At 29.9% G+C, this 389318-nt stretch carries 296 protein-coding genes, 5 tRNA genes, 2 rRNA genes, 2 other RNA genes and 3 pseudogenes (1 of these 308 running past the window's edge); 156 read left to right on the forward strand and 152 right to left on the reverse strand.

The genetic code is table 11. The features are described 5' to 3' along the window. Both MR76_RS03150 and MR76_RS03155 read right to left on the reverse strand, forming a co-directional pair. Positions 1 to 494: the 5' portion of a quinone oxidoreductase family protein gene (locus MR76_RS03150; protein WP_024072249.1), read on the reverse strand. The gene continues 481 nt to the left of window position 1, outside the view; 494 of the gene's 975 nt are visible here — the first part of the coding sequence; the start codon lies at positions 492 to 494; its stop codon lies beyond the left edge, outside the window. Positions 495 to 1700: 1206 nt separating this feature from the next. Beyond that, positions 1701 to 3467, reverse strand: a complete 1767-nt coding sequence (locus MR76_RS03155; protein WP_024072250.1) for a type I secretion system permease/ATPase — start codon at positions 3465 to 3467, stop codon at positions 1701 to 1703. Between the two features lie 355 nt (positions 3468 to 3822). Here MR76_RS03155 and folP (MR76_RS03160) point away from each other — a divergent pair, with 355 nt between their 5' ends. Together folP (MR76_RS03160) and folP (MR76_RS03165) are read left to right on the forward strand one after the other, a co-directional pair. Further along, positions 3823 to 4665: a dihydropteroate synthase gene (gene folP, locus MR76_RS03160; RefSeq protein WP_024072251.1), complete on the forward strand. Its 843-nt coding sequence runs from the start codon at positions 3823 to 3825 to the stop codon at positions 4663 to 4665. A gap of 164 nt (positions 4666 to 4829) precedes the next feature. Beyond that, the gene (gene folP / locus MR76_RS03165) at positions 4830 to 5681 is read left to right on the forward strand and encodes a dihydropteroate synthase (protein WP_024072252.1); all 852 of its coding nucleotides are present in this window, start codon (positions 4830 to 4832) and stop codon (positions 5679 to 5681) included. Between the two features lie 805 nt (positions 5682 to 6486). On the opposite strand, the gene MR76_RS03170 is transcribed toward folP (MR76_RS03165), so the two are convergent. Next, positions 6487 to 7554: an amidohydrolase family protein gene (locus tag MR76_RS03170; protein WP_024072253.1), complete on the reverse strand. Its 1068-nt coding sequence runs from the start codon at positions 7552 to 7554 to the stop codon at positions 6487 to 6489. A 652-nt stretch (positions 7555 to 8206) separates the two neighbouring features. Here MR76_RS03170 and carB point away from each other — a divergent pair. Then, positions 8207 to 11440, forward strand: a complete 3234-nt coding sequence (gene carB / locus MR76_RS03175) for a carbamoyl-phosphate synthase large subunit (protein ID WP_024072254.1) — start codon at positions 8207 to 8209, stop codon at positions 11438 to 11440. Between the two features lie 656 nt (positions 11441 to 12096). Here the strand turns inward: carB and eplA are convergent. Together eplA and fumC are read right to left on the reverse strand one after the other, a co-directional pair. Then, positions 12097 to 12411 carry an adhesin EplA gene (gene eplA / locus MR76_RS03180; RefSeq protein ID WP_024072255.1) on the reverse strand — a complete coding sequence of 105 codons (315 nt, stop codon included), beginning with the start codon at positions 12409 to 12411 and terminating at the stop codon, positions 12097 to 12099. A 99-nt stretch (positions 12412 to 12510) separates the two neighbouring features. Beyond that, positions 12511 to 13896, reverse strand: a complete 1386-nt coding sequence (fumC, locus tag MR76_RS03185; protein ID WP_024072256.1) for a class II fumarate hydratase — start codon at positions 13894 to 13896, stop codon at positions 12511 to 12513. A 358-nt stretch (positions 13897 to 14254) separates the two neighbouring features. On the opposite strand from fumC, the gene MR76_RS03190 reads away from it, so the two are divergent. Together MR76_RS03190 and MR76_RS03195 are read left to right on the forward strand one after the other, a co-directional pair. Next, the gene (locus MR76_RS03190; RefSeq protein WP_024072257.1) at positions 14255 to 14893 is read left to right on the forward strand and encodes a phosphopantothenoylcysteine decarboxylase domain-containing protein; all 639 of its coding nucleotides are present in this window, start codon (positions 14255 to 14257) and stop codon (positions 14891 to 14893) included. Positions 14894 to 15247: 354 nt separating this feature from the next. Next, the gene (locus MR76_RS03195; RefSeq protein WP_024072258.1) at positions 15248 to 16591 is read left to right on the forward strand and encodes a dihydroorotase; all 1344 of its coding nucleotides are present in this window, start codon (positions 15248 to 15250) and stop codon (positions 16589 to 16591) included. A gap of 401 nt (positions 16592 to 16992) precedes the next feature. Here the strand turns inward: MR76_RS03195 and lipB are convergent, their stop codons facing one another. The 3 genes from lipB to MR76_RS03210 all read right to left on the reverse strand — a co-directional run bounded on the left by lipB (position 16993) and on the right by MR76_RS03210 (position 20198). Then, complete coding sequence (lipB, locus tag MR76_RS03200) at positions 16993 to 17637, reverse strand: lipoyl(octanoyl) transferase LipB (protein WP_024072259.1); 645 nt, start codon at positions 17635 to 17637, stop codon at positions 16993 to 16995. A 276-nt stretch (positions 17638 to 17913) separates the two neighbouring features. Continuing rightward, a complete protein-coding gene (gene purN / locus MR76_RS03205) occupies positions 17914 to 18540 on the reverse strand; it encodes a phosphoribosylglycinamide formyltransferase (RefSeq protein WP_024072260.1) in 627 nt (208 codons plus the stop codon). Between the two features lie 155 nt (positions 18541 to 18695). Beyond that, positions 18696 to 20198 carry a leucyl aminopeptidase gene (locus MR76_RS03210; protein WP_024072261.1) on the reverse strand — a complete coding sequence of 501 codons (1503 nt, stop codon included), beginning with the start codon at positions 20196 to 20198 and terminating at the stop codon, positions 18696 to 18698. Between the two features lie 369 nt (positions 20199 to 20567). Between MR76_RS03210 and MR76_RS03215 the strand changes: the two genes are divergently transcribed. Then, complete coding sequence (locus MR76_RS03215) at positions 20568 to 21242, forward strand: dioxygenase family protein (RefSeq protein WP_024072262.1); 675 nt, start codon at positions 20568 to 20570, stop codon at positions 21240 to 21242. Positions 21243 to 21652: 410 nt separating this feature from the next. Here MR76_RS03215 and clpB read toward each other — a convergent pair whose 3' ends face one another. Continuing rightward, complete coding sequence (gene clpB, locus MR76_RS03220) at positions 21653 to 24226, reverse strand: ATP-dependent chaperone ClpB (protein ID WP_024072263.1); 2574 nt, start codon at positions 24224 to 24226, stop codon at positions 21653 to 21655. 390 nt (positions 24227 to 24616) lie between these two features. On the opposite strand from clpB, the gene MR76_RS03225 reads away from it, so the two are divergent. After that, positions 24617 to 25345 carry an SDR family NAD(P)-dependent oxidoreductase gene (locus tag MR76_RS03225; protein ID WP_024072264.1) on the forward strand — a complete coding sequence of 243 codons (729 nt, stop codon included), beginning with the start codon at positions 24617 to 24619 and terminating at the stop codon, positions 25343 to 25345. A 556-nt stretch (positions 25346 to 25901) separates the two neighbouring features. On the opposite strand, the gene groL is transcribed toward MR76_RS03225, so the two are convergent. Together groL and MR76_RS03235 are read right to left on the reverse strand one after the other, a co-directional pair. After that, positions 25902 to 27554 carry a chaperonin GroEL gene (gene groL / locus MR76_RS03230; RefSeq protein WP_024072265.1) on the reverse strand — a complete coding sequence of 551 codons (1653 nt, stop codon included), beginning with the start codon at positions 27552 to 27554 and terminating at the stop codon, positions 25902 to 25904. Positions 27555 to 27656: 102 nt separating this feature from the next. Next, a complete protein-coding gene (locus MR76_RS03235) occupies positions 27657 to 27941 on the reverse strand; it encodes a co-chaperone GroES (RefSeq protein ID WP_024072266.1) in 285 nt (94 codons plus the stop codon). 267 nt (positions 27942 to 28208) lie between these two features. Between MR76_RS03235 and radC the strand changes: the two genes are divergently transcribed. Next, positions 28209 to 28901 carry a RadC family protein gene (radC, locus tag MR76_RS03240; protein ID WP_024072267.1) on the forward strand — a complete coding sequence of 231 codons (693 nt, stop codon included), beginning with the start codon at positions 28209 to 28211 and terminating at the stop codon, positions 28899 to 28901. A gap of 924 nt (positions 28902 to 29825) precedes the next feature. Here the strand turns inward: radC and MR76_RS03245 are convergent. After that, positions 29826 to 30623, reverse strand: coding sequence for a phosphoribosylformylglycinamidine synthase subunit PurQ (locus MR76_RS03245; protein WP_024072268.1), 798 nt, complete (start codon positions 30621 to 30623; stop codon positions 29826 to 29828). 519 nt (positions 30624 to 31142) lie between these two features. Between MR76_RS03245 and mnmG the strand changes: the two genes are divergently transcribed. Continuing rightward, positions 31143 to 33020, forward strand: a complete 1878-nt coding sequence (gene mnmG / locus MR76_RS03250) for a tRNA uridine-5-carboxymethylaminomethyl(34) synthesis enzyme MnmG (RefSeq protein WP_024072269.1) — start codon at positions 31143 to 31145, stop codon at positions 33018 to 33020. Between the two features lie 524 nt (positions 33021 to 33544). Here mnmG and glpX read toward each other — a convergent pair. Beyond that, positions 33545 to 34468 carry a class II fructose-bisphosphatase gene (gene glpX, locus MR76_RS03255; protein ID WP_024072270.1) on the reverse strand — a complete coding sequence of 308 codons (924 nt, stop codon included), beginning with the start codon at positions 34466 to 34468 and terminating at the stop codon, positions 33545 to 33547. Positions 34469 to 34785: 317 nt separating this feature from the next. On the opposite strand from glpX, the gene MR76_RS03260 reads away from it, so the two are divergent. The 7 genes from MR76_RS03260 to folK all read left to right on the forward strand — a co-directional run bounded on the left by MR76_RS03260 (position 34786) and on the right by folK (position 43456). Further along, a complete protein-coding gene (locus MR76_RS03260) occupies positions 34786 to 35397 on the forward strand; it encodes a murein hydrolase activator EnvC family protein (RefSeq protein ID WP_024072271.1) in 612 nt (203 codons plus the stop codon). A 351-nt stretch (positions 35398 to 35748) separates the two neighbouring features. Continuing rightward, positions 35749 to 36204: a PAS domain-containing protein gene (locus MR76_RS03265; protein ID WP_024072272.1), complete on the forward strand. Its 456-nt coding sequence runs from the start codon at positions 35749 to 35751 to the stop codon at positions 36202 to 36204. 152 nt (positions 36205 to 36356) lie between these two features. Further along, positions 36357 to 36578: a hypothetical protein gene (locus MR76_RS03270; protein ID WP_024072273.1), complete on the forward strand. Its 222-nt coding sequence runs from the start codon at positions 36357 to 36359 to the stop codon at positions 36576 to 36578. Continuing rightward, positions 36575 to 37555 carry a biotin synthase BioB gene (gene bioB, locus MR76_RS03275; RefSeq protein ID WP_024072274.1) on the forward strand — a complete coding sequence of 327 codons (981 nt, stop codon included), beginning with the start codon at positions 36575 to 36577 and terminating at the stop codon, positions 37553 to 37555. Before MR76_RS03270 ends, bioB begins: the two co-directional genes overlap by 4 nt. Positions 37556 to 37740: 185 nt before the next feature. Continuing rightward, positions 37741 to 38075, forward strand: an RNA gene (gene rnpB, locus MR76_RS04660) — RNase P RNA component class A. A gap of 1055 nt (positions 38076 to 39130) precedes the next feature. After that, positions 39131 to 42169, forward strand: a complete 3039-nt coding sequence (gene purL, locus MR76_RS03280; RefSeq protein WP_024072275.1) for a phosphoribosylformylglycinamidine synthase subunit PurL — start codon at positions 39131 to 39133, stop codon at positions 42167 to 42169. Between the two features lie 771 nt (positions 42170 to 42940). Further along, positions 42941 to 43456, forward strand: a complete 516-nt coding sequence (folK, locus tag MR76_RS03285) for a 2-amino-4-hydroxy-6-hydroxymethyldihydropteridine diphosphokinase (RefSeq protein ID WP_024072276.1) — start codon at positions 42941 to 42943, stop codon at positions 43454 to 43456. Between the two features lie 783 nt (positions 43457 to 44239). Here the strand turns inward: folK and MR76_RS03290 are convergent. Together MR76_RS03290 and MR76_RS03295 are read right to left on the reverse strand one after the other, a co-directional pair. Beyond that, the gene (locus MR76_RS03290) at positions 44240 to 44854 is read right to left on the reverse strand and encodes a hypothetical protein (protein ID WP_235111255.1); all 615 of its coding nucleotides are present in this window, start codon (positions 44852 to 44854) and stop codon (positions 44240 to 44242) included. A 49-nt stretch (positions 44855 to 44903) separates the two neighbouring features. Next, positions 44904 to 46211, reverse strand: a complete 1308-nt coding sequence (locus tag MR76_RS03295) for a M48 family metalloprotease (protein WP_024072278.1) — start codon at positions 46209 to 46211, stop codon at positions 44904 to 44906. 210 nt (positions 46212 to 46421) lie between these two features. On the opposite strand from MR76_RS03295, the gene rsfS reads away from it, so the two are divergent. Continuing rightward, positions 46422 to 46781 (forward strand): ribosome silencing factor, encoded by a 360-nt coding sequence (rsfS, locus tag MR76_RS03300; RefSeq protein WP_024072279.1) that lies wholly within the window; start codon positions 46422 to 46424, stop codon positions 46779 to 46781. Between the two features lie 660 nt (positions 46782 to 47441). Then, on the forward strand, positions 47442 to 48326 hold the full coding sequence (locus tag MR76_RS03305; RefSeq protein ID WP_024072280.1) for a PAS domain-containing protein: 885 nt from the start codon (positions 47442 to 47444) through the stop codon (positions 48324 to 48326). A gap of 212 nt (positions 48327 to 48538) precedes the next feature. Here MR76_RS03305 and MR76_RS03310 read toward each other — a convergent pair whose 3' ends face one another. Beyond that, positions 48539 to 49171, reverse strand: a complete 633-nt coding sequence (locus MR76_RS03310) for a histidine phosphotransferase family protein (protein WP_024072281.1) — start codon at positions 49169 to 49171, stop codon at positions 48539 to 48541. A gap of 157 nt (positions 49172 to 49328) precedes the next feature. On the opposite strand from MR76_RS03310, the gene purM reads away from it, so the two are divergent. Beyond that, entirely contained in the window at positions 49329 to 50363 is a 1035-nt protein-coding gene (gene purM, locus MR76_RS03315) for a phosphoribosylformylglycinamidine cyclo-ligase (protein WP_024072282.1), read from the forward strand. A gap of 1060 nt (positions 50364 to 51423) precedes the next feature. On the opposite strand, the gene MR76_RS03320 is transcribed toward purM, so the two are convergent. Continuing rightward, entirely contained in the window at positions 51424 to 52356 is a 933-nt protein-coding gene (locus MR76_RS03320) for a tyrosine recombinase XerC (RefSeq protein WP_024072283.1), read from the reverse strand. 222 nt (positions 52357 to 52578) lie between these two features. On the opposite strand from MR76_RS03320, the gene MR76_RS03325 reads away from it, so the two are divergent. Continuing rightward, positions 52579 to 53559, forward strand: a complete 981-nt coding sequence (locus MR76_RS03325; protein ID WP_024072284.1) for an NAD(P)H-dependent glycerol-3-phosphate dehydrogenase — start codon at positions 52579 to 52581, stop codon at positions 53557 to 53559. A gap of 748 nt (positions 53560 to 54307) precedes the next feature. Here MR76_RS03325 and MR76_RS03330 read toward each other — a convergent pair. From MR76_RS03330 to MR76_RS03350, 4 genes are all read right to left on the reverse strand, one after another. Further along, entirely contained in the window at positions 54308 to 55723 is a 1416-nt protein-coding gene (locus tag MR76_RS03330) for a sigma-54-dependent transcriptional regulator (RefSeq protein WP_024072285.1), read from the reverse strand. 272 nt (positions 55724 to 55995) lie between these two features. After that, the gene (locus MR76_RS03340; protein ID WP_024072287.1) at positions 55996 to 56823 is read right to left on the reverse strand and encodes a cell division protein FtsQ/DivIB; all 828 of its coding nucleotides are present in this window, start codon (positions 56821 to 56823) and stop codon (positions 55996 to 55998) included. Positions 56824 to 57468: 645 nt separating this feature from the next. Next, complete coding sequence (gene gshB, locus MR76_RS03345; RefSeq protein ID WP_024072288.1) at positions 57469 to 58410, reverse strand: glutathione synthase; 942 nt, start codon at positions 58408 to 58410, stop codon at positions 57469 to 57471. Positions 58411 to 58743: 333 nt separating this feature from the next. Further along, entirely contained in the window at positions 58744 to 59334 is a 591-nt protein-coding gene (locus tag MR76_RS03350; RefSeq protein WP_024072289.1) for a BON domain-containing protein, read from the reverse strand. Between the two features lie 393 nt (positions 59335 to 59727). On the opposite strand from MR76_RS03350, the gene aspS reads away from it, so the two are divergent. From aspS to MR76_RS03390, 8 genes and pseudogenes are all read left to right on the forward strand, one after another. Further along, a complete protein-coding gene (gene aspS / locus MR76_RS03355; protein WP_024072290.1) occupies positions 59728 to 61500 on the forward strand; it encodes an aspartate--tRNA ligase in 1773 nt (590 codons plus the stop codon). Between the two features lie 373 nt (positions 61501 to 61873). Continuing rightward, complete coding sequence (locus tag MR76_RS03360; protein ID WP_235111259.1) at positions 61874 to 62509, forward strand: HAD family hydrolase; 636 nt, start codon at positions 61874 to 61876, stop codon at positions 62507 to 62509. Beyond that, positions 62506 to 63003, forward strand: coding sequence for an RDD family protein (locus MR76_RS03365; protein ID WP_024072292.1), 498 nt, complete (start codon positions 62506 to 62508; stop codon positions 63001 to 63003). Before MR76_RS03360 ends, MR76_RS03365 begins: the two co-directional genes overlap by 4 nt. Before the next feature lie 386 nt (positions 63004 to 63389). After that, a pseudogene (gene ppdK, locus MR76_RS03370) lies at positions 63390 to 66016 on the forward strand (pyruvate, phosphate dikinase). A gap of 603 nt (positions 66017 to 66619) precedes the next feature. Continuing rightward, complete coding sequence (locus tag MR76_RS03375; RefSeq protein ID WP_024072293.1) at positions 66620 to 67297, forward strand: hypothetical protein; 678 nt, start codon at positions 66620 to 66622, stop codon at positions 67295 to 67297. Between the two features lie 272 nt (positions 67298 to 67569). Further along, the gene (locus tag MR76_RS03380; protein ID WP_024072295.1) at positions 67570 to 69054 is read left to right on the forward strand and encodes a proton-conducting transporter transmembrane domain-containing protein; all 1485 of its coding nucleotides are present in this window, start codon (positions 67570 to 67572) and stop codon (positions 69052 to 69054) included. A 303-nt stretch (positions 69055 to 69357) separates the two neighbouring features. After that, complete coding sequence (locus MR76_RS03385; protein ID WP_024072296.1) at positions 69358 to 69876, forward strand: c-type cytochrome; 519 nt, start codon at positions 69358 to 69360, stop codon at positions 69874 to 69876. Positions 69877 to 69890: 14 nt separating this feature from the next. Then, positions 69891 to 70670: an alpha/beta hydrolase gene (locus MR76_RS03390; RefSeq protein WP_024072297.1), complete on the forward strand. Its 780-nt coding sequence runs from the start codon at positions 69891 to 69893 to the stop codon at positions 70668 to 70670. Between the two features lie 979 nt (positions 70671 to 71649). Here MR76_RS03390 and MR76_RS03395 read toward each other — a convergent pair. The 4 genes from MR76_RS03395 to MR76_RS04845 all read right to left on the reverse strand — a co-directional run bounded on the left by MR76_RS03395 (position 71650) and on the right by MR76_RS04845 (position 73848). Then, a tRNA-Val gene (locus MR76_RS03395) sits at positions 71650 to 71721 on the reverse strand. A 48-nt stretch (positions 71722 to 71769) separates the two neighbouring features. Further along, positions 71770 to 72666, reverse strand: coding sequence for a bifunctional methylenetetrahydrofolate dehydrogenase/methenyltetrahydrofolate cyclohydrolase FolD (gene folD / locus MR76_RS03400; protein WP_024072298.1), 897 nt, complete (start codon positions 72664 to 72666; stop codon positions 71770 to 71772). Between the two features lie 418 nt (positions 72667 to 73084). After that, a complete protein-coding gene (gene gmk / locus MR76_RS03405; protein ID WP_024072299.1) occupies positions 73085 to 73714 on the reverse strand; it encodes a guanylate kinase in 630 nt (209 codons plus the stop codon). Further along, positions 73711 to 73848, reverse strand: coding sequence for a hypothetical protein (locus tag MR76_RS04845; protein WP_407635601.1), 138 nt, complete (start codon positions 73846 to 73848; stop codon positions 73711 to 73713). Before MR76_RS04845 ends, gmk begins: the two co-directional genes overlap by 4 nt. Before the next feature lie 447 nt (positions 73849 to 74295). On the opposite strand from MR76_RS04845, the pseudogene MR76_RS03410 reads away from it, so the two are divergent. From MR76_RS03410 to ruvB, 3 genes and pseudogenes are all read left to right on the forward strand, one after another. After that, positions 74296 to 74999, forward strand: a pseudogene (locus MR76_RS03410) (heme ABC transporter permease). Positions 75000 to 75007: 8 nt separating this feature from the next. Next, a complete protein-coding gene (gene ruvA, locus MR76_RS03415; protein ID WP_024072301.1) occupies positions 75008 to 75580 on the forward strand; it encodes a Holliday junction branch migration protein RuvA in 573 nt (190 codons plus the stop codon). 590 nt (positions 75581 to 76170) lie between these two features. Further along, positions 76171 to 77160, forward strand: coding sequence for a Holliday junction branch migration DNA helicase RuvB (ruvB, locus tag MR76_RS03420; RefSeq protein WP_024072302.1), 990 nt, complete (start codon positions 76171 to 76173; stop codon positions 77158 to 77160). A 214-nt stretch (positions 77161 to 77374) separates the two neighbouring features. Here ruvB and MR76_RS03425 read toward each other — a convergent pair whose 3' ends face one another. The 12 genes from MR76_RS03425 to MR76_RS03480 form a co-directional block, all read right to left on the reverse strand. Beyond that, positions 77375 to 78586 carry a multidrug effflux MFS transporter gene (locus MR76_RS03425; protein ID WP_024072303.1) on the reverse strand — a complete coding sequence of 404 codons (1212 nt, stop codon included), beginning with the start codon at positions 78584 to 78586 and terminating at the stop codon, positions 77375 to 77377. A gap of 326 nt (positions 78587 to 78912) precedes the next feature. After that, a complete protein-coding gene (thyX, locus tag MR76_RS03430) occupies positions 78913 to 79767 on the reverse strand; it encodes an FAD-dependent thymidylate synthase (protein ID WP_024072304.1) in 855 nt (284 codons plus the stop codon). Positions 79768 to 80468: 701 nt separating this feature from the next. Beyond that, positions 80469 to 81245: a succinate dehydrogenase iron-sulfur subunit gene (locus MR76_RS03435; RefSeq protein ID WP_024072305.1), complete on the reverse strand. Its 777-nt coding sequence runs from the start codon at positions 81243 to 81245 to the stop codon at positions 80469 to 80471. A 36-nt stretch (positions 81246 to 81281) separates the two neighbouring features. Next, positions 81282 to 83078, reverse strand: coding sequence for a succinate dehydrogenase flavoprotein subunit (gene sdhA / locus MR76_RS03440; RefSeq protein ID WP_024072306.1), 1797 nt, complete (start codon positions 83076 to 83078; stop codon positions 81282 to 81284). Positions 83079 to 83968: 890 nt separating this feature from the next. Then, on the reverse strand, positions 83969 to 85711 hold the full coding sequence (locus MR76_RS03445; RefSeq protein ID WP_024072307.1) for an ABC transporter ATP-binding protein: 1743 nt from the start codon (positions 85709 to 85711) through the stop codon (positions 83969 to 83971). 2 nt (positions 85712 to 85713) lie between these two features. Next, positions 85714 to 86043, reverse strand: coding sequence for an iron donor protein CyaY (cyaY, locus tag MR76_RS03450; RefSeq protein ID WP_024072308.1), 330 nt, complete (start codon positions 86041 to 86043; stop codon positions 85714 to 85716). 174 nt (positions 86044 to 86217) lie between these two features. Further along, positions 86218 to 87483: a serine hydroxymethyltransferase gene (gene glyA / locus MR76_RS03455; RefSeq protein ID WP_024072309.1), complete on the reverse strand. Its 1266-nt coding sequence runs from the start codon at positions 87481 to 87483 to the stop codon at positions 86218 to 86220. A gap of 105 nt (positions 87484 to 87588) precedes the next feature. Then, complete coding sequence (gene rplI / locus MR76_RS03460; RefSeq protein WP_024072310.1) at positions 87589 to 88197, reverse strand: 50S ribosomal protein L9; 609 nt, start codon at positions 88195 to 88197, stop codon at positions 87589 to 87591. A gap of 19 nt (positions 88198 to 88216) precedes the next feature. Further along, positions 88217 to 88504 (reverse strand): 30S ribosomal protein S18, encoded by a 288-nt coding sequence (gene rpsR / locus MR76_RS03465; protein WP_024072311.1) that lies wholly within the window; start codon positions 88502 to 88504, stop codon positions 88217 to 88219. 13 nt (positions 88505 to 88517) lie between these two features. Further along, positions 88518 to 88847 (reverse strand): 30S ribosomal protein S6, encoded by a 330-nt coding sequence (gene rpsF, locus MR76_RS03470; RefSeq protein WP_006011331.1) that lies wholly within the window; start codon positions 88845 to 88847, stop codon positions 88518 to 88520. Positions 88848 to 88984: 137 nt separating this feature from the next. Further along, complete coding sequence (locus tag MR76_RS03475; protein WP_024072312.1) at positions 88985 to 89593, reverse strand: CvpA family protein; 609 nt, start codon at positions 89591 to 89593, stop codon at positions 88985 to 88987. Next, positions 89587 to 92238, reverse strand: a complete 2652-nt coding sequence (locus tag MR76_RS03480; RefSeq protein ID WP_024072313.1) for a TRAP transporter permease — start codon at positions 92236 to 92238, stop codon at positions 89587 to 89589. Before MR76_RS03480 ends, MR76_RS03475 begins: the two co-directional genes overlap by 7 nt. Positions 92239 to 92709: 471 nt before the next feature. Between MR76_RS03480 and radA the strand changes: the two genes are divergently transcribed. The 6 genes and pseudogenes from radA to MR76_RS05030 all read left to right on the forward strand — a co-directional run. Next, positions 92710 to 94062 (forward strand): DNA repair protein RadA, encoded by a 1353-nt coding sequence (gene radA, locus MR76_RS03485; RefSeq protein WP_024072314.1) that lies wholly within the window; start codon positions 92710 to 92712, stop codon positions 94060 to 94062. Continuing rightward, positions 94059 to 94556, forward strand: a complete 498-nt coding sequence (locus tag MR76_RS03490) for a DsbE family thiol:disulfide interchange protein (protein ID WP_024072315.1) — start codon at positions 94059 to 94061, stop codon at positions 94554 to 94556. Before radA ends, MR76_RS03490 begins: the two co-directional genes overlap by 4 nt. Positions 94557 to 94787: 231 nt before the next feature. Further along, a complete protein-coding gene (locus MR76_RS03495; RefSeq protein ID WP_024072316.1) occupies positions 94788 to 95009 on the forward strand; it encodes a BolA/IbaG family iron-sulfur metabolism protein in 222 nt (73 codons plus the stop codon). A gap of 6 nt (positions 95010 to 95015) precedes the next feature. Further along, positions 95016 to 95348, forward strand: a complete 333-nt coding sequence (gene grxD, locus MR76_RS03500; RefSeq protein ID WP_024072317.1) for a Grx4 family monothiol glutaredoxin — start codon at positions 95016 to 95018, stop codon at positions 95346 to 95348. A 26-nt stretch (positions 95349 to 95374) separates the two neighbouring features. After that, positions 95375 to 97405 (forward strand): NAD-dependent DNA ligase LigA, encoded by a 2031-nt coding sequence (gene ligA, locus MR76_RS03505; protein ID WP_024072318.1) that lies wholly within the window; start codon positions 95375 to 95377, stop codon positions 97403 to 97405. A 96-nt stretch (positions 97406 to 97501) separates the two neighbouring features. Beyond that, a pseudogene (locus MR76_RS05030) lies at positions 97502 to 97621 on the forward strand (BRCT domain-containing protein); the annotation flags it as partial. A gap of 1069 nt (positions 97622 to 98690) precedes the next feature. On the opposite strand, the gene MR76_RS03510 reads toward MR76_RS05030, so the two are convergent. The 3 genes from MR76_RS03510 to MR76_RS03520 all read right to left on the reverse strand — a co-directional run bounded on the left by MR76_RS03510 (position 98691) and on the right by MR76_RS03520 (position 102676). Next, complete coding sequence (locus MR76_RS03510; RefSeq protein WP_024072319.1) at positions 98691 to 99854, reverse strand: ribonuclease D; 1164 nt, start codon at positions 99852 to 99854, stop codon at positions 98691 to 98693. A 245-nt stretch (positions 99855 to 100099) separates the two neighbouring features. After that, a complete protein-coding gene (locus tag MR76_RS03515; protein WP_024072320.1) occupies positions 100100 to 102235 on the reverse strand; it encodes a sensor histidine kinase NtrY-like in 2136 nt (711 codons plus the stop codon). 177 nt (positions 102236 to 102412) lie between these two features. Continuing rightward, complete coding sequence (locus tag MR76_RS03520; protein ID WP_024072321.1) at positions 102413 to 102676, reverse strand: cold-shock protein; 264 nt, start codon at positions 102674 to 102676, stop codon at positions 102413 to 102415. A gap of 303 nt (positions 102677 to 102979) precedes the next feature. On the opposite strand from MR76_RS03520, the gene MR76_RS03525 reads away from it, so the two are divergent. From MR76_RS03525 to ccmA, 3 genes are all read left to right on the forward strand, one after another. Continuing rightward, on the forward strand, positions 102980 to 103795 hold the full coding sequence (locus MR76_RS03525; protein ID WP_024072322.1) for an SDR family oxidoreductase: 816 nt from the start codon (positions 102980 to 102982) through the stop codon (positions 103793 to 103795). A gap of 400 nt (positions 103796 to 104195) precedes the next feature. After that, positions 104196 to 104759 carry a dCTP deaminase gene (gene dcd / locus MR76_RS03530; protein WP_024072323.1) on the forward strand — a complete coding sequence of 188 codons (564 nt, stop codon included), beginning with the start codon at positions 104196 to 104198 and terminating at the stop codon, positions 104757 to 104759. Positions 104760 to 104997: 238 nt separating this feature from the next. Then, on the forward strand, positions 104998 to 105651 hold the full coding sequence (ccmA, locus tag MR76_RS03535; RefSeq protein WP_024072324.1) for a heme ABC exporter ATP-binding protein CcmA: 654 nt from the start codon (positions 104998 to 105000) through the stop codon (positions 105649 to 105651). 1034 nt (positions 105652 to 106685) lie between these two features. Here ccmA and MR76_RS05035 read toward each other — a convergent pair. Together MR76_RS05035 and MR76_RS05040 are read right to left on the reverse strand one after the other, a co-directional pair. Further along, on the reverse strand, positions 106686 to 107309 hold the full coding sequence (locus MR76_RS05035; RefSeq protein WP_407635602.1) for a COX15/CtaA family protein: 624 nt from the start codon (positions 107307 to 107309) through the stop codon (positions 106686 to 106688). Between the two features lie 23 nt (positions 107310 to 107332). Then, positions 107333 to 107707, reverse strand: a complete 375-nt coding sequence (locus MR76_RS05040) for a COX15/CtaA family protein (RefSeq protein ID WP_268744740.1) — start codon at positions 107705 to 107707, stop codon at positions 107333 to 107335. A 303-nt stretch (positions 107708 to 108010) separates the two neighbouring features. Here MR76_RS05040 and MR76_RS03545 point away from each other — a divergent pair, with 303 nt between their 5' ends. Beyond that, the gene (locus MR76_RS03545) at positions 108011 to 108754 is read left to right on the forward strand and encodes a DsbA family protein (protein ID WP_052327680.1); all 744 of its coding nucleotides are present in this window, start codon (positions 108011 to 108013) and stop codon (positions 108752 to 108754) included. Positions 108755 to 108809: 55 nt separating this feature from the next. On the opposite strand, the gene MR76_RS03550 is transcribed toward MR76_RS03545, so the two are convergent. Together MR76_RS03550 and hisS are read right to left on the reverse strand one after the other, a co-directional pair. After that, positions 108810 to 112175 carry a hypothetical protein gene (locus MR76_RS03550; protein ID WP_024072327.1) on the reverse strand — a complete coding sequence of 1122 codons (3366 nt, stop codon included), beginning with the start codon at positions 112173 to 112175 and terminating at the stop codon, positions 108810 to 108812. 213 nt (positions 112176 to 112388) lie between these two features. Further along, on the reverse strand, positions 112389 to 113630 hold the full coding sequence (gene hisS / locus MR76_RS03555; protein ID WP_024072328.1) for a histidine--tRNA ligase: 1242 nt from the start codon (positions 113628 to 113630) through the stop codon (positions 112389 to 112391). Between the two features lie 194 nt (positions 113631 to 113824). On the opposite strand from hisS, the gene purC reads away from it, so the two are divergent. Next, positions 113825 to 114553 carry a phosphoribosylaminoimidazolesuccinocarboxamide synthase gene (gene purC / locus MR76_RS03560; protein ID WP_024072329.1) on the forward strand — a complete coding sequence of 243 codons (729 nt, stop codon included), beginning with the start codon at positions 113825 to 113827 and terminating at the stop codon, positions 114551 to 114553. Between the two features lie 713 nt (positions 114554 to 115266). Here the strand turns inward: purC and MR76_RS03565 are convergent. The 6 genes from MR76_RS03565 to MR76_RS03590 all read right to left on the reverse strand — a co-directional run bounded on the left by MR76_RS03565 (position 115267) and on the right by MR76_RS03590 (position 124703). Continuing rightward, on the reverse strand, positions 115267 to 115611 hold the full coding sequence (locus tag MR76_RS03565; RefSeq protein ID WP_024072330.1) for a hypothetical protein: 345 nt from the start codon (positions 115609 to 115611) through the stop codon (positions 115267 to 115269). A gap of 160 nt (positions 115612 to 115771) precedes the next feature. Continuing rightward, positions 115772 to 119050 (reverse strand): hypothetical protein, encoded by a 3279-nt coding sequence (locus MR76_RS03570; RefSeq protein ID WP_024072331.1) that lies wholly within the window; start codon positions 119048 to 119050, stop codon positions 115772 to 115774. A gap of 749 nt (positions 119051 to 119799) precedes the next feature. Beyond that, the gene (locus tag MR76_RS03575) at positions 119800 to 120489 is read right to left on the reverse strand and encodes a hypothetical protein (RefSeq protein WP_024072332.1); all 690 of its coding nucleotides are present in this window, start codon (positions 120487 to 120489) and stop codon (positions 119800 to 119802) included. Positions 120490 to 121506: 1017 nt separating this feature from the next. Beyond that, positions 121507 to 121749, reverse strand: a complete 243-nt coding sequence (locus tag MR76_RS03580; protein ID WP_024072333.1) for a hypothetical protein — start codon at positions 121747 to 121749, stop codon at positions 121507 to 121509. A gap of 647 nt (positions 121750 to 122396) precedes the next feature. Next, positions 122397 to 122768: a hypothetical protein gene (locus MR76_RS03585; protein ID WP_024072334.1), complete on the reverse strand. Its 372-nt coding sequence runs from the start codon at positions 122766 to 122768 to the stop codon at positions 122397 to 122399. 1503 nt (positions 122769 to 124271) lie between these two features. Continuing rightward, entirely contained in the window at positions 124272 to 124703 is a 432-nt protein-coding gene (locus MR76_RS03590) for a hypothetical protein (protein ID WP_024072335.1), read from the reverse strand. Positions 124704 to 124781: 78 nt separating this feature from the next. On the opposite strand from MR76_RS03590, the gene MR76_RS03595 reads away from it, so the two are divergent. Then, entirely contained in the window at positions 124782 to 125336 is a 555-nt protein-coding gene (locus MR76_RS03595) for a DNA-3-methyladenine glycosylase (protein WP_024072336.1), read from the forward strand. A 68-nt stretch (positions 125337 to 125404) separates the two neighbouring features. On the opposite strand, the gene MR76_RS03600 is transcribed toward MR76_RS03595, so the two are convergent. The 14 genes from MR76_RS03600 to MR76_RS04885 all read right to left on the reverse strand — a co-directional run bounded on the left by MR76_RS03600 (position 125405) and on the right by MR76_RS04885 (position 146189). Beyond that, positions 125405 to 126211, reverse strand: coding sequence for a hypothetical protein (locus MR76_RS03600; RefSeq protein ID WP_024072337.1), 807 nt, complete (start codon positions 126209 to 126211; stop codon positions 125405 to 125407). Between the two features lie 49 nt (positions 126212 to 126260). Beyond that, the gene (locus tag MR76_RS03605) at positions 126261 to 126941 is read right to left on the reverse strand and encodes a hypothetical protein (RefSeq protein ID WP_024072338.1); all 681 of its coding nucleotides are present in this window, start codon (positions 126939 to 126941) and stop codon (positions 126261 to 126263) included. A 79-nt stretch (positions 126942 to 127020) separates the two neighbouring features. Then, positions 127021 to 127722 (reverse strand): hypothetical protein, encoded by a 702-nt coding sequence (locus MR76_RS03610; RefSeq protein WP_144445936.1) that lies wholly within the window; start codon positions 127720 to 127722, stop codon positions 127021 to 127023. Positions 127723 to 127736: 14 nt separating this feature from the next. After that, positions 127737 to 128444: a hypothetical protein gene (locus tag MR76_RS03615; RefSeq protein WP_024072340.1), complete on the reverse strand. Its 708-nt coding sequence runs from the start codon at positions 128442 to 128444 to the stop codon at positions 127737 to 127739. A gap of 1960 nt (positions 128445 to 130404) precedes the next feature. Next, positions 130405 to 131175: a hypothetical protein gene (locus tag MR76_RS03620; RefSeq protein WP_024072341.1), complete on the reverse strand. Its 771-nt coding sequence runs from the start codon at positions 131173 to 131175 to the stop codon at positions 130405 to 130407. 2007 nt (positions 131176 to 133182) lie between these two features. Next, positions 133183 to 133800, reverse strand: a complete 618-nt coding sequence (locus MR76_RS03625; protein WP_024072342.1) for a hypothetical protein — start codon at positions 133798 to 133800, stop codon at positions 133183 to 133185. A gap of 1617 nt (positions 133801 to 135417) precedes the next feature. Next, entirely contained in the window at positions 135418 to 135561 is a 144-nt protein-coding gene (locus MR76_RS04880) for a hypothetical protein (RefSeq protein ID WP_158407225.1), read from the reverse strand. A gap of 850 nt (positions 135562 to 136411) precedes the next feature. Beyond that, positions 136412 to 137455 carry a hypothetical protein gene (locus tag MR76_RS03630; protein ID WP_024072343.1) on the reverse strand — a complete coding sequence of 348 codons (1044 nt, stop codon included), beginning with the start codon at positions 137453 to 137455 and terminating at the stop codon, positions 136412 to 136414. A 318-nt stretch (positions 137456 to 137773) separates the two neighbouring features. Further along, positions 137774 to 138424, reverse strand: coding sequence for a phosphatidate cytidylyltransferase (locus MR76_RS03635; RefSeq protein ID WP_024072344.1), 651 nt, complete (start codon positions 138422 to 138424; stop codon positions 137774 to 137776). A gap of 576 nt (positions 138425 to 139000) precedes the next feature. After that, complete coding sequence (gene frr / locus MR76_RS03640; RefSeq protein ID WP_024072345.1) at positions 139001 to 139558, reverse strand: ribosome recycling factor; 558 nt, start codon at positions 139556 to 139558, stop codon at positions 139001 to 139003. A gap of 22 nt (positions 139559 to 139580) precedes the next feature. After that, positions 139581 to 140315, reverse strand: a complete 735-nt coding sequence (gene pyrH, locus MR76_RS03645; protein WP_024072346.1) for a UMP kinase — start codon at positions 140313 to 140315, stop codon at positions 139581 to 139583. A gap of 621 nt (positions 140316 to 140936) precedes the next feature. Then, positions 140937 to 143948 (reverse strand): YhdP family protein, encoded by a 3012-nt coding sequence (locus tag MR76_RS03650; protein ID WP_024072347.1) that lies wholly within the window; start codon positions 143946 to 143948, stop codon positions 140937 to 140939. Between the two features lie 70 nt (positions 143949 to 144018). Then, positions 144019 to 144459 (reverse strand): ribonuclease HI, encoded by a 441-nt coding sequence (gene rnhA / locus MR76_RS03655; RefSeq protein WP_024072348.1) that lies wholly within the window; start codon positions 144457 to 144459, stop codon positions 144019 to 144021. A 1451-nt stretch (positions 144460 to 145910) separates the two neighbouring features. Next, on the reverse strand, positions 145911 to 146189 hold the full coding sequence (locus MR76_RS04885; RefSeq protein ID WP_158407226.1) for a hypothetical protein: 279 nt from the start codon (positions 146187 to 146189) through the stop codon (positions 145911 to 145913). A 16-nt stretch (positions 146190 to 146205) separates the two neighbouring features. Here MR76_RS04885 and MR76_RS04890 point away from each other — a divergent pair, with 16 nt between their 5' ends. From MR76_RS04890 to mfd, 6 genes are all read left to right on the forward strand, one after another. Further along, positions 146206 to 146391, forward strand: coding sequence for a hypothetical protein (locus MR76_RS04890; protein WP_158407227.1), 186 nt, complete (start codon positions 146206 to 146208; stop codon positions 146389 to 146391). Positions 146392 to 147922: 1531 nt separating this feature from the next. Continuing rightward, positions 147923 to 148252 (forward strand): FeoB-associated Cys-rich membrane protein, encoded by a 330-nt coding sequence (locus tag MR76_RS03665; RefSeq protein ID WP_024072351.1) that lies wholly within the window; start codon positions 147923 to 147925, stop codon positions 148250 to 148252. Between the two features lie 1931 nt (positions 148253 to 150183). After that, positions 150184 to 151587 (forward strand): hypothetical protein, encoded by a 1404-nt coding sequence (locus MR76_RS03675; protein WP_024072353.1) that lies wholly within the window; start codon positions 150184 to 150186, stop codon positions 151585 to 151587. 1326 nt (positions 151588 to 152913) lie between these two features. Continuing rightward, on the forward strand, positions 152914 to 153486 hold the full coding sequence (locus tag MR76_RS03680) for a hypothetical protein (protein ID WP_024072355.1): 573 nt from the start codon (positions 152914 to 152916) through the stop codon (positions 153484 to 153486). Between the two features lie 623 nt (positions 153487 to 154109). Beyond that, the gene (locus tag MR76_RS03685; protein WP_024072356.1) at positions 154110 to 154520 is read left to right on the forward strand and encodes a hypothetical protein; all 411 of its coding nucleotides are present in this window, start codon (positions 154110 to 154112) and stop codon (positions 154518 to 154520) included. A 512-nt stretch (positions 154521 to 155032) separates the two neighbouring features. Further along, the gene (gene mfd, locus MR76_RS03690; RefSeq protein WP_024072357.1) at positions 155033 to 158437 is read left to right on the forward strand and encodes a transcription-repair coupling factor; all 3405 of its coding nucleotides are present in this window, start codon (positions 155033 to 155035) and stop codon (positions 158435 to 158437) included. Positions 158438 to 158462: 25 nt separating this feature from the next. Here mfd and MR76_RS03695 read toward each other — a convergent pair whose 3' ends face one another. The 5 genes from MR76_RS03695 to MR76_RS03715 form a co-directional block, all read right to left on the reverse strand. Beyond that, positions 158463 to 158894 (reverse strand): hypothetical protein, encoded by a 432-nt coding sequence (locus tag MR76_RS03695; RefSeq protein ID WP_144445938.1) that lies wholly within the window; start codon positions 158892 to 158894, stop codon positions 158463 to 158465. Between the two features lie 398 nt (positions 158895 to 159292). After that, positions 159293 to 159865, reverse strand: a complete 573-nt coding sequence (locus tag MR76_RS03700) for a hypothetical protein (protein WP_024072359.1) — start codon at positions 159863 to 159865, stop codon at positions 159293 to 159295. Positions 159866 to 160165: 300 nt separating this feature from the next. Beyond that, positions 160166 to 160597, reverse strand: coding sequence for a hypothetical protein (locus MR76_RS03705; RefSeq protein WP_144445939.1), 432 nt, complete (start codon positions 160595 to 160597; stop codon positions 160166 to 160168). 386 nt (positions 160598 to 160983) lie between these two features. Then, a complete protein-coding gene (locus tag MR76_RS03710; RefSeq protein WP_024072361.1) occupies positions 160984 to 161490 on the reverse strand; it encodes a hypothetical protein in 507 nt (168 codons plus the stop codon). 1292 nt (positions 161491 to 162782) lie between these two features. Further along, entirely contained in the window at positions 162783 to 163136 is a 354-nt protein-coding gene (locus tag MR76_RS03715) for a hypothetical protein (protein ID WP_024072363.1), read from the reverse strand. 218 nt (positions 163137 to 163354) lie between these two features. On the opposite strand from MR76_RS03715, the gene MR76_RS03720 reads away from it, so the two are divergent. Beyond that, on the forward strand, positions 163355 to 163957 hold the full coding sequence (locus MR76_RS03720) for a riboflavin synthase (protein ID WP_024072364.1): 603 nt from the start codon (positions 163355 to 163357) through the stop codon (positions 163955 to 163957). 573 nt (positions 163958 to 164530) lie between these two features. On the opposite strand, the gene MR76_RS03725 is transcribed toward MR76_RS03720, so the two are convergent. After that, a complete protein-coding gene (locus MR76_RS03725; RefSeq protein WP_024072365.1) occupies positions 164531 to 165934 on the reverse strand; it encodes an NAD(P)H-dependent flavin oxidoreductase in 1404 nt (467 codons plus the stop codon). 589 nt (positions 165935 to 166523) lie between these two features. Here MR76_RS03725 and MR76_RS03730 point away from each other — a divergent pair. Next, positions 166524 to 167789 carry a M16 family metallopeptidase gene (locus MR76_RS03730; protein ID WP_024072366.1) on the forward strand — a complete coding sequence of 422 codons (1266 nt, stop codon included), beginning with the start codon at positions 166524 to 166526 and terminating at the stop codon, positions 167787 to 167789. A gap of 114 nt (positions 167790 to 167903) precedes the next feature. Here the strand turns inward: MR76_RS03730 and MR76_RS03735 are convergent, their stop codons facing one another. Both MR76_RS03735 and secB read right to left on the reverse strand, forming a co-directional pair. Further along, positions 167904 to 168629: a DsbA family protein gene (locus MR76_RS03735; RefSeq protein WP_024072367.1), complete on the reverse strand. Its 726-nt coding sequence runs from the start codon at positions 168627 to 168629 to the stop codon at positions 167904 to 167906. 85 nt (positions 168630 to 168714) lie between these two features. Continuing rightward, complete coding sequence (gene secB, locus MR76_RS03740) at positions 168715 to 169227, reverse strand: protein-export chaperone SecB (protein ID WP_024072368.1); 513 nt, start codon at positions 169225 to 169227, stop codon at positions 168715 to 168717. 120 nt (positions 169228 to 169347) lie between these two features. On the opposite strand from secB, the gene MR76_RS03745 reads away from it, so the two are divergent. Next, complete coding sequence (locus tag MR76_RS03745; protein WP_024072369.1) at positions 169348 to 169992, forward strand: Tim44/TimA family putative adaptor protein; 645 nt, start codon at positions 169348 to 169350, stop codon at positions 169990 to 169992. Between the two features lie 539 nt (positions 169993 to 170531). Here the strand turns inward: MR76_RS03745 and MR76_RS03750 are convergent. From MR76_RS03750 to MR76_RS03760, 3 genes are all read right to left on the reverse strand, one after another. After that, complete coding sequence (locus MR76_RS03750; protein WP_235111263.1) at positions 170532 to 171758, reverse strand: MFS transporter; 1227 nt, start codon at positions 171756 to 171758, stop codon at positions 170532 to 170534. A gap of 80 nt (positions 171759 to 171838) precedes the next feature. After that, positions 171839 to 172447, reverse strand: a complete 609-nt coding sequence (tmk, locus tag MR76_RS03755; RefSeq protein ID WP_024072371.1) for a dTMP kinase — start codon at positions 172445 to 172447, stop codon at positions 171839 to 171841. Between the two features lie 259 nt (positions 172448 to 172706). Next, complete coding sequence (locus MR76_RS03760; protein WP_024072372.1) at positions 172707 to 173678, reverse strand: ACP S-malonyltransferase; 972 nt, start codon at positions 173676 to 173678, stop codon at positions 172707 to 172709. Positions 173679 to 173844: 166 nt separating this feature from the next. On the opposite strand from MR76_RS03760, the gene rpmE reads away from it, so the two are divergent. The 3 genes from rpmE (at position 173845) to guaB (ending at position 176449) form a co-directional block, all read left to right on the forward strand. Further along, a complete protein-coding gene (rpmE, locus tag MR76_RS03765; protein WP_024072373.1) occupies positions 173845 to 174072 on the forward strand; it encodes a 50S ribosomal protein L31 in 228 nt (75 codons plus the stop codon). 44 nt (positions 174073 to 174116) lie between these two features. After that, positions 174117 to 174908, forward strand: coding sequence for an NAD kinase (locus MR76_RS03770; protein ID WP_024072374.1), 792 nt, complete (start codon positions 174117 to 174119; stop codon positions 174906 to 174908). 80 nt (positions 174909 to 174988) lie between these two features. After that, on the forward strand, positions 174989 to 176449 hold the full coding sequence (gene guaB, locus MR76_RS03775; RefSeq protein WP_024072375.1) for an IMP dehydrogenase: 1461 nt from the start codon (positions 174989 to 174991) through the stop codon (positions 176447 to 176449). 515 nt (positions 176450 to 176964) lie between these two features. Here guaB and rrf read toward each other — a convergent pair. Continuing rightward, positions 176965 to 177080: ribosomal RNA gene (gene rrf / locus MR76_RS03780) — 5S ribosomal RNA — on the reverse strand. A 71-nt stretch (positions 177081 to 177151) separates the two neighbouring features. Next, positions 177152 to 179945 (reverse strand): 23S ribosomal RNA (locus MR76_RS03785). A gap of 317 nt (positions 179946 to 180262) precedes the next feature. On the opposite strand from MR76_RS03785, the gene MR76_RS03790 reads away from it, so the two are divergent. The 4 genes from MR76_RS03790 (at position 180263) to trxA (ending at position 184049) form a co-directional block, all read left to right on the forward strand. Next, positions 180263 to 181069 carry an alpha/beta fold hydrolase gene (locus MR76_RS03790; protein WP_231568508.1) on the forward strand — a complete coding sequence of 269 codons (807 nt, stop codon included), beginning with the start codon at positions 180263 to 180265 and terminating at the stop codon, positions 181067 to 181069. Between the two features lie 218 nt (positions 181070 to 181287). Further along, complete coding sequence (pdhA, locus tag MR76_RS03795) at positions 181288 to 182271, forward strand: pyruvate dehydrogenase (acetyl-transferring) E1 component subunit alpha (RefSeq protein WP_024072377.1); 984 nt, start codon at positions 181288 to 181290, stop codon at positions 182269 to 182271. 342 nt (positions 182272 to 182613) lie between these two features. Next, positions 182614 to 183393 carry a TrbG/VirB9 family P-type conjugative transfer protein gene (locus MR76_RS03800; RefSeq protein ID WP_024072378.1) on the forward strand — a complete coding sequence of 260 codons (780 nt, stop codon included), beginning with the start codon at positions 182614 to 182616 and terminating at the stop codon, positions 183391 to 183393. Positions 183394 to 183725: 332 nt separating this feature from the next. Next, positions 183726 to 184049 (forward strand): thioredoxin, encoded by a 324-nt coding sequence (gene trxA / locus MR76_RS03805; protein WP_024072379.1) that lies wholly within the window; start codon positions 183726 to 183728, stop codon positions 184047 to 184049. 943 nt (positions 184050 to 184992) lie between these two features. Here the strand turns inward: trxA and mtaB are convergent. The 3 genes from mtaB to xseB all read right to left on the reverse strand — a co-directional run bounded on the left by mtaB (position 184993) and on the right by xseB (position 187388). Continuing rightward, positions 184993 to 186228: a tRNA (N(6)-L-threonylcarbamoyladenosine(37)-C(2))-methylthiotransferase MtaB gene (gene mtaB / locus MR76_RS03810; protein ID WP_024072380.1), complete on the reverse strand. Its 1236-nt coding sequence runs from the start codon at positions 186226 to 186228 to the stop codon at positions 184993 to 184995. A gap of 617 nt (positions 186229 to 186845) precedes the next feature. Beyond that, a complete protein-coding gene (locus MR76_RS04895; protein WP_024072381.1) occupies positions 186846 to 186989 on the reverse strand; it encodes a hypothetical protein in 144 nt (47 codons plus the stop codon). 210 nt (positions 186990 to 187199) lie between these two features. Further along, positions 187200 to 187388 carry an exodeoxyribonuclease VII small subunit gene (gene xseB / locus MR76_RS03815; RefSeq protein ID WP_024072382.1) on the reverse strand — a complete coding sequence of 63 codons (189 nt, stop codon included), beginning with the start codon at positions 187386 to 187388 and terminating at the stop codon, positions 187200 to 187202. 66 nt (positions 187389 to 187454) lie between these two features. On the opposite strand from xseB, the gene MR76_RS03820 reads away from it, so the two are divergent. After that, positions 187455 to 187748, forward strand: coding sequence for an ETC complex I subunit (locus MR76_RS03820; protein WP_024072383.1), 294 nt, complete (start codon positions 187455 to 187457; stop codon positions 187746 to 187748). 504 nt (positions 187749 to 188252) lie between these two features. Next, positions 188253 to 189170, forward strand: coding sequence for an AEC family transporter (locus MR76_RS03825; RefSeq protein WP_024072384.1), 918 nt, complete (start codon positions 188253 to 188255; stop codon positions 189168 to 189170). 99 nt (positions 189171 to 189269) lie between these two features. Here MR76_RS03825 and rsmD read toward each other — a convergent pair whose 3' ends face one another. The 4 genes from rsmD to gltX all read right to left on the reverse strand — a co-directional run bounded on the left by rsmD (position 189270) and on the right by gltX (position 193633). Then, on the reverse strand, positions 189270 to 189821 hold the full coding sequence (gene rsmD, locus MR76_RS03830) for a 16S rRNA (guanine(966)-N(2))-methyltransferase RsmD (RefSeq protein ID WP_024072385.1): 552 nt from the start codon (positions 189819 to 189821) through the stop codon (positions 189270 to 189272). A 5-nt stretch (positions 189822 to 189826) separates the two neighbouring features. Continuing rightward, positions 189827 to 191005 (reverse strand): SurA N-terminal domain-containing protein, encoded by a 1179-nt coding sequence (locus MR76_RS03835; RefSeq protein ID WP_024072386.1) that lies wholly within the window; start codon positions 191003 to 191005, stop codon positions 189827 to 189829. A 516-nt stretch (positions 191006 to 191521) separates the two neighbouring features. After that, positions 191522 to 191594, reverse strand: a tRNA-His gene (locus tag MR76_RS03840). 701 nt (positions 191595 to 192295) lie between these two features. Beyond that, a complete protein-coding gene (gene gltX / locus MR76_RS03845; RefSeq protein ID WP_200861987.1) occupies positions 192296 to 193633 on the reverse strand; it encodes a glutamate--tRNA ligase in 1338 nt (445 codons plus the stop codon). Between the two features lie 340 nt (positions 193634 to 193973). Here gltX and MR76_RS05010 point away from each other — a divergent pair, with 340 nt between their 5' ends. Then, positions 193974 to 194336, forward strand: coding sequence for an Erum7620/ECH_0207 family putative T1SS effector (locus MR76_RS05010; protein ID WP_081712327.1), 363 nt, complete (start codon positions 193974 to 193976; stop codon positions 194334 to 194336). Between the two features lie 847 nt (positions 194337 to 195183). Here MR76_RS05010 and MR76_RS03850 read toward each other — a convergent pair. Together MR76_RS03850 and thiS are read right to left on the reverse strand one after the other, a co-directional pair. Then, positions 195184 to 195969 (reverse strand): thiazole synthase, encoded by a 786-nt coding sequence (locus tag MR76_RS03850; RefSeq protein WP_024072389.1) that lies wholly within the window; start codon positions 195967 to 195969, stop codon positions 195184 to 195186. A 134-nt stretch (positions 195970 to 196103) separates the two neighbouring features. Then, positions 196104 to 196313 (reverse strand): sulfur carrier protein ThiS, encoded by a 210-nt coding sequence (gene thiS / locus MR76_RS03855; protein ID WP_024072390.1) that lies wholly within the window; start codon positions 196311 to 196313, stop codon positions 196104 to 196106. Positions 196314 to 196580: 267 nt separating this feature from the next. Between thiS and MR76_RS03860 the strand changes: the two genes are divergently transcribed. Next, positions 196581 to 197774: a hypothetical protein gene (locus MR76_RS03860; protein ID WP_024072391.1), complete on the forward strand. Its 1194-nt coding sequence runs from the start codon at positions 196581 to 196583 to the stop codon at positions 197772 to 197774. Positions 197775 to 198765: 991 nt separating this feature from the next. On the opposite strand, the gene MR76_RS03870 is transcribed toward MR76_RS03860, so the two are convergent. Further along, on the reverse strand, positions 198766 to 199326 hold the full coding sequence (locus tag MR76_RS03870) for a NifU family protein (RefSeq protein WP_024072392.1): 561 nt from the start codon (positions 199324 to 199326) through the stop codon (positions 198766 to 198768). A gap of 73 nt (positions 199327 to 199399) precedes the next feature. Here MR76_RS03870 and MR76_RS03875 point away from each other — a divergent pair, with 73 nt between their 5' ends. Next, entirely contained in the window at positions 199400 to 199759 is a 360-nt protein-coding gene (locus MR76_RS03875; protein ID WP_235111266.1) for a J domain-containing protein, read from the forward strand. A gap of 964 nt (positions 199760 to 200723) precedes the next feature. On the opposite strand, the gene rho is transcribed toward MR76_RS03875, so the two are convergent. After that, positions 200724 to 202112: a transcription termination factor Rho gene (gene rho / locus MR76_RS03880; protein ID WP_024072394.1), complete on the reverse strand. Its 1389-nt coding sequence runs from the start codon at positions 202110 to 202112 to the stop codon at positions 200724 to 200726. A gap of 917 nt (positions 202113 to 203029) precedes the next feature. Between rho and hslV the strand changes: the two genes are divergently transcribed. From hslV to ubiE, 3 genes are read left to right on the forward strand one after another with little or no spacing between them, the layout of a single operon-like run. Further along, positions 203030 to 203599 carry an ATP-dependent protease subunit HslV gene (gene hslV, locus MR76_RS03885; RefSeq protein WP_024072395.1) on the forward strand — a complete coding sequence of 190 codons (570 nt, stop codon included), beginning with the start codon at positions 203030 to 203032 and terminating at the stop codon, positions 203597 to 203599. Position 203600: 1 nt separating this feature from the next. Continuing rightward, positions 203601 to 205079 carry an ATP-dependent protease ATPase subunit HslU gene (gene hslU / locus MR76_RS03890; protein WP_024072396.1) on the forward strand — a complete coding sequence of 493 codons (1479 nt, stop codon included), beginning with the start codon at positions 203601 to 203603 and terminating at the stop codon, positions 205077 to 205079. A gap of 3 nt (positions 205080 to 205082) precedes the next feature. Then, positions 205083 to 205775 carry a bifunctional demethylmenaquinone methyltransferase/2-methoxy-6-polyprenyl-1,4-benzoquinol methylase UbiE gene (ubiE, locus tag MR76_RS03895; protein ID WP_024072397.1) on the forward strand — a complete coding sequence of 231 codons (693 nt, stop codon included), beginning with the start codon at positions 205083 to 205085 and terminating at the stop codon, positions 205773 to 205775. 524 nt (positions 205776 to 206299) lie between these two features. Here the strand turns inward: ubiE and metG are convergent. Then, the gene (gene metG / locus MR76_RS03900; RefSeq protein WP_024072398.1) at positions 206300 to 207847 is read right to left on the reverse strand and encodes a methionine--tRNA ligase; all 1548 of its coding nucleotides are present in this window, start codon (positions 207845 to 207847) and stop codon (positions 206300 to 206302) included. A 1157-nt stretch (positions 207848 to 209004) separates the two neighbouring features. On the opposite strand from metG, the gene MR76_RS03905 reads away from it, so the two are divergent. The 4 genes from MR76_RS03905 to cyoE all read left to right on the forward strand — a co-directional run bounded on the left by MR76_RS03905 (position 209005) and on the right by cyoE (position 214037). Continuing rightward, a complete protein-coding gene (locus tag MR76_RS03905) occupies positions 209005 to 210258 on the forward strand; it encodes an aspartate kinase (protein WP_024072399.1) in 1254 nt (417 codons plus the stop codon). Positions 210259 to 210817: 559 nt separating this feature from the next. Further along, a complete protein-coding gene (gene coxB / locus MR76_RS03910) occupies positions 210818 to 211582 on the forward strand; it encodes a cytochrome c oxidase subunit II (protein WP_044171521.1) in 765 nt (254 codons plus the stop codon). A gap of 8 nt (positions 211583 to 211590) precedes the next feature. Continuing rightward, positions 211591 to 213147 carry a cytochrome c oxidase subunit I gene (ctaD, locus tag MR76_RS03915; RefSeq protein ID WP_024072401.1) on the forward strand — a complete coding sequence of 519 codons (1557 nt, stop codon included), beginning with the start codon at positions 211591 to 211593 and terminating at the stop codon, positions 213145 to 213147. A 2-nt stretch (positions 213148 to 213149) separates the two neighbouring features. Beyond that, a complete protein-coding gene (gene cyoE / locus MR76_RS03920) occupies positions 213150 to 214037 on the forward strand; it encodes a heme o synthase (protein ID WP_024072402.1) in 888 nt (295 codons plus the stop codon). A 97-nt stretch (positions 214038 to 214134) separates the two neighbouring features. On the opposite strand, the gene MR76_RS03925 is transcribed toward cyoE, so the two are convergent. Further along, a complete protein-coding gene (locus MR76_RS03925; protein ID WP_024072403.1) occupies positions 214135 to 214905 on the reverse strand; it encodes an outer membrane protein assembly factor BamD in 771 nt (256 codons plus the stop codon). A gap of 186 nt (positions 214906 to 215091) precedes the next feature. Between MR76_RS03925 and purD the strand changes: the two genes are divergently transcribed. Beyond that, positions 215092 to 216360 carry a phosphoribosylamine--glycine ligase gene (gene purD / locus MR76_RS03930; RefSeq protein WP_024072404.1) on the forward strand — a complete coding sequence of 423 codons (1269 nt, stop codon included), beginning with the start codon at positions 215092 to 215094 and terminating at the stop codon, positions 216358 to 216360. A 583-nt stretch (positions 216361 to 216943) separates the two neighbouring features. Further along, complete coding sequence (gene yajC, locus MR76_RS03935; RefSeq protein ID WP_024072405.1) at positions 216944 to 217315, forward strand: preprotein translocase subunit YajC; 372 nt, start codon at positions 216944 to 216946, stop codon at positions 217313 to 217315. A 344-nt stretch (positions 217316 to 217659) separates the two neighbouring features. On the opposite strand, the gene dnaN is transcribed toward yajC, so the two are convergent. The 8 genes from dnaN to rplM all read right to left on the reverse strand — a co-directional run bounded on the left by dnaN (position 217660) and on the right by rplM (position 225752). After that, positions 217660 to 218784 (reverse strand): DNA polymerase III subunit beta, encoded by a 1125-nt coding sequence (dnaN, locus tag MR76_RS03940; protein WP_024072406.1) that lies wholly within the window; start codon positions 218782 to 218784, stop codon positions 217660 to 217662. Positions 218785 to 219192: 408 nt separating this feature from the next. Beyond that, on the reverse strand, positions 219193 to 219807 hold the full coding sequence (locus MR76_RS03945; RefSeq protein ID WP_024072407.1) for a ribonuclease D: 615 nt from the start codon (positions 219805 to 219807) through the stop codon (positions 219193 to 219195). Positions 219808 to 219892: 85 nt separating this feature from the next. Further along, complete coding sequence (locus tag MR76_RS03950; protein WP_024072408.1) at positions 219893 to 220696, reverse strand: response regulator transcription factor; 804 nt, start codon at positions 220694 to 220696, stop codon at positions 219893 to 219895. 409 nt (positions 220697 to 221105) lie between these two features. Beyond that, entirely contained in the window at positions 221106 to 221741 is a 636-nt protein-coding gene (locus MR76_RS03955) for an ECH_1013 family putative transcriptional regulator (RefSeq protein ID WP_024072409.1), read from the reverse strand. A 627-nt stretch (positions 221742 to 222368) separates the two neighbouring features. Continuing rightward, positions 222369 to 222887, reverse strand: coding sequence for an inorganic diphosphatase (gene ppa / locus MR76_RS03960; RefSeq protein WP_024072410.1), 519 nt, complete (start codon positions 222885 to 222887; stop codon positions 222369 to 222371). Between the two features lie 893 nt (positions 222888 to 223780). After that, positions 223781 to 224821 carry an N-acetyl-gamma-glutamyl-phosphate reductase gene (argC, locus tag MR76_RS03965; RefSeq protein WP_024072411.1) on the reverse strand — a complete coding sequence of 347 codons (1041 nt, stop codon included), beginning with the start codon at positions 224819 to 224821 and terminating at the stop codon, positions 223781 to 223783. Positions 224822 to 224829: 8 nt separating this feature from the next. After that, positions 224830 to 225288 carry a 30S ribosomal protein S9 gene (rpsI, locus tag MR76_RS03970; RefSeq protein WP_024072412.1) on the reverse strand — a complete coding sequence of 153 codons (459 nt, stop codon included), beginning with the start codon at positions 225286 to 225288 and terminating at the stop codon, positions 224830 to 224832. Next, positions 225288 to 225752 (reverse strand): 50S ribosomal protein L13, encoded by a 465-nt coding sequence (gene rplM, locus MR76_RS03975; protein WP_024072413.1) that lies wholly within the window; start codon positions 225750 to 225752, stop codon positions 225288 to 225290. Before rplM ends, rpsI begins: the two co-directional genes overlap by 1 nt. A gap of 541 nt (positions 225753 to 226293) precedes the next feature. Between rplM and MR76_RS03980 the strand changes: the two genes are divergently transcribed. Together MR76_RS03980 and MR76_RS03985 are read left to right on the forward strand one after the other, a co-directional pair. Continuing rightward, the gene (locus tag MR76_RS03980; RefSeq protein ID WP_044171524.1) at positions 226294 to 227568 is read left to right on the forward strand and encodes a TolC family outer membrane protein; all 1275 of its coding nucleotides are present in this window, start codon (positions 226294 to 226296) and stop codon (positions 227566 to 227568) included. A gap of 12 nt (positions 227569 to 227580) precedes the next feature. Beyond that, positions 227581 to 228315 (forward strand): DUF2497 domain-containing protein, encoded by a 735-nt coding sequence (locus MR76_RS03985; RefSeq protein ID WP_024072415.1) that lies wholly within the window; start codon positions 227581 to 227583, stop codon positions 228313 to 228315. Between the two features lie 927 nt (positions 228316 to 229242). Here MR76_RS03985 and MR76_RS03990 read toward each other — a convergent pair. Continuing rightward, positions 229243 to 230298 carry an Mrp/NBP35 family ATP-binding protein gene (locus tag MR76_RS03990; RefSeq protein ID WP_024072417.1) on the reverse strand — a complete coding sequence of 352 codons (1056 nt, stop codon included), beginning with the start codon at positions 230296 to 230298 and terminating at the stop codon, positions 229243 to 229245. 115 nt (positions 230299 to 230413) lie between these two features. Between MR76_RS03990 and prs the strand changes: the two genes are divergently transcribed. Both prs and gatC read left to right on the forward strand, forming a co-directional pair. Then, a complete protein-coding gene (prs, locus tag MR76_RS03995; RefSeq protein WP_024072418.1) occupies positions 230414 to 231370 on the forward strand; it encodes a ribose-phosphate diphosphokinase in 957 nt (318 codons plus the stop codon). Positions 231371 to 231384: 14 nt separating this feature from the next. Next, on the forward strand, positions 231385 to 231735 hold the full coding sequence (gatC, locus tag MR76_RS04000) for an Asp-tRNA(Asn)/Glu-tRNA(Gln) amidotransferase subunit GatC (RefSeq protein WP_024072419.1): 351 nt from the start codon (positions 231385 to 231387) through the stop codon (positions 231733 to 231735). 654 nt (positions 231736 to 232389) lie between these two features. Here the strand turns inward: gatC and acnA are convergent. Together acnA and apaG are read right to left on the reverse strand one after the other, a co-directional pair. Then, a complete protein-coding gene (acnA, locus tag MR76_RS04005) occupies positions 232390 to 235026 on the reverse strand; it encodes an aconitate hydratase AcnA (protein WP_024072420.1) in 2637 nt (878 codons plus the stop codon). Between the two features lie 556 nt (positions 235027 to 235582). Further along, complete coding sequence (apaG, locus tag MR76_RS04010) at positions 235583 to 235987, reverse strand: Co2+/Mg2+ efflux protein ApaG (RefSeq protein WP_024072421.1); 405 nt, start codon at positions 235985 to 235987, stop codon at positions 235583 to 235585. A gap of 301 nt (positions 235988 to 236288) precedes the next feature. On the opposite strand from apaG, the gene MR76_RS04015 reads away from it, so the two are divergent. Further along, a complete protein-coding gene (locus MR76_RS04015; protein ID WP_024072422.1) occupies positions 236289 to 237371 on the forward strand; it encodes a 5-(carboxyamino)imidazole ribonucleotide synthase in 1083 nt (360 codons plus the stop codon). Between the two features lie 450 nt (positions 237372 to 237821). Here MR76_RS04015 and MR76_RS04020 read toward each other — a convergent pair whose 3' ends face one another. The 8 genes from MR76_RS04020 to MR76_RS04055 form a co-directional block, all read right to left on the reverse strand. Beyond that, positions 237822 to 240005: a hypothetical protein gene (locus MR76_RS04020; protein ID WP_235111268.1), complete on the reverse strand. Its 2184-nt coding sequence runs from the start codon at positions 240003 to 240005 to the stop codon at positions 237822 to 237824. Positions 240006 to 240489: 484 nt separating this feature from the next. Further along, the gene (locus tag MR76_RS04025; RefSeq protein ID WP_144445940.1) at positions 240490 to 244467 is read right to left on the reverse strand and encodes a hypothetical protein; all 3978 of its coding nucleotides are present in this window, start codon (positions 244465 to 244467) and stop codon (positions 240490 to 240492) included. Positions 244468 to 245778: 1311 nt separating this feature from the next. Then, positions 245779 to 251574, reverse strand: coding sequence for an entry-triggering protein EtpE (etpE, locus tag MR76_RS04030; protein ID WP_024072425.1), 5796 nt, complete (start codon positions 251572 to 251574; stop codon positions 245779 to 245781). An 839-nt stretch (positions 251575 to 252413) separates the two neighbouring features. Then, positions 252414 to 254795: a VirB4 family type IV secretion/conjugal transfer ATPase gene (locus MR76_RS04035; protein WP_024072426.1), complete on the reverse strand. Its 2382-nt coding sequence runs from the start codon at positions 254793 to 254795 to the stop codon at positions 252414 to 252416. 927 nt (positions 254796 to 255722) lie between these two features. Then, positions 255723 to 256073, reverse strand: coding sequence for a TrbC/VirB2 family protein (locus MR76_RS04040; RefSeq protein ID WP_024072427.1), 351 nt, complete (start codon positions 256071 to 256073; stop codon positions 255723 to 255725). A gap of 60 nt (positions 256074 to 256133) precedes the next feature. Further along, positions 256134 to 256493 (reverse strand): TrbC/VirB2 family protein, encoded by a 360-nt coding sequence (locus MR76_RS04045; RefSeq protein WP_024072428.1) that lies wholly within the window; start codon positions 256491 to 256493, stop codon positions 256134 to 256136. A gap of 51 nt (positions 256494 to 256544) precedes the next feature. Then, complete coding sequence (locus MR76_RS04050; protein ID WP_024072429.1) at positions 256545 to 256904, reverse strand: TrbC/VirB2 family protein; 360 nt, start codon at positions 256902 to 256904, stop codon at positions 256545 to 256547. 1671 nt (positions 256905 to 258575) lie between these two features. Continuing rightward, on the reverse strand, positions 258576 to 258884 hold the full coding sequence (locus tag MR76_RS04055) for a TrbC/VirB2 family protein (protein WP_235111324.1): 309 nt from the start codon (positions 258882 to 258884) through the stop codon (positions 258576 to 258578). 890 nt (positions 258885 to 259774) lie between these two features. Here MR76_RS04055 and hflK point away from each other — a divergent pair. From hflK to MR76_RS04110, 11 genes are all read left to right on the forward strand, one after another. Then, positions 259775 to 260848 (forward strand): FtsH protease activity modulator HflK, encoded by a 1074-nt coding sequence (gene hflK, locus MR76_RS04060; RefSeq protein ID WP_024072431.1) that lies wholly within the window; start codon positions 259775 to 259777, stop codon positions 260846 to 260848. Between the two features lie 3 nt (positions 260849 to 260851). Then, complete coding sequence (hflC, locus tag MR76_RS04065; RefSeq protein WP_024072432.1) at positions 260852 to 261724, forward strand: protease modulator HflC; 873 nt, start codon at positions 260852 to 260854, stop codon at positions 261722 to 261724. A gap of 3 nt (positions 261725 to 261727) precedes the next feature. Beyond that, a complete protein-coding gene (locus MR76_RS04070) occupies positions 261728 to 263152 on the forward strand; it encodes a Do family serine endopeptidase (RefSeq protein ID WP_024072433.1) in 1425 nt (474 codons plus the stop codon). A 1-nt stretch (position 263153) separates the two neighbouring features. Continuing rightward, on the forward strand, positions 263154 to 263735 hold the full coding sequence (locus MR76_RS04075; protein ID WP_024072434.1) for a LolA family protein: 582 nt from the start codon (positions 263154 to 263156) through the stop codon (positions 263733 to 263735). Positions 263736 to 263745: 10 nt separating this feature from the next. Continuing rightward, positions 263746 to 264426: a ribonuclease III gene (gene rnc, locus MR76_RS04080; protein ID WP_024072435.1), complete on the forward strand. Its 681-nt coding sequence runs from the start codon at positions 263746 to 263748 to the stop codon at positions 264424 to 264426. Beyond that, positions 264423 to 264947, forward strand: a complete 525-nt coding sequence (locus MR76_RS04085; RefSeq protein WP_024072436.1) for a cytochrome c oxidase assembly protein — start codon at positions 264423 to 264425, stop codon at positions 264945 to 264947. Before rnc ends, MR76_RS04085 begins: the two co-directional genes overlap by 4 nt. Positions 264948 to 266254: 1307 nt before the next feature. After that, entirely contained in the window at positions 266255 to 267574 is a 1320-nt protein-coding gene (locus tag MR76_RS04090; RefSeq protein WP_024072437.1) for a M16 family metallopeptidase, read from the forward strand. Between the two features lie 2 nt (positions 267575 to 267576). Further along, positions 267577 to 268935: a M16 family metallopeptidase gene (locus MR76_RS04095; protein WP_024072438.1), complete on the forward strand. Its 1359-nt coding sequence runs from the start codon at positions 267577 to 267579 to the stop codon at positions 268933 to 268935. A 479-nt stretch (positions 268936 to 269414) separates the two neighbouring features. Continuing rightward, positions 269415 to 270092 (forward strand): hypothetical protein, encoded by a 678-nt coding sequence (locus MR76_RS04100; protein WP_024072439.1) that lies wholly within the window; start codon positions 269415 to 269417, stop codon positions 270090 to 270092. 741 nt (positions 270093 to 270833) lie between these two features. After that, a complete protein-coding gene (locus MR76_RS04105) occupies positions 270834 to 271526 on the forward strand; it encodes a hypothetical protein (protein WP_024072440.1) in 693 nt (230 codons plus the stop codon). 960 nt (positions 271527 to 272486) lie between these two features. Beyond that, complete coding sequence (locus tag MR76_RS04110; protein WP_024072441.1) at positions 272487 to 273119, forward strand: hypothetical protein; 633 nt, start codon at positions 272487 to 272489, stop codon at positions 273117 to 273119. Positions 273120 to 273306: 187 nt separating this feature from the next. Here MR76_RS04110 and lspA read toward each other — a convergent pair whose 3' ends face one another. Further along, entirely contained in the window at positions 273307 to 273822 is a 516-nt protein-coding gene (gene lspA / locus MR76_RS04115) for a signal peptidase II (protein WP_235111270.1), read from the reverse strand. Positions 273823 to 273900: 78 nt separating this feature from the next. After that, entirely contained in the window at positions 273901 to 274824 is a 924-nt protein-coding gene (locus MR76_RS04120; RefSeq protein WP_024072443.1) for a bifunctional riboflavin kinase/FAD synthetase, read from the reverse strand. Positions 274825 to 274914: 90 nt separating this feature from the next. On the opposite strand from MR76_RS04120, the gene grxC reads away from it, so the two are divergent. After that, positions 274915 to 275160 (forward strand): glutaredoxin 3, encoded by a 246-nt coding sequence (gene grxC / locus MR76_RS04125; protein WP_024072444.1) that lies wholly within the window; start codon positions 274915 to 274917, stop codon positions 275158 to 275160. Positions 275161 to 276075: 915 nt separating this feature from the next. On the opposite strand, the gene prmC is transcribed toward grxC, so the two are convergent. From prmC to MR76_RS04145, 4 genes are all read right to left on the reverse strand, one after another. Continuing rightward, entirely contained in the window at positions 276076 to 276918 is an 843-nt protein-coding gene (gene prmC, locus MR76_RS04130; protein ID WP_024072445.1) for a peptide chain release factor N(5)-glutamine methyltransferase, read from the reverse strand. A gap of 6 nt (positions 276919 to 276924) precedes the next feature. Further along, a complete protein-coding gene (map, locus tag MR76_RS04135) occupies positions 276925 to 277725 on the reverse strand; it encodes a type I methionyl aminopeptidase (protein ID WP_024072446.1) in 801 nt (266 codons plus the stop codon). A gap of 302 nt (positions 277726 to 278027) precedes the next feature. After that, entirely contained in the window at positions 278028 to 279230 is a 1203-nt protein-coding gene (gene odhB, locus MR76_RS04140; protein ID WP_024072447.1) for a 2-oxoglutarate dehydrogenase complex dihydrolipoyllysine-residue succinyltransferase, read from the reverse strand. A 1386-nt stretch (positions 279231 to 280616) separates the two neighbouring features. Beyond that, the gene (locus MR76_RS04145) at positions 280617 to 281132 is read right to left on the reverse strand and encodes a gamma carbonic anhydrase family protein (RefSeq protein ID WP_024072448.1); all 516 of its coding nucleotides are present in this window, start codon (positions 281130 to 281132) and stop codon (positions 280617 to 280619) included. Positions 281133 to 281444: 312 nt separating this feature from the next. Between MR76_RS04145 and MR76_RS04150 the strand changes: the two genes are divergently transcribed. After that, complete coding sequence (locus MR76_RS04150) at positions 281445 to 282587, forward strand: D-alanyl-D-alanine carboxypeptidase family protein (RefSeq protein WP_052327681.1); 1143 nt, start codon at positions 281445 to 281447, stop codon at positions 282585 to 282587. A 382-nt stretch (positions 282588 to 282969) separates the two neighbouring features. Here MR76_RS04150 and MR76_RS04155 read toward each other — a convergent pair whose 3' ends face one another. Then, entirely contained in the window at positions 282970 to 284190 is a 1221-nt protein-coding gene (locus MR76_RS04155; protein WP_024072450.1) for a protein-disulfide reductase DsbD family protein, read from the reverse strand. 287 nt (positions 284191 to 284477) lie between these two features. Then, positions 284478 to 284759: a succinate dehydrogenase assembly factor 2 gene (locus MR76_RS04160; RefSeq protein WP_024072451.1), complete on the reverse strand. Its 282-nt coding sequence runs from the start codon at positions 284757 to 284759 to the stop codon at positions 284478 to 284480. Positions 284760 to 284952: 193 nt separating this feature from the next. On the opposite strand from MR76_RS04160, the gene rseP reads away from it, so the two are divergent. From rseP to purH, 5 genes are read left to right on the forward strand one after another with little or no spacing between them, the layout of a single operon-like run. Beyond that, positions 284953 to 286020 carry an RIP metalloprotease RseP gene (rseP, locus tag MR76_RS04165; RefSeq protein ID WP_235111272.1) on the forward strand — a complete coding sequence of 356 codons (1068 nt, stop codon included), beginning with the start codon at positions 284953 to 284955 and terminating at the stop codon, positions 286018 to 286020. A gap of 4 nt (positions 286021 to 286024) precedes the next feature. Continuing rightward, positions 286025 to 288337 (forward strand): outer membrane protein assembly factor BamA, encoded by a 2313-nt coding sequence (gene bamA, locus MR76_RS04170; protein WP_024072453.1) that lies wholly within the window; start codon positions 286025 to 286027, stop codon positions 288335 to 288337. Positions 288338 to 288352: 15 nt separating this feature from the next. Next, positions 288353 to 288901 carry an OmpH family outer membrane protein gene (locus MR76_RS04175; RefSeq protein WP_024072454.1) on the forward strand — a complete coding sequence of 183 codons (549 nt, stop codon included), beginning with the start codon at positions 288353 to 288355 and terminating at the stop codon, positions 288899 to 288901. A 20-nt stretch (positions 288902 to 288921) separates the two neighbouring features. Further along, positions 288922 to 289368 (forward strand): 3-hydroxyacyl-ACP dehydratase FabZ, encoded by a 447-nt coding sequence (fabZ, locus tag MR76_RS04180; RefSeq protein ID WP_024072455.1) that lies wholly within the window; start codon positions 288922 to 288924, stop codon positions 289366 to 289368. A 31-nt stretch (positions 289369 to 289399) separates the two neighbouring features. Next, positions 289400 to 290914: a bifunctional phosphoribosylaminoimidazolecarboxamide formyltransferase/IMP cyclohydrolase gene (gene purH, locus MR76_RS04185; protein ID WP_024072456.1), complete on the forward strand. Its 1515-nt coding sequence runs from the start codon at positions 289400 to 289402 to the stop codon at positions 290912 to 290914. A 912-nt stretch (positions 290915 to 291826) separates the two neighbouring features. On the opposite strand, the gene pgsA is transcribed toward purH, so the two are convergent. Then, positions 291827 to 292378, reverse strand: coding sequence for a CDP-diacylglycerol--glycerol-3-phosphate 3-phosphatidyltransferase (gene pgsA / locus MR76_RS04190; RefSeq protein ID WP_024072457.1), 552 nt, complete (start codon positions 292376 to 292378; stop codon positions 291827 to 291829). Positions 292379 to 292678: 300 nt separating this feature from the next. Here pgsA and MR76_RS04195 point away from each other — a divergent pair, with 300 nt between their 5' ends. Next, positions 292679 to 293986 carry a cbb3-type cytochrome c oxidase subunit I gene (locus MR76_RS04195; RefSeq protein WP_024072458.1) on the forward strand — a complete coding sequence of 436 codons (1308 nt, stop codon included), beginning with the start codon at positions 292679 to 292681 and terminating at the stop codon, positions 293984 to 293986. A 418-nt stretch (positions 293987 to 294404) separates the two neighbouring features. On the opposite strand, the gene MR76_RS04200 is transcribed toward MR76_RS04195, so the two are convergent. Then, on the reverse strand, positions 294405 to 295037 hold the full coding sequence (locus MR76_RS04200) for an SURF1 family protein (RefSeq protein WP_024072459.1): 633 nt from the start codon (positions 295035 to 295037) through the stop codon (positions 294405 to 294407). Between the two features lie 503 nt (positions 295038 to 295540). Between MR76_RS04200 and MR76_RS04205 the strand changes: the two genes are divergently transcribed. Then, positions 295541 to 297385 (forward strand): pentapeptide repeat-containing protein, encoded by a 1845-nt coding sequence (locus MR76_RS04205; protein WP_024072460.1) that lies wholly within the window; start codon positions 295541 to 295543, stop codon positions 297383 to 297385. A gap of 481 nt (positions 297386 to 297866) precedes the next feature. On the opposite strand, the gene MR76_RS04210 is transcribed toward MR76_RS04205, so the two are convergent. Then, positions 297867 to 299129: an iron-containing alcohol dehydrogenase gene (locus MR76_RS04210; protein WP_024072461.1), complete on the reverse strand. Its 1263-nt coding sequence runs from the start codon at positions 299127 to 299129 to the stop codon at positions 297867 to 297869. Between the two features lie 663 nt (positions 299130 to 299792). On the opposite strand from MR76_RS04210, the gene MR76_RS04215 reads away from it, so the two are divergent. The 4 genes from MR76_RS04215 to MR76_RS04230 all read left to right on the forward strand — a co-directional run bounded on the left by MR76_RS04215 (position 299793) and on the right by MR76_RS04230 (position 301812). Next, positions 299793 to 300524 carry a F0F1 ATP synthase subunit A gene (locus MR76_RS04215; RefSeq protein ID WP_024072462.1) on the forward strand — a complete coding sequence of 244 codons (732 nt, stop codon included), beginning with the start codon at positions 299793 to 299795 and terminating at the stop codon, positions 300522 to 300524. A gap of 69 nt (positions 300525 to 300593) precedes the next feature. Beyond that, positions 300594 to 300815 carry a F0F1 ATP synthase subunit C gene (locus tag MR76_RS04220; RefSeq protein WP_006011614.1) on the forward strand — a complete coding sequence of 74 codons (222 nt, stop codon included), beginning with the start codon at positions 300594 to 300596 and terminating at the stop codon, positions 300813 to 300815. Between the two features lie 8 nt (positions 300816 to 300823). Beyond that, on the forward strand, positions 300824 to 301327 hold the full coding sequence (locus MR76_RS04225) for a F0F1 ATP synthase subunit B family protein (RefSeq protein WP_024072463.1): 504 nt from the start codon (positions 300824 to 300826) through the stop codon (positions 301325 to 301327). Further along, the gene (locus MR76_RS04230; RefSeq protein ID WP_024072464.1) at positions 301324 to 301812 is read left to right on the forward strand and encodes an ATP synthase subunit B family protein; all 489 of its coding nucleotides are present in this window, start codon (positions 301324 to 301326) and stop codon (positions 301810 to 301812) included. Before MR76_RS04225 ends, MR76_RS04230 begins: the two co-directional genes overlap by 4 nt. Here MR76_RS04230 and ftsA read toward each other — a convergent pair. Together ftsA and MR76_RS04240 are read right to left on the reverse strand one after the other, a co-directional pair. Further along, positions 301809 to 303050 carry a cell division protein FtsA gene (gene ftsA, locus MR76_RS04235; protein ID WP_024072465.1) on the reverse strand — a complete coding sequence of 414 codons (1242 nt, stop codon included), beginning with the start codon at positions 303048 to 303050 and terminating at the stop codon, positions 301809 to 301811. The two genes, MR76_RS04230 and ftsA, sit on opposite strands and share 4 nt — an antisense overlap. Before the next feature lie 242 nt (positions 303051 to 303292). After that, the gene (locus MR76_RS04240; RefSeq protein WP_235111274.1) at positions 303293 to 304738 is read right to left on the reverse strand and encodes a TrkH family potassium uptake protein; all 1446 of its coding nucleotides are present in this window, start codon (positions 304736 to 304738) and stop codon (positions 303293 to 303295) included. A gap of 886 nt (positions 304739 to 305624) precedes the next feature. On the opposite strand from MR76_RS04240, the gene MR76_RS04245 reads away from it, so the two are divergent. The 3 genes from MR76_RS04245 (at position 305625) to ftsH (ending at position 308876) form a co-directional block, all read left to right on the forward strand. Beyond that, positions 305625 to 305715: transfer RNA gene (locus MR76_RS04245), tRNA-Ser, on the forward strand. Positions 305716 to 305739: 24 nt separating this feature from the next. Next, complete coding sequence (gene tilS / locus MR76_RS04250; RefSeq protein WP_052327686.1) at positions 305740 to 307044, forward strand: tRNA lysidine(34) synthetase TilS; 1305 nt, start codon at positions 305740 to 305742, stop codon at positions 307042 to 307044. Then, on the forward strand, positions 307041 to 308876 hold the full coding sequence (ftsH, locus tag MR76_RS04255) for an ATP-dependent zinc metalloprotease FtsH (RefSeq protein ID WP_024072468.1): 1836 nt from the start codon (positions 307041 to 307043) through the stop codon (positions 308874 to 308876). Before tilS ends, ftsH begins: the two co-directional genes overlap by 4 nt. 462 nt (positions 308877 to 309338) lie before the next feature. On the opposite strand, the gene MR76_RS04860 is transcribed toward ftsH, so the two are convergent. Next, the gene (locus tag MR76_RS04860) at positions 309339 to 309527 is read right to left on the reverse strand and encodes a hypothetical protein (RefSeq protein ID WP_144445941.1); all 189 of its coding nucleotides are present in this window, start codon (positions 309525 to 309527) and stop codon (positions 309339 to 309341) included. Between the two features lie 1232 nt (positions 309528 to 310759). Beyond that, positions 310760 to 311545 carry a prolipoprotein diacylglyceryl transferase gene (gene lgt / locus MR76_RS04260; RefSeq protein WP_024072469.1) on the reverse strand — a complete coding sequence of 262 codons (786 nt, stop codon included), beginning with the start codon at positions 311543 to 311545 and terminating at the stop codon, positions 310760 to 310762. A 582-nt stretch (positions 311546 to 312127) separates the two neighbouring features. Here lgt and MR76_RS04265 point away from each other — a divergent pair. Next, positions 312128 to 313042 carry a hypothetical protein gene (locus MR76_RS04265; protein ID WP_024072470.1) on the forward strand — a complete coding sequence of 305 codons (915 nt, stop codon included), beginning with the start codon at positions 312128 to 312130 and terminating at the stop codon, positions 313040 to 313042. A 499-nt stretch (positions 313043 to 313541) separates the two neighbouring features. Here MR76_RS04265 and MR76_RS04270 read toward each other — a convergent pair whose 3' ends face one another. From MR76_RS04270 to bioD, 7 genes are all read right to left on the reverse strand, one after another. After that, positions 313542 to 315131, reverse strand: coding sequence for a nucleotide-binding protein (locus tag MR76_RS04270; RefSeq protein WP_235111276.1), 1590 nt, complete (start codon positions 315129 to 315131; stop codon positions 313542 to 313544). A 263-nt stretch (positions 315132 to 315394) separates the two neighbouring features. Further along, positions 315395 to 315562: a zinc-finger domain-containing protein gene (locus tag MR76_RS04740; protein WP_024072472.1), complete on the reverse strand. Its 168-nt coding sequence runs from the start codon at positions 315560 to 315562 to the stop codon at positions 315395 to 315397. 26 nt (positions 315563 to 315588) lie between these two features. Further along, positions 315589 to 317106 carry a protein translocase subunit SecD gene (gene secD / locus MR76_RS04275; RefSeq protein WP_024072473.1) on the reverse strand — a complete coding sequence of 506 codons (1518 nt, stop codon included), beginning with the start codon at positions 317104 to 317106 and terminating at the stop codon, positions 315589 to 315591. A gap of 339 nt (positions 317107 to 317445) precedes the next feature. Beyond that, a complete protein-coding gene (locus MR76_RS04280; RefSeq protein ID WP_024072474.1) occupies positions 317446 to 318228 on the reverse strand; it encodes a HesA/MoeB/ThiF family protein in 783 nt (260 codons plus the stop codon). 2 nt (positions 318229 to 318230) lie between these two features. Beyond that, positions 318231 to 318827, reverse strand: coding sequence for an orotate phosphoribosyltransferase (pyrE, locus tag MR76_RS04285; RefSeq protein ID WP_024072475.1), 597 nt, complete (start codon positions 318825 to 318827; stop codon positions 318231 to 318233). Between the two features lie 12 nt (positions 318828 to 318839). Next, a complete protein-coding gene (gene recA / locus MR76_RS04290) occupies positions 318840 to 319913 on the reverse strand; it encodes a recombinase RecA (RefSeq protein ID WP_024072476.1) in 1074 nt (357 codons plus the stop codon). A 479-nt stretch (positions 319914 to 320392) separates the two neighbouring features. Further along, entirely contained in the window at positions 320393 to 321073 is a 681-nt protein-coding gene (gene bioD / locus MR76_RS04295; protein ID WP_024072477.1) for a dethiobiotin synthase, read from the reverse strand. A gap of 87 nt (positions 321074 to 321160) precedes the next feature. Here bioD and ftsY point away from each other — a divergent pair, with 87 nt between their 5' ends. Continuing rightward, entirely contained in the window at positions 321161 to 322114 is a 954-nt protein-coding gene (gene ftsY / locus MR76_RS04300; protein ID WP_024072478.1) for a signal recognition particle-docking protein FtsY, read from the forward strand. 436 nt (positions 322115 to 322550) lie between these two features. On the opposite strand, the gene icd is transcribed toward ftsY, so the two are convergent. Next, positions 322551 to 323999, reverse strand: coding sequence for an isocitrate dehydrogenase (icd, locus tag MR76_RS04305; RefSeq protein ID WP_024072479.1), 1449 nt, complete (start codon positions 323997 to 323999; stop codon positions 322551 to 322553). A 326-nt stretch (positions 324000 to 324325) separates the two neighbouring features. On the opposite strand from icd, the gene recJ reads away from it, so the two are divergent. Further along, positions 324326 to 326083, forward strand: coding sequence for a single-stranded-DNA-specific exonuclease RecJ (gene recJ, locus MR76_RS04310; RefSeq protein WP_024072480.1), 1758 nt, complete (start codon positions 324326 to 324328; stop codon positions 326081 to 326083). 439 nt (positions 326084 to 326522) lie between these two features. Here the strand turns inward: recJ and MR76_RS04900 are convergent, their stop codons facing one another. Continuing rightward, entirely contained in the window at positions 326523 to 326672 is a 150-nt protein-coding gene (locus MR76_RS04900) for a hypothetical protein (protein ID WP_024072481.1), read from the reverse strand. Positions 326673 to 327062: 390 nt separating this feature from the next. On the opposite strand from MR76_RS04900, the gene MR76_RS04315 reads away from it, so the two are divergent. Further along, positions 327063 to 328256, forward strand: a complete 1194-nt coding sequence (locus tag MR76_RS04315; protein WP_024072482.1) for a CCA tRNA nucleotidyltransferase — start codon at positions 327063 to 327065, stop codon at positions 328254 to 328256. A gap of 559 nt (positions 328257 to 328815) precedes the next feature. Here the strand turns inward: MR76_RS04315 and ndk are convergent. Continuing rightward, the gene (gene ndk / locus MR76_RS04320) at positions 328816 to 329244 is read right to left on the reverse strand and encodes a nucleoside-diphosphate kinase (RefSeq protein ID WP_081712330.1); all 429 of its coding nucleotides are present in this window, start codon (positions 329242 to 329244) and stop codon (positions 328816 to 328818) included. Positions 329245 to 329485: 241 nt separating this feature from the next. On the opposite strand from ndk, the gene MR76_RS04325 reads away from it, so the two are divergent. From MR76_RS04325 to MR76_RS04415, 19 genes are all read left to right on the forward strand, one after another. Continuing rightward, the gene (locus tag MR76_RS04325; RefSeq protein ID WP_024072484.1) at positions 329486 to 330136 is read left to right on the forward strand and encodes a helix-turn-helix domain-containing protein; all 651 of its coding nucleotides are present in this window, start codon (positions 329486 to 329488) and stop codon (positions 330134 to 330136) included. 287 nt (positions 330137 to 330423) lie between these two features. Then, positions 330424 to 331275 (forward strand): P44/Msp2 family outer membrane protein, encoded by an 852-nt coding sequence (locus MR76_RS04330; protein WP_044171531.1) that lies wholly within the window; start codon positions 330424 to 330426, stop codon positions 331273 to 331275. 506 nt (positions 331276 to 331781) lie between these two features. Then, positions 331782 to 332606, forward strand: coding sequence for a P44/Msp2 family outer membrane protein (locus MR76_RS04335; protein ID WP_024072485.1), 825 nt, complete (start codon positions 331782 to 331784; stop codon positions 332604 to 332606). A 107-nt stretch (positions 332607 to 332713) separates the two neighbouring features. Further along, positions 332714 to 333199 (forward strand): hypothetical protein, encoded by a 486-nt coding sequence (locus MR76_RS04340; RefSeq protein WP_144445942.1) that lies wholly within the window; start codon positions 332714 to 332716, stop codon positions 333197 to 333199. Positions 333200 to 333208: 9 nt separating this feature from the next. Continuing rightward, a complete protein-coding gene (locus MR76_RS04345) occupies positions 333209 to 334063 on the forward strand; it encodes a P44/Msp2 family outer membrane protein (protein WP_024072487.1) in 855 nt (284 codons plus the stop codon). Between the two features lie 16 nt (positions 334064 to 334079). Further along, positions 334080 to 334958, forward strand: coding sequence for a P44/Msp2 family outer membrane protein (locus MR76_RS04350; RefSeq protein WP_024072488.1), 879 nt, complete (start codon positions 334080 to 334082; stop codon positions 334956 to 334958). A 17-nt stretch (positions 334959 to 334975) separates the two neighbouring features. Next, on the forward strand, positions 334976 to 335812 hold the full coding sequence (locus MR76_RS04355; protein ID WP_024072489.1) for a P44/Msp2 family outer membrane protein: 837 nt from the start codon (positions 334976 to 334978) through the stop codon (positions 335810 to 335812). Between the two features lie 14 nt (positions 335813 to 335826). After that, positions 335827 to 336702 carry a P44/Msp2 family outer membrane protein gene (locus tag MR76_RS04360; protein WP_024072490.1) on the forward strand — a complete coding sequence of 292 codons (876 nt, stop codon included), beginning with the start codon at positions 335827 to 335829 and terminating at the stop codon, positions 336700 to 336702. Positions 336703 to 336725: 23 nt separating this feature from the next. Beyond that, positions 336726 to 337562, forward strand: coding sequence for a P44/Msp2 family outer membrane protein (locus MR76_RS04365; protein WP_024072491.1), 837 nt, complete (start codon positions 336726 to 336728; stop codon positions 337560 to 337562). Between the two features lie 23 nt (positions 337563 to 337585). Next, positions 337586 to 338074 carry a hypothetical protein gene (locus tag MR76_RS04370; protein WP_024072492.1) on the forward strand — a complete coding sequence of 163 codons (489 nt, stop codon included), beginning with the start codon at positions 337586 to 337588 and terminating at the stop codon, positions 338072 to 338074. Next, entirely contained in the window at positions 338067 to 338921 is an 855-nt protein-coding gene (locus MR76_RS04375; RefSeq protein ID WP_024072493.1) for a P44/Msp2 family outer membrane protein, read from the forward strand. Before MR76_RS04370 ends, MR76_RS04375 begins: the two co-directional genes overlap by 8 nt. 8 nt (positions 338922 to 338929) lie before the next feature. Next, positions 338930 to 339766 (forward strand): P44/Msp2 family outer membrane protein, encoded by an 837-nt coding sequence (locus MR76_RS04380; protein WP_024072494.1) that lies wholly within the window; start codon positions 338930 to 338932, stop codon positions 339764 to 339766. 9 nt (positions 339767 to 339775) lie between these two features. Next, positions 339776 to 340621 (forward strand): P44/Msp2 family outer membrane protein, encoded by an 846-nt coding sequence (locus MR76_RS04385; RefSeq protein ID WP_024072495.1) that lies wholly within the window; start codon positions 339776 to 339778, stop codon positions 340619 to 340621. Between the two features lie 23 nt (positions 340622 to 340644). After that, positions 340645 to 341535: a P44/Msp2 family outer membrane protein gene (locus tag MR76_RS04390; RefSeq protein WP_024072496.1), complete on the forward strand. Its 891-nt coding sequence runs from the start codon at positions 340645 to 340647 to the stop codon at positions 341533 to 341535. Between the two features lie 23 nt (positions 341536 to 341558). Beyond that, complete coding sequence (locus MR76_RS04395) at positions 341559 to 342437, forward strand: P44/Msp2 family outer membrane protein (RefSeq protein ID WP_024072497.1); 879 nt, start codon at positions 341559 to 341561, stop codon at positions 342435 to 342437. Positions 342438 to 342461: 24 nt separating this feature from the next. After that, entirely contained in the window at positions 342462 to 343352 is an 891-nt protein-coding gene (locus MR76_RS04400) for a P44/Msp2 family outer membrane protein (RefSeq protein ID WP_024072498.1), read from the forward strand. 22 nt (positions 343353 to 343374) lie between these two features. Then, positions 343375 to 344265 carry a P44/Msp2 family outer membrane protein gene (locus tag MR76_RS04405; protein WP_024072499.1) on the forward strand — a complete coding sequence of 297 codons (891 nt, stop codon included), beginning with the start codon at positions 343375 to 343377 and terminating at the stop codon, positions 344263 to 344265. Positions 344266 to 344870: 605 nt separating this feature from the next. Beyond that, entirely contained in the window at positions 344871 to 345722 is an 852-nt protein-coding gene (locus tag MR76_RS04410) for a P44/Msp2 family outer membrane protein (protein WP_024072500.1), read from the forward strand. Between the two features lie 316 nt (positions 345723 to 346038). Beyond that, entirely contained in the window at positions 346039 to 346875 is an 837-nt protein-coding gene (locus MR76_RS04415; protein ID WP_024072501.1) for a P44/Msp2 family outer membrane protein, read from the forward strand. Positions 346876 to 346893: 18 nt separating this feature from the next. On the opposite strand, the gene MR76_RS04905 is transcribed toward MR76_RS04415, so the two are convergent. Then, entirely contained in the window at positions 346894 to 347040 is a 147-nt protein-coding gene (locus tag MR76_RS04905) for a hypothetical protein (RefSeq protein ID WP_158407228.1), read from the reverse strand. Between the two features lie 170 nt (positions 347041 to 347210). Here MR76_RS04905 and MR76_RS04420 point away from each other — a divergent pair, with 170 nt between their 5' ends. Continuing rightward, entirely contained in the window at positions 347211 to 348047 is an 837-nt protein-coding gene (locus tag MR76_RS04420; protein WP_024072502.1) for a P44/Msp2 family outer membrane protein, read from the forward strand. A gap of 339 nt (positions 348048 to 348386) precedes the next feature. Continuing rightward, positions 348387 to 349223: a P44/Msp2 family outer membrane protein gene (locus tag MR76_RS04425; RefSeq protein WP_024072503.1), complete on the forward strand. Its 837-nt coding sequence runs from the start codon at positions 348387 to 348389 to the stop codon at positions 349221 to 349223. Positions 349224 to 349241: 18 nt separating this feature from the next. Here the strand turns inward: MR76_RS04425 and MR76_RS04910 are convergent, their stop codons facing one another. Beyond that, positions 349242 to 349388 carry a hypothetical protein gene (locus MR76_RS04910; protein WP_158407229.1) on the reverse strand — a complete coding sequence of 49 codons (147 nt, stop codon included), beginning with the start codon at positions 349386 to 349388 and terminating at the stop codon, positions 349242 to 349244. Between the two features lie 165 nt (positions 349389 to 349553). Between MR76_RS04910 and MR76_RS04430 the strand changes: the two genes are divergently transcribed. After that, complete coding sequence (locus MR76_RS04430) at positions 349554 to 350381, forward strand: P44/Msp2 family outer membrane protein (RefSeq protein WP_024072504.1); 828 nt, start codon at positions 349554 to 349556, stop codon at positions 350379 to 350381. A 414-nt stretch (positions 350382 to 350795) separates the two neighbouring features. On the opposite strand, the gene MR76_RS04435 is transcribed toward MR76_RS04430, so the two are convergent. Then, positions 350796 to 351611: a P44/Msp2 family outer membrane protein gene (locus tag MR76_RS04435; protein WP_024072505.1), complete on the reverse strand. Its 816-nt coding sequence runs from the start codon at positions 351609 to 351611 to the stop codon at positions 350796 to 350798. Between the two features lie 1383 nt (positions 351612 to 352994). On the opposite strand from MR76_RS04435, the gene MR76_RS04440 reads away from it, so the two are divergent. From MR76_RS04440 to secA, 3 genes are all read left to right on the forward strand, one after another. After that, positions 352995 to 353369, forward strand: a complete 375-nt coding sequence (locus MR76_RS04440) for a hypothetical protein (protein WP_024072506.1) — start codon at positions 352995 to 352997, stop codon at positions 353367 to 353369. A 487-nt stretch (positions 353370 to 353856) separates the two neighbouring features. Further along, a complete protein-coding gene (locus MR76_RS04445) occupies positions 353857 to 354246 on the forward strand; it encodes a hypothetical protein (RefSeq protein WP_024072507.1) in 390 nt (129 codons plus the stop codon). A 402-nt stretch (positions 354247 to 354648) separates the two neighbouring features. Further along, entirely contained in the window at positions 354649 to 357237 is a 2589-nt protein-coding gene (gene secA / locus MR76_RS04450; RefSeq protein WP_024072508.1) for a preprotein translocase subunit SecA, read from the forward strand. A gap of 394 nt (positions 357238 to 357631) precedes the next feature. On the opposite strand, the gene MR76_RS04455 is transcribed toward secA, so the two are convergent. Further along, positions 357632 to 358120: a hypothetical protein gene (locus tag MR76_RS04455; protein WP_024072509.1), complete on the reverse strand. Its 489-nt coding sequence runs from the start codon at positions 358118 to 358120 to the stop codon at positions 357632 to 357634. Between the two features lie 443 nt (positions 358121 to 358563). On the opposite strand from MR76_RS04455, the gene ftsZ reads away from it, so the two are divergent. From ftsZ to rplS, 8 genes are all read left to right on the forward strand, one after another. Further along, positions 358564 to 359826: a cell division protein FtsZ gene (gene ftsZ / locus MR76_RS04460; RefSeq protein WP_024072510.1), complete on the forward strand. Its 1263-nt coding sequence runs from the start codon at positions 358564 to 358566 to the stop codon at positions 359824 to 359826. Beyond that, complete coding sequence (locus MR76_RS04465; RefSeq protein ID WP_024072511.1) at positions 359826 to 360233, forward strand: EVE domain-containing protein; 408 nt, start codon at positions 359826 to 359828, stop codon at positions 360231 to 360233. Before ftsZ ends, MR76_RS04465 begins: the two co-directional genes overlap by 1 nt. Then, complete coding sequence (gene ybeY, locus MR76_RS04470) at positions 360230 to 360742, forward strand: rRNA maturation RNase YbeY (RefSeq protein WP_024072512.1); 513 nt, start codon at positions 360230 to 360232, stop codon at positions 360740 to 360742. Before MR76_RS04465 ends, ybeY begins: the two co-directional genes overlap by 4 nt. A gap of 103 nt (positions 360743 to 360845) precedes the next feature. Further along, a complete protein-coding gene (locus tag MR76_RS04475; protein WP_024072513.1) occupies positions 360846 to 361628 on the forward strand; it encodes a ParA family protein in 783 nt (260 codons plus the stop codon). Further along, the gene (locus MR76_RS04480) at positions 361625 to 362473 is read left to right on the forward strand and encodes a ParB/RepB/Spo0J family partition protein (RefSeq protein ID WP_024072514.1); all 849 of its coding nucleotides are present in this window, start codon (positions 361625 to 361627) and stop codon (positions 362471 to 362473) included. The genes MR76_RS04475 and MR76_RS04480 overlap by 4 nt, the downstream gene beginning before the upstream one ends. 175 nt (positions 362474 to 362648) lie before the next feature. Continuing rightward, positions 362649 to 363167: a ribosome maturation factor RimM gene (rimM, locus tag MR76_RS04485; RefSeq protein ID WP_024072515.1), complete on the forward strand. Its 519-nt coding sequence runs from the start codon at positions 362649 to 362651 to the stop codon at positions 363165 to 363167. Further along, entirely contained in the window at positions 363157 to 363864 is a 708-nt protein-coding gene (gene trmD / locus MR76_RS04490; RefSeq protein WP_024072516.1) for a tRNA (guanosine(37)-N1)-methyltransferase TrmD, read from the forward strand. Before rimM ends, trmD begins: the two co-directional genes overlap by 11 nt. Next, positions 363857 to 364234: a 50S ribosomal protein L19 gene (gene rplS / locus MR76_RS04495; protein ID WP_024072517.1), complete on the forward strand. Its 378-nt coding sequence runs from the start codon at positions 363857 to 363859 to the stop codon at positions 364232 to 364234. The genes trmD and rplS overlap by 8 nt, the downstream gene beginning before the upstream one ends. 226 nt (positions 364235 to 364460) lie before the next feature. Here the strand turns inward: rplS and MR76_RS04500 are convergent, their stop codons facing one another. Beyond that, positions 364461 to 364949, reverse strand: coding sequence for a CinA family protein (locus tag MR76_RS04500; protein ID WP_044171535.1), 489 nt, complete (start codon positions 364947 to 364949; stop codon positions 364461 to 364463). A 413-nt stretch (positions 364950 to 365362) separates the two neighbouring features. Here MR76_RS04500 and thrS point away from each other — a divergent pair, with 413 nt between their 5' ends. Together thrS and infC are read left to right on the forward strand one after the other, a co-directional pair. After that, a complete protein-coding gene (thrS, locus tag MR76_RS04505) occupies positions 365363 to 367264 on the forward strand; it encodes a threonine--tRNA ligase (RefSeq protein ID WP_024072519.1) in 1902 nt (633 codons plus the stop codon). Between the two features lie 26 nt (positions 367265 to 367290). Next, the gene (infC, locus tag MR76_RS04510; protein ID WP_024072520.1) at positions 367291 to 367812 is read left to right on the forward strand and encodes a translation initiation factor IF-3; all 522 of its coding nucleotides are present in this window, start codon (positions 367291 to 367293) and stop codon (positions 367810 to 367812) included. A 387-nt stretch (positions 367813 to 368199) separates the two neighbouring features. Here infC and tsaE read toward each other — a convergent pair whose 3' ends face one another. The 3 genes from tsaE to MR76_RS04525 all read right to left on the reverse strand — a co-directional run bounded on the left by tsaE (position 368200) and on the right by MR76_RS04525 (position 370471). Then, the gene (tsaE, locus tag MR76_RS04515; protein WP_024072521.1) at positions 368200 to 368607 is read right to left on the reverse strand and encodes a tRNA (adenosine(37)-N6)-threonylcarbamoyltransferase complex ATPase subunit type 1 TsaE; all 408 of its coding nucleotides are present in this window, start codon (positions 368605 to 368607) and stop codon (positions 368200 to 368202) included. A 67-nt stretch (positions 368608 to 368674) separates the two neighbouring features. Continuing rightward, entirely contained in the window at positions 368675 to 369376 is a 702-nt protein-coding gene (locus MR76_RS04520) for a Bax inhibitor-1/YccA family protein (protein ID WP_024072522.1), read from the reverse strand. Between the two features lie 87 nt (positions 369377 to 369463). Next, entirely contained in the window at positions 369464 to 370471 is a 1008-nt protein-coding gene (locus tag MR76_RS04525) for a hypothetical protein (protein WP_144445943.1), read from the reverse strand. Positions 370472 to 370659: 188 nt separating this feature from the next. Here MR76_RS04525 and gap point away from each other — a divergent pair, with 188 nt between their 5' ends. Further along, positions 370660 to 371667, forward strand: a complete 1008-nt coding sequence (gap, locus tag MR76_RS04530; protein ID WP_024072524.1) for a type I glyceraldehyde-3-phosphate dehydrogenase — start codon at positions 370660 to 370662, stop codon at positions 371665 to 371667. Between the two features lie 303 nt (positions 371668 to 371970). Here gap and elbB read toward each other — a convergent pair whose 3' ends face one another. Next, entirely contained in the window at positions 371971 to 372630 is a 660-nt protein-coding gene (gene elbB / locus MR76_RS04535) for an isoprenoid biosynthesis glyoxalase ElbB (protein ID WP_024072525.1), read from the reverse strand. Positions 372631 to 372740: 110 nt separating this feature from the next. Here elbB and MR76_RS04540 point away from each other — a divergent pair, with 110 nt between their 5' ends. From MR76_RS04540 to MR76_RS04555, 5 genes are all read left to right on the forward strand, one after another. Beyond that, complete coding sequence (locus tag MR76_RS04540; RefSeq protein WP_024072526.1) at positions 372741 to 373550, forward strand: pyrroline-5-carboxylate reductase family protein; 810 nt, start codon at positions 372741 to 372743, stop codon at positions 373548 to 373550. Between the two features lie 91 nt (positions 373551 to 373641). Then, positions 373642 to 373734: signal recognition particle sRNA small type (ffs, locus tag MR76_RS04745), an RNA gene on the forward strand. Positions 373735 to 373751: 17 nt separating this feature from the next. Then, on the forward strand, positions 373752 to 375215 hold the full coding sequence (gene dnaX / locus MR76_RS04545) for a DNA polymerase III subunit gamma/tau (RefSeq protein ID WP_024072527.1): 1464 nt from the start codon (positions 373752 to 373754) through the stop codon (positions 375213 to 375215). Positions 375216 to 375228: 13 nt separating this feature from the next. Beyond that, on the forward strand, positions 375229 to 375534 hold the full coding sequence (locus MR76_RS04550; protein WP_024072528.1) for a YbaB/EbfC family nucleoid-associated protein: 306 nt from the start codon (positions 375229 to 375231) through the stop codon (positions 375532 to 375534). 12 nt (positions 375535 to 375546) lie between these two features. Beyond that, a complete protein-coding gene (locus MR76_RS04555) occupies positions 375547 to 376557 on the forward strand; it encodes an aspartate-semialdehyde dehydrogenase (RefSeq protein WP_024072529.1) in 1011 nt (336 codons plus the stop codon). A gap of 395 nt (positions 376558 to 376952) precedes the next feature. Here the strand turns inward: MR76_RS04555 and MR76_RS05045 are convergent, their stop codons facing one another. The 3 genes from MR76_RS05045 to metK form a co-directional block, all read right to left on the reverse strand. Continuing rightward, positions 376953 to 377093: a methionine adenosyltransferase domain-containing protein gene (locus MR76_RS05045; RefSeq protein WP_081712332.1), complete on the reverse strand. Its 141-nt coding sequence runs from the start codon at positions 377091 to 377093 to the stop codon at positions 376953 to 376955. A gap of 81 nt (positions 377094 to 377174) precedes the next feature. Continuing rightward, on the reverse strand, positions 377175 to 377315 hold the full coding sequence (locus MR76_RS05050; RefSeq protein ID WP_081712332.1) for a methionine adenosyltransferase domain-containing protein: 141 nt from the start codon (positions 377313 to 377315) through the stop codon (positions 377175 to 377177). A 30-nt stretch (positions 377316 to 377345) separates the two neighbouring features. Next, the gene (metK, locus tag MR76_RS04560; protein WP_024072530.1) at positions 377346 to 378527 is read right to left on the reverse strand and encodes a methionine adenosyltransferase; all 1182 of its coding nucleotides are present in this window, start codon (positions 378525 to 378527) and stop codon (positions 377346 to 377348) included. 453 nt (positions 378528 to 378980) lie between these two features. Here metK and MR76_RS04565 point away from each other — a divergent pair. Next, positions 378981 to 379057 (forward strand) — tRNA-Arg (locus MR76_RS04565). Between the two features lie 77 nt (positions 379058 to 379134). Continuing rightward, the gene (locus MR76_RS04570) at positions 379135 to 380307 is read left to right on the forward strand and encodes an FAD-dependent monooxygenase (RefSeq protein WP_024072531.1); all 1173 of its coding nucleotides are present in this window, start codon (positions 379135 to 379137) and stop codon (positions 380305 to 380307) included. On the opposite strand, the gene MR76_RS04575 is transcribed toward MR76_RS04570, so the two are convergent. Together MR76_RS04575 and MR76_RS04580 are read right to left on the reverse strand one after the other, a co-directional pair. Continuing rightward, a complete protein-coding gene (locus MR76_RS04575) occupies positions 380304 to 380864 on the reverse strand; it encodes a hypothetical protein (RefSeq protein WP_024072532.1) in 561 nt (186 codons plus the stop codon). The genes MR76_RS04570 and MR76_RS04575 overlap by 4 nt on opposite strands. A 32-nt stretch (positions 380865 to 380896) precedes the next feature. Further along, positions 380897 to 380968 (reverse strand) — tRNA-Gln (locus tag MR76_RS04580). A 206-nt stretch (positions 380969 to 381174) separates the two neighbouring features. On the opposite strand from MR76_RS04580, the gene MR76_RS04585 reads away from it, so the two are divergent. From MR76_RS04585 to dnaJ, 3 genes are all read left to right on the forward strand, one after another. Continuing rightward, positions 381175 to 382017, forward strand: coding sequence for a glycine--tRNA ligase subunit alpha (locus MR76_RS04585; RefSeq protein ID WP_024072533.1), 843 nt, complete (start codon positions 381175 to 381177; stop codon positions 382015 to 382017). 15 nt (positions 382018 to 382032) lie between these two features. After that, positions 382033 to 384144: a glycine--tRNA ligase subunit beta gene (gene glyS, locus MR76_RS04590; RefSeq protein WP_024072534.1), complete on the forward strand. Its 2112-nt coding sequence runs from the start codon at positions 382033 to 382035 to the stop codon at positions 384142 to 384144. 62 nt (positions 384145 to 384206) lie between these two features. Beyond that, a complete protein-coding gene (gene dnaJ, locus MR76_RS04595; RefSeq protein ID WP_024072535.1) occupies positions 384207 to 385352 on the forward strand; it encodes a molecular chaperone DnaJ in 1146 nt (381 codons plus the stop codon). Between the two features lie 48 nt (positions 385353 to 385400). On the opposite strand, the gene nadC is transcribed toward dnaJ, so the two are convergent. After that, on the reverse strand, positions 385401 to 386240 hold the full coding sequence (gene nadC, locus MR76_RS04600; RefSeq protein ID WP_024072536.1) for a carboxylating nicotinate-nucleotide diphosphorylase: 840 nt from the start codon (positions 386238 to 386240) through the stop codon (positions 385401 to 385403). Positions 386241 to 386333: 93 nt separating this feature from the next. Between nadC and plsY the strand changes: the two genes are divergently transcribed. Further along, on the forward strand, positions 386334 to 386924 hold the full coding sequence (gene plsY, locus MR76_RS04605) for a glycerol-3-phosphate 1-O-acyltransferase PlsY (protein WP_024072537.1): 591 nt from the start codon (positions 386334 to 386336) through the stop codon (positions 386922 to 386924). Here plsY and ruvC read toward each other — a convergent pair. The 3 genes from ruvC to hemE form a co-directional block, all read right to left on the reverse strand. Then, positions 386921 to 387391: a crossover junction endodeoxyribonuclease RuvC gene (gene ruvC, locus MR76_RS04610; RefSeq protein WP_024072538.1), complete on the reverse strand. Its 471-nt coding sequence runs from the start codon at positions 387389 to 387391 to the stop codon at positions 386921 to 386923. The genes plsY and ruvC overlap by 4 nt on opposite strands. Before the next feature lies 1 nt (position 387392). Continuing rightward, positions 387393 to 388217, reverse strand: coding sequence for a cytochrome c oxidase subunit 3 (locus tag MR76_RS04615; RefSeq protein WP_024072539.1), 825 nt, complete (start codon positions 388215 to 388217; stop codon positions 387393 to 387395). 96 nt (positions 388218 to 388313) lie between these two features. Next, a complete protein-coding gene (hemE, locus tag MR76_RS04620; RefSeq protein ID WP_024072540.1) occupies positions 388314 to 389318 on the reverse strand; it encodes a uroporphyrinogen decarboxylase in 1005 nt (334 codons plus the stop codon).

Raw genomic sequence — 389318 nt, forward strand, 5'->3', positions numbered from 1 at the left:
CCTTTATAATTGGCCCATTGACACAATATCTGACCTACACCACCTGTTGCTCCATGTACTAAAGCAAAAGTATTAGGACGTATAGCATAAACTAAGTGTGTAAGATAATGTGCTGTCATACCTTTAAATAGGACTGCAGCTGCTACTTGATCTGTAATATCATCAGGTATTCTAACTAAATATTTTTGATTAATAAGTCTTTTCTCAGAATAGGCACCTCCAGACACAGTACAATAGCCTACTCTGTCCCCAACATTAAATACCTCGACATCTTTTCCTAATCTTTCTATAACCCCTACTGCCTCAACTCCTAAAATAGTAGGAAGCTTTTTGTTTTTACGCATACCATTACGACACTCAATATCATAGCGATTTAACCCAATAGCTCTATGTTTTATTAATACCTCACCATCTTTAGGTTCCCCAATATTATGATTAACATATTTCAAAACTTCAGAACCACCAGTTTCACTAATAACAATAACCTTTACCATAACATCACATAATTAAATAAGACACAATCATACTCAAGCTACTTAGCTAGCAGCTAAATAATATCCTTTAAATCTAAGACATCAATATTAATTAATAACAAACAGCACTACACTTTAGTACATACATTAAAAATTTAATATAACAATAAACATATTGTAAAAAATCACTACAAACTCTCCAAAGGAAGGCAAGCTACAACAAAATTTATCTTATAATCAACAATGAATTTTCAAATAGCATCTATAAAATCATTATTATAAATCGAACTATATATATATGAAAAGTTACATGCACATATATTTAACAACAACAAACATTATATTTAACCTGCTAGTTATATAACCAATCAACATTCTAATAACCCTCTAGTATAAGAACATTAATTTTAACTAATGTGGTGATTTTATAATAGTCATTATTTGTAAGTTCAGATTCCACCATCTTATTATATCAATACCTATGTAATTAAGTAATTTCTTATTCATGAATCCTTGAAAAACCATACAACAGTAACATCACAATATACTTTTATTGAAAAATGCTTCACTATTAATTAAGAACACTCAAAAACCTATCACACACTGCACTTACTTCATATACTTACAAATTTACTCATGAATCCTTAAAAAATCATACAGCAATAACACTACAACATACTTTTATTGAAAAATGCTTCACTATTAATTAAGAACACTCAAAAACCTATCACACACTGCACTTACTTCATATACTTACAAATTTACTCATGAATCCTTAAAAAATCATACAACAGTAACACTACAACATACTTTTATTGAAAAATGCTTCACATATTAATTAAGAACACTCAAAAACCTATCACACACTGTACTTACTTCATATACTTACAAGGTTACTCATGAATCCTTAAAAAATCATACAACAGTAACACTACAACATACTTTTATTGAGAAATGTTTGCAAATCAGCACCTACACAACACAATGGATTTATCACACCTAACAAGTAAGCTATACAATACTTACAATTGATTACTATCAACAATCAAAAGAATTTCAGCATATTAATCATTCTCTAAAATTAGAATCATATAAACCTACATCTCCTCTGACTGTCAATCATATAACAGTACCTCTACTTGTTTTAATTAAAGAGTCTAATTTAGCTTGAAAAAATTATATCTTACCAATGACTAAGCAATAACACATAAGTAATATATTATTTCCTTATGACTCCTCTACTAATGGTTTATCCTGTTGTTTAGGTTGAGGGCTTGTTGGATTATAATTAGAAACAACTTTACTCAAAATTTCATCCCTAGTACCAATACCACTAACCATACCATCAGACATAACTATAACCTTATCAACGGCATTAAGTAACTGTATCTTATGAGTCATAATAAAAGTAGTAATACCATTTTTCTTTGCATAAAGTAAGGCATTAATCAAACTTGCTTCAGATCTCCCATCTAAATTAGCATTTGGTTCATCAAGGACTAGAAGTTTTATATCACCATAAAAGGCCCTTGCTAATCCTATCATTTGTTTTTGTCCTCCAGATAATATTACCCCACTAGCACCAATAACTGTGTCATATCCATTTGGCAAGCCAAGTATTAATTCATGTACGCCAGCAATTCGAGCAGCTTTTACAACTTCATTTGCATCAGGATTTGGCATCATTCTTGCAATATTAACTTTCACTGAAGCATTAAACAATTCAACATCTTGAGGAAGGTAACCAATATAATGTCCAAAATCTTCTCTATTCCATGTATAAACATCTGCACTATCAAGTCTGACAACACCTGATATTGGTTTCCATACACCTACTAACAATTTTGCTATTGTAGACTTCCCAGAAGCACTATGACCTATAACACCAACAATATCTCCAACTTCTATTGAAAAGGATACACCCTTAATAGTAGGCTTATTACTACCATAAGGAGTGAAGAATACACGATCAAAAACAACCTTTCCAGTAGGAGCTGGTAAAGACATAGTTTGCTCCCTCTTTGGAGAAGCTAAAAGCAATATTTGCAATCTCTTATAAGATATCCTCGCTGATATTAACATTTTCCAAGTATTAATTAACGCTTCAAATGGAGCTAATACCCTACCCATTAAGATTGATGAAGCAATAATACCTCCAGCAGTTTTCAGACCAAGAACTGCAAGAAATCCTCCAATCCCTATAACTGAGATCTGTAATATTGATCTAATAAATTTAGTAATTCCAGAAATTAAATTCGAACGATTTTGTGCTTTAATTTGCATTGCTCTATTTCTATCATTTTTTTTTGCCCAATCATCTACAATATGATTAACCATTCCCATAGCTTCAACTACTTCAGCGTTACGAGTTGCAACATCTATTGATAGAATATTACGCACTCCTTCTTCACTAGCTTCCTGCAGTATCTTTTTTGTTGCTAATTCATTCCAAATAGCCATACTAGTTAACAACACTATCCCTATTACAGCAATATAACCTGTTACACTGTGTATCATAAAAATAGCAATAAGATATACAACTGCCCATGGAGTATCAAATAGTGAAAATATACCAAAACCAGTAATAAAATTTTTAACAACAGCTAAATCACGAAGTACTTCTCCACTTGAAGTAGATGACTTAACCGAAGTCAAGCTAATAGACTTCATAATAAGGTCAGGAGTAACAACCTTATCTATCCAGTCACCAACTTTAGCCATAACTAGAGATCTACAAATTTCTAATATAGAAGAACAAGCAAAAGCACTAACTGTAATAACGCTTAACATGATTAAAGTAGATACACTACCACTTGAAAGTACTCTATCTAAAACTTGAGAAGTATATAATGGTAAAAATAACATAAGCAAATTAATAGCAGAACTGAACCAAAAAATAAACCAAAAAACACTTTTGCACTTTTCTAAACTAGTATACAGAACACTTTTCTTTAGTTCCTTTATTGCCTGAAAGTTAAAATTTACTTCTTCCACACATTCCTCTAAATAATTAATATATTGTGTACATACTACAATATGTTCATCTAAGTAAACAATACAGAGATTTAATATATTTTCATATAAATAATTTTTAATTGAAATAAAGTTATACTATTATGATATAATGTAGTGTATCTTTAGATTGTATAATCATGTTTAGCAATACAGCATCATTAATAGTAATTTTAGTTTTCGTATCATTGACTCTAATATCTTTAGTGTCTGGAGTAGTATTAATGGCTATAAGCAATAAATTCTATATTAAACACAGGAACAAAATAATGATAATGAGAGTACTATTGCAATTTATATCGCTAGTACTTATAGCACTATTTTTCAGATAAAACCAATGAAACTTAATACAAAACTAGTTGGTATTTTAAATTACACTCCTGACTCATTTTCAGACGGAGGAAAGTTTTTTAATATAAACAAAGCATTACAACAAGTTAAATACTTGATTGATGGGGGAGCCAGTATAATAGACATAGGCGCAGAATCAACAAGACCCACATACTTGTATAAACAATATGGAAACAATTCAATATCTCAAACAGAAGAGTGGAACAGATTAAAAAATGTACTGCCTAAAACAATAGAGATAGCTCATAGTCATAATGTTCAAGTAAGCATAGATACCAGACATGCAAAAACCGCCGAAAAAGCTATCGAATTGAATGTTGATTATATAAATGATGTAAGTACATTATCAGATAATAACATGCTTCAGGTAATACAAAACAGTTCTGTTAACGTTATAATTACTCATAATTTAGGCATACCTTTAATTAAAAATGTTACTATTCCAAAAGATCGTGATCCAATTAATGAAATTATTCTATGGGCAAAAAAGTGTATTGAAAAATTAACAAGTGCAGGCATTGATAAAAAGAGAATAATTATTGATCCAGGTATAGGATTTAACAAAATTGCCAGTCAATCATTTTATATATTAAACAACATTGAGAGATTAAAAATTTTAAATCACAAAATATATGTTGGACACTCACGAAAATTTTTCCTAACTTCATGTACACTAAATGATTCAACACGTGACAATGCCACACTAGCAATATCAATTTTCTTGTTTCAAAAAGGTATAGAATTTATCAGAGTACATAATACTCACTTACATAACGAAGCACTTAACTTACTAAGAAAAATGCATCAAACAAGCTTGGATAATATATAAATTAAAATGTTTTTTTAAATTAAGTTTTTTTTCACTTGGTAGTTTAATAAACCTATTATAACATGATACGTAATTGTATTAACACCAAACTTAAGCAAAGCATAAAAGCAAAATAAATATATGGTTACTTTTCATAAAATTTTTCTTTAAACATGAGTATTGTCATGACATTTAATACAAAAATAATAGGCATTTTAAATTATACCCCTGATTCATTTTCAGACGGAGGAAAATTTTTTACTGTTGATAAAGGAATCAAACAAGCAGAATATTTAATTGATGGAGGAGCAGATATCGTAGATGTTGGTGCAGAATCTGGAAAACCAAGGTACATATATGAAAGTGATGATACCCTAACAACACAAGAAGAAGAGTGGAAAAGACTAGAAAGCATATTACCACAAGTTATAGAAATTGCCCATAGTCGTAATGTTCAAGTAAGTGTAGATACTAGAAATGCAAAAACTGCAGAAAAAGCATTAGCATTAAATGCAGATATAATAAATGATTGTACTGGATTACACGATCCCAACATGATATCAGTATTAAAGAACAGTAATGCCAAAATCTTAATTTCTCACAATCTAGGAGTGCCATTAATTAAAGGAAATTTCATACCAAAAGGTAAAAATCCAATAAATGAAATCATCTCATGGTTAGAAGATCGTACACAAAAATTAATAGATGGAGGCATTAGTAGGGATAGGATCATTGTTGATCCAGGAATAGGTATTGGTAAAAATGGCATGCAGTCACTATATATAATACAAAACATTGATAAATTAAAAATACTAAAATATCCAATATGTCTTGGTCACTCACGAAAGTCCTGTTTCATGCCATTCGCATCACATGATTCAACTCGAGATAATGCTACACTAGTAACATCAACAATTTTATTTTACAAGAATATAGACTTTTTTAGGGTACATAACGTTCATATACACAGTGAAGCATTTGGACTTTTAAAAAAGATGCCACAAATCACATTAAAAGATGTATATGATTCTCTATAGAAAATAGAAGATTGCAATGGCAAAATTACACTATATGCATAAATAACATAAGGGTTATAAGTATATGTGGCTGTACTTTATCATGATTCATTGGCTATATACAAAATTCAATGATATGCATCCAAAATGTATACAGTCCATAGAGAAAACAGGAAGCTGTATTTAGAGAAAGTATACATACCAATAACATGTCATAAAGTAAAACTGTAATAGCCAACTTATCATGATTCATTGGCTGATAAAATTCAATGATATGCATCCAAAATGTATAACAGTCTCTAGAAAAAACAGGAAGCTGTATTTAGAGAAAGTATACATACCAATAACATGTCATAAAGTAAAACTGTAATAGCCAACTTATCATGATTCATTGGCTGATAAAATTCAATGATATGCATCCAAAATGTATAACAGTCTCTAGAAAAAACAGGAAGCTGTATTTAGAGAAAGTATACATATCAATAACATGTCTGAAGTAAAAGATATCAAGTAATCTATTATATTAGCTGACTTATCATCATTTACACCTTCATATAACATCTAAACATATGAATACAAATACGTATATGCTATGAAAATAGAAGGTTGTACTTAGTAATGCATATTTGATATGCACTATAAAAAGCAATTAAAATATCAGATAACTATACATATCGGATTCTTTACCATTATTTTACGAAATATATAAAACTAAAGATTTACAAGCTGTTATTTAAATAACAGTAAGTTATTAAGTTCCAGTAATCATGTATACAAGCAATAAATAACATAAGTTATGTATAACCATTTACAAAATACACAAAAACTACAAATCTATACTTTCAACAGTGCCAAGATTACTTACATCTATATCTGTTAATAACATATCATCTTTTTGGTGTAGTTTCTTACCAACAAAAACTAATGTAAGAGCTATAGCACTTAAAATTATATTTACAGAACATATACCAATTGACATATCCTTAATATCACAACCTAGACTCACCATATTATTAATATGTAGCAATACTAATAATATACCAAGTCCATTAAACAGAGCTTGCGCTACAAATAAAGTCATTCCTAAACATACACATGGATTCCCTTGTATATTATTACTTCGAACGTAATCAGTTGAAAAACAAGGCAACTTTCTTGTTTGCATATCAGCACTCTCTTCCTCAATAGACTGAGAACACTTATAAAGCATAATATGGTGCATTAATTTTATATAATCATCTCTAGTTATATTGATGATATTAGTGTTGTGGCTTGGAAAGAATCTCATTTCAACAAGAAATTGTACTAAACGAAGATCCAGAATTTCAAATATAAGAGGAAAACTGCATAGATCTATAACCTGCTTTAAAATACTAGGATCTAAATCTACATTAGTACAAGCCTTATCGAATCCCTCCATAGTAAGGAATTTTTCTCTCTTAATAAACTTCATTATATGCCTACAATCATAAGCATTGCGTTTTAACGCTGTATTACTTATAATTTTAGGGAGTCTATCACTTTCTTTAATAGCATAAGATTTGCATTTTACTATTTGGTCGAGTAATGAGCTAACAGCTGCTTTATATTCTGCTAGTTTCTCTGAAGAGATATATTTTACTTGGTGGATAATATCAATCTCAAACATTACAATAAGAACTTTTCTTACTGCATCTGCCACTTCATAAAATTTATCATTCTCAATTATATGCCCTCTAGCTTCCTTTCCTCTATATATTTGTAATTTTTTTTTTTCAGTTCTTAGCTTTTTTACACAATTACGCAATATACTTTTTACTGCTTCATTTTTTTTATGTACATCAAAATATCTAGAAACTATTTCCATGGTACTGTCGATCAGATTTCCCATACCGAATTTTATTATTACAGTCATTTTATCTCCTTACTGATTTATTTATTATTAAATTAATATAATATAATAACTTTTATAGTATACAATTTAAAGTTGCAAACTAATATTTTCATAAATACAATAAAAAAGTAGAAATCAACTAACTCTTAACTATTTATAGTAATTCCTTAACATGCTTTGCTTGCATTGATCCAATAACACAGAAGATTAAAATTCCATAAGTCATGTTTTAAGCTAATATGTGATAATCAGTGGCTTATAAAGTGATTATAATTTTCTCTTAATATAAAATTCTTATTTGAACAAGTTACATGATATAATATATCACTATTACAAGTTAATTATATTTATTAGAATAATTTTTTAACACACACATGATACTAACTATCAATTCTAGTGCTTCATATTTTCAAACAAATTCAGTGATATACTTTAACACCCAGGACAGAATACATAAGATTTTTATTACCTGAATGCTCTAAAAACTTATGTTACACTGTTGTTAAAAAATAGAGATAATAGCCTCAATACACAATATGCATAGACTAATGCTATTCAACATCAAACAAAAAACCAAAAGAACTTTGCAAGAAGCATTAGTTTTTACTTTTTTTATTTTGAAGATGAAGCATTAATAGTTATAGTATTAACAATTAAATTCTTTATATACATCATGCCAAAACGTACAGATATAGAATCAATATTGGTTATTGGAGCTGGCCCTATAGTCATAGGGCAAGCATGCGAATTTGACTATTCAGGAACTCAAGCTTGCAAAGTTCTAAAACAAGAAGGATATCGAATCATTCTTATCAATTCGAATCCCGCAACAATAATGACTGACCCAGAAATTGCTGATTCAACATACATTGAACCAGTTACACCAAGTATCATTGAAAAAATAATAAAAAAAGAAAAGCCTAGTGCAATACTCCCAACAGTAGGAGGGCAAACCGCTTTAAATGCTGCAATCGATCTATGTGATGCAGGAATTCTAGAAAAATATAATGTAAAATTAATAGGAGCTACAAAAGAAGCAATAAAAAAAGCTGAGGACAGGAGTTTATTCCGCCAAGCAATGGATAAAATAGGAGTAAAATATCCAAAAAGTATAATCATAAGAAGTGCAGATGAAATAAATAATGCATTAGAGTACATAGGGTTACCAGCAATAATTAGACCATCATTTACCCTTGGTGGTATTGGAGGAGCTATATCATACAATAAAGAAGAATTTCAAAAAAATGTAAGTTATGGTTTAAGCATATCTCCAATATCTGAGGTACAAGTAGACGAATCCATTATCGGATGGAAAGAATTTGAAATGGAAGTCATGAGAGATAGTAAAGATAATTGTATTGTTGTTTGCTCTATAGAAAATATCGATCCAATGGGAGTACATACTGGAGATAGTATAACAGTAGCACCAGCACTAACTTTAAGAGATGCAGAATATCAAAAAATGCGAGATATATCGTTTTCCATACTTAGAGAAATAGGAGTAGACACTGGTGGCTCAAATGTACAGTTTGCAGTCAATCCAAAAAATGATAATGACTTACTCGTTATAGAAATGAATCCAAGAGTTTCTAGATCATCAGCACTAGCATCAAAAGCAACAGGCTATCCCATAGCTAAAGTAGCCGCAAAATTAGCTATAGGATATTCTCTAGATGAAATACAAAATGACTGTACAGAAGTCATTCCAGCATCATTTGAACCAAGTATAGATTACATAGTTACAAAAATTCCACGATTCAATTTTGATAAATTTCGAGGAGCAGAAAAAGAGTTATCAACTTCTATGAAATCTGTAGGAGAAGTAATGGCAATCGGAAGATCTTTTCCAGAATCATTACAAAAAGCACTATGTTCTTTAGAAGCTGGATACTCTGGATTAAATGAGTATTTTGACCAAAATATAGAAACAGATCAACTATATAATTCTCTTGTAAAACTATCTCCAGATAGGATATTCATAATCGCAGACGCTTTACGACACAATATCAGCATAGAAGAAATCAACAAAATTACCGGATATGACACTTGGTTTTTAACACAAATACAAAACATTATACAATGTGAACAACAAATAAAAGATCATGGTCTACCAAAAGAAGCAGATGGGTTGTTACTATTAAAGAAAATGGGATTTTCTGATACAAGACTCGCATATTTAAGTAAAACCACTGTAGAATATATAGAAAATCTTAGGAAATCTTTGTCAATAAAACCTGTATACAAGCATATAGATACTTGCGCAGGAGAATTTAAAACCAATGCATCATATATGTATAGTTGTTACGAAGGTGATACCATTAATGCTCCTGAATGTGAATCTATTGTAACAAACAATAAAAAAGTAATAATTCTAGGAAGTGGTCCTAATCGTATTGGTCAAGGTATAGAATTTGATTACACATGTGTACATGCAGCATATACCATTAGACAAATGGGATACGAATCTATAATGATAAATTGTAACCCAGAGACTGTCTCAACTGATTATGATATTTCAGACAAGCTATACTTCTCTCCTCTAACAAGAGAAAGTGTTTTAGATATTATATATAAAGAACAAGAAACAAATTCTTTACTAGGAGTAATAGTACAGTTTGGTGGACAAACACCATTAAAGCTTGCGAAAGTACTACAAGAGAAAAATATTAATATCCTTGGAACATCTTTTGAGTCAATAGATTTGGCCGAAGATCGCATGAAATTTCAACAGTTGCTTACACAATTAAATTTAAAGCAACCCTCTAACATAACTTGTAACTCAATACATGAAGTACACGAGCGCATAAGAGATTTAACGTTCCCCATACTAGTGAGGCCATCATACGTACTAGGAGGACAATCAATGTCAATTATTCGTGATAATAATGCTTTATCAAACTACTTAATTACGCATCAGAATATATTTGATCATGGATCATTGTTGTTAGATCAATTTTTAACTCATGCAGTTGAAGTAGATGTAGATGCCATTTGTGATGGGGAAAGCGTTTATATAGCAGGAATAATGGAACATATAGAAGAAGCTGGTGTACATTCTGGTGATTCCGCATGTTCTTTACCTTCATATACTTTAACATCAGAAATAACAGATACTATAACAGAACATACAAAGAAAATAGCACTCGCATTACAAGTTAGAGGATTTATTAACATACAATATGCAATACAAGATAGTGAAATTTACATATTAGAAGTCAATCCAAGAGCTAGTAGAACTGTACCTTTTATTGCAAAAGCTACAGGAGTTCCAATAGCAAAAATTGCAACAGAAGTATTATTAGGTAAAAAACTTCCTGACACCTTCGAAAAAACATCCACCCATATAGCCGTAAAAGAAGCTGTATTTTCTTTTTCAAGATTTCCAAACATAGATGTTTTACTCGGACCTGAAATGAAGTCTACAGGTGAAGTAATGGGAATTGACAAATCATTTGAAATAGCATTTGCAAAAGCACAAATGGCCGCTGGCTATGAATTGCCCACAGAAGGTGCTGCTTTTATATCTGTCAAAGATTCAGATAAACCACTTATTGTTAAAACAGCTCAAATATTAAGAGATATTGGGTTTACTATACTTTCAACTAAAGGTACATCAATTTATCTAAATGAAGCAGGTATTATTACAGAACATGTTAATAAAGTAAGAGAAGGTAGACCACACATATTAGATCTACTGCAAGATGATAAAATAAACCTAGTAATTAATACTTCAGAAGGCATAAAGTCTTTCTCAGAAAGTAGCAGTATAAGAAAAACTGCACTTATAAAGAAAATTCCATACAGTACTACAATACCTGGAGCAAAAGCTTTAGCATTAGCAATAAAAACACTAAAAAAACAAGGTATTGAAGTAGAATCCATGCAGGAGTACACAAAAAAATCATGATTATTACTTTCTAAAAAGTTTTTAATGTTTTTTCACACTACCATTTAAATCTCTATTATATTAATCATTAAAAAAGGAAGAACCGTGATATATTCTTACTTGAATATAAAGTTTGACATCAACATGATTAATTTAAATCACTAAAGATATCGGTATATAAGCAATCCTTATTACTAGCACTTTAAATACAAGTATAATATACTTAAAACTAATGGATTCTAATGACGAGCAGCCTGTTATGGAGTAAGCAAATTTTTAACAATATCACCTATAGGAAGAAGTAAGGAAACCCACTACCTGATAATAGAATTAGAAGAATAGCTACAGATACATTTTTTTTCTTAATGAATAAAAGTTGATATATTATTAATAACCACCTGAAACTTCTTTTTATTCAACCAATTTTATAAAACTGTTTCATAAAAATGCCATACACAAACAGCATTGTATGACATAACCCTGATAACCCCAAGTAAAAAAGCTTTTTAATATAACAAACAAATTTTAGCAATATTACCTACTGAGGGAATGTAAAATATCTACTTGAAATGAGATAAGTAAACTCGTTCTTAACTCCATATGAATATAAAAACCTACATAAAACTAACAAAAAGCGGTTGAACCCTACAAAGTATGAAATAATTATGCAACAAATTTTATGCTTCTTCTTTAGGTTTTAATATCTTACGTTCCAGTCTTAAAATACGCTTTTTAATTACTTTTATCTCTTCTATTAAATCTCTATACTGAGTACTGCTAACAGACTCAGAAGTAGAAGACCCTATACGTTTAAGTTGATCTCCATCATTAACCGCATCCACATCATTATTTTGATTGTTTGCTGCCATAACTCTTTCTTGAATTTTCACAACGGATTCAAACATTTGATCAAAGGTTTTACTATCACCTACAATCTCCTTTACCGTATCTATATACTGTTTTATTACATTTTTGTAGTCTTCTTCTGCCATAAAATCACTTTTAATTAAAAAATACAATACTTTATGTTATAATAACATGTATCAACTGTCAACAGTGTTAATTATTAAACAAGTTGGATCAAGTAATATTTAATTCATAGGATGTATCATATTTTCTGGATTAACAATTTCATCGAATTCTTCTTCAGTTATTAAATTAAGCTTAATTGCAGCACTTTTTAATGTTATTCCCTCATCAAAAGCAGTTTTTGAAATTTTTGCCGCATTATCATAACCTATATGTTTATTCAATGCCGTTACCAACATTAAAGACTGATTTAACAAAAAAGAAATACGATTTATATCAGCTTTTATACCATGTACACATTTCTGAGAAAAATTAATACTAACATCAGATAGTAATCTAATAGATTGTAAAACATTATAAATAATGACTGGCTTAAACACATTTAACTCAAAGTGACCATTTGATCCTGCTACAGTAACAGTCATATGATTTCCCATAACCTGAGCACATACCATAGTAACAGCCTCACATTGTGTAGGATTGACTTTCCCAGGCATTATAGAAGACCCAGGCTCATTAGCAGGCAATATAATTTCCCCTATTCCACATCTTGGTCCTGAACTAAGTAATCTAATATCATTAGCTATTTTCATTAAACTTACTGCAAGTACATTCAAAGCACCACTAAATTCAACTAATGCATCATGTGTAGCTAATGCCTCAAATTTATTAACAGAAGCAATAAAATTGAATCCAGTTAATTTTTTTATCTCATGTGCAAAATGTACATCAAACTGTTTTCTAGAGTTAATACCAGTACCTACTGCAGTACCACCCTGAGCTAACTCAAGTAAATGACCTAATCCTGATTTCACTCTATTCATACCCTGTAAAATCTGATATGCATATCCAGAGAATACCTGTCCTAAAGTTAACGGAGTAGCATCTTGAAGATGAGTACGTCCAACTTTAACAATATTTTGGAAAGCAATAGACTTACTACTCAAAGCATCATATAAATTCTTTAAATTTGGCAATAATGAATTCTCAGTTTCAAGAACAGCTGCAATATGCATTGCTGTTGGAAAAGTATCATTAGAAGATTGAGAATAATTAACATGATCATTTGGATGCACAGGATACTTACTACCTTTTTCTCCACCTAATATTTCAATTGCACGATTTGCTATTACTTCATTAACATTCATATTAGTTTGAGTACCAGAACCAGTTTGCCAAATTACCAAGGGGAATTCATCATCAAATTTACCATCTATAACTTCATTTGCAGCATCACAAATTGCATTACCTATCACTTCATTAATATCACCATTTTTTATATTGACACGAGCTGCAGCTAACTTAACAAGTCCTAATGCTTTTATTAAAGGCTTAGGCATTTTTTCTGAACCAATTTTAAAATTATCAATAGAACGCTGTGTTTGTGCTCCCCAATAATGACATGCAGGAACATTTATTTCTCCCAAACTATCTCTTTCTTTTCTCATATTTCCTGAATCTCCAACTGACATGCTACTATTATATAATGAAGTTTTATATGTATGTCCACTACAACTACACAATTATGTACAACATTATACAAGAATTTCAGTGCTGTAGCATTTCTAAGTTAAATTAGCTCTACTTTATTAACATCTTCTAAACCATCAATAAATATCAAACTGGATAATACTCTATCTACAGACTGAACGGTAGTTCGAATAACAACCGGACCAACACAAGAAACAACTATTTCATCAAAAATATTCTAAGAACAGTTTAACCGAAACATACAATTGCTGAATAAATTATTGTGAATCATTGTAATTTCGTACTAAAATGAACGTTTAAATATTTCAGTATTTTATGGTTAATGTCCTAATAACAGCCGGACCAACACAAGAATCAATCGATCCAATCAGATACATTACTAATAGCGCATCTGGGAAACAAGGATATGCTATTGCAGAGCATATGAATAAAATTGGTTGGAAAATAAATTTAGTTTCTGGTCCAGTCACTATTCACAGTCATAACATACAAAATATATTTCATGTCAAAAATTGCAATGAAATGTTACAAACTTGCATAAAATTACTACCAGTAGATGTTGCAATTTTTACAGCAGCAGTAACTGATTGGTGTCCTGCATATTCTACTAGAAAAATAAAAAAACATGAAATTACAAATATTAGAATCACTAATAATCCAGATATTGTGCATTGTATAAGTACTCATAAAAAAAGACCGAAACTGGTAATTGGATTTTCACTCGAGTCAGAAAATGTCATAGAAAATGCAAAAATCAAACTAGAAAGAAAACAATGCGATTGGATTATCAGCAATACAACAATCATTAACAATGAACAAGTTATGGGAAATGACTATAACAAAATCACCATTATTACTAAAGATCACTATCAAGAATTTCCTATAATGTCTAAAAAAGATATAGGTCAATTAATTACAGAACAAATCATAAATTTTCTAGCTAATAAAAAATAAAAAAAGTTATCCTCAAACCCATCATCAAGTAGTTTCAAAAATCTGAAGTTACAGTACAATTAGATAAAATCTAGAACATAAAAAAGAACTTAGTAAAATTCAAAGCTTCAAAGTTCACATAATATCAGTAAAAATGAATACAACATTATGATGTATGAGTTAAGTAACACAATAGAATCCAAAATTTAAAAAAACTTATACAATAACACATAAAATTTTTCATAATATAAATAAAAAATACAATTTATAATACTACATATGCTATATATAAATATTGACTATTCAACAATTTACATATATGGTTACAATGTTTATATGAATTACTCATTTATTGGTTTTCTAGGCATTTGAAACATGTATAAACAATCTTGGGAGTTGTTAGGCAGTGGGCAGCATGCAGGTTTTACTGTCGCATATATTAATGCAAGAATTATTGATCCAGAATCTAAGTTAGATATAAGAGGTTCACTACTTACCAAAGGAGATAAGGTCCTTGATTTTGGGCCTGATCTGTTTGCTAATGGCATACCAAGTACTGTAGATGAAGTTGTAGATTGTAATAATAATATATTGATGCCAGGTTTAATCGATATCCATGTGCATTTCCGTGAACCAGGACAAGAACATAAAGAAAATATCAATACAGGAAGTAAATCTGCTGCAGCTGGAGGTGTAACAACTGTAGTTTGTCAACCCAATACCATCCCTACTATTAGCAGCGTCATCATTGCAAAATACATTAAAATGAGAGCTTTAGAAAGTGCGTACGTCAACATAGAATTTTATGGTTCTATAACAAAACCAGATAACTCATTATCCGACATGGCTTTACTAAAAGAGGCAGGAGCAGTTGGTTTTACTGATGACGGTATGCCAGTGATGAATTCTCTAATAATGCGACAAGCACTAATTTACTCAAGCATGCTAGATACCGTCATAGCTCAACATGCAGAAGACTTAAATATATCCAATAATGGATGCATTAACGAAGGAACAGTGTCATACGAACTAGGACTGAAAGGTATACCTGATATTTCAGAATCCATAATAGTAAATCGCGATATTGCTTTAATGAAAAACATTAAAAATGTACATTACCACATTTTACATGTTTCATCTCAAGATTCTCTAAATATAATAAAACAAGCAAAAAGTCAAGGATTAAAGGTTACTTGTGAAGTAACTCCCCATCACTTAACTTTAACTGAAAAGGATATTATAACACATGGTAGTCTTGCAAAAATAAACCCTCCTTTACGAACTGAAAATGATCGTCTTAGTATGATAGAAGGATTAAAAAATGGCATAATAGATTGTATAGCAACAGATCATGCTCCACATGATATAAACTCTAAAGAACTACCATTAGATACAGCTGCTTTTGGCACAGTTGGACTTGAAACAATGCTTCCAATTTCTTTAGAACTATATCATAATGGTACTATGCCTTTAATAGATTTACTTGCAACACTGACATATAAACCAGCTGATATCATAAAAGTACCAAGAGGACGTATAAAAAAAGGTTACGCTGCAGACCTAATCATATTAGACTTAGATCACAGATGGGTAATTGATACCTCAAAATTTGCAAGTAAATCAAAAAACTCTCCTTTTCATAACCGAAAGGTAAAAGGTAAAGTTTTAAGAACTATAGTATCTGGTAAAACTATTTATAGAGCAGAAATCATAAATTAAGTTACTACTTGCTTAAATATTTATTAGTTCTTGCATTAAATTACTGTTATTATTAATTTACATAAAATACTTAGCAGTACTAACTAATTTAAAAAAACTTATCAATTTAACTCAATTTGTATTTACATAGAATTACTTTATCAAACAAAGATTAAAGTATTATCTATTTTATTACATTTCATATCAAAACTAGTATGATCATTGATTCACACAAAGTGACAAACTTCCATAGAAAATTTATATAGTACCTTCAATATAAAAAAGATGCATTAAATCCAACACATCTATACAGAAATCTTTTTCACAGTTATCAATAACAATCATACTTTGTCATAAGTGATTATTAAATATGAGCAATAAAGTAATCAAAGACATGTAATACAATATCTTATCATTCCATGTTAGTTAAAATTAGAAAAAATTTCATAAAATTTCTTCTTTAACACAATATCAAATTCTTCATAAGAAATATCAACTCCTAATTGCTTAAGAGAAGTAATACCATAATCTTTTATACCACATGGTATTATACCTGAATAATGAGAAAGATCTGTGTAAACATTTACAGATACTCCATGATAAGTTATCCATCTCCTTATTCTGATTCCAAATGCAGCAATTTTTTTTTCAGTACCACCATGAGTTACCCATACCCCTATCAAGTCAGGATTAAAATACGATTTTACTGAAAAATGATTTAAAGTTTCAACAATCCAATTGCCTAAAGTTTCAACATACAGTCTAACATTACACTTACTTCTAATTTTTAAATTCAGCATAATATAAGCAATCCTTTGCCCAGGACCATGATAAGTATATTTACCACCTCTATTCGTAGCATATATAGGGAATAAATGTCTAATCAGTAAATCCTCAATTTTAGCTCCAGTACCAGCAGTATACAATGGAGGATGTTCTAGCAACCATACTAACTCTTTTTGCAATCCATTAAAAATACCCTCTACCCTCTGCTGCATAAAGCAAACTGCTTCTTGATAATCTATTTGTGAAGACTCTACTTTCCATTCTATTAAATTGCCTGACATAAATTCAATACACACCAAGAAAAATTTCTACAGTATTGTATCCTTAATAATAAAATATAATTACAGTATTATACAATTAAAACGCAAGCATAGATATAGTAAGTAGAATTAAAATTAAATTAACTGCAAAACTTAAATTAAACAAAATGAAAATGCCATTCTACTAAAATCTTACATAAACTAGATATCATTGTATACATAATTACAAACTATACTACATACGAGTAAAAAACATATATAAATATAACCAAAACCTTGCATTACCATATAGAGAAACTAGATAGTCTCATTGTAAAACATATGTAACAATTCCATCGACGTTGCCAAATTTTCATTAAGCTGAAGTTGATTTAGCGCTATCAATTCCACAGCTTTAGGGTAGCAAATATGTTCCATCTTTAAGATTCTATTGGAAAGGTCTGTAACACTATCTGATGAAAAAACAGGAACTGCTGCCTGCATAATAATAGGCCCACCGTCAACTTCTGGATATACATAATGTACAGTACACCCTGCTATCTTAACTCCAGCATTCAATGCTTGAGACTGTGCATTCAGACCCTTAAAAGATGGTAAAAGAGAAGGATGTATATTAATGACTTTATGGAACCACCGATTAATAAAGCTTTCAGGTACAATACTCATGAACCCTGCAAGGCATACTAAATCTACTTTATACTCTTTAAGTATACTATCAACAGCATCAAAGTCTAATGGACGCCCTTGAAGTACAAAAGTTTTAATATTACTTTGTTGCGCAATCAACAACCCATTTGCATTAGGGTTGTTAGAAATTACACAAGACACCTCTGCAGGGAAACCATCACATGCACAAGCATTAATTAATGCTTGCATATTAGAACCCCTTCCTGAAATCAAAATACCTAACTTAAGTGGTACCATATAATTAAGCTACCCATATATTAATCACGTATAAATAGTATTAAAATAAATAAAATCTTATCTAAACACTAAACTGACATAACGTCCTATAAAATTTAACACAAGACTATAATTTAATGCACATTAACGGAGATATTATACCCTACTACAATATCTTAATGAGCTTCATAGTATTTTAATATTAACCTATTTAGTAATCTTATACCAAACCCAGTTGCACCTTTAGGACATATTTCATTACCCTCATTGTCCCATGCCATACCTGCAATATCTAGATGCGCCCAAGGAGTGTTATTTACAAATCTTTGTAGAAACTGCGCAGCAGTAATACTATCTGCACCATATCCTTTTGTTGAAATATTTTGCATATCAGCAACTGAAGAATCTATAAGTTTATCATATGCATCATCCAAAGGTAATCTCCATAATTTCTCACCAGATTCATTACCAGCAACAATTAATTGGTTTGCAATAGCATCATCATTTGAAAAAACCCCACCATATTGGTTATTCCCTAACGCTACAACTACTGCACCAGTCAAAGTTGCTAAATCTATCATTAATTTTGGGGTAAACATTTTTTGAGTATACCATAAAGCATCAGCTAAAACTAATCTACCTTCTGCATCAGTATTTAACACCTCGATAGTCTGTCCAGACATTGAAGTTACAATATCACTTGGCCTCTGTGCATTGCCTCCTATAGCATTTTCAACTAATCCTACTACCCCTATAGCATTAACCTTTGCCTTTCTTGCTGCAAGAGTGCGCATAATACCTACAACAGAAGCAGAACCAGCCATATCATACTTCATATCCCACATACCTTTAGAAGGCTTTAAAGATATCCCACCAGTATCAAAAGTCACTCCTTTTCCAACAAATGCTATAGGACTGTCTGTTTCTTTACCTCCATTCCATCTCATCACTACAAGTCTAGACTTCTTAGCACTACCTTGACCGACACCTAGAAGTGCCATCATCTGATTTGATTTCATGTAATCTTCATCAAATATTTCAACTTTAATATCTACTTTACTCAACTCTTCATATATCATCTGAGCATAAATTTCTGGATAAAGAACATTAGGAGGCTCTGATACAAAAGAACGAGCTAAAAACACTGATTCACCTTCAGCTTTTAAAATATCAAACAAAGAGGCTGTTTTTTGAGAATTACTCTTTGAAAAGAATTCTAACTTACGCACATAAGTTGCATGATCATCTTTTTTTTGCACAAAATATTTATCAAATTTAAAACTACGTAAAAATGCTCCATAAGCAATATTAGCTATAATATCACTATCATTACTGTTGATAATTGAAGCTTCTGATATTTTCATTTTATTAAGTTCAGAATATATGATACCACCAATTTTTAAAGATTTGGTTTCATCAAACTCTTCAGCTTTACCTAACCCTACTACTATTACTATAGGACACTCTTTACCTAATCCAACAATCGGCAATATTTCTGCAAATTTACCATTAAAAGATTTATAACCTTCTACCACTTTCATGATTTCTTCACTATGATCAGCTAAAGCATTGTAGTCTTCTAAGTGATTACTACCTTCAAAAATACCTACGACTATTGCTGTTGTTTTTAAGAATAAAGATACTCCTGGCATCAAACTTGAAAATGAGATATCTATCATATGACTATCCTAAATTGGCATTTATCAATATATGCCTCACTCTAACTCTTTTCACAAATTTTTCAAGTAAAATCTTAACATGATACTAATATAATAATTAATTGGTTAATTTTTATAGACCTACATTATATCTTATAGGTACAGCATAACTTCTATTTATAAAAAAGCATTATTTCCATATGAGATATGAAACATCATGATAAATAATCACATAAAAGTTTTTTAACAATTACAATAATTAGCATTTATAATATTGCTGCAACAAGAAATTATTAGGATAACATGATAGTTGTAAAGTAAACTTAACTTAAATCATGATCAAATATTAATCTTGTTTATGACTAAAAGTATTTAAATTATGGTAATAAGATGAACTATTTCGCAAAATTATTATTATGTTTATCCACAAGTATAATATGTACACATAGTGCAATGGCAACTGATCCAACACTTATTCAATGTCAAAAAACTCCTGAAGTCTATGACCTCAGCAATAAACCAAGTAAATTTTCACTATCAAATAATTTACGACGTAAGATGAGTAGTCCATTATCAGCCGATGGAGAATTGATATATATTGTTGGCAAAATCACTGACACAAATTGCATACCTATAGCAAATGTTAATGTATTTATCTGGCACACTAATGCACACGGAATATATCAAGACAGCCAAGATTATGATCACAGATCAGAGCTTATTCCAGAAAAGTTAGATATGTATGATTACCAATTTATCGGATCAGGAAAATCAGTAACTGATAACTTAGGAAACTACAATTTTATAACCATTATCCCAGGTACCAATAACGAAAATAAAGTTCCTCGTGTACACTTCATGTTGCAGAAGTCAGAATCTCCTGATTTTAATACAACAATGTTTTTTCCAGAATATGATAATTCAGTAGATAACCAATTTAAAAATATAGATCCTAGCTTACAAGATTTATTAGTAGGACGGTATACTAAAAATACACTCGGAATAAAAACTTACTACTTTAATCTTACAATTGAGGATAAAAATCTATACAAGTCTTATAAATAAAACACTTTATTACATATCACATACATACCCAACACCCCATTCAGGGGTGTTGCTCGTATATATTAATAGTATTAATATACTACAACAATTCAGATAATACTTCCCAATTTATTACAGTTACAGTCTATAAACTTAACACGCAGTCATAAGAAATACCAGACACATTACATTTTTATAAACAGATTAACTTAAGAATTCACTTACTTAATAAATTCTCAACCACTTGCAAAAACAGCAATACTTAACATTATATAAAAAACTGTATCCTAGAAATCAATTTCTAAATGCTTATTACTTATATAACTACACACAAGCTAACAACATTTTACAAATTACCTGTTATCTATAAAAAATGAATTCAATACCACATCAAAAAATAAAAACCCTTATAGCGAACATTTATTCATTATCTATAGCTTGTTAATAGCTAAATCATCATTTAACAAAACTACTTCAAGTCTATCTCCTTCATTAATTTGATTCGCAAGAATTAATTTCGCTAAATTATTTTGTACCCTTTGTTGTATTAATCTCTTTAAAGGCCTAGCTCCGTATACAGGATCATAACCATTATCCATTAACCACAATTTTGCTTCTGAAGACAAACTAATCTTTAACTTCTTTTGATCAATAATTTTTTGCAATAGTGAAAATTGTATATCTATAATCTTCTCTATATGCTCCTTAGCTAATCTATGAAATACAATAATTTCATCTAGTCTATTTAAAAATTCTGGACGAAAATGATGTTGTAGTACACTAGTTATAGATTTTTTTACCGATTCCTTATCCACATCCTCTTTATTATTAATTAATATTTCCTGTCCTAAGTTTGATGTTAGAACCAATATTGTATTACGAAAATCAACTAACTTTCCATGATTATCGGTTAATCGTCCTTCATCTAACACCTGCAATAAAATATTAAAAATATCCCCATGTGCTTTCTCTATTTCATCAAAAAGTATTACTTGATAAGGTCTCCTTCTAACAGCCTCAGTTAACATACCTCCTTGATCATATCCTACATACCCTGGAGGAGCACCTATTAACCTGGATACAGCATGTTTTTCCATAAATTCTGACATATCAAATCTTAAAAGGGCAGACCTATCACAAAATAAAAATTCAGCTAATGTCTTAACCAACTCCGTTTTTCCTACTCCAGTAGGTCCAAGAAACAAAAAAGATCCTAATGGTTTATTAGCATCTTGTACTCCTGCACGTGATCTTCTAACAGCATCACTTACTGCTTTAATAGCACTTTCCTGCCCAATAACCGTTTTCCCTATTTCTTCTTCCATACGCAGTAATTTTTCCTTCTCATTACTCATCATGTTTTCAATAGGAATGCCTGTCCATCGCGATACAATACTTGCTATATCACTTTCAGTAACTTCTCTCTTTAACATGTTACTACTAGGCTTTTCACATTTTGCTAGTTCTTTTTCAAGTTCCGGAATAATTCCATACATTAATTCACCAGCTCTATCTAAATTACCAAACCTCTGAGCTTTTTCTAAATCATTTCTCGCGTTATCTAATTTTTCTGCACATTCTTGCATCTTAGATATTTTTACTTTTTCGGCTTGCCACTTACTATTTAACTCTGTCGCTTGAATACTTAATTTATCTAATTCTTTATTCAATTGCACTAAGCGCTGTTTTGAAGATTCAGTATTTTCCTTCTCTAAAACTCCAGCCTCAATTTTCAACTGAATAATTTTTCTATCTAATTCATCAATTATTTCAGGTTTACTATCAATTTCTATTCTTACACGACTCGCTGCTTCATCAATCAAATCTATAGCCTTATCTGGCAAGAATCTATCTGTAATATAACGATTTGACAAAGTTGAGGCTGCAATAATTGCACTATCCATAATTCTAATACCGTGATGTACCTCATATTTTTCTTTTAGCCCACGTAAAATAGATATAGTGTCATTAACAGTAGACTCAGAAACAAATACAGGCTGAAACCTTCTAGCCAATGCTGCATCTTTTTCTATATGCTGCCTATATTCATCTAATGTCGTTGCTCCTATACAATGTATTTCACCTCTTGCTAAAGCTGGTTTTAACAGATTTGATGCATCCATTGCTCCATCTGTAGCACCCGCCCCAACTAATGTGTGCAATTCATCAATAAACAATATAATAGTACCATTAGATGCTATTATTTCATTAATTACAGATTTTAACCTCTCCTCAAATTCCCCTCTATACTTAGTACCAGCAACAAGCATTCCAAGATCTAACGCCATTATTTTTGTATGTCTTAGACCAACAGGAACATCACCTACCACAACACGCTGTGCTAAACCCTCAATAATTGCTGTCTTACCAACCCCAGGTTCTCCAATTAACACAGGATTATTCTTTGTTCTGCGTGATAAAACTTGCATTGTACGTCTAATTTCTTCATCTCTTCCAATCACTGGATCAAGTTTTCCAGCCATAGCAGATTCAGTAATATCTTTAGCATATTTTTTTAGAGCATTGAACTTCTGTTCAGAATTAACAGTATCAGCTTTGGATCCATTACGCATATTAGATATGAGTGATTCTAATTTAACAGGCGTCACTCCATGTGCAAGTAGTATTTTGCAAACATTAGTATCTTTGACTATCGCAAGAGCTTGTAATAATCTCTCAACAGTTACATAAGTATCCTGATTCCTTTTTGCAAGACTAACAGCTTCCTCTAAAACTTGAGCCATTTCTTTTGATAAATGTATATGACCACTGCCACTCCCACTTATAACAGGTAATTTACTTAGAGAGAGTTTTACATCATTATATATTTTATCAATATCACACTCACATGAAGTTAACAATAACTCAACAAGCTCATCTTTATCATCTAACATTACTTTCAGTAAATGCTCTGGCAATAAAGACTGATGCCCTGACGCAATTGCTGCAGTTTGTGCTTGCATTATTAAATTCTTCGATATATCAGTAAATTTATTGAGATCCATAATTAGCCTGACATAAATTATCTAATCTAACATATAAACATTGTTTACAAAAATTAAAGATATACTTAATTAATTTTATTTCTAAAAGATATCTTTATTAATAATTATACACTAATACACACAGTATAAACCCCCATTAGTAAACTTATCTTTTTAATGTAAATAATCACTTAATGTATAGTTAATAACAACAATGCAGCAAATAATTTTTATATAATTCTTATAACAATATAATTATAAATCATACATACTAACCATAATAAAAAACCAATCAAACTTCTTAATGAAGCAGTAACCTGAACACCAGGTGTTTATACTTTCCATTGTTTTACTTGCCAACTCAATTGATACTGCTTATTATCTGAATATCACAAAACAATAGGGTACTGTATGGAGAAACAATTAGCAGGTAAAGTAGCAATCATTACAGGTGCCTCTGGAAGTGTGGGATCAGCTGTTGCGAAAAGATTTGCTAAAGAAGGAGCTTGCCTTATTTTAGTAGCTAAAAATATTAACAAACTAAATGCTGTATATGATTCTATAAAAGAGTCAGGAGGTGATGCAATGTTAGCATCAGTTGACCTACAAGATTGTGATACAATAAAAGATTTTGCAATGTCCATAGACAGCAAGTTTAAAAGCATAGATATATTAATATTAAACGCAGCTGTAGTAGGAGATCTTAGTCCTACACAAGACTACGAGTATGATACATGGAAAAGGGTAATGGATATAAATTTTATAGCTAATTGGCATTTAATAAAATATTTCGACCCACTACTAAAACTTTCTCCAGCTGGTAGGGTAATTGCTGTTACTTCTGAAGTTACACAATCACCATCCAGGTATCCATACTGGAGTCCATATGCGTCTAGTAAATCTGCACTAGAAACAATGCTGAAAATATATGCTACAGAAACAAAGCATAGTAAATTATGTGTCAATATGGTATACCCGCCACTAATGTATAATGATATATATGCTCAAGCCCTACCAATAAAAGAAACTGCACAATTAGCAATCCCAGAAAGTTTTACTGATAAGTTCATAGAATTATCATCTAACCAATGTAATGTAACAGGACAAATTTATAAACTAGGACCAGAAGATGAGTGCTAGTATTTTTATCTTCCAAAATTAGTCTCTATGTTATAAATCGAATTTCCAAAATTATATACGTAATACACTTCTTGACAATTTTAGGATAAGTATTTACCTCGGTAAACCAAGTTTACAGATACAACATAAAATTAAAAATCTATAATTGCAATCTACTTTATAATAATCAAGACATGTCACTACCAAAACCAGTGCCTTTACATACATAGTTACTTTTAGTTACGACAAACATTAGAAAATACACAACTAAAAATTATCTTGTTTTTTTAATAATGTTTATTTCCTAGTACATAAATTCATAAAAACAACTACTATTGATTACCTATTCCACAGCAATAAATTAAAATTTATACAATATAAAATAAGGACATGAACACAATTACAAGATAACAAGCTTAATTATTAAGAACATTTTATATAAATCATTACATTTACTACAGCAGCTTTACCATCATATAGCTAACATATAAGAAATGCAAAAAGAATGAGAGAGGAAGGGGTGTTTTTTCCCCCCTCAAAAAACTTTTCCCCCCTCTGGCATATAAGAAAGATTACTTTAGAATCCTCCCATACCTCCCATGCCTCCCATTCCTCCAGCACCAGGATTAGTATCATCTTTAGATGGTACATCCACTACAATGGCATTTAGAGTCATAAATACTGCTGCAAGGGACACAGCAAAATCAAATGCTATACGAACTACCTTAAGTGGATCAATAACCCCAGAAGTAAAAGCATTTGCAAAATTCATTGTATCGACATTAAAAATAAGCTGCTTATCATTTTGTTTTAACAAATGAGCAATAACACATGGTGCATTCTCTGATCCAGAGTTTTTAATGATACGTTTAATAGGAGCCTGTAAAGCACGCTTTACAATATTAATACCTAATTGTTCATCATCGTTTCTACTTTTCAAATTTTCAAGAACTGACAATGTATATAACAACGCAGCACCACCTCCTGGCACAACACCTTCTTCAACAGCAGCTCTAGTTGCATGCAAAGCATCTTCAACACGGTCTTTACGTTCTTTAACTTCAACTTCACTAGATCCACCAACCTTTAAGACAGCAACACCACCTGATAGCTTAGCCAAACGTTCTCTTAACTTTTCTTTATCATAGTCTGAAGTAGAAGCTTCAATTTGCATTTTAATTTGATTAATTCTACTTTGTACATTAGTAGAACTATTATCTACACTGCCAATAATAGTAGTAGTATCTTTTGTAATACGTATATTTTTAGCAGTACCTAATTCAGCTAAAGTTAAATCTTCCATCTTTATTGCAAGATCATCACTTATTACATGCTTAGCTCCAGTTAAAATAGCAATATCACCCAACATATCTTTTCTTCTATCCCCAAATCCTGGTGCTTTAACTGCTGCTACATGTAACCCACCACGTAATTTATTCAAAACAAGAGTACTAAGCGCTTCTCCTTCTACATCCTCTGCAATAATTAAAAGAGGTCTTCCTGATCTAGCCACATTTTCTAAAATTGGTAATATAGGCTGTATTATATTAAGTTTTTTCTCTGTTAGTAAGATATAAGGATTTTCAAATTCCACCAACATCTTCTCTGAGTTGGTTACAAAATAAGGAGAAAGGTACCCACGATCAAACTGCATACCATCAGTTTTTTCAACATCCAATTCTTTGAATCCCTTACTTTCTTCAACTGTAATAACTCCATCTTTACCAACTTCTTGAACACATTGAGCAATTTTACTACCTATGTTCTTATCTCCATTAGCTGAAATAGTAGCAACTTGAGCAATCTCCTCTTCAGATAATACTTCACGCTTCATAGACATCAATGCTTCTAGTACAGCTTCTTTAGCTTTTAATACACCTTCTTTAATACATACAATATCTGCTCCAGCAGCTTTAGCTTTAGATACTTCTTCTATAACCTTTGCAGTTAAAATAGAACATGTAGTTGTTCCATCACCAACTTTATCATTACATTGAGAAGCACTCTGAGTAATTATATTAGCAATAGCAAGAGCCAATGGATCCTCTGGCTTTATACTTTTAATAACTTTATATCCATCTTTTGTAATCTCTGGAGCCCCATAGGATTTACTAATAGCTACAGTAAGTCCTTTAGGTCCAGCCGTACATCCTACAGCATCTTCTAAAATACGAACAACTTCTCTAATCGATTTATCGAGTTGTTCACCAGTCACAACTACATTTGCCATGTTATTTAATCTCCGTTTAATAAAAAATTAACTAAAACTACTTACACTTAGGCTATTACAAAAAAATACATGTATAGCATGATTAAAAAATCGATGTAATAACTATGCTTCCTTTGCAATTATATCGCTTTCTTTCATGACTATATATTTTTTATCATAGAATTCAATTTCGTTACCAGCCCACTGACGGTAAAGAACTACATCACCTACTTTAATAGCCATAGGAATAATGTTACCATTATTATTGTACAGACCTGGGCCAACAGCTACAACTTTCCCTTTAGTAGGTTTTTTCTTTGCTGAATCAGGAAGCTGTATAGGAGAACTACTATTACTATCCTCCAAAGCCTCAATCAACACATTATCATGTAACATACTTAGATTCATACACTACCTCTGTAAAAAATAAATTATCAGTAGCATTTAAATACTACTAGCTAAGATTATATATAATATCAAGAAATCTAATTTCAAGTATCAACCAATAATTTTATAATATATATTACACAAATTTTTACAAGCTTAGAACCTTATACAATCATAGCAAAATTCATTATATCAATTTTGCAACATTTTGTATAACATATAAAAAATTAATTGACTTGATAGTTAAAACACCATGATATTTAAATAGTTAATTCTTTAAACAAGTTCATGAACATTAAGGATGAACGCAAAAAACAACAAGCTGGACATAGAAAAAGATTAAGGCAAAAGTTGCTATCTGGAGGAAAAAAAGGGCTGTTGGATTACGAAATTCTAGAATTAATATTATGCTCTGCACACCCAAGAAAAGATGTAAAACCTATAGCCAAAAGACTAATTAAACATTTTGGGACTTTCGCAAAAGTCTTTTTCGCTGACTTTAACCAATTAAAAGAAGTATCTGGTATAGGAGAAGTTTCAGTATCAGCAATTTTTTGTATTAGAGAAGCACTCAATAGAATTTTGCGTGAGAATATTGATAATGGGATAATTATAAACCAATGGCAAAAATTGATAGAATATCTTAGAATAAAGATAGGTAATGGCAGTATAGAAAACTTTCACATATTATATTTAAATACAAAATACAAACTTCTTGCAGATGAAACTCAGGATGTAGGCACCGTCAACCAAACTCCTCTATATATAAGAGAAGTAATAAAGCAATCTTTATTTCTAGGAGCTACATCTATTGTCATTGCTCACAATCATCCAAGTGGAGATGCTAAGCCTTCTAAAGCAGATATTGAAATTACCAATCAACTTGTTAGAGCATGTACTGACGTAGGAATAACACTAATAGACCACATAATCGTTACATCCAACACCCACTACAGCTTTAAAACTCACAATCTACTATAATAATTTATACATTTAAAATACAAAAATTCACCATCAGTGAATTTTCCTAACAACCTTTTAATTCAAGAATACAATACACCTTGAGTTAGGTGATATCACACTTTTCAAGGCATTCCCACAAATATTGAATTATCTAGATAAAAATACTTCTAAAAAGATACTCAATTTAAATCAATAGATGTATGAACTTTATGATATATCTACTTATAGATTATGATGTATTTATCAATTCTACGAGCCATTTATCACAACTCATTATAGTATACAACATAGAGAACAATAACTTAAAATAATGCAAACCACAGACACAATACAACTTAATAACATTAGAGCTTATAAGATTCTCCCTACATTACTTTACAATTTGTAAAAATATCTCACAGCATTAGAAAAAATTTCTCACATTCCTAGTAACGCATATATTAATTTCACTAAGCTTATATTATACAGTACCCAAACACAGAGAAAATACCTTCAAACAATACAAATTGTAAACCTAACAAAACTCAACAACATTAAAATTTACAAATTTTTTTTCACATTACTTTACAATTCGTAAAAATATCTCACAGCATTAGAAAAAATTTCTCACATTCCTAGTAACGCATATATTAATTTCACTAAGCTTATATTATACAGTACCCAAACACAGAGAAAATACCTTCAAACAATACAAATTGTAAACCTAACAAAACTCAACAACATTAAAATTTACAAATTTTTTTTCACATTACTTTACAATTCGTAAAAATATCTCACAGCATTAGAAAAAATTTCTCACATTCCTAGTAACGCATATATTAATTTCACTAAGCTTATATTATACAGTACCCAAACACAGAGAAAATACCTTCAAACAATACAAATTGTAAACCTAACAAAACTCAACAACATTAAAATTTACAAATTTTTTTTCACATTACTTTACAATTCGTAAAAATATCTCACAGCATTGCAAAAAATTTTCATGCCATCTCCATAAGTAGGATAAGCAATATTAGATCTTAAACATTGTTCTTTCACCTGTGTCCAATTATCCTGCTGTGTAAAAAATATCACTCTTTCTGGATGTGGCATCATAGCCAGTACTCTCCCACTATTATCAGAAAGTGCAGCAATATCAGCAGCTGAACCATTGGGATTATAAGGAAATTCTTGATTTGCATAATTACCCGTATTTGTAACATACCTTAATGCGATATTCTTCTCAATAGAGGAAATTACAGAATCACTTTCCACAAAAAACCTCCCCTCTCCATGTGCAACTGGAATATATAGTTCACTCAGACCTTCCAACCAGGGTGAATTGCTTGACGGATTTACTTTTACTTTTACCCATCTACACTGATATTGTTGAATAGAATTGCTTAAAAGTGTAATACATGAGAAATCCGATACCAATCTCATCAGTATTTGACACCCATTACATATACCCATTACTAACTTATCACTAGTTAGAAATTCTGATATTTCCTCTCTCAAATTATTAAAAATTCTCAATGCAAATGCATTTCCAGCACCAGTATCATCACCATAGGAAAAACCTCCAGGAATTACAAGTACATTATAATCTCTTAATAATTTAGGATGTGATATTATTTCATTAATATGCACTATTTTTCCTTGTACATTACACGACAATAACTCCCCAGCCTTAACAAAAGCAAACAGGGTTTCTTCCTCACAATTTAACCCATATCCAGATAATACAATTACTTTCATCTCTTTATAAAAATATACAAACCACTAACTTAACATAAAAAGTAAATACTTAAACTTCATTTATTATAAATGATATCAACAATCCTATAAACATCAGATATGATAATAATATTCATCAATCACATTGATATAAAATTTATTTAAATTGATCTACCATTATATAATCAACCCATATTAATCTACTAAAATAATATATAACAAACTTATACAAACAAATATATCTTATACTGCTTTAGATTAATCAATACATCTGAGCACAAGTTAACACACCAAAAACACAATGCTTCAAACATATATTACATCACACTATTACATTAACAAAAGAACTTATTTACTCAGTATACATTAAGTATAAGACAGGAAAAATATAAGCCAATAATACTACATTATGTAGTGCAAAAGACACCTAACACTATCTTTCATTACTTTATTTATAACTAATAGTGTAACTTTATTGACAATTTTAACAAAATTACTACTATTAACCTTAGTTATTCAACATATTATTACACTGCTTGTATGAATCATTATGATGTAGTAGTTATAGGAGGAGGTCATGCAGGATGTGAAGCAGCTGCAGCTGCAGCTCGCATTGGTGCAAAGACTTTGTTAATTACACATTCCATATCAACAATTGGAGAAATGTCATGTAACCCAGCTATTGGAGGAATCGCAAAAGGCACTGTAGTTAGAGAAGTCGATGCCTTGGATGGTTTGATGGGAACAGTAATAGATAAGTCCAGCATTAATTCCAGTATATTAAATAGAAGCAAAGGACCAGCAGTATGGGGACCAAGAGCACAAGCAGACAGAAAAATATACAAAGACACAATGCAGGATATCATACTAAACTATCCAAATTTAACAGTGTTAGAAGCATCAGTGGAAGATTTTTTAGTAACAGAAAAAAATGGACAATCGAGTGTTGAAGCTGTCATTACATCTGATCAACAAGCTATATATACAAAAAAACTAATATTAACTACTGGTACATTTTTACAAGGAACTATCCACATAGGAAGTTATGCTACTCCAGCAGGTAGATTTGGAGAACAACCTTCTATTGGCTTAGCAAAAACATTGGAAAAATACCATTTTAAATTAGGTCGTTTACGCACTGGCACACCACCAAGACTTGATATAAATAGTATAAATTTTTCAGGATTACTAGAGCAAAAAGGGGATATTAATCCTTCACCTTTTTCTTATATGTCGCAATCAATAGATCTACCACAAATTTCATGCTATTTAACTGCAACTAATACTAAAACCCATGAAGTAATAAAAAATAACTTACATAAAGCAGCAGCAAGTAATTTATTAAAAGACATAAAAGCTCCTAGATACTGTCCTTCAATAGAAGAAAAAGTAAGAAGATTTTCAGAACGCAATAGCCATCAAGTATTCTTAGAACCCGAAGGCTTAAATTCTGAGATTATTTATCCCAACGGGATCACTACTTCATCTCCACTTGATGTACAATATGAAATGCTAAAGACCATACCAGGATTAGAACAAGTCAAGATAATCAGAAGTGGTTATAGTGTTGAGTATAATTTCATTGATCCGAGAGAATTATACCATACTCTTGAGACAAAAAAAATAAGTGGGTTATACTTTGCAGGACAAATAAATGGTACTACTGGATATGAGGAAGCAGCTGGACAAGGAATCATAGCTGGGATTAATGCAGCATTATCTCTCAACTCAAAGTATGAGCCTTTTATCTTAAAAAGAAGTGATGCATATATTGGTGTGATGATAGACGATTTAGTTACATTAGGAACATCTGAACCATATAGACTTTTCACATCCAGAGCAGAATATAGATTAAGGTTACGCTCTGACAATGCGGATTTACGTTTAACAGAATTGGGTTACAAAATATCAGTAGTATCATCTAAAAGACACTCTGTTTTAAAGAATAAAAAACAGGAAATAGAGGCCTTAACAAATATTTTAAAAAATATTGTAACAACTCCTACACAGCTTGCTAGACATAATATATCAATATCTCAAGATGGAGTAAGGAGGAGCATTTTCGATCTTCTAAGTCATCCAAACATAAATATAGAAGTTATATCAAAAATGTGCAATGTAATAAAAGAATTTAATAAGGATATTGCAGAACAAGTAGAAATAGAAGCAAAATACTCGCCTTATTTCAGAAGACAAGATGCAGATATAAAAGCCTTTATAGAAGAAGAAAACACACATATTCCAAGCAATATAGATTTTTCACAGATTTATGGATTATCGAAAGAAATTCAAGAAAAATTAGAATATGTAAAACCACCTTCTATTGGCTCTGCAAGACGTATACCTGGAGTAACTCCAGCAGCAATCACTAATATTCTTATTTATTTACGCTGTTATAAAAGTAAAAAGATTTCATGAGTAATTTACTTAAACATTAAATAAAACTACAAATAACAACACGTCAAGTCCGTGTAATGTTTCCATTGTTAACTATCATTAATATAATTAAACACTATTTATGTATCATAATATAAAAGACCACCCAAAAAGTACTTTACATACTACAAACAAGCAGACATTCATGATTCAATGGACATTTTATTTTTACTAAAAAAGATATGATACATCAGGTAACAGACATTTTGATGTATAATTAAAAAACAATCTCATTTCCCAGGATAGGTACCATTAATATATATAATACTATCTAGTACAATGATTATAGACTCCATAACAAAAGATCCATGTGAATACCTAATACCCTGAACCAAAGCACTATCAGTAATACCAGTAGCTACAAAAATTGCTCAGACCTTATCATTTCTTCTATAGAATAAATTTTATTTATATCTGGATAAAATAATTACACATGTTCTTTCCATAGAAAAAACTTTATAAAGTTACACAAAGTCCTATGTTACTTATTAAAAATAATCTACTTCTTATACTCCAGGTACAGTATTATTAACATACATAATACTAGCTGATTTAATGACTATAGACTCCATAACAAAAGATCCATGTGAATACCTAATACCTTGAACCAAAGCACTATCAGTAATACCAGTAGCTACAAAAATTGCTTCAGACTTTATCATTTCCTCTATAGAATAAATTTTATTTATATCTTTAATTCCAAATTTTTCTGCTCTTGCCTTCAAATGCTCTGTATCAAAAATCAATTTACCTTCCATGTATCCACCCATTGATGATAAAGCAGCAGCTGCAAGTACACCTTCTGGAGCTCCTCCAATTCCAACATACAAATCATGAACACCTTTCATCAGTGATACTACAGCTGAAACATCTCCATCATCTATAAGTTTTATACGAGCTCCACACTCTCTAATGCTCTTAATTAATTCCAAATGCCTTTCTCTATATAAAACAGTTACAACTAATTCATTTACTTTACACTTTTTCACTTCAGCCAAATTATACAAATTTGTTTTTATATCATATTTTAGAGATACTACATCTCTAGGTACATTAGGACCTACAGCAATCTTTTCCATGTAAACATCAGGAGCATTTAAAAACCCACCTTTCTTTGCTATTGCAAGAACAGACATAGCCCCATTTTTATAATGAGCACACATAGTAGTCCCTTCAAGTGGATCAAGAGCAATATCAACATCAATTCCACCACAACCTACTTTTTCTCCAATATATAGCATAGGAGCATTATCCCTCTCTCCTTCTCCAATAACAACAGTCCCATTAATTTCCAATAAATTCAATGACTTTCGCATAGCATCAACAGCAACACGATCTGCTTCTTTTTCATTACCTATACCAAGATATTTATAAGACGCTAAAGCTGCAGCTTCAGTAACTGACAATAACTTAAATCCTAAATCTTGCATTATTAAAATCCATATAGCTATAATAAAGATACATCATAATACTATAAACATACTTATAGCAAACTATCATACTATTTTTATACCACAATTAATATCAATATATAACCAAATAAACTGCTAACAGATCAATAAGTAAGCAAGTATTAAAAAAATTAATTTAACAAAAAACACTTTAAAAATATACAAAAGTTTTCACATGATTACTTTCAAGAGCTAATTACCAATTAAAATGAATTTTGCATTGCCAAATTCATATAACAGAATAATATATACTAGATTTAACAGTATTAAGAACACTCAATATACCATAGGTACATGTGACAATAAGAAAAACACTATTGATTGCCCTATTATGCTTTGGTTGTACACAAAAACCAGCTCCTTACTTCTTAAGAGGAGAAGAATTTCATGGCAGAAAAGAATTAGACGACATCAATGAATATCAACTAATAAAGTATGATACTAAAAAAGATGAAAATATAGAATCACATCCAACTCAAGACGCCCATGAAGTAAATAAAAAAATAAAAGCTATTGATAAAGGCTGCAATTTTACTATGCCTATAGAAGGTATAATAACATCAAAATTTTCCATAAATAATCAAGATAAGAATTGTCAAGAGGGAATTAATATAAAATCTAATGGAATTCAACAAGTTAGAGCATCATCTGCTGGAAAAATACTATACGTAGGTAAAGGATCAAAGTGGTATGGCAATATGATAATAATAGAGCATAATAAAAATACAACAACTACATATTCTTATCTAGATAGCATAGATGTAAAAATAGGTGATAAAGTAACACAAGGTCAAGTTATAGGACATATCAAAAGTACTAACTCTCAAAAAAACAAATCATATCTATGTTTTGCTATGCGCAAACGTGGAAAAGCAGTAAACCCACTATTATATATCAACTGTAAATAAGTTAAGAAAAGCTCACAGTAGTCAATAATTTTTTTACTAAAACATGTTATCATAAGTCAAATAGTAGTATATTGTAGCCACATAAAGTATCCACCAACCATTACTCAACAATTGGGAAATCAATTTAGAAACACATCATGTATATTAAAATAATTGACTAAATAATTTTTCACTATCAATTAATATTAAAACGTTAAGATATTACTTCTTTTAAAGCATTATACAAAAATACACTATTACATGTAGAGCTAATATACACAAATTGCAATTAAATAAAAATTAGAACAAGTAAGAAAAAATAAAGATGTTTGCTATAAATTTTTCATGTTCATCATAAGATTAAGGTTATAGATGTCAGAATATATACCAGAAAAAAGAGCAATAAAAATATTATTTGCATATTGGAATCAGCTACGCAACAACAGGGCATTTCCTCAGATAGAAGAAATTGAATCAGAAGAAATCAGAGACATTTGGCATAACTGTTTTATTATTGAAGTAAGAAATGATACAGACAATCAAAAGTACAACTGCATTTATATTGGAGAAAGAGCTATGGAGCTGTATCAGTCAAATATTAAAGTCTATGCTGAATCACAAAATATTAAGCTTTTTTTTCCACAAGTTATAGAAAATTTATTTGATTATTTAGAATCAATCATAGAAAATCAAGAACCGATCATAGATGAATCAGAAACTGAAAGTGCTGATGGAAATTACATAAAAATAAGACAATGTCTACTACCTATTGGTAAAAATAATGAAGTAACACACATAATAGGAGTAATAGGAGGGAAAATATACTAAAATGATCGTTATATAAAAACTCATAATCAATACCGTAAATTATCAAAATATTTAAAAAATTAGTTGACTGTTTTACTAAAATTGAATAGCATACCCTAACCTAATGAGAACAAAGTGTTTATAGATTTCTTCAGTTATAGGCAGGTTGCTTTATGAGATTTTTTCTGCATGATATCTCAAAAATAAGTGTATCATTCTTTGGGATAGCCATAGGTACACTTGGTATTGCTAACAAGGCAGTTAAAAAGTGTTTATCTGCATACTTAAGAAACAATGGTTTTGTCACTCAAGATGAATTTAGCGCTTTAAATAATTCTGTCAAAGAGATAGAATCAAAGCAAAATAAGATTGAAGAACAGTTATCGCAAAAATGAGTACATGCACTTCAGTAAGAAACAATTGGCAATTAGATGAAATATTAGAGCTCTTTAATACTCCATTTAATGATTTGATATTACAGTCTAATTTAACACATAGGCAATTTTTTAACAATAACGAAGTACAAGTTGCTGCTCTACTAAGTATCAAAACCGGTGGTTGCCCAGAAAATTGCAGATATTGCTCGCAAAGTGCACATTATAAGACAGGTTTACAAAAAGAATCTTTACTTGATATTGAATCAATAAAAAAAGCTATACAAACAGCTAAAAATAATGGAGCAGATAGGTTTTGCTTTGCAGCAGCATGGCGCCAATTAAGAGACAGAGATATAGAATACATTTGCAATATTATCGAGCTAATAAAAAGTGAAAAACTAGAGAGTTGTGCTTCTCTAGGTATGGTAACTTTAGACCAAGCAAAAAAGTTAAAAGATGCAGGTTTAGATTTTTATAATCATAACATTGATACATCACGTGATTTTTATCCTAATGTAACTACTACACGTAATTACGATGATAGGTTAACTAGCTTAAATAATATACATGAAGCAGGAATCAACATATGCTCTGGTGGTATTTTAGGTCTTGGTGAAAATGTTGAAGATAGAGCAAAAATGTTATTAACTTTAGCAAATTTAAAGGAACATCCACGTTCTGTCCCTATTAATAGATTAGTTCCAATAAAAGGAACACCTCTTGAAAGTAACCCCAAAATAGACAACATAGATTTTATAAGAGTTATAGCTGTAGCACGCATTTTAATGCCGAAATCATATATACGTCTTGCTGCAGGACGAGGAGACATGTCAGAAGAAATGCAAGTATTATGTTTATTTGCAGGAGCAAATTCTATATTTTGTGGAGAGAAATTATTAACAACCCCTAACTCTGATTGTAATAATGACAAAAATCTTTTATCCAAGCTTGGAGTAAGAACAAAAGCACCTGTACTTTTCAATTCACAAAATTAATCATTTACTTAATATAACTAAATATGTTGGGCTACAGAAAAACTAACACTTTATGTAAAATGGCTGATAACTCGCCAACCAAACTGCAACAACAATACAAACTATTACCAAAACTTCAAATCTGCATCCTTTCAATTCACAAAATTAATCATTTACTTAATCTAATTAGAAATTATAATAACTTGTCAGGTAAAAGAGTAGTTGCTGTATTATAGAATACAGAGGAAAGTCCGGACTCCAAGGGAAAATGGTGACAGGTAATCCCTGTCGGAGGTGACTCCAGGTAAGGGCTACAGAAAATAACCGCCTTTTTTAAGGTAAGGGTGAAAAGGCGTGGTAAGAGCACACCGTACTTATGGCAACATATAGTAGCTAGGCAACCACCACCAGGAGCAAGACTAAGAGGAGGTATTGTGCTTTCCCTCACAATTACCCAGGTGAGTCGCGTGAGGTAGATAGTGATATTTATCCCAGATGAATAACTACATAAACAGAATCCGGCTTATTTTTACCTGGCAAAATGTTATTTACTATAAACTAATTTAATAAAATCAAATGTATTAAAACTATGTTTTTAATTTATGACAAAATAATTGAAATCACTACACATCTATTTATATTCAATACTCATACACTGTAAAATCAATATTCATTTCAGATTGACAACTGCAAACAGAATTCAACTTACCTAGTAAATGTCAAAAACGCTCTCCACCATATCGCTATACAAATTAAATACATTAAAACTATGTCCTTTTCTGTATCAAACATTTACACATTGTAAAATCATAAATAGCACAAATTCGATAATGTGATTACAATACAAAACTTACCATAATCCCAATACAAATAATATAAGACCTACCTTATAAAAATGCTAATCCAAAATCTAGCTCTTTATTAGTATAAGAAGTTGAGAAATAGGAAACAATTTCCACATATGTATTAATAGTTCCATACTACAAAAAGTACTAAGATTATGCAGACACTTGTCCTGCAACTATACATGTTACACCACGATACTGATAGATGATTTAAATATTATAATTCCTTTACTTTATAAAAATGCTAATCCAAAATCTAGCTCTTTATTAGTATAAGAAGTTGAGAAATAGGAAACAATTTCCACATATGTATTAATAGTTCCATACTACAAAAAGTACTAAGATTATGCAGACACTTGTCCTGCAACTATACATGTTACACCACGATACTGATAGATATTTAAATATTATAATTCCTTTACTTTGACCCTTAAACATAGAATTAAATCTAATAATAAAATCACTTATTACTTATTGCCTATAATCATATTACAATAGCTGCTAGAAAGCTTATTATAACATATTTACAACTATTTCTCATTTTATAACACCATTACTTTAATGATACTGATTATTAATGAAAACATTAATAGCCCTTTACTTAACCTCCAAACACAAGAATAAATCTCACAATAGTATCATCTTATTACTTACTGTAATTATGAATAATCACCAGAAACATTAATAATATATTTGAAATTACCCCTAATTATTATACAGTGTAAATATATTACTTAACCAGAAATTAGTCATGATTATACGTATTGGCGTAGCAGACAAAGTACTACCAGAAAACTATACAAGCAATGATGTTACGGTTTACACAATAAATGTTCAAGATAATTTAGAATCAGCAATCATTCATAAAATAGGTTCTGTGCTAACCAATCCAATAACACAACAATTCTTTGCTTTCATATATGACAATATAGAACTGAACTATAAAGAAGTAACCACTAATACTAATTATAATCTACTTCACACTTTCAAAGCAAACTGGTCATTAGAAAGATGTTTCTTACCTAGAGTTACTGATAACGTTGGTAATACTACTAAATGCATAATAAATGAAATGCTAGAATATAAAACAGCAGTAGATGTATTAACTTCTAAAGTTACATTTGGACAAGGACCCATACCACAAGAAGAAGACATACTTAAATTATTTAATCCGTTAATAGAGTACTGTAAATTATCTTTTGCAAAAGGAGAAGCATTTAAAGTAAGATTCTTTGGAAATAAACAGATATCAAATCTAAATAATATATATACTGACTCTTCTACATGCAACAGTATATTCCTAATCCCATATGTTAAGTATGAAGACCTTTTTCCACAAGATAAAAAACAAAACACCTATGTGACTTCTGTAGATTTAAATATTCAAGATCATGAATTAATACAAATCAGTAGACATGGAATTAATGGTCGAGGAGCCTTAAATCTATCACTAGAAGCAATGCAGGCTATTCAGGCATACTTTAAAAAAATTCAACGTAATCCTAATGATATTGAACTTGAAACATTAGCACAAACTTGGTCAGAACATTGTAAACATAATATTTTTTCCTCTCCTATAGATGAAATTACAGATGGGCTTTATAAGCATTACATAAAACGTGCAACATATGAAATAAACTCAGAAATATGTATATCCACATTTTCTGATAATGCAGGAGCAATAGTATTCGATGATGATTTCATTATTGCAGATAAAGTAGAAACACATAACAGTCCATCAGCACTTGATCCATTTGGAGGAGCAATTACTGGAATATTAGGAGTAAATAGAGATATAATTGGATTTGGTAAAGGAGCAAAACCAATACTAAATGCCTACTATTTTTGCTTTTCCGAATCAGATGAAGAATTATATAGGGATAAATCTTGCACAGTCAAAACATTGTCATCCAATACAATAATGGACGGAGTAATAAAAGGTGTAAATTCTGGTGGAAATTGCTCTGGGATACCAACAAGCTTAGGATCTGTGTACTTTGATGATAGGTTTCGTAGTAAGCCATTAGTTTTTGTAGGATGCACTGGCATTATGCCACGCATAATTAATAACTCATTATCACATTTAAAGAGTCCCAACAATGGAGACTACATAGTTATAGCAGGAGGTAGAACAGGAAAAGATGGAATACATGGTGCTACCTTCTCATCTAACGCATTAACTGAACATAACAGCAATAGTACAGCAGTACAAATAGGAGATCCTATTACTCAAAAAAAGCTATCTGATGCAATAATTAAAGAAGCCCGAGATCTAGGTTTATACAATGCAATAACTGATAATGGAGCCGGCGGATTATCTTCTTCTGTAGGAGAAATGGGTCACAGTGGGTTCACAGTAGAACTGGATAAAGTATTACTGAAACATGACAATATGTTACCCTGGGAGATTTGGGTTTCAGAGTCTCAAGAAAGGATGACTTTTGCTGTTTCTCCTAGCAAATTTCCAACGTTTGAAAAAGTAATGAAAAAACACGATGTTGAAATTAGTATCATTGGAGAATTCAACAACAGTAATAAGGCTGTAGTACTATATAATGGATCCATTATTATGGATATAGAAGTAGATTTTCTGCACAATGGTGTTCCGAAAACCCACTTACAAACTAGCACATGGATAAAAACCACAGAATCAATATCAATACCTCACCAAAAGTGCGATAAACCATTAGAAATTGAGTTAAACGAGATTATACAAAGAATGAACATATGTAGTAAAGAATTCATATCCTTACAATATGATCACGAAGTACAAGGCACATCTGTAATCAAACCTATTCAAGGTATAGGAAGAGTAAACGGAGATGCAACAGTTATTAGACCAATATTATCATCAAAAAGAGGAATAGTAAAATCGCATGGATTAGGATCAAGTTACGGAGAAATAAGCACATATCACATGGCAGCCTGTGCAATAGATACTGCCATACGCAATTATGTTACAATAGGAGGAAATTTTAATCACTTAGCATTATTAGATAATTTCTGTTGGTGTGATTCAACAAATCCACAACGATTATGGCAGTTAAAAAATGCAGCTCGAGCATGTTATGACTATGCCACAGCATTTAGAACACCTTTTATTTCTGGCAAGGATAGCATGTTTAATGATTTTAAAGGATATAATAGTAAAGGAGAACAAATTAACATTTCAGCTCCACCTTCACTTTTAATTTCTACTCTTGGAATCATAGAAAACATAGAAAATGCTGTAACACTTGATGTGAAAAATCCAGGAGATTTAATATATATACTAGGTACAACTTATGATGAACTTGGAGGTTCTGAATACCAAAAATACAGCAATATAGAAAATAATAATGTACCACAAGTACATGCTGAACATGCTAAAAAATTATATACATCTTATAATAAAGCTATCAATGCAAATCTTATAGCATCAGCAATTGCAGTCAACTTAGGAGGCATGATAATAAGCCTAGTAAAATCACTTATTGGTGGACAACTTGGAGCAGAAATTAGTTTATCGTCAATACCAACATGCAATATTAAGAATAACGATTTAAAAGAAAAAGTTATTCTATTTTCAGAATCACAAAGCAGGATTTTAGTAACAATAGGGAAACACAACAAGCAAGAATTTGAATCAATATTCAAAGAAATTCCACATGCAAATATAGGTAAAATAACTTCTACAAATACCCTTATAATAGAAGATATGCATTCCATCGATTTAAAAACACTTGAACACAACTACAAGAAATTCAGCAATATGAAAATACAATCATATAGAAATGTGGCACACACTTAATATATTACACAGTTAAAATAGCTCTATAAAAAAACATAACAATGTAAGCATCTTATAAAATAACCATATATCAAATTTAACTTTACTATTTATATATAAACTGTAAGTATACAAAACAAAATAAAGAGTGAACAATCAACAAAGAAAAAAATCCCCTTTATGTAAATATAACAAATCAACGTTAGCCAGTAATAAAGTCATGTTATATATGATAGAATACAATAAAAACGACATCTATTCGTGCTCAGCCTTATTCATATTTACATACAGTACTTCGATATACTAATCAATACATAAAAAACCAATAGAACCAATCATGTTACCATAGTAACCCATAGTTCTGAGTCTAATAACACTTCGATACACTAATTAACACATCAAAAAACTATCTATAGCGCAACACACAAATCACATAATAGAACCAATCATGTTATCATAAATAACCCATAGTTCTGAGTCTAATAACACTTCGATACATTATTAATACATAAAAAAACTATCTATAGCGCAACACACAAATAACATAATAGAACCAATTATGTTACCATAGTAACCCATAGTTCTGAATCTAATAACACTTCGATACATTATTAATACATAAAAAAACTATCTATAGCGCAACACATGCTAAACAGCACAGGTCAAATAATAATAAAAACCCCCTTAAGAATATCATCATGATATCCTACAAGTTCACATAATACACAACACAAAAGAATTGAAATAATCTTCAAAACAAAATATACTGCCTCCTTTAAGCTAACAAAGAAAATGTATAATCTGCCCAGTAACGATGTTGTGATTCTAGCATTAGGAAGTAACTGCAGTAACATGTTAGCATACATTAAATCCGCAATTAACATGTTACCTTTACATAATAAGCATTATTCCTATCTTTATAAAACTCCAGCCTTACTACCAAAAAATGCACCAGATCATTGGAATACCCCTTATTTAAATATGGTAATATCAGGATATACATGTTTATCTCCACACTCCATGTTAGAAAGGATAAAATCCATAGAAAGAAAGCTTGGTAGAACTAATCATGAACATTGGGCACCTAGAACTATAGATATTGATATCATATTGTGGGGAAATAAAATGTTGGATACTAGAATTTTATCTATACCTCATAAACAAATGCATTGTAGAGATTTTGTTCTCGTACCACTATGTGACATTTATGCACGATTCCCTCATCCAATATTCAAAGTGTCAATATATGAAATGCTTACAAAGCTAAATAGTATCAACTTAATCAAACAAAACTCACATATATTGTGAAGACTCTCTTATACAAGATAAAAAAGATGATTGTTAGGTATATTAATAGTATAGCATTAAAAATAGAAATCTCTCACATAGAATCAATCTTACAAATAAAAATCCACTTATGTCTAGCAGTATATCACTCATTATAGTTGAATAGTTAATACCAAAAAAACATTCTAACTTTTTTTATATAATATAAATAACAATAAGATATCCCTAAGTATATTGATAGTATAGAATTACAAAACATATGTATTTCTAATTCTAAATAGTATCAATTTTAAAAACAGAATTTACATATCTCTAGCAGCATACAATTAATTTTAAAGGGTTTTCATATAACATTAAGTATACTACCATAACTTAAATTAACACCTACAGCAAGCATAGCACATTATAAAGTAAATAAATTAATAAAAAATTTATTAGATTTAGATAATTAAAAAATACTCTATTACTTACCTTCAATTACACCCTATCATAACCATATAAACACTTTATAAATATAGAATAACCATCAATACCATACTAATGAATGTGATATTCACTTTTTAACAAAATCTAGATTTATTTGACTATGCATACCACTTATAAATTCATTAACTGCAGCACTTCTGCTCCTATATAATAATAAGTAAAAATAATATATAAAATTATAATGCTTATTTATTTTTTATCACAAAATGCTATACACTGTTTATAGGTGATTATTTTTCCGCCACAGCTAGAAAAACATAAATCATAATCACTTCGACATAACCTATCACACTTATCATTCTGACATAAAATGCTTATTTATTTTTTATCACAAAATGCTATACACTGTTTATAGGTGATTATTTTTCCGCCACAGCTAGAAAAACATAAATCATAATCACTTCGACATAACCTATCACACTTATCATTCTGACATAAACTGACAGGATGTTGTGTTTCTATTATAGGGCTTTTATTTATTCCATACATATTTGAAACAAAGTTATCATATCCATTATAACGATCAAAACTTTGCTCAGTATTACACATGTCCATATAGATATCACATTGAGTCTTACATGCAATATTATTGGAGCAAGATTCTTTGCATTTTAAGTTTTTACTCTCACATGAGTTATTATCACTCTGCTTCGGTTTACTATTTCCACTTTCATTATTATTTACTATATTAATGCGTGGTTGAGAACGTTCTTGAGCACTTATCATTTTTTCAGTTAATTTACAATTAGTAACATTAACTTGACATTGTCTATAGCAATCATTTCTCACATAAGCACATTTTACTACACAAGCCTTCCCAGATTCACTTTCTGGACTTTTATATTCTATTTTAGTACCATAAATAGGACTGCAAGAGGCTTGTAGTATCAATAAAAATAATATTGCACCTGGTATTTTCATAGATGAAACCATTATTACACTTTTGTAAAAATATACACAACATTACTAATAATCTAATTAACTATGCATTACTTAATAAATTTATTCTTAAATCATGCATGCGTTCTAAATGAACACTATCCTTTGGTAAATATTTTTTTGCTAAACCAAAGTATTTATCAAAATCTTTTTTATTATTCTCAAAAAAAGACTTACTTGCCAATGAAAAATATGACATTCCTAAATCCCCTGTCTTACCATAAGCTATAGCCAATTGCTTCCAAGCAAAAATATTATCCGGTTCCTGATATGTAACCTGCTCCAAATAATTTACTGCTTCTTCTTGATCATATAATAACAAAGCCTGTGATGTTTCAAGTTTTATCAAAACATCATCAAAAGAAAACTTAAGTGCTAATTTATAATTTTCCACAGATTTTTCAATGTCACCTGCCTTATATAAAATTTGTGCTTTTAACTCATAAAGATAAGGATCTTCTGGAGATTGTAATATTAAACTGTCAAGTTTTTCTAAAGCCTTTAAAACATCAGATTGCTTGTAAAAAATAATAGATTGCACATATGGAGATAACTGACTTATATCATTTTTCTCATTGACTAAACGTTCTATTGGATTAAAAAATGCATTAATTTTTTCTACTACTCGCCTGAATTTATGTATATCTTCATCAGAAAAACCATTAACTTTATTACGATTGCGATAATTTTGCATCTGTAATAATCTGTCATAACTAAGAGGATGTGATAATAAATATTGATCAATACTTCCTCTATATTGTGTTTCTAATGAATAAAAATGCTTGAACATTTTAATTAATCCATCATTGCTATATCCAGCTTCATCTAGATATCGCAATGCACATTGATCCGCAGATGCCTCCTGTAGACGACTATAAAGAAAAAACATTCTTTTACTAATATCACTAGTAGCAAGAGCTATTGCTTGACCCATATCGGGATTTACTGCAACTGCAGTAATAATACCTAAAACATACCCTATCCCAGACAAAATCATAGAATTTTGTATTTTATTTTTACGAAATAACACATGTTTCTGAGATATATGCCCAACCTCATGAGCTAAGACCCCAATTAGCACACTAGGATCCTCTGAAAACTGAAACAACCCATAATTCAAAAATACATCATGATTATTTCCATCAACATAAGCATTTACCACTTTATCATTAACAATAAAAACTCTAACAGTCTCAGGATTAATCTTAGCTGCAGTAAATATTGGAAACGCTATCTTCTTTATTACAGACTCAACTTCACTATCTCTAAATATCATATAACCATCTTGACAAAATGACATATTGCCATAAAGCAAAATAATTAAAGATAATATTAAGCTTCTAATATTCATAAGTTAACCAACGTCCATAGTTTCATTGAAATATATTATACATATTGTAGATAACCTTCTAAGAAAATTAATGATTTACTATATATACCTGCAACTGTTAATAATATATATAGTTTTACCATAAACACATCTCTTTTGATGCTTTTTAACTGTTTATATTACGTACAATATGTAATACAATAAAACCTAGCATGTAAAAAACGAGGTAAAATGAGTCTCAGTCCTGACAAACTATTTAGTTCTCCAGAAGAACTGAAAAACCTTATAATATTCATTCTTGATAAACATAAAGCTAGCAATATTGTTACAATTAATATCAGCAGTAAAAGTAACTTAGCAGAATATTTAATAATTGCTTCAGGCGAATCAAGTTATCATGTAAAATCTTTAGCTGAAAGAATTAGGAAAGAAATCAAACCATATAAAAAGCTCTCTATTGAAGGGCTAAAAGATGGTAACTGGGTAGTATTAAGCTGCTACAATATATTAGTACATATTTTCAGACCAGAAGTAAGAGAATATTATCAACTCGAAAACCTATGGAATTCTCAGTTAGATGAAGAAAATTAAAAAATTTTTTTAAGCAATATACACAATATTCTTATTACAATTAAATGTGACATAAGTTTCATGGGACTAATACACAAAGTTTATTACATCTTTTAGCTTATACTAGATCGATTTACCTAAAGGAGTTAGCCACAGTCTAATTCCTCACTCAGTCTATATAAAAAATCCTAAAATTTATTATACAGAATACAACATAGAAATTCATTATACATCTTGGCATTTCAAAGTGATTTACTATAAACAATTAACTATATCCTGCTCTTATCAACTTACAAAAAACCTATTAGATAAATCCAACACATAGACTCATTACATTCCTTAGCATTACAATTGACTTGATACAAATAACTAACTACAGTTAAACTTTCAATCCAATATTGTTCTTACATAAATATTTAAAAATTATTACATAATTAAAAACATATAACTAGTTTAATACAAACTAGAACATAATTAGTATATTCTCAAAAATTTGGAATATTCATGTACACAAAATATTTATTGTGTAAAAAAGACACTGAAATTCGTTTGCAACTAAAATATCCTATGAAGAATTCATTAACTACAAATCATGAATAAAAACAATAAAGAAAAATTTTTATATAAATAGTACAGCAAACAGATTTTAATTCAGTGTTTAATTGATAAAACGAGAAAAACATGAATCACTTTGTGGTTGCAAGAAGATCTGACGATTCTGTAATATCAGTACAACAAAATAACACTTTGCAAAATTTAACAATTTCTAATCTGAATAAAGCAGCAGAAACACTTTTAGATTACACAGCAGAAGAACTTTCTAATAAGCCATTATCAACTATATTACATAAAAACATTGTAGATAACATAGATAGCTATTTAGAATACACAAGTGATGGAACTGATTTATTTGACATTTTATCCAAAACACGTAACTGTTCTTTTATTGGAAGAAATAATAAAATAATCCCAGTAATACAAAAAGTCTTTCGAACTACAGCTGCCAATCAAAATATAATAAATTATGAGATTTTAGTACGAGATGCTAGTATATCACAAAAGCTTGATATATTTAGGCAATCCATAATTTCTAATAAAAAATATAGCATGCATTCAGTTTTTAATATAATGGATGAAGTATCTACAAAAACAGAAATAAAGATCGTATTAGACTTCCTTCATAAACACAATAAACACGCTATCATAAGTATGATGCAACTAGATCCACCATATAATAAGTCTAATATAGACACTTTAACACAACACACTATCAACTTGTTACATAAAAACGTTAGAGAAAGTGATATAATTGGGTACATAGGAGATTACAAGATCATTTTTATCTTATTAGGATGTAAATCTGAACATGCATATTCAGCAATATCCAGAATACACAAAAACATTAATAATAATCTTCAAAATTTCCATGCAAAGGCTTCAATAGGTTATGCTCAAATGCATAACGAAATTGACACAGAACAAATTTTAACAAACATAAGTAACATATTATTCATTGCTCAACAAGAAGCAGCTGGAGGTACAATCAAAAGTACTAACATTCCATAAAAAAACCTACTAAATTTTCATTTAATACTCTTCCTCAGTAATTTTTTATATTTTAGTAGTACCTGATTAATTATCAAACACACATTGCTCTTTAACAATAAGAGATAACTTTCAGAATATTGTTTATATTTAACAAATTACTACAACCTATGCAGTACATATACATAGCACTGCATATAAATAAATTAACTTATAATAGTAAATTCTTCATACTAAACACATATAGAAAACTTAAAAATAGTGTTTTGTATTTCATATGTCATTTTTGCATTATAACTATCTAAAAGCATCATTAGAAAATTTACTTGAATATTCTTTGTATTCAATTCTTGATTAGATATGTCCATATCAAGAATACTCTTAATACTTTCGTGCATTTCTATTTTTTGTGCAGAAGCTATTGTTTCTATAAATAAACCATTACTATCTGACTTAGACAGTACAATTTTTACCTTAGTCCCATTTATCATGAAGAACATTAATATCATAGTTATATTAGCAAGTAATTTATTGATTTTTTCAACCAACTCAATATCAAAAATCTGTATATCGACATCCCATTCAAGAATAATTTTTTTTCTCTTCAGATAATTTTTTATATTATGCTTAGTAGCATTAAAATCCCCATTATCATCAGAAATACTATAAGCTTGCTTCAATAGTTTAAACTTATTCATTACATCATCAGCTGCATCAGAAAGTAAAGGTATCATACCTTCAGCTAAGCTTTCATCATCACCTAAACACTCTATATAATTTACTATTACTCCTACAGATCCAGCTAGATCATGCAACAACCTTGCAGACACTAACTCTACGTTTGATAAAATCTTACTATTCTGCATAAAAATCCTATATTCAATATTATGTTCTTTAACTTTAATCTATCAAAAAAAAATAATTCCACTAACTAGTAAACAACTTTTTATATGAAGTTCAAATATTTAATGCTATTCTGATTAATTAATTGTAAAAATGAGTTTCACATAAATTAAGGTGTCTATGAAAACATACTCAAGCGCTGGAGTTGATATTGAATCCGGTAATAGTCTAGTAGAAAAAATCAAACCAATCGCATCATCAACATCTAGACCAGAAGTAGTTGGCAATATAGGGTCCTTTGGAGCACTGTTCGATATGTCAAAAATAAAGGAATATAGCAAACCTGTTCTAGTATCCTCAACTGATGGCGTTGGTACCAAATTATGTATTGCACAAGAAGTAAATAATCATAAGACTATTGGTATAGATCTTGTAGCAATGTGCGTCAATGATGTTTTAGCACAGGGAGCTGAACCATTGTTTTTCTTAGATTATTTCGCAACGGGTAAAATAGATCATGATACTACTTTAGAAATTATCAATAGCATAGCAGTAGGATGTAAAAAAGCAAATGTCGCATTAATAGGTGGAGAAACTGCTGAAATGCCTGGAATGTATAGCGATAATAAATATGACATAGCTGGTTTTACAGTAGGTATTATTGAAGCAGATAATATTTTACCAAAAAATCATAGCATAAAAACCGGAGATATAATACTTGGATTAGCTTCAACTGGATTACACTCTAATGGTTTCTCATTAATAAGGAAAATCATCAGTGACAATAAAATCAGCTACCATGATGTATGTCCTTGGTCTGATCAAACATGGGCAAACTATTTACTCACACCTACACGTATCTATGTAAATTCCTTACTACCGATAATTTCACTAGTGAATGGCTTAGCTCACATTACTGGAGGAGGATTCATATATAATATACCACGTATTATTCCTAATCATCTATCAGCTACCATTGACTTAAATTCTTGGAAGATGCCACAAATATTTCATTGGCTAGATACCGAAGTACAAATACCACAAATGGAAATGTTCAAAACATTTAACTGCGGCATTGGTATGATATTAATTGTACCACAAGAAAATGAAGAGCAAACATTATCTCTCCTCAAAGTTACAGATGAAGTTGTATACAAAATTGGTAAAATTACAGAAAGGAATACTGAAGACCAAGTAGTATTCAACCAAATATAGCTGAACCAGTCTTAAAAATAACCGAATAAACACTAAAGTGAGTTATACATATTGTTTAATTTTTTCAACCCATAAACATGTAATTGTACACAACTACAGATAATGAAAATGGTATAGGCACCTTACAAATATATTTGAACAAGCTCTTAAAAATGACCAAATAAACATCAGAGTGCAATTATATATATTTTTTACCTTCCAACTTATAAAAATGCAATCATATATAAAATTGGTAAAATTACAGAAAGGAATACTGAAGACCAAGTAGTATTCAACCAAATATAGCTGAACCAGTCTTAAAAATAACCGAATAAACACTAAAGTGAATTATACATATTGTTTAATTTTTTCAACCCATAAACATGTAATTGTACTCAATTACAAATAATGAAAATGGTATAGGCACCCTACAAATATATTTGAACAAGCTCTTAAAAATGACCAAATAAACATCAGAGTGCAATTATATATATTTTTTACCTTCCAACTTATAAAAATGCAATCATATATAAAATTGGTAAAATTACAGAAAGGAATACTGAAGACCAAGTAGTATTCAACCAAATATAGCTGAACCAGTCTTAAAAATAACCGAATAAACACTAAAGTGAATTATACATATTGTTTAATTTTTTCAACCCATAAACATGTAATTGTACTCAATTACAGATAATGAAAATGGTATAGGCACCCTACAAATATATTTGAACAAGCTCTTAAAAATGACCAAATAAACATCAGAGTGCAATTATATATATTTTTTACCTTCCAACTTACAGAAATGCAATCATATATAAAATACAGAAAATAAAAACACAGTATCCCAACAAATATATTTAAGCAAGCCCTTAAATCACAAAATAAATATCAGTAATGGGAACCCTATACACTATTTAATCTTTTAACTCAAATAACAGCTCTATATTGAACAACAGTAAACATATATAAGTTCAAACAATAAATGTATTTTATTACTATTATTACGTAGATAAAGTTTTATCTAAATAATCAGATTTTATAAAAATTATTCATTCTCACTTTTCAGGCATGTATTAAGTAACTATTCTTTCTTTATAACTTGAGGGTGAAAATTCTTATAGTGGTCAATTATACTTTTATGATCTAAATGAGTATAAATTTGTGTAGTCGATAAATTAACATGACCTAATAATTCCTGTATTGATCTAATATCCGCACCACCTAGAAATAAATGTGTAGCAAAACTATGACGCAATGCATGAGGCGTTGTAGTATCAGGTAAATCTATTTCTTTACGAATTTTTTGTATTCTATTTGCGAAATAAGTCCTATTAAGCTTTTTACCATTAACTCCTACAAAAACGTATTCATTCACAACCGCACTTAATTTTACATGATATGGACAACATTTTATATATCCATCTAAACTCTCACGCACTATAGGTAAAATAGGTAAGATTCTTTCCTTATTCCCCTTACCAATAATTAAAAGTTCATCTCCTCTAATATCTTGAAACCTTAAATTTACTGCTTCACTAATCCTTAAACCACACCCATAAAGGAGCATAATTAGTGCAAAATCACGTTTAACTATCCAATCATTGTGTAATAAACTATAGTAATCAAGTATCCTTTGAATGTGAGATTGAGCTAACGTTCTAGGTAAAGTGCTTTTAAGCCTTGGTCTAGACAAACAAAAAATTGCTTGATTATCCACATTATAAGTACGTGACAAATACTGAAAAAAATTTTTCAACGCTGACAAAGATCTTGCATTTGTCACAGCTTCTATATTAGCCTGATATCTAAATGCAAACCATTTTCTTAAATCTGTAACTTTTATATTAATAATATCCTCTAAAGTAACAGAACGTAAAGTACACCTATATAAAAATTCGACAAATTTATTAACATCTCTAAGATAAGAATCAACTGTATTAATCGCATATCTTCTCTCTTGCTTTATCCAAGATATCCATTCATTGATAATAACACACAAATCTTGACTTTTCATACGCTAAGAAACATAAAAACTTTAATTTACCGCATTATGCAGTTTACAAAAATATCAAAATGCAGAACATTGAGATAGAAATCTCCCAATAACAAATTATCCCTATCAACATTTTAAACATTTATTACTAATATTATAATTAATACTAATTCAATTCTTAACACTACATAATATATAATATATAATCTCCTCCAGCTAAGTCCTTTATTAAGTAGATAAAAGATGAAAACCACTATTTTAGGTGCAGGATCATTTGGCACAGCAATAGCAATTGCATTATCCACAAATAACATATCAGTTAACCTATGGGGGCGAAATCACATAGACATGCAATCCATAGCAACTCATCGCGCAAATCTTAAATATTTACCAACACGCAAATTACAAGAGAACATCATCATAAGTAGTAACATAGATGAAGTATTATCAGATCATAACATTTGCATTATTCTCGCAGTACCCACGCAACAATTGCGTACGCTATGTTATTCCATACAAAAGAAACAACATATATTTGAAAAAACACCTTTATTAATCTGTAGCAAAGGGATTGAAGACATATCTCTTAAATTCCCAAGTGAAATAGTAAAGGAAATTTTACCAAACAACCCAATTTTCATACTATCTGGGCCAAGCTTTGCAAAAGAAATAGCAGAAGATCTACCATGCACTATAGTGCTTGCAGGAGAAAATGAAGATTTAGGTATATCAATCACAAAAAAGATAAACAGTAAGACTTTTAAAACAGTGTATAGCCAAGATGTATTAGGAGTACAAATTGGAGCTGCATTAAAAAACATAATCGCAATTGCCTGTGGAATAATAACAGGGAAAAACCTAGGAAGCAACGCTATAGCTACTGTTATAACTAAAGGAATGAACGAAATAAAGAATCTATACACTGCAAAAAACAAGACTATCGATCTTTCAACTTTAATTGGTCCATCCTGCCTTGGAGATTTAATATTAACTTGTACCACAGCACATTCACGAAACATGTCTTTCGGAATAGAAATAGGGCAAGGTGCAGACATAAGCAAAATGCTTAGCAATAAATTAAAAATCATAGAAGGCGTTAGTACAGTAAAACCACTAATATTGCTAGCAAAAGAACTTAATATAGAATTACCTATTTGCACGTCTATATACAATTTACTTTATAAAAATACACCACTAGACAAAATAATATCAGACATATTATAAGATATATAATGCAGATCCTTAAACTTAGTGCGACAATATCATACTCTACAATACACACTCTGTACTCAGGATATACTACAATAATATTGCATACTTATAACAATTTACCTTATAAATATACATTAGACAAAATAATATCAGACATACTATAAGATATATAATGCAGACCCTTAACTTAGTACAAAAATACCCTGCTAGAATACACACTCTGTACTCAGGATATACTACAATAATATTGCATACTTATAACAATTTACCTTATAAATATACATTAGACAAAATAATATCAGACATACTATAAGATATATAATGCAGACCCTTAACTTAGTACAAAAATACCCTGCTAGAATACACACTCTGTACTCAGGATATACTACCAATAATATTGCATACTTATCACAATTTACCTTATAAATATACATTAGACAAAATAATATCAGACATACTATAAGATATATAATGCAGATCCTTAAACTCAGTGCGACAATACCATACTACAATACACACTCTGTACTCAGGATATACTACAATAATATTGCATACTTATAACAATTTACCTTATAAATATACATTAGACAAAATAATATCAGACATACTATAAGATATATAATGCAGACCCTAACATTTTATAGCTATACATCTCACTCATTATAACAACATTTTCAACCAAATCAGAATATAATCAACCTAAAGAAAACTAACTGAGATTATAAAATAACAATCCCTATATAAAAATACTAAATATAAGTTACTCAGAAATATTACATAATCCCAAAACTTTCAGTTTTCGATGAAGCGCAGAACGCTCCATACCAACAAATTCAGCAGTTTTTGATACATTACCTCCAAAACGTGATAATTGAGTTTTTAAATATTGTTTTTCAAATTCCTCACGTGCTTGGCGAAGTGGAATAGATATTACTTTAGCACTAAGAACATCATTAATAGGTGAATTTGATACTATATCTACCGGCAAATCTTTTGCAGTAATAATCTCTTTAGGAGATTTCATGATTAATATCCACTCTATAACATTACGTAATTGACGTAAATTACCTGGCCATTCATAAGACTGCATGGCTATTAAAGCTTCATCACTTAATATATATGTACATAATCCTATTTTCTTACATATACTATTCATAAAATATCTACACAGTTCCGGAATATCAGTACAATACTCCACTAGAGATGGCACTCTGATTGGCAGAACATTTAGTCTATAATATAAATCTTCACAGAACTTCCCAGCTTTGACTTCATTTTCTATATCTTTTGAAGATGAAACAATAATTCTCACATCTACACCTACAGGAATTTTACTGTTTTCTCTATATATTTTTCCTTCTTGTAATAACCTAAGTAACCGTAACTGTGTATCATATCTTAAATCTGTAACTTCATCTATAAACAGTGTCCCATGATTTGCTTGCTCTATTATGCCAATATGAGGTGGTACTCTATGAGATAAGATATTACTGCTTTCTTCACTACCAAATATATTAACTAAGTAATTATTTGCAGGTAACATAGATGAATACATTGATATAAATGGTGTATCATACCCTTTTGACTTTTTATGTATTAACCTAGCAACTACCTCTTTTCCAACACCAGGCGACCCAGTAATTAAAATACGACTAGATGTAGTAGCAGCTTTATTAATCATACTCCTCAGGTTTTTTATTACAGAAGAGTTGCCAACTATCTCGTAGTCCTCAAATGTCGACTTTAATTCATCATTTTCTCTACGTAACCTACCAGATTCTATTGCTCTTTTAACTACTAATTTTAACCTACCTTCTGTAAATGGTTTCTCTATATAATCATAAGCTCCCATATGTAAAGATTTTACAGCAGTAGCAATATTACCATGTCCACTAATCATAATTACAGGTAGATATGGATACCTTTCCTTAAGTTTTTCTAAAACACTTAATCCATCAATATCTGATCCTTTTAACCATATATCTAGTAACACAACATCTGGCTCTTTTTCATAAGCCATCTTAATAGCAGACAATCCATCCACTGCTAATTTAGTTACATAATTATCATCACTTAATATATCCTTTATTAAATTTCTTATATCAACTTCATCATCAACAACCAATACTTCAGAAATATACAATCTTTCTTTGGACATTTCAAAATTCTGTGCCATAATTACCTATAATTCTGATGAAACACCATAAAACACAGTGCACTCCATAAAAGCACACCCAATAATACTACTATACACATTAATGATCAACAACCAATATATAAAATTCGTTATTTTTAATCCATAAATTTTAAACATATAATAAAAATTTGTTATAATTATCGTTAATTTATCAAACATAGGATTCCTATACATCCTAATGATCAAATAAACATAGCAATATATAATTTATTATCAATTTTATAAGCTCATCATAACTAATTGTTAATAAATTATTCCATTATATTAATCTGAGCAGGGACACGAATATCTACAGTTTTCCAAATTAAAAATTCATTAGAAGCTTCATATATATTAAGTAAATTATTCCAAGCATTATAAGGATTTTCCTTTGGTAATTTAATGTTCACTCCACTAGATAAGATAATATCCCAGCAACCATCATCAACATAAGACATAGAAGAAATCATATTACTGAGAACACTATTCTCATTAATTAACTCCTTCACAAAATGTAAATCTTTCAATGCATCATTACCATATATTGATATCAAATCATCTCGTTCTTCATTACTATTGACAATAATATGCCCTGTATCATCAATGATTGAACTGCCATAATCATGATACCAATTTGCAAAAGGTAAATACTCTAGAATTTTTATTTCCAAAATATTAGGCAATAACCGTTTCACTGAAACATCTTTAATCCATTGACTACTACCCTTTATTTTTTTCTGTAATTCACTTAAAGACATAAACAAAATAGACCTATCAACATCAATAAACCCTTGTATACAGTCTGAAGTAACAAATTTATTTCCATCAATAACTACTTCATCAATAGAAAAGCCCCATCCAACTAATTGGTCTGACATATAATTTGATACAATTAAAGCACAATTTTGTAATTTACTAAGTATTTGACCTTTAAAAAAATACGTAAAGGCTATACTAAAAACAACTATCATAAAAAAAATTAAGTGCTTACGAACAAAAAAACGCCTGACTAATTTAAGAATATTCATACCAGTGATACTATTAGCATTATTTAAGGACTGATAATTACCCATATCTTTAAGATCATCAATTTCTCTCATAATAACACCATAACTCTTATAACTTAAAAATTTCAGTTTAAAGTACTAACTCCTAACAGCAGGTCATCTTAAAAAAACTTAGCAATAAAAATTCATATGTATATGAATACCCATTACACAAAAAATTTAACTCCTAAAAACATTAATAGAACATTTCATGTGATTAAAACATTTACATCAACTTTTCAAGCAATAAATACTATTTACTTAACTAACCTTAGTATAAACCACCATAGCTGCAACATTATATCAAATCTAAATCATATATAATATCAAAATATAATGCACTATAAGGTAGCAATAAATTCACACTACAACTATATTCATTTCAAACTAATAACTTGTAATTTTAATAGAGAAACAATTTATTATTATCTTTAATACTAAAATCCATTAATAGGTTAACAAAAAAGTTAAGATCATTTTTAATAACATATTTAATAATTAGGCTGCAGAAAATCCTTCGAATTAATCTTTTAACTTTTTATATATAAAAAACTATCACAAAAACAAATGTGCAAACAAAAAATATCCTGTACTTATTATTTAATAATGAGAAAATTTCATTGATGAACTATATTTTTAAGATAATAGGATCTATATTAAATATAAAAACTTATTAATTTTCATAAACAGCACAATCTATTAACTACCGCGTTTTTCATAAAATTTTTCTTCAAAACAATCCCAACATTTTTTTTCTAAATACACTCCATATAATTCATTAATTTGCAAAATACCACATGGAGAAGTAATATTTACTTCTATCAAATATCCATCCAATACATCAATTCCAACAAATATAATTCCCTTTCCTAATAATTCTTGCTCTATAGCTAAACATATATCCATATCATGGTCTGACAATGTTGCAACTTCTGGAACCGATCCAAATCTCAGATTAGTCCTTATCTCTTCAACATCATTAGAAAATATTCTACGTTTAAAGACTCCTATAGGCTTGCCATCTAGAATAATAATTCTCTTATCATTGCTGATGTTTGATATAAATTTCTGGGCAATTATAGGACATTTGTATTTCTCTATCATCAACTCTGTTACAACTGTAATATCAACATTGCTATGCATCCTAGTAACATCATTTCCACCATAACTATATAAAGGCTTTAATATTATATCCTTATGTTCTTGATAAAAATCCTGTAATACAAGACGATCTTCAGTAATGACAGTCTCTGGTATAAACTTAGGAAACGAAAGAGGTAATAACTTTTCTGCATGATCTCTAAGACTTTTAGGATGATTTAGAACAAGTGGTCTTTTTAATCTCTCTAAAATATAGGTACTCGTAATATAACGCATGTCAAACGGTGGATTTTGACGTATAAAAATTATATCAACATCTTCAAGTAACAATTCTTGCACATCAGCACATTGTAATCTTTTTTCCTTTACAGTTACTAAGCAAGCTTTAGCAATTGGAACATTACCTTTCATTGCTAACTGATTAGGAGAATAAAAGAATACAGTATGTCCCCTATTTTGCGCCTCTTGTATAAACTTAACTGATAAATCTTTATCAACAACAACATCTTTATCCATCTGAAAAGCAACAACTAGCGCCATATATCTCCTTATATTCTAAATCTACTAAGTTAACGGCTCTTTACAAAAAAAAGACCTTCACTTATAAAACTAGAATAACAAGATTTATAAGATATCGAAACATAAAAAGATTATCAGTAGATAATAACTTAACCTTATAAGCATTACTTATATTAAAATGAATAATCTATCACAATATTAACACATACAATATTTAAACAAAACTACATTTGAAGCATACACGTCAACATATTTTATATTAAATATGCATCTTAAATTACCCACTAATAAAACATCATACATACAAAATCATTTTGTATACAATAACAATCTATTAGAATTGATAGTGAATAATTAATTACGCAATTTACTATCTTTTAACCTTACATAACTAATTACTTGCTTTACTTTTTTTACTTTCTGTGCTATTGACACAACCTTATCTAACTCTTCTTGGTCCTGAGCTATACCCATTAAATAAACAGTTCCATCTATAGTGTTTACACTATAGTTCATAGACCTAACCTTACTTTGAGAAAGAATCCGTGCTTTAACTTGAGCACTAATCATAGCATCAATAGCTGTTTCTTTTAGATTAATTGCGTTTTTATCTACAGTTATTTCATTAACAACTTCCCTAACATCCTTTTGATGCCAAACAACCTTTTCAGCTTTTATTTGATCATCCAACGATTTTACATGCCCTATCAATAATACACGTCCCTCACTCACTTTAACAGTCACTTGAGGAAATAACCCTACCTTAAACAGTTCTTTATTAACTCTAATTAATATTGCTGTATCATCTATAGTATCACCAACTGACCTATCCTGTAACGTAATAATTGCACCTGTAGTAACAGCAAGACCAGCCATTATCCCTGAGCAACCAGTTTGGCTTATAATCAACAAAGTTAGTAACAAAAAATTTACTAAAAAACGCATATGGAACAGTAAAAGCATAAAGCGATAGGTTTTATCCTATACAACTTTTCATAGTGTGTAAATAGTAAAATATTTTATACCTTTTTAAGATATAAGACACTTTAATACTTTGGTAATTATAATGTTCTGCTGAAAATCTAGTAAAACTACCTAATCAAGCAAGTGTAAGAACAAGTGTTATTTAAGCTTACTTGTTAAAACACTTAATTATGTAATGACTATATTTACTAATATAAATCAAACTTTACATTTCTTAAACAATCATAATGTTACATGAATACATTAAAAATAAACCATGAATTTTAAAAATTACTCAATAATAATATTTCAAAAATGCTTTTAATGTATTCATTATCGTATAAAATAAACTGGCATTAAAAAATACAGATTTTTATGAACATATATAGAACACACTTATGCAATGAATTAAGAGAAGAACACATAAATCAGGAAGTCACCCTTTCTGGCTGGGTATACAGAAAGCGTGATCATGGGAAAATTATTTTTGTCGATTTACGTGATCATTATGGAATCACTCAATTAGTGTTTAACGAATCCGACAATCAGAATTTCCAATTAATTACTAATCTAAGGTTGGAAAGTGTAATCACCATAAAAGGGTTAGTAGTCGCTAGAGATAGTTCTACTATAAACACTGCAGTTAGTACAGGGCTTATTGAAGTAGTAGTAAAACATGTTACTGTTGAAACAGAAGCAAATATATTACCAATGAGTATTGCATCAACACAAGATTATCCTGAAGATACAAGGTTCAAATATAGGTTTTTAGATTTAAGACGCGACAAAGTGAAGAACAATATTATCTTAAGGTCTAAAGTCATTGCAGAATTACGAAAAAGCATGGAAAGTATGGGTTTTATTGAAATACAAACCCCTATTTTAACATCATCATCTCCAGAGGGAGCAAGAGACTATTTAGTACCAAGTCGCATTCATCATGGTAAGTTTTATGCTTTACCTCAAGCGCCACAACTATTTAAGCAAATATTAATGGTTAGTGGTTTTGATAAATATTTTCAGATAGCACCTTGTTTTAGAGATGAAGATGCAAGGTCAGACCGTTCACCTGGAGAATTTTATCAACTAGATATCGAAATGTCCTTTGCTACCCAAGAAGACGTATTCAATGTTATTGAACCAGTATTACTAAATGTATTTAGTAAATTTTCAACCAAAACTATTCACAAAGAATTCCCAAGAATATCATATTATGATGCAATGTTACATTACGGAACAGACAAACCAGATTTGCGGAATCCGTTAATAATCCAAGATGTTACAGAAATATTCAGAGATTCGCAATTTAACATATTCAACTCAAATATAAAACAGGGAATGGTAGTACGAGCAATACCAGCACCTAATACAGCAGCTAATTCACGAAGCTTTTTTGATAATAAGATTGAATTTGCAAAAACGCTAGGAGCACAAGGGTTAGGATACATTACTTTTAATGATGATTATTCTGCAAAAGGACCTATAGCTAAATTTCTAGATGAAGAAAGATTAAATAAAATCAAATCTATCTGCAATTTACAACCTGGAGATAGTGTATTTTTTGTATCAGAGACAGAAGAAAAAGCTGTAGAATTTGCAGGAGAAGTAAGAACTATACTAGGAAAAGAACTCGATTTAATCGAAAAAGACACCTTTAGGTTTTGTTGGATTATTGATTTCCCATACTTCAAATATGATAAGAAGGAAAAGTCCATTGACTTTTTTCACAATCCTTTTTCAATGCCACAAGGAGGATTAGAGGCTTTGAACAACCAAGATCCTGCAAGTATACTTGCATATCAATATGATATAGTTTGTAATGGGATAGAAATCTCTAGCGGTGCTATTCGTAACCATAAACTTGACATTATGTACAAAGCATTTTCTATAGCTGGATACACTAGAGAAATGGTAGATCAAAAATTCAATTCTTTAACTCGAGCTTTTAAATTTGGAGCACCACCACATGGAGGAATTGCTCCAGGAATAGACCGTATGGTAATGTTATTAGCAGATGCAACAAATATTAGAGAAGTAATTTGTTTTCCACTTAATCAATCCGGTGAAGATTTACTCATGGGATCTCCATCAGAAATAGATAAGGAACACCTGAACTTGCTATCATTAAGCATCACAAAAAAGTCCTAAACTACAGCATTTTAATATGCTCTTGAATATTAGTAAACTACAGGCAAGTAGTTTGTTTCCTACTGTTAACCTGGAAAAATTTATTCATAGCGCTGTCATTAGAAATAGACAAGAAGGATCTAAAATTACTATTTTAAATATCATAAAAATTTTAAACTATATTGGCATTCTTTATCTGATTAAGCACTGGTAACACTACAACAGTAAAAATATTACACATTAAATTAATTAAATATGCTAATTCCTAAGCCAGTAATACAATGATAGTTATAATTCTTGACACCAAAGGTCAATTAAATATTGAAAATAATCCTGACTTTAATAGAATCTTAATAAATGTTTCACAAAAATGGTAATTTAGAAATTTAAATAAATGATAAAACAACCAACTACAGTAATATTTGACTGGTATAATACGTTAATTAATACTAGCATCAACATTAACCGTATAACTTTCAATCAAGTATTAGATAAGATGGGACATAAAAATATAGATCTGGATTGTATTCCAAGTTCTACAATACCAAAATACCTCACTACATTCTTAGGAAAAAGGTGGAAAGAGGCAATTACTTTATATGAAAATAGTTTAGAGAAATCACAAGAACTAGACAGCTTTATACTAAACGATGGAGCAATTGAACTATTAGACACCTTGAAAGAAAATAATATAACTATGGCAATAGTAAGCAATAAAAACGGCAAAAATTTACGGTCCGAGGTACATCATAAAAATCTAACACACTATTTTGATTCTATAATCGGTGCTGGAGATACAGGAGCTACCAAACCATCACCTGAACCAGTATTAGCAGCATTAACAAATATAAACGTCCAACCAAGCAAAGAAGTATTTTTCATAGGAGATAGTGCATCAGATATCCAAAGTGCTATTGACGCAGGATGCCTACCTATAAAATATGGAAGCACTACCACTGTAAATAATATTCTCTCTTTTAAAAATTTCGATGATATTCGTCATTTTATCTGTCAATTAATAAACATATGAGTACAAAAAGAATTAAAATTGCAAATACAGTAAAAAGGGTATTAGCAAGTATTATTGACCATGTAATTCTATCATTACTTAACTATCCCATCGTATTGTTAACAAATGATATAACAATCATACCATTTATTTTTAATATGTTAAGTAGCTGTTACTATTATACATATTTCCTATCTTCTAAAGCACAAGCATCTATTGGACAAAAAATATTTAATATATACACTATACGTTGTGATCATAAAAAAATTGATACTTGGTTCGCATTCGACAGATCATTATCAGAATTTTTTTGTCCTACTATCCTAATGACAAATATACAAATCGTAAATATGAACATTAATAATAGTTTCATAATAAGTATTATATCTTTGATTACTATGCTGACATTAATAGCATCAGCATGTTGGTATTTAGTTGCTTTGTTTTCACAAAAGCGTCAAACTTTTCATGATATTATATTTAATACCATAGTAGTAGAAAATAAACAATTTTGAGATTGAGCTATGACTATCAATGGTAACACAATGTCATAATAAACATAACAGACATACCTTATGTCATATCTCCATATTACATATGTTACTACAACATATTACTATTAGTTAAATCATACATTTCCATTATATAATAAATACAGTGTTTACATACACATTACTTAATATTTTTACATTAGTCATACTACTGATGTGTCACACCATTTAATGTTATGTATCTATTTATACACATGAAACACCACTACTGTTATTTTTTTATATCACTCCTACTAATTAATTATTTTACAATAGTTGCACTATAGAAAATTAGGTTTTATAGTATATTTAGCGAGGTAGTATACATGACTATTATAGCATAAAAACAAAACTTTTTCGGTTCTCTTCATATGAGTGAAAAATTAATATATTATTTTAGTAAAACAAAATGTGACGGAAGTTTAGCATTGAGTCATATCCTAGGTGGCAAAGGTGCAAATCTAGCAGAAATGTGTAATATTGGTGTAGATGTACCACCTGGATTTACACTCTCAACAACCATATGTAACTATTATTATCAAAACAATAAGCTACCTGCTGAAACATTCAGTTTAGTAGAAAATGCAATTGAATTCTTGCATAACGAGGTAAGTTTAAAATTTGGCGACCATGATAATCCACTTCTACTTTCAGTAAGATCAGGTAGTGTTAGTTCTATGCCAGGGATGTTAGATACAATACTAAATGTAGGATTAAATGATAAAACAGTAATAGGATTAGCAAAAAAAAGTGGTGAATTTTTTGCTTATGATAGTTATCGCAGACTTATACAAATGTATGCACACACAGTGTTACAAATAGAAAGCAATTTATTTGAAGAAGTAATACATAAAAAAAAAGAGAGGCTAATATTTCAATAAGTGATCAGATATCAGATCCTGATATATTAAAAGAAATAATAATTGAATTTAAAAAGATAGTTAATATACATACTAATCAAGAGTTCCCTCAAAACGTTCATGAACAGTTATATAATTCAATAGATGCAGTTTTTAAATCATGGATGAACAAACGAGCAGTTGCATACAGAAAAATACACAATATATCAGACAATCTAGGCACAGCAGTCAATGTACAATCCATGGTATTTGGCAATATGAGTCAGAACTCTGCTACAGGTGTTGTATTTACCCGTAATCCATCAACTGGAGAAAAGGAAATTTTTGGAGAATTTTTAGTAAATGCACAAGGAGAAGATGTAGTATCTGGAACTCATAGCCCGTTACCATTAGATAAAATGAAGGCATTAATACCACAATCTTACAGTGATTTAGAAAAGGTATGTAGAAAACTAGAACTACATTACCATGATATGCAAGACATAGAATTTACAATAGAAAATGGTAAGCTATGGATTTTACAAGCCAGACCAGGGAAACGCAGCATTCAAGCTGCTGTAAAAATAGCAGTAGATATGGTAGAAGAAAAATTAATCTCAAAAGAAGAAGCTATATTAAGAATTGAACATAAATCATTCAGTAAACTATTTCATCCAATACTTGAGAACAATACAAACATTAACATTATCGCACGAGGATTACCAGCATCTCCAGGTGCAGCAACTGGATATGTAGCATTCACACCTAACGATGCAGAACTATTTAGAAAAGATGGAAAGAATGCTATATTAATACGCCAAGAAACCAATCCAGAAGATATAAATGGAATGAATAGCTCTGCAGGTATCATCACTTTAAGAGGTGGTATGACTTCCCATGCAGCAGTAGTAGCCAGAGGAATGGGTAAACCTTGCATCTGTAGTGCAAATGGGATCTTTATAGATAAAAGCGAACAATTTTTCTATACAAATACAGGCCTAAAAGTATATAAAGGCGATAGCATTACAATAAACGGTTGTAATGGAGAAGTTATTCTAGGAACTATAAAAACAGTTACCCCTAAATTAAGCAAGAGTTTCTATAAGTTAATGGAATGGGTAGACGAAATAAGAACACTAAAAGTAATGGCTAATGCTGATACTCCAGAAGATGTAGATATAGCCATGGCTTTCCAAGCTGATGGGATAGGATTATGTCGTACAGAGCATATGTTTTTCTCTGACAAAAGAATAAGTATAGTACAGGAAATGATTGTGTCTGACACCAAAGAAGAAAGAATAGCAGCACTAGAAAAACTCGAAGTCATGCAAAAAGAAGATTTCAAAAAAATCTTCAAATCTACGCTCAATAAGCAAGTTACTATCAGACTACTTGATCCTCCATTACATGAATTTCTTCCAGATAATGACAATGCAATAAATGAAGTTTCAGCAAGAACTGGTAAATCCTTAGAAAAGCTAAGAAACAAGGTACTTTATTTATCTGAAAAGAACCCAATGCTAGGACATCGCGGATGCAGGCTTGCTATATCATATCCTGAAATATATGAAATGCAAGTAAAGGCAATCTTCCTTGCAGTAAAGGAGTTACAGGAAGAAACAAATATAACAGGTATAGTGCCTGAAATCATGATACCTTTAGTTATGGCTGAAAAAGAGATCATTATTATTAAAGAATTAATTAACAATATAGCACAGCAATTTGACAACCCTAAGTATTCGATAGGAACAATGATAGAGCTACCAAAGGCAGCTCTAATTGCAGATAAACTTGCTAAACATGTTCAATTTTTTAGCTTTGGAACAAATGATCTTACTCAAACCACTTTAGGAATATCTAGGGATGACTCTGCAAATTTTATTGAAATATATAAAGATTTAGAAATAGTAAAACAAGACCCTTTTGAAACTTTAGATATTGAAGGAGTAGGTAAATTAATATCAACTGCAGTATATTTAGGTAGAAAATCTTCTCCAAGTATTAAAATTGGTATATGCGGAGAGCATGGTGGAAATTTCGACTCTATACAGTTTTTTGCAAAATTGAATTTAAATTATATTTCTTGCTCCCCATACAGAATTCCAATAGCAAGATTAATAGCTGCTCAATCTACTATAACGCAACTCAGTGTTTCATAACTACCAATTAAGAAAGATATTTATTATTATTTTAATCTAGCACTTCTTTCATAACTTATAGGAAATACAATAACCAGTAATAGTAAAACTACTATTGATTATAGAATCAAAGATTAAGCATGTATTCAATATTGTATAACTATACACACAATTTAAAATACTAAAATGTATAAAAAATTCGTAGAATATTTCATTTTCATTAAAACAACAATTTCATAATAAAAAATATTAAAGAACAATAAATACTCCTCAAACTACTGAAAAAATTCTAAAATAGTATTACACACACTTCTTTCAATCAGTCTACCAAGGTTATCATGTTCTACCCAACACAAAACTAGGATAGTTCTTTCTACGTATTCTTATATGGGAAAAAAGATCATTTTTTGATTTCAACATTACTAGTACACTCAATACAACATTTTATATATGACACTCTAATTACAAAAATGCACTATTATTTTTTTAACTTTTATTTTACCATCATTACTTTAATTGCATTACAAACAAAATTTATTCCTAATCTAAATATTTTTAAAATTATTTACTATAGTATTCATTATAGTAATCTTACCATATATTTATTACTCAAGGTAGACAAGGATGTCGATATTTGCTGCAGATAAAATTATCCCTCCATATATTCCAGCAGTAGGAACAGGATATAGTACAGAAGGCATTACAATCCCCAAAAACTCAAAAGACATTTTAAGAAGTAAAATTACTCCAGGAACAAAACCTTTAGTAATATTTATTGGAGGAGCATCAGATGATAGAACAAAATTTGTATTACGTTTATATGCTAAATACTATACACAGAACTACAATCACCAAGATATAGCATACGCAACTTGGGGATCATCAGCAATAATTCCCGTAATAGAAGCCTGGTATGAAGCACAACAAAAAATCTGTCTTGTAGGACATAGCTGGGGAGGAGATACTGGATACAGAATAATAAACACACTTAAAACAACCTCAATAGATTTACTATGTACTATTGACCCCGTATCACGTGCAGGAGTTGGTGGAAAATTACCAAAACCTCAAAATTTAAAAAAGTGGTACAACATCGCAGTAGATTATAAAAAAGTCAAATCTTCCATTAACAACATAATTGCACAATTAGGATGTCCATGGTCTTACTGTATGTATGCAGACAAAAACTTTATAGTAGATACAGTAAAGATTAATGGACATTTAGTTTCAGCAGATCATGTAATGACACAAGAATTATTTTATACATATTTTAATAAATATGTAGAAAATTTTGCCACGTAAAAAATAATACAGTGATACTGAATAATAAATGCAGATTTGTATAACAACGTTAATAATAAATATTATATATATACAAACTTCTAAGGATTATAAAAGTTATTAAATTTACTGATAAATTCCTACTTTTAACTGATTTTCATATACATAAATGATTCACTATACACAAATCACTTTTCTGCAAATGAAAAGAAAACACTATATAAGATACTTTACTTAAAAAAGCTTTATTGTTATTTATAATAGTCCAAATTAAGTATGGTATAATAGCATTTATGCACTTTCTTAATAATTCCATATTAGGTTTTTCTTTAGTATATATAGTTTTCTTCCCATTTATATCTGCTGTTTTGATATTAATGTTAAAGAAAATAAAATATTCACAAGAACTTATAAGTATAGCTTCCTCATGTACTTTATTCTACTTAGTGTGTGAAGCATGCAAGTTTTATATAAAATCCATAAACAATAATCCAGTATTATATATAAAATTATACGAATTCATCCATCCTCAAATACAAATCGCATTCAAAACTGAACCTTTAAGCATAATATTTAGCTTATTACCTTCATTTCTATGGGTAATCACTACTATTTATAGTATTAGCTATATGAAACACAATAATCAAAATAATAATAAACAGCCTATATTTTATGCATGTTTTGCAATGAGTATTGGATGTACAATGGGTATAACGTTTTCAGCAAATTTGCTAACATTATTTATATTTTATGAATTACTAACCATCAGTACATACCCTTTAGTTACATATTACACCAATACTCAGTCACAAATCTCTGGCAGATATTATATAGGAACATTATTAGGAACATCAATGCTACTATTTTTGCCAGCAATCTTAATAATATACAATGTAAGTGGTACATTAGATTTTACTCCAAATGGTATATTACCAGAAAACATCTCTAACAGCTTACTTATGGGTCTATTATTATTATTGATTTATGGAATTGGAAAAGCTGCATTAATGCCCATACATTTTTGGTTACCACAGGCTATGGTGGCTCCTACTCCAGTTAGTGCACTACTACACGCTGTAGCAGTCGTAAAATCCGGAGTGTTTACTATAATAAAAGTCTTATTATATATCATAGGACTAGAAAAATTAAATATACTTATTCAAGAACATGGCAATATACTCATGTATGTCTCAGGAACTACAATTATACTTGCATCTTTAATAGCAATCAAACAAACCAACTTAAAAAAATTGCTTGCATATTCAACAATATCACAACTTGCATATATAGTAATGACAGTATCATTATATACAAAACACGCAATTCAAATTGCTATATTTCAAATGATATCTCATGCTTTTGCAAAAATTACATTATTTTTTGCTGCAGGAGCGATATACACAAAAACAGGAAAAAAATACTTACATGAACTTCATGGAATAGGTATGTCTATGCCTATTACTATGATCGCATTCTCTATTGGCGCTGCTGCAATGATAGGTATACCTCCTGCTCCTACATTTTGGGGAAAATCCTTTATCATGTCAGAAGCACTACATCAAAATAGTACCATAGTAACATCAGTATTAATATTAAGTACTATATTAAATACAATATATTTTCTTCCTATTATATACAATGCATTTTTTAAACCTTGCAGATTTAAATACACAGAAGCTCCCATACCAATGCTCATGGTTATGATCGCAACTACAGCATGTACACTATTTATATTCTTTTCTCCATATACAATTTTCACAACATTCTTCCTTGAATAAAACTATATACATGTAATTTCTAAGTACAATGCAATATCTTATACCTGTTACCTATTTTATAAAGTCATACCTACTTCAAATCAGTGGTCAAGCTTGTCTTAGTACAATCTTCCTATGTAAATAATATGTTAAGCTATAATACAACAGAACTAGAGGTATCCCATATTTCAGTATATATTGTTTACAAATTAATTACCAACTATACTAATTAAGCAAACAATGTTATTTATTGACTATAGTTAATGATTATATTACCCTTAGAGGGGTATAGTATATTACTTATGATCTAGGAATGCAATAGTTATGGACGGATTCCATTTAAATAAAATATTCACAGCCATTTTGTTCGCATCATTTATAGTACTATTTATTAGCAATGTGGTAGATTTACTATATGATCCCAATCCACATACTGAACAAGCAAAAGGTTATCAAATAAATGTAGAGGAGCATACCCTTACAGAAGTTGGAAGTACCGAAGAACAAATTGATATTGAAGCTCTTATAACACAAGCTAATGTTACAAAAGGCAAGGAAATCACAAAAAAGTGCATATCTTGTCATACTTTTGAGAAAGGCGGAGCAAATAGAGTCGGACCAAATTTATGGCACATTGTAGGTAGTAAAAAAGCACACTTGGGAGATAGCTTCAACTATTCAAAAGCAATGCTTAGTAAAGGTGGTACATGGGAACATCAAGATTTATTCCAATTTTTAACAAAGCCTCAAGCTTACATTAAAGGTACACGCATGGCATTTGCTGGAATTTCAAAACCTCAAGATGTAGCAGATTTAATAGCATACCTGCAATCTTTAGAATAACCTCAGGTGAAAATATGTCTAATTATTCTAAATTAGCATTGTCTTATGCACAAGGGCTACACATTGCATATAGGCAACTACCAGGGAACACAGCATCTATTGTGTTTTTCGGTGGCTTTAATTCTAACATGCAAGGTAGTAAAGCAACTGCTTTATATGATTACTGTAAATCACACAACTTAGGGCTAATTTTATTTGATTATTTAGGGCATGGAGAATCAGATGGTCAATTTACTGACTATAACATCAGTGATTGGTACAAAAACTGCACAGAGGTGATAAACCAATTAAATCCTAGTAATAAACCACAAGTTATTATAGGATCTAGCATGGGAGCATGGCTCATGTTACTAGTAGCAATATCCTGTCAAAATAAAGTATTTCATCTAATTAGTCTCGCTGGAGCCCCAGATTTTACTGAATCTTTGATATTTCAAAAATTAAATATGAAGCAAAAAGATGAACTACATAAACATGGTAAAATTATTCTATATCAAAATAATAATACATACTCTTATGTGATAACTCGTAACCTAATTGAAGATGGACGCAAGCATTTACTCTTAAATCAAGAATCCATCAATATTAACTATCCTATAACACTTATTCATGGAATGAATGATGATACAGTACCATATCGGACTTCTATTGCTTTAGCAGAGAAAATAAAATCAAACAATGTCAATTTACATTTAATAAAATCAGCCAACCATAGCTTATCAGATGATGCTTCATTAAAAATTATCTTCAAATGTATCAAGGAAGCAGTAGACCAAAGTTTACAGGTAAAATAACAATAACTTTTTCCATACATAAATAAGAAAATTAGTCATGGATAATGATTCTATGTTTTCAATAGTGAAATAAAATATATACCAATATGTGACAAACACTTTTTACATTAATGAGCAATTGTAGTGATAATATTCCTTTCATCCAAAAAGCAGGAACACAGATATTAATTCAACAGAAACAACTAACCATAAATGTGTTATGTTTTCAATAGTTAAACAAAATATATACTAATAATGTGACAAACACTTTTTACATTAATGAGCAATTGTAGTGATAATATTCCTTTCATCCAAAAAGCAGGAACACAGATATTAATTCAACAGAAACAACTAACCATAAATGTGTTATGTTTTCAATAGTGAAATAAAATATATACCAATATGTGACAAACACTTTTTACATTAATGAGCAATTGTAGTGATAATATTCCTTTCATCCAAAAAGCAGGAACACAGATATTAATTCAACAGAAACAACTAACCATAAATGTGTTATGTTTTCAATAGTTAAACAAAATATATACTAATAATGTGACAAACATTTTTTACATTAACGAGTAATTGTAGTGATAATATTTCTTTTATCCAAAAAGTACGAACACAGATATTAATTTAGCAGAAATAAAAATCATAAATGCGTTATAAAATAGTAAGATACCACTCTCTCTATAGAGGTATAGGAATATTAGTATAGACTTAAAAAATAACACACAAATGCACTGTTTTATTTCGATAATTTATTAAAATATCTTACATAGTATTAAATTTATCACAGAGCAAGTAAGGCCTAGTCATAGCTTTTAACATTACTACAAGCCATTTTCCGTACACAACAATATACAAATCAGATGAAAGAATATGATATAACTTCTTGATATAAACTTTCAATATGCGCATTACATGATAATAAGATGGATTCTTATACAGCTTAGCGTAAGACAGTAAAAGTCATTATATAAATAGAGTAAAACAAAAAGAGTGGGCGATAACAGACTCGAACTGCTGACCCTCTCGGTGTAAACGAGACGCTCTACCACTGAGCTAACCGCCCCTTGTTATCTAGTTATAAACTATAAATGCATTAACTGCAATCAAAGAATTACAAATCTAAATATTTTTCAACAAAATTTTCAACACCAATTTGATTACATGCTGCCATTACAGTATTAACCATTAAAAATGCTATAGTCATAGGCCCTACACCACCAGGAACTGGAGTAATAGCTGAAGCTATACTTCTAGCTCCAGAAAAATCAACATCCCCTACAAACTTTTTAACCCCATTTTCCTCTATAGAATTAATACCCACATCTATAACAATTGCTCCAGGCTTAATCCAAGCAGACTTAACAAAATGAGGTATACCAACTGCAGCTACAAGAACATCAGCTTTAGAACAATAATCAGGTAAATTACGAGTAGCTGAGTGAACTGTAGTAACAGTACAATTTTCTCCCAATAACAAACAAGCCATAGGTTTACCTACTATATTTGACCTCCCTATAACTACAGCATCACTTCCAGATAAATTACGAGTCACAGTTTTAATTAAATAAAGACACCCCCTAGGGGTACAAGGCATTAGACAACCCTTCTGTCCAGTAAATAGCTTCCCTACATTTTCATTGTGAAATCCATCAACATCCTTCCTTGGATCAATAGTATTAATTATTAAATTCTTATCAATATGTTTTGGTACAGGAAGTTGTACTAAAATCCCATGAACACTATCATCATTATTCAACTCACGTATTTTATCAATCAAACTGCTTTCAGATGTCGTGCTCGGTAATAACACAGTTTCAGATTTGAGTCCCAACATTTCCGCCTTTCGCTGCTTGTTACGCACATATAAATGACTTGCAGGATCATCACCAACAAGTATAACTATCAAACATGGCGTTAGATTATGCTGTAACTTTAAATCACTAATACATGTAGCAAGTGTACTAGTAATATCCTCAGCAATCGCTTTTCCATTTATAATATCTTCCATCAGAGTCCAAAAACCGTTATCACCAGTTTACAGACTAGTACACTTTATAAAAAACTTCAACAAACATTAATAACAAATTTCGTATAACCACAGATAGATAATCTGATAATCACCATTGTGATATTTTTTGTCAATTCTATGTAGTTTTTATCTTTGTAAAATGTCTTTTATATACTACTACCACTTACTTCTTATCACACAAATGTTCTTAATTTTACCACAATAAATACAATCAAACTTCTAAATTAAGTTCTCTTTTCCCTCAAGAAAGTGACTATAAAATGAATTCTTAAAAACTATGCATGTACCAATAAAATGTAGTAACATAGAAAACTTTTTCATTTCCTACTGCCTTACATAAAATCAATTATAATCATAAGATTCATAATTTTGACACATCATAAACACATATTTCCCACTATCTTATACAATTATCAACAAATTGTTTCAGAGATATCTTTCGTTGCGTTCTTAATTTTTCTGACGTAAAAATGCATCTAATTTGATGAACACTTTCTCCAATATCATGATTAACAATAACGTAATCATAATGATAGCAATGACTGATTTCAAATGCAGCCTCTTCTAATCTTTTATTTATTATATCACTTTCCCCGCTACGATTATATAGACGTCTTTTCAATTCTTCCATAGATGGAGGTAATATGAAAACACTAACTACATGTTCTCGCATAATGTCAATTAATTTAAATGCTCCTTGCCAATCAATACTGAACAACACACTAACACCATTAGTAATATTATCGATGACAAACTTACGAGGTATACCATAATAATTTCCAAAAACTTTTGCATACTCTAACATCTGATCTGTATTACACAAATTAATGAATTCAGATTCAGTTACAAAAAAATAATCTTTACCATTAACTTCACCACCTCTAGGTTCACGGGTAGTAACAGAAATTGATCTAACAAGATCATTTTGCAATTCATCAATTAATAAATGAGATATTGTAGTTTTACCGCCTCCAGAAGGAGAAGATATAACTAACATTATTCCTCTACTTTTTAAATTATAATTCACCTTACATTCCATAAAACAACACAATAATCATTATCTAAGGTTTGAGTACAAGCAGTTTTACCGCCTCCAGAAGGAGAAGATATAACTAACATTATTCCTCTACTTTTTAAATTATAATTCACCTTACATTCCATAAAACAACACAATAATCATTATCTAAGGTTTGAGTACAAGCTTTTAATTTAGCACAAAATTCCATTATCAAATGTTTAAATAATGTCACTTTCCATACATTATGCAGCAATAACTTAATAAAAAGAATATTATACTCAACACTTGAAATGCATTCTATAAAATCTGATCACCAAATTTCTTTACACATACAAAACAGTATATTACCGACAAATGCTACAATGTTGGATATAAAAACAAAATATGCATTTAATATACCATAAATTCCTTATAACAAATATTAAAACTTACTCGCTAACATTTCTATAACTAAAAAAACTATACGAAAATATAAAAATATTAACAATTTAATTGTAAAAATATATTCTAATAAACTACTCTCACCATATTAGATTGCCTAATATTGTAATTTATGATACGTTAAATAATCATGTAATTACTTATATGCTATGAGTAAGTTCATCCGTTATACAAGGTCACTTTTACCATATACAATACTCTTGTTTTTATTTTTTTACTATGTAGTTTATACATGGTATTTATCTTATCTCCAGCAGATTATAAGCAAGGAGAATTCGTTCGTATTATGTATCTACATGTACCATCTGCATGGATATCACTTGGATCATACACATTAATGGCAATCTTTAGCTTTATAGCACTAGTATGGCGAAATGTAATTCTAGCAATTATATCACATGCCATTGCCCCTCTTGGTTTAACATTTACATCTATATGTTTAATTACTGGCAGTATATGGGGTAAATGTACTTGGGGAACGTGGTGGGTATGGGATGCACGTTTAACATCAATGTTAGTATTACTTTTTCTTTATTTAGGATACATATCCTTATGGAACTTTTTTGACAATGAAGATAGATCTATGAAAGCTGCTTCAATATTTGCTATATTCAGTGCAATTAATATTCCAATTATCAAGTTTTCTGTCAACATATGGACAACATTACATCAACCTGCAAGCGTATTACGCAAAAGTGGAATTGCTATTGATATTTCAATGCTAATGCCTCTTTTTGCAATGTTTGCTACACTTGGTCTACTATTCTGTATATTGTTAATACTTAGGTTACATACACTAATTAACCTGCGCAAAATCAATTCTAAACTTATCTTATTAAATAATATTCTCTGAGGAAAGTGTTGATAGGTAGTCTTACAGGCATTATAGAAGAAGTACACAACAACCATATTATATTAAATGTGGGTAATGTTGGGTACATAATTCAAGTTTCATATAAAGTTTTACAAACTTGTAAAATCGGAAACAACATTAAACTTTATATAGAAACTTACGTCAATAGAGACAATCTAACTCAATTATATGGATTTTTAGATAAACAAGAACAAGAGTACATGAGAATGTTAGTTACAATAAATGGAATTAATTATAAAACAGCAATGTCAATATTAAGTAAACTATCACCAGAACAAATCTTTTCTGCAGTAATAAACAATAATAAAAACGCATTTAGAGGAAATGGTATAGGAGAAAAACTTGCAGGACGTATTGTAACTGAACTTCAATACAAAATTAGCAAAGTACAAATAGAAAAAACTTTTACAATACAAGAAGATGACTCTTTAGCTGCTCTTATAAGTTTAGGTTATGACAAATTAAAAGCATTTAATGTAGTACAAGAAATAAAATCTAATTTTCCTAATGACTCCATACAAGAAGTTATACGAAAAGCATTACAAAAACTTTCCCAATAGATTGTAAGTCACAAAGTTACGCAAAACATGTAAATTTTCTTCTACATGAACTTAGATTATAAAAAATGTTAGAATATATTAAACCATGCAGATTTTCACCTTAAACTGTAACTAATAATTTATATGGTAGTAACTACTGTAATTATATTAGGATCAAATATTAAGTAATTCTCACATAATATCCCTAATATTCACGAACTCATTATTTTAAAGTATATACCCATAATAGTATTCTTTCATTCAATAATAAGGTAGAACACCATACCATTATCTATCATTTAGTTATTAATATCTTATTTCAGGTGAAATAATAGTTACATTGACTTCACAAATTTTGATATTTCGTCTATATACAAAAAGTATAAAGATACTTAAAATTATGTACAAAAACTACACCCTATACATAAGATATATTGAAATAGTCATAGATCATGTATACAGCTGCACTTTTTTGCATACTGATCCCCTTATCTTGCGACATGAAAAACATAATAGTTATTATTCTTTTAATTATAAAGAAAGTACAAATTTATCTATAATAGAGTATCATACCATTATACTTCAGAAGAGAACATAATAAAGAAGACTTTATGAAAAATATATTGCAAAGCACTGAATGCTTAGAAGATCAACAAAATATCTCAATGAGACCTAATCTATTAGACGATTTTATAGGACAAAGTAGCATAGTTAATAATCTCAAAATTTTCATAAATGCAGCTTATACACGTAAAGAATCAATGGATCACGTACTATTATATGGTCCACCAGGACTTGGGAAAACAACATTAGCACACATAATAGCAAAAGAACTAAAAGTAAACTTTCGATCAACAGCTGGACCACTACTAAGTAAAGCAGGAGATTTAGCCGCAATACTTACTAATCTTCAGGCAAAAGATATATTATTTATAGATGAAATACATCGCTTAAATCGCAACATAGAAGAAATACTATACTCTGCAATGGAAGATTTTTGTTTAGATATAATAGTGGGAGAAGGATGTGGAGCACGTACATTAAGAGTAGACCTACCTCCATTTACACTAGTTGGAGCCACAACACGAATTGGTTTATTGTCAAATCCACTACGTGATCGTTTCGGTATACCAATACATTTAGAATTCTATTCAACTGAAGAACTTATAAAAGTGATACAACGTGCTGCAAACGTTATGAAGATAAATATTTCTGAAAGTGGGGCACAAGAAATTTCTCTTAGATCTCGTGGTACACCCAGAATTGCACTTAGATTATTACGTAGAATACGGGATTTTATAGAAGTAACAGAACATAACAAAATTATTACAGATACATTTGCCGATAAAACACTACTACGTTTAGGCATTGATGAACTAGGATTAGATAGGCAAGATATTCAATATTTAAAATTCATATATGACTCTAATAATCCAACTGGAATAGACACTATATCTTCCGGATTATCAGAAGATACAGGAAATATAGAGGAAACTATAGAACCATATCTTATAAAAATAAATTTTATACAACGCACACCACGTGGTAGAGTAATTACAGAAAAAGCAATATCTCATCTTAGGGAACAAGCGTATATTTAAGAGTAAATAAATCATTTATTATACAAACTAATAAAACGCTATAAAAACTATAGAAAATCTTTATTAGATATAAAAACTCACTACATTAGTATCACAATCCTATTTTCTATCTCTAAAAAAAGAATAAGCCCATATTTAAGAAGCAATAAAATCTTTATTAGATGTAAAAATTAAATACCTAATATTAACCTTCTATTTCTAAAAAAAACATTGATTATAGACTGATCAATTCAGATTTATTATCTTTATCACTCATTCTTAAAAGAACATATATAACAATACAAATGATAGAACAAATTATTGGAAACAGTATCACTGGAATTAGAGTGCCATCATAAAAACACCCTAAAATATAAATACCAAGTGCACCAAAAATTGTTTGTAAGAACAGAATAAACGCAGAACCTATACCCGACTCTCTAATTTCAGAAAAAGCAGCAGTCATATTATTTCCAAGAATAAAAGCAATACCCACACCAGATGGAATCCACATAATTTCTGCTAACAAAGGAGTAATTTCAAGCATCTGATAGAGTATAAAGACACTCATATCTGATAGAGTAGTTAAAATCAATCCTAAAAGTAACATATTATTTATTCCAAATCTCTCAACAAATCTTTGATTTAAAATTGCACCAACAATATAAGCAGCCACATTAATAGCAACAAAATAACCATAATAACTAACAGGCACTCCCATATCTTTTACAAAAATAAATGGCAAATTAGCTATACATGACCAAATCCACATAATAGTCAAACTTTGAATTAAAGCAAAACCACAAAACCTAATATTTAAAATAAGTTCTTTATACTTTCGCATAATTGACAAGAAAGAGATCTTACTATCAATTTTTTCAAGAATAATAGTTTCTTTTAAGAACACAAATAAACATCCTAAAACTAGTATTGCCATTATGGATATTGTTATAAACAACACATTCCAATGATAACCGTGTGCTATAATAGCACTACCTAAAATCGGACCCAGTACTGGAGAAAATGCTACTGCCATATTTACTATGGAAATATTTTTAGCACACTCACTTCCAGAATATATATCCTTGATAATAGCATATCCAACAACTCCAGCTACACCTGCACCAAAACCCTGAACAAAACGCATAATGATTAATACAATAATATTGTTAGCAAAACAACATGCTACGCTTGCCAACATAAATATTCCCACACCTAACAACATAATAGGTCTACGTCCATAATAATCAGATAATGGACCATAAAACAATCCTGAAATAGAGATTCCAGCTAAGTTTAAGCTAATTGTTAATTGTGCAATAGTGTGATCTACGGCAAAAAAATCACTAATCTTCGGTAAGCTAGGTAGATATATATCTGAAGATATATCAGACAGAATAATAACTGCAATAATAAGAATTAAAATATTTCCCTTTAAAATTTTCATACACTAAAACAAAATCCTTAATTAACAAACATATTACTAATATAACATTCCATATAAAATTACTGTAGATAATTAATAATACTAGCTTCTTAAAACTGATATTAAAAAAAATCAATTTTACTTTACTATGATTTTCTAGAAAATTTTTGAATCTATAATAACACAAATATATAAAAAATTTGATGAATGTAAAGATATTAACCATAGTATTTATCTTATAAAATTCCAATCGCAAGCTCATAGATCCAAAGTCTAAAGTACTAAAACTATTATTAAGTACCATTATGTTAACACAATAACGCAGGTATTTAAACTACCTAAAAAATTTATTCAGGCTTTAAAATAGCCATTAGTTCCCTCCATTCCCTTTTTCCAATACTAGTATCTTCTCGAACAATCTTTTCTCCAGCAATTAATTTTCTAACAACATCCAATGCACTCTTTGAAAAATTTTGGGATTCTAAACAATACTCAACAAAAGCTGTATAAGTTAATGGAACCCATTTTTTTACAATATCCAACATAGTTTTTGCATATAGTCTAATTTCATATTGAGCATTCGCTTCAGACCTTAACTTCAAGAAGTGCAATAAATTATGTAAATCTATTTTCCAATACCACTCAGTATAATAATTTAAAGTAAGATTAACACGTGCTATTTCCCTAGAAACGCTTTTCTCTAAAAACTTATTATAAGTTTCATATACCATATTAGAGTCATGTACTAAAAGATCAGCAACATATTTAGCATCTTCGTCAGATAAATTACTTCCTCTACCCTGAGCATTATCTTCAGATTGTTTTGCTATTTGATCATATTCTGGAATGTAGAATTCATGATCTAACACAGAATACCTTGCAGAATATTCATTCACATTTGCAGTACGGTGACGTACCCATTGCCTTGCAACAAATATAGGCAACTTAATATGAAATTTTATTTCACACATTTCAAATGGAGTAGTGTGTGAATGGCGCATCAAATAATTAATCAATGCAGCATCTTGACTTACACTCTTAGTACCCCTGCCATAAGATATTCTAGCAGCTTGTACTACAGATTCATCAGATCCCATATAATCAACTAGCCTAACAAATCCTTTATCTAAAACTTTATACTCCTTATAAAGAATTTTTTCTAACTCAGGAACAACTATACGTCTTGTAACCGCTGATTCCATAATTCCCCTACACCTTAATTATCCACACTTAATACTAACAATTGCCCATATTAGATCAAGTTTTTAAAATTACAATCAGCTATTTATATGTATGATAAAAAGCATATTACAAAATTTCAAACTATTTCACGCTATAACAAAAAATTAAAAGTTTGTTTTCTTTACTATAAATTATGTCTAATAGCAACACTAAAAATCATCTGAATTTTTGTCGAACCTATCATCATGCAGTAAAAAATCTCATAAACTTACAGCACAGACAATCAAGTATCAGCATTGTCTTCCCTATTTCTACTTTTACCCCTATAGGCTAAATACTTTGAAAACACATCATATAATCAATTAAATCTGTTTTACCACAACACTAAACACCATCTGAATTTTTGTCAAATCCATCATCATGCAGTAAAAAATCTCATAAACTTACAGCACAGACAATCAAGTATCAGCATTGTCTTCCCTATTTCTACTTTTACCCATATAGGCTAAATACTTTGAAAACACATTATATAATCAATTAAATCTAAAAAATCCTATGAATCGATAGTATAGAGAACTAAAATTAGAACATATTTTTTACCTCTATACTCTCCTTTACTACAAGATTTACAACATTTAAAAAAATACATGCTAGGATATGTAACTTTATTATCAATCAAGATTAATTATAAAAAAACATAACTCCAACAATACTCTTTGTATTACCTTCTTACCATCATTTGTTTTATATGAGCAATTGCTTTCGCTGGATTCAAACCTTTAGGACAAGTCTTAGTACAGTTCATAATAGTATGACAACGATATAACTTGAATGTATCATCAAGTAGATCCAACCTACTATCTGATGCTTCATCCCTGCTATCAATAAGCCATCTATAAGCTTGCAATAACGCTGCTGGTCCTAAATATTTATCTGAGTTCCACCAATAACTAGGACAACTAGTACTACAACATGCACATAATATACAATCGTATATTCCATCCAATTTACTTCTATCTTCTATTGTTTGTAACCTTTCTTTGTTATGACTAGGTTCCTTAGCTTGTATCCATGGAGTAACTGATTCATATTGTTTATAAAAATTACTTAAATCAGGGACTAAATCCTTTATAACATGCATATGTGGTAAAGGATAAATATTTACATCTGATTTAATATCTGAAATTGCTTTTGTACAGGCTAAAGTATTAGTCCCATCAATATTCATCGCACATGAACCACATATGCCTTCTCTACATGATCTCCTAAATGTTAATGTAGCATCAACTTCATTCTTAATCTTTATCAAAGCATCAAGTACCATTTGCCCACATTCATCAAGATCTATAAAGAATGTATCAATTCTTGGATTTTCGTCATCATCTGGAGACCATCTATATATTTTAAAACATTTTACATTCTTTGCTCCTTCATGGGCAGAATGGACTTTACCATTTTTATTAATTTTAGAATTCCTAGGTAAAAAAAACTGAACCATAGTAAAACCTTTTAAATAACCACCATAGAGATAGTGTTAATATACCCTTTTTTGCGGAGGAAAATACTGAACATCATCTGTTAAAGTTGTCTTAGCAACATCCTTATATTTTATCCTCACAGAACAATTTGTAGAATTATACCACGCCAAGCTATGCTTCATCCAGTTTTTATCATCACGATCAGGAAAATCTTCACGTGCATGAGCACCTCTACTTTCTTGACGATTCGCAGCACATTCCATTGTTACAACTGCTTGTGGCATCATATTAGTTAGCTCTAAGGCTTCAACTAAATCACTATTCCATATCATACTCCTATCCTCAACTGCAATTTCAGATAGAGATTCAGCAACACTTTTAATCTTCACCTTGCCTTCTTCAAGTACTTCCTCTGTACGGAAAACAGCTGCATGATTTTGCATTACATTTTGCATATTACTACGTATCTCTGATACACGCAAACTTCCTTTTGAAAATCTCAACGCATCAAATCTATCAATTATCCATTCTTCTAATGACTTCTTAACTGGAACATGTAACATACCAGGTTTAATTAACTCTTTAGCTCTAATTGCTGCTGCTCTTCCAAAAACTACTAAATCAAGCAATGAATTAGATCCTAAACGATTAGCTCCATGTACAGAAACACAAGCTGCTTCTCCTATGGCAAATAGCCCCGGTACTACTTGTTCCCTACCATCAGTTAAAGTTAAAACTTCACCATGATAATTTGTAGGGATACCTCCCATATTATAATGAACAGTTGGCAAAACTGGTATTGGCTCTTTTACAACATCCACTCCAGCAAAAGTACGAGCAGTTTCACTAATACCTGGTAATCTTTCACTAATAACCTTTTCACCTAAATGAGATATAGATAAATACACATGATCTTTTTTTGGACCAACACCACGACCTTCTCTGATTTCTAAAGTCATCGCTCTACTAACAACATCACGAGACGCTAAATCTTTAGCTTTTGGAGCATAACGCTCCATAAATCTTTCCCCCTCAGAATTAAGTAAATATCCACCTTCTCCTCTACAACCTTCCGTTATCAAACATCCAGCACCATATATTCCAGTTGGGTGAAATTGTACAAATTCCATATCTTCTAATGGTAAATTAATACGGGATACCATACCTCCCCCATCACCAGTACAAGTATGTGCGCTAGTAGCAGAAAAATATATCCTACCGTAACCACCTGTAGCAAGAACAACGATGTGAGCACGGAACCGGTGTAATGTACCATCACATAAGGACCATGCTAATACACCCTTACACTGACCTTCTTCATCCATTATTAAATCAATAGCAAAATACTCTACAAAAAATTTAGCATTATATTTTAAAGACTGTTGATACAATGTATGAAGTATTGCATGACCTGTCTTATCAGATGCAGCGCATGTACGCACTGCTGGCTTACCCTTACCAAATTCAGTAGTCATTCCACCAAAAGGACGTTGATATATTTTACCATCACTAGTACGAGAAAAAGGAACTCCATAACGCTCAAGCTCGATTACAGCTTCTGCTGCATTTTTACACATGTATTCAATAGCATCCTGATCACCAAGCCAATCTGAACCTTTGACTGTATCAAACATATGCCATCTCCAGTCATCTTCAGAAACGTTACCTAATGCAGCACTGATACCACCTTGAGCTGCTACTGTATGACTTCGTGTAGGAAAGACTTTCGATATACATGCAACTGATAATCCAACATTAGTCATACCAAAAGTTGCTCTTAATCCTGCTCCTCCAGCCCCTACTATTACAACATCATATTCATGATCTATAATATCATATGCAGAACTAGACATTACAAAAAATAATATTTAAATAATAAACATAATTAGGCTATCACAATAACACAGCGAGTCAATATAATTCCTATGTTAAACAAGTTCATAATATAGCTTACAATTTTTCAAAAAACTAATAATAAATAGCACTAATACTTATTAACAAAAAACAAGTAAAATCTTTAAAAAAATCTAGAAATTAATCCTAAATTGTTAGCAATTCAACTACTGTTACTAATATGTCATGATCACTGAACAGCACAACTAAGATTTTTAAATCACTTCATTTATTAAGACACATAAAACCCTTAATAAGTATATTCTCATTTTTATAAACAAACTCACGTATATTAATCACGCAAAACCTATTTGATAAATATACACCTAACTTACCATACTTATTCTATATGCTCACAATACTATTTTTCTTTCAGAGCTGATAACGAAATAAAGTTGACACCATCATTGTAATACATGTTACTAAATACTATCTATTTTATCACTATAATACATTGATTCTAAAATAGATTTGTTAGACTTATCAATGAATTCCTGTATACAATCTGAAACGATAAACTCATTCCTATCAGTAGTTTTTTATCAATAGCAAAAACCATAACTGGTTTGACATATCATTTGATATACCTAGAGCACACAATGATAGTAGTTAACAACTTTTTTCTATATTTTCATATAACACTTTAAAAATACACTATATCAACTAACTACATTGTACATGCCACAAAGAACAAAAAACTCTAGTTAATTCAATGCAAATCTATAACATAGAGAATTAAGGAGTAAAACATATCTTATTTTTATATATTTTTCTGACTACACAAATTGCAACAATTTCTCTACTAAAAATTTAACAATATTACTTACACAATAGGAATCATTTTACTAGATCAACTACTTTCTGAAAAATGATCACTTGATAATTGCAACTTTGCTAACTTTGTATACAAACCATTTTGCTTACACATCAATGACTTGTGAGTACCTATATCATCAATGCATCCATTATTAAAAACAATTATCTTATCTGCCTTAACAATAGTTGATAACCGATGAGCTATCACAAGCATTGTTTTATTACTTTTTAAACTATCTAAGGCATCATGTATTAGTTGTTCGTTTTTTGAATCTAAAGATGATGTTGCCTCATCTAATATCAGCATACCTGAACCCTTCAAAACAGCTCTCGCTATCGCAATCCTTTGTTTTTGTCCTTCAGATAAACATAATCCTCTTTCTCCAACTAAAGAATCAAATTTATCTGGTAAACTTTCTATAAAGTCAAGAATACAAGCTATTTTTGCTGCATTTCTTACATCTTCATACACAGCATTAGTTACCCCATAAGTTATATTATCCCATATTGTTCCAGAAAACATTATAGGGCTTTGAGGAATAATACTAAAAAGAGAACGGAGATCTTTTAAAGATAGTTCTCTTATATCAATACCATCAATAGTTACATTTCCTGTATTTACATCATAGAAACGCAATAGTATATTTATTATTGTACTTTTACCACTACCAGAAGGTCCAACCAAAGCAACTACTTGGCCTTTATCAATAGTAAATGATACATTCTTTAATGCAGGATTGTCTAGCTTACTAGGATAACAAAAAGTGACATCGTTGATTGAAATTTTATCTTTTATTTCCTGAATTTCATACGGATCTTTTACTTCAGTGATATCTTCTGGCATTAACAATATTTTAGAAATATCTTCCGCAATTCTTATAGCTCTCTGTATATCATTCAAATTATCCCCCATATTATTCACTGAACCAGCAGCTATTGCTGCATAAAATATAAAAGAAAACAGAGAACCAACAGTTATATTGTTACTTAATACTTCCTTGATCCCAAGTGATAAAACAAATCCTATAGATAGCATTACAGAAGTTATGATTAATGTAACCAATAATGCACGTAAAACAATATACTTACTTGTCACATTCAGTGTACTAGCAAGTAAATTTGAAAACTTTTGTTTTGTTATCTCTTCTTTTGAAAAAGATTGGATAACATATATGCCACGATATGTCTCCTCAACAAAAGAAGTTACATTATCTAGATTTACACGTACTTTACGCAATAACAATTTTACTTTTTTACCAAGAACAGTTAAGATTATTAGAATAATAGGAATCACTACTACAGTATACATAGTCAACTTAAAATTAGTATGCACTAACATTACAATACTACCAAGCAAAGTAGTTGCATTTCTAAGTACTGTCGACATACCAGCACTTAAGATTACTTGAAGCGTTGACGTATCTGCCATTAATCGTGTAATCAAGCTTGATATACTATTATTCTCAAAAAATCTTGGAGAAAAATGTATGATTTTACTATACAACTTCAATCTAATATCAAGAACAACTTTTTCGCTCCCATAGCCAGTAAGCCATAACCGCAAAAAAGCTGTCAATGCTACTATTAAAACAACAACAAATAAAAATAATAAGGAGTTATTTATAGACACAACATCAGAAGTTGCAACCCATAAATCTACTAAATTATGCAATCCATAACCAAATGCTAAAATTGTTACAGAAGAAATAGCTACAACTAAATATGCAAATATGAAATACAATAAATGAGGTTTTACAAATTGAAATAATACTTTCATTTTTATATCATAATATCAAATAATATCCTTATTTCAGATCTTAAAAAATCAAATAATTCATCATTTTTATCACTTATCCATGTACTTGAGGATTTATCGTAACTAAAACGCACTGACCCACTAATAGGTGAAGCAACCCAAATTTGCATAGAAGGTTCATGTTTGTTAATAATATATACATTACCTTGACTATCTGATATCTTAACCACCCCATCGTAATTTTCACACTCCAATGCTCCATCAATGTCCACTTTATCTATCATTTTAGTTAAAGTATTTAGGAGATTATAAGATAAATTTTGAAAATCAGACATACATAAAGAGTGTGACATTTCTTTCTCCTTTAGTTTATAGTGACGTATATTTATATAACATGAACCTCCATTAGCAAATGTAAAATAAGATCAATTATAAGTTTATCACACTTAAGAAAGATGTAATATTAATTAATAAGAACTAAATTCTTCACATTTTTAAGATCTTATATGATATTACTTTATATTTACTTAAGAAGTGAAAGCAGAAGTTAATTCCTTAACTTTCTTTATTACATCTTGTTCAATAGATAACCTAATAGTATCACTAGCTTTTAAATTATCAATAACATCACAAACTATATTACCAATCTCTTTAAATTCTGATTCTTGTAATCCTCTAGACGTCTCAGCAGCACTACCAAACCGTAAGCCAGAAGTTATAAAAGGTTTTTCTGGATCAAAAGGAATAGCATTTTTATTACAAATAACTCCTAATCTCTCTAAGGCAAGAACTGCATCTTTACCTGTAACACCCTTAGAACGTAAATCAAGAACAACCATATGAGAATCTGTACCACCTGTAACAACATCAAATCCTCTTTCTTTAAAAACTTCAACTAAAGTTCTAGAATTTTTTATTATTTGTTGTGCATAATCTTTAAAATTAGGTTTCAATGCTTCTCCAAATGCTACAGCTTTAGCAGCAATAACATGCATTAATGGACCTCCTTGCATACCGGGAAAAATAGAAGACTGAATCTTCTTATAAATATCTTCATGATTAGTCATTATCACTGCCCCCCTAGGACCACGCAATGTCTTATGAGTAGTAGAGGTGATAACATGTGCATATTCAACAGGTGAAGGGAATTCTCCAGCAGCAATCAATCCAGCATAATGTGCTACATCAGCTAAAAGATATGCTCCAACTTTGTCAGCTATTTCTCTAAATCTTTTAAAATTTATCACACGAGGATAAGAAGATGAACCAGCAATAATTAACGATGGATTATGTTCAATAGCCAATTTTTCTATCTCATCCATATCTATTAAACCAGTGTCACGATTAACTTGATATTGAACAGCATTAAACCACTTTCCAGAAATACTAGGAGCAGAACCATGAGTCAAATGACCACCACAATCAAGTGACATACCAATTACAGTATCACCTGGTTTTAATAATGCAGCAAATACTCCCTGATTAGCTTGTGAACCAGAATGTGGTTGAACATTTGCAAACCTACATCCAAATAATCTACACAAACGTTCGATTGCTAAATTTTCGACAATATCTGCAAAATGACACCCACAATAATACCTTTTACCTGGATAACCTTCAGCATACTTATTTGTAAATATAGAACCTTGGGCTTGTAATACCGCCTTACTAACAAAATTTTCTGACGCTATTAATTGTAATTGAGAATTTTGTCGATTTAACTCCCCAGAAATACAACCGAAAACCTCAGCATCAACTTCTTGTAAATCGTTATCTAAGATATACCTAACCATAGAAAGAACCCCGTAATAAATTATAAAAAAACCTTAACAGCGTTACTACAATATTAGATATAACTCTCTTACCTACTATCACTATCTTAGTAATGTCATCTCTTCTTAATTTGAATTAGCATCTACATTACCACTATCTACACCATCATCAACGCTATCAAGCTTTAAATTCTCATTTCCCACACCACTTCCTTCTTCAGTTTCAGCTTTTTCTTTTTCTAACTTTTTCTTCTTTTCTGTATGCAGCTTTTGCGCTTGTACAGCACCTAAACCATTCTTCACTACATAAAGCGTGATAGGAAGCACCAAATCAGGATGTAATTCCAAATTAACTACATATTCCCCAATATACTTAATTACAGAATGAAAAAATATATTACGGTAATGTATATTGTATCCCTTATCAGACAATAACTTAGAGATGCACTTTGGTGTCACAGACCCAAATAGCTTTCCATCGTCAGCTGCCTGTTTAGTTATAATTAGCAGCTCGCTTTCTAAAGACGACTTTAAAACCTTAGCTGCCTCCAATTTTTCTAAGTTCTCTCTCTCGATAAGTGAATATTGCTCTTCTAAGCTCTTTAAATTCTCCTTAGTTGCTCTAACTGCTTTTTTTTGTGTCAACAAATACCTAGCATACCCTGGCTTTACTTGAACAACCAACCCTGCTCTACCAAGATTTCTAACACCTTCTTTTAGAATAATTGATAACATATTAACCTACAAATAAATATCAACAATAAGGCAACAAGGCTAAATAACGAGCTCTTTTCACGGCAGTAGACAATAACCTCTGCTTCCTAGAAGAAACAGAAGTAATCCGACTAGGTAATATACGCCCATACTCTGAGGTAAATTTAGATAACAGAGCTTTGTTCTTATAATCTATATCGTCATTTGGACATTGTTCTAATGGACAAGCTTTAGACCTCTTAAAATATGGCCTTTTGAGGTAAGCCAATGGAGAATAAGCAGCCGCACCCGAATTATTAGAACTTGCTTTTTTATTTTTTTTTAACATAATAAATATCCAACTATACTTGACTTGCTTGTATCATCAGAGAATCACCTTTCGGCAACTTATCTTTCTTAAGGCACAGAAACCGTAAGATGTCTTCGTTTAATCTCACCTTACGTTTAAATTCATCCATGCTGCTAGGAGTTGCTTTTATATATATCATGCAATAATGCCCTTTATTCATCTTATCTATGGTATAAGCAAAATCTAAAAGCCCCCAATATTCATACTTAAGAAGCTCAGCACCATTTTTTGTTAACAAGGATGATAACCCCTTAACCAAACCTTCTAACTCATACTGAGTTAAACCTTGCTGTGCTATAAAAGTAAACTCATATAAAGGCACATCTTCTCCTTAACAAAAACTAACTACGCCATTATATAAAATATTACACTATAATCAAGTTAATTATTTTTCTAATGAAATGTTTTTATCATTTGACATACACTAGATAATATACATCAGTCAATAATCTTAAATTTTTAAGCTCTGACTCCCTCTTTATCCTTGGATTTTTTCTTTTTAAAATTATTAGGAGTATATTTTTTTTCAAGAATATCCTGTACCGCAGATTCCACCTCTTGAATCTTGTCATGAGTAGATTCTGGTACTACTCCATCTATGTAAGTATTAAAGAGATAAAATATATTATAATAATATGAATTTACAAACCAAGCAGGTAATACATCTTCACCTTCTTTCTCTGTAGACAATAAAGCATAACAAGAGGTTTCTATAACAAAAAACAGAAAATAAGAAAAAACTATCCCTTTCATAAATCCTATCAACAATCCACCAAATCTATCAATTACACTACACCTCGCTGAGGATAAAAGATTCATAATCCATCCATTAACAACAATAATAGCAATAGTGATCAAGATAAAAACAGTAATCGCAGATAAAACCTCCGATATAATCTCAGATGCAACATATTGATTATATAAATTAGAAAAATAATCCCGATATCGCATAGTTAATAATATTGATACACAGACACCAAATAATCCAAATATTTCTTTAATGAACCCCCTAAAAAGGCCAATTATAACTGATAGTAATATAATCCCAATTGCTGCTACATCTAACATAAACCTACTTCTCGCTTTACAAAATCACTCTTCCTAGTTTGTAAAAAGATTACTATAGTTAACAAAATCACAGCTATCAAATAAATATAAGTAACATGATAATGTTTTTTTAATGATAATGCTAATTCTATAATAGAATAACTATCATCCATGTCAGACGGTTCTATATAACTCCAACTTGCTATATCTTTAATTCCTAGACGATTATCAGATATGCTACCTACATCAAGAGTAATACCAACATTTTGATTCAAAAAATCAAGTAATGTACCTTGATAGTCAAAACCTTGTATCTTATCCTTTAATGGAATAATTATTTCTTTGATTACTTGATTCTTACTTTCTACAGTAAGCTTTACAGAACTATCTTTCAAAATTACTAATGTATCATCTAATTTAGAGAATGGCACAATATCGTAAGGAGATACAAATAATTTAGCAATATAATTAGGCATAATTAGTATTACACCCATCATTAAAAGCATAATAGATTCGTAGAACTTATTCTTCCTAATAAAATATCCCTGCATTGCCGCAGAAATACTTAATATACCAACTAAAGAAACAAAAATTATAAAAATATTATCCCAGATATTTGTGACATCATATAAAATAAGTTCACTATTGAATATAAATAAAAAAGGAACAATCATAGTCCTTATATTATATAAGAAAGACTGTATTCCTGTTTTAAATGCATTACCTTTTGCAATAGCAGCTGCAGCATAAGAAGCTATACCAACAGGAGGAGTTACATCTGCCATAATTCCAAAATAAAATACAAATAAATGAATAGCTATCTGAGGAACATACAAACCATTCTTATGTATAACAGAAGTTAAAATCGGGGCCATTAGCGTAGATACTATGATATAACACCCTGTTGCAGGCATACCCATCCCTAACACTATACATATTACTGCTGTAACTAATAATGTAAAAAACAAATTACCATGAGCTATAGAATCAAGCAACCCACTAATTGACAAACCAAATCCAGTTAATGATACTGCCCCTACTATTATTCCCGCTGCACCAGTTGCTACTGCAATAGCAATCATATTTTTAGAAGCCACAACCATAGCTTCATATACTTGCTTAACACCTCTACAAAATACAGAACACAAACCAAATATTTGTCTATTAAACAAAGCATATATCACATCTTTACTAAGCAACATAAAGATCAAAAATAAGTTTGTCCAAAAACAAGATAATGCAGAAGATAATTTTTCAATGATTAAACACCATACTAAAATAAAAATTGGAATAAAATAATGAATACCATATTTAAAAGTTTCTGATAGCTTCGGATACTTGTTTTCCTCTTCAACATCTTCTATATTACCCTTACGTCCGCCTTTAAATTGATAAAATAATATGCCAACATATACAGAAATTAAAATTAGTGCTATACAATATATACTTTTATCCAGAAATATAGCCTTAACACCAGGTATATAGAACCCATATATACTAACCCCCTCTATCAGAACATAGATGACACATGAAATAACAACCAAACAAGCAACAGATATAAGAAATCTTATAAGACTTAAATAAACAGATCTCGCCTTAGTGATATCAAGTACAGGACGCATATCTAATTTACATGCTTCTAGATGCACAATATAAAGCAAAGTGACATATACCATAATCGCAGGTACAAAAGCATACTTCACAATAGTAGCATAAGGAATAGACAAGAATTCAGACATTAAAAACGCTGCTGCACCCATTACTGGAGGCATAATTTGCCCATTAACACCAGCTGATACTTCTATAGCAGCTGCTTTTTCAGCACTAAGACCCATTTTTTTCATCAAAGGAATTGTGAAAGACCCTATAGTAATAGTATTAGCAACAGAAGAGCCAGACATCATACCCATAAATCCAGAAGCAATAACTGCAGCCTTAGCTGGGCCACCAACAAACCTACCAAGCAAAGCAAACGAAAGTTTAATAAAAAAATTTCCAGCTCCTGCCTTATCTAAAAAAGCACCAAATAAAACATACAAAAATACAAAATTAGATGATACAGCAAGCGCTATACCAAAAACTCCTTCAGAAGACAACCACTCATGAGACGCTATAGCAGAAAAATTATATCCTTTATGGGCAATAATATCTGGAACATATCTCCCTAAATAAGCATACATTAAAAACATTAAAGCAATAATAGATATAGGAGCTCCAATAGCTCTCCTTGCTCCTTCCAATAGGAACACAAACCCAAAAAATGCTATGATTAAATCAACATCATTAGGCATCGCAATTCTGAAGGATAAATCTTCATAAAACGCAACAATATACAATACCGATATGCATGACAATATTGAACAAATCCAATCTAATGCTTTAAAATTTCGACTAAAATTCTTAGATATAGGTAAAAATAAAAATAACAAGGAAAATGCAAATGCTAAATGAATAGCTCGAGACTTAATATCAGGAAGCATTGCCCATTCCAAGCCATGATCAACTAGCCAAAAAGGTAATGGAGATGCTATAAACAACTGAAAACAAGCCCATAAAAACGCTATAAAACTTACTGTATAACTAGTAATTCCACTACCTTCATCAATTCTAGAGGAAGCTAACTCTCTATCTATTAAATCCTGTATATGCCCTGCTTCCTTTTTCATTATATTAATTAATCCCTTTTCCACCACTTCATCAGTTAATAACACTACATACTTTTTACGTCAATAAAATATGACTCCTAAAGTAGTATCCGTACTTTCCTAAAATATACTTAACATAAAACAACATACAGATATTTCAATCAACCTAAATAAAAACATTGAATAATTATGTTCAATTTTACTTAAAATTCTTATTTATTCTATATATTGATACTTACTAATTTAAGTCTGTTAACTTAATGTACTATCAGGAACCGTATACAAAAATGTACTTTTATTAATATATACATAAAAACCATTTTTTTAAATTCTTACATAACTAGACAATTTACTTTATAATGAAACGCTTATTTTTCCCGTACATCCTAATTAAAAACATAATTAATTATACAAAAAAACTTACAGTAGCGAATATACCTTTTATTTGTTAGAATCAACTTTAAGAAATAGCACAAACTTATAACTATAGATATGTCTACAAAAACCCTCTACGTCTGCCAAGTTTGTGGCAATCAAACACATAGATGGGTTGGAAAATGTAATGCATGCGGTAGTTGGGATAGTATTATTGGTGAAACAGCTACAGAACATTTAATAAACACACAATATAAGTCTGAAGTAAAGTTAAGTTCATTATCTGATAAAAATACTGTAACTCCATCACGCTTTATTACTAAAATAAATGAATTAGATAGAGTATTTGGAGGTGGAATAGTATTAGGGAGTAGCACCCTTATAGGAGGCGAACCTGGCGTAGGAAAATCAACACTTTTACTACAATTAACAGCAATTTTAGATAAGTATCTTCCCACATGCCTTTATGTATCAGGTGAAGAATCTATAGATCAAATCAAAATCAGAGCAGACCGACTACAAATCAATGAATCTAATATTCAATTATTATCCACTTCATCATTATCAGATATTATCTCTTCTCTTAAAAAAAATAAAGATTTCAAATGTGTTGTTATTGATTCAATACAAACTATATATGACACTAGAATATCATCATCACCTGGAACAGTAGTGCAAATACGCATGTGTACCCACGAGTTGATTACTTTCACAAAACAACATAATATTATACTATTTATACTAGGACAAATAACAAAAGATGGCCAAATAGCTGGACCAAAAACTTTAGAGCATATGGTAGACACAGTATTATATTTTGAAGGAGAAAATAATAGTCAATTACGGATTCTACGCACAGTAAAAAATAGATTTGGACCTACTAATGAAATCGGTGTATTTGAGATGTCTGATAAAGGATTAATACCTGTAAAAAATCCATCATCTCTCTTTCTAGCCAAGTCACAAAATAATAATATAGTTGGTAGCGCAGTTTTTGCTGGTATTGAAGGATCAAGACCTATATTAATGGAAATACAATCATTAATTGCAAATACAAATATGGTCACTCCAAGAAGAGCAGTAGTTGGTTGGGATGTTAATAGATTAGCAATGATCATCGCTGTACTAACTGCAAAATGCAATATATTTCTAGGAGATAAAGAAGTATATCTTAATATCGCTGGCGGACTAAAAATATGTGAACCAGCTGCAGATTTAGCTATTGCAGCATCTTTAATATCGAGCTTTATTAATATAGCTATACCATCTTCAACAATAATATTGGGAGAAATTGCTTTGTCAGGAGAAGTAAGAAACATATCAAGTATTGATGCACGTTTAAAGGAAGCTTATAAACTAGGCTTTACAAGAGCTATCATTCCACTTAATAATAAGCATATCTTTTCTGAGATTAATATCGTAGAAATAGGTCATATAAAAACACTAAAGAAATACCTTATTGAACTATGAGAATAATTGCCACAACTTTACTAGCATGTTTTCTAATCTTTGTTGTGATATTCACAAAAGTGTTATTAAACCAAAATGTTACAACTGATGTTACAAACAGAATAGTACTACCTATACTTTTTACAGAAGACCAAGTATTTGATACAAATGATTTAATCGGGCACCCATATATACTCAATGTATTTGCCTCTTGGTGCACAACATGTCAAGAAGAACACAGTTTATGGCTAGAAATTGCTAAGAAAAACATAATAAAAATATACGGCATAGATTATCTTGATACAGAACATAAAGTACAAGAATGGCTTAAAAATCATGGAAATCCATATACTAAAATAGCAAAAGATTACTCTGGAAAAGTAGGTAATGTGTTAGGAGTAACTGGAGTACCTGAAACTTTTGTATTTGATCAAAATGGTAAAATATTATTACACATACATGGCAGTATATCTAAAGATATATGGGAAGAGCAAATACTAAAACTTATACAATAAAATGGATAATACTATGCATAACAATCCTTTAACATTCAAGCACCACATACTTAACTTATAATACATCCTCAAAATTCATACAAAAATACATTTAAAATATAATAGCAATAATTTTCAACGACTTATGTCTTACAAAGAGAACTCTATACTTCAATATCTTTAACTATTTACCTGTATATTAAAATATGTTATAGTAAGCTGGTCTTGTATCAATTTATGATTTGTTAAGTAATGACTGTTACACAATCTCAGTTGGAACTTCTAATAAGGGATGCTTTCCCAGAAGCTGAAATAACCATTACTAGCCTTGTAAATGATGATAATCACTATTCAATTAAGGTAATCTCAAATCGGTTTCAAGGGAAATCAAAACTAGAACAGCATAGAATGATATACAAAATACTAGATGGGTTAAATATACACGCAATACAAATACAAACGGGATGTAAATAATATACTATGACAAGTAATATAACAGACAAAATAAAACACGATATAGAAAATAATGATGTAGTTCTATACATGAAAGGCGATGCTGACTTCCCACAATGTGGATTCTCTAGTGTAGTAGTTAGTATCTTAAAAAAAATGAATGTTAAATTCAAGAGCATTAACGTGTTAGAAGATTTAGAATTACGTGAAGCTATCAAAGAATTTACAAACTGGCCTACTATTCCACAATTATATGTCAAAGGTGAGTTTATTGGTGGATGCGATATAGTTAAGGAAATGTATCACAGTGGAGAACTCCAAGAACTGCTAAGTAAAAACAATTTAATGGTAGCTCAATAGTGCAAATATGTTTATTTTAGTTAATCATGGTCAAGCAAGAAGAAGCTAAGCTAGAGTTAGAGAAATTAAATGAACAAATACAGCGTCATGATATTTTTTATCATGTACAGAACAATCCAGAAATAAGTGATGCTGAATATGATGAGTTATGTCGTAAAAGAAATTTAATCCTTGAGGCTTTTCCAAAACTTGCATCAAGCAATGGTTACCAAAACAATGTAGGTGGTTCTCCGGATATAAGGTTCGTCAAAGTAAAACATGAAGAAAGAATGCTTTCTTTAGATAATGCCTTCAATCAGCAAGACGTAGAGAAATTTATAACAAGAACTAAAAAGCTCTTAAATATAAATGATGATCAATCAATATCCATGTCTTGTGAATTAAAAATCGATGGATTATCATTTTCCGTTATATATAAAAAAGGAGAAATTTCTCAAGCATCTACGAGAGGCAATGGATATTTTGGAGAAAATATTACGAACAATGTTAAAATTATAAAAAATCTACCACACATTATTCACAACGCACCAGATTTCCTAGAAGTAAGAGGGGAAATATACATAGACCGCAGTGATTTTATACAACTTAATAACGATGGAAATAACTTCGCAAATCCACGTAATGCTGCAGCTGGATCCGTAAGGCAATTAGACTATAATATTACTGCTCAACGCAAACTAAAATATTTTATGTACACAATAGTCAACACTACATGTGTAACACAAGAAGAACTACTAGACCAATTAAAAACTTGGGGTTTTTGTGTAAATGAACATACTATTACTACAAGCAATATTGAAGAAGCTTTCAACTTTTACAATCAAGTTTATAACAATAGAAGCAAGATCAATTATGATATTGATGGTATAATATACAAAGTCAATGATATAAAATCACAACATATTCTCGGAAACACAAGTAAATCACCAAGATGGGCTATAGCTTATAAGTTTCCTGCTGCAGAAGCAAAAACTCAACTAAATAAAATTTCTATACAAATTGGGAGAACTGGCGTACTAACACCCATTGCAGAACTTTCTCCCATAAATATTGGTGGTGTTATAGTTACAAGAGCAAGTTTACATAATAAAAATGAAATAGAGCGTAAAGATATACGTGAAGGTGACTATGTCATTGTCAAAAGAGCAGGAGACGTAATACCACAAGTAGTTGATGTAGACAAAAACTTAAGAACTCAAGAATTAACAAAATTTGCTTTTCCAACAACATGCCCATCATGTGGTAGCAGTTTATACCAAGCAAAACAAGAAGTATCAATATATTGTACCGGAGAATTATTTTGCAAAGACCAAGTCTTAGAAAAAATAAAGCACTTCGTTTCAAAAGATGCTTTCAACATTATAGGATTTGGTAAAAAACAGCTATTATTTTTTTATGGACAAGGATTAATAACAAGCATTGTTGATATATTTACATTAGAAGAAAAAATAAGTAACAGCGATTTCAAATTGGAGTCATTACATGGATGGGGTGAAAAATCCATGAGTAATTTATTCTCTGCTATAAACAACAGTAAAGTAATTAGTTTAGAAAACTTTATTTTCGCATTAGGAATCAGGTTTGTAGGAAAATATATAGCAAAAATACTTGCTAAATACTTTTCATCATATGAAAAATGGTATAATGAAATGCTTAAACTAGCGCAGGATGAAAATTATTTACTTAATATACAGCAAATAGGATCCAAAACTATAAGCTCGCTGAAAACGTTTTTTACTGAACAACATAACTTAAATATGATTAATGATTTAGTAAAATATCTAACAATAACAAATACAAAGTCTATTTCTTATTTATCACCTATCCATGGAAAAACTATAGTTTTTACTGGTGAACTATCAAGCATGTCAAGATCTGAAGCAAAAGTAAGGTCAGAAACTGCAGGTGCAAAAGTGTCTTCATCATTATCAAAAAATACAGATTTCTTGATTATAGGCAATAACCCAGGATCAAAATATAAAAAAGCACAGTCCCTCAATATACAGATCCTAACTGAAGATTCATGGCTACAATACACTGAACAAAATGAAAGTTAAATTTTCATATCAAAAACAATTTAAGCAATCTTGAAAGATCTCATCTTAACAAATACCACTTTATATTTAATGCTACTATATGACATCTGTTAGTTAACAGATTTCTTGATTATAGGCAATAACCCAGGATCAAAATATAAAAAAGCACAGTCCCTCAATATACAGATCCTAACTGAAGATTCATGGCTACAATACACTGAACAAAATGAAAGTTAAATTTTCATATCAAAAACAATTTAAGCAATCTTGAAAGATCTCATCTTAACAAATACCACTTTATATTTAATGCTACTATATGACATCTGTTAGTTATAATACATAATTATCTTTCTTATCATTATGTTAAACTCTACATCATAATACTACAACCCTTTCATAAATTACGATACAATAACTTCAAAATCATTCTGTAAATGGAGAATATATATTCAAAATTTTTTTCTATCTAACACACATTTTGTAATCAACTACACCAACCTATACCTCCATGAAAGTACATAATAATACCTGTATTACAATCACCAAACACTTGATATAAAATCTACTTACTAAAACTAACAATACTAACCTACACTTTCATCAAAATCCTTATAATATCTATTAGCTACTATCCAACATTTGACACAGAAAATCCTCTCTGTAATCAAATAACTAAATTACATCTTATATTTCCACCAAAGTAATATATATTCATCAAACTACAACACTCAACAGAAAATCTACTTACTCAAATTAACAATACTAACCTACACTTTCATCAAAATCCTTATAATATCTATTAGCTACTATCCAACATTTGACACAAAAAATCCTCTCTGTAATCAAATAACTAAATTACATCTTATATTTCCACCAAAGTAATATATATTCATCAAACTACAACACTCAACAGAAAATCTACTTACTCAAACTAACAATACTAACCTACACTTTCATCAAAATCCTTATAATATCCATTAGCTACTATCCAACATTTGACACAGAAAATCCTCTCTGTAATCAAATAACTAAATTACATCTTATATTTCCACCAAAGTAATATATATTCATCAAACTACAACACTCAACAGAAAATCTACTTACTCAAATTAACAATACTAACCTACACTTTCATCAAAATCCTTATAATATCCATTAGCTACTATCCAACATTTGACACAGAAAATCCTCTCTGTAATCAAAACATTAAGTTAAATCCCATATTTCTATAAGACAACTATAAGATTTCATAGTCAATACTTGGACAGAATAATGCACATAATATTCTTAATTAATAATGCTAAGCCTACATTTCTGTTAAAGTAGTTACAATGTCCATATAATTATTATCTAACACTTGTGCTGACACTATAATTTTAGATTTACCTTGCATAAATTTTTCAACTTCTCGTCCGAAAAATTCATACCTCCAACCTTTCATGATATGACTAAATTTACCATTAAGAAATCTAACTAGACTGCCTTTAGAAGCAACCAACTTTTGTGAGATATTGTTTTTATAGCATACATTATATAACAATATAAGTAATATATTTAAAACAGATTGATTATAATTATTAACATTTACACCACATAAATCATTAATATCAACAGAACGATTACTATCAATAACTTTTAAAAGATCAGATACTGTATCATGTGATAAATATTCCTTCTTTATGTATTTACTTAAAGTGGTAATATCACCTTTTTTTATAAAATCTCTAACTAAATACAGCACTACTTTGTTCTTTAATATAAATTCACGGTTCAGATTAAAAAACTGAGCTAATTTTTCTCGCCATTCAATAACAGATTTAACAACAATAATTTCCTCTTTTGCAATATCAGGAGCAAAATCTGTAATATTACAAACATTACTATAGTTAACCTCCTGTAACACAATACTATTCATTTCTTCCAAAAACCACGATAACCTGCCAGCATTTACTAAATTGTTATATAATATCTTATAAAGTTCATATAAATATATAACATCGTTCAGTGCATATTGAATTTTATCAACAGACACTGGACGAAGCTCCCAGTTAGATCTTTTTAAACTCAGTTTATCTAATGAAATACCTAAAAATTGCTCTACTAACTTAGAGTATCCAACTGAATTATCATAACAACAACAAAACATAGCAGCAATTTGAGTATCAAATATAGGGCTAGGAATTTCTGGAAATTTCGTTAACAGTGCATCCACATCTTGTCTGCAATCATGAAAAACTTTTATTATATTTTTATTATAAAAAATATCTCCTAAAACTGATAGATCCATGCCACTTGCTAAAACATCAACAACAAACTGTTCTTCAGCACATGCAATTTGTATTAGACACAATTTAGGATAATATTCACTACCACTTCTTATGAATTCAGTATCAACTGCAATAAATTCAGGCTGTAATACAAGTAGCCGATTACATATACGTTCTAACTCTTTAACATCATCAATTAACATATACTTTAATTTTTCTCCACAATCTAAAAAACTCCAATATAGGGGGACATCTCATATCAAGTCATCATACAGAATGAATTTGCTATAATATCTATTAAAACTACTAATAGCATACCAATATTTCACGTGTATTATCAATTTATATTAGATTATTATTTATCTTGAAAATCATCTAAAACCGAAATAACAGACTAATATTAACTTTATTGTTTACAATAAGCAAAATTGTTAAAACTTATATCACTTTAATTATCTTGATAATCTTGACATTTCATAAATGTCAACTTAACAACACCACCATCTTTTATATTATAAAAATTTATTGTTGCATTATGTTCATCCAGTATTTTTTTCACTATGGATAAACCCAATCCTGTACCTTGAACACGAGTTGTAACATAAGGTTCTGTAAGTTTCTCTATAAGTTCCTCTGGGAATCCTATTCCATTATCTTGAACTTGCACACTGACATGATCTTCATTATCAACTACACCAATTGTTATTAGACCTTGAACATTAGATTTCATGTCAATCGATTCACATGCATTTTTGAATAAGTTAATAAAAACATGATTAATCTGACTTTTATCTAATACAACAAAAATTGGCTTACTTGGTATATCCAACTCATAATGCACAACACCACGACTAAACTGCCCAGAAAATGCCAATTCTTTTATTACACTACAAATGTCATGTCTGACTAACACAGGATCTGACATTTTTGCAAATTTAGCAAACTCATCAACTATACATCTAATACTTGTAACATGGCGAATTATTGTATCAATATATCTTCCAAAACTTTCCTTATCAGAAACAACTTCATGTTGATACTTACTACTTAACCTTTCAGCAGCAAGATATATTGGAGTAATAGGATTCTTTATTTCATGAGCTATTCTTCTCGCAACATCAGACCACGCAGCTGACCTCTGCGCATCAACTAAACTTGAAATATCATCAAATGTAATAATATATCCTTTATTAATACTACCAAGTACTTTTATTCTCACAGATAAAGTAAAAGACTTCCTATTCCTTAAAACAGTAATCTCATCTTGCATTTTAGCACTTTTAATCAACTCAGACATTTCAGGAAATACATCACTAAGCTCTGCATGAAGAATATCATTAGGAGCTGATAATTCCTTTGCCTTATCATTCATCAAAGTAATCATACCTGCACAATTGACCGCTATTATTCCAGAAGAAACACCTGATAAAACAGCTTCTATAAATTCCCTCCTCTCATTCATATCCTGATAAAGTTTTATTAACTGTGAACGCTGACTATTAAGCTGTGAGGTCATTTGATTGAATGCACGCGCAAGTGTAGACATTTCTTCTCCAATTCGCCCTTCTTCTATCCTGAAAGATAAGTCACCTTTTTGAATCTTACGTGTAGCATAGAATAAATCCAATAATGGACGAACTATATCACCAGAAAAATTGATCCCATACCAAATAGCAGTAAATAACAATAATAACGATATTAAAATAAATATCATAGAAAACTGTATTTGTAATGATGATATTTGTGATCGCAGATTCCTATAAGATTTAACTGCCCCCTTCGTTGCCAACAAATGGGAAGTGATTTTTCTATCTATAAAACGACTTACCATAATATAAGTAGATGAGAATCTATCAAGCAAAAGGAAAGCCCGTATCATATCCTCTTTTATCACGATAACAATCCTATCATTGCTATCTAAACCATACCATTCTATAATATCAAAACCCAACACAAAACTAAACCTACTACTCGCTAACACCCTACCTGGTTCAAAAATTAACACCTCAGCTAACCCTAACAAATCCGCTTTAGATTTTACAATATTTTGTAATGCTACTTTATCATAATTCAATATTACCTTATGATCAGATATATAATGTGAAATAGCCAAAATATCAGAACGAATATTTCTTTTATGTTCTCTTAAATAAGCTTCTGCTACTTGTATAGACTCATGCATCACAGCTTCAACTTTTTTATTAAACCAAGATTGAATGCTATAATTAAAAAATAAAGTAGAAAAACCTGAAATCACAATTGTTGGTATAATAGCTACTACAGAAAACATCAGAACAATTTTTGTTTGCAAATGAGAACCTAAACGTCTCCTTTTTTTTTGTATCCACATATTAATTAATCTATGAGATACACTAGTGATCAATAGCAAAAACAATATCAGATCAAAAAATACCAACTTAATAGCCTTACCATGATCAGGCCCAAGTGGATCATCATGATGAAAAACAACACAATAGGTTATAATTGAAAATAAAAAAATAGATATTGCTAAAAATGAAGCAATAATTTTAAAAAATTTAAACCTACTTATATTGCTACATACCTTTATAAACCAGTTTTTCATTAGGATATTACATGCTGGAGAAACTACTCATAACAAATGTAAACGGATCAACTTCTTAGGTTGACATAGCATAGAATAACGACTTAAAGAAACTTAACACTTAGAATATTACAAAAAGAACGCTATAAACTTCCAACATATAAAAACATTAAAATATTCATAGCGTATTATATGATCTTAGCCTTCTAACACCTCAAGGTTAACTGCTGAAAACTTTCCATTATTTTTATCAAGTTGATACTTAACTTTTTGGCCTTCTCTTAAACCATCAATTTTACTTCTTTGCAGTGCAGTAATATGGACAAAAATATCCTTAATATCTTGACCAATATTCCTTACTTTATTACCTTGATCTTTACAAATAAAACCATAACCCTTTTCTGAACTAAACCACTTCACATATCCAGTGTAAGTTGCATCATCCACTAACCGTTGAGACATTCAAAATCCTTAAAAATTAAAATAAACGCATAGACTATACTGCTAAGAACATACTAATTAATAATAACATGTACTAAAACATACAATACCATGTTAGATTAAGGGTAAAGGTTAATATATTTTTTGCAAGAAAAATATTAACTCTTACACTAATCAGAAACACATTATGCAGCTTTTATCTTCAACTATATTAACCTACACATCATATCATTTAATGTTGGCTATACTTGGATTATATTAATAATTCATTGATTCTAACCAAAATTAAGTATATACATGCATATAATTATATTACTTCAGATTATGCATCTATTTTGTTTTGGTTATGGATATACAGCTAAGTTCCTTACACAAAAACTCCTACCCTTAAAATGGAAAATCAGTGGAACATCATTCCATAAAGTCACACATACACATAACAAGAATGTGCATTTATTAGATTATAACTTTCCATTACCAGAATATATCTTCTCTGATGTAACACATGTACTAATATCAATTCCACCAGAGGGGGATAATGTTCTTCAAAAATACTACAATTTTTTAAAAAAAATTAAATGGCTAGGCTATTTATCAGCAACAAACGTATATGGTGACCACAACGGTGATTGGGTTGATGAAACATCTGCAACAAATCCCTCAACTCCCAGCGGCATTAGAAGGTTAAAGCAAGAAAAAATATGGGGTAACTCTAACCTCCCTATACACATCTTTAGACTTTCAGGTATATATGGACCAACTCGTAACGTACTATGTAATCTAATACAAGGTAATGTTAAATACGCTATCAGTAACACTATATTCTCTCGTATACATGTAGACGATATAGCAAATATTTTATTTACATCAATACACAACCCCAACCCTGGTAGTGTATATAACTGTTCAGATGATTTCCCATCATCATATTCAAACATAGTTAAATATGGAGCTCAATTATTAAACACTACAATACCTAAACCAATGCACTTTGAAGATTTATCAGATAATATGAAAAAATTTTATTCCGAAAGGAAATTAGTAAGTAATTTGAAGATAAAAAACGAATTAAATATATCATTACAATACCCTAGTTATATACAAGGATTACAAAATCTTATCAAAATCGAAATACCTTAATTAACGAATAATATCTTCAAATACTTAGTAGACGACATAAAGGTTATAAAAAATCAAATAACCATGTTTATAAAAATTACGCAAATAACTTATAGACCTTGATATTATAACTCTCACAAAACATGACAATTAATACGCACATTTGCTCATCAAATTAATAATAACCAAATACATATAAATGTTTGTCTTGTGATAATTTTACAGCATTAAAGTTAATGAACTCTGACTTTCTAGTCATTGACTAACATGGATTATCATATTAATATAACCATGATTAAAGTCTATTTATTAAATATTAGATAAACTATAACTACATAGATAATTTTAAACTTGCATTAATCAATGATTAATTGTAAATGTCTTTTCACTATCTAACAAGATGTTATATGAGGAACTAAATATGCCAGTTATGCCGGATCATTGGATAAAAGATAAGGCTATAAAAGAGAAAATGATCGACCCATTTATTGATTATAAGAAGAGTAGCGGAATTTTATCATATGGGTTATCATCATATGGGTACGATGCAAGAATAGATAATAAGTTTAAAATATTTACAAATGTTCATTCAGTAACAGTTGACCCTAAGAATTTTCCTTTAGGAAGTTTCATAGACAAAGAAGAAGATGTATGCATTATTCCACCAAACAGCTTTGTGTTAGCAAAAACTGTTGAATATTTCAAAATACCAAAGGACATACTTGTAATGTGTGTTGGTAAATCAACCTACGCAAGGTGTGGGATCATTGTAAATGTAACACCTCTAGAACCTGGATGGGAAGGATACGTAACCTTAGAATTCTCAAACACTACCCCTCTTCCAGCAAAGATCTACGCTTTTGAAGGTGCATGTCAATTTATCTTCTTAAAAGGAGACAGCCAATGCAATTTATCTTATAATGAAATGCAGGGAAAATATATGAATCAATTAGATGTTACTCTACCAATAGTAACTAATAGATAAGAATTATGTGTTTAACAAAAAAGCACACATTAATTAGTAATCCATGTTTCTTATGTGCAGATGTTTTCATTTTGATTATTATCTAGTCTTTTATTATTGGTAACAACAACACCTTACCTTAAGATGATAGTCTAATTAAGTTAATAGCACACACTGTCATCATATAATTAATCTACTTGCAAAAATTTACTATTAGAAGTATAAGTCTAACCTTTAAGTGACACACATGTAAAAAAATATGCTAGAATGTAGTGATCTTGCCTGTACTAGGAACAACAGATATTTATTTTCCCAACTTAATTTCAGCACACAACAAAACTTACTAACCCTAGTTATAGGGAATAATGGCAGTGGCAAAACAAGTTTACTTAGATTATTTGCAGGACTAATTCCTATAACGCATGGAAGTATAAAATACGATAGAGAAAATATCCACGACTCTAACACATATTTTACATCTCTCACTTACATAGGACACAAAAATTTTTGTAGTGACAATCTTACTGTCCTAGAAAATATACAACTGTGGGCCAACTTAAAAAATAATCATGAGTTAATAGAAGCCACAATATGTTTCTTCAAATTACAACTAGTATTGGATATAAAATATAAAGACTTATCATCTGGCTGGAAAAGAAGAGTTGCATTATCAAGGTTATTAATATACAATACCAACATATGGGTTATAGATGAGCCTTTTGTTCATCTTGATATCCATACAAAAGAATTAATACTAGAGCTAATTTCTACAAGATTAAAACAAAAAAATGGTATTGTAATTATATCTGACCATAGTAAAGCAGAAATGTATGGAGAATGCCAAGTTATCAATCTTGACACTTTTAAAAATCAGCAACCCAATTGCTTGCAATATGATAACTATCTATACTAATTAATTAACAAACTGTCTATGGCACTATGCAATATTCTAAATACATAATCACTACTTGATTATATATCTATAACCTACCATAAACATTCAGACATGTCTTAAACAGAATGCATATTCAGACATTTTATGCGAACTTTTTTCAATACGAAGCAACCTAATATTATTCATTTTAAAAAATTCCAAAATTTGTACACTATAAATTCAAGAAGCATAAATAACATTTACACCATTACAACAACTATTCGTATGCTATAAAAAAACATAAACCTATTCATCTATTAAAACTAGAAATTCCCTACTCTATTTGATCAATAACATAGAATTCATAACAATATTCACATCCACTAATACTGTATTTAACAAAAGTAGCTTATAACTTTAAAAGTCACTAAAACTACATCATTCATTTTAAAAAATTCCAGAATTTGTACACTATAAACTCAAGAAGCATAAATAACATTTACACCATTACAACAACTATTCGTATGCTATAAAAAAACATAAACCTATTCATCTATTAAAACTAGAAATTCCCTACTCTATTTGATCAATAACATAGAATTCATAACAATATTCACATCCACTAATACTGTATTTAACAAAAGTAGCTTATAACTTTAAAAGTCACTAAAACTACATCATTCATTTTAAAAAATTCCAGAATTTGTACACTATAAACTCAAGAAGCATAAATAACATTTACACCATTACAACAACTATTCGTATGCTATAAAAAAACATAAACCTATTCATCTATTAAAACTAGAAATTCCCTACTATATTTGATCAATAACATAGAATTCATAACAATATTCACATCCACTAATACTGTATTTAACAAAAGTAGCTTATAACTTTAAAAGTCACTAAAACTACATCATTCATTTTAAAAAATTCCAGAATTTGTACACTATAAACTCAAGAAGCATAAATAACACTAACACCCTACATACAAACAACTTGATTACGTACATAAGATATGCATATCCACATACATCATTTATTAAGATAATAAATATCCTCTATCGAATACATTATAACTTGGACAATTTCATACAATGTAATAGGTAAGTATTAATAGCGAATAAAATAAAAGCTGTAACTTGATGTAAAGAAGCAATAACTATAGGAACATTATATATAAATGTTAGTATTCCCAATGTTAACTGAATAAATAAACATATTAGCAATAAATATGCTGATAAAAAATTCAACCTCAATCTTAACAAAGCTGTAACAATAACAACCAAAATAAGGGTTGCCATGACTTCATGCATAAACTGTACTGTAACAGGATTATCAATTATATTATACCATAGTGGCTTCATGAATAATAAATCTTCCAACATTAGCTTTCCTCCTAAAAAAGGAAGAGTTTTATACAATAATCCAGCATTTAACCCAGCAACCAATGATCCAAATGTTATTTGAATTACAATTAATATACTAATCACAGAAAAAATGAATGTTCCATCGACTCTAATACTGCAAGTTACTTTAGAAACAACAGCTAATAAAAACTGTCGCCATAGAAGATAGAAAATCAATAATGCTAATAATAAATGCATTGTTAACTTATAATGACTTACATGAGGACGATCAATCAACCCACTTTTTACCATAAGCCATCCCATGATTCCTTGGAACAGTATTAACAAACAAATAATTATAAAATTTATTATTAAATTTTTATTAAGTTTTTTTTATATATAAAATATAAAAACGGGATAAACAATATTAATCCAACAACTCTTCCAAGTAATCGATGAAAGTATTCTATTAAATATAATGTTTTAAATTCTTGAAGTGTAATATTAGAATTCAGATATTCAAATTCTGGAGTAGCCATATATTTTATTTTTTCTCTTATCCATGCTTTTTCACTAATTGGTGGAAATATTCCAATAATAGGATTCCATTCGGTAATCGATAGACCAGAATGAGTAAGACGTGTTATCCCTCCAACTAATACCATTAGCAATATGCCTACACAACATACACACAACCAAATTTTCACACTAATACATACTTGTTTAGTATCATTAGTAATTTTCATTATAAACCTATAAGTATATTTTCAACATTATAAACAAAAACAGGATTTCTCCTTACAGAATTATAATCCACATAAAATTTACACATATCTATTAAGCTGATATTACAAGTCACTATAATACATGCACTTCAGATTTCATATATGCAGTTTTTACATTACAATTTACACGTATAATCTCACTAAAAACATAAACATATACATATACCACATCCATATACTTAATGACACATTATCTAGTTATTTCTCATATTGACTTCACTAGAAACTTATAGTAAACTTAGCATTCTATGTTTTTTAGGTTTCATGATGCTAAGGATCGTATTTTTATTAAGTTTAGTACTGCTAGTAGCGAGCTTCCCATTAATAAACAATTGGCTGTCTAATAAACCTGGTCAAGCTAGTTTAGATAAAGATAAAATTGTCTCAATTATTGAAGAATACATCTCTAATTATCCTCAAAAGGTAATCGATCTACTTACCAAAGGACAAGCACGAATAGAAAATGAAGAAATGAGTGAAAATATAAAAAAATATAAATCTGAACTTGAGGATGCTTCATATCCTTCAGCTGGAAATAAAGACAGCAAAATCGTATTTGTAGAATTCTTTGACTATTCCTGTGGCTACTGTAAAATGATGTCTGAAGATATGAAACAAATAGTACAGGATGGTAAAGTACGTGTGATATTCAGGGATTTCCCTATACTCGGTGAGGCGTCATTAAAAGCTGTTCAGGCAGCGTTAGCTATACATTTAATAGATCCAAGTAAGTATTTAGAGTTTTACCATGCAGCGTTGAATCATAAGCAACAATTTAACGATGAATCTATACTAAATATAGTCAAATCAATAGGCATTACTGAAGAAGATTTCAGAATTTCACTAGCTAAGAATTCTGATACTATAGAAAACATGATACAATCCACCAGAAAGTTAGCTGAAAATATTAACATAAGAGGCACTCCTGCTATTATAATAGGGGATACATTTATCGGTGGAGCAGCTGATATATCTACTTTAAGAAATAAGATAGATGAACAGGGGTAACTCAGCGGATATGTATGGGGGCCTAGGAAAAAGTTATTTGTACACCACTTTTTTTTCATCCAATGTGGTTCGGGTCTTGCATTTCAGCTATGCTGCTGTTTAATATAGGCTGTGGACATGTATCATATTCTCCATCTTGGAAAGGTCGATGACAATAGTATCTATGATGCATTATTGCTGATTTACATGTACCTACACATGCACTCAAACAACCAATTATTGATAAAATTAAACAAGTTATAGCTCCAACTATACATCCTGCAAATAATCCTCTACTCATTGGACATGTAAAAGCTACACACATTAATATAATAAAAGCAGATATCATAGTCACCGCTGCCGCAGTCAAACAATATACTTTCTTGTCTAAAGCCTGCATTTTTCGCTTCTTCTCTGGATCACAAACTCTAGCATCTGAGCTACTATGCATTTTAGGCTCTTTCATTTCATTAATACTTGGTTGTAAATTAGCAGCTTGCGCAACAATGTCTTCGGGTTTCTGATCAACACCTACTTTAGTATCTACAGTACCATCGACTATACTTAGTTGCAAACTAGGATGTGGTAATACAACAACATTTTTCTGACTAATAACTGTTTTATCGTCCATAATTAAACCTCTCTCTCTTGTCTCAAAATTATCATCAGGAAGTACTTTTTTTGTTTTAAAATCACATTCTTTACCAACGTCTTCACAGAAATTATTATTATTATCATCATGCTTCACATCTAGATCAGCCGCCTGAACAAGATTATGAAGATTATCAGAAGTCTCTATTACCTTGGTAGTATCTTCTGAATGCAAAGCTTTAGCTAACAACTCATCCCCTGTATGACCTGATATTGCAGAAGAATGGTAAGCTGATTCAATATTTCGTGCTACAACATTATGTTCTAACTCTCTCAATTTTATGATGCTCAAACATGCATTCTTAAAAATTGTCTCATTAAGATTACTACTACCATCCTCTTTGATTAAATTCATAACAATATTCTGTGTAATATCATAACTCCTTTTAGCATCCACATCACTTATAACTTCCAAATCAGATATCTCATGCAATTTTTCTTCATTGCAAAGCGACATAAGAATTTCAGAAAACTTTTTTTCTACTGGATAGCCTTTCATTAATGTATATTCACGACACAACTTAACAAAATCACCGAGTAATGGAGGATAAGTCAAAATGTTACCTAACAAGAAACTTGTGCAAGATAAGTCCCCAGAGAATAAATCATTTTCAACTTTATCTGAATTATATAAACAAACATAAGATGACATTAACTGTATTGATAACAAGCATTGTGCTCGATCGAAACTACTACAAGGATTAACTTGCATACTTGGGTCAGATTGTTTTGCTGATGATATTGGAATGTCACACAATATTCTAGAAAACCCAGAATCATATACGATATTACGTTCCTTCTCAAGATCAATTAAAGATATGCCTAAGTTATGCGCATAACAGTTAACCATATGAATCAGGTGACCATATACTGTAGCACTATCAGAGTCTAAATCCCACACCTCTTCCATTGAAAAAGAAAAAGGTAGGTTGTTATCTATACTTTTCAACAAATTTAAGACAACACAACAGTAACTAAGAAGATATTCTGCCATGTCCCTCCTTTCATAGATACCACATTCTTCACATTTTCTATAAACTATATGAAAAATATCAAACAATCTTAATATGATGTTTCTTTGCAAAAAATTACCAAAAAGCACTACCATTAACAGTCCAGTTACACCTTTCACCGAACAATCATCTATAACACCATTAGATTTTTTGAATGCCTGACATAGCATCATTGCTGCCTGTTGAGCTTTTACTTCATTCACCGGCTTACATTCAATAAAGACATTATATGTTAAATTTGATTCTGTAACCTGTTCTACATTAATTTTATTGCACAATAAATGTTGGATTAATATAAACAATAGCTTTTTATCATACTCAATATCTAAGAAACCAACCTGCTTATACTCATATGACTTCTCCAGCCCTTGCTTATATTTTTTATATGACATTATCTTATCACCATCATTGCCGCTCGCAGAAACAGCAAGTGCAGATAATTTATCATAACATTTATCATAAAACATCTTAACATTATTAATTGTCTGTCCTCCTAGAAAAGCAGCATGGTAACACGTAAATAATAACTCAAGTAAAAGTTCAACCCCATACTTCTTTTTCTTGCCATCAATATAGGGAAATCTGAAATTCTGTAAGCGCGTATCAAATAAACTGTATTGTCTCTCATTTGCTTCCTCGCATTCTTTCAATTTATACAGCAGCATCACATGTTCAAATATTAATGCTGCCTCCAGATTTATATCTTTTAATACTTCATTAAATGCTAACATAACGTCATAAGTAACAAAAGTAGTCGCATAACTATAGTACGGGTCATATCCCTCAGAAGTATCAAGAACACTATCTAATGATTTTCTTGTTGATGAAAATATATCACTGGCAATAGCTGTAGTTAGCATATATTCAGATTCATAATACTCATCTATTTCACAGCAATGAAATACAGAAAATAAATTTCTATAAAAATCAAGAAGTACTGAATCCTCCGCAATACCAAGATGACTTCTGCAAGATAGAGGCAATGTACTTGTATAATTACACACAAACTGAGCAAGCATAGGAAAAATCTGAGATTTACATGTGTTACTTAATGCATTAAAATTAATGGATACAAACTGATGAATAGCAGTTTTATATATAACAAGAACCATTATCTTTGCAAGCATGTCTCTGTCGCATGTTTCTCCTAGATCTTGTACACTTAGTGAATATTGACTTCTAATATAACTTACAAGACTAGCTAGCATATTAGGTAATGTTAGATTATCTTCTCCTAGAACTAAAGAACTAAAGCACTGAGAATATGCTAATAATTCATCATTATCAACCTCATCAATACTGTCCTTACGTTTCTGCCCGTAACTCATAACACAAACAGAAACATGCTGAATATCATTAATTAATTTTTTAACTATCTCTTCATCAGTGAAACATTTTCCAGAAAGTATATATCGGATAGCATGAGTACAAATATGAAATAGTCCATACATCTGAGTAGTCCATAGACACCCTTTACTCGCTAAGTCAAGTATAACACCACTATTCAATTTCTGTAATATATCATGGTAATACACATAACACCGATGATCAGGATCATGAGGAGTAAATTCTACATGACTATTACTATGAACTTCAATTTTAGAATATACCCCTACAGAATCTAAAATATAAGAAGCAGTATTTTGATGGAAAGATCTTAGAATACATAGCAATGCTAACATATCTACATTACTGAACCCCAGATTTCTTAAAAAAGATGCTAAGTGACTTTCTTCATAATTAATAAAAGCATCCCATTTAAATTTACCAGTTAACATACTATATCCTCCAACCTTCTAATTTAACAAATACTTTGTCTTAAAAATATAAAAATGACTTTCTATATCTAGCTTTCATCATAAATAATATGCTATTAAACTTCTACCTAAGCAATAGCTTATTGGTAATACAGTATGAATTTCTTGAACTTCTTAAAAGCAAATTTATTAATCTTATTATAACACTTTATATAATAAAGTTAATAAATATTATTAAATTTTTTTATATAATAAATCTAATAAATCACATTTAACTATTTGTTGCTGTTTACCAGTCTTCATGTCTTTCACTTGTATTGTATCATTTTGAAGCTCTTCATCCCCAAAAATTAAAGCTATACTATTATCATCAACTTTCCTTAATAAATTCTTTAAATTAGTACTTTTATAGTTCCAGTTTACAGAAATACCCTTACAACGTAACTCATAAGCAAGTCTCAAAGCATGAGACATTGCATCCTTACCTATAGGCATTAATACTACACTTCTTGGTTCCTGATGCTTATAATCTATCAATGCACTAACTCTCTCAACCCCCATAGCAAAACCGACAGCAGGTGTATCATTTCCTCCCATAAATTTTACTAATCCATCGTATCTACCACCAGCAATAACTGCATTTTGCGAGCCTAATTTGGACGTTGTAAATTCAAACACCGTATTGCAATAATAATCTAACCCTCTGACTATATTATGATTTATCTTATAAGGGATACAAAGTTCATTTAATCCGTTTAGAACCTCCATGAAAAAATCATTAGAATATTTATTATAGAAATGAGAAATACTAGGAGCATTTAATAAAATTTCTCGATCTTCTGGAGCTTTTGAATCTAATATTCTTAGAGGATTTATAACAAGCCTACGTTGACTGTCTTCTGATAAATCCTTTTTATAGTTATTTAAATACTCTATAAGACTAAGCCTATATGAGCTCATAGTTTCTTTATCTCCTAAAAAATTAATTTCTAACGTGATATTATCTAACAAATTCAATTCGCTTAAAATATTATAGCCTAATGCTATCATCTCAACATCTGCAAGAGGCAGCTCACTTCCAAAGAACTCAAAATTCACTTGGTGAAATTGCCTTTGACGACATTTCTGAGGTCGCTCATAACGAAATACTGGACCACTAGAAAACAACTTTACAGGAACAACTAAATTTTTATTAATTAATACCCTTACAATAGCAGATGTAAATTCTGGTCTTAATGTAATATTCTCACCACTCTTATCCTGAAAGTTATACATTTCCTTTGTCACAATATCTGAATCATCACCCAAAGTCTTAGTAAACACTTCAGTAAACTCAATAATTGGAGTATCAACAGCTATGAACCCATACCTACTTGCTATTGACTGAGATAAACGCTGTATATATTGAAATTTATAAAGTTCAACACCTAATAAATCTTTAGTCCCTCTTACTTCTCTCAATTTATTACACTGCATAAAATCTTACCTTCTATCAATCTATTCATACTACAACTTGAACTATACGTTATCTATATTAATCAATTTATATATTAAATACTCTAAAACAATAACGATAATACCGTGCAATTTATTTAAAATTTAAAAAGCTAATTGCTAAACTAATTATAGACACATAAAATGGAAACTTTACGGACTTTATAAAGCATACAATGGAAGATCAAGAAAAAATTTACGAAGGAAAAGCGAAAATAATCTTTGCAACATCCAATCCTTTAGAAGTAATACAACATTTCAAAGATGAAATTACTGCTTTTAACAACAAGAAAGCAGATGTTATACATGAAAAAGGAATACTGAATAATTATATAAGTAATTTCTTAATGAAAAAACTTACAGATAAAGGTATAAAAACACACCTTATATCTTTGTTAAATCAAAGAGAACAGTTAGTAAAAAAAATAACAATAATCCCAATTGAAGTTGTAGTACGAAATGCATCAGCTGGCAATTTTAGTAAAAAATTTCAAATAGCAGAAGGTACACCTTTTCTATCTCCTATCATTGAATTTTATTATAAAAACGATGAATTATCTGACCCTATGGTAAGTGAGGGACACATTTTAAGTTTCCAGTGGCTTACAAACCAAGAGTTAGAAAGAATAAAAACACTATCTCTTCGGATTAATGACATTCTTAGTGAGCTTTTTTTAAATGTTGGCATCAAGTTAATAGATTTTAAACTAGAATTCGGAAAATTATATGATAATAAACAATCAGACTTATTTTTAGCGGATGAAATAAGCCCTGATACATGTAGACTTTGGGACATATCTACTAATAAAAAACTTGATAAAGATCGCTATCGTTTGAACTTAGGAAATGTAATAGAAGCATACAGGGAAGTAGCACAAAAGTTAAATGCTTTACCAAATTATTGATAATACTTTAATTTTTTAGTTTTCTTTTCCTCATTATTAATAAATGCACCATTCTTTTAATGTATTTAGATCTTACCAATCGATGATCAACATAAGATGGAATCCCAAAAATAAACCAGGTCTTAACTCACTAATTTTATTTATACAATAATTTCTATTTATATGTTAAAATTCCCTAATAAACTTACTATTTTTTTATGTATACCAACTGAGAATTAATCTCGACACAATTTCTAATAAAAATTATATTTGCGAGTATATATTACCTTTCTTATATATATATATTAAAACTTTTTACAAGAAATTGATAACAGCATATAAAATATCAGAATTCAAACTGCACAAATGCTTACCTATCTTTTTCTTTAGAAGAACATAACAACTAGTATACTGAATTCCATGCTGAGTAAAACACCCTTCAATTCTCATACATTTGAATAATAGCACATCCTATTCATTATAAGAACTACTATATAGAAGAAAACTCACGACTTATATCTTACACAAATCAACATATCTTCATTATACTTTCATGTATATACCAGTTCAATGCCTGATATATCCATTACTAACTTTAAGACTATAAAACACTGTATCATGAATTGCTTTTTAGGAATTTTAAGACGCGTTTTATTATTATTAAATTTTACCCAAAACCCAAAAAAGCAGAACCATCTAGTGGTTCTGCTTTACAGCCATTATAAAGAGCATAATTAAAAATGTGCACTTTTAGTACGATCAGTTTCTAGCAGTTTTGCCATCTCTATTATTTTAGGAGATGCAACTTGAGAAGTACCATTATCTTCTTTAATACCAACAGAAAAATGTGTTTCATAAAAACTATTATTATCAAGATGTGATAATGCACTCTCCCATGAATACACACTAGAATTTCCATAATCACTCAAATCTTCTTGTCCTTGCGCTGCTGTAGATTCATTAATCACAGATATTCTTTCCCTACATAGAAGTTTTACTATGAAAAATACAAGCAATGCTAACAGCACTAATATTGCCGCCGTTAACAATATAACTTGCTCATAATCATTCAATTTCACTGTTAAACATAAAAAAATAATATATTATAAGTTAACATAAACAATTGCTAATATCTATATAAAAAATACTAATTTTTTTACATGTAATTATAAAGAAATAAAATATAAATGCTGTTTTTTTAAAAATTCAATGCTTCGATAACACCTAATTATAAAATTATTAACCAAAACTCGGTTGCTGCATATGAGACTTATCAACATTTGTTCTACTGCTGAATATATCACTTACCCATCCAGTAGCAATACTAGGAGTAGTCGCCTTAATTATTTCGTTTACACAACAATGTTTAACATCATCATGAACAATATCAACTTTACATGTTTTTAAATATTTTCTTATTATTTCCTTAGATTTGAAGTGTAGCTGCTTTTCCAAAAAAGTATTTAACCCTTCTATATGAGTTAATACTTTAGCTTGTAATTTATCTTTATGGAATAAAGAACAATTTTTCACTACTTTATCTTCTAGCTCTTCTTTTGAACATTTTCCTATTCCTCTAATAATTAATTCATGTGTAACAAATACTTTATCAAATATAATAAGTGCTATGTCACTAAAAGCTCTATCACATCCATTTTTTAAGAACGTATCTTTCACTAAACAAGCAATTTGAAGTTTTACATTATCTTCTACATCACTACGTATATCTTGAAGTTTTAACTGGTAATCAACAGAAGATCTACCTTGATCTGCATACGTCCTTTGAAAAATTTTTTCTAAATCTCTCATAGATGAAACAACTATTCTTTTTCCATGTTTATTCCACAGTATAGCTCTCTGCATTAATACCCATTCACTAACAACATTCCGTACAATATTATCTGTATGCTTAATGCGTGAATTAGCGATATAATTCACTTCTCTACATCGAATAGCAGCTTTAGAATCCTTATTGTACTGAGACAATGACTTATGCATTATACAAAACCGATCATTTAACACATCATGTAATACTCCAACACCACGAATTAACACTCGACCTATACTGGCTTCTGGTAAGATAATAAGACCGCTTTCTAACCAGCACTTGTTTCGCCTCTTATATTCAGCATCTGTAGCACTACTTTTATTTCTCCTAACACCTAAATTTTCAGTAGCCGTGGGTCTCTTACCGATAGATGCATGATCCATCATACTAACAGCACATTCTAAATCAGGTCTAGAACTTTGCTCGTGAATAGCAGATGCACTTCTCCTTAACGCTCTATTATGATGTACACCCTTATAACAAGCACCTTCATACTTACGTCTAACACCTGCAATACTAGAAGTATTTTCCATAGAGCATTTTGTTGTTATATCTACATCATTATCACTTGAGTCCTTACATTCCCCCAGAACACTAGACTTTTTAGGTATACGCAGACTTTTTCCTACACTTCGCTGATTACTTTTAGAAGCAGAAATCTTTGCCGTCACTCCTACTGTTGGATTAACATCTTTAGATGCAGAACATTTAACCGGTATAGAACCAATACTTTTAGAGCCTTTGGATGTAACTAAATTAGTACGTTCAAATGTAGGAGATTTACCTGGTACACAACTAACACTTTTAGGTCCTTTGTGTGCAGCTAAATCAGTACGTTCAAATGTAGGAGATTTACCTGGTACACAACTAACACTTTTAGAGCCTTTGGATGTAACTAAATTAGTACGTTCAAATGTAGGAGATTTACCTGGTACACAACTAACACTTTTAGAGCCTTTGGATGTAACTAAATTAGTACGTTCAAATGTAGGAGATTTACCTGGTACACAACTAACACTTTTAGAGCCTTTGGATGTAACTAAATTAGTACGTTCAAATGTAGAAGATTTACCTGGTACACAACTAACACTTTTAGAGCCTTTGGATGTAACTAAATTAGTACGTTCAGAACAAGAAGTATTTTTTATTAAACTTTTTTTCACACCCATTCCGCTTGATTCACCAACCTTAACTGAAGCTCTAGATCCTTTAGAAATAGAACCACTAGCATTAGGCTTATGAACTTCTGCTTGGATAGTTGTTGTATTTCTCGATATAGGAGTCATTTTCTTACTTTCAAAACACGCTCTCTTTTTTACTAATAATTGACTACCATTCCTCCATCCTTGAGATAAATTACGATTAACCACACCAGCATTGCAAGAAACTCTACCAGATTTTACTGTTTGTGTTATTGCTGGAACTACTGCAGACGATGTATCACTTAGCCTCCTAATACCATGTACCACTTCTTCACTATCAGTTATTTCTCCTGAACAAGGATCAGGCAAACACTTTGTAATACCAACCCGCATACCACCTCTACAGATAGTACCCATATCTTGTTCAGTACCCACTACGCTAGACTCAGTTATACCTGACCTTTGAACAACACCCTGCACACTCTCCTCCTGATCATATTCATCCTCCATAGCTGATGCAATCTCCTGAGGATTAGAAACTCCAGGCTTAATATCACTATGTAAAACATTAGAAATCTGATTTTTCATATCTATTAAATCTCCTTGATTAATAACAAAAACTGTATTCCCTTCTAATTCTTCACAAGTTTGTAAATCCAAACCGATACTTTGTAACATCAAACCGTTAGTACCAATATCCCCCTTTACATTGCAAAATCCAAGAGTAGGCAATCTCACCATTTCACGTAAAATATTGCCTGAATAACTAGAATAAAAAGGACTCATACTCCTAAATTCTGCATATATACTAGGATTTACTACAAACTCTGAAAAGCTAAAATCAGAATTATTTAACACAAGTTTACTACTGGAACGTAACATGGGATCAAATGTGTAAGATACAAGATTATTGTCTTCTGTTCCTAATGAATCTAACCTAATACAACTACTATGGACTGTATTACTGCCACTTATTGGATTTAAACCAGAACTACAAGCTTGCACTTTTACAACTTCATTATAAGAATTACTCCTTCTATTCCGATAATCAAAACCAGACAATACACTACTTTTAGTAGAGATATAATCATCTGAAGCATCAGAACATGAAAAACTCTCATCAGAAATCTCTTGACCAGAATATCTCCTAATATCTCGAGTATCTCTTGCTATAACTGCAGGACTATAAGTTTTAGGTATAGAACACAAACTATAGTAATCTACAAGATAACTATCTTCTTGTAAATCAGCGCCAGCCATATCAAAATCGCTTAAACTTTCTGCATTATCCATTTCCTGTCTTTCTTCTACATATTCACTTTCGGAAGACATATCATCGCTCTCCTGAGTATCATATGAATCAGAAGGTATGCTATAATGCATTTGAGAACTACATGAATCAGCAAGATTTTCCTCCTCCTGTCGGTTATTTTCGATTGAAGGAATATTTCTATTGTTATTGCAATCCTTTACAAAGTAAAGCAATACACAAAGTAGTAGTAGTAGTAATATTATTAGTATTACAATCACCAACACATTTGATTCCATAATTTATAAACTTTTTATGCTATAATTAGCATATACAGTATCTTTATTATGAATGCAACATAAAACTATATTATATATAGTATATTTTCACTAAAATTTTAAATTTATTTCTTAATTAAGAGAAAAATCTATGCTTATAGTAAGACACATACACAAAGAATCATCCCAAACATAACAAGGATTTTTGAATATTTAAGCAATTAGAAAATTTATATTCTTAGCAATTACCATCAGTACAAAAGACTACATATTCATTTGAATAGCAAACAAATATCTATCAAAACTCATTTAGCGACACAAAGAACCTGAAAGTAATAATTGTGTGCTAATTACATCTTACAAACTTGTAACATATTAGCAGAAAACAACAAAAATATACACACTTCAATATTAGCCTATTAGTTACCAGGAGATCACGCACTTATTAATTTTAATCTATAACAAAATAATCTATGTACTGAACATTGTCTTATAAATATTATAATAGAAATAGAACTCCTTTCATAACAAGACACAACAACAATACTAAAGGTTTTATGACACAAATCTTATGTTATTTGAATACAACTATATAAATAAATATTTTTACTAAATAACATTTCTCAAGAATACAGTATATTTGTTTATCAACATATTACAACTAACAATATACTAAGATCCAACTTAAATAAGGTTACCTATATACAGCACAGCTCTATCTTGCTTAATATGAATTTAAAGAATCATAAATTTTCAAATAAACAACTAACTTACTTAGCAAGACCTAACGATGAACTATCTACAGCACTTGCTGCCTCTCTTATTCCATTAAAGATAAACAATTTACGCTCACTTTCAGTAATAATAGATTCGATACTAAAATTATAAGCAGTAAGTGCTTGAAGATTATCTCCCTCCTTAAACATCTCGTAAACATAGCCTTTCATTTTCTGTCCTAATTGACGTAATTGCTCATAATTATTAACTACCTTATCGTAGATCTCTTGAGAAGCCATCACAGATCTTTCTGATTCGTCTAATGCTGCATCTAGAGTAGTTTTTATCTCCTGAGAAAGACAAGAAAGATCCTTATAACACAAGTTCATGTTCTGTCGTAAATTCACTACATCATCAGAATGGTCCTCAGAATACCCCACAATATTCCTAATTAAATCCTGATAACAATATACAGAAAATAATTGAAATCTAAGATCTCTCATTACAGAAATAAGATTAGCCGCAGTTCTATATTCAAAACTCTGCATAACAAAAGTTGAACGAAGATAAGTATGCGGCGGCAAAATACCTGGAGCTTCAACAGTCGAGCCTCTTGGTATATCATGCTGTGGTACATGCAATTTAGGTTTTAATAAAAACCTCATTAAATAATACAATACAACTGCAAAGAACGCAACTACAAGTATCCCCACAACTAAACCAACTATTTCTGAAGTATCCATAGTATTACCCTACGTTAACAAATATTGACATACTAATAACAATATCCAAATAAACTAGTGCTATGTAACTGAACAGCTTTTTTTACCCTAATTAAATGGTACAACTTAAATATTAAATTATATATAATTTATATAGGCTTTTTTCCACATTTTGAAGAGGATAATAACGAGATGCTTTTTCAAACCCTAATAAACATTGTAATGAATTGCTATTCAATTCTTGCTTATGATAATGTTTATCAATAAGCTATTAGGAGCACCTAAATATTAAGTTCATCCCTTATCAGATATATTCAAGGTAGTAATTTGCCATTTACTATGGCATATGTCAATGTAGGGTTTAATCAAGCTTATCAAAATTTTGTACTGGTAACGATTCATCAACATTCATTAAACAACCAGAACATTATAATAGTTCCTCATTAGTATATCTTTTTGATATAGTTTTATACTCCATCTCATCTCTTGCAACCTTGAAAGTATTTTTTCCTCCAGAATGCTTATTTTATATATTCTAAAGCACAACCACTATTATTAGTTTTTCATTATAAAATCACAGAGAAAACAATTTTTAGTTAATAAATCTCCACCAGGAACCTATTTATTATTTTAAACCATGTACTCTTGTACATTAAGTAGCAATACAACATAATAAAAGGCAATAGAATTATCATAACTGAGACAAGATTAGATTACCACCCATATACTATATAAATAGTATACTCTCCTAAAAGTTAATTTTGGGAATGTTATTCAATGTGTCTTTAGTACATCACGTATTAAACAATATGTAATTTTGTCAGATATAGAATATTCTATAGTGAAGCCATAACTAATAAAACTCTTTCTTATTATGTTTTTGATCATCAATTGACTTTAGAATAGTAGATAGTAATACCACAAGATACACTGGCTTATAACGTACATAAAAAAACTACATAACAATTTTACAAACTCATTATCCTTTAACAGCAGTATAAAAATTAGATTATCAAAAGATTTGCTGTATAACATTAATTACTTAAAACAATTACATATCACTATAACTGGCCAATTCACTACATCATTATTTATGATATAACCTGTATCTGAAGCTGGAACACTATAAAATATTTTTTGTACGTTACCCTCAAAACATACATATTTTGCTGCACAATCTAATGTTCGATCTATCAAAACCTCAATATAAAAACTTACACTCGAAGTAAGATCAAATTTTAAAAATACTTGACTTATTATATCACACTTTAACCTATTCATGATATCAACAAAACTTTTATAAACCTCTAAGTGATATAAAGTAGGAAATGAATTTATAGAATTCTCCTTTTATAGCAACTACCGTGTTACTAAACCTTTCATAAAATTTCTGTCTTATTTCATTCCATTTTTGCATTGTTACTCTAGGCTCAATATACTCATGTAACTTACAATTACTAATATACTTTTCCTAAATTTCAAATACGTGATGAAAAACTTCTACCTCCAATTTCTCTAGGAGAATAATGAACACAACAAACATCAGAACTACATTTGAAAGAATACCCTCTAACTATTACCCATGATAAGCAATAGAGTTACTGCCATACACCCCCACAATTATGCATCATATAAATTATGCTTACTACAAATTTGACAATAAATAAGTTAATAAAATTAATCAGAACTAATACTATAGTACCATAAACATTTAGATATTCTTCCAGAAAAAAATATATTAAGTTATATTATTAATAGCAAAAATACGATAGCATTAACTAAACAGAATATCTATACAACGTCAAGCAATAACCTACTATAAAAACACTCTACAAAAAATCTATTTTTAAAGCATTGTATAAAAACAACCAATAGCATTATACCACTTGATAGAGAAAGTAATAAAAAGATCTAATAATGTAAAATCATTAACTCTTTGTTTGAGAACCCGATCTTACACAACAATCAATATCAATCACACTACTCAAACATATACTGCCACTTTGACAGTCACCTTCCATATTTCGTTCATTAACTGCTAACCTATCTTGGACAATACCATCTGCATTTACGTCAACTCTTTTCTCTAACTTATCAATCTTATCATACAGCATGATGGCATTAGCACCTGCCTCAAGCGCATTGTCTTCAGAACATGACATTCTGTAATTTAGCTGCTGGATTTTATTTTCCATATTTCTCATACGACGCAACATATATATCATTATGGCAGGCATTATTGCTAAAACTAATATAATAGTTACCATTAAGGTAACCAACATCGCATCTTGATAACTCATAACACACTCTTTTTAAAATTAAAATCTACTGATTTATACTAACAACTACCTATATTAACTATCTTACCCAAAGTCAAAATATATGAACCAATCTACTCTGATAGACAGTCACATGTACACCTACTGCCATGAATATCTAATACATAAAATAATACCTAACATATAACAACTTTCTGTAGCGTATTAATTTAGTAAAACATGTACACTTCACCATTTTTAAACACACCATAGAATACGAAATAGTATAATATACAAGTAATAAATTTATTAATTCACTTATCACAGATATTCAATTAAAAAGATATTATCACAACATATTTATATTTAGAACTTATAGATATAGCATACAACTTGGAATTTTTTCATATCACTCTCTATCCAGAATTACTATGATACAAGTCTCATTATTTTGCTTCTTTCAAATCATGAGTTAGAAACACAATAGATTGCTATAAATTATTATCTACTACTTTTGACATAATAACTTAACATCAATAACATCCCAAACAAGAATTTCAACCATTAGACTTATACATTATCTATAACACTTTAATAGACTTAACTGTATTTAGTTATTGATATAATCAACCTTAGCTTAAAAAGGAACACCTTTCTTACAGAATAATCAAGAAATTACAACTTCTAATTTTTAAAAATTCAGCATTTATTCAAAAAAGTAGCATCTTGCTAACAAAATAATTTGCATTGATTGAAAAAAACGTATTCTTAAATCATATAACTGAAGCTAAGAATAATATAGTTAATAAAACTACTATTCTCTGTAAATTACTTAAAAGATCTTAGCAGCTTTTATTATTAATGATATTTAGTTGAAACATCAGCAAGTTAGAATCTGCTATACCTAGTGCAGGAAAAAAACAATACCTTATATTGAGATTTAATTTTTAATAAATTGTTATTTATTTCATAAAAATATACTAATTATAGTATATTTTATTTGCAAATATTACACCAATTTTTGTTGTATGGTTTCTTCTTGAGTAAGAACTTACTTTTCAATAAAGTGCTATATTAAGTATATTCATAACTATAAAAACCTTTTATCTTATTTTCCTACAATATACCTAAAAAACACATGCGATATTACTATCTATTATTAGAAGTAAATCAATTAACCAAAAACATCATAGAAAAAGACAAATCTTTTTCATTATAGCTTCACTTAGGAATTTGTATATCTAACAAAATTATATATTATTCAACACATGATGTACTAAAGAAACATTGAACAACATTAGCAAAATTAACTTTCATACATAACATTTACTTCGTATATATTTTACACAATTACTTTACTATCAATTAAAACTTATACTACAACACTTATAAAAGCATATACTAGCAAACATTACATTCATAATTAAAAACAATACTCATCATGTTATTGGATCATAATAAATATTTTTAAAATAATCGTAATATTCTTAATGCAAAGACACTCGTAATATATGCACATATGAGATGGAACTCTTCATCATAAAACTAAGAACAATACATAGATATAATTTCACCCTTCCATTTTACAAGTATTTCAACTATAAGATTTGATAAATTAACTACATTATCCCAATTAATAATCAACAGTATAGTATTAACTAATAAAAAAATCATATGCCAGTACAGTAGCTGTTTATTTCTACGTAACCAAAAATTAAATAATCTCTCCAACAGAGTATTATTAATATTCTTTAATTCATTTACTTTTTCAATGATTTTTACTTCTTGTATATTGGGTAATTTTAAATAATCCGTAGTATTATCAATAATATAAGAAAAACTAACTTTGTATTCTTTTAACTGTATACTTAAACTATCTACTACAATAAACTGCGCAACTTTAGATACGATATTATAAGCTTTTTTAAATTTATCCACTTTCTTATCATTGATATTTACTTTTTTCTTACCATCCATTCCGAAGCCTCACTATTGACAAAATAAAGTATGCTATTAGTATATCATAAACAAATTATTTTCTAGTAGAAATATACAGTGTCATGTTATATACTCAAAAAGCCTTTTTATGAACAATCATCACTCAATGTTGCAAGTAAATTACTTGGGAAAAGACTATCATTCAACCAATATCAAGGAATAATAACAGAAACAGAAGCATACATAGGTCAGGATGACCCGGCTGCACACTCTGCACATGGGTATACAAAGCGTACTTCTGTAATGTTTGGCAGTCCAGGATTTTCTTACGTTTATTTTATTTATGGAATGTACCACTGTCTTAACGTTGTAACTGAAGCAAAAGGGTTCCCTGCTGCAGTACTTATTAGAGGAATAGTACTACTATCTGATAATCAACCCAACACTGTAATTAGCGGTCCAGGGAAATTATGCAAAATTCTTAAAATAACAAAAGAACATAATAATATAGATATTACACAAAATAACAACTTCTGCATTTGTAAAACAGATATTGACATAGATAACTACATATGCACTCCCAGAATAGGAATAAGTAAAGGGAAGGAAAAATTCTGGAGGTTTGTAATTCCAGATGTAACCTTTCTACTGAATATCAAGATAAAAAGATAAATAGTAATTAACATAAACCCAGAATCAATAACCTAATGTTTTTTGTAAATCTGTTACATAAAATAATGTTATACAGTAAGTTCTGCAGGAATTATTGGATAAATTAGTGGATATTGAACTTCTTTTTCCATCTCTATTATCCATGGAGGAGCTGTTGGCATAACTTTTTCTATAAATGGAGGAGCTGTTGGCGTAACTTTCTCTATAAATGGAGGAGCTGTTGGTGTAACTTTTTCTATAAATGGAGGAGCTTTTGGCTCAACTTTTCTATTTTCTACCGTAATATCTGTTGTTTTTGCTTGTCCATTAATACCCTGCATACCACTTTCAAAACTTTCAGCTGCTAACTTGATAAGATTTATAGCTGCAGCTTCTTTTTCATATCTATACATTTTTAAATTTACAACATAATGAGCACATCTTATTAAGTAACATATACAAAACACAATATCTTCATCACACTTATAACCTAATTCTTGCAGTATTCCCAATTCTGTTAACTGACATTCCTCATACTCACTGAATTTTAAGCAACCGTGATAGATATTTATCTTGCTCGCTAATATTATCGCACCAGCAACAAAATGCATTCCATAAACAATATACACGTCATTATTGTATAAACGCTTCAAATGCTTTAATTGTTTGTACATAGAATCCATTGCACTAGTAACTTTTAAGAGATCATTACTATGAAACTGACCAAATCCTTGACACTTTACTGAAAATTTATTACTCATTTCTTGAGAACTAACTACATCAGCCCTTACCATTTTCATTCGACAACACACAGCCAAAATAACCACTGCTATTATCAAAACTACAATAACACTTAACAGCATATAGAAAAACATATAGCCAATTTTATTTTTCATAATATTTCTTCTTTAAACTGATGTTAAACTCACTTTTATAGGTAATACTTTATACTCGACACAGTGGTGGGGAATGTGGCTCCAATCTAATTAGCATATCTTCCAATTCTTCTTTATTCTTCTCCTTAATAACCTCCATACCGCTCTTAAAAATTTCAAAAGCTGCCTTGATACGATACAAAATATTACTATCTTCCTTCTTATAACTACAAAAATCTTCCATCCTACATTCAACACAATCAATAGCATCTTTTACTAACTTGAATATATCAGATATAATAATATTTTTATCACATTCATAAGCTGGCTTTCTCAATATTCTCCATTCTATTAATTGACTTTCTTGATCTGCAGTCAATTTTAGACCATCTTGATACATATCTATCGTACGTGATAACATAATTGCACAAGAAATAAAATCTATTCCAAACATAATAACACGATCATTACCAGGATGTAGACTTTTCCAGTACTGGAATTGCTCTAAAATATAGTTCATTGCATGAGTAATTTTTAACAAATTCTTATCATACAATGGATCACATTCTTTAAGCCTGGCACTCAATATTTCGCCTACTCTTTTTTTAGCAGCTCGGCAACTTTTTTGCCTCCGAACCTCTATACTATCAGTACAAACAAGTACTATACCTGCAATCAATATAGCAACAATAATCATCGCGATCATAGCCATCAAGAAATAGAAATTCTCATATTTTATTATATCTTTCATTATATCACCCTTTATTAAGTATTAATACTAAATTAATTAATTTATCTTAATTAAAATACCTGCTTCATATAAAACAACACTACAAAACCGGATAGATCTTCCGATATTGAGTCTCATCTTGTGCTTTCACCAATACAGGAGGAGCTGCATCCGTTATTAGATTAAAAACTTGCCCATGTACTGCTGCTTCTTGTTTCTCAATAGCCCGCATATTACTTTTAAAAACTGAAAATGCTCTCTCTACAGAATAACGAATAACCATATCCTCCTCAGAATCAACATCTATGTATTTAACACAACCACTAGCACGTTCTACTAATTTAGATACATCATATCTAATAACATTTTCAGCACATTTATTACTTATATTACTTGGTGCCATCAATATTCCTAACTCTTTTAACTTATGCTCTTCAGCACTAGTTAATTTTTTGTTATCTTGATACATATTTATTGTACGCGATAACAGGATCGCACGATACATATCACACATTCCATAATCAATAACATTGCACCTAGGATGTGTATCTTTCCAACACTGAAATAGATATAATATACAATCCATTGTATCAGTAGCAGACAATAAACTTCTATCACATTCTGGCCTAAATGGTCTACTCATCAAAAAATCAGATACTTCTTCTGCAGCCAACGCACGAGCGCGTGACACATTAACAGAACGACGTATAGCACAAACAACTGCCAGTACTATTAAAATTATCACCATATTTAATATAAGAGCCATATATACCAAAAACCAGGCATCACTTGTATTTTTCACTGTAATCTCCTCTATTAATCACTAATACTAAATTTATTAACCATATTGTAACTATCACACACGTTATATGCTGATACCAGCTGTGATACATTAGACCTGCATGAGCATGATGTTGATTCATTTTCTGCCTTAATAGCTTGCATACTACTGTCAAAAATTTCAGAAGCTGCACTAATACGGCACAAAACTCTCCTTTCCATTTCAGAATCACATGACCAATATTTAGATACAATATATCTAACAACACGCTCTACTGAGCGTTCTATCTGAAGTCTAGTAACACATTCATTACATCCATTACCTTGCTTTGTACACACTATTAACTTCTTTAACTCATTAATCTCATCTGTACTTATTTCTCTAACACTTTGATACATACCCAGCCTATACGCTACCATTTTTGCCTTAGCAAAAAACAACTCTGCATTCTCTACATACAAACTATTAGGTTCTAAAATTCTCAAACACACCAATTGATCTGAAATATAATCCATTGCATGAATAACTTTTACAAGATTCTTATCAAGATTCTCATTATGTGATAGTTCAAATTCTTTAAGTTTTATATTCAATGCATCATATACTTCTTCCCGAGCAGATTTAGAAATATTCACCATATTTACGACATAACACACAATAGCAACAATTAGTGCTACTACCCAAAATATAGCAACAGCTACTGCAACATATGCAAATATATATGTACCCATTATATCTCTCATTACATCTCCCTTTATTTAAAATTAATTAATATTAATTAATTTTAGATTAAGATATTTACTTTAGCAAGTCTTTTATAATTTTTCTGATTTTTGACTTTAACTTTACTATTACTAAAGATAAAGACTTTTCCAACATAAAACCCACTATTAACTACTTCCTCTTGTTACGTAAATAACCCACATTACCACGTTTACAACATAGAATGTCCTTCTCTATTTTCGGCTTCCTTGAACACAATACGCAGAAATATGAGCTTCCACACACATGCTTAACAGCAGGTGTTACTAGACTCACATACCCAGATTTAGAGCATGATCAAGATCTTTCATGTTAATTGTCTGTTGCGGAATACTTGCAATATAATCCTGGATAACCTCCTGGTAAATACCTAACTTATAAACCGCTACCTTTGCAACAGTAATAGCCTAATACTCCCTTCTGACCACATGAACTACTAGATTTTAAATTATCCAAACATATAAATACCCAAATTATATAATTCACTGCACAAGCAAATATATAGAAGAATTTCACCTTACATCACATGATTCTTTTAATAAATTTACTTATATTAATAATATACTAGATCTTACAATAAATCAATTTAATATTTTAATGCTTTATCTAAACATGATTCTTTTAATAAATTTACTTACATTAATAATATACTAGATCTTATAATAAATCAACTTAATATTTTAATGTTTTATCTAAAAAATAAAATCTCTATTAAAAATCTTATATTAATTTATAATGTCCTTAACAAAATACAACAAGTTTTGTAATTAATACCTTTATTAGAATTCAATACGCACAAACATTGACCCTTGATATTAGAAAATGTGTCACAGCAACATCTTTCCCTACAATTAGGAAGTTGATCTATGTACTTACTTTAACCTCATCAAAATATCTATCTAATAGATTTATTATTAAATTCTATACGATATTTATGTAATAAAATCTCTAAGCTTTTCCTTTAACTTCTAAAAAACAAGGAATATATTTGAAAAAGCCATAAGGTCATAACATTTTATACAAATTTAAATTATTAACGATTTAAAAAAATTATGCACAGCTCTATACATAGTAATACACAAAATATATAGATACCGTATTACAGCATAGATTAACGTTAATAATCATATATGTACTTTCAGCACAAAGTGAGTATAGTACAGAAAATCCTAAAGCTATGCACTTGAAAAACAGCTTTTCTACAAAGCTTGTCATAACACAATAAATGTTAATCAACTATAAAATTCAAAAAATAACGCCCCACAAAGTCCGGAATTTCATTTTTATAAAACAAAAATTTTAGAATATTTATTATTATTAAATAGTTTATCCTTGTATAAAAATATTTACTATACCATTACTCATGTAAAATGTTGTAAATCGACTTATATCTTAGCAATAAACTTTTAGAATCTGGTTCACTCTATCTTCCACTCTTACTACTAACTTAATATGCACGTTATGTTAATAAATCTCAAAATACTTCCTATACCCCATATAGAATTAAAATCTGCTCGTCGTATGTAAAAAAGAACTTCCTTTTATTATGTCTTGTGAATACCATCAAAGTACCTTTCTGTTGCTTGGTTGCACCTAGATCCACATCCTAATGTCCTAAACTCGTTCTTAATATAGTCAATATTTATCCATAAACTTGTTACTGCATCACAATATAGACAATGGTTCACAATAAAAACCACAAGAATTACCACATAAATCACAAATAACACCATTCAACAATCTACTACATAAGTCATTCTTAATTAACTATAATAATTTTATCAAATATACCCTACCTAGCTCCTTCCAAATTATAATACCTTATTATAAAAATAATGAGTAATAAGATTAAAATCCTTACATCAATTATGACTATCAAATCCACCAAGACAGTCTGATCATATTAATAATTCTTAAAAGAAGCTAATATTCCATTACTGATTAATATACAAAATCTACATTTTCATACGCATAGCTTTCAACATCACTTTCAACATCACTTAAAGATATACTAGAAAACGTAATATAATCTTCATCATAAAAAAATCCATCCTCATATAGCTCAGTATCACTATAAAATCCATCTAGTACTTTAATATCCTTTATAACGAAGCTAAGCCCTTTAGTAATAAAAGCCAACCCGTAGTCTAATTTTACATGATATACCTTCATGAAATCAATTTGATCTACTTCCATATCCTTTATTAAATTAAAAACATTCCCTAATAAAACACGTATGTATGGTATATTTTGTAATTCACATTTTACTAAAGTGTGTTGGTATTCACTAGATACAAATATTGATTCTTTAGATTGAGAAATAATATTATGTAACAGTAATATTTTCTTATAAATATCATCATTACTCAGAACTCTATCTATTAAATCAGACATTCGATTTTGTACATAATCAAAACCAACCTTAAGCATCAAAACACCATATTGAGCAGATCCAACTTCTATAGACTCAACCCCACTTGTATCACAAGCATCTTTTAACTGCTTTTCTAACTTCCTCTTTAAATTACAAACAATATAATTATGCAACACACGATTATAAACACCAGGCATACACTTAGATAACGTATTAACTTTATCTAGTTCCCTTTTAGAATTTCTATACATCCTCAACACATTACACAATACTAAAGCAAGAACAATAAATATCAAAGTACTAACTATAGCCATAGATAAACAAATTTCATATTTCATGATATAAACTCACAAGTTAATAAAATTAAACTTATGCACTACAATCACTAATAACTATGCTAAATCAAATACAGTTAATATATTAACTAATAATGTTAAACAAAAATTAATGAACAACACCTCGTTACAGAAATCATTACACAACAAGTTACTATACTTAGCAACATTACCCTAGAATACCAACCATATACACACTTGACTTGATTAATTAAGCACTACAGTCTGCGACTAATAACAATCATTATTGTAAATGAATACGGGCCTGATGTATTTTATACACTATATTTACAATATTAATACTACATCCTACTAGACTCATACAATACACTTTTTTTACTTCAGGTACTAGACCATACACTATAACAACCACCATTAATAATAAAATTAAGAATATTTAAAAATCACAAAAACCATACTGCATAAGTGATGAAATACAGTAGCTATACTCCTTAATTTTCAAACATTAACTACTGATGTGCTTACCAACAATAATCAAAAAAGATGAGCAAGTTATGCAAATATATTGATATTTTTATGAATCTCTTCCTCTAAAATTTTATTTTTTTCATAAAAATTGCACATGCTTAAGATTAAATATATACACTTAAATTTGTGGATCCATTCATAGAATAACTATGTAATTTCTAAGTCTGAAAACACATTAAACTTTTTGATATTAACTAGTACACATCAAATTTTGACAATACAACCATATCATGCAGAGTAACTCCCACACCAGAGTATAAAATCATAAACATTCCTATAGAAGTTAGATAATCAATTTTAAAAATCTTTTTCAGCAATTTCCTTGAGTCACAAAATGACCCCTCAATTATGAGACGTCGAATCCAGCTAAGTATAGAATTTCTCTACTTTAAATTTTATGAAAGAAGAACTATCTCTATATAATCTTTCCAAAAACACACTACTCTTTTCAATTTCTCAATACTATTATAAAACTAATAATCAAATCATACACAATAATAGATAATTGCAACTTCAAACATCTTCTCAACTATAGGATATAGCCACTATACACTTCAAATTACAATCAACTACCTAACATCATCATATGTTCCTTCAATATATTACCTAATATATTCAGAATAAACCCGCTGTATAAGGAAATCTTATGCTTAGACCACCAGTACATTTTAGTCCATCTTATACATTATTTAATTCATTTTGACTAATACTCACCTTACTATTTCAATAAACAGTCTTTTACATAAAATAGAAAAACTGATTCATTTTTTTGTATAAAAAAGAGTACAATCAAATCAACAAATATAAAATCGATAAAATATTGTTTTTTATATTTATCATCATCCAATAAAATACACAGAAAAATAATATATCAATATTAACTATCTTTATGTCATATTTTATAAGACATTTCCTTTATCTAGCCTTCTACTAAAATAGCACTGACACTATAGTTACATTACATAAATTATACAACTTATAGTTCAATCTCCTCGAGAGATTCACATTATCCTCAACACTTAGTAATAACATCAATTAACTTAAAATTGCCAGTTGTTTAAGCATCCACCAAAAATCAACACTCTATCTACTCCAGAAAAGGCTACAATTATAAATCTAGATTATCTAAAAACAATAAGCGTAACGTCACTCATACCATTATTATTAATCAACATATAAAATACAAATAGAGAATAAATTACTAGTCAGTGTTATTTATTAAATACTAAAAAATACAAATCACTTATATTAATTACAACTTCTTACAAAGATATCTACATTCCTCTTATTAACTTTGCGTAACTAGAAAATTGCTAATCATTGATTAAATGAACAATTTTTTTTTCAAATAAAACATGCTAATTCAATCTTCAATAGTAAGACAGAAGCATTAACTATAAGTCAAACACTTATAAAGTAAAACACCTAAGCAAGACATGAAAAATCTAAAAATATCAAAATAATAGGATACTACAACCCACTAATATACCAATAATACAACAAATTAATATCTTTTTTATATTAACAACAATTTATTACACCCATATTAGCAGATATATTGTCAATACTTAATAAAGAACTCACATGCACATTAGAAGATGTATCAAGTATAGAGATACACTCTGTGATTTTATAAGCAATACGGTTATTCACTATTTTAGAAAACAACCTTACCATATCAACAGCAGATGCCACCAACAGGAAATCTCTTAAAGAACAATCACTATTTTTTATCAATAATCTACAATTAACCTTAATTGTACATAAAGATAATGTAGTACTTAACAATAACTTTCTAAATAAAATTAGACTCAGGTGATTATTAGTAGTACTATTATTTACAAATTCATCAACTGCACTAGCCCACTCAGATACAATAGAATATGATAAAAATTTTATTTGTTCTATTATTTCAGCATTTAGACCCACCCGATCTATTAAACCCGGATTACTCAAAATATTATGTGCACTATCAATAAGTTGCATTAATGATTTTATCATAACATCTAAATCACACTGAACAGAATTATGAATAGTCGTAGCAACTAAACTATTATATAATTTCTTACTCCTTAACCTAATCACTGGCTTTAGGCAAGAGCTTATAAATTTATTAAAATTATCCATATTAGTAACCATATTAGAATATACTATAAAGTTTAAGAATTCTATTAATTTATCAATAGATCTTGTATTATAAGAATTATATTTAAAGTTGCACAACAACAATCAAGTTATATCTAAACCAAAAGTTTAAAAAGCTAATGTTTAATACTCTTCTACTTTTTCCAACTTGGAAAAAAATTGTTTAATACAAAAAATCATCATCTGTTGATTTATGTCTATAGTACAAAAAATAGAGATTTTTCTTTTCCAAGAAAATCTTCAACAAATTACTATTTTCTCAAATTATCAATTAATGTTAACTTTCACGTCATCAAGAACTAACTATGTACCAAAAAATACTCTATATTCTCTACTATCTCATATGAATAACCATACCCTGCTTTCACTCTATGAAAATGAAGTAGTATTAATAGAGATATATTATTCTTGACACCTGTCTATCACAAACTCAACATAAGCATCTAAACGCATAATTCTACATCGACAGAAACATATAATAATCTTCTGGATTGGAATATTTTGTTCATCACGATTTTTTAATTGAATAATTAACTTTAAACATTATGTTTCCATTTATACATTTTTCTATCTGAATGAGTAATATTACTAAACATAGAGATTATACTATTCTTGACCTGTCTATCACAAACTCAACATAAGCATCTAAACGCATAATTCTACATTAACGGGAAAATACAACAATCTTCTGGATTGGAATATTTTGTTCATCACGATTTTTTAATTGCATAATTAACTTTAAACATTATGTTTCCATTTATACATTTTTCTATCTGAATGAGTAATATTACTAAACATAGAGATTATATTATTCTTGACCTGTCTATCACAAACTCAACATAAGCATCTAAACGCATAATTCTACATCGACAGAAACATATAATAATCTTCTGGATTGGAATATTTTGTTCATCACGATTTTTTAATTGAATAATTAACTTTAAACATTATGTTTCCATTTATACATTTTTCTATCTGAATGAGTAATATTACTAAACATAGAGATTATATTATTCTTGACCTGTCTATCACAAACTCAACATAAGCATATAAACGCATAATTCTACATTAACGGGAAAATACAACAATCTTCTGGATTGGAATATTTTGTTCATCACGATTTTTTAATTGAATAATTAACTTTAAACATTATGTTTCCATTTATACATTTTTCTATCTGAATGAGTAATATTACTAAACATAGAGATTATACTATTCTTGACCTGTCTATCACAAACTCAACATAAGCATCTAAACGCATAATTCTACATCGACAGAAACATATAATAATCTTCTGGATTGGAATATTTTGTTCATCACGATTTTTTAATTGAATAATTAACTTTAAACATTATGTTTCCATTTATACATTTTTCTATCTGAATGAGTAATATTACTAAACATAGAGATTATACTATTCTTGACCTGTCTATCACAAACTCAACATAAGCATCTAAACGCATAATTCTACATCGACAGAAACATATAATAATCTTCTGGATTGGAATATTTTGTTCATCACGATTTTTTAATTGAATAATTAACTTTAAACATTATGTTTCCATTTATACATTTTTCTATCTGAATGAGTAATATTACTAAACATAGAGATTATACTATTCTTGACCTGTCTATCACAAACTCAACATAAGCATCTAAACGCATAATTCTACATCGACAGAAACATATAATAATCTTCTGGATTGGAATATTTTGTTCATCACGATTTTTTAATTGAATAATATACTTGAACATTATGTTTCCATTTATACATCTTTCTATCTGCTTGATACAAAACCTTATATTATTTAGCAATACCCAAACCATAAATCTTGGACTTATGAGAACTTTATTAAATCATTACAAATATTATTCATACACTTCATCCATTAACAAAGGATTCAACACCAAGATATTCAGCATAACTTTTAAGATGATTCAGTTGTACCAAACTATGAATAATAAATGATACACTACAGGTAATTTCACTTACAACATTCTAATTAAGAGTAGTAAATTCTTGAACATATTTACTACCTGAGATAACACAAGCAGCATAAACAACGTCCGTATTATTACTTCATAGCTATATCATGCAATTTGACAGTTATATAGCTCATAACAATGATAATCACATAATTCTCTAGAACTATTTTACTTGACTATCCATATATCAGATAATTACAGCAGATTAGTTATATTTTGCATACTAAAGATCCTTATTAAGTAACTTTCGATAAAGCAACTAATAAATTCAAGGAATACAAGCTTGTTAAAAAAAGTTTTCACCAATATAAGAAACATTACATTATACTCTATACTACTAATAGCTCTACCAAAATAGCACTAACAACATTTAATATATATTCATTAAATATATTAAAACAATACTATAGAAATTAATAATATTATTTATCAATACACAGTAATGTACTGACAATTCACAAAAAAAGACGTGCTTTTCCGGCAATATAAGATTATAAAACACTTATAGTTCTGAAAATACACAAAGACAAAAGACTAAAATTTCATACATAATTTTTAGCAACTGAATAAATTACTACCACACTGTATAGAGATATTTATAGTTACTTATCACAATATACTATCTCTCTTTACTTACAACAGGCTTTATAGGAGTTATTAACTCTTCATCATCACTACTAGATAAAATAGTCACACTATCTTCTTGGGCTTTTTGATTACGAGAAGACAACGTCTCTAAACCTATATTAGCAGAAGTATTATAAACAATAAGACCATTCTTACCCAATCGGTTAATTGATCGATGATACAAAATAAAGCCATTTGTAAAATCATTAATAAAAGATATTTTTCCAGAATCTAACACAACCAATCTTGATCCTTTAGAAAAAGGTCGGTCATAATCTTGAATAGATACCATCACAGACTGAAACAAAAATGACATATTATATCCATATCTACATCCCAACTCAGCAAGAGAATTTTCATACAGCGGAACTAAGTCAGACATAACTCTATCCTTCAAACTACACAAATAACGATCCCTATCAAAATCTAGGTCCGCTAATATACGGGAACTTGATATTTTTGACTCTGTTGTAGCAGGAATATTTATTGTATTAATTAACTTACACGATTCTAATAGTGCACAATTTATATTGTTAGCATATTCCTGTATATTATAGGTAAAAAAGTCAAGATTATTAACTGCAAGACATATATATAAAAAATCATCTCTCATTATTACATTGCTATACTTTATTAATTTCTGACATAAATACCTTATCGTACTTGAAGTATTTTTGATCTTATATAGTAATAATTCTGTCATAAACACTAAGTTATTATTTCGGCCAGGATGAATACGCATATCAATCATATTATTATAGACGTCAATTAAAGAATCTATCACACAAGACACTTTAGACTTTATAGCTTTTACAACATCTCTATCTAAATTCATACGTCCAATTACATCTGGGTCACTTAAAACATCACAAGCATAACTAGCAAGTCTTATCAATGCCACTTCATCCAAAGTCAATGGTTTATACAGCTGTGTATTCTCCTCTAATTTTTCACAATGCATAATGTATAGCTTTCCACTTATCTCTCCCAATTTTGAATAACAATAGAAATATAAAAGATTAGATATATCACGCATTAGAACCTCTTAAATAAACTCATATTATAAAAAAATTAAGTAATTCTATTAAGAAATAACATATATTAATAATAAATACTAGAAATTTATTTAAAAAATTTACTATATAGAAGAAAGATTTATAGAATTTCTTTAATATTTTTAACTATTAATTAGATAAATTAAATTTATTACACGAAATAACAGTGCACAGAGAAAATAAATAATAATTTGCTATATTTTGATATATAAGGCTGTAATATTAACCATTTTTATTAGAAAAATTAGGCTTAAAACCCTAAAATAAATAAATAGATTAAAACAACCTTCTATTATTTGTTATGTTAGAAAAAATCTAGAGAACTTTTGAACATAATAAGCAACTAGTGGTGCAGTAAAAATAAAACTATCCATGCGATCAAGAATACCCCCATGTCCAGGAATGAGAGTTCCACTATCCTTCACTTTACATAAGCGTTTTATGCAAGATTCTGTAATATCACCAATTTGAGCAACAACTGCTATAAGAATACCTGCAATAAATGCATGAAATACAAAAAATATCCCAAAAATTATTGATACAATAACACTGATAAATGCCCCAGCAACTACACCTCCAAACAATCCTGCCCATGTCTTATTAGGGCTAATCATAGGGATTATCTTTTTCTCACCAATATTCTTACCAACAAAGTATGCAGCTATATCCGTTCCCCAAACAACAGTAATTAACCATATCAGGATTATTTCTCCATTCAATAAGTTATAAATATATACTAAAGATGCATAAGGTATTACTACAATAAAAAACGCAGGAACATAATATAACCTCTTACACTGCATAATATTCAACAATTCAACAGAAGAAACCACAGCAAGAAGAAAACACAAAATATAAAAGCTAATTTCTCCAAAATATAAGGACAAGGATACAACAGCACAAATGAATACAGACGACAATGACCTTACAAACAAACTACCACTTACCATTGTTCCAACCAAATATTGTTAAACCAAGATACTTTTTAATATAAAGTAATTAATTATATTATAAATATAACTCAGCACAATGTTAACTAAAATTATAAAAAATCAAAACACATTTTATTTACCTTTATCATGCAATATACGTGACGCAGATTAACATTAGGATATTGCATTTATATGTAAAAATTATCAAATACCCCATTTTTATATAACATTAGATAAACCTTACATCACTAACATATCAATTTTAGAAGCATATACCTTACTCACTAAACAAAGTACAATTATTACAGTTATTTATACACAAAATTAAATATGTAAATAAAGAACTCATCAGCAACATAAATCAATACCCTATCTTCTGAAAATAGAAAGGCGTTATGAAAGAACTTGACTATAAAGAACTACATATATAAATCACATCAGGACTTATTAAAGTGTGAAAGATGGATTTTTTCATCTGAAGTTATGTATGATCATCAGGTGCATTATTGTAAAAATTAAACAATAAGCTGCTATTAACTACACATAGAATAAATTATTAGTAAGAAAAGATGCTTTTGAAAATTACAATCAGAGTTAAACATGTAACAATTCTTTCTCTTTTGAAGTAAAAGCATCATTTATTTTTTTCATAGCATCATCTGTAATCTTTTGTATTTCTACCCCAGCTACACGTAAATCGTCTTCAGAAATCTCTTTATTATCTTGCATTACCTTTAACTTATCCATAATATCTCTACGTATATTACGAACAGAAACTCTACAATCTTCAGAAATCTTACTTAACAACTTAACTAGATTTTTTCTCATATCCTGTGTCATATCTGGAATAGTTAAACGAATTGTTGTTGTTTCACAAGAAAAACCAAATCCGAGATTTGAATTCATAATTGCAGTCTTTATAGCCCCCATATTATTAGAATCCCATACCTTAATCATCAATGTTTTATTATCAGACACAGATATACTTGATATAGTATTTAACTTTACACGCCCTCCATAAGTTTCAACAATAATTCCATCTAAGACTGAAGTTCTTGCTCTCCCCGTTCTAATACCATCAATATCACTTAAATATACAGATAAAGTCTTTTCCATCCTATTTTTAGCATCTTGTTTCACTTCGCTTATCATTTACTCATCCCAATATTTTTATTCAATTACATATTGTTGTATACAAACCGTTCCCACGGATTATATCCGCAAAACTACCACGCTTACCTAGATTAAACACAATGATAGGTACTGAATGTTCTCGAGCCAAAGACACAGCAGCAACATCCATAATTTTCAGATCTAACGATAATAAATCACGATAAGAAATTTTGTTATACCTTACTGCATCAGCAATTTTTTTAGGATCAGCTGAATACACTCCATCAACCTGTGTACCTTTAAATATAGCATCACAACCCATCTCTATACCACGCAATGCAGCTGCAGTATCTGTAGTAAAGAATGGGCTACCCACTCCAGCAGCACATATGACCACTCTTCCTTTCTCTAGATGACGTATAGCACGTCTTCTAATATATGTCTCACATACAGCAGTAATAGGAATTGCTGATAAAACCCTAGATTGAACATTCACCTTCTCCAAAGCATTTTGTAAAGATAAAGCATTCATCATAGTAGCTAGCATTCCTATATAATCATTACTAGCTCTTTCAAATCCAAAAGATGCTGAAGCTGATGCACCACGGAATATATTACCACCACCTACAACCAGACACAGCTGTACTCCAAAGCTATGAACTTCTTTGAGATCATGAGATAACTTATCCAGAACTTCCATATCACACCCAAAGCCTTTCTCTCCCATTAATGCTTCACCAGATACTTTCAGTAAAACCCTAGAATACTTAACTTTAGCAGCAGAGCCCTCACTCATTAAATTCCCTTTTTATTAGCTAGTAACTTAAAATACAGCAACCACAGATATAATAAATTATATATTAGGCACAAAAAGATGCAATATACAAATTCCTAATATCATAAATTAATTACGATCAATAGTAGCTATTACAATAGTCAATTTTATTTTCTACTTACATTTAATTGATTTTTATAAATTTATTACTAAATATCCTAAAAATTATACTTACATGTATGGAAAAATAGATAAATCAATGTTGCAAATCCCTTGCATCCATGAAATTATTATGATCAATACTCCTATAGTATCAATTGCTACTATTATAAATCTAACAATTTTAAGATTATATAACATATTAAAATTCCTGCAACAGCAGTTCAGTATATAATCAACTAAATGTATCTATAGAGATGTTAATAGTTATTATAGTTGAACTAAGATAGATAACATTCTAAAAAATTTGAACTTCGGTTTTATTTGCATTACCTGTTGTTGATTACCACAGCATTAAAGCAAATGAAATCGCATGCAGAAATCTCTAATCTATGTACAGGAAACATTAGATTAACATTTTTTCACTCCAAGCAAAATCTACCATCAATTACATGGATCTTAACATGCTTCATGATACCATGCTTACTTGATTTCATCTACTTTATTAGATTTTTTCTTTACATGCTCTTTCTTTATTAACTTACTATCAAATACTTTCAACCCTCTTTTTAATAAATTAGGTGTTAAAATAGACATTAAATTAACTGATAAATCATGATCTTTATCTGTCCCTTTTACTTTATAGTCTATAGCAATAACACCACGACTCTGTCCTCCAGTTAATAATTTACCGATAATTGGAGTTTGCCATATGATCTTATTAATTACATATGCAGGAATTATTTGTCCTTTTATATTAAACATTTTCGTACTGAGATCAATCTCTCCGCCTAAACTAATACCTAATTCAGAACCTTCTGCCCAAGACTCATTTATATTTATTAAATCATCTTGATAAGTAAATGGTACATTCAATGTATTAAAGTATATTCCTTTACCATTTAACGTATTAACAACCCCTTTCAGTGAAGATAATGTTAATATTTGAGCCAAAATAGAAGCATTGACAATATGAAAATTTGTTAATGAAAACATACCAGAAGTTACTTCACTAGTTTTTACTGGATACATATAAAAAGATAAATTTCCTTTATTTACAACTTTCAAAATATCCATTGCCCGAAGAAGTTCTCCTGCATTATTAGTACTTATCTCTAGCCCAATAGGGCCATACTCCACATTAAAATTACTATTATCTAAAAAATTTCCTGTTAACTTAACATTAGGACAAACATTACCATAACAATCTAAGTTAAAGTCTATATTACTAGTCACAACATTATTTTTCATTATAACGCGGTCTACATTAACATCAACCTTGGTTTGCTTAATCTGAGATTGCCCTTTCATTGCCTCAAAGAAATCAATAGTGCTTAAATCCAAAGATTTACCAAATATTTTTACTGTAATAGAATCACTATCTCGTTTCAATTCAGCTTTAATATCTGTATTTTTTAACCTTATCTTATTTAACAATAATTCTACATTATTGCCTACTTTACCATTCAATTCTATGTCTACACCTTCACCAATTATAGATGCATTATCTATCTTGACCTCATTTTTGTCCTTAAATGAAGCAGAGAATTTCACTAGACCATCAAAACTATTATTTGGCAACCCATTGATATGAAGTTTCAACTGAGAAATGTCAATATCCCCTGAAATAATCGTATTATTGCCATTAATATCCCATTGTAGATTCGATTTCATTACCCCTGAACAATTTTCACACCTAAAAATTTCTAACTTATTCACATTTTTAGTTGAAATATACCCTGCAAATTCATAGTGAAACTTATAATTATCCCGTAAATTTCTATCCACTTTTAAAAACATAGGATAACCATTCATATAACCCTGAGTATCTATTTTCACATCGTTACCATGCAACGTAATGTCAACATTTGCATCATAGACATCAAAAGTATCTAAAACACCATCAGCTTTAAAAGATTTAATCTGCGTATGTATATAAGATTCATAATTTACAACATTATCATTTAGCAAATTAAATATCTTAAAATCAAAGCTAGTATGACAATCACCAAAAATTTTGTTATCATCTAGTGGTATAAATTGTTCCTTATTCACTGCTCCATATAACTGTTTTATACTACCTACAGAACTACCACTAATACTCATTACCGCATTTACATTTTTTAAATTTTCTATCTTTAATACCCCACCTTGAACAATCATACCTTTAAAATTTGAGTTATCAGAAGTAATAAAAAATTGATTATCACGTAAATACAATTTACCATGTACTATACGTACTGGATCAAAATCATCATTAAATTTTATTGAAACATTTTCTATATCTGCACTAACATTATAACTTGACAGATCATCATGAACGAAAATCTCATCACGTTTCCCTTTGATTTGAAGTCTAATATCACTCATTTTTCCTTCTATAACATTAGTACAATACCAATGATTTAAATCAGGATATAAATTAACAAACCAATAATTACATAGCGTTCTTGGTGATATAACATCAATGTTAAAATTTAAGTTTACATTTTCATTGTCAACTGCCCCTGTTGCAACTATTTTACTTTGATCTAATAACAAAGAAAAATTTTTCACGGACAGAACATCATTTTGATATACCAATCTCGTTCTAAAATCATGGATGTAGCATTTATGAGAAGAAACACAAGGGATATTCCCTTTAATGCTTTGAACGTTTATATCACTATATGTAATCTCACCATACTCATTAACTTTCAGAATAACATCACCACTAAAATTCAAATTCTCATATAGTGGAAGTTGATCATTTAAATTACCTAAATATCCCAATATCTTAGTATTAAAATTACCATACGATATCTCAAAGGACATTATACCTTTATAATGTTCATGCACTGTCATACTGATAAAAGAATTGTCATTCTCCACATTGAAATCAATCGTATTTTTATCATATCCCCTATCCACTTTAACATTAAGTTGTTTTATCACTAAATCCTCTTTACCACTTTTAGCAATAACAGCGTTCCTAATAAACACCGCCATATCCAACTTTATCGCTTTCAACATTATATCCTTGAGGATTTGTACAGAACTTTTTACAGGGCTTATTTCAATTTTCTTTTGGATGTTATAGAATTTAACATGGACTTTAGGAATATCAATATAAGAAAAATCACAATTTCCCCATAAAAACAATATTCCAATTTTAGAATATAACAAGAATTTAGGTATTGTGATAGTTGCCCCAAGTTTGGGACTTTTAATCGTAATATCCCGTGACGACAAAACAAAATTTTCACTCTTATTCTGCCAAGCTAATGTAGTACCACCTATATCTATCTCTGAATCAGGAAAAATTGTAGTAAGTTTATGCTTGATACAAAAATTTAAAAATTTTGCATTAATCTCTATAACATCTTTATCATGAATATACAGGTAAGATATACCACACATTACAGGTATTATCAGTACAAAGAATAATTTTACAATTTTTTTTTTAGCATAAATGAGCACTAAATTAATATACAGCAGTATTATCCACAATACCATTTACAATATACATTTACCTACTAAATCGATCTAATACTTTAGAATGTAAATATAAGCACACAACAAAAACTCACCCAACAATCTGACTACGCGCGAGCATATCTGCTTTTTGATTATACAAATTGCCTGCATGAGCTTTAACCCAATACCACGTAACTTTATGAAAACTCGCAAGACTATCCAATTCCAACCACAACTCCAAATTTTTTACCGGCATTTTACTAGCAGTTTTCCACCCATTAACCTTCCATTTTTTGATCCATAACGTAATACCATCCTTAACATACACACTATCAGTATATAAATCAATATCATATGCTACTTTTAACAATTTTAAAGCTTCAATAACTGCTGTGAGTTCCATCCTATTATTGGTGGTATTAGAACTATTCCCATAGATTGTTTTTTCATTTTCACCAAACAATAAAACTGCTGCCCATCCTCCAGGACCAGGGTTACCAGAACATGCCCCATCAGTATAAATGACAACTTTATCCAGTTCACTTTTCATGCAACATATACAAAATAACCTAAATTTTAAGAATAGCACCTAACATTCACTGCATCAACACTGAAAACAAGTATTATCACCTGTATAATAAAAAAACATGCTCTACCTTTTCAAAAGTTTTATCAGTAAATTTATTTTAATTAGTCAATCTCAGCATAACTGGCTTAACTATTCCTTAAATTAGATGAACATAATATCCAGCAATGCCTTTTATACGTGAAAAACATTAAATGTCACTATAGAAAAATTATGTTCCATAGACTTGATATAACAATTGACAATAATTTATCTTCTAATACATGACATGATAATTACAACACTCATCACAACCAATATAAAATATCTCACTGATTTAACAAACGTAAGTTAAGTCTTTTCTCAAAGAAATACTTTTTATACTACAAGAGCATTAAAATCCCGTAACAGATGTATATTTATAATAAATTACAGACAAGCTAAACATTATGCACAATAAATTGAGATAAACTCTAGCATTCACTTATCAATAACCATATTTATATATCACAGTTTTATAATGTAAATAACACTGATTTATCCATCTATATAGGAATCAAAAATTTCAGCTTGATTATAGCTGCATTATAGAATATGCAATAATTCCAACACCCAAAGTACTACAACAAATAATACTAAAAACCTATACTCAACAACATACCACAACTCTATATTATTATATCAAAACATGTTGAAAACTCATATTATTTATTTAATGTTAGAAAAAAACATAATTAATACACTCGAGCATAACAAGATCCTTTATTGTATGATATGCTAAATACATACAAATCAAGTATGATTAATACTACAATAAGTACCTCAACAATTTAAATAGGATAACAGAAAAATATATACCTTGGGTACTAAACTATTGATATTAATAACACTATCAGTCTATAAATACTACCACAAAAAGCATATTCACAACTAAACAGAAAATCAATACCTAAATCTTACGTAAGAATCTTGTATTCTAGCTATAATAGAAACAACAGCTAGCAATCAAATAAGACATACTTCACCAATGAGCTACAACATAATTTATATTCATAGTAATTTATAAGATCATAAGCATAAAGTTCACTGCTAAAATTACAAAGAATATGTTAAAATTCAGTACAGTCCTCATACATCAAGTAATAATATACTACCAGACATGACATTTAATAAAAAATCAATTTATATAAAAACAAAAAAAGTTTTACTTTAAAAAACACTCATTTATAATTAATATAGGCTTTAAAATTAATCTAAGTAAGCATACTTATTATAAATAGCAATAATGTTAGGTAGCATTTGTTTATCCCATTTGCTGTGCTAGAAATAAGGCTAACAAGTGCTACCAGGTTACGTACATGGTAAATTTTCATTGTTTTTGATATATCCTAAAGCATTAAGTATATATTAAGCTATCTGTGTTTATAGTGCATATATTATGCTATACTAAAATTTATATAAGAAATGCCAACATCATCCAATACATCTAACATAACAACATCTACCGCCAGTACACCTACTAGTAATCCCATTGATACAACAATACTTAAACAAAATCTCCCGCAAGTCTTGTTATGTTTTGTGTGTTTTGTGGTACTACTAATGTTGATAATAATAGTATTATATAAACTATTCTCAAACAAAAAAAAGACTGAAACTCGCACAAGAACATCGTGTGAACGCAGCTTAAACCACAGAATATTCTTGGATGACAACAGCCTTCCAATACCTATGCGATGTGAACAATATGTAGATATGAGCAAATATCGTCTTTCACGTGTTATAGAAGAAGAAGAAGAAGTAGCAGAAGAAGAGACTATGGAAGAAAATAATCAAGCAATTCAAGCTAGTATAGATAGTACCATTAGTGACGTGGTGATTATACATACTAATGGCGCACATAAAACTTTAGAATAATATTAAATTAAAAAACATAAAAACTAATATAGTTAATCGCATGTTATGGTGATGTCAAGTTTACACTTATTTGTAACTTTTTTCTCTGAATTGTGCTTCCAAAGCAATATAGATGACCTGTAGATTTAATAAAAACTATTATTTACGTAATATTAATTAAACATTTTAATACTTATATACTAAATTTAACTTGTTAATTTGTATAACTACAGGTCAAATATAAAGTTAAGCTTTATACATAAGTCTTAGGGCACACAAAATGAATAACCAGAGAAACGTCACTACTACAACAATGGCAAGTAATACCACCAGTAATAGTCATGACATTCTGCATAAACACTTACTTGTAACAATACTATTTTCACTATACTACTTAGTAATCACCATGTATTATCAAGCATGTAGGGACAGAGAGGAGCAATTCAAACAACATACTTCTAATACTTACGCTATAATCATAATTTTTTTACACTATATGACTCATTTTATGAGCCAAATCCATACCAAAATGAATTCATATAATTAATAAACGTAGATACAGTACGATTAGCTCCAGAGGGATACAGCCATGACACCTACTGAAAACGTATAGACTTTAAAAATCACTTCACAACATAGCCATAAGACTATGTCCTATTTTAAGAATGACTTTATATAATGAATTCATATAATTAATAAACGTAGATACAGTACAATTAGCTCTAGAGGGATACAGCCATGACACCTACTGAAAACGTATAGACTTTAAAAATCACTTCACAACATAGCCATAAGACTATGTCCTATTTTAAGAATGACTTTATATAATGATATTATTATAGGTAGCATGAATATGTACTACCTCAACTATAACATCACTGTTACAGGTGCTATAAATAATACAATAAATACCTTAGTAAGTTATAAGACATAGCAGTCAATCTACAGCACAGAGTATTAGCTACAATAATCAACTATACTAAATAGCAAGTAGTGTAGCTCTGCAGTATCTTCTATGATCATCAATTCTACAAGTTACTGCAGTAGACTATAAATTCACTATTACACAAAGTAGTTAGCATTACAACATAATTTACATCCATAGTAATTTATAAAGTCATAAACATAAAGTTCATTGCTAAAGTTACAAAGAACATGCTAAAAGTTAATATAGTCTTCATAAGTCAATAATAATATACTACCAACAACAATATTTTATAAAAAGCAAGCAATACTAAGCAATAAATCAATTTATACAAAAACAAAAAAAAACTTTACTTTGAAAAATACTCATTTATAGTCAACAAAAGATGTAGTTTAATCTAAGTGAGGATACTTACTATAGAGCGGGTATTCGTCATGTTCTGCTTGCTTTGCTAAGAATAAGGAATAAATATATGCACTACCGCATGGGCTACTCTTTACATACACAATAAATCCCTTGCTACCCTTGGGTATATGGTATTCCTTAAAGTGTTAAGTATATTAAATTATTTATGTTTATAGTACATGCATTAGCTACACTATCTTTAAAATTTATATTAGGAAGAAAATGCCAACATCACCCAATGTATCTACTAGCAGTCCCATTAATGCAACAGCAAATACAAATGAATTAGCATTCCGCATTACGACGTACTCACTATTATGCATAACAGCACTAATACTACTAGCAATAACATTCTATGCAATATATAAACATAAGAAAAAGAGTGGAAGAAACAAAGGTCAAAACTATACAAGCACATCTGATCAATCTGACGACACTATATGGACACCAAAATTCTTTTACCTTGATGATGATAACAAATTACGAATATCTATACGATGTGAAGAATATAGAGACATTAGAGAAGGTCGTATACCACGTGTTATAGAATAAAGTGAGAGCAGATCAAGAAAAATATACAGATCACCTACCAGAACGCATAATACGGTGATTACATGTGTTAATACAGCATCAAGCTTCTTCAGAGAAGTACTAAATTAAAAAAACATAAAAATTAATGTCTTTCATCGCATGTTATGGTGATGTCAGGTTCACATATTTACTTGTTAACTTTTTTCCTGAATTGTGCTTATAAAGCAATATAGATGACCTGTAGATTTAACAAAAACTATTCTCTACATAAGTTGAATTTAACTTGTTAATTCGTATAACTACAGGTCAAATATAAGGTTAAGTTTTATGCATAAGTCTTAGAGTACACAAAATAAATAATTATATAAACATCACTACTACAACAACGGCAGGATAATACCACTATAGTGATAGTTATGATATTCTTTATAGACACTAGTAATCACCATGTATTAACCAAGCATGTTAGTAATAGAGAAGGACAATTTAAATAATCCGCAATACACTTCTAATACTTACGCTAATGTATATAATATCACTAACAATAATCATGATATTCTTCATAGAACACTATTTATAACAATACTATCTTTCACTACATTTAGTAATCACCATGTGTTAACCAAGCATGTAGTAATAGAGAAGGACAATTTAAATAATCCGCAATACACTTCTAATACTTACGCTAATGTATATAATATCACTAACAATAATCATGATATTCTTCATAGAACACTATTTATAACAATACTATCTTTCACTACATTTAGTAATCACCATGTATTAACCAAGCATGTTAGTAATAGAGAAGGACAATTTAAATAATCCGCAATACACTTCTAATAGTTACACTAATGTATATAATATCACTAACAATAATCATGATATTCTTCATAGAACACTATTTATAACAATACTATCTTTCACTACATTTAGTAATCACCATGTGTTAACCAAGCATGTAGTAATAGAGAAGGACAATTTAAATAATCCGCAATACACTTCTAATACTTACACTATAGTCATAGTTTTATAGATTTTACATACATGACTCATTCTATGAGCTAAATCTACACCAAAATGAATTTATGCAATTAATAGATGTAGAACATAGTGCGGTTAGCTCTAGAAGGATATAACCATGACACTCACTATAGATTTTTAAAGTCACTTCACAACTAGCCATAAGACTATGTGCTATTTTAAGAATGGCGCTTTATATAAAGATTTTTAACATGCACATAAAATTATAAACTATACATTCTCCATATATTTAGTTGTGTAAATAGCATATTAGATACATATAAATTGGTACGCATATTACTATAAAATGCAGTATATTACTTACCAAAAAACATTTTCCGAATTTATAATTTTATGCCATTAGCACCATACATGTCATCAATATTCCTTCCATAGAAGAGATATAGGTGAAGATTCCTGTATATTAGAATCACGAGTTTTAACAAGAATCGTTATTTGGATGGGTAAAGGATAAAACCTATCTTGATCCACATTATAAAACCTTTGTTATTGATTTATCATATATGTATTTTGTAGGCTAACTTTATTCCCTAAGGTATTATAAAAATTTTCTTTATTAATTCTTCTGTTAGAACTATAGAAAGACTCATTAAAATAACTTACTACAATATTGTAAGATTCTTTTAATTATAAAGAATTACTTTTATAATTTTTCTTTAATACAAGATTACGAATATAGACTATCATTTAATATAAATCTTACCATACAACCAACTCATCTACATTAAAATAACAAAGAATTAACTAAATAAGTAATATTAATTTACCATTAGATAGGTATTTTTATACAAACTAGGCAAGTATATTCCATATTTGGTTAACTTTGATTAATCAAATGTTCATAATCACGAAGCATAACTTATATTTCATTATAAAAACACTAAGTCAACTCAAATGCAGTAAAAGCTATGCCTAACGACACAACAAATACCTTCACTTCAACCAATAATGCTATTGCCACAACAAATTCAACAACAAGTAGCAGTCAATTTACAACAGAGACTACTAATTCTATAATAAGTACTATACTAGACACAACAAGTAGAGTAAATTCCACGCTCAGCAATGCTATAAGTACTGCAGTAGACACTATAAGTTCACTACTACAGTACGTAGCTAACACTACAACACAATTCATATATAACACAACAAATACTACTAATTTACCTACACAGACAAATAACACTTACCCTACAAGCCATACAACAGAACCAAGCAGTACTATTACATCTGTGTTGACTACTACAAGAGATATGATCAGTAATCCAGCAAACAATGCTACTTCTATAGCAAGTACAGTATCAAATAGTAGTAGCACTACAACAACCACTACTAACCCATTTAACAGTACAACAAGTAGTTCCAATTTTATAACAACCAATAATACAACTGCATCACAAGATACTGATATTCAGCAACTTATCCAGATATTTATTGCATGTTTCGCAGTTTTGTTACTTATCATTATAATACATCACGTAAATAGACCCAGATCTACCCAAAATATCCACCGACAAAGATGGCAAAATAGATCTATCGAAGAAGGAATTTTATATCAATTGCCTACAGCTCAAAGTCGATCAACAACATTAACTACTGAATACGCATTACGTCTACTCGATGATGCTTGTCAAGACACAGCAAGTACTACTAATAACAGTCAAGAAGATCTAACCGTGGAATACGCATTACGTCTACTCGATGATGCTTGTCAAGACACAGCAAGTACTACTAATAACAGTCAAGAAGATCTAACCGTGGAATACGCATTACGTCTACTCGATGATGCTTGTCAAGACACAGCAAGTACTACTCATAACAGTCAAGAAGATCTAACCGTGGAATACGCATTACGTCTACTCGATGATGCTTGTCAAGACAGCGCAAGTACTACTCATAACAGTCAAGAAGATCTAACCGTGGAATACGCATTACGTCTACTCGATGATGCTTGTCAAGACAGCGCAAGTACTACTCATAACAGTCAAGAAGATCTAACCGTGGAATACGCATTACGTCTACTCGATGATGCTTGTCAAGACACAGCAAGTACTACTCATAACAGTCAAGAAGATCTAACCGTGGAATACGCATTACGTCTACTCGATGATGCTTGTCAAGACACAGCAAGTCCTTCTGATAACAATCAAGAAGAAGGACATGTTGCACTTAGAGAAGCATTACATCCTCTTAACCTGACTTATCAAGAATGTGAAGCCTCTTTGAGTACAAATAGAAGCTCATTACCAAACAACATATTATCTAATAATATAACATCCTCTTGTAACAACAATAAAGTAATTAAAAACTAAGTGCACATCATACAAACTTCACTACTACACTTTTTACCTATCCAGTAAACAAAATATATTTTATTGTAATTACGTAAAGAATGAATCTAGGTTCTACAATTGATAACACTAATTCTTCTAGACACATAACAATTATAAATTACTATTTTTATCTAATTTTTACTAAAAAAACTTAAGTGAATAAACATACGCCAATATTAAAATATACTTTTATATTATGCTTGCTAAATACTTTCAAATGCTATAGATATCAAACATTTAAACGATCGTGGCCTTCATTTATTTAAGAATTACTTATTCAAATAATATTTTATCCTATTCATATTCTAACAAAAATAAAAGCAGTTATGTATAATTATTAAAATTCTAATAATTAAGAAAGTGTATAACTATTTTTTAAATCACATGACAAATCTTAGAAAATATACAACGATACAACATCTTTTAAAGGTTTAGTTGGTATTTTTAACAATATAAATCAAAGCAGTAAGCTAAAACATAATCTTGATGGCTTCCTACCTTATGTCAAATCTCAATGCAAGCTTCTTTTATAGGGTTGGGTCAATAGCTACACCGTTATTTATTGAGGCTACAGTAGTAATGTAGTGCTGCTATGTATGTCTTTCAATCCTTTTTTCTCTTTTACTGCATACCATATACTTCATTGTTATAAACAATTTGATAATGAAAAAAGGTTGAGTCAAAAATGAAATTTAGGTATGTACATATCCTACAAAAAAATAGATAACATCAGAAAAAATATAAGAAATAAAAAAACAAATCAAAACACTAGTGCAAATACCGATACTGAATTATCAAGTACAGTTGATTTTGGACAAAACATCAGGAAGAAGAAGCTTTTATTTAGACAAATGTAACATTTTGATTAGCATATAATTGAACATAAATTTACCATTCAAATATTTAAAATACGTTCTACGAACATTCATAAATCATAGAAACCCATCATTCAGACATATACTGTATAATTTTACAAAGTTACATTATCTATCACAACTTCACTATATAACAATTTTAAAAAATTAATAGAAAAACTCTTATTTCAATATCAACAATTTTCAGTAGATCTTTTTTTAGCAAAACACTTTTTAAAAGTTATAATCACAGACCAACCCATCATAGGAAAAAACACAAAGTTTAATTTAATAAATAACTCTTATACACGCCTACAAAACCATAATAAAAATATATAAACATTGATTAACAAATTAACACTTGCTAAATTACTTACAGTATAGTATATGATCATTATTGATAATGTCTTTAGAGTTGGACATTTCTGTTTATTATTAATATGTAAAAAAAATGAGACCTTCTGATCTATTTGTTATTAATTCATCGTTAGTACAGCGCATAAAGCATCCTCAATTTAGTTTCAGTAGCATGAATCATGAAGAAAGTATAAAAGTAAAATTATTCAAGTTCATTACACCTCGAAATGCAATGATATGTTTTCGTTTCGGGTTATTCAACGTCGTATCAGTACCAGTCATGTTAGGATTTTTTCCATATTATATGTATACTAAATTGTATTCAGAAAATAATCCTGATTATAACGGCACTTCAAGGATAGAGTACCCTATTATAATAATATCTATAACCTTACTATTAGTAGTATTCTCTTTACTATTTGGAGTAGCATGTGTAGTAGTCTCTATACCAATGTTGTTGGTTTCACTCCTACTTTTACCTTTTAGAAAATGTTGTTTACCTACTGTCAATCAACACCATTCAGAAGGTAACCCTCATTATAAACAAACTTCAACATCAGATGAGGATTATGATGACAGCTCTAGTTCTGAATACAGCTATTCTACAGCAGCTACAGAATGTAGTCTTGTTCTAAGTGAAAAAACTAATATGCTACACATCGATTAGTTATAGTAAGTTAGTTTAGCAGTAATAGTAAAATCATAAATATTCATTCAATTCAGTGTTTATTTAAAACAACATAACATCTTAAAGTCATTTTCCTGCAGCAGGTCAGGTTACTGACATATACACATCAACTAATATATCGTGCAAGTTAATCCGATAATAAACACACTAAAATTCCAAAATTTACCAGTGCTCATTATAGATTACCCTACACACATTAGTATAAAAACTTGAACATCAAACAATACTTCCTATAGATACTATGGATATGTGCAACTTACCCCACACAATAACGTACTAAGGATCATATCTAATTACTATACAAATTTGCTAGAATAACCAATAGTCAAGTTTCTATTTTATTAAATCTTTTTTCTAGCATGAGCATTTCTTATACAAATTATTACAGATCAAGTAATCATGACATAATCATAAATTTCAACATAACACGTTCTTAGTAATCCACTGCTTATGCTACACCAAACACTTAATTTATACTTGCTTGAAGTATAAAAATACACTACAATTATTTAAGTATGTGTTATAGGTAATATACTTTACACTTAAAGTCATATACCATTAAGTTTCAATTACATAATATTTTTAAATAATGAGGTAGTAAAATGTATACACCACGTAATCGTCGTGGCATCTTTGCACGATTCATGGCATATATATTCAACTACACAACAAGAGTCCTACAGTGGTTTGGAATTCTCTCTCCTCCTAGCATAACAGACACACCTTCTACACATAGAGAGACAGAAAATGATCCTCAAAGTTCTTCTACAGTAGAGGTAACTATACAGAGTCCAGGTAATATATCATGTAGCTCATCAGACATTGAAATTCTACAAGAATCTGATTCAGAGTTTTTATCAGATATCGAAATTCTATCACATGAATCAGATCTTGAATCAGACTTCGAAGTTGTATCAGAATGTGACGTAGAAGTAGAAAACGAAGGTAGCCCTAGCAACAGTATTACTAACACAGCACTGCATCCTACACAATCAAACTGCCGTATTATGTAAAAGAGAAACACTTTACATTGGTATTTTGCTTTTTTACACAATCAACAATACTAGTGTATATATTAATAGACACATACCTAAAAATAGAACCCCTCTAGTCAACAGTATCAATGTAATTGAGCAGTAGACAGTATTATAATAATCTGTTTTGCTGTATTACATTCAACAATGGAATTCATAATCGAATTACTTAGGGAATATTAATTAAAAGATATTAATTTATTTATATTCTAAATAAAATATTCTTACGTTACATTGCCGTAACACTGATTTTCTTCTCCATCAGAAACTAAAACATTATAATAAAAAGGATAATTATGTATTATACAAATATAATTCACAGTAACAAATTATTCTATCAACTCAACAGTATTATCTTAGATGTAGATCTATTTCAGGATTATTCCAATATCATGAATAACTATAAACATAGCATTCAGATTTAACTAATATGTTTTATAGATTGCATTTTTTACTTACAATACTAATTATTAATATTACAAAACTATTCCATGAGCAATACTAACAAAATTTCTAATATTCCACACACATTAGAACCACTTGTTATTATAAAAATGTACGCGCAAAAACTAATCCATTCCGCAGTATATATAGTTAATAAAGAAATACAATTATACAATTTAGCATCAATATTTAAATTCTATATTCCAAACCTTGAAATAATTATATTTCCCGCATGGGATTCAATACCATATAAAAAAAATTCCCCACATAATTCAGTAATGGCAGAAAGAATTAAAACTCTGCACTCTCTAATTACTAAATGTAATGACACTCCCTATATTATCATCTCAACAATTAATGCAATTGTCCAAAAAGTACTACATCAAAATATCATACTACAATCAGTACTAAAAATTAGATCTCAACAGAATATCACAAGAGACTATATAGAAAACTATTTAATTTACCATGGATACAGTCAATACTCAATAGTACGGGATATTGGCGAATTTGCCATACATAACAATGTCATCGATATATTTCCCATAACCTATAAAAATCCTATAAGAATTCATTTACATGATAATTTCATACAATCAATTAACTTCTTCAATTATCAAACACAATCAATAGATAATAATTCCTCTTTAAATGAGATTTTCATTTACCCTACTTCCGAAATAATTAAACAAAAAGAAAATATAGATCTTTTTTCTAAAATCTATAAAACAAAAGCAAGCCAAGATAAAAACCTACTAGATACAATAACATCTGGAAAGAAATACATAGGAGAAGAAAATTTCTTACCTTTATTTTATCAGGAAGAATTACAAAATATTTTCAACTATATACCACAAAATACAACATTAATATTCAATGATAAGCTGGCAAAAGAAATAGAGGAGTATAACAATCAAATATACTCACACTATAGATCTCAACTATCTTATCAAATACCTCCACATCAACTTTACATTAATCTTAAAGACTTTCAAACTATAACTAAACAGTTTCATAAAATCGAGTTCTCACAATCTGAAAATACTACTAATAACTTAGCAATGACTCATAAAAATGCACATAACACTGCTTTTGATGTCACAATAAAGATCCAGACAATTCCAAATTTTAAAATTTTAGCACAAAATAAAAAAATCGACATATTTGAAATATTGGCACAATATATTCAGACCATATGTCATACAAAAAAACTAATAATAGCTTGCTATTCTATTGGTTCTTTAGAATACATACAAAATAGACTTAGAATATTCAACATCAAACTATGTAAAATAGAAAACTATCAAGAAATACATTCTTCACATAACATTGCTATATTACCAATAGATCATAGCTTTATCTCAAAACATACTATTGTAGTAGCAGAACATGATCTACTAAACAAACAAGAAATAATAGGTAAAAGTAATATTTCAAATATTATTAGCAATGATACTAACATAGATATTGGAGATATTGTAATACACAAAGATTACGGAATTGGGAAAATAGTAGAACTCGATACTATTAAAGTATTTGATAGTTATCACGATTTTATCAAAATAGAATACTATAATAGTGATAAATTATTCTTACCTGTAGAAAATATCAATCTCATATCCAAGTACGGACAACAAAATGCCAATGTTATCCTCGATAAATTAGGTAGTACATCATGGCAACAACGTAAAACTAAAATAAAAAATCATATAAAAAAAATTGCAAAAGAATTATTAGCTACAGAAGCATCAAGAAGATTATCGACTGGCAAATTATTTCTCCCTGACGAAAATTACAAACATTTTTGTAATGAATTTACTTATATTGAAACAGAAGATCAATTACAAGCTATAAAAGACATGGAACATGATCTATCAAGTGGTAGAATCATGAACAGACTAATCTGTGGAGATGTTGGCTTTGGGAAAACAGAAATAGCCTTACGTGCAGCATTCTTAGTAGCAAGTAAGAATCATCAAGTAGCAATTATAGTACCAACAACTTTGCTATGCAGGCAACATTTTATTGTTTTCACTGAAAGATTCAAAAAATTTCCAAATATCAAAATCAAACAATTATCCAAAATTGTTGAGAGATCTGAAATAAAAAGAACAAAAGAAAGTTTAGCATGTGGCCAAGTACACATAATAATAGGAACACATGCAATACTAGCACAAGATATCACTTTTGCTAACCTAAGCTTATTGATCATAGATGAAGAACAACAATTTGGAGTAAAACAAAAAGAGTTGTTAAAAAAAATCAAGACAAGTATTCATGTAATTTCGCTATCTGCAACTCCAATACCGCGAACGCTATATATGTCACTATGTGGAATAAAAGATTTAAGTTTAATAAAAACACCACCAAAAAACAGAGTACCAGTGACAACCTGCACAACATACTACGATGAAACTATAATAAAAGATGCTATAATACGAGAACATAATAGAGGAGGCAGAGTATTTTATGTTTGCCCACAAATTAGTAATATAGAAAGCATTAATGATAACCTAAAAAAATTATTGCCAGAAATTAAAATTAATATTGCCCATGGGCAACTCCCTTCTAGTCAACTAGATACAATAATGAATGATTTCTTTGATGGCAAATTTACAATATTACTTACTACGTCAATCATAGAATGCGGGTTAGATATTCCTTTTGCCAATACAATTATAATACACGATGCTGACATGTTTGGATTAGCACAACTCTATCAACTAAAAGGAAGAGTAGGACGTAGCAGCATAAAAGGTTTTTCATATTTTATATTATCAGAAAAAGCAACCAATACATCTGCTAAAAGATTAGAAATAATACAATCAATAGATTCCATAAATTCAGGATTTACTCTATCCCTACATGATATGGATATCAGAGGGTTTGGCAATTTAGTTGGGGAAGAACAATCAGGTAATATCAAAGATATAGGTATTGAACTATATCAACAAATGTTAGAAGAAGAACTTAACACTCATAACGAAAATCCTCAAGATCTTGATCATATAAATATTAATATAAATGTTAATATAAGAATTCCTGAGCATTACATTAAAGACATAGGATTAAGAATGCGGGTATACAAAAAAATTGGCAATCTAAAAACAAAAGAAGATATAGATAATTACTACATAGAGTTAACTAATAAGTTTGGTAAACTACCAAGCGAGGTCGAAAATTTATTAAACACTATATATATAAAGCAACTATGTGCAAGTATTGGCATTTGTGAAGTTGAGCAAGTAAAAAATACCATTATTTTAAAAATAGATAGCAACACAACTGTCAGACAAGAAATTCTTAACTATTTCATCAACAATCCTCTGACCTTTAAGATACAAAATAATAGTATACTTATGTTAATTAACAATACTTGCAATTGTACTATAAGTTTTATAATACACCACATTAGCAAAATAAACTCATTAAATAAAGAAGCATTAAATTAAATTTGCATATATAATTTATTACAAATCATCTAGGAAACATCCCCTGTAATCTAAACACAGGTCTCACTTGATGATTACAACCAGTATCACCATTCTCTTGGCCACCATGATTGCATATAAAAGGACTACTTTCAACACATTGATTTTGGTTCTCTCTACTTTGAGCATTATGTATCACATCTAGTTCCATTATAACATTAGGAACATCTGGCCTAGGACCATAGATCTGTAAATATCTCAGAACGTTTCTGCGCCGTGCACCAGCATCTCTATAGTGTAGAACACAATATGCAAGCACTAGAAGCATGGTCAATAAAAGTAACCCCACTACTATTACAGTTTGTATTTTATTATCCCTATGATTCAGAATACTGCTACCATTCGTACTCAACATGGTAGAAGAAATTGTTGTAACATTACTATTTTCCACTGTACCACTAATAGCATTATAAATCATACTCCCACCCCACCCCATCTGTATTGACAGTATTATTTAATAAAAAGGATACACTATTACTAATATCAGAAGTAATAGATGCTATGATACTACTCAATCAGTTGGAAAAAAAATAACTAACACACTATGTTTAATTATATCATAAACTTTTAAAAAATTGAAACTTTATTTCCCATATGAACTGTGTAACAAATATAATTTTATTAATCATAATATTGAAACATTTAAAATACTCTTCTAGAAACATAATAACCCTTCACACGTATTACAAGGACCAATATACTTCACAATAAATCCTATCAATTACCTTAATCTACTGTATTGCAACAGCAAAAAAAATTCATCTCATTGAATAAAGAAGTACTAAATTGAATACCGCATATATAATTTATTACAAATCATCTAGGAAATACCTCCTGTAATCTGAACACAGATCTCGCTTGACTATCAGTATCATCATTCTCTTGACAACTATGACTACGTACAAAAGGTCTACTTTCAACACATTGATTTTGGTCTTCACTATTTTGAGCATCATGTATCACATCTAGTGCTATTATAACATCAGGAACATCTGGCCTAGGACCATGCTCCCGTAAATATCTTATAGCTCTTCTATTCTGCGCAACACGGCCTCTATAGCGTGAAACACGCTTATAGACAACTATAGCAATAAAAAGCAATGCAGGTAAACATAATGCCATACAAGTTTCTATAATATGATGAAACATTTGACCATCAACACTACTTGTACTCGACAGTGAGCTATTATCACTTACATTCATGACAGTAGAAACTGTTGTAGTACCATTAGTACTATTTCGCACTGTACCATTAACAGCATCAACAAAGACACCAGTACCTATATTACTTAATCTAAAAAAAACTTGTTGTAACACTACTATCCCCTCCGTATTTACAGTATTATTCAATAAAACACTATTACTAATACCCAAAGTAACAGAAGCCATGATACTACTCAACCAGCAAAAAAACCAACTGACACAGTATGTTTGGTTATATCATAAATTTTTAAAAAATTAAAACTTTATTTTACATATGAACTGTGTAACAAATATAATTTTATTAATCTATATATTTAAAACGCTCTTCTAGCAAAATAACAATCCTTCACACGTATTACAAGGACCAATATACTTCACAATAATCCTATCAATTACCCTAATCTATTGCATTACAACAGCAAAACAAATTCATCTCATTGAATAAAGAAGTACTAAATTGAATACCACATATAACTTCATTACAAATCATCTAGGAAACACCCCCTGTAATCTAAACACAGGTCTCACTTGATGATCATCACCAGTATCACCATTCTCTTGGCCGCCATGATTGCATATAAAAGGACTACTTTCAACACATTGACTTTGGTTCTCTCTACTTTGAGCATTATGTACCACATCTAGTTCCATTATAACATTAGGAACATCTGGCCCAGGACCATGCTCACGTAAATAGTTCATACGTCTTAGTCTCCGTACACGATGCTCTCTATAGCGACAAACATAATTTATACAACACAACCCCAATAATAATAATATAGCTGCACCTATTACTACAACAACTTGGACAGCAGTATAAGAATTCTCAGTATTGCCTACGACATTAGGACCTACTGTAGCACTACTAGTACCATTAACAACATTGTTCAAGACATTAGAACCCACACTATTTAACATGATTCCCTCTCCTTCATCCATCTTATAGTATCAAGGATACACTACTACTAACATCAGAAGTAATAGAAGCTACGGGATTACTCGACCAGATGAAAAAATAAAATAATTAGCACACCATGGTTAATTATATCATAAATTCTTAAAAATTAAACCTTTATTCTTTATATGAACTATGTGTATCAATATATGATTTTGTCAGTACAATACCTGAAATATTTAAAATGCTCTTCTAGCAAAATAACAATCCTTCACACGTATTACAGGACCAATATACTTCACAATCATCCTATCAATTACCCTAATCTATTGCATTACAACAGCAAAAAAATTCATCTCATTGAATAAAGAAGTACTAAATTGAATACCGCATATAACTTCATTACAAATCATCTAGGAAACATCCCCTGTAATCTAAACGCAGGTCTCACTTTATGATTATCACTAGTCTTACCATTCTCTTGGCCATCATGATTGCATATAAAAGGACTACTTTCAACATATTGACTTTGGTTCTCTCTACTTTGAGCATTATGTACCACATCTAGTTCCATTATAACATTAGGAACATCTGGCCCAGGACCATGCTCCCGTAAATAGTTCAGATGTTCCATTATAACATTAGGAACATCTGGCCCAGGATTATCCGGTAAATTGTTCACACGTCTTGATCTCTGTATATTACGTCTTGATCCCTGTATACGATGCTCTTTATGGCGCACAATATAAACTATACAATACAACATCAATAATAATACTATAGCTACACCTGCAACAACTCGGACAGTAGCATCAGACTCCTGAGTATTGCCTACGACATTAGGACCTACTGTAGCACTACTAGTACCATTAACAACATCGGTCAAGGCACTAGAAGTCACATTACTATTTAACATGATTCACTCTCCTTCATCTATCTTATAGTATTAATGGTACACTACTACTAACATCAGAAGTAATAGAAGCTACGGGATTACTCAACCATATGAAAAATAAAATAATTAGCACACCATGGTTAATTATATCATAAATTTTTAAAAATTAAACCTTTATTCTTTATATGAACTATGTGTATCAATATATGATTTTGTCAGTACAATACCTGAAATATTTAAAATGCTCTTCTAGCAAAATAAAAATCCTTCACAGGTATTACAGAAACCACAACATTCACAATAAATTTTATCAAGTCTTGTAGCATACATCCAAATTCCATCCATAAACATGTATAAATACATACACCACAAAACCAGATAAATTTGAAGTTCTAATAAGAAAACTACGTTTTAAAAATATATTTCTCTCAATACATATCACAGACATTACCCTACATTAACATTACATACATCACATCCTTTAAACTATTTAGTAATCCAATATTTAAATTCCCAAGTAGCACATCATATGGCTTTTCATCAACACTAAACTTAGGAGACTGTTAGTCTGACAGCTATTATTCACTGAAGCTTCGAATCAGAGTTTACATTTTCCACGTTAATCACAATACTCAGACAGATATTAGTTTTATAGTTGCGTACATATTTTTAGACCCTATGCCTTTAGCAAACAATCTCTACCTCATTCCAATTATATACACATAAGTGCTATTACTTTTAAAACACCAACTACCTTAAGCAATAATTCATAAATTGAACTTAACACTAGCTATAAAACACATATCATTATATACTCAGCAAATACCTATATAGTCACTTATGTTTATATCACTCAAAAAATAGCAAAGGGCTTTACTGGAATCCTGCTATTGCAACCTTTTATGTAATCTATTTGAATAATAATCCCTAACATTTTTACGCTTGAAATACTATAAATTATAGACATAGCTTCTAGTATAACAGATGAAAAAATGTACAAAAGTAGTGCACATATGATTATATGCCAATAGATATTTAAAGGTTAATTTACTTTTTAGAAAATCAGTACATATGTGTAATAATTTATAATTCTTCAAGCACATATAACCAATATCATTATATCCATTACAAAAAGATGTATAAAAATCAAGTTATAACAACAACCTCATATTAAGGCGTTAATATAAATTACCTGCGGCAGTATATAAGATTCAAATAACATAAAATAATATACCTCTCACATTTCCTTCTTTAATTAATCAACATTCTGCTGATATCACCTTCAGAACATCTACACCTTTGTCTATTAGTTATTACTGCTTAATATTATCTGAAATAATTGTGGCAAAAACTTCTTGTTCTGTCTCTGCTCTTTCTAACATACTAGAAGTTCTACAAAGACACTTTGTATAATCATTTCGACGCATAATATCACGATTTTGAATCCACAACATAAACCCTGCTACCACAACAACAGTAAGAACATAAAATGCAATTATAGCAGCAACAAAAAAATCATCCTTACCTGCACCTATATTATTAAAATCTCGAGGGAAAAATTCATTTTTATTAATAGGATAGTCAAAAGTTATATCCATTACACTAGTATTATAATTACTAAGATTACGTTCAACGTATGATACTACACTATTAGAATTATTTAACATATAAATAAACCTTTTTTTACTAGAAAATATTATATAAAATTAATATATATTAATAAATAATCATGTTGTATACTAATTTTTTAGAAAATAAATTAACCTTTTAAATATCTATTGGCATATAACCTTAGGTATATTCTAGCTTTCATACATTTTTTTTTCTTATTGACATTCTTTCACCCATTACACTAAAATTCCACACCCATGATTTATGGTACAAGATGTTTAAAGGCATAATAGAAAATATCGGTACTGTTACTCAAATAGACGATATAAAAGGTCACGACAAAAGAATTACAATAAAACCTACTAATCCTAATTTTTTAAATGAAACAAAAATAGGTGATTCTATAGGATGTTCTGGTATTTGCCTAAGCGTAGTAGAATTGAATAATAGATGTTTTGTTGTTGATGTTTCAGATGCAACTCTATCTGTTACTAGTGCTACACATTGGAAAGAAGGAACAAAGATTAATTTAGAACCAGCCTTAAGAATGACTGACCGGATAGATGGACATTTTGTACAAGGACATATTGACGGAATAGGAAAAATCATATCAATTACTAGTGTAAATAGCTCACATAACATTGAATTCTACATACCAGATTCATTATTAAAATATATGATAATAAAAGGATCCATAGCCATAGATGGAGTATCGTTGACCATTAATTCTATATCTAATGAAATATTATCCGTAAATATTATTCCACACACCTGGGAAAATACAACGTTTCAATATAACAAAGTAAATGATACCATCAATATAGAAGCAGACATGCTTGCGAAGCACTTAGAACGTTTATATAATATTAAAATATAGTTACAGTAACCTCCATTGTGTTACACATCCCAATGCATGCACAAATCTTATATTGCATTTAGCAATCACTAAAATAAAAAATATATGCTGATAAACATTTACATAACACTTAATATAAAACTACCATAGCAATGTGGAACATTATCCATCAATATTACTTCACTACCGAGAAGAGATGGATTCTTTAATATAAAAAACAATATTAATTGGGAATAGATATGATTGTAAGATACTCATAACATTTGATAAAACAACGCTAAATATACTACACACTGTGCAGTGAATTATATTTATGTGTACCAACATATACATATATATATACTTTATAATTAATTTCTGCTAATAATCAAACTGTCGCATTCCAAATCAATATCTAAATAAAAAATATATGTTGATAAACTACACTGAGGACAAAACTGCTTAAACAGTAAGGATTAAAAAACTACAAAAAGTATCAAGAAAGGATTTTTATGTGTTGAATAACAAAAAATCATAAACTTAATAGCACTTAATAAAAATATTGTAACCTCAGATACTTAATATGTTTAAAGCTATAAACAAAATACTAACATATCAATATCCAGTTAAGATTCTATCAACAAGTTCTTTGACTGTAGGAATATATCCATCTCTATAAAACTCATCTTCTACAAACTTATATGCATTATGACCAGAAAACATAAGCTCATATTCATGATTATCCACAGCAATAATATTTTGTAACGTTTTTTGAATACAAAAACTACGAACATCTGGTTTAATACCAGTATTATAATCTCCGTGATCTTTCCAATTACTAAATTTACAATGGCTTAAACATCCCATACAATTTATTTGATCTTCCCTAATGCTTCTTGATTTGTTCTGAGTAACAAATATTAAAGTATTATCTGGTGTCTTCAGAGCATCTGTATAACCCATAGCCATCCAAGACTCAGACAACTTCTTATCTTCAGGATGCACATATACTTTCCTACCTCTACCACCAATAGAAAGCTCTGCTGTACATTTTTCAGTCATTTCATTCTCAAATGCAATCTGACGTGCATTACGTTCTTTTAACTCCTTTATAAACTCATTTTTAACGGCAGAAGAATAAAAGCCTGTTGGGCTAAATTTGTTCAAAAAAACATCGCCAGGTTTCAAAGACATTAATTTTTTCTTCCACCCAGAAGAAATTGGACTCTCTTGAGTTAATAAAGGTCTCGTTCCAAATTGAAACGCTATTGGACCAATTAGATCATTATCTAACCATAATTCCCAATCCTTTAAATGCCAAACACCACCTGCCATGATTAACACAACATCAGATAATCCAACTTCATTCATATATGCGCGGATCGCTGCAACCCTTTCAAAAGGATCTTGTGGACTATCAGGAGATTCACTATTACTAAGTCCATTATGGCCACCAGCTAACCAAGGATCTTCATATACAACCCCACCAAGGAGTTTTTTAGAAAATTTTTGATAAGAACGTTGCCATAAAATTTTAAATGCTCTCATCGATGAAACAATGGGATAGTAATAAACTTGATATTGGGAAGCTATCTCAGCTAACTTATATGGCATACCAGCACCACAAGTAATACCATGAATTAATCCACGCGCTTTATCAAGTACACCATGAAGCACTCGTTGAACACCACCCATTTCCCACAGTACATTCATATGTATTCTTCCTAACCCTTTTGATATCTCATGAGCTACCTTAGCTTGACTCACTGCCGCATCAATACTATAGTTTATTAGTTCATTATGACGCTCCAATCTAGTTTTTCCACGATATACTAAAGGAACATGTTCTCCATTATCATCAACTAACCTAGCACACGCCCCAGAAAAAGTACCAACAGCAGAAGCAGCAGCAAAAGCACCTGCAGTTCTACCATCACTTACACCTATACCTTTTCCACCTTCTATTATTGGCCACACACTTTTACCGGAAATTAATATTTTCTTAATTTTTTTACGCAAATTAAAACCTTAATCCATTAACAATGTTATACACTTTCTACTATCGCTGAGAAATCCAACCTACTACTTATTATCATTTTTTTGACAATTTAACAAGTCATATCAATACTATAATAAACTACAGAAGTTTTCACTTTTTATGATAAAAATCACAGATAGTTACATAAAATTACTAGATTTCAAACTTTTATTTCAACAATCAACACAACATTAATGTAAAATCATTAATACCTTGGTCAATATTGTTATATAAAATTAGTATTTAGAATAAAAGTAATATCATATATTATTATAATGATTTCTCCCATCTTTTAAAGTTCTTATAAAATAATATAATTGAACACTACTATTTTCCATCAAATGTTTTCATCACAAATACACTGTTAAAAATTTTAAAATATATTTAGGTAATATTATGCATCAGTACAGATAATATCCTTAATTACAATTGGGTGATAAAACATTATTATGAAGATTCTGTAAAATTTGGATAAACCATAACTTTCAAATATCGATGTTATATCATATATTTGTTGCTGTTATATTATTAACTGTATAAACTTAAGAGATTAATTTCTTACTCAAAGTCATGTCACCAAAGATTACACAACTTAACAATAATTTTACTATAATAACTGACACAATGCCTCACGTAGAATCTGTATCCATTAACATTTGGATAAACGTCGGGAGTAGATATGAGAATCAAGCCATAACAGGCATCTCTCATTTTCTAGAACACATGGCTTTTAAAGGCACTAAAACTCGTACTGCTCTTGATATAGCACAGATCTTTGATGATATAGGCGGAAATTTTAATGCACATACAGATAGAGAACACACTGTCTATCATGTCAAAACACTAAAAAGAGATATCAAAATAGCCATAGAAGTTCTTGCAGATATAATACTAAACTCCCAATTTCCTGAAGAAGAAATAGATAAAGAAAAAGGAGTAGTATTACAAGAAATATATCAAACAAACGATTCTCCTACTAGCATAATTTTCGATAAGTATATAGAAGCTGCTTATCCTAACCAAATATTCGGCAAATCCATTTTAGGGACTCCAGAATCAGTAAATAGCTTATCTAAAGTAGACTTACACACTTACATGAGTAAATATTATCATGCCGGAAACATGTTACTATCAGTAGCTGGGAATATTTTACATGAAGAAGTAGTTGACTTAGTCTCTAAGTACTTCTCTCACATGAAAAAATCAGAACGAAAAACAGCAGATCCATCAACTTATTTGAGTGGAGAATACAGAGAAACAAGAAATTTAGAACAAGTACATCTAGTTATAGGATTCCCTAGTGTTTCATATAAAGATGATCAATTCTACACTATACAAATTCTAGATTCAATATTAGGAAATGGTATGTCATCACGTCTTTTCCAAAAAATTCGCGAACAACTTGGACTAGTCTATACCATATCATCTTTTAACTCCAGCTACAGCGATAATGGTATTTTCTCTATATATGCAGCAACTGATAAAGGCAATCTGAGTCAACTACTTACCACTATAGCTTCTGAAGTAAAAAACATTACCACCAATCTGCAAGAAAATGAGGTCAAAAGAGCAAAAGATAAAATAACATCTGAGATACTCATGTCAAGGGAAAGTACTAATGCACGAGCTGAATCCTTGGGGTATTATTATTCCCACTATAATCGATACATTTCAAAAGAAGAGTTAATAAAACAAATCTCTATAATTACAGTCACAGACATCCAAAACTGTATTAATAATCTACTAGGAAGTAATAATAAAATAACCTTAGCAGCCATAGGTCAAATTGAAAACCTACCTTCTTATAATGATATAGCTCAAATGTTTTATATATAACAGCATGTATATTGAAATAAAAAACTTTACATAAAGGAGCCTAATCAACATAGATATGTTGTACTTTTCAATTAAAGTAACAATATACAGACCTCTACACATCATCATGTAGGGTTAAGATCCATCCCCTTTTACCAACGAATAATTTGGATGTAGTATAATCAATTCATCAATCGTCTCAGAAAAGCTTTCAATATCATGAGGTTTATCATACTTCTTTCCATTAATAAAAAACACAGGTGTAGCATTTACCTGTAGTTTCCTATTTGCGACAAATTTTTCTTGAACAATATAATTCATTATATCTTCATCATTAATACATTTATCAAATCTTTCATCACTAATGTTACTAACCTTTGCAATATTAGATAATACCCCTAAATCCTTATAATGAGTCACCAATGCTTCTATAGAACTAAATACCGCTTTGGTATAAGTAAAAAAGCTATTAGCAGTATTATAACATGTTCCCAACATTGCAGCTTTTAATGATATATAATCTAAAGGAAAATTTCTAAAAATGTATAGCACTTTACCTGTTCTAATGTACTTACGATTCAACTCTGGAAATACATTTAGCGTAAAATGTGCACAATGCATACATGAAAAAGAAGCATATTCTATTATCACAACTGGAGCTTTTGTATTACCTATAAAACGATCACTAGGCAATAAACTTAACAACTCTTGAGCAGTAATATCATCACTTGATTTGACAAGGGTATCAGAATAAAATTTTTGAGAAAGTTCTTGTTTATGATCATCAGAACAAAATGCAAAATTAAAGAAGAAAGCCACTACAAATAAAAAGAATAGCTTACCTATTACTAAAACCTTCATAATACAAAAAACCTGTATTAATTTAACTAATTAAAAACTAATTACTACAAGCTGTCTTAATTCATTCACAAATTAAAAATCTACTTTACAAATCCTGATTGTTATCATTCTGCTTCATTTGAGACTCATACATAACTCCAAAATCTACAATATCAAGCAACAAAGGAGGAAACCCACCTCTAGAAGTGATATTAAAAACCAACTCCCTAGCAAATGGGAACAGAACAGTTGGAGCAGAAACTAATAATATCTTTCTCATTTCTTCCTGACTTAACTCCTGTATATTACTTACGTCATAACCTTCAATACAAAATACCCCACAATACTTAACCTCACAAATGAACGCTACTGTAGTACCAACTCGAGCTTCCGCATTAACCTGAAGAGTGACTTCATATAACGGCTCTACTTTACTATCCAAAGACTGCTCATTCTCCTGATCTTGTGCTTTTATTGGGAGACTTACAGAACTGACATTAATAGAAATATTGATTTCAGGTGGGGTTTTACTGATCATCAAGAAAATCTGTGGAGAATTCGGATTTTCAAATGAAAGATCCTTAATATATTGACCCTTAACCTTTAATTTACACGACATACCCACAAACTCCTAAGTAATAATTAAAATAATGTAATTAATTATTGATTAACATACACTAAGCTATAATATAATTGAGTATACACAGTATACATTTTTGTCAATAAAAATTAGGATTATATGGTTGAATTAGCAATATATGCATTTTTAGCAGCATTCATCTTTTTTCGTTTATACAATTCTCTTGGAAAAACTTCAGGATTACAAACAACTAATCATTCACAAACTATAAGTATCATCATGGAAGACACACAAAAATATGATGATGATGATGCTGATATTGATATAGAATCTGTAATGGAAGCTTGCAACGAAAATGATAAATCAATAATAAACTACATCAAAAAGAAAGATAGCGAGTTTTCACTAAAACACTTCGTGGATGGATCAGTGAAGGCATTTGAAATTATAATAAAAGCCTTTAATGAAGGAAATGCACATATACTGTCCATGTTATTAGACACTAATTTATATAATTCATTCGTGGAGGAAATAGAAAATCGAAAAGCACTTGGACAACTATATAAGGACATTATTGTATCAATAATATCTCATAAAATAACAAAACTGGACCTTTCAGGAAATATAGCATACATCACAGTAAAATTCATCACTGAACAAATAAACTTTGTGAAAGACAGTGATGATAATATTTTACAGGGTAGTACATCGAAGATTAATAAGATTGAGGATACATGGACTTTTAAAAAAGATACAACACTTTCTAATAAAAAATGGTATCTTAGTGCTATTCAATCTGTATAATTTCAGTACAGTATACAATTTATTAAGACTTATAATAAACTCTCATTGTGAGATACATTTATAAAACATACTAGGATTGCCATAATCTTAATAAGACATTAGGCGATTATGAGTTGTATAAGACATAATAAAACAAATAGACAAACACAACTAATTTTATCAATTATGAAGTTAAATCTAAATACTCGAACTCATATTTTAAACAATCAGCTGAAAAATTAGCAACTCTTTAACTGAAGCACTAGAAACACAAAATTACTCAACAATAAAGCATATTAAGGTTATGCATCACCCCATAATATATTCAACATTTAACTATCAGATTTGCTACAAAGTACAAAGCTAGAACAAATTAGAATCCTGTACTATAAGTTTATACAATTAAGAATTAATTTTATTTCTTAATTTATAACACTTAAAATAACAAAAACTTACAACATATTAACAGAATTAATACAGACAAATTCTAGATCAAAGCATACAGTCATACATAATTTATATAGACACATAATTATGTATAACTGATATCTGTAACAATGCTACTTACTCTCTTTCCTACTTAAATACTTAAGAGACATAAACCCTATTGCACCTACAAGCAACCCACCAGGAATAAATAACATAGATTTTAACATTAATGCTTTAGTATATACTGGCTCTGCATCCATAACTTTTCCATCCCACAACAACACTATCACACAAGATACAGCAGTATGAAAAAAATAACCAAAAGCCATAACTATCATGTTATTTACAGCAGTAGCCAATGCAACTACACTATCATTAACATAGCTCAATACTTTACACGTTGCTATGATTTGATAGGCTGAAAAGAATCCTATCAAAAAAAACAATATTGTCACAAGTACAATACTTGAACTATTAATGTATAATATTAAAAAAGGAATCATCATGCCAAAAGCAGATATTATAAGTATATTCCAAGCATTAAATGACTTATCTTCCAACATATACGGTAAAATAAATGCTCCAGTGCACACACCAATAAATATTATAGAAGGTAACAAAGCAGATGTTTCTTTATCTATATTACCAACTGCTCTTAAAAATGAAGTAACCCATCCATCAGCAAAACCTTCTAAAGGACCTACCATAAAACCTGCAAGCAAGCTAATTATAATAATGTATTTATTAAATATCACCAACTTAACTTTATCACAGAGACTCTTATTACTATCAAGATTAGCAACCTGATCATAAGGCAACATACATAGATATAACAACAATGCCATAGCAGCTCCTACAGCAATAAATACGATGAAGAAAGTTTCCCAGCCAAATTTATTCAATAAAGATAAAACTGGTAATCCTCCATACATTGCACCCAACAATCCTATTATAATAGAAATCCCAGACATCTTGACAAATCGATTACCATAGTACATGCTAGCAACTTTAAAAAGGCCAAGTGCAGATCCAGCCGAACCTATACCTGTTATCATTCTTCCAATCTGGCTAAATAACCACACATCTGATACCAATAACGGCACCAACCCCATAATGGTTAATACTACACAAATTGGTAATACTATTTTAGGTCCATATTTATCCAAAAAGATACCTATCGGTATATGCGCCAACGTATATCCAATATAATACAAGCCAGAAAATTGACCAAACGCCATAGCACTAATTTTGAATTTTTCCATAGACATAGATCCAATAATATTAGGCATAACTCTCAATATATATTGATACGCATAAAACATTGAGACTAAGAACCATGATAAAAATTTTCTATTCAAAACATCCCTCATAATTAATTAAAAACTTATCAAATTCTATAAAAATTATAAAAAATAAGGTGTGGATTCTACACACAAATTCATACCATTTGCAATACTTCTATTATTTTCAAATGTATAAAGTTAATGCTATCAATATTATAAGTGTTATTTTTATCAGTAATTATATGACAACGATATGGATTCTTTTTGACGATATTATAAAAACCATCCCTAACTCTATAATAAAACTCCAAATCAGCAAATTCATATCCATTTTTACAAGATCTAGAGAATGACTCATTAATATCAACATCGATAATGAATGTAATATCAGGATAAACATCAACAACAAGATCATTTAACTGGCTTATCAACCCGCAATCAATTCCTTGTCCGTAACCTTGATATGCAATCGTTGAATCAATAAATCTATCACAAATTACTATTTTTTTTTGTATTAAAGAAGGTTTTATTACTTTAGCAAAATGCTCTCTACGCATAGCAATAAAAAACAATAATTCTGACAGATTATCTAAACCTTGAGCTTGAAATAATAAGTCACGTACTGACTCATTAAATAAAGTACCTCCAGGTTCTCTAGTCAATATAACATTGTTAATACCATATATTTCAGATAAATACTCTGCTAACAAACGCGATTGTGTAGTTTTACCAGAGCCATCTATCCCCTCAAAAGTAATAAACATAATAACTAATTACCTTACACTAGATATAAACAACCTTATTATTTTTTTACCGGGTAATATGCAAGAAGAATATCTAAGTACTTACATTATGATAAAGCAAGTAAATAAACTCGCTTTGCATAAGATTTATGCTGATTATTATCAATAACTAGACAACTTCACTAACATAAAAACTTTCTAGCTAGAATCATTAGCATAGAAAATACAATTAAAAACTATAGAGGAAAATCACAAAAATAGTCACCAGCATATAATACACTTACGCATCAATAAGACCTGTATTTACCGTAAAATATTGCATTACAGAATCTATGCAACTTGCCGTGTTAACACTGACTGCAGAAACATCTGAGCTAATTCTCTTCACCAAACCTGACAACGTAGTACCAGCACCTACTTCAATAAAGTGAGTACCCCCTTGTTTAATAATGTACAAAATACTCTCACGCCAACAAACTCTACTTACTAGTTGTTTAGCTATTAAACTCCTAATTGTGAGACAATCAGTATATTCTCTTGCAGATACATTAGATACAACCTTGACCAATGGCATTTTTATATCTCTAATACTCTCAACAAACTCCTGTAGCTTCTCACACGCAGAATTCATCAATGATGAATGGAACGGCCCACTAACCTGTAACTTTACAACTTTTTTTATACCAGTATCTTTAATTAGATCTGGCAATTTTTCAAGAGCTGCTTTAACACCACTAACAACAACTTGCCCATCACAATTATCATTAGCAATCTCACAAACCCCATACTCTTGAGCCATTTTCACAACATTTTCTACATCACTTAGGTTACCACCTATTAAAGCAGACATTCCTCCATAACCTAGAGGCACCGCATCATACATAGCCTGACTCCTTACAAGTAAAAGCTGTGTAACTTCATACAAAGTTAATGCTCCAGATGCACATAACGCTATGCACTCACCTACTGAATGTCCTGTCATATACTTCACATTCTCAAATAAATGTATTGGCTTGCCTAAAATATACTCTATAGAACGTAATGTTGCGATCGAAGCAACCATCAATGCTAACTGTGCATTATCTGTTGAAGTTAAATTTTCGATAGGACCTTCAAACATTATTTTAGATAATTTTTTATTCAATATATCATCCACTTCATGAAAAACATATCGAGCAACAGCAAAGTTATCGTATATATTTTTTCCCATAGATACAAACTGAGACCCCTGACCAGGGAACATAAAAATCATCGCACATATCCTCGATTGTCCATCAATATTTATGATATACTGTTACAACAAATTAGTCAAAAGAATTTACAAGATCACTAAAAGACCTTAATATGATTGACAAATGACATATATAAATGCTACAAAAATAAGCTTATATATTGCAAAACTTGAAAAGGTTCACAAAATGAAAAAAGGGATACATCCAGAGACCTATGACATACTAACCGTATTTAGTAATGGAGAAGAAAGAAAGATGAAGTCCACTCTGGGAAAAAAAAATGAATTAGTAAAAATTCACTTAGAAAGTGACTGCTTTAATCATCCAGCATGGAATCCAAACCTAAGAACTGTTAGCAAAAAAAACAGTAAGGCTGCAAAATTTATGAGTAAATTTGGTGACTTAGATTTATAAGTTCCTATGTACTATATTATATAATATTCTTTTTCTAGTTGCACATGAGTAAATATCGGAACATTGGATACGTTTTCACTGATGCTTTTGACAAGAGTGTAGCTATTACATTAGAAAAGCAGTACGGCCTTATAGATATTAAAAAGAATGAAGATGCGGTTGTTGATTTGCTTGTAGTAATAGGTGGTGACGGGCTTATGCTCCATAGTTTACACAATTACATCATTAATAAAGGCAATAATGTACCTGTTTACGGAATAAATTACGGTACAGTTGGGTTTTTACTAAACCAATATTCAGAGCATAATCTTATAGATCGTATCAACCAAGCAGTTCCAACTCAATTAACAGTATTAAACATGGCTGCTACCGATACTAACAAAAAACAGCATAATGCAATTGCTATAAACGAGGTATCTATATTTCGCAGTACTCATCAAGCTACAAACTTACAGATAAAAATTAATAGTAAACTAGTAATGGAAAAGCTAGTATCCGATGGTATTCTAGTTTCAACACCAGCTGGCAGTACAGCTTACAATTTCTCTGCAGGTGGATCCATATTACCCTTAAACGCTAATGTTTTATCATTAACTGCAATAAACTCATTCAGACCTAGACGATGGCGAGGAGCAATACTAACAAACTCTACTATAATAGAAATAGACGTAATTAATCCCGAAATACGCTCTGTAGCAGCAGTTGCTGATTATACAGAATTTCGGAATATTGCAAACATAAAGATAAAGAAAGATAGTGATATTACCATTACATTATTATTTGATAAAGAACGTAATTTGGAAGAACGAATTACTAATGAGCAGTTCTCGGCTTAAGGAGATTATATTTAAGTAATACTATTGCATGAATACTCAAAAGTTCATATACTTTATAAGCAATCTTTTATGGAAAACAAGTGGAACTTTCTTATGCTTTTGATGACATACTAATTACTCCATCAGCATCCGATGTATTGCCTTCAGAAACAGATGTTACAACTTATATTACAAACGAAATAAAATTAAGAATTCCAATTATCTCTGCAGCAATGGATACAGTAACAGAGGCAAAATTAGCTATAGCATTGGCACAACATGGTGGTATTGGTTGCATACATAAAAATTTACCTATCGATACACAGTTACTTGAAGTCAGAAAAGTAAAAAAGTACGAAAGTTGGATAGTATATAATCCTATTACAGTATCCCCTGATGATAGTCTCGCAGTAGCACTCTCGATCATGCAAGAATATAGTTACTCAGGAATACCTGTAGTAACAGATACAGCACATGGAAAACTTTTAGTAGGAATATTAACAAACCGTGACGTAAGATTTGTCGAAAATAAAGACTGTAAAGTATCTGATATAATGACTAAAGATAATTTAATCACAGTTCCAGAAGGCATAGAGCGATCAGACGCAATAAAATTATTGCATCAGTATAGAAAAGAGAGACTTATAGTAGTAGACAATAATTATTGTTGTGTTGGTCTTATTACAGTAAAAGATATAGAGAAATTTAATCAATTTCCAAATTCCTGCAAAGACAGCGGTGCAAGACTACGAGTTGCAGCTGCAGTAGGCACAGGAATAAAAGACGGGATAGAAAGAGCTGAAGCACTAATTGCAGAAGATGCTGACATAATAATTGTAGATACCGCCCATGGGCATTCCGAAAAGGTTCTAACAACAGTTAAAGAAATCAAAGCTTTATTTCCTCATTCTCAAATAATTGGAGGAAATATTGCAACAGCAGAAGGAACCCAAGCACTAATTGAAGCAGGAGTTGATGCTGTTAAAGTAGGTATAGGACCAGGGTCAATTTGTACAACAAGAATTGTAACTGGGGTAGGTGTACCACAATTTTCAGCTATTTTAAATGTTGTAAATGCATGTAAAAACAAAAAAATCAAAGTTATTGCAGATGGAGGCATAAAATATTCTGGAGATATAGCAAAGTCCATAGCAGCAGGAGCAGATGTTGTAATGATAGGTTCCATTTTTGCTGGTACAGATGAAAGCCCAGGAGAAATTATAATATATAATGGACGAGCATACAAATCATATAGAGGCATGGGATCAGTCGGAGCAATGAAGCGTGGATCTGCTAGTCGCTATTTCCAGGAAAATAATAATAATAAATTTATTCCAGAAGGAATTGAAGGAAGAGTGCCTCTCAAAGGACCAGTTGCAGGAGTGATACAGCAATTAGTAGGTGGATTAAAGTCTGCAATGGGATACACAGGCAATAGAAATATCAGTGAGATGAAAAAAAATTGCAAGTTTACTAGTATCACATCAGCAGGATTACGTGAAAGCCATGTTCATGATGTAATAATTACTAGAGAAGCATCAAATTATGATCCTATTTCTTAAGTAATAATGCCATTGACTTCAAAAAGAAAATCATTTCTATTGTGTTCTGAATTATAAAAAACAGGGCCTAATATTGTCTAAATAAAAGCTTATAAAAGACATATTTTCCTATCATACAGATAAAGTTCTAACTGCAATTGAATGAAAAAAACCTTCAAGAAAGTTCTTAATAGGGACTTTTAGTAATAACACTATTTATAAACAAGATTGATAACTCATAGTATTAACGTATTTCCATATTTAATACAAGATACTATTAACCAAAGAAGAGTAACACCTATGAAAAAACCTTCAAGAAAGTTCTTAATAGGGACTTTTAGTAATAACACTATTTATAAACAAGATTGATAACTCATAGTATTAACGTATTTCCATATTTAATACAAGATACTATTAACCAAAGAAGAGTAACACCTATAGAAAAATAAAGCGTATAACTTTGCAGCAAAAAGCTAAAAAAACGTACGCAAGACTTTTTAAAAATGAATGACATTTAAAGACTTATAGCTTAACAAGGGTGGCAGTGACTTACTCTCCCGTGTCTTAAGACAAAGTACCATCAGCGCTAGAAGGCTTAACTTCCAGGTTCGAAATGTAAGCTGGGTGTACCACTTCCGCTATTACCACCAACCCAATTAAACTATAAGTCCCAAATAAGCAAAAAGATGAGCTTGCAGTTTTAACACTACATATATTTACAAAATAAGTAAATCAATCGGGCTATTAGTACTGGTTAGCTACATATGTTACCATACTTACACACCCAGCCTATCAACGTGATAGTCTCTCACGGCCCTAATGGGGAAATCTAATCTTAAGGAAGGTTTCTTACTTAGATGCTTTCAGTAATTATCCTATCCATACTTAGCTACCCAGCGATGCTGTTGGCACAACAACTGGTACACCAGAGGTATGTCCAACTCGGTCCTCTCGTACTAGAGTCAGATCCTCTCAAATTTCCAAACGCCCACGGAAGATAGAAACCGAACTGTCTCACGACGTTCTAAACCCAACTCACGTATCACTTTAATCGGCGAACAGCCGAACCCTTGGGACCTACTTCAGCCCCAGGATGTGATGAGTCGACATCGAGGTGCCAAACGGTGTCGTCGATATGAACTCTTAGACACCATAAGCCTGTTATCCCCGGCGTACCTTTTATCCGTTGAGCGATGACCCTTCCATACGGAATCACCGGATCACTATGACCGACTTTCGTCTCTGTTCGGTCTGTCGACCTCACAGTCAGGCAAGCTTATGCCATTGTACTATAAAAGCTGATTTCTGACCAGCTCTAGCTTACCATCGCACGCCTCCGTTACTCTTTAGGAGGCGACCGCCCCAGTCAAACTACCCACCATACAATGTCCTAACCCCAGACTTTATGGGGCATAGTTAGATATCAAAAATGTAAAGAGTGGTATCTCAAGGTCAACTCCACTAAAGCTGGCGCCTTAGCTTCAAAGTTTCCCACTTATCCTGCACATTAAATTCCTAATATCAATGTAAAGCTATAGTAAAGGTGCACGGGGTCTCTTCGTCTACCCGCGGGTACCCCGCATCAGCACGGGGAATTCAATTTCGCTGAGTCGATGTTGGAGACAGTGGGGAAATCGTTACGCCATTCGTGCGGGTCGGAACTTACCCGACAAGGAATTTCGCTACCTTAGGACCGTCAGTTTTACGGCCGCCGTTTACTGGGGCTTCGAATTGGAGCTTGCACCCCTCATGTTAACCTTCCAGCACCGGGCAGGCGTCAGACCCTATACTTCCACTTACGTGTTTGCAGAGTCCTGTGTTTTTAGTAAACAGTCGCTACCCCCTATTCTGTGCCACCTACATATGGTTGCCCACACATAGGCCACCCTTCTCCCTAAGTTACAGGTGTAATTTGCCGAGTTCCTTCAACATCGTTCTCTCAATCGCCTTAGTATACTCTACTTACCTACCAGTGTCGGTTTACGGTACGGACTTATAAATTTAAGCGCTATTTCCTGGGATCTCTTTAAAGCATAAGCCAATCCAATAAGGCTTATACTAACACAAAATCCGTCACGCTTAAAAGGTTCAGGAATATTAACCTGATTTCCATCGACTACTCCTTTACGGCCTCGCCTTAGGATCCGACTAACCCTGCGCAGATTGACTTAACACAGGAAACCTTAGGTTTTCGGCGAGAGTGGCTTTCACACTCTTTTACGCTACTCATGTCAGCATTCTCACTTTTGATACCTCCAGCAATCCTCACGGATCACCTTCACAGGCTTACAAAACGCTCCGCTACCAGACCTAATTTACATTAGGAATTCGCGTCTTCGGTATATGGCTTGAGCCCCGTTACATCTTCGGCGCAAGAAAACTTATTTAGACAAGTGAGCTGTTACGCTTTCTTTAAAGGATGGCTGCTTCTAAGCCAACCTACTAGCTGTATTGGTTTTCTCACTTCCTTCCACACTTAGCCATAATTTCGGGACCTTAGACGGCGATCTGGGCTGTTTCCCTTTCCACCACGGACTTAGCACCCATAGTGTGTCTGCTGTATAACTACTTATTGGTATTCGGAGTTTGATTGGATTTGGTAAGAGGATGAGTCTCCCTAGTCCATTCAGTGCTCTACCCCCAAAAGTATATAGTACAACGCTCTACCTCAATAGATTTCGCGGAGAACCAGCTATTTCCAAGTTTGATTGGCCTTTCACCCCTAACCACAACTCATCCAATACTATTGCAACAGTAACAGGTTCGGTCCTCCAATGTATTTTACTACACCTTCAACCTGGCCATGGTTAGATCACTTGGTTTCGGGTCTAATCCATTAAACTAAACGCCCTATTCAGACTCGCTTTCGCTGTGCCTACACCTAACGGCTTAAGCTCGCTTAATAGATTAACTCGCTGACCCATTATGCAAAAGGTACGCTGTCACCCTAATAAATACATATTGAAATTACTCTCAAGATGTAAATATAAGGCTCCAACTGGTTGTAAGCATTCGATTTCAGGGTCTATTTCACTCCCCTCCCGGGGTTCTTTTCACCTTTCCCTCACGGTACTTGTTCACTATCGGTCGTTAAGGAGTACTTAGGCTTGGAGGATGGTCCCCCCATCTTCAAACAGGATTTCACGTGTCCCGCCCTACTCAAGGATTTATAACCTTTTTACTTATACTGGGCTATCACCATCTATGGCTACTCTTTCCAAAGTATTCTAATTTTTAACTATAAACCACTGGCCTAGTCCGCGTTCGCTCGTCACTACTAACGGAGTCTCTTTTGATTTCCTTTCCTCTAGCTACTGAGATATTTCAGTTCACCAGGTTTGCCTTGCATACCTATGTATTCAATATGCAATAATCAATAAATTGATTGGGTTTCCCCATTCAGAAATCTGCGGATCAAAATTCGTTTGACAATTCCCCGCAGCTTATCGCAGCCTACCACGTCTTTCATCGCCTCTTAACGCCAAGGCATCCATCAAATGCTCTTTATCATTTACTCATTTGCTATATATGCAGTACTAAAACTGCATTTATTATATTATACTCTTAGCTAATTGAATTGATTGATGATTAATAATCACCAATCTTACCATTTAATTAATTCTTTTTGCTTACTTGTCAAACAACAAAGGTACATTACGCACCTCGTGAGATATAATTTTTAACGATATATGAATGCTATGTCAATACTTATTTTTTTTTATTTTAATCTTATTTTAAAAATGAATAATAAATATTATATCTCAATATAAATCTATATACTATATCATGCTACCCTACACATTAAACATAACTAATCTCCAAGAAAAATTTACAATGTATTATCACTATCTCAATAGTGTCAGTAATAATTATCTAATCTGTGTTCATGGTATAACAAGAAATTCTCGAGATTTTGATTACTTAGTGAATAATTTATCATCTGATTATAAAATAATATGTCCAGATATTGTAGGAAGAGGAAAAAGTTCATGGTTAGAAGATCATAAATTGTATAATTATTCAACTTACTGTAAGAGCATAATATACTTACTGAGACATTTGAAAATTGATAAAGTAGATTTTCTAGGCACTTCAATGGGTGGGATAATAGGCATGTATTTAGCTGCATACTTTCCTGGTTTAATTAATAAGCTCATCATTAATGATATCGGTCCAGCTATTACAGTATCAGCTTTAAAGAAAATTTCTAAACATATAAATATTAACCCCATATTTAACACAATTACTGAAGCAGAAATATATATAAAAAAGCTATTATACAATTTTGGAATAACGCAAGAAGACCACTGGCAACATATTATTAAGCATAGTATTATACAAAACTCAAACAACACTTACTCACTGGCAGCAGATCCTAAAATAGGTATAGCTTTTGATGAAGAAATTAACAATATAAAAGACACTGATACATGGAGCATATGGGATGTATGGAAAAAAATACAAAGCAGAATATTAGTAATACGTGGAGGCTTATCAAATATTTTAATGCAAACTACACTAAATAAAATGATGCTTTCAAAACAATATATTGATTCTATAGAATATCCTAACATAGGTCATGCCCCAGCACTCATGGATAATTATCAGATACAAGATATAAAAAATTGGTTGTTAAGCTAACTTATAAATAACAACTAATTATTAATCACTAAACAAATCAATGATTAATACCTACCATTAACTATTGTGACTTATGATATTGATGAGTATAAATGTTTAATACATAATTAGTTGTTGCGATATACCAATAAATAAGTTAGCAATATTTTGATATAAAACAACTAATGTTACTGATTAAATATATCACGTACCAAGCTCATTATATTTTTAGGTAATACATGACAGAAAAACATTCACATAACTTAACAAATAAACAGCTAGTAAATTGTTACTATAGCATGCTACTAATGCGTAGGTTTGAAGAGAAATCTGGACAACTTTACGGGATGGGTTTGATAGGAGGTTTTTGTCATTTATACATAGGACAAGAAGCTATAGCAGTAGGAATACAAAATGCCATTATAGAAGGAGATGCTATTATCACTAGCTACCGAGATCATGGGTTTATGCTCTCAGTAGGAACAGATCCAAAGTATGTAATGGCAGAATTAATGGGTAAAAGCACAGGCTGTTCCAAAGGTAAAGGTGGATCAATGCATATGTTTAACATAGATAAGCACTTTTTTGGGGGCCACGGTATTGTTGGAGCACAAGTACCTATAGGAACAGGTATTGCTCTTGCCAACAAATATAAAAAAAATAACAACGTTGTATTCGTATGCTTTGGAGATGGAGCAGTTAACCAAGGTCAAGTATATGAATCTTTCAATTTTGCTGCATTGTCGAAATTACCAGTAGTATATGTTATTGAGAATAATGAATATGCAATGGGTACATCTGTGTCTAGATCATCTTACATAACAGATCTATACAAGAAAGGAGAAAGTTTCGGCATCTCAGGATATCAAGTAGATGGCATGGATTTATTTTCCGTAACACAAGCTGCAACAGATGCAGCAAATTATTGTAGGTCAAATAATGGGCCAATACTATTGGAAATGAAAACTTACCGCTATAGGGGACACTCTATGTCAGATCCAGCAAAATATCGATCAAAACAAGAAGTAGAAGAAATAAAAGAAAATAAAGACCCTATTACCAATCTAAAAAACTATCTAGTGTCTAATAATATCATATCTGATGATGACTGTGATAAATATGATAAAGAAATACGTAACATAGTAAAAGAGTCTGTAGATTTTTCACAAAATAGCAATGAACCTGATGCTGATATGTTGTATACTGACATCTACAAAGATTGATGTACAAGTGTATTAGCAACTCCTTTGAACTAGTTTTTACATATTGGAACACTGTAACCGAAATAAATAGTTTGTAAATTTACAAGCACTTAAAATATATGCTAATTTATATAGGATAGGCTCTAACTCATCATGAATCACTCATAGTAAATGGATTTGATTATAATGGAATCTACTATATGTTAAGACTTACATAATAAAATACAAATAATTTTTTACAAAAGTTTAACAAACTTTTAACATAAGTATTTTATGATCTTCCATACTAAATTTGCATAGATTTGTTGCAAATTCCAATATTAATGTTAGAATGAAGCGTTGTACATTTACTACAAAATATAGATGAAAAATGTAGCAGTAGTTTTCGTCCTGATTTTATTTAGCAGTATAGTCTGTTTTGCTAAACAAGAAGTACGTTCCATAGCACAAGATGATCATATCAAAGCTATTACTTATAATCCACATGCTATACATAAATACGTAGGTTTTTATGGTTACCAGTCTAGTATACTGTTTGAAGAAGGAGAGGTAATAGATACAATATCGATGGGTGACTCAACTGGATGGCAGTTACTACCCAAAAATAATAGATTATTTATTAAACCTGTATCTGACAAAGCAGATACAAATGCAACTATAATTACAAATAAACGTGTATACTATTTTGAATTTTTTGCAGAGGAAGCTACAGGACTTGATGATCCAAGGTTGGCTTATGAAGTAAGGTTTATGTACTCTTCTACTGAAAATTTTGCTACAGAAAGTGGCTCTGACATGGTATTTCCAGTTAGTCAACCTGCTATACCAGACTTAACTGATCGTGACGTTGCAAAAAAAGGATTAAATTTTGACTATTTAGTATCACATAACAGAGGAAGCCAGCGAATTGTACCACTCAAAATTTTTGATGACAACCAATTCACTTACATGCAATTCTTACACATCAATGCGGATTTACCATCAATATTTAACGTAGACTCTGAAGGATATGAATCATTAGTCAACTTTAGAATATCTGGAGATTATGTCATTATTGAACGAGTTAGCAGTGCTTTCACCTTACGTTATGGGTCAGAGACAGTATGTGTGTTTAACAATAAGTACAAAAGAACAAGAAAATAATAATATAGCTTTTTATTGTAAAAAGAGTTTTATATATTTAGCGTATGACAATTTTGTTTTTTAGTCATGCAAAATATTTATTAATTATAAGCCATCAAAAAACTAACTTATGGCTGTGATAAGTGTGTATACTCAATGTAAGTGTTCACTACAATAGAAACATTTATAATATTTTATTACTAAATCATTAATACATGGGTATTATAGTTTACATCACTAGTAGTAACTCAAAATATATCTATCAAACAATACTTTTATTATATTTTTTATGCTTGCGATAATTTATAACTGTTTTACAATGTACAAGTAGCTTTATAAAAATGGTATAAACAATGGTTGAGCAAATTGGAGATAGTGAGTTTGAAAACAAGGTTATATCTTCCAATGAGGATATATTAATTTTAGTAGATTTCTGGGCTCCGTGGTGTGGACCTTGTAAAACTTTAGAGCCCCAACTTGAAAAATTAGCACAACAATACGCCGGTAAAGTAAAGATATATAAGTTAAATATTGAAGATAATCAGGATGTTGCTATTCGATATGGAGTCAGTGCAGTACCAACCATCCTAATGTTTAAAAATGGAAAAAAATTATCACAAGTTATCGGAGCTGATGTTTCAAAGATAATAAATGAATTAAATAACCACATAAACTAGAATTTCGTACAGATAACTGTACATTATATTAAAGATATATTTGTATATTTTACTAGAGCTTTTTAGTTTAATGTTTTTAGCAAAATACCAACAAAAATCTTTGATTAACTACTGTTTTCTGGTGTGCTTTTCTTGCTATCTATTCCTTCTGCAGTTATATGCTTTATTAATTCATATAGTGTATTACTATCAATAAATATACCATTAATAAACTACATTCACCTACTAAAGGTTTTTTAGTGTCAGCACCTTTTTCTATACACAGTTAGATTGTTCTTTTTAAAATTAGCGCACACGTATTTTACTTGGTGTTTACCATATTATTCTTCTTATATCATATCCTTTCTTTATTATATGCTTTACTGATTTTATAACACAAAATTATTAGCAAATGATGTCCTATAAATCAATATTCCATAATAACGACTCTTTGTAGTGTAAATCATTTTCCAAAAAAACATAATAGAGATTGATTTTGCTAAGCTAGTTATTATTTAATCTGACACTTAGTACTAGTATTTCTCATACTTCCATTAATGATACATTTTTCTAGATCATAAAGTACATAAATCATAATAAAAATATATATTGTCAACAGATTCAAATATCACCTGGTAAAGATTTCAAATATTCTGTTCAAAGCTCAGCATTAATAAATGCTATGATTTTTCAAGTAAATACAGACATATATTACAACTTCCTAAGCTCAGAATAATATTAGATGAAACATAAACCAAAATATCACACTACCCATACAGATAAATTTTTAATATTTCCTTATTCTGACAATATAATAATAACTTCAAACGTTATAAGTGCTAGCTAAGCTTTCACTCTACTATAAATTTTTACTAGAGCACCATAAATTATAAAAATATAAAAAAAGTTTTTGAACATTACATACTAGACACTTTAATATCAATTCTAAAGTTGGAGAATATTCCTATAACACTTGACCTACTAAATAATTTCCCTCTATCCTTTCTATTTCCACTTCAACAATACTCTGTAATTGCACTTTATTATTGGAAAATTTTACTAAAGCAAAATTTTCTGCCCTACCAGTATCTGATTTTTCAACCACAACCCTTTGCTTTGTATGTAAAAGAGTTTTATAAAAACTATTTAACCTTTTTTCAGCAAATTCTAATAAGTACTTTACACGTCTTTTTTTCACTTCTTGTATAACCTGTGGCATCCTAGCAGCTGATGTACCCTCTCTTCTTGAATATGGAAAAATATGTAAATAAGAAATATTTGCTTCCTCTATCAACTTAACAGTATCATCAAACATTTTTTCAGTTTCTGTAGGAAAACCAACTATAATATCAGCCCCAAACGCTACCTCTTTTCTTTTACTACTTATCCTATTACAAAATTCTATTACCTGTTCTCTATTATGTCTACGCTTCATCCTTTTTAAGATTAAATTATTCCCTGATTGTAAGCTTAGATGCAAGTGTGGCATAAATCTAGGTTCATTCACAATAACATCAAGCAGATCATTCTCTATTTCTGCTACATCTATAGATGATAATCTTAATCTATGCAATTGAGGGACTGCTCTCAATACTCTTTTTATCATTGTTCCAAGCACACGTTGACCATAAATATCCAATCCAAAATCGCTGATATCTACTCCAGTAAAAACAACTTCATTATATCCATTATCAACACAATCTCTAACTCTACCTATAATATCTTCTATGTGTAGAGAACGGTTATTTCCCCTTGCCTTTGTAATAACACAAAAAGTACACTCGTGATTACATCCATTCTGAATTTCAATCAATGCTCTAGATTTACCAGAAAATTCTTTAATTGAATCATGTGCAACTTCTCTTGAATTTTCTATCTTACTTACAATAACTTTATCTTCAGCAAGATAATTTTCATATTTAAGTTTATCCTGATTACCTAGTACCTTAATTACCCCTGGCATATTAATATACAATTCAGGATTTAATTGAGCAGCACACCCTACTACAATAATCTTAACATTAGCATTATTATTATAAAGTTTACGTATCTTAGATCTTACTTGACGCTCAGCTTCATTAGTTACAGCACAACTATGCACAACAACAACATCATCCAACTGAGCTTTTTTTAAGTTATTTCTTATAACTTCACTTTCATAAAAATTTAATCTACATCCAAAGGTAATTACGTCACTCATCACGAATCTCTAATTCATATCAATCAGCATACCATACAACAACTACGATCTTTTTTAATAAAACACCAAGACAATAAAATATGCTTTAAGTGCTATCCTTTTCCAATTATCCTTAACGTAAATTATTACTCACATTATAGAAACATCACTGAAAAAAGCATCAATACTATAAATTTTGTATCAAGCAATAATTAAACGTTAAAAGTTAGCAGCTTTTTTACAAATGTCATTACTTATGATAGCAGGAAGTCTAATCAAAGTAAAATCTATCATCAAATCCTCTATTTTACGCAATAGAATTACATAAACAACTCTTTCATCAATCAAACCGATCTAATATAGCTATATATAAACGATAAAATTTTTTCATACAAAATACACTTTAATAGCCCTAATATAAATTTTCTATAATTAAAGTTTCTATCAATTTTGAACCATACCAAAAATTATATTCATCATCTAAACACTATGATCACGATAATCATTCAATATTATGAAGAAACTTTTTTTATTAAATAATTACACTTTAGTCAGCGCATACAAAAACAGCAAGCTTAGATTATAAGTATTATTATCAACAAGAGTCACAAATGTATAACTTATTACATAATTTCATTCTATATCTTCAATATAGAAACACCATTTTCACTGACTGATATCATTATAAATTTTATATCAAGCAATGATTTCATACCAAGACTCATTCTTCTATCAAGAGCAGAAGGATTCTCAACACTTCCAACCAGATCTAACCTTTTCATTTTCTCAATATATTGCTAATACAAATTTTCTATGATCAAGTGTTTATTAATTTTTGAACTGCCCCAAAAAATTATACTAACTCACTAAACACTATAATAATTATCAATATTATTAAAGAAATTTTTCATTTGAATAACAACACTCTAACTAACATGACAATAGAAACTTATGTTACACTCACACCAAAATAATTCATGAGCATATAAGTCCTATTCCTTGATTTCTATTTTTAGCTCTATATCTTCAATAACTTTATTACAATATTCATATAGCTCCTTTCCAAGACTATAGAGCTCAACACTTCTACCCAAGGTAACTTGATTGGATTCCAATTCCTTTACTATAAGTTCTAACTGCTCCAAAGCGCTTTCAAAAGTATACTCATCATTAATAGACATAAGCTATTATTCATTGTATATATTTAACATAGTAATAGTTTTTTTATACAGAAACAAGTATTAAATATGCGTGCAAGAATATATAAGCCAGCAAAAAGCGCAATGCAATCTGGATATAACAAGTCAAAAACTTGGAAGCTTGAATTTGAACCTTCATGTACTCAATACGTTGAACACTTAATGAAATGGACTGGGTCACATGATACTAGACAACAGATTCATTTATCATTCAAAACCAAAGAATTAGCGATTGCATACGCAATCACACATAAAATTGATTATATTCTTTTACAAGACAACTCACGTACCATAACCCCAAAATCTTATGCTGACAACTTTATAAAACTTAGAGGTACATGAAAATAAATCAGTTTTTATCCTATATACCTATAGGTACTCAAATTATAAAATATACAAATACATAAATCAAAGCCGGCAACCATATAATAAACTAAAATCTTTAATCAGGAATACAGTAATCAGTTCATAACACTAAACAATTATTACCTAAGTAACACAGTCACACATGACTCATTGTATATCGTATTAGATACAAAACTATTTTGAGAGAAACATACAAATAGATAAAGATACTAAAACAATCAATTTTCCACAATAAAATTACCACACATATATGTTCCTACAGTTCTTAGATAACTCACAATTATATAATTGAAAATATTCTGCAGAATTTTGTTGTTACTACATATTACTCTTCCATAGCATCATGCTACTTAAAAATACACAAGCTTTCTTAACAATTAAAATCTTACTTATAAATACATTTTTCACGATTCTATAGTTGTAAAGTAATTCACACTTATGCTACAGTATTTCAAGCATCAGTAGCACGTAAAAAAAATTATGTTTTCTATATTACTATTTAAAATCTTGCCATTATATATAACAATATTCTTAGGCTTTATCGCTGGTAAATCTCTAAAAATAGATAGTCCTAGTATAGCCAGATTACTTTTTTATATAATGGGCCCAACTGTTATATTCTCTGGAATTTCACAGACACACATCAATTCAGAAATCTTATCTCTTCCTTTTTTAACATGGCTTGTATGCTGTATAATGTCAGCTGTAGTATATTATACTTCTTCTTTTATATTCAGAGATAGTACAAAAAATATATTAGCATTTAGCTCAGGCAGTTCAAGTATGGGTTTTTTCGGACTCCCAGTAGCATTAGCAATGTTTGATAATCATACAGTATCCATATATCTTTTCTGTTATGTAGGAATGCTAATGTTTGAAAATAGTTTTGGTTTTTATATCGCCACTCAGGGAATATATACTCCTAAGAAATGCATAATGAAACTCATAACATTACCTGCAGCACATGCTGCCATAGCAGCATTAGTTGTCAACTACTTCCAATTACCCATTCCATTATTTATACATGATGTTGCAAGTAATATCAGAGGTGCTTACGTCTCATTAGGGATGATGTTATTAGGAATAGCAGTTGCAAATATTAAAACCTTTACCATTGATTGGAAATTCATTTCTATTACTCTGATAATAAAGTATATACTTTGGCCAGTATTAGTACTTGGATGCATCATATTAGATAAATTAACCATACAATTGTATAATAATGATATATATAGAGCACTAATATTACTTGCAATAATACCAATGTCATGTACAGGGCTAATATTAGCTACAATGCTAAATAATAATTCTGATAAAACAGCAATTATGTTATTGATCAATACGATCATAGGATTACTTTATGTACCAATAATGATATCAATATTACTATACGAATAGAAAAATCTATATTTATTTAAAATTATATGAAGTTACAGTACATGCAGTTCTTTGTGTTCGATTAGTTCTTAAATAACTCCGCGCTTATGCCAAGCATTTTTAAGGCTCACGTTGTAATATTACCACTTTAGAAATACCATAAACACGTTCAACCATGACTCTATACCCTACAGGACATACAAAAGCTACTTTCTTTCTAATTCTAACTACAATCACACTATTACTTTTAGTCCAATTTAATTTTATCAACATATTAAGAGTAATATCAGCTAAAGTAGGATTGGTATATGGAGGATCAACAAAAATAATATCATATTGATCAGCGGCAACAGGCAATCTTGTGATATCACAACACATGAGTGTTATATTATCTACTACCCCTAAATATTCAGATGTTCGTTTCACTAAACTCAAGTTATAGCGATTTATATCAACTAACAAAGCACTCTCTGCACCCCTAGATAATGCCTCAAATGATAACGATCCACTACCACAAAATAAATCAAGAACTTTACACCCTTGAATACTCATGCGAGATAATATTATATTAAAAATAGATTCCCTAATTATAGACATAGCAGGACGTGCACTAAGTAATTTATCAGAAAATATTCTCCTGCCACGATATTTTCCTGATGTTATACGTAACATAGTAATTAATTATATTTTTCTATTAAAGCATTACTTTTTAAGTTGGATAACAAATATTCACTTTGCATAGATAACTTCTCCATATATAGCCTCTGCTTGATGAAATCAGTATTACCTATATCACCATCAGCTTTACCTTTTGTAATATTACACAACATAATAATATCAATTACTTGATCATCATCAACTTCAACTATTTTACCAACATCACAAGATTGCAAAACATTCTGCATTTTTACAGACAAATCTTTCACTTTTACAACAAAATCTAATGGTTCTGGTAATTTAAGTTCCTTCACAACATAACTGAAATTCTCACATGTAGCTTTAGTCTTTAATACCCTAATTTGGTCTAAATATCTTTTACCTTGCTCAGCATTTAAATGCACCTGCCTCAAATCAACATTACTATTTGCAAACTCCATGTTTATACTAGACCTATGTAGTAGTTTTACAATCAAACTTCCATACTCGTTCTTTATAGGACCTATTACGTCTCCAATACTCGCTTGAATCAGCTTATTTGCCAAATCTGCATTAATGTTTTTAACATTAATACTAGCTTCTTCAAACAACACATCTTTGTTACTTGCTTTTATAACTTCAGTACTTACTCCATTTTGTAAATCACTAATAATATCACTGATTATATTATCATTCATACTAGCTGGTAGCATTACTTCCTGAATATGTACAGATACATCTACTCCATTAGTTATATGATCTCTATTATCCTGTACTTCCTCATCACTAATAATAATATAAGGTGCTACCTTAAGCATTAATATTTTATTCCAAAGCAGCTTAGATTTCATATGTTGCACAAATAACTTGTAATCCAACCCTTGTGCCTCAATATAAGATTTTAAATCAATATTCCCTAAATTTTTTATCACTAAAAACTGTTTAACAGCTTCTAAAAAATCTCTTTCAGTAACTGTGAGTTTAAGCTTTTTAGCTTCTTGCCTCCATATAGATTCATCAATCAAAGCATCTAAGGCTATTTCTTTTACAGCATTACCCTCAATCTTATAAAAAAATTTGTTTATAGCAACACGCTTCTCTAAATCCAAATTAGAAATTAATTCATCATTTACTACAGCTACTATCTTTACATCGGCAAAAACATTACTACTATATAAAATAACAAACAAGATTAATAACCTTACTGTATGATTAAGCATATGAATTATCATTTAACAAGTTCTCTCATAAACTTTATATAAAAATACAGTAATGTCAAAGACTCTTTGACAGAGTAACACTTTCAAAAAAACTAATAATAATAATTAATTTTAAACCAAACACACTTGCTAAATTACTAAAATAAAAACCACAAGCAAACTTTTAGGAATTGATTAGATACACCATGCTGTAAGAATACTATTGATCCAAGACAATTATACAATAACAACTTCTCTCATAAACTTTATATAAAAATACAGTAATGTCAAAGACTCTTTGACAGAGTAACACTTTCAAAAAAACTAATAATAATAATTAATTTTAAACCAAACACACTTGCTAAATTACTAAAATAAAAACCACAAGCAAACTTTTAGGAATTGATTAGATACACCATGCTGTAAGAATACTATTGATCCAAGACAATTATACAATAACAACATGTATATTTTTTACAAAAAGTACCTTAAAACAATAGCCAAAGTTACAACAAAACACCATTACAAGAACTCATGGGCGAGTGACCAGGATTGAACTGGCGACCTTCAGTGCCACAAACTGACACTCTACCAACTGAGCTACACCCGCCATCTAATAATGTAATATCTTTTATTTTTATCATAATAAATGATCGAATACAACATAGAAATACTTTATTAAGTACATAAATTACACTTTAGTAACCAAAAATAAGATAAAAATCATCCTATTTATACAGTAGTGTTTGCTAATAATATATATATTTAATAGTTCCACAAATCTATAATGAGCTAAAATTACATAATTTCCAAACGAAATAACATTCATACAAACATCACGTAGGAGTATCCTTATCATTTTGATGTTCTATCAATAATAGCTACTGATTCCTATCATATTAAAATATAGGCAAGATATTCATAAACCACATAATTTACAACACTGTAATCATACAAATTAATATTTGATGTATATGTGAAATATATGACTTATCACCCACCAAACAATTATTCTATTCATATATTGCATATGAAAAAATTTTCTTAGAAATTCTATATAAGTATAACAATAGCATTTATTACACTACATAATACTAAAACATACATATGTTGCTCTTCAGCAATTTAAGTATAACAATTTAGTAATTCAAACCTATAGATGATTTTATTCATGCTAGCTACTATACTTATGTTTAATACACAAATCAGACACTTATCACTTTTTAATTCACTAATGACTATCTTATTTATTTTTAATAATAGTGTATAAAAAACCCTTGAACAATCTCGCGATCAGTACAACAATAAAATTTATTGCGTTATAGAATAACTAAGCCTACGTACAATCTCCATTCTACCAATCAAAGGTAATAATCTAGCAAGCTCTGGACCTGTAGATAAGCCAGTCAATGCTAAACGCAAAGGAATAAATAAATTTTTAGCCCTACGATCAGTATGCTGCTTTATATTAGAAATCCATGTGTTCCAAGTATCACCATAAACTTCCCCTTGAGGCAGCATATTTAGTGCTAACATTATAAAATCTTTATCATCTTCTCTAATAACAGGAACCATGTCTTTACTACAAACTTTTACCCATTGCTCAACATCAGAGAACTTCTCTATATTTCCACAAACAAAATGCCAAAAGTCTGAAGAAGTTATATTAAACAGTCGCAACCTATTTTCAACATCGTCAAAAGACATACTATGTAATACTTTAGGGTTTAACTTTAATACATCATCCATATTAAATTTAGTCGGAGCCTGATTAAAAGCAGTAATATCAAAAGAATCTACCAATTCAATCATTCTTGTATGTACACTTACTGGATTAGAAGTCCCTATTTTAGCAAAATAACTATTAATAGCCATGGGTTCCAATTCATAAGATTGCATATCTTTTACACTAGAGCCACCAATTCTTTTAGATATTTTATTATCGTCAGAGTATAGTAAAGATAAATGCGAAAACATAGGGATACTAGCCCCTAAAGCATGTAACATGTGTATTTGAATTGCTGTGTTACTTATATGATCTTCTCCTCGAATTATATTAGTAATATTAAAATCCATATCATCTATTATAGATGGCAACATGTAAGTATATGTTCCATCAGCCCTCCTAATAATTGGATCACTAATATTTTCTGAGTTAAATGAGACTTTCCCACGTATTTCATCATTCCAACTTATTAATCGGTCTTGGTCTATTTTAAATCTAAAATACGGCACCCTTCCAAAATATTTATTCTTCTCTGCTTGAGTTAAATTTAATGCACTCCTATCATAGATAGGTGGTAAACCTGATTTTAACTTCATTTTTCTTTTAAACTCTAGCTCTTCCTTAGTTTCATAACAAGGATATATAAAGCCTTCCTTTAACAGATAATTAAAGACATCTTCATAACGATCAAACCTAGAAGATTGCCTAAAACTAGAATCCCAATCTATATTTAACCATAGCAAATCACTCTCTATTTCTTTTATATATTCGTCTCTTGATCTTTGAACATCAGTATCATCAAACCTCAATAAAAATCTACCATTTTGTTTACGAGCATATAACCAACAGATTAAAGCTGTTCTAACATTCCCAACATGAAGATACCCTGTCGGACTTGGAGCAAAACGTGTAATCATAATCAAGATCTCCTAGTTTTCAATATTACACAATATTAATACCATGCATAAGAATTATGCTTTACTGACTCAATCAAGTAACTAATACTACTCAGATAATGCTATATATTAAACTAATATTCAATTGCTCAAAAAATTTATATAGTAGGAAATTAACGCTTAAAATTAAATATCACATTGATAATCAAATTTTAAATAACATTGTCATATAGTTTTTCATATGGTCGTACATAAAAATCTCATCACCAGAACTACTAACTTTAAAAAGCACTTGCAATATTTTAGGTTTACTAACTGCCATTTTAATCATACTATTAAATGTATAATAGTACATCATATAGTCTATATGCAACCTTTCATCATATATAAACACCAAAAAAAAATTAATACTTTAGATAGCATAGTGTTTGTACAAGATAGATTTTCATTCATGGCATTTATATTCTCAGTTTTTTTTACACTCTATAATAAACTGTGGCTTTTATCATTCATCTCAGTTTCCGTATTTACTGGAACCTACCTAATGTATCACATACTAAATTTTATTAGTTTCCCAACTTATTTATCAATTAATATGTTATACATGTTCTATATGGCGTTATCCTACCCTGATTGGTATCAAGCAAAATTAAAAAACATGGGATACCGGATACATGATATAATATTTGCAGAAAGCCTACTCTCTGCAAAACTAAAATTTAAAAGATAAACCCCACACACACATGAGTTCATATTAATCATAAAACACTATATAAAACATATTCAATCAATAATACCAAGTTTATTAATTTTCTATGGGTCCAAAATCAATTCAGCAATACATTTTTAAAACTATAATATTCTACAAGAAAACATCCGTGAAATTTTTTAGACATATATTAACTTGGAGGATATAGCAAAAATATATAATTAAAAAAAGTGGTTACACTAGATACAGCAGACCTTTCTAGAAGATCTGCATTATAATAACGTTATATGTCTGTCTTTCTCATACATATATTTTAGCGATTTCAGTAAGAAATATTTGAGAATATCTATTTACCACTCAACAAAGCACTTTTTTCCTTATGAATATAATACAACCAAAAAATTTTAATTCACAGCATTTAACTAGAAGTATTATACCAAAAAGGTGTATCAATCAGTGGTGTACTAGATACAGCAGACCTTTCTAGAAGATCTGCATTATAATAACGTTATATGTCTGTCTTTCTCATACATATATTTTAGCGATTTCAGTAAGAAATATTTGAGAATATCTATTTACCACTCAACAAAGCACTTTTTTCTTTGTGAATATAATACAACCAAAAAATTTCAATTCACAGCATTTAACTAGAAGTATTATACCAAAAAGGTGTATCAATCAGTGGTGTACTAGATACAGCAGACCTTTCTAGAAGATCTGCATTATAATAACGTTATATGTCTGTCTTTCTCATACATATATTTTAGCGATTTCAGTAAGAAATATTTGAGAATATCTATTTACCACTCAACAAAGCACTTTTTTCTTTGTGAATATAATACAACCAAAAAATTTCAATTCACAGCATTTAACTAGAAGTATTATACCAAAAAGGTGTATCAATCAGTGGTGTACTAGATACAGCAAAGTTTTTCTTATGTATAATACCAGCATTATAAGCTATATGACCAGCTTCTACAGCATATTTGAAAGCACGGGACATATCTTGAGGAATAACAGACTTTGCAATAGCAGTATTAAGAAGTACAGCATCAAAGCCAATTTCCATTATCATGGCTGCATCAGATGGCCTACCTATACCAGCATCAGCTATAATTGTTATTTCCGGAAATCTATTCCTTAATAATTTTAAATTATACATATTAAGTACACCACATCCAGAGCCTATTGGAGCCACTCCTGGCATTAACACACGACATCCATAATTGATCAATTTCTTACAAACAACCAAATCATCTGTACAATAAGGAAATACCTCAAATCCCTGACTAATTAATTCTTTTGTTGCTTCACACAATAAGACTAAATCTGGGTATAGAGTATACTCATCCCCTATCAGCTCTAACTTAACCCAATTAGTACCAAAAATCTCTCTCGCCATCTGAGACATTAATACCGCATCATTCACTGTAGAACATCCAGCAGTATTAGGTAGAATATGACATCCACTTTTTTTGATTATATTCCAAAAATCATTACCACCATTTTCAGAGGGCATTTGCCTAGACAAGGATACTGTTACCACCTCAGTACCAGAAAGCTGGATTGACTCGTATAAAATAGCAGGAGATGGGTACATAGCAGAACCTAATAGTAATCTGCTTTTCAACGATATATCATACAAATTCAACATATATTCTAAATTCTTATTTAATCTCAATAAATTTTAACTCAGTAACATATATACTAAAATCAACCCACTATGTTTTTTAAGCAAAGCATACAGACACTCTGCCACATCAAATCCTAACAACACCGAATTTTAATTTATCCACCTTGCATAGGATACACTATATCAACAATATCTCCATTATTTAAGTAGGTACTGTTATATTTATCTCTTACCACCAAACTCTTATTCACTGCCACAGCAAACGGTAAGTCAGTATTATAGCCACATTCATCTAAAATCTCACTGAGTGTCAGTTTTGATTTAAATAACATTTTGTTTTGATTAATCACAATAGTAATCAACACACTACCTATATTCAAATTTTCAAAAAAATCTATTTCACAAGATACTTTATCATTAAATTATATTAAAGAAACATTATTTCAAAAACTTATAGTAGTATTTTTAGACTGCTATTTATTCAATATTTAAATGGCATCACGATTTGATAATGTAAATAAATTTTTCATTATACATAATAAGTTAATCTATTTATGCTATTAAAAATATAATTTTAAAAATAAATTAATTCATGGTATTAGATAATTCATATATATTTATGACGACAAACAATGTACCAAAGGAAACAAAGTTTTGAGAACTACAACACACATTCAGAATCAAGGGATAAAATATTAGAAATATTATCAACCGACCCCTTAAATCTATTACTAGTCATAGTATCACAAATTTGTAATGTCCCTATAACCGACAATAAGACCTATCGCTACTACAGTATTATACAATCTTATACCAACAAAGCCTATACAAAGATACAAGACAAGAAAGTAAAACTATTACTCAAATTATGGTTCAAGGAACTAATACATAAAATCTCAGATAGAATAATAATATTTCCTGAAGATCAAAAAATTATAGATAGAATATTAAATAAATTATTTAATAAATTTAAGAACATAAACCCTAACCAACAAATCAAACACACACTTTTCAATAAATTCAGGAAAATAATCCTCAAGTCAGATGTAAACCTGGAATTAAAGGAATTTTTTCAATCACACGCAGTTAATATTTTAAATCTAATTACATATACAAGTGAAATAACAAGCGAAATAACATCAGCTATAAATAATCCAGATGCAACTTTATTAGTAGCATGCCATGGAATAACTAAAATGCATAGTAAAGATTACCCTAATGTACCAATATCTGAAAAAATCAGATATCTGTACCAACACATAATGAACATACCACCTATAAACTTAAAAACAGCACTTAAGCTGTTTCCTAAGCAACACATTGTTTTTTCAATACAGAACAAGCTTCTTTACAGAAGAATAGAACTAAAAAATTACCAAAATAAAACAGAGAAATTTTTAAGACACCAATATCCATGGTATTCCATAACTAATAAGATTAATCAAATTATCCACACTTACATTATAAAACCAAGAATTATGAAAAAAATTGAGATTCTAAAACGAATAGAATATGCATTTACAGAAAGCGTGGCTTATGGCGATACTGTGTTTTTCTTCAAACAATTACAAGTAATACGTCAAGATACCAACATATCTTGGAACCCCTACTATAAAGATATCAAGATATTAGTAAGATCACTAAATGACATGGCACCATGTACACAAAACATAATGACTACTAAAGAGTTTATCGGAAATATAAAGGTTTATACAGAACATGAACATGCTATAAACCATATCAAAAACAAAAAAAGAGAACAGATAACACCAGAGAACAAAAAACCACATAAAAGCAATATTATAAAAAAACAAAAAAAGTTCTAAAACACACCAAGCACATTGCAAAAAAACACACAAAATCACTCACGAGCAAGATAAGAAAGATAATACACAACAAACAAAAAACCACACTTGAAACTCTTCCAACTCCCTCAACAAGTTTTATGTCCATTGATCCAACATCTTTTATAAAATCTACACATACTCATTCCAACCCTAGTATTTACAAAAAAACGTAGCTATTAAATTGATTGTATAACCATACTATAAAGGTACATCTAAAATGTTATATAATACGTATAGATAACATTACCTATAATTCTCCAAAGGTCATATTTCCAACATTACTAGTAATAACCATAAATCTATGACTATATATCTTACTATAAAACTCAACACAATATTCCTTCATCAAGAATACATTGAAGTCAGGATAGTAGTACATAACACAAAAAGTTTTTAATATTGCTTCCACCTCAATACAACAGTACAACATACTTTTTACACTGCATTCAACATATTTAACACAGTATTTTTATAGTAATAAAACCAACCAAGCATTGATAAGTTACTATAATAAAGTGTCATACATATAAGATTTATTCACATACTTCACAAAATATTTAATTAAGTACTTGTTTCTACAATAATAAACATAGATAAACAACTGACAAAGTAAATTATGATCAATAAATCAAACATCCCATATATAAACCTTACTTACATATCAAACACAAAACATCTAAGAAGTACTATTTATCATAGCAACAAAAGATAAATCACCAACAGATGATAAAAAATCACAAAGTCCTTATATATGAATTTTATCTATATCAAACACTTAAGAAGTATCCTTCTATATAAATAACAAACACTAATCTCCAAGTTATTGTAAGTAGAATAAAAGCTTCTACACATAAACTCTAGTACATACTAAAGTAAAACATTCAAGATTTACCATAACAATAAAAAACAGATAGACCTATGATCAAGTTCTTGTTAACAGAATCAAACATTTTTTATATATAAACTTTATCTACTGAATACTTTCTACACCTTGTATATCCGGAATATAATAATTCAACATATTATATATGCCTTCTTTCAAAGTAATTGAAGCACTTGGACATCCTGAACATGCTCCTCTTAATTTTACAAAAACAATACCATTACTATATCCTTTGAATTTTATATCTCCACCATCCTGCATAACAGCGGGTTTCACATAATTATCTATTAATTCTTTAATCTTCTCAACCATCTCAACATCTTTTTCATCGAAAAACTCTTCCATCTCTTCTTTATCAAAATCTGATGTAGCATTATCTGGATTAAGCGTTAGAAAATCCATAATAACAGTTAGAACTTCTGGTTTCAGAACATCCCACTCAATATCACTAGATTTCGTTACCGATACAAAATCACCTCCAAAAAACACACCTCTTACATGTTCTATTTTAAACAACACTGTTGCAAGAGGAGAACTTTCAGCTGTAACACTATCAACAAATTCACTAATTTTACCATTATTAACAGGAACACCTGGCATAAATTTTAAAGTATCAGGATTTGGAGTTTCCTCGATTTGTATAAACATAATAAACCATTTGCAAAAAAATACTTTTAACTTGTATAATATGGGCATACCTTACTTAAATCAAGTCATTTATATGTGGTTTATCTTTTTAGTAATATTCTCTATAATAGGCGTCATATTTGTATTACCAATTATTGGATTGATTATATTTTTAGTATTAAAAAGGAATAGCATAATCAGCATGAGTGAAATAATGACTTCCACTTTGAATAAGGTAATGAACGAAGCAAACATGTACAGTAGTTTTAAAAGTACAAGTAGTAATCTATCTAAGGAAGAAGCACTAGAAATACTAGGGTTAGAAAAAAATGCAAGTCAAGAACAAATCAACGCAGCTTATCATAAACTAATGAAATCTATGCATCCAGATAAGGGAGGATCACCTTACTTAGCACAAAAACTAAACGAAGCACGGGACACATTATTAAACTAAATAAAAACCACCCACAATCAGCATTTTGCAATAATGTAAAACACACTTATACAACCTTTACAACCGACATCCAACAAGGAAAGCTCTTTTTTTACTTAGCAACTACAGAAACACGGGACACATTATTAAACTAAATAAAAACCACTCGCAATCAGCATTTTGCAATAATGTAAAACCCACTTATACAACCTTTACAACCGACATCCAACAAGGAAAGCTCTTTTTTTACTTGCAACTACAGAAACACGGGACACATTATTAAACTAAATAAAAACCACCCACAATCAGCATTTTGCAATAATGTAAAAACCACTTATACAACCTTTACAACCGACATCCAACAAGGAAAGCTCTTTTTTTACTTAGCAACTACAGAAACACGGGACACATTATTAAACTAAATAAAAACCACTCGCAATCAGCATTTTGCAATAATGTAAAACACACTTATACAACCTTTACAACCGACATCCAACAAGGAAAGCTCTTTTTTTACTTAGCAACTACAGAAACACGGGACACATTATTAAACTAAATAAAAACCACTCGCAATCAGCATTTTGCAATAATGTAAAACCCACTTATACAACCTTTACAACCGACATCCAACAAGGAAAGCTCTTTTTTTACTTAGCAACTACAGAAACACGGGACACATTATTAAATTAAATAAAAACCACTCGCAATCAGCATTTTGCAATAATGTAAAACCCACTTATACAACCTTTACAACCGACATCCAACAAGGAAAGCCTTTTTTTACTTAGCAACTACAGAAACACATAATACAATATTAAACTAATAAAACACATAGTAACATTACAAAACTCTTGGCAATATATAAATAACTTCACTTTCTTTATAGTATCAATTTTATCTGATAACTTCCTATTTAGAATCCACTTTCACCTACAAATGTTACAAATAGTTTTAGTTATATGCCAACATACCGGTATATTACAGATCAACTATTCATCATATCAAAGAATTCATTGTTATCTTTAGTTATGGATAATTTATCTCTCAAGAATTCCATTGCTTCAACAGAACCCATTGATGATAACAACCTTCTTAATAACCACACCTTCTTTAAACATACATTATCTATTAACATATCTTCTTTTCTTGTACCAGATTTTGAAATGTCTATTGCTGGATATACTCTTTTATCAGATATTTTTCTATCTAATATTATTTCACAATTTCCTGTTCCTTTAAACTCTTCAAATATCACTTCATCCATTTTTGATCCAGTTTCAATCAGTGCTGTTGCTATTATTGTTAATGATCCTCCATTCTCTATATTTCTTGCTGCTCCAAAAAATCTTTTTGGTCTCTGCAAAGCATTAGAATCTACCCCACCAGTTAGTACTTTTCCTGAGGATGGTATCACTGAGTTATATGCTCTTGCTAATCTTGTAATTGAATCAAGCAATATTACAACATTCTTTTTATGTTCCACCATTCTTTTTGCCTTTTCAATCACAATTTCTGCAAGTTGTACATGTCTATATCCAGGCTCATCAAATGTAGAACTTACTACTTCACCTTTTACCGATCTACACATGTCTGTCACTTCTTCTGGTCTTTCACCTATAAGTAACACTATTAATTCTATATCTGGGTGATTTACAGATATTGAATGTGCTATTTGTTGTAATATTATTGTTTTTCCAGCTCTTGGTGGAGCAACTATCAGAGCCCTCTGTCCTTTACCCAAAGGAGCAACTATATCTATTACCCTCATGCTTATATCTTTTTTATTCAGGCTAATAGGATCATTACATTCTAATAATATTCTTTCTTCTGGATATAAAGGAATTAAATCATCAAAGTGCACATATCTTTGTAACTTTGCCATATCCGTAAAGTTTATGCTGTGTGCTTTTACTAATGTAAAATATCTTTCTTTTTCGCTTGGAGCTCTTATTTCTCCACTTACTATATCACCTGTTCTTAAATTAAACTTCTTTATTTGTCCTGCAGAAATATATACATCATCACCACTTGCAGCATAATTTGCTTCAGGAGATCTTAAGAATCCAAAACCATCAGATAATATTTCTACTACCCCTCCTCCTATCGCTGCACCTCCATCACTGACTACTTTTTTCATTAGGTGGAAGATTATCTCTTGTTTTAGCATCCTCCCATTACTTACTACTCCAAGATCTTCTGCTATTTTTAACAGATCTTCTATAGTTTTCTTCTTTAATTCACTTAAATCCAGTACTTTTACTTCCTGTCCTGATACCTGATCATCTGCTCTCCCTTCTATTATTTCCTCTTGTAGCTCTACTTTTACTACTTCATCCTCTTCTTTGTCTAATACAATATCTTCTGATTCCGACATAAAAACTCTCTCTATACTAAAATAAGTTAGGTTACTAATTGTCCAAGCATTTTATATAATCCTTACGTAACGTATAAATAAACCTTTAACATTACATATAGTACTTGAAACAAATTGATCAGTAACGGCAAACTTCCTACTCCAAGTATTTACATAGTAAATCTTGTACATATGGTGGCACGTTTGCTAAATTAGCATACTTTTTTATTTTGACAACACATAAATTATTTAATCGCAATAACTTTCAACTCTATTACATATCACTTACTATGAACTAACTAATGGCATGTCATACATAACCGCACCACAAGAAAAACCTATATCATAGACATACATTAACTAACATTAGACACAATATATCAGCACTTGCGTACCCACATAAACCTATAACATACCATGAGAAGCATTAAAAAAATATACGAACCACTGATTAATCTCATAAATATTACGTTATTGTAATACAGAGTCAATACCTAACTTTTTATTATATATAACATTTAAAAATATACAAATAAAAAACTAGTGTTAAATTTTTATAATATATCTAAACATATTATTACATGTTTCAGCATAGGAAAAACCATTAATTGAAATTACTGTTTGTCAGAAAATTATTATTCTGGTAGACTACATGGCCTATTAATAGATTAAATGAATATCTTATAATTTATTAATTATTATTTGACATATTTGTTAATGATAGACTTTTATATATAAGAGGGGGGGGTTGTATTCTATTAATAATATCATAGCTCAATATGATTAACATTCAGATTTAGTGTTAAATATTCTATTATCAGAGTAACATAAAATCATGATCAAATTATTTAATAATTTACATTTATTTCTCAAGTGGTATAGATAAAGCCATGTATTGTTAAAAAAATCACCTTAAGTTATAAGTAGGAGTTAAAATAATGGAACACAAAGACAATAATGTAATGTATGGTACCACTATTTTATGTATTCGCAGAAACAATAACGTAATAATTGCAGGAGATGGACAGGTATCTTTAGGACATACTGTAGTAAAAAATTCAGCAAAAAAAATAAAACGTTTAGCTAATGATACAGTAATCACAGGATTTGCCGGGGCAACAGCAGATGCTTTTACCTTATTTGAAAGATTAGAAAGTAAACTAGAGAAACACCCTGGACAACTGCTTCGCGCATGTGTAGAATTAGCAAAAGATTGGAGAATGGACAGATATCTGCGCAGATTAGAAGCAATGATGATTGTTGCAGATAAGTCAATATCTCTAATAATATCAGGCAACGGAGATGTTTTAGAACCAGAAAATGGGATTGCGGCTATTGGATCAGGAGGGAATTACGCATTAGCAGCAGCAAAAGCTTTATGCGAATCTAATGATCAACTTTCTCAAAATATGACTTTAGAATACATAATTACTACTGCAATGAAAATAGCTTCTGAAATATGTATTTATACAAATAACAATATTATTATGGAAAAAATAGAGGATTAAAATGTTTGTCACACCAAATAATAAACTCAAATTAAATGATGATACAGCAAATACAACAGATGCCATAAATAATGGACAAGCTGGTTACGCACTACTAAAAAGCGAAAATACTACTAATACAGCAGCCTGTGAAGATGGAACAAATTTAGATGTAGATGACTCATATAGCTCTCAAGAACTAACTCCTCAACAAATTACACAAGAATTAGACAGGTTTATTATAGGACAAGCAGACGCAAAACGTGCTGTAGCTATTGCTTTAAGAAATCGCTGGCGCCGTAATAGAGTACCTGAACCATTAAGAGAAGAGATTATTCCTAAAAACATTTTAATGATAGGACATACAGGTATTGGCAAAACAGAAATAGCTCGTAGACTAGCAAAACTTGCAAAAGCACCTTTTATAAAAGTTGAGGCTACCAAATTTACTGAAATAGGATATGTAGGTAGAGATGTAGATTCTATTATACGTGACTTAGTTGATGTAGCTATTAACCTAGTAAAAGAAAAATTCCGTAAAATTGTAGAGAAAAAAGCAAAAACTTTATCAGAAAATATAATTCTTGATGCATTGATTGGAGCTGATGCAAGTCAAGAAACAAAAACCATTTTCCAAAACAAGCTAAGAAATGGTGAATTTGAAAATTCTGAGATTTCAATATCCATCAAAGAAAGTAAAAATGTAATCCCTTCCATTGATGTTCCTAATATTCCAGGAAGTCAAGTTGGCATTATGAACATCAACGAGATTGTACATAAAATGTTAGGAAATAATAAACAACTCAAAACCATAAAAGTTACTGTAAAAGAGGCAAGAGAACTGCTGATTAATGAAGAAAGTGAAAAATTAATGGATGAGGACAAGATAATAAAGGAAGCTTTGCAACTAGCAAGTAATGATGGTATTGTGTTCTTAGATGAAATAGATAAAATTGCAGCTCGTACAGAAATCAGAGGAGAAGTTAACAGAGAAGGTGTACAAAGAGATCTTTTACCATTGCTTGAAGGAACAAGTGTAACAACAAAATATGGCACTATTACAACCGATCATATTTTATTCATAGCATCTGGAGCATTTCACCTGGCTAAGCCTTCTGATTTATTACCTGAACTGCAAGGACGTCTTCCTATACGAGTAGAGCTTAAACCGCTTAGCAAAGACGATTTAGTGCGAATTTTAACTGAACCAGAATCAAGTTTATTAAAGCAGTACTGCGCATTAATGAAAACTGAAAATATTACTATTGACTTTACTGATGAAGGGGTATCTACTATAGCAGAAATAGCATCCACAGTTAACAGAGAAGTTGAAAACATTGGAGCTCGTAGATTACACACTATTTTAGAAAAACTAATGGAAGATATCAGCTATACTGCAACAGAAAATAGTGGTAAAACATATGTAATCGATAGCGAATATGTAAAGAAGAAATTGGAAGATATTTCAAAGCAATTAGATTTATCAAAATTTATACTATAAGTCATGCATGAAAGATCAAAGTTTGTTAATCAAGTTTTTACTTCAGTAGCTTCTCGTTACGATTTAATGAACGATATAATGAGCTTTGGTCTGCACAGACTATGGAAAGACAGAGTAATTCAGAACATTACCAGTGGTAGCTTACTTGATGTTGCCTCTGGTACTGGAGATATAGCTATAAAGGTAGCAAAAAACAAACGAAATGTAGATACAACAGTATGTGATATTAATCCTAAAATGTTAAATCATGGAAGAGACAATGCTATCAATGCAAACATATTAAATCTCAAATGGGTATGTGGTAATGCAGAACAACTACCATTTTCAGACAATAGTTTCGAATATTATACAATTTCCTTTGGAATACGTAACGTTTCTTATAGACATCTTGCATTAAACGAAGCATATAGGGTTCTTAAGCAAGGAGGAAAATTTATATGTTTAGAATTTTCTCCCTTAAAAGAAAGTCATCCTCTTTACAAATTATATGACTTTTATTCATTCAATATTATCCCTAACATAGGACAAGTAGTAGCAAGAGATAAGACTGCATATCAATACTTAGTAGATAGTATAAGCAAATTTCCATATCAAGAAGACTTTGTACAAGAAATTGAAAACTCTAATTTTAGCCAAATAAAATATACTAATTTATGTTTTGGTATAGTTACATTATATACTGCTTGGAAAATATAACTAACCTCAACCAAAGTTTTCTTTATAGATAATAGTTATCAAAAAGACATTATAACATCTAATTTCATTAAGCTAGGATAGCATAATCTATGTTTCTATATATATTGCTTGGAAAATTATAATTGATCTTAATGTTAAAATTTTCCTTTACATACAATGTCAGCTTAACAACCATCATAGAATAATACTGTTTTCATGATCAATGTAAATCCACACAAACCTTATACAACACACACTTGATACGTTCAAACAACAATATAGTAGTATATTAACTTATTATCACTATAAGTACTCATTATTCACACTTCTGAAATCTGTGAAAACTTATTCAAAGTAGCAATATCATATAGATAGGTGCATACTAAACCCAACTAAACACTCACTAATAAAAATTCTCAACCTACACACCAATATTCAAGTTCGACAATTTGATATACAAAAAACTTCCTTACACAGAGAAGCCTACGTAATCCAATACAACTGCCATAGTTGTCGACTACACATAATGCTACATATTCTATATACTAGCAAGTATATATATATATATAGCCTACACAATCTTTGACAAAAATAGGTTCTGGTTTTGGTAAAGTTGTATTCACACCCACAGGTATAGAAAATTTACTAAAGTCACGATTACATTCTGGTAATCCAATTTGATCCAATATTTTGGATGATAACTTAGGCATTATAGGTTGTAACAGCAATCCTATACATTTAATATATTCAAGCAATTTATATAATACTGCTTTCATAACTCTAGGATCACTCTTAGATAATTTCCATGGTGCTCTCACTGTAATATATTCATTAGCCGTAGAAGATAATTGTTCTATAATATGTATCATTCCATTCAAGTTATAATGCATAACACAATCCCTAACTCTTCCAAGAATATCTTGATAATTTGGTAAAACTTCTTCATCACGCAACAAATCATCACTTACTGTTGGTACAACTCCCCCACACTCTTTGTACAATAGAGAAATAGTCCTCTGTACAAGATTCCCTATATTATTTGCTAAATCATAATTTATACAATTAATAAGACTACTTCTTTTAAAATCTCCATCGTTCCCTATTGGCATTTCTTTAATTAAAAAATATCTCAATTGATCAACTCCAAATTCTTCTACCAAATCAAAAGGTTTTATAACATTACCTAACGATTTAGAGATTTTTTGTCCTTCATTAGTCCACCAACCATGAGTTAAGATTTTTTTAGGTAAAGGTAAGCCAGCTGCCATTAAAATAGCAGGCCAATACACAGCATGAAATCTCAATATATCTTTCCCAATAACTTGCAAAACAAAACTATTATCACCTGCCCAATAAGCTTGATAATCTTTATGGTTAATATCAGGGAACCCTAATACTGTCAGATAATTTGTTAAAGCATCAACCCATACATAAATTACATGTTTGTCATCATTTGGTACTTTTATTCCCCATAAAACATTCTGCCTTGATATAGAAAGATCTTTCAACCCTGATTTAACAAATGATATAACCTCATTATACCGATACCTAGGAGTAACAAAATCAGGATTCTCTGCATAAAAACTTAACAATCTCTCTTGAAAATCTGACAGCTGAAAGAAATAGCTCGGCTCTTCTATCCATTCTACCTCAGCCCCTGTAGGAGCTTTACCATCAATTAATTCTTTTTCTTGATAAAACGTTTCATCTCTTACTGCATACCAACCAGAATAACTACCTAGATATATTGCCCCATTGTCACATAAACGCTGCCACAAAGCTATAACAGCTCTTTGATGTCTCACCTCTGTTGTACGAATAAAATCATCATAACTATAGTTCATAACATCAGCTAATTGTTTAAATACAGCACTCGTATTATCAGTGAAGTGTACCAATGACATATTACGTGCTCGGGCTGCTTTTTCTATTTTTTGTCCATGTTCATCTGTTCCAGTTACAAATTTCACATTACACCCATCAAGACGCATAAACCGCGCTATAATATCACATATCAAAGTTGTATAAACATGACCTACATGTGGAACATCATTAACATAATAAATAGGAGTAGTAATATATATATTCTTCATAAATCAGCATTATTGTTATCTTGTCTATTAGCAATTTATCACATAATTTTAGTTATATTAATTTAATATTTGCAAATACCACAAAAACATTACTTATAAAAACCATATATGGAATTATAACCCCTAACTAAATAATTCATGAACAATTTACACACAAGTAACCTACGCGAAATTAACCACCACAAGATTATCTGATATCAGACTATTTAAGGAATGACAGACATCATCCTATAAAAATTCATCATATAATAGATATCTATTTCATATAAACACCCTAAATATCTCTGCCTACTAGTAATTTACAACAATACCTAAATATCAATAACTATACTTATAAACATCAGTTATGGATAACATCTCACATTATAGAACCAATACAATATTTTATAAAAAACAGACATCATCCTATAAAAACTCATCATATAATAGATATCTATTTCATATAAACACCCTAAATATCTCTGCCTACTAGTAATTTACAACAATACCTAAATATCAATAACTATACTTATAAACATCAGTTATGGATAACATCTCACATTATAGAATCAATACAATATTTTATAAAAAACAGACATCATCCTATAAAAACTCATCATATAATAGATATCTATTTCATATAAACACCCTAAATATCTCTGCCTACTAGTAATTTACAACAATACCTAAATATCAATAACTATACTTATAAACATCAGTTATGGATAACATCTCACATTATAGAACCAATATAATATTTTATAAAAAACAGACATCATCCTATAAAAACTCATCATATAATAGATATCTATTTCATATAAACACCCTAAATATCTCTGCCTACTAGTAATTTACAACAATACCTAAATATCAATAACTATACTTATAAACATCAGTTATGGATAACATCTCACATTATAGAACCAATATAATATTTTATAAAAAACAGACATCAGAATTGATTATACTCCTTAAAGCAATATGTAACATAACCATACAAGATCATAGATTATGACACTCCAAACAAAATTCAGTTTTTATATAAAATCCTTTTTATAATATTGTTCTATAATATTCACCACACAACAAAGAATTTAACTACATTAATACAAACTTTGCAAAATATAAAAAATCACTTATCATGTAAGATGATAGTCATACATTTCTAGCACACAATAATGAAGAGGACTTTAGTAAAAAAATTTGGAGGAACTTCCTTACAAGACATAAAGTGTATTAATCGAGTTGCAGAAATAATAAAACAAGATGTTAACAATAATTACAAAGTAGTTGTAGTAGTATCAGCTATGGGGAAATTTACTGATAACATCATTTCACAAATTAAACAAATCTCTGATGTAAAATCCCAATCTGAATGTTCCGAATATGACCTAATTATTTCTTCAGGAGAACAAATATCATGCGGACTATTATCATTAGCTCTTCAAAAAATAGGAGTCAATGCACAATCATGGCTAGGATGGCAACTACCAATAGTAACAACTGAAGATCACACTAAAGCAAGAATCATAGATATCAACACACGCTCATTACAGGATTCTCTATCTAATAATGACGTTGCTATTGTTGCTGGATTTCAAGGGATGCACAAAAACAACAGAGTCACAACTTTAGGTAGAGGAGGATCTGATACCTCAGCTGTAGCAATTGCAGCAGCATTAGGTATAGATCTATGCTATATCTATACAGATGTAAATGGAATATATACAGCAGATCCCAATGTAGTACCAAAAGCACGTAAGTTAGATTACATTACATACGATGAAATGATAGAAATGTCCTCTCTTGGAGCCAAAGTATTACAAGTACGCTCAGTAGAGATAGCAATGAAATATAATATAAAATTGTGCATACTATCTACTTTCAATCCCGGAAAGGGAACAATATTATGTAAAAAAGGAGAACTACATATGGAAAGCCAATTAATTACTGGGATCACATGTAACAATAAGACAGCAAGTGTTACATTAAAAGAGGTAAAAACACTATCTGGAATTACCACTGTATTTAACGCAATAGCAGAAAAAAACATTAACGTTGACATGATCATCCAAAATATGAATGACAATAATGCAAATGACATTACTTTTACAATTTCAGAAGAGGATTTGCCAACAACAACAACATTCTTAACAGAGATTCAAACTGAGCTTATGTACCAGAATTTAATAATCAATTCTGAAGTTGCAAAGATCTCTATTATTGGAGTAGGCATGATTTCTCACGCTGGAGTAGCTTATAAGATGTTTCATACATTAACATCTAATAATATAAAAATACTGGCAGTTACTACTTCAGAAATAAAAATCAGCGTTCTAATATGGAGAAAAGACAGTCAACTTGCTACAGTAGCTCTACATTCCACTTTTGGACTTGATAGCACAAAATCAGATCCACATGCAATAAGTTAACCTAAGATAGTCCACTATTTCAACAAGTTTAACGTAATACATAAATTAAAGTAATATAATTTTTAAGACATAGTTACCTATAGAATTAAATGACCACAAACACAACATTTGCAATTTTTTAAACTCTTTTAAATCTTGATACAACAAGCTCAGTTTGAATAATAATCTTATTATATAGAACTCCTATATAATGATGATAAACATTAATCTTAAAAGACATTTTTAGATTTTAGTCAATTATTTTACTTTTCTTAATATTTACCTCAACAATAAACTAACTTTCTACTATAAGAAAAAAATAATTCTTGAGATTATCTTATATTACAACACTTTTTAATAAATACAACATATACACTAAAAATCGCTGAATCTAATACTTTGTAGAGAAATCTGAAAAATACTGATCAATACAATGACAGATAGATTTGCAAGTACTGTAGCTTTTAGTTATAATTAACTTTATTAAGGTTATACTTCTTAAAAAGTAGTATAAAATTGTTGCATTTTGAGCATTAAAATGATAAGCAATTAATTATTAATAGTGTAGCATTATGTTAAGATTTCTGGTTTTTTTTTCTGTATATTTAATCCTTTTAGTACATTTGCAGCACCTGTACAGTGGCAGATGGGATTTCAGACTCCAGCAACAGAAATAATGGAATCGATTATAAGATCCCATAACTTTGTTATGTTTGTTATGTCAGTAGTAGCAGTTATTGTTTTTGCTGTAATGACATATGCACTCATAAAGTTTAGGAAAAGATCAGGAGACAAAATTGTCTTTAACACTAAGAATTCTCATAACGCAGTTTTAGAAATATTGTGGACATTAATTCCTTTAGTAATCGTAGGATTTTTAACTATAAGTAATGTCAAATTAATTAGACATGAGCAGAAAATTCCCAATGTAGAAATGACATTAAAAGCAATCGGATATCAGTGGTATTGGGGATACGTATATCCAGATTATAAAAATTTTGCTTTTGATAGTTATATGAAAGCAACAGATAGTTTGGAAAGTCAAGATCTGCGTTTACTTGAAGTAGATAACAGAATAGTAGTACCCATAAATACAAATATTCTGTTACAAGTTACAAGTGCAGACGTAATACATAGTTGGGCAGTACCAGCCTTAGGAGTAAAAATTGATGCAGTACCAGGCAGACTAAATGAAGCATGGTTTAATATCAAAACTCCAGGAATATATTATGGACAGTGTTCAGAACTTTGCGGCAGGCTACATGGATTTATGCCAATAGTGATAGTTGCTGTTGAAAAAGAACAATTTAATGAATGGATACAAGAAAAGACACTTGAATTATAGAGGTATGAATGAATAGTGAACATATACCACAAGGAATAAAACGTTGGTTATTCTCAACAAATCACAAAGATATAGGCACACTATATATTATTTTTTCCATTATTGGGGGACTTGTAGGGGGTATATTATCTCTCGTATTGAGATTACAACTCGCACATATTAACGTGCTAAACGATAATTATCAGTTATACAATGTTATCGTCACAGGTCATGCATTAATTATGGTATTTTTCATGATCATGCCAGCTTTAACTGGAGGATTTGGTAACTGGTTTGTACCATTGCTTATAGGAGCTCCAGATATGGCATTTCCACGTCTTAACAATGTAAGCTTTTGGCTATTAGTTGCCTCATTAATTCTATTATGTACATCTGTATTGATAGGAGAAGGTGCAGGAACAGGATGGACACTATACCCTCCATTATCATATATAGGATCTCATCCAAGTGCTTCTGTAGACATAGCAATATTTGCTCTGCATGTTGCTGGAGCTTCATCAATTGTAGGGGCTATAAATTTTATCGTCACAATATTTAACATGCGAGCTCATGGTATGACATTATTAAAGATGCCACTATTTGTTTGGACTATATTATTAACATCTTTTATGTTAATAGTTACACTCCCAGTTTTAGGGGGAGCAATAACAATGTTATTAACAGACAGAAACTTTGGTACAAGCTTTTTTGACCCTGCTGGTGGAGGTGATCCTTTACTATTTCAACATTTATTTTGGTTCTTCGGACATCCTGAAGTATATGTTATTATATTTCCTGCATTTGGAATAATAAGTCAAATCGTATCTACTTTCTCTCATAAAGCAGTTTTTGGATATTTAGGCATGGTACTAGCACTAGTTGGCATTGCAGCAGTAGGTGGAGTAGTATGGGCACATCACATGTTTACTGTCGGTTTAAGTGCAGAAATTATGACATACTTCAGCGTTACCACGATGCTGATAGGTGTGCTAACAGGAGTCAAGGTATTTAGTTGGATCGCAACTATGTGGGGAGGACAGATAGAATTTAAAACTCCCATGCTATTTTCAATCGGGTTTATTTTTGTATTTGTAGTAGGTGGAATTACTGGTATTGTAATTTCACATGGTGGTATTGATAAAGCATTACACGATACATATTATGTAGTTGCACATTTCCATTATGTAATGTCAATTGCTGCATTATTTGCAGCTTTTGCTGGCTTCTATTACTGGATAGGCAAAATGTCCGGCAAGCAATATAATGAACGCCTTGGTAAGGTACATTTCTGGTTAACTTTCATTGGAACCAACATTACATTTTTACCTCAACACTTTTTAGGCATAGCAGGAATGCCAAGACGTATACCAGATTACCCAGATGCTTTTATTCCATGGAATTACATATCATCAGCAGGAGCATTTTTATCGTTTATATCAGCTTTATTCTTCGTTTACATAGTCATTGCAACATTAAGAAGTGGAAAAAAATGTCCTAATAATCCATGGGGAGGAGATACACTAGAATGGACAATACCATCACCAGCACCTTTCCATACCTTTGAAGAAATACCAAAGGTTGATTAAATATGAACTCTAACTGTGAAAATGTTAAACTGCAGATTATAAGTGAAATGTCAGATTATTGGGATCTACTAAAGCCAAAAATCATGTATTTGGTAGTTCTCACAGGAATTACAGGAATGTTCATTGCTCCAGGAAACATTCATCCTTTTATTGCTGTTATTAGTGCATTATGCATAGCACTAGGATCTGGTGCCGCAGGAGCAATAAACATGTGGTATGATAGTGATATAGATGCATTAATGGAGCGGACTAAAAATCGTCCTATACCTTCTGGAAGGATTACGAGATCTAGTGCAATTGAGTTAGGGTTAGTATTATCCATTATCTCTGTAACAGTAATGATGATCGCTGTTAATTATACATCAGGAATATTACTAGCCATCAGCATAGCATTCTATACATTAGTATATACAATGTATCTTAAAAGAAGAACATCGCAAAATATAGTCATAGGAGGAATTGCAGGAGCACTTCCTCCAATCATTGGATGGACTTCTGTAACTAGCTCTATTTCTATAGAAAGTTTAATACTATTCCTAATTATATTCATGTGGACTCCTCCACACTTTTGGGCATTATCCTTACTAAATTACCAGGAATATGAAAAAGCTAAAATACCAATGCTACCTGTAACACACGGAATATTCGTTACTAAAGTTCATATAGTCATATATAGTATCATATTATTTATTGTAACACTATTACCTGGAATATTTTTAAAGGACTACTTATTATATGAAACTTGCGCAATACCACTTGGTATTACATTTGTATTTCACGCTTTTAAAGTACTGACTTCAACCAACCATTATAAGTATAAAGCAATGTTTACTTACTCTATTGCTTACCTGTTTATTTTATTTATATGTATTATTCTTTCTAGTTTTTAGCATTTCTAAATTTCAATAGAGGTATTAGAAATAATCATACAAAAATCATTTATTAAATCTCTAGCTATAAGCAATTGGAAACTAGTCTTTTGTATATTTATTGACTGTCAACTTTACTTGCTTGCAAAGGTTCTTTATACCAACCAGTATCCATACAACACTCTTTAAGCAATGACATATATCTTGCATATGCAGCAACATCTCCTAAGGCTAAATATGCTTCACTAATTCTATACAAGCTCTCTGAATAATATTTTGTCTCCTTATATTTATTCAATATTGTACTGAACCTTTTAATGGCAGCAACATACTCACCACGTTGCAAATAAAATTTACCTACTGAAAATTCCTTACCAGCAACATGCTGGTGAACAAGTTCTAATCTTTTCATAACCTCTTCTAAATACACAGAACTAGGAAAGAGATGTATGAACTCATTTAATAGCTCTAAAACTTTATGCACACTACTTTGATCACGATCTATATCACTAATCTGCATATAATTTGCCATTATTCTCAAATAATAAGCAAAATCTATATCTTTGCTATCAGGGTAAAGTTGAATATAATCATCAGCATAGATCTCAGCACGAGAATAATCACCAAGTTCATAATTCAAAAATGACATCATAAGGCGAGCCTTAATCGCAACAGGAGAAAACGGATAAAGATTATCGATTTCTTCAAGATCTTTTACTGCACTTTTATACTCCTTAGCACTAGATTTTCTTAAGGCACTCTCATATATTTCATCTGCTGTTCGATCCCCCACAAACTTTTCTCCCTTTTTTACAAAAGAGCAACTTACCATCAAAAAACAACAGCATAACAAATAAATAGTATTCCTAATAACTTTAGAGTTATGCATATTTTATCACCTGTAAATATAAACTTGTAAATTATGAAATACTTTATTGAAACATAAAGATGTATCACAGACAAGCAATTTTTACGAATGCACTCATACATTTAAGTAGCAAAGCATATAATTTATTGACAACTACCATATTGATACTAGAATGCATAAGTAATAAGATTCAAATAAAGCATGTTAATGAACGTATTGGTAATTGGTTCTGGTGGACGTGAACACTCAATGTTATATCACATTCGCAAATCATCTACATTGCTAAACAAGTTATTTATTGCCCCAGGGCGTGAAGGAATGGCTGGGTTAGCAGACATAATAGATATAGATATCAATAATACAATAGAAGTCATTCAAACATGTAAAAAAGAAAAAATCGAACTAGTAGTTATTGGGCCAGAAGCTCCATTAATAAATGGATTATCAGATGCGTTAACAGAAGAAGGTATATTAGTTTTTGGACCTTCTAAAGCAGCAGCTCGGCTTGAGTCTTCAAAAGGATTCACAAAAGAATTGTGTATGAGGTATGGTATTCCTACTGCAAAATATGGATACTTTGTTGATGCAAATTCAGCTTATAAGTTTATTGGTAAACAAAAGTTACCTCTAGTAGTAAAAGCTGATGGGTTAGCACAGGGGAAAGGGACAATAATATGTCACACATATGAAGAGGCGTACAACGCTGTAGACGCTATGCTAGTCCATCACAAGTTCGGAGAAGCTGGTCATGCAATAGTCGTTGAAGAATTTCTTGATGGCAAGGAAATTAGCTTCTTTACACTGGTTGATGGATCCAATCCAGTCGTTCTTGGAGTAGCACAAGATTATAAAACTATAGGGGATAACAATAAAGGCCCTAACACTGGTGGCATGGGGTCATATTCTAAGCCGAATATTATTACACAAGAAATGGAGCATATAATCATTCAGAAGATAATATATCCAACTATCAAAGCAATGTTCAATATGAACATACAATTCAGAGGGTTACTATTTGCTGGTATTATAATTAAAAAGAATGAACCAAAATTACTTGAATACAATGTGCGTTTTGGTGATCCTGAAACACAATCAATATTACCAAGATTAAATTCTGATTTTCTAAGGTTATTATCACTTACAGCTAAAGGTAAACTAGGAAATGAGTCAGTAGAGTTAAACAAAAAAGCTGCTTTATGCGTTGTAGTAGCTAGTCGTGGATATCCAGGTGAATATAAGAAAAATTCTATAATTCATGGAATAGAAAACATTGAAAAGCTACCTAACATTCAACTCTTACATGCAGGTACAAGAAGAGAAGGAAATAACTGGGTATCAGATTCTGGAAGGGTAATCAATGTTGTAGCACAAGGCGAAAATTTAGCTACTGCAAAACACCAAGCTTATGCTGCATTAGACTTATTAGATTGGCCAGATGGAATTTACAGATACGATATAGGATCATGCGCACTTTAATGTTTTCATTTACTATAAATTCCAACAGTGAATAAGTTTTTTATATTTCAGGTTATACTAAAAGTGCTAATAGTTGCTCTTTAAAGCATAGACAGATAACTAAGGTTCTAGGTATAAATCTTGGTAGTTTCTGCTTATTACAAATCAAAACTCATGTTGCATTCCATATTTTATAGCTACAAACATCAGTATATACTCCTTGATAAATATACATACATAAAACTTTTTACATAACATAAACTACACTTAAACATTATTATTTCACTCTATATGATTCCCACTAGTAAAATAAAAAGTTCACGCTGATATCATCTTAAGTACTAAAATCTCCATAAATAATTTTTAAAACATGAAAGATAAAAAGTGCTTCTATATACAATACCCTGCTTTTTTAACAATTTAACATAACACTCTACCTCATTACAAAATATTTTTCATATCAGATTCTAAGAGTTCTAAGTGAATAAAATTCAAACTTTCCAATAAATTAAGTTGCAATACTATAAATTTTAAGCCAAATTGATATTGACAATCAATACCATTCTTGGTACATTAATTTATTCACCTACTGCTTGGTATTAAAATGTCGTTTATCTCTGAAGTCTTTGCAGCAACAACAGCACCTGCTTCGGGAATAGGTAGTTCAATCGCAGGATTAATTCCTTTGGTGTTAATTTTTTGTGTTTTCTACTTTTTTATAATTAGACCTCAACAAAAAAAGATTAAAGAGCACAACAAGTTGCTAGATAATATAAAAAAAGGTGATAAAGTTATTATTTCTGGTGGTATATTGGGGTCAGTCGCAAAAATTGATTCAACAAATGGGTATCTTTTTGTAGAAATATCAGAAGGGGTTGAAATTAAAGTACTAAAATCCTCAATATCTGAAGTACTAAACAAAAATAATAAGTCTGCTTCAAGTGCAGGAGTGTCATCTTCAGTATCCAGCAGTTAATATATTTCTTCTACTGCCCACTGTTTCATAAGATTTTTAATGGTATCCTATCTTATAGTTTCATGTGTAAGAGAAGGTATACTTATATATTAAGTCTGTCTTAATCAATTAAAGTACTTAACTATGTAATGCAATAAAGACAAAAATTCTACCTAAGTTTCTAGAATTATAAGAAGATCATATTCGCATAGGCATTAATAATATAAATGGGTATCCTATCTTATAGTTTCATGTGCAAGAGAAGGTATACTTATATATTAAGTCTGTCTAATCAATTAAAGTACTTAACTATGTAATGCAATAAAGACAAAAATTCTACCTAAGTTTCTAGAATTATAAGAAGATCATATGCGCATAGGCATAATAATATAAGTGAAGTCATCTATATTCTCTTCTTCCTGTATTAAAACAGATGTACTAGCATCATAAAATGATAAAAGACATTTTCCCTTAATACAATATAAAGCTTCCATTAAATATCTTGCATTTAACCCAATAGTCATATCTTCTCCAAAGTAATCAACTTCTAACTCCTCTCTAGCATCCCCTTGATCCGAAGAAGCAGCACTAAGTATGAGCTTATTATCAACAAATCGTAGTTTTATGACCTTCACCTTATCAAAGACTACTACAGATACCCTATCTATTGCATTAGACAACATCTCAGACTCAATCAATACACTTTTATCATAAGACCTAGGAATAATAGAATTATAATCCGGAAAAGTGCCATCTATGACTTTAGATATTAAAATATATTCTTTATACTCAAAACAAATCTTTCTATCCGATAAACTAATTGATATTAAATCATTACCACTACCATGACTTACTATCTTCAAAATCTCATTAACTGTTTTCTTTGGAACTATAATACCAAAACTTGATAATACACTATTAGATTTACATTTAGCTAATGATAATCTATGACCATCTGTAGCAGCACAACATAAGATATTATCAGATGTATGAACATACAATCCATTCAAGTTAAATCTACTTTCCTCCATAGAAATTGCAAATTTAGTTTTTCCAAACAAATTCGCTAACTCAGAAACCTGTAAAATAAACTTATTTTGTAATTCATTGTTTTCAATAACAGGAAATTTTTCTATATCAACTACAGGAAGGAAAAATTCTGTACGACCACACTCTATAATCAGTCTCCCATCTTCACCAATAACAAATTTGATTTCAATATCATTAGGTAATTTTTTTACAATATCATAAAGAAGTTGAGCAGAAACCACTACAACCCCATTCACATTTACATGAGCAGTAATGGAAGCAATTATTGAGATATCAAGATCCGTAGACATTAATTTAATTTCCTGATCCTTGACTTCTATTCTTACACACGACAGAACAACAATACTATGACGTTTTTCTACAATACTATTAATGTAAGACAAAGCCTGCAAGAGCTTATCTTTGCTAACAAAAAAGTTTAACTGAATACCATCAACCATACATTTCTATCAATCTAACCCATTGTGATGTTATACAAATTAAATGTAAACAAGTCAAGGTATGGATATGTTACTATAGTGGCAAGCACTAAATATGTTGCCTAATTCTAATAATCAAGCCTACCTTTTTATTGAAAGAATTTCAAAATAAGACTTCCTAATTCTTACTCAATTATCATACTGCTTTTATAATGGAGAACGAATAACATTCAGTCCTATAACAATAACTCAGATTTTTATACTACTCGCATGACTAAGATAAATACTACACCAATACAATAATCAAACCCTTGCGAAGAGAAGCTCAAAACAAGACTACCAACACCTAATTAGCTGCACACAACAACAACTTTAATATAAGATAAAAATTCCAAAATCCAGTACTTCAATAGCTCAGATTACTCCATACTATGATGCATGACTAAATATATCAACATTATCCCAACCCAATAAATCAAGCTGAGCTCTTGTTGGAAGAAATTTAAAACAAGAATCTGCTAATTCTTGTTTATTGTCACGCTGTAACATAGCATCCAGTTTATTTTTTAATGCATGCAAATAGATAACATCCGATGCTGCATAATTCAATTGCTCAGATGTCAAAGTCTCTCTTCCCCAGTCAGATGATTGTTGCATTTTATTAAGCTTTACATTCAACAATTCATAACACAGCTCTTTCAATCCATGATGATCTGTATATGTCCTGACTAACTTTGAGGCTATTTTAGTACAATAACACGGTGTAGCCCATATACCAAGATAATAACGTATTATGGCAACATCAAAACGAGCAAAATGAAAAATCTTAGTTATACTTGAATCTGAAAGAATACTTACCAAATTAGGTGCTTGATAATTATCTGAAAATTTAACTAAGTGCACATCACCATCACTATCACATAATTGAACTACACACAACTTATCCCGCCTGCATACTAAGCCCATAGTTTCAGTATCAACAGCAATAGTACTTTCAAATTTTAACCCATTAGGCAAATCACAATCATGTACAAATACAGGCACGTAAACTTCCTCCACCTATAATAAAAAGACATATAACTATAATATCTTGATCATTGTATCACGTAAAAAATACCTCTCAACTATATTATGCCTCTTCAACATACTTTTTATCTTCTTCTTGACCATAAACTGAATCAACGCTGGAACCATCACCACTATGATCCCATCTATATCCCCCTCTATCATCACTTTCATCTTCATCAACACATTCTTTTAATACGTAACCACGTCCCCAAACAGTTTCTATGTAATTCTTCCCATTATTAGCAACCTTAAGCTTTTTACGAAGCTTACACATGAATACATCTATAATTTTATCATCAGAAGGTTCATCTAGCTCTCTATATAAATGAGATAAAAACATTTCTTTTGTAAGAACAGTACCTAACCTAGATGATAATAACTCTATCATTCCATATTCTTTCTTAGTTAGATGTACTATTTCACCATTACACTCAACACATTTATGATCAAGATTTATTGCAATATTTCCAACACGTACTATTGATTCAGGGTGTCCTCTAGTACGACGTACAATAGCTTTTATTCTCGCAAGTAACTCACTTTTATGAAAAGGTTTAGTTACATAATCATCTGCACCATAATATAATCCTTTCACTTTATGTGAGACTGATGAAATACATGATAATATAAGTACTGGAACTTTTATACCAGATTCCCGCAGTTTGACTAGAATATCATATCCATCTATTTTTCCAGGAAAATGTATATCCAATATAACTACATCATAATCATCATTTTTCGGAATGATACTCCCATAACAATCCTGCGCAGAAGTCATAGTTTCACAAAAATGCCCTTCTGAAGATAAAGAAGCTTCTACTGCTTTTGCACATGCAATATCATCTTCTATTAATAATATACGCATAAATACCTCTAAAAACTCAATAATTAATAAATTTAACACATAAAGCACTCAGCACTAATCTAAAGACATAATCACCCTACAACAACTAAACATTTCATCAAAAGTTAATACATAGTGTTACTATGCTATTCAAGTATAATAGTAAATTACATGTAATATACTTTTCCTGTGTTGCATATATAGCACAATATTACCCCAAAGACTACTAGAGATATTATAGTAAATACACCTAATTTTCTTCAATTAGTAAAATACTTCACTGATTATATATAAGCACAAATTAATACTTTATTAATAATAACAATGGTTAACACACGTACCATTATACATTAATAGAAGCATATACACTAACATAAAATATGCTTTTATTTTTAATATGTTATATTTCAAAATTCGATGTTTATTTTTTTCACAAGGACCTTGCATACCAAATTACTCTCCCTAATATTTCCATATCTTCTAAATGACACTCATAAGAAGAATATTTTTTATTATCAGAAACTACATGTAGCTTTATCTTCTGATTATCTTTTAAATATTCTAATCTCCTAATTGATACACCTACTGAATCAACTATAACAAATAATCCAGCCGGATGAGGTATTTTATCCCCTATATCTACTAAAACAACATCTTGATTCATTAATGTCGGGATCATACTATCCCCCTTTACGTAATATACACGTAAATTCTTCATATTAGAAGTTAAATTAATGTTTGAAGATAGATACAGATTAACATCACCTGAAGATGAAATTTTCCCATTTTCTAGTTCTAAATTATATACAGGCAGTATATTAATATTACTTTGTCCATAAGTATAATTATCATCACTAATCAAATACGATAATGAAACGTTTAACACCTTCGCTATTGCCATTAATTTCTTAGACGTAGGATTTGTTGACTTGCCACTTAGTATATCATATACAAAAGACTTCCCAACATCAGCTTTATGAGCTAGTTCACGTGCATTTATTCCCATTTTGTCCATTTGATACTTCATTCTAGTAACTATCATACTATTATCACTACTTGTTTTCATAAATTCACCTTACAGTTAATATTTATTACATTTTTGTACAATTTAAAGTACATAAACTCAAGTAATAATTGAAGTATTCACTATTAGTGAATACTAAATCATAAAATTACTAGCGAGCAATTCTAAGATTTATATAAAATCAGTAGTGACATATAAAAAAAGTAATTTTTAACATAAAGCGCTATACAACTGAACTTACATACTATTAGTCTTATATACCAATTTGGTAACTAACCGAACAATGATAGTAATATACAAATTTTTAGCATCTAACAAAAAACAGTTATTAGTATACACACTACTAATAATTTCCAAGAAATAATGATTACTAATTAATCTAACTATTGCCATGTAACATAAGAACAGTAATCCATCAATCGCTAAGTTTTCAAACATTCTCAAGAAAACTTATATTTTTGCATTATTAGCAACTTATATTTATGGAATCATAACCAATATAAAAACAATCCCATACTTATATTAAATCGAATTAATCACCCAACAAAAGATCTTGTAATAATTCAATAACTACACCTAATAAAAACTGCTTTTAATGCAACAATAAATCTAAACACTGTTTCTAATAACCAGGTATACTATATAGATACTGCAAAAACATCACTATATCTATTGAACTAAAGCACTCAATATCAATTCCTCTGCAACTGTAGTATTTTTCCAACCTTCTATAGATACAAATTTATCTTCTTCTAGTTTCTTATAAAAAGTGAAAAAATGAGATATTGAATTTAAAAAAGATACAGGAAAATCAGAATAATCCTTTACATTATTATAGTATTGATCCAGCTTATTTACAGGTACAGCCAATATTTTTACATCTTCCCCACCTTCATCATGCATAACCAATACACCAACTGGCCTTGCACAAATCACTGCCCCAGACATTACAGGAAATCTAGTTGCGACTAAAACATCAACAGGATCACCATCCCCAGCACAAGTATGCGGAATAAACCCATAATTACACGGATAATACATAGAAGTTGGTAAAAACCTATCTACACAAAATAAGTTCTTCTTTTTATCAAACTCATATTTTACCGGATATGAATTCTGGCTAATCTCAATAATAACATTGATTTCTTTAGGTACATTATCACCACTAGTCACATTATCTAAATTCATAATTAATCTCTAATATAACAAAACAAGAAAACAATTAAAACCTTTGAATCTACTAGATCAACAAATGATTATTAACTTATATACTAATACCCTTTATATTCTAGTCAACGCTTTTCTAAAACAGAAAATACTAATAAGTACATAAGCATATAAGATTTCCAAACAACACACAAAAACATATCCATACATAAAGAAACAAATGTGATATTTAACACAGTAATAATTTCTCTAATAAAGTCTACTACTAATTTGAAAAAATACAATTTTTAACATTTTATGAAGCAGTAATTTTATTGTAGGATACAAAACACTTAAACTTATATTGCTATCAACTCGATAGATTATCTACACCAATATATCATAAACCTAGACACATGTCTCAAAGCAGACAAAAAAATTTCAATAACACAATTCCGAAGTATAATATATTAAACCTGGCTGATAGGATAAATTATCTGTAAAAACATATCGCAAATTACATACATTAAGCAGAAAAGAAATATTTAATAAAGCAATCTTTTCATAACAACATCACAATATTAAAATTTTATATTGATTGACTAAGACTACATTGTCTAAAGACAACAAGATCACAAACTTACACGTTTTTAAAGCAAATATTTAAAAAATAAGGAATATTTAATAAAGCAATCTTTTCATAACAACATCACAATATTAAAATTTTATATTGATTGACTAAGACTACATTGTCTAAAGACAACAAGATCACAAACTTACACGTTTTTAAAGCAAATATTTAAAAAATAAGGAATATTTGATAAAGCAATCTTTTCATAACAACATCACAATATTAAAATTTTATATTGATTGACTAAAACTACATTGTCTAAAGACAACAAGATCACAAACTTACACGTTTTTAAAGCAAATATTTAAAAATAAGGAATATTTGATAAAGCAATCTCTTCATTATAAGACATCATAACATTAAAATTTTGCACTGCTTGACCAGCAGCACCTTTTAATAAATTATCTATAACGGATATTATAATAACCGTATTAGGTATCCTTCCAGGAAAAACTCCTAAATAACAACAATTCGTACCTACAACAGACCTAGTCGTCACAGCCTTTTCTTCATCAATAAAGATAAAAGATGAATCTTTATAAAAAAGTAGCAATGCTTCCCGAACATCAGTGAGAGATATACCTTCTTCTAATTCAAGGTATATGTTAGATATCATACCTCTTTTTACCGGAATTAAATTAGGTACAAATTGCAAACTAATATCTTCCCTACATGCAGCAAAACAAAGTTCTTGTTCTATTTCAGGGATATGCCTATGATTTGAGATTTTATATGATTTAATAACATCATAAACTTCACAAAACATCTTGTCTTGTTCAACAGATCTACCAGCACCACTTACACCAGACTTAGCATCAACTATTATATTATGACTTTTCACTAAACGAAGTCTCAACAATGGAAATAGTGGTATTAATACAGAAGTAGGATAACACCCTGGACAAGCTATAAAACGTGATTTTTGAATATCTTCCCTATATATCTCCGTTAATCCGTACACAAAATCTTTTACAAGATCTGGACAACAATGCGGTCCATACCATTGCTTATATGTTTCAGTATCCTTAATTCTAAAGTCAGCTGATAAATCTATAATTTTTACTACATCATGAATTTTTCTTACAACGTTACTTGATGCACCATGAGGTAAACATAAAAAAACCACATCTACATTAGATAATTCAATATCATCGAAACACGAGATACTAACAGACATATCACCCTGCGAGATGTGCAAATGGCTAGAAGAAAGTAACTTTCCGCTAGATTGAGATGCACACAGATACTTTATTTTGACCATAGGATGAGATAGTAATAAGCGTACTAGCTCCACACCTACATAACCTGTAGCCCCAACTATGGCAACTGATACTTGATAACTCATAGAAGAGGTTATCTTTTTGAAAATTGACAACTTTTTCTAGCTTTATGTTGACCATATTTCTTACGCTCAACAACACGCGAATCCCTTGTTAAGAATCCACCTGCTCTCAGAATAGAATGAAGATTGGGATTAATATCTTTTAGCGCTTTACTAATTCCATGAGCAACAGCCCCAGCCTGGCCTGAAATTCCACCACCACTTACAGTGGCAACAACATTATAACATCCAGAAGTTGATGTCACAATAAATGGATTATAAACCTTCTTGCACAAGGTATTTTTCTTGAAATAGCTAAAAATATCCAAGCCATTAACAGTAACATTCCCTTTACCTACTGTTAACCATACTCGTGCAACAGCTTCTTTCCTTTTACCTGTACCATAAGCACGGCCACGAGCATCTACTTTTACAGCTTTAACATTACCATCTTGTTGATGATCAGATAACATATCAGGATTACTCTCCATTATCTCCTCTTATTATTTTTCGCATTTATTGATAAAAAATCTAATTTTACAGGTTGTTGTGCATCATGCTTATGCTCTGAACCTGAGTATATATATAAATTTTTTAAACGACGACGTGCCATTGGACCAGTACTTAGCATACGACGAACTGCCATATTAATTATACGTTCTGAGTGTTTATTTAAGAACAAATCAGCTGGTGTACAGCTTTTCAGCCCACCAGGATACCCAGTGTGTCTATAATAGACCTTATTTTTCAATTTATTACCAGTAAATTGAACCTTCTCTGCATTAATTATAATAACATTATCCCCACAATCCATATGAGGCGTATACTCAGGTTTATTCTTACCGCGCAACACATTAGCAACAAAAGCAGCAAGTCTACCAACTACTACTCCTGTTGCATCTATTACAACCCAACGCTTCTTTACCTGGCTCGCCTTTAAAGAAAAAGTCTCCATTTGCATCTATCATTAATAAATTTTCATAGTAATCAGACAATTGATTTTTGTCAATAAAAACTAACTTTATATTTAATTTTACTCCTTCTGCAAGCTCCATACATGAAAAACACTGCAACTTTATCTTGCCTACTGTAATAAAATAACATTACTTAACTTACATCTTCAAAAGATTATCAATGTTATCCCTAAAATAGCACTGAGAAAAAACTTGAACTTATTTATGAGTAAAGCTGAACAATAATTGCTATACTCAAGACTTACCTAACACAAAATAGAACCTTTTTATAATACCTCCTATCTAAATTAATATACGCATGTATCGTAAATGCATACTCAGTAGTAATTTAATGTACCTCAATTCAACTTATATACTTTCTTTGTGTTTGCTATTAAAATCCATGAAATTTATAACTTACAAATTCAAGAATAATACGGAACTGAATCAACTAAACTTCACACTTAATTCTTGCTAATCAAAATTAATTACAGTTTAATCATTGCTAGTATTATTTTTTGACATAATGTTGGTAGCATTCTAATGATAACTAAACTTAATATGCATAAGATTTGCTGTGCATTGATATTGATGTATATCATATCAGTTATACCTAACAACAGCTATTGTACTAGTTTAGATGAAGCTTTACATGCAGCATTATCAAATAATGCTAACATAAAAGCAAAGTTCTATCATTCGTTAGAGAACAAACAAAAAATCAAATTGAACAGTATATCAAAATTTTTACCATCAGTTGTATATTCTCTGCAGGCATATCAGCCAGAACTCTCTTTACATAACAATGACAATAGAACCATGAGCCTCACAGTAACCCAACAGATATTCAATGGAGGAGCTGATATTGCTGCTTTTCAACAATCAAAATACCTAGCAAATATAGAAGATATCAATTTTTTACTAGAGAAACAAAATATTATACTTCAGACAATCAAAGCTTACATGAAGGTTTTAACAACTGCTGAAGTATATAAATTAACACAACATACTAAAAAAGTATTAACAGAACACCTAATAGCTACACAAAAACGTTTTTCTTTAGGAGAGGTTACTAAAACAGATGTTTCATTAGCTACTGCTAGATTATCATCAGCTACATCAGAATTAATCAAGGCTCGTGGAGAAATGAAAATTGCAGAAGCTAACTACATTCACATAACTGGAGAAATACCAACAGACTTACACAATCCTACCATACCAACAATACCATCATCCATAGAAGAAGCTCTAGAAATAGCTCAAAAAAATAACCTTTCTCTACAAGCATCTCACAATGGATACAAAGCAGCAAAACAAGGGACTTTAATAGCAATTGCACACTTACTCCCATCCATAAGCATATCATCAATAAATTCCTATACTTATACTAATAAGCCTTACATAACTCCTAAAAAAACCGATAACTTTTTTGAAATAAAAATGTCATTACCTATATTCCAACAAGGCCTCAACATTGCTGCCATTACGCAATCACAACTTGCAATAAAACAAAAAATGTATTCACACCATGAAGTGTTAAATACTATTAAAGAATCTGTAATTTTAAATTGGGAAAATATTTCCACCGCTAATTCTATGCTACAAGCAGCTCAAGACTCTGTAAAATATTCAGAAGTAACATTACTTGGAATAAAACAGGAAGCAGAATTAAATTTAAGAACAGTCCTAGATGTATTAGATGCAGAACAAGAACTTTTAAAAGCAAAAGTCAATCTTCTGAATGTACAAAGCAATGTTGTAATAAGTATATATAATTTACTTGCATTAATAGGACAGCTGAACATTAATTATATTTAATATAAAAAACTTATGAGTAATACTAACAACTTTCAACCCCTTAAAGAAGCAATTGCAAATATTAGAAAAGTTATATCTGGCAATGATAGTAAAGATCACGTTATTGCAGAACATGATGCTAGTAGTGCCACTGATGAGGAAGTACTAAATTTAGAAAATCCAGAAAATTTTATAGACCTACATAACATACAACATGTACACAATACATTAAATGAAATCAATAAAACATTTCAATCAATAACAGATTCACCAACAACAACATATCAATCATATCAAAACACAACACAACCAGACATACAAATATCTGTTACAAAAGAGAAAATTTATCCTGATCAATTGTCCAATATAAATCAATTCATATCAATAGAGCAATCAACTCAACGGCTATCATCGCAAGAAACAAGATTAACGACAACACACACTCTTTCAGAAGAAATATCGAAAATTGACAATACATCAGAAATAAAAGGTATTCATCAACAAAATAGCATTATAACAGAAAATTTAGTATCACCTGAAAATATAGTTGCAAATAGTGAAGAAATAAAAAAGCTAATAACACAAATACACCATCATACAAAACCACCGAATATTTCAAATGATAAAAGTCCTACAATAGAAGAACTAGTAATAAAAATGCTTAAACCAGAGTTATCAACATGGCTCAACAACAATCTACAGAAGTTAGTAAAAGAAATAGTAGAAAAAGAAATAAAACATATTATAAAGGAATCAAATCAAAGTTAACTTTACCAGTTTAAATTTAGAATAACATATCAAAATTTTAGTATTTGATACCAATTGCCACCAGTTTCATCCATTACACTTTTGTAAGACACATTGCCTTTCCAAAGTACAAATACCATAGATAATAAAACAACATTACCTAATTGACCTGAAGGTTCCTGAAGATTAATGAAATCATAGGTAAAAGAATGACATTTTACTAAATACTTACAGACTATTCTGATAATTTCAATTTCTCAGAATGGACGATATCCAAAATATGATAACAATACTTATAGATAACAGTCACACACTTCTAAGTAAGTAAACCTAAGTCATTGCGATATAGTCTTAAAATAACGTTATAGAATCTTATGTAAGCATGATAAACAACACTACAAAGAATCAACAATCACCAAGTCCTTCAATATTCATATTTTTTATACGATATAACACCATACATACCTATAAGCACTACTTAATAGACTACAATTACATATACTTCTGAGTAAGAAAACTACAGTTGCAATATAACTCTGAAAAAATAACGTTATAGAATCTTATGTAACCATGATAAACAACACTACAAAGAATCAACAATCACCAAGTCCTTCAATATTCATATTTTTATACGATATAACACCATACATACCTATAAGCACTACTTAATAGACTACAATTACATATACTTCTGAGTAAGAAAACTTAAGTGCGTAACTAGATCTAAACAACTGTAAAAAAACAATAAACAACCTTACAGGTCTTTAACATTTATTCTACAATGGTACAATTCTTATAAACACCTACAACTATTTAACATACGGTAATTACATATACACTTTTTAGTGAAGTGAACTTAAGTTTACATCTGGTTATTAAGAAATCACGGTATAAACTCTTATATCATGAGAATTAAATAACAAAAAAACAACAACTATAGTATACAATTTAACATTTATTTTTCATGCTATGTAATACATTGTCAGTAATATTATCATAAATCTTACATATCTCATGGTCCAATGCCAATGGATCTCCCAATTCCGCCACATTACATATTTGAGGATATAATGCTATCTCACCAAGAAAATCTACATTCAATTCATTTGCTATCCTATGTACACCTTGTTTACCAAAAATGTAAGTCTTATCACCAGAATTAGAATGAATAAAATAACTCATATTCTCTACTAACCCAATAATATTAACATTCACTTTCTTCATCATATCACATATCTTTATTGCATCAATAATAGCTAAATCCTGAGGCGTAGAAATCACAATAACACCAGTAACTTTAAATTTCTCAACAAGACTAATGTGTACATCACCTGTACCAGGAGGTGTATCTACTACCAAATAATCCACTTCCCCCCATACTGTATTTACCATAAGACTATATATTGCCTTTGTTACCATAGGACCACGCCAAATAGCAGCATTATTCTTATCAATCAAATATCCTATTGACATACTTTTAAGACCATATCTCGTAATTGGAATCATTCTATTATTATGGTCTATTTCAGGATTAGTAGTCTTTTTAAGACCTAACATATGAGGTATAGATGGTCCATAAATATCAAGATCAACTAATGCTGACTTATACCCTTTACGTAATAAGGATAGCGCCATATTAATTGCAACTGTAGACTTACCTACACCACCTTTACCTGAAGATATAAGTATTATATTTTTTATCCCCGGAATTGATATCTTGTTTATAGGCATTTTTTTATTTATTTTATTAACAGCACTATGCGCAGTAGTAAAAACAACTGTCAACTCTTTAAGATTTGGTACAGCATTAATTGCATCCTTACATTTTTTTTCAATCGTATTTCTTTGTTCTATTTGATGCTCATCTGATAAATTCAATATACAATGCACAATATTATCATTCACTAATACAGACCTTACTAACCCTAACTCGATAATATTTTTATTGCTATTACGATCAATAACTGTCGACAATGCATCTAATACATCTTGTTTATTTACCACTATCACCCTAAAAAGATTACTGTATGATAACACATATTATTAAAAAATACCTATTTACTTTTAGTAAACCATTACGTATCATCAGAGCATCCATTTTACATATAGATTCTTTTCGATGTTAATATCTTCTGGTACATCTAGTATCAACTTAGCAAAGTGCATATCAAAAATCACAGGTATAAAGTTGGTTAACTCGTGTATTTCTCATTTTTCTGATCAAGAAATAAATGTAGAAATTCAAGAGAACCAAGATGACAAAAATAAGCACGTCATAATCATAAATTCTCTTTGCTTTCCAGCACACTCTAATCTAGTAGAGTTGCTCTTATTGACAGATACAATCAATAGAACATTGTGTCCTAGTAAAACAACTATGATAATACCGTATCTCTGTTATACTAGACAAGATAGAGTAATGTACAGAAATCTAGATGATAACAACTTAATGATCTCTGCATTAAGTGCAAAAGTCATTATTAACATATTAAGTACAGCAAATGTAAATAACATCATTTTCATTGATCTACATTCAAATCAATTAGCTGGTTTCTTTGATATAGCAACTACCAATTTAAGTCCACATACTATTTTTATAGAAGATATTACAAAAAAATACAATATGGACAATTTAGTAATTGTATCTCCTGACTACGGGGCATTAAATAGAACCCGAGTTTTTACAAATGCACTATCAAAACAGTGCAAATTACACAACAACATCCAAGTAGCAGTTATAGATAAGTATAGAGCAAAACCTGGTGTATCTGAAGTGATGAACATAACTGGTAATGTAGAAAATAAAGATTGTATTATAGTCGATGACATTGTAGATTCAGCTGGCACATTATGCAATGCAGCATTAGCTTTAAAAGATAGAGGAGCCCTACAAGTTAGTGCATATGTTACACATGGAATATTATCTGGCAACGCAATAGAGAAAATAACCAATTCAAAGCTGAACAGTTTAACAATAACTGACACAATAAATCATAATTCTTTCAACACATCAAAAATTCAAACTTTATCCATTGATAAATTTCTAAGTAACTATATACTCTATAGTCTAGCATAAACTTAAGGAAAAAATTGACAGAAAATAAACTTGAAAATCACACTTCTAATGCACGCTCACACCCAAGTAAGTCATTAACCAAAAACGATTTACTACAAGCTGCAAAATTGACTAGAATAAGGCTCAATGATAAAGAAATCGATTATCATTTCAGAGAATTAGAGGAAGTGTTAAATTGGATACAAACAATATCACAAGTTGACACTAAAGATGTTGCTCCAATAGGTAACGGCGGCATACATTATGATTATGGACTTCCTTTACGTAAAGATATTGTTAATGATGGCAACATAAAAGATATAGTATTATCTCAATCTCCTGAACAAGAACATGACTTTTTTGTTGTACCAAAAGTAATAGAATAAGGAAAAAGATCTGTTCGAGTAATGTCAGCATTTGAATACACATCTTTTTTATTTCATCTTACTATGCATTTTATAATATAAAATTCCATGTATAGGGGGGCAGTTCTCAAGAATAGATAATTAAGAGACGCACATATTCAGTAGTGCTAGCACTGTATATATTTCATCTTTATTTTTTTAGTATAATCTCGCAGGTCTAAGTATGTATAAATTCGTAGTACTTATCTATCAACTCACTTACAATAGTTTAATAAATATATTACGAACATAGCACTTGCATATTTCACAAACACTCCAAGTACAAACATACACCTTTATTGACGATAAATAATCAATAAAAAGATCTACGTCTAGCAGTAGTAAAATTAGTATAACTTACAACCAACATATCATATGCATTAGCATTGTAAAGTTTATGTATTTATATAATAATGATATATATATAAAGCTTAGCTGTACATCATCTTCATTAGTACATATTGCAAAACACCACCACTATTAAAATAATCGACTTCAGTTGCGGTATTGAGGTTGTAAATTAGTTTTATACTTCGACTAGCAGTAGTAAAATTAGTATAACTTACAACCAACATATCATATGCATTAGCATTGTAAAGTTTATGTATTTATATAATAATGATATATATATAAAGCTTAGCTGTACATCATCTTCATTAGTACATATTGCAAAACACCACCACTATTAAAATAATCGACTTCAGTTGCGGTATTGAGGTTGCAAATTAGTTTTATACTTCGACTAATATTACCTTCTTCTCTTCTAAAAATAATGCACTCTACTTCTTGACCTATACCAATTTCACCAACAATGCTAATTTCTTCATCACCTACTAAATTCAAAGTTTTTCTTGTATCACCCTCCTTGAAAGTCAATGGTAATACACCCATACCAATAAGGTTAGATCTATGAATGCGTTCAAAACTTTCAGCTATAATAGCCTTGATATTTAAGAAGAAAGTACCTTTAGCCGCCCAATCTCTACTAGAACCACTACCATATTCTTTTCCGGCAATAACAACTAATGGTATGTTATTTTGTTGATAAAGTTGCGATGCATCAAATATTGGCATTTCTTCACCAGTAGGAACATACTTAGTAAAACCACCTTCACAATTTACCATCTCGTTACGTATACGAATATTAGCAAAAGTACCACGCGTCATTATGTGATGATTTCCTCTCCGTGATCCGTATGAATTAAAGTCTTGTACCATAATATTATTCTGCATTAAAAACATGCCTGCTGGACTATTTGTAGCAATATTACCAGCTGGAGAAATATGATCAGTAGTAACACTATCACCTAGCAAAGCCAAAATTCTTGCATTATTAATATCAATACTATTATTCACATCTATATTAGGAGATAAATTCTTAAAATATGTTGGATTTTGTATGTAAGTACTATCTGGATCCCATGCATAGATATCACTATCAATACATTTTAAATCCTTCCAATATTTCTCTCCATTAAAAATATGCTTATATCTATCAACAAACATCTGCTTATCAATAGTTTTACGGATAACTTCATTGATCTCATCATTAGAAGGCCATATATCACGTAAATAAACATCTCTTCCATTGTCATCTACAGCTATTGGATCTTCGTGAATATTAATATTCACAGTACCAGCCAAAGCATAAGCTATAACAAGAGGTGGTGAAGCCAAAAAATTAGCTTTTACAGAAGGATGTATCCTTCCTTCAAAGTTACGATTACCAGATAAAACAGATGCAACAACCAAATTATTGACTTTGATATCTTCTTCAATATCAGGATCTAAGGGACCAGAATTCCCTATACAAGTAGTACATCCATACCCAACCAAATGGAATCCTAGTGCATTCAAATCTTTTTGTAATCCCGATTTCACTAGGTATTCTGTGACAACTTGTGAACCTGGAGCTAATGAAGTTTTTACCCATGCCTTAGATTTCAAATTCAACATATTTGCTTTGCGAGCAACAAGTCCAGCAGCAACCATCACGTTAGGGTTTGATGTATTCGTGCAACTGGTTATTGCAGCAATAACCACATCTCCATCTTGTAAAGATTTATCCCCCGCACCAACTGTCGATCTTGAAGTTGGTAATAAATTCTGTAATGCTGCTTTTACTTCAGAAAGAAAAATTTTATCTTGAGGCCTTTTTGGACCAGCAAGCACAGGTTGCACCGTCTCTAGATTAAATTCTATTTTATCATCATAATACGGCTCTTCCTTGGTATACCATAAACATTGCTCTTTAGCATAGGATTCTACTAAATCTATTAGAGACGAATCACGTCCTGTTATCTCTAAATACTCTAAAGTTTTATGATCTATCGGGAAAAATCCACATGTAGCACCATATTCAGGAGACATATTAGCAATAGTAGCTCTATCTGGAATCGACAAACCACTTAACCCATCTCCATAGAACTCAACAAATTTTCCTACAACTCCTTTGTTTCTCAAGATATTAGTGATAGTCAATACCATATCTGTTGCAGTAACACCTTCAGATAATTTCCCTGTTAATTTAAATCCTACAACTTTAGGAATAAGCATAGTAATAGGTTGACCTAACATTACTGCTTCAGCTTCTATACCACCTACTCCCCACCCTAAAACAGATAAACCGTTAATCATAGTTGTGTGGCTATCAGTACCCACCAAAGTATCTGGATATACTAAATCTCCTTCATTCCATATAACTTTAGCAATATGCTCTAAATTAACCTGATGACATATACCAGCCCCAGGAGGTACAACACGAAAATTTCTAAAAGCATGTTGTCCCCATTTTAAAAACTTATATCTTTCTAAATTCCTTTGTATCTCTACAGACACATTTTTATTAAACGCATCTTCTTTTCCATAAAAATCAACTTGTATTGAATGATCAATAACTAAATCAACCGGTATTTTAGGATTAATTATGCTTGGATCTCCACCAATTTTTTTTACATAGTCACGCATTGCAGCCAAATCAACTACTGCTGGTACACCAGTAAAATCTTGCATTAACACCCGAGCTGGAGAAAAATTAATTTCATAGTTTATGTGTTCATTAGCACATTCAGCTAATCTTTTGATATCCTCAACCTTAACATTATAACCATCTTCATTACGCAATAAATTCTCAAACAATACCTTTAATGAATATGGTAACCTAGTAATATCAATACCCAACTTACTGCTTGCAGTTTTCAAACTAAAGTATTCATAAGAATTTTTTCCTACAATTAACTTTTTTCTTGAATTAAGAGAATTTAAAAATTCCACACCATATACTCCTTATAATTTACTTCTTTACCCAGATAACTAAATATATCAATAGAGAAAGTTTATAAAACCTTTGAGTTAAAGTATCACACAGGCAATTTTTAAGTTTAACATACACATTTACTTCAAAGTAGACCTTTCTACAATTCAACTTAGCTAAATGAGTAATTAAATAGCACACTCATGCTTACACTATAACTTGAAATGAAAATACCAAAAAATATCTTTTTTGATAGGTAATCCTAAATAATTACTTATACTCATTTCAATTAAGGTAATTATATATATTAACCTATACATTACAAATTTTTATTAAAAACCAAGAAAGGTATTTATTGTAAAATATACAACATATCCTTAATAGCCTTTTCCTAAACAACAGATTACCTAACGTAAAAACAGTAATAACCCATGCTAAAGTGTATATTCATACCTTATGACTAATAACCCAAATAATTACTAATTTAACTACAAGTATACTTCATATAGAAGCAAAAATATATAAAATTTAATATATCACATAATTTGGAACTAATAACTAAAATCCTCAAAAACATTAATGTGGCTTTGTATTAACATAAGGACTATCTAATGAGAACATCGGTATATTAACATAAAAAATCTGTGCAGCATCTTCATCCATAAATTGATATTCTCCATGCATCATACCAGATGGAGTACTCAAATATGCACCACTGGTATATTCAAAAAATTCCCCGGGTTTTAATACAGGCTGCTTTCCTATTACCCCCAAACCTGTTACCTCATTAATAATACCTGCTGAATCAATGATTTTCCAACTCCTCCTCAAAAGTTGAACTGTAGAATTACTTCTATTCTTAACTCTGATACTATATAACCATATATAACAATTTTCATGTGGAGCAGATTGCTCTTCCAAGTAACTTGGAACGACCTTAACCTCAATAAGCTTGGTCATACTATAATATTGCAGTGTCATAAACAACCCCCAGGTACGTAATAAATGATACACTAATCTGACTAATATATCAACATACAATACTTGAAATTTATGATCTAAAACAATCACAAACACCGATAACAATCCCTTCAAAATTAGTACAAAAATTACACACTCACATTTCGTCTCTATATAACAAAAGCTATTGCACCAACACACATGCCACAAATATAGCATGCTATAATCTAGTATCAAAAAATCACACTTTATTATTTAATTGACTTGTTTTTTTTAGGCAGATTATTATTAACTTTGAAAACATAACAATAAACTTATTATTATGCTACATAATCCATACGTCAGCCCTGGATCTACTATTGGAATCATAGGTGGAGGCCAATTAGGAAAAATGATATCCATTGCTGCAGCAGAATTAGGATATAAAACACATTTATTAACTGACAATCCAGATGACCCATCAGTATACACCACTAAGCACGTAACTATATTAGACAATTACCACAATACAGAGTTATTGCTTAAATTTGCAGCTAACGTCGACATTGCAACCTTAGAATTTGAAAATATCCCCAGTAGCACTATAGACATATTATCACAAAAAACTACAGTTCACCCAGGAAAAGAAGCGCTATACATCTCTCAAAATAGAATAAGAGAAAAACAGCACATAAGAAACTTAGGAATTAAAACCACAGATTTTAGAATAATTGATAGTTACAATAGTTTAGTAAAAAATGTTCTAGAATTAGGGTATCCTAGTATACTTAAAACCACAGAACTAGGTTATGATGGGAAAGGTCAATATCTAATAAAGCAACAAGATGATTTAAATAACCTGTTAGATCTCAATTGGGAACAGCCATATATTTTAGAAAAGTTTGTAAAAATTCATAAAGAGATATCTATTATAATATCAAAAAGCATTAACGGATCTATAGAATTTTTTCCAATTGCAGAAAACTATCACACTAATGGTATCTTAGCAACATCATCAGTACCAGCATTAATCTTTCAAGACATAAATGTACAAGCACAACAAATTGCCCTACAAATTGCAGAATCTATAAATCTAGTAGGTTTATTAACAGTCGAATTTTTCATAACAAATACACAAGAACTAATAGTTAATGAAATAGCTCCACGTCCTCATAACTCTGGACATTGGAGTTTAGATGCCTGTAATATTAGTCAATTTGAACAATTAATAAGAGCAATATGTGGATTACCTTTAAAGCCTGTAAAATTACTTTTTCCATGTATTATGAATAACATATTAGGAGACAATATATACAATTATTATAAATATGAAACTAAGGCCAACGAGAATATATATATATATGGGAAGACAAAAGCTAGCAAGAACAGAAAAATGGGTCATATCAATACACTAAAGCTAAATTAACAACCATATATACAAAAAACATCATAATACAAATATTCACAGTACTTACTAGATAATAACATACTATAGCATTATAAAATTTACATGCATATTAGAGAGCAACAACAATAAGTTATTAAGTTAATAACATTTTGAATTTAATATAACTACCACCAATTATCAACACACAACCTATACAATTAACATAAATTTATAACACAAAGCCATATAAGCTATAGCACTAATTTTGACCAGATTTTCTTACAGGTAATTTCATGCCACCTATCCCCCTTCCCCAGTAGAATAAGTGCTGATACTACATAACCGCTAACTACACAATGTTCACTATTTCAACACTAAAAACTAAAAAGCTTCCCAAATATGCACACATCCCATCTACTATAATAAAACTTCTGTCATAAGAATTCTAATATAGAACAAGCACCATTTTTTAGCTACACAAGCTAGCATCTATCTATTACTCCAAATTTCACAAGTAATTCTCACCATACCACTTGCTCCTTCCTCAGTAGAGTTAGTGTTAACATCTGCACAACCCCCAGCTCCAAAATACGCACTATTATTCTCAGCTAAAAGCTTTCCTGATTTACAGTCATTTTGCCCTATCTCTTCCCAGAACACTTCTGTCATGAAGTCCTGATATGTAATAAATCTTATTCTCTTACCATTTGGCACGTTTTCTGATCTACGATCCAAACTATTATCAACTACTCTATAATATAACATTTCCTGCTGATTTACATTAGGCTTAATCTTTACTATCTCCTTTATATTATTTTGTAACTTTCCACCTCCTCCACTCGCTGTTAACTTTACTTTACAAATTGCTTTACCATGCTTACCTATTCCACAAAAATCAACTATAGTATCTGCTCCTACATCACCATCGTTATTATCAATTGGACGATGAATCCCTTGAAAATCTACTTTGATAAAATATTTTCGAGATTTTCGTAAACGAAACATACCCATTACATATCCACCAGGTTGCCCTTCTTTATTTCTCCACCTTTCAACATCAATTTTACCAGGTTGTCCTCCACCCCAAACTTCTATTTTTACAAAATCACAGTTACCAGGCACATTGTATGTATGTTGCAATTTAGGATGATACAACAATTTATACACATGTTTTTTATCTTTTATCGCTCTATTATACTTCAATGACATAGCACTTGAACTCTCATCATATGCGGAACCTTTTGTTGCTGTATATATTATACCCCCGAAACCATCAATACACATCCCCATAGAATGATAATCTAAAGGCTGTAATTTACTTTGTAATGATTTATCTAAAGACAATATTTCTCGATAATCGACATTAAAGTATTTTACTACATTAACATCAAATCTATTAGGTTTAACAAATTGAGGAAAAGCTCTAGAAAATAACTTTGGAGATTTAGTATGCTCTAGAATATTTTGATATAAATAACATGAATCTTTGATATTATTGCAAGAGTGATGACTTGGATAAACACTAATCTTCCCGATGCTATTTTGCTCATCAGAGTTAATATAGTAATCATCTTCATTTATCAAAATATTATCTAAAAAATCTTGTTTCTTACTTGCTATATCATACTCACCACCAGGACATTGTTTATACCGTCCTTCTATACGTACATAATGCATCATCTTGTAAGGTAAAGGTTTAAGCCAAATATGTCTATCTCCTTGGTCTGTATGCAATTTTAATACATATCCAAAGATTGTCCTTGTATCTACACATTTTACCATAACTGCATCATCATGCTTGTATTGCACTTCACTAATTCCATTTTGACAATATTCATTCGGTTTTAAGAGCACTCCATCTCTACATCGCGTAGATAAATAGAATTCATGATTCTTAAAATCAATTTTAGGCCTTATAATATTAATATCAAACTCACGTATAATATTATCATCAACAGGGTTACCCGGTTTTAAAAGCGTATTACCAAACTGTATTCCTACTTTATTAGCCAGATATTTACGTAATACTGGTTGAGATAACTCAGGAATAGGAAAACACTTAATTAAAAACTCTTCCTTATCATAATAGTAAACACATATTTTATTACCTACCGATCTATATACTTTAAACTCATACAACTTTCCAGCAAATGCAGTTTTATATTCCTTTCCTTCAAAAACATGATCATCAGATAAGAAAAAGTCTTCATTATATGAATCTCCATCATCTACTACTATAAGCCTAATACCTGGTTTAAAGAACGTTTGACGTGAAAATTCTATTGGAACAAATCTCATGATATTTTTGTATTCAAATATTACAGGACAAAATGGCACATGGGATAGCATTGTAGATATGTTTTCACATTCTGGTTTAAAATCACATCTTGACACCCATTCTGATTGGTGATTTGGCAGACCTTCACAAGAGGACACAATACATAGACATAAACTCGGATGCAAAGAACTCCTGTTATCGACATAAGCAATATAGTGCTTTGCACATCCTTCTACAAATTTACACTCTCCTGCATTAATAGTCACGACACTAGAAATACAAGTGGTTAACTTTACTTTATAATTAAGAAACATCAGGTGTCCATAATATCCACTAGGTTTCTTGTTAGAAATTTCCTTATACCCAAACGCACATGTGGCATTCATATAAAACATGAATATAAATATACATATAACTCTTCTTATAAGACTGAAAACACATCTAGACATAAGTATCTATATTTACTAGAAAAGAAAATTTAATATATTAACATAGATATTTCTCTATATTAATCATATTTTATGATAAACATGACATATTGGGTAATATATTATTATAATCTTTAAGAAGATTCTTAAAAAAAAAAGCTTAGTAAAATTGATCAATTAATTTAAATTCATCCCTAGATAGCTAATATCTGCATAACACAACATGTTGAGCACAACTATTATCTATATTAAGCTACAATATTTGTTAAAATATTGATCTATAATCATAGATTAAATAATTTATTATCACTAAACACTTACTACGGATATAAAATGTATGATTAGAACTTTTTACACACTATAATATTAAAAACCTACATATCTAGACTTTTTTATTTAGATAACATCCTGAAAAACACAAACATATAACTAGCACTTTGCAGCTACTTTTTTACTGAGCTGAAACTCTATTCTTTAGTGATTGCTCCATATGCCCCACCATAATCTCGTCATACTCCTTATTCACTTGTTTTCTAGTTTCTTCTGGCAACTTATAATAACCAAGTATTTGCCACACAGCTCCTTGCCCTTTCCAACAAACAGGACGTATTTCACTCTGACTAAGATTATGACGTGTTATATCACTATAACAACATGTATAAAGACTTTCCTGATTACTTACACTTCTGTAACACGATAAGGCAAGATTTGTAGCAGGTATACATTCTTTTATTTCACCATTATGATAACAACAATGATCATCATTTGAACATATCATCTTTATACCTGTACCTATTTTGTTATTACCACTCTTCATGGCATCTACAGATAAACATGCACTAGCATCATTAACACCCTCTTTTGTCAACTTATAATTATCCTCATTATTAAAAGTTCCATCTTGAGAGTAAATACACAAAGAAGTTAAACACCCTTTATTTTGCATCTTATCTGTAGTATCAAGACAAAATGTTTTTTCTTGCTGATAATAAGCATATTGTAAATTTACTGGAGTTTCTTCTTCCATTTTTACTGTAAATTTCATACTGTTAGACTGTTTTTTAACTTGTTCTTTAGGTTGTGATTTCTCTGGAAGATTTGCTGATTTTTGTAACTTTGCTAATGTTACGAAACTATCAGTAAGCCTAATATTAGCATCTTTCCAATCAGAAACATGTTGCTTGCCTACTGAATTTGAATCCCTATAATCCTTTAATGTTACGAAACTATCAGTAAGCCTAATATTAGTATCTTTCCAATCAGAAACATGTTGCTTGCCTACTGAATTTGAATCCCTATAATCCTTTAATGTTACGAAACTATCAGTAAGCCTAATATTAGTATCTTTCCAATCAGAAACATGTTGCTTGCCTACTGAATTTGAATCCCTATAATCCTTTAATGTTACGAAACTATCAGTAAGCCTAATATTAGCATCTTTCCAATCAGAAACATGTTGCTTGCCTACTGAATTTGAATCCCTATAATCCTTTAATGTGTTATAATAATATTTATATCTTGAATCTGTACCTTCATTACAAGACATTCTAATATCTGTGCCTACTTCATAATCACTTATTATTTTACCATTAAATGGATAGCTAATCTCCTTTTGGGGTAACATATTAACAAATACACTATCATTATTCTGCCACAAATAAGCATTAATAGTTTTCAGATATTGAGTGTTATCTTGAGTATGCAAATATGATAACTGTTTTTTTATATCATAATTATATTTTACAGGGCTAGTAACCTTTGTTACCTGATTCTGCGGTTCTTTAGTTTTTGCTTTAGACACTGATTTTGTTTTAGAAGCTAGGGGCAAATTAGTAAGCAATTCTTTACTTCCATCATCAAAATTCTGCCTCAATTCTGGAGGTAAATCGCTGTCATTAAATCTATTTAATATATCAGCACCTTTTTCTCTCCAACAAATATCTCCTGAATGCGTTGGATCGTCCATATTGTGATAACAACACACATATTTATCTTCTGACATCTTTAAACTACTTATTCTAGATCTATAACATGATAAACCCACATTATGACTACTTCTCCAACACTTTATACGATTAATACGAATGCTATCATCACCATAATAATCCGCATAATCCAAAGTAGAACTATAACCTGTAGTTGGCGCATTACCTTCATGATTTTGATAACAATACTTACCATTACCAACATGTCTCACAGTCATTTTATTACCTGCAAAAAATATATTTGCAAGAAGCTTGCGCTGTCGCTTAACAAGAGGCTTACATTCCTCACCAAACATAGTAACAGGAGACCTAGATATCATATAATTAGTGTTTGTAGAATATATACAAACCGACTTCAAACATTCACCACTCCCGTCTGTACTACACAATAATTTCCTACCTTTATCATAAGAGTAGGTACCATTTTGTTTATTCTGTACTCGAGTAGTATTACCACTCCATACTTCACATGTTAACCTTACTAACCCATCTGCACCTTGTTGAATAGATTTACTGAGATTTGCACATCCTCCAGAACCAGGATATTGATTTGGATTTTTCTCAAATGCATTTACTGGTCCTGCACAATCATCAGGATTTAATCTAATAGTACCATCAGGGAAATTAGGATTTCCCCATGGAATAAACCTATAATATTGTAACCATATAGGCCTTTGCTTAGTAAAATCTATTCCAGTAGCAGATCTATAATGTGCTACAATATCATCATTAATAAAAGAGTCATTTTTCTCACACCCATTATGAGTACATCCACGAGCTACAAATGAAATCTCACAGTTACCATCAAAAGTGTCAGAATCACACAGAGCTACTACTGTATCTTCTCCATATTGTTCTGGATATCTTCCTCCTTCTCCAACATATATTACTAATTTCTTCCCCTTTAACCGCCCATTATGAGTTTTTAATATACCAAGAGTATAATGAGCAGGAAGTCCAGAATAAGCTTTACCATCCTTTATATACCCAGCTTGACCTCCTCCCCAAGCTTCAACTTTTATAAAATCGCATTTACGATAACTATCTATTTCGTATACATACCGTTTTATTCTAGTACCATTTATAAACTTTTTAACCTTATATTCGTATTTAGGAAACCGATCTACACACATTCCCTCAAAATACAAATTCCTTTCTACCAATCCATCTGGAACTCCATCATTTTGTACAATAAAATCTATATCCTCCAATTCACTTTTATTTCTACTTGGACCAAAAGTTTGAAAATCATCACTTGTATAACTATACAAACAACTCTTAGTATGTTTTGCTTCATCAGAAGAATACTCTAACTTTCCAAAGATACATTCTTTTTTATCTTCAATTTCTTTAAGATAAGTTGGAATATAAAAATATAATTCACTATTTTTACACAAATTTCGCTTTGTATTTTCTTTATACGGAGTAACACTGTATTCAAATCTAGGAACAATATAATAATTATCATGAACTTTAATAGAGGTTACAAAAGACATCATGTTCATACTATCAAGATCATAACTCATGCTATCATCACACGGATAATATGTTTTACCATCATATATATGACGCACTAATTTCTTTTTATTCAATCTTAGCCAAAAATATCTATGCCCTCCTATAGTTTTATCATATTTTTTTATATAATATCCCTTTCCTACATAATTTAACCCCTTTAAACATTCTATATTATCATGCCATACACTTTCAGTTGCAACTTTCTCTACAGTTTTAGTGCATTCAACTTCCCCGTTTTCCTTTACTTTCCCTTCAGTACACTCCGTTTTAGTTTCAAATTCATGAGTTTCTATGTTCATCTTAGGTTGTATCAGATCAACAGATTCCCCAAACACAGAACTTAGGTCTCTTAAAGACATTTCCTTTACTTCATCTCTATAGTCACGTCCAGTAGCCCTATTTAGATTGCTTTCAATTACACTCCTCACTTTAACTTCAGCAACAAGTCCGTGCTCTTTACTATTTTTCAGTACAGGTCGCCTTAATGCAGGTATTGGTAAACATTGTTTTATACATTGGTCACTACTATTGTAGTAGACACATAAATCATCCACTCTCCTATGCATTCCATAATATACAATACCATAGTCTGCTAATTTATTACGGTCACTAGGATGTTTTTTATAACTAGACATCATAGATTTGAAATCAACATGTAGCAACTCATTTCTTTCCGGCACAAGCTTCAAACCTTTAGAAGGATGCTTAAGAAACAACTTGGGATCAAAAAATGACTGCATATAAAATGGTACGATACGAAAGTCTAGAGCTGATACTTCCTTAAATATAACATCACAAAAAGGGCGACTATGCTTGTTTAATTCATCCAAAGTATAAAATATACTAGCATCACTACATTCACATAAACTAGAATAAGGAATGGTAATGTACAAATAAAATATTACAAGAGCTACTTTTTTTAACACACACTTTACCATTTAACAGAAGATATACACTCATCTAAATATAGATCTAAAATTGCATATTATACCATTAATTATCTACATGGTTGTAGATCTGTTCATTATAAAACACACGCCAGAACCAACTTTATAGTTAGGATGGTATTAGTGAACAACACTCATATAATTAAAAGATCAAGTTATATTTCAGAATATATACAGCTGATTAGCAAATTGAAATACCACTAATAAAACAAGTGACTATCCTCAATAAACCATTAAACTCACCAATAAAAATATCAACAGAACTTCAATTTGTAATCCTACTAATATTATAAAATTTTCCTTCTCCCTATTATTCAACTAAATTGTTATGCATAACATTAAATATACTATTTACAATAGAAACTCTTATACATAGACAAAAAATTAATCAATAGCCATTACAAAACACAATTCACATTTACAAACTATGTTAACCATTAATTAACACATAAAAAGTGTTGACTGTTAAAACTAGAACATTGCCATAGCGCTCTATATAACACAATAGATAATTATGCTATAATTAACCTTATAAAAAACTTACAATACAATTATTTCTATAAATCAGCAAATTTCATAAAACAGTTGGTTGTACTAAAATATCACTACAACTATGTAACGTGAATCACAATTACTCTATAGCTCATTTTACAAAAACACTGATAAATTTACAGTGCCATTATTTTTACAAATCAGTGAATTCTATAAAGAATAGTTCCCTCATACATCAAATTCATACATATTTCATACAGATAACATTCTTAAATACACCTATAATTCTGCTTTTTAACTTTCTTGATATTTACAAATTTTAGGAACCCATATATCTTTTCAAAAATTTTCGCTATTTGTTTTCATGTATAAATTTCCATTTATTGTTCTAACAAGTAATTTTGTAAGATTTTACTATTTTCCCATAATCAAGGCTATAAAATCATCTTAGGAACCCATATATCTTTTCAAAAATTTTCGCTATTTGTTTTCATGTATAAATTTCCATTTATTGTTCTAACAAGTAATTTTGTAAGATTTTACTATTTTCCCATAATCAAGGCTATAAAATCATCTTAGGAACCCATATATTTTTTCAAAAATTTTCGCTATTTGTTTTCATGTATAAATTTTCATTTATTGTTCTAACAAGTAATTTTGTAAGATTTTACTATTTTCCCATAATCAAGGCTATAAAATCATCTTAGGAACCCATATATCTTTTCAAAAATTTTCGCTATTTGTTTTCATGTATAAATTTCCATTTATTGTTCTAACAAGTAATTTTGTAAGATTTTACTATTTTCCCATAATCAAGGCTATAAAATCATCTAACGAGCCAATATTAAAGAAATCTGTAATAAGAAACCATAACGCAATCATATCTGCTTTATCATCACCATCATCGACATATTGTCGTGCTTTTGTAATAACATCACTAGGAAACCTAGGCCAGGATGATAATACATTATTTATTTTCTGACGTGCATCAACATCAAACTGATGCAACACATAATTAATAACTACCGCATTAAAATATATCCTGGTTTGTGGTTTTATTGTTTTAGACAAAAAGAGACCAACCGTATAATGACTATACTTATAATGATAAATTTGATTCTGTAGCATGTATAAATCGGAACGTAGGGAACTATCACCACAACTTTCTGGGTTCTGCACATTACTCAATATACATTGAACTATATGGCGTTTTAATTGCATGCCATATAAAACTAATAATCTTACCACAGACGATGATCCACAACCCTCTCGCATTATTCCTCGTTTTATAAAATTTCGTACCGGAAAAGGGAATTTCTCACTATATTGATTTATAGATTCAAGAAATACTATTTCGTCTTTATCACAGTTTCCTAATTGTTTATATAACTCCGAATCTATTGGAAAAAGTATTTTGGTGAAAGATTCAAATTTTCTGTTAAAATCCGCTGGGGACATAATATTGAAAGAGTATGACATATAAGACCACAATGCTAGCACATCAGTTCTATGAATAAGAACACTATTATTAACTTGTTGTAATGTAGTAATATAAGATTTTTTAGGAAACACACTAAGTCTCGCGTCACGCGCAAGGATAGACTCCATCAGATGTACAATATTACCACTATATCTAACAGCTTTTACTTCTGATGCTAGTAAATTAAAGATGACTGCATCAATCATGAGAGATATTTCTTCCTTACTATCTATAATATCTATATCAGCAAAAATTTTATATATATCTGGATTCTTCAAAAGAGTTACAATGCTAGAAAATGATTTTTCGATATCTAACAGAAAATCTTGAAGCAAACCTCGCACCTTGGATTTATTGTCATAATATTCTTTAAGATATTCTACATCTGATAATCTATTCTCATCTAACGGCCTCACAGAAGCTAACTTCAATATATTATCCGGACGCAATATAGCTCTTAATGCACTTACATACCTTATTAATGAAATTTCCAGTTCTGGGAACTGCGATATCTTTTTACAGAAACTCTTTTCATTTATTTTATCCAAGAAATGCTGAAGATTTAAAGGCAACTTATCTTTGTTGTAAGTATTCAGTTCCTTAAATAAATCAACAGCATCATCACCACATGTTTGTAGTGCTTTAAAATCCACATCCATTTCTAATAGTAACTTAATAAAAGATTTACATTTTTGAATACTCCATCTAGATCCGGAAGAAATATATGATATATAAGACCACAATGCTATTATATCAGTGTTGTGAGCGTAGCCATCTCCATACTTATTAGCAATGTTTTCCTGAAGAGCCATAATACCCCTACCAGGAAATTCATCCCGATTATCTACACTCATAACAGAAGTAACACGATTATTATCATTAAACAATAACAACAACGTGTTCATTTTATCCCTGTTAACCTTTGTTTCCACCACTAATAAATTAAAGACAATTGCATCAATGATTAAAGATATTTCTTCTTTACTGCTTGTAATACCAGCATCAGTGAAAATTTTATAGATATCTGGGTTATCCAAAAGGTTTGCAATGCTAGAAGACAACTTTCCAACATCTGACCAAAGATCTACAAGATAAGAATATATCTCTTTTACATTCGATGATCCCACACTACCAATAGTGCCTATATGGTATATAGATCCAAAGTTGAATAAACGACCTGCACGCAATGCATCACTCAATACATTCGTATATTCTATCAATGCAGTCTTTAATTCTGGGAATCTCAACACTTGGCCACAGAAATCTTGGTTAAGTATTTTATCCAAGAAATCTTGTAGGTTTTTAGGCAACCTATTTTTGTAAAGGTTCCATCTCCTGAATAAATCAAGCATATCACTAGTACACCTTCTAATTTTTATAGATTGCATATCTAACTCCAGCAGTAGTTTTACAAAAGATTTAAAATTTTCAACATCCCACCCATAGATACCGTACGCTGCATAAGACCATAATGTAATTATATTCACCCTATGATCACCATACTTCACATTATTAGCATCTTGCCGTAACTCTAAAATAGTGTCATAAGGGAATTCACTAAAAGGATGTAATGAACTAGATTTTAGTAACGATAATGTTTCGGTTACATCAGAATTATTAACATTTAACTCAGACATTACATAATTAAACATTGCTGCATCAAGCAATAAAAACACCTCTTTTTTATTACTTGTAACACCCACATCAGTAAAAACTTGATAGTCACGATACACTGCATCCTTTAACTTATTAGCTGCAGACCCTAGACTAGTAGACCATTCACCTTCTAAACATCCTTCTTCGTCATTCTTTAATGCACAACTACCTACATAATCAGACAATTCCATACTGTATGACCTCAACAATCTTACTTCAGAAAATGTGTTACAAAAATCCCCAGTAGCTATTTTTCCTATAAAATCTTGTACTTTTGAAGGCAATTTTTCAGCATACTGACCTATAGACTCAAACAATTTAATGTGTTCATTACTACAGTTTCCCCATTTTACAGACCTGTTTAGATCCATTCCTAACATCAATTTAACAAAAGGAGCTGCATAAAGTTCGAAAAGTCGTTTATCAGATTTAAAGAAAGTATACATCCAAGAAACTACAATATCATTCTTTTTATGTCCTTCTCCCTTTATGGCAACATTCTTATGTATTACATCAATAAAATTTCTATATTGCCTTGTAAATTCCTGATCCTTTAACTCCACACTAAACGACTGCTCTGGTTTTTCACTGGTTATGTTAAACATCATTGCTTCGTCGTCAGGTATTTTACTATGACTCGTATTATTTTCTGAAAAATTGTAATCAAATACCCCTTCAGAAACATAATAATTTAATAAGCCTGGCGATACACTTGATACACTGACACCAAAATTAAAATCAAGTGCATCAATATACAAAAGCAACGTTTCAGGAGAATCATGAACTCCCAACTTTGCTAACATTGCTTTAACTTCTGCTCTACTCAATTCAGTTAATAACTCTTTACGAAGACCTGATAAATTATCTCCTGATATATTACCACTAACGAATACTTCATTAACTGCAGAAAAATACTTATGCATACTTAGTATCAAATTCGGAAAACCTTTTGAATATATACAAAAGTCAATCCGACTTATTTTGTTCAAAAATTCTTTCACTACACTTGGTATAGCAGATGTTGATTTATTAATTTTCTCTATCAATGTAACCAAAAGATCATCACATGAATTTTCATCTATTAATTTTATTTTACCTACAGGTCCTGACCATTTTTCACAAGTCAATTTCACCATACCATCAGCACCTTCTTGAGCGCAATTATAAACACTAGAACATCCTCCAGCTCCCCAATATTTATTAGAATTTTTCTCTAAAAGATTACTACTACACAAACACTCCTTATCCCCTTTTTTTACTTTACCATAAGGCATATCTGCACTTTGATAAGGTACTAATATTTCATTTTCTCCTGAATTCTGCAATCCGGGAGCAAATCTGTAATGAACTAGATTATCAACTCCTTCGGAATTATCCTGCAAATAATTACCACCTTCATCACCACCATTAGCTACTAATTTTACTAAGCAATTCTTATTATCATCATCACACAACTTTACAGTGGTATCTTCACCAGAATTACTCAAAGAATTTACGCCTTTACCCCCAGTTCCAATATCAATTATTAACTTCTTATCAATTATATTCTTATCAAATTTTAATAACCCCATAACATAATTACCAGCTTTACCAGATTTACCAGATCTTGATATTCCAGATGCCCCTCCACCCCATGCTTCTATTTTCAAAAAGTCACATTCCGTGCTTTGTTTATCAATACTTAATTTATAAGAAGTTGGTAATATTGTTCTTGTTAAAGTTCTTTTTTTATACTCATAAGAAGGAAAATTACTTACACACATACCCTGTAAGATTGGATTCAGAGGTACAATGTCTTTTAATTCGTCATCATTATGAAAGAAATCTGTAAAATCATCATCACTCACATAAAGTGAGTTACATACTTTAATCTTCCTTGTGCCATAATCCAACTCAACAACATCTTTACAAGATACTTGGTCACCTTCTTCATATAATCTGTGATTCTCATACTTATAAAGCATACTGCCTCGACACACGGCACTCTTAGGATTATAGTGACCTGCAATATTAAGAAATGTATCTTGTTTTACACTACTAATTTTATCTAGTTGATCTTGCGTCATGCTTTTAATATCTATTGCAAATTTATGATCACAGTTTACATATCTCTCAAACTCTTTCCCAGCATCATTTTTTTCTATAACAACTCCATAACCAGAAAGCATTTTCTGATGCATATTTAACCATAAATCTCTATTATTCTTTTTTATAGAATACTTTATAGGAACAAAAGGCATATTAACAACACATGTAACATTACCATTATTGTCACTTACGTATCCAAGTCTCGTACCTAAGTTATTTGCACATTGATTTACATCCTCAACAATTGTCCCATCTTCACATTTATACTGACTGAGCAAAGTATAATTATTAAAATTAATCTTAGGTTTTATCACAGAAAAACCCATATCTCTATTTTGTGTACCTGATGACATATCAACATTACAATCAGATAATCCTTGACAATCTTGATATTGTATATGCACACCATTAGCACTAGGAGTCACCTTAGGACGCATTAACTCTGGCGAAGGAAAACAAACGTCTTTCTCCTTCAATCCATTATTAATATATTCCACACATACTGTACCATAACCACCCTTATAGACTTGAAATTCATAAGGGACTCCAGCATATGAAATATTATAGGAAGTCCTATCACCTATCTTATAAGATTTTGCATGCAACTCCTTTTCATAAACTTTTCCAGATCCTGAACGAATATGTATTTTAACTCCAGGATTGAAAAAAGTCTGCTTAGAAAACGCCAAAGGAGTAACAGAAACTATATTAGATGCATCCAATATACTACAGAAAGGTGGTGGATCAGATGCTGTAATCACCTTCTTACAACGTATACTGTGTTGATTACATTCACCTCTTATAAATTTAACATCACAGTTCCCTACAAGACATACACATACTTGCGATCCAATATTTGTGTTTTCTAGAAATGTTATGGCAGCCATAGAATTATAAATCGCAGAACCAGGATATATAACTTTACAACTACCTATAGGCATATTATGGACTGTTACCTTCCCCCAGTAAGAAGATAATTGCATAAACATTATATCATGTTGATCAAATGTACGATCTCGTCTACTCAAAGGCAAACCTAACTCAGGAGCATAGATATTCTCTAGGTCTTGATAGTATCCACTCATATATGCCATGTAAGAATCAATCCTATTACTCTGATGTATAGCAACCCTCACCATAATACTATCAACATTACCTTCTGTATTATCTAAGGGCTTATAATAATCAGAAAAATGAAGACCATAGAAAGTGAGATAAGTCCGTACAACAAATTCCATTATATCTTCAGTTGTCCCACTACTATCATTTAAACCAAGAGACATCGAAGAATGTAAAGGTACACATAGATAAATGAAAGATAACAAAATAACTAAGTATAAGTTTATACCTTTACAATGCCACACTTTCATAAACAACACTTACTAATTATTAATAAAAAATTAATACAAAAAATCATTTATGTTCTTAAGAGATATCTCCAAAAAATCCATACGGAATCTTTTTATGCATGGGATAAATCATTTGTATAAAACAAAATTTCCTTTAAAAGGTAAATTATGGATTTAACTATCCTAACTACTACAGGAAATGTATAGAAATTTGACAACACCATATTCCTAATCCACACATTATTACATGAAATATAATAAATTTACTGTCAGAACATAACAAATATGATTTATCAGCAATTATTGAATAAAAATTTAACAATATTTTATGACATTTCTTGCTTCATAGGCGATAAAGCAGAACTATAGTATAGCCGTATTATGTTACATCCAAAATATTTTTATCAATACACAGCATAGAAACCAAAGTTTATAACTCATGGCACACGAAATATCATTAATTAATAATTGCAATCTACTTAAAAAATTTTACAGATTTTTATGTGAAACTGATAGAACCCATTGAATAATGTCGTATGTTACAATATATATCTCTTTAAACTTTTCATAGCAAGTAAAATTTATTAACTATTTTTAATTTATTAAAGTATAGCTATAATTTTACTTAACATATTCAAGTATCATAAAAACTTCTATGAGTAAATTTTTTCAACTCTCTTAATATAAATTTCAGTAATCTTATAATATTTTAATATTGATTCTTTAATCTTAACACACATATAGATAAATTTTTTATCAACAAATATTCAACAAAATTAACCTGCATACTACTAACACTTATCACATTACCATATGTGGCTCTTAGAACTTATCTACATTAAATAAATCTTTAAGTCTTTTTAAACACTACACTTTTTATAAAATGCAGGTAACCATTCTTTTACATCATCTCCATGAGTATGAATAGATTCATACATGTATCGAATTGTATTTTTATTAGCAGAAAGAACATGGCTTTCTGGTATATCTGGTAAATTAAAAGACAACACTGCTGGATTATTATCTTGCTTTACAAAAAAATATCCTTCCTGAGATGGCATTTGAAACATAGTCTTACATTCTGACCTTGACAGATTAAATGCTCTCATATACATCTTACTAGTTGATACTGAGTTTGGCATGAAAATCTGGGTTTCAACATGTTCATTGAATTGATAAATAACGTTACTGGAGATGATAGCTGGAATATTCTCACCAGCAAACACAACAACAACATTTAATTTATTCATCATTTCAATCCACTCATCAAATTCCTGCTTATTTGTAAAAACATAATCTAAAATCCATGCTTCATCTATTACTAAAATTGTAGGAGACCCATCAAAATAATTAATTAAAGTATTCAAAAAGTAAAAAATAAGAACAGAAGCACACTGAGGCTTAGAACACAAAACACCAACATTTAAGCCTAAAACCTCTGCTTTCCAATCAATATTAGCATCCTCTTTTAATAGATGCGCAAATTCTCCATTATTTACCCATTGACTAGCATTTTTACCCAGTGCACTTATATGATCAGAAATATTACTTATAGTTCTAGATTCAATAGGCAAGGTAAAAAGGTAATCAACTACTTTATCTATTGCATTACTCATTTCTTCAGTTATGTCTTTAACATTTAACATTCTTCGTAAGACACCAATAACTATTTTACGATTAAGCACACTATCTTCAAGTTGAAAAAGATTAAATGACATTTCCTGATAGTCACGTCTATGATCTGCTCTATAATACTGACCACCTATAGCCTTAACAAAAATAATAGACTTACCTGTATAATCTAATAAGACAATTCGCGTATTCAACCTCCTAGATTCTGACAATAGAAAATTCAGCAACATAGTAACAGAAGATTGAAGACTACCAACCATTAAAGTATGTCCTGCACCTAAAACATGAAAACTAAAGAAATAAGGTTTACCCTTATTTGAAAAAAACATAGTAACTGCCTGCCCCCATTTATTCCCTTGAAGCGCTCCTGAAGGGAAATAGTGCAATAATGAAAATGCACAAGCATATTTTATTAAAGTATATCTAAGATTTAAAACATAAGCAAAATTCCCAGGTAAATGTGCCCAGAAATCATCTTCCAGAGTCAAATCACATCTTACACACATAATACCCAGTGATGCTAATGAAGCAACAGTTTTATCTACATTACTATAAAGCTGTGGTAAAGTATTTGATATTATTACAAAACTTATTTTTCGTTCACAAAAACTTAACCAAGAATCTGCATCAACTGACACAAAATTATCTATATTGGATATTTTTCTCAACCGAGCATCATTGCTAAATTCTAAAAACATAGCTTGTTTTTGAAAAAGCTTTAACGCATCTTTACTTTTTGTAAACCTTATAATCTCAACTATTATAAATTCATAATCTTGCTGCAGACATTGATCTAATGCAGCTAACGGAGAATCTTGATAATCTTTTATTGCTAATATTGTACCAAATCTTTGATAATTATTACATGAGACTTTAAATGCATTAAATCCCATTTCAATATTACAGTCACTACATATACCAGAAAGATCTGCCCTATCAAGAAAACATTCTTTATGATGCATCATAGTTAAATAGTATAAAAACTCTACTAATTCCGATCTTACTTTTTCTTTATCAACTACTATCAATCCTAATTTTCTTGCTTCGAACTTTTTCAAATTTTCCAAAATATTCTCAGTAACCTTATTCAATCTAATTATTTTCTTTTTCAGAAAATCTTTATGCTTATTTTTTATATAGGAAAATGATAGAGCACCCAATACACCCTTCATAGTCTCAGGTAAACAACTAGTAACTACAGCTATATACAACTCATTAATATACGTAGCACGTTGACCTATATTATTGAGGTGTGCATCACTTAAGACATCAGAAATATCATTTATATTTCTTCGTATAAAACCAAACTTATGCGGTTTTCTTACGGTATATATCCAAAAGGAAACTTCAGGAACCTTAATACTATTAATTATACTATTACGTACTGCTGCTCTTAAATCTTTATCATTAATATAGTGACTAACTACATAATCTTCTATCTTTAGTATCTGTACAAGTTCACCATCTTTATTCAATATTGTACTCTCATCATAATGACAAGCTGAAGGTATAAAATTCCCTATATTATAGGTATTATCTCGTCTCTTTATAGAGACATTATTTGGATTTAGATTAGAAGAACGGTCAATTATTTCTTGAAAAAAAGACATATAGGAAACCCTTATTTACCCCTATAATATTTACACAAACATCCATCAATAAGATAGCATTCATACGATAGTATCTGTTTAATTATTATTATCTAAATATAAAATTAACATTTTCTTTATGCTAGAATTGAATTAACAACTAATAAATAACTCAATCATGAAATTTATAGTACAAAAATCAACAATCTCCCACCTAATGTACATAGCAACCACAAACCTTAATCAAGTTATTACTTAAAAAAAACTAACATTATATTTATAAAACCATGATAGCATCACAGTTGAATTAAATATAATAAATTCTATTTTAGCAACATAAACCAGAAACAACATTGATTAATAAGCAACCACATGCTCTGGATCCAGAGAAAAAAATACTTACAAGACTCATAATGAAAATAACACCAAGAAAACTTTCAACAACCAAACCAAGATCGCTATAGTTATGATGGTAGTTATTTTTTGGCTAAGTTGCTTACTTTTTTCCTTAATTTTTCTTACTGAGTCATCATTATCCAGCATTAGCAGTACTACAATCTTTACAGTAGTCATAGTATTACTAAAATTCCATAAGCAAATTTACTTAATACAAAAAACATTACTGTCAACATATGACTCACATCATTATCACTAACTATAGTAATTTTTCAAGTTGTCCATAACAATAATACTTTACCAAACATTATATCTCTATGATTGGTAATTTCAACTTTTATACAAACTCTATAACATCACATATAACATTAATATCACCTAAATTATATTATTTTGGCCATTAGCTAGTAATAACATAATTACTAACATCTAATACTAAAAGTGTACTACATTTACAACACAATTATAAAAACACTAGAATACCTCTTAACATAAGGTTCATATTTTTATAAATTATAATTTTATTAATAATATATCATAAATTTTATTCACTTAGTTGCTTGAACTACAATCTGTTGTTCCAGCAGTCATATTGTTATTAATCCCCTGCACAAATTTACTAACTAATTTACCTGCACCAAAAAATATTGCTGTAAACACAACTAACATTACTATTGCTGGCCATGGTAATCTTCCAAATATTGCCATAATGCTTGAACCAAGTATTACCCCTGTCATGATTGGTAATCCTAATTTCTGTACAAACACTATAACATTACATATAACTTTACTTACCTCATCTTGACCAGGAGAGCTAGCATTCGCTACAGCACCAGAAAAACCTAATGGCATAATACCAACAAATCCCACAATTACAAAAAATACTAAAATAGATTTTAACATAAGACTCATACCTTTGATAATTTATTAGCAATATTATAAAATTTATCCAATTACTCGTTACTATGCTCCAGCTCCAGCTCCAGTAGTACTACAATCTGTTCCAGTAGTCATAGTGTTATTAATCCCATTGACAAATTTACTAACTAATTTACCTGCACCAAAAAATATTGCTGTAAACACAACTAACATTACTATTGCTGGCCATGGTAATCTTCCAAATATTGCCATAATGCTTGAACCAAGTATTACCCCTGTCATGATTGGTAATCCTAATTTCTGTACAAACACTATAACATTACATATAACTTTACTTATATCATCTTGCTCAGTAGCGGCTTGTGCTGCAACACTAGAAAAACCTAATGGCATAACACCAACAAATCCCACAATTACAAGAAATATTAGAATAGATTTTAACATAAGGACCCACACTTTTTGAAAATTTCATTAGCAACATATTATAAAAATTTATCACTTACTCGCTGAGGCTGTAGTAGAACAATCTGTTCCATCAGTCATATTATTATTAATCCCCTGCACAAATTTACTAACTAATTTACCTGCACCAAAAAATATTGCTGTGAACACAACCAACATTACTATTGCTGGCCATGGTAATCTTCCAAATATTGCCATAATGCTTGAACCAAGTATTACACCTGTCATGATTGGTAATCCTAATTTCTGTACAAACACTATAACATTACATATAACCTTACTTACATCATCATTTCCAGCAGTAGAAGATTGTGCTGTAGCACCAGAAAAACTTAACGGAACCACACCAATAAATCCTATAATCATAAAAAACACAAAAATAGCCTTAAACATACAACTCAATACCTAAGTGAATTTTTGAAATACTTGAATAATTTACTACATATGGCACACACTTTAATCAGTAATATATTGTTTTTAGTAACCTTAATCCGAACTGACCTATTTTAAAAAAACATTACTGTAATGTTATCACACTAACTTACTGACATTAGTTACTCTTAAATATGTCTAAAATACTTTTTTACACATTACTAACAATCATCAGCAAACTAACCGCAATACTATATCATATGTAATTATCACTATTGATTATCAGCTACAGAGAATCTCTGCTTTTTCAACAAATTTCATATAATATTGTTATTAATACACATATTTTCGTAGTTCTTTACTGTTTATTATCCATAATAACAAACCAAGAATTACATGATACTATTGTAATAGGCCTGCGAATTACTACATGTAACACAACATATTAAAATAATTACACTACAAAACCACAAACAAACCTGTAGTACAAACGTGACTTTCCTGATCCTTATTACAACAAATACATTATCTACCTTACATACTATTAATAACACATCTATAATTTTGTAATATACAAAAAGCATTAAAAATCATAGTGATTATAAAAAATTTCTTTCATATATATTTTATAAACATCATAACCCCATCAACAAATACCCATGCTACCAAAATAACAACAATGTCGATATATTAAGAATTCACACACTCTAATCTCAACTTACTGTTGTATAAGTTAACCTAAGTACAACACAAAACAATTAACATAATGTAAACTGATGATGTATTTAATATACATTAGATAGGACAACTTTTACTAGAAAAACAATTTTTCAAAATATAAGAAATATAAAATACTAGCAGACTAAAGTTGGAATTCATTAACATGCAACACCGTAACAGAACACATAAAAATCTCACAACAATTTATTGCTACTTTTGTAAAATACACAACACTGACAAAGCATTCATATTTTCTTAAATATTACTTAAAACTAACACACACTTAGCATAATATTCAATTTTTGTGATTATTGTAAAAATTCTTCTTACAATTTATTCATCTTATATTCCTCTAATATAATTTTGGCACTACTATGAATTTTTGTGAGAAAACACATATGTTTATTAAAGAAATGCTACTTTAAGAACATATAATTAATTTTTTTATCCATTAAACTTGAAGTTTGTACTCTCATAATATAAAGAAATTGCAAAAAGCTATAAGTACGTTTGTCGTTCAAGTGTTGTTTTATATACACTGACTGCATTGACAATTATTATAATTTCTGATGCAACAAAAAATGATAAAGCAGGAAATAACTATACCTAGGAAACTAAAAATAAATGCTACACGAATGCATGTAATTACTATCTAAATTCAGCACACACATAAATAATTTTGACTATCAGTCATGAAATGAATACATATATCTTATATAATCTAGTAGGTATACAATATATTGCTTCATTTACATATACAAAATTCAGAAGCCAGTTATAACTAAATTAAGATAATTTGTTAAAAGATTAACATCATCAACAACCTAGTATAACTGACTCACTAATTTTTTGTTCGCATTCATCTGCCAACTGAATATGATAGGAATGTTCATAACAAAGTTTTTTATATCAGAAAAATAACTGTTATAAAATAACTATTTTTCACAAAGCATATAATACCATCACTTAACACTATGATGATGATGCTGATGATGATGATGCTGATATCGTAGTACAATCAAACTTATCAGCTGAAAGGTTTGCTATTCCACCAGCAAACTTAGATATCAGTTTACCTGCTCCAAAGAATATTGCTGTAAATACAACTAACATTACTATTGCTGGCCACGGTAACCTACCAAATATCGCCATAATACTTGAACCAAGTATTACTCCAGTCATAATAGGAAGACCTAATTTTTGTACAAACACAACAACATTACATATCACCTTAGTAACTGTATCATCAGCATTACTTATATTTGGTGCCATAGAAAACATTATGAACAACAAAAATAGAAGCGCCCTACCTATAAAACATCTATTATTATATAGCATTATCAATCCCTCACAAATTTATGAACAACAATATTAACAAAACACTCTATAATGTTTATTAAATAAAAATAAAAGACTTTTCCTAAAAATTAGTTTATATAATAACCCATTATCTGTTTTTTCAGAAAAAACAAAACATGAGTACATAACTAACACAACACCAATATGTCAAAACTGTTGCAACCTAACTTCATAGAAAAATCCTATAACTTTGGAATGTTATACAACACTTTTCTGTGGTTCCTATATATAATAAATATTTAAAAAGTCAATTATTATTAATAATTTAGAAATTTAGATCATTATTTATACAAATAAAAATAAATGAATCTTAACTTCATAAACATATTATTAATATTTAAGTATATTCACAATCAATATTATTCTATTTGATCAGAAAATAAATTAATTTCCTACAACACTAATTTTCTTTAGCAAAAATATTTTAAATTAGCTAACTATCAAAACATATGAACTTATTAATTGACCCAAATCATATTATTAACATAACAAACTTTATGCTAAAAAACTTAACCCATATAATACGTAATTATAAAAATCAGAAAATCTACCAAATAGATACCAAACTATTAATATTAATTTTTTCCATATTTAACACTAAAAAATAAACTTTGACATATATCAGCATTTTCAATAGATTATTAAACTATTGTTATACACAATCAGGATCTTCTTGATTTCTGAAGAGTTGATATTGGAATTTCGGTTATTTTAATGTAATGTAACAATAGTTATATTTTTGTTATATACTAAAATGGCACAATGCTTAATAACAGATAAAACATTTTGGTTGAGGTAGGTTGGAATAGCTTATGTTTGATGATTACGATCCTTGGAATAATAACAATAAAGAAGATCACAAATCCAAAGAATATAAAAACTCCAATGATATTAGCAAAATTATTTACCGTTTCAATAATACGCTTAGTTCATTTCTAAAAAACAAGAAAAGTACACAGTTTAACAATCATGGAAAAGCACAATTTATAATAGTGCTTCTAGTCGTGATGTTTTTATATATGGGTTCTGGTTTTTATATCGTTGAACCTGAAGAAGAAGCTGTACAGCTATTATTTGGTAAATATCATAATACTGTAGGTCCTGGATTACGCTATTATCTCCCATCACCTATTGGACATGTAATCAAGTTAAAAGTCAAAACAGTTAATAGGGAAGAAATAGGTTCTAGATTTTATTCAGATAATACTTCAGATCATGGGGAAGGTGTAATGTTAACTGGAGATGAAAACATAGTTAACATAAATTTCGATGTTCACTGGCGTATTAATGACGCATATAATTACTTGTTTAAAGTTAGGGATAATCAAGTAGGAGATACAGTAAAAAATGCAGCAGAAAGTGCAATGCGCGAAGTCATTGGGAAAAGTTCTATATCCTTTGCAATTGAAGGAAAAGGAAGAGCTGTAATCTCACAAGAAACTAAAACATTATTACAAAATATCCTAGATCAGTATAATATGGGAGTTGAAGTTTTATCGATTCAACTAAAAAAAGTTGATCCTCCAGAAAAAGTCATTAATTCTTTTAGAGATGTACAAAGTGCAAGAGCTGATAAGGAAAAATTGATTAATGAGGCATATGCATATCGTAATCAGGTATTACCAAGAGCTAAAGGTGAAGCTATAAAAATTAAATTAGACGCAGAAGCATATGAGAGTGAAGTAGTTAATGCAGCTGAAGGTAATGCAAAAAGGTTTACGTCACTTTACAAAGAATATGTAAATCAACCTGAGGCAATAAGGAATCGTTTATACTTAGAAACAATGGAAGAAATACTAAGCAAAAACGATAAGGTTGTGGTCAGTGATGACCTTAAAGGTATGCTTTCTTACTTTCCATTAGCAGATCCTAAAAATAGTAGGTAAGTCATGAATAATAAACCATTCAAGTTCATATTAGGGTTTTTTACTATTGCAACAGTAGTTGTACTACTAAACTCCATGTTTATTGTAGATGAAGCACATCAGTCAATAGTATTACAGTTTGGACGCGTAGTTAAGCAAATACATGATAGTGGCTTATATTTCAAAGTACCTTTAATACAAAAAGTTGTCTACATTGACAAAAGGATCATCGACATTAGCTCTGATTCAAGAGAAGTCATTGCAGCTGACCAAAAAAGATTTATTGTTGACTCTTATGCAAAATACAGAATTGTAGACCCTGTTAAATTTTATCAAACAGTTAGAAATGAGACAGGATTAAAAAATAGATTAAGTTCTATTATTGAATCAAATATTCGTGAAAAAATAGGGAACGTATCACTTATTAACTTCTTAAATGAGGCAAGATCAGAAGTTATGGCAGTAATACAAGAAGGAGTTAGCAAAGACTCTCAAAAATTTGGAATAGAAATGATAGATGTCAGAATCAAACGTGCAGATCTACCAGAAGAAAATAGCATGGCCATATTTAGACGTATGCAAACAGATAGAGAAAAAGAGGCAAAAGAAATTAGAGCAGAAGGAGAAGCAGCTTCACAGCGCATAAAAGCTGACGCAGATCTGCAAACACGTATTATCATTGCAAATGCGATTAAAGAAGCACAAATAATTCGAGGAAATGGAGACGCCACAGCTTCAAAGATTTACAATGATGCTTTAAAAATCGATCCAAATTTCTTCAGCTTTTACAGAACAATGCAAGCGTATAAGCATGCTTTTAATGGAAAAAATACAAGGATTATTTTATCCCCTAACAATGATTTTATTAATTTGTTTAATAAAGAAAGAGGTAAGTAATTAATGAAAAGATTCCTATTACTGATACTGATACTAACATTTGTAAATATTCCTATAGCGAATTTAGCTGCTGACAAGGAGGAACAATATGATCCGAGGTCAGGTTTTTCTAAATTAATCAAAGAATCCATACCAGCAGTAGTTAATGTCAGTATAGTACATGATCTAACACAGGAGCAATTTCCTCTAATAACTATCGAGGACCTTTTAAGAAATATATTAGAAGGCAAACCACTGAAAAAAGATGCACCACAAGAAGTATTAAGTGCAGGATCAGGGTTTGTAGTAGATGAGTCAGGTATTATTGTCACTAACTATCATGTTGTACATAGTGCGAAAGAAGTTTATGTAACATTTAGCGATAACAAATCAATTCCTGCAAAGATTTTAGGAGTAGACCCACAAACAGATTTAGCAGTGTTGAAAGTTGAGGTTAATGAAAAACTTCCTTATTTAGATTTTGGAGATTCCGATACAACTATGGTTGGAGATTGGGTGGTTGCTATAGGCAATCCATTTGGTCTTGGTGGATCTGCAAGTATTGGTATTATATCTGCACGTGCAAGAGATCTTAATATTGGCACAGCAACAGAATTCTTACAGACTGATGCTGCTATCAATAAGGGTAATTCCGGTGGACCACTATTTAATATAGATGGTAAAGTAATTGGTATTAATACAGCAATATTATCTACACAAAAAGGTGGTGGTAATATAGGAGTTGGATTTGCTATTCCATCAAACAGTGCTATTCCTATAATAAAAGTTCTATCCCAAGGAAAGAAAGTAGAGCATGGTTGGCTTGGTGTGGTAATGCAACCAATAACTGAAGAGCTAGTAGAACCATTGAAACTAAAAGAAGTTAGTGGAGCTTTAATTACTAATGTCATTAAAGGTAGTCCAGCAAATAAAGCAGCTTTACTCCCAGGAGATATCATACTTGAGTTTAATGGCACCAAAATTAATTCAATATCACAATTGCATCAATTAGTACTAAGATCAGAAGCAGATAATGAAGTAAAATTACTTGTATCTCGCAACGGTAGTATCATGAATATACTAGTCAAAATAGGAAAATTCGAAAACCCAGATACAGATACTTCAGACAATGAAAATTCCAAAGATATTGTACAATCACCTCAACTAGGACTTACTGTAAGCAATATAAAACATAATAAAATCACATCTAATAACACTGAAGAAGAAGAAGTCAAAGGAGTGATGATAATAGAGATAGACAGCAAAAGTAATGCTTCAACCAAAAACATAAGAAAAGGAGATATAATATTACAAATTAATCAATCACCAGTAAATAATCTTGAAGACTTCAAGCATATTATGAAAAAAGTACGTAAAGATAAATCTGTAGCACTGTTAATTAGTAGGGATAATATATCAGCTTTTGTTAGTGTCAAGCTAAAACAGTAGCATGAAAACTAGGATAGTACGTATATTTTTTTTTGTGATGTGCTTTTTTAGCATACATGCGTATTCAAGTGAAGCAGTTAAAGTAGAATCTCTTACGTATTTTAATGCTATACATTCTTTTAAAGCAGAATTTATACAAACAAATTCTATTAACAATGCTACTCAATATGGAATAGTTATGATGAAAAAACCTGGATTGCTAAAATGGGACTATTATCCTCCCACTCCAGCTTCCATTATAATACAAGGCACAACTGTTTCTTACTATGATAAGGAACTAGAAGAATATTCTTACTCAATAATTAACAATCCTATTATTAACTTCTTAAGTTCTAACATTCAAAATACAAAAGATATAATCTTTGTAAATATAAGTACAGTTGATAACAAAAAAGTAATTACTATACAAGATCAAAAAACAGGATTACAAGCAGATGTAATTTTCAATATACATCCCATAGCAATTGTCGGACTAAATATAGCAAATCCAGACTCTATAACTTACATCAAGTTCTATAACATTCAAAATAATGTTACCATAACGGAAACAGAATTTAGGCACAATACTTCTTATTACAATTAAAAATAAATGTATGACAAAAAATATATCGGAAATCATAAAATATAATTTTAAAAATTTACAGTTATTAAATGAAGCATTAACTCATCCCAGCATAATATCAAAGGACACAACGAAATTTAACTATGAAAGATTAGAATTTCTGGGAGATGCAGTATTAAACATAGTAATATCTGAAATGCTGTTTAATATTTTTCCCAAAGATACAGAAGGCAATCTTGCTAAAAAGAAAACAGCTTTAGTTTGTGGAAACAAGTTAGTGGAAGTTGCACAATCTATGAATTTAGGACAGTTTATTATGATGTCAGATGGAGAAAGAGCTTGCGGTGGTGTAAATAACTTTCGTAATTTAGAAAACGCACTAGAAGCCTTAATAGGTGCAATATATCTTGATGGAGGATTAACAGCGGCACAAGATTTTATACACTTATTCTGGAAACATTCTGCAACAGATATGAATACCCCTCCACAAGATGCAAAAACTATACTACAAGAATTGGTACAAGGAAAAAAGTTATCAGCTCCCACATATCACACTGTAAGCAAATCTGGACCAGATCATAATCCTACATTCACAGTAGAAGTAAGAATTCCACCTTATACAGCAATACAAGCAACTGGTCATAACAAGAAATTAGCTGAACAAAAAGCAGCAAGCTTAATGTTATATCAGATTAATGATAAGACAAAATGAAGCCAAGAATACAAAACACTATCTATGCTTTAATAGCAATAATACTATCTATGATATGCTTAGCATATGCCTCAGTCCCATTATACAGCATATTTTGTAAGGTAACAGGTTACGGAGGAACTGTAAAAACAGGTACTTTATCAAATTCTAAAATAGGAAATACTATCATTAAAGTCAGGTTCAATGCAGACATCAATAAACAATTGTCATGGAAATTTTATCCAGAGCTACCTTATGTATTCGTAAAACCAGGAGAAAAAAAATTAATTTTTTATCGAGCAGAAAATTTATCTGATCAAGATATTTCCGGAATAGCTGTATATAATGTTACTCCTCATAAAGCAGGAAAATACTTTAACAAAGTTGCTTGTTTTTGTTTTAGCAAACAAACCCTGGCTCCTTATCAAAAGACTATAATGCCTGTATTATTTTTTATAGACCCCGCCATAGAAACTGATCCTGACACCGCAGATGTAAAATTAATCACTCTTTCATATGTATTTTTTAAATATAAAGAATAAAAAGCAAGTTCTACCATCAATGTGTATACAGACTTATCTAAAATACATATTCAAGTTATAGAGATTATAGTTACCCATGATATTAAGAAATGTATACCATAGATCTTTATATTGGAACACCTTAGTCATTAATAATAATAGTATTACAAATTAACAATCATCATAACAAAAAACTCAACTGATGTCATATCCAGTCCACCATATCTAGCTCTTTTGAGCTATGCTAAGAAACACACATATCCAATTGTTAATCATTAACTCAAATACTCAACCTTTCTTATAAGTTAGAAACCTTATCCAATAACATTAATACATACACTATTACAAATTTTAATAAATTTACTCTATTTGTACTTTATATAATGAAAACATTACCCTACAAAACATAATTTTTAAGAATTCATTAGAATTAATTATATTAAAATCTATGTATACATAAGTGGATTTGACTGTGACTTTAATAAAATATCTATCAATTATTTTTTACAAGACTGATGTCATATCCAGTCCACCATATCTAGCTCTTTTGAGCTATGCTAAGAAACACACATATCCAATTGTTAATCATTAATTCAAATACTCCACCTTTCTTATAAGTTAGAAACCTTATCCAATAACATTAATACATACACTATTACAAATTTTAATAAATTTACTCTATTTGTACTTTATATAATGAAAACATTACCCTACAAAACATAATTTTTAAGAATTCATTAGAACTAATTATATTAAAATCTATGTATACATAAGTGGATTTGACTGTGACTTTAATAAAATATCTATCAATTATTTTTTACAAGACTGATGTCATATCAATCCAGCATGTCTAGCTCTTTTGAATTATGCTAAGAAACACACATATTCAATTGTTAACATTAATTCAAATACTCCACCTTTCTTATAAGTTAGAAACCTTATCCAATAACATTAATACATACACTATTACAAATTTTAATAAATTTACTCTACTTGTACTTTATATAATGAAAACACTACCCTACAAAACATAATTTTTAAGAATTCATTAGAACTAATTATATTAAAATCTATGTACATATAAGTGGATTTGACTGTGACTTTAAATAAAATATCTATCAATTATTTCTAAGAAAGATATATAAAACCAAATTTCTACACTCTTCAGTCTGCAAAAAAATACTACCGGTTTTATACACCAAAAAATTGTCATTACCATCTCAAATTTATAACTAGAACCATCAAGTTCGATAATAATTTTTATTTATTTGATATTCTTAAATTATCATATAAACTATCAAGCAAATAATCATAAGGTTACAGTAATAATGATTAAGTCTTTTACTTGTCTTTTTGTAATTTTTTTTACAATAGCTAATCATGCCCTATCCTTTGACATTAAAGTTACACATGAAAAGTTAGATAATGGCATGGAAGTATATGTTATTCCTAATCATCGTGCACCAGCAGTTATGCATATGGTACTATACAAAGTTGGTGGTACTGATGATCCAGTAGGTTATTCTGGATTAGCACATTTTTTTGAACATTTAATGTTCAGTGGTACAGAAAAATTTCCTAATCTTATCACTGTTCTCAGTGACATAGGTGGAAACTTCAACGCAAGTACATCCGAATTTTGTACTATATATTACGAACTAATACCAAAACAGTATTTATCTCTTGCTATGGATATTGAATCGGACAGGATGCACAATCTTAAGATTACTGATAAAGCATTCACAAGAGAACAAAAGGTAGTATTAGAAGAAAGAAAAATGAGAATTGAAAGTCAGGCAAGAAATATACTACAAGAAGAAATGGAGAATACATTCTATTACAACGGATACGGTAGACCAGTAGTAGGATGGGAACATGAAATCAGCAACTACAATAAAGAAGTTGCTGAAGCTTTTTATAAGCTTCACTACAGTCCTAATAATGCTATATTAGTCGTAACCGGAGATGCAGATCCACAGGAAGTAATCAACCTTGCAAAACAATACTATGGAAAGATAGAATCTAACAATAAAGAATCTACACGTATTTTCAGAACGGAACCTCCACACAAAACAAATATAACATTAACATTAGAAGACAACTCAGTAGAAATTCCAGAACTGTTTTTAATGTATCAAATACCAAATGGCATCATAAATAAAAATTATATACTTAATATGATGCTAGCAGAAATACTTGGTAATGGTAAATTTAGCACTTTTTACAACGATCTAGTGATTAACAAGCCAATAGTTACGTCAATAAGAACTGAATATAACTATTTAACTAATAGCGATAATTACTTGTTCATAGAGGCCGTACCTAAAGATGGGATCTCTACAGAAACTGTAGAAAAAGAGATTCATAAATGCATAAATAATTATATTGAAAATGGCATTCCACCAGAATATTTAGAAAGCGCAAAGCAGAAGGTAAAGGCACATCTAATTTATTCTTTCGATGGATTAAGTTTCATATCATATTTCTACGGTATGAATCTAATGTTAGGAGTACCACTATCAGAAATCAATAATATTTATGACATAATAGACAAAGTAACCATTGAAGATATCAATTTCACTATGGAAAATATCTTCTTAAAAAATATAAGATTAGCTGGACATTTATTACCTAAACTGGGGGAATAATTATGAGAAACATATTGTGTTATATAGTAACATTGGTCTTTTTTACATGTAATGTATACGCAGACGATATCAATATCAACATAAAGGAAGCTACTACTCAAAATAAGATACATTACCTATATGTTGAACACCACAACCTACCAATAATTTCCTTACAACTTGCATTCAAAAAAGCAGGATATGCATATGATGCTTTTGATAAGCAAGGGCTAGCACATTTTACATCACAAATATTACAAGAAGGATCAGAAAATAATAATGCTTTAGATTTTGCAAAACAACTCGAAGGTAAAGGCATTGACTTAAAATTTTATGTAGACATAGATAATTTTTATATATCCATAAAAACTCTATCGGAAAATTTTGAAGAAGCTTTAGCTTTATTAAGTGATTGTTTATTCAATCCAGTAACTGATTCAGAAATATTTCATAGAGTAATAGCAGAACAAAGTGCACATGTTAAATCTCTATATGCGTCTCCTAAATTCATAGCAACCACTGAAATAAACCATGCTATATTTAAAGGGCATCCATATTCGAATAAAATTTATGGAACTTTAAACACTATTAACAATATTAATCAAGAAGATGTTTTACTATATATAAAAAACAGTTTTGATAAAAATCAAATCGCTATTGGTGCAGCAGGTGATATAGATCCAACAAAACTATCAGATTTACTAGATAAATATATTCTATCAAAGCTACCATCTGGTAACAATAAAAACACTATACCAGATACTACTGTTAATAGGGAACATAGTTTATTATATGTACAGAAGAATGTACCACAAAGTGTAATAATGTTTGCTACAGATACAATACCATACAATGATAAAGATTATCACACATCAAATTTGTTTAACAATATGTTAGGCGGCGGATTGAGCCTTAATTCAATACTAATGATAGAATTACGAGACAAATTAGGATTAACTTATCATGCTAGAAGTATATTAGACAATATGGAGCATAGCAATGTGTTATTCGGCACAATTACTACTGACAATACTACAGTAACAAAATGTATATCTGTTTTAACAGATATTATAGAGAATATTAAAACTCATGGAGTTAATAAGGATACTTTTTTAAGCGCAAAATTTAGCATAACCAACTCTTTTATTTTATCAATGCTAAACAACGATAATGTTGCCAACACATTGTTAGATCTACAATTACGTAAGTTAGATACAAGTTATATCAACAAACATAACTCTCTCTACGAAGCTATCACAATAGAAGAAGTAAACAAAATTGCTAAAAAAATTCTATCTAATGATTTAGTAATAATTGAAGTGGGAAAACATAACAATATCAATGGAGAACAGATAGAGGCTAAACAAAACATACTTGGTTAATCATAGATCCAGCATAAGCATCCAATTGCTAATTACCAAAGAAGTTAGCCATCAAATTACATGAGCATAGTACAGCAAGCCTTAAGATATAGGGATATACATTAATAAAGATTTATAACTTACACAAAAGTAACACATAGATAAAAAAATCAGTATACTTTTATCAAGATTACAAATCTTACACAGCATTACCAATTAATTGAGAAAAATACTGAAACATCATAAATACCACTAACTTACACTTAATATATTTAGTAAAGTACAAATCTATTAAATAGTAATTTATGACTATTTATTTTAGTGATTAAAGAAAAATATACTTTACTTTTTTAAGAATTATAACCTATAATGTATATAGGTTTATACTCCATTTACAATGCTTTAAGCCATGAAATTACTCACACGTCATGGTTATGTCTTTGACAAAGTAATATTCAGGGGTTAAGTTACTTTTAAGTATTTATATAATGGTATTTATTATGAAAAAACATATGAAGTATACTACGGGCAAACATAATGTCTCAGCAACTCCAAGTACACCAAGGGTAGAAGCATTGAGTAATGTGGCTTGGCTGCTTGCATTATCAAGTTTTGCTGTATTAATTTTCTCTCTTGCTAGTGTCACTACAAACAATACGAAGTTTGACCCAAGAAACAAGTATTTTATAATACTAATGTGCGCTGCTGCAGCCCTTGTAGCTTCTTTTATACTAATATTAGCAAGCACTTGTGTCGGTGAACGTAAGCAAGAAGACAACAAATGTGTTAAGTTCAATTATGGAACTCACCGTAGTAATCTAAGTTGCCTCTTAATTGGATTATCTGCAATTTCTTTTATATCTTCCGCAGCATTTCTTGGAGCATTATCTCAAAAAGATTTATCAGTATTTGTTGATTTCAAGAACCCATTGTGTATTGGACTATATGTAAGCTTAGCTGCCCTTGCGCTATCACTCTTAGCATATACTGTTAAGAATCTCATTGTACCAGATACCCAAAACCACGTTATCGTAGCTGGAAATGCAGACTTAGTAAATACTGCAAGGGAAAGCAATCAGGTTCCTAACTCTGTCTTGAAAGACCTTAACATTGACCTTAATGCTCTATCATCCTTGCAAGTTATAAATTACATGAGTGGATCACAAGAATTAGGCTAAACAAAACATACTTGGTTAATCATAGATCCAGCATAAGCATCCAATTGCTAATTACCAAGAAGTTAGCCATCAAATTACATGAGCATAGTACAGCAAGCCTTAAGATATAGGGATATACATTAATAAAGATTTATAACTTACACAAAAGTAACACATAGATAAAAAAATCAGTGAACTTAATGCTATATCATCCTTGCAAGTTACAGATTGCATGAGTGAATCACAAAATGAGGCTAAACAAAACATACTTGGTTAATCATAGATCCAGCATAAGCATCCAATTGCTAATTACCAAAGAAGTTAGCCATCAAATTACATGAGCATAGTACAGCAAGCCTTAAGATATAGGGATATACATTAATAAAGATTTATAACTTACACAAAAGTAACACATAGATAAAAAAATCAGTATACTTTTATCAAGATTACAAATCTTACACAGCATTACCAATTAATTGAGAAAAATAACTAAAACATCATAAATACCACTAACTTACACTTAATATACTTAGTAAAGTACAAATCTATTAAATAGTAGTTTATGACTATTTATTTTAGTGATTAAAGAAAAATATACTTTACTTTACTTTTTTAAGAATTATAACCTATAATGTATATAGGTTTATACCCCATTTACAATGCTTTAAGCCATGAAATTACTCACACGTCATGGTTATGTCTTTGACAAAGTAATATTCAGGGGTTAAGTTACTTTTAAGTATTTATATAATGGTATTTATTATGAAAAAACATATGGACTATACTGCGAGCAAATATAATGTCTCAGCAACTCCAAGTATATCAAGGACAGAAGCATTGAATAGTGTGGTTTGGCTGCTTGCATTATCAAGTTTTGCTTTATTAATTTTCTCTCTTGCTAATGTCACTACAAACAATGCGAATTTTGACCCAAGAGACAAGTATTTTATAATAGCAATGTGCGCTGCTGCAACCCTTGTAGCTTCTTTAATACTAATATTAGTAAGCACTTGTGTCAGTGAATGTAAGCAAGAAGACGAAAAATGTGTTAAGTTCAATTATGGAACTCACCGTAGTAATCTAAGTCGCCTCTTAATTGGATTATCTGCAATTTCTTTTATATCTTCCGCAGCATTTCTTGGAGCATTATCTCAAAAAGATTTCTCAGTATTTCTTAATTTCAAGGAGCCATTGTGTATTGGACTATATGTAAGCTTAGCTGCCCTTGCGCTATCACTCTTAGCATATACTTTTAAGAATCTCATTGTACCAGATACCCAAAACCACGTTATCGTAGCTGGAAATGCAGACTTAGTAAATACTGCAAGGAAAAGCAAGTGGGTTCCTTTATCTATCTTGAGAGAACTTAACATTAACCTTAATGCTATATCATCCTTGCAAGTTACAGATTGCATGAGTGAATCACAAAATGAGGCACAAAACATACTTGGTTAATCATAGATCCAGCATAAGCATTCAATTGCTAATTACCAAAGAAAAAGTTAGCCATCAAATTACATGAGCATAGTACAGCAAGCCTTAAGATATAGGGATATACATTAATAAAGATTTATAACTTACACAAAAGTAACACATAGATAAAAAAATCAGTGAACTTAATGCTATATCATCCTTGCAAGTTACAGATTGCATGAGTGAATCACAAAATGAGGCTAAACAAAACATACTTGGTTAATCATAGATCCAGCATAAGCATCCAATTGCTAATTACCAAAGAAAAGTTAGCCATCAAATTACATGAGCATAGTACAGCAAGCCTTAAGATATAGGGATATACATTAATAAAGATTTATAACTTACACAAAAGTAACACATAGATAAAAAAATCAGTGAACTTAATGCTATATCATCCTTGCAAGTTACAGATTGCATGAGTGAATCACAAAATGAGGCTAAACAAAACATACTTGGTTAATCATAGATCCAGCATAAGCATCCAATTGCTAATTACCAAAGAAGTTAGCCATCAAATTACATGAGCATAGTACAGCAAGCCTTAAGATATAGGGATATACATTAATAAAGATTTATAACTTACACAAAAGTAACACATAGATAAAAAAATCAGTATACTTTTATCAAGATTACAAATCTTACACAGCATTACCAATTAATTGAGAAAAATACTGAAACATCATAAATACCACTAACTTACACTTAATATATTTAGTAAAGTACAAATCTATTAAATAGTAATTTATGACTATTTATTTTAGTGATTAAAGAAAAATATACTTTACTTTTTTAAAAATTATAACCTATAATGTATATAGGTTTATACCCCATTTACAATGCTTTAAGCCATGAAATTACTCACACGTCATGGTTATGTCTTTGACAAAGTAATATTCAGGGGTTAAGTTACTTTTAAGTATTTATATAATGGTATTTATTATGAAAAAACATATGGACTATACTGCGAGCAAATATAATGTCTCAGCAACTCCAAGTACACCAAGGATAGAAGCATTGAATAGTGTGGCTTGGCTGCTTGCATTATCAAGTTTTGCTGTATTAATTTTCTCTCTTGCTAGTGTCACTACAAACAATACGAAGTTTGACCCAAGAAACAAGTATTTTATAATACTAATGTGCGCTGCTGCAGCCCTTGTAGCTTCTTTTATACTAATATTAGCAAGCACTTGTGTCGGTGAACGTAAGCAAGAAGACAACAAATGTGTTAAGTTCAATTATGGAACTCACCGTAGTAATCTAAGTTGCCTCTTAATTGGATTATCTGCAATTTCTTTTATATCTTCCGCAGCATTTCTTGGAGCATTATCTCAAAAAGATTTCTCAGTATTTGTTGATTTCAAGAACCCATTTTGTATTGGACTATATGTAAGCTTAGCTGCCCTTGCGCTATCACTCTTAGCATATACTGTTAAGAATCTCATTGTACCAGATACCCAAAACCACGTTATCGTAGCTGGAAATGCAGACAATACTGCAAGGAAAAGCAATCGGTTTACTGACGCTATCTTGAGCTTAATAGTATATCATCCTTGCAAGTTACAGCTTGCATGAATGAATCCAAAATATGTTAGGTACGTAGTTTGTGCTAGGGGGAGGAAGCTGGATTTTATAAGATGTATATTTTCCATTAAGCATAACAATTTTGTATGGTATAAGCTAGTTCTGTCTAATCTTTTGTTTTCTTTATTGTGAGCTTTTGCTAGTTTCATATGGTATTTTTTTAGTTTCTAATGTGATATTAGGGTAGCAGGCTTTGCCTTGCGGAATTGTTTTGTCCTATTATTATAACTATACCTAAGAATATAAAAGAATCTGCTAAATTGAATGTAGGCCAGTGCCATTGATTAATATAGAAATCTATGAAATCATATACAGCATTGTGTCTAACTCTATCTAATATATTCCCTATTGACCCTCCAATAACGATTGCAAGAGGTAATCTATGAAATGAACGTATTATTAATAAATAAAATAAAACAAATGTAATCAAAATAGAAATGCTACAAAAAACAAGATTGCTATACATAAAATCATGCAACATACCAAAACTAATTCCAGTATTCCATACTGTAGAAAACCGTAAAAAACTAAATACTTCTATTACCCCAACATCTCCTATTAAATTCATTATATACCACTTACTAAGTTGATCTACAAAAATTAACACACATATTATTAATACATATCTACTCATAAATCCTTTATCCAGATAATGACTATTAACTGCTGCCTTAGCTTGACTATGAGCAATCAAATCATTTCTATTAACTTTGTACTTTCTATAATAAATCTGTTATATACCATTTACTCAGTTAATCTACAACCACATATATTACAAACTTTTTTTTACTTGTACAATATCCTCACTAATTTGCTGCTTTAATTGATCAATAGTATGAAATTTACGTTCAGAGCGTATAAAATTTAATAACTGAATGTCTACATATTGATCATATATATCACTATTAAAATCAAAAATATGCATCTCTAATATAGGAAAACTTAAATCATTAAATGTAGGCCTCAATCCAATATTGACTACTCCATTTAACCATGTATTACTATCATTAATCTTTATACATGCAGAATACACTCCGGCTTTAGGTATCAATATATGCTCAATACCAACATTAACCGTAGGAAATCCAATAACACGTCCTCTAGCTAACCCTTTAATTACTTTACCATTAATTTGATACGACCTACCTAGAATTCTATTTGCTAATTCTATTTTTCCTTCAGATAAATATTTTCTAACTGATGAAGAAGAACATAATATATTACTATCTATAAAAATAGGATCTATCCTTATCACCTCATAATTATAAACACTTGAATAAGAATATAATAAATTTATATCACCTAAACACTTATATCCAAAAAAACAATTATGCCCTATTACAACATATCTTACATTGCAACTATCTACTAATACATCCTTTACAAAGGTATCTGGAGAAAGCTGCGAAAAATTTTTATTAAAATCAATAATATACAGATAATCTATTCCATAGCTTTGCAACAATTTAATCTTTTGATCAAGATCTAATAACAGGAAATTTTTTCTATTACGTAAATATTCAGCAGGGTGTGGAACAAATGTAATAATGGCAGAAGCTATCTTTTCTTTCACTGAAATATTTTTTATTGTATCAATGATATATTGATGACCTAAATGTAACCCATCAAAATTTCCAAAAGCAAGAACACTATTTATATTACTTTTCTGATTAGGATAACCATATACTATCTTCATAACAAAATTTTATAAAATTCCTATCTTTACTTTTCTTTATTATTATGATATCCAGGAAAAAACACTTTCAGTTAATCGTAGGATGTAATAATGGTAAAAGTGAAAATATATACTAAAGACCTATGCCCCTATTGTACTAAAGCAAAGGTTTTATTCAACAAAAAAAACATTTCTTTTGAAGAAATTGATGTTACAAACAATAGTTCCTTGTTAAAAAAAATGATACAAGAATCCAATGGTATGAGAACTTTGCCACAAATATTTATTGATGATCAACACATAGGCGGATGTGATGACCTGTATAGGTTATATGAGTCAGGTAAATTAGAGTTATAACAACAAACTACAAATCAGGTCTGGGAGGCCCTTAGCCAGCATCTTCTATAGCAGTCAATTGATGCCTATAATAATCTTTTATACAAAATTTTTTTAATATTGAGAATTTTATTATTTATTAATGGTTAATACATAGGCAACAGCATATTCTCATATACATTGTATGAATCAAGTGAGTTAAATAATGACAATGATTTTCATACCTTGCTTTTAGCGTAATCTTCTGTACGACTCAATAACTGCTATATTAAGCTTATGTAATATTTCCTTAATATTGAGAGATTTTGCCATTTATTATAATCAACACATAGGCAACATGTATGGCTCATATACATTGTATGAATCAAGTGAATTAAATAATAATAATGATCATAACACTGCTTTTAGCGTAATCTTCTGTACAACTCAATAACTGCTATATTAAGCTTATGTAATATTTCCTTAATATTGAGAGATTTTGCCATTTATTATAATCAACACATAGGCAACATGTATGGCTCATATACATTGTATGAATCAAGTGAGTTAAATAATGACAATGATTTTCATACCTTGCTTTTAGCGTAATCTTCTGTACGACTCAATAACTGCTATATTAAGCTTATGTAATATTTCCTTAATATTGAGAGATTTTGCCATTTATTATAATCAACACATAGGCAACATGTATGGCTCATATACATTGTATGAATCAAGTGAGTTAAATAATGACAATGAATTTTCATACCTTGCTTTTAGCGTAATCTTCTGTACAACTCAATAACTGCTATACTAAGTGTTTGTGTAATATGCCTCCAACATAAAGCTGTGCATATTAGCTTTCTCATAAAACGTAACTTCCAATTTTATTTGATACAAATCTAAATTTATGATAGAACAAAACTCATATTGGCTTTTACATGAGTCTAACTAATCTCACACTTGCTTAACTACTATACAACGTAGTCTTCCAGATAAGTCACTATGATAAGTACAGAATTTTAATCCATATTTGTGTACTACTCTATGAATTTGATGTTGGTCCTCTCCTATTTCTAAAACAGCAACACCATTCTGTTTTAAACATCTTTTTATTACTACAAAAACTTGTGAATAAATTTCTAATCCTATTGAGCCACCATCTAAAGCCATAATTGGTTCATATAATCTAACTTCCGGCTGTAATTTAGCAATTTTACTTCTCCTAATATATGGCGGATTACTAACTATCAAATCAAACATATCATAACAAGTATTCCAAGAAGATAATCTCATCTTTACTCTGTTATATAATCTATGCTTTTTAAAATTCTGGTACGCAACTCTATAAGCTTTTACACTTTTCTCAATAGCTACACCAATAGCATTTCTATACCTTAATAATAAAATTGTTAATAAACATCCACTCCCTGTACCAAAATCTCCTATAACTAGCCTGTGATTTTTGCAAGGATACATTGCAAACACGGAAGAAATTATCGTTTCACTATCTGGTCTAGGATCTAAAACACTAGAATTTACAATAAAATCTGTACTCCAGAATTCTCTTTTACCTATAATATGTGATATAGGTACATTAGCAGAACGCTGCCTTATCATTTTCCAAAATACTTCCACATCACATTTACTAACAGGCATATATGGATCAAGTATAGTAACTAAGTCCTCAGTATTAACAAGATGTTTTATTATTATTTCTATATCACGCTTTGGATTGTCTATATTACAAGAAGATAAAAAATCAACAGCACTATTAAATAAAGAAATTACAGTATCCATAATAAACTAGCAAACATAAGGAGGACAATGCATATTTTTTGGAGATAATGTAAATATTTCTACTCCATTTTCAGTAACACCTAAAGAATGCTCGAATTGTGCTGATAAAGACAAATCCCTGGTTGTAACAGTCCACCCATCTTTCTTATTAAGTACAGTATCACATCTTCCAGCATTTATCATTGGCTCTATTGTAAAAAACATTCCTTCCCTAATAACTATAGGATCATCTGGATCATAATAATGCACTACATTTGGTGAAGCATGAAACACCTTACCTAACCCGTGACCACAATAATCACGAACAATAGAATAACCATATTTCTTCATCTCTCTCTCAATAGCCAAACCAATCTGATTAAGCTTTTGTCCAGGCATTACTTGTTCAATTGCTACAATTAGTGCTCTATATGCAGCCTCACATAAACGCTTCGCTTTAATAGATGGTTCACCAACCCAGTACATTCTACTCGTATCCCCATGCCACCCATCTACTATAACAGTGACATCTATATTTACAACATCACCATTTTTTAAAGGCAAATCATCAGGAATACCATGACAGACAACAAAATTTTTCGAAGTACAAATAGATTTAGGGTATCCTCTATACCCAAGCGGAGCAGGGATTGCCCCAGCATTAATAATAAAATCATGACATAAATCATTAAGTTCATTAGTAGAAACTCCTGGTTTTACATATGGAGTAACAAAATCTAAGACTTCTGCCGCAAGCTTGCCAGCATTATGCATATACTTAAAGTCTTCTTTACTATGAATAGTGATACTTCTTCCTAAATTATCCATATCTTCCAATAATATTAAATTTCATAATAAACCACATCATCACTGTATTATAAAAGTACTTTTATAATATCAGAACCCTTATTTCTTAAACAAATATACACCACTAATGCTTGAAGAAAAATAAATATACTGCGATATTAAAAATAAGCAACAAAGAGTTATTAGGAATTCCTATCTACCATTGTATACACTCAATCATGCTAAATTAACAACAGTATCTTTATTAATTGCTAATAATCCTTAGCTCAATACTATCCTAAATACAAACATGTACCTCATTAACAGTATACTCATAGTCAAACTTATATTTCTAAAAACATTCTGCTAGGATCTTCAATATATTGTTTTACTCTAACTAAAAACGTTACAGCACCTTGCCCATCAACAATCCTATGATCATAAGATAAAGCAATATACATCATAGGTCTAACCTCTATAGTGTTATCATCAATCGCAACAGGGCGTTTTTGTATCGAGTGCATGCCTAAAATCCCAGATTGAGGAGGATTGATTATAGGAGTAGACAACAAAGATCCATACACACCACCATTAGTAATAGTAAACGTTGCACCTGTCATATCAGAAACCTCTAACTTTCCTTCTCTAGCTTTTTTTCCTAAAGAAGCCAATGTCAACTCAAGATCAGCAAAAGACATTTTATCAGCATCACGTATTACTGGAACAACTAATCCTTTATCTGTTCCTACTGCAATACCTATATCATAATAATGCTTATACACAATTTCACTACCTGATATCTCAGCATTTATTATTGGTAACTCTTTCAACGCCAACACCACCGCCTTTATAAAAGGAGACATAAGACCAAGCTTAATACCATATTTTTTCTCAAAATTTTCCCTATATTTAGCTCGAAGATCCATAACATTCTTCATATCAACTTCATTAAAAGTCGTCAATATAGCAGCAGTATTTTGAGACTCTTTTAATCTAGCAGCAATTACCTGCCTAATTTTACTCATTTTTACACGTTCTTCCCTCTTTTCTTCAGAAACAACAGATAATCGATTATTACATTCTCTATTTTCTTTAGAAGTAGATTTTATATAATTCAAGACATCAGATTTTGTAACGCGACCTCCAATACCAGAACCCTCTACTTGATTTCTATCAATTGAATTTTCTTCCATAATCTTCCTTGCAGATGGAGCATCTTTTTTCTGTACAAATTGCTGCATATTATCAGTTGCCTCAGTCGCACTGTGTATAGGGCTACCACCAGATGACTGAACAGCACTTAATTTTGTAGTATTTATTGTACACAAAATCTGTCCCCTTTTTATCATTTCTTCATCAGCAACAAATATTTCACTAACAACGCCATCTTCAGGAGATACAATTTCAAGCGAAGTCTTGTCAGTTTCTATGATAAATAACATATCACCTTGCTTTACATTATCACCAACATTAACTGATACCCTGATTGGAGCCTCTAATATTGATTCACCACCAAGATTTTCAGCTCTTACTTGTATTTCACTCATAAAATGTACCTTAAAAAATTCTCTATACAGACTTAATTATATATATAAAGCAGTCATGATATAATATGACTACTAATTATGGTTCAAATTATCATAACCTCAATATTTAAATTGCACTTTTTACACTTAAATAGAAAATCTGATTTACAATCATACATTACTGTTTAAGTATTACAATCATATATTCTAATTCTACATAACACTATAATTTTTATTTATTGATATTGCTGAATTATTTTCAATAAAAGATTTAATGATTAGTATACGTTAAGAGACTTTTTTCGATTCAACACATCACTATCAATACTACATAACAACAAGCAGACATTTTTACAAACCAACTTAACTATCTATTTAACATGTAGTTAAATATTCATCTACTATCCTCATAAATACACTTTTCAATTTCAATATCATCCACACAACAATAACTTAAGTCATTGTAAAGCACTTTAGCAATTTTTTTATACCAGAGCATTTCCAATTTTAATTATCAACAACCATCTCAGAATAATAATTTGAAATTTTATAACAAAAGAAGAGTTTTTTATTTTTAAGAAAACCAACTTATGCATATACTAAAATAAAGAATATTTACACTATTATCATCGATGTATATATCATGCTTTTATCACTCCTATAGCGCAAGTTAATAGTATTTATGATTTTAAATTTCCTAATTATCGGTTATGCTGTACAAGGTTTGTAATCTTGAATTAAAAGTACACTGTTTTTTACCTACGTGCTACTCTCGTGTAAGTTATAAATCTTTAATTATAAAGCACAATCTAACATCAACTAAACTATATCATTTTCAAAAACTTAACCTCTATGAGCACAAAGCTTTTTATTCTTAAAAACACAAAAAAATCTCTGTATATATTAAAACAAGCAAAGTTCAATAAGTAACTACATAATAACTGTACACAAGTACAATACAACAATCTAACACTCATCACTTACTATTTCCAACTTAACTGATGATAAAGGATATAAGGATAACTTTTACATACACTATAGCAGGCAACACATATATATACCTATTATATGTCATACACTATGTTGTAGTATAATTATGTAAATTCTTAAAAGTGATCTAATATTACACTATTTCCATAAACTCAGTTTCCAGGAGCATAAGGATAACTTTTACATACACTATAGCAGGCAACACATATATATACCTATTATATGTCATACACTATGTTGTAGTATAATTATGTAAATTCTTAAAAGTGATCTAATATTACACTATTTCCATAAACTCAGTTTCCAGGAGCATAAAGCCTTTCATTCGTAAAAATACCAGAAATCCTCACACATATAAAATAAGCAATCTTAATGTAATAATTATATACAATGTATATCTGCTAGACGTATAATTACTTAATAACACAAATATTCCCGAGATAATTGTATGTAATTATTAGCAGATTCCTTGATGTGATTTATCTCTTCTTCAGAAAGCATCCTAAAAAATTTTGCTGGTCTACCAACCCATAATTCTCCAGATTTAATTATTTTCCCTTTTGTAACTAAAGATCCTGATGCCAACATTGTATTCTTTTCCATAATCACCTTATCCATAATAATAGAACCCATACCAATAAATGCATAATCATGTATTTGACAAGCATGTAGTATACACCCATGTCCAACTGTAACCATTTTACCAATTTCTGTATCACCATAATTCCTATCAACATGCACTACAGTATTGTCTTGAATATTAGTACCTTCACCTACACTGATTATTCCTACATCTCCCCGTAATACTGAGTTGTACCATACACTAGCATCTTTACCAATGTAAACATTCCCTATAACAGAAGCAGTAGGTGCAATAAAGACAGTATTGTCTACATTAGGAACAAAATTTTTATAATTACTTATATTACCCATAGAATTATTTACCCATATTTCCCTGCTTTCATTTTATATATCTTACACAATGCTATAAAGCTATGACAGAATTGTATTGAATACTTACACGACAAGTATTCAATATAGCTATATGGCATATTTTTATATAACAAGAGCAATTTTTCACACATTTAACATATAGTAGGAAATTTATTCAGCACAAGCTGTAAAAAAACATACAAAGTACTTTTACTGGAGGTTATAACAAAATATACCAACTAATTATACTATTGATCTCACATGAAGATTGATATATATAAAAGATATAAGTTTCTAAGTATATATTTGATAATGTCCCGTTATATAATCATCTTATTATTATATTGTTCTATCGGTATTCAAGCATATGTAAGTAATGCTATAGCTTTACCTATACAAACAACAACATCTCAAGTAGCAGTATTCGACTTATTTTCTAACATAATGTTACTAGAGCACAACATCGATGAGCAAATTGTACCTTCATCTATGAGCAATTTGATGACTTTATATGTTGCATTCTCCTATATAAAAGCTGGGTTTGTAAAGATGGAAGATAAATTTAAAACTAGCAAAGAAGCTTGGCAAAAAGGCGGAAATTCCATGTTTCTAAGAGCAGGACAATTAGTAGCAGTAAGAGATTTAATCAATGGGATTATTACAACATCTGCTAATGATGCTTGTATTACTCTGGCAGAAGGTGTAGCAGGTTCACAGGAAAATTTTGTTGATGAGATGAATCGCATAGCACAAAAACTTAATTTAACAAAATCTCATTTCACTAATGTAATAGGAGCACAAGACAAAAAGCAAGTAATGTCAGCACGTGACTTAATAACTCTTATAGTAAAACTTTTTGAAGATTTTCCCGAATATTATCATCTATTTTCTAAAAAAGATCTCAAATACAATAATATATATCAAGAAAGTAATAACTTATTATTATCAGATAATAGAATAGATGCTATGATTAGCGGACACACAGATATAGCAGGATATGGATCCATCATCTCTGCTCAACATGAAGGCAGACGTATATTCATATTAATCAATAATCTTAAAACCGAGAAAGAACGTTTATCTGAAATAAAACAACTGTTAGATTACTCTTTCAATAATTTTAGTAGTAAAACCATTTTTCATAAAGATAATAAAGTAAAAAAAATAGCCATCAGAAACGGTGACGCAAAATACGTAGAAGCTGTTTTTAGTAATGATGTTACCGTTTTATATCCTAAAGGCTCATATAACACAGTAAAAACCTTTTTTTCACATGACAATGTAATATCTGCTCCAATAAAAAAAGGACAAGAAATTGGTAAGCTTTATATACAAATACCAGAATTTACAGAGCGTGTGATACCTATATACGCAGCAAATGATGTAAATAGCCTTAATTTCTTTCAAAGGATATGGTATATATTTTTTCCTAAACCAGATAAATCTGTTTCTTAATAATAACACTAGATGGCATTGGCTAAAAATCTCGATTGGATGTATTGCTACGTGAAGCTAACTAGCTTGCATATCAGTAAAAAGATTAGTTCCTAAATCTGCGTATATATATGAAATTTTTCCAATTTTTACTATACTTATTGATCACATAAACTTACTATTGAATTATAACATAAAAGACGTATATACTGTTTACTCTTATCTTATTCATAATAATCTCAGTTGAAATTTTTAATTATGTAACATTATAAACCTTGTATATCTTTAAATAGGAACATACACTACAGAAGTTTTTAATTTCAAATTTGCAATATATCTCTTGCAATAACGAATCAACTATACTAACAGCCATCTAATAATTAATGGAACCTTGAAAAGGTTCCTATTTTACATATTGATTTATAATATCAACTACTGTCTTTTCACTGAGAACTTGCGGTAAAATTTTAACCTTAACCCCATTAACATACAATACATACAATGGTATGCTATTTTTATCTAGTTGATTAATATAATTTGTGACCTCAGGATTCTTAGAGGTTAAATCAGCTTTCATATAGTAAATATTCTTCTTGATAAATAAAGTTTTGATAGTGTCTAATTGAAAAACTCTTTCATTAACCTTACACGTCAAACACCAATCTGCCCCTATAGATAGTAACACCGTCTTTTTGTCTTGAAGAAGTTGCTCCAACTCTGTTTGAGAAAACTCTATTACCACAATATGCTTCTCTTCTTTATATTTCATTATAAATTCTTTCACTGACTCAAAATACAAAGGAGAAATTGCTACAAATAACAAACATAAGCAAATTATAAATTTACTTATAGGCTTCCAAGATCTTATAAATTTCATAACCGATATCCCCATAACAATCAATATAGCACAAGACAACACAGCAAATAATATTTCTGGTCCCTTTTGTTTTATTAAGATACAGAGCAACCATGCTGCAGAAAAATAAAGTGGAAAAGCCAAAAACCTCTGTAAGATTTCCATCCATCTACCTGGCTTAGGAATGAACTTTAATAAGCCTGGAAAAAATGACAATAACAAATAAGGTAATGCTATTCCAAAACCAAGAACTTGAAAAATCAACAATGAATAGAGATTTGCTTGACTTAAAGCAACAGTTACAGCGGATACCATAAAAGGAGCAGTGCATGGAGTAGCAACAAATGTTGATAATATCCCTACAATAAAACTACCTACTAATCCTTCTCTTTTAGATTTAACTTGATTAAAAGTAGGAATAATAAATGGTAAATCGTAAAACCCAGAAAAAGATAACCCCATCAAAAACATTATATACATCAATAAAGTAATTAATATTGGAAATTGCATCTGATATCCCCAACTTATCAGATAGCCAAAATGACGTAACACTAGAAGCACCGAAGACAATAGCAACATACTGACCATCACTCCAAGTGTATATGATATCCCATCAGCTTTTAGTGACACTTTACTCTTTTGAGAATTTTTAACCATTGACATTATTTTCAATGATAAGACAGGAAACACACATGGCATACAATTTAAAATGATGCCACCAAGCAAAGCACATACTAAAATGTATATTGAATCATCATTAAAAAACATATTTACAACATTTTAAACAGACATTAACATTAACTACAAATTTACAAGAACACACACATAACAACTATAAGTTTGTATACTTAAAAAAGTATTAAAAATATAATTTTACTTTTTAAACTAACGTAAAAATAAATTTATTTACTCTTCACAGACAGTCAAAAGCAACTTCATATTCTAATTTATTTATATAATAGATTCAAGAATTAACATATATTAAAGGTTACCATCCACTGATACAAAATACTAATAAATACTTCTCAACAAGATCAAACATATTACACCTTATGCTAAGCTAAAAGCTTTGACCTTACTAACGATTCATTAAAGCTTATAATGTTTTTCATAATGCTGTTATCCAAATACTGTGGAATTGGATCCTGTCCTATAATATATTTATAAAGCTGATGATCATTAGTACTCACAATTGTCTCATATTTATCAATGTCTTCAGAAGACAATAGATGTATGTAATGCGAAGCAAAATTACCAAGTATTATATCCATTTCTTTGCATCCTCTATGTAAACTCCTGTACAATAGTTTCTTACGTTTCACTAGCAATTCATTCATAAAATTTGTGTCTCAATCTCTCAAATCGCTCAATTAAAATTATTACATATTATGTTGTCAACCATATAAATATACTATATCATCCAACTTAGTTTTAATGACATGTAGTATTCTACCTATGACAAGTATTATTGATAATCTCTATCATGTACTCAACAACGGATCATTCTATTTGCTATCGTTTCTTATTATAATGTCTGTTATAGTTTTTGTTCATGAATATGGTCATTATATTGCTGCAAAACTATGCAATGTGAAGGTCGAAGTTTTTTCTATAGGATTTGGACCAGAGTTGTTTGGCATTAACGATAAATCCGGGACAAGGTGGAAATTTAGCGTAATACCAATAGGTGGGTATGTAAAAATGTTAGGAGATGAAGACCCATCTGGTGCTAAAGCAAGTTCTCAGCATTTATCTGAAAAAGACAAATTGTTTGCATTTTGTGAAAAGCCTTTATATCAAAAATTCTTCATTGTCTTTTCTGGACCACTAGCAAACCTACTTTTTGCTATAGTAGTACTTATGATGTTCTTTACCACCAAAGGCATGATGAAGCATAACTCTGTTATTGGAGGTATAGTACAAAACAGTGTAGCAGAGCATGTTGGATTAGCGCCAGGAGATATGATACTCAAAATCAATGACCATAAGGTTAAATGGTTTGAAGAAATTAAGCAGTATATAGAAAAATATGCAAAAGACAATCAAGAATTAATCATAGAATATTCACGTAATGGACATGTTCATACTGTCAAAGTTAAACCAGCCATCAAGGACGAAAAAGGATTATTTGGCAGCATAAAAAAAAGGCCATTTTTAGGGGTAACAGTAAGTAATACACTTAGTAATTATGAGTTACAGAAATTAAGTATTAGCAATGCTTTTATCCAGTCTATTAATTATACTTATCTGTTATCAAAATCAATTTTTCAAGTGTTGGGACAAATGTTAACAGGGAAACGTAGTGTTTCTGAATTAGGCGGCCCCATACGCATTGCTCAATATTCTGGAGAATCAGTAAAGCATAATGAAGTATTGTTGTGCATGGCCATGATTTCTATCAATCTGGGCATAATGAATCTACTACCAGTTCCTATGCTGGATGGGGGGCATATTTTTCAATATTTTGTTCAAGCTATATTACGACGTAAACAACTCAATCCTAAATATCAGCAATGTATATCTACCATTGGGTTAATGCTTCTGCTGTCTTTAATGATTCTTGCCACGTTTAATGATATAAAAAGTATGTTTAAGTAGTTTTATGAGATACATTATTATTATTTTAATACTATTCACTTCTTCTTTTGCACATGCAGAAGTTTTAAACACTCAAGTCAAGCAAGTTCAAATCAATGGCAATCATAGGCTAGATTATAAAACCATATATTTTTATTCAAAAATTAACTTACAAAACAATATAACACAAGACACTATTGATCAAGTTATTAAGAACCTATACTTAACACAACTATTTTCACATATTGAAGTATATGTTAATAAGGACAATTATTTAGTAATTAATGTAAAAGAAAATCCTGTTATCAATAACATAGTTTTTTATGGAAACAAAGAATTCAATAAAAAGGATTTGCTAAATGACATCCTAAAATTAAAAAAATTAGCAGTTTTCACAAAATCAAAATTACAACAAGATATATCAAATTTGTTACTATTATACCAAAGTAAAGGCAAGTTAAGTGCAAAAATTGATTATGAAGTAAAAGAGCTCGAAAACAATAAAATAGACATAATTGTCAAAATAAATGAAGGACCAACATCCAGAATAAAGACTATCAAGTTTACTGGAAATAAATTCTTTTCAGATAGCATGCTCAAAAAAGCCATACAATCAACTGAATATTATCCTTACAAAATGCTCAATAGTAATACAAAATTTGCTGCTGAAAGGTTAATGCTTGACCAAGCAGGCTTATATAACTTTTACACATCTAAAGGTTTTATAGATTTTAAGATTAAATCTATAGTACCAGAAATGAGAAATGATAATAACATCAATCTTATTTTTTCTCTTGAAGAAGGAATAAGGTATAAGTTTGGTAATAACAATATAATTATAGACAAACAAGTCAACAATTATCAACAATTAAAGGAAGAAATCCAGAACCTTATATTATCAAAAAATGGAGATATATTTAATCGAGAATCCATTAATAATTCTATCGAAAAAATCACTCAACATTTAAATAATAATGGTAACTTTTTTTCAGACATAAAACATGAATACCATATAAAAGATGATGTAGTTGATATAGATTATATAATATATACAGGAAATAAAGTTTATATTAACAATATAAATATTATTAACAACAAGACCACTTTAGATCAAGTAATTAGGCGAAAGTTGAATATTTCTGAAGGTGATATATATAATGCTAGCGTTATCAGTAGATCTTATAAAAATATATTAGGATTAGGTTTTTTCGAATCTGTAAATGTAGAAAATCATAAGATAAATGACAGTTTAGTTGATTTGACTTTTCAAGTAAAAGAAAGAGGTACTGGTACATTTGCTGTATCAGCAGGATTTTCTAGTGTTACTGGACTTGTAGGTAAAATAAACATACAAGAGAGAAATTTGCTTGGAACTGGGAAAATATTATCTTTACAAGCAGAAAAATCCACTTCTTCTTTGTCTAGTAGTATTGATTTTATAGTACCAAATTTTTCAGACACTGATTCAGCAGTAGGATTTGGTTTATTCTATGCACATCAAAACAAACCCGGAGGCCAAGATTCTCCAAACCTTAATTCAAGACTAGGTAATACAGAAGCTGCTTTTAGTAGTAGTAATGCTGGCTTTATGTTACACACATCACATGATATAACTGATGATCTCAATCTTTCATTGAACTATTCCTATAAGCATGTAAACATATTTAATGTTAAAGACACCGCATCCGAGTTAATCAAAGAACAGGCTGGTAAAAACATTGATTCATCTGTTGGATATTCTTTGCAATTCCGCAAATTTGACAATTTGTCTAAAATCAGAGATGGATACCTTATTAAACTCCGTCAAAGCTTTTCTGGTTTAGGTGGAACATTACACTACATTAAAACTGAAGGTTCGATTAATTATAGCAGAGAGATTTTTCCAAAAGTTAACAATGATATTCTTTTAAGTATAAAAACCTCTATGGGATACGTTTTTTCATATAAAAGCAATGAACAAGTAAAAATAAATCAACGTTTCATAATAGGAAGCAATGAAATTAGAGGGTTTCATGCATCAGGTATAGGACCAAGAGATAAAAATACATTAGATGCATTAGGTGGAAAATTTTACTTTAATATGATTAACCAAGTTGATTTCCCTATAGGGCTACCAGATGATTTGGGAATAAAAGGCTCTCTCTTCATTGATGCAGCAACTTTATTTGGCCTTGACTACACAGACAAAGAGTACCATGAGAATAAATCATTAAGACTTTCTGCTGGCTTTGGTTTTTCATGGCGTTCCCCATTTGGGCCAATGAGGTTAGATTTTGGATTCCCTATATTAAAAGAAGATTATGATGTTACAGATATGATAAGATTTTCAATGCAATAAAAAAAAGAGGTATTTATGCGATCAAGATTATTTTTAATTATTTTCATACTACTATTTGGGTTAAATTATCAGGCTTTAGCAAAAAATGATCAGAATATTCCGGTAGCTTTTATTGACCGTGATGTAATTATATCTGAAGCATTATCAGTAAAAAGTATTAGGACCCAACTAGACGATAAAAGAGCAGAATTACAGAAAAATTTTGCAGCAAGAGAAGAAGAATTACATAAAATGGAAGAAGATTTAAGCAAGCAAAAAGCTATTTTAAGTGCTGAGGCTTTCGAAAAGAAGGTTGCAGATTTTAAAACAAAAGTATCAAATCTACAACAAGACATTTCTATAAAAGGATCAGAATTAGAAAACATGTATATGAATGCTATGGAGATGGTTTACAACAAGATTAAAAACATATCAGCTAAGATAGCAAAGGAACAAAATGTTAATTTAATCCTGTTTTTAATGAAGAAGAACCAAGTATTTTACGCTGCTGATGGTATAGATTTTTCTAACGAAGTATTAGAAAGATTGAATAAAGAATTACCAAACATAGAAATAAAGAAATGATATATTAATTAGGGAATTGTATGCAGTTCAATATTCAAGAAATCATAAGGATGATACCACATTCATATCCTTTTTTGTTGATTGATAAAGTAACTGCATGCACACCTAATGAATCTGTAATAGCAATAAAAAACGTTACTTTTAATGAACCTTTTTTTATTGGCCACTTTCCTGGTAATCCAATCATGCCTGGTGTACTCATTGTAGAAGCTATGGCACAAGCATGTATAATATGTGTAATATCCGACACTCAAGAACACAACATGCAGAATTACTCAGTATATTTTATGTCAATAGAGCTAGCAAAATTCCGCAAACCTGTAATTCCAGGTGATACGTTAGTTTTTGAAGTAAGTGTCATACATAGAAGAAAAAATACATGTAGGTTTCAGTGTTATGCACATGTAGAGGATACACTTGTCGCGGAAGCACAAATTCTAGCAATGATTAAGCAAAATGCAGTGTGATTTTTTAACGTGTATATCAATGTAGAAAAATATGAAAATAAAAAGAGCAATTATATCCGTATATAATAAAGTAAATGTCATAGAACTTGCAAAATTTCTAATTGAACAAAAGGTAGAGATCATTGCAACAACTAGCACCTATAAAACTTTATTAGATGCAGGATTACAAACAACAGAAATATCTGATTATACAAATTTTCCAGAAATAATGGGTGGTAGGGTAAAGACTCTACATCCAAAAATTCATGGTGGAATACTAAGTAACCGCAATACACACGCTGCAGAAGGTTTAAACTTAGGAATATATGACATAGATTTAGTTGTTGTAAACTTATATCCCTTCTCTCAAGTTGCAAATATTAAAACCTCAACTGAAAATGAGATAATAGAACAAATAGATATAGGAGGAGTTACCTTACTGAGATCTGGAGCAAAAAACTTTCATAATGTAACAGTTATATCAGACATCAATGACTATGATACATTAAAAGCAGAAATGACTAATAATCAGAATTCCACAACCTTAACATATAGGAAATACTTGGCCACTAAGGCCTTTGCTATCACTTCAGCTTATGATAGTAATATATACAATTGGATAAGCAAAGATAGTAATGACATTTTACCTGAAACATTTATCATACATGGAACAAAGGTACAAACTCTCAGATGCGGAGAAAATCCACATCAAAAAGGTGCATTTTACAGTAGCTCAGAAAGTAAATACCCTCTAAAACAACTACATGGAAAAGAATTAAGTTACAATAATATAGTAGACATAGAATCTGCTATAAATATAGTAGCAGAGTTTACACAACCAGCAGCAGTAATTATAAAGCACAGTAATCCTTGTGGCACAGCCATTGCTGATGATATCACAACTGCATACAACAAGGCTTTTTCTTGTGATCCAAAAAGTAGTTTTGGTGGTATTGTTGCACTAAACAGAGAAATCAACGAAGACATAGCACAAGAACTAAACAAGATCTTCATTGAAGTAGTAATTGGTCCATCAATTACAGATCAAGCAATGAAAATTATACAAAAGAAGAAAAATGTACGCGTTATACTATCTACAGAATATAATTTACCAAAATATATAATTAAAAATGTCAGTAATGGGTTCTTGCTACAAGAAAGTAATACAAATCAGCTATCAAAGAGCGATTTAATACAAGTTACAAATTTCCCAGTATCAGATGAGACCATTTCTAATCTATTATTTGCATGGAAAGTATGTAAACATGTAAAATCCAATGCAATTGTCATCGCAAAAGACCATCGTACAATTGGAGTCGGAGCTGGTCAAATGAGTCGTGTTGATAGCCTTGAAATTGCAATAAAGAAAGCCCAAGATTGCACAGGAGCAGTTTTAGCATCTGATGCATTCTTCCCCTTTACAGACAGTATATTACTAAGTGCATCTGTAAACATCAATGCAATAATCCAACCTGGAGGGTCACTACGAGACCAAGAAGTAATAGAAGAAGCAAACAATAAAAAGATTGCCATGTTTTTCACTAACATTAGAAACTTTTACCACTGATAGCTGACTTTTTATTAAATTAATTTAGCATCTGATGCATTCTTCCCCTTCACAGAAGTATATTACTAAGTAACATCTTGTAAACACATCAGTGTAATAATCCAACCTGGGGAGGGGTCACTACGAGACCAAGAAGTAATAGAAGAAGCAAAAAAGATTGCCATGTTTTTCACTAACATTAGAAACTTTTACCACTGATAGCTGACTTTTTATTAAATTAATTAGCATCTGATACATTCTTCCCCTTCACAGAAGTATATTACTAAGTAACATCTTGTAAACACATCAGTGTAATAATCCAACCTGGGGAGGGGTCACTACGAGACCAAGAAGTAATAGAAGAAGCAAAAAAGATTGCCATGTTTTTCACTAACATTAGAAACTTTTACCACTGATAGCTGACTTTTTATTAAATTAATTAGCATCTGATACATTCTTCACCTTCACAGACAAGTATATTACTAAGTAACATCTGTAAACACATCAGTATAATAATCCAACCTGGAGGGGGTCACTACGAGCTCAAGAAGTAATAGAAGAAGCAACCAAAAGATCCATGTTTTCACTAACATTAGAAATTTTTATTACTGACAGTTGAATCTTCATTAAATTACCTCTAATACAACAACCTTATAAGTAAATATGGTAATTACTCTAAGATTTGCAATAGGTATTAATTAATTTAGCAATATCCAATAGAAAATTGCTATCTTAAATTAGAAGTTTCCATCATCACAATAGATATTTCTACTAAACTAATGCCAATGTCAAACCATACATAAACATAGAGGCATTATAAAATCTTGTAATAGATACAATTAGTTTTTAGTAGTAGCATTAATATGTATATATATATGCCAATACTATAAGAGAGGTCTCTCTAATAAGATTAAAATAGCAATACAATGACTCTTATGAGTATATATGCTTCAGAGCTACACAGATATAAAGATATGCAGAATACATAGTTAACGCAGCAGCCAAATATAGTATCATTTCACCAATGTATAATATTACACTATCATTTAACATTAACATAGCAATAGCAGACATCTGTATAAATGTTTTGACCTTCCCTACTTTAATAACAGGAAGTTCAACATTTATAGAAATCAAAAATTCTCTCAAGCCAGAAATCAAAATCTCTCTACAAATTATCACAACTACAGGAATAATAGTTAGCCCTGTAATTTTACCAATATAAATCAACATAATCACAGCTGCAGCTACAATAAGTTTATCAGCAATTGGATCAAATAACTTGCCAAATTTAGATTGTGTCTGCCATATACGCGCTAAATAACCATCAAAAAAATCTGTAATGCATGCAAAAATAAAAATAATAAATGCAATGTAATTTGAGTTATTATCACCAATATAAAAGCTACATACTATTGCAGGAATCGCAAATATTCTAACTATAGTTAACAAATTAGGCAAAGCCCTTCTAAAATAACCAACCATAATGCATATTATCTCATACCACACCCTATAATAATAATAATCTCAATAACTTCAATATTTATATTAAAGTTATGTACTGTTCAAACATGTCACATAATAATAATTCTAAAACATTCTCAATTATGAATACCGCCACACTTCCTGTAGATCATTTTTATACATGTAATTTATATAAAGTATGAATCATAAAAACTATTTAACTAAATTCAACATCATATAAATATGAAGACTCAGTTAAATACTCTTGTCTATTTTAATAGTAGATCTATAATTTACCCTTTAAGAATACTGTGCATATTCATGTCTTATATAAATAACTATAATATAAAATTATGTCGTAAGTGGTTATTATTAGGTATATCTGCTTTAGCAATATCTGGACTTTTATCTATATTTGTTATTTTGCTTAGACTTCCTATATCAAAATTTTTCATTACAGATGTAGATAAAGTTTTTGACACATCATTAGTAATACATGTAAATTTATCAGTACTAGTATGGGCATCCTCAATTATTTCTATAATATCAAGTTTAATAATTTCCACCAATAAGTACGCAAAATGTTTCAAATATCTATGTTACTTTGCATTTATTGGCACATTCCTAATGGTGCTATCCGTCTTTTTTCCTAATGCAAACCCGATAAAAAACAATTATATTCCAGTGATAAACAACCTATGTTTTTTATTAGGACTATTAACATTCATTATAAGCACACTCTTCTACTCAATATTATCAACCAAATGTCACAACTTACATATCCCTCAAGGCATATCATTGGGAGTACACGGTATTTCAATAATACTCATATGTGCTATCTTATGTTTCACTATGTCTTACTATACAATACATACAACCAATGATTTACACACCATGTCTTTTTATGAAAATATATTTTGGGGAGGAGGACATATACTGCAAATAGCTTTCAGCCAAGCATTACTAATAGTATATTTCATTATGTTAGGAACAAGTAACAAGTTACTGAACACAAATGTAATCAATATTATATTTATAATAAATACTTCATCAACTATTATAGGACCTATTATATACATATATCACCCAGCTGATTCTCAATTTACGATGGATTTTTTTACATGGCACATGCGTATTCTTGGAGGAATAATACCCGCATTTTTATTCATCTTGACACTATTCAATTTCAAAACATTATTAAAACACAATTACCATAGTTTACTATGTACAACTTTACTATTTAGCTATGGTGGTATACTAGGAATACTAAGTATTCATGGTAATGTAACAATACCTGCACATTATCATGGATCTATTGTTGGAATGACTCTGGCATTCATGGGGTTCATTTACTGGCTTTTACCAAAATTGAATTTCGGGAGTACAAATAGCTTTTATGCTAATCTTCAAATTTACATATACAGCTTAGGTCAATTCTTACATATAACTGGATTAGAATGGTTAGGTGGATACGGAGCTATAAGAAAAGTAACATACTTACCTGACACAGCATCAAAAATTGCAAAGTACTGTTTTACAATTGGTGGACTTATGGCCATCATTGGTGGATGTTTGTTCGTAATAATAGTGCTATTACAAACTCGTAAGAAACTTAATTCGACATCATAAATTATTAAGCATAAATCTTTACTACAAAGACCGCATTTACAAAACTTCTATATAGAACACACCCCATATATATAAGTCTTAATATAGAAAAGGCAATCAACCAAGAAACACTTATACTACAAAATTAATATCTTCTTTGTTTACCCCATGTTCGACACAATTATAATTTTGTTATAAAATCGGAAAAAGGAATACAACATTATACTTCCCTAGTCTAAAGATAGAATAGTACTTTATAAAAAACCCATATCAGCACATATTATACACATAAATTTCAATACAAAAACAAAGATCATCTAATAAAAAGTTACAACACCTTTTTAGTATTACAAAAAATTAATGTTTTGTTATGTAAAATCATTAACTAAAAACTTATCCTTAACGTTACTCCTTCACTGTTAAGTACTTTACCTTAAGTTCATTTATAACAACATAAACATATATAACCTATTAGCCATATCAATGCTAATAAATACCACGTAACAATATATTCAAGATGATCATTTCTAATTTTTAGTGGAACATTAGCCGTTATACCATCAAAAGCCACTGTATTATCAGCCCATATTATACAACTCTCCAAAGGAATTTTAATTTGCTTCATCATATTTTTTATATCAAACCAGAACCAAACATTAGCATCAATATCATTTTTAACAAACCACCCAATTTTTTTATAACTATCACAATACAGAATTCCCTGAATATCAAGCTGAGTAGCATTAAGAACTTCAAATTTGCTCATCTTATCTAACACTGTACCTTTGTTCACTAATATATACTTACCATCACTCAAATGAAACGGTTGCAATACATAATAACCTAACCTTCCAGCAAAAACAAAAAACAGATGCTCATTATCAAAAGCTCCATTTACTTTTATACTTTTATAACTCTGTTTTACTAAATCATAAGATAATAATTTAGTGGATGGAGCTTGCATAGTGGTGATAATATCGATTTTTTCCTTCAGCCTAAATATTTGCCACGTACCAAGAAAAACCATTGTAGAAAAGGGAATAATAAAAACAACAATTAGCCTTAACCACATACTATTACTACCTTTTATTTATCTTGTAAGTAAGCTAATATATTTAGATTATAATATTCATGCTGTATGAAAACATAAATCTTCACCCATGAGCATTACAAAAATGTTGCTTCCACCGCTACTATGCTTACCTACAGACATCATATAATTAACAATAAGAACATTAAAAATAATAAATAAACAGCACTTTAATTTATAATTCTACTATCTAAAAATTCTATACAAACTTATATCGTAACTTTTTTTCATTCTCACTATATCTACCAATAAATACCTATCTATACATAAAACAACATACCAAAAATAGTAGATAAACATCACATTAATCTCATAAACTTTGAAGTTACATAACTATATTATGCAAGAAAATCCAAGATGGAATAAAATAATCTATTTTTTATATCTAATAAAAAACATACAATAGCAAAATTAATATTAACAATTTTATGAGATTTATTACCTATAATGAGCTGGATTATATTATCAATCTATGCAAGTATACTATGAAACATTATATGAAACATACTTTTACAGTTTTAATAATATATGCTCTATTCTTGAGCACTAACATATGTTTTGCTAATACTACCAATCAAGATGAAACTATAAATCAAGAAAACTTCTTTACTGTAAAGCGTACCCCATATACTAAAGAAGATTTTGTAAGCTTTATAATAAAATGTCATGCTAAAGGAATACCTTTAGACTTTAAAAAAGAATTTGGTGATAATCTATCTGGAGCAGACTTTAGTGATCTAGATCTGCGGGGATCAGTCTTTAATAATGTAACCCTACTACACGCAAATTTCACTAGAGCTAATCTATCCAACTCTACTTTTATAGATGCTAATATGCAAGGAGCATCCTTTATCAATGCAAACTTCAGTAAATCTAATATAAAAAACTCAAACTTAAATTTTGCTAACTTTACATCTGCAGATCTGCAAAAAACCACAATTACACAGTCAAAAATTAATCACACAAACTTCAGTGATTCAGATATGCGTTACTCCATCTTAACAGAAATAAACGGATCACTCGCGAATTTTTCTGAAACAGAATTAACACTAGTCTCAATATTCAACTCTAGAATAGAAAAAGCAAACTTTCACGATATTGAAGGTGAAAATATAGTCATTCAAAATTGTAACTTATCAAATTCAAACTTTTTCGGAGCAAATTTACATAACTCAAAAATTCAATTTTCAAATCTAACAAATACTATCTTATATGGTGCAAACTTAGATTCATCAGACATAACAGGAAGTGATCTAAGTAACAGTAACATGGAAGTATCAAGCATTTCTTATGCAAATTTTCACAATGCTAACTTAAGCAATACAAACATGCACCTCGTAGATATCCGTTATACTAGCCTTAATAACACAAATTTACACAAAGCACGCATGAGTAACGCAACACTAGTTGGAGTGAATCTAAATAATACTATACTATCCAATGCAGATTTAAGCAACGCAGATTTAAGTGACGTCAGCATAGAAGAATCAGACATGCAAGAAGTTCTTCTTGATTCCACTAATATCACAAAATCAAATATGAAATCTGCTATTTTAAACAATGCAACCATCAACAATACAGTTTTTTCAAATTCTGACCTCACAATGGTATTAATAAAAAATTCACAATGGAATAATTCTAGTATCTATTCAAGCAAATTAACTTCTGCAGTTATAGATAATAATACAATTAAAAATGGCACATATGATAAAGTAAATGCAGCAAAAACACTATGGTCTAACTCAACAATAGAAGACAGTAATATAAATAATAGCAATCTTGAGTTTGCAATATTTAATAAAAATAAAATACACAAAGTCAGCTTTTTCACTAATAATTTAGAATCTGCAAAGATAGAGAATTCCAATATAGTTGGATCTAGCATTCATAGAAGTATTCTCACTAATTTTCTAATTAATAATTGTGACATTAAAAATACAATTATTATCAACAATAAAAACTTTCATTCAAAAGAACTTCCTAAACAAGCAATTACATCTACTAAAGCTTTACAAGATGCTATAACAAACAGTAAAGAATTTAATGTCAATTTTTCCAATTTTGATTTCAGAAAAATAAACTTAAACAATGTAAATTTCTCAAATTCTATATTAAAGAATGCAAACTTTTCAGGTTTATATCTAGAAAATGTCAATTTCTCTAACACGAATTTACAATCCTCTAGTTTTGAAAATTCACAGCTTAAGAATGTAGATTTTTCTAACGCCAACTTAGAGAATGCAGATTTATCTCATAGTAAATTAAATGAAATTAATACATATAAAACAAATTTACGACACGTAAAAACTGGCTATACTAATCAGAAATAAATAAGAACTTATTTCAAGCTCATTCTCACTTTAACAAATTGAATATCCATCATTTTAAAGAAGTTACACTCCATTCATAAGTACAAAATTATACAACTCATCAAAATACTATTTTCTATATAAAAATTTAAATGATCTGACAAAATGCAAAATCATTAAAACAATTATAAAGATATCCTGAGATTAGCATACACTTTTCAAAATATACTTAAAAGTAATGCGTTACAAATAACCTATATATTTGCTCAGCACATTTGAAATATAAATACCAAAGTAACAGCAAAAACACTTATCCAAAACCTTCAATAAGTAATAGAATTAAACATTAACACTCTATTTTTCCTATAATGAAATACTAGGCTTTATAAGCTATCGCATATTTACTGTGGTATGACACAAATTCAGGATATATTTTTATAGATCATCACTTACAAACTACCTCAAAAATAGTATTAATTCACTTTAAATACATGATTCTAATTCATATATTTTCAATTATTGGCAACCTAGCATGATGCGCAACATCAAGGAACGTAAATCTTGGTCTAGTAACAAACGCAAATTCTACTGCTTCACTATATTTACTAGCATTCCATCCAATGTGTTCTGGTTTATTTGGACAATTTATATTAGTCAGCATTTCTTTTACTAACACATTAGATAGTGTCTTTTCTGTAATCTCTTCAACAATAAAAGACCATTTATCTCTAATCAAGCTATTTAAGTAATCTGCTTTTTGTTGATTAATAAACTTTCGAGCCAGTATATCACAGAATTCCTTAGTATATTGTGCATTAAAACACTGTTTTACACTTTCATCACTCATTAAGGTAGGATAAAGCCTTGGTACCGATTTCAACATTCTATGTTGTAAACATGTCATAGTTACCATACTTACACCAATCAATTCACCATGAAAGAAGGACATATTATTTTTTTGTAAAAGTTCTATGGTATTAGCAATCATATGCTCACCTTGACTAGCAGATTGACTTCCTCCTACAATAAACATACCTAACCCTGACAAAAGCAACGCCTGCATTAAGACCATAATACTATACTCATCACGTTTTATTAATCCTAAATAGTCATTGATTAATGCACTTTCACTTTCTTTACTAATTAAAAATGGTAACTCAGTATAGTCACTTCCTAACAACAAATGTGACAATAACCAATCTGCTTGTACTGTAGATCTACAAATGAAATCAGCAAATCCGCTTATTATTAATCTCTTCGGAGCATTAACGATAATATCAATATCTACATATATAGCTTTAGGCAAATGAGATTGTAATGATTTCTTAGACCCATTATTCAGCATTATAGATGCATTAGATGAAGTATAACCATTCATAGAAGGAGCTGTTGGGAATGATATATAGCTTTTATTTGTAATGTAACTTACATATTTACAAATATCATTAATTGTACCACTCCCAAAAGATACTAAAACATCTGAATCCAGAGATTTTTCTTTAATTAAGTCCACTAATTTCTGAGAAGCACAAGACCAACGCGGAATAATAAAATGTTCAAAACTATCAAGCACAACCTTACTTAATAGGGAAACAACATCAACATCTGTAACTATAAAACCATTATTACCATATTGTTTAATTATATCACATATATTGTTACTTATCCTTCTACTAACATGCATACTCTTTATTGCACTGACTATTGATTCCAATGCACAAAAATTCTGATCAACTAGAACCTGCTTTAGAAAGCTATCATACATAACAAAGAGACAAGCAATGTGTTAACTTATTATACATCTAATAACTTTCAACACAAAAAACATTTTATTTATTAAAGAAAGTACACTATCAATTTATGAGCTTATACCTTTTTCATATCACTAATTTTTATACATATACAACTACTTCTATACTGTAGGATTGACTTACCATCTATTAGTACTAATGACTATTATCTTAATAATATAATCTTTAATAATGATCATACATAAGTCACAACATTTAGGTATAAAATAGAAATTTAGTTATTTATTATTCAAAATAATACACTCAATTTACCTATAATCAATTATACCTTACCATCAATTAAATATACACAGCACTATAAAAAGATTCCCTGTGTTTCTCACAATTCTTAGCTATTTATAAAAGTATTGATTTTTATCAAAACATAAGGTGTTGTTATAATGCAACTACATAATAAAAAGTACAATAAGAAACAATCCCTATCTTTATCGATATGAACAGTAATCTTACAATACTTACAATTTCTTTTGCATCATAAATATTATAACATTCACTCAAAAATTTATATTAAGAAACCATATTATTTTTTATAGCTACACAACTCCGATTGACTAACTCTCTGCAATTGATATGATTAAAGTATGATACTTATAATATTGTGTTTGTATGGAGCATGAATGTCAGCAAACCCTCTAGATCAGTTTAAAATTCTAACTATATTTAAGTTACCTAGCATTGGTGGGTATAACATAGATTTTACCAATGCATCATTATTTATGGTATTATCTACACTTATAATTTCTCTTTTCTGCTATGTTGGATTAAGAAAAGAAAATACCCTGCCAAATGGGATACAATTAATCATCGAAATGATTTATAATTTTATTGTTTCTACAATAGAAAGTAATGTTGGCAAAGAAGGATTACAATATGTACCTTTAGTTTTTACAATATTTATATTCATCGCAACATGTAATTTATTAGGTATTCTACCATTAGGGTTTACTGTGACTAGCCATATTGCAGTAACATTTGCAATGTCTATGGTTGTATTTATTAGTGTAACAGTAATAGGGTTTAAACATCAGGGAACACACTTTTTACGTATATTATTACCACAAGGTACACCAGGCTGGTTGGCGCCAATGATGGTCTTTATTGAACTATTTGCATATTGTGCACGCCCTATAAGTTTATCAATACGTCTTGCTGCTAATATGATAGCAGGACATACTATAATCAAAGTAATAGCAGGGTTTGTAATAAAAATGAATATATTTCTTACCCCTCTACCTATGATTTTCATTATTATCTTAATCGGATTTGAAATATTTGTTGCAATATTACAGGCATATATATTTACAGTCTTAACCTGCGTATATTTATCAGATGCAATCAATGAGCACTAAATTTTATCAATTGACTTCATATATTGATATACTTATAATATCCTTAGCTTTTTATAAAGGTAGGAGTATATGGAATCTTTGAAGTTTATTGCTGTAGGGTTAAGTGTTTTCGGTATGGTTGCTTCTGCTTTAGGAGTAGCAAATATATTTTCTACCATGCTCAATGGCTTAGCACGTAATCCCGAAACAGAAGATAAATTAAAAAAATATGTTTACACCGGCGCTGCTTTAGTTGAAGCTATGGGTTTATTCTCTTTTCTTTTAGCCCTGTTATTAATTTTTGTAGCTTAGCGTAGACCATGGATATAATACCTCAATTAGATGTAACGTCTTATCCTTCTCAGTTGTTTTGGTTTTTTTTGTCTTTTAGTGTTTTATATTTAGTAATCAGTAAAAACATTCTGCCAAAAGTTGAAAACGTTATAAAAAAAAGGTATACTATTACAATAGGTGCTATAGGTTATGTTGAAAATAATTTAACCAGTGCACAGGATGAGTTAAATAAGCAGTTATTCAGTCTAGATGAAGCAAAAGCTGAAGCAAATAGGATTATAAGTTCTGCTCTTCAAGAGGTAAAGAGTACTAATGCAGATCTAATGGCCATGTTAGATCAAGAAATACAAAAAATGTTTAGTATGGCAAGTGAATACATGCACAACTTAAAGTGTCAAACAGAACAAGAATTAATAGACCTTACATGCGAAATAGCTTTGACGTATTATAGTAAAATGTTAGGCACTGAATACGCTGATAAAGATAAGTTACGTGATATAACTACTAGATTATACAAGGAGAGAACATGATATCTACATATTTCGTTACCAATCTTGCGTTTTGTATTGGAGCCTTAGCAACCTTTTGGCCATTATATAAAAAAATCAGACAATCTCTGTCTTCAATGTTAAACAAGCTAAAACAAGAAGTCATATTACCTGATGATATTCAAAAACAATCTCAAAATTTGTTAAATAGTGCAATAGCTCAAAATCATGAAACTGAAAAAACCATCACTGAAATCCTAAAGAAGGCACAAGAAGAATACAACCTTATCATTTCATCTAACAAAAAAGAGATTGAGAATATGATAGAAAAGCATCTTGATACAGCTGTACAAAAGATATCTGATCAAGTATCATCTATGGTTCAATCATTAAAATTAGACACTGTTGATATAGCAACAAGTGCCATTCAAGAATTAATTAAAGAATACAACAATGATCACCAAAAGCAAGATAATAGTGGTGTTCTTTCTACACTAGATCGTGACTTAAGAAAAAAATTACACTAGCTATCAATTTTTACTGAAATCAACCTTAAAAGTTTCTTTAGCATGCTGCTTTTTCTAGGTGTGTTTTTTCTCTTAGTATGTATTCTATTCGAAATTAATAAGACTGTACCTATAGCTGCAGAAAACGATGGATTATATTTATAATCATGAGTAATCCCCTTTAACTCTATAGGTAACCCTATTCTCACTTGCTTTTTAAACACGTAGCTTGCAACTTCTTTAATGTTAGTCAACTGACTTGAACCACCTGTAATTACTATCCTATTAATCAAATTCTTTTGCTTTACTATTCTACTTTTTACTACATTAAAAATTTCTTCTACCCTAGGTCTAATTATTTTTTCTAAATCAGAACGCACAATTGAAATAACCTCGTCTTCACCAATATCAGCTTCTATTATACCATCTTTATCTGGAGATATTAGCATGGCATCCCCATACAATACCTTTATACGTTCAGCATCTTTAACATTTACACACAATCCATATGCTATATCATTGGTAATATGAATACCACCTAAAGGAACACTATCTGCATATATCAATCTTCCTTTATTAAAAATACCAATAGATGTATACCTCCCACCAATATCGATAATCATCGCTCCAAGTTCTTTTTCATCATCAATAAGACATGACAACCCTGAAGCATAAGGTTCTGCTATACATCCACCTACATTTAAATTACTACAATTAGTGATACAGTTTTCTATATTTAACAATGCAGACTTTGAAGCAGTAATTACATGGATACTAGCTTTTAGGTTACTTCCATATAACCCTTTCAACTCTGTAATATTATTTACATCATCAAGGCAGTATACTATTGGAATATTATGAAGTACAACTTGTTCGTTACGACACTTATCATAAGTCTGCAACATAATATTTCTAATATCAACATCTGAAATTTCATGCAGTGTTACACTAATTTCATTAATGATACTTGTAGAATCAATATCACATCCAGAAATATTCACAAAAACTTGACTTATTGTTGGTTCTTGCGCCATTCCCTTTGCTGATTCTATGCAAGATAATATAGAACATTTTGCAGATTCCATATCAGTAATAGTACCACCACTAATTCCTTCGGAAGCTCTATACCCTATGCCAATAATTTCAAGATCATTGTTATGAGAGACTCTAACTATAAAACAAACTATTTTTGTAGATCCAAGATCTACAACAGCAAAAACACTCCTTCTTGGATCTGTAATAACAGCAGAATGTAACATATAATATACATGGTAAATGATTAAAAATTTATAGTATTACTAACTCTAAGTACTCAATGTTATATCCTTACAAAAGAATATCAAGTTTTTTTCAAATTTAAATATACAAGTAAAAAGTAGTTTTAATATTTTCAGGAAACATATTTTTTATGTAAAAATTAATGAAATATTTTAATTAATATAGTACTTCAGTGACACGTAAAACCAAACAAATACGTGCAAATTCTAAACACAAGCAAGACTTATGCTGACCTACTCTTAAATAAACCATTTGTGACTAAACACACACAGGCAAAAAATGGTATAATTTCCAGCCTTCCCATCAACATAAAACAAGACAATAGTACTTTCATTAAAGGTAATATGTGATAATAATTACCATTTGGACCTACTATATCTCCCATACCAGGTCCTGTATTACTAAAAGCAGCAGATACCGCACTAAAAGCAGTAATGAAATCAACTCCACTACCAGATAAAAGCGTACATCCTATAAATAACATAGCAATATATAGAAAAAAGAATAATCCTATATTATGAATACAATACTTACTGATATCTCTCCTATTATATCTAATAGTAGTCGTCTTAGAAGGATGTATAAGATCATCTATATAAGCACTTAAAGCTTTTAACAATAATACAATTCGATGAATCTTAATACCACCACTAGTAGAACCGCTACACCCACCTATTAGCATTATAAAAATGCCAAAAACAGAAAAAAAATGCCAATGACTATAATCACAATTCACAAGACCTGTAGAAGTATTCAAGGAAACAACTGAAAACACAGAATATCTTAATATGCTAATCAAGGAATAATCTGCTGTTATTTCATCAAAATTGCAACTTACTATAGATATAATCATAAAAAGAAAAAGCATTACAGCAAAAAACACTACTTGTTCATCATAAAAATATTGCTTTGTAATAGCTTTTAAATACACGATTAAAGGACAAGCACTTAATAACATAAATATTACTGCTATAATCTCAATATATATACTGTCAAAATGTTGTAGAGAATCATCATAATTAGAAAAACCACCAGTAGACACAGTCGACATCGCATGACATATAGCATCGAACCATGACATTCCAGCAATCCAATATGATATTGAACACAAAGTCATTAATACACAATATATAACAAAAACATACATTAATGACCTAACAATACCATATTTAAATTTTTTAGACTGATCGGAAGACTCAGAGTGATATAACTCATGTAAATTAATAATTTTCAAGCAAGGCAGTAGAAAAATACCACTTACAATAATTCCTAACCCTCCTATTGCATTCAATAAAGATCTCCAAATTAGAATTCCCGGAGACTCACTTTGTAAATTAGTTAATACCGTTGCTCCAGTAGTAGTCAAGCCAGATACAGCTTCAAAAAAAGCATCTATATAAGCAATTTTACCGTCAAAAACAAATGGCACCGCTGCTATTATAGATAGAACAACCCAGACAATAGCTGTTACAATAAAAACCTCTGTCCTTTTTAAGTTAGATAACTTTCCAAAAAAAAGACACATTAAGCTAAAAGAAGAAGTAAGAAGGTATGCATAAAAAAAGTCTTGCCAGACATATCCAGTATAATAATTCACTACTATTGGAATAAACATAAGTAGAGTAAAAACCAAAGAGAATACCCCAATAACAAATATTATACTACGCAAACTCTTACAACACATGATATACATTCTTTCTCTGAACGTACCTTTGTAATATATAACCATTAATATGTAATGAACAATATTTGAAATTTTAGTAAACTTGCAATAGGAAAAACATTCAATCCAAGCACTAATCCTTACTTGTAAATATGTAAAGCTTTTCTAGATTATCGATATGTCTTTCTAAAGACATATATGTAATATAAAACTATTATAATTCAAACCTTTAAACTTGCACAGTCTATAATAGTATCCACAACCAACCTAAATTGTATTTATATATATACATCCTCTGAACACATGCATATAGAATCATTAATATGTAATGAATAACTTTAGAACTTAAATTAATCCTATCTACAATATAAACATTCTTTCTGAACACATATTGTATACAGGATCATCAATATGCAATTAGTGACATCAAGATTTAATCATATTTATTAACATCACTAGCAATAATACAATTAACCCTTACCAAACAAAATTTACAAATAACGGAAATAATGTATTAAGTGGCAACATAGCCCTATGTATATAAATTTAATACAAATTAAAAAATTGTAATTCACATATTTAAAAAAATTTCCAAGACTATAGATATATTTTCTAGCAGTTACAGGTAATTAATCATAAGATTTACATGCACTAAAAAATTACATAGAACATTGTACTTAAAAATACTAACTAATATAATATACATTCCATGTTGAAATTTCTCAATCAAAAGTCATGCAATTTGCACAGTTACCAGAATCCCACCCATAACATACAAGACAAGCGCTATAACATATAGATTTTCAATCAAAACTCTTACATATTTCAAAATTAATAATATTTTTACTACTAGACTGTACAAAGACTCATAACTATAATAGTGTATGAACTTGGAAAGGTGGCTGAGTGGTCTAAAGCGCACGCCTGGAAAGTGTGTATGCAGTAATCCTGTATCGAGGGTTCAAATCCCTCTCTTTCCGCCATTTATTTTTATTACTTGGGAGTTAATGATAGACTTAGGACTGTTATTTCAAAAAAAAATTCAAAACTTGCATGATAATTTTGCAGTTGCAGTTTCTGGCGGAATAGACAGTATGGTACTGTTACACCTATCAGCTCAGTATTGCAATCAGAACATTCCTATAATATTAACAGTAAACCACAAACTGCGCCCTGAAGCAGAACAAGAAGCATTATTTGTATTTCAACATTCACAAAATTTAAACTTAAAATGCCATATACTGAATTGGCATGGCAAGTTACCAGTAAGCAATATACAATCTTTTGCTAGACAAATACGATACAGATTATTATTGCAATGGTGTCACAAAAACAGAATAAACTACTTAATGGTAGCACATCAGAAAAATGATCAAGCAGAAACTATTATGATCAGGCTAGAAAGAGGAAGTGGGTTAGATGGATTAGCTGGCATGCAAGAATGCACATATTTAAATAATATATGTATACTTAGGCCACTTTTAGATGTCAGTAGGATAGAATTGCTACAATATGCAAACAAAAACAATATTACCTGGATAAACGATACAAGTAATAACAATACAAAATACAAAAGAACCCTATACCGCAACATGTTAGAAATAACAGACAATTCTGAAACATTGATTGACAGACTTTATACCACGTCAGCACATATAAGACGATCTTTAAGTTGCATACTACATTACGTAAGACTAGCTATCGATGAATGCCTAGAATTTAGTGCCCTAGGACATATTATTATAAAATTAAACGTATTTTTAACTCTTCCAGAAGAAATATCATTAAGACTATTAACATATTCCATCATGTCTATTGGTAAACAAAAATATAAGCCAAGGTATACTAAACTTAACAGTATATTTTATAAAATACGAAACAATGAATCCAAAATATCTCAAACCTTATGTGGTTGCAAGATTATAAAAAATCAGAATGATACAATCTCCATTACTAGAGAAGTATCAGCTATAAAAGAACTTACCATTAACTCTTTTACAAATATAGTGATAGAATGGGACAATAGGTTTAAAATCAGTATTGTAAACTCTAGTCCTGACAATGTTACTGTGTCTAGCTTAAACCGCCATCATATTCCAAAAAATCTAAAAAAATTAGATAGAGAAGCAGTACGTTGTTTACCCACACTAAAATATAAAAATAAAATTGTTGCTTACCCTCTACAAAATAATAGTAATAATGACTATATTGATGAAAGAAAGTCATCTATCATAATAAAAGAGGTGTTAGTAAAACAACATTTCATTAATTTAACTTACAGTGAATTTATCAGCAAGGAGCCTTTGCTATGAGAAAAATAATTGAAGGATTAGCAATTTGGGTTATAGTAATTGTTCTAGTTGCTGCAGCATATGTTCAATTCAATGATAAGATTATTAACGGCAATACCATCAAGTTACCATTTTCAGAATTCTTAAACAAGATTGATAATAATGAAGTAGAAAGCGTTAATATAAGCGAGCGTAATATTACTGGGAAATTGAGAGACAGTTCAAAATTTCAAACAACTGGTGTAGTATACGACAGTCTAATAAAGACATTACACAGTAAACAAGTCACTTTTACTTTCTTACCTGAAGATACATTTCTTGGAATATTAAGCAATATATTAATATCCTGGTTCCCCATGTTACTACTTGTCATAATATGGTTTATATTTCTCAAACGAATGCAAATAGGAGGTAACCGCACTATAAACTTCAGTAAATCACGCGCCAAATTAATGACTGAAAATCGTAACAAAGTAACCTTTAATGATGTAGCAGGAATTGATGAAGCCAAAGAAGAATTAATTGAAATAGTAGATTTCTTAAAACACAGACAAAGATTTCAAAAATTAGGAGGTAAAATACCAAAAGGATGCCTATTAATAGGCTCACCAGGTACAGGCAAAACCTTACTAGCACGAGCAATTGCAGGTGAAGCAAATGTTCCATTTTTTAGTATATCTGGATCAGATTTTGTAGAAATGTTTGTAGGTGTAGGTGCAAGTCGTGTACGTGATATGTTTGAACAAGGTAAAAAAAATGCTCCATGTATCATATTTATTGATGAAATAGACGCTGTAGGAAGACATCGAGGAATTGGCTTAGGTGGAGGAAATGACGAACGCGAACAAACACTAAATCAATTACTTGTTGAAATGGACGGATTCGAATCTAATGAAGGAGTCATTATTATTGCTGCAACTAACCGTCCGGATGTACTAGATTCAGCACTTCTTAGACCAGGAAGATTTGATAGGCAAGTTACTATTGGTATACCTGATATTAACGGACGAGAAAAAATAATCAACGTACATATCAAAAAAGTACCAACAGCACCAGATGTAGATATTAGAACTATTGCACGTGGTACTCCAGGATTTTCTGGCGCCGACTTAGCAAATCTAATAAATGAAGCAGCATTAATAGCAGCAAGACTCAATAAAAAAATTGTCACAATGAGTGACTTTGAGTATGCAAGAGATAAAGTCATGATGGGAGCTGAAAGAAAATCATTAATGATGACAGAAGAAGAAAAAAGACTAACAGCCTACCATGAAGCAGGACATGCTATTATTGCATTTTTTACAGAAGCATCTGATCCTATACATAAAGCAACAATTATCCCAAGAGGAAGAAGTTTAGGATTAGTAATGAGGTTACCAGAATCAGATCGTGTATCTCATACCAGAGAAAAAATGATTGCAGATTTAACAGTAGCAATGGGCGGAAGAGCTTCTGAAGAACTAATTTTTGGATATCATAAAGTAACAAGTGGAGCATCATCAGACATAAAACAAGCAACAGATCTTGCAAAAGCTATGGTTATGAAATGGGGAATGAGCGATAAAGTTGGTCCTCTATATCATAGTGATGATAAAAGCGAAACTATTTCTAATAATTTAGCAAATTTGATAGATGAAGAAGTCAAATCCATAGTCACATCTGCACTTGAAAGAGCAAAAAGCCTATTGAATGAGCATTTGGAATCATTACATATAGTTGCTAAAAATTTATTAGAATTTGAGACTCTCACTGGAGAAGATATTAAAAACATAATAAATGGAAAAGAATTAACTAAAGATAATGTTGATGAATCTCAGATTTTAAAAAGATCATTTGCTTCAAAAGAACAGTAATGCTTTTCCTCCTACAGTAGATTTAGGTTGTTCACTTTTACAGTTCATCGTGAACATGTAAAATTATGACATGCTAATATAAGCCTAAAAGAATTTGAGACTCTCCTGGAGAAGATATTAAAAACATAATAAATGGAAAAGAATTAACTAAAGATAATGTTGATGAATCTCAGATTTTAAAAAGATCATTTGCTTCAAAAGAACAGTAATGCTTTTCCTCCTATAGTAGATTTAGGTTGTTCACTTTTACAGTTCATCGTGAACATGTAAAATTATGACATGCTAATATAAGCCTAAAAGAATTTGAGACTCTCCTGGAGAAGATATTAAAAACATAATAAATGGAAAAGAATTAACTAAAGATAATGTTGATGAATCTCAGATTTTAAAAAGATCATTTGCTTCAAAAGAACGGTAATGCTTTTCCTCCTACAGTAGATTTAGGTTGTTCACTTTTACAGTTCAGCGTGAACATGTAAAATTATGACATGCTAATATAAGCCTAAAAGAATTTGAGACTCTCACTGGAGAAGATATTAAAAACATAATAAATGGAAAAGAATTTAGCAAAATATTGATAATTTCAACCTCTATAAAACACCCAAAAGAATAATAACCTGTCTTTTTACTTGTTAGAGAGATCTTATTCACTTGCTATTGAACATCTAAAGAGCAACTATATAGTTAGAAAACTTACTAGAATTCTAAACTCTAATTGGAAAGGACATTCAAAACATAAAAAACTCAAAAGAACAGCAATTCACGCTTCCTTTTTATTAACAACCCACATTATAATGCACCACACTTGATATAAGAAGATATAAGTAGAAATTTACAAGCACGTTACTCAACACACCTATATGAAAATTGAAATGCTATTTTCTACATTAGGAATTTGGCATAACAAATGTAAACATCATTTAACAATGAATAAAAAAGTACAATACGTTAAAAAAGTGTAAAGCAAGTTTACAGAACAGTCTAAACAAAATCATACGTAAATTAAATACATGTTTCCTACTTAAACTCTGATACATAAAGCTAAAAATTAGCTAAACAAATATCACAAGGCGCAATATATTATAAAATTGCATAATATTAGAAAAAATTTAGATAACAATTTATTATTGTATTTACTTATCATCATATAACTAAAAACTTTAAATAGAATTCTTTACAATAAAAATACATTATCACCTTAATAGTAAAAAATATCGTATACTCACTAACCATCACAGTATAGAATTTTAAATCGACCTTCTTTATAAAAAATTTAATACAATGAATTTAGTACATAATTTAAACAACTTTTTCAATCCATTAGAATGAGTCATACTGGATTCAATTCATACTAGTTTTCAGGATTCATAATACCACTACCCATATTTCATATTCACAGAAAACATATTAAATTTTATTGATTCAATAATAAATCCATAGCAAATCAATATTCTTTACAATACAAAATATAAACTTTGCATATCTATCACAACATGTTACTCCACTGCTACTGATTTGGATTTCTTTCTTCTATAATTACATTTACAACATAAGTAGAAGGATAAAGAGGGCTACTTTTTTCTCTTATACTTAAATATAGACTTTGCAAAAATGCAGATCTTTGGCTGTGGGAAAGAAAGGAGGGGAACAACTTTGTTTTCATTATACAGTATGAATATATTAATTTTGGTATATTCGCACACTATATTACCTTTTCTATAAAAAGGCAATATTGTCTTGCAAATTAATTTTAAATTAAAGTAGAATTAACCAACTTATGTTCCATTAAATATCAAATTATTCATTAACGATACTGATATTTCAGTCTGCAATCCATAGAAATCCAACTTTTCCAAAATTCCTTCCAGATAAAAAGCAAAATTCTACATTGAAGACTTAGCCTGCATTTTAGCTAATCCTACAAAACAAAAACCCATAATTATCATGAAGAGAGACAATAACTGTCCCATAGTTAACTGATTAAAAAAAATGTAGCCAACTTGAATATCTGGCTCTCTAAGAAACTCAATAAAAAACCTTACCACTCCATACCATACACAATAAACAGCACTTAGCATTCCATTAGATGATCTGATATTTGTAAAAAAGAAAAGAGAATTCATCACTGCAAACAACAGAATTCCTTCAAAAAAAGCTTCATACAACTGACTTGGATGTCTATAAAGAGAATCACCACTTCTAGGAAAAATCATCCCAAATTTAATATCTGTTACCTTTCCGTATAACTCACCATTAATAAAATTTGCAATACGTCCAAAAAATATGCCAACAGGTACAGCACATGTACCCAAATCAAGGGCAGAAAGAACATTAATTTTATTTCTTTTACAAAAAATATACATGCCACTAATTATCCCTACTAAACCACCATGAAACGACATACCACCATTCCATAATTTAAACATTTCAATAGGAAAGTGCATATAGAAATCTAGATTATAAAATAATATATACCCTATTCTACCGCCAAGAATCATAGAAATGACCCACCATGACATTATTGAATCATAACTTTCTTTATCAAAAACCTTATACTTATCTATTTTTCTTATATACCAATAAGCAAAGACTATACCAAACATGTAGGATAGTGAATACCATTTTATTTCTAGTAATCCCAACCTAAAAGCCACTGGATCTATAATCATAAAATATATAAAACATTCTGTTCTAAACAGTATGAAACAATTGTTATACTTTATCAACTTTTACTACGTTGTATATAAAGAATCGAGACATTTACAATCCTATACTGCCTAAAATTTAGATATTGTATATAACAAATTTTTTCACTTAAAATTAGAAAATGTACATTATAACTCTGCTACATAATACTCTAATAACACACACATCATCATGTTTATACTTTTATAGCATTACTATTAATGGTAGTCAGATCTCTTTTAGAAGAAACATTTATACTAAGTTACGTAAACTTATACCATTTTCTTCATTGTGCTACATAATAACCACAAATAAGTTATTTAGAACTGAATATGTTACATTGTTATACTATCAACGTACATTCCCTGTTAAGAATATACACACTATAACTGTACACTACATAAGAATCCGTTTAATCGATTTAAAGAAACTTATAATAATATTATTATATTTTGATATATTTGTAATACAATTTATAAAGATATTCAATGATAACCTGCTGTCTTATTTATTTCTTAATAAATGTTGAGGATAATATCAACATTCAACTTTAAAGAGAAAAAGTCGTGATACCAAATATTATTATTAGTAATAGCAGCAGTATAACAATATTTTTCACGGAAAAGCATGAAATAGAAAATTTTACTAAAATATTTACTGTACTAGACAAAAACAAAGCTGCTAAAACCCTATTTAGTCATGAAGTTAACATAGAATATCAGGATAACTATGCAATATTGACATCGTCTACAAATTTTGAATTCAGTGATCTTAATAAGATAATAACACATATGTTGCAACATAGCTTCACAATTAGTCCAAATACCATAGCTCAATCTCTAGAACAAGGATGTAATATCTTAAAAACTGATAACTTAATGATTTGTAGATTTGATAATAAACCAATATACGGTGTTAATGTTAGTATCCGAAATAATACAATTATGTTACATCCAATATCTATAAGATATTTAAATCTATCTTCAGAAGACAATCAAAAATTAATAAACTTACTTAAAACACATACCAACACCAGCGACATCACTATAGATGATAAACAAAACACCATTCTAGTATCGATTAACACTGCAATATATGATATAATAGGGTCACTTGTCAGCATACTAATAAAAGCACAAATCATAGAAGAAAGCCATAAGGAAAAGACATTACAACAATTAACTAAACTCGCTTTCCATGATTTCACTTCTAATGAACTACAAATTGTAAAAAATATAGCTCAATACCCTACCGATCATCCTTTGAGTAAATATAAAAATATGGCTAAAAATGTAGAAAACATTTTTTCACACTTAGCAAGCAATGAACTGCTCGATCCATGTTCTGCTAAACTATTTCAAGACGCAATTAATAATACAGGTGAATTCTCTACAGCACCACACATTATTATGCGTAGCTTTAGCAAATTAAACAAAAACTTTCATGATCAAGTAAAAAGTATAATCAACCAAACAGAATAATCTTACATACTACACACATATTTTCTTCATATCGTTTTATAAATAATTTATTTGGAAAGATTTTACATTTTATTGGGTTTTAAAGATTCAAACTTTGAGAATCATTCTTCTCGTATAGATATTCACTTAGCAGGAAATATTAATACAGATAAATCTCGAAAGTTATTATTTTATAAAACATTTTATATTTTCTTAGCTTAAGGGGGTCAAATTTTGAGAACTACTTTGATCATTTTGTGAGCTTACAATATTAGTATGTAGTATATTAGATATATTACCAGACAACTCTTCATTTCGCTCACAACTGTCTTGATGCTCATTTTGTTGTAACCGCCAAATAATCCTGCTTTGTACGCATTAAAAAGGGCTAATTTAAAACTATCAATAATCTGATAATTATATCCTCTTCCTCGTATAGATAATTCACTTAGCAGAAAATATTAATATAGATGAATCTCGAAAGTTATTATTTTAATAAAACATTTTATATTTTCTTAGCTTAAGGGGTCAAACTTTGAGAACTACCTTGATCATTTTGCGAGCTTACAATACTAGTATGTAGTATATTAGATATATTACCAGATAACTCTTCATTTCGCTCACAACTGTTTTGATGCTCATTTTGTTGTAACCTGCCAAATAATCCTGCTTTGTACGCATTAAAAAGGGCTAATTTAAAACTATCAATAATTTGATAATCAGATCCTCCTTCAAGTTCAACAGATTTTATTTGGTCAATCTCACAAATTTGCTTTTTCATAGATAAATAAGCTGTAGTACTGATACCTCCCAGCTTTGATACTAAATCCCTATCTTGTTTGTAGTACCGATTACATACTAAAGCAATACATAACATAACCCCAGTAATAACAATCATTACACCAGATACTATAGGTTGATATTGAAATTCAACATTTCCTTGGTACAATAAAAATGCGCTTACCATCAACATAAACCCTGCAAATACCATACAAATAGCAGCACAAACTTTTGCTGTTGTAGTTTTAAGAGAAATTAAGTATAGTCCCTGCACAAATATCACAAAGTATGATAACATAGAAAAATATAAAGCTATTCTCCTAGCACTCGCAAGATAACAGGTTAACGCTACTGTTTTTGCAAAACATACAAATGCTAATACTGAAAATGTTGTAATCCTTAGCAGTAACTGCTTTTTCGAAAGTTCTTTATTATTGGCTATTAGAAGTAAATTATGTTTTTCACTTACCTTTTTTCCTAAATCAGTAAGTTCTTCACCCCCTTCCTCACATTCTAGAATAAATCCTCTTCTTTGCGCTTCTTTCACGATGTTTGATTGCATCATCTTTTGTCTTTTCTCATCAGTACCATTAACCATAACATCATAAACACTTTGTGACACATTTGCATAAATACGATATTGCCATGGCAATAAATTCATACTATATGCTCTTTCTCTAATATCTAAATTTCCAAGGTAAGATAATAAAATGAGAGGAGGAACAAAAGGAATACTAAGAGAAAATATGCTAAAAATACATCTCATCACTTTCTCTTGAGTTGTAAGTAAAGACCATCGCTCAGCATACAATATGGCATCATATATTTTTTGCTTTAATGGTTTATTGTTTGGATCATACGTAACGATCCTAATTGCATCCTCACACCCATTATCAAAACTACTACGAAAACTTTTTTGGCTTTCTAAAATAATGCTACGTATATCACATGGTTTAGGTATATCACTAGAAGAAATAATTAAAACACTATTATTACCATATATTTTATTCTTATCATAAACACAAAGATTATTATGAACCGATAGCTCATAATCTGCATATACTACTGGCACAAATCCCAATGCATTTATAAAATTCGAAACTTTTCTTACATCATTTTCATCATGAGAATGATGTACAAATATCCTACTGAGAAACTGTGTCCGTACACTATTACCTTCAAGATCAATTATAGAAGCCGCTGGAACTACATCACGTACTAATTCCCCTAAGCGTAAAACACCAAGACCTGGAATATAAAAGACAACATGTTTTAGATCACGCACAAGTTTATTATATACATCATAATTTTCATTACCTTGCATAAGCATCTAGAAAAAACTACCTACTATAAGGATATTATATAATTCCTGCAAATACATTAATTATTTAAGCACAAAAGTAAAAATCTTATCTACACCAAAAATAGATATACTTTCCGTTAAATATGTGAGTACTTATCGGAAATTTTCTTGCAAACTTACCTAATAACTTTTCAACAGAACATTGTATACACATGTCACAACAATCTTAAAAAACAATATTTAATCTTCCATTGAAATAATTACATATATTAGGGCTATAAACAAAAGTACTAGTCACGGGAGATAAAAGCAAATATTCTACTACAATAAGGACAAGTAATTTCTTGCCCCATACTAATTGTCAAATATATTTTTGGATGCTCAACATAATCAGCAGTATCTCCTTCACCACTACAACAAACTATTTTTACCATCTGTTCTTTATTATTATCATTCATAATATAACTTCTTACAATTTTACAAATCATATACTTAATGTTTTTAAATCAAATAATCTAATATATAAATCTATCAGCATCTTTGTTAAAGTAACAGCAGAAAACATAGAACATAAAATACCTATTGATAATGTAATAGCAAAGCCACTGATTGGACCACTACCTATTGCAAACATAATTGCAGCAACAATCAACGTAGTAACATTAGAATCAAATATTGTTGACATAGCATTTTTAAATCCAGATTCTACAGCCCATTTTAACTTATTTGTCGACTTCAACTCTTCTCTAATACGCTCAAAAATTAATACATTAGCATCAACAGACATTCCAACTGTCAAAGTAATTCCTGCAAGTCCAGATAATGTAAGTGTAGCTTGAAGTAATGTAAGTATCGCAACAATAAAAATAATATTAAAGACCAATCCAATTACAGCTAAAACACCAAACAGACGATAAGAAAATATAATAAAAATAGAAACTGCTACAATTGATATTACCATTGCCAATCTACCTTGCTTAATATACTCAGCACCTAGACTAGAACCTATTGTTTTTTCTTCTATTACCTTTAAAGGTACCGGTAAAGCTCCAGATTTCAATAATATAGATAATTCTTTTGCAGTTTCGACAGTGAAATTACCACTGATTTCGCCACTTCCACTTAAAATAGGTTCACGTATTACAGGAGCAGTAAGTACAACTCCATCTAATACTATAGCAAATGGTTTGTTAAAATTTTCTTTTGTAATTTTTGCAAATTTTTTGGCTGCTGTATTATTCAACTTAAAATGTACAACTACATTACCAAGATTATTTATACCAGATGACACATCTATTAAAGAATCACCACTAATCTCAATCTTTTTCAATATAGGATATGTATTTCCCCGATGATCCTTTAGTAAAACAGTAGTAGCAGAATTAATAGATGACAACTGGTTAACATTTTCTAGCAAGTGAAATGTCAGCTTTGCTGTCTTTCCTAACAACGTTTTAATTTGACTAGTATCATGCACCCCAGGAATTTGCAAAGATATTCTATCCTTACCATGACTATTGATAACAATTTCCTTCGTTCCAGATTTATCTAATCTACGCCTTATATTACTGATAGAATCAGATATAACATTTCTCAATAAACTTGCTTTATAACTATCATAAAAGGATATCATAACACGACCCTTCTGTTCAGAAATTCTAATGTTTTTATTATCAAACAATCTCATTTTATCAAAATCTTGACTATCTTTTAGCGTCAATACCAGCTTGTCCTGTTCTACATCTAGCCTATTATATTCTATTTTCTTATTCGATAAAAATTCAATTACTTCATCATGTAAGCTGTACATCCTTTCCTTTAAATATTCTTTAAAATCTGCTTCTAACAACAAGTAAACACCACCTTGTAAATCCAACCCTAGATTAACCTTTTGTTTTGATAGCAAAAATTTATTGTTGAAAAAATTCGGTAGCACTAAATATATAGCAAGAATACATAATAATACTACAAGAATAGGCTTAATTTGTAACTTAGAAAACATATCATCTACCAAACATATCGTGGCTATTATATTATATTATAATCACAAACAAAATATTTTATATTTCTAACACAAATTACTAATTCAATACAATACAACATTAAGACTACACTACCTCTATCATACCTAATGTTTTCATTTTTAAAAAATTTGTTCTTTATAATCCACTGAATAGATATACTGTATTTCAATACTGAAAATAACTAATAGGAATGAAGCACATACTATATTAACAATAACGATTAACAAGATAAAAAACATGAATATTATTAACTTCTAAGTTATCATCTCACTCAATTCCTAGATATGTAACTTATAAACTAAACTACTCTAAAACGATTAAAAACATAATTTGCTTTCATAATAATTGTAATCATAGGGATCAATTTTTACATTGTCACTACATGCTATACATGTATCATTCTTTTGGAATGCATATTTGGTAAATTCATTAGATCTTAAGTCTATTCTCTGTAATTTCCCTACCAAATTATCTGGAATCCCTAATAAATATTTTATAGCTTCTGCAGCTGCAATACTCCCTACTACTCCCACCGTAGCTCCAAGTATTCCAGCATTAGCACAATTTAAATGTGTACTCATATATTGACACTCAAAAAAGCATCTTAAACAAGGCTTACCATAAGGGAATATTGTTAACACCTGTCCAATAAAACCAATTGCCGCACTATGCACTAAAGGTTTACCTAAAAAAACAGCTGCATCACTAAGAAATAGTTTCGTAGCTAGACGGTCAGTACAATCTAGAATAATATCTATGCCCTTGAAGATCTCTTCAAAATTTTTAGGAGTAACAAAATTATCCAATATCTGAACATTAACATCAGAATTTAGTGATCTCACAAATTCTTGTGCTTTTATTACCTTACTTTGACCAACATCACTTTCCTTATAGATGACTTGCCTATTAAGATTGGACATTTGGACTTTATCATCATCACACAATATCATGCGACCAACACCACAAGCAGCAAGCAGAGGAATAATTACACTCCCTAAACCACCACATCCCACTACTAAAACATTACTTTGACTTAATCTATCTTGACCTGATTTTCCTATCTCTGAAATAAGAATTTGTTTCTTATAACGGTTAAACACTACTATTCCTGTAAATGCCTACTCCCTGGAATTGACACAGGTATCTGACGCAAATATTCTGGAACATCTTCATCCACATAACTTTTTATATTTAATTCAATCAGGCTAATTATAGGGAAAGGAAGTTTAACATCTCTACTACGCTTAACTAAAGCCGCCCCGGCAACAACAGTACCACCATTCTTCCTGACACAATTTACTACTTCCATGGAAGTTTTCCCAGTTGTAATTACATCTTCCATAACTAAAACTTTACTTCCTTTCTTGATTTCAAAACCCCGACGCAATGTAAAAAGTCCATTAACACGTTCACAAAACACACTATTAACACCCAACTGTCTAGCAATTTCATAGCCAACTGTAATAGCTCCAATCGCTGGAGAAACTATAAGATCTATATTCGGCAACACAGTACTAATTTTCTTTGCAAGTAGAGAACAAAATCTTATTGCAATAACTGGATTTTCAAATAACCTAGCACATTGAACATATGTATCACTATGTAAGCCAGAAGATAGCACAAAATGACCACTGATTATCACCCCAATTTTAGTAAATTCATCATATATAGAATCACTATTTAATAAATCCGCTTCCATAACCAAAACACCTTAAAAAACTGTTTCTTCTACCTCATGAAGATTATCACTAGCCTCTACATTAAAACAACTAACATCATTATTATTTGCTAGTATACTTCTTATTTTTTGCTCTATTTCATTTGCAGTATCACAATTAGCTTTCAGATAAGATTTTGCATTTTCTTTGCCCTGACCAAGACGTATACTATTATATGAGTAGTATGACCCAGCTTTTTCAACAATATTAAGCTTCACCCCCATATCTATAATTTCTCCTGCCTTTGAAATCCCTTCATTATACATGATATCAAAATCTACCTGTTTAAAAGGAGGAGCTACTTTATTTTTTACAACCTTAACCTTAGTTTGATTGCCAATAATTACGTCTTTATCCTTAATTGCACTCACTTTACGTATATCTAACCTTACAGAACTATAAAACTTTAAAGCATTTCCACCAGTAGTAGTTTCAGGATTTCCATAAACTACCCCTATTTTCATGCGTATTTGATTAATAAAAATAAGTACACAATTAGCTTTTGATACAATAGAAGTCAATTTCCTTAAGGCATGACTTAATAATCTAGCCTGCAGACCCATATGCTGATCACCCATATCACCTTCTATCTCTGCTCTAGGAGTCAATGCAGCTACAGAATCTATTACTATTACATCAATAGCACCAGAACAAACCAAATACTCAACTATATGTAACGCTTGTTCACCTGTATCTGGTTGAGAAACAATTAAATCACCAGTATTTACACCTAATTTGCGAGCATACATTATATCTAAAGCATGTTCAGCATCAATAAATGCGCAATTTCCACCCTTCTTTTGTGATTCAGCAATTACATGCAAAGCAAGTGTTGTTTTCCCAGAACTTTCAGGCCCAAAAATCTCAACAATTCTACCTTTAGGAAAACCACCAATGCCTAAAGCTGTATCAAGTGCAATTGACCCAGTAGAAATACTATCTATTTTTTCAATAGCACCCTGTTTCAACTTCATTATTGCACCACGACCAAAAGCCTTTTCTATTTGACTAATCGCATTATCTAATGCTTTTTGCCGTTCCGGATTTAAATTTTTGCTATCAGACATAATTAAAATGATAAATATTTATAATTTTAAGGAAAGCTAATCACTCTTAATACTAATTGTCAAGTTATAAATTACTACACTATTTAATTTTAAGTATATCAAATTTAAGCATTCACAAATAGTTTTTCTAACTTAAAAATTATTGAAATAGTCATCAATTTACCAATAACATATACCCACTGTTATAAACTCAAATCACAACTATTAAATATCTATAGGACTGTTAGCCACTTTTCACTTTAATTATTAAAACATCAATAAACAAAAGCTCTACTCACCATCACGGGGAGATATAACTATAACCTATTATATAAACAACTTAATTAAAACCGTATGGCTATTTTAGTAAATTTACCAGTAGTAAGAAATATAACATTATTCAAACATTAAATTCCGTAAGATTAAAACATTATGGACACAATAATTCCATAACTTACACTTAACTATATACTGTCAACCTTGCAATCAAGCATTCAAATTTAGTTATCCAAATCTATGAAATTCACTATATCACCTGAAGTATTTTTCCATAGATCAAAATTACCTGTAACATAAGGCTGAATATATATTGATTTACCTGTATATTCATAAATAAACTTCACTATATCATCAACATTAGCAACATTGTTATCCTTAAGAGTAAGCACAATTTTTACATCCATACCAGACAATACCTGAAGTGCTGTTAATGTATGGCTTATACTACCTAAGTAAGAACCTACAACTAAAATTACCTTAACTCTTAAATCTTTCATTATATCCAAGCAAGTTTTGTTATCTGTAATAGGGGACATAACTCCACCTACCCCTTCTATTAATAAATAATCATAAGATTGATTAATGTATTGATAACAGAATGCCATAATTTCATCATAATCTAATTTAGTGTTTTCTAATTTAGCAGCTATGTTAGGAGCATGCGGATAATATAATCTCCAAGGAGAAATTTTTGCTATATTATGACCATGACAATCCATATTCAAACTACATAGTATTTTACCTGTATCACTATCTAAAACATTTGCATTGTCCCACCCACTAACCACAGGTTTTATTGCATGCACTACCTTGCAGTTTTTACTTAAATGCCAGCATAGCGTTGTCATAATAAAAGTTTTTCCTATATCAGTACCGCAAGATGTAATAAAATAAGCTGACATTTGAACATCAACCAATATAATTTAATAATGTATATTAACCATATATAAACTCAATTCACAACGTTTAAAAATAAGGACAATTCGATTATGACAGATGCAAATAATAAAGGATTTTTCAGCAACATTAAGAAAGGCTTATTCAAAACTTCATCAAAGTTAAGTGATGGTATAAAAAAAATTTTTTCTAGTGGAAAAAAGATTGACCAAGAAACCTTAGAAGAATTAAAAGAGCTACTCATTACAGCAGATGTTGGATATGAAAATGCTTCACTACTTACACAAAAACTTGCAAGCATGAAATTCAATGAAATGGATGACAGTACAGTAAAGCAAAAATTAGCAGAATCAATAGAAAACATTTTATCACAAGTTGAAAAACCTTTATCTACAAATCATAAACCACATGTAATTATGGTATGTGGTACAAATGGTAATGGTAAAACCACAACCATAGGGAAATTAGCATATAAATTTAAGAATGAAGGCAAAAAAGTATTAGTTGCAGCATGTGATACATTCCGTGCAGCAGCCACCGAACAACTAGTAGTGTGGTCACAAAAAATAAATTTTCCAGTAGTCACAGGTAATCAAGGCGCAGATGCAGCAAGTATAGCATATCAAGCCATGAAACAGGCTTTAAATGACCAATTTGATGTTTTATTAATTGATACAGCTGGAAGATTACACAATCATAAAAATTTAATGGAAGAATTAGCAAAAATTAAAAGAATTATAAGTAAGCACAATAACAATGCACCTCATGATGTTATACTAATACTAGATGCAACCACTGGGCAAAATGCTGTCAATCAAGTTGATGCTTTTTCGCAATTCGTAAACATTAGCGGATTAATCGTAACTAAGTTAGATGGCACAGCAAAAGGTGGAGTAGTTCTAAGAATAGCACAGAAATACAAGCTGAACATTCATGCAATAGGAATAGGTGAACATGTGACACAACTTCAAGATTTTTCCGCTAAAGAATTTGCTGCAGGATTACTTAATATAGAAAACACACAATTACAAATATCTACTGAATGAAACACTTTAGCATAATAATAATTTATCACTTAATAATTGTTATTTATTACTGTAAGCCCCCAGATTTATTATTTATAGATACATTACTATTGTCTCTTTTGATATATGTAGAAATCTATGTATAACTACAAGCATTATTTATTTAAATCCCTACAATCCACCACTACTTATTAATCTTATAGGCATCCAAATGATTTGTTATACTATACTTCTTTTGATCTATGGAAAAATCTATACCTAGTACTCTCCATCCAAATACTTACAATTTACCCACTGCTGATTAATCTTACACAGCAGAAATCCCGATTGACTTGCAACATAAGTCCACTACACTTAGTATTTACGTCAAAAAGTCAACACAACCTATTGCAACATTCTTTACTAACACACTTTAATGTAACAATTACAGTACCTAACTAGTCATTGTTAGTTATTATCACATAGTGAAAAATCCAGCTTGATTATCATATAAATATAATTTTTCCATTTTTACTACGTCTATCTTCTTCTGGTCGATGTTAAACAGTAATTGATTAACATGTTCATTCATGATCGTATCACCTTGATTCTTCACATAAAACCTACAACATATTTGGTCTATATAAGAAAGATTTGCATTCGCAGATTCATCAGGCCAAACTTCCAATCCTTTACTATGAACCAGTACAAGTTCTAGTTTATCATGTGTAATACCTTGAAGAGTATGAATTAATTGCTTAGAATTTAAGTCTACATTATCACAACCAATAGTTATATCCACTCCAACAAGGGTTTTAGCAACGTAAGACGGCTCATACGTATAAAATATACCGGTTCTACTTGCATTATCTTGAAATACTGACTTTGGTAATTGGGATGGAATTTGCCCAAAATTTTCAATAATAGCCTTAGCAAAATCCATTGTAGAAACTTTTTCCCTACTAACTTGACTTTGGTAAATATCTGCCGTATGAATACCATCTTCTAAGGTCTTGAGAAATGCATTATAAATCAATTCTGCCTTATCGAACTTTTTTAAATATATCAACATCTGTATAGCTGCATTCAATAATCCAGAAGGATTTGCTATATTCTTTCCAGCTATATCTGGAGCTGACCCATGAACAGCTTCAAACATTGCATAACTATCTCCTATATTAGCACTACCTGCAAGACCTATAGATCCTGACAACTCAGCAACTATATCAGATACAATATCACCATAAAGATTAGTAGTCACTATAACATCAAAATGTTCAGGGTTAGTAGCCACCTTAGCCATGCCAATATCAACAATATAATGATCTGAATCAATATCAGGATAATTTTTTGCAATTTTTGAAAAAGACTTATGAAAAATTCCATCTGTCATTTTCATAATATTATCCTTTATCAAACAAGTAACCCTTTTTCTATTATTAACGGTAGCATAGTGAAACGCATAATTGCATATCCTCTCTGAACCTGATCTCGTGATAATCTTTGAACATTGATATGTATCACTAGTCAACCTATGTTCTATACCAGTATATGTATCCTCTTCGTTCTCTCGAATTATCACTACATTAAGATTAGGATATTTTGTTTTTACTAGAGGATGATAGGAAATACATGGCCTAACATTTGCATATAATCCTAACTTCTTTCTCAATGTTACGTTAAGACTTTTATGACCTTGACCTTGCGGAGTCATAGTAGGAGATTTAAGCAATATTTTTGTTCTATAAATAGAATCCCACGATGAAGGTGCAATACCAGAAGACCATTCTTTTTTATACAAATTATGTCCTACTTCTATAGTCTCTATAACCAAACCTGATTCTGCTTCACTCAAAATTAACAGTACAGCTTCCATGATTTCTGGACCAATACCGTCTCCGTAAGCAACCGTTATTGGAATTGACATTATATTCCTTCCATATTTAATAACAATATAGTTATTTTCTAAACCGAAAAAAACCTAATTATATAGATAATGTAACACTAAAAACAACAAAAATATATCAAATATGCTTATAATGAATATAAGACGTTAAGTAATCTTCCAATATTATTATCAGTTAAACTTAAGACTCCTATCAAGGTAATAATTCATATCAATATACACTAAGTTAATGACCATTTATAAGACTATATCATTTATTTTGCGGTACTAATAGTTTATAGATCCTTCAATATTATAAATACAAGTATAAAAAGCAGTGTTATAATATATATTTTTAGTTACGCGGTATGCTAGATTGCAATTTAGAAAACTCAGAATATATTGGTGTAACAGGTGCACTATGGAAACCATACAATGTAAACCTTCGCGATGTTTTAACAATAACGCAAAAATTTCATTTATCTGAAATTGTCGCAAGAATATTATCAGCAAGAAAAGTAAGTATTGAAGAAATTGATGACTTCTTATACCCCACATTAAGGTCATCATTACCTGATCCTTTCCATCTTTTAGACATGGACAAAGCAGTACAAAGAATTTGCAACGCAATATACAAAAAAGAAAAAATAGTTATTTTTGGAGATTATGATGTTGATGGAGCAACATCATCTGCATTAATAAAGCAATACCTAACACAAATAGGTGTATCCACAACAATATATATTCCAGATCGCATATGTGAAGGATATGGACCAAATACTCAAGCTCTACTCAAATTGCAAGAAATTGGCAATAGTTTATGCATAACTGTAGATTGTGGAACTATAGCACATGAACCAATATCTGCAGCAAAATTAGTAAATCTTGATGTGATAGTTATTGATCACCATATGGGTCTGAATACTTTACCAGATGCAATTGCAGTTATTAATCCTAATCGCTTAGATGAAAATTCTCCATATACATACTTAGCAGGAGTTGGTGTATCATTCTTAATGCTCGTAGCACTAAATAAAACTTTAAAAGAAAAAGGATTCTTTACACACAATCATGAGCCAAACCTAATAAACTATCTAGATTTAGTAGCATTGGGAACCGTGTGTGATGTTATGCCTATCATAGGATTAAACAGAGCTTTTGTAAAACAAGGCTTAAAAATCATGGCAACAAGACAAAATATAGGTCTCAAAATTCTATCCGATATTATTGGATTAGAAGAAAAACCAAATATTTATCAACTAGGATTCAACATAGGACCACATATTAACGCTGGAGGAAGGGTTGGAAACGCAAGCCTAGGTGCAAGATTATTATCAACCAATAGTGAAGAAGAAGCCCTAGAAATTTCAGAAAAATTACAAAATTTCAACCTAGAAAGGAAAGAACTAGAACATAAAAGTTTTAACGAAGCAGTAGAACAAGCAGAAGCTCTTATATCCAGAAATACAAATTTAATTATGGTTGCAGGAAACTGGCACCCAGGAATAATAGGTATAGTAGCAGGACGACTCAAAGATAAATTTTTTCTACCAAGCATAGTAATTTCATTAGACAATGGCATTGGTAAAGCAAGTGCAAGATCGATACCAGATGTAGACTTAGGTGCAGCCATTTTATCAGCAAAATTAGAAGGAATAATAACCGAAGGAGGAGGACATGCTATGGCTGCTGGGTTCTCAGTGCAGGAGGATAAAATTAAAACGTTATATGAATTTCTTTCGCAGAAATTTCACAATATCAACAAACAAAAGGTATTCAAAGTAGATGGCATTATTACTGTTACAGCAATTAATCTACTTTTATGGAAGAAACTACAGTTTTTAGAACCATTTGGTATAGGTAATCCTGAACCAAGATTCATTCTGACAAACATTAAAATAAAAAATCCAGAAGTTATAGGAGATAGTCACATAAGATGCTTAATTTATGACAATAAAACCTTTATAAAGGGAATTTGTTTCAGATGTATAGATACAGAATTAGGCCTAGCTTTATTAGAACGCACTGCAATTATGTTACTAGGAAAAATTAGTGTTAACTATTGGAGAGGTAATGAGAACATACAGTTTATAATAGAAGATGCAATTATAAAAAGTTATGTATAAATGATCACAAATTAATTTATCCAATAACCCAAAATGAGTTCAACATAGAAGTATTAAACATAAATATTGTTGAAACAAATTTAGTAAAAAACACACTATATTAACTAATTAGCCAATGATTTTTGCTTATAAGATATAAACAGTATAGAGAAGGTGGCATCAAGTAACACTTCCTATCCACCACCATATTTTGCTAATATATACTGAATAGTACATTTTGAACATAATAAAATTCTTAAAAAACCAATTATTATAATCTACAGATATAAATAGTATATAAGCATCAAGCAACAGTTCCTATTTACCACAATATACAACTGAGTAGGACATTCTGAACACAATACATATCAGTGAACAATTCCACACATAATAAAATTTTTAAAAAACTAATTATGCAATATACAGATATAAACAGTATAGAGACACCAAGTAACAGTTCCTATTCACCACAATATCTTGTTAATTCTATGCATAGCACATCTTGAACACAATATACATCAAAAACAGTATAAGGAACATCAAGTAAACTGCTTTCTATCCACAAATAGATCTTAAATCTAGTATGTATTTTCAGTATATTATTAAACATAAATACATCTTAGTGGAACACACCTCACATTACAAAATCTTTACATCAATTCTTACAATCCATTAAATAATCCAAAATGCCAAACAAGTAGTTTCATAACTAGCAAGTATATCTACCTATAAAATTACACCCAGCTGTTATTGTAAAAAATATTCCTACTTTCAATTCCTCAATAAACGAAAATATATACACATATTTATGTTTTTATATACATTATAATCATATACTAAATGGGAATAGTATTAAATTATGTCACAAGATCTTACATATTACTATGTATACGTTAATCGTAATACAAATGGTCAAAAAAATTAATAAGATCTAAAAAAACAATGCAATACTATCAGTATTTGTTTAACATTTTATTGTTTTAATAATCTAACATTACAAATGTACGATAATTTTATAAATCACGATGATATTCTATTAATTATAAACGCAATAAAAAAATTTCAAGGAGATATTAGGCTAGTAGGTGGATGTGTAAGGGATAATCTCCTAAAAAGACAAATTATAGATATTGACTTCGCAACTACTTTATTACCTACTCAAATAATAAATTCTCTAGTTGCAGCACATATTAAAGCTATACCAACAGGTATTAAACATGGTACAATAACAGCTATAGTAAATAATACAGCATATGAAATCACTACATTAAGATCTGATATCAGTTGTGATGGAAGACATGCTGAAGTAAAATTTACAAATAATTGGCAACAAGATGCCTCAAGAAGAGATTTTACCTTTAATGCACTATATTGTGATGAAAAAGGAATAATATATGACTATTTTTCTGGTCTGCAAGATCTAGAGAGAAAACAGTTAAATTTCATTGGAGATCCAGAAATTAGAATACAAGAAGACTATCTACGTATACTTCGGGCATTCAGATTCTATGCTTCTATATGTAGTCACAATAAATTGAGTGATGAAATAGTTTATGCTTGTACACAATATTCATCTTGCCTCAATAAGCTATCTAGAGAACGCATACGTGACGAATTTTTTAAACTTTTATCATGCCCAAACTTATCTAATACATTAAAGATTATGCAAAAATGTCATGTATTAGAAAAAATCATTCCTTTTGAAGTTACACCAGATATAATGTCATCTGATATACTATCAGATGCAGACCCACTAACAAAATTAGCAGCCTTATTAAGAACAAACAACAATTATTCATTTGATACAATTAAAACGTCTTTATGCTTATCAAATCATAATCACAAAATACTTGTATCATTATTAAATAATAACTTAGAATTTCCACTTTCAATTATTGAACAACAGAAGTATATAAATAAGCTTGGAAAAAAAATATATTGTGAGCTAATTAGAATAAGGCACGCAGAACTAAACCTAAATTATCATGACCTAGTACAATATATTGAGTACGCAGATCAGTTAACTATTCCCGAATTTCCCATCTCTGGCAAAGATTTATTCAATATAGGATATCAAGCAGGGAAAAATCTTGGTACTACTTTAAAGAAAATCAAGGATTTTTGGGAAAATAGCTCATACCAGTTAACAAAATCCCAATTATTAGATTACGCAAAAGAATTACTAAAAAAATAAAGAATTAGATTGCAAATTTTATTATTATTTCCAAAGAATAAAATCTAGTGACACTTTAAGTGTATGGCACTATATTCTTATATAAATACAGAAACCACTTATAAACAGTTATAACAAAGTACAATATTTATACAGTTACTTTAAAACATAAGCAAGGTAACACTCACACCATTCTTATTTTTATCAAAAATTTTCAACTTTATCTGAATTTATTATATATAAAGCTTAACTACCACAACTATAGATACAAAATTGCGTTAACAATATGTTTTACTTATAGACATAGCAACTGCATTACTTATTTCTTAAAGCAATAATTTACAATTCCTTAAGAAGATCATTTTTAAAATATTCAACTTAAGATCACATTCCCTTTATATAGAAACCCAACTATCACTTAAGTAATAACAACATTACAAACTAAAACCTGACAAGCAAATAACACAAAAGTCCAACAACAAGTACTTAAACTATAGGAACTAGTTTTGCTAACCTTAAATAATAATGTATATGCACATAAGTTCAGACTTCAAATACGAATACATTTTAATATAAATAATTAATTGTTTAATGCTAAGAGCTCATAGTCACTAAAAAAAAATCTTATCTCTTTCATAGCATTATCTAAACTATCTGACCCATGAACACAATTTGCATCTATATTCTCAGCAAAATCTGCTCTAATAGTTCCAGGATTTGCTTTTTTAGGATCTGTAGCACCCATAATTTCTCTATATAGGGTTATAGCATTCTCTCCTTGCAATACTTGCACTATTATTGGACCAGATACCATAAAATCAATTAACGGTACAAAAAAATGCTGAGATTTATGTATTGCATAGAATTCTTCAGCTTGATAACGTGTTAGTGAGCACATCTTTTGCACAATTATTTTAAGTCCTGAATTTTCTATATAAGAATTAACCTGCCCAGTAATCCTACGCTTTACCACATCTGGTTTTAATATAGATAAAGTTCTTTCTAACAAAATATACCCCCTTAACCCGGACAAACTAAATTCAATGTTTAATATAAATTGTCAACCCAATCAAGTTAAAAAGCAAATAAATTATATCTTATATTTCATAAACATAGTACGTTATTTCTGCGTATTATATAATTAGTATACTATTTCAGCAAATTAGATGTCATATATCCATTAAATAACTATTGCATTCACTTTATGCATGATTTATCTTACATGTGCCGCTTTATTATAGGGAAATAATATGTCTACACATGCGAAAAACAAAATAAATAAAACAGAATGTACCGATGAAATAAAAGCACATGATTCTTTGATTGGTGGATTACTCGACAAAAACATACAGAAAAACAAATTTATAAGTAAAGGGATAAGACTTGATGTAAACGATAATTATAGTTCTAAAAATTTCAAAAAAGAAGAAATAGAATCCAAAAAAGACTTAAAAAATTGTATAAAAGCTAGACCTCATCCTGTTGATGAGTGTGTCGGAAAAGAAATAAAAAGACAACGTATCATGAGAGGCATGAGTCAAAATCAGCTTGCAACCAAATTAGGAATTACTTTTCAACAAGTACAAAAATACGAGAAAGGGACAAATCGCATAGTTATTAGCAGGCTATACCAACTTGCAACTGTGCTTAATGTTGAAGTAAGAGATATAATGTTAAAATTACAAGAAGATCTAAAAAATATTGCATGTGATCACACTGTTGCATGTACATCTATACTTAGAGATAATGAAGAAAAATTCATACCAGAATTTCACGATAACAAGATAGATAGTAAAGAAGTTTTGATGATGGTAAGAGCATATACTTGTATAAAAAATGAAAAAGTACGTAACATAATTTATAATCTGGTTAAGGCATTATCCTTAGACAATAAACAATAAGTTATTGTACAATTACCTTAATAATACAGAGTATGTTAAGAAATTGAATAAATAACAATAAAAAGCCTTTATAGTTATGTTATGGTCACTGCAATGGTTTATATATTATCTAATGCATAATTTAAAATGCATTAGCAAGTATTTTTATAATGCTAACACAAGGTAAATAAGTCATGCACTATTGTATACATTAACAAAGATTTATTTGTATATTGTTGAAGTATTATTTTTGACTTGAAACGTGATTTTGATTAGTATGAAATTATTATATTATTTGGATAATATTTATGATTAGGTTCTCAGCTGCAGGGATTATATTTTCTCTTATAACATTATTTGCATGTAATGGATCTGCATCACCAATGCCTATTGATTTTTCTAACGAGAGTGAGATGTCTGGTTTTTATGCAAGCGGACATTACAATATAGATTTTCCTAAGTTTAGTACGATATCTATAAAATATAGCGCAAGTGACAATACAGAAAAAGAATTAACCTTATTTACACTAAAAGAAGACATTAACGAAGCACCAGATTTTACAAAGAAAGACAAATTCAATACTACAAAAGGCTATAACCCTGTATATAACAGAAATTATACAGGATTCTCAGGAGCCATTGGGTATTCAGGAGGAGGACTTAGAGTTGAGCTAGAAGGAGCATTTACAAAATTTGATGTTGATAAACAAAAATATACGTATCAGGACAACCACAGGTATTTCGCATTATGTAAAGGAGATACTATGGAAAATAGTACCAACGGAAATTATGTAGTAATAAAAAATGAGGGATTTAGGGTTATTTCTTTAATATTTAATGCTTGTTATGATATGATAATCAGCAATTCCTCTCTAGTACCAAGTGCTTGCATCGGTGTAGGACAAGGAATAAGCAATTTCTTAGGAGGAACAAACATTCACACACTATTCAAAGCTAAGCTGGGCTTAGGGTTTTTAATGTCAGCAAAAACTATTGTATTTGCTAATGGATATTATGTAAAAATGAAAGACAATTCTTTTACTAAGTTATCGGTTCAGTACCCTATTGAACTGAAAGATGCACCAAAACATATAGAACCTACAGCTTATTTTAAAGCAGATAATTATGGCGCTGAAATTGGCCTTAGATTTATCTTATAGCATAATTACTTATCTCTAGTATATAAAGTAAGTTTTTACATAGTAGAGCATAAATTCTTATATTCATTGTATGGCAAAGTTTTATTATGATTAATAGAAGTATGACAAACAATTATCACTCTTCCTACACAACAAACATGAAAATTAGGTATCAGGAATTATTAGCATAGGGAGATTTGTAATAACAACTTCAAGAAAAAATAATAAAACTCTATTATTAAAGGTAAAGTGTTTTATATCGGCTATCCAAAATACACAATTGCAATTTTTATAAACACTATCTTAAGCTAGTTCATTTGATACTTTAAAATCTAGTTTTTATTTGACTAAATACTTTTTATAGAATAAAACAATTACTGTGTATTACCATATTTTCACATTTATAACAAATATTTAGGTTATGTTGTAACTACAGCAATTAGTTTGGCTAAACACTCTTTTACTATATTTATTTGTTTTAATTGTAAATATGTAGCTCTTTAAGAACAATTATTAGGGTTAGATGTATGAGTGATAGGAAGTTTTTTTTGTGGGTTGTACTAATGTTGTTTATACCACATATTTCTTTGGCATTGGTTCTCAGTGATCATAATCTTACATATGTAGGTATTCAATATAAACCAGCTAGGCAACACATATCAAAACTTCTTATACAAGACAACAGTCCAGTTGATATTGTAGGAATTTTTGCTTTAAAAAAGGATTTATCAAGTGATATAATGAGTAGTATAAAGACCAACACCAATTTTACTATGAAATATAATCCACACTATGAAAACAACCTCTTGGGCTTTTCAGGTGTATTTGGATACTACTATAACAAGAACCTTAGAATAGAATCCGAAATTTCCAGTGAGGTTTTTCATTTAAAAAATGATGATTACAAAATCGCTGATCTTGAAAAGTATTTTGCTATAGCATATCACATAGACGAGAATAATCATTATCCTAAGAGCAATGAGTATGCTGTTTTAATAAATAGTGGCGTTGAAGCTACTTCAGCTTTAATTAACGTTTGTTATGATGTAGATGCTCTTAAATACAATATAACAGCATACTCATGTTTAGGGTTTGGACTAGATATAATAGATTTTTTGAATACTTATGTCACAAAATTTTCATATCAAGGAAAATTAGGAGCTAGCTATCCTATCTCTTCCAAGATCTCAATTTTCGCAGAGGGTTATTATCACGGTTTATTTGGTAAAAAATTCGAAAATATTCTAGAATATCATACATGTGACCAGCATAATGATCATCACACATTGGCAACAGCTATGTTAAGTATTAGATATTATGGTGGAAGTCTTGGAGTAAAGTTCGTATTATAAAAAATATTTTTTGACAAATTTGTATTTGTCTTTATATGTATATAAGTATAAAATAAAGTTTTAGTGTGTTTATTGCTTATTAAGTCAGTGTGTTAAAGGGTTATGCTATGAATAATAAAAAGTTAGAAGGCTATGCTTTATTGTTCATAGTATTATTTTGTTTCATTGCAAGATATAGCAATAGCTTTATAGGACGGCTGCCTAAGTTAAAGGCAAAGTGCTTTATTAATTTTTTATTGAAATATTTTCATTCTAAAAGTAATTTTCCGGTAGCAAAATCAGGAAAATTTGTTATAGATAATCTTCCACTATTTGATTGTAGTAAGATATCAAATCACTTTCATATAAATAGAAGTTTTTTCAAAATCTTTGATGTCATGAGATTGATTAATTCTAAGGTTCTCTATTTTAGTTTTCTTGCTAATGCTAGAACTACTATAAGTGTATACAATAAAATAACAGAAACCAAGTTAAAAAATTTTCCTGCGAATTGTCATGTTCTAGGTAAACACATTATTCATCTTATAACAATCAGTATTAGTGATGTTTTTATAAGGAAGATACGCTTCTATTTTTTTAGTTATAATTATTAAGGTTTTATTATGAGTTATGCAAAGGTTTTTATATTAATATGTTTAATATTTCTTTTACCTTCATTATCCTTTGCGACTATAGGTAATGATTCCTTTAAAAACAATTCAGGTTATTTTTATATAGGTGGAGAATATAAACCAGGAATTCCAAATTTTAATAGATTTTCAGTAACTAACAGTAACATAAAGGGATTGGCATCTTTAACACAAGAACATAGAAATATTTTACCTTATATGACACAAGATACTGCATTGTTTAATCTTTTAAAGGATAATAATAATTTTACCTTACCTTATGATCCTGCATACACAAAAAATTTATTGGGAGCAGGTGGAGTTGTAGGATATTCTCTGGACAATTTCAGGATAGAGCTTGAAGCTTTTTATGAGAAATTTAATATAAAAGCCCCTTCTGGATATTTTTATGATAATTTTGACGAGTATTTTGCATTGATACCGACAATAACAACGACTTATAGTAAGTGGTCAGAGCAAAGTAAACATTATTGTATGAAAAATACAGGCATTACTTTATCTCCTTTTATAGTTAACGCATGTTATGATTTTACTTTAAAGAAAGCAAGCAATATAGCTCCTTATTTATGCTTTGGAGCTGGTGGTAATTTTATTGATTTTCTAGATCAAACAAATTTCAAGTTTGCTTACCAAGCTAAGGTTGGTATTAGTTATTTTATATCCTCAAATTTAGCATTTTTCATCGATGGGTCTTTTCATGGGCATTTCGATAATCAATTTTCTGATTTATTAGTGGATTACCCTACTGATTTAAAATTTACTACTATATCAGCAAAATTTAACATTAATTTTCTTACCAGTAGTGTCGGTATCAGGTTTATTTCTTAAATAGTAGGTTGCATTTATGTGGAAGTCATACTTAAATCTTATAATATCATTATCTATATTGCTATTGCCAGGGTTTGCTTTTTCAGTATATCAAAACAACAATATAGATGGGTCTTATATAACAATAAAATATCAACCAACTGTTTCACATTTTAAGAATTTTCATATTAAGGAAACTGATTTTGATTCAGCAGAACCAGTTGGATTAAATAAGTATGTAACAAATACTGGATTTAGTGCTTTAAGTAATAATTTTAATTTTTCAATGCCTCATCAAACTGATTCTTATAAATCTTATAAAAATGATTTATTAGGATTAGGTTTGTCTATTGGATTATTAGTAAGAAATTTCAGGGTAGAATTTGAAGGCTCTTATAAAAGTTTTGATACAAAGCGTCTTGCATATTATCAAGCTAAAGAAGGACATACATACTTTGCTATACCACGTCATTTGTTATACGGTTTTATGCCTTTAAAAGAGACCACATCATCAAGTTACAGTCAGGGTTACCTTATAGCAAAAAGCAATGGTATATCTATTATATCTAATATTATAAATTTATGCCGTGAAACAAAATATAAAAGTTTTACACCCTATATATGTCTAGGTGTTGGTGGAGATTTTATAGAAATTTTTGATACTATGAGAATAAAATTTGCCTATCAAGGAAAAGTTGGTATTAGTTATCCCATTACTTCAAAGCTAGTCTTGTCTATTAATGGGCAATATCACAAAATTATAGGAGATAAATTTAAGCTTTTACCAGTCTTTCTTCCTGTATCATTAAAAAGTAGTACTGGTAATACTAATGAAGAACAGTTAAATGCTACTGCATTATTAACTCTCAATTTAGAACATTTTAGCAGTGAAATTGGGTTAAGTTTTGTATTTTAGAAAATTAAGGGAAAAATATGTATAATAAAATAAACTATATAGTAATGCATACAATAATATTAGTTATTTTATTACTACCTCTAAAGTCTTCTTCAGCATTAATAGATAATATGGACAAAGATACAAAAGCTCCTAATATATATGTTAGTAGCCAATATAAGCCTAGTATTTCTCACTTTAGGAATTTCTCAATACATGAAGCTAATTCTAAAATAAAAAATTCAGTAGAATCTGAAAAAAATACCATAATCAATCTAAGCAGCATCCTAAAGCCAAATACTCATAACACCATTCCCTATAATTTACAATTTCAAGATAACACCACTAGTTTCAGCGGAACTATTGGTTATTCTTCTAGAGGGTTAAGACTTGAAGCAGAAGGTTCTTATGAAGAATTTTATATCAAAAATTTTAATGAATCATTAATAATAAGTTCAAGTAAATATTACTCTGAGACATACAATACAAATCTTCAAAGCTTTGCTTTCACAAGAGATAACAAATTATCCATTACATCTATTATGGTTAATACTTGCTATGATATTTCAATTAGTCACACATCAGCAGTTCCATATTTATGCACAGGTATTGGTGGAGATTTTATAGGGCTCTTTAATGCAACATATTTTAAATTTGCATATCAAGGAAAGGTTGGAGTGAGTTATCTAATAAACAATAATATCCTATTATTTTCTGATGTATATTATCATAAAGTCATGGGTAATGAATTTAAAAACTTGTACATACAACATGTAGCTAATTCTAATATTTCTGAAGAAATTACACCTATATTAGCTAACCTTGATATTGGTTATTTTGGCGGTGAAATTGGAGTAAGGTTTATATTTAATTAAGTAAGGTTATATCTATGGTAAAAAAACTTAACTTTGTAAATGCAGTACTAGCGCTTTTGTTATTTCTTTTTCCGTTTCAGTCATTTACTATATCTATAGACAACAATATAATTACTCAAAAGGTTGGGTTATATATAAGTGGGCAATACAAACCAAGTGTCCCTTACTTTAAAAGTTTTTCAGTAGAAGAAAATAATAAAGTTGTAGACTTAGCAGGTCTTGACACTGGTGTTTCATATATTACAGAAGCTACATTACAGGATAATACAAAGTTTAGTATCCCTTATATTGCAAAATTTAAAAACAATTTTACAAATTTCAGTAGTGCAATTGGTTATTATTCAGGGCAAGGATTAAGATTAGAATTGGAAGGTTCTTACGGAAATTTTGACGTTGTAAATTGTAAAAATTGCACAGTAAAAGATGCTGGTAGATATTTTGCTTTAGTACGCGAAAAAGAGACTAATCAATTTTATCCGAAAGCACATACTAATAATGGTAGTCCAAAAACATCTTATTATACTTTTATGAAAAATAATGGAATATCTATTGCATCGGTTATGATGAATAGTTGTTATGATTTTTCTTTTAATAATTTAAAGATATTACCTTATGTATGTGTGGGTATTGGTGGAGATTTCATTGAATTTTTTGAAGCAACATATATTAAGTTTGCTTGTCAAGGCAAAATTGGCATTAACTATACAATATCTCCTTCTATCAGTATTTTTACTGATGGTTACTATCATAAGGTTATAAATAATCAGTTTAAAAATTTACATGTTAAGTATCCACATACACTTAAAGACTCACCTAAAATTACTTTTGCAACAGCTAAACTCAATATTGGGTATTTGGGTGGTGAAATTGGAATGAGGTTTATATTTTAAAATAATTAAGCAAAGGAATTTTTATGAATAACAAAAACTTTATTATAATAGGGACAGTATTTGCATCTTTATTGTCATTTTTATCTATTGAATCCTTCTCAGCTGTAAACCATAATATAGACAACAATATTAATGGTATATATGTTTCAGGACAATATAGACCAGGAATTTCTCATTTTACTAATTTTGCAGTCAAAGAAACCAATAATGATACCAAGCAATTAGTGAGATATAAAAAAGATGTAGCTTCTATTGCTCTTGAAACTAATACAAATTTTCAAGATTCATATACTGTAAAATTTCAAGATAATGTTGCAGGCTTCAGTGGAGCTATTGGATATTCTTATCCAGATGGACTAAGATTTGAAATCGAAAGCTCTTATGAGAAATTTGATGTTAAAGATCCTAAAGATTATTCGTTAAAGGATGCTTTTAGGTTTTTCGCTTTAGCACGTACTCTCAACAACAATAACCCCAGCACTGGTGAATACACAGTTATGAAAAACAATGGTATGTCTATTACATCAATTATGATTAATGGCTGTTATAATCTATCTTTCAATAATTTAATTGTATCACCTTACATATGTGCAGGTATCGGTGAGGATTTTATTGAATTCTTTGATACTTTGCACATTAAGTTTGCTTATCAAGGTAAGCTAGGTATCGATTATTACTTATCCTCTAAAATTAACATATTTGCCAATGGGTATTATCATAAAGTTATAGGAAATAAATTTAAAAATTTAAATGTTAATCATGTTGTTGCACTTACTAAATTCCCCAAAATGACTTCTGCAGTAGCTACACTCAATGCTGCTTATTTAGGTGGTGAAGTCGGAGTAAGGTTTATATTTTAATAATATAACAAGGTAATCTTGCTATGATACATAAGGAAAAATTTATTACAGTAAGGTATGTTTTAATACTTTTGTTATTTGTTTTTTATATTTACATTTTTCTAATGCTTGTGAGTATGAGCAGCAGCATTAAAAATTTTATTATACATACTATCGGGTTTTATAAAGTTAACATCTTTAATGCTAACACAAAAAAATTAACAAATGCTGAAGATGTTATTGTTAGCTTTAATAATACTAAGTTGTCCATAGGTAGTAAATCTCTAACATTTCATCAAAGATTACAAGTTTTTTATAGGGTATTTCTCTGTATTAAAGGTCCTTATGGTATCATAGATGCTTTATATATGATTCTTATTTATCAATATAAGTTAGAAATTGATAGTAGCCATCTTATAAATCAATATAACAAAAACACTCTAGTAATAACATCTATACCTAGTATTAGAGGTTTCGGTGATAGAGCTCGAGTAAGAAATATATTAAATAACAAGGAAAGTTCTTATGAGTAGTAAAAAAATGTTTTCTATAATAAGGTTAGCATTAGTATGTCTAGTGTCATATTTACCTATCCAATCTTTTTCAGAATCAAATAATATTTCTGAGAATATTAAACATACTGGATTATATGTTAGTGGACAATATAAACCTACTGTTTCTCATTTTAGTAATTTTTCAGTTAAAGAAACTTATACCGACACTAAAAAGTTACTTGGATTACAAAAAAACGCTGATTCAATCACAAGCGATATAAAAACAAATACAAAATTTGATATTCCTTATAATGCCAAATTCAAAGATAATGCTATTAGCTTTAGTGGGGCTGTCGGGTATATTGCTCAAGAAGGACCAAGAATTGAAATAGAAGGATCTTATGAGGAATTTGATATTAAAGATTCTGGCAATTATACAATAAATGAAGCAGCTAAGTACATTGCTTTAGCAAGGGCAATAGCCAATGGCCAAAATTATCCTGACACAGGCAAATACGTTGTTATAAGAAATAACGGTTTATCTGTCGCGTCTATTATAATTAATGGTTGTTATGACTTCTCTCTAAATAACTTCAAGATATCACCTTACATATGTGCAGGGTTTGGTGGGGATATTATAGAATTTTTTAGTGCTGTACGTTTTAAATTTGCTTATCAAGGAAAGTTAGGCATTAGTTATCCGTTATCTTCTAATGTTATTTTATTCGCTGATGGATATTATCATAAGGTAATAGGCAACCAATTTAAAAATTTAAATGTTCAGCATGTTGTAAATCTTACTGAAGCACCTAAGGCCACTTCTGCAGTTGCTACTCTTAATATTGAGTATTTTGGCAGTGAATTTGGGTTAAAGTTTATATTTTAAGGAGTTTTATGAATAAAAAACAATTTATTACAATAGGGACAACTTTAGCTTACCTATTGCTGTTGCCTAGTATATCTTTTTCAGAAGTTAACAATAATGTTACTAGTCAACCTTCTGGATTATATATAAGCGGGCAGTATAAACCAGGAATTTCTCATTTTAACAAATTTTCAGTTAAAGAAACTTATCATGATACGGCTCAATTAATAGGGTTAAAACATCAGGCTGTCTCTATTAATGAATTTAACACTAATACAGATTTTAATGTTCCTTATAAAGTGACATTTCAAAATAATATAACTAGTTTTAGTGGAGCAATCGGTTATTCTGACTCTACAGGTCCGAGATTTGAGCTTGAAGGTTCTTACGAGAAATTTGATGTTACAGATCCTGGAGATTGTGTAGTAAAAGACACTTATAGATATTTTGCATTAGCCAGAGAAGTTACAAATAATAATCCTAGCACTGAAAAATTCACTGTTATGAAGAATGACGGCGTATCTATTGCTTCTGTTATGTTTAATGGCTGCTATGATGTTTCTTTAAAAGATTTAGAAATATCACCTTATGTATGCGCCGGCATCGGTGGAGATTTTATAGAGTTTTTTGATGCATTGCATATCAAATTAGCATATCAAGGTAAGTTAGGTCTTAATTATTATTTATCTACTAGAACAAGTTTATTTATTGACGGATATTATCACAAAGTTATAGGCAATCAGTTTCATAACCTAAATGTCCGACATGTAGTTGATCTATCTACAGATCCTAAACCTGTATATGCAGTAGCTACACTTAACATTGGTTATTTTGGTGGCGAAATTGGAGTTAGACTCACATTTTAAAGGAATATTATGAGTAACAAAAAAAGCTTTTTTACAATAGGTGTATCATTCATAGCAAATTTATTATTGCTATCTAATGCATTTTCTACAGAAAATACAAGTAATTACACTTATTTCAAACCTAGATTATATATCGGAGGGCAATACAGACCAGCAGTTTCTCATTTTAGTGAATTCTCAGTTAAGGACACAAATTTCAATACTGTTCGATTAGTGGGATTAAAAAAAGACATTAGTGCTGTCAATAGCACTAATATTGCTAGTCATACAAATTTTGATTTTCCTTACATTGCAGAATTTCAGGATAATGCTATTAGTTTTAGTGGAACTATAGGATATTCATATTCTAAAGAATTAAGAATTGAAGTAGAAGCTTCTCATGAAGAATTTGACGTTAAAAATCCTGAAGGATCTGTTGTAGATACATACAGGTATTTTGCTCTAGCACGTGCTGTGACCAACAACAATCCTCAGACTGGAAAATTTACTGTAATGAAAAACGATGGGCTGTCAATTTCATCTGTTATGCTAAATGTCTGTTATGACTTTGAGCCAGATGGTATACTAGTAACGCCTTATATATGCGCAGGAATAGGAGGAGACTTTATAGAGTTTTTCAATGACTTACACGTTAAGCTTGCTTACCAAGGTAAAATGGGTCTCAGTTATTCAATATCCCCTGAAGTTAGTTTATTTCTTGATGGATATTATCATAAAGTAATCGATAGCAAATTCAAGAATTTACATGTTCAACATGTAGCTGATCTTACTGATGCACCTAAATTTACATCTGCAGTTGCTACACTCAATATCGGATACTTTGGTGGCGAGGTTGGAGTAAGGTTTACATTTTAATTATAATTAAATACGGGAATTTCATGAATAAGAAAAATAGATTCATTGCAGCAGGTACAGCATTGATGTACTTATTGCTATCACCTAATATATCGTTTTCAGAAAACATAAATAGTAATGTCAACAAATCTAGGCTATACATCAGCGGACAATATAAGCCCAGTGTCTCTGTTTTTAGTAATTTCTCAGTAAAAGAAACAAATGTCCCTACAAAACAGTTGGTAGCTTTGAAAAAAGATGTTGATTCTGTTGAGATTGATAAAGGTGCTGGTAAAGGGCTTAGTAAGACAGACAATTTTACCCTTCCTTACATGCCAAAATTCCAAGATAATGTTGCTAATTTTAGCGGAGCAGTTGGATTCTTCTATAAAGGCTTAAGAATTGAATTAGAAGGTTCTTATGAAGAATTTGATGTTAAAGATCCTGGAGGTTATACAAAAGTAAAAGATGCTTACCGCTACTTTGCTTTAGCACGTGATACAGAGACTGGTACAACTCAACCAAAAAACAAAGAATCTTCTACTAGCCCAAACGGGGTTTATTACACTGTAATGAAGAATGATGGGCTATCCATTTCATCTGGAATGATCAATGGTTGTTATGATTTTACTTTAGGTAGTTTGCCAATATCACCTTATATGTGTATAGGTATGGGTGTAGATGCTATACAGTTCTTTGATGCATTACATATTAAGTTTGCACATCAAGGTAAAGTGGGCATTACCTATTCATTATCTTCTAATGTGAGCCTATTTGCTGATGGTTATTATCATAAAGTACTAGGCAATAAATTCAAAAATTTGAATGTTCAACACGTTTATGAATTGCAAAACCCTCCTAAAGCTACATCTGCAATTGCTACACTCGACGTCGGATACTTTGGTGGTGAAGTTGGAGCAAGGTTTATATTCTAATTTAATTAAATACAGGAAATTTTATGAGCAAGAAAAACAAATTTATTGTGGTAGGCACAACATTAGCGTATTTGTTATCATTACCTAATATATCTTTTTCAGAAACTATAAACAATAGTATTGAAAAATATTCCGGATTATATATTAGCGGACAATACAAACCTAGTGTTTCCGTTTTTAGCAATTTCTCAGTTAAAGAAACAAATGTTCCTACAAAGCAACTTATAGCTCTTAAAAAAGATATAAATTCTGTTGAGGTCGACAAAGATGCCGGTAACGGTATTAGTAAGCCAGATCATTTCACCATTCCTTATACTGTAGAATTCCAAGATAATGCTGTTAATTTTAATGGAACTATTGGTTATTCCTTTTCTGGAGGCCCAAGAATTGAAATAGAAGGGTCCTATGAAGAATTTGATGTTAAAAACCCTGGAGGTTATACATTAAATGATGCCTTTCGGTATTTTGCCTTAGCACGTGAACTGAAAGATAATGCAAACCAGCCCAAAGATAAATCTACTGGTATTTATCACACTGTAATGAAAAATAATGGCCTATCCATAACGTCTGTTATAATTAATGGTTGCTATGATTTTTCTCTAGATGATTTTTCAGTATCACCTTATATATGTGGTGGTATAGGCGTAGGTGCTATAGAATTTTTTGATGCATTGCACATTAAACTTAGTTGTCAAAGCAAATTAGGCATCACTTATTCATTATCTTCTAATATTAGCTTATTCGCCGGTGGCTATTACCATCAAATAATAGATAACCAATTTAGAAATCTAAATGTTCAGCACGTAGCTGATCTTAATGATGCACCTAAAGTTACATCAGCAGTTGCTACACTTGATGTTGGATACTTTGGTGGTGAGGTTGGAGTAAGATTTATACTTTAAATTGTAATTAAATACGGAAATTTCATGAGTAAGAAAAATAAATTCATTGCAGCAGGTACAGCATTGATGTACTTATTGCTATCACCTAATATATCGTTTTCAGAAAATATAAATAGTAATACTAATAAATTGGGGTTATACATTAGCGGACAATATAAGCCTAGTGTTTCTGTTTTTAGCAATTTCTCAGTAAAAGAAACAAATGTCCCTACAAAACAGTTGATAGCTTTGAAAAAAGATGTTGATTCTGTTGAGATTGATAAAGATGCTAACAAAGGGCTTAGTAAGCCAGACAATTTTACTATTCCTTACATGCCAAAGTTTCAAGATAATGTTGCCAATTTTAGCGGAGCAGTTGGATTCTTCTATTCTAAAGGCTTAAGAATTGAATTAGAAGGTTCTTATGAAGAATTTGATGTTAAAGACCCTGGAGATTATACAAAAGTAAAAGATGCTTACCGCTACTTTGCCTTAGCACGTGATATAGAAACTGGTAAAACTCAGCCAAAAAACAAAAATAATAGTGAGCCAAATGGTATTTATCATATTGTGATGAGAAATGACGGGTTATCCATTTCATCTGCAATGATCAATGGTTGTTATGATTTTACTTTAGGTAATTTGCCAATATCACCTTATATGTGCATAGGTATGGGTGTAGATGCTATACAGTTCTTTGATGCATTGCATATTAAGTTTGCACACCAAGGTAAAGCAGGCATTACTTATTTATTATCTTCTAACGTAAGCTTATTTGCTGACGGTTATTATCATAAAGTAGTAGACAACAAGTTTAAAAATTTAAATGTTCAACATGTTTATAAATTAAATGATGCACCTAGAGTTACATCAGCAGTTGCTACACTTGATGTTGGATACTTTGGTGGCGAAGTTGGAGCAAGGTTTATATTCTAATTTAATTAAATACGGAAATTTCATGAAGGACAAATTTATTGCGATAAGTACAGCATTGATGTGTTTATTATCATCACCTAGCATATCATTTTCAGAAACTGTAAATAATAAAGTTGAAAAACACTCTGGATTATACATTAGCGGACAATACAAACCTAGTGTCTCTGTTTTCAGCAATTTTTCAGTAAAAGAAACAAATGTTCCTACAAAGCAGCTTATAGCTCTTAAAAAAGACATTGATTCTGTTGAAATTGATGCTAGTAATGCTACGAAAGGTATTAGTAAACCAGAGCATTTCAACATTCCTTATACTGTAGAATTCCAAGACAATGCTGTTAATTTTAATGCAGCTATTGGTTATTCTTTTTCTGAAGGCTCAAGAATTGAAGTAGAAGGGTTTTATGAAAAATTTGATGTAAAAAACCCTGGAGGCTATACAAAAGTAAAGGATGCTTACCGTTACTTTGCTTTAGCACGCGATTTAGAAAGTAATAAGTTTCAGCCAAAAAATAAAAGTTCCTCTGCACCCATAGGTGTTTTCCATACTGTAATGAAAAATGACGGCCTATCTATTTTAGCTACAATAGCCAACATTTGCTATGATTTTTCTCTAGATGAGTTATCGGTTTCACCTTACATATGTGTAGGAATGGGTATAAATGCCATAGAATTTTTTGATGCTTTACATGTGAAATTTGCTTATCAGGGCAAGCTAGGTATTAGCTATCAGCTATTCCCTAAAATTAATCTATTTGTTAATGGATATTATCATCAAGTAATAGGCAGTAAGTTTAAAAATTTGAATGTTCAATACGTTCACGATTTAGCAAACGTTCCTAAAGTTACATCAGCAGTTGCCACACTTGATGTCGCATACTTTGGCAGTGAAGTTGGAATAAGACTCACACTCTAACCATTTAACTATTGAAATAATGGGAAACTAATAGTGTTTCTCATTATTCAATGCTTTAACAATAAAGGTAGTATATATTAAGTATATACAGGTTTTCTAGTTTTAAATTAATAATAAAATTATATCCCATTAATAAAAAAGCTTTAAGTTATATAGTACATATTTTTAAGGATCTTCCTCTAATATTTCAAACAATATCTATCAAATTGTATTCTGCTTTACTAGGATGATTTTTAAATAAATTTTAATTAATTTACTATTCCATATTTATTAATATATGTTATAATATAAAGAATTAGGATAATAGATCTACTTATTAGAACATATACCATTATTAATAGATAAATGCATAAAGTATTGATTTATGCGCTATAACAATAAATATACGATGTAATAAGACTATAAAAGTATACTTTTGATAATATTTTTATTAATCAATTAGTAAAATTAATTGTAAATTTTTATTAAAAAATTTCCTCTAATTATTTTAAATATCAATTACTTTTACTGTAAATTTAAAAGAAATTTTATATTCTAGACTTGCTTTTCTTTACTTCTTTTATTATTCTTAAATTTTGATTATCTTTTATAAAAGGTTTATTAACATGAATTATAAGAAAATTTTTGTAGGGAGCGCATTAATCTCATTAATGTCAATCTTACCGTACCAGTCTTTTGCAGATCCTGTAACTTCCAATGATACAGGAATCAATGATAGCAAAGAAGGATTCTATATCAGCGCAAAGTATAATCCAAGTATATCACATTTTAGAAAATTTTCAGTTGGAGAAACTCCTATTAATGGAACAACTTCTGCTACTAAAAAAGTTATTGGATTAAAGAAAAATGGAAGCATAGCTACCCATAATGATTTCACCAAAGTAGATCCAGTTTTTGAGTTTCGCAATAACTTAATATCAGGGTTCTCAGGAAGTATTGGTTATGCTATGGATGGACCAAGAATAGAACTTGAGGCTGCGTACCAACAATTTAATGCAAAAAATCCTGACAATAATGACAGTGATAGTAGTGATTACTATAAGTACTTTGGGTTATCTCGTGAAGATACAATAGCAGATAAGAAATATGTGGTGCTTAAAAACGAACGTATAACTTTCATGTCGTTAATGATTAATACTTGTTATGATATTACAGCTGAAGGAGTACCTTTTACACCATATGCATGTGCAGGTATAGGAGCAGACCTTATAAGTATATTTAAAGATTTTAACCTAAAATTTGCTTATCAAGGAAAAATAGGTGTTAGTTATCCGATTACACCGGAAGTTTCTGCATTTATTGGAGGATATTATCATGGAGTTATAGGAAATCAGTTTAACAAGATACCTGTAATAACACCTGTAGTATTAGATGAAGCTCCTCAAACTACATCCGCTTCAGTAACTCTTGACACTGGATACTTTGGTGGAGAAATTGGAGTGAGATTCATCTTCTAGTTTTATTTACTGTTACACATAATAAGCAGTAAAAAACTTAGCAATTCATATCATAGGGAAAATATGAAGTTATTTCAAGTTTTCCCTTGTGTGTTTCTGCTTTTTCTGATGAAAGGTGTTTCATTTTTACCATGAATATCTTAGTGTGTTGCTTTAGCAAGAAAGTACACTTTTCCTTTCTATCCAGACAATACAACATATTAAATTTTTCTTACAATAATCACAGATATTTTTCGTAAAAAGCTACCTTCTAGCTTGCATTTACCTTACACTTCTACTATTGTTAGCTTATTTTCACTATTTTTAGGTGTGTAATATGAATTGCAAAAAAATTTTTATAACAACAGCATTAATATCATTAATGTCCTTTCTACCTGGAGTGTCATTCTCTGACCCAGTACAGGATAGTAGCACTAATGGTAACTTCTATATCAGTGGAAAATACATGCCAAGTGCTTCTCACTTTGGAGTATTTTCAGCTAAAGAGGAAAAAAATCCTACTGTAGCATTATACGGCTTAAAACAAGATTGGGCAGGTGTATCATCAACAACACACAACGATAACGAATTTAACAACAAAGGCTATTCATTTAAATATGAAAATAACCCATTTTTAGGCTTCGCAGGAGCTATTGGCTATTCAATGGATGGTCCAAGAGTAGAGTTTGAAGTATCTTATGAAACATTTGATGTTAAAAATCAGGGTAATAATTATAAAAACGATGCTCATAAATACTGCGCTTTGGATAAAACAGGAACTGCGAATAACGCTACAGCCAATAACTACGTATTGTTAAAAAGTGAAGGACTACTTGACATATCATTTATGCTAAATGCATGCTATGATATAATAACAGATGGAATACCTTTTTCTCCTTACATATGTGCAGGTATTGGTACTGATTTAGTATCTATGTTTGAAACTACAAATCCTAAAATTTCTTATCAAGGAAAATTAGGCTTAAGTTATTCTATAAGTCCAGAAGCTTCTGTATTTGTTGGTGGGCATTTTCATAAAGTTATAGGAAGTGAATTTAAAGACATCCCTACTCTTAAGGCTTTTGCTGCATCAACAGCAACTCCAGATATGGCAATAGTAACACTAAGTGTATGTCATTTTGGAATAGAACTTGGAGGAAGGTTTAGCTTCTAATTTTGTTGTTGCCACATGTTAAAAATGATCTAAAATTATTTTCATTATTGCTGCAGACAAAAAAAAGAAAATAGTGGCAAAAGAATGTAGCAATAATAGGGGGGGGGGGACAAAACTTACTAAAGCAAAATCCATTATATTATTTTTACACAAAATTATGTACATATAAGATACCTAAAACTAAGGTGCCTTTCATTATTATCAGTTTTGCATAATATATTAAATTTTTCTTACAATAATCACAGATATTTTTCGTAAAAAGCCACCTTCTAACTTGCATTTACCTTACACTTCTACTATTGTTAGCTTATTTTCACTATTTTTAGGTGTGTAATATGAATTGCAAAAAAATTTTTATAACAACAGCATTAATATCATTAATGTCCTTTCTACCTGGAGTGTCATTCTCTGACCCAGTACAGGATAGTAGCGCTAATGGTAACTTCTATATCAGTGGAAAATATATGCCAAGTGCTTCTCACTTTGGAGTATTTTCAGCTAAAGAGGAAAAAAACCCTACTGTAGCATTATATGGGTTAAAACAAGATTGGACAGGTGTATCATCAACAGCACACAACGATAACGAATTTAACAACAAAGGATATTCATTTAAATACGAAAATAACCCATTTTTAGGTTTTGCAGGAGCTATTGGTTATTCAATGGGTGGTCCAAGAGTAGAGTTTGAAGTGTCTTATGAAACATTTGATGTTAAAAATCAGGGTAATAACTATAAAAACGATGCTCATAAATACTGTGCTTTAGGTCAACAGGATAATTCTGGTAAAGCTAAAGCAAATCTATACGTTCTACTGAAAAGCGAAGGATTACTTGATATATCATTTATGCTAAATGCGTGCTATGACATAATAACAGATGGGATGCCTTTTTCTCCTTACATATGTGCAGGTATTGGTACTGATTTAGTATCTATGTTTGAAACTACAAATCCTAAAATTTCTTATCAAGGAAAATTAGGCTTAAGTTATTCTATAAGTCCAGAAGCTTCTGTATTTGTTGGTGGGCATTTTCATAAAGTTATAGGAAGTGAATTTAAAGACATCCCTACTCTTAAAGCTTTTGCTACATCAACAGCAACTCCAGATATGGCAATAGTAACACTAAGTGTATGTCATTTTGGAATAGAACTTGGAGGAAGGTTTAGCTTCTAATTTTGTTGTTGCCACATGTTAAAAATGATCTAAAATTATTTTCATTATTGCTGCAGACAAAAAAGAAAATAGTGGCAAAAGAATGTAGCAATAATAGGGGGGGGGGGGACAAAACTTATTAAACAAGCTCATTATATTTTTTTACTATTTTTACACAAAATTATGTACATATTAAGATGTCTATAATAAAGTACACCCTATTATTACAATTTTACATAATATATTAAATTTTTCTTACAATAATCACAGATATTTTTCGTAAAAAGCTACCTTCTAACTTGCATTTACCTTACACTTCTACTATTGTTAGCTTATTTTCACTATTTTTAGGTGTGTAATATGAATTGCAAAAAAATTTTTATAACAACAGCATTAATATCATTAATGTCCTTTCTACCTGGAGTGTCATTCTCTGACCCAGTACAGGATAGTAGCGCTAATGGTAACTTCTATATCAGTGGAAAATATATGCCAAGCGCTTCTCACTTTGGAGTATTTTCAGCTAAAGAGGAAAAAAATCCTACTGTAGCATTATATGGGTTAAAACAAGATTGGGCAGGTGTAGGAGCATCAGCACATACTGATGAGGACTTTAAGAATAAAGGTTATTCATTTAAATATGAAAATAACCCATTTTTAGGCTTCGCAGGAGCTATTGGTTATTCAATGGATGGTCCAAGAGTAGAGTTTGAAGTGTCTTACGAAACATTTGATGTTAAAAATCAGGGTAATAATTATAAAAACGATGCCCATAAGTACTGCGCTTTAACCCAACAAGATGGCACCACCAAACCTACACAAAATAAATACGTTCTACTAAAAAGTGAAGGACTACTTGATATATCATTTATGCTAAATGCGTGCTATGATATAATAACAGATGGAATGCCTTTTTCTCCTTACATATGTGCAGGTATTGGTACTGATTTAGTATCTATGTTTGAGACTACAAATCCTAAAATTTCTTATCAAGGAAAATTAGGTTTAAGCTATTCTATAAGTCCAGAAGCTTCTGTATTTGTTGGTGGGCATTTTCATAAAGTTATAGGAAATGAATTTAAAGACATCCCTACTCTTAAGGCTTTTGCTGCATCAACAGCAACTCCAGATATGGCAATAGTAACACTAAGTGTATGTCATTTTGGAATAGAACTTGGAGGAAGGTTTAGCTTCTAATTTTGTTGTTGCCACATGTTAAAAATGATCTAAAATTATTTTCATTATTGCTGCAGACAAAAAAAGAAAATAGTGGCAAAAGAATGTAGCAATAATAGGGGGGGGGGGGACAAAACTTACTAAAGCAAAATCCATTATATTATTTTTACACAAAATTATGTACATATTAAGATGTCTATAATAAAGTACACCCTATTATTACAATTTTACATAATATATTAAATTTTTCTTACAAAAATAACCAATATTTTACATCAAAACCTATATTCTGACTTGCTTTTATTTTATAGTTCTACTATTGTTAATTTATTTGTCACTATTAGGTTATGTATGAATTGCAAAAGAATTTTTATAAAAAGTGCACTAATATCATTAATATCTTTCTTACCTGGAATATCATTTTCTGATCCAATACAGGATAGTAATGTTAGTGGTAACTTCTATATCAGCGGGAAATATATGCCAAGTGCTTCTCACTTTGGAGTATTTTCAGCTAAAGAAGAAAAAAATGCAACAGCTAAAACATTTGGCTTAAAACAAGATTGGGATGGAGCTGCAATATCTAATACTAGTACAGATGTATTCACAATTTCAAATTATTCATTCAAGTATGAAAATAATCCATTTTTAGGCTTCGCAGGAGCTATTGGTTATTCAATGGGTGGTCCAAGAATAGAATTTGAAGTATCTTATGAAACATTTGATGTTAAAAATCAGGGTAATAACTATAAAAATGATGCTCATAGATATTACGCTTTATCTCAAGACACAACAATTGCACAAAACAAATTTGTTGTGCTAAAAAATGAAGGTTTAGCTGATATATCATTTATGTTAAATGCATGCTATGATGTAACAACAGAGGGAATACCTTTTTCTCCTTACATATGTGCAGGTATTGGTACTGACTTAGTATCTATGTTTGAAGCTACAAGTCCTAAGATTTCTTATCAAGGAAAATTAGGCTTAAGCTATTCTATAAGCCCAGAAACCTCTGTGTTTGTTGGTGGACACTTTCATAAGGTAGTAGGAAATGAATTTAAAGACGTTCCTGCCATAGTACCTAGTGGATCAACTCTTGCAGGAAACCACTTTGCAATAGTAACACTAAATGTATGCCATTTTGGTATAGAACTTGGAGGAAGGTTTGCCTTCTAATTTACTAATACATATTGTTTAAGTAGTTTTGTATATAAGATAAAAGCTAGATTTGCACTATTACAAATATGCTAACAATTACACTGTCCTTATAAATTAGTTTTTACTACATACATTGTAATTGTTAGCTAAAATTCTATAATACTGCTTATTAGTTATATAAGTATCTAATTGTCAAAGAGCCACTATTATCAAGCTTGTTTTATTGTATTGCCTACCCCCATTAAACCCTTTATTCAAGGAAACACAACAGTGTGTACTCGGCATTCTCCTAACTACAGTCATACAAAAGCATAACTGTAGCAGAAATAAATATACTATGATTACGTAAGAAATTAGCGTGGTATAAATAAAATAGGAAACCTATCTAATCCCCACAATAGAAATTACAAGAAATTCATACTTAATAAAATCCTACAGTGCAAACCTCATACCAACTTCCCAACCAAAATAGTCAGTACCTAAAGTAGCAGAAGCTGAAGTAGTTTTAGGAACATCAGAAAAAGCAGAAGGATGATAAGCTATTTCTACTCTCCCATATTTGTTACCTACAACCTTATGATAGTAACCTCCACCAAACAACATAATGTTAACACTGATAGGATAATTAACACCAAACTTAACTTGATAAGAAAATTTAGGTAAAGATATGCCTAAAAACTTTATATAATCTGCACCGATACCAGCACATGCATATGGGGCTAAAGGCACATGACCTTGGGCAACATCATAACAAAAGTTCACATTAAGAGACTTATTCATAACACCATTGTTTTCTAGCACTATAAATTTATTATCTGACATAGTATTATCACGAGATAAAGCAAAAAATTTATGACTTTGGCTTCCTTCAGGATACCATTGTCTCTCAGGCTCGAAATTTTCATAAGAACCTTCAAATTCTATTCTAAAACAGTCAACATAATACCCAACAACACCACTAAAACCAGCAAAATTACTTGCATACGTAGGGTCATATACTTGTTTAAAACTACCATGCTTAGTAATATCAGACTCAGTAAAACCTAAACCAAAAATCTTCTTTGTAAGCCCAGGAAGTGTTTCTTGTGCTGAAAAACTACTAAAATTAGGAACACCAACTCTATACTGAGTACCTATATAAAGCCCATTCCCTCCTTCAGGAATGTTTATACTAGAAAAAGAATTATAAGGTAAAAAAGAAAGCAATGTACTCAATGCAACACCTATAACAAATTTTTTATAATTCATTGTAAATCCATTAATAACAAGGTAAACTACGGTAATTTACTATGACAAACCATGCCAAGTCAAGTAATTGTACATAATTCTATTTCGCAATATACAAGCACATAAAACTACATAAAAAACACTTATTATATAAAAATAATCAATGCAGAACTTCACCTCTTAAACAGTAATCAATTGTATGTAGATCCCCACCTAACTCTGATAAATTTAAAAAAAGATACACTATTGAGCTTAGCTACTACTCAGACATTAAGGGGAGATAAACAAGAAGCTATGTTGAGGAACATTGTATCAGAAAATATTATTCCATTTATCAATCAATCTATGACAACATAGATTGATAAATATACTAAGACATCTAAGTCATTGATTCCCATTTTGCTGTGAAAGAAAGCCTACATTTTATTAAGTCAAAAATTTCAGTAACATCTTTCTAATAACTATATAAGATGAAAAAATAATATTGGCATTACATATTGTAAAAAATCGTAACAAATATCTATTATAGCTTAACAATATTCTATCCCACTATTTCACGTATTTAGATCTTACCAAGTAATGGTTATAATTATTATTCAGTCAAATGTCTCCTGAGTATCTCTAATATCAAACTTCTCACAAGATTCTTCAAGCCCTAACTGTTAAAATCTAAATAAATATTCTAATACAAAAGATAACTGAAAAACATTGTTGTTATATTGTGAAACATACCTATCTGAGAAATTCAAATTATTAAAATCTTTATCGTTATTCAACTAAATACTATTCTTTACCCTCTTTCACACACATGCAACTCTTTTATACCTATTATGTTTTCAGTTACAAAAAAACCTTAATATATTAAGAAGAAGCATTTAATCTACTGGAAAAATACCTGACACATTCAATTGATATGAGAAACAATAAGAAGGTACTAATAATACTAATATTATTACCAAAGTTTTTACAATCCTATACTTCATAAATTAACTTATCTAGCAGTAATAATAACTAATACTGTAATACAAATATTAATAATTTAAATAAAAATAAACTTATTTATATACACCTGACCAATATATTTCTTAATTTATACATAACATGAACAATCATTACATATGATTAAAATTATAGAATAGAAAAAACTTATATACAAAACATTTATTAAATTGACCAGTTCAAGCCATATTACAAACATATAAGACTACATTGCAATCGATACTGAAACTCATAATTATTATAACTCTACTATAAACATTTTGTCCTATTTAGTTTGGCAACACCCTGTAAAGAAACTATCAGAAACTCAAAACAATTCTTATTATAAAACTTAGATCAATTTATTGTTTTTATATACTAATTGTTATAGACTATACACACATCATTTGCATGTGAGGTACAACAATGAATGATCCAGAAATTTACAACGAAACAAAAATTTCAGCAGATGCTACAGATAATAGTACATTTCATACTTCTAGTGCTCTCAGTCCAACCAGTTTGCCTAATAACAGTTGTATTTTTAACGATAATTGTATTTCTAAGTTTCTAGTTACACTATCTCCTATGTCCACAAATAATCAATACATTGTTAACTTTACATTTGAACAACATCAAAATAATGCTGAGCAAAATCTATTAAAACTAATGACAGGACAATTTGTAGTTAATTTTGATCAAGAAAATCATGCATTGGTTTTTAATAAAGGTGATACTTCTATAGTACTAAATGAGGATATGATAAGTTTATGTTTAAATTATATAAAGGTAAATACATAAAAACCATTTAGAATAACTAACATATTCTTTTATGTATAAAAAATTGGCCTATGCCTTTTGTTGTTGGTAAAAAAGTCTACCAATGCAATAAGGTATATTAAAAGTGCCGAGTTTTATCATTATCAATTTTTATCCTCAAAACATATTGTATATATAGTCAGTACAGCATGCCAAAAGCAAGTACGTAATTAATTGAACCACAATACTAACATTACATTCACTTACAGACAAAATCTAGATTTTGATATTTCAGATTATATAATTATTTTCATCCCAGTTTTCACTAATTACGTAGTATAGAATATATTTCTACTTAAAAACTTAAATATAGAACATCTTAAGTAGATTTAAATACATATTATTTTTGATATTAAAGAAAAAACTTAGCATTTTTTTGATAACTTGTTTTTCATATCAAACAAAACATATTGTTTTATTATCCTCATATAGATATAATATGATTATTAATAAATTTAGGTAGGCCATAATGGATATTTTTGGTAATGATTTCGACATTCACATTAATGTAAACGGAACAGAGTATACAGGGGAAGTTACCATAGATGATGAAGGAAGATTCGACACTGGACTTGAGCCACAAAATTATATTGAACCTTTTGGCCATTTCTACGGAGATATATTGAGAAATGGTGATGACTCAGAAGCTAATTATGTTGTTAATTACTTATTCGAACAACATATAATTTGTCCAGAATTTCCTGTTTTACATTCATTTACTGGACAAGCAGAACTTCATATTGCAGAAAGTGACATTACTTTCAGCGATGAAAACATTACAGTGTTATTACATAGTTTACAAAAGCCAGTAAAAAATGAGATATCTGCTGATAATGAAGTAATACAAGATCAACAGTAATATCTTTTTCTAGATGCTTTTGTTTTTTACTAAATGTTAATTAGTTGAATGCTAATAAAGCAGATGCTTACTTGTCATAAGCATCTGCTTTGTGGTTAATAACTCAAGTATGCTGAGTATTTTATACAAAAAACTAACTTTCACATATAACTAACGATACCTTTCTAAAAAATTCTTTTAATACTGGGTTATAAGCACATTATGCAATTAAGTACTAGTCATTCATTTATACATGTTTAATGTATATATTATCAAACGTATGAAATCTATTACGTTATACATGATTATTTACAGCACATGAAATACAAAAAACATTTATGTAGCCTGTTGCTAATTTTATTGTACTTTTGTCTTATTTAACCATATAATTCACAACCTAATAAATTAAATATTAATTTAATTATGCTTAGTATTGCACACAAAATATTTGGCTCGACAAATAGCAGGGTAATAAAATCATTTCATAAAATAGTTCAAGATATAAATGCAATAGAACATGAAATTCAACTTCTCTCTAATGAAGCATTAAAATATAAAACTATAGAATTCAAGGAAGAACTTAAAAATGGAAAAACTTTAGATGACATTCTAGTACCAGCATTTGCTGTGGTAAGAGAAGCATCAAGAAGAGTACTAAATATGAGGCATTTTGATGTACAGCTCATAGGTGGAATAGTCCTACATAAAGGAATGATATCTGAAATGAAAACAGGTGAAGGAAAAACTTTAGTAGCAACACTAGCTGCATATTTAAATGCATTAGAAGAAAAAGGAGTTCATATAGTAACAGTAAACGATTATCTAGCAAAACGTGACGCTGACTGGATGGGAGAATTATATAAGGCATTAGGAATAACAGTTGGATGTATATTAACTGATACGAACGACTTAGAAAGAAAAAACGCTTATAACTGTGACGTATTATATTCAACAAACAATAACTTAGGATTTGATTATCTTCGTGATAACATGAAATTCTCCAAAAAGGATATGGTACAAAGAGGCTTTAATTATGCAATAGTCGATGAAGTTGACTCAATATTAATAGATGAAGCAAGAACTCCTTTAATAATTTCTGGACAAGTCGATCAAGATATCAAAATGTACAAAGAAATAGACAATTTGATATATGAACTAACAGAAGAAGACTATGAACTAGAAGAAAAAAGTAAAAATATCTTCTTAACTGAAGCTGGAATAACAAAAATTGAAAATTTATTAACTCAACGTAATCTTATTTCTTCTAATACATCCTTGTATGACATCGATAACATTATAATCATGCACTATATTACTCAAGCATTACGTGCACACAAAATGTTCGCCTTAGATAAGGATTACATAATTAAAAATGGCAACATAGTAATCATAGATGAGTTTACAGGCCGTATGATGGATGGAAGAAGATATTCAGATGGATTGCATCAAGCACTTGAAGCAAAAGAAAAACTAAATATCAACAGTGAAAATCAAACGTTGGCTTCTACTACATTTCAAAATTACTTCAGAATGTACACAAAACTCTCTGGTATGACTGGCACAGCAATAACTGAATCAGAAGAATTCTTGGGAATATATAACTTACGAGTTGTGCAAATTCCAACAAATATACCTGTTCAAAGAATAGATTTAAACGACGATATATATTGTACAGAAGAAGAAAAGTTCAATGCTGTTATAAAATTCATTTCAGAATGTCATCACAAACTGCAACCTGTACTAGTAGGAACAGTAAGCATTGAAAAATCGGAAATGCTATCTAAGTTATTAACAAAAAATAAATTAAAACATTCTGTATTAAATGCACGCTATCATGAACAAGAAGCACATATAATAGCACAGGCTGGAATACCTGGAACAATTACTATTGCTACAAACATGGCTGGTAGAGGCACAGATATACAGCTTGGAGGAAATCTAAAAATGTTAGCAAAAGCAGTTATTGCTAATACTACAGATAAAGAAGCAATGGAAATAAAATATAAACAACTTGCAGAAAAAGTAAAAAAAAATAAGGAACTAGCAATACAAGCTGGGGGATTGTGTGTAATTGGTACAGAACGTCATGAGAGCAGAAGAATTGATAACCAATTAAGAGGAAGATCTGGTAGACAAGGAGACCCAGGGTTATCTAAATTTTTCTTATCATTAGATGATGATTTACTAAGAATATTTGGATCAGATAAGATAAAAGGAGTTCTCCAAAAATTAGGCATGAAAAAAGATGAAGCTATTCAACATACACTGATAAGCAGATCTATTGAAAAAGCACAATATAAGGTTGAATCAAGAAACTATGATATTAGAAAGTCTTTATTAAAATTTGACAACGTAATAAACGAGCAAAGAAAAGTCGTTTTTGAGCAAAGAAATCAAATTTTAGAGAATGATTCTTACAACATTTCAATTATATATCGAGATCTTAACAGAGATATAGTTAACAATACAATACATGACAAGTATTATAATTTGGATGATGATACATACAAAGCACTATCATCTGAATTTACAAGAATATATAATATCACTCTGGATTATAGTATTATCAGTAGTTTTGAAAGTACAGACAAAGTTTTAGAATACCTAAACAAAATCGTCGACGAACATTTCGCTCAAAAAATAGAAGAATTAACATCTAAAGATCAAAAGGCATGGGATCATATAGTGAAAAAAGTCATGATAATGTCATTGGATTATCTATGGAGAGATCACCTTGCTGCGCTGGATAGTCTAAAATGTGGAATAAATTTAAGATCTATAGCACAAAAAGATCCACTAAACGAGTTTAAAGCCGAAGCATTTTCTATGCTTGAGAATATGATGAGCAAGTTCTATGAATTAATAATACAGAGACTATCTTACTTAAAATTTGATATAGAGTTAAGTGATATACAAAAAACAGAATATAACATTAATCATTCTAAAATTTCACGTAATGAAAAATGTCCTTGTGGATCAGGAAAAAAATTCAAACATTGTCACGGTACTTAATGTTACCCTACTTATATACTGTTGATAAAAATAATTGCTTGACTATTTTGAAGATTACAAATTTCAAAACTTTTAATTAAAAGAAAACTAGAGCTAAATTATACCATGGTTATATAAGCTCAAAAACCTTTTCGACTTTATAAAGCTACAAAAATACCAACTAAGGTACGTATCTGACACTTTCGTATCAAAACAGAAATCGCACTACTGCTATTTCAATAGATGAACAATACGTACCTTACACAAAACTCTTTAAAAGTCACTTTTACTTATGTAATACATAACACACTATTACATTGAATACAAACTACTATAACAAGTATAATGTATCAACATAACAAGCTATACACACAACTAATAGTTCATATTCTCAGCATTTATTTTAAATAAAAATTTATATATCAAAATAGGCATCTTTTTGATAAAAAATATCCCTAATAACATCCACAAGATTAAAATTTTCACTTTCATTTTCACTTCTATACACAAGAACAGCCATAGCAGGTTCATTACTAACTTCTACTCTCGACGGATCCATCAATAGTATACTATGTTCATCAATTAAGAAAGCAACATCCATTCCATTTAATATAGACACCAGAAAAGTCTTATCAACTGATGTAGTATAATTAACATCTTTAACAGGATCATAATGTTCAAGAGTAATGTTCAAATTACATTTCTCAGAATATCCATTCATATTATCATCTATAATACTTAATGTACCTTTATCTCCTGTCAAATTATTAACAATATTTGCAGTAGCATAATAACTATCTGCTGGATCATTGAGATACATTATACCATGATAAATATCAACATTAGAATGACCATTTTGCTGAATTAAAAATTCAACATCAAAAAAAATATTATCTGTTTCCATAATAAAACCTCTGTTTATTAATATAACTTAGAAAATAATACATTATAATTAAAAAATTAATATAAATATTTATCTTATAGAAAATTATCTACATATATTAATTATAAAAATGCATTTGTTCATGCATTCCGAATTTTTTATACATTCCATAGATGATATCTTCTTATTAATTGAATTCACCTAATATTAACATGGTAATACATTTAGAATACTTTTTCACAATCTTAGTTTTCCTATATCACAATTTTCAACTAAAATTCAGTTTTACATTGCACAATTAATTTATGTAGAACCACCCTTAAATGATTAATATCAATACAAATATGTAATGTCATAAATTTATTATTAGTTAATATACATACTTAATTTATTCTATATTTATCAAATTATTTGCATTATTTTATTGACGTAGTATATTAAGTTATCTTTACTATGTGCTCAGTATGTCTTTAAATATTTGTTTACCAGACCAATCTCTACTAAAACCAAGAATTACAGTTTTTGGTGTAGGAGGCGCTGGTGGTAATGCTGTTAATAACATGATACAATCTAATCTGCATGGCGTTAATTTCGTAGTAGCCAATACAGATGCACAAGCATTAGAACTTTCTTTATCAGAAAAGAAAATTCAACTAGGTATTGACTTAACAAAAGGATTAGGGGCAGGATCACTTCCAGAAGTTGGTAAAGGTGCTGCAGAAGAATCAATAAATGAAATTATTGAAGAAATCTCAGACAGTAATATGTTGTTTATAACTGCCGGAATGGGTGGTGGAACAGGCACAGGAGCAGCTCCTGTAATTGCCAGAGTTGCCAAGGAAAATAAAATTCTCACCATAGGAGTTGTTACAAAGCCTTTTCATTTTGAAGGAGCGCACCGGATGAGAACAGCAGAATTTGGATTAGAAGAGTTACAAAAATATGTTGATACTCTGATAGTAATTCCTAATCAGAATTTATTCAGAATCGCCAATGAAAAAACAACATTTGCAGACGCATTTAAGCTCGCAGACACTGTATTACATACAGGAGTTCGTGGTATAACTGATTTAATGGTAATGCCAGGACTTATTAACTTAGATTTTGCTGATATTAGAGCAATAATGAGCGAAATGGGTAAAGCTATGATGGGTACAGGAGAAGCTGAAGGAGAAAACAGAGCCATATTAGCAGCTGAAGCAGCTATATCCAATCCTTTGTTGGATAACATTTCAATGAAAGGAGCGAAAGGTATATTAATCAATATAACAGGTGGATTGGACATGACTTTATTTGAAGTTGATGCAGCTGCAAATCGTATCAGGGAAGAAGTAGACAGTCACGCTAATATAATATTTGGATCAACATTTAACAAAGAAAGTGAAGGAAAAATTAGAGTATCTGTTTTAGCAACAGGAATAGATAATGAAGAAGTAGTAATACAAAACAAAAGTACATTTAAAGACAAAGGAACCCATAGTGATATATCTGAAATATCAAATAAACCTTTTAACCCATTAGATAATGAAATTGCCTATTATAAACCAAGTAATCCTGGAGAAGATATAATTAATTCTATAAGTCATGTCAAAAGACAGGATCATAAAGCAGAAAGCCAAAAATCTAGTAACAAAGTTTCTGAATCAGATTATAAGATACAGTTTAATAAAAACGAATATTGGGATGAGGAATCATTTAATATCCCAACTTTTTTAAGAAAAAAATAATGTTCTACTGGCTTTTAAAAACAGAACCGCATGATTTCTCATGGGATAATATGGTACATGATAAAATTACTGTATGGGACAATGTACTAAATTACCAAGCACAAAATTATCTAAAAACAATGAAGTATACTGATCTTGCTTTTTTTTACCATTCTGGAAAAGAAAAAGGAATAATAGGAATTGTATCCATAGACAAAGAATTTTATCTATCCAATACAAATAATAAATTCGGTGTTGTTGAAGTCAAAACACATACAAAATTAAATAAGACCGTTTTTTTGAAAGATATAAAATTAAACCCTATATTAAAAAATATGTTAATTTTAAAACAACCACGTCTATCAGTTTCTCCAGTAACAGAACAAGAGTGGAATTGCATCTTACAATTAAGCGAGACTATACTGTGATTGAAATCAATGTTTATTATAGAAAATGGTATAACATCATAAATAAGCCAAAAAGTTTTGTTAAAAATATCATAAATATTTCCTTAATAGACCTAAATATTTATGAATACAAGCCTATAATTTCTGTTGTACTAGCAAACAATAAATTATTACAAAAATTAAACTATGAATACAGAAAAAAAGACAAACCAACAAATGTATTATCATTCCCATACAACAAATTAAATAAGAATTGTTATTTAGGAGAAATTTTCATTTCATTAGATATTCTTATAAGTGAATCCATCGATTTAAATATACCATTAGAACACCATACATCCCATATGCTTATTCACGGATTATTACACATCTTAGATTACGATCATGAAGAACCGCTAGATCAACACATAATGGAATCTATTGAAATTAAGTTACTAGATAAACTAGGGATAAAAAACCCTTATGTTCCACGTGAAACATACTACTCAAATAAAAGCTCTACAAAAAACCATATTATTATCAATTCATAATTAAAGTTCGCATTATATTCTCATTTACAATATTTAAGAATAAAAAACTCAGTGACACCAGTCTGATCTTGTATATAATTTGAAAAACATGTAAATTATCTGTATGAGCAAAATTTTTGCAGTAGTAAATCAAAAAGGTGGTGTAGGAAAAACCACAACCAGTATAAACTTATCAACAGCTTTTGCTATAGTAAATAAAAAAACTCTACTAATAGATTTAGATCCTCAAGGCAATAGCAGCACTGGATTTGGAATAACCTATAAACAAAGAACAAACACAGTATATGAAGTATTAGTTAATAACTTATCTATATCAGCAGCTGTCGTAAAAACTGAAATACCAAACCTACATTTACTACCATCAACAGTAGATTTATCTGCAGCAGAAATCGAGCTAACACAAGTACAGCAAAGAGAATTTATTTTACAAAAGTCCTTATATGAAGCAAAAAATTCATACGACTATATTTTTATTGATTGTCCTCCATCTTTAGGATTACTAACAGTAAATGCATTAATAGCTGCAGATTCAATCATCATTCCTTTACAATGTGAATTCTTTGCCTTAGAAGGACTTAGCCATTTAATAAAAACCATAGAAATAATAAAAAAACACCTTAATCCATTTCTATCAATAGAAGGAATTATCTTAACCATGTATGACAAAAGAAATAAGTTAAGCGAACAAGTAGAAGAAGACATTAGAAAATACTTAAAAGAGTCTGTATACAAAACAGTTATTCCTAGAAATGTAAGATTATCTGAAGCACCATCTCATGGAAAACCTGCTATAATTTACGATTTTAAATGTGCAGGTTCTCAAGCATATATATATCTAGCAAAAGAAATCCTAAATAAACAAAAAAACAATAGGTGTTCAAAATGACAAAAAGATTAGGAAAAGGCATTTTTGAGTTAATAGGAAATAACACGTTAGAAATTAACAATAACATTGCCAACATTAGTACTGATACTCATCTCACAATGCCAATAAACCTATTAAATCCCAGCACATCACAACCAAGAAAAATATTTGATCAAGAATCACTTAGAGAATTAGCAGAATCTATTTCCAAACATGGTATAATACAACCAATCATCATTAGGAAAAATCCAAACAAAAAAGGCTATGAGATAATAGCAGGAGAAAGAAGGTGGAGAGCTAGTATATTAGCAAAATTAAAATCAGTACCTGTGATTGTAAAAGAAATAAGTGATAATCAGTGTTTAGAATTATCAATTATAGAAAATATACAAAGACAAGACTTAACACCTATAGAAGAAGCTGAGGCATACTTCAACTTAACAAATACTTTCTCGTATACACATGAAGACTTAGCTTCTACTATAGGTAAAAGCCGTAGTCATATTACAAATATGATAAGAATATTATCTTTACCACCTTCTATAAAATCAATGATAAACAATAAACTCATATCATTTGGCCATGCTAGGGCTTTAATAAACACAGAAAACCCAGAAGAAATAGCGCAAAAAATTATTTCTTCAAATTTAAATGTAAGACAAACTGAGTTACTAATCAAAAATTTACAAAAACCATATAAGAACAAAATCCAAAAAAATCTAATAGAATTAGAACAATCACTATCGGAAATATTAAAGCTACAAGTAAAAATAAACGGATTACAAAACAAAGGCAGTATTATTATAAAATACAATAACACACAGCAACTTAACTCAATACTAGATAAGCTAAAGAAAACAACTTAAGTATAAACATCAATATTAAAATCATTGATAACACTAAAGATATATAATTTTCATAAATAAAATCAACCACTTATTGAGTCAAAATAACCCTAAAAAGTCAGTATTTACAAAATTATAATTGAGCTAATTACACATAGCATATATTATAGTATAAAGTTACAGTTTACATATTATAATGAGAAATAACCTTATATGCCTTGGTATAATTACATCATCTCATGGAATTAACGGACATGTAAAAATAAGAACTTTCACAGAAAAACCTGAAAATTTTACATCTTACGGAACGTTAACTGATGGAGCAAACACATATAAAATAAGGATAATATCTGTCATATCACAAAATACAATAATTGCAGAAATCAAAGGTATAATATCAAGAAATGATGCAGATTCATTAAGAAGCAAAAAGCTCTTTATAGAAAAAAACAAATTACCAAATCTTACAAATGACGAATTCTACCACAACGATTTAATAGGACTAAATGTTATCTTAGAAAACAATAATGTTTATGGAAATATAAAGAAAGTTCACAATTTTGGATCATGTGATATTATAGAAATATGTCTTTCTGATTCAAAAAAAACTACTATGCTACCTTTTACAAAAGGTATATTCCCTTATATAAATGTTAAAGAAAAATATATAATAATAAATCCACCAGAAGTTATAGGAAATAGCAGTGACATTTAGTGTTAACGTTTTAACCATATTTCCAGAGATGTTTCCAGGAACATTAAACTATTCAGTAATAGGTAGAGCCTTAAATAAAGGTATTTGGAATCTTAACGTTATCGATATAAGGTCATTTGCAAAAGATAAACACAAAAGCGTAGATGATAGACCTTATGGTGGTGGCCCTGGAATGATAATGAAAGCAGATGTTATAGGGTCAGCAGTAGATGAAGTATTAAGTAAGAACAAAAATACAAAACTGATATACATGTCTCCCAGTGGAGTAAAATTAAATCAAGATATTTCTGGACAATTAACACATTTTTCTAATATAACTATATTATGTGGTCGCTTTGAAGGAATAGATAGGAGAATTTTAGATTTTTATGATTTTCATGAAATAAGTATTGGAGATTATATATTATCTGGCGGAGAAGTTGCTTGTATGGTTCTCATAGAGGCTTGTGTCAGACTTATACCTGGAGTAGTTAATAATACACAAAGCATATGTGATGAAAGCTTTACTTCAAGCTATAAGTTAGAATATCCTCAGTACACACGTCCAGCAAAATGGAGAGGGTTAGAAGTTCCTGATGTTTTACTTTCTGGAAATCATAAAAAGATTAATCGTTGGAAAGCTAATCAATCTTACTGTATAACCAAGCAAAGGCGTCCTGAGTTGACTAGTACCATAGATGGAGATATATATGAGTGATTTGCTTAAGGAGTTCAATGAACAACAAATGAATTTGTTGTCCAACAAAGAAGTTCCAAAGTTTAGTTCAGGTGATACACTAAGAGTAAGAATGAGAATTTTTGATGGAGTAAGTGAGCGCTTACAGATATTTGAAGGAGTATGTATAAAAAGAAAAAATAATGGGTTACACTCTTCATTCACTTTAAGGAAAATAAGTTATAATGAAAGTATTCAATTACAAGTGTTTTTATATTCTCCTATCGTAGAATCTATAGAAGTTGTCAAATTTGGTAGAGTACGCAGAGCAAAACTTTACTATATGCTTAGTTTGTTTGGTAAATCTGCAAGAATAAAAGAACGTAACGATAGAACAAAAAAGCTATCTTAAACTTATATAGCATTGTTGTAGTTACTATTGTAAGTGGAAGGTTTGCAAGTAGTATCATTTGTTGTTTTTTATAAATTTTCAAGTTTTATACATTGTACAAAACCTGCAGTTAACTTTCTTTAAGTATTTATTGAAAAAGGTTTAAACTATCTAAATCTTCTTCTATAGTAATAAAGTAGTGATGTATTTGTTGGGTATAACTCATTACATATCAATATTCAGGGTTTCAATTTTTATTTATTTTATATAACAGAAAATCCATGGCTGCATCTGCTGATGACACTTGCACTTCATATCTACTCATATCATTAAAATAACATTTTTTATAATCACTTTCTATATTTGAAGCATAGCCTATATAAACTAACCCTACTTGCTCATCATCAACAGCAGGACCAGCAAATCCAGTAATTGAGATAGATATATTAGCTTTTGAATTTTCTAAAACACCAACTGCCATTAAAATAGATACTTCTGAACTCACAGCCCCATATTTATCAATAAGATCTTTATCAATATTTAAAAATTTAGTTTTAGATTCATTTGAATACACAACAAAACTATAATCCAACACTTTTGATGCTCCTGGAATACAAGATAATAAAAAAGACATTAGTCCTGCTGTACATGATTCAGCTATCACTAGTTTAGAATTGTTTTCTATCAGTTTAGAAACACAAGTTCTAGCTTTTTCTAACATTCCTTGTTCTATCATCACGTAATAATATCATAGAAACTATAAACAAATCTATATAACCACTTAAGTTAAGTAAAACAATAATCAACATAATAATAAAAAAAACATAAACATATTAAGTTAATGAGCTGCAAATATTATAGATTACAACTAATAATAGAAATCTATATTTTTCTATAGCTTCTATGATATAATCCCATAAAATCTTTTAACTTATAATAATAGTTATTTAGTCACAGAATTTGTTATACTAAAAACACATGCTGTAGTTGTAAGAACTGTAATCTTCTTTAAACTTGCTATAAAAGCTCATTGAGTATAGTAATTGAATTAAAAAATACAATGTAACACACCTAAAATTAAGATATAATAAAAAAAATAAAATTGTGACTAAAAAAAACTAGATACTAACTCATAGTTGAAATATTAATATGATAAACATTTATTTTAATTATAACTCATCCAAGCAATTCTACCGTGGAGTCAAAGGACATGATGTAGTAAACGATTTATTTCCAGAATTAAAAAAGAAAGCAATAGCTGTAAAAGTAAATGGGGAATCATACGATCTATCAAGAGAAATTACAGAAGATTGTACCTTTGAAGTCATAACGATAAACAGTGAAGAGGCACTTGAAATTATACGCCATGACACTGCACATATCATGGCACAAGCTGTAAAAGAAATTTTTCCTGATACTCAAATAACTATTGGACCAACTATTAAAGATGGATTTTACTATGATTTCGCAACAAATCACAACTTTTCTAGTGACGATCTAGAAGTAATAGAAAAAAAAATGATAGAAATTATAAATAGAAATGAAAGTTTTATACGCGAAGTATGGTCTAGAGAAGAAGCAATAAAGTTCTTTTCGAGCATAGGAGAAGACTACAAAGTCAAAATAATATCTAATATTCCAAGCAATGAAAACATTACTGTTTATAAACAAGGAAACTTCATTGACTTATGTCGTGGGCCACACGCACCTTCAACAAAAACATCAAGAGCCTTTAAATTAACAAAAGTATCTGGGTCATATTGGCAAGGTAATTCAAACAATGAAAGGTTACAAAGGGTTTATGGTACAGCATGGCGTAATGAAGAAGAATTAAAATCATACTTAAATAACTTAATAGAAATAGAGAAAAGGGATCATAGAAAAATTGGAAAAGAATTAGAGTTATTTCATATCCAAAATGAAGCATGCGGTCAAATATTCTGGCATACAAAAGGGTGGACTATTTATCGTATTATAGAAGAATACATAAGAAAGAAACTAGAAAGCAATGGCTACATAGAAGTAAAAACTCCGATACTACTAAATAAAGAGCTTTGGGAAAAATCAGGACATTGGGATAAGTTTCGTGAAAATATGTTTCTAAGTGAAGCAGAAGATAAAACTTTAGCCATAAAACCGATGAATTGTCCATGTCATATACAAATTTTTAATTCAAAAATTAGAAGTTACAGAGACTTACCAATACGAATGGCAGAATTTGGAACATGCCACAGATATGAAGCATCAGGGGCACTACACGGATTAATGAGGGTTCGTGGTTTTACTCAAGATGATGCACATATTTTTTGCACAGAAAGTCAAATCACATCTGAAGCTTTAAAATTTTGCAATTTACTCATGGAAGTCTATAAAGACTTTGGTTTCACTGATATCCTAGTAAGATTTTCAGATCGCCCAGAAAACAGAGCTGGTAGTGATGAAACATGGGATAAAGCTGAAGCAGCATTAAAGAAATCAGTTGAAGCTGCTAATTTAAGTTACGTTTTAAATCCTGGAGATGGAGCATTCTATGGACCAAAATTAGAGTTCGTATTAACAGATGCTATTGGTAGAGAATGGCAGTGTGGAACCTTACAAATGGATTTCGTACTACCTGAGAGGCTAGGTGCCTACTATATAGGCAGTGATGGAAAAAAACACCACCCAATAATGTTACATCGTGCTATTTTAGGTACTTTTGAAAGATTTATAGGAATATTAATCGAACATTATGCAGGCAAATTTCCAATGTGGTTAGCTCCTATACAACTATCAATATTAACTATAAGTGAAGATGCTACTGATTATGCTAACTCTTTAAGAATAAAAGCTGAAGCACATAACATAAGAGTAGAACTAGATACTACAAATGAAAAAATAACCTACAAGATACGGAACCATATTCATAAGAAGATACCTGTGTTTTGGATAATAGGTAAAAAAGAAGTTGAGGAAAACTCTGTGTCTATACGTTATCTAGGGTCTAACAAACAGTATGTCATGCATATTGATAAAGCATTGAAAACATTATTAACTTGTGCTAGCATCTAGTAAATTTATAGTGAGGAGTATAAGATTTGAAAACAAAAAAATTCTCTAATAAAAACAAAATTAATGAAATGATAACAGCAAAAAAAGTAAAGCTTGTCGATCAAAATAGTGTTATGATTGGAGTTATAGACATTGAAGATGCCTTATCTAGAGCTAAAGCTGTTAACTTAGACTTAGTTGAAATAGTACATGATGATCAATATCCTCTATGTAAAATATTTGACTACAGTAAATACAGATACAGCCATAAGAAAAAAATAAGTGATTCAAAAAAGAAACAGAAAACCATAATAGTAAAAGAACTCAAGTTCAAGCTTAATATTGGAGATAATGATTACAACGTAAAATTAAACATGTTACGTGGATTTATAGAAAGAGGTGATAAAGTAAAAATATCACTAAGGTTTATAGGAAGGGAAATACTTCATCCAGAAGTTGGAATGGAGATTATAGAAAGATTAATAAGAGATACTGCTGATATTGCAAAACCTGAAAGCTTACCAAAAAAGGAAGGTAATTTGATCAATATGGTATTAACTTCAAAATAAAGCTTTTTACAACTGTAGAATACTATAGTATTTTTAAAAGCTGCAGTACTCTACCGTATCATAATGAAAAATATTATAATTTAAGTATTGCAGGCAAGCATCACAAAATTACTAAATAATAGTATAAATTTTAATTTATACAATATGTCAAATAGAGTTTAATAGAAAAAAATAATATTATTACTAATTATTTTATTAGTGTCTCTGATAAGACACTATTATTGAGTTCAAGAAGTATTCCAACATATAAAAGCAACTGATAATACTTTTGAATAACAAAAATCACACCAATTAAAAGATTAGTCGATTATATAACACATTTCTAACATTGATATCCGAAAGAGTTCTTAGATATTACTCCTTATGTACTTAAATATATACACTGATTTACAAATTCTTAAAAATATCATACTTATTGCCATCATTAACAAAAACTTCAATATCTCTAAGATTGTCTTCCGTAGAATATTTTATATTTATCTTTAAATTAAAATCTAATATATCATCTAACAAATCAGACCATTCTATAATTCCCACTCCATAATCACAAATGCAGTCTATCCCCAAATCATATACCTCACATAAGGAATTAACCCTATAAAGATCAATATGATATATTGTAAATTTACTAGAATGATATTCATTAATAATACTAAAAGTAGGACTACCTACATCCTCATACGGAGCTAATGTATGAACTAAAAACTTAACAAAAGTAGTCTTACCAACACCTAAGTCCCCAACTAAAGATATACTATCACCTTTCTTCAAACTTAAAGCAACAAAACGTGCCAACTTTTCTAAAAAAACTAAACTAACAAAATTATACTTAAAACTACAATTATATATCACTGATAAAAAATTATCTACGTTCCCCTTGTAAGTTCAATAAGCTTATAAATATATTAATATAATTAAAATACAAAGTAGTTGCACCTAATATAGCCATTTTATTAACAGAATCAGCCCCATCGTTAAACTTATAATACATATCTTTAATTCTTTGAGCGTCATATGCAGTCATACCAGTAAACACAATTACTGCAACAACTGATAAAGCAAAATGTAATGGTCCACTATTAAAAAACAAATTAACTACTGAAGCAATAATTATTCCTATAACACCCATAAACAAGAACGTCCCAAATTGAGACAAATCCTTTTTAGTAACATTACCATACCATGCCATCACACCAAACATAGAAGACGAAATAAAGAATACTTTTGCAATACTTGCTGCCGTGTACACCAAAAATATATATGAAATAGATACCCCTATTAATGCTGCAAAACTAAAGAATATCGTTAATACAGTCTGAAAACTGAAAACATTTAGCTTATATGACATTAAAAAAACCAACCCCACAGGAGCAAAGACAACTAACCAATGCAAAGGAGTATTATATATCATAGAGATAATAGCAGGAGAAGAAGATACAAAAAATGCTACTATACCAGTTAATCCTAAAGCCATAGCCATGTAATTATATACTTTTACTAGATAATTCCTAAGTCCCACGCTATAGTAAGCACTTTGAAACTGCACGTTACTGTAATTATCCATAAATACCCCATTTCAGAACAGAAATTCAAATCACAGCATTATAACAAAAAAATATAAAAATATCAATATAAATTTATCACACATTACTTACTTAATAAGCGGCTTTTCCATACAATGAATAATATCAAATATTTCATCTATATCAGAACTAACACCACTTATATCAGAATCATCAACATCACGATCATTTATAGATACTTTACCAGATAGTTGAACCTCTTTTATACTACAATATATCATCATTGCATATGCTACACAAAACATTGCCATACCAACCGCACGAATTATTAATGCTACTGGAAGTATATCCATACCAAAAGGACCAGTATTTCCTGTATAAATTGCACCACTTCTGGTTTCAAAAGAAAGTAATACTTTTCCAGCAAAAACCAAAAAGGTACCAAAAAATATACCAGAAACAACTAATACTCGAGTCTTATTGTATACAAGATTACCATTTTTATCATTCTTACATCTCATCATGTAAGAAAGTAAGAACATAGCTGCAGCTATTGTAAAAAGAATATTTCCTATAGTATCTACAATTCCCTGTAAATTAAATACAGTACCAGTAGGAATTTTACTTACATCAAAAATTGATGGAAGCGTTAAACTAAAAATAGCAAGTGCTTGCATACCAGTAGTAAAAAATGTACCTGCAAGATCAACCTTATTTGCATGATTCTCTAAAAAATCTGCAAATTTAATACTGATAGATTTCTTTTCCTTTTTAGCTAGTTGCTTTTGATCTAGCTGCTCTAATTTGTCATTTATTGCTTTTTTTTCTTTTTCTAAATACAAAACATTAAATAAACCTGCTATAAGAAAAGACAAGCATAAAAAAAGAGCTAAATAATCCATGAAATTAGAAAAAAACGTCAATTGATTTCGTTTTAATTTCAGAACTCCTGATTGCATAATAGCAAATGAAATAAAAACTAAAGTATAAAAAACACTTACACCCATAATAAATTTTTTTCTGATTAAATCTTGACGATTTAATTTTAACAAAGTACTATAGTACTGTTGCTTTAGCGTTGTGCTTAGTTTAATGTGTGTATTTTGCTTAAATTGTTTCTTACCTTTGCCAAGCATTTTACCTCTCATTCTTATAATTAATAAACACTCACGTTTGGAATTAAGTTACAAACTCAATGTCATATCATAGCATAATTATACAAAAAGTGCAAGGTTATTTAACTTTATGATAGTGTGAACGTTGCTTGTTTGTACTAAGCAAGCATAAAGACAAAAGACGTTTTGTTATGTTAAAGAGAATAAGCATGAAAATAGGAATAAATGGGTTAGGTCGAATTGGAAGATGCTTAATAAGAGCTATATATGAAAATGAATTACTATATAAACAAAAAATAGAATTATCTGCCTTAAACGGATCTACATCATCAGAAACACATGCACACCTCATTCAATATGATTCTGTTCATGGTAGATTTCCATATAATGTAGAATCAGAAGAAGGATACATTATAATAAATGATCAGAGAATTCCATTATCAATGGAAAAAGAACCTAAAAGCATCTTCTGGGAAAAATATAACGTAGACATAGTATTAGAATGCACAGGCAAATTTAATAAAAAATCTTTAGCAGAACAACATATAAATTCCACAGTAAAAAAAGTTTTGGTATCAGCCCCTATGCAAGATTCTGATATAACAATTGTATATGGTGTAAACAATGAAATGCTAAAAAAAGAGCATAATATTATTTCAGCTGGATCGTGTACAACAAACTGTATAGCACCTATTTTAAAAATAATGAACGACACAATAGGAATAAAAAGTGGATTTATTACAACTATACATTCATATACAAATGACCAAAATTTAGTTGATAACAATCATAAAGACTTAAGAAGAGCAAGAGCATGCATGATGTCCATAATTCCTACTACAACAGGAGCAACTAAAACTATTGATTTAATAATACCAGAATTAAAAGGAAAACTTAATGGAACAGCTGTACGTGTACCTACACCAAATGTATCTATGATAGACTTAGTGTTTAACTCTATCAAATCAACTACTGCTAATGAAATAAACAACATAATAAAAAATCTATCACAAAATTCTAAAGTAATAAATATAACAGACAAGAAATTAGTCTCTATAGACTTTTGTCACAGTACATACAGTTCAATAGTAGATGCAAATGAAACATACGTTACTAATAATAATCTGTGTCGTATAGCAGCTTGGTATGATAATGAATGGGCTTTTGCTATGAGAATGTTAGATATAGTATCACTATTATCAGAAAATTATATTTAAAAATAGGCTAAATATAGATAAGATCATACTACTATAACAAATTAAGTGTTAGAGTGTCATTTGCTATTACCAAATGAAATGTATTTATTCACAAACACAAGAAACTTAGAAAATATTATAAAAACTTATACTCATACAGTAACAATATTGATCCCTATAACTACCATATATTTTTAACGATAAATTACATAATAATTTACCTGTAATCATATTTTTTACATTTTAAATAAATAAAATAAAAATTTAACCTTGTCACTATTACTACAACAACTCTAATAATCTCCAAAATCTTATAAATTTTAATTATTTCAGATAATTTACCATAGATGATATCATATCTTGTATCCCAAGGTACACATTGTAAAGACTATCATCTCTCATATACGCAGAACAAGAAAATATTCTATTTATATCATCTTGTACAGATTTAATAGTAGGACAATCAACATGAATTCCTCCTAACTTATTTATTAAATCATTAACATCTTCTCCTATTGTTACTTTAACCTTTGCAATATCTTTTAATAACGCAACTATTACTGCAGGTGATATACAAACTGCTCCTATAGGTTTTTTAGCATTATAAAACTTATACACAGCATTTTTAAATTCTGGCAGTATATAACTACTTTCTTTACTTTCATCAAATAAGTTAGAAAAATTTTTTGCTACTCCATAACCACCAGGAATTATTAACATATCAAATTCTTCAATATTTATTTGTTCTATATCATATACAGAACCTCTAGCTATTCTTGCAGATTCAACTAAAATATTTCTCACTTCTTCTACAGATTCCTTATTCTTATGATCTATAACTTGTTTCTGGTTCTTATTCGGTGCAAAACATTTAAAATTTACATTATGTCGATCAAGTTCAAGCATAACCAAAACAGCTTCTCTGATTTCTGAGCCATCCATATGACCACAACCAGCTAAAATAACAGCAGAATTTAATGTCATAAAAATATCCTTTTTTGAACTAAATGCTAATTTTATAAAAACAACCTATAATTTACAAATTTATTTAAGTATATTACACTACTTATATTTTATATACTATTTAACATACAATGAATATATTATTAATAGGATGTGGTAACTTAGGAAGTATATTACTACACAAGTGGTCATATAGTAATCAAATATCAAAAGTGATTGTAGTACAGCCTAGCTTATCAAAAAAAGATATCTTTAGCAGTATATCTAAAGTAACTTTTGTAAAAAGCTATGAGGAAATAAGCAAAGATTTTATACCTCAAGCTGTGGTAATAGCAATAAAACCACAACAAGTTCTTGATGTTATCCCAAATTATAGAATTTATAGTGAATCTGCATCTTTTATATCCTTGTGTGCTGGAATTGATATTAATTTCCTAAAAACATGCTTAAGTCCTACAACAACAATAATAAGAGTAATGCCTAATATTGCTATGTCATTAGGTGAAAGTGTGAACCTTTCTTACATGGAAGAAGAACTACTATCTGAAAAACAAAAAGTATCAATTATTTTTAATGAAACAGGGCTTATATATTGTATACAAAAAGAAGATATTTTCGATAAATTATCTCCCATTACTGGTTCTGGCCCTGCATATTTTTTCTCTCTTGCAGAAGAATTAGTAAAAAACACTGTAGCTACAGGCATAAATGAAGAAGATGCAATAAAACTTATATCTCAAACATTTATAGGAAGTGCTAAATTACTAGAAACGCGACAAAATACCATAAGTCATCTTATATCATCTATAACAAGTCGTGGTGGTATAACACAGGCTGCACTACAGGTACTAAATTCACACTTACCTCAAACAATAACTTCATGTTTAAAAGCAGCTATGGAAAGGTTATTCTACTTAAAAGAATTAAATAAAAATAATTAATACGTATTAACAATAATGCTTTAGTGTTCTATTTTTTATAAAAATAAACAAAAATTTTTATTTGATATTTCTTTTGGTTAAATTATAATGCAAAGGGTAATATGAGCAAGGAGCTTGTGAAGTCGGTCAGGTTAGGAATAAAGCAGCCGTAGCATTGTTTCTTTGGGTTGTATTACCCATTTTTTATGTTATCATTCAAAAATGAGTTTTGCATTAAAGTATAGACCTAGCAATTTTAAAGATCTCTTAGGACAAGAGGTTTTAGTTCGTGTTTTACATAATGCATTTAATTTAAAAAAAATACCAGAATCCATACTTTTGACAGGTACTAGTGGGGTAGGAAAAACCACCGCTGCAAGAATAATATCAATGTGCTTAAATTGCACTTTTGGACCAACATCTGATCCATGTAACACATGTCAAAATTGTACATCTATAAAAAATTTTAATCACCCAGATGTAATAGAAATAGATGCAGCAAGCAATACAAGCATAGAAGATGTAAAAGTGATTTTGGAAAATTCACGTTACATGCCAATTAGCTCAAAATTTAAAGTATATATAATAGATGAAGTACATATGTTATCCAATAGTGCATTCAATGCACTACTAAAAGTACTAGAAGAACCTGCACCTTATGTAAAATTCATTTTAGCAACAACAGAAGTAAAAAAAATACCTGTAACTATTATATCCAGATGCCAAAGGTTTGATTTTCGAAGAATACCTACAGATAAACTTGTAAACCACTTAAAAGTTATAGCAAAAAAAGAAAATGTATCCTTTGACGAAGAAAGTATAAAATTAATAGCATATAACGCTGATGGATCTATACGTAACGCTTTATCTTTATTAGAACAAGCTGCTATATACAGTAATAAAACTTTATCTGAGAAAATCACAAAAGAAATGTTAGGCTATGTTAGCAGATATACATTATTAGAAATAATAGAACCACTAGTTATAGGAAATACTGTAGAAGCCATCAATAAATTTGAAGAAGCATGTAATTCATATAACCCTATTATAATTTTAGATAACATGTTGCAGATTATTTATGAAATATGCTATTTCTCTATAACAAAAAAAGACCCATCTATATTTAATGATAATATTATAACGCATGTAAAAAACGAAAAGATTTTATCTCCTACATTTTTATCAAGAATATGGCAAGTACTTTTTAAAGGGATACAAGAAGTAAAATCATCTAGCTGTATAAAACAGACTGCTAATATGTTAATCATAAGACTATGTTACCTATCATCTTTACCATCTCCAAAGCAAATAATAGATAAGATTCAAGGAAATACTAAAACAGATAATAATCGCAAAGCATTACTTGAACTGTTAAAAAGCAATAACATGCAAGACTTATATAACCAAATATATGAATCTGATTTAGAAGTAACAAATTATAATAATGGAACACTAAACATTAAGACTAATCAGGTTTTACCAAAAGATTTCCATAGAAATTTATTAAATTTTTTTTATAATTTAACAAATAAAACATGGAATATATCTATTGACCAAAATTTTGATATAAGCAAAAGTAGTAACTCGTGCTATAATAAATCTCTTGATCCAACTGTTTGCAATATATTACAAGAGTTTGATGGAGCAAAAGTTATAAATATAGAAAATATAAAAAAAGAGCAATAATAAGGAGTTAGCTATGTACTCTAGCGATCAATTATCTAACTTACAAGATATTATAAAAAAGAAATTCTCTGATTTTCAAGAACATCAAAAATCTCAAATGTTTGAGGGTTCATCACTTGGCGGAAAAGTATCTGTAAAAATTAGTGTATCTAATATGGTCAACTACCAAGTTATTGAAGTAAAATTAGACCCATCACTATTACAAGAAAAAGCTATCCTTATAGAAGATTTAATTAAAGCAGCATTCAATGATGCTCTAAAAAAGTCATCTGATCACAATAAAAATCTTGTAGGTTCTTTATTATCATTTGGTATATAACAGTAAAAAACCATGAGTTATAAAATAGCAATAGTAGGAGCTACAGGAAACGTAGGTAGAGCTGCCTTAAACATTTTAGCAAGTATGTCACTCCCAATAAAGGAAATTGTAGCACTAGCATCAAAAAAATCTATAGGAAAAAAGTTAAGCTATGGAGATAAGGTATTAGAAGCTCAAGATTTGGATAGTTATGATTTCACTGATACAGACATAGCAATTTTTTCAGCTGGATCTTCAGTATCACAACAATATGCACGAATAGCAGCAAATAAAGGATGTATAGTTATAGATAATACTTCTTTATTTCGTATGGAAGATGAAATTCCACTAGTAATTCCAGAAATTAACTCAGAAGCTATAGCTCAGTATCATAAACATAATATTATTGCTAATCCGAATTGCTCTACAATACAAATGCTTTTAGCCTTAAATCCATTACATAAAATATCAAAAATAAAGAGAGTTGTAGTATCAACGTATCAATCAGTCTCTGGTGCAGGAAAATCTGCAATGGATGAACTTTATTCACAGACTAAAGGTACGTTTATGAATCAAAGTATTGCTCCTAAACAATTTACAAAAAGAATAGCTTTCAATTGCATTCCACATATAGATGTCTTCATGGAAGATGGCTCAACAAAAGAAGAATGGAAAATGGCTGTGGAAACAAAAAAAATACTAGATCATAACATAGAAGTAAGTGCAACATGTGTTAGAGTTCCAGTATTTGTATCACATTCTGAATCATTAAACGTTGAATTTTTCTCTGAGATTTCAGAAGAAGAAGCTTATGAAGCATTAGAAAATGCTCCAGGAATCATAATACTTGATAGAAGGGAAGATGGTGGGTATGCAACACCACTAGATAGTGTACATGAAGATGAGGTTTACGTATCAAGACTAAGAAAAGATAACACAGTAAAACATGGCCTTAACATGTGGCTAGTAAGTGATAATTTAAGAAAAGGTGCAGCATTAAATGCAGTACAAATAGCAGAAATACTTGTAAAAGATTATCTTTAAAAAGATATTTTACTTAGAACACTATAAAACATGTAACACTGTACAACACATGTTTAGTTTTACATTACTTACCTTTTATATACAATAAGTAAGATTGCCTCTTTAATCATCATACAATTGAGTAACCGTCATCTGAAGTAACAAATTTATTTTCACCAATTAATATTCGCATTATTAAATATTAAGAAGTAGATGTTTATACTTCTTAAAACTAAATATAAAATAGATATAACTTTATAAATAGGATGAAGCAACATTAAGTGCTTACAAATCCAATAAGGAGATAAATCTACAATCTTGTATAAAATTTTTATTAACTATGACGAATTTAGCGTAAAGAATATTTATATAAGACGAAATTCATTTCTCAATTTTAAAGCAAAATCTTCTCTTTCCTAAGAGAAGCTTCCATTTTTATCAGGCACTCTTCCAAAATGTCCATAACAAGATGTAACTTTATAAATAGGATGAAGCAACATTAAGTGCTTACAAATCCAATAAGGAGATAAATCTACAATCTTGTATAAAATTTTTATTAACTATGACGAATTTAGCGTAAAGAATATTTATATAAGACGAAATTCATTTCTCAATTTTAAAGCAAAATCTTCTCTTTCCTAAGAGAAGCTTCCATTTTTATCAGGCACTCTTCCAAAATGTCCATAACAAGATGTAACTTTATAAATAGGATGAAGCAACATTAAGTGCTTACAAATCCAATAAGGAGATAAATCTACAATCTTGTATAAAATTTTTATTAACTATGACGAATTTAGCGTAAAGAATATTTATATAAGACGAAATTCATTTCTCAATTTTAAAGCAAAATCTTCTCTTTCCCAAGAGAAGCTTCCATTTTTATCAGGCACTCTTCCAAAATGTCCATAACAAGATGTAACTTTATAAATAGGATGAAGCAACATTAAGTGCTTACAAATCCCATAAGGAGATAAATCTACATTATTTTGTATAAAATTTTTTATTACATCATCACTGACAAAACCACTGCCAAAGGTATTTACACAAAATGAAATAGGATTGGAAATACCAATAGCATAAGATAACTGAACTAAACACTGATTAGCTAATTTAGCAGAAACAATATTTTTTGCTAAATAACGAGCCATATAAGCAGCAGATCTATCTATCTTACTTGGATCCTTTCCAGAAAAAGCTCCACCACCATGAGGTATATGTCCTCCATACGTATCTATCATAACCTTACGACCAGTTAAACCACAATCCCCAACTGGACCACCTATAACAAATCTACCCGTTGGATTAACTAAAAAATCACTATCAGAACACATCCATCCTTCTGGTAAGGATTTTTCAACATAAGAATACACAATATCTCTTATTTGACTTTGTGAAAAATCTTCAGAATGCTGTATAGAAAGTACAATATTAGATGCTTTAATAGGAACATTATCTTTATATAACAATGTAACTTGTGTCTTTGCATCAGGACCAAGATTTGGTATTTCAAAATTTTTTACTGCAGAAATAATATTTTTTAAAATTAAATGAGAATAAAAAATTGGTGCAGGCATAAAAGTTTCAGTTTCATTTATTGCATACCCATACACTATACCTTGATCACCAGCACCTTGATCTTTACCAGAACTGACACCAATAATAATATCAGGAGACTGTTCATGTATCAAAATTTCAATAACAACATATTTCCAATGAAATCCATCCTGTTCATATCCTATTTCTTCTATAACTTGACGAGTGATACATTCTACATCATATTTATTAACATTAACTCCACAGATTTCACCGCTAATTATTACCTTATTTTTTGTTACTAAAGTTTCTATAGCAGCATGTACAAGTGGATTTAATGACATATAATAATCAAGTATAGCATCAGATATCTGATCAGCAACTTTATCAGGATGTCCATTAGAAACAGATTCGCTAGTTATAATGTATTCAGACGAACAATTTTGATAATAAAACATGTTAAAAACGTAAAACCAAGGATTTTTATAGTACCAAATCTTAAATAACTAAACAATACATAATATCCAACTTTTAATACATTATCCTAAAGTTCATAATAATATATATACTTTACACTAGCTAAAAAATATAAATCTATATAAAAATAATTCCCAATCGTTAAATAAAACATAGAAGATAATCTTAATATACAGAACAATATAAAAGTGCTACATTATGGTTACATGAGATTCTATAGATATTTTAATAGATGAATACAGATCAACATTTACACATTATGATTATAAATATGATTATAAAATTGATAAAACCATAGCTTGATAAAAACTAAATCTCTGATGCTTTAATAAGACATCTATCCAAATTTACAGATGCACATAACTTCTACAATTACCAAAAAACCTATAAGCTTGACAAATATGTTAATTAAAGTACCATTTTATAGTTATAATGTGTCCGTAGCTCAGCTGGATAGAGCATCAGCCTTCTAAGCTGTAGGTCAGGGGTTCGAATCCCTTCGGACACACCATAACATTAACATTAATAATTATCTAATTTTTTATTGTTAAAACATTTTTTATATCTTTTGCGTGATTTTTAATGAATATTAGCAATAGCAAATACTACGATGTAGTTATTTCAGGAGCAGGAATAAATGGAATAATCACAGCAATAGCATTAAATCAGCTTTCTGTCTCTATAGCTTTAATAGATAAAAACAAAATTTTATCATCAATACCAAAAGACAGAGTATTTGCTCTATCAAGAAAATCTCAAGAAATACTAGATAAGTTTAATATATGGAACAATATAAAAGAACATTGTCCTATATTAGATATTTTAATAAAAGATGAAGACAGTTCAGTATTCACACATTATGATTATAAATCTGTAAGTGATAACCCTATGGGTTATATTGTAGAAAGTAAATTCCTATGTGATGCCTTTAAAAAGCATATAAAAAAAATAAATTTATATTCAGAATGCACATATAATTCAGTAAATATCACAAATGACTTAGTAAGAATAGAATTAACTAATAACACAACATTAGTAACGTCATTATTAATATCCGCTGAAGGTAAAAATTCAAAATTAAGACAAATATTTGATATACCATCCATTAATCACGATTACTCTCAAAGCAGTATTATTTGTAATGTAAAACATACAAACAACCATAATAATTTAGCTATAGAGCATTTTTTTCACGGGGGACCATTTGCAATATTACCTATGTATGATGGATATAAGTCTTCTGTAGTTTGGACAAACAAAACCCACATTAGTGAAATGTTTATGAAGCTGAGCAAACAAGATTTTATGGCAGAATTAGAAAAAAAATGTGCTCCATACTTAAATGACATAAGACTAGATAGTGAAATAAAGTGTTTTCCTTTACATTTAATGTTTGCTAAATGTTTATATAAAAACAGATTAGTATTGATAGGAGATGCAGCACATTCTATCCATCCTATCGCAGGTCAGGGATTAAATTTAGGCATAAGAGATATTGAAAAACTAGTAAATAACATAAAATCAGCAAAACAATATGGTATAGATATAGGTAGTCTTTACATATTAAAAAATTTTTCCTACGATAGATATTTTGACAATTTATCTATGGCAGTTTTAACTACATGTATAGATGGAATATTTTCTAGGAAATCTTGCATAGCAAAAATTGTAAGAAGGTCTGGGTTATTCATAGTTCAAAATTCAGAAACCATCAAAAACTATATGATAAAACATGCTATGGGAATAGGAAAATTAAATTAATTTTTGTCAATTATGTTATCATAATTCTCACTATTCTTTTTATTTTTTATACATAAAATTTCTGAAGTCATTTTATTTATTGATTCTTCTATTTCTATCATTGCATTTCTTTTTATTCTATAAAGCTCTTCACGATAATTAATTTTTTCAAAATCAATATTATTTTTACCATAAAATTCCAAGTTTTTATTATCACAAGTATCTTTTTTGAACATAGAAAATATATATTCAAATATACACCTAAAAAATTCACTCCAATTAATTTTAGAAACCTTCAAATAAATCCAAAAAGGTATAACTAATGATACACCTGCTTTAAAATATATAGAGTAAGTTAATAAATCAGGATTATAATAACACCACTTTAAATACTTATAAGTGTAAATAACAACACTTTTAGGATCTTTATATGCAAAAGCAACACTAATTCCTTCTTTCATAGCTATAAAAATAAGAGAAGAAAAATAAAGAAATATTGTAAAAAACAGCAGATTAACTACAAGATTCTTTACCCTTCTTAATAGAAAGGAGAATAACATGTATCTATAAAAAAACATAAGGTTAGTCTGAAAAATTACTTAAACAACGGCTGGGATGGAAGGACTCGAACCTTCGAATGACGGTATCAAAAACCGTTGCCTTACCACTTGGCGACATCCCATCTATACAACTATATAGTAATTAGCAAATCTTACCTCATGATTAACAAAGATTATACTGATAGAACAAAAATGCAAGAAAAAATCAAACTGTTTAAAATAAATTATACGTTTAACAAAAAAATTAATAATATATAAAAAAATAAACCTTGTGTAATTTCCTATTATTCTTCTATAATAGCGATAATTAGGATTGGTTGTATATTTTGTGAACTTTCAAAGTATAATAAGAAACTTACAAGATTATTGGGAAGAATATGGATGTACGATATTTCATCCATACACTTCTGAGTTAGGAGCAGCAACCCTTCATCCAGCAACTTCAATGACAGCTATATCAAAAAAGCCTTCGAAGTTAGCTTATGTTCAGCCTGTTATTAGACCATGTGATGGAAGGTATGGTGATAACCCAAATCGTTTGTATCAGCACCATCAGTATCAAGTACTAATAAAGCCATCTAATACAGATTTACAATCAGATTACTTAAAAAGCTTAGAAAGAATAGGAATATCTATTAAGACTCACGATATAAAATTCATAGAAGATGATTGGGAAAATCCGAGTATTGGTGCTTGGGGTCTAGGATGGGAGATTACCTGTAATGGTATGGAAATAACTCAATTTACTTACATGCAGCAAGTAGGTGGTATTGAGTGTGCTTTAGTTCCAGGAGAAATTGCATACGGCTTAGAAAGAATAGCAATGATAATTCAAAATGTTGACAATGTATATAGAATACTATGGGATGACCATGGAACAACTTATGGTGATATATTTAAACAACGTGAATATGAATTTTCTAAATTAGCTTTAGATTATTACGATGTAGATATTCTATTTAAGCAATTTAATGAGGCTGAACAAATATGTATTTCATTAATAGAAAAAAAACTGCCATTAGCAGCATATGATATTTGCACAAAAGCCAGTCATATTCTTAATTTACTTGAATCTCGTGGAGTTATTGGAGTTAATGAACGTGCATCTTATATACTACGTGTACGTAAACTTGCAAATTTATGTTGTAGCTTATATACTCAGTGTCATTAAAATAAGTAAAACGACATGCCTTTAGAACTATTATTTGAATGCTTATCAGAAGAAATACCTCCTGAGATGCAGAGTAGTGCGTATGCATACATGAATTCTTATATAAAAAAAGAATTAAGTCGTCATAGTATTAGTTTTGAAGCAATGAATGTGTTTGTAACTCCAAATAGATTAACTCTATATGTAAAAAATATAGTTAATAATTCATCCAACAACACATTAAAAATAAAAGGACCACGTGTATCAGCAAATAAAACTGCAATAGAAGGCTTTTTAAAAAAAGTTGGTAAAAAGTTAAGCGATCTTATAGTTTGCAAAATTGGTAATGATAATTTTTATTATGCTGAACTTAGTGATAGCGTAGAAACAAGTACAGAACATATAATTTTATTAACTATAGAAAATATGTTAAACAACTTTCCGTGGGATAAAAAAATGAGATGGGGAAGTAAAAAAACATATTGGGTTCGTCCTATATTAAATTTAATGTGCATACTAGATGGGAAAGTATTACCAGTAAAGTTTGCTGATATGGAAGCAAATAACAAATCATGCGGTAATAAATTTATAAATAAAGAATTTTTTGAAGTTACAGATTTTAACTCTTATATTTCACAGCTGAAAAACAACTATGTAATTTTATGTCAAGAAGAAAGGATTAATTTTTTATTGAACCAAATAAAAAATCTAACTGAAAAAAGTAATTTAACATGTGAAAATAATCAAAAGCTAATTAACAAATTAAATGGGACTTTAGAATATCCAGTAGTGATAATGGGATCAGTAGATGAAAAATTTTCTGAATTACCAAAAGAATTAATATTGAGTGTAATGCACAATCATCAAAAATACTTAGCTGTTTTTACAGAAGATAAAATCACAAACTTCATTACAATATCTAGTATATCAAATGATAATATAATAAGAGGACACAATAATGTACTAAGCGCCAGATTAGTAGATGCAAGTTTTCTAATAAAAAAAGATAAAGAATATGATGTTGATTACTATATAGAAAAGTTAAAACAAATAGTATTTCATGCAAAACTTGGTTCTGTTTTTGAAAAAGTAAATCGTATCATAGCTTTATCAAAGTACATTTCCATATGGATACCTCATTCTTCATTAATAAAAGTAGAAAGAGCAGCAAAGTTATCTAAATTTGATTTATCAACATTAGCTGTAAAAGAATTTCCAGAATTACAAGGAGTTATAGGATGTTATTATGCTTCTTATTTTAATGAACCATCAGAAATATCAGAATCCATAGTTAGTCACTATGAACCAACAAGTTCACAAAAAGAATGTCCTTCTTCTCCTATAGCAATGGCCGTATCCATATCTGACAAAATAGATAGTTTAGTTGGAATGATAGTAGCAGGAGAACAAGTCACTAGTTCTCGTGATCCTTTTTCTATCAGAAGGATGGCTATATCAACTATTAGAATAATATTAGAAAATAATCTTAATATACCAATAAGACTTTTAATAGAAAAATCCGTATCGTTATACTCATTTGCAATAATGGAAAAAACTGCTATTGATAAAATTAAGGATGTAATATCAAGAACAAATAGAAAAAAGGATATTATTTCCTCTGTAATAGAGTTTTGTTCAAATAGATTCAAAATTATATTAAAAGAAAACGGTATTAAAGAAGATATAATAAATGCTGTAATTGAAAGCAGAAAATTTAATAATTTGTTGTTAATAAAAAAAGAGGCTGAATTTCTTAATGATTATATTTTTACTAAAAATGGAGCTGAAATAATAAAAGCATATAAAAGAATATGTAATATAATTACAAAGGAAAACATTACCAATAGTATAAAAAATCACAAATGCAATAAAAGATTATTTGTAGAAAAAGAAGAAATTGATTTGTATAAAGAAATAAATTATCAAAAAAACAACATAAAAAAGTTGATAAAAGACAACAAATTTGAAGAATCGTTAGACAACCTCTATAATTTGAGTTGTTGTGTAAATAATTTTATGGATAATGTGAAGGTAAATAATCAAGCAAATAAGGATTTATGTAAAAATAGGTTTTCTATTGTTAAAAATGCCTTTTATATCTTTGACTTAGTTACAGATTTTAGTAAGATTAAAAATACATACAGGTAAGTCTTGAATTTTTTTAAATCGTATATAAATATTTTATCTGATACTTATAAAGAAGAATTGGTATGAGCAAAAGCGACTATTATGAGCTGTTAGGTGTAAGTAAGAGTGCAACACAAGAAGAGATAAAAAAAGCTTATAGGAAAATGGCACTAAAGTACCACCCTGACAAAAATCCTGGTAATAAAGAGGCAGAAGAAAAATTCAAAGAATTATCAGAAGCTTACGATGTTCTTATAGATCAAAATAAAAGAGCAGCATATGATAAATATGGACACAATGCTTTTGACAATTCCGGGAGAGGTGGATTTGATTTTAACAACAGTGGTTTTTCTGGTGATTTTTCTGACATATTTAATGACCTTTTCGGTGGAGGATTTAGAGGAGGAAGAGGATCATCTAGAAGACATGATGGTGGTGCTGTAGGATCAGACTTAAGGTTTGATATAGAAATAACCCTAGAAGATTCATTCAATGGTAAGAAGGTACCTATCAGTTATGTTACTTACATAAAATGTTCAAGCTGTAGTGGCTCCGGAAGTGAAGGATCAGCAAAGTCTGTACAATGCAGTACGTGTCATGGTGTAGGTAATGTTAGAACACAACAAGGATTTTTTACAATAGAAAGAACATGCCACGTATGTAATGGAGAAGGAGAAATAATACAAAATAAGTGCAAAAAGTGTTCTGGAAGTGGTCGTGCAAGAGATGAAGTTAATCTACTCGTTACCATTCCAAAAGGAGTAGAAAGTGGTAATAAGATTAGATTAAACGGGAAAGGAGAAGCAGGTTATAGAGGTGCAAGAAGTGGAGATTTGTATGTTTATCCTAATATACAAAAACACAAGTTCTTCACACGAAATGGAGCTGATCTTTATTGTAATGTACCCATAAAAATGACACTTGCTGCATTAGGTGGATATATAGAGATGCCGTCTATAGATGGAACATGGACAAAAGTAAAAGTCCCAGAAGGATCACAAAATGGAGATAAGTTAAGGCTAAAGGAAAAAGGAATGCCAACTGTAAATTCATCTAAAAGAGGCGATATGTATATACAGATAACTGTAGAAACTCCTGTAAGGTTAACAAAACAACAGAAAGAATTGTTACAAAAATTTGATGATGAACCTAATGTAGATTGCAATCCTCAGTCGACAGGTTTTTTCCAAAAAGTAAAAAGTTTCTGGAAAGATATAAGATCAAACTAAGTCTTAGTTGTTTATAGAAAACATACATAATGTTTGAATTTTACTAATTTAGTTCCTGTTGTTGTATTCAATGTCAAGACCTATGTCTTTGTTCTTAAAAGAATTAGTTATACAACCAATAGAAATGTAATCCACTCCTGTTAGTGCAATGTTTCTAACATTCCTTATATTTACACATCCTGAAACTTCTAAAACTGATTTTCCATTAACTATATCTACTGCTTCTTTTATTTCATTAATGCTCATATTGTCCAGTAAGATCATATCTACATTATTACATAGTGATTCTTTAACCTGAGATATATTATCACATTCAATAGCAATATACTCATCTTTTAAATTCATTCTAAGTCTTTGTATAGCTAAAGTTATGCTTCCACAGCTAGCTATATGATTATCTTTTATAAGTACACCATCGTATAAACTATTTCTGTAATTTTCACCACCTCCGACATATACAGAGTACTTATCCAACATTCTTAATCCAGGGGTAGTCTTTCTAGTGCTGCGAATTTTAGCCTTTGTATCAGATACCTCATTAACAAATTGTCTAGTAATTGATGCTATACCAGAAGCATGCTGGATAAAATTTAAAATAACCCTTTCAATAGACATTAAGTGTACTGCTAATGCTTCTCCGCTCACTAAAGTACTATTTTTTTCTATTATATCCCCATCCTTCTTATGGATTTTATATTTTATATATTCTTCATTCATATTAAAAATTTCTTCCAATATAGGAATTCCACAAACTACTAAATTTTCCCTTGCATTTATAGTAAAGTTTACTTTTTCGTTCATCAATATACTATTAGTAGTTATATCACCTTTTTCTCCTAAATCTTCTTTTAATGCACTGTGTATAATATCTGAAAATAAAATTTTCATAACCGTTACGTACTTTGTATCTTATATTATAACAACATTGAAGTAATATGAAAATCCTATATTATTTCTAATGTAAGTTTATTGTAATATATTATGAACATATATATCATTATACTAATATCATCATATTTAATAGGATCTGTACCATTTGGTTTAATATTGTCTTACATAGGAGGATTAGGTGATATTAGAAAAATAGGGTCAGGTAATATAGGAGCGACAAATGTCTTTAGAAAAAACAAAAAATTAGCTGCATTAACTCTATTCCTAGATGCAACAAAAGGATTTATAGTCGTCTTGTTGTCTAGTAATTATAGCTCGGACCAAACATTTGTTCTGATGTCTGCTATGTTTTCTATAATAGGACACATGTTCCCTATATGGCTATTATTTAAAGGTGGTAAAGGTATATCAACTTTTTTAGGATCAATGGTATTTATTGAATATAGGTTTACTATATGTTTTTTATTATGTTGGATTATATTTTTTGTAAAGTTTAAGTATTCATCATTATCGTCTATTATGTCAACAATTTCCGTAATGTTACTGGTGTATATATATTATACAGTAAGTGATACAATAATTTTTTTCACCATAACACTGTTGATCATAACACAACATACTGAAAATATAATACGAATATTAACTGGAAAAGAGGACAAGATAAATATGAAACAACATTAAAAATTCTTTCTAGAATAAGCGTGACATAAAGCAACAGCTATTGCATCAGAAATATCATAGGCACCTAAACATTTAATATTTAGAATCTTTTCTACCATAAAATGCACTTGTTCTTTTTTAGCGTGACCGTTTCCTGTAACTGATTTTTTTATGTGATTTGTTGAATATTCAAACACTGGTATATTTATAATGTTCAGAGTTAACAACAAAATACCTCTGGCATAACACAGTGATATTGAAGATTTAGGATTCTTATTTACAAACACCTCTTCCATAGATGCGCTGTCTGCGCTATGCAGTTTAAGAATGCTGAGAAGATCTGCATGTATTTTGTTTAATCTTTGACTAGTAGTTTCCTTACTATTGGTTGTAATAACACCTTTATCTATTAATTGTATATCTTTATCAATAGACAACACACCCCACCCTGTACAGTTTAAGCCAGGATCAAGGCCTATTATTTTCATATTATGAACTTATCCAATACAAGAAAACAAACAGCAACAACCATATAACATCAACGAAATGCCAGTACCATGCTGCACATTCAAAACCTATATGATTTTCTGGAGATAACTGATTTTTCTTCACACGAAACCAACATATAGCTAAAAATATCGTGCCAACTATTACATGTAGTCCATGGAATCCTGTTATCATGTAAAAATTTGAGGAATATATGGCTTTTTCTCCAGTTTCACGAAAAGAAAATCCTGTGTGTAGATATTCTATAGCTTGAAACATAGAAAATATGATACCAAGTACTATAGTTACTCCTAACATCCTTACTGTATTATTATTATCGTTGTTTATTAGAGAGTGATGAGACCAAGTTAACGTACACCCAGACAATAAAAGAATAACAGTGTTTAACAAAGGTATAGACCAAGGATCAAGTCTAGTAATGCCATCTGGAGGCCAGGCTACAGGTTTAGTTGGTACTAGATTATCAAATATGTGTACAGGAAATAGCCAAGCTTTAAAAAATGAACAAAAGAAACCAAAAAAGAACATTGTTTCTGAAAGGATAAGAGCAGCCATAGCTAATCTGAGTCCTTTTTTTACAATTTCAGTATGACAATTGTCTTTAATTGCTTCTGTAACTATGTCTTTCCACCACTTATACAACACTATACTAACAGAAGAGATACCGAGTATAAGTGTAAGCTTACCGATGTGTAAGCCGTGTATTGTTCCTACTGCTCCTAATGCTGTTATCAATATTGTAAATGAAAACAAGAGCGGCCATGGACTGGGACTTACTAAATGATAATCATGTAGTTTCCCTTTCATTACAGTATCCTTAAAGACTATTTGTTTCTTATTTTTCTATAGTTAAAGTGGTAGATTGTCAAGCTCATATTTTAAGACATTACTTTTAAAAATGTATTAAATACCAGATCTTACTGTTTCTATTAGTGCTTCGATATTGGCTATAGGAGTACTTGGAATAATTCCATGTCCTAAATTGAATATAAATGGTTCATCTTTCATTGTGTTGATTAAATCCCTTGTTTGAGATATTGCTTTATCTTTATCGTACGCTACCAAGTATGGATCTATATTTCCCTGCAATATTGATGGAATATTATTTTTTGCCCAAGATATTGGAATGTTGTAATCAATACTTGTAACTGACACTTTTGTTTCCTCCGAAAATTGTTTATACATTACTCCTGCACCCTTTGGAAAACCTATAATTGGAAATTCTGGGTAAGACTCACGTATGGATGATACTATTTTCTTTGTCGGATCTATTATCCACTTTTTGAATTCGCTAGCTGACACAATTCCTGCATTACTGTCGAAGATTTGTATTATATCTACGCCACTTTCTATTTGTTGTTTTAAATATGAAATTGTAACTTCTGTAGTTTTTTCTATGATTCTTTCTAAACTCCCGTCTTGTGAGTAACACATTTCCCTTATCTTTGAAAAGTTTTTATCCCTTCCTATCATGTAAGATGCTATAGTCCACGGTGCCCCTGCAAATCCTATTAGTGGTATATCTTTCTGTAGTGATTTTTTAACTTCTTCTATACCTTTAAAGACATTTTTAAGGTGGTCCAGTACTGCTTCTTCTGGGGTGTTTATTTCTTCATAGCTTGATATTGACTGTAGTTTAGGTCCGTCTTCTTTTGTAAATCTCACCCTGCAACCTAGGGCGTCTGGAATTACTAGTATGTCTGAAAATATTATCGCTGCGTCCAAGCCGAACCTTTTTATCGGTTGTAATGTAACCTCTTTTATTAATTCTGGTGTGTAGCACAGTTCTAGAAAACTTCCCACACTTTTTGCTACCTCATGGTACTCTGGTAGGTACCTTCCAGCTTGTCGCATGAACCAGATTGGCACCTTCTTTTGCTTGGATCTGCTTGTTATAGTTCTCAACAT

Source organism: Ehrlichia muris AS145, assembly GCF_000508225.1.
Lineage (GTDB): Bacteria > Pseudomonadota > Alphaproteobacteria > Rickettsiales > Anaplasmataceae > Ehrlichia > Ehrlichia muris.

Coding starts and splice junctions, on each gene's coding strand:
- folP (WP_024072251.1), top strand. CDS start 3,823: ATGAAACTTAATACAAAACTAGTTGGTATTTTAAATTACACTCCTGAC.
- folP (WP_024072252.1), top strand. CDS start 4,830: ATGACATTTAATACAAAAATAATAGGCATTTTAAATTATACCCCTGAT.
- MR76_RS03170 (WP_024072253.1), bottom strand. CDS start 7,554: ATGACTGTAATAATAAAATTCGGTATGGGAAATCTGATCGACAGTACC.
- carB (WP_024072254.1), top strand. CDS start 8,207: ATGCCAAAACGTACAGATATAGAATCAATATTGGTTATTGGAGCTGGC.
- eplA (WP_024072255.1), bottom strand. CDS start 12,411: ATGGCAGAAGAAGACTACAAAAATGTAATAAAACAGTATATAGATACG.
- fumC (WP_024072256.1), bottom strand. CDS start 13,896: ATGAGAAAAGAAAGAGATAGTTTGGGAGAAATAAATGTTCCTGCATGT.
- MR76_RS03190 (WP_024072257.1), top strand. CDS start 14,255: ATGGTTAATGTCCTAATAACAGCCGGACCAACACAAGAATCAATCGAT.
- MR76_RS03195 (WP_024072258.1), top strand. CDS start 15,248: ATGTATAAACAATCTTGGGAGTTGTTAGGCAGTGGGCAGCATGCAGGT.
- lipB (WP_024072259.1), bottom strand. CDS start 17,637: ATGTCAGGCAATTTAATAGAATGGAAAGTAGAGTCTTCACAAATAGAT.
- purN (WP_024072260.1), bottom strand. CDS start 18,540: ATGGTACCACTTAAGTTAGGTATTTTGATTTCAGGAAGGGGTTCTAAT.
- MR76_RS03210 (WP_024072261.1), bottom strand. CDS start 20,198: ATGATAGATATCTCATTTTCAAGTTTGATGCCAGGAGTATCTTTATTC.
- MR76_RS03215 (WP_024072262.1), top strand. CDS start 20,568: ATGAACTATTTCGCAAAATTATTATTATGTTTATCCACAAGTATAATA.
- clpB (WP_024072263.1), bottom strand. CDS start 24,226: ATGGATCTCAATAAATTTACTGATATATCGAAGAATTTAATAATGCAA.
- MR76_RS03225 (WP_024072264.1), top strand. CDS start 24,617: ATGGAGAAACAATTAGCAGGTAAAGTAGCAATCATTACAGGTGCCTCT.
- groL (WP_024072265.1), bottom strand. CDS start 27,554: ATGGCAAATGTAGTTGTGACTGGTGAACAACTCGATAAATCGATTAGA.
- MR76_RS03235 (WP_024072266.1), bottom strand. CDS start 27,941: ATGAATCTAAGTATGTTACATGATAATGTGTTGATTGAGGCTTTGGAG.
- radC (WP_024072267.1), top strand. CDS start 28,209: ATGAACATTAAGGATGAACGCAAAAAACAACAAGCTGGACATAGAAAA.
- MR76_RS03245 (WP_024072268.1), bottom strand. CDS start 30,623: ATGAAAGTAATTGTATTATCTGGATATGGGTTAAATTGTGAGGAAGAA.
- mnmG (WP_024072269.1), top strand. CDS start 31,143: ATGAATCATTATGATGTAGTAGTTATAGGAGGAGGTCATGCAGGATGT.
- glpX (WP_024072270.1), bottom strand. CDS start 34,468: ATGCAAGATTTAGGATTTAAGTTATTGTCAGTTACTGAAGCTGCAGCT.
- MR76_RS03265 (WP_024072272.1), top strand. CDS start 35,749: ATGTCAGAATATATACCAGAAAAAAGAGCAATAAAAATATTATTTGCA.
- MR76_RS03270 (WP_024072273.1), top strand. CDS start 36,357: ATGAGATTTTTTCTGCATGATATCTCAAAAATAAGTGTATCATTCTTT.
- bioB (WP_024072274.1), top strand. CDS start 36,575: ATGAGTACATGCACTTCAGTAAGAAACAATTGGCAATTAGATGAAATA.
- purL (WP_024072275.1), top strand. CDS start 39,131: ATGATTATACGTATTGGCGTAGCAGACAAAGTACTACCAGAAAACTAT.
- folK (WP_024072276.1), top strand. CDS start 42,941: ATGTATAATCTGCCCAGTAACGATGTTGTGATTCTAGCATTAGGAAGT.
- MR76_RS03290 (WP_235111255.1), bottom strand. CDS start 44,854: ATGGTTTCATCTATGAAAATACCAGGTGCAATATTATTTTTATTGATA.
- MR76_RS03295 (WP_024072278.1), bottom strand. CDS start 46,211: ATGAATATTAGAAGCTTAATATTATCTTTAATTATTTTGCTTTATGGC.
- rsfS (WP_024072279.1), top strand. CDS start 46,422: ATGAGTCTCAGTCCTGACAAACTATTTAGTTCTCCAGAAGAACTGAAA.
- MR76_RS03305 (WP_024072280.1), top strand. CDS start 47,442: ATGAATCACTTTGTGGTTGCAAGAAGATCTGACGATTCTGTAATATCA.
- MR76_RS03310 (WP_024072281.1), bottom strand. CDS start 49,171: ATGCAGAATAGTAAGATTTTATCAAACGTAGAGTTAGTGTCTGCAAGG.
- purM (WP_024072282.1), top strand. CDS start 49,329: ATGAAAACATACTCAAGCGCTGGAGTTGATATTGAATCCGGTAATAGT.
- MR76_RS03320 (WP_024072283.1), bottom strand. CDS start 52,356: ATGAAAAGTCAAGATTTGTGTGTTATTATCAATGAATGGATATCTTGG.
- MR76_RS03325 (WP_024072284.1), top strand. CDS start 52,579: ATGAAAACCACTATTTTAGGTGCAGGATCATTTGGCACAGCAATAGCA.
- MR76_RS03330 (WP_024072285.1), bottom strand. CDS start 55,723: ATGGCACAGAATTTTGAAATGTCCAAAGAAAGATTGTATATTTCTGAA.
- MR76_RS03340 (WP_024072287.1), bottom strand. CDS start 56,823: ATGAGAGAAATTGATGATCTTAAAGATATGGGTAATTATCAGTCCTTA.
- gshB (WP_024072288.1), bottom strand. CDS start 58,410: ATGGCGCTAGTTGTTGCTTTTCAGATGGATAAAGATGTTGTTGTTGAT.
- MR76_RS03350 (WP_024072289.1), bottom strand. CDS start 59,334: ATGCGTTTTTTAGTAAATTTTTTGTTACTAACTTTGTTGATTATAAGC.
- aspS (WP_024072290.1), top strand. CDS start 59,728: ATGAACATATATAGAACACACTTATGCAATGAATTAAGAGAAGAACAC.
- MR76_RS03360 (WP_235111259.1), top strand. CDS start 61,874: ATGATAAAACAACCAACTACAGTAATATTTGACTGGTATAATACGTTA.
- MR76_RS03365 (WP_024072292.1), top strand. CDS start 62,506: ATGAGTACAAAAAGAATTAAAATTGCAAATACAGTAAAAAGGGTATTA.
- MR76_RS03375 (WP_024072293.1), top strand. CDS start 66,620: ATGTCGATATTTGCTGCAGATAAAATTATCCCTCCATATATTCCAGCA.
- MR76_RS03380 (WP_024072295.1), top strand. CDS start 67,570: ATGCACTTTCTTAATAATTCCATATTAGGTTTTTCTTTAGTATATATA.
- MR76_RS03385 (WP_024072296.1), top strand. CDS start 69,358: ATGGACGGATTCCATTTAAATAAAATATTCACAGCCATTTTGTTCGCA.
- MR76_RS03390 (WP_024072297.1), top strand. CDS start 69,891: ATGTCTAATTATTCTAAATTAGCATTGTCTTATGCACAAGGGCTACAC.
- folD (WP_024072298.1), bottom strand. CDS start 72,666: ATGGAAGATATTATAAATGGAAAAGCGATTGCTGAGGATATTACTAGT.
- MR76_RS04845 (WP_407635601.1), bottom strand. CDS start 73,848: ATGGAATGTAAGGTGAATTATAATTTAAAAAGTAGAGGAATAATGTTA.
- ruvB (WP_024072302.1), top strand. CDS start 76,171: ATGAAAAATATATTGCAAAGCACTGAATGCTTAGAAGATCAACAAAAT.
- MR76_RS03425 (WP_024072303.1), bottom strand. CDS start 78,586: ATGAAAATTTTAAAGGGAAATATTTTAATTCTTATTATTGCAGTTATT.
- thyX (WP_024072304.1), bottom strand. CDS start 79,767: ATGGAATCAGCGGTTACAAGACGTATAGTTGTTCCTGAGTTAGAAAAA.
- MR76_RS03435 (WP_024072305.1), bottom strand. CDS start 81,245: ATGGTTCAGTTTTTTTTACCTAGGAATTCTAAAATTAATAAAAATGGT.
- sdhA (WP_024072306.1), bottom strand. CDS start 83,078: ATGTCTAGTTCTGCATATGATATTATAGATCATGAATATGATGTTGTA.
- MR76_RS03445 (WP_024072307.1), bottom strand. CDS start 85,711: ATGAAAGTATTATTTCAATTTGTAAAACCTCATTTATTGTATTTCATA.
- cyaY (WP_024072308.1), bottom strand. CDS start 86,043: ATGTCACACTCTTTATGTATGTCTGATTTTCAAAATTTATCTTATAAT.
- glyA (WP_024072309.1), bottom strand. CDS start 87,483: ATGGTTAGGTATATCTTAGATAACGATTTACAAGAAGTTGATGCTGAG.
- rplI (WP_024072310.1), bottom strand. CDS start 88,197: ATGTTATCAATTATTCTAAAAGAAGGTGTTAGAAATCTTGGTAGAGCA.
- rpsR (WP_024072311.1), bottom strand. CDS start 88,504: ATGTTAAAAAAAAATAAAAAAGCAAGTTCTAATAATTCGGGTGCGGCT.
- MR76_RS03475 (WP_024072312.1), bottom strand. CDS start 89,593: ATGTTAGATGTAGCAGCAATTGGGATTATATTACTATCAGTTATAATT.
- MR76_RS03480 (WP_024072313.1), bottom strand. CDS start 92,238: ATGAAAAAGGAAGCAGGGCATATACAGGATTTAATAGATAGAGAGTTA.
- radA (WP_024072314.1), top strand. CDS start 92,710: ATGTCTACAAAAACCCTCTACGTCTGCCAAGTTTGTGGCAATCAAACA.
- MR76_RS03490 (WP_024072315.1), top strand. CDS start 94,059: ATGAGAATAATTGCCACAACTTTACTAGCATGTTTTCTAATCTTTGTT.
- MR76_RS03495 (WP_024072316.1), top strand. CDS start 94,788: ATGACTGTTACACAATCTCAGTTGGAACTTCTAATAAGGGATGCTTTC.
- grxD (WP_024072317.1), top strand. CDS start 95,016: ATGACAAGTAATATAACAGACAAAATAAAACACGATATAGAAAATAAT.
- ligA (WP_024072318.1), top strand. CDS start 95,375: ATGGTCAAGCAAGAAGAAGCTAAGCTAGAGTTAGAGAAATTAAATGAA.
- MR76_RS03510 (WP_024072319.1), bottom strand. CDS start 99,854: ATGTTAATTGATGATGTTAAAGAGTTAGAACGTATATGTAATCGGCTA.
- MR76_RS03515 (WP_024072320.1), bottom strand. CDS start 102,235: ATGAAAAACTGGTTTATAAAGGTATGTAGCAATATAAGTAGGTTTAAA.
- MR76_RS03520 (WP_024072321.1), bottom strand. CDS start 102,676: ATGTCTCAACGGTTAGTGGATGATGCAACTTACACTGGATATGTGAAG.
- MR76_RS03525 (WP_024072322.1), top strand. CDS start 102,980: ATGCATCTATTTTGTTTTGGTTATGGATATACAGCTAAGTTCCTTACA.
- dcd (WP_024072323.1), top strand. CDS start 104,196: ATGCCAGTTATGCCGGATCATTGGATAAAAGATAAGGCTATAAAAGAG.
- ccmA (WP_024072324.1), top strand. CDS start 104,998: ATGCTAGAATGTAGTGATCTTGCCTGTACTAGGAACAACAGATATTTA.
- MR76_RS05040 (WP_268744740.1), bottom strand. CDS start 107,707: ATGAAAATTACTAATGATACTAAACAAGTATGTATTAGTGTGAAAATT.
- MR76_RS03545 (WP_052327680.1), top strand. CDS start 108,011: ATGATGCTAAGGATCGTATTTTTATTAAGTTTAGTACTGCTAGTAGCG.
- MR76_RS03550 (WP_024072327.1), bottom strand. CDS start 112,175: ATGTTAACTGGTAAATTTAAATGGGATGCTTTTATTAATTATGAAGAA.
- hisS (WP_024072328.1), bottom strand. CDS start 113,630: ATGCAGTGTAATAAATTGAGAGAAGTAAGAGGGACTAAAGATTTATTA.
- purC (WP_024072329.1), top strand. CDS start 113,825: ATGGAAGATCAAGAAAAAATTTACGAAGGAAAAGCGAAAATAATCTTT.
- MR76_RS03570 (WP_024072331.1), bottom strand. CDS start 119,050: ATGGAATCAAATGTGTTGGTGATTGTAATACTAATAATATTACTACTA.
- MR76_RS03575 (WP_024072332.1), bottom strand. CDS start 120,489: ATGGATACTTCAGAAATAGTTGGTTTAGTTGTGGGGATACTTGTAGTT.
- MR76_RS03580 (WP_024072333.1), bottom strand. CDS start 121,749: ATGAATAGGTTAAAGTGTGATATAATAAGTCAAGTATTTTTAAAATTT.
- MR76_RS03585 (WP_024072334.1), bottom strand. CDS start 122,768: ATGAGTTATCAAGATGCGATGTTGGTTACCTTAATGGTAACTATTATA.
- MR76_RS03590 (WP_024072335.1), bottom strand. CDS start 124,703: ATGGATGGTAAGAAAAAAGTAAATATCAATGATAAGAAAGTGGATAAA.
- MR76_RS03600 (WP_024072337.1), bottom strand. CDS start 126,211: ATGAAAAATAAAATTGGCTATATGTTTTTCTATATGCTGTTAAGTGTT.
- MR76_RS03605 (WP_024072338.1), bottom strand. CDS start 126,941: ATGAAAGATATAATAAAATATGAGAATTTCTATTTCTTGATGGCTATG.
- MR76_RS03615 (WP_024072340.1), bottom strand. CDS start 128,444: ATGAGAGATATAATGGGTACATATATATTTGCATATGTTGCAGTAGCT.
- MR76_RS03620 (WP_024072341.1), bottom strand. CDS start 131,175: ATGAAATATGAAATTTGTTTATCTATGGCTATAGTTAGTACTTTGATA.
- MR76_RS03625 (WP_024072342.1), bottom strand. CDS start 133,800: ATGGTTACTAATATGGATAATTTTAATAAATTTATAAGCTCTTGCCTA.
- MR76_RS04880 (WP_158407225.1), bottom strand. CDS start 135,561: ATGTTCAAGTATATTATTCAATTAAAAAATCGTGATGAACAAAATATT.
- MR76_RS03630 (WP_024072343.1), bottom strand. CDS start 137,455: ATGCGTGATATATCTAATCTTTTATATTTCTATTGTTATTCAAAATTG.
- MR76_RS03635 (WP_024072344.1), bottom strand. CDS start 138,424: ATGGTAAGTGGTAGTTTGTTTGTAAGGTCATTGTCGTCTGTATTCATT.
- frr (WP_024072345.1), bottom strand. CDS start 139,558: ATGATAAGCGAAGTGAAACAAGATGCTAAAAATAGGATGGAAAAGACT.
- pyrH (WP_024072346.1), bottom strand. CDS start 140,315: ATGAGTGAGGGCTCTGCTGCTAAAGTTAAGTATTCTAGGGTTTTACTG.
- MR76_RS03650 (WP_024072347.1), bottom strand. CDS start 143,948: ATGGTATTGTGGATAATACTGCTGTATATTAATTTAGTGCTCATTTAT.
- rnhA (WP_024072348.1), bottom strand. CDS start 144,459: ATGAAAAGTGAACTGGATAAAGTTGTCATTTATACTGATGGGGCATGT.
- MR76_RS04890 (WP_158407227.1), top strand. CDS start 146,206: ATGCGATGTGAACAATATGTAGATATGAGCAAATATCGTCTTTCACGT.
- MR76_RS03665 (WP_024072351.1), top strand. CDS start 147,923: ATGCCAACATCACCCAATGTATCTACTAGCAGTCCCATTAATGCAACA.
- MR76_RS03675 (WP_024072353.1), top strand. CDS start 150,184: ATGCCTAACGACACAACAAATACCTTCACTTCAACCAATAATGCTATT.
- MR76_RS03680 (WP_024072355.1), top strand. CDS start 152,914: ATGAGACCTTCTGATCTATTTGTTATTAATTCATCGTTAGTACAGCGC.
- MR76_RS03685 (WP_024072356.1), top strand. CDS start 154,110: ATGTATACACCACGTAATCGTCGTGGCATCTTTGCACGATTCATGGCA.
- mfd (WP_024072357.1), top strand. CDS start 155,033: ATGAGCAATACTAACAAAATTTCTAATATTCCACACACATTAGAACCA.
- MR76_RS03695 (WP_144445938.1), bottom strand. CDS start 158,894: ATGATTTATAATGCTATTAGTGGTACAGTGGAAAATAGTAATGTTACA.
- MR76_RS03700 (WP_024072359.1), bottom strand. CDS start 159,865: ATGGCTTCTGTTACTTTGGGTATTAGTAATAGTGTTTTATTGAATAAT.
- MR76_RS03705 (WP_144445939.1), bottom strand. CDS start 160,597: ATGTTAAATAGTGTGGGTTCTAATGTCTTGAACAATGTTGTTAATGGT.
- MR76_RS03710 (WP_024072361.1), bottom strand. CDS start 161,490: ATGTTAAATAGTAATGTGACTTCTAGTGCCTTGACCGATGTTGTTAAT.
- MR76_RS03715 (WP_024072363.1), bottom strand. CDS start 163,136: ATGTTAAATAATTCTAATAGTGTAGTATCATACGTTGAACGTAATCTT.
- MR76_RS03720 (WP_024072364.1), top strand. CDS start 163,355: ATGTTTAAAGGCATAATAGAAAATATCGGTACTGTTACTCAAATAGAC.
- MR76_RS03730 (WP_024072366.1), top strand. CDS start 166,524: ATGTCACCAAAGATTACACAACTTAACAATAATTTTACTATAATAACT.
- MR76_RS03735 (WP_024072367.1), bottom strand. CDS start 168,629: ATGAAGGTTTTAGTAATAGGTAAGCTATTCTTTTTATTTGTAGTGGCT.
- secB (WP_024072368.1), bottom strand. CDS start 169,227: ATGTCGTGTAAATTAAAGGTTAAGGGTCAATATATTAAGGATCTTTCA.
- MR76_RS03745 (WP_024072369.1), top strand. CDS start 169,348: ATGGTTGAATTAGCAATATATGCATTTTTAGCAGCATTCATCTTTTTT.
- tmk (WP_024072371.1), bottom strand. CDS start 172,447: ATGTTTATTACTTTTGAGGGGATAGATGGCTCTGGTAAAACTACACAA.
- MR76_RS03760 (WP_024072372.1), bottom strand. CDS start 173,678: ATGATTTTTATGTTCCCTGGTCAGGGGTCTCAGTTTGTATCTATGGGA.
- rpmE (WP_024072373.1), top strand. CDS start 173,845: ATGAAAAAAGGGATACATCCAGAGACCTATGACATACTAACCGTATTT.
- MR76_RS03770 (WP_024072374.1), top strand. CDS start 174,117: ATGAGTAAATATCGGAACATTGGATACGTTTTCACTGATGCTTTTGAC.
- MR76_RS03790 (WP_231568508.1), top strand. CDS start 180,263: ATGTATTATCACTATCTCAATAGTGTCAGTAATAATTATCTAATCTGT.
- pdhA (WP_024072377.1), top strand. CDS start 181,288: ATGACAGAAAAACATTCACATAACTTAACAAATAAACAGCTAGTAAAT.
- MR76_RS03800 (WP_024072378.1), top strand. CDS start 182,614: ATGAAAAATGTAGCAGTAGTTTTCGTCCTGATTTTATTTAGCAGTATA.
- trxA (WP_024072379.1), top strand. CDS start 183,726: ATGGTTGAGCAAATTGGAGATAGTGAGTTTGAAAACAAGGTTATATCT.
- mtaB (WP_024072380.1), bottom strand. CDS start 186,228: ATGAGTGACGTAATTACCTTTGGATGTAGATTAAATTTTTATGAAAGT.
- MR76_RS04895 (WP_024072381.1), bottom strand. CDS start 186,989: ATGAAAAGGTTAGATCTGGTTGGAAGTGTTGAGAATCCTTCTGCTCTT.
- xseB (WP_024072382.1), bottom strand. CDS start 187,388: ATGTCTATTAATGATGAGTATACTTTTGAAAGCGCTTTGGAGCAGTTA.
- MR76_RS03820 (WP_024072383.1), top strand. CDS start 187,455: ATGCGTGCAAGAATATATAAGCCAGCAAAAAGCGCAATGCAATCTGGA.
- MR76_RS03825 (WP_024072384.1), top strand. CDS start 188,253: ATGTTTTCTATATTACTATTTAAAATCTTGCCATTATATATAACAATA.
- rsmD (WP_024072385.1), bottom strand. CDS start 189,821: ATGTTACGTATAACATCAGGAAAATATCGTGGCAGGAGAATATTTTCT.
- MR76_RS03835 (WP_024072386.1), bottom strand. CDS start 191,005: ATGCTTAATCATACAGTAAGGTTATTAATCTTGTTTGTTATTTTATAT.
- MR76_RS05010 (WP_081712327.1), top strand. CDS start 193,974: ATGCAACCTTTCATCATATATAAACACCAAAAAAAAATTAATACTTTA.
- MR76_RS03850 (WP_024072389.1), bottom strand. CDS start 195,969: ATGTTGAATTTGTATGATATATCGTTGAAAAGCAGATTACTATTAGGT.
- MR76_RS03860 (WP_024072391.1), top strand. CDS start 196,581: ATGTACCAAAGGAAACAAAGTTTTGAGAACTACAACACACATTCAGAA.
- MR76_RS03870 (WP_024072392.1), bottom strand. CDS start 199,326: ATGTTTATACAAATCGAGGAAACTCCAAATCCTGATACTTTAAAATTT.
- MR76_RS03875 (WP_235111266.1), top strand. CDS start 199,400: ATGTGGTTTATCTTTTTAGTAATATTCTCTATAATAGGCGTCATATTT.
- rho (WP_024072394.1), bottom strand. CDS start 202,112: ATGTCGGAATCAGAAGATATTGTATTAGACAAAGAAGAGGATGAAGTA.
- hslV (WP_024072395.1), top strand. CDS start 203,030: ATGGAACACAAAGACAATAATGTAATGTATGGTACCACTATTTTATGT.
- hslU (WP_024072396.1), top strand. CDS start 203,601: ATGTTTGTCACACCAAATAATAAACTCAAATTAAATGATGATACAGCA.
- ubiE (WP_024072397.1), top strand. CDS start 205,083: ATGCATGAAAGATCAAAGTTTGTTAATCAAGTTTTTACTTCAGTAGCT.
- metG (WP_024072398.1), bottom strand. CDS start 207,847: ATGAAGAATATATATATTACTACTCCTATTTATTATGTTAATGATGTT.
- MR76_RS03905 (WP_024072399.1), top strand. CDS start 209,005: ATGAAGAGGACTTTAGTAAAAAAATTTGGAGGAACTTCCTTACAAGAC.
- ctaD (WP_024072401.1), top strand. CDS start 211,591: ATGAATAGTGAACATATACCACAAGGAATAAAACGTTGGTTATTCTCA.
- cyoE (WP_024072402.1), top strand. CDS start 213,150: ATGAACTCTAACTGTGAAAATGTTAAACTGCAGATTATAAGTGAAATG.
- MR76_RS03925 (WP_024072403.1), bottom strand. CDS start 214,905: ATGCATAACTCTAAAGTTATTAGGAATACTATTTATTTGTTATGCTGT.
- purD (WP_024072404.1), top strand. CDS start 215,092: ATGAACGTATTGGTAATTGGTTCTGGTGGACGTGAACACTCAATGTTA.
- yajC (WP_024072405.1), top strand. CDS start 216,944: ATGTCGTTTATCTCTGAAGTCTTTGCAGCAACAACAGCACCTGCTTCG.
- dnaN (WP_024072406.1), bottom strand. CDS start 218,784: ATGGTTGATGGTATTCAGTTAAACTTTTTTGTTAGCAAAGATAAGCTC.
- MR76_RS03950 (WP_024072408.1), bottom strand. CDS start 220,696: ATGCGTATATTATTAATAGAAGATGATATTGCATGTGCAAAAGCAGTA.
- MR76_RS03955 (WP_024072409.1), bottom strand. CDS start 221,741: ATGAAAACAAGTAGTGATAATAGTATGATAGTTACTAGAATGAAGTAT.
- ppa (WP_024072410.1), bottom strand. CDS start 222,887: ATGAATTTAGATAATGTGACTAGTGGTGATAATGTACCTAAAGAAATC.
- argC (WP_024072411.1), bottom strand. CDS start 224,821: ATGAGTTATCAAGTATCAGTTGCCATAGTTGGGGCTACAGGTTATGTA.
- rpsI (WP_024072412.1), bottom strand. CDS start 225,288: ATGGAGAGTAATCCTGATATGTTATCTGATCATCAACAAGATGGTAAT.
- rplM (WP_024072413.1), bottom strand. CDS start 225,752: ATGGAGACTTTTTCTTTAAAGGCGAGCCAGGTAAAGAAGCGTTGGGTT.
- MR76_RS03980 (WP_044171524.1), top strand. CDS start 226,294: ATGATAACTAAACTTAATATGCATAAGATTTGCTGTGCATTGATATTG.
- MR76_RS03985 (WP_024072415.1), top strand. CDS start 227,581: ATGAGTAATACTAACAACTTTCAACCCCTTAAAGAAGCAATTGCAAAT.
- prs (WP_024072418.1), top strand. CDS start 230,414: ATGTTAATATCTTCTGGTACATCTAGTATCAACTTAGCAAAGTGCATA.
- apaG (WP_024072421.1), bottom strand. CDS start 235,987: ATGACACTGCAATATTATAGTATGACCAAGCTTATTGAGGTTAAGGTC.
- MR76_RS04015 (WP_024072422.1), top strand. CDS start 236,289: ATGCTACATAATCCATACGTCAGCCCTGGATCTACTATTGGAATCATA.
- MR76_RS04020 (WP_235111268.1), bottom strand. CDS start 240,005: ATGTTTTATATGAATGCCACATGTGCGTTTGGGTATAAGGAAATTTCT.
- etpE (WP_024072425.1), bottom strand. CDS start 251,574: ATGAAAGTGTGGCATTGTAAAGGTATAAACTTATACTTAGTTATTTTG.
- MR76_RS04035 (WP_024072426.1), bottom strand. CDS start 254,795: ATGTCTTTTTTTCAAGAAATAATTGACCGTTCTTCTAATCTAAATCCA.
- MR76_RS04040 (WP_024072427.1), bottom strand. CDS start 256,073: ATGTTAAAATCTATTTTAGTATTTTTTGTAATTGTGGGATTTGTTGGT.
- MR76_RS04045 (WP_024072428.1), bottom strand. CDS start 256,493: ATGTTAAAATCTATTCTAATATTTCTTGTAATTGTGGGATTTGTTGGT.
- MR76_RS04050 (WP_024072429.1), bottom strand. CDS start 256,904: ATGTTTAAGGCTATTTTTGTGTTTTTTATGATTATAGGATTTATTGGT.
- MR76_RS04055 (WP_235111324.1), bottom strand. CDS start 258,884: ATGTTTTCTATGGCACCAAATATAAGTAATGCTGATGATACAGTTACT.
- hflK (WP_024072431.1), top strand. CDS start 259,775: ATGTTTGATGATTACGATCCTTGGAATAATAACAATAAAGAAGATCAC.
- hflC (WP_024072432.1), top strand. CDS start 260,852: ATGAATAATAAACCATTCAAGTTCATATTAGGGTTTTTTACTATTGCA.
- MR76_RS04070 (WP_024072433.1), top strand. CDS start 261,728: ATGAAAAGATTCCTATTACTGATACTGATACTAACATTTGTAAATATT.
- MR76_RS04075 (WP_024072434.1), top strand. CDS start 263,154: ATGAAAACTAGGATAGTACGTATATTTTTTTTTGTGATGTGCTTTTTT.
- rnc (WP_024072435.1), top strand. CDS start 263,746: ATGACAAAAAATATATCGGAAATCATAAAATATAATTTTAAAAATTTA.
- MR76_RS04085 (WP_024072436.1), top strand. CDS start 264,423: ATGAAGCCAAGAATACAAAACACTATCTATGCTTTAATAGCAATAATA.
- MR76_RS04090 (WP_024072437.1), top strand. CDS start 266,255: ATGATTAAGTCTTTTACTTGTCTTTTTGTAATTTTTTTTACAATAGCT.
- MR76_RS04095 (WP_024072438.1), top strand. CDS start 267,577: ATGAGAAACATATTGTGTTATATAGTAACATTGGTCTTTTTTACATGT.
- MR76_RS04100 (WP_024072439.1), top strand. CDS start 269,415: ATGAAAAAACATATGAAGTATACTACGGGCAAACATAATGTCTCAGCA.
- MR76_RS04105 (WP_024072440.1), top strand. CDS start 270,834: ATGAAAAAACATATGGACTATACTGCGAGCAAATATAATGTCTCAGCA.
- MR76_RS04110 (WP_024072441.1), top strand. CDS start 272,487: ATGAAAAAACATATGGACTATACTGCGAGCAAATATAATGTCTCAGCA.
- MR76_RS04120 (WP_024072443.1), bottom strand. CDS start 274,824: ATGAAGATAGTATATGGTTATCCTAATCAGAAAAGTAATATAAATAGT.
- grxC (WP_024072444.1), top strand. CDS start 274,915: ATGGTAAAAGTGAAAATATATACTAAAGACCTATGCCCCTATTGTACT.
- prmC (WP_024072445.1), bottom strand. CDS start 276,918: ATGGATACTGTAATTTCTTTATTTAATAGTGCTGTTGATTTTTTATCT.
- map (WP_024072446.1), bottom strand. CDS start 277,725: ATGGATAATTTAGGAAGAAGTATCACTATTCATAGTAAAGAAGACTTT.
- odhB (WP_024072447.1), bottom strand. CDS start 279,230: ATGAGTGAAATACAAGTAAGAGCTGAAAATCTTGGTGGTGAATCAATA.
- MR76_RS04145 (WP_024072448.1), bottom strand. CDS start 281,132: ATGGGTAATATAAGTAATTATAAAAATTTTGTTCCTAATGTAGACAAT.
- MR76_RS04150 (WP_052327681.1), top strand. CDS start 281,445: ATGTCCCGTTATATAATCATCTTATTATTATATTGTTCTATCGGTATT.
- MR76_RS04155 (WP_024072450.1), bottom strand. CDS start 284,190: ATGTTTTTTAATGATGATTCAATATACATTTTAGTATGTGCTTTGCTT.
- MR76_RS04160 (WP_024072451.1), bottom strand. CDS start 284,759: ATGAATGAATTGCTAGTGAAACGTAAGAAACTATTGTACAGGAGTTTA.
- rseP (WP_235111272.1), top strand. CDS start 284,953: ATGTCTGTTATAGTTTTTGTTCATGAATATGGTCATTATATTGCTGCA.
- bamA (WP_024072453.1), top strand. CDS start 286,025: ATGAGATACATTATTATTATTTTAATACTATTCACTTCTTCTTTTGCA.
- MR76_RS04175 (WP_024072454.1), top strand. CDS start 288,353: ATGCGATCAAGATTATTTTTAATTATTTTCATACTACTATTTGGGTTA.
- fabZ (WP_024072455.1), top strand. CDS start 288,922: ATGCAGTTCAATATTCAAGAAATCATAAGGATGATACCACATTCATAT.
- purH (WP_024072456.1), top strand. CDS start 289,400: ATGAAAATAAAAAGAGCAATTATATCCGTATATAATAAAGTAAATGTC.
- pgsA (WP_024072457.1), bottom strand. CDS start 292,378: ATGGTTGGTTATTTTAGAAGGGCTTTGCCTAATTTGTTAACTATAGTT.
- MR76_RS04195 (WP_024072458.1), top strand. CDS start 292,679: ATGTCTTATATAAATAACTATAATATAAAATTATGTCGTAAGTGGTTA.
- MR76_RS04200 (WP_024072459.1), bottom strand. CDS start 295,037: ATGTGGTTAAGGCTAATTGTTGTTTTTATTATTCCCTTTTCTACAATG.
- MR76_RS04205 (WP_024072460.1), top strand. CDS start 295,541: ATGAAACATTATATGAAACATACTTTTACAGTTTTAATAATATATGCT.
- MR76_RS04210 (WP_024072461.1), bottom strand. CDS start 299,129: ATGTATGATAGCTTTCTAAAGCAGGTTCTAGTTGATCAGAATTTTTGT.
- MR76_RS04215 (WP_024072462.1), top strand. CDS start 299,793: ATGTCAGCAAACCCTCTAGATCAGTTTAAAATTCTAACTATATTTAAG.
- MR76_RS04220 (WP_006011614.1), top strand. CDS start 300,594: ATGGAATCTTTGAAGTTTATTGCTGTAGGGTTAAGTGTTTTCGGTATG.
- MR76_RS04225 (WP_024072463.1), top strand. CDS start 300,824: ATGGATATAATACCTCAATTAGATGTAACGTCTTATCCTTCTCAGTTG.
- MR76_RS04230 (WP_024072464.1), top strand. CDS start 301,324: ATGATATCTACATATTTCGTTACCAATCTTGCGTTTTGTATTGGAGCC.
- ftsA (WP_024072465.1), bottom strand. CDS start 303,050: ATGTTACATTCTGCTGTTATTACAGATCCAAGAAGGAGTGTTTTTGCT.
- tilS (WP_052327686.1), top strand. CDS start 305,740: ATGATAGACTTAGGACTGTTATTTCAAAAAAAAATTCAAAACTTGCAT.
- ftsH (WP_024072468.1), top strand. CDS start 307,041: ATGAGAAAAATAATTGAAGGATTAGCAATTTGGGTTATAGTAATTGTT.
- lgt (WP_024072469.1), bottom strand. CDS start 311,545: ATGATTATAGATCCAGTGGCTTTTAGGTTGGGATTACTAGAAATAAAA.
- MR76_RS04270 (WP_235111276.1), bottom strand. CDS start 315,131: ATGCTTATGCAAGGTAATGAAAATTATGATGTATATAATAAACTTGTG.
- MR76_RS04740 (WP_024072472.1), bottom strand. CDS start 315,562: ATGAATGATAATAATAAAGAACAGATGGTAAAAATAGTTTGTTGTAGT.
- secD (WP_024072473.1), bottom strand. CDS start 317,106: ATGTTTTCTAAGTTACAAATTAAGCCTATTCTTGTAGTATTATTATGT.
- pyrE (WP_024072475.1), bottom strand. CDS start 318,827: ATGGAAGCGGATTTATTAAATAGTGATTCTATATATGATGAATTTACT.
- recA (WP_024072476.1), bottom strand. CDS start 319,913: ATGTCTGATAGCAAAAATTTAAATCCGGAACGGCAAAAAGCATTAGAT.
- bioD (WP_024072477.1), bottom strand. CDS start 321,073: ATGTCAGCTTATTTTATTACATCTTGCGGTACTGATATAGGAAAAACT.
- ftsY (WP_024072478.1), top strand. CDS start 321,161: ATGACAGATGCAAATAATAAAGGATTTTTCAGCAACATTAAGAAAGGC.
- icd (WP_024072479.1), bottom strand. CDS start 323,999: ATGTCAATTCCAATAACGGTTGCTTACGGAGACGGTATTGGTCCAGAA.
- recJ (WP_024072480.1), top strand. CDS start 324,326: ATGCTAGATTGCAATTTAGAAAACTCAGAATATATTGGTGTAACAGGT.
- MR76_RS04900 (WP_024072481.1), bottom strand. CDS start 326,672: ATGTTTAATAATATACTGAAAATACATACTAGATTTAAGATCTATTTG.
- MR76_RS04315 (WP_024072482.1), top strand. CDS start 327,063: ATGTACGATAATTTTATAAATCACGATGATATTCTATTAATTATAAAC.
- MR76_RS04325 (WP_024072484.1), top strand. CDS start 329,486: ATGTCTACACATGCGAAAAACAAAATAAATAAAACAGAATGTACCGAT.
- MR76_RS04330 (WP_044171531.1), top strand. CDS start 330,424: ATGATTAGGTTCTCAGCTGCAGGGATTATATTTTCTCTTATAACATTA.
- MR76_RS04335 (WP_024072485.1), top strand. CDS start 331,782: ATGAGTGATAGGAAGTTTTTTTTGTGGGTTGTACTAATGTTGTTTATA.
- MR76_RS04340 (WP_144445942.1), top strand. CDS start 332,714: ATGAATAATAAAAAGTTAGAAGGCTATGCTTTATTGTTCATAGTATTA.
- MR76_RS04345 (WP_024072487.1), top strand. CDS start 333,209: ATGAGTTATGCAAAGGTTTTTATATTAATATGTTTAATATTTCTTTTA.
- MR76_RS04350 (WP_024072488.1), top strand. CDS start 334,080: ATGTGGAAGTCATACTTAAATCTTATAATATCATTATCTATATTGCTA.
- MR76_RS04355 (WP_024072489.1), top strand. CDS start 334,976: ATGTATAATAAAATAAACTATATAGTAATGCATACAATAATATTAGTT.
- MR76_RS04360 (WP_024072490.1), top strand. CDS start 335,827: ATGGTAAAAAAACTTAACTTTGTAAATGCAGTACTAGCGCTTTTGTTA.
- MR76_RS04365 (WP_024072491.1), top strand. CDS start 336,726: ATGAATAACAAAAACTTTATTATAATAGGGACAGTATTTGCATCTTTA.
- MR76_RS04370 (WP_024072492.1), top strand. CDS start 337,586: ATGATACATAAGGAAAAATTTATTACAGTAAGGTATGTTTTAATACTT.
- MR76_RS04375 (WP_024072493.1), top strand. CDS start 338,067: ATGAGTAGTAAAAAAATGTTTTCTATAATAAGGTTAGCATTAGTATGT.
- MR76_RS04380 (WP_024072494.1), top strand. CDS start 338,930: ATGAATAAAAAACAATTTATTACAATAGGGACAACTTTAGCTTACCTA.
- MR76_RS04385 (WP_024072495.1), top strand. CDS start 339,776: ATGAGTAACAAAAAAAGCTTTTTTACAATAGGTGTATCATTCATAGCA.
- MR76_RS04390 (WP_024072496.1), top strand. CDS start 340,645: ATGAATAAGAAAAATAGATTCATTGCAGCAGGTACAGCATTGATGTAC.
- MR76_RS04395 (WP_024072497.1), top strand. CDS start 341,559: ATGAGCAAGAAAAACAAATTTATTGTGGTAGGCACAACATTAGCGTAT.
- MR76_RS04400 (WP_024072498.1), top strand. CDS start 342,462: ATGAGTAAGAAAAATAAATTCATTGCAGCAGGTACAGCATTGATGTAC.
- MR76_RS04405 (WP_024072499.1), top strand. CDS start 343,375: ATGAAGGACAAATTTATTGCGATAAGTACAGCATTGATGTGTTTATTA.
- MR76_RS04410 (WP_024072500.1), top strand. CDS start 344,871: ATGAATTATAAGAAAATTTTTGTAGGGAGCGCATTAATCTCATTAATG.
- MR76_RS04415 (WP_024072501.1), top strand. CDS start 346,039: ATGAATTGCAAAAAAATTTTTATAACAACAGCATTAATATCATTAATG.
- MR76_RS04905 (WP_158407228.1), bottom strand. CDS start 347,040: ATGTACATAATTTTGTGTAAAAATAATATAATGGATTTTGCTTTAGTA.
- MR76_RS04420 (WP_024072502.1), top strand. CDS start 347,211: ATGAATTGCAAAAAAATTTTTATAACAACAGCATTAATATCATTAATG.
- MR76_RS04425 (WP_024072503.1), top strand. CDS start 348,387: ATGAATTGCAAAAAAATTTTTATAACAACAGCATTAATATCATTAATG.
- MR76_RS04910 (WP_158407229.1), bottom strand. CDS start 349,388: ATGTACATAATTTTGTGTAAAAATAATATAATGGATTTTGCTTTAGTA.
- MR76_RS04430 (WP_024072504.1), top strand. CDS start 349,554: ATGAATTGCAAAAGAATTTTTATAAAAAGTGCACTAATATCATTAATA.
- MR76_RS04435 (WP_024072505.1), bottom strand. CDS start 351,611: ATGAATTATAAAAAATTTGTTATAGGTGTTGCATTGAGTACATTGCTT.
- MR76_RS04440 (WP_024072506.1), top strand. CDS start 352,995: ATGAATGATCCAGAAATTTACAACGAAACAAAAATTTCAGCAGATGCT.
- MR76_RS04445 (WP_024072507.1), top strand. CDS start 353,857: ATGGATATTTTTGGTAATGATTTCGACATTCACATTAATGTAAACGGA.
- secA (WP_024072508.1), top strand. CDS start 354,649: ATGCTTAGTATTGCACACAAAATATTTGGCTCGACAAATAGCAGGGTA.
- MR76_RS04455 (WP_024072509.1), bottom strand. CDS start 358,120: ATGGAAACAGATAATATTTTTTTTGATGTTGAATTTTTAATTCAGCAA.
- ftsZ (WP_024072510.1), top strand. CDS start 358,564: ATGTCTTTAAATATTTGTTTACCAGACCAATCTCTACTAAAACCAAGA.
- MR76_RS04465 (WP_024072511.1), top strand. CDS start 359,826: ATGTTCTACTGGCTTTTAAAAACAGAACCGCATGATTTCTCATGGGAT.
- MR76_RS04475 (WP_024072513.1), top strand. CDS start 360,846: ATGAGCAAAATTTTTGCAGTAGTAAATCAAAAAGGTGGTGTAGGAAAA.
- MR76_RS04480 (WP_024072514.1), top strand. CDS start 361,625: ATGACAAAAAGATTAGGAAAAGGCATTTTTGAGTTAATAGGAAATAAC.
- rimM (WP_024072515.1), top strand. CDS start 362,649: ATGAGAAATAACCTTATATGCCTTGGTATAATTACATCATCTCATGGA.
- rplS (WP_024072517.1), top strand. CDS start 363,857: ATGAGTGATTTGCTTAAGGAGTTCAATGAACAACAAATGAATTTGTTG.
- MR76_RS04500 (WP_044171535.1), bottom strand. CDS start 364,949: ATGATAGAACAAGGAATGTTAGAAAAAGCTAGAACTTGTGTTTCTAAA.
- thrS (WP_024072519.1), top strand. CDS start 365,363: ATGATAAACATTTATTTTAATTATAACTCATCCAAGCAATTCTACCGT.
- MR76_RS04520 (WP_024072522.1), bottom strand. CDS start 369,376: ATGGATAATTACAGTAACGTGCAGTTTCAAAGTGCTTACTATAGCGTG.
- MR76_RS04525 (WP_144445943.1), bottom strand. CDS start 370,471: ATGCTTGGCAAAGGTAAGAAACAATTTAAGCAAAATACACACATTAAA.
- gap (WP_024072524.1), top strand. CDS start 370,660: ATGAAAATAGGAATAAATGGGTTAGGTCGAATTGGAAGATGCTTAATA.
- elbB (WP_024072525.1), bottom strand. CDS start 372,630: ATGACATTAAATTCTGCTGTTATTTTAGCTGGTTGTGGTCATATGGAT.
- MR76_RS04540 (WP_024072526.1), top strand. CDS start 372,741: ATGAATATATTATTAATAGGATGTGGTAACTTAGGAAGTATATTACTA.
- dnaX (WP_024072527.1), top strand. CDS start 373,752: ATGAGTTTTGCATTAAAGTATAGACCTAGCAATTTTAAAGATCTCTTA.
- MR76_RS04550 (WP_024072528.1), top strand. CDS start 375,229: ATGTACTCTAGCGATCAATTATCTAACTTACAAGATATTATAAAAAAG.
- MR76_RS04555 (WP_024072529.1), top strand. CDS start 375,547: ATGAGTTATAAAATAGCAATAGTAGGAGCTACAGGAAACGTAGGTAGA.
- metK (WP_024072530.1), bottom strand. CDS start 378,527: ATGTTTTATTATCAAAATTGTTCGTCTGAATACATTATAACTAGCGAA.
- MR76_RS04575 (WP_024072532.1), bottom strand. CDS start 380,864: ATGTTTTTTTATAGATACATGTTATTCTCCTTTCTATTAAGAAGGGTA.
- glyS (WP_024072534.1), top strand. CDS start 382,033: ATGCCTTTAGAACTATTATTTGAATGCTTATCAGAAGAAATACCTCCT.
- dnaJ (WP_024072535.1), top strand. CDS start 384,207: ATGAGCAAAAGCGACTATTATGAGCTGTTAGGTGTAAGTAAGAGTGCA.
- nadC (WP_024072536.1), bottom strand. CDS start 386,240: ATGAAAATTTTATTTTCAGATATTATACACAGTGCATTAAAAGAAGAT.
- plsY (WP_024072537.1), top strand. CDS start 386,334: ATGAACATATATATCATTATACTAATATCATCATATTTAATAGGATCT.
- ruvC (WP_024072538.1), bottom strand. CDS start 387,391: ATGAAAATAATAGGCCTTGATCCTGGCTTAAACTGTACAGGGTGGGGT.
- MR76_RS04615 (WP_024072539.1), bottom strand. CDS start 388,217: ATGAAAGGGAAACTACATGATTATCATTTAGTAAGTCCCAGTCCATGG.
- hemE (WP_024072540.1), bottom strand. CDS start 389,318: ATGTTGAGAACTATAACAAGCAGATCCAAGCAAAAGAAGGTGCCAATC.